A 401,427-nucleotide genomic window follows, 5' to 3' on the forward strand; every position below is an offset into this window, starting at 1 on the left:
TAGGGCTGGGGGAAGGCGCAGCCGCCAAGAAGAACGGGGGCGCCGAGCAGCACGGGGGCGGCGAGGATGGCGGCGGGGATCATGCGCATCACGCCCCCATCGCGAAGACGCGCCAGGCCGAGACGCCGACGACGGCGACCAGCGAGGTCGGCAGGAAGATCTTCCAGCCCAGGCGCATCAGCTGGTCGTAGCGGTAGCGGGGCACGAAGCCCTTCACCACGGCGAACATGAAGAACCAGAAGACGATCTTGGCGAAGAGCACCAGGAACAGCAGGGCATTGACGAGGAAGGGATTCCAGTCGGCCGCGAAGTCGATGGGGAAGCCCGGGTTCCAGCCGCCGCAGAACAGGATGCTGATCATGGCGCACATGAAGATGATGTTCACGTACTCGCCCATCATGAAGAGCAGGTACGGGGTCGAGGAGTATTCGACCTGATAGCCGGCCACGAGTTCGGATTCCGCTTCGGGAAGGTCGAACGGCGGGCGGTTGGTCTCGGCCAGGGCCGAGACGAAGAAGACGATCAGCATCGGGAACATGATCACGATGGTCGGCAGGCTCTCCAGACCGCCGCCGAAGGCGAACCAGTTCCAGAACCAGCCCTGCTGCTGGGTGACGATTTCGGTCAGGTTCATCGAACCGGCCAGCAGGATGACGTTGATGATCACCAGGCCGATGGACACCTCATAGGAGACCATCTGGGCCGCCGAACGCAGCGAGCCGAGGAACGGATACTTCGAGTTCGAAGCCCAGCCGCCCATGATGATGCCGTACACGCCCAGCGACGAGATGGCGAAGATGTACAGGATCCCGACGTTCAGGTCGGAGATGACCCAGCCCGGGGCGAACGGAATGACCGCCCAGGTGATGAAGGCGGTGATCACGGTGATGATCGGGGCCAGCAGGAAGACCGCCTTGTCGGCGCCGGCCGGGACGACCACTTCCTTCAGGACGAACTTGATCATGTCCGCGAAGGACTGAAGCAGGCCGAACGGACCCACGACGTTGGGGCCCTTGCGCATCTGGATGCCCGCCCAGATCTTGCGGTCGGCGAGCAGCAGGAAGGCCACGGCGATCAGAACGCCGACGGTGACGAGCAGTACGGCGCCCGTGGTGGCCAGGAACCAGCCGAGGGGTGTGGTCCAGAAAGACATCGGGTCCATGGGTTATTCCGCCGCCATTGCCGCAGCCGGGGCCGACCGCAGGGCGGACAGCTCGACCATCGTGTCGCTGGCGCGCGCGATCGGATTGTTGAGGTAGGGATCAGCCACGGCCGAGACGAAGGCCGTATCGCCGAGATCGCCCTTCTTGCCCAGCTTCGAGGGATCGAAATCCACAGGCGTCGGCAGGGCGTCGATGCGGCCGAAGCTCGGGGCGTCGGCCATCAGCTTCGAACGCAGCTGGTCGAGGGTGTCGTACGGCAGGGTCTGACCGACCTTGGCCGACAGGGCGCGCAGGATGGCCCAGTCTTCCTTGGCGTCACCCTTGGGGAAGACGACCCGTTCGGCCATCTGCACCCGGCCCTCGGTGTTGACGTAAAGGCCCGACTTCTCGGTGTAGGCGGCGCCCGGCAGGATGACGTCGGCGCTGTGCGCCCCGTTGTCGCCGTGGCTGCCCAGATAGACGCGGAAGGCGTTCGAGGCGGTCGAGTTGACCTCGTCGGCGCCCAGCAGGAACAGCACGTCCAGCGCGTCCGGCTTGAGCATCTCGGCGACCGTCAGACCGCCTTCGCCGGGCACGAAGCCCATGTCCAGACCGCCGACGCGCGAGGCGGCGTGGTGCAGGACATTGAAGCCGTTCCAGCCGTCAGCAATGACGCCGACCTTCTTCGCCAGGGCGCCGAGGGCGTTCAGGACGGCCTCGCCATTGTCGCCCGACAGGGCGTCGCCGCCGACGATGATGGCCGGGCGCTGGGCCTTGGTCAGGGTGTCGACCGCGGCCTTGGGCAGCTTGCCCAGGGTCTTCGAACCGGCGCCGAGGTAGCTGTAGGGATAGGTCAGGTCGGCCTGTTCGCCGATCACGCCGATCTCGGCCTTGCCGGCCAGCCAGATCTTGCGCAGGCGGGTGTTCAGCAGCGGGGCCTCGGTGCGAGGGTTCACGCCGACCAGCAGGACCGCGTCCGCCTGTTCGATGCCGATCAGGCTGGAGTTGAACAGCCAGCTCTCACGCGGGCCATAGCCCAGGGTCGAGCCGTCCTGACGGCAGTCGGTGTTGGCCGAGCCCAGCGCGCGGAACAGGTCCAGCGTCGCCTTCATGCCTTCGGCGTCCTGCAGGTCGCCGGCGATGGCGCCGATGCGATCCGCCGGGGCTGCCTTCAGCTTCGCGGCGACCGCCGACAGGGCCTCGTCCCAGGTGGCGACGCGCAGCTTGCCGTTCTCACGGATGTAGGGACGGTCCAGGCGGCGCTTCTGCAGGCCGTCGACGACGTAGCGGCTCTTGTCGGTCAGCCACTCCTCGTTGAGGCCCTCGTTGACACGCGGCAGGACGCGCATGACCTCGGCGCCCTTGCTATCGGCGCGGATGTTCGAGCCCAGGGCGTCCATGACGTCGACGGTCTCGGTCTTCTTCAGTTCCCACGGACGGTAGTGGTACTGCCACGGACGGTGGGTCAGGGCGCCGACCGGGCACAGGTCGTTGACGTTGCCCGACAGTTCGGAGTCGACGTTCTTTTCCAGATAGGTCGTGATCTCGGCGTCCTCGCCGCGCGAGATCATGCCGATGTCCGGCACGCCCGCGATTTCGGAGATGAAGCGGACGCAGCGGGTGCACTGGATGCACCGGGTCATGAAGGTCTTGACCGTCGGACCCATGTTCTTTTCTTCGACGGCGCGCTTGTTCTCGGAATAGCGCGAGCCGTCGCGGCCGTAGCCGACCGACTGGTCCTGCAGGTCGCATTCGCCGCCCTGGTCGCAGATCGGGCAGTCGAGCGGGTGGTTGATGAGCAGGAACTCCATCACCCCTTCGCGGGCCTTCTTGACCATCGGTGTGTCGGTGAAGATCTCCTGGTTCTCGGCGGCCGGAAGCGCGCACGAAGCCTGCGGCTTCGGCGGTCCGGGCTTCACCTCGACCAGGCACATGCGGCAGTTGCCGGCGATCGACAGCCGCTCGTGGTAGCAGAAGCGCGGAATCTCATGCCCGGCGCGCTCGGCGACCTGCAGCACGGTCATGCCGGGCTCGAATTCGGTTTCTACGCCGTTGACCTTGGCGACGGGCATCAGGCGGCCTCTTTACTCGCAGGGACCGTGAGGTCCGACTGTTGGTTCGTACCGTCGGGGAAGGTCTGGGTGACCGTCACGACGTCGCCTTTGACGGCGAAGGTGTTTGCGGGGTCGCCGGACTGGTTCATCCAGCGATTGTCTGCGGGATCGGGCAGATCGACCGGCTTCCAGGTCAGCATCGCACCCTCGGTGCGGCACTGGGCCTTCATCAGGCCGCCGTCGACGGGCGCGGGCCACTGGGCGTTGACGACGCTGCCTTCCAGACCGGTGATCTGGATCGCGTCCGGCTCCTGGCCGTGGATGGCGGCGAGGCCCGCGCGGCAGACACGGCGCAGATCGACGGCCGACAGCGGGCCCGTCGGCGCGGTCGCGGCGTCCGAAGTCACGGGGGCAGCCGAGGCCGTCTCCGTCGCCTTGGGCGCAGCCTTCTCCGCCGGCTGACCGCAGGCGGCCAGACCGAGAAGTCCTCCAGCGATGACGATCGCTGCCTTCATCTTTACTCCGCCGCGATCGCGTGGCCGGCGAAGTTCGCGCGGCGGGTGCGGTACTGCTGGATGCGGTCCTCGATCTCGTGACGGAAGTGCCGGATCAGGCCCTGGACAGGCCAGGCCGCGGCGTCGCCGAGAGCGCAGATGGTGTGGCCTTCGACCTGACCGGCGACGTCGAGCAGCAGGTCGATCTCGGACGGATCCGCCTCGCCGATCGCCATGCGTTCGAGCACGCGCCACATCCAGCCGGTGCCTTCGCGGCACGGCGTGCACTGGCCGCAGCTCTCGTGCTTGTAGAAATAGCTGATGCGGGCGATCGCCTTCACCAGGTCGGTGTCATTGTCCATGACGATGACCGCCGCGGTGCCGAGGCCCGAGCGCATTTCGCGCAGGCTGTCGAAGTCCATCAGGGCGGTTTCGGACATCTCGCGGGTGATCAGGGGCACGGAGACCCCGCCCGGAATGACGGCCTTCAGATTGGCCCAGCCGCCGCGCACGCCGCCACAATGCTCTTCCAGCAGCTGACGCAGCGGGATCGACATCGACTCTTCGACATTGCACGGGCGGTTCACATGGCCCGAGATCGACATCAGCTTGGTGCCGGTGTTGTTCGGACGGCCGAAGCCGGCGAACCAGTCGGCGCCGCGACGCAGGATGGTGCCCACGACGGCGATGGATTCGACGTTGTTCACGGTCGTCGGGCAGCCGTAGAGGCCGGCGCCGGCGGGGAACGGCGGCTTCAGGCGCGGCTGGCCCTTCTTGCCTTCCAGGCTTTCCAGCAGGGCGGTCTCTTCGCCGCAGATATAGGCGCCGGCGCCGTGGTGGATGTAGACGTCGAAGTCCCAGCCGTGGACGTTGTTCTTGCCGATCAGCTTCGCTTCATAAGCCTGCTTGACCGCCGCCTCCATGCGCTCGCGCTCGAGCACATATTCGCCGCGCAGATAGATGTAGCAGGCGTGGGCCTGCATCGCGAAGGAGGCGATCAGGCAGCCTTCGATCAGCAGGTGGGGATCATGACGCATGATCTCCCGGTCCTTGCAGGTGCCGGGCTCGGACTCGTCGGCGTTGACGACGAGATAGTGCGGGCGATCCTTCAGTTCCTTCGGCATGAAGGACCACTTCAGGCCGGTCGAGAAGCCGGCGCCGCCGCGGCCGCGCAGGCCCGAGTTCTTGACGTTGGTGATGAGCCAGTCGCGGCCCATGTCCAGCATGTCCTTGGTGGCGTTCCAGCAGCCGCGGTTCTTCGCGCCTTCCAGACCCCAGTCCTGGAGCCCGTAAAGGTTGGTGAAGATGCGATCCTTGTCTTCAAGCATGCCGATCATCGGGCCGCCTCCCCAACCAGGTGGATCCGGTCGCCACAGCCGGGAACGTGACAGCTCGCTTCGACGGTCGCGACGGTCGCGCTCGCCGAGGACAGGCGTTTGATTTGGGGAAGGCGATGGGCGTTCAGGAGCATCAACGGGGCCGGTCGGCTGAGAAACAGGAGAAGGCGACGGCGACGGAGCCGCGCGCGAAGGCAGAGGTTGCGAAGACTGGGGCGTTTCCGGACGGGCGTGCCCGCCCGCGGTCATCCCCAAGACGCCGAGCAGATTGGCGAGAAAGGCGGCGGCCCGCCGTCGCGTTTTCGACGGCCGAGCGGACGCGCGCCCGCGCTTGCCGGGTTTCCGATCCGCCATTCCATATCCCCTGGTCCTGACTGACCAGAGAGCATCGTTCGTCTTGCTGACGTTGGCACGACAGCTTGACCATATGGAGTCGATCCGTCGCCGAATGATGCAGGGACATCACAGCCCCTCCGCCAGACGACGCTTGTGATGCCGGGTGCGGATGAGGATCGCCGCGAGGAACAGCACCCAGCCCAGGGCCAGGGCCGCGTAGGCGACCGGCAGGATCCCGTTGTCGAGGCCGAGCGTGTTCGTGCGCGCTCCGAGCGCCAGCAGACCGCCCAGAACGATCAGCAGGAAGCCAGCCAGCCGGATCGGCCAGGCCACGCGCCGCAGCTCCTTGCGATAGGCCAGACGGCCTTCGTCGGTATTGAGGTTGGGAAGGCTCAAGCGTCACCCTCCCCTTTTCCAGCCTTCTTGCCCTTGGCGATGAAGCTCAGGCCGATGGCGATGAAGGCCCCGCCGACACCCAGGAAGGCCAGCAGGCTGCGGTTGGTCGCGCCGATCACGAGGAACGCCACACCGGCGCCCAGGAAGGCGACGCCGCTTCCCTGCAGCGCCTTCGGCGATTTCGGATCGAGCTTCGACATCAGGCGGGCGCCTTCACCGGCTCGCTGTTCGGCAGTTTCTTGATCGGCTTGGCGGCCGAGCCGTCATAGAGCCTGGGATCGGTCAGGGTCAGAGCCCCGCCCTCCGGCGCCGAGTTGACGCGGTCGACGTACGGACCCGGCTTGGGCGTCTTGCCGGCCGCGAAGTCGTCGATGATCTGGTTCATGTCGGCGGCGGTCAGGTCTTCATGGTAGTAGTCGTTGACCATGGCCATCGGGGCGTTGACGCAGGCGCCCAGGCACTCAACCTCTTCCCAGTAGAATTTGCCGTCGGCCGACAGGGTCTGCTTCGGGCCGATCCGGTCCTTGCAGACCTTCATCAGGTCGCCGGCGCCGCGCAGCATGCAGGGCGTCGTGCCGCAGACCTGGATCAGGGCGGCCGAGCCGACCGGCTCCAGCATGAACATGGTGTAGAAGGTCGCGACCTCCAGCACCCGGATGTAGGCCATGCCCAGCAGCTCGGCGACGGCGCGGATGGCGGGCTCGGAGACCCAGCCTTCCTGCTTCTGCACCAGCCACAGGATCGGGATCACCGCCGACTGCTTGCGCTCTTCCGGGTATTTGGCGATCCACCATTTGGCCTTGGTCATGGTCGCCTTGGAGAAGGCGAAGGACTCAGGCTGGACCTGGGCGAGACGACGAACGCTCATCGGTCCACCTCTCCGAAAACGATGTCGAGCGAACCCAGGATGGCGGAGACGTCGGCCAGCATGTGGCCTCGGTTCATCCAGTCCATGGCCTGGAGGTGGCGGAAGCCGGGGGACGAGATCTTGCAGCGGTACGGCTTGTTGGTGCCGTCCGAGACCAGATAGACGCCGAACTCGCCCTTGGGCGCTTCAACGGCGGCATAGACCTCGCCGACCGGGGTCTTGAAGCCCTCGGTGTAAAGCTTGAAGTGGTGGATCAGGGATTCCATCGACCGCTTCATCTCGCCACGGCGAGGCGGAACGACCTTGTTGTCCTCGCTCATGACGGGTTCGCCCGGGCAGTTGCGGAGCTTGTGGATGCACTGCTCCATGATGTGGACCGACTGCTTCATCTCCTCGATGCGGCAGAGGTAGCGGTCCCAGCAGTCGCCGTTCTTGCCGACGATGATATCGAAATCGAGATCGGCGTAGCATTCGTACGGCTGCGAGCGGCGCAGGTCCCAAGCGATGTCGGAGCCGCGCAGCATCACGCCGGTGAAGCCCCACTGCAGGGCCTGTTCCTTGGTGACGACGGCGATGTCGACGTTGCGCTGCTTGTAGATGCGGTTCTCGGTGACCAGGGCTTCCAGGTCGGCGAGCTTGCCCGGGTACTGTTTGCACCAGCGATCGATGTCGTCGATCAGGGCCATCGGCAGGTCCTGATGGACGCCGCCGGGGCGGAAGTAGTTGGCGTGCAGGCGCGCGCCGCAGGCCCGCTCGTAGAACACCATCAGCTGTTCGCGCTGCTCGAATCCCCACAGCGGCGGCGTGAGGGCCCCGACGTCGAGCGCCTGGGTCGTCACGTTCATGATGTGGTTCAGGATGCGGCCGATCTCGCAGTACAGGACCCGGATCAGCTGACCGCGATACGGCACCTCGACGCCCAGCAGCCGCTCGATGGCCAGGCAGAAGGCGTGCTCCTGGTTCATCGGCGAGACGTAGTCCAGCCGGTCGAAATACGGGATGTTCTGGAGGTAGGTCCGCGACTCCATCAGCTTCTCGGTGCCGCGGTGCAGCAGGCCGATGTGCGGATCGACGCGTTCGACGACCTCGCCGTCCAGCTCCAGCACCAGACGCAGCACGCCGTGCGCGGCCGGGTGTTGCGGGCCGAAGTTGATGGTGAACTTGCGGTCGTCCATCTCCTTCGCATGCGAGGTGCGTTGGTCCAGGTCGTCCGCGAAGACGTCCAGTTCGGCGACGGTAGGCGTCATGTTCTGAATCTTTGCGCCGTCAGCCATCAGACAGCTCCGTTTCGATCGGTTCGATGCTCGGCTGATGCCGGCGCGTGAGCGCCACCAGCCATCCGAGCGCGAGAGTGAGCAGCCCCATGCTGGAGACGGCGGCCGTCGACAGCTGCCAGTCGCCGGTCAGGACCGCGATCGCCAGCGGCGTCGAGAGAAGAATGGCCGAGGCGCCCAGCAGCGCGCTCTGCAGCTCGCCGGCCGATAGCCTGCGAATGCCCGCTCCCACGGCCAGACAGACCACGGCGACCATGATCGCGATGCCCAGCGCCTGCTGCTGCTGCGGCGGCACGTCCGGCGTCCGCGTGAACCACCCGGTCAGCCGGGCGCCCAGGGTGAACAGGAACGCGGTCGAGAACGTGACCAGAAAGAACGAAGACGCCGATCGAAAGGCCGCCCGATTCATATGTGCTCATCCCGCCTTCTCGTCGCCGGGCAGAACGGGAGCCGGGTATTCGGCGCCTTCCCATGGCGACAGGAAATCAAAGTTCCGGAACTCTTGGGTCAGCTTGACGGGTTCATACACAACCCGCTTCTGCTCCTCGTCGTAACGCACTTCGACATACCCGGTCATCGGGAAGTCTTTCCGCAGGGGATGCCCCTGGAAACCGTAGTCGGTCAGCAGCCGGCGCATGTCCGGGTGACCTTCGAAAATCATACCATACATGTCGAACGCCTCGCGCTCGAACCAGCCGGCCGACGGATAGACGGACACGGCGCTGGGCACCGGAGCCGTCTCATTGGTCGCGACCTTGACGCGGATGCGCGCGTTCCGGGTCATCGACAGCAGGTGATAGACCACGTCGAACCGCTCGGCCCGCTCGGGGTAGTCCACGCCGCAGACGTCAAGCAGCTGCTGGAACTGGTAGGTGTCGCGCAGCGCGGTCAGGACCTCGAGGATCCGGTCGCGGTGGCAGGTGATGTTGAGCTCGCCGTGCTCGACCAGGGCGTCGACCTGGAGCGCGGCGACCATCTCCTGACCCAGCGGGGTCAGAATGGCCTCATTGGCGATCAGGCTCGCCAGGGTGCCGCCGGTGGCGCTGGAGGGAAAATCGCTCATCGCTCGATCGTCCCGGTGCGGCGAATCTTCTTCTGCAAGGTCAGCAGGCCATAGACCAGAGCTTCCGCCGTCGGCGGGCAGCCCGGAACATAGACGTCGACAGGCACAACGCGGTCGCAACCACGCACGACACTGTAGCTGTAGTGGTAATACCCGCCGCCATTGGCGCAAGAACCCATCGACAACACGTAACGCGGGTCCGGCATCTGGTCGTAGACCTTACGCAGGGCGGGAGCCATCTTGTTCGTCAGCGTGCCGGCAACGATCATCAGGTCGGACTGACGCGGGCTGGCGCGCGGGGCCATGCCGAAGCGCTCCAGATCGTAGCGCGGCATCGACGCCTGGATCATCTCCACGGCGCAGCAGGCCAGGCCGAAGGTCATCCACATCAGCGAACCGGTGCGGGCCCAGGTGATGACGTCGTCCAGCGGCGCGGTGATGAAGCCCTTGTCGGCGACCTCGGTGTTGACCGCCTCGAAGAATTTGTCGTGCAGCTTGGGATCATAGCCCTCGACGGTCGAGCGCGCGCCCATGCCGTAAGAGGTGATGGGCTGGCCGTTCGGGCTGAGCAGGGGCGAGGCGCCCGAGTTGCCGCGACCGATCAGGGGGGTGTCGTTGGTCACTATTCCCACTCGAGGGCGCCCTTCTTCCATTCGTAGATGAACCCGACCGTCAGAACGCCGAGGAAGACCATCATCGACCAGAAGGCGAAGACCATGCCGGCATGGCTGAGGTCGAACATCGACACGGCCCACGGGAACAGGAAGGCCACTTCCAGGTCGAAGATGATGAAGAGGATCGAGACGAGGTAGAAGCGCACGTCGAACTTCATGCGCGCGTCGTCGAAGGCGTTGAAGCCGCACTCATAGGCGGACAGCTTCTCCGAGTCGGGGCTGTTCGGCGCCATCAGCAGGGCCGCGACGATAAACAACAGGCCGATGACGGCCGCGATCCCGATAAAGATCACGACCGGCAGGTACTGCAGAAGGAATGCGTTCATAAAAAATGGCCTCGCGGGCCGGATGGGGAGTCCGGCTGATCGGGGGGATTCGGCGCTTCTTAGACCCAAGAACGTCGCCGTTCAAACCCATGCGGTAAAAGGGTTTTCATTGAGAACGGTTCGCAGATTTTGAAGGGTCGTCACTCCGCCGTCCGCGCCCCTCCCGACCTCCCGGCAACATCCCTATGGGAGCCGTCGCCGCAGTCCGTTAGGGAGGAAGAGACATCCGTGTTCTCCCGCGAAAGCCCCCTCCCCGATGACCGATACCCCGTCGCGCCGCCTGGCGTTCGCCACCCGCTACGCCGGTTTCCTGTGCGCGGCCCATGCGAGCTTTCCGGGCGCCCGCATCCGCCTGCCCGGCTTCTGGCAGGGATTGGGGTCCAGCCTCGGGCTGGGACGCAAGCCGGCGGCCAAGCCGTGGCGGCCGGTGCTCGACGCCGCCCTGTCGCTGTCGGCCGAGCCTGACGGCGAGATTCTGGAGTTCGGGGTCTTCAAGGGCGATTCCATCCGACACATGGCGGCGCGGCGCCCGCAGGCGGCCCTGCACGGCTTCGACAGCTTCGAGGGCTTCCCCGATGACGGGCGGCAGTCGTGGGACCAGGACTTCTCGGTCGCCCACCTTCCCGTCGTCCCCGCCAACGTCACGCTGCACAAGGGCTTCTTTGAAACGACCGTTCCGCCGTTCATCGCGGCCTGGGGCGGACGCCGCCCCCGGATCGCGCTGATTCACATCGACTGCGACCTGTTCAGCTCGACCCATACCGTGTTCACGGCCCTGGCCCCCTATCTGCGCGCCGGCGACGTGATCGCGTTCGACGAGTTGATGAACTACACCGAGTTCGCGACGCACGAGTTCCTGGCCCTGTTCCTGCTGCTGGAAGCCCGGGACCTGGACTTTGAATGGGCCGTGACATGGGGCCGCCCCTGGCCGCTGGCGGAGCGTGCAGGCCGGATGCTCGACACGGACTTCGTCGGCTATCGTCGGGCCGGATATTTCCAGAACCAGACCATTCGACTGCGCGAACGCGACGGCCAAGGCAAGGGCGGCGGCCATTTCGACAAGGCCGCGCCCGAGGCCTTGGTCGAGAAACTCCACGGCGAACTGGCTCATTTCTTTGATTCAGCCGCCTGGAAGGCCCTCGCCTGAAACCGTCCACAGGACGATCCGGACAAGGCTGAAAAAGGTAGAAGAAAGTCGCTTGACCCGCCGCGATCGTCCGCCTAAACGACGCCCCTCGCCGCGGCGCACCACGCCGCAGCGAGCAACGCGGGTGTAGCTCAGTTGGTTAGAGTGCCGGCCTGTCACGCCGGAGGTCGCGGGTTCGAGCCCCGTCACTCGCGCCATTCTTTCTGTGATCAGAAAGAATGGCGCGTCCCCCGCCTTCCCTTCTCAAGACATCGTCAGTCGGTCTTAAGAGTTGCTCTCAGCAGCGTCTGCGGTTTCGCCTGTGCGTCCCTTCGCGCCGCTTCGCCGGCGGTGATCTGGACGAAGCGGAAGCCGCGGCGGTTCAGCTCGTCCAGCAGGCCCGGCAGGGCGGCGATCATGGCCGGGTGGGTCTCGTGGATGATCAGGACGCCGCCGTCGCTCTCGGCCATATTGGCCAGGGTCCGGCGGGTGATGGCCTCGGCGCCGATGCCACGCCAGTCGTCCGTGCCGCCCTCGGCGCCCACGACGGCGATTCCCCCGTCGCTGAGCCAGTTCCGAAGCCCCGCGCTGTCGCCGAGCCCCGGGAAGCGGAAGAAGGGCTCCACCTGGCCCGGAGCGGCGTTTTCGACAGCCAGAAAGCCACGGCGGATCTCGGCCTGGGCCGTCTCCCTGCCCCACCCCGCCAGACGGGTCGGATGCGACCAGCTGTGGCTGCCGACATTATGCCCGCGCCGGACGGCGTCGCGGACGATGTCAGGGCGCAGGGCGGCGTACTGTCCCACATAGAAGAAGGTCCCGCGCAGGCAACGGGATTCCAGAATCGCCATGACCGCCTGTGACCCGCGCGGATCGGGGCCGTCATCGACGGTGATGGCGATGGTCTTCGGCCCCAGGGGCGTACGGCGGTACTGCAGGTTTCCATAGGCGCCGGGCGTGGTCAGGACGACCTGCTCGATCCTGCCCGGGAAGTTCGGCGCGGTTGGGCACGAGCCCACCGGCTGCGGCGCGTTCGTCGCCTGCACCGGACGCGGCGCAGGCGGCAGGAACCAGGCCCCCACGGCCACAAGAACAATCAGAAACAGCCGCACGCCGAGCCCCCGCCCGTGACCAGACGGGCTTTGTGGCCCATCGCACGCGGGTTGGCGAGATGGTTAACGCGAAAGGCGAACGGCTGTGTCAGCCAGGCCTCTCAAGGCCCTAGTGGACCGCCAGTTCCTCGGCCGGATGGACGAAGGCCGGCTGGCCGCTGACGTCGGCGTAAACCATGCACAGGTCCTCGAAGACGCGGTTCCAGGCGAAGCGTTCGACCGTATGGACGCGAGCCGCGGCGCCGATGGCCTCGATGTCGCGCGCGAACAGGGCCTCGATGGCGGCGGCGTATTCGGTCGGGTCGGCCGAGGCGGCCAGCTGGCCGACCTCATTGGTGACCGTCTCGGCGACGCCGCCGGCGTTGACGCCCACGACCGGCCGCCCGCAGGCCATGGCCTCCAAGACGATCAGGCCGAAGGGCTCCTTGTCGTTGGCGTGGACGAAGGCGTCGCAGCTGGCGATGATCCGCGCCACGGCCTTGGGGTCCTTCTCATACGGCAGGGCGATGACGCGGTCCTCGGCGGGCATCCCCTGCCCGGCCCCGACCAGCACCAGATGATAGGGATCGCCCAGCTTCTGAACCGCCTCGATCAGGACATCGATGTTCTTCTCGCGCGCCGGACGGCCGGCGAAGCACAGCAGCCGGGCGCTGGCGGGCAGACCCAGCTTCTTCAGAAGCCAGTCGCGGTCCCGGCGGTCGGGACGGAAGGTGTCGATCTCCACGCCCAAAGGCCGGATGACGATATTGCCGACCCCGGCCTCTTCCAGACGACGGGCGATGAAGCGGCTGGGCGAGACGACGCGGTCGAACTGGCCGAACAGCTTGGCCCAACGCTTCTCGACCGGCTTCTTGGCCCATTCGCCGAAATGCAGGGCGGCCAGACCGGCCGGATCGGAGTGGCAGAAGCCGACGACCGGGCAGCCGGCCCTCTGGCCCGCCTCAAGCGCGCCCTGACCGGGAGTGTAGGGATCGCCGGCCTCGATGATGGCGGGCTTCATGGAGGCGACCCAGGCGCCCCAGCGCTTGACCGAGGACGGCCAGCGATAGCCGTCGCCGAAGGGCAGCTTCGTCGCCCGAAGCTTGATGATGCCGTCGGCGCCCGCGTCGTGGCGCGCGCCGGGCACGACCAGGGAGTGGCTGACGCCCGGCCGGTTCTCGGCCAGCCAGACCTTCTTGGATTCCAGATAGCGCTTCACCCCGCCCGAACGCGGCGCATAGAGCATGGTGGTGTCGACCAGACGCGGCCGGGGATCCTCCGCCGAGGCCTTGAGGATGCGCAGGGTCTCGGCGACTTCCTCGTCCCAGCCCGGGATCAGCCGCAGGTCGGCTTCGGTGACGTCGAGATCGACCAGGCTCATTGAGGCTTTCTCCGCTCGCTTGGACCGGGCAACGCGCGGCGTGCGAGTTTGGATGCGGGCGGCTTTCTTACGCGGGACCATGAAACGCCCCTAGACCCGCTCAACGCCAAGCTCAAGAGGTCATGCGGGATCGTCAGGCCCCGGACCGTTCGCCGCATCGTTCCCGGTTATGGCCACGCCGCGGCGCAGCAGTGCCTCGCGCAGCAGCACCTCCACCTGGGCGTTGACCGAGCGCAATTCGGCGGCCGCCAGACGTTCGACGGCCGCCATCACGCCCGGAGAGGCGCGCATCAGGAAGGGCTTGCGGGGCTTGGCCGCCATCAGCCGTAGAGGGTGCCGGTATTGACCACGGGCTGGGCCTCACGGTCCGCGCACAGCACGACCAGCAGGTTGGAGACCATGGCCGCCTTGCGGTCCTCGTCCAGATCGATGACGCCGCGCGTGCTCAGATCGTCCAGCGCGGTCTCGACCATGCCGACGGCGCCGGTGACGATCAGACGGCGGGCCGCCAGGATGGCCTCGGCCTGCTGACGGCGCAGCATGGCGCCGGCGATCTCGGGAGCGTAGGCCAGGTGGGCCAGGCGGGCCTCGTCGACCACCACACCCGCAACGCCGCAGCGCTTGGCCAGTTCGTCGCGCAGCCGGGCGGCGACGTCCTCGGCGTCGGCGCGCAGGGTCAACTCCTGATCCACGCCCTCGACCTGTTCGCCGTGGTCGTAGGCGTAGTGGGACGCAATGTCGCGCAGGCCGGTGTCGACCTGGATGTTCACGAAGGCCTGATAGTCGTCGACGTCGAACAGGGCCTGGGCCGAATCCGACACCCGCCAGACCACGTTGGCAGCGATCTCGACCGGGTTGCCGCGCTTGTCATTCACCTTGAGCTTATCGCTGGTGATGTTTCGCGCCCGCAAGGAAATCTTCTTGCGGCTGTACCAGGGCAGGACCCAGCGCAGACCGGTGTGACGATCCGTGCCGCGGTAGTCGCCGAACAGCAGGATGGCCGTCGCCTCATTGGGTTGCAGCGAATAGAGGCCGCAGAGAGCCAGCAGGCCGATGACCGCCGCGAACAGACCCAGGGCGACCGAGGCGATCTCTTCTCCATGAGCCTGGGCCGCGTCCGCGCCGGCGAAACCCAGTAATGGCCCACCGACGATCAGGGCGAGGCCGAGCAGCAGCATCAGCACGCCGTTGGTCGTGCTGGCCGGCCTTTCGGACGAGGTGGAATGGGTGGTCATGTTCAGATCCCTCCGATATTCGTTATCGAAGCGATATCACTTTGATCGCGTCACTGACAAGCTGCATCGTTGCGAGATGCTTTCAAAGACGTCGTTCCGGCCTTGCAATCGCCTCAAATTCGAGAAACTTGAGGCAAGCTCGCGGACGCCCTGTTACAGGGTCGCGACAATCGTGCGCGTGTGTGTCCACAGGGGTTCCTACCGAATGCGTAAACTGCTCGCGACCGCTGCAGCGCTCGCTCCGCTGATGGTCGCCACCGGCGTTCAGGCGGAGGTCGTCGTTTCGACTATCCGTACGACCCCGATCCAGACCTCGAACGCCACCGGTACGGCGGCGGACAACATCCGATTCGCCTCGGGCGGCGGCACCAATATCGCGACCGGAGTCGCGGTCACCGTCGATTCGAACAACACCGTGACGGTCGACAGCGGCGCCAACGTCAATGTGGAGAACGCCGCGGATAACGCGGTCGCCATCCTGATCAACGGCGGCGTGACGACCGGACTGACCGTCAACGGACAGGTGATTGTCACCGACAGCCTGACGACCTACCCCGACGACGACAAGGACGGCGACATCGACGGCCCCTGGGCCGTGGGCACGAACCGCTACGGCATCCGCCTCGCCGGCGCCGGCGCGGTCACCGGGAACATCCAGATCAACTCTGGCGCCATCATGCAGGTCGAGGGCAACAACTCGTACGGCATCGCCGTCGATACGGGCCTGGTCGGGAACCTCAACAGCTTCGGCACGATCACCGTGCTCGGCAACAACTCCGTCGGCGTGAGCACGACGGCTGCGATCACCGGCAATGTCACCCTCGACGGCGGTATCGTCACGAACGGCGGCGGCTCGTCCGCGGCCTCGTTCAAGGGCGATATCTCGGGACGACTGACGCTGCAGGGGACGATGACCTCGAGCGGCTATCGCTACAACGCCCTGGGCAGCGACGCCTTCGTGAAGGGCCTTGAGCCCGAGGACCTTCTGCAGACGGGCTCCACCGTCATCGTGGCCAGCAACGTCGGCGGCGGCGTCGTCTTCGATTCCGCGCCTACCGAAACGGACGCGGCGAACACCGACGAGGACGCCGACGGTCGCCCCGACCTGAGCGAGGGAACCGCCAACATCACCGCCTACGGTACGGCGCCCGCCGTCACCATCGGCTCGGCGACCCGCTCGGTGAACCTCGGCGTGGCCGGCTCGACCGCCGACACGGCCTACGGCTTCATCAACCGCGGCTCCATCACCGGCAACGGCCTGTACGAGGGCGTCAACGCCAACGGCGTCCTGTTCGGCGTCGCGGGCGGCCAGACGGTCAATGTGGCTGGCGGGATCTTCAACTTCGGCACCATGGCCACCCTGGCCAACAAGGCCGACTCGACCGCCCTGCATCTGGCGGCCGGCGCCAGCACGCCCACCCTGCGCAACGACGGCTATATCACCGCCGCCGCTTCGACGAGCCTGGCCAACACCGTCAATGCGATCCGCATCGACGCTGGCGCCAGTCTGCCGTCGTTCACGAACAACGGTTCGATCCTGGCCACCGCAGGCGGCGGCACGGCGAACATCACCGCCCTGGTCGATCTCAGCGGCACCCTGACCTCGATCGTGAACACCGGTTCGTTCCAGGCCAACCTGGTCGCCAACGCTAACGGCGACGCGGTGACGGGCTCCGCAGTCGGCATGGATCTGCGCGCCAACACGACGGGCGTGACCATCACCCAGACCGGGATCCTGAGCCCGACCGACAGCACCCAGCCTGACACCGACAACGACGGCGTCGATGACATCGATGAGCCGGTCATGATCGGCAGCGTTCTGCTGGGATCGGGCGCCGACACCATCAATATCCAGAACGGGGCCTGGGTCGGCGACATCGCCTTCGGCGCCGGCGCGGACAATCTGAACATCACCGGCGGCGCGATCGTCAGCGGCGCCCTGTCGGACACCGACGGCCTGCTCAACGTCAATGTCGCCAACGGCACCCTCGAAGCCCGCCAGACCGGCCAGCTGAACGTCACCGGCCTGAACGTCGGCGCCAACGGCACCCTGCTGGTGGCGCTGGACCCGGCCTCCGGGACGTCGGCGGGCGGCTTCAAGGTCAACGGCACGGCGAACATCGCGGACGGCGCCAACCTGGGCATCCGCTTCACCTCGCTGCTGACGAGCCCGACCCGGTTCACTCTCATCGACGCCACCACGCTGAACTACGGCGCGGTCAATCCGGCCGGGGTGCAGGACAACTCCCCCTATCTGTTCGTCGTCAGCGCCGGCGCCGATGTCGCCGCGGGCGACGTCTACATCGACGCCCGCCGCCGGACCGCTTCCGAGATCGGCATGATCGGGGTCGAGTCCCAGGCCTTTGACGCGGTCTACAGCGGCCTGGCCTCCAACTCCGCCCTGCAGAACGCCTTCCTGTCGGAAACGACCCGGGACGGGCTGATGAACCTGTATGAGCAGACCCTGCCCGACCACTCGGGCGGTCCCCTGCTCTCCCTGGCCAGCGGCGTTGACGCCGTGACCCGCGCCCTGACCGGCCGCAACGCCTCCGCCGGCGTCGGCGAGACCAGCGCATGGGTCCAGGAGATCAATTTCTACGCCGACAAGGACAAGACCGACACCTACGGCTTCCGCTCGGAAGGCTTTGGCGTCGCGGGCGGCGTCGAGACCGGCACCAGCCTTGGCGCCGTGGGCGTGTCCCTGGCCTTCACCTCGTCCGACATCGAGGACCCCGAGGCCGAGGCCCAAGAGATCCTGTCGGCCAGCCTGGTCGAACTGGGCCTCTACTGGCGCGCCCAGGGCCAGAACTGGACGACCTGGGCTCGTGCGGCGGCCGGCTACGCCACCTTCAGCGCCGACCGTTCGCTGGTCGGCGACGGCCTGTATCTGAACAACAAGTCGGACTGGAACGGCTTCACCCTGGCTCTGGCCGGCGGCGCCTCGTACGAGAAGACCTACGGCCGCCTGAACGTCCGTCCGGAAGTCTACGCCGAGTATTTCGGCCTGCATGAAGGCGCCCGCACCGAATCGGGCGGCGGAGACGGCTTCGACCTCGATATCGACGAGCGCGACGGCCACATCCTGACCGGCGTCGCGGCGGTCAACATCGGCTACGGCTTCGGCTCGAACGGCTGGATCCGCCCTGAGGTCCGCCTCGGCTGGCGCCAGAACCTTTCGGTCGATCCGGGCGCCACGACGGCCCGCTTCGTCTCGGGCGGCTCGTCCTTCACCCTGGACCCGACCAACATCGAAGGCGGCGGTCCGATCGCCGGCTTCCGTCTCTCGGTCGGCAACGAACTGGGCATGCTGACGGTCAACGCCGACGCCGAGATGCTGGAAGACTACGTCCGCTACACCCTGCTGCTGCGGGCCAGCTTCCGGTTCTGATCCATCGGATCAGCCTGAATACGAAAAGGCCGCCGGAGCGTTCCGGCGGCCTTTTTGTTTGCCCGGCGGCGCCGGGACGGGCCGATGCGGAGCCTTTGCATTGGCCGGGGGTTGAACAGTCTCGCTTGAAGACGGACCTGCCCTTGCCCTCATTGCTCAAGACGATCCGGCGCCATGCCGCCCGCCTCGGTGATCTGGGTCGAAGACGCTCGTCGCTGCTGCGACGAATCCCGCCCCTCCCCGTTCTGATCGAGACGGCGGCTCGCGTCGGCTACGGCGCCCGGGGTTTCGTCTATGCCTCCGTCGGAGCCCTGACGCTGATGGCGGCGCTCGACATCGGCGGCCGGTCGGTCGGGACGAAGGGGGCGGCGGTCTGGCTGGCACAGCAGCCGTTCGGACGACTGTGGCTCGTTCTGCTCGGCCTGGGTCTTTGGGCGTTCGTCGGCTGGCGGATCCTGCAAGCCGTGTTCGACGCCGACCGAGAAGGCTCCGAACTCCGCGCCATCCTCCTGCGCGGCGGGCAAGCCGTGAGCGGTCTGTTTTATGGTCTGCTGGCCTCGGCTGTCTTCGAGCTGCTGGATGAGGTCGGGCCCTCAATGGCCGTCGAGGACATCGCCGAAAACCAGCGCAAGGCGGAAATCCTTCTGGCCTTGCCGTTCGGTGACGCCTTGCTGATCGGCGTGGGGCTTGTGGTCACGGCCGTCGGGGCCGGAAACATCATCAAAGGCCTCAGCGCCGACTTCGGCGATAGTCTGGCCTGTTCGGAGCGGCTCTGTCGCCGGCTCTCGCTCATCGCACGGACCGGCTATGTCGCGCGTGGCCTGGCCTATCTGCCGCTGGCGGTGCTGGTCATTCTGGCCGGCTGGCATGCACGATCCAGCGATGTCGGCAGCTTCGGGTCGTCACTGGACGCCCTTGAGCGCCAGCCGGGCGGCTCGTGGATGTTGGGGCTCACGGCGCTCGGCCTGATGGCGTTCGGGATGTTCGCCTTCGTCGAGGCCCGATTCCGGAAAATCCGGGCACCCCGGGACCTCAATCCGCTCTGACAGGAAGCGATGGTAGGCGGCGACGGGTTCGAACCGCCGACCCTCTCGGTGTAAACGAGATGCTCTGACCAGCTGAGCTAGCCGCCCTCACCGCGACGCGATCGAACGGAGCTTTTGCCCGTCCCGGCCTAACCGTTCAAGACGCTTTTCAGACCTTCGCCCAGACGGAAGCGGGCGGTGCGCGAGGCGGGGCGGCTGATGGTGGCCCCGGTCTGGGGATTGCGGGCGACGCCGGCCTTGCGGTCCACGACCACGAAGGCGCCGAAGCCGACGATGCGCACGTCGTCGCCCTTCTTCAGGGCCTCGGTGACGGTGTCAGTGAAGGCGTCGAGCGCCAGTCGCGCCTGGTCCCGCGTGATATCGGCGCCCGCGGCCATGGCGGCGATCAGTTCGGCCTTGGTCATTCCGGTCAGCATCCCCCTGTTTGATGCGTTTCCGCATCGCCCCCGAACCCCTCCGGGAATCAGTAAGGACAGGTTTTCGGCTCGCGTCAAAAGAGAAACGCGGCCCGGGAGGTCCCGGACCGCGCTTTTCGTACCTAACGCCGGATCAACCTTGCGGTTAAGAACCGGTCAGTGGCTGACGACCGCCGAACCGTCCGCGGCGGGCGGCGGGGTGGGGTTCAGCGGCTCGGCCGCCTCGTCCCACTCGACCGGGGTCAGGCTGCCGACCAGGGCCCATTTGAGCGCCTCGTCCGCCGTGGAGATCGGCACGATCTCCAGCGCCGACTTCACATTGTCCGGCACGTCGGCCAGGTCCTTCTCGTTTTCCTGCGGGATCAGCACCGTCTTGATGCCAGAGCGCAGGGCCGCGAGCAGCTTCTCCTTCAGGCCGCCGATGGCGGTGACCCGTCCGCGCAGGGTGATCTCGCCGGTCATGGCGATATCCTTGCGGATCGGGATCCCGGTCAGGACCGAGACCATGGCCACCGTCATGGCCACGCCGGCCGAGGGACCGTCCTTGGGCGTCGCGCCATCGGGCACGTGCACGTGGATGTCGGTCTTCTCGAACACCGGCGGCTTGACGCCGATGTTCAGGGCGCGGGCCCGGACGTAGGAGGCGGCGGCGGAAACGGACTCCTTCATCACCTCCTTCAGGTTGCCGGTCACGGTCATGCGGCCGCGGCCCGGCATCTTGATCGCCTCGATGGTCAGGATGTCGCCGCCGAACTCGGTCCAGGCCAGACCGGTGACGATGCCGACCTGATCCTCCTCGTCCGTCTCGCCGTAGCGATACTTCTGGACGCCCGCGTACTCGGCCAGCTTGGCCGCATCGACGGTGATGGAGTCCACGCCGGTCTTGGCCATCTCGCGCACGGCCTTGCGAGCCAGGCCGCCGAAGGCCCGTTCCAGCGACCGCACCCCGGCTTCGCGGGTGTAGTAGCGGATCAGGTCGCGGATGGTCTCGTCCGGCACCACGAACTCCGCCGGCTTCAGACCGTTGTCGGTCGTGACCTTGGGCAGGACGTGACGCTTGGCGATCTCGACCTTCTCGTCCTCGGTGTAGCCGCTGACCCGGATGATCTCCATCCGGTCCATCAACGGTTGAGGCATGTTCAGGCTGTTGGCCGTGGTGACGAACATGACGTTGGACAGGTCGTAGTCGACTTCCAGATAGTGGTCGCCGAACGCATTGTTCTGGGCCGGGTCCAGCACCTCCAGCAGGGCCGAGGACGGGTCCCCGCGCCAGTCGGCGCCCAGTTTGTCGATCTCGTCCAGCAGGATGAAGGCGTTGGTCGTCTTCACCTTCTTCATCGACTGGATGATCTTGCCCGGCATCGAGCCGATGTAGGTCCGGCGGTGACCGCGGATCTCGGCCTCGTCACGCACGCCGCCCAGCGACATACGGATGTACTCACGGCCGGTCGCCTTGGCGATCGACTTGGCGAGCGAGGTCTTGCCGACGCCGGGAGGGCCGACGAGGCACAGGATCGGACCCTTCAGCGAGTTGGTGCGGGCCTGGACGGCCAGATACTCGATGATGCGTTCCTTGACCTTCTCCAGGCCGTAGTGATCCTCCTCGAGGATGTCCTCGGCCTTGTTGAGGTCGATCGGCTTCTGCTTGGTCTTGCCCCACGGGATCGACAGCAGCCAGTCCAGGTAGTTCCGGACCACGGTCGACTCGGCCGACATCGGGCTCATGTTGCGCAGCTTCTTGACCTCGGCCTCGGCCTTGGCGCGGGCTTCCTTGGACAGCTTGGTCTTCCGGATGCGCTTCTCCAGCTCCATGATCTCGTCGCGGGCGTCGTCGGTCTCCCCCAGCTCGCGCTGGATCGCCTTCATCTGCTCGTTCAGATAATATTCGCGCTGGGTCTTCTCCATCTGGCGCTTCACGCGCGAGCGGATCTTCTTCTCGACCTGCAGGACGGAGATTTCGCCCTCCATCAGGCCATAGACCTTCTCCAGACGCGCCGGGACCGCGATGGTCTCCAGCAGAGCCTGTTTGTCGGCGATCTTGACCGACAGATGGGCGGCGACGCTGTCGGCCAGCTTGGACGGTTCGGTGATCTGGGGAATGGAGCTGAGGGCCTCGGGCGGGACCTTCTTGTTCAGCTTCACATAGTTCTCGAACTGCTCGACCACGGCGCGCAGCAGGGCCTCGGACTGGGCCGGTTCGCCGGCTTCGTCCTCGATCGTCTCGGCCTCGGCCTCGAAATACTCCTCGCGGTCGGTGAATTTGGTCAGGCGGGCGCGGCCCTTGCCTTCGACCAGGACCTTCACGGTGCCGTCGGGCAGTTTCAGCAGTTGCAGCACGGTGGCGACGACGCCGACCGGATAGATGGCCTCGGGCGTCGGATCGTCGTCGACGGAGTTCTTCTGGGTGGCGAGCAGGATCTGCTTCTCACCCTTCATGATCTCGTCAAGGGCGCGCACGGATTTCTCGCGACCCACGAACAGGGGCACGACCATGTGCGGGAAAACCACGATGTCCCTCAGAGGCAACACGGGCAGGGTTTTGGTCTCGGTCATTCTACTTACTCCCGGGCCATTGGAGATCTCCGGCCCGTCGCTCCGAAAAGCCCCGCGACATGCAGCGACCCCACGAAACGACCCGTCGATTCCGACGGCGCTCGAGAGAGTATGTGGTCTCACGGCCTCAGGGTTCAAGCGTGACCGGCGAACGGTCCACGGAAGCGTGATCCGCCAGTGACGCTGGACGGTTCAGGCGCGTTTTCCGCCGGGTGCGGAAGAATCGGGCGCGTTCGTTTCGCGCAACGCATTTTGGCCCCGACGGCCTCTGTGGCGTGCGAACCTCACTTTAGGTCGGGTTTTGGACTTAACGGGCGCGATCGGGCCGCGCGCAAGCCGTTCAGAGGAAGCGCAGTTCCTGCAGGTCGACCTCCCGGATCAGCTTCTTGCCGGTGTCGGAATCGATCTGGCGGGCGCGGATCAGGCGGCCGAGCTCGTCGCGTTCGGCCCTGAGCCCCGTGAGGCGCAGCTGCCGCTCGATCTCGTCCAGACGGCGCGAGACATCGACGTCGTCCTCATCGGTGCGGGTGCGGGTCTCGATGCGCTGGCGGTAGAGGGCCATGAGCCGGGCGGCGATATCCGTATAGATATCCGGATCCGGCTTGCCCTCGGACAGGGCGTGGGCCTTGTCCTCGACGGCCTGAAGCGCGGCCTCGGCGGCGGCGACGCGGGACCGGTCCTCCTCCTGCTGGTGCGAAGGCTCGGGCGGCAGCTGGATGTTCTTCATCAGCCCGGGCAGGACAAGGGTCGCCAGCACCAGGGAGACGATGATCACCCCGGCGGCGAGGAAGATGGCGAGGTTGCGCGACGGCATCTCGGACCCGTCCGCCAAAACGAACGGCAGGGTCAGGATGCCGGCCAGGGTGATGGCGCCGCGCACGCCCGCCATCGACATGACCATGGTCAGGCGCAAGCCGACCTTCGGCGGCGGGCCGTCCTCCCGGCGACGCAGCAGGGTCATCTTCAGCGAGGTCCACACCCAGATGAAGCGCAGGGCCGCGAGGGCCGCGACGATGGCGAAGACATAGACCGCCAGCCACCACACCTCGGGACGGCTGGTGCCGGCCACCACCTCGGCGGCGCGCGCCAGGATCGAGGGCATCTGTTCGCCCAGGATGACGAAGATCACCCCGTTGGCGGCGAACTGGACGGTGTCCCAGACCACGGCGCGGCGGATGCGGGTCGTGGCCAGTTGCTGGGTCTGACCGCGCTCGGTGAAGCTCATGGTCACGCCCGCGGCGACGGCCGCCAGAATGCCCGAGGCGTGGACCTCTTCAGCCACCAGATAGGCGGCGAAGGGGATCAGCAGGCTGACGAGGATCTGGGCCCCGACGTCCTCGCCCCACTTCTTCGAGATGAAGTTCTTGGCGGTGGCGATGGCCAGGGTGACGACGATGCCCACGACCACGCCCGCCAGCGCCAGCCAGGCGAAGGTCCCGACCGCATGGCCGATGGAGAAGGCGCCGGTCGTCGCCGCCAACACCGCGATCCGCATACAGGTCAGGCCCGTGGCGTCGTTCAGCATCGCCTCGCCCTCGAGAATATGCATCAGCCGCTTGGGGATGGGCACGCGGGCGGCGATGGCCTGAACCGCGATCGGGTCAGTCGGCGACAGGATGGCGGCGAGCGCGAAAGCCACCGGCAGGGGCATCTCCGGGATCATCCACCAGATCAGGAAGCCCAGCCCGACGACGGTGAACAGCACCAACCCCAGCGCCAGCTCCAGGATCACCGCCCGGTCGCGGAACAGGGCCTCCTTGGGGATCCGCCAGCCGTCGAGGAACAGCAGCGGCGGCAGGAACAGCAGGAAGAAGATGTCCGGCTTCAGGTCGATGGTATGGCCGGTGATCAGGACCACGCCGGCCCCCAGTGCGATCTGCACCAGAGGCAGGGCGATGCGGGTCATCCGCGCCACCGCTCCTGAGACCACGACGGCCAGGAGCAGCAGCAGGACGGTCTCGATCACCGCCATACGGTCAGGCCCCCATGTCGGGATAGAGGCGCTCGAACCGGCCCAGCGCCTGGGGCGCGAGGCGGACGACGACGTGGGTGCGGCCCTCGTCGTCGGTGTCGCGGAAGGTCACCCGTCCGTGCTGATACAGCCAGGCCAGGGCCTCGCCCTGCTCGGGCTCCAGCGTCAGCCGGGTCTCCGGATCGTCGTCGATCAGGGTGGTGATGACCTGACGCAGGGGATCGATCCCCTCCCCGGTCCAGGCCGAGACGGCGACCGCCTTGCCCTCGGCGGCGAGGCGCTCGGCCTGACCGACGATAGCCTCGCGAGCCTCCTCGTCCAGCAGGTCGATCTTGTTCCAGACCTCGAGCACCCGGCGGGTCTTGCCCTCCGGAATCTCGATCTGCTTCAGCACCTGTTCGACGTCCCTCGCCTGCGCCGCGCTGTCGGGCGAGGCGATGTCGCGGACGTGCAGGATCAGATCGGCCTCCCCGACCTCCTCCAGAGTGGCGCGGAAGCTCTCGACCAATTCGTGCGGCAGGTCGGAGATGAAGCCGACGGTGTCCGCGACGATGGCCGGCCGGCCTTGCGGCAGGCGAATGGTGCGCTGGGTGGTGTCGAGAGTGGCGAACAGCAGGTCCTTGGCCAGGACCTCGGAACCCGTCAGCCGGTTGAACAGGGTCGACTTGCCGGCGTTGGTGTAGCCCACCAGGGCGATGGTCGGGAACGGCGCCTTCTGCCGCTGCTTGCGGTGCAGGCCGCGCGTACGCCGCACCTCCTCCAGCTCGCCCTTCAGACGGACGATGCGGTCGGCGATCAGGCGGCGGTCGAGCTCGATCTGGGTTTCGCCGGGGCCGCCGGTCGAGCCGGTGCCGCCGCGTTGCCGCTCAAGGTGGGTCCAGGTGCGGACGAGGCGCGAACGCTCATAGTCGAGCCGGGCCAGTTCGACCTGCAGCCGACCTTCCTTGGTGCGGGCGCGACGCCCGAAGATCTCGAGGATCAGGCCGGTGCGGTCGATGACCTTGCACTCCCACGCCTTCTCCAGATTGCGTTGCTGGACGGGGGTCAGCTGGTCGTCGACGACCACGGCCTCGGCCTCGGCCGCACGGACCAGGGCCGCCAGCTCCTCGACCTTGCCGGCGCCGAACAGGGTGGCGGGGGTCGTCTTGCGGATACGCACGATCTCCTCGGCGCGCACGTCGAGGTCCAGCGCGCGGGCCAGGCCCGCCGCCTCTTCCAGCCGTTCCTCCGCCAGTCGGGAGCTTTCGCTACGCCCGTCCGGATGGATGACGATCGCGCGGATCAGGGGAACGGAATGGTCGATCAGTTTTGAAGTCAAAGGGTCTCTGTCTTTTGGGTTCTGCGACGGCGGCACAGGCGCACGCCGTCATCCCCGAAACGGGGTCCGGTGACGCAATGTAGTGCGCGTCCCCCCGTTTCGGAAGGACAGGTTTCGTATGCGACCGCAGGCGAACCGGGCCGATCAGTCCTCGTCGGCGTCGGGCTCGTAGAGCTGAACCGGGGCCGAGGGCATGATGGTCGAGATCGCGTGCTTGTAGACCAGCTGCGACTGGCCGTCGCGGCGCAGCAGCACGCAGAAGTTGTCGAACCAGGTCACGATGCCCTGCAGCTTGACGCCGTTGACGAGGAAGATCGTCAGCGGGGTCTTGGTCTTGCGGACCGAGTTGAGGAAGGTGTCCTGAAGGTTCTGACGCTTGTCTTGCGACATGGCAGGTTGTTCCTGTTCTTGCTTGTTGCGCCCGCCGGGGAGAACGGGGACCGGATCGAAGCGCCCGGCACCGTCACCTTAGACGCCACGCTCGTGCCGCCGCAACCGGCGCCGTGCCTGATCACCCACATAAAATTCCCCGAGGGGCCAAGGGTCAGCCGGACTTGCGGCCCCGGATAATCACTCCGTGGAAGCCCCCATGATCACTATGCTCAAGATCCAGGGCGTCCATCCCTCCGGCGAAAAGAATGGCGGCGATAATCGACAGATCATAGTCGAACATGACCATCTCCCCTCGCGCCAACCGGTCGAGGGCCCTGGCGCCGGAGGCCTCGCCGACGCCGGAATCGCCGATCGTGATCCGCCCTCCAGCCACCCGCGCAAAACGTTCGTCGCGATAGATGACAAACTGAAGGGTGATGCAGCCGCCAGGCGCCAGGCGCTGGATCAACGCCCTCAGCAGCTCATAGCCGCGCTCGGGCGGGATATGCTGGAAGACGATCAATGACATCAGCCAGTCGAACGACCGATCCGGAAAATCCTTCCTGAAGGTTGCGGTCGGCGGAGCCTGCCGCCGGGCCTCGGCCAGCATGGACTCGGAGATATCGATCCCGACGGCATCGCCGGTCACCTCGCCCAGGGCGCGGGTCAGTCGGCCGACCCCGCAACCAAAATCAAGGGCTGAGGCGGGATCGAAGTCGGGAAACCGCTGCCGAAGAAGCGCCAGCTGCCCATTGACCGTCTCGCGACCGCTTTCGAAGAACTCGCTGCGCGTGGCCTCGGTCAGATTTTCCGTCTTGTATCGCGGATCGGTCAGCACGCCGAAATACGGGTTCAGTCGACCGATCTCTTCCCAATCGCCGTCGGTGTCGCGCGCCTTGGGCGCGTCGACGCGCACGCCGAAGACCAGATCCGCCAGTCGCTCCAGTACTGCCCGCCTCGCCATTTCCTCAGACCGCGTCGCGCCGGGCCGCTTCAATATACCGCGCCCTGAGTCTGGTCGCGACCGGGCCCGGCTTGCCGTCGCCGATCCTCGCCCCGTCGATGGAGATGGCGGGCGTCACGAAGCCGCTGGCCGAGGTGTAGAAGGCCTCCTTCGCGGCCTTGGCCTCGTCCACGCTGAACGGACGCTCGTCCAGCTCGAAGCCTTCGGAGGCCAGGATGTCGAGCACCGCGGCGCGGGTGACCCCGCGCAGGATGTTGGCCTGGGTGTCGCGCGTCCTCAGCTTGCCGGCCTGGTCCACGATCCAGGCGTTGGTCGAGGAGCCCTCGGTCACCAGCCCCATTTCATCGACAAACCACGCCTCGGCGGCGCCGCGCTCCTTGGCGGCCTGCTTGGCGAGAGCATTGGGCAGCAGACCCACGGTCTTGATGTCGCACCGCCCCCAGCGGATGTCCGGCTGGGTGATGACCGCCACGCCCTTCGCGGCCTGGGCCTCGGAGCGGGGGTAGTTCAGGTTCTTCGCGGTGACGATGACGCTGGGCGGCGTGCCCTCGGCGGGAAAGGCGTGGTCACGCCGGGCCGTGCCGCGCGTGACCTGCAGATAGACCAGCCCGTCGCGCACCCGGTTCCTCCGGATGGTCTCGCGCAGGACCCGGGTCAGGGCTTCCTTCGTCATCGGGGCGGGAATGCGCAGCTCCGAAAGGCTGCGGCCCAGCCGGGTCATATGACCCTCGTAGTCGGCCAACAGCCCGTCGAACACAGCCCAGACCTCATAGACGCCATCGGCGAACTGGAAGCCGCGATCCTCGATATGGACCGTGGCCTGTCCGTGCGGCTGGTACTGGCCGTTGACGTAGGCGACGCGTGACATCAGTCCAGACTTCCTTCGTCGTCATCCCCGCCGCGCGACGGCGAAACGCCCAGCGACTTGAGCTTCCTGTGCAGGGCCGAGCGCTCCATGCCGATGAAGGCTGCGGTGCGCGAGATATTGCCGCCGAAGCGCATGATCTGGGCGGCCAGGTATTCGCGCTCGAACACCTCCCGAGCCTCACGCAGAGGCAGGGCGATGGTGCGTTCGGCTCCCATGGAGGCGCCGGAGTTGGACGAGGCCACCTCCTGCGGCAGCATCTCGGCGCTGATCGGGTCGTTGAGGTCGCCGGTCGCCAGGATCAGCAGCCGCTCGACGTTGTTCCTCAGCTGGCGGACGTTGCCCGGCCAGGGATGGACCTGCAGCACGGCGACGGCGTCGTCGCCCATACGCCGGCGCGGCAGCCCCTGGGAGCTCGACAGGCTGTCGATGAAATAGTCGACCAGTTCGGAGATGTCCTCACGGCGTTCCGACAGCGGCGGGACGCGGATCGGCACCACGTTCAGGCGGTGGAACAGGTCCTCCCGGAAGCGCCCCTCGGTAATCTCGACCTTCAGGTCGCGCGAAGTCGAGGTGACGACGCGCACATCGACCTGGACGTCCTGCTCGCCGCCGACCCGGCGGAAGCGCTGGTCGACCAGGACGCGCAGGATGCGGCTCTGGCTCTCGCGCGGCATGTCGCCGACGTCGTCGAGATACAGGGTGCCGTTATGGGCGCGCTCGAACACCCCGATCTTGCGCGGGCGGCCGTCTGCGCCCTCCTCACCGAACAGTTCGACGTCGAGGCGTTCGGGGGTCATACCGGCGGCGGAGATCGCGACGAACTCGCCACGGCCGCGCGGACTGGCCTCGTGGATCTGGCGCGCGACCAGCTCCTTGCCGGAACCGGGAGGACCCGAGATGAGCACGCGGCTGTTGGCCGGAGCCACCTTGGTGATGGTCGAGCGCAGGGCCTGGGCCGCCGCCGATCGGCCGATCAGGCCCGTGGGCACCGAGGCCTGGGCCCGCAGGCGGCGGTTCTCGCGCTTGAGGGTCGCGGCCTCCAGCGCCCGCTCGATGACCACCACAAGCCGGTCCGACTTGAACGGCTTTTCGATGAAGTCATAGGCGCCGCGCTTCAGGGCGCTGACGGCGGTTTCGATATTGCCGTGGCCGGAGATCATGACGACCGGCAGATCGGCGTCCAGCTCCTTGACCATGTCGAGCAGCTCCAGCCCGTCCATGCCGCCGCCCTGCATCCAGATGTCGAGCACCAGCAGGGTGGGCTTGCGCGCCCGGATGCCCGCCAGGGCCTCCTCGGCGTTGGAGGCCACGCGCACGGCGTGGCCCTCGTCCTCGAGCAGGCCCGAGACCAGTTCGCGAATGTCCGCCTCGTCATCGACGATCAGGATGTCAGCGCCAGTAGAACGCATATCGCCTCACTATTCGGCCGCGACCACACCGGACGCGCGGGCGTCTTCGGCAGCCTTGGGGTGGGGGTTCAGGGGGAAGATCAGACAGACCCGCGCGCCATGCAGGGTCTCCGCGTCGGCCAGCTTGAGCTCGCCGCCATGGTCCTCGCAGATGCGTTTGACGATGGCGAGGCCCAGGCCGGTGCCCTTCTCGCGGGTGGTGACATAGGGCTCGGTCAGACGGTCGCGGTCGCGGGCGGGCAGGCCCTTGCCGTCGTCCTCGATGACGAAGGTCGCGATACCGTTTTCGACCGAGAGCTTCGCGATGATGGCCGGCGCGGTCTCATCCACCTCGGACGCGCCGAGCCGCCGGGCGGCTACGGCCTCGCCGGCGTTCTTGAGGATGTTGGCCAGGGCCTGACCGACCATGCGGCCGTCGGCCTGGAACTTCACATTGGGCAGGGGCTCGACCAGTTCGACGGCGATGTCGGGCGCGGCGACCCGCTGGGCGAAGACGGCTTCGCGCAGGAGCTCGGCCGGGTTCTCCGCCGTGAAGCGCGGCGTCGGCATCCGGGCGAAGGACGAGAACTCGTCGACCATCCGGCCGATATCGCCGACCTGGCGAATGATCGTGTCGGTGCAGCGGTCGAAGACCTCGACGTCGTCGCCGATGCGCGCGCGATACTTGCGCCGCAGCCGCTCGGCCGACAGCTGGATCGGGGTCAGGGGGTTCTTGATCTCGTGGGCGATGCGGCGGGCCACGTCGCGCCAGGCGGCATTCCGCTGCGCCGTGACCAGACGGGTGATGTCGTCGAAGGTCAGGACCATCTCCCCGCCCTGCCCGCCCTCGATGCGGACGCGCAGCCGCCGGGTCTCGCCCTCGCGCGCGACGTCGATGTCTTCCTCGATATGGGCCTCGACCCGGCCGACCAGCTCCGACAGTTCGGGCGCCACCTGGGCCAGGGGCTTGCCGTGGACTTCGGACTCGTCGATCGACAGCAGTTGCAGGGCGCTGTCGTTGATGGCCGAGACCCGGCCGCGCCGGTCCAGACCGATGACGCCCGCGCTGACGCCGGACAGGACGGTCTCGATGAACAGGGTGCGCGACTGGGCGTCTTCGCTGGCCGTCTTCAGCGCCGCCTGCTGGTGCTCCAGGTCGCCGGTCATGCGGTTGAAGGCCTCGGACAGGTCGGCGATCTCGCCGGGGGCGCCCTGGTTGTCGACGCGGGCGCTCAGGTCGCCGCCCGCCACCTGGTCCGCCGCCTTGATCAGCCGGCCGATGGGGCCGGAGATAGCGCTGGCCGCCGACATGCCCAGCCACACGGCGCCCACCAGCACCAGCAGCGCCGTCTCGAGATAGCTGAGGGCGAAGGCCGACTGGATGCGGGCGCGGCTTTCCTCGGCCTCGCGATAGCCCTGGATCGACTGGGTCGCCGACCGCATCTGGGCCACCAGACCCGGGGCCAGCGGCCGCACGACATAGAGATAGGCGTCGCCATAGCCCGGCAGCGGATACAGGGCCCGCACGGTGTCGGGGTTCTCGGTGACCGAGACCGGGGCGTCCTGACCCTCGGCCGCGATCTCCAGCGCCGAGCGCGGCGGGGCGACATAGGGCGGCGCGCCCGGCAACTCGCCGCGGGCCAGAACCTCGCCGTCGCCGTTCAGGATATAGACGGCCGGATAGCCGAAGAAATCCGCGACCTGGGTCAGGGCGCCAGTGAACTGGATGCGGTTGTCGAACAGCTGACGCACGCCGCCCAGCTCGTTGGACATGGCCCCCAGGTCGCGCGTCATGTCGCCCCCGACGTCCGCGATATAGGCCCTGCCGATCAGGGACCCGTTATCGACGGCGTCCTGAACGTTCTTGCTGAACCACTGATCGACGCCCCGGTTGACCAGGACGCCGAACACCAGGGCGATCAGGATGGCCGGCACGACCGCCACCAGCGAGAACAGGGCGACGAAGCGCAGGTGCAGTCGGGCGCCCGGATCGCTGCGCCGGGCGCGGGCCAGCCGCATCACCTGGGTCCCGATGATGACCGCCAGGCCCCCGATCAGGATCAGGTTGGCCAGAAGGATGAAGAGGACCGCCTGACCGGCCACCGCACGGGCGCCGCCGTCGACGCCGGCCCCGGGCGCGACCGCCACCAGCCAGATCGCCGCCGCCGCCACGATGACCGCGATGCCGTAGGCCGCGCCGAACAGGGCGCGCGCGCGTCCGGCCGCGAACCGCGCCCACAGGCTGGGCTCGGTCTCGGTCGCCGTCAGGGCTTCATTATCGGCGCCCGGCAGGGAGGCGGGTGTGTCCGTCATGCCGCATCAGCTTCAACCAGCTGTGGCGAAAACTCAACAGGAGAGTTGCCGAAATGAGCCATTGGTAACCAAAGGTTTTTCAGCTCCCGGATCACGCTTTCGGGATCGTCCAGCCGGCACAGTCGCGACTTGGCCGCGCGGCGCTCCGCCGGGTCGGCGGGCCAGGGCGCCTGTTCGACGTACCAGCCCAGATGTTTGCGGAACATCTTCAGCCCCACCGGTCCGTCGTAAAAGGCGACGGAGGCCTTCAGATGCTCGGCGACGATGGCCAGCCGCTCCTCCGGTCCGGGCTCCTCCAGCTCGGTTCCGTCGGCCAGTGCGCGATCCAGATGGGCCGCCAGCCAGGGTCGGCCATAGACGCCGCGTCCCAGCATCAGGGCGTCGGCGCCGGAGCGCTCCAGCGCCTCGCGGGCCTGTCCGGCGGTGATGATGTCGCCGTTGACGATGACGGGGATGCCGACGGTCGCCTTGACCTCCCCCACCGCGTCCCAGTCGGCGATCCCGGTGTAGAACTGCTGGCGCGTGCGGCCGTGGACGGTGACGGCGGCGACGCCCAGCGCCTCGGCGCGTCTGGCCAGCCAGGCGGCGTTCCTGCTGTCGTCGTCCCAGCCGAGACGCATCTTGACCGTCACCGGGCGGCTGACGGCCCCGACGGCGGCGGCGATCAGGCGCGAGGCCAGATCGGGGGTGCGCATCAGGGCCGAGCCCGAGGCCGCGCCCGTGACCTCCTTGGCCGGGCAGCCGAAATTCAGGTCGATGATGTCGGCGCCCGCGGCCTCGGCCATGCGCGCGCCCTCAGCCATCGCGCCGGGATCGCGGCCGACCAGCTGGATCACCGTCAGGGGCAGGCCGCCGCCGACCGCCGCGCGCCGCACCACATCAGGCCGCCCGCGCGCCAGTTCGGCCGAGGCCACCATCTCGGTCGCCACATAGGCCGCGCCCAACTTCGAGGCGAGCAGACGGAACGGCAGGTCGGTGACCCCCGTCATCGGAGCCATCAGCACCCGGCCGGCGATCTCCACGTCGCCGATCTTGAGGCCATGCCCCAAAGTGTTGCGCGAACTGTCCGTCATCGGCCCTTTCCGCCGTCTTCAGCCCCTCTCGTCAAGCCGAACCGGGGCGATTAGAAGGCCGCCATGACATTCGCCGCCATCGTCGTCGCCGCCGGAACCGGCTCCAGAGCCGCCAACGCCGCCGGAGTGGCCAAGCAATGGCGGTCGCTGGGCGGCAAGCCCGTGCTGCGCTGGTCCGTCGAGGCCCTGCTGGCGGCAGGCGCCGAAGACGTCGCCGTCGTGGTCTCGCAAGACGGGCATGAGACGGCCGAGGCGGCGCTGTCGGGCCTGACCGGCTGGCGCTCCGTCACCGGCGGCGCGACCCGGGCCGAGTCGGTGCGTGCGGGCTTGGCCAGCCTGACCGGCCCCGCCGACCAGATCGTCCTGATCCATGACGCGGCCCGCCCCCTGCTGGGCGCGCCCGTGATCCAGCGTCTGCTGAGGGCCCTTGAAACAGCCGACGGCGCCCTGCCCGCCCTGCCCGTCGCCGATACGCTCAAGAAGACCTCGGGCGAGGCCATCACCGGCACGGTCGACCGTAACCACCTGTGGCGCGCCCAGACCCCCCAGGCCTTCCGCCGCGACCGCCTTGAAGCCGCCTGGGCCAACTGGTCCTCCGCCGAGAGCCCCACCGACGACTGCGCCGTGGTCGAGGCCGACGGCGGCAAGGTCGTGGTCGTCGAGGGCGACGCCCGACTGATGAAACTGACCTTCCCCGAGGATTTCGCCATGGCCGAGGCCCTGATCGCCGCCAGCACCCGGATGCAGACCCGCGTCGGCTCCGGCTTCGACGCCCACCGCTGGGGTCCTGGCGGCTCGGTCTGGCTGTGCGGCGTGGAGATCCCCCACGACCAGACCCTGATCGGCCATTCCGACGCCGACGCCGGCCTGCACGCCCTGACCGACGCCATCCTCGGCGCGCTTGGCGACGGCGACATCGGCGACCACTTCCCGCCCACCGACCCGAAGTGGAAGGGCGCGTCCTCGGACCGCTTCCTCGAATATGCGGCTGAGAAGGTCACGGCGCGCGGCGGTCGCATGGTCCATGTCGACGTCACCCTGATCTGCGAGCGGCCCAAGGTGAAGCCGCACCGTCAGGCCATGCGCGAGCGTGTCGCCGCCATTCTGTCCCTGCCCCTCGACGCCGTCAGCGTGAAGGCCACCACGACCGAGGCCATGGGCTTCACCGGCCGCGGCGAAGGCCTGGCCGCCCAGGCCGTCGCGACGATCGAGCTGCCCGCCCCCTGACCTATTCCTGGGCCCACTGGGCCTTCAGGTGCCGCCACAGCGAGCCGAACAGGTTCACATAGTCGTCGGTCCAGGGCCGGACCTTCGGGTCGGGCAGACGCTCCCACCGGCGATCGGCCTGGAACTCGGCCAGCCCTTCCTCGGTCGGCGACAGGATCAGCACCTCGGTCGAGGCCTCGGCCAGGTCCGGCGCGTTGGCGTTCTCCATATACAGCTGGTGCAGGTGCGGCGCCTTCAGCGCCCGCGCCGCCGCCTCGGCCGGGCCGGTGATGTCGAGGTTGCGGTTCGACAGATGCAGGATGACCACGCCGGTCGGCTTGAGCAGCTTCAGATAGCCGGCGATGGCTTCTTCCGTCAGCAGATGGGTCGGCACCGAGTCCGATGAGAAGGCGTCGATCAGCAGCAGGTCGTAGGTCCCCGCCGGCTGCTTGACCAGCGACAGACGCGCGTCGCCCAGCACCGTGTCGATCGCCCCGCCCGGCCCGTTCTGCTTCGCGCAGCCGTTGATGAAGGTGAACCATTTCGGATCGCGCGACAGCCTGTCGACCATCGGGTCGATCTCGAAGAAGGTCAGCCGGTCCTCGGCGCGCTTGTAGCCCGCCATGGCGCCGGAGCCCTGCCCGACCACCCCCATGCGGACGCCCCAGGCGCGGTTCTGCACCACCTGGGTGACCTGGCCGATCGGGCCTGCGGGCGAATAATAGAGCGTCGGCGTACAGGCGAAGGCCGGGTCGCGCGCCTGTCCCCCGTGCAGGGTCGTCCCGTGCATCAGCACATGGACCTTGCCGCCCATCCGGTCGTCGCTTCGGTCGGCGACCCGCATGACGCCGAAGAAGCTGCGCTCCGTCAGGGCCCAGTCATAGCCCCTGCCGATGGACAGGGTGACGATGGCGATCAGGGCGCTGATGATCACATAGGCCGGCATCCGGTCGCGGATCAGGAAGGCGGCGATCATGGCGAACAGCAGGATCAGCTGGGTCGTCTGCTCGAACGAGGCGCTGACGTTGCGGCTCCAGGCCCAGGCGAAGTCCCAGCGCGCGTCGAACACGCCCTTGAGCACGATGGGCGCCAGGCAGATCAGGATCGCCGCGACGAACGCATAGACCTCCCACTTGCGGATCGGCGTCTTGCTGTTCGGCCGAGCCAGACCGACCAGGACCAGCACGAGCGGATATTCCAGCACCGTCCTGAAGATCACCGGCGCCAGCAGGGCCGTGAAGGCGCCCCCGACCACTCCGCCCAGCGACATCAGCAGATAGAACTCGGTCAGCCTGTCGGGCGCCGGTCGCCGGGCCGCCAGCCGTTGGTGACACATCAGGGCCAGAAAGAAGAAGGCCGTCAGGTGCAGGCCGAACATCATCGCCCAGTTGCCCGACCGCGAGGCGGTCATGGAGATGCAGACGATCCCCACCGCCGCCGCGATCATCAGGGTGATCTGCAACGGAATGACCGGCTTGTTCTGGAAGGCGATGACGAAGGTCAGCAGATAGAGCGCCAGCGGGATCACCCACAGGAAGGGCGCCGAGGCGACGTCGGTCGACAGATGGGCGGTCACCCCCAGCATCAGGCTGGACGGTCCGGCGGCCAGCAGCACCAGCACCGCCTTCTCGCGCCAGGCGATGGGCGGGCTGACCGGCAGGGCCTCGGACACGCTTTCCTGCAGGTCCACACGCCGGCGCCAGACGACCCAGGCCAAGGCCACGACCATCAGCATGAAGCTCGCATAGCCGCCGCTCCAGCTCGCCCTCTGGCCGGACAACGACATCAGCGGCTCGATCACGACCGGATAGGCCAGCAGGGCGAGGAAGCTGCCGAGGTTGGAGGCGGCGTAGAGAACATAGGGGTTCTGGCCGTCCGCATGCCCGACGCGGACCCGGGCGTACCAGGCCTGCAGCAGGGGCGCGGTCGCCGACAGGACTGCGAACGGCGCCCCGACCGACAGGGTCAGGGTGGCCAGCAGCCAGCCGATCGGCGCTGCCGGGTTCGGCTCGCCCAACAGGCCGCTGATCTTCAACGGCAGGAACATCCCGGCCAGCAGCAACAGGGCCAGATGGATGGCCAGCTGCGTCCGCACCGCCTTCAGCCGCTGCAGGGCGTGGGCATAGGCGTATCCGGCCAGAAGCGCGGTCTGGAAGAAGACCATCGAGGTGTTCCACACCGACGGCGAACCGCCCAGCATCGGCAGGACCAGCTTGGTCACCATCGGCTGGACCACGAAGACCAGGGCCGCCGAGGTGAAGATGGCCACGGCGAACAGGATCGGTATCACCGGATCGCGTGAAGCCCCGCGGGGCGGCTGGGCGGCGAGGCTGTCGATGTCGGCGTCGGTCATAGGCGCTCCGTCACGGTCCGGCCGGTCGACAGACAGGCGGTCTGTGGTCACCCTAGGCCGACTCGTTTGTGCCGCGGATAGGACAATGTTTCCTGAAGACGTCGAAAGCCTCGCCCGGGCGGTAATCGCCGCCGCGCTCGAGAACGAGGTGATGATTGCCACGGCCGAGAGCTGCACCGGCGGCCTGGTGGCGGGCGCCCTGACGGCGGTGGCCGGATCGTCGGCGGTCGTCGACCGCGGCTTCGTCACCTATTCGAATGAGGCCAAGGCCCAGATGCTGGGCGTGCCGATGGCGCTGATAGACGACCACGGCGCCGTGTCGGAGCCGGTCGCCCGCGCCATGGCGGTGGGGGCGGTGGCCCAGTCGCGCGCCGCCCTGGCCGTGTCGATCACAGGCATCGCCGGCCCCGGCGGCGGTTCGGCGGAAAAGCCGGTCGGCCTGGTGCATTTCGCCGCGGCCTGCGCCGACGGGGTGGTGCATGCAGAGCACCGCTTCGGCGACCTGGGGCGCGAGACGGTCCGACTGGAAAGCGTCAGGGTCGCCCTGGCCATGCTGCTGTCGCGGCTCCGGGCGTGATCATCGACGCGCGCGGCCACCGCTGCCCCGTCCCGTCGCTGCGGCTGAGGAAGGCGTTGGAGGGGGTCGCGCCGGGAACCCGTGCGACCTTGCTGGCCACCGATCCCATGGCGCGGATCGACGTGCCCTTCCTGATGAGCGAGCTGGGCGGTCGGGTGGTCGAGACGACGGAGGCCGACGGCGTCCTGACGCTTGTCGTCCAGACGTCTAGCGACGGGACTGGCGCCGTTCCGACAGGCTGACGACGCGGGCGCTGTCGCCGCCCTCGGGCTGGGCGTCCGGCTTGCCGCGCGTGCGCCAGGCGATCTCCATCTCGGTGGCGAAGGCGCCGCCGTAGAAGATGGCGTTGATGTTCCACGACAGCCAGATCAGCAGCACCACCACAGCGCCGACCGAGCCGTAGGTCGCGCCCAGCGAGGCCACCTGCTCGACATAGATGGCGCAGAGCCAGGACGAGATCATCGACATCACCGTCGCCACCACCCCGCCAGTGATCGACGGCGCCCAGGCGACCTTGGACCGGTGCGACATGGCGTAGCGGTAGAGCAGCGACAGACCAAGCGCGAGGCCGAGAGCGGGCCAGACACCGTCCAGCGGCAGGGAATGCCCCCGAACCTGCTCCGAAGTGTGCTCCATCAGCCGCGAGGTCACGACCGCGCCCGACACCACGGTGAACAGGACGAAGGCGAACAGGGCCACGAAGAAGGCCAGCAGATTGAATTTGAAGAAGCCGTGCGGCTCGGTCTCGTCATGAATCAGGTTAAGACCCGCCAGCAAGGCCTTGAATCCACGGTGCGCGGCATAGGCGCCGATGAACAGGGCGAAGGCGCTCTGGGCCGAGACGGTGCGCGCCCCGACGCTGGCCAGACGCTCGACCTCCTGCTGGAAGATGGCGCGGGCGGCGTGCGGCAGCATGTCGGCCAGCGCGACGGCCTGTTCGCTGACCTGGCTGATCGACAGCACGGCCTTGTAGAAGCCGATCAGGATGGCGATCGCCGGAAACACCGCCAGCAGGGCGAAGAAGGACACCCCGCCCGTGTAGAGCATCACGTCGCGGCCCCAGCTGCGCGTGAAGGCCCGAACCGCCAGCTTTCCCCAGAAGGCCGGAGACAACCTGCCCTGATGACCTTCGGTCGCGACGTCTGTCGTCTGTCCGCTCAAGCCGGCCCCACAGCACTACCAAGCGGGCGACTCTTAGCGGAAAATGCGCGGGAGGGAAGCGTACGAAAGTCTGACAAAGTTTTCCCCCGGCAGCCCTGCATTGCCGTTGCGTCGGCGGGGCGGCCGTCGTTATGGTCCGCCGACTTCGCGCGGGGCTTAAACCCGTGGTTTTGCGAGGCTTAGGAGACGACTAATTGGGCCCCGATCCTCGCGTTCTGGTCGTCGCTGAGACGGACGATCTGGTCGGACCCCTGTGTCGCGGCCTCGACGCCCTCGGCTGGCGGACCCTGACCGCGCGTTCGGCGCCCGCCGCCGTCGCCGCCCTGGACGACTTCACCCTCGAAGCCGCCGTGCTGGACGCCACCCACCCCGGCTTCCCCGAGATCGCCCAGCTGCTGCGCGAGGCCGCCGGCGACCGGCGTCTGTCGATCATCGCCATCGGCAAGGCCGCGGACGCGCCGGGCGTCGATCTGGCCATGTCCGAGCCGCCGCACCCGGCCCAGGCCGCGCTGCGCATCGAGCACCTGATGCGCGCCGCCATTGCGGAAGAAGAGTTCCGCCTGCGTCAGGCGACCTTCGCCCTGCAGGGCGCGACCCTGACCATCGAACAGGCCGATCCGGCCCCGCTCAAGATCCTGGTCGCCGGCGGCGCCGATCCGCGCTTCATCGCCCTGTCCAACGCCCTGACGGCGGCGGGCGCAGAGGTGGTCGCGGCGCCGACCCCCTATACGGCATTCGACTATCTGCATGAGGCGGCCTTCGACGCCGCGGTCCTGTGGGGCGCGCCCGACCATGCGCCGGCCCTGTCGATCGCGGCCGGGATGAAGCGCAACACCCGCCTCTATCACATCCCCCTGATCCTCTATCTGCGCAGCGCCGGCGAGATCAATCTGGCCGAGCTCTACAACCGGGGCTTCGCCGACATCGCCGCCGCCGACACGCCCGAGGCCGAGACCGCATCCCGCGTCCTGGGTCTGGCCGCCTCGCACCGGCGGCATCAGGCCATCCGCAAGGCGCTGGAGACGGCGCGCGGCTCGGGTCTGATGGACTCCTCGACCGGCCTGTTCACCCGCGAACTGTTCGCCTCCCACCTAGCCCGTCTGGCCGAGGGGGCGAAGTCACGCCGCCGGGCCCTGTCGGTCTGCGTCCTGCGCGTCGCCGACAGCGACAGCCTGGCCCACGCCCGCGCGGGCGGCTGGCTGGACCGGGCCATGCCCCAGATCGGGGCCATGGTCTCGCGACTGGTGCGGGTCGAGGACACCGCCGCCCTGCTGGCGCCCGAGGTCTTCGCCCTGGCCCTGCCCGCCACCCCCGGCCCCGCCGGACGGCTGGCCGCCGAGCGCATCGCCGCCGTGGTCGGCTGCACCGCCTTCGACGCCGGCCCCGAGCGTTCGCCCTTCGTGGTCGAGTTCGACGTCGGCTCGGCCGAGGTCTCCCCCGGCGAAAGCCCCGCCTCTGTGCTCGAACGCGCCTCGGCCGACCTGTCCCGCCGCAAGCATGAAGCGGCAAGGGCGGCGGCCGCCGCCGCACACTCCTGACCTGAACTAGGCCGCCCCCGCCACCCGCGCCAGATCGGCGGTGATGCGTTCGGCGACCTTCAAGCGGTCCTCCGGCGTCGGCCAGTCGCCCATGACGACGATCTTCTGATCCGGGCGGATCTTCCAGAAGGCGTGGTTCTTCTGGATCAGGCCCACCAGCCCCATCGGGTTGGGGAAGCTGTTGTTGCGCAGGGTCATGACACAGCCCTTGGGCCCGATGTCGATGCGTTCGATACAGGCCGTCTTGCAGCTGGCCTTGACCCCGACGATGCGCAGCAGCTGCTTCGCCTCGTCCGGCAGCGGGCCGAAGCGGTCGATCAGCTCGGCGGCCAGGGCCTCGCGCTCCTCGGTGCGTTCGGCGTCCGACAGGCGGCGATAGAGGCTCAGACGAACGTTGAGGTCCGGGACGTAATTTTCTGGAATCAATACGGCCGCGCCGACATTGATGGCCGGAGACCAGCCGCGGTCGACGACCTCCTCGCCCGCTTCGCGCAGACTGGCCACGGCGTCTTCCAGCATCTGCTGATAGAGTTCGACCCCCACCTCGCGGATATGGCCCGACTGCTCGTCGCCCAGCAGATTGCCGCCGCCGCGCTGGTCCAGATCGTGCGAGGCCAGCTGGAAGCCGGCGCCGAGATTGTCCAGCGACTGCAGCACCTGCAGACGCCGCTCGGCCGACAGGGTCAGGGGCCGCTTCGGATCCGTGGTCAGATAGGCGAAGGCGCGCGCCTTGGACCGCCCGATCCGGCCGCGGATCTGGTGCAGCTGCGCCAGGCCGAACATGTCGGCCCTGTGCACGATCAGGGTGTTGGCGGTCGGGATGTCGATGCCGCTCTCGACGATGGTGGTCGAGACCAGCAGGTCGTACTCGCCGTCGTAGAAGGCGCTCATCACGTCTTCCAGCTGGGTGGGCGACATCTGGCCGTGCCCGACCACGAACTTGATCTCGGGGACCTGTTCGCGCAGGAATTTCTCGATGTCCGGCAGGTCCGACAGGCGCGGACAGACGTAGAAGGCCTGACCCCCGCGATACTTCTCGCGCAGCAGGGCCTCGCGGATCAGCACCTGATCCCAGGGCGTGACATAGGTCCGCACGGCCAGACGATCGACCGGCGGGGTGGCGATGATCGACATCTCGCGGATGCCCGACAGGGCCATCTGCAGGGTGCGCGGAATGGGCGTCGCGGTCAGGGTCAGCAGGTGCACATCGGCGCGCAAGCTCTTGAGCTTCTCCTTGTGCTTTACCCCGAAATGCTGCTCCTCGTCGACGATGACCAGGCCCAAGTCCTTGAAGCCGACCTGTTCGGCCAGGACCGCGTGGGTCCCGACCACGATCTCGAACGACCCGTCCTTCAGGCCCGCGCGGCTTTCGGCGGCGTCCTTGGCGGTGACCATGCGCGACAGGTGGCGCACGGTGATCGGCCAGCCGGCGAAGCGTTCGGAGAAGGTCTTGAAATGCTGGCGCGCCAGCAGGGTCGTCGGGCAGACGACGGCGACCTGCTGACCGCTCATGGCCACCACGAAGGCGGCGCGCAGGGCCACCTCGGTCTTGCCGAAACCCACGTCGCCGCAGATCAGGCGATCCATCGGCGTGCCCTTGCCCAGATCCTCCAGCACGTCGCCGATGGCGTTGAGCTGGTCGTCGGTCTCCTCATAGGGGAAGCGGGCGCAGAACTCGTCGAACAGCCCCTGCGGCGGGGTGATGGCGTCCGAGACCCGCAGCGCACGCTTGGCGGCCAGGGCGATGAGCCCCTCGGCCATTTCGCGCAGCCGCGCCTTGGCCTTGGCCTTGCGCCCCTGCCAAGCCGCGCCGCCCAGACGGTCCAGCTGGACGTCTTCGGAATCCGTGCCGTAGCGGGTCAGAAGGTCGATGTTCTCGACCGGCAGGAACAGCTTGGAATCGCCGGCGTACTGCAGCTCGAGGCAGTCGTGGGGCGCGTCCTGGATCTCCAGCGTCTTCAGCCCCTCATAGCGCCCGATGCCGTGATCGAGGTGGACGACGAGGTCGCCGGTCGTCAGGGCCGAGGCCTCGGCGAGGAAGTTGGACGCACGACGCTTGCGCTTGGGCCGCGCCAGCCGGTCGCCCAGCATGTCGGTCTCGGAGATGACCGCCAGACTGTCCGTCGTGAAGCCGTGCTCCACCGGCAGGACGGCGCGCAGATACAGGTCCTTCGGCGCCGACTGCACATCGGCCCAGTCGCGCACGGCGACGACGTGATCCAGCCCGTGGTCGGCCAGCATGACCGACAGACGCTCGGACGAGCCCTCGGTCCAGGAGGCGAACAGTACCCGCTTGCCCTGCTCTTTCAGCGCCGCGGCGTGATGGGCGACGGCCTCGAACAGATTGACGCTGTCCTGCGCCCGCTCGGCGGCGAAGGTGCGCCCCAGACGGCCGCCTGCGTCTTCGCCTGTGGTGTCGAACGGCGTCAGACGGCGGACATCGCGGCCCGCGAGCGCGCTGTTCCAGTCCCCCTCGGGCAGATAGAGCCGGTCCGGCGGCAGGGCGCGGTTGGCGGCGCCGCCCTTGGTCAGGGAGGCCTCGCGCCGGGCCTCATAGGCGTCCTTGGCCAGGGCCCAGCGTTCGCCCCGCGCCGCCTCGGCCTGGTTGTCCAGGAAGACGGCCGCATCGTCGGGCAAATAGTCGAACAGGGTCTCGAGGTTCGGATAGAGCAGCGGCAGCCAGTGCTCCATCCCCTGACGCCGCGCCCCTTCGGACACGGCGACATAAAGGGGATCGTCCCCGCCCGCGCCGAACAGGCCCAGATAGCCGGTGCGGAAGCGCGAGATGGTCTCAGCGTCCAGCAGGGCCTCGGACACCGGCGACAGGGAGATCTTCTTCCTCTGCCCCGTCGAGCGCTGGGTCGCCGGGTCGAAGGTGCGGATCGATTCCAGTTCCGAGCCGAACATGTCCAGCCGCACCGGCTCTTCAAAGCCCGGCGGGAAGACGTCGATGACCCCGCCGCGCACGGCGTATTCGCCGCGCTCATTGACGGTGGAGGCGCGCATATAGCCGTTGGTGGCGAAGTATTTCTCGAGCGCCGCCTGATCCAGATCGCGGCCCACGGCGGCGTCGAACCCGGCCGAGGCGGTGACCTCCTGCGGCGGGGTGCGCTGCATGGCGGCGGCGATGGTGGTGACGACCAGCAGGGGGTTGGGCGAGCGCGCCGGCCGTCCGGCCAGCTCGGTCAGGGCCGCCATCCGCTCGGCCGACACCGACGACGTCGGGCTCAGCCGGTCATAGGGCAGACAGTCCCAGGCCGGAAACTCGAGAACTTCAATATCTTTCGCGAAGAAGCGGAAGGCTTTGGCGAAGTTTCCGGCGCGTTGATAGTCGCGGGCGATGAAGACGGCGGTCCCGCCGGACTTCTGCAGTCGTTCGGCGACGGTCAGGGCGTCGAGACCCTCCGGCGCCCCGCCCAGTTCGATATCCTGACGCGCCACTCAGCCGATCCCCTGCTGGACGGCATGGGAGACGTGCTCTTTCACGAAGGCGCGGATGCGGGCCATCAGGGGGGTCTCATGCTCGGCCGGCGTCGGCGCCGTCTCGATGATCCAGCTGTAGAGCTCGTGGTCGTTATCCTGCATCAACAGGCCCTCGAACTCGGTCAACTCGGCGTCCGTCAGCGCAGGGCCTTCCTGCTCGATGAACGGCCCCAGCACCATGTCGGCTTCACGGAAGCCTCGACGCCAGGCGCGAAAGCGCGCGCGAGACAGGCGGGTCTGGTCACGGTCATCAGTCATGAGGCGCGGGATATAGCGAGCGTCGCGCCGCGCCGCCAGCCGTACCGGCGTGAGGAACGGACGCCTGCTGCCGTCTTTAGGCCGGCCAGATCGCCTTGATCTTGTCGGTCAGGGCCTTGCGCTCGGCCAGCCCCTTGTCGCCGCCGTTGATGCGCAGGGTCACCTTTGACACGCTGTCCGTCTGGGCCAGGGCGTTCAGCCCCTTGGAGGTCCAGAAGTCGACGGCTCCAGCGATCGAGCCCGCGGGGGTCAGCAGCAGGTCGGGATTGACCTCATAGGCCACACCCAGGGCATGGTAGTTGGCCCGTCCCGTCAGCTGGATCAGACCCCGCCCGCGATATTTGTAGCCGTCGCCGGGCTGGGTGTTGCCGAGGTTGGTCTTGCCCCAGGCCCCGCCGTAGATGGTGTTGCCGATGGAGACCTTGTCCGCCGCCTGGGTCGCGCTGCGCCCGAATTTCTGACACTGGGCGTCTGAAATGCGGGCCTTGGAGAAGGTGGCGCGCAGCCCCGCCGCCGAATAGTTAAGGTTCTCGGACTGCGGCTTGAAGCCGCTTTCGTGCGACACCTGGGCGAAGAAGTGGATGTATTCCAGCCGCTTGGACATCACCTTCGGCAGGGTCAGGGCCAGCAGGTCGCCGGTGCCGTCGGGAGCGACATTGCTGCTCACATATTCGGCCAGCCCCTGAAAGGTCAGGGCGCCCAGCTTGCCGTCCACGATGCCGACGTCGTAGCCCTTGTCGATGAGATTTTGCTGCAGAATCGAAATCGACACGCCACCCTCCCCCCAGCCTGACCTGAGGGCTGTGATTTTGCGCCCGGATAACACCGTTTGCAATCTTTGCGCGCGTCGCCGCGCCGGTTTCGCCTGACATGCGTCCGCCCGTCCTCTTCCCCCTGTTCGCCGAGGCCACCAGCCTGAAGGGCGTGGGCGCCAAGGTCGCGCCGCTGATCCAGAAACTGGCCGGACCGCTGGTGCGCGACGTCCTGTTCCTGAGCCCGTCAGGCGTCATCACCCGCCGCCGCACCAACGCCGCCGAGGCCGTGGACGGAGAAGTGGGCGTCTTCGACGTGGTTGTCGACCGGCTGTTCGTGCCGTCGCGCCCGGGCGCGCCGCTCAAGGTCCGGGCCTCGGACGACACCGGCTATGTCCATCTGGTCTGGTTCGGCGGCTCGCCCCAGCACATCGACCGCCAGCTGCCGCGCGGCGAGCGGCGACTGGTCTCGGGCAAGGTCGAGCGGTTCAACGGCGAGGTGCAGATCCTGCATCCCGACTGGATCGTGCCTCTGGACAAGGGCGAGGAGATCCCGACGGTCGAACCGGTCTACCCGGCCACGGCGGGCCTGACCTCGCGGGTAGTGCGCAAACTGGCCCTGCAGGCGCTGGCGGCGGCGCCCGAGCTGGCCGAGTGGCAGGACCCCGCCTGGCTCACGAAACAGGGCTGGCCCGGCTGGCGGCCGGCGCTGGACGCCCTGCACGCTCCCGCCGGAGAACGTGACCTGGAGCCCGACGCCCCGGTTCGTCAGCGGCTGGCCTATGACGAGCTTTTCGCCCACCAGCTGGCCCTCGCCCGCCGTCGCCGCGCGCGTCAGATCACCCCCGCGCCGGTGATCCGTCCGGGCGAGGCCTCCCAAGCCCTGCTGGCCGCCCTGCCCTTCACCCTGACCGGGGCGCAGGCCCAGGCCGTCGCCGAGATCCGCGCCGATCTGGCAGGCGGCGAACAGATGGGCCGGCTGCTGCAGGGCGACGTGGGCTCGGGCAAGACGGCGGTCGCGGCCCTGGCCATGGCCGATGCGGCCTCCAGCGGCTTCCAGGCCGCTCTGATGGCCCCCACCGAGATCCTCGCCCGCCAGCATTACCAGCGCCTGTCGCCGATGCTGGAGCGCGCGGGCATCGCCTCGGTCCTTCTGACCGGTCGCGACACCACGGCGGAGCGGCGCGAGCGGCTGGACGCCCTCGCCACCGGCCGCGCCCAGGTCGCCATCGGCACCCACGCCCTGTTCCAGGACGCCGTGCGCTTCGACCGGCTGGGTCTGGCGGTGATCGACGAACAGCACCGCTTCGGGGTCAACGAGCGCCAGCGGCTGCAGGCCAAGGGCGATCCACGCACCGGCGGCGTCCATCTGCTGACCATGTCGGCGACGCCCATCCCGCGCACGCTTGAGCTGACCCAGTACGGCGAGCTGGAGGTCAGCCGCCTGATGGAGAAGCCCCCGGGCCGCACGCCCGTCGCCACCGCCGTCCTGCCCGGCTCGCGCATCGGCGAGGTGGCCAAACGCCTGAAAGCGGCCATCGAGGGCGGCGCCCAGGCCTACTGGATCTGTCCTCTGGTCGCCGAGAGCGAGGCCACCGACCTCGCCGCCGCCGAAGCGCGTGCGGAAGACCTGCGCCGCATCCTGCAGATCGAGGTCGGCCTCGCCCACGGCCAGATGCCGGGCGCCCAGCGCGAGGCCGTCATGGCCGATTTCGCCGACGGCCGTATCCCGATCCTGGTGGCCACGACCGTCGTGGAGGTCGGGGTCGATGTGCCCAACGCCTCCATCATGGTCATCGAACACGCCGACCGCTTCGGCCTGGCCCAGTTGCACCAGTTGCGTGGCCGCGTCGGGCGCGGCGCCAAGGCCAGCGCCTGCATCCTGCTGTACGGCGATACGCTGGGCGAGACGGCCAAGGAACGGCTGGAGACCTTGCGCCGCACCGAGGACGGGTTCGAGATCGCCGAGGAAGACTTCCGCCTGCGTGGCGGCGGCGATCCGCTGGGCCTCAAACAGAGCGGCTTCCCGGCCTATCGCTTCGCCGACCCGATCCGGCACCGTGCCCTGATGCTGGCCGCCGCCGACGACGCCCGGCTGATCCTCGGCCGCGACCCGGACCTGCTCAGCCCGCGCGGCGAGGCGGTGAAGACGCTGGAAGCCCTGTTCGACTGGCGCAACGACCGGCCCGGACTGGACTAGCCGTTCGGGTTGGCCGCTTTCCAGGCGGCCAGACGCGCCTGAACATCGGCCTCAACATCGGCGTAGAACAGATTGTATTGCCGCGCCTTCCGCCGGTCGGCCCAGTCGCCGACCTCCTTGAAAGCCTCTGAGTCGGGCATGGTGTGACGCAGCAGTCCGCCGCGGCACTGGGCCGCCACCAGCCGGTCGAGGAAGGCGGGGCGCACGCCCCATTCCAGCCCCGTGGCGTTGGCGGCGCCGAGGTGGCGGCGGGCGGGCACAGGCTGTTCATCCGCCGCGCCGCTGACCGGGTTGACGCACAGGGTCTTGCGGCCGTCCAGGTTCACCAGCCGGCCACGGGCGTTCCAGACCAAAGCCCGACGCAGGCGCCGCTCGGCCGCGCCGTCGTCGCCCTCCCCGACCTGGGACCAGGCGACGATACAGGCGGTCTGGTTCCGCGCCGCGCACCCCGGGACATTCGGACTGAGATTGTCCACGGCGACGATGGTGTCGACCATATAGACGGCGACCAGTCGGCGACGCAGGGCGTCGTCCGTCGCGACCCGGGTGCGCACCAGCCGGTCCAGCAGGTCGGCGCCTTGCTCCACCCCGGCCAGGACGATCGGCCCCGTCGGATGCCGCGCCAGCCAGACCTCGAACGCCGCCAGCACGTCGCGATAGGCGAAGGCCCGGGCGTCGCGGGCGTCGGTGCGCATGGTCAGGCGGGTATAGAGACTGGCCTGACGGTAGCGCGGAATGCTGATCGCCCCGGCCCGCTCGAACGGCCCGGCGTAGTTGGGGATGACCACCCGGCGCAGATAGGCGTCCGCGTCCTTGTCGTCGATCGGCCCGTTCCAGTTCCGGCCGCCGTCATAGGTGGTGGAGTGTACGAAGAAGACCGCGGCCGCGCCGGCGCCCGGCGTGCGCGCCTCGCGCAGGGCCCAGCTCGACGCCCGGGCATAGTCGGGCGCGGGCGGCGGCGTATAGGTCTGGAACGGCACCTGGGGATCGAGCCCGGCCTTCAGGATGTCGCCGCGCCAGACGGCCGTCGCCGTCGCGATGACGAAGACCAACGCGAAGCCCAGCCAGCCGACCCACTGGCGCAAGGTCAGCCGCCGACGCGTCAACGATATTGATCCGGCTGGGACAGGAAGTCCTGGACATAGCGGCGCACGCCCTCTTCCAGCGGCGTCGACTGACCGGAATAGCCGGCGGCGCGGATGCGCTCCATCCGGGCCTCGGTGAAGTACTGGTAGCGGTCGCGGATCGAGACGGGGGTGTCGACATAGTCGATGGCGGGCGTCTTGCCCGCCGCCGCGAAGGTGGCGTTGGCCAGGTCGAGGAAGGACCGCGCCTGACCCGAACCCGCGTTGAACACGCCCGAGACGTGCGGGCTGTCCAGCAGCCAGGCGATGATGTCGACCACGTCGTCCACGAAGACGAAGTCCCGCATCTGGCCGCCGTCCGGATAGTTCGGATTGTGCGAGCGGAACAGGGTCACCGTCTCACCGGCCGCGACCTTGGGCCAGATCTGGGCCACGACCGACTTCATCGTCCCCTTGTGACCCTCGTTGGGCCCATAGACGTTGAAGAATTTCAGCCCCGCCCACTGGCCCGGCGACTGGCCCCGGTCCGACTGGCGCGCCGCATACTGGTCGAACAGCATCTTGGAATAGCCATAGGCGTTCAGCGGCCGCAGCGCGCCGAGGCCCTCCAGACTGTCGTCATCCTCGAAGCCGCCGTCTCCGTCGCCGTATGTCGCCGCCGAGGAGGCGTAGATGAGACGCGCGTCGCGGATCGAGCACCAGTCCCACAGGTCGCGCGACAGGATGAAGTTGGTCCGCATGATCAGGTCGGCGTCGGGCTCGGTCGTCGCCGAGATCGCGCCCATATGGACCACGGCCTCGATCTCTTCCGCATGCCGCTCGAGCTGTTCGAACAGGTCCTCGGGCTCCCAGAAGTCGGCGATCGGGTGTTTGGCCAGGTTCTTCCACTTGGCCAGGTCGGCGGTCTCCATCCGGTCGCAGACGACGACGTCATAGCGGTCCTCGCCCGTCAGCCGCGCGACGATGTTGGAGCCGATGAAGCCGGCCCCGCCGGTGACGACGATCATCCGCCTCATGATGCGTCTCCCGACAGCTTCTCGATGGTCTTTGTGGTCGAATAGCCGTCCTGGAACTGGGCCAGCTTCACTTCACCGCCCCAGCTCTCGACCAGATCACCGCCGACCACCCCCTCGCGGGTATAGTCCGCGCCCTTGATCAGGACGTCGGGGCGCAGGCGCTCGATCAGGGCGATCGGCGTCGGGTCGTCGAAGGCGGTGACCCGGTCCACGCTGGCGAGGCCGCCGATGACCACGGCGCGGCTGTCCAGATCGTTGACCGGCCGCCCCTCGCCCTTGAGCCGCCGCACCGAGGCGTCGGTGTTGAGGGCCACCACCAGCCGGTCGCACCAGCTGCGCGCCTGGGCCAGATAGGCCACGTGGCCGCGGTGCAGGATGTCGAAACAGCCGTTGGTGAAGCCGACCTTCAGCCCCTGACGCCGCCACGCCTCGACCTGACCGGCCAGTTCGTCCACCGGAGTGACCTTGGCATGGGCCAGGGAGGCGTGCTGGCTCATCTCGGCCTCGATCAACTCGGCCGGGGTGACGACGGCGGTGCCGCTCTTACCCACCACTACCCCCGAGGCGAGGATAGCGAACTCAACGGCCTGCTCCAGCGAGGCCCCGGCGCCGAGCGCCAGACCGAGCGACGCCATACAGGTGTCTCCGGCGCCAGAGACGTCGAACACCTCGCGCGCGCGACCGGGCAGATGGACGACCGGCTCACTGCGCCTGGCAATGGACATCCCCTTGCCCGCGCGGGTGACGATCAGGGCCTTGGCCGTGGTGATCGACAGCAGGTGCGCGAGCGCGGCCTCGACCTCGGCGTCGGTCCCGACCGGCATGCCCGTGGCCCCGGCCAGCTCCGAAGCGTTGGGCTTGATCACATCGACGGCGCCGTAGCGGGCGAAGTCCCGTCCTTTCGGATCGACGATGACCGGGACGCCCGTATTCTGACCGGCCCAGAGGGCGGAGCGGATCAGCCGTTCGGTGACGACGCCCTTGTCGTAGTCGGACAGCAGGATGGCGGCGGCGTCGGCGAAGACGTCCTCGCGATCGAACACGCCGACGGCGATCTCCTCCTCGTCCAGCCGCAGCAGCTGCTGGCCGGCGGAGACGAAGCGGGTCTTGACGATGGTCGTGGCGCCGGCCGGACGGGCGACGAAGTCGGCGACCCGGTCCTCGGCGGCGATCAGGGCGGCCAGTTCGTCACCGGCGGCGTCGGGACCCGAAACCGCGCCCAGACGGGCCTGCCCGCCCAGGGCCGCGACGTTGCGCGCCACATTGCCGACGCCGCCCGGCATCGACACCGTTCGCTTCGTCTTGAGCACGGGAATGGGCGCTTCCGGCGAGACGCGGGTGACCTCGCCATAGACATAGCGGTCCAGCATCAGGTCGCCGACGCAGGCGATGTTCAGCCCGGCGACGCGGTCGAGCAGGATCTGCAGGGCGCCCAGATCAAGGGTGTGTTGAGCCATCCGGACGACCTACCGGATTCAGTCCGGTTCCGCCATCCGGGGTTTGAGCCCGGCCGATGGAAACCTTTGACCGCGCGACGACTTGTGCGGGACGGGCTTCACGGGCCTAAGACGCTGGAAACGCACGGAGCCTGGACTTGCCGAACGCCGACGCCTCTCCCGTCATCCTGTGGTTCCGGCGCGACCTGCGGCTGGCCGACAACCCGGCGCTGAACGCGGCGGCGGAGACCGGGCGGCCGGTGGTCCCGGTCTTCATCCTCGACGCGGCCGGCGACGGGCGTCCCTGGGGCGCCGCCTCCTTGTGGTGGCTGGACGGGTCGCTGCGCGCGCTGGGCGACAGCCTGAAGGCCCGGGGCGCCCCGCTGGTGCTGCGGCGCGGCCATGCCGAGAGCGAACTGAGGCGGCTGATCGAGGAGACCGGGGCTGACACCGTCTTCATGAACCGGTCGTTCGAGCCCGAGGCCTGGACCCGCGACGCCGACATCGCCCATGCGCTCAAGGAGGACGGCGTCGAATGCCGGGGCTTCAACGGCTCGCTGATGGCAAAGCCGGGCTCGGTCCTGACCGGCTCGGGCGGGCCGTACAAGGTCTTCACCCCGTTCAAGAACGCCCTGCTGGCGAAGGCTGAGGCCCCGCCGCACACCACCGGACCGCGCACCCTGACGCCCGTGAAGGGGCTGGATAGCGACGACCTCGACGACTGGGACCTGACGCCGTCAAAGCCCGACTGGTCAACCGGCTTCGACTGGACGCCCGGCGAGGCCGCGGCCATCGAGACCCTGCACGCCTTTACCGGCGAGGCCCTCAAGACCTATTCGACCGGCCGCGACCATCCGGCCGAGGTCGGCGGCAGCCGGCTGTCGCCCCACCTGCACTGGGGCGAGATCCATCCCTGGCGGGTGATCGAGGTGGTGCGCAAGGCCGCCGCCGACGGGCGCGCTCCGGCCGCCGAAGCCGAGAAGTTCACCGCCGAGATCGCCTGGCGCGAATTCTCTGCCCATCTGCTCCACGCCTTCCCGCAGATCACGGAGCGGTCGTTCCGGCCTGAGTACGACGCCTTCCCCTGGCGGACGGATACCAAGGGCTACCGCGCCTGGACGCGGGGCCAGACCGGCTATCCGATCGTGGATGCCGGCATGCGCCAGTTGTGGACCACCGGCTGGATGCACAACCGGGTGCGGATGATCGTCGCCTCCTTCCTGGTGAAGGACCTGCTGGTCGACTGGCGCAAGGGAGAGGCCTGGTTCTGGGACACCCTCGTCGACGCCGACCTCGCCAACAACGTCCAGAACTGGCAGTGGGTCGCCGGCTCGGGCGCCGACGCCTCGCCTTTCTTCCGCATCTTCAACCCGACCGCCCAAGGCCAGAGGTTCGACGCCGACGGCGACTATGTGCGGCGCTGGGTCCCTGAACTCGCCGCCCTCCCCACCAAATGGATCCACGCCCCCTGGACCGCGCCGGAGGATGTGTTGGCCAAGGCGAAGGTCCGGCTGGGGACCGACTATCCCAAACCCATCCTCGACCACGGCGAGGCCCGCGACCGGGCTCTCGAAGCGCTCAAGGCCATCGCGCGGTCGAAGTACGAAGACTGAACCTCGCATCCGCCCGCCTGCGAAACCTTTGCCGATCAACGCCCTGCCGATCCGCCCCGCCATTCGGCCCGGCGCCGTTGGGAACGGCAGTAGAATGCCGCCTTCCGGTCTTTGACATTCCCGATGACGGCCTGACGCCGCGTGCACGCCATTGCACTCGAGTGCAAAGCCGAAGCTGCGGTTTCAGATTGAGAAAATGACCTTAAATCAACAGATTGAGCACTGATCCTCACGATCAACATCTGCCATTGCACTCGAAGTGCAAGGTTTTTTCCGCCCCCGCACCGTCATCCTCGGGCTCGTCCCGAGGACCCACGGTTCAGCATGGCAGGACGACGACGGTCAGCCAGCGCGCCTCAGCGGTTCAGATCCCGCCCGCATCCTCCATGGGTCCTCGGGACAAGCCCGAGGATGACGGCGTGGGGGATAACGGCATGGGGACAGCCCACACCCCACACCCGGCGCTTACCGGAACTTCCGCAGCCCCCGCGGCCCCATCCGGCCGGCCCCGGCGCGCTTGCCGAGCCAGTCCTTCCAGTCGGGCCAGTTGCGGCGGCGACCGCCGCCGTCGGCCCATTCGGGGCCCATCTCGCCGTTGAAGACGGTGATGTCCTGCAGCCCGCCCTGTTTGTAGGACTGGAGCTTCACGCCCTTGCCGCGGCCCATCTCGGGCAGCTCTTCCGCCTTGAAGATCAGGGTCTTGAGGTTCTCGCCGATGGTCGCGACATGGTCGGCGGCGCCGAAGCGCAGCAGGGCCAGAAGTTCGCCGTTCAGCACCTGCTTGCCGCCCCGCTTCTGGGCCAGCATGTCGTCTTCGGGGGCGATGAAGCCATAGCCGGCCCTGGACGCCACCATCAGCTTGGAACCCGGCTGGTGGGCGAGGACGGCGACGATGTCGGCCTTCTCCTCCAGCTCGATCATCAGACGCAGGGGCTCGCCATGGCCACGCCCGCCGGCCAGCTTGTCGGCGCCGATGGTGAAGACCCGGCCGTCCGAGGCGGCGACCAGGATCTTGTCCGTGGTGAAGGCGGGCACGAGGTAGGCGAGCGCGTCGCCCTCCTTGAACTTGAGCTCCGACGGGTCCTCGACCTTGCCCTTGGCGGCGCGGATCCAGCCCCGCTCCGACAGGATGACGGTGATGGCCTCGCGCGGGATATAGGCTTCCGGAGCCACGAAGGCCGACGCGTCGACGGCCTCCGCGATCGTGGTGCGGCGTGGCGAGATCATCACCTTGCGGACGGCGGCCAGGTCCTGGCCGATCTTCTTCCACTGCTTCGCCGGCGAGGTCGACAGCGCCTGGAGCATGGCCAGTTCCTCGGCCAGCTCCTTGTGTTCGTTCTCGATGGCCATCTCCTCGATCCGGGCCAGTTGGCGCAGACGGGTGTCGAGGATGTAGTCGGCCTGCAGCTCGGTCAGGCCGAAGCGGGCGATCAGGACGGCCTTGGGCTGCTCCTCCTCGCGGACGATGCGGATGACCTCGTCGAGGTTGAGGAAGACGATCCGCAGGCCTTCCAACAGGTGCAGTCGCTTCTCGACCCGCTCGATGCGCCATTGGGCGCGGCGGATCAGGACGTCGCGGCGGTGGTCGAGGAAGGCCTGCAGACAGGCCTTGAGGCCCATGACGCGAGGCGTTCCCGTGGCGTCCAGGACGTTCATGTTGATCGGGAAGCGGACCTCCAGATCGGAGAGCTTGAACAGACTCTCCATCAGGACCTCGGGCTCGATGGTCCGGTTCTTGGGCTCGATGACCAGACGGATGTCCTCGGCGGACTCGTCGCGGACGTCGCCCAGCAGCGGGGCCTTCTTCTGCTCGATCAGCTCGGCCAGGCCCTCGATCAGCTTGGACTTCTGAACCTGGTAGGGCATCTCGGTGACGATGATGCGCCAGACGCCGCGCCCCAGATCCTCGGTCTCCCAGCGGGCACGCAGGCGCACCCCGCCGCGGCCGGTCTCATAGGCGTCGAGGATGGAGGCGTGGCCCTCGACGGCGACGCCGCCGGTCGGGAAGTCCGGCCCTGGCACGATCTCGGCCAGCTCGGCCGTCGTGGCGTCGGGGCGGTCCAGCAGCAGCTGGCAGGCATCGATCAGCTCCCCGACGTTGTGCGGCGGGATCGAGGTCGCCATGCCCACAGCGATGCCCGACGAGCCGTTGGCCAGCAGGTTGGGGAAGCCCGCCGGCAGGACCATGGGCTCCTCGCCCTGGTCGTCATAGGTCGGACGGAAGTCGACCGCGTCCTGATCGATGCCCTCCATCAGGATGACGGCGGCCGGGGTCAGCTTGCATTCGGTGTAGCGCATGGCGGCGGCGTTATCGCCGTCGATGTTGCCGAAGTTCCCTTGTCCATCAACCAGCGGATAACGCTGGGAGAAGTCCTGGGCCAGACGCACCAGGGCGTCATAGATCGAGGCGTCGCCGTGCGGGTGATAGGTGCCCATCACGTCGCCCACGACCTTGGCGCACTTGCGCGCCGCGGCCTGGGGGTTCAGGCGCATCTGGTGCATCGTATACATGATGCGGCGGTGCACCGGCTTGAAGCCGTCGCGCACGTCCGGCAGGGCGCGGTTGGTGATCGTCGACAGGGCGTAGGCCAGATAGCGGCGGCTCAGCGCCGTCTCCATGGGCTCGTCGATGATGCGGCCGCCTTCGGGCGGAGGGGCGTGGATGGTCATGCGGGATCGAATCACTCAGGCGGAACAGGAAGTCTAGCGGTCGTCGCCCCGTTCGCGCAGCCGAATGGGGACAGGCGCGTGCGGGCGCAACCGGAACCTGTGGGCGATGAGAACGGTTGTGCCGGGAAACCCGCGTTTCTGGACCCGACCGCCATGACGACGCCCGCCTTTGACGACCCGTTCGACCATCAGGTCTTCGACCTCAGCCCGCTCTGCACGGCGCTTGACTACGTCCGGCGTCAGATGGCGACGCCCATGGGCGGCTTCTACCTCGCCCTCGCGCCGAGGGGCCGTTAGAGCCGCGCCTGCTCCCTGAGCTTGCCCACCATCCAGTCGCGGGCAGGCGGCAGGGGCTTGTTCTGGGGGTGGAAGACGAACTGTTCGAGGAAGTGACCGGTCAGGTCGAGGCCGGCGCCGACATCGCCATCCCCCAGCCCCGCCTGGGCGCCCAGCAGAAAGGGCGGCAGCTTCAGCATCTTGTCGGCATAGGGTGCGCCAGCCTCGCGACTGACGGCGCGGCCGGTGCGGGGGCTGACGTAGATCAGGTCGTCGAGGCTGCCGGTCGCGGCGCATCGGGACAGGTCGAGACCGAAGCCGAGGTCCTCCAGCAGCCCCGCCTCGAAGCGGACGAAGATGGCGGGCCAGACCTCGGGGATCTGGAACGCGCCCATCAGCGCCTCGAAGGCCAGGAAGGCGCCGGGATGGGGCTCGCGCTCGGGAAGCGCGCCCTGCGTTACAGCGGTCGCGGCGGCGAGGCCGGTCAGGGCCAGAGGATCGTCGAACAGGGCTGAGGCCCCCTCGCCCACCGCCTCCAGCCGCGCCGAGCCCAGATGGTCCGAGGTGCGGGCGCGGTAGTCGGCGATGACACGCGACCCGGGCTGCAGGAAGGGCTTCATCTTGCGCGACGCCCCGCCCGCCACATAGGCCGCGTGCCGCCCGTGGGTCTCGGTCAGCAGATCGACCACCGCCCCGGTATCGCCGTGCGCCCGCGCCGACAGGACGAAGGCCTCTTCGTGGAACTCCATCAGTCGCGCTTGGCCAGATCCGCGACCGCCGCTGCATCCCGAGCCGTATCCGCAGCCGCCTCATGCTCGGCAATGACGCGCACGACCTCCTTCGAGGCGTCATTGGGCACCGCGAAGCTCAGGACGTACTGCTGGATCTTCCAGACCCCGTCCCGCTTGATCAGCACCCCGGATCCACGGGTCGTTCCGTAGCTGTCGTTCTGGAGAAGCTCGTCGAACCAGGCGAAGTCGCCGTTGACCTGAATGTCCCGGTCGCCGGGCCGATAGGTCCAGCCCTTGCCCTGGGCGAAGTAGGGATCGGCATAGGCCCGGAAGGCCGCCAGATCCCACCGCTCCGACGCGTCGGTCCCGATGAACCGGGCCGTCGGCGCAAACTGGGCCCAGTAGGTCGCCGCATCGGCTTCGGAAGCGGCCTTGTGGAGCCTATCGAGGACGGCAGCGACGGCGTCGGAGTCCGCGAACGTCGCAGAACCGGTATCGGCGCGTAGCGCGAGTTCGCCCGGAGGCGCCGGGTGATCCGCGTGACCGGCTGAGGTCTGGAGGACGATCGCAAAGGCCAGCGCGAGGAGCGACATCGGAAGTTCCCGGTTTGTACGCCCCCTCCATACGTCGCCGTGGCCGGTACGCCAATGCCCTTCGCCTTCCCGTCCGGGCAAGGTCGGGGCGACGACAGCGTCGGAGCTACTCCCCGCTCTCCGGAACCGGATAGGTCTCGGGCTTGAGCACCTTGGCCAGGGCCAGCAGGTTGCGGGCGGCGTTGCGGCCGACGCGGTCGGAGTAGTCGTGGCCCTGATCGGTCTCGACATAGTCAGGGCCCGGTCCCGGGCCGAGGTGCCAGTAGGTCCAGGACTGGGCCGGGATGGTGAAGCCCATGTCGATCAGGCCCTGGCTGATGGTCGCGACGATATGGTGGGCGCCGTCCTCGTTGCCGGTGATGACGATGCCCGCAACCTTGCCGAAGGCGACGGGACGGCCCGCTTCGTCCGTGTCCTCGAACCAGGCGTCCATGCGTTCGAGCGCGCGCAGGGCCACGCTGGACATCTGGCCCAGCCAGGTCGGGGTGGCGAAGACCACGATGTTCGCGGCCTTGAGCTTCGCGTTCAGGGCCGGCCAGTCGTCGCCCTCGCCCTCGTCGCCGGTGACGCCGGGCTTGATGTTCAGGTCGACCAGCCGGACCAGTTCGACCTCGGCCCCGCCCTTCTCCAGCTCGGCGATGACGACCTTCGCCAGGGCCTCGGTGCTGGAGGTCCCGGGTGAAGGCTTGAGGGTGCAGTTGAGGACGACGGCTTTCACGAGACTTCTCCGAACCTTGGCTCACGGCAACCGGTCAATCGCGGAACCGTTCCACATATCGCCAGCTAAGGAGCCGCCCGATGCCCGACCTCGCCCCCGCCGCCGACCTTGCCGCCCTCGCCCATCCGGCCTTTCCCGGCGAGAGCGACGCTTACCGGAAGGCCCGGCAGGCGCTTCAGGTCGAAGAGATTGAGGCGCGCCGCCAGCTGACCAAGGTCGCCGAACTGCGGCAGGCGCTGCCGCCCGGGCCGGTCATCGAGAAGGACTACCGGTTCATCGATGCGAACGGGGCGGAGGTGGGATTGATCGATCTCTTCGGCGACCACGATGCCCTGTTCAGCTATCTGTGGATGTACGGACCCGAGCGCGAACGGCCCTGCCCGATGTGCACCAACCTGCTGGGGTCGGTGAACGGCAACGCCGAGGACATCAAACAGCGGGTGGCGCTCAAGATCCTCGGTCGCAGCCCGGTCGAGCGCCAGACGGCCTTCGCCGCCGAACGCGGCTGGACCCATCTCGACTTCGTCCAGACCGTCGGCGACGACTACGCCCGCGACATGGCCCAGCTGATGGACGGCAGCCTCGATATGGCGGCGATCGTTGTCTACCGCCGCGACGGCGACAAGGTTCGGCTGTTCTGGGCCAGCGAGATGAACGCTGAGATGGCCGATCCGGGCCAGGACCCGCGCGATCCGGTCGATCTGGGAACGCTATGGAACGTGCTGGACCTGACGCCGGAGGGGCGCGGGACCGACTGGTATCCCAAGCTCAGCTACTAACCGCCGCAGGTATTTAACTGATCGGTTGACAAGCTTCTCAAGCCTTCGTATTTAACTCTCAGGTTAGATTTGAAGACGGACGATGACCCCCACCCCCGATCCTCTGGATGCGAAGTTCGCGGCCCTGGCCGACCCGACCCGTCGGGCCATCCTGGCGCGGCTGACCGAGGGCGAGGCCAGCGTCAACGAACTGGCGGAGCCGTTCGACATGAGCCTGCCGGCGGTGTCGAAGCATCTGAAGGTGCTGGAGAAGGCCGGGCTGATCTCACGCGGCAAGGAGGCCCAGTGGCGCCCTGCCCGGCTGGAGCCGATGGGGATGAAGGGCATCGCCGAATGGCTTGAGCACTACCGCCGTTATTGGGACAAGTCGTTCGACCGTCTCGACGACTATCTGCGCAAAATTCAGAAGGGAAACGACGATGGCAAACGAAACTGAGGCCCAACACCCCAACGACAATCCGTGCGAGACGTCGGGCGCCGCCCACGCCTTCGACCTGGTGCTGGAGCGGATCATCGACGCCCCGCCGGAGAAGGTCTTCAAGGCTTATACGGATCCGGCGATCCTGAGCCAGTGGTTCGCGCCGAAGCCGTGGACGATCACCGACGCCATCGTCGAGCCGCGCGCCGGGGGCCGGTTCAACTTCACCATGCACGGGCCGAATGGCGAGGTGTTCCCGAACGCGGGCATCTTCCTGGAGGTCGTGCCGAACCGGCGGATGATCACCACCGACGCCTTCACCCCCGAGTGGAAGCCGGCCGGTCAGCCTTTCATGACGGCCCGGATCGAGATGGAGCCCACGGCGGACGGCAAGACGAAGTACAAGGCCACCGCCAGCCACTGGAACGAGGCCATCCTGAAGCAGCACGAGCAGATGGGCTTCCACGAGGGCTGGGGCACGGTCGCCGACCAGCTCAACGACCTCGTGAAGACGCTCTGAGGGCCGCACGATGAGCCTCGTCGAAGCCGTCGCGCCAGCCCTGCGCCCCACCCTGAAGATGCAGCGCACCTTCGACGCGCCGCGCGATCTGGTGTGGCGGGCCTGGTCCAACCCGGAGATCCTGGTCCTGTGGATGGGGCCGGTGGAGTGGCCGGCGGTGTCGGCGACCTGCGACTTCCGGGTCGGCGGCGCCTGGCGCATCTGCCTGCGCTCGCCCGCCACCGGCGAGAACCTGTGGCAGGGCGGAATCTACACCGAGATCGACGCCCCGCGCCGCCTGGCCTTCACCTTCAAATGGGACGAGAGCCACGAGGACGGGCCGCCGGTCGACACCCAGGTCACCGTCGACTTCGGCGAGACCGCCGACGGCCGGACCGTCATGGACTTCACCCACGAGGGGCTGAAGTCCGAGCAGAGCCTGACCGGCCACAAGCACGGCTGGACCTCGACCGCCGACCGGCTGGAGGCGTGGCTGGCGGCCAACCCCGACTGAACATCCCTACCGGAGACGCCGTGATGAAGATCATTCCCAGCGTAAGCCTGCCCGGCACCTGCCGCGAGGCCTTCGACTTCTATGCCAGGGTTCTGGGCGGGGAGATCACCACCGCCGTCCGCTATGGCGACGCCTTCCCCGACGGTCCGCCCGAGATCGCCGACTGGCTGATGTACTGCTGGCTGCAGGTCGGCGATCAGGCGATCCAGGGCTCGGACATGCATCCGGACCATGCGCCCGACATGCACAAGCCCAAGGACGGCTTCGACATCACCCTGCATTTCGACACGGTCGAGGAGGCGCGGCGCGTCTTCAAGGACCTGTCCGAAGGCGGCCAGGTCGAGATGCCGTTCGGCGTCAACGACTGCGCGCCCGGCTTCGGCGGCTTCACCGACCGGTTCGGGGTGCCGTGGATGACCAATGTCGCGCCCACGCAGAACGCCTGACCCCCACCACAACAACAAAGAGGAGACGTCGTCATGAAACTGGTCACCAGCCTGAGCTTCCAGGGCGAATGCCGCCAGGCCTTCGAATTCTATCAGTCGGTCCTGGGCGGGGAGATCAAGGCCTTCCCGTTCGGTGACGGCCCGCCCGACATGCCGATCGACGCCAAATACAAGGACTGGCTGATGCACGGCTGGCTGGAGATCGACGGCCAGGCCCTGATGGGCGCCGACATGCCGCCCGAGTTCGCCCCCAATATCGATAAGCCCAAGAACGGCTTCGACGTCACCTTCCACTCCGACGACGTAGCGGAATCGAAGCGGGTGTTCGACGGCCTGTCGGCCGGCGGCAAGGTAGGCATGGCCTTCGGCGAGACCTTCTGGTCGCCGGGCTACGGCTCCTTCACCGACAAGTTCGGCATCCCGTGGATGATCAACACCAATCCGAAGGAAGACTGGAAGCCGGGGCAAGCGGGCTGATGGCGCTGAAAGCTTCCCCGATGGTCTGGACGGGGCGCGTGCTCAGCGCCCTGTTCGTCCTCTTCATGCTCGGCGCCTCGGTCCTGCCCAAGCTCACGGGCATGGCCGTCGCCGGGGACACCCTGGAGCAGGTCGGCTGGTCGCGGGCCTGGGTCCTGCCGATCGGCCTGATCGAACTGACCTGCGTCCTGCTCTATGTCTATCCGCGCACCAGCGTCTTCGGCGCCGTGGTGATGATGGGACTGCTGGGCGGGGCCATGGCCACCCAGGTCCGGGTCGACGCGCCCCTGTTCAGCCACCAGCTGTTCAGCCTCTACCTCGGCCTGATCATGTGGGGCGGGCTGTGGCTGCGCGACCCGGCCCTGCGTGCCCTCTTCCCCTTCCGCCGCGCCGCCACGGCCATCTAAGGAGATACCCCGATGAGAAAACTGATCGGCGCCGCCTTCGTCAGCCTCGATGGCGTCATGCAGGCCCCCGGCGGGCCCGGCGAGGACCCGGACGGCGGCTTCGCCTTCGGCGGCTGGACCGCACCCTTCTGGACCGCGGACGCCGATCCCTTCATGGGGGTGTTCGGCAAGACGGAGACAGAGCCGTTCGACCTGCTGCTGGGCCGCAAGACCTATGACATCTTCGCCGGCTACTGGCCGGTGCATCAGGAGATTCCGATTGGACCCCTGTTCAACCGGGTGACCAAATATGTGGCCACCTCGTCTCCGGACAGTCTGGAGTGGGTGAACTCGGTCGCACTGACGGGCGACGTGCCCGCCCGGGTCGCCGAGCTGAAACAGGGCGACGGGCCCGATCTGCTGACGCAGGGGTCCAGCGTTCTGCTGCACGCCCTTCTGGCCCACGACCTGGTCGACGAGCTGCGGCTGATGACCTTCCCGCTGGTTCTCGGCGGCGGCAAGCGTTGGTTCGACGGTCTGTCCAAACCCGGCGGCTTCGTGCTGGAAAAGAGCGAGACGACGAGCAGCGGCGTGATCTCCACCCTCTATCGCCGCTCTGGCGAGGTGAAGACGGGGACGGTCGGCGAGAGCTGATCCTGCCCGCCCTGCCCCTCAGGACGTCAGGACGGCAGGGTGATCGTCTCTGTTCCGGGCCGCCCGGCCCGCGGCTCGTTCGCCCGGGCCGCGGCTGCCTCCAGCAGGACGGCCAGTCGCTCGTCCTCATCCCAGCGGGCCATACGGGCCAGTTCGATGGACAGGCCGGCGATATACTCCCGTACCGGATACTCCCTCGCGGCCTCGCCGAGGGCACGGTCCGGGCGGACCGGCGGCGGTGACGGATCGGCTTGTGAAGCTGGGCGCGGCATGACGTTTTCCCCGATGTCGAATAGCGACAAGGAAGATGAACACAACTTAAGGTAAACATGCAACCCTTACGGGAAGTTGTGTTCCCCCAACGGCTCATGATTGACACGCCGCCCGGCGCCAACCACGTTCGCGCCCTCCCCAACAGACTGCGCTGTAATGAACCTCGTCATCGTCGAGAGCCCGGCCAAGGCCAAGACCATCAATAAATACCTCGGGTCGGACTACGAGGTGCTCGCCTCCTACGGCCATATCCGCGACCTCCCGTCCAAGGACGGATCGGTCAAGCCGGACGACGACTTCGCCATGGAATGGGAGGTCGACGCCCGCGGCTCCAAGCGCATGTCCGAAATCGCCGAGGCCGCCAAGCGCGCCGACCGCGTCATCCTCGCGACCGACCCGGATCGTGAAGGGGAAGCGATCAGCTGGCACGTGCTCGAGGTTCTGAACAAGAAGAAGGCGCTCAAGGACACCCACGTCGAGCGTGTGACCTTCAATGCCATCACCAAGACCGCCGTGCTCGACGCCATGGCCGCGCCGCGCCAGATCGACATGGAGCTGGTCGAGGCCTATCTGGCCCGCCGCGCGCTGGACTATCTGGTGGGCTTCACCCTGTCGCCGGTGCTTTGGCGCAAGCTGCCCGGCGCCCGCTCGGCTGGCCGCGTGCAATCCGTCGCCCTGCGCATCGTCGTCGACCGCGAGATGGAGATCGAGCGGTTCAAGCGGCAGGAATACTGGTCCGTCGAGGCCGATCTGGCCGCCGACAGCCCGCCCTTTACCACCCGTCTGGTCAAACACGCCGGCAAGCGGATCCAGCGCCTCGACATCCCGTCCGAGGCCGTGGCCTTCGCCGCCCGCGACGCGATCAACGCCGGTGACTTCACCATCAAGTCGATCGAGAAGAAGCCGGTCCGCCGCTTCCCCTCCCCGCCCTTCACCACCTCGACCCTGCAGCAGGAGGCGGCGCGCAAGCTCGGCTTCAACGCCCAGCGCACCATGCAAGCGGCCCAGAAGCTGTATGAAGGCGTCGACGAGACAGGCGGCCTGATCACCTATATGCGGACCGACGGCGTCCAGACGACGCCCGAGGGCATCGCCCAGGCCCGCGAGGTCATCGCCGGCCAGTTCGGCCCCGCCTTCGTCCCGGCCGAGCCGCGCTACTACAAGACCAAGGCCAAGAACGCCCAGGAAGCGCACGAGGCCATCCGCCCGACCAACATCGCGCGCCACCCCGACTCCCTGCGCCTCGAGGGAGACCTGCAGCGGCTCTATGAGCTGATCTGGAAGCGGATGGTGGCCTCGCAGATGGAGGCCGCGCGTCTGGACCGGACCACGGTCGACGTCGAGACCCCGGACGGCCTGACCGGCCTGCGCGCCACCGGCCAGGTGGTGACCTTCGACGGCTTCCTGGCCGTCTATGAGGAAGGCCGCGACGAAAAGCAGAAGGGCGCCGAGGACGAGGACGACGATTCGACCCGCCTGCCCACGCTGAAGGAAGGCGCCAGGGCCAAGGTCGAGGCGATCCGCACCGAACAGCATTTCACCGAGCCGCCGCCGCGCTTCTCGGAAGCGACCCTGGTCAAGAAGCTGGAAGAGCTCGGCATCGGCCGTCCCTCGACCTATGCCTCGATCCTGACGACGCTGCGCGACCGCGAATACGTCCGCACCGACAAGAACCGCTTCTATCCCGAGGACAAGGGACGGCTGGTCACGGCCTTCCTGGAAGAGTTCTTCCGCAAATGGGTCGAATACGACTTCACCGCGGCGCTGGAGACCCGGCTCGACGAGGTCTCCGCCGGCGATCTGAACTGGAAGGTGCTGCTGCGCGAGTTCTGGTCCGACTTCCATGTCGCGACCCAGGCGGCGGGCGAGCTGCGCACCACGGCCATCCTCGACGCCCTGAACGAGTCGCTGGGGCCGCACATCTTCCCGCAGAAGGAGGACGGCTCGGATCCGCGCGCCTGCCCGACCTGCGGCATCGGCCAGCTTAGCCTGAAGACCAGCCGCTTCGGCGCCTTCGTCGGCTGTTCGCGCTATCCGGACTGCAAATACACCCGCCCCGTGGCCTCTCCGGATTCGGAAGCCGCGGCGGACGGCGGCGATCGCGAACTGGGTCTCGACCCGGAGACAAACCAGCCGGTCCACCTTAAGATCGGCCGCTTCGGCCCCTATGTGGAAACCACGCCTCCGGAAGCGGACAAGCCGAAACGCTCGTCCCTGCCCAAGGGCTGGAGCCCCGCGTCCCTGACGCTGGACCAGGCCCTGCGCCTGCTGGCCCTGCCCCGCGAGGTGGGCGTCCACCCCGAGGACGGGAAGCTGATCACGGCCGGTCTGGGCCGCTACGGACCCTTCGTCCTGCACGCCGGGACCTATGCCAATGTCGCCGACATCGACGAGGTGTTCGAGATCGGGCTGAACCGCGCGGTCGTGCTGCTGGCCGAGAAGCGGGCGGGCAAGTTCGCCGGTCGCGGCGCGGCCGTGGCGCCGCTCAAGGACCTGGGCGCCCACCCGGAGACGGGCGAGCCGATCCACGTCATGGCCGGCCGCTTCGGCCCCTACGTCAAGTCGGGCAAGATCAACGCCACCCTGCCCAAGGGCACGGCGCCCGAGGACCTGACGCTGGAAGTCGCCCTGCCGCTTCTCGCCGCCCGCGCCGCCGCCGCCCCGTCCAAGGGCAAGAAGGCGCCGGCGAAGAAGGCCGCTCCGAAAGCCGCCGCCGAGAAGAAGCCGACCGCGAAGAAGGCTGCCGCGAAGAAGCCCGCGGCCAAGAAGGCTCCGGCCAAGAAGCCGGCCGCCAAGAAGGCCGCCGCCGAGGACTGATAATCCCGGTCGGGAGACGGTGTCGCAGTTGACCCCGTGAGCCCGACCGGCCATCCCCGCGCGGGATGACCGACCTCTCCCCTCTCCCGACACCCGGCCTGCGCGAGCAAGGCGCGACCCGGCTCGCCCTGTTCATTCCGGGCGTGATCATTTCCGCCTGGGCGCCGCTGGTGCCGTTCGTGAAGATGCGGGCAGGTCTGGACGAGGGGGCGCTGGGGCTGCTGCTGCTCTGCCTCGGCCTGGGGTCGATCCTGGCCATGCCCCTGTCGGGCGCCTGGGCGCGCAAGGCCGGGTGCCGGACGGTGATCACCGTAACGACCCTCGCCGCCGTTCTGATGCTGCCGGTGCTGGCGACCTCGGCCAGCGTGCCTGTTCTGGCCGCCGCCCTGTTCGTCTTCGGCGCCGGGATCGGCTCGATGGACTGCGTGGCCAATATCCAGGCCGTGATCGTCGAGCGGGCCAGCGGCAAGACGCTGATGTCGGGCTTTCACGGCTTCTACAGTCTGGGCGGCCTGGTCGGCGCGGGCGGCTCAGCGGCGCTGCTGACCCTGGGCGTCTCGCCATGGGTGGTGGCCACGATCGTGATCGCGGTGACGGTGGGACTGCTGTTATGGGCGCGGCGGGGGCTGCTGGCCTATGCGGCGGAAGGTGACGGACCCGCCTTCGCCGTGCCGCACGGGGTCGTGGTCTTCATCGCGGCGCTCTGTTTCGTGGTCTTCCTGGCCGAAGGGGCGGCGCTGGACTGGAGCGCCGTCTTCCTGACCGTCGAGCGCGGCGTGGCCCCCGCCATGGCCGGGCTTGGCTTCGCGGCCTTCAGCCTGACCATGACGGCGGGGCGGTTGACCGGCGACCGGGTCGTCGAGCGGCTGGGCGGCGCGCGGGTGCTGTTGTTCGGCGGCCTGCTGGCGACGGCGGGGATGGCGGTGGCGGTTCTGGTTCCAGCCTGGCCCGCGGCGCTGGCGGGATACGCCCTGCTCGGGGCCGGCTGTTCCAACCTCGTGCCGGTCCTGTTCAGCGCCATCGGCCGTCAGACCGCCATGCCGGAGCACATCGCCGTGCCGGCGGTGACCACGGTCGGCTACGCGGGGATACTGGCCGGACCCGCAGGGATCGGCTGGATCGCCCACGTCTCCAGCCTGCCACTGGCCTTCGGGGTGGTGGCGGTGCTGCTGGCGGGAGTGGCGGCGAGCAGCCGGTTCCTCAAACTTTAGATCTTACGACCGAATTAGACGCATCATTGAGCGACAAGACCGCCGTTCCTAGGAACGTCCGCGTTCTCAATGTTCTTGCTTTGTTCCGTTCTCATGTTATCGTCCCCTCATGTCGATCCCGGCGACGAAGCATTGCAGACGAAAGGACGCGGCGCCCGCACCAACGCCTCCGGCCGGTACGAACCGGTCGCCCATGAAGCCTTCGACGACGGCTGGACGCCGGAAGACGAGGCCCCTGCTCCCCTGCGGACCACGCTCACGCCCGAGCACGCCCGCACCATCATCGCCAAGAACACGTCCCCGGACGTCGGTTTCGACCGCTCCATCAACCCGTACAAAGGCTGCGAACATGGATGCATCTACTGTTATGCCCGCCCGTCCCATGCCTGGATGGGCCTATCCCCGGGCCTGGATTTCGAGAGCCGGATCTTCTTCAAGCCCGAGGGCGCGCGTCTCCTGGAACAGGAGCTCTCAGCCCGGAAATACGTCTGCAAACGTATCCACATAGGCGGGAACACCGACCCCTATCAGCCGGTCGAGCGAGAGCTGAAATCGACGCGGGGGATCCTTGAGGTCATGCAACGGTTCAACCAGCCTTTCTCGATCATCACCAAGTCGAACCTGATCACCCGCGACATCGACATCCTGGGACCGATGGGCCGCGAGGGACTGGCCACGGCCTTCGTCTCGATCACGACCCTGGACCGGGGGCTGGCGCGGGCCATGGAGCCGCGAGCCTCGACGCCGCAGCGGCGGCTGGATGCGGTCAAGGCCCTGGCGGACGCCGGCGTGCCCGTCGGCGTCGGCTTCGCCCCTGTCATCCCGGGCCTCAACGATCATGAGATGGAGGCGGTGCTGGAGGCGGCGGCGAAAGCCGGAGCCCAGACGGCCATGTACGTCACCCTGCGCCTGCCGCTGGAGATCAAGGACCTGTTCCGCGAGTGGCTGGCCGACGTCCGCCCCGATCGCGCCGCCCGGGTCATGTCCCTGATCCGCCAGACGCGCGGCGGCAAGGACTATGACGCCGACTGGGCCCAGCGGATGAAGGGCACCGGTCCGGTCGCCGAACTCATCGCCACCCGGTTCAAGGCGGCGATCAAACGCTATGGCCTCGATCAGGAACGCCACGTGCTGGACATCACCAAATTCCGCGTGCCGAGGGACGCCCGGCCGCAGATGGAGCTGTTCGACTTTTGAGACGGCCGCGAACACAGACAAGCGCAACCGTTTCGCGGGTCGCGGTTTCAAAGGTCATGGAACACGAAAAGCCCCCCGCCATCAAAAACCCGAGCCGGGCCCGCAAGGCCTTCGCAATCATCCTGGGTCTGATCGCCGTCCTCGCCGTGGCGGCCTATGTCCTGGCGCTGGGTCATCAGGAGACCAAGACGCCCGATCCCGTGCGGGGCGACGGGGTCGCGCCGCTGCAGGAGGCCGTGCCGGGAACCTCGAAACCGGGATCGCCGGGCTAAGCCCATCCTAGACCGCCTCCCCCTTGGCCTGCCTGCGGAACAGGTGCAGCAGGGGTTCGGTATAGCCGCTCGGCTGTTCGACGCCCTCGAAGACCAGAGCCCGCGCGGCCTGATACGCCAGACTGTCGGCCTCATGGCCGGACAGGGGCTGATACAGCGGATCGTCGGCGTTCTGGGCGTCGACCTTGACCGCCATACGCGCGAAGGCGGCGTCGATCTCTTCGTCGGTGCAGACGCCGTGCAGCCGCCAGTTGGCCATGTGCTGGGACGAGATGCGCAGGGTCGCCCGGTCCTCCATCAGGCCGATGTCGTGGATATCGGGCACCTTGGAACAGCCGACGCCCTGATCGATCCAGCGCACGACATAGCCGAGGATGCCCTGGGCGTTGTTGTCCAGCTCGGCGCGGACCTCCTCCGGCGACCAGTTATGGCCCGCGGCCAGCGGGATGGTCAGCAGACGCGACAGGGCCGCGATCGGCTCGGCCTTGCGCTCGGCCTGACGGGCGAAGACGTCGATGCGGTGATAGTGGGTGGCGTGCAGCACGGCCGCCGTCGGCGACGGCACCCAGGCGGTGTTGGCGCCCGAGCGGGGGTGGCCGATCTTCTGCTCCAGCATGTCGGCCATCCGGTCCGGCGCGGCCCACATGCCCTTGCCGATCTGGGCCTTGCCCGACAGGCCGCAGGCCAGACCGATCTGGACGTTGCGATCCTCATAGGCCGCGATCCAGTCCGAAGCCTTCATCTCGGCCTTGCGCACCATGGCCCCGGCCCGCATCGAGGTGTGCATCTCGTCGCCGGTGCGGTCGAGGAAGCCCGTGTTGATGAAGACGATCCGGTCCTTCACGGCGTGGACACAGGCCGCGAGGTTGGCCGAGGTGCGGCGCTCCTCGTCCATGACCCCGACCTTGATCGTGTGCCGCCCCAGCCCCAGCAGGTCCTCGACGGCGTCGAACAGCCGGTCGGTGAACCTCGCCTCCTCCGGCCCGTGCATCTTGGGTTTGACGATATAGATCGAGCCGGCGCGGCTGTTGCGGAACCGCCCCTCGCCCTTCAGGTCATGCAGCGCGATCAGGCTGGTGACGATGGCGTCGAGAATGCCCTCGGGGGCCTCGGCGCCGTTCGCTAGACGCACGGCGGGGGTTGTCATCAGATGCCCGACATTGCGCACGAACATCAGGCTGCGACCCGGCAGGACCAGCTCTGAACCATCCGGCCCGGTATAAGTCCGATCATTATTCAGTGTACGGATCATCGACCGTCCACCCTTGTCGAACCCGGCCTGAAGGTCGCCCTTCATCAGGCCCAGCCAGTTGGCGTAGGCCGCGACCTTGTCCTCCGCATCGACGGCGGCGACGGAGTCCTCGAGGTCGGCGATGGTGGTCAGGGCGGCTTCCAGAACCACGTCGGCGATGCCCGCCGGATCGGTCGCGCCGATCGGATGGGCGCGGTCGACGACGACCTCGATATGCAGGCCGTTGTGGCGGAACAGCAGGTTGTCGCCGGCGCGGCCGACGAACTGCGCCGGGTCGGCCAGAACCGGGTCGCCGCCCGCGAAGTCGGTCCAGCTCCCGCTCGCCAGAGGCACGGCCTCATCGAGGAAACCCTTCGCCCAGGCGATGACGAGAGCGCCGCGTTCGGGATCATAGCCTTTGCCCGCCGCCGCGCCCGGGATCGCGTCCGTGCCATAGAGGGCGTCGTAGAGGCTGCCCCAGCGGGCGTTGGCGGCGTTCAGCAGGAAGCGGGCGTTCAAGATCGGCACGACCAGCTGGGCGCCGGCCAGTGTCGCGACCTCGGCGTCGACCTTCGTCGGGGCGATGGCGAAGGGCGTGGGCTCCTCGACCAGATAGCCGATCTCGCGCAGGAAGGCCTCATAGGCGGCCGGATCGGGCTGGCCGGGTCGGTCCAGATGCCAGGCGTCGATCTTCGCCTGCAGGTCCTCGCGCCTCGCCAGCAGGGCCGCGTTCTCGGGCGCGAAGCCGGCGAAGATGTCGGCGACGCCGCTCCAGAAGGCGGCAGGGTCGAGACCGGTCCCGGGCAGGGCCTCGGCCTCGATGAAGGCGGTCAGGGCGGGGGCGACCTTGAGGCCGGCCTTGTCGATCAGCTGTTCCATGAGCGCAGGATAGACCGCCCTCAATAGGCGCGGTAGAGACATAAAACGAAAGACAGTCGTTCCCCAGAAGAACAGATATGCTGGACCCCGACTACGCCCTGTTCGCCCGTGTGGTCAGCGCCGGAAGCCTGTCGGCGGCGGCGCGCGGCCTCGGCATCTCCCCGGCCATGGCGTCCAAGCGGATGGCGCGGCTGGAGGCGCGGCTGGGCGCGCGGCTGATCCACCGGACCACGCGGCGCCTCGCCCTGACCGAACAGGGCGAGGGCTTCCACCGTGATGTGCTGGCCATCCTGACAGCGGTCGAGGCGGCCGAGGCGCGGCTGCGCGGGCCCGGCGATGGCCTGTCGGGCCCTCTGCGGCTTTCGGCTCCGACCTCGTTCGGACGGATGCATCTGGCCCCGCATCTGAAGCCGTTTCTGGACCGGCATCCGCGAATCCAGCTGACGCTCGACCTGTCCGACGGCTTCTCGGACCTGATCGCGGAGAAGATCGATCTGGCGATCCGGATTTCGTCGGGCGTGGCCCCTGGACTGGACGCGCGACGTCTGGCGACCAGTCGACGTATCCTGTGCGCCGCGCCCGCCTATCTGGAGGCCCACGGGGCGCCGACGAGCCTGAGCGACCTGTCCAGTCATCGGCTGCTGGCGGCCGAGGGCCAGCTGCCCTGGCGTCTGACGACCGGCAAGCGCCAGATCGAGGTCGCGGGCGTCAGCCATGTGCGCACCAACTCCTCGGAGGTCGTGCGCGAACTGGCCCTGTCGGGGCTGGGCGTCGCCCTGCGCTCGCTGTGGGACGTGTCGGAAGAGCTGGCCTCCGGACGGCTGATCCGCGTCCTGCCGGAGGTCGAGGGGGCCGCCGACGTCGGCATCCATGCGGTGCGGCCGCGCGGCGAGCCCTCGGCCGCCGTCGCCGCCCTGACCGACTTCATCGCAGAGCTGTACTCACCAGCGCCATGGGAGTGATCAGCGGGTGAGCCAGCCCGCGATATTGGCGACATAGGCCTCAGTCTGGCGCAGGCCTTCCGGGTCGCGGATCATGGCGTCGCCTGGCGGCTCGTCGACGAAGCTGGGGCAACCGGAACGCGGGTCCCAGTTGTAGTCGGCGAAGTGGTGGAAGGTGGACTGGGCGAGACCGCGCCCCTCCCCGCCGGGCTCGCCCTCGAAGGCGACCGCGATGTTGAAGGGCCTGTCGGTGGCCTTGCTGCGGCCGGTGGCGATGACGCGGGCGTCCGGCCGGTCGGCGGGCGCGGAGACCGCGCCCTCATGCGGGTGGGCCGGGAGCCTGTCGAGCACGCCGCCAACGGGGTCACGCAACAGCGGATGGGTCTCGCCCTCGATCCCGATCGTCTGCCAGTCGCCGTTGGCGCCGGAGTGGTAGTTGGGCCAGGAGATGTAGGTGGTCACGGCGTCATCGATGACCTGACGCGCCGTATCCGCTTCCATGTTGTGGGTGTGGAAATGATGCGCCTCGCCTACGCCGCCGAGGGTGCAGACCGAGCAGCCCAGATCCATGTGATCGCGGGTGACCAGAAGGCCGCCGCCGCGCGCGTGGAAGGCGTTGATCGCGGCGCATTCCTCGGGGTTCAGGCCGTCGCCGACATCGACGGCGAAGAGCCAGAGCTGGTCGAAATCGCTGTCGGCGAGACCGGCGAGGACCGGGTCGGTCTCACCCGCAGGCGTGGCGCGGTCGCGGGCCGTGACCGCGACGCCCGGCAGGCCCGAGAGAAAGGCGGTCAGGCGAGAGAATCGGCCGATATTCCAGTCGTCCTCGACCGGTCCGATCGTCGTCTGCAGCAGGATTCTGGTCATCGAGGCCGCCCTTCCCCATCTGGGTTATAGCTAACCCCTACACCGCTCCCGCGCCAGAACCGTCACCTTATGCCCATCCGTCGCCTTCCGCCCGAGACCGTCAACCGCATCGCCGCCGGCGAGGTGGTCGAGCGGCCGGCCAGCGCCATCAAGGAGCTGGTCGAGAACGCGCTGGACGCGGGCGCGCGGCGGGTCGAGGTGCAGGCGGACGGCGGCGGGCTGGCGCGCATCCTGATCGCCGATGACGGGCACGGGATGGCGGCGGACCAGCTGGCGCTGGCGGTCGAGCGTCATGCGACTTCGAAGCTGGAGCCCGACGACGCGGGCGACGTCGACCTGCTGAGGATCAACACCCTGGGCTTCCGCGGCGAGGCCTTGCCCTCGATCGGCTCGGTGGCCCGGCTGACCATCACCAGCCGCCCGAAGGAAGGCGGCGACGCCCATATGATCCACGTCGAGGGAGGGGATCAGAAGGCGGTGGCGCCCGCCGGCTTCTCCGGACCGCACGGCGCGCGGGTCGAGGTGCGCGACCTGTTCTACGCCACCCCGGCGCGGCTGAAGTTCATGAAGTCGGAACGGGCCGAGGCCATGGCCATCTCCGACGAGATCAAGCGTCAGGCCATGGCGCATGAGAGCGTCGCCTTCACCCTGGATCTCGACGGCAAGACGGTGCTGCGCCTTCCCGCCGAACATCCGGGCGACGAGGGCCGACTGAAGCGGCTGGCCGCCCTGCTTGGCCGGGACTTCGAGGCCAACGCCCTGCTGATCGATCAGGAGCGCGACGGCGTCCGGCTGAGCGGCTACGCGGCCCTGCCGACCTATTCGCGGGGCAATGCGGCGCATCAGTATCTGTTCGTCAACGGGCGGCCGGTGCGCGACCGGCTGCTGCAGGGGGCGCTGCGCGGGGCCTATGCCGACTTCCTGGCCAGAGACAGGCATCCGGCGGCGGTGCTCTTCCTCGAGGTCGATCCGCTGTACGTCGACGTCAACGTCCATCCGGCCAAGGCCGAGGTGCGGTTCCGCGACCCGGCGTTGGTGCGCGGCCTGATCGTGGGCGGGCTGAGGCATGCCTTGGCGGCGGCCGGGCACCGGGCCTCGACGACTGTGGCGGCGGATGCCCTGGCAGGCTTCACGGCCCATACGGGGGCGCCGAGCCCGGGCTATCCGGCATGGAGCCCGTCGACGCCCGCGGCGACCAGCTTCAGCGGCTGGCAGGGCTGGGAGGCGCCGCCCGCGCGGCCGACGACCGGCGTCCTGCCGGGATTGAACGAGCAGTCGGCGCGGGTCGAACAGGCCTCACCGGGCTTTGCCGCCTGGCCCAGCCAGGCCGGATCGGGCGCCGCGCCCGACTATGTCGACCATCCGCTGGGCGCCGCCCGGGCGCAGGTGCACGGCACCTATATCGTCGCCCAGACGCGGGACGGCATCGTGGTGGTGGACCAGCACGCGGCTCACGAGCGCCTCGTCTATGAGAAGATGAAGGTGCAGATGGCGGCGGGCTCGGTGACCCGGCAGGCTCTGCTGACGCCCGAGGTGGTCGAGCTGGATCCGTCCGAGGCCGACCGGGTCGTGGCCAAGGCCGAGGAGCTGGCCGAGTTGGGCCTGATCGTCGAGGCCTTCGGGGCGGGCGCGGTCCTGGTGCGCGAGACCCCGGCCCTGCTGGGCGACACGGACGTGCAGGGATTGATCCGCGACATCGCCGACGACCTGTCCGAACACGGGGCAGCCCTGGCCCTGACCGAGCGCCTCGGCGACGTCTGCGGCACCATGGCGTGCCACGGCTCGGTCCGCGCCGGTCGGGTCCTGTCGGCGCCCGAGATGAACGCCCTGCTCCGCCAGATGGAGGCCACACCCCACTCCGGCCAGTGCAACCACGGGCGCCCGACCTATGTCGAACTGAAGCTGGGCGACCTCGAGAAGCTGTTCGGGCGGCGATAGTGCGGCCGTCCGTCCTCTTCGTCTGCCTCGGCAACATCTGTCGCTCGCCGCTGGCCGAGGCGGCGATGAAGGCGGAGGCGGCGCGGCTGGGGCTCGATATCGAGATCGAGTCGGCGGGGACCGGCGGCTGGCACGTCGGCGATCCGCCGGATCCGCGGGCGCAGGCGACGGCGCGGCGGCACGGGATCGACATCTCCGGCTATCGCGGGCGGCAGGTGAAGGCGGAGGACTTCCACCACTTCAGCCACATCGTGGCGCTGGATGCGGACAATCTGGCCAATCTGAAACGACTGCGGCCGAAGGACGGGACGGCGACGCTGAGCCTGCTGCTGGATCACGCCGGGCGGCCGGGGCAGTCGGTGGCTGATCCCTATTACGGCGACGACGCCGGCTTCGAGGTCACCTGGCGCGAGGTTTCAGCGGGGGCGGCGGGACTGGCGAAAGAACTGGCGTCCTAACGCCGCCTCGGCCCCGACATGAACAGCCGGGGCTGCGACCGGCGCACCAGCCAGAGGTTGGCGGTCGCCAGCAGCAGGACAACGGCCGCGCCCGCCTGATGCAGCCCGCCCAGCCACAGGGGCACGGCGTTGATCAGGGTCACGACGCCCAGCAGGGCCTGAAGCCACAGGGCGCCCGCGACGAGCATGGCGGAGAAGCCCAACCCCTCGGCCAGACGCCAGCGCCAAGCCTGCACCGCATAGGCCGTACCGCCGATCAAAAGGGCATAGGCCCAGATGCGGTGATCGAACTGCACCAGCGCCTGATCGTGCAGGAAGGCGACGGCTCCCTTGCCCCATTCGACGGGCGGGAAGACGCCGCCGTTCATCAACGGCCAGTCGGTATAGACAAAGCCGGCCTTGGCCCCGGCGACGAGGCCGCCCAGCAGACACTGGATGAAGACGGCGACCAGAAGGGCCGTGGCGCCGCGGCTCCAGCCCTCGGGCGAGCGCGAATGCTCCTCCCCGGCCCAGGCCTCCAGCCCGGTCCAGATCAGGCCCATGAAGATCAGCAGGGCGAGACCCAGATGGATGGTCAGCCGCTCGGGCGCGACGTCGACGCGGACCGACAGACCGCTCGTCACCATCCACCAGCCGATCAGCCCCTGAAGGCCGCCCATGGCCAGCAGGACCAGGCAACGCCAGATCAGCCGGCGCGGAATGCGCTTGATCACCACGAAGACGATGAAGGGCAGGAAGAAGACCACCCCGACCAGCCGCCCGACCAGACGGTGCAACCACTCCCACCAGAAGATGCCCTGAAACTCCGACAGGCTCATGCCCGCATTGATCTGGGCGTACTGGGGGATGGCCTTGTACTTCTGGAAGGCGTCGGCCCAGGCGGCGTCGGACATGGGCGGAATGGCGCCCATGATCGGCTTCCACTCGGTGATCGACAAGCCGGAGCCGGTCAGGCGGGTGACGCCCCCGATCACCACCATGGCGAAGACCATGGCGGCGCAGAGAAACAGCCAGATGGCGACCGAACGGCTCTGGTCGCGGTACGCGAAACGGTTCATTCGACGCCCGATGTCCTGACGGCTATGCTAGGGGTCGGGAAGGACCCCGGACCGTGGCGGTATGCCCGCCCGGGGCGACAAGATCAAAGACGATTTCGCAGCCCGGAGCGGCGCGAATGCCGAACACGGTTGGAGGAACAAGGGCTTGCAATACGCCGACATCGTCATCGCCGCCCTGGGCGTTCTGGCCGTGGCCTGGATCGCTGACCTGCTGAGCGGCAAGCGCGGCTATTTCGCCGCCCTGCTGGTCGCCGGCGTCGGGGCGGTGTGCGGCTGGTTCCTGCCGATCCGGGTGTTCGCCAACACCACCATGGACAGCTGGCTGTGGGTGGTCTGGTCCCTGTGCGGCGCGGCCCTGAGCCTGGTCGCCTACTATCTGTTCCGGAACAAGCGCTGATGGGACCGCGCGCGCGCAGGGCCGTGGCGGCGCTGGGCGTCTGCGCCTTCCTCGTCTTCTACGTCTGGGCGGTGATCACGATCGGCGCCCATCTGCCGGACAATCAGATCGTGCGGCTGCTCTACTACGGCATCGCGGGCATCGCCTGGGGCTTCCCCCTTCTGCCCCTGCTGAGCTGGGCCGAGAAGAAGCCCAAGTAGCCAACACTTCGCTACGAGCGGAATTGCAAAGGGGCCGCCCGAAAGCGACCCCTTCAACCAACCGTCTTCGATGCGGAAGATGGTCGGAGCGACAGGATTCGAACCTGCGACCCCTTGACCCCCAGTCAAGTGCGCTACCAGGCTGCGCCACGCTCCGAGAGGCGGTCGTATAGCGGGGCGACCCGCCCGCCGCAAACGCAAAAACGCGCTTTTATGATCAACCGGCCAGAACGGCGTCCAGACGGGCCCGCGCGCTCTCGATCTCGACCAGAAGCTGGCGCAGGCGGACCGTTGAAACCGGCCCCGGGGCGGCGACGGAAGCGCTCGGGGTGGTTTCAGAGGCCGTTTCGGTCGCCGGGGCCGAATCGGCGTCCATGGCGAAGGCGGCCTCGGGATCGCCATAGGCGGCCAGCCGGGCGATGCCCTGGTCCTTGTAGAGGCGCTGCACGCCCTTGATGGTCAGGCCCTCGTCGTGGAGCAGCCGACGCACGGCTTTCAGCACCACCACGTCCTGGGGGCGGTAGAAGCGGCGTCCGCCGGCCCGTTTGACCGGGTCGATGAAGCTGAACTTGGTTTCCCAGAAGCGCAGCACATGCTGGGGCGCGCCGACGGCCTCCGCCGCTTCGGATATGGTACGAAAAGCGTTGGGGCTCTTCGCCAATGTGTCAGGCCTCGACGGCGGCGTCGTGGACCTTGGACTTCATGATCTGGGACGCGCGGAAGCTGATGACCCGGCGCGGGTTGATCGCGGCCGGCTCGCCCGTCTTGGGGTTGCGGCCCATGCGGGCGCGCTTTTCACGGACCTGGAAGACGCCGAAGCCGGACAGCTTCACCGTCTCGCCGCGCTCGAGCGACTCGACGATCAGATCCAGGGTGCGCTCGACCATCGACGAGCATTCCTGCCGCGACAGGCCCACCTCTTCGTGGACAGCCTCGCACAGATCCGCGCGGGTCAGGGTGCTCACTTCAGCCAAGGTCCGTCTCCAGAATATGCAGGCGCGTCATAAAAGGCGAAAACCCAGCAAAACGAAAGCCCCAAGTGGCAAGCTTGACCATAAATGGGACCTAGAAGCGGAAAGCGCAGGCGCCCCAGGTGAGGCCGCCGCCCATGGCTTCGAGCAGGACCATATCGCCCCGCTTGATGCGTCCGTCCTTGATCGCGGCGTCCATGGCGAGGGGAATGGAGGCCGCCGAGGTGTTGGCGTGCTGGGCCACGGTGGTGATCACCGTGTTTTCGTCCAGGCCCAGACGGTCCCCGACCCCCTTGATGATGCGTTGGTTGGCCTGGTGCGGCACGAACCAGTCGACGTCGGCGATCTCGATGTTCGCGGCCTTGCAGCAGGCGGTGATGGCCTCGGCGATGTTCACGACCGCGTGGCGGAAGACCTGGTTGCCGAGCATGCGCAGATGGCCGACCGAGCCGGTCGTCGAGGGGCCGCCGTCGACATAGAGGAGGTCGGTCTTGGAGCCGTCGGCGCGCAGGGCGAAGCCGAGAAGGCCCTGATCGGCCTTGGTCCCCTGCCCTTCGCGCGGCTCGACCACGAAGGCGCCGGCGCCGTCGCCGAACAGGACGCAGGTAGTGCGGTCCGACCAGTCCATCAGCCGGGTCATCTCCTCGGCGCCGATGACCAGGGCGCATTTGGCGTGACCGCGCGCCACGAAGCCGTCGGCGACGCTGAGCGCATAGACGAAGCCCGAGCAGACGGCCTGGACGTCGAAGGCGATGTTGACCGGACAGCCCAGCTTGCGCTGGACGATGGTCGCCGTCGCCGGGAAGGTCATGTCCGGGGTGGTGGTGGCGACGATGATCAGGTCGACGTCGGCGGGCGTCTTGCCGGCGTCGGCCAGGGCCTTGCGCGCGGCCTCGACGGCCAGATCGCTGGTCGGCTGGTCGTCGCGCGCCTTGTGGCGCTGCTTGATGCCGGTCCGTTCCTGGATCCACTCGTCGCTGGTCTCGACGAACTCGGCCAGATCGGCGTTGGTCACGATCTGCTCGGGCAGATAGGACCCCACGCCGGTGACGGCGCTGCGGATAACGCTCACTGCAGAATCTCTCCGGAGGGTGCGGCCGCCGCTTCGACCGCTTCAGCGGCGGAAGGCAGGGCGTGCATGATGTCGTCCAGCCGGCCCAGCTTGGAGCCGACGGTCGTCAGATAGTCGCTGCGGGCCAGGTCGACGCCGATGCGGATGGCGTTGCCGAAGCCTTGGGCCGTCGCCCCGCCGTGGCTCTTCACGACAATGCCGTTCAGACCCAGCAGGGGGCCGCCGTTGATGGCGTTGGGGTCGATCTTCTGACCCATGGCCTTGAGCGCGGGCATCGCCAGCAGGGCGCCCAGCTTGGACTGGACGCTGGAGGACAGGGCGCCCTTGAGCAGGGTCGAGATGAAGCGGGCCGTGCCCTCGGCGGTCTTGAGGGCGATATTACCGGTGAAACCGTCGGTGACGACCACATCGACCGTGCCCTTGGCGATGTCATCACCCTCGACGAAGCCGTGATAGTTCAGATCGAGGCCGCCGGCGCGCAGGATGGCGTGCGCCTCGCGCACCTCCTCATGGCCCTTCATGTCCTCGGAACCGACGTTCAGGACGCCGATGGTCGGTTTGGCGACACCGTGGACGGCGGCATGGAAGGCCTCGCCCATGATGGCGAATTCGATCAGCTGCTCGGCGTCGCTCTCGATATTGGCGCCGACGTCCAGAACGGCGGTGACGCCCTTCAGGGTCGGCCAGCTGGCCACGATGGCCGGACGCTCCAGGCCCGGCGCGGACATGCGCAGGATCAGTTTGGAGATGGCCATCAGGGCGCCGGTATTGCCGGCGGAAACGACGGCCCCGGCTTCGCCCGACTTCACCGATTCGACCGCGTTCCACAGACTGGAGCCCTTGCCCCGGCGCATGGCGGTGGCGGGCTTCTCGTCCATGGCCACGACCTTGTCGGTGTGGCGGATCTCGCAGACCTCGGCGGTCAACTTGCACCTGGCCATCTCGGCCGCGATGGCGGTCTGGTCGCCGTGCAGCAGGAAGCGGACGTTCTCGCCGCCGTGGCGGCGGATGTATTGCCGAATGCCGGGGACGACGACGGAGGGTCCGTGGTCGCCGCCCATGGCGTCGAGCGAAATCAGGACGGGGGTGGGCAAAAGGCTATGCTCTCCGGGGCGTCGTCTGACGCGACGCTCATCTGGGCTGTTCACGATAGACCTGCAACAGGTCGATGCAAAGGCAGGTGACCTTAGGGCAGGATTTCTACGCCTCGTCCTTGGGCTTGAACTGTTTCAGGACGGCGAAGGGAGAGATTTCCTTCGGTTCCTCGGGCTGGACGAACTCGACGCCGGGCTTCCTCGGGAAGGGATCGAGGTTCAGGGCCAGCTGTTCGACGGCGTACTGGCCCAGATCGATTCGGCCGTCCTCGATGGCGTCGGGGATGTCGGTGTCGACGCCGATCTCGAACTCCTCGTCCTCCGGGATTTCCGGGGCCTGTTCGACCAGATCGACGACGAATCGCTCGTCGATCTCGACCGGGAGGGGTTCGAGGGTGATGCCGCAGGTCTGGACCGCGCTGGCCTTGACCCGGCCGGTCAGACGCCAGCCGCCGGCCCCGTGATCCGGGTTCGGACCCAGGTTCAGATCGGCGGTGAAGGCGTCGAGCGAAGCGAGATCCAGCGAGCGGGCGATGCGGGCGCGGATCGCCGCATCGGGCTCCAGCGTGCGCTGCAGGCCCACGCCGATCTCGTTGAGGCGGACGGTTTCGCTGAAAGGAAGGACGACGGTCATGCGGTAATCTCAGGCCAGGACGGCTGTTTCAGGACGGCGGCGAAGGGCTGGGCGGCCAGTCCTTCACGCGCAGCAAGGGCATAGCGGGCGAGCGCCGCGCCGCGTTCCGCGTCCTCGCTCTCGAAGACATTGCGCGCCAGTCCGGCCGACAGGGTTGCGGCGTCGCCGGTGCGCAGGGGCGTCTCATAGGCGGTCATGCGGCCGTACAGGGCCTCGCCCAGGGTGCGCATCTTCTTCGCCATCGACACGTCGCCGACGCCCAGCTCGCGCAGGACGTTGTCGAGGGCCGAGACATAGGCGTCGAACAGCGCCTGGGCGGCGTCCACCCCTTCGCCTGCCCCATCCGCATCCTCGTCGCGCAGACGCAGGATCAGCAGAAGGGCGTGCAGGGTGTAGAGCTCGAACCGGGCGTCGATCCGGTCGGCGACGCCCAGGGCGGTATAGAAGGCCGGCTGGCGCGCCTGGGCCGCGACCGCCGCATAGAGGGCGTCGCCGACGTTCGGAGCGGAATGTTTCCGGAAGAGTGACTTCAGCATGTTTCACGGCCCCTTTTCCGCCGCGCCGTTGAACTAGAGCCCGTGTCCGGTTAGGTCAAAGACCTTGTTCTGTCGCAGGCGCCCGCAAATGCTTCGTATCGCCCCTCTCGTCGCCATCGCCGCCCTGGCGCTTTCGGCCGCCGCCTGCGCCCCCGTGGTGGGCCTGCACGGCTTCCAGGTGGTGGACGTCAAGCCGTCCGACATCGTCGCCGGCACCGACACCAAGGAAACCGTCCTGGCGCGCCTGGGCACGCCCTCGACCACCTCGACCTTCGAACCGGACCAGGTCTGGTATTACATCAGCCAGACCAGCGAGCGTTACACCTACAACCGCCCGCAGATCTCGCAGCGCAGCGTCACCGAAATCACCTTCAACAAGGACGACGCAAAGGTCGCCTCGGTCCGCACCCTGGGCCTGGACGATGGCCAGAAGATCGCCATGGAGCGTCGCGAGACCCCGACGCGCGGCCGTTCGCTGACCGTCATGGAACAGCTGCTCGGCAACGTCGCCCGCGGCCAGCTGCCCCGCACCGACGAAGATGTCCCCGGCCAACGCCGCCCGGACTAGGCGCCGTCCTGATCAGAATACAAAAACGCCCCGGAGATCGCTCTCCGGGGCGTTTTCTTTTGTCATCCCGGAAGCGGCGAAGCCGCTATCCGGGACGCGATCAGACGATCTTGCCGCTCGCCAGCACCGCCAGAAGCAGCAGGGCGACGATGTTGGTGATCTTGATCATCGGGTTCACCGCCGGGCCGGAGGTGTCCTTGTAGGGATCGCCGACCGTGTCGCCGGTGACCGCGGCCTTGTGGGCTTCGGAGCCCTTGCCGTGGACGACGCCGTTCTTGTCGGTGAAGCCCTCCTCGATCACCTTCTTGGCGTTATCCCAGGCGCCGCCGCCCGAGGTCATCGAGATGGCCACGAACAGGCCGGTCACGATGACGCCCATGAGCATGGCGCCGAGGGCCGCGAAGGCGTTGGCCTTGTCCGCCAGGAACAGGATGGCGACGAACAGGACGATCGGCGACAGCACCGGCAGAAGCGACGGTACGATCATCTCGCGGATCGCCGCCTTGGTCAGGATGTCGACGGCCCGTCCGTATTCCGGCTTCACCTGATAGGTCATGATGCCGGGGTTCTCGCGGAACTGGCGACGCACCTCGGCGACGACCGATTCGGCCGCGCGACCGACCGCCATCATCGACATCCCCCCGAACAGGAAGGGCAGCAGCCCCCCGAACAGCAGGCCGACGACGACATAGGGGTTGGTCAGGTCGAAGGCGACGGCGCCCATCCCCGCGAAGAAGGGATAGTCCGCCGGATTGGCCGAGAAGTACTTGAGGTCAGACGTATAGGCCGCGAACAGCACGAGCGCGCCGAGGCCCGCCGAACCGATGGCGTAGCCCTTGGTCACGGCCTTGGTGGTGTTGCCGACCGCGTCGAGCGCGTCGGTCGAATGGCGCACTTCCGAGGGAAGGCCCGCCATCTCGGCGATGCCGCCGGCGTTGTCGGTCACGGGTCCGAAGGCGTCCAGCGCCACGATCATCCCCGCCACGCCCAGCATGGTCGTGGTGGCGATGGCGATGCCGAACAGTCCGGCCAGCTGATAGCTGGCCACGATGCCGACGATGATGGTCAGGGCCGGAAGCGCGGTGGCCTCCAGCGAGACGGCCAGGCCCTGGATGACGTTGGTGCCGTGGCCCGAGACCGAGGCGTTGGCCACCGAGCGGACCGGACGGAAGCCCGAACCGGTGTAGTATTCGGTGATGACCACAATGGCCGCGGTGACCGCCAGACCGACGATGCCGGACCAGAACAGGCTCATCGGGGCGATGACCAGGCCGTCGCCGGTGGTGACCGGGCCGGTGACCAGGGTGGTGATCACCCACCAGACCGCGCCGACCGACAGGACGCCAGTGACGATCAGGCCCTGATACAGGGCGCCCATGATGTTCTGCTTCTTGCCCAGGCGGACGAAGAAGCTGCCGATGATCGAGGTCACGATACAGATGCCGCAGATGGCCAGCGGCAGCAGCATCATCGTGCCGACGTATTCCGTCCCCCGGAAGAAGATGGCCGCCAGGACCATGGTGGCGACCGTGGTCACCGCATAGGTCTCGAACAGGTCGGCGGCCATGCCGGCGCAGTCGCCGACGTTGTCGCCCACATTGTCCGCGATGGTGGCGGCGTTGCGGGGATCATCCTCGGGAATGCCGGCCTCGACCTTGCCCACCATGTCGCCGCCCACGTCGGCGCCCTTGGTGAAGATGCCGCCGCCCAGACGCGCGAAGATGGAGATCAGCGAGGCGCCGAAGCCCAGGGCGACAAGACCATCGACAACCTCGCGGCTCGTCGGCTCAAGTCCCATGTGCAGGACCAGGACCGCGAAATAGCCCGAGACGCCCAGCAGGGCCCCGCCGGCGACGAACATCCCGGTGATGGCGCCCGAGCGGAAGGCGAGGTCCAGACCCTTGGCCAGGCTCTCCGACGCGGCCTGGGCCGTACGAACGTTGGCGCGCACCGAGATCAGCATCCCGGCATAGCCGGCGGCGCCCGAAAGGACCGCCCCGATCAGGAATCCGACCGCCGCATAGGGGCCGATCAGCAGGTAGGCGGCGATCAGGATGACGACCCCGACGATACCGATGGTGGTGTATTGCCGCCGGAGATAGGCCGAGGCCCCTTCCTGAATGGCGGCGGCGATCTCTCGCATCTTGTCGTTGCCGGTGCCGGCCTTCATCAGCACGGCCGTCTGGGCGAGGCCGTACAGCACCCCCAGGACGCCGGCCCCAAAGACCAGCGCAAGTATATGATTCATTGGCGTTTCCATGCCCTTGCAAAAGGCGCCCGGCTCCTTGGCGCGGCGGGCCTTTTGGCCTCTATCCGCCTTCCGGCTCCCCCGTGCGCAACGACCGCAGAACTGCGATCACTCGGGATTTGCCGAATGAGCGTGCCGCATGCGCCGAGATGACGCAACCGTGATCTTCGAAGGGTCTTTCGGGGCGGGAAACGCCTAGAGCGTCGAGGCGGCGTCCGGGGCGGAAACGTCGGAGCCGTCGGGCGTGAGGTAGGGGTCCGGAACGGTCTCGGTCACGGGCCCGCTGACGCGACGGCGCGGGACCTGATTGGTCACCTCGGCCTTGAGGATGGCATGGGGAACGACGACGCCGGCGATGGCCATCAGGGCGGCGTTGATCTTGTTGTCGCTGAGCTTGTTCCAGTCGTCCGGCAGGGTGAAGGGCGCGCCGTGGCCGGTCCGCACCAGGGCGTCGCGGAAGAAGGCTTCCTTGTTCTGGATGTCCTCCACCTTGGGCTCGGGGGCCAGGTGCAGCTTCAGATTGACGAAGACGTAGTTGCGGATGCGGCCGTCGACGATGACGGGCAGGCCCACCGCGCGGATGCTGACCGTCTTGTCGGCCGGAGGCGCGCCCTCCTCGGGCTTCTTCGCGCCGCTGGCGAGGGCGGGCGTGGCGGCGATGACCGGCGCCGAAAGGGCGACGGCGGTTCCGGCGGCGATGAGATCTCTGCGGCGCATGAGGGTAACCCTAACCGGCGGGGGTTAGGATTCGGTTTCAGCCACCGCTGTCAGCAGTGGGTCCAGCCGGCGCGGGCCACCTCGACCGGCCGGCCCTCGAAACGGATGCGCACTCCGGTCCCGGCGACGACCTGACCGATGCGGGTCAGGCGGATGTGGCGGTGTTCAGCCTCGCGGCGCAGGGCGGCCTCGTCGGAAGCGGCGGCGGTGAAGGCGATCTCATAGTCGTCGCCGCCGGTCGCCAGCTGTTCGAAGGCCGCCTGACGGTCGACGCGGGTCTCCAGCCAGGCCTGACCGGCGAGCGAAACGGGGGTGCGCTCCAGATCGATCTCGATCCCGACGCAGGAGGCCTCGGCGATATGGCCGATGTCGGCGATCAGGCCGTCGGACACGTCCAGAGAAGCCGTGGCCATGTCCCGCACGACCTCGGCGAAGGCGGTCTGGGGCATGGGACGGCGATAGTGGTCGGTCAGGGCCTCGATCCGCTCGGGCGCCAGGGTCAGCGCCCCTTGCGCGGCCTTGAGGCCGAGGAAGCCGTCGCCGATCTGGCCGGTGACGAAGACGGTGTCGCCGGGGCGCGCGCCGTTGCGCGCCACCACCCTGCCCGCCTTCGCCCACCCCATCAGGGTGACGGAAAAGGAGGCCGGACCGGGCGTTACGACCGTATCGCCGCCCAGCAGGTGAATGCCGAATTCCTTCTGGTCGCGCGCCAGCCCCTCGGCGAAGGCTTCCCGCTCGGGCCAGCCACAGCGCTGCGACCAGTGGCAGGCCAGCAGATAGCCGAACGGCTCCACCCCCTTGGCGGCCAGATCGGACAGGTTCACGCGCAGCAGCTTCTGGGCCACCGTGTCGAGCGGATCTGTGGGCAGGAAGTGCACGCCCTCGATCATCGCGTCCTTGGTCAGGACCAGGTCGAAGCCCGGGCGGGTCGGCACGACGGCGACGTCATCGACCAGCCCCCTGCCCCACTCGGGATGGGCCAAGGGGGCCAGCAGTTTCGCGATGGTCTCGAACTCGCCGGACACGTCGACGGCGGCCATGGCCTCAGGCCTTCGGGCGCACGTCGCGGGCGACGCCGTCCAGGGCGGCGTTGACGAACTTGGCCTCGGCCTCGTCGAAGAAGGCCTTCGCCAGCTCGACATATTCATCGATGACGATCTCGCGCGGCACCTCGGGCTGGTGGGCCAGCTCCCAGGCCCCGCAACGCAGCAGGGCGCGCAAGGTGGCGTCCAGACGCTCCATGCGCCAGTTGGAGGCCAGACGGGCCTTCACGGCCGCGTCGATCTCACGCTGGTTGTCGATCACGCCGCGCACGATGCCGGCGAAATACTCTTCATCGGCCTCAGCCAGGGGCTCGCCTTCGATGTCGGCGTCGAAGCGGTGGTTTGAGAATTCGGTGATGACGGTCTCGACGCCCTCGCCGGCCAGTTCCATCTGGTACAGGGCCTGGACGGCGGCCAGACGCGCGACGGTGCGGGCGCGGCGCTGGCGCGAGGTCAGGGAGGGTTCAGCGCGCTCCTTCTCGCTCTCGGCGAGTTGCTGCAGGACGGACTGGATGCTGTTGGGTTCGGTCATTGCGCCGCAAGACCATGCCGGAGCCGTTTGCGCAAGGCGATCAGGTCCAGAGCCGCCCGCGCGGCGCCGCCGCCCTTGTCGCCTTCGCTGATCCGCGCCCGGGCCCAGGCCTGGTCCTCGTCCTCGGTCGTCAGGATGCCGTTGCCGATCGCCAGCCCCTTGAGGCCGAGCTGCATCAGCCCCGCCGCCGACTGATCCGAGACGATCTCGAAATGGTAGGTCTCGCCGCGAATGATGCAGCCGAGCGCCACGAAGCCGTCGTAGCGCGGCGCCGTCGGATATTTGCCGGCCTCGTCGGCCAGGGCGATGGCGGTCGGGACCTCCAGGGCGCCGGGCACGGTGACGACGTCAAAGGCCACGTTCTGGGCGCGCAGGGCGTCCTTCGCCCCGTCCAGCAGGGCGTCGGCCAGTTCGTCGTAGTAGCGCGCCTCGACGATGAGGACGCGGATCGGTTCGATCAGGATTGGTCTTCTCCGTTCATGCCGCGCCAGCCGACGATGCGCAGGCCATAGCCTTCCAGCGCGGTCGGCTCGGGGCGGGTCGAGCTCATCACGATCATGTCGCGGACCCCGAGGTCCAGCAGGATCTGGGCGCCGAGGCCATAGGCCTTGATGGCGCGGTCGTTGACGGCCGGCTTCTCGGCGCCCGACAGGCGCTCGGCCAGGCTCTGCAGCGAGGGGTCGCGCAGGAAGACGACGACGCCGGCCTCGCCGCTGTCCGAAATCTGTTTCAGGGCGGCGGGAATGTAGTTCTGTCGGTCCTCGCGGTGGCCCAGCAGGTCGGCGGCGAAGTCGACCTGGTGCATGCGGACCAGGGTCGGCTTGCCGGGCTCGATGCGGCCGTGGACCAGGGCGACGTGCTCGCCGCCCTCGATGGTGTCGCGGTACAGCATGAGGCGGAAGGGGCCGCCGTGGACGCTCTCGAACGGCTGATCCATGACCCGCTCGACATAGCGTTCGGTGCGGCGGCGATAGGCGATCAGGTCGGCGATGGTGCCGATCTTGAGGCCGTGCAGTTGGGCGAAGGCGACCAGGTCCGGCATCCGGGCCATGGTGCCGTCCTCGTTCATGATCTCGCAGATCACGCCCGCGGGGGTCAGGCCGGCCATGCGGCTGATATCGACCGCCGCCTCGGTGTGGCCGGTGCGGACCAGAACCCCGCCGTCGCGGGCGATCAGGGGGAAGACGTGGCCGGGCGAGACGATGTCGTCGGCGCCCTTGTTCGGATCGACGGCGGCCTGAACCGTGCGGGCGCGGTCGGCGGCGCTGATGCCGGTGGTGACGCCCTCCTTCGCCTCGATCGAGACGGTGAAGGCGGTGCCCATGGAGGTGCGGTTGTCGGCCGTCATCGGCGGCAGGCGCAGCTGGCGGCCGCGCTCGGCGGTGATGGCCAGACAGATCAGGCCGCGCGCATGGCGGGCCATGAAGTTGATCTGGTCCGGCGTCGCGAACTGGGCCGGGATGATGATATCGCCCTCGTTCTCACGATCCTCGGCGTCGACGAGGATGTAGGGGCGTCCGTTGCGGGCGTCCTCGAGGATGTCCTCGATCGGGCTGATCGGACTGGAGAGCATGTCCGACGAAAGCTGGATGGTGTTCATTACGCGGTCTCTTGCCAGCGCGCGAGATAGCGCGCCAGCATGTCGATTTCGAGGTTTACGGCGTCGCCGGGCTGCAATCGGCCCAGGGTCGTCGCCTCCCAGGTGTGGGGGATGATGTTCAGGTCGAAGTTTTGGCCGTCCACGGCGTTGACCGTCAGGGACACGCCGTCGACCGTGATGGAGCCCTTGGCGGCGATGTAGCGATGCAGGGGCGCGGGCGCCTCGACCACGATCCGGTGCGATCCGCCGACCGCTTCGATCGACACGACCTTGCCCAGACCGTCGACGTGGCCCGAGACGACATGGCCGCCCATTTCGTCGCCGAGTTTGGCCGCGCGCTCCAGATTGACGGGGTCGCCGGCCTTCCAGCCGCCTAGGGTGGTCCTGGACAGGGTCTCGTCCGAGACCTCGACCGCGAACCAGCCGTCATTCTTCTCGACGACCGTCAGGCAGCAGCCCGCGTGGCTGATCGAGGCGCCCATGTCGATGCCGGACACATCCCAGGCGGTCTCGATCTCATAGCGGCGGTCGCGGTTGGTTTCGGTGACCGTGCGGACGCGGCCGATGTCGGTGACGATGCCTGTGAACATCAGGAGACCCTTTCGTAGCGCTCCCACAGGTCGTCACCCAGAGCCTCCACCGCAAGGCGCCGGAACTTCGGAGCGTTCGCAAGACGGGCCAGCGACAGGGCCGCGACGCCCGGCCGGCCGTCTCCGCCCAGCAGGATCGGGGCCCGGAACCAGTCGATGGCGTCCACGACACCGGCCGTGACGAAGGCTGCGGCGACCCGGCCGCCACCCTCGATCATCAGGCTGCGCACGCCGCGGGCGTAGAGCAGCTCCAGAATGGCCTCGATGGTCGGACGGTTCTGGGCGTCGCCCGCGACCTGCACCACCTCGGCGCCGCCGACCGGATGGGGTTCACGGGTGGTGATGATCAGCGTGCCGGCCTTGGCAAGACGCGCGAAGGACGGGGTACGCAGGCGGCTGTCCAGCACGACCCGCAGGGGGTCGGCCTTCTCGATGCGAACACCGGCCTCACTCTCGGGCAGGCGCACGGTCAGGCGCGGGTCATCGGCAAGGACGGTCTCGACACCGACCAGGATGGCGTCGCCGGCTGCGCGCAGACGGTGTCCCTGCAGCCGGGCTTCAGGACCCGTGATCCACTGACTTTCGCCCGTCGAGGTGCCGATACGACCGTCCAGCGAGGTCGCGATCTTGAGAGTAATCCGGGGCCGCATCAGGTCTCGTCCAGGCCTTCGTCGCCGAGGAAGCGGGCGAAGTCGCCGGTGTGGCGGAAATCCTTGTAGACCGAGGCGTAGCGGACATAGGCCACTTCATCGACCGACTTAAGCGCCTTCATGATGAAGTCGCCGACGATGCTGGACGGGATTTCCGTCTCGCCCAGACTTTCCAGCTGGCGGGTGATGCGGCTGACCAGCTGTTCGACCTGTTCGCTCTGAACCGGCCGCTTGCGCAGGGCCACGTTCAGCGACCGCTCCAGCTTGTCGCGGTCGAAGGGCGTGCGACGGCCGTTGCGCTTCAGGATCATCAGCTCGCGCAGCTGCACCCGCTCGAAGGTGGTGAAGCGCCCGTTGCAGTTCGGGCAGGACCGGCGACGTCGGATGGCCGAGCCGTCGTCAGACGGCCGGCTGTCCTTCACCTGCGTGTCCTGATGGCCGCAAAAGGGGCACTTCATCCGCGGCTTACCCGTAGATCGGGAAGCGGCGCGTGAGCTCGCGCACCTTGCCGGCGACCTCGGCGATGACCGCCGGATCGGCCTCGTCGCCGCCGTTCATCGAGGAGACGACGTCGGCGATCCAGTGACCGATCGACTTGAACTCCTCCTCGCCGAACCCGCGCGTCGTGCCCGCCGGGGTGCCCAGACGGACGCCCGAGGTGACGGTGAAGGGGGCGGTGTCGAAGGGGACGCCGTTCTTGTTGCAGGTCATCAGGGCGTGTTCGAGCTGCAGCTCGGTCGCCTTGCCGGTCACGCCCTTGGGACGCAGGTCGACCAGCATCAGATGGCTGTCGGTGCCGCCCGAGACGATGGCCAGGCCACGCTCGACCAGGACGCCGGCCAGAGCCTGGGCGTTGGCCACGACCTGTTTCGCATAGACCTTGAACTCGGGCTTGAGCGCCTCACCGAAGGCCACGGCCTTGGCGGCGATGACATGCTCCAGCGGCCCGCCCTGCAGGCCGGGGAAGACGGCCGAGTTGATCTTCTTGCCCAGGTCGACGTCGTTGGACAGGATCATGCCGCCGCGCGGACCGCGCAGGGTCTTGTGGGTCGTGGTGGTCACGACGTGGGCGTGCGGCAGCGGGTCAGGATAGGCGCCGCCGGCGATCAGGCCCGCATAGTGGGCCATGTCGACGAACAGATAGGCCCCGACGCTGTCGGCGATCTCGCGGAAGCGCTTGAAGTCGATGTGGCGGCTGTAGGCCGAGGCGCCGGCCACGATCAGCTTCGGCTTTTCCTTCTCGGCCATCTCGGCGACGTGGTCGTAATCGATCAGATGGTTGTCCTCGCGGACCTTGTAGGTCACCGGGCGGAACCACTTGCCCGACTGGTTGGCCGGGGAGCCGTGGGTCAGGTGGCCGCCGCAGGCCAGGTCCATGCCGAGGAAGGTGTCGCCGGGCTGCAGCAGAGCGAAGAAGACCGCCTGATTGGCCTGGGCGCCCGAGTGGGGCTGGACGTTGGCGAAGGCGCAGCCGAACAGTTCCTTGGCGCGCTCACGGGCCAGGTCCTCAGTGACGTCGACGTATTCGCAGCCGCCGTAGTAGCGGCGACCGGGATAACCCTCGGCGTATTTGTTCGTGAGAACAGAGCCTTGTGCTTCGAGAACGGCCTTGGAGACGATGTTCTCCGACGCGATCAGCTCGATCTGTTCCTGCTGACGGCCCAGCTCGCCCTGGATGCCCTTGAAGACGTCCGGATCGGCGTCCGCGAGAGACTTCGAGAAGTAGTCGGCGTGGGTGGTGATGGTCACAGGCGTCCCCGGAAATCTGAAGGCGCCCTATCTAGTCCCGAGAGGGGTCAACCACAACATCTTGTGTCGGACAGGTGACGTCAGACACCGAGTATCCGTCGCAATTTCGCGATCGCCAGCCGCTCGACGGCCTTGGGTTCCATGGCCGGACCAACGGCCGTGGCCTCGGTTCCGGTCGCCACATGGACGGCGGTGACCTTCAGATAGGTTCCGTTGCGGGTCTTCTCGACGATGACCTGTCCGAGGCCATCCCCTGTCATCAAGCGGCCGAAGGCATCCGGGCGATGTGGCAGTGGGTCCAGAGCTGGTCCATGGCGCTGACCAGGGCGTCCATCATGCCGTCGTCATGGTTCGGCGAGGGGGTGAAGCGCAGGCGCTCGGTGCCCTTGGGCACGGTCGGATAGTTGATCGGCTGGACGTAGACGCCGAACTCTTCGAGCAGCATGTCCGAGATCATCTTGGTGTGGACCGGATCGCCGACGAAGACCGGGACGATGTGGCTTTCGCTCGGCATGACCGGGATGCCGGCGGCGGCGAAGCGGTCCTTCAGGGTCTGGGCGCGCTCCTGATGGGCGACGCGCAGTTCCGGATGGGCCTTGAGGTGACGCACCGAGGCCAGGGCGCCCGCGGTCAGGGCCGGCGGCAGGCTGGTGGTGAAGATGAAGCCCGCGGCCCAACTGCGCACCGCATCCACGATCACCGCGTCGGCGGCGATATAGCCGCCCATGACGCCGATGGCCTTGCCGAGGGTGCATTCGACGATGTCGATGCCATCCAGCACGCCGTCACGCTCGGCGACGCCGGCGCCGGTCGCGCCATACAGGCCGACCGCGTGGACTTCGTCGAGATAGGTCAGGGCGCCGTACTTCCGGGCCAGGGCGATGGTGCCGGCCAGGTCGGCGATGTCGCCGTCCATGGAATAGACGCTCTCGAAGGCGACCAGCTTGGGCGCATCGGCGGGCGCGGCGGCCAGCAACTGCTCCAGATGGGCCAGATCGTTGTGCATGAAGACGTGACGCTCGCAGCCGCCGTTGCGGATGCCGGCGATCATCGAGGCGTGATTCAGGCTGTCTGAGAAGATGATCAGGCCCGGCAGGATGCGCTGCAGGGTCGTCAGGGTCGCCTCATTGGCCACATAGCCCGAGGTGAACAGCAGCGCGGCTTCCTTCTGGTGCCAGGCGGCCAGCTCGGCCTCCAGGTCCACGGCCGAGCGCGTCGTGCCCGAGATGTTGCGGGTGCCGCCGGCGCCGGCGCCCACGGCGTCGATCTCGGCCTGCATAGCCTCCAGCACGACCGGGTTCTGGCCCATGCCGAGGTAGTCGTTCGAGCACCAGATGACGACGTCCTGCTCGGAGCCGTCCTCACGACGCCGAACGGCCTTCGGGAACTGGCCGCGCACGCGCTTCAGGTCGGCGAAGACGCGGTAACGCCCCTCGCTCTTCACCTGGTCGACGGCGGATTCGAAGGCGGCCTTGTAGTCGTACAACTGGGCGGACTTTCGCGCGAAAAACGTGGCGGGTATTTGCGCCGATAGACCCCCGGTGTCCACGCGATGACAAGGACAAATTGTCCTAAACCGCTAATTGATAACGGTTCTCAATCGCCGGAAAGCGCTGTCAGGGGGACGCGGGTGACCTGCACATCCTCCTTGTTCGTGGCGTAGCCCACCCACAGGAAGCCGTTCCAGACCGCGCTCTTGGGGTAGTGGTAGCCGGGGCGCTTGTACTGACCTTCGTAGCGCAGCGGCTGGAGATCGCCCTGCCCGCGCAGCAGGAAGGACCTGTCGAAGGTTCGTCCGTCACGGCTGACGGTCACCGCCAGCGGAATGCGAACGCGGTCGCTGTTCGGCGCATTGACGAGGAAGGCCGTCCCGTCCGGCAGATTGCCCGCGCTCTGTTTGGCGCGGCTGTCGGGCATGGCGGTGACCACCGGTGTGGACCAGCTGACGCCCCGGTCGCAGCTTTCGGAGGCCAGTTGGTGGTAGCTGAGATCCTCGTCGCGGAAGACCATGACGGCGCAGTCATCGGCCTGAAACAGGCTGGGCTCGATCTCGCGGCTGAGGCGGCTTTCGTGGACAGGCGCGCCCGCAGGCGTTGGAGCGCGTTCGAGATGGGTCATCCGGCCGAGCGTCCAGCCGGAGACGCCCAGCGGGTCGTCGGTGAAGGCCGGGGTCGCGATCATGCCGGGACGCATGTGGAAGGCGCCGATGATGCGGGCGCCGAAGTGGTGTGGGTCCTGTTCGATGACGCCGTCGATGGGCGTGCCGTTAGCCGTCAGCACCGGCTGCGACGCGGACCAGCTCTGGCCGTCGGTGCTGGTTCGGTACGCGGTCTGGCCGCCGTCGCCGGACTGGAAGCCGTAGGGCCAGACGTTCAGGTAGGCGACCAGAGTCCGGCCGTCGGTGGACCAGCCGCCGCTGGAGACCATGCGACCGCCTTCGCCCGGTGGGGCCAGTTCAACCGGCGCGGTCCAGTGCTGACCATCGGCGCTGGAAGAGAACATCACCCGGGTGTCAGGCGAATCCTCGTCACGAGGCGAGGCTTGCCACTGGGCGTAGAGCCGTCCGTTGAAAGCGATCAGGGAGACGCCGTTGCTGAAGTGGTCGGTCCCCTCCCCCGGCCGAAAGACGGTGAAGGTCTCCGTGCCCGGCGCAGGAATCAAGCCGAGGTCAGGCTCGGACGCATCGAACAGGCCGGGCGCGACCGTAAAGGGAGCGGGAGGGTCCTCAGCCGCCGCCGTCAGCAGCAGGAGAGCGGCGGCGAGGACGCTTTTGATCACGCCGGCTTGCGGAACTTGAGCATGAACTGGCTGGTGTGCCCCCGGATCGCCGGATCGAAGACATTGGCGGTCAGCGGATCGGCGTCATTCTTCAGGATGTCGCTCTGCGCCTCCAACACGAAGCCCGCGGCCTCGACCTCTTCCTTGACGATGGCGGGGTCGATGCGGTGCAGGCTGTCGGCGGCCGCCAGGCCCGAACCGGCGGCGGCGTAGTGGTCGACGATGACATAGAGGCCGCCCGGCTTGAGCGCCGCGAACACCGCCGCATTGGTCCTGGCCGCCGTGTCGGCCGCGAAGGGCTTCAGGTGCAGGTCGTGATAGTTCTGGGCGGTGAAGACCAGATCCATACCCGTCGGGAACTCAGGCGCGCCGACCGGCGAGCGGATGCCCTCGACGTTCGGCAGGGCGTCAGCGGCGGCGATGGCGTCGGCGTAGGAGGCCTGGAAGCCGATGAACTGGGCCGGTTGCCAGGCGATGACCTTGCCGGTCGGGCCGGTCGCGGCGGCGAAGACGCGGGTGAAATAGCCGCCGCCGATGATCATGTCGCCGATGGTCTGGCCGGGCATGACCTCGGCGAAGGCCAGGGTCTCGGCGGTATGGCGGGCCTCATCGCGCGCCTTGTCGGCATCGGTGCGGACCGGGTCGGCCAGGGCGGCGGCGTAGTGGCTGTCCTGACCCATGGACGCGGCGGCATTCGCCATCGAGTTGACCGCGTAGTCGATATTCGACTGCGCCAGGCAGTCGCCACCGACGAAGGCGGCCATCACGGCCACCGCGAAATACACCGTACGCTTCATGTCAGCCTCCCACGCGCCTTGAGCGGCGCTTGATTGAATACGACCGCGAACCGCCGAGGTTACCTTCAGCCCGGTTTGCGGAAGCGATAGACGAACTGGTCGGTCTTGCCGCGAATGGCGGGGTCGAAGACGGTCAGGGTGTGGTCGTCCTCGGGGTTGGCCACAGCCGAGGTCTCGCCGGCGAAGACAAAGCCCGCGGCCTCGACCTCGCGGCGCAGCTCGGCGCCCTCGATGCGGTGCAGGGTGCCCGAGACGCTGATGCCCGCGCCCGGCGCCGACTGGTGATCCAGGATGACATAGAGGCCGCCCGGCTTGAGCGCCGCGAACACCGCCGCGTTCATCCTGGCCACATCGACGCCGAACCGGGGAATGGTGAAGTCGTGGTACTCCTGCCCCATGAAGACCACGTCCAGGGGCTCGGGGAAGGTCATGGTGTCGAGGCTGCCGGTGATCCGGTTCACGTTCGGATAGGCGGCCGCCAGGGTATCGCCAAAGCCGTTCTCGCGCTGGGCGGTCTGGTTTGGCACGAAGGCGTAGACGCGGCCCGACGGACCGACCGCCTTGGCGAACAGGCGGGTGAAATAGCCTTCCTCGGGCCGGATGTCGGCGACGCGGTCCCCGGCGTCCAGCTGGGCGAAGGCCATCATCTCGGCGGGCTTGCGCAGCGGGTCGCGGGCGACCTCCTCGGCGGGACGCAGCGGATCGGCGATGGCGGCGGCGTAGGCGTTCTCTTCCACCCTGGTCAGTTCCTCGCCAGGCATGGCGACGATGGTCTTGTCGCCCCCGTCGCTGGCGATGATCACGCAACCGGACAGGGCCGTCGCCCCCAGGGCTGCGACGGCGGCGGCGAGGAGAAGCGACTTGGACATGGGGGTCATCCTGAACGGCGATGCGCGAAGCTACGCCCCGAAGCGTGACCGGATGCAAGCGGATTTCGTTCCTGAAACACCGGCTCGTGACACTTCATGAGGCGCGGCGACTTGACGCAGGCCGAGCCGGGGCGTTGTTTCCCGCCTCCCCCGCCGTCCGTACCCGAGAGTCTCCATGGTCCGTTTCGCCCGTCCCGCCTTCGCCGCCCTGCTGCTGGCGTCCGCCGCGCTTCCCGCGTTCGCGCAGACGGCCGCGCCCGCCGTAACGCCCTATACGACGATGGCGCCGATCCCGGCGGTGGTGGACAAGCCCTGGCCGGGCGTCGTGAAGCTGGACGTCGACGCCACCGACCTGAACCGCCGCATCTTCAGCGTCCATGAGACCATTCCGGTCGAGGGCGCGGGCCCGCTGACCCTGTTCTTCCCCGCCTGGCTGCCCGGCGACCACGGCCCCGACGGCCCGATCACCCAGCTGGCCGGCCTGGTCTTCACCGCGAACGGCCAGCGTCTGGAATGGACCCGCGACCCGGTCGAGAGCTTCGCCTTTCATCTGGTGGTGCCCGAGGGCGTGACCGAGATCAGCGCAGACTTCCAGCACCTGTCGCCGACGGCGGGCGCGCAGGGCCGCGTGACCATGACGGCCGAGATGCTGAACGCCCAGTGGGAGAAGATGCTGCTCTATCCCGCGGGCCGCTGGCACCACAACATCACGACCCAGACCAGCGTGAAGCTGCCGTCCGGCTGGAATTTCGGCACGGCGCTGGAAACCGCCTCCACCGAAGGCGACGTCACCACCTTCAAGCCGGTGACGCTCGACGTGCTGATCGACAGCCCGCTGATGGCCGGCGTCCACTATCGCCAGATCGATCTGGATCCGGGCGGCCGCTCGCCGGTCAAGCTGGACATCTTCGCGGACGCCGCCTCGAACATCGCCCCGACCGACGCCCAGATCGCCATCCTGCGCGCCTTGGTGACCCAGGCTGATCGTCTGTATGGCGCGCGCCACTTCGACCACTACAACTTCCTGATGGCCATGACCGACCGGCTGGGCGGCATCGGGCTGGAGCACCACCGCTCGTCCGAGGACAGCGTCGACCCGGCCTTCTTCACCGACTGGGACAACCAGTTCGGCGACCGCGACCTGCTGGCCCACGAATACACCCACTCCTGGAACGGCAAGTGGCGGCGTCCGGCGGGGCAGTATGTCCCCAACTACAACACCCCGCTGCAGAACGAGCTGCTGTGGGTCTATGAGGGCCAAACCCAGTTCTGGGGCAAGGTCCTGGCCGCCCGGTCGGGCCTGATGACCAGGGATCAGGCGCTGGACGCCCTGGCCATGGACGCCGCCACCTATGACAACCGCGTGGGCCGCTCGTGGCGGGCGATGCAGGACACGGTCAACGACCCGATCATCTCTATGCGCCGGCCCAAGGGCTGGCTGAGCGAGCAGCGCGACGAGGACTACTACGTCGAAGGCCAGCTGATCTGGCTCGACGCCGACACCCTGATCCGGGAGAAGACCAACGGCCGCAAGGGTCTGGACGACTTCGCCCGCGCCTTCTTCGGCACGCATGACGGCGAGTTCAACGAGGCGCCCTACACCTTCGATGACGTGGTCGCGGCGCTGAACGGGGTGGTCGAGAACGACTGGGCGACCTTCCTCCGCACCCGTCTGGACGGCCATGGCCCGGGCGCCCCGCTCGATGGTCTGGCGCGCGGCGGCTACCGCCTCGTCTACACCGACACCAAGAGCCCCTGGCAGAAGACGCTGGAAGGCGGCCTGAAGCGCAACAACTTCATGTATTCCATCGGCCTGCAGACCAATGGCGAGAACGGCATTTCGGCGGTCCAGTGGGACGGCCCGGCCTTCAAGGCGGGTCTGGCCATCGGCATGTCGATCGTCGCCGTCAACGGGGAGGCCGCTTCGGCCTCCAACCTCACCGACGCCATCAAGGCGGCCAAGGACACGACCACGCCGATCGAGCTGATCGTCAAGGACGGCGACCGTTACCGGACCGTCAGCCTCGATTACCACGACGGCCTGCGCTACCCGCACCTGGAGCGGATCCCGGGCACGCAGGACCGCCTGAGCGAACTCTACGCCGCGCGAGCTCGCTAACCGCAGTCCACGGACTTGATGATCCCCGTCTGCTGGTCGAACCGGATATTGAGCCGGTCCGGCCGGTAGTCGCGGGTCGTGGCGCAGGTGGTGCAGACGATCCGCACATTGGCGCCGGCTGCGAAATCCACCGCCCCGACGTGTGAGCCGATCAGAGACTGCGCGGCGGAGGCGTCGCATCGCTGGGGCGGCGTCGGACCGCCGGTCTCCGGCGGCGTCGCCATACAGCCGGTCAGGGCCGCGCCGGCGACGAGGGCCGCGAGCGCCCTCATCCGCACTTCACCTCGGTGATCCGGTTGCTGGCCGTGTCATAGACGATGTTCACCCGGTTCGGGTTGAAGTCCATGGTCATGGCGCAGGTCGTGCAGACCTCGCGGCGCGTCTCTCCCGGCGCGGCGGCAGGGAGTTCCGACCGGTTCTTGCCGATATAGCTGCGATAGGCATCGGCCTTGCACTGGCCGAGCTCATTGGACGGCGGGGCTGGGGTCGCGCCGCCACCCTCGACGGGCGCGCAGGCCGCCAGGGCGGAAAAGGCGATGAGGGTCGAGAGAAGCGCAGCGGATTTCGCAGGGTTTTTCACGGGCGTCGTCTCCTTTATCCGGTCAGCCGCAGCGGACCTGTTCGACCGTTTCGGTCTGGGCGTTGAAGAAGATGTTCAGGCGGTACGGGGAATAGTCCTCGGTGATGGCGCAGCTGGTGCAGACCACGCGGCGGTTAATCACATCGACCGGGACCGGGATTTCCGTCTTGTTGCGGCCGACCAGCCATTGAAGGTCGTTGGCCTTGCACAGGTCCTGACCGGTCTGGGGCATCCGGGTGCCGACCGGTTGGGACACCTGGGCGTCAGCGACCACAGCCGGCGCGGGCTTCGCCGCCGGAGCCGGAGTCGAACAGGCGGCAAGCGCGATCAGCCCGGCGACGATCAGGCCGCCTTTTGCCAGCCCTCGTCCGTCTGTTTCCAGTAGGCCAGGTTGGCGCCCTGCCCCTTCAAGGTCTTCCAGCGCTCGCGCGCGCCGGTCAGCGCCGTGTCGTCGCGTCCGTCGAAGATGATGAAGCATCGCTGGTAACTCTCCGTGGCGCCCAGTTCTGAGCCGTCGACGATGAACAGCGCCTGAGCGCCGTTCGGGTTCTCCATCGATTGCGTCAGCAGGATCGGCTGGCGCGCAGCGTTCGGTTCGTCGGCGCGACCGTGGGCGAGGAAGCTGTCCTCGCGAAACGTCCACAGCCGCTCATCGATATCCTCGAGCCGGTGTTCCCCGGCGACCCGGACCAGCGCCCGCCAGCCGCGTTGAAGCGTCCGGCCCAGAAGCTCCGGCAGCACCTGATCGAGCGTCGAACGCTCCAGGTGGTAGAACCAGATTTCCGGGCCGGTTGCGTCGGTCACTTGGACTCGTAGGTGTCCGCCACCATGCGATCCAGCGTGCGCACGCCGAAGCCGACGGCGCCTTCCGGAACCGTGGGGCTGGGCGACTTGTTGGCCCAGGCGGTCGGGGCGATGTCGAGGTGGGCCCACGGCACGCCGTTGGTGAAGCGCTGCAGGAACAGGGCGGCGGTGATCGAGCCGCCGGCGCGGCCGTTGCCAGTGTTCTTCACGTCGGCGATCTTGGAGTCGATGTGCTGCTCGTACTGGGGCGGCAGCGGCATGCGCCAGAAGTTTTCGCCCACCTTCTCGGCGGCGGCCAGGATCGGTCCGGCGACCTCTTCGCTGTTGGCGTAGAGCGGGGCGATGTCCAGGCCGACAGCGACGATGGCGGCGCCCGTCAGGGTGGCCAAGTCGATCATGAACTTCGGCTTGAAGCGCTCCTGGGTGTACCAGAGTGCGTCGGCGAGGACGAGGCGGCCCTCGGCGTCAGTGTTGATCACCTCGACCGACTGGCCGGACATGGAGATGACCACGTCGCCCGGGCGCTGGGCGTTGCCGTCAGGCATGTTCTCGACGAGGCCGAGCACGCCCACGGCGTTGACCTTGGCCTTGCGGCCCGCCAGCGCGTGCATGAGGCCGGCCACGGCGGCGGCGCCGCCCATGTCCCACTTCATGTCTTCCATGCCGTCGGCGGGCTTGATCGAGATGCCGCCGGTGTCGAAGCAGACGCCCTTGCCGACGAAGGCCAGAGGCTGGGCACCCGGTTCGCCGCCGTTCCACTGGATCACGGCCAGCTGACTTTCGCGGCGGCTGCCCTGACCGACGCCCAGCAGGGTCCACATGCCCAGCTTCTCCATCTCGGCTTCGCCGAGGATCTCGACCTTCAGGCCGAGGCGCTCCAGATCCTTGACCCGTTTGGCGAACTCGGCCGGGTACAGGACGTTGGCGGGCTCGGAGACCAGGTCGCGCGAGAAGGTCACGGCGTCGGCGACGGCCGACATCGGTTCAAAAGCGGCTTCGGCGGCGCGCAGGTCCGAGGTGACGACCTGGACCGTCTTGATCGAGGCGATCTTCTCGGGCTTCAGCGTCGTGCGGTATTTGTTGAAGGTGTAGGAGGCCAGACGCACGGCGAAGGCGGCGCGGGCCGACTGTTCCGGGGTCAGATGACCGAAATCGAGGGTCAGGGTCTCGGCGCCCGACAGCTTGACCGCGTGATACGCGGCGCCCGCGGCGGTTTCGACGCCCTTGTCATCCAGCGCATCCTTGCCCGCCCCGACCAGCAGGACGGTGGCGGCCTCGACGCCCGCGGGGGCGGCGACGGTCAGGGTGGAGTTGGCGGTGCCGGTGAAACGGCTGGCGGTCATCGCCTTCGTAAGGGCGCCGGAAGCCGCCGTATCCAGGGCAGGGCCGGTCCCGGCCAGGGCGCGGCCCTCGCCGACCAGAACGGCAAGGACTTCCGACGCGCCGGCGTGGGCGACAAATTCGATCTTCATGAAACGCGACTCCAGCCGGGATTGAGCCCCGGTCGTTTGCTACAGTTCGGGAGGGAGGCCGCGCGGTTGTCCGCAGGGCGTCCGGATGTGTATTAGATGCTCTCCATCACGCGCGCCCGCAACCTGGGTGTTCGCCGGCCGCTGCATGACCCTGATTCAACGCTATCTTTTCAAACAGATCGCCCTGCCCGTCGTGGCGGCGTGCGGCGCCCTGGCGGGAATCGGCCTGCTGTCCCAGAGCCTGGATCAACTGCAGGTCATCGTCGAGCGCGGACAGAGCGTTCTGGTTATGATCAAACTGACGCTGCTGGCCCTGCCGCAGCTGGTTTCGGTCATTCTGCCGATCGGCCTGTTCGTCGGCGCGCTGATCTCCCTGACCCGGCTGCAGCGCGAACAGGAGCTGACCGCCACCTTCGCCAGCGGGATGACGCGCTGGCAGGTGATCTCTCCGGCGGTGCGGATCGCGGTGCTGGTGGCCCTGCTGGCCCTGTTCACCAACCTCTTCGCCCAGCCCTGGGCCCAGCGGACGGCGCGGCAGGAGGCCTTCGCCATCCGCACCGACCTGGCCGCCCTGCTGGTCGAGGAGGGCCGCTTCGTCCAGGGCCCCGGCGGCCTGACCGTCTATGTGCAGCAGATCGAGCAGAACGGCCTGCTCAAGAACCTGTTCGTCTATCTGGACAACGGCAAGACGGTGCGGACCTGGGACGCCAGCGAGGCCCGGTTCGAACGGATCAACGGCGCGCCGACGCTGACCCTGGTCGACGGGTCGGCGCAGGAATATTCCAGGGACGGCGTCTTGAACCAGTTGTCCTTCGACCGCCTGCCCTTCGACCTCTCCCCCTATACGGAAAGCTCCGAGAAGATCCGTTACAAGCCCGCCGACCTGTGGATGTCGCAGCTGATCAATCCCACGCCGGATCTGATCGGTCACAGCGGGTCGCGCGGCGAGCTGCTGGCCGAGGCCAACAACCGGCTGTCGTCGCCGCTCTACGCCCTGACGGCCATGGCCATGGCCCTGGCGGCCATCATGGGCGGCCAGTTCAGCCGCTCGGGCTACAGCCTGCGCATCGCCAAGGCGGCGGGCGTCTTCCTGCTGGTGCGGATCATGGGCTACGGCATCGTCGCCGCCAGCGCCTGGAACGGCTGGCTGAACGTCTTCCAGTACATCCTGCCCCTCGCCTCGGCGGCCCTCGCCCTGCGGCTGCTGTTCCGCGCGCTCAAGCCGCGACGCCGCCGCACCTGGCCGATGCTCGAGCAGTTGAAGGCGCGGTTCGCATGAAACTCTCCCTTCGCACCGGCGACACGAGCAAGCCGATCCGGTTGGGCCGGATCGAACGCTATGTGCTGGTCCAGCAGATGCGCGCCCTGGGCGTAGCCCTGGCGGTGATCAGCGCCCTGGTCATGCTGATCGACTTCGTCGAAATCTCACGCGGGCTGGGCTCGGAGACCGATCTGTCGGCCCTTCGCATCGTCGGTCTGATGCTGATCAAGTCACCGCAGGTGATCGTCCAGCTTCTGCCCTTCGTCTTCCTGTTCGGCACCCTGTCGGCCTTCGTCAGCCTGAACCGGCGCTCCGAGCTGATCGCCATGCGGGCGGCGGGCATCTCGGCATGGCGTTTCGTCCTGCCGGCGGCCGGGATGGCCTTGGTGCTCGGCGTCCTGACCGTGACCTGCATCGGCCCCCTCGCGGCGGCGGGCGACAATCTGTTCCAGCGCGAGCGCGCCCGCATCTCGGGTTCGGCCCTGGGCGCGGCGGAAGACAATCAGGCGATCTGGCTGCGCGAAGGCGAGGACACGCGCCAGATGGTCATCCGCGCCGGTCGGCAGGATCGCGCCAATGCCCGACTGCTGGACGTCACCTTCTTCATCTACACAACCGATCCCAAGGGCCGCCGCGCGTTCAGCGAGCGGATCGACGCCCCGGCCGCCAGCCTCAGCGCCGGCCGCTGGCGGCTGATCAACGCCGTCGGCGCCCAGACGGGTCAGAGGGCGGTGCGCTACGCTACCCTCGACCTGCCCTCGAGCCTGGCCGATGACGAAGCCTTCGAACGTTTCGCGCGGCCGCAGGCGACCTCCTTCTGGTCCCTGCCCGCCCAGATCAGCCGGATCGAGGACGCCGGCTTCTCTTCGACCGCCTACCGGCTGCGACTGCAGCAGCTTCTGGCCACGCCCCTGATGTTCGCGGCGATGTCGATCCTGGCCGCCGCCTTCTCGCTGCGCCTGATGCGTCTGGGCGACCTGGCCAAGATGACCGTCGGCGCCGTGGTGCTGGGCTTCGCCTTCTTCTTCCTGAACCAGGCGTCCTCGGCCTTCGGCTCGGCCGAGGTGGTTCCGCCCTTCGTGGCGGCCTGGCTACCGGCGATGCTGACGGCGCTCGCCGCCTTTACCTTGCTGTTCTATACCGAAGACGGCTAAGCGACCCGTCGGCGGGGGGCCGAGGGTTTACGGATTGAGTTCGCATGCAGACTGAACGCGGCGCCTTTCAAGGCACAGGCCTGCGGACCCGGCTTCTGGCCGGCGCCGCCCTGATTGTCTGCGCGCCGTGGCTGGCTGGTCAGGCGATGGCCCAGACGGCGCCGGCGCCCGCTGCCGCCGTCGCCGATTCGAACGCTCCGGGTCCCGACGGCCTGCCTCCCAAGGCCGTCTACATCCAGGCCGAACAGGCGACCCGCACCGGCGACGTGATCACCGCCAGCAGCAGGTTCGAGCGCGTTCTTGCCCGCTTCCAGGGCCACACCCTGCGGGCCGGCGAAGTCACCTACGATATGGAAAAGGGCGTCGGCGGCGCCGATCGCCAGGTCGAGCTGACCAGTCCGGCCGGCGACGTCCTCTACGCCAGCCACCTTGAACTCGACTCCGACCTGAAGGCCGGGGTGGTTGTCGACCTCGCGACCCGCCTGTCCAACGGCGCGAGCGTGATGGCCGCCACCGCCGTACGCCGTTCGGAGAACGTCAGCGAGCTCAACTACGCCCTCTTCACCCCTTGCGCGATCTGCGACGTCAACGGCGCGCCCAAGACCCCAAGCATCGCCGTCAAGGCCGAAAAGGTGGTCCAGGACGAGGAACTGCGGGCCATCCTGTTCCGCAACGCCACCTTCGTCGTGGGCGGGGTGCCGCTGTTCTGGCTTCCGGTCTTCGCGGTGCCGGATCCCACCGTCGAGCGCGCCTCGGGCCTGCTGATCCCGATCATCAGCTATGACGAAGGCCGGGGCCTTTCGGTCGAGATGCCCTATCTGCATGTGGTCTCTCCGTCCGAGGACTGGATTTTCAGCCCGCAGATCAACACCCGGGTCGCCCCTTTCCTGAACCTGCAATGGCGGCGGCGCTTCGCCGACGGCACGATCGTGGCGCGCGGCGGCTATACCTACGCCCAGTCCTTCGGTGACTTCGACCTGGACGGCGACGGCATCACCGAGAGCAACGTCGACTTCGGCGACCGCACCAGCCGCAGCTACATCCTCGCCTATGGCAGGTTCGACCCGGCAGGCCCGTGGCGCTGGGGCTTCACCGCCGAACGGACGTCCGACAAGACCCTGTTCGACCGCTACGACGTTCGCGATCCCTATCAGGACAACGGTCTGTACTACGGCGACCAGCGCCGCCTGATCAGCCAGCTCTACGCCGAGCGTCAAACAGAGCGATCCTATCTGTCGGTCGCCGCCTTCTCGATCCAGAGCCTGCGGCTTGATCCGGCCTATGCCGACACGGATTTCCGCGACCCCGACGGCTACAAGGCTTTCGAGGACGACAAGACCCTGCCGCTGGTCGCGCCGCTGATCGACGGGCGGTGGGAGCCGGCCGATCCGGTGCTGGGCGGCCGTCTGCGCCTGAAGCTCTCGGCGGTATCCCTGTCGCGCAACGCCTATGTCGGCGCGCCGGTGCTGCGGCCCGAAGTGATCCCTGCGGGATCGACCGACGGCTTCGGCGGCGTCGACAGCCGCCGCATCACCCTGCAGGGCGAGTGGCGCCGGGCCTTCACCACGGCATCGGGCATCCGGCTGGAGCCCTTCATCGACGGCCGCTTCGACGCCTATTCGGTCTCGGATCTGCCGCCCATGCCGGGCAGCGAGGCGGAGGACATCATCACGCGGGGCCGGGCCACCGCGGGGATCGACGTCAGCTATCCGATGATCAAACGGCTCAGCGCCACCTCGGACCTGATCATTGAGCCGATGGCGCAGCTATCGGTCTCCAACAAGGCCAACCTCGATCCGCGTATCCCGATCGAGGACACCCAGACCTTCGAGCTGGACGAAAGCTCCCTGTTCCGCACCGACCGCCTGCCGGGGTACGACTTCTACGAAGGCGGCTCACGGTTCACGGCCGGCGCGCGGGCGACGCTGCGCTGGGACGATATTCGCAAGGCCAGCATCTTCATCGGCCGCAGCATGCGCTCCTATGACGAAGACGCCTTCCTGACGACCATTCCGGACGACGCCAGCAAGCTCTACGATCCGTCGGGACTGGCCTCCCAGACCTCTGACTGGGTCGTTCAGGCCAGCTTCTCGCCGACCGACCGGTTCCGCGGCTGGGGCCACGCCACCGTCGACGGTTCGGGCGACATCCGCAGGGCCGAGGCCGCCATCGACGGGACCTGGGGACGGCGCAACGTCGCCACGGTCAGCTATATCGTCGACCGGTCGAATCCCCTCGCCGGGGACAACAACCGGAACTACGAGTTCGTCCAGCTTCAGGCGCAGCAGTTCTACGGCAACTGGGGCGTGGCGGTCACAGGCATCGCCGATCTGGAGCGCGACCTGATCACCCGTTCCGAGGTTGGCCTGCTGTTCGACGACGATTGCTTCCGGTTCGAGCTGGGTTTCCGCCAGGACAACACTCGCGTCCGGCCGACCGGCCCGTCCGAGGGGGTTTATGTGCGCCTAAACCTCGCCACTTTTGGCGGTACAGGCTACGGACGAAACAGCAGCCGATGAACACATCGCTTGCAGGGGCGCGACCTCCCCGCACAATGGGGTCGAGACGGCGCTTCTTGAGGATCCAGGACAGACTATGCCTTTGATGCGTAACACGACGGGCGTCGCGATCGCCGCGCTTCTCGCGGGTACGGCTATTGCGCCGGCCTGGGCCCAGACGCCCCCCGCGCCCGCCCCGGCTCCGGTGCAGGCTCCGGCCCAGACGCCCGCGTCACCGGCCGCCGGTGCGCTGAACCCGGCCGCCGAACAGGCGCCGGCTCGCCCGGCCGCGGCTCCGCCCCAGTTCCAGATCTCCGAAGGCGTCATCGCCACGGTCAACGATCAGGTCATCACCAGCTTCGACCTGCGCCAGCGCATGCTCGGCATCATCGCCATGAGCCAGGTGCAGCCGACCGAGGAGAATATCCCGGCCATCCAGCAGCAGGCCCTGAACGCCCTGATCGAGGAGCGGCTCCAGAACCAGGAGCTGGCCAAGTACAAGGATCTGGTGATCAGCGACGCCGAGGTGGACGAGGAAATCGCCTCCATGGCCCAGGACGCCGGCACCACGCCGGCCAACTACATGAACTTCCTGGCGCAGGGCGGCATTCGTCCGCAGAACATGCGCGAGCAGCTGCGCACCGAACTGGGCTGGCGCGCCCTGGTCGGCGGCCGCTTCAACAGCCGGTCCAAGGTCTCCCACGCCGCGGTCGAACAGGCCATGCGTCAGATGACCGAGACGGCGTCCAAGCCCCAGTATCTGATCGGCGAAATCTACATCGAAGCCGCCCGCGTCGGCGGACAGCAGGCCGCCATGAACGGCGCCGAGCAACTGGTCCAGCAGATGGTCCAGGGCGCGCCCTTCCAGGCCGTGGCCCGCCAGTTCTCGTCCGCGCCGTCGGCGCAACGCGGCGGCGACGCCGGCTGGGTCGTGCAGGGCACCGTGCAACCCGCCCTCCAGAACGCGCTGGACCAGCTGCAGGTCGGCCAGCTGTCGCGGCCCATCCCGGTCGATGGCGGGGTCTATATCGTCTACATGCGCGACAAGCGCTCCGGAGCCGCCACCAGCCTGGTGACGATGAAGCAGATCATGGTCGAGGCGCCCGAAAACGCGTCTGAGGCCGACGTCGCGGCCGCGACCGCGCGTCTGGAAGCCCTGCGGCCGCAACTGACCTGCGACAACATCCTGCAGCGCGCGACCTCGGAACAGGGCCTTCTGGGCTCTGATCTCGGCGAGTCGGACATCGCCAACCTGGCGCCCCAGTTCCAGCAGGTCGCCCGTGCGGCCGAGGTCGGCACCATCAGTTCGCCGGTCCGCACGCCTCTGGGCGTTCACCTGCTGGCCGTCTGCGGCCGTCGCGTTGGCGGTCCGGACGCACCGACCTTCCAGCAGGTCGAGAACCGGCTGCAAAACCAGAACCTCGCCATGCTGGCGCGTCGCTACATCCGCGATCTGCGGTCGGACGCCCTGATCGAGCTGAAATAGCGGAATGGCCGCGCCCCGGCCGCTGGTCCTGTCGATGGGCGAGCCCGCCGGGGTCGGTCCCGAGATCATCGCCGGCGCCTGGCGCGCGCTGTCCCCGGACGGCGCGCCCTTCGCGGTCGTTGGCGACCCCGGCCTGCTCAAGGCGCAAGGCGTGCCGATCGTCGAGATCGGACAGGTCGCCGACGCCGCCAGCCGTTTCGCCCGCGTCCTGCCGGTGCTGAGCCATCCCGCGCCCGCCCCGGTCGTCGTCGGCAGTCCCGATCCGGCCAACGCCGGGGTCGTCGCCGACTGGATCGAACGCGGCGTCGACCTGTGCCTGTCCGGCGAGGCCTCGGGACTGGTCACCGCCCCCATCGCCAAGGCGCCGCTCTACGCTGCCGGCTTCCGCTTTCCGGGCCACACGGAGTTCATCGCGGAACTAACCGCTGACGCCCCCTTCGCCGGGACGCGCGGGCCCGTGATGATGCTGACGGCGAAGGACCTGCGCGCCTGTCTGGTGACCATCCACGTCGCCCTGGATCAGGTGCCCCAACTGGTCACCGGCGAGCGGGTCATCCGCACTGCCCGGGTGGTGCATGAGGCGATGAAGCGCGACTTCGGCATCGCCCGCCCCCGTCTGGCCCTGGCCGCTCTGAACCCCCATGCGGGCGAAGGCGGGGCCCTGGGTCTGCAGGAGATCGAGGTTCTGGCGCCCGCCGTCGAGGCCCTCCGCGCCGAGGGGATCGCGATCACCGATCCCCTGCCCGCCGATACGATGTTCCACGACGCAGCGCGCGCGACCTATGACGCCGCCATCTGCCTCTATCACGATCAGGCCCTGATCCCGGTCAAGACGCTGGACTTCTGGGGCGGGGTCAACGCCACCCTGGGCCTGCCCATCGTCCGCACCTCGCCCGATCACGGCACCGGCTTCGACATCGCCGGGAAGGGCGTGGCCCGCTCCGACAGCCTGATCGCCGCGATCCGACTGGCCGCCGAGATGGCCGCGGCGCGCACTGGCGGCCAGCTTCCCAGAGACTAGCTTTCCCGGGGCTGGCGGTGTTCAAGGGCGCATGAGTTCCGACCTGCCGCCCCTGCGCGAATCCCTCGAAGCCCACGGGCTGCTGGCCAAGAAGAGCTTCGGCCAGCATTTCCTGCTGGACCTGAACGTCACGCGAAAGATCGTGCGTCTGGCCGGACCGTTCGAGGGCCGCGCGGTGATCGAGGTCGGCCCGGGCCCCGGCGGCCTGACCCGCGCCATTCTGGAGAGCGACGCCGGTCCGGTGACGCTCGTGGAGAAGGATCCGCGCTTCGTCCCCCTGCTGGAGGAGCTGGACGCCGGCGACGGCCGTCTGACCATCGTCCAGGCCGACGCCCTGAAGGTGGATGAGGCGAAACTGGCCGAGGGTCCGACCCATCTGGTGTCGAACCTGCCCTATAACGTCGGCACGGCCCTGCTGATCAAATGGCTGACGGGGCCGTGGACGCCGTGCGCCCTGACCCTGATGTTCCAGAAAGAGGTCGCCGAGCGGATCGTGGCCGATACCGACGACGACGCCTATGGCCGTCTGGCGGTGATCTCGCAGGCCGTTGCCGAGGCGCGGATCGTCATGCATCTGCCCGCCGCCGCCTTCACCCCGCCGCCCAAGGTGGCCTCGGCCGTGGTGCATTTGGTCCCGCGCGCCGACCGGCCCGACCGGGCGACGCTGAAGCGGCTGGAGACCGTCACCGCCGCCGCCTTCGGCCAGCGCCGCAAGATGCTGCGCTCCAGCCTGAAGCAACTAGGCGGCGGCGCCCTGTGCGAGGCAGCCGGCATCGACCCCGACGCCCGCGCCGAGACCATCGACGTGGCGGGCTTCCTGCGGCTGGCCGAGGCGATCCAGCGGTGACCGGTGCGCCCGAGGACAGGCGAAGCCTCGGCCGGCTCGGGCTGGCCTTCTTTTACTTCGTGATGATCCCCGGCTTGGCGTTTCAGGCCTTTATCGAGATGGTTTGCAAAGGTCTGGGCAGCAGCATAGCTCCCGCGTCTACCGCAGCCGTCAGCGTGCCTTTGGCGGCTGTGCCGACCATGGCGCTCCTGTTTGTCGCCTTCATCAATCGGGGGCCGCGCCTCGCGGTTCGCGCACTTGGCTATGCAGCCTCTCTACACGGCCTGCTTTGCGGCTGGCTTTGGATCACGCTGTCGACGCCGATGCGGGAAATGTATCCCGACTACGCCTTCAACTGGCTGGACAATCACCCCGACCTCGCCGGCCTCTGGCTGATGCTGGCCTCCGGCGCCGTCTGGCTTGCGCTATTCGCCACCTCGCCGGCATTGCCTCCCGAGCTGAAGCGCCTCAGAGGCTTCCCATGACCGAGATCGAACCCTTTCGCGCCATCACCATCAGCCGTATCGCCCACGCCCTCAAGGCCGAAGGGCGCGACGTGATCCATATGGAGTTCGGCCAGCCCTCGACCGGCGCCCCGGCCGCCGCCATCGCCGAGGCGCACCGGGTGCTGGACGTCGACGGCATGGGCTATTGGGAAAGCACGCCGCTGAAGGCGCGGATCGCTCGCCTCTATCAGGACCGCTACGGCGTCAATGTCGATCCGGACCGGCTGCTGATGACCTGCGGCGCCTCGCCCGCACTCGTTCTGGCGCTCTCGTCGCGGTTCCGGCCCGGCGACCGGATCGCCATGGCCCGGCCCGGCTACGTCGCCTATCGCAACACGGTGAAGGCGCTGAACCTGACGCCGGTCGAGATCGCCTGCGGGCCGGCCGAACACTATCAGCTGACGGCCGCGGCGCTCGAGGCGCTGGAGCCAGCGCCCGCCGGCGTCATCATCGCCAGCCCCGCCAATCCGACCGGCTCGATCATCGCGCCCAAGGAACTGGCCGCCATCGCCGACGTCTGTCGCCAGCGCGGCATCGTCATCGTCTCGGACGAAATTTACCACGGCCTCAGCTACGGCAGTCCCACGCCCTCGATCCTGGAGTTCGAGCCCGAGGCCTTCGTCATCAACAGCTTCTCCAAATACTGGAGCATGGCCGGGTGGCGGCTGGGCTGGCTGCTGGTCCCGCCCGACCATATTGCGGCGGCCAAAGCCTATATCGGCAACCTGTTCCTGACCCCGCCGTCGCTGAGCCAGCACGCAGGTCTGGTCGCCATGGACTGCGTCGAGGAGCTGGAAGGCCATATCGAGGTCTATCGCCGGAACCGCGAGCTGGTGCTGGCGGCCCTGCCCTCGCTGGGCCTGAAGACCATCGCCCCGCCCGACGGCGCCTTCTACGTCTGGGCCGACATCGGCCACCTGACCGACGACAGCGTGGCCTTCTGCGAGCAGCTGTTGCGGGACACCGGCGTGGCGACGGCGCCCGGCGTGGACTTCGACCCCGTCGACGGTCATCGCTTCATGCGTTTCAGCTTCGCGGTGTCCACGCCCCTGATCGAAGCGGCGCTGGAGCGTATGCGGCCGTGGTTCGCGGCGCGGGCTGCCGGATAATCATTCAGGCTTGAAGGCCGGATCCGTAAGGCAGAGAGCCCGGCGCTGCCAATGGAAGCCCTCACCGACCGGCCGCCAGTTCAGCGGGTCGGTGTCCTTACCCTCGAAACACCCCTCGCCGGTGCGGACGTTGAAGCCGGTTTCGGCCCGGACGAGCGGTTCCTGCCCGTCGCGCTGCTCGACGATCAGGGCCAGGCGATAGGGCTTGTTCCAGGGCGACCCCATCTCGATCCGCGCCGTGAATTCCTCAGGCAAAGCCGGACCGGCCAGGGTCACGGCGTCCTTGTAGCGACCAAGGAACATGGAAGTGCAGTTCCACTGGGGGCAGAGCGGCTGGGGATCGGTCTCGGACACGGTCTGCACCAGCACCAGGCTGAGCTTCGCGGGATCGGCGGGCGGAAACGCCGGCTCCACCGGCGACACGATCGGCATCTGGACCACGGCCTGGGCCAGCAACAGACTCAGAAGCATCGCCTCTCCCCCCTGGAGTGAAAAGGCCCGCCGTCCTGTTCGAACGGCGGGCTCTACGCTGTTACTCAGTGGCCGCCGCGATGGTCGCCGTGGCCGTCGTGGTCGCGACCATGGTCGCCGCCGCGCGGACCGTGACCGCCGCGATCATGGCCGCGATGGTGGTGGTCGCCGTAGTCGTCATAGGCGCAGGCCGCAGTACCGAGCGCCAAGGCGCCGAGCACGGCGAGAATCGCCATCTTGCCGGGTTTGAAGTGCGTCATCTCGGATGTCTCCCGAACGCCCCCGCGTCGGGATCAGTAATGCACGCCGGCGGACATTCGCCAACCGGCGTTCACCTTAAATTTCAGACATCTTCCTGCAGCAGGTCGTCGCGATAGGCCTCGACCCAGACGTTGCGGAAGCGGCGGCTGCGTTCGGCGTGATAGATGTGGGCGAGCTCGGCGTAGGAGCGGTCGAAGTCGTCGTTGACGAAGACGTAGTCGAACACGTCCGAGTGCTCGATCTCGCCCTTGGCATTGCGGATGCGGCGCTCGATGACGTCGTCGGCGTCCTGGGAGCGGGTCACCAGACGGCGGCGCAGCTCTTCCAGGCTCGGCGGCAGGATGAAGACGCGCACGGCGTCGCCCGGGCATTTCTCGGCGATCTGGGCGGCGCCCTGCCAGTCGATGTCGAACAGGACGTCCCGGCCCTCGGACAGGGCCTTGTCGATCGGCGCGCGCGGCGAGCCGTAGCGGCTGCCGTGGACGTCGGCCCACTCCAGGAAGGCATCCTGATCGATCAGGGTCTGGAACTCTTCCGGCGAGACGAAGTGATAGTCGCGGTCGGCGACCTCGCCCGGGCGGATGCCGCGCGTAGTCATGGAGATCGACAGTTCCAGATTGCCGTGGTCGGCCATCAGTCGGCGGCACAGGGAGGTCTTGCCGGCGCCCGAGGGGCTGGCCACGATCAGGAGGACGCCCCGGCGCGGCGTGCGGTCATTCGACATTTTGGACTTGTTCTCGGAGTTGCTCGATCACCGCCTTCAGATCGAGTCCGATAGCGGTGAGCGGCGTCGTAGCCGATTTCGAGCACAGTGTGTTCGCTTCGCGCATGAATTCCTGCATCAGGAAGTCGAGTTTTCGTCCGGCGGGCGGTTGCCGCAACAGGGTGCGGGCCGAGGCGACGTGGGCGGTCAGCCGATCCAGCTCCTCACGAACGTCGGCCTTGGTGGCCAGGGCGGCGGCTTCCAGCACGATCCGGTCGTCGAGACCGGGCGCGTCGGGCGCCAGTTCGGCCATGCGGCGGGCGAAGCGGTCGCGGATATGATCGGTCTGGGCCTGGGCCTCGCCCCCGGCGCGGGTGACCAGAGCTTCAATGGCGTCGATGAAGTCGCTGATGACGGGCGTCAGCTGGGCCCCTTCGCGTTCACGCGAGACCTTCAGCGCATCGAGCGTCTCGGCGACGGTCGCGGCCATGGCGGCCTCGATGGCGGCCTTGGCCTCGGTATCCGCATCCTCCTCGGGCGTGTCCAGCACGCCGCGCAGGGCCAGCAGGCCGTCGGCCGAGGGCGGGGTCGCCCCCTCCATGGTCAACTGGTTGGCCAGCTCCAGATAGCGGTTCAGCACCGCCTCGTTGACCTTGAGCGCCGCCGCCCCGGCTTGCGCCTGCTTCGCCTGGACCCCGACGGTGACCTGACCACGGTTCAGCCGCTCCTGCGCCGCCGTCTTGGTCAGGCGTTCGAGGTTGTCGAAGCCGTTGGGGCCGCGGAAGCGGACCTCCAGATTGCGGCCGTTGACCGAGCGCGCCTCGACACTCCAGCTCCAGCCGTCCAGCGCGCCGTCGGCCCGACCGAAGCCGGTCATGCCCGAGATTTGGCCGCTCATCGCGGGTCGGCCGTGGCGGGACGCAGGGGGCGGGACGGCGTCAGGGTTCCGGGCGGCTGCATGGTGATGACGGCCTCTCCGGTCAGGGGCTGGTCCGTTGGCGCCGTGCCGGGAGCCAGAGCCCCGGGGGCGGCGGGCGGAGTCGCGCCGGGCGGAAGGCCGGCCTTCCGTCGCTCGATCTCCCTCCAACGCGCCACATTGACCAGATGTTGCTCATAGGTGCTGGCGAAGACGTGGCCGCCCGTGCCGTCGGCGACGAAGAACAGGTCGTTCGAACGCGGCGGATTGAGCACGGCAGCGATGGCGTCCTTGCCCGGGTTTGCGATGGGCGTCGGCGGCAAGCCGTCGATCAGATAGGTGTTGTAGCCCGTGTCGGCCTGGAGCTCGGACTGGCGGATGCCGCGTCCCAGAGGCCGTCCGTGGGTGATGCCGTAGACGATGGTCGGGTCGCTCTCGAGCCGCACGCCCATGCGCAGCCGGTTGGAGAAGACCGCCGCCACGCGCGGGCGCTCGGCCGCCAGACCGGTCTCCTTCTCGACCACCGAGGCCAGGATGACGGCCTCCTCGGGCGAACGCACGACCGTCGCCGGGCTGCGCGAGGCCCACAGGCGGGCCAGGTTTTCGGTCATGGCGCGCTGCATGCGGGCGATCACCGAGGCGCGGGTCTCGCCGCGCGAAACCTCATAGGTGTCGGGCCACAGCGAGCCTTCGGCGGGCGGCGTCTCGACCGTCCCGGTCAGGACGTCTTCCTTGTTCAGGATGTCCACGGCCTGCAGCGAAGACCAGCCCTCGGGGATGGTGACGTAGTGGCGCACGACGCGGCCGTCGGTCAGCAGCCGCAGCACCGAGCGCAGCGAGGCCTTCGTCGGCACCTGGTATTCGCCCGCCCGCAGCTTGCGGTCCGCCCCGGTCAGGGTGGCGGCGGCCTTGAACATGTCCGTCGAACGGATGACGCCCGCACTCTTCAGCTGGGCCGCGATGGCCGAGACGCCCGATCCGCTGGGCAGGGAGACGACGGTCGCCTCCCCCGCCCGCGCCGAAGGTCCGGGCGCGTAATAGACGCTCCAGGCCCAGACCAGGGCCGCGATCAGAAACAGGCTGAACGTCGCCGACGCCGCCAGCAGGGCCGCGACCGTGCCCGAGCGCTTGCCGCGCAGGACGGGCCTGGGCCCCTTCACCGGCCCCTTGATGGGTCCCCCCGAACCCTTGAGCACTAGGCCACCTTCTTGAAGATGACCGTGGCGTTGGTGCCGCCGAAGCCGAAGCTGTTGGACATGGCCACATCGATCTCCATCGGTTTGCCCTTGTGTGGCACGAGATCGATGGCGGTTTCGTGTTCCGGATCATCGAGGTTGATGGTCGGCGGGGCGATCTGGTCGCGCATGGCCAGCAGGCAGAAGATCGCCTCGATGGCCCCGGCGGCGCCCAGCAGGTGGCCCGTCATCGACTTGGTCGAGGACATGGCGAGGTTCTTCGCGTGGTCGCCGACGACCTTCTCAACCGCACGTAGCTCGATCCAGTCGGCCATGGTCGAGGTGCCGTGTGCGTTGACGTAGTCGATGTCCGAGACGTCGATCCCGGCGCGCTTGATGGCGGCCTTCATGGCGCGCACGGCGCCGTCGCCGTCCTCGGACGGGGCGGTGATATGATAGGCGTCGCCCGACATGCCGTAGCCGATGACCTCGCCGTAGATCTTGGCGCCGCGCGCCTTGGCGTGTTCGTACTCTTCCAGCACCACGACCCCGGCGCCCTCGCCCATGATGAAGCCGGCATGGCCCCGGTCATAGGGGCGCGAGGCGGCCTCGGGCGTATCGTTGTAGGCCGTACACAGGGCCTTGCAGGCCAGGAAGCCGGCGATGCCGATCGGCACGATGGAGCTCTCGGCCCCGCCCGCCAGCATCACGTCAGCATCGCCCAGGGCGACCATCCGGGCCGCGTCGCCGATGGCGTGGGCGCCGGTGGCGCAGGCGGTGACGGGAGCGTGGTTGGGGCCCTTGAGCCCGTGGCGGATCGAGACCTGGCCCGAGACCAGATTGATCAGGGCCGAGGGGATGAAGAACGGGCTGACCCGGCGCACGCCCTGTTCCTTCAGGACGATGGCCGTCTCGGCGATGGGACCCAGGCCACCGATGCCGGAGCCGATCATGACGCCGGTGGCTTCCTTGTCCTCGTCCGTCTCCGGATGCCAGTTCGCGTCGTTCAGCGCCTCGTCGGCGGCGGCGATGCCGAACAGGATGAAGTCGTCGACGCGCTTGCGGTCCTTGGCGGACATGACCTTGTCGGGATCGAAGCTGCCCGGCGCGTCGGGCGAGCCGCCGCCTCGCCCGTCGACCGATGGCACTTCGCCGGCGATGGTGCAGCCATAGCCTTCGGTGTCGAAGGCCGTGATCTGGCCGATGCCCGACTTGCCTTCGATGATACCCTTCCAGGTATGTTCGACGCCCCAGCCCAGGGGGGTGACCAGTCCAAGGCCGGTGACGACAACGCGGCGCATGCCCTGCGCTCCATGACTGTTGAGACTCAAGCCGTAAATCATAGTGAGCGCGGGCCCGACTCGCTAGGGCGAGCGCCGATCGGCCTTTCGTCCAAACGAAAACGGCCGCCCGCGCTCCGCTGGGAGCATCGGGCGGCCGTATCTGTCGTCCATGCCCCTTTCGGGGTCAGGACGCCGGGCTTAGCCGGCGGTCTTTTCCGAGATGAACTTCACGGCGTCACCGACGGTCTGGATGTGCTCGGCGGCGTCATCCGGGATCTCGATGTCGAATTCTTCCTCGAAGGCCATGACCAGTTCGACGTTGTCGAGCGAATCGGCGCCCAGGTCGTCGATGAAGCTGGCCTTTTCGGTGACCTTGTCCGGATCGGCGTCCAGGTGGTCGATGACGATCTTGCGGACGCGTTCCAGGGTGTCGGACATGGGTGTCTCTGCCTTATGAGGCCGCGAGAAGCGGCTGTTGTCTCAAATCCTGCCGTCTCACGACGGCGACGCTTGTGCAAGACCCTAACGGGCCACACGGCAAGCGGTTGCGCCGCCCTTTAGCACAGCCGCACAGGCTGGAAAGGGGCGATTACATCGTTTGATCGGTCAGATCATCGCCATCCCGCCGTTCACGTGCAGGGTCTGGCCCGTGACATAGGCGGCTTCGTCGGAGGCCAGATAGACGGCGGCGGCGGCGATCTCGTCGCCCAGACCCAGCCGGCCCATCGGGATGTTCTTCATGATGGCGTCCTTCTGGGCATCGTTCAGGACGTCGGTCATCGGCGAGGCGATGAAGCCCGGCGCGATACAGTTGACCGTGATGCCGCGCGAGCCGACCTCCTGGGCCAGCGACTTGGAGAAGCCGATCATCCCGGCCTTGGACGCCGCATAGTTGGTCTGGCCCGGATTGCCGGTGACGCCGACGACCGAGGTCACGCCGATGATGCGACCGGCGCGGCGCTTCATCATCCCCTTCATCGCGGCGCGCGACAGGCGGAAATAGCTTTCCAGATTGATGGTCAGGACGGACTGGAAGTCCTCGTCCTTCATCCGCATCAGCAGGCCGTCCTTGGTGATGCCGGCGTTGGCCACCAGGATGTCCAGCGGCGCGCCCGCGGCTGTCTCGGCGGCGTTGACCAGATTGTCGACCGACTCGGGGTCCGACAGGTTGGCGGTGGCGAAGTGGGCGCGCTCGCCCAGCTCCTTGGCCAGATCGGCCAGCACTGCCTCGCGCGTACCCGACAGGACGACGGTGGCGCCTTGCGCATGCAGGGCGCGCGCGACGGCCCCGCCGATACCGCCGGTGGCGCCGGTGACGAGGGCGGTCTTGCCGGTGAGATTGAACATTAGTCGCCTCGCTTGGCTGTGGAATCGAAGGGGTGGTGTCGGCTCAGGTCGAGCCCGCACTTGGTACAAACGCGAACGGGCCAGAGGTTATTCTGAAAGAACCCGTTTCTCGAATAGGCGCTGCGGCCGCATCGCGGACATCGGAGCAGCAACAGCGACCCAAGACCGAGAACCAGAAAATAAGGCAGGACCAACCAGCCGGGAGTGGAAAGGTGAACACCCAGCCCGTTCTGCAAGACCCAGTCTGTAAACGTCCCGAGAACGAGCGCACCGACCAATACGAGTAGCCGGCCGGGCACCATGAACCAGCCCCAGAAATGGACGCTTGGCCACTTCATCAGCCTACTCTAGCGACTTCGCGAACGCCTCAAGCTCTTCGGGCGTGTTCAGCGCCACCGCATCCGCGTCGGGCGCGATACGCTTGGCCATGCCGGTCAGGACCTTGCCCGAGCCGATCTCGGCGAAGCGGGTCACGCCGCCCTCGCCCGCCATCCACATCATGCTCTCGCGCCAGCGCACGCGGCCGGTGACCTGTTCGACCAGCAGGCGGCGGACCATCTCCGGATCGGTGACCGGACCGGCGGTGACATTGGCGACGACCGGCACGGCCGGGGCCAGGATGGTCGCGGTGGCGAGTGCGGTGGCCATCTCGTCGGCGGCGGGCTGCATCAGGGGGCAGTGGAAGGGCGCCGAGACGTTCAGCGGGATGGCCCGCGCGCCCAGCTCCTTGGCCTTCTCGATGGCGCGGTCGACCGCGGCCCTGTCGCCCGAGATGACGATGTTGCCCGCGTTGTTGTCATTGGCGACAACGCAGATCCCGACTTCCGAACCGGCCTTCGCGGCCTCTTCGGCGAGGGCCAGATCCGTCTTGGGTCCGATCAGGGAGGCCATGGCCCCCTGCCCCACCGGCACGGCGCGCTGCATGGCCTGGCCGCGCAGTTTCAGCAGGCGGGCAGTGTCGGCCAGCGAGATCGCGCCCACGCCGCACAGGGCCGAATATTCGCCCAGCGAGTGGCCGGCGACGAAGCTCGCGGCGGTGACGTCCACCCCGAACTCGGCCTTCAGCGCCCGCACCGCCGCCACCGACACGGCCATCAGGGCCGGCTGGGCGTTTTCGGTCAGGGTCAGCTGGTCCTCGGGGCCCTCGCGCATCAGCTGCGACAGGTTCTGGCCCAAAGCCTCGTCGATCTCCGCATAGACGTCGCGCGCGCTGGCGAAGGCGTCGGCCAGGGCCGCGCCCATGCCGACCGACTGGCTGCCTTGTCCGGGGAACAGGAGGGCGAGGGTCATTGAACCGTCCATAGGGCCGTTGAATCAGGAGCGGAGGCGTAGGCCGAACGTTCCCTGAGGGCAAGCGGAAGGCCCGATATCGCCTCGGTTGCACAACGGCCTGAATGAAGCCGCAGGTCCGACACAATGCCCCTCCAGCGTCACCATACTGAAACGGCGTTCGGGGGGAACGGGCCTTGGTTTTCAATCCGCTAGAGGCGCGTCCTGTCCGTTCGGGGCGGCGAAGTCCGTCCATCGCCTTCTGGGCCTTCGGGGTCGCGGCGGCGTTCAGCGCCGACCCGGCCTTCGCCCTCGACGACGAAGAGCCCCAGACGGCGTCCGCCCCGGCCGAGGCCGCCGCGGACGACAGGATCACTCCCTATGCGGCGGACTTCTTCGCCGAGTTCCGGCCGGTCACGGCCCTGGACATGATCTATCGCATCCCGGGCTTCCAGTTCGACGGCGGGACCTCGGCGCGAGGCATGGCGGGGACGCAGGGCAATGTCCTGATCGACGGCGACCGGCCACCGACGCGCAGCGACACCCTCTACTCCATCCTCTCCCGCATCCCGGCCTCCCAGGTGTTGCGCATCGAACTGGTCCGCGGCGGCGCGGGCGGGATCGACATGCAGGGCAAGGCCGTGGTCGCCAATGTCATCCGCAAGCCCGATGCGGGCCTCAGCGGCGCCGTCTCGGTCGGGACCAATCTGGTCTCGACCGGCGACATCCAGCCCAACCTCTATCTGCAGGTCCAGCAACAGCGCGGCGGCCGCTCGCTGGAAGGGTCGCTGCAGCTCTATCACGGCCCGGGCGCCCAGAACGGCTATCGCATTCGCACCGCGCCGGACGGAACGGTCCTGCTGCGCGCTTTGTCCACGGGCGACTATCTCTTTGATCAGGCCGAAGCGACCGGGGTCTATGAGGGGCCGCTGGCGGGCGGCCGGCTGCGCGCCAACGGCCTGTTCAGCTACAACGGCTCCGACTACGCCTTCGCCGACCTGCTGGTCATTCCCTTCGGCCGCGAGGGCTCGGTCAGCCGGGACGAGCAGTGGAAGGGCGAGATGGCCTTGCGCTGGACCCGCAGCCTGCCGCGCGGCGCGACGCTGGAGCTGGTGGGCTCCCAACAGCTGATCCACGCGACCTCGGACGGCCGCTACGACACGCCGGACTTCACCTCCCTGAGCCTGTCGGGCGAGGACAAGGGCGAAAGCATCCTCAACGGCTCGATCAAGTTCGCGGCCCTGAACACGCCCATGGGCGCCTGGAGCTTCGAAACCGGGTCGGAAGCGGCGCTCAACTGGGTGGAATCCGACACCGCCTACCGCTTCAACGACAGCCCCCTGCTGCTGCCCGGCGACGACACCCGGGTGGAGGAGCTGAGGTCCGAGAGCTTCATCACCGGCGTCTGGGCCGCCCGACCGAACCTCAGCGTCGAGACCACCCTGCGCTACGAGGCGTCGCGCATCACAGCCACCGGCAACGCCGGCGAGGGCGAGACCACGCTCAGCTTCCTCAAGCCTCGCCTGAACCTCGGCTGGACGCCGAAGCCGGGCCATCAGTGGAACTTCAAGGCCGAGCGCAACGCCGAACAGCTGTCCTTCGGCGCCTTCCAGGCCTCGGCCTCGTTCAGCACCGGTGTGTTCGGGCGCGGCAACCCCGATATCCGCCCGGCCCAGACCTGGCTCGCCCAGGCCCGCTACGAACGCGTCTACGACAAACAGGGCGCCTTCACAGCCGAGCTGACGCATGAGTGGATCGACGACGTTCTGGGTTCGGTGATCGTCACCGAGATCCCGCCCGGCGAGACCGACCCGGTCACCTTCACCATCACGCGCAACGTGGGCGACGCGACGCGCGACACCCTGAAGCTGACCAACCGTCTGCCGCTGGACCGGTTCGGCTGGACGGGCGGCACGTTCAACGCCTCGGCGACCTGGAGGCGGTCCCGGACGCGCGATCCCATCACCTTCGAGGACCGCCGCCTGAGCGGCGAGCAGCCGTTTCTCTGGAGCCTCAGCCTCGGCCGCAACCTGACCGTCCAGCGTGTCAGCTGGACCATCGGCGCCTCCAGCGGCGGCGAAGGCCGGTCCTATGGCGCGCGCACCCTCTCCTTCTGGCGGTCCGACCCTTACGTCTATGGCAGCTTCAGCTACCGGCCCGACGACACGCTCAGCCTCAGCGGCGACCTGACGGTGAGCCAGCCCAGCGAGAGCCGTTTCCGCCTGTTCGACGGCGTGCGCGGGTCCAGCCTCGTCAGCTATGACGAGGTCAATTTCAGCCAGGGCCAGATCCAGGCCACGGTCAGCCTGCGCCGCAGCTTCTGAGGCGTTTCGCCCGTCAGCGCCGACAGTCCTTGCCGGATCGCCGGTTTTCCCCTATACGCGCCCGCTTTCCAGGGCTTCGGTCCTGATGCGGAACGCCAAAGGGTTCGGGAAGTCATCCCGGCCGCCGCTTCAGGAGCCATCGCAGGCGCGACTTACCCGGTCCGTCGGCGCCGACGCCCCACAAGGGAGACTGACGAATGGCTCTTTACGAGCACACGGTCATGACGCGCCAGGATATCAGCGCGCAACAGGCCGAAGCCCTCAACGACACGATCAAGGACCTCATCGTCGCCGGCGGCGGCACCGTGGCCAAGATCGAATACTGGGGCCTGCGCAACCTGACCTACCGGGTCAAGAAGAACCGCAAGGCGCACTATTCCCTGCTCGCCATCGACACGCCTCCGGCCGCCATGGCCGAAGTCGAGCGTCAGCTGGGCATCAACGAAGACGTGCTGCGCTGGCTGACCGTCCGCGTCGAGGAACTCGACCTGGAACTGTCGCCGCTGCTGGCCCGCCGCGAGCGCGAACGTGAACGCGACCGCGAGCGTCCGGCGCGTGAAGACGCCGTCGAAGCGTAAGGATCAGATCACATGACCGATACCACCGCTCCCCGTAACGTCCCGGGCACGCCCGCGGGCTCCGGCGCCGCCGGCCGCCGTCCGTTCTATCGTCGCCGCAAGGTTTGCCCGTTCTCGGGCGAAGGCGCGCCGAAGATCGACTACAAGGATGTGAAGCTGCTGCAGCGTTACATCTCCGAACGCGGCAAGATCGTGCCCTCGCGCATCACCGCCGTTTCCCAGATCAAGCAACGCGAACTGGCCAAGGCCATCAAGCGCGCCCGCTATCTGGCCCTCCTGCCTTATGTGGTGAAGTAAGATGAAGGTCGTTCTGCTGGAACGCGTCGATAACCTCGGCGCCATCGGCGACGTCGTCACTGTCAAGGACGGCTTCGCCCGCAACTTCCTCCTGCCCCGCGACAAGGCGCTGCGCGCCACGTCGAAGAACCTGGAGAAGTTCGAACTCGACCGCGCCGCCATCGAGGCCCGCAACGAGAAGAACAAGGACGCCGCTCAGAAGATCGCCGACAAGATCGACGGTCAGTCCTACGTCATGATCCGCCAGGCCGGTGAAACCGGTCAGCTGTACGGATCGGTCGCCGGCCGCGACGTCGCCGAAGCCGTTCAGGCTGAAGGCGGCAAGATCGAGCGTTCGCAAGTCGTGCTGAACGTCGCGATCAAGTCGCTGGGCGTCCACGAGGTGCTGGTTCGCCTGCACCCCGAGGTCTCGGCCACGGTCAAGATCAACATCGCCCGCTCGGCCGAAGAAGCCGAACGTCAGGCGAAGGGCGAGGACGTGATCAAGTCGGCCTACGACGAAGATCGCGAACTGGCTGCCGAACAAGCCCGCGACATGGTCGAGGGCGGCGCCGGCCAACAGGACGGTCTCGGCTCCGAAGCCTGATCGACCTGACGATTGAGTGATCAGGGGCGCGTCCTTCGGGGCGCGCCCCTTTTCTTTGCCCGCTTTCCACGGACCGCCCGATCGGGGCCTATAACTTTGGTCCGAAAGGGAAAACTGCACAGCCAGGCGGCGCGGGCATTCTCGGCGCCCGATGCGTGTCATCGATATGTCAAAAATGCAACGTGGTGAACGCAAGCGGTTAAGGCGTGCTTGACCGCTTCCCGTCACGCAACCAGCTTGCTCTCAAGAGCGGCGTTTGGGGTGTTGCGGCAAGGATCTTGCGGCAACCTCCTCCGTAGACCGACCAATGGGAAACATCCCGGCCTTCCGCCGGATCCAGGGATCAGGCGATCATCCCCGGCGCTCACACGTCGGCCCTTTCCTCGGTTTCCAGGCGCACCCATGCACGCTCGTTCATCCCGCACTCTCCTTCTGGCTTTCGCCTCCGCCGGCGCTCTGCTGGCCTGCCCCCTCGTCGCCTCCGCCCAGACCGCGGCGCCACAGGACGAAGCCGCCACCGTCGAGGAGGTGGTCGTCACCGGGACCCGCGTGGCGGGCCGTTCGCGTCTCGACACCGTTGCGCCGGTCGATGTGATCTCGGGCGAAACCCTGCAGCGCTCGGGCACCGGCACCGAACTGGCCGCGTCCCTGGCCGCCGCCGCGCCGTCGATCAGCTTCCCGCGCCCGGCCATTTCGGACGGCTCCGACCACGTCCGTCCGGCGACCCTGCGCGGCCTGGCGCCCGACCAGACCCTGGTGCTGATCAACGGCATTCGCGGTCACATCGCGGCGCTGCTCAACGTCAACGGCGCGATCGGGCGCGGTTCGACGGCCTTCGACCTCAACACTGTTCCGACCGTGACCCTCGGCTCGACTGAAGTCCTTCGCGACGGCGCCTCTGCCCAGTACGGGTCCGAAGCCATCGCCGGCGTGATCAACCTGCGTCTTCGCGAGGCCAATCATGGCGGCGGCCTGACGCTGAACTACGGCATCTACGACACCGATTTCGATACGGCCCGCGGCTCGCACAGCCGGAGCGACGGCGAGACGACCTCGGTCGCCGGCTGGGTCGGTCTCCCCCTCGGCTCGGAAGGCTTCCTGACCGTCTCGGGCGAACTGCAGCAGCGCGATCCGACCAACCGTTCCGACTACGCGGCCCCGGCTGCCGTCAACGGCGGATCCTCGACCACGGTTCTGGCCCGCTTCGGCGATCCCAAGCTCAAGGCGGGTTCGATCTGGTACAACGCCGGCACGCCGCTGTCGGGGAGCTGGGAGGCCTACAGCTTCGGCGGCTACCAGCACCGCTATTCCCAGTCGGCCGCAACGGCGCGTCCGTACAATGACGCCCGAAACGTCCCCGCCATCTACCCGAACGGCTTCACCCCGGTGATCGGCGCCGAGATCGACGACTACAACCTCTACGGCGGGATCAAGGGCCAGGCAGGCGGCTTCGATGTGGATCTGTCGGTGGGCTGGGGCCGCAACGAGTTGGCCTACACCGTCCTGAACTCCCTCAACGCCTCCTACGGCGCCGCGTCCCAGACCTTCTTCCGCGCGGGCGGTCTCGACTACGACCAGCTGACCGTGGGCCTGGACGCGGTCAAGCCGCTCGAGCTCGGCCTCTATGAGCCGGTCAACCTCGCCATCGGCGCCGAATACCGCCGTGAAACCTTCGGCATGACGCCGGGCGAGGCCACCTCCTACAACAAGGGACCACTGAGCGCCGCCCTCGGCTCGCAGGGCTTCCCCGGATTCAGCCCGTCGACCGCCATCGACGTCGATCGCCACAACTGGGCGGTCTACGCCGACCTCGAAGGCAAGTTCACCGAACAGTTCACCCTGGGCGGCGCGGTCCGGTACGAAGACTATTCCGACTTCGGCGACACCCTGACGGGCAAGCTGTCGGCCCGCTACGACTTCACGCCCTTCTTCGCCGTGCGCGGCGCGATCTCGACCGGCTTCAAGGCCCCGGCCCTGCAGCAGCAGTACTTCAGCTACACCTCGACCAACCTTGTCGCCACGAGCGCCGGCACCTCGCTGATCGAGGCGGGCACCTTCCGCGTCAACTCGCCGACCGCCATCGCCCTGGGCGCCAAGCCGCTCGAACCCGAGATGTCGACCAACTTCTCGGGGGGTTTCGTGCTGCGCAAGGGCGGCTTCGAACTGACCGTCGACGCCTACCGCATCGATATCCAGGACCGCATCGTCTACTCCGAGAACCTGGGCGGCACCGGTTCGCGTGACGGTCAGTCGGCGGCCACGGCGGCGGCGATCAACACCTATCTGACCTCCGCCTTCGGCATCAGCGCGGCCCGCTTCTTCCTCAATGGCGTCGACACCTCGACCAGCGGCGTGGATGTCGTGGGTCGCTATCGGCTTCCCACCGACTCCCTCGGCCGTTTCGACTTCACGGTCGCCGCCAACTTCAACTCCACGGAGATCACCCGCACCCCGTCCAACCCGACCATCACCATTCCGGGCGGCGCGACGATCACCACGACCCCGGGCTTCCTGTTTGACCGGGCCAACGTCCTGGCCTTCGAGGAGGGCACGCCCGAGCAGAAGATCCTGGGCAGCGTCGACTGGACCTACGGCGACTTCGGTCTCACGGCCAAGGCGACCTATTACGACAGCGTCCTGATCGCCAATAACGCCTCGAGCCTCGACTATTCGACGGGCTACGCGACCTTGCTGGATCTGGAAGGCCGCTATCAGCTGCCGTGGGGCGTCGCCGCCGCCGTGGGGGTCAACAACCTGACTGACGAGTATCCGATCTTCACGCCGGCCGCGATCAACGGCACGACCGGGTCGGTGGGCTTCCCGCAATATTCGCCCTACGGCTTCAACGGCCGCTTCTTCTATGGCCGGCTGAGCTACAGCTTCTAGGGCCTTCCACAGGCCGGACGGACGCGGCGCGGGGAGGGATCCCCGCGCCGCTTTCATTTGGGCCGCTTCCGTTTCGGCGGTTTTCAGTCATCCTTTGGCCACCGCAGTCCCGCCAAGCTTGGCCGTCGGATCGAAGGGGAAGTCCAATGTTCAAACGCGTCGCCGTTCTGGCTCTGGCCATGACCCTGATCGCCACGGCGGCCAGCGCCATGACGGTGCAGGAGTTCCTGACGACCGCCAGCCGAATCCCCCAGAACCCGACCGCCCTGCTGCGCTCGGACACCCGTCGGCTGATGAACGAGTTCAGGGACGGCATGCGCACCGTGCGCGCCGAACAGACCGCGGCCCGCGCCGCCGGCCGCCCGTCGGCCACCTGCATGCCGGAGAAGGTCAGCTTCTCGCCGGACGACATCCTGCGCCGCTTCAACGCCATCCCGGCGGCGCGCCGCAGCCAGATCAGCGTCACCCAGGCGCTGCGGGAATGGATGGCCGAACGCTATCCCTGCCCGGCATAAGGGCTGATCCTTAAGGGCTTCCCGCGCAAGCCTGACCCTTGGGAAAGCTCCGTTCTCTGACAGGATTGGATATTTTCACCCTGTCCCCAGAAGCACTTGGGTTGTCCACGGATGCGGAGGCGTCCGCGCATGTCGCAGGGGCGTGCGACGGGTAAGGCGTTAACGCAATGAACGCCTATGCCCCCTTCCCCGATACGGTCGCCGTCCCGTCCCTGCCGCACAACCTCGAGGTCGAGCAGGCGCTTCTCGGCGCGCTGATGTTCGACAACGCCATCTTCGAGCGCCTGTCCGACCGGCTGAAGGGCCAGCATTTCTACGAGCCCTTCCACCAGCGACTCTATGACGCCATCGAGGACCACATCCGCCAGGGCATGCTGGCGGAGCCGACCATCCTGATGGAGCGGTTCAAGCAGGACCCGGCCTTCGCCGAGTTCGGCGGCCTGCGCTACCTCGCCGACCTGATGGACCGGGCGCCTCCGGGGGCCAATGCGCCGGACTATGCGCGCGTGGTCTACGACCTGGCCCTGCGCCGCGATCTGATCCGCATCGGCGGCGACATGATCAAGGACGCGCCGGACCCCGAGACGGCGGCCATCGAAAAGATCGAACAGGCCGAGCTGACCCTATACTCCCTGGCTGAGAGCGGCGCGCCATCGTCCGGTTTCGTGAGCTTTTCCCACGCCCTGGCCGGCGCGGTTCAGATGGCGGGCGAGGCCTATCAGCGCGAAGGCAAGCTGGCCGGCCTGGCGACCCACCTCGACGACCTCGACAGCAAGCTCGGCGGTATGCACCCGTCCGACCTTCTGATCCTCGCGGGCCGTCCGTCGATGGGCAAGACGGCCCTGGCGACCAACATCGCCTTCAACGTGGCCAGGAACTATCGCTGGGAGCCGACGCCGGACGGCCGCAAGACCGTCTCCGGCGGGGTCGTCGCCTTCTACTCGCTGGAAATGAGCGCCGAACAGCTGGCCATGCGTATTCTGGCCGACGCCTCGGGCGTGTCGTCCGACAAGCTGCGCAAGGGCGAGATCGACGCCTCGGACTTCGGCCGCATCCGCGACGCCGCCATCGAGATCGGCGAAAGCCCCCTCTACATCGACGCCACCGGCGGCATTTCCATCTCCAAACTGGCCGCCCGGGCCCGCCGCCTGAAGCGCGCCGAACAGGGCCTGGACCTGATCATCGTCGACTACCTCCAGCTGATCACCGTCGGCGAGGGCGGCGGCCAGAAGAACCGGGTGCAGGAGGTCTCCGAGATCACCGGCGGCCTGAAGGCCCTGGCCAAGGAGTTGAACGTCCCGATCATCGCCCTGTCGCAGCTGTCGCGTCAGGTCGAGCAGCGCGAGGACAAGCGGCCCCAGCTGTCCGACCTTCGGGAATCGGGCTCGATCGAGCAGGACGCCGACTGCGTCATGTTCGTGTACCGCGAAAGCTACTACCTGGGCCGGGCCGAGCCGCGCGAGGGCACCGAGGAGCACCTCAAGTGGCAGGAAGACATGGACGTCCTGCAGCACCAGGCCGAGGTCGTCATCGGCAAGCAGCGCCACGGCCCGATCGGCATCGTCAAACTGGCCTTCGACGCCGACACCACCCGCTTCGGCAACCTGGCCAAGGGGTATGGCGCAAGCTTCTCCGACATTCCGGAATAACGCCGGAATAGTGGAGTCGCGCGAACGCAGCGGCGGGCTGCCGGTGTTTCCACAGCCCGCCGGCCACGAGGCCGTCAGCCGTCTTGAGACATATCGGTCGCCGTCTCCGTGGCCCGCTTGAATTTGGCGGGATAGTTGGGAAGCTCCGCACAAGCCGGCACGTCGAACGCCCACATGATCGCGCACGCGAGCTCGTATGCAGCCTGCCCGTCGCGGTTGCCACCGTTCGGCCGCGACGGCCCGTTCGACTGCGCGAAGGCCGGGGTCACGCTGGCCAGGGCCATGGCGCAGATCGAAATAACAGCCACCGTCGATTTCATGAGTTTTGCTCCTCGCGCATTGAATGATCGGAATATTCCGAACCACGCAAGGTTGTGCAATCCCTGGCGAAAACGGCCAATCAAAACGGCGTTATGACCCGATCGACGCCTGCCCCGCGCCTTGCGCCGGAATTCCGCTCACATCGATCGCCGTGTTGAGCCATAACCCCCCCATGCACGCCCCTGCCCGTCTGACCGTCGACCTCAACGCCCTCGCGCGGAATTATCAGACCCTGGGTCGGGTCAGCGGCCTGCCGGTGCATCCGGTGGTCAAGGCGGACGGCTATGGGCTGGGCGCGGCGGCGGTGGCGACGCGGCTGATGGCAGAGGGGGCGCGGACCTTCTTCGTGGCGCGTGGAACGGAGGGCGTCGCCCTGCGCGAGGCCCTTGGGCCGGCGCCGGTCATCTATGTTCTGGACGGTTGCCACGGCGATCAGGCGGCGACGCTGAAGGCGGCGGGCGTCCGCCCCGTAATCAATCATGGACAGCAACAGGCGGCCTGGGCGGCGGTCGGCGGCGGCCCCTGCGGCCTTCAGATCGACACCGGCATGAACCGCCTCGGTTTCCGCCCGGAGGACGCCCCAGAGCCCTTCGAGGGGCTGGAGCTGGTCATGACCCATCTGGCCTGCGCCGATATGCCGTCCGAGCCGATGAATGTGCGCCAGCGGGACGCCTTCGCCGCAGCGACCCTGAAGTATCCGGGCGTGATCCGCTCCTTCGGCAACTCCAGCGGCTGCTTCCTGGGACCGGAGTTCCAGTTCGACGTGGTCCGGCCCGGCATCGGCCTGTACGGCGGCGGCCCGGAGGCGAAGGCCGATCCGCGTATCGCCCCGGTCGCCACCCTGACCGCCGAGGTGCTCCAGACCCGCGACGTTCCGGCGGGGGAGAGCGTCGGCTATTCGCGCGGCTTCGTCGCCGAGACGCCGGTGCGTGTCGCTACCTGCGCCACCGGCTACGCCGACGGCCTGATCCGCGCAACCGGGACCAGCGGTTCGGGTCAGGTCTGGGTCAACGGCGAGACGCGCCGCATCCTCGGCCGGGTGTCGATGGACGTCATCGCGGTCGACATCACCGGCCTGGACGTCGCCGTCGGCGATTCCGTCGAGCTGTTCGGCGCCAACCGCCTCGTCGATGACGCCGCCCACGCGGCGGGCACCATCAGCTATGAGATGCTGACCTCGGTCATGCCCCGGGTGCCGCGCGCCTATATCGGCTGACGTCAATTCCGGACGCACCCCGCCGACAGCCCCCTGCCCCACGTCGGCCGACTCCTGTAAGCCATCCTCATGGCGAAAGACGGTGCGATCTATGTGTGTCAGTCCTGCGGGGCGGTGCACGGCAAATGGGCGGGGCAATGCACCGCCTGCAATCAGTGGAACGTCATCGTCGAGGAGAGCCGTTCGGCCCCTCCCGGCGCGCTGAAGCCGCTCAGCGCCTCGAAGACGCGGGGCCTGCAGTTCGAATCGCTGATGTCGGAGACGCCCGAGCCGGCGCGCATCATCACCGGGGTGACCGAGTTCGACCGCGTCTGCGGTGGCGGCGTGGTGCCGGGATCGGCCTTGCTACTGTCCGGCGACCCCGGCGTCGGCAAGTCGACCCTGCTGCTGGACGTCGCGGGCCGCGCGGCCCTGGCCGGGGTCAAGGTCGCCTATATCTCGGGCGAGGAGGCGATCGAACAGATCCGCTCGCGCGCCAAGCGGATGGGGCTGGAGAAGGCCCCGGTCGCCCTGGCTTCGGCCACGGCGCTGCGCGACATCCTCGGCACCCTGAAGCGCGAAAAGTTCGACATCGTCATCGTCGATTCCGTTCAGACGCTGTGGAGCGACGCCCATGAGGCCGGGCCGGGCTCGGTGACCCAGGTCCGGGCCTGCGCCGGGGAGCTGGTGCGCATGGCCAAGGCGGGCGGCCCCGCCGTGGTCCTCGTCGGCCACGTCACCAAGGACGGCCAGGTCGCCGGGCCGCGCGTGGTCGAGCATATGGTCGACGCCGTCCTCAGCTTCGAGGGCGAGCGCGGCTATCCGTTCCGCATCCTGCGCGCGGGCAAGAACCGCTTCGGCGCCACCGACGAGATCGGCGTGTTCGAGATGGGCGACACCGGCCTGCGTGAGGTCTCCAACCCCTCGGCCCTGTTCCTCGGCGAGGGCAAGGAGCGGGCGCCGGGCGCCGCCGTCTTTGCGGGCATCGAGGGCTCGCGCCCCGTGCTGGTCGAAATCCAGGCCCTGGTCGCCCCTTCCGCCTATGGCACCCCGCGCCGCGCGGTGATCGGCTGGGAGACCGGGCGCCTCGCCATGGTCCTGGCGGTTCTGGAGGCCCGCTGCGGCATCGGCTTCGGCAATCAGGACGTCTATCTGAACGTCGCGGGGGGTCTCAGGATCAACGAGCCCGCGGCCGATCTGGCGGCGGCGGCGGCCCTGATCAGCTCGGCGACGGGCGTCCCCCTGCCCCAAGGCTGCGTCGTCTTCGGCGAGATCAGCCTGTCGGGCGAGATCCGCGCCGTGGGTCGGGCCGAGGCCCGCCTGCGCGAGGCCCAGAAACTGGGCTTCGACCACGTCCTGTCCCATCCCCTGACGGTCAAGGGGGATGGCGTTCTGGTCACAGGCGTCAGCCGATTGACGGAAGCCGTCGAACGAATCTCGGAAAACCGCTATTAGATCATCGTGCCCGTTGAGGATCGCCCGCTTACGTGACCGGCTTTGACGCCTTCGCCATCCTGGTCATCCTCGCCTCGGCCGCCGCCGGCTGGGTGCGCGGGGCTACGCGCGAGCTGATCACCCTGCTCAGCTTCATCCTGGCGGCCTTCCTCGCCCTGGTCAGTCTGCCGCTGACCTCGCGGATCGGGCGGGCCCTGATCAACCCCGACTGGGCCGGCACCATCTTCGCCGCCGTCGCCGGCTTCCTGATCATCTATTTCGGCATCCGCATCTTCGGCTCGATGCTGTCCAGGCGGGCCCAGGCCCATCCGACGCTGGGCGGCGTGGACCGTTTCATCGGAGTCTTCGTCGGCGCCGGCCGCTCGCTGGTGCTGCTGGGAGCCATCCATCTGGTCATCGTCGCGGCCATGCCAGGCGAGAAAACCCCGCACTGGCTCAAGGACGCGGCCCTGCGTCCGGTCAGCGCCGGCGCCGCCCGCGCCATCCAGATCATCCTGCCGGGGATCGGCCGGGGCGCGGACGCCCTGTCGCCGGTCGTCGATTCCTCTGTCCGCAGAGGATTTTCCGACGATGACGCCTTGCGTACGCCCCAAACTCGCAATACTTCGCCCGACGCCGCCGCCCCCTAAAGTTCCCGCTATCATCGGAGCCCCACGATGAGCAGCCTTGATCACGTTATCTCCGCTCCGGTCGTACACCGTGAGCACCATCGAGACGCGGATGACGACCATCCGCGCCTGGAATGCGGCGTCTGCGGCGTCTGGGGCGCCTCGGGCGACGAGGCCTCTTCCATCGTGGCGCTGGGCCTGCACGCCCTGCAGCATCGCGGTCAGGAAGCCTGCGGCATCGCGGCGGTCAAGGAAGCCCGCTTCCACACCGAACGCCACATGGGCCATGTCGGCGAAGCCTTCGGCGGCTCGGATCTGAAGGAACGGATGCCCGGACCGGCGGCCGTGGGCCACACCCGTTACTCCACCGCCGGCGGCAGCTTCCTGCGCAACATCCAGCCGATGTTTGCCGACCTGGACCAGGGCGGCATCGCCATCGCCCACAACGGCAACCTGACCAATTTCCACTATCTGCGGAACCAGCTGGTCGGCGAGGGTTCGATCTTCCAGTCGACCTCGGACTCCGAAGTCATTCTTCACCTGATCGCCCGCAGCCGTAAGGCCAAGATCGTCGACCGCTTCATCGACGCCCTGGCGCGGATCGAGGGCGGCTATGCCCTCGTCGCCCAGACCCGCACCAAGATGATCGGCGCCCGCGACCCGCTGGGCATCCGCCCGCTGGTGCTCGGCCAGATCGGCGAGGCCTGGGTGCTGGCGTCCGAGACCTGTGCGCTGGACACCATCGGCGCGACCTTTGTGCGCGACGTCGAGCATGGCGAGGTCATCGTCATCGACCATGAGGGCCTGCGCTCGATCAAGCCCTTCCCGGCCCGGGCCGCCCGTCCCTGCCTGTTCGAATACGTCTACTTCTCGCGTCCCGACAGCGTCGTGAACGGCCGCTCGGTCTATGGCGTGCGCAAGCGCATGGGCGAAGGCCTGGCCCGCGAGTTCCCGATCGAGGCCGACGTCGTGGTGCCGGTGCCCGACTCCGGTGTGCCCGCCGCCCTCGGCTACGCCCAGGCCAGCGGCATTCCCTATGAGATGGGCATCATCCGCAGCCACTATCTGGGCCGCACCTTCATCCAGCCCAGCCAGGGCGCCCGTCAGAAGGGCGTCGCCATGAAGCACAGCCCCAACCGGGCCGTGATCGAGGGCAAGCGCGTCGTCCTGATCGACGATTCCATCGTGCGCGGCACCACCTCGGTGAAGCTGGTGCGTGCGGTGCGCGAGGCCGGGGCCACCGAGGTCCACCTGCGCTCGGCCAGCCCGCCGATCCTCTGGCCCGACTTCTACGGCATCGACATGCCCGAGCGCGATCAGCTGATCGCCGCCAACAAGACCATGGAAGAGATGCGCGAGATGCTGGAGGTCGACTCGCTCGGCTTCCTGTCCGTCGACGGCCTCTACAAGGCCATGGGCGAGACCGGCCGCAACAACCAGACCCCGCAGTTCACCGACCACTATTTCACCGGCGACTACCCCACGCGTCTGGTTGACCGGGAAATCGAGGAAGGCGGCCGCGAAGCCGTCGGTCGGCAACTTTCGCTGCTGGTGAGCGCTTAGGTCCTGCAAGCTTAAGCACAGGACGCCCATGGCCCAGGTTCAGCTCGGCTATTTCACGCTCGACACCGCCGACATCGGCAAGGCGAAGGCCTTCTACGCGGGCCTGTTCGGCTGGAGCTTCGACGAGGAAGCCTCCAAGTCGACCTATGCCCATGTCGCCGACAGCGATCCGGCGTTCGGCTTCGTGAAGGCCGAGCATCCGGCCAGCGAGACCAATCTCTACTTCAAGGTTCCGGACATCACGGCCGCCTGCGCCCGCGTCGTCGAGCTGGGCGGCAAGGCGGCCATCCCGGCCGAAAGCGCCACCGGCCTGTCCTGCACCGTCTGCGACGACCAGGGCTTCAGCTTCAGCCTGTGGCAGCCTGGGCCGGGGTTCTGACTTTCGCCTGAAGCGCCGCCGCGCTATCAGCGCGCCATGACTTCTGCCCAGCCTCTAAAAGACCGTATCGCCCTCGTCGTGGGGGCCTCGCGCGGCATCGGCTATGAAAGCGCCCTCGCTCTCGCCTGCGCCGGCGCCCACGTCGTCGCCACGGCCCGGACCCAGGGCGGGCTCGAGGAGCTGGACGACCACATCTTCCGCGAGACCGGTAGGCACGCGACCCTCGTTCCCTTCGATCTGGTCGACGGCGGCGGCATCGACCGGCTGGGCGGCGCCATCTTCGAGCGGTTCGGCAAGCTGGATATCTGGGTCAACGCCGCCGCGACGCTCGGCGCCGCCGGTCTGACGCCGGTCGCTCATCTGGATCCGCGCGGCTGGGCCAAGATCGAGAAGACCAACTTCACCTCGGTGTTCCGCCTGATCCGCTCGCTCGAGCCCCTGCTGCGCCTGTCGGACGCCGGGCGGGTGATCCACCTGACGTCGAGCCTCGCCACCACGCCCCGCGCCTTCTGGGGCGCCTATGCCGCGACCAAGGCCGGCGCAGAGGCCATGATGAAGGCCTGGGCCGACGAGATCGAATCCACGGCAATGCGGGTCTCGGTCCTCGACCCCGGCCGGATGCGCACCGCCATGCGCGGTCAGGCCTTCCCCGGCGAGGATCCCGAGACCGTGCCCCATCCGTCGGAGCTCGCGCCCCTTATCGTCGAACTGGCCCGCCCCGACCTGACCCCGCCCCTGACGGTCTCCTTCAAGGAATGGCGCGAGGGCATTTCGGGCGAGGCGCTCGTCTAGACCGACCGCTGTCCCGCCGGGCCGCCGTTCGTCCCATCGTAGTTTTGGCAGGCCGGGCTATGCGCCACCGGTCGGGCATGACATTCCCCGATCCCTTCCTCCCGCTGCTCGTTGTCCACATCGGCTCAGGCTTCTGCGCCGTCCTGATCGGCGCCCTGCCCATACTGACCCGCAAGGGCTCGCGGCTGCACCGGCTGTCCGGACGCGTCTTCGCGGTGCTGATGACCACCCTTCTGGTCTGCGCCTGGGGGATGACGGCGCTGAGGCCCAACGCCTACTTCCTCGCCCTGTCCTCGGCGGCGTCGCTGGGGCTGTTCTCCGGACTGCGGGTGCTGGGGCGCAAGCGGCCGGACCTGCGCGCGTCGGATCGGGCCCGGCCGATCGACTGGATCGCGACCCTGGGCGCCGTCGGCGTGGGCCTGTTCACCGTCGGGCTGGCCCTCACAGGCCAAGGCGACGCGCCGCCCCAGATCCTGATCGCCCTGGCCTATGGGTCGCTGTCGCTGGGCGGCTGGGACCTGTGGCGGTTCGCGCGGCCCAGCGACTGGCCCTTCAGCCCGGAGCTGTGGACCTATGAGCATCTCTGGAAGATGCTGGGCGCCTATAGCGCGGTGCTGTCGGCCTTTTCCGGCAACTTCCTCACCTTCGTCCCCTCGCCCTGGAGCGCCCTTTGGCCGACGGTCGTCTTCCAGTCGCTGAGCCTGATCTGGCTGGTCAGCCTGCTGGTCCGCAAGCGACGCTTCGCCGTCCCGGCATGAGCCGCCGCCCACCCTTCCAGGCCCTGATGGCCGCTCTGGCGATCTACAGCTATGGCGCGACGGCGGTGTCGGCGGCCTGGTTCCTGAGGCGGGATTTCGGGTTGACGCTGTGGCCGTCCATCGGCTGGGCGGCCCTGTTGTTCTCACCCTGGGTGGCGGTCGGGCTGCTGGTCTGGGCGACCCTGCACCTGCTCGGCGACCGGGCGAAGACTATGGGAATCCTGGCGGTCCTCGCCGTTCCCATCGTGCCCCTCGCTGCCCTGTTCGCGACTGCGGTCGACGGAGCCATGCGCGGCTCCGACTGGTCGTTCGGCGAGGTGCTGAACCGCTCCATTGATCGGCTGCCGGTCGCTATCCTGCTCTACACCGCCCTCGCCGCCGCCGGGCTTGCCGCGGCCTGGTGGCGACGCACTGACCTTCAGCGGCGCGAGATGGAGGCGCTCAGGGCCGCCCTCGATGCCGTCCGCACCGAACAGACCATCGCCGCTCGCGCCCCCGACGCCCCCACGCCCCTGATCGTCTCGGTCGGACGCGGCCGCGCCCCCGTCCTGCCCGCCGACATCGAATGGATCGCGTCGGCCGGCAACTATGCGGTCGTTCACTGGCGGGATCAGGAGGGCCTGCTGCGCGAGCCCCTGCAGCAGCTGGAGGCGCGACTGGCCTCAGCCGGGTTCGCTCGCGTCCACCGCTCGACCCTGATCAACCTGGCCCGTATCGCCGACCTGCGTCCGCTGGCCGACGGCGCCTGGCGGGCGACACTGGACAGCGGCGCCGAGCTGGTGATCAGCCGGGGCTATCGCGACGTCGTCCTTGCCCGGCTCGGGAAGACCTGATCAGGGCAGCGGAACCCGCATGGCCAGGATCTCGCGGCTGGAACGGGTGATGCCGTACAGCATGCCCGGCGTGCTCTCGTCCCAGTCGATCGCCTGCCCCTCGGCCTCCATGCCGTATGTGGCGACATGCTCCAGCACCCCGCCGCCGTTGGGGATGGCGACGACATAGAGCTCCGGCAGGTCGTGCCCGCTCAGATACAGCCGCCCGTCCGGCCCCCAGCCGCCGCCCGAGATGCTCATCGGCGCGATCCGGCCGAGGATCGAGGCCGGCAGCCCCCAGGCCTCCAGCCGCCGCCACTGGTCGTCGAACTTGACCAGGGTGGTGTGGCGGTGATCGCGCGGCGCCTCCCCGCCCCGGCCGTCATAGTTGGCGAACATGGCCCACCAGAAGCCGTCGTGCCGCTCGATCCAGGTCACAGACCCCGTCCCGAGGCCCAGGGCCACGCTGCGGATGTGATGGAGATCGATGGGATCGAAGACTTCCACCGTCGAGACATGCGGGACCGCCGGATAGTTGGAGCTGGCGCAGACCAGCTGCTGGACCCGCTCCACCGCGATCAGGGTGCAGGAGTTGATGTGGGGATAGCGGCTGCGCTCCCCCACCCATTCGGCCTTCTTCTCGCCCGTGGCCTTGTCGAAGCGGGCCAGGGTGAAGTTGGACACGGCATAGACGTCGTTCGGCCCCACGGCGACGCCCTGGCTGGCGTGGGCGTCATAGCGGCGCAGGGTCTGCGCCTCTCCCGCGAGCGGGATGGCCGGATGTTCCGGAGCGGCGGGAGCCGCCTGCACGGGAGCGGCTTGCGCCACTCCCGACAGAACCAGGGCGAACAGGGCCGAAACGATCATCGTCCGTTTCCTCAGAAGGCGGCCGACAGGCCGAGCCAGAAGGTCCGGCCATATTCCGCCGATTCCTGCAGGTAGCGCTGGCCGGGGCCGGTGTTCTCCTGACGGCCCGAGTTCGACAGGTTCTGCGCCTCGAAGAAGACGGTCACGCCGCGATCGGTGCGCCAGCTGACCGAGGCGTCGTACAGGTGACGGCCCTTCCAGAACTGGTCGGCGTTCGGGATGGTGTCGTTCACCGTCTCCAGGAAGCCGCCGATGTAGTTGTGCGAGATCTTCGCCTCGAACGGACCGCGTTGATAGTAGATCGACTCGTTCGTCGTCGTGCCCGGTTGCAGGAACAGGGAGTGGTGACGCTCGACCGTGCCGCCGTTGGTCAGGAAGGTGAAGTCGGTGTCCAGGAAGGTGGCGTTGGCGCTGACGCCGAAGCCGTCGAACGGCGCCGGCAGGAAGGACAGCTCCTGCTGGAAGGCCAGCTCGATACCGCGGATCGACGCGCCGCTGGCGTTGCGCGGCGTGGTGACCGTCACGTCCCGCGTGGCGCCGTCAATGTCCAGCCGCTCGATCGAGGTCGAGGTGAAGATCTCGTTGGTGATGTCCTTGGAGAAGACCGCGACGGAGATCAGGCCGTCGTGGGTATAGTACTCCGCCGACAGGTCGAAGCCTTCGCTTTCGCGCGGCTTCAGGTCGGGATTGCCGCGCGACATGGTGTAGACGCCGCCGGTGACGGTGACGTTCTCGGCGCCCGCCAGCGAGGCATAGTTGGGACGGCCGATGGTGTTGGTCCAGGCGGCGCGCAGGGTGAGGTTGTCGAGCACGTCCCAGCGCAGGTGCACGCTGGGCAGCCAGTTGTCGTAGTCGCCGCCGTTCGACACCGGCGTGATCACGCCTGAGCGGATGCTGAAGGCTTCGGCCGACACCTCGGTCTTCTCGTAGCGAACGCCGGCCAGGGCGGTGAAGCCGCCAATACGGTAGCTGGCCTGGCCGTATCCGGCCGAGACATCCTCGCTGACCGAATAGTCGCCGGAGCGCGCCGCAACCGTGCGGGTGAAGGCCGCTCGGTTGGCGTTGAAATAGTCGTAGGTCGAGGGAACGTCGATCCGCGCCCAGACCAGGTTGCGGTGGATCAGCTCGGTCGGGCCGGGGCGGTCGACGGAGTCGAAGCTGAAGGCCGTGTTGGCATAGTCGGTGCGCGCGCTCTGATAGTCGCGGTCGCTGGTGCGCAGCGACAGACCGACCTTGGCCTTCAGATTGCGGTCCGCGCCACCGTCGTCGAAGGCCGCGTTCAGATTGAACTGGGTGGTGTTCTCGAACGACTGAACCAGGCTGTCGCGGTACTGGGTCAGGAAATAGTTCGAGGCGGTCGTCAGGCCCGCGGTGCGCGGCGTGAACACCGGGAAGAAGCCTGAGGTGTCATAGTTGAAGCCGTAGTTGGCGGCCTGGGCGTCGCGGGTGGTGAAGGTCACCGAGGTGTTCGGCTGCTCCATCTTGGCGTGCGAATAGACGAGCGAGCCGTCGATCGCCCACTGGTCGGTCGCGTCCCAGTTGAAGGCGGTTCGGGCCAGGCTGATCTCGCGCTTGGTGATCGGCTGGTTCAGGCCGATGATGCCCCGGCCGCTGGCGAAGGTCCCGCTGGTCGCGGTCTGGTTGGTGACGTTGCCGACGGGCTCGATGCGGTATTCGATCCGCTCCTCGTCGTCCTCCATGTGCGCCCACAGGCCCGAGGCCTCCCAGTGGAAGTTCACGTTCGGCCGCCACTCGATCTTGCCGTTCACGCCGTCGCGGGTCTTGGTGTTGTTGTACCAGAACAGGCGCGACTGGGTCGGGACCTGGATGCCGTTCCCGGTGGCCGAGCCGGAGTTCACCGGGGCGCCGGCGGCCGTGTACTCACGCACCGAGGGGTCGGCGACCTCCATCTGCGGGATGTCGTAGTCCAGCTGTTCATGGCTGGCGCCGACGACCACGCCCCATTGCTCATCAGCGCCGAAGGTCGTGCCGGCGGCGAAGCTGAGGCGGTAGGAGGGATCATCGTTGCGGACGTCACCGTGCTGCTCATAGACGCCGTACGAGGCCATGCCGTTGAAGAACGGACGGCCCACGCTCAGGGGGCTCCGGGTGGTGATGTTGATGACGCCGCCGATGGCGTTGCCGTCGTTCTCGGGCGTCACCGTCTTGATGACCTGAACCTGACCGGCCATCACCGAAGGGACGATGTCCAGCGGCACGGTGCGGGCGCTCTCGTCGACCGAAGCGACGATGGCGCCGTCGATGGTGGTGCGGTTGTAGGTCGAGGTCAGGCCACGCAGGACCGGGAAGCGCGGCTCGCCCTGATCTTCCTGAACCGAGACGCCGGGAATGCGGCGCAGGGCGGCGGCGGTGTTGTGGTCGGGCAGCTTGCCGATGTCGTCGGACGACACGGCGTCCATGACCTCGAACTCGGAACGCTTGAGGGCGATGGCGTTGCGCACGGCCGCGCGCTGACCGGTCACCACGACCTCATCGACCTGGGAGGCGTCATCCTGAGCGGTCGGCGCCGCCTGTTGGGCGAAGGCCAGGCCCGGCGCGCACAGGGCGCTGGTGGCCAGAAGACCGGCCGCGAGACCGCGAACCGAATGGAATTTGCGCATGAGAAGCCCCCTTCTTGGTGCAGTGCAACAAGGCGCTCCTAGGGCGGTCAGACTTCAGTTCGAACACAGGTCGATGGCCGTTCCGTCATAAGCCGATGACGGGGCAAAGACGGTTGAGCGGGCGAGCGGATCATTCCACCCAACGCCGGTCTTCACGCGGGAACGAGCCCGTCGATCCGCCCGTTTGATCGGCTCAACGGGAGAGAAGTCGTGCAACAACAGATGTCTGTGGTCACGCTCGGGATCGATGACGTGGCCCGGTCGAAGCGGTTCTACGCGGAGGGCTTCGGCTGGACGCCTGTGTTCGACAATGGCGAGGTCGTCTTCTACCAGATGAACGGCTTTGTTCTGGGGACCTGGCTCCGAACGGCCCTGGCGAAGGATTCCAGGCGGCCTGTGGCCAATACGTCAGGCGATTTCGCCCTGGCCCACAACGTCGGCGAGAGCGGGGCCGTCGCGCCCCTGATGGATCGGTTGGCGGCGGCGGGCGGTCGGATCCTCCGCGCGGCCGAAGAGCCGCCGCAGGGCGGGATCAACGGCTATGTCGCCGACCCCGACGGCCACGCCTGGGAAATCGCCTTCAACCCCGCCTGGCCGATCAGTCCTGAGGGGTATGTGAGCTTCGCGGCGTAGGACTCTCAGTCAGTCGTCGGTGTTGACCGGTTCATCTCGGGACGCCGCGGCGACAGGTTCCGGCAACCGCGGCGGCGTGGAGTCCATATAGGCCAGATAGTTGACCCAGATGACGTGGGTCCGCTCAAGCGTCAGGTCCTGCTTGCAGGAAAGCGCCATCGAGACGCGGATCGTGCCACCCTGCCAGCGGCTGTAGACCGCCTGACAGGCGCTCTCGGCATAATCGGCCCAGAGCTTTTGACTGGCCTGCAGTTCGACCGCCAGGTCGTTACCCTGTTCCGGGGTCTCCGCCTCTTCGCGCAGCACCCCGATCGCCGCCTTGAGATAGGCGTTCATGCGCGCCTCCTCCGCCTCGAGGTCCTTCGCCATACAGGCGTTGACGTCGAGGGTGGTCATGGCGTTGTCGCAGTCGAGCGCGGGCTCGGGGTCCTGGGACAGGAGAGCAGCGGCGAGGAAGAGGACGAGCATGGGAGGAGCCTAACACGCCTCCGCCACGTCACCCTACTTCTTCGGCGCGTGCTTCTGGCCCGTGCGGATACGGCCCGAGCGCGAGACCTGTCTCGCCCCGCCGCGCGCGCCCTTCTGGATCGCCACCGAAGAGCCGGCCTTCTTGGAGGAGGACGCCTTCACCCCGCTGATGACGCGCGGCTTGGCGACGCGGGTCTTCTTCTGCTCCAGCGCCTTGCCGGGCAGACGGGACTCTTCCTCTTCCTTCTTGCGCACCTTGCGCGGCGCGGTCTTGGCGTCGCCCTTGTAGCGTTCGGGGCCGGACTTGGCGCCGCCCGCAGCATAGGGGTTCTCCGAGCCGCCCTTGACCGTCAGCCGGATCGGCACGCCGGGCAGGTCGAAGCTCTCGCGGATCGAATTGGTCAGATAGCGCAGATAGTGGTCCGGCAGATTGCCGCCCCGGCTGGCGAACAGCACGAAGGTCGGCGGCCGGGCCTTGGTCTGGGCCATGTATTTGGTCTTGATGCGCTTGCCGTCCACGGCGGGCGGCGGGTGCCTCTGGGTGGCCATGGACAGCCAGTCGTTGAGGTCCTTGGTCTTGACCTTGACCGACCAGGTCTCGTGCGCCTTGAGCACCGCCGGCATCAGCCGCTCGACCCCGCGTCCCGAATGGGCCGACAGGGCGACGAAGGGCGAGCCCTTCAGCTGGGGCAGCTTGTCGTCGGCCATCCGCTTCAGCTCGGCCATGCGCGCCTGCGGGTTCTCTTCGAGGTCCCACTTGGAGGCGACATAGACCAGGGCCCGGCCCTCGCGCTCGACCAGATCGGCCAGTTGCAGGTCCTGGACGTCGAAGGCGTTGTCCTTGTCCATGACCACCACCACGACCTCGGCGAAGGTGATGGCGCGGATGGTGTCGGCGACCGACAGCTTCTCCAGCTTCTCCTGCACCCGGGCCTTGCGGCGCATCCCGGCGGTGTCGACCAGACGGATGTTCTGGCCCTCGTATTCCCAGTCGACCGAGATCGAGTCGCGGGTGATCCCGGCCTCGGGCCCGGTCAGCAGGCGGTCCTCGCCGATCAGCCGGTTGATCAGGGTCGACTTGCCGGCGTTCGGACGGCCGATGATGGCGATGCGGATCGGCTTGTCCGGCTCGTCGATCTCTTCGATGAAGATGTCGGCGCTGGCGGTGACGAGGGCGGCGTACAGATCCGCCATCCCCTCCCCGTGCTCGGCCGAGATGGCCACCGGCTCGCCGAAACCCAGCGAATAGGCCTCGCCGACGCCCCCGCCGCTCTCGCGGCTCTCGGACTTGTTGGCCAGCAGAATCACCGGCTTGTCCTGACGCCGGAGACTTTCGGCGAAGATCTCGTCCAGTGAGGTCACGCCTTCGCGCGCGTCCATCATGAACAGGATGACGTCGGCGTCCTCGATGCCGGCCTCGGTCTGTTCCCGCATCCGCGATTCGAGGCTGTCGTCGGTGACGTCCTCATAGCCGGCGGTGTCGATCAGGGTCAGATCCATGTCCCCGATCGTGCCGTCGGCATAGCGACGGTCGCGGGTCACGCCCGGGCGATCGTCGACCAGCGCGAGGCGCTTTCCGACCAGCCTGTTGAACAGGGTCGATTTGCCCACGTTGGGGCGGCCGACGATGGCGACCTTCAATGCCATACTGGCCTTCTAACGTGTTTTGGGCGGGAGCGTCAGCGCCCCCGCCCGAATAGGTGAAACTAATGAACCCGTAAGGGTTCTAGCGGATGCAGACCAGCTGGCCCTTGTCGTTCAGGACGTAGAGCGCGCCGTTGTAGGCGGCCGGTGCGATATAGGCCGCGGCGCCCAGCTTGATCGAAGCGGTCTGCTCGCCCGTCTTGGGGTTGAAGGCCACGGCGTCGCCGTCGGAGTTGACCAGGATCAGGCGGTTGGAGGCCAGGATCGGGCCCGACCACTCCGGACGGACGGTGCGATCCCACCAGCCGAAGACCCCGCCTTCCTTGCGGACGCGACCGATATTCAGGTCCTTGGTCCAGTAGACGGCGCCCGTGTCGCGGTTGATCACGGTCAGTTCGCCCGCCTTGGAGACGACATAGACCACGTCGCCGGCCGGCAGGGGCGCATTGACGCCGGCGACCGGCAGGGTCCATTTCGGCTGACCCGACCGGATGTCCATGGACTGCATCACGCCCGAGTGGCTGACGGCGTACACGAAGCCGCGCGAGACGACCGGACGGCCGGCGATGTCGCGGATCTCGGACAGGGCGCTGGTGCGGCTGGTGCGCGACAGGACCTGATTCCAGACCGGCTGGCCGTTGGAGGCGCGCAGGGCGACCACTTCACCGGACGAGAACGGAGCGACGACAGTGTCGCCGACCACCGCCGGAGACGAGGCTCGCATGATGCGGGCCGGCTCGGTGATGCCGCGGTAGGACCATTCCTGCTGACCGTTGGCGGTATTGAAGGCGATGATCTGGTTGTCGATGTCGACGACATAGACGCGCGAGCCGGCGACGGTGGGCGCGCCGTGGATCGGGCTGTCGACCGTCACGGTCCAGGCCACGGCGCCGGTCGCGGCGTCCAGCGCCGACATGGTGCGATAGCCCGAGGCCACGAAGACCTTGCCGCCGCCGACGGCGACGCCGCCGCCGAAGCCGCCGGTCAGGGACGAACCGCCGCCCATCCGGATGTTGAAGCCCAGGATGCCTTCGCCGCGCTCATGGCCTTCCGGCTTCACGTCGTGCTTCCACAGGATCTCGCCCGAGGCTGCGTCCACGGCCGTCACGGTCGATTCGCCGTCCAGGACGAAGACCTTACCGCCGTCGGCGACGACCGGGGCCATGACCTGGCGGGTCTTGCCCGAACCGGCGCCGATGTCGCGCTTCCAGGCAACGGTGAAGTCCGCCGCCGCGATGACGTGTTCGACCGAATTCTCGGCGGTGCCGCCCGGCAGGGGCCAGGCGTTGGCGGCCTGGGGCCCCGGCAGGAAGAAGTCGCGGCCCGACAGGGCGGCCGACGGAGCCAGCTGCTGTTCGAACTCCAGCACCGAGACGCGCTGTCCGGCGGTGGCGACGGCGGTGTTCGCCTTCTTGCCGCCGAGGCCGAAGGGCAGCATCTCGCGCTGGGCGGCGCAGGAGGCGGCGGTCACGGCCAGACCGCCGATGAGGGCGATCTTCAGGGCGCGGGTCATGTGCGTCGTCTTCAAGGCGCGATCCGTCATTGTGCGGCGGCCGGAGCGGCCGCCTCGGGTTGGGCGCCCATGAGGGCCTGGGCGGAGGCCGGAGCCTGCGGCGGCAGGGCCTTCTGGGCCTTGATGATGTCGTTCACGTTCGTCGCGGCGCCGGTGTCGACGGCGTCGATGCACTGCTGGGCGATCTGGCGGACCGCGTCGGGCACGTCCTGACCGAGAGTTAGCTGGACGCACAGCACGCGGGCGTCGGCGGGCTTGCCGGCCTGCAGATTGGCCATGGCCAGGGCTTCCTGGGCGAACGGGCGCATCGGACGGCCTTCGGCGGCCAGCGGCGTCAGGCGCTTGATGGCGTCATCGGTCGTGCCGGTGTCCAAGATGATCAGGGCGGCCTTGTAGGCGGCGGTGTCTTTCAGGATCGGATCGCCGGAGGCCTTGGCGGCCTCGTCGAACAGTTCGACGGCCTGGGTCAGGTTGTTGGCCTGGACGGCCAGACCCGCGCGTTGCTGCAGGGCCAGGGCCTTATAGGCGCCGTTGCCTTCCTTCTCGGCTTCCAGGAAGGCCGCGCCGGCGCCGGCGACATTGCCCTGCTGCAGCGCTTCGAGACCGCGATCATAGGCTTGGGAAGCCTTGTCGGCCTTGGAGTTCTGCCACGAATCCCAGCCCCACCAGCCCAGCGCGCCGATCAGGGCCAGCAGCAGGACGCCGCCGACGATCGGCCCGAAGGTCAGGAAAAGGCGCTTGTATCGATCGGAGCGAAGCTCCTCCTCGACCTGCTCGAAGACATCAACCACGGAAACGTCGCCCCAAAAGCTATTCGGCAAAACCGCGCGGACCCTAGTGGGTCAACGTCGCTCCCGCAACGCGTCTCAACAGAAGCGCGTTATTGCGAAGCCGGCTTTTTCGAGAAGTAGGTCTCGACTTCGGCAGGAAAACGGCGGGCTTTGACGTCAGAGGCGTAACTTGCGGCCGCGCGGTCGATTTCCGAACGCAGATCGGCGTATTTCCGCACGAACTTCGGCGTCCAGTCGAACATGCCGAGCATGTCGTTGGTCACCAGGATCTGGCCGTCGCACGCCGAAGAGGCGCCGATTCCCACCGTGGGCTTGTCGATGATCTCGGTGATCTCACGCGCGACGCCTTCGGCCGTGCCTTCAATGACGATGGCGAAGGCGCCCGCGTCGGCCGTGGCCTCGGCCTCGGCGATGACCCGCAGACGTTCGTCGTCGGTCTTGCCCTTGGCCTTGAAGGCGCCCTCGGTCAGCACGGCCTGGGGCCGCAGGCCGACGTGGCCCATGACCGGAATGCCGCGCTGGACCAGATAGGCGATGGTTTCGGGCACCGTGGGTCCGCTTTCCAGCTTCACCCCTTGCGCCCCGGTCTCCTTCATCATCCGCGCGCAGTTCTCGTAGGCGATCTCCTTGCCGCCTTCGTAGGAGCCGAACGGCATGTCGACCACGACCATGGCCTTCTTCGAGCCGCGCATGACCGCCTGGCCGTGCAGGATCATCATCTCCATGGTCACGCCGACAGTGTTGGGCAGGCCGTGGACCACCATACCGACGCTGTCGCCGACCAGCAGCAGGTCGCAGTGTTCGTCCAGAAGCGCCGCGGTCGGGGCGTCATAGGCGGTCAGGCAGACGATCGGCTCGCCGCCCTTCCGCTTCATGATGTCCGGCGCGGCGAGACGGCGGACCGTTTCCTGCTTCTGGCTCGACATGGGGTTACGCTTCCTGGGACAGTTTCATCACACCGGCGGCGGCCAGCGCGATCAGCGCTCCCGTCGCGATCCAGAATAGCTGCATTCCGCTCATCGACCCAAGCGACACATTCGCGAGGCCGACCTGGTCCAGCAGCGACTGGACGGCGTTCTGGGTCCCGGCGCTGGCGGCCTGCAGCCCCTGCCCCAGCGCCCGGCCGGCGACCGGCGCCTGGTCCGAGCCGAAGCTGACATTGACGTGCAAGGCCTGGTTGACGGCCACGGCGCCGCCGGCCAGTCCTGCGAGCGTCAGGGCCAGGGTCCGGACGCGCGAGCTCGAAGCCAGTTTGGCCTCCACATCCGCGACGAACAGGGGCGCATCGGCCATCTGCGGCGTGCGGGCGAACAGGCGCTCGATCTCGGGATCGAACTCATCAACCGACATGCGAAGCCCTCCCTGAGAGTGGCGGTTCCGGCCGAAGCCGGGCGCGGAGTTTATCCAGACCACGTTTGACATGAGACTTCACCGTACCAAGCGGCAGATTCATGGCGGCCGCGATTTCCGGGTGGGACATTCCCGCCCCGTGACAGAGAGAAACGCAGAGCCGCTCGGTCTCGTTCAGCGACTTGAGCGCCTCGTCGAGGTCGACCAGTCCGGGCGTATCGATCGTCGGGGCGATCTCTTCTGTCTCGATTTCAGAGACATAGCGGGCGTCCTTTGACTTCCGCTTCAGATAGAGCCGCGCGGCGATCCGCTTGACCCAGGCGGCGAAGGTGCCCTCGCCCCGGAACTCGGAGCACCGCTGGAAAGCGGTCAGAAAGGCGTCCTGGGCCACGTCGTCGGCCTCTGCGGCCTGAGCTCCCATGCGACGCAGCAGGGCCCGGACGGCAGAGCCGTGCCGACGCACCAGCTCGCCGAACTCCCGCCGCCCGCCCGCCGCCGCGAGGGCGGCGAGCTCCACGTCATGGAAGTCCATCAGGGACTTGGTCATTACAGTTTCCCCCTGTCGTGACCGGCTCTCAGTCCTTGTTCTTGTTGAAGAAGCTCAGGACCAGGAAGGCCAGACCGACGGTCGTCGGGATGCAGGCGATGCCCAGCAGGCCATTGCCGATGTGCTCGGGGCCGTCCCAGCCGTCGTGGCTCCAGCCCAGTTCGCCGACCAGACCGAAGGCGGCGATGCCGATGCCGACGGCCAGCCAGATGATGCCCCGGCGAATGTCGCGGGTGCGCGACGGGACGTTCTTGGTGGCCTCGCGGCCCATGGCCTCGATGACTTCCGGCGGCAGGGGCTGGCCCTTGTCGATGGCGGCGCGGACCGTGGCCTGCAACTCGCGGCGCTCGCGGCTCTTGAAGTAGCCGGGCCCCAGGATGATGGCGGTGATGGCCGCGAAGATCGTGAAGACGATCAGGATGGGTGTCATGTCCATGGTGTTACCCTGTTTCAAACTGTCGACCGGAGCCTGATGTCCCGGCCTTCTGATAACAAGAGGCGCCCGGCACGCCGTATGGATGCGGCGGATGAGGTGAAACTTTCGTAAGGCGGGCGACGGGCCTAAACCGGCTGCCTCGAAGGAGGACCGCATGATGGACCGTCGCAGCCTGCTGGCCGGTATGAGCGCCCTGCCCCTCGCCTCGCTGGCCGCCGCCTGCGTGACGACTCAAACGGGCGGCGAGGATACGACGCTGACGTTGGCGACCTTCAACATCTGGCACAACCAGGGCGACTGGCCCGCCCGGTTGCCGCTGATCATCGAGGCGCTGAGGGCGCAGGACGCCGATGTCATCGCGCTTGAAGAGGTGCTCCAGGACGCCGCCGTCGGCTTGCCCAACCAGGCCCGGACCATCGCCGAGGCCCTCGGCCATCAATGGGTCTTCCACTCGGTCGACGACGAGACCAAACCGCGCCGCTATGGCAACGCCGTCCTGACCCGCCTTCCGATCGTGGCCAGCGACTGGAAGAAGCTGGAGCCGCTCGACGACTACCGCACCGCCGTGCGGCTGCGGGTGATGAAGGGCCGCACCCCGATCGACGTCGTCGTCTCCCATCTGGCCTGGCAGGATGACGCCGGTCCGGTCCGGGCGCGCCAGATCGCCGACCTACTGGACTGGCTGCCGCACGACGGGACGCCTCTGGTGGTGATGGGCGATTTCAATGCGGCGCAGGAAGACAGCGGCCTCGCCGTCCTGACAGGCCCAGACTACTTCAGCGCCCTGCCGCGCGGTTCGGTCGCGACCACCCTCAATCCGGCCAAGGGCCACCCGAACCGGGTCATCGACCACATCTTCGCCCGCGCCGACGCCTTCGCTCCGGTCGGCGCCCGGATTTTCGCTACCGAACCGGTCGGCGGCGAATACGCCTCGGACCATTTCGGCGTCTCCGCGACCGTCCGTCTGAAATAGGCGTCACGCCCGTCGGCGATTGTCCAGGGTGCGGATCAGCCAGACCGCCGTCGCGCCCGTCACTCCCGCGACTACCAAAGCCGGCAGCAGATCCGGCGTCGCCGCCCCCGCCTGGTCCAGCATCCGCGCCGCCTCGGGCCACAGGGGCTGCAGCCCCCACAGGCCCGCCGCCGCCGCCGCGGCCAGAGGGATCATGGCCACGATCCGCGCCCAGAAGCGCCGCGTGGCGATGCGCTGGACCATCCGGGCCTCGAAGGCGAAGTCCCGCGCCGGGGGCGTCTCGACCGCGAACAGGGCGGCCATCTTCTGTTCAGGCGTCATCGGATCCTCCGAGCGCTTTCAGCAGTTTCGCCCGTCCGCGTAGAACATGCGACTTCACCGTGCCCAAGGGCAAGCCCAAAGCCTCCGCCGCCTCGGCGTTGGAAAAGCCGTCGGCCAGACACAGGGCCACACAGGCCCGCACATCGGGCGCCAGTTCGCCCATGGCTGCAGCCATGGCCATCCGGTCGGTGTGCGACACCCCGGCGGGGGTCTCCAGCGCGTCCAGCCAGTCGCGGTCTCGCCGCGCGCCGCGTTGCGCGCTCCTGATCCGGTCCTGGGCCCGACGCCAGGCGATGCCCAGCAGCCAGGAGCGCACCCCGTCCGGGTCCTTCAGCGACCGCATGGATCGCCAAGCGGCCAGAAAGGTCTCCTGCGCCACATCGTCGGCCTCGCCCCAGCCGCCACCCAGCGTCCGGCGCAGGAAGGCGCGCACAACGGCCTGATGCCGCTGGACCAGCCGCCCGAAGGCCGCGTCCGACCCGGCGCGGGCGGCCCGCGCCAGATCGCCGTCGGTTGCGCCCGTCATGACGCTGCTCATCCCCCTGCCCCGTTCCGGTCAGGATCAGAGCCTCGGCCGCCGGAACAGCAGGGCGTTGATCAGGGACCACACCGCCACCGCCGCCATGACCATGGCCACGATGACAAAGGCCCCGCTGTGCCCATCGATGCCCATGAAGGCGCCGATACCGAAACCCGCCGACAGGATCACGAACAGACCGACCAGCGACCAGTAGTGGGCCGGCGACTGTTCCCGCCGCCGATCCGACCGCTCGTCGCCGTCCAGCTCGAGCGGCGCATCGAGTTGCCGAAGCAGGCTCTCCGGAGGCTCCATCCCCTTGTCCGCATAGCTGCGGATCAGGTCCATCATCGCCTTCTGCTGGCGGAACTTCAGCCAGCTCTGGAAGGCCGCATAAATCATCCCGCCGACCGGAAAGATCAGCCACCAGAACGAAAAGAAGAACTGTTGCATCGTCCCATTCCCATCGCGCCGGGCCCATCGCCCGCGCTTTCAAAGGGTAGTCGGCGCCGGATGCGGCATTGGATGCAGCCCGGCGACAGTCGGCTCGAATTTATCATCGAACACCGCTCTGAACCTCGACAACCGTCCGCTTACGGTCAAGGCTGATCGCCTGAAACGCCGCGGTGGCGCGGCCTTGAGGGAGGAATGCGATGCTTCTGCCCCAGCTTTCGGCCCTGGGCTGGTTCCACACCCTGGGCAGCCTGCCCGCCGTCCCGCTCGCCCTCTATATGCTGATCCGCCACGGCCGGGTGACGCCCGAGGCGACGACCGGCAAGGCCTGGCTGGTGTTCATGTTCATCGGGGCGATCTCGGGCGTGCTGGTGATCAAGGACGCGCCGGGCGTGGCCATCTCCATCCTCAGCCTCGGCTCCCTGACGGTGGGCTCCACGGTGCACAAGGCGACCTTCCTGGGTCGCCATCGCGACTGGATCCAGACCGTGGCGCTCAGCACGGCCGTCTTCACCCTGTTCCTGCCCAGCGTCACCGAGACCCTGACCCGCCTGCCCGCCGGCCATCCCATCGCGGCCAATCCGCAGGCGCCGCTGGTTGTCGCCTTCCAGCTCAGCCTCGTCGTCGTCCTGATCGTGGGGGTGACACTACAGTTGATGTTCCTCAAGCGGCCGACACCGGCTACGGTTACCGCCTGAGATCAGCTGAAGGAGCCTCCATGTCCCAGATCGTCTACAAGATCGTCGAGCACGACGGCGGCTGGGCCTACAAGCTGGGCGACACCTTCTCCGAAACCTATCCCGACCACGACAGCGCTCGCGCCGGCGCCGTGCGCGCCTCGCGTGAGCAGCGGTCCCCCGACGAGACCGCCTTCATCGAATATGAGACCAAGTCCGGCCAGTGGATCACCGAACGCGCCGACGGCCACGACCGTCCCGAGACCAGCGTCGAGGGCTAGACCCTAGCCGAGGGCGGCCGCGTAGACGTCCGGCTTGAAGCCGACGATGCGCCGGTCGCCCAGGTCCAGCACCGGCCGTTTGATCATCGACGGCTGGGCCAGCATCAGATCGATCGCCTTGTCGGCGTTCAGGTCGGCGCGATCCGCGTCCGGCAGCTTCCTGAACGTCGTCCCGGCGCGATTGAGCACCGTCTCCCAGCCGTGCTCGGCGACCCACCGTTCCAGCGAGGCCCGGTCGATCCCGGCCTTCTTGTAGTCGTGGAACTCGAACGCCACGCCGTTCGCCCCCAACCAGTCCCGCGCCTTCTTGACGGTGTCGCAGTTGGGAATTCCGTACATGGTCGCGGTCATCTGAGGCTCTCCTGAAGGCCGGACGCCTTTAGGGGAGGTCGCGCCGGGACGCCAGATGGCGCCGCCGCCTTGCATTTAACCAATCGGTTATCTACAGTGCCTTCAACGATAAGGAGGACGCCCCATGCCCGCCGTCAGTTTTTCCCGGAACAAGATCACCCCCTTCCTCTGGTTCGACGGCAAGGCCGAGGAGGCCGCGCGCTTCTATGCCGGCCTGTTCGAGGATTCGAAGATCATCAGCGCCAGTCCGATGATGTGCGAGTTCCAGCTGGCGGGTCAGAGCTTCCTCGCCCTGAACGGCGGCCCGCGCTTTCCCTTCACCGAGGCCGTGTCGCTCTATGTTTCGTGCGAGGACCAGGCCGAGGTCGACCGGCTGTGGGACGCCCTGACCGCCGACGGCGGCGCCGAGAGCCAGTGCGGCTGGCTGAAGGACAAATACGGCCTGTCCTGGCAGATCATCCCCGAGGCCCTGCCCCGCTACATGCAGGATCCCGACCGGTCCAAGGCCGAGCGCGTCATGCAGGCCATGCTGCAGATGCGCAGGATCATCGTCGCCGACCTCGACGCCGCCGCCGCCGCCCCCAGCTAGCCCTTCAGCGGCCAGCGTCCGATGTGTTCATGCACCCCCTGCCCCAGCAGGCTGCGCACCAGCACCAGCTCCCGCACCGTCCAGGAGATCGGCGCGATCGGGTCGGGTTCGATCATCGGGTCGTCGTAGAGAAGAGTCACATGCGGAGTGAAGGCGCCCGCCGTCTTCACGCCCTGCCCGGCCAGGGCCAGCCCCAGCGCCGCGCGATAGGCCTGCAGATCGGCCAAGCCGTCGTCGCCGCCCTTCAGGATGAAGGGCCGGTTCTTCGGCCGCCCCGCAAAGCTGGTCGCGTGGTCGAAGGTCACTTCGAACGGCTCAGCCTTCAGCCCCTCGGCGGCGGCGGTCGCCTTGCGCACCAGATCGTTCGGCAGACCCGGAAAGTCGCCGAGGTGGAACAGGGTCACATGCAGACGATCCACGGCGTGCACCCGGCTCTTCATCCCGTGCTTGCGGCGCAGGTCCTCGCCCAGGGCCGCGATCCGCGCCGCCGTATCGGCGTCGGGGAACAGGCCGAAGAACAGCCGGTCCGTCAGGGCCTTCGGCGCCTCGGCCTCTCCGAACAGGTCGGCGGTGTGGGACATGGATTCTCCGGGATCAGGCGCGATCCTGCCCGTCCTCCCGGCCGATGTCGATCAGGGCCGCCAGGCTGCGCCGTGTCAGGGCGACCGCTTCGGGTCCCACGGCAGCCAGCAGTTGGGCGTCGATGGCCTCGCGCGCTTCAGTCTGGACCGCCGCCGCCGCCCGGCCGCGTTCGGTCAGGCCCACGGTCAGCTTGCGCCGGTCGTTCGGGTCCATGGTCCGTTCCAGATAGCCGCGCAGCACCAGCGCATCGACCAGCTGTCCCGCCGCCTGTTTCGAGATCTTCAGTTCACGGATCAACTGCCCCAGAGGCACATCCCCCGCCCCCAGCGCCAGCCCGCCGATGACGTAGAGTCCGTTGCCGGGAATGTCGTCATAGCCCGCCTCATTGAGCCCCCGGCGCATGGCCTCGCCATAGGTGTTGCGGGCGTGGCGCAGCAGGGCCGGGATAGCGATCCGGTCGTACCAGGGGGTTTCAGTGGTGTCGGTCATGGGCGCGCTCACGGCGTTGGGGATGAGCCCCCATGCGCCACGACCGATTTACTGTCAATCTAATTGACTATCTATTTTCTGGACAGTCAAAATTCGAGCGACTGGCTCTCAACATGAGCCCACCACGCGTCGCGATCGGCGAAGTCCCCGCCCCCGTCCCAGCAGGCGCCGACATAGTAGGTGAAGGGCCGTCCCGGCTGGACCTCGATCAGGATCAGATAGTTGTCGAAATCGTCGACGAAGCCGACCACCGCCTTCGGATCGACCAGCACCGAGATCCCGATCGAGCCCGGCGCGGCCTCGGGACCCCAGACATCCAGACGCCCCTTCGCCTTGTCGCGGCGGATGTTGTTCGCCCGGGTCGCGGGCCGGCGCCGCGCGATGCCTATCCCGACCGTCAGGGGCTCCGGCGTATCCGAGGTCAGGGTCGAGGTGATGCGGTTGAAGTTCGATCCCATCGGTAGTTCGACGCGCCGCGTCTCCGACACCTTGCGGATCACATCGACCGGCCAAGCGGCATAGTCGACCTCAAACCGCGCCGCGTCGCCGCCCGTATCGAGGATCCGGTAGGTCGCGAAATTGCGCGAGGTCCACAGCTTGTCAGCGTACCAGACGCCAAGGCCGCCGCAGCCGCGACTGCCCCCGACCTCGTAGAAGTCCAGACCCTCGCCGTGATCGACGTGGTAGCTGCCGCTGGCCATCTGGCGCTGCATGAAGGGCCAGCGCGTCTTCTTGCCCCAGACGTCGACGCCCGATCCCGACGGCGGCTCCTGCGCCTGCAGGGCCGGGCCATAGATGCGGTGGGCGATGCGGTCGTTCTCCCACCACAGGTCGTCGAACCGCTCGGGCGCGAAATGCACCACGGCGCGCGGCGTCGGGTCCTCGGGCGGAGGCAGGGGGGCGGCGGCCTCATGCGGGGTCTGGGCCAGCGCCGGGGTCGTGGCGGCGCCCGCCAACGTCCCGGCCAGAACGGCGCGCCGGTTCAGCTCTACCAATTGAACATCGTCCCGTCCTGAAGCCGGTTCACCGGCAGATAGGCCCGGCTGTAGGGATGGCGCGCGGCCAGGGCCTCGTCCAGATCGACGCCGAGGCCAGGCGCATCGCCGGGATGCAGCATTCCGTCCTCGAAGCCGTAGTTGTGCGGGAAGACGGCGTCCGTCTCCGGCGTGTGGCGCATATATTCCTGAATGCCGAAGTTCGGCGTCGACAGGCCGAAATGCAGGGCCGCGGCCATCGACACCGGCGACAGGTCCGTTGCCCCGTGGCAGCCGGTCTTCACATGATAGAGGTCGGCCAGGGCCGCGATCCGGCGCAGATGGGTCAGGCCGCCGGCATGGACGACCGTCGCCCGGATGAAGTCGATCAGCCCCTCTTCGATCAGGGTCTTGCAGTCCCAGATGGAGGAGAAGATCTCGCCCACGGCCAGCGGCGTCGTGGTGTGCTGGCGGATGGTGCGGAAGCCCGCCTGGTGCTCGGCGGTCACCGCGTCCTCCAGCCAGAAGGGCCGGTAGGGCTCCAGATCCTTGCCCAGCCGCCCGGCCTCGATCGGCGTCAGGCGGTGGTGGACGTCGTGCAGCAGCTCGATATCCCAGCCCAGCTCGGCCCGCGCCGCCTTGAACAACTGCGGAACCATCCGCAGATAGCGCGGCGTCGACCATTCGTTCTCGGTCGGCAGGGCGGCGTCGGCGGGCTCATAGAACATCTTGTCGCGCGACACGCCGTAGGTGCTCTTCAGCCCCGGCACGCCCGACTGCAGCCGGATGGCGCGATAGCCCAGATCGCGATAGCGGACCGCCTCCTGCACCGTCTCCTCGATCGTCGCCCCATTGGCGTGGCCATAGACGGTGACCCCGTCGCGGCAGGCGCCGCCCAGCAGCTGGTACAGCGGCAGGCCCGCGATCTTGGCCTTGATGTCCCACAGGGCGACGTCGACGGCGGCGATGGCGGTCATCCCGACCGGCCCGCCGCGCCAATAGGCGCCGCGATAAAGGTACTGCCACATGTCCTCGATCCGGTGCGCGTCCTTGCCGATCAGCAGCGGGCAGACGTGTTCGGTCAGATAGGCGGCGACTGCCAGCTCGCGCCCGTTCAGGGTCGCATCGCCCAAGCCCCAGGTCCCCTCGGCCGTGGTGATCTTCAGCGTGACGAAATTCCGGCCCGGCGAGGTGATCACCACCTTCGCATCGACGATCGGCGAGGCCATTCGGGCGGGAGAGACCCCGGGTGCTGCGGCGAGGGAGCGTTCGGTCATGTCAGTCACATCATACGCGAGTTTGGGAGGAAACATGTCAGCTCAGTCGGCGGACTGGCCTGACCCTTCGCGGCGTCGTAGAAGAATGCGGCATGACCACATCCACCGCCGACACCCGCAAACTTTACCAGCAGGTCGCCACCTCGGTCGCTGCGGGCATCGCCGCGGGCCAGTATCTGGTGGGCACACGCCTGCCGTCTGAACGCGATCTGGCCGAGGAGTTCGGCGTCAGCCGTCCGACGGTCCGCGAGGCGATGATCGCGCTGGAAATCCGGGGTCTGGTCGAGGCGCGTCCGGGCTCGGGCATCTATGTCACCGAGGCGGCGCCGACGAACGGCGGCCCGGCGCCGGAGCTGGACATCGGCGCCTTCGAACTGACCGAGGCGCGCCGCCTGTTCGAGGGCGAGGCCTGCGCCCTGGCCGCCGGTGTCATCACCGACGCCGAACTGGCCGAGCTTGAAGTCATCCTCAAGGACATGGTCGGCGAGAACACCCTGGCGACGGCCATAGGCGAGCACGCGGACCGCCGCTTCCACGCCACCATCGCCCGGGCGACACGCAACGCGGCCATCGTCATGGTGGTCGAGAACCTGTGGGACCTGCGCTACCGCTCGCCGCTGTGCGCCGCCATGCTGGGCCGGGCCCGTCAGGTCGGCGTCCGCCCCCTGATCGAGGATCATCGTGAAATCCTGGACGCCCTGATCGCGCGCGATCCGGCCGCGGCCCGCAGCGCCATGCGCGCCCACCTCGGCCGGGTCATCGACGGCCTGCTGACCGCCACCGAACTGGACGCCCTGGAGCGCACCCGCTCCGACGTCGAGGCCCGGCGTCAGGACATCGCGCGCCGCACCGCCATCTGAGGTCGCCTCATGGCGCATAGGGCGGCACACGCAGGTTCAGGTCGAGATCGGCGTCGCGCTCGCGATAGAGGGCCGCCTTCGCCGCCAGCGCCGGATCGCTCCACGCCCAGGCCCCGCGCTGCAGGACCTCGTAGAGGCCCGAGGTCTCGGTCTTGTCGAGCTCGGGGTAAGGCCACTCCGCCTCCCTCCCCGCCCAGCCCGCGACGAAGTTGGTCGCCGCCCGCAGCGACCGGCCGTCTTCAGTGTGGAAGTTCCAGAGATCGACGCCCACGCACTGGCCCAGCTGGGCGATGTCGAAGGCCGCCGTCAGGGTCCAGGTCGAGTAATGCAGCGACCGGGTCCGGGCCAGCTCCTGCGGCAGGCTGCCGTCCGCCGCGATCTGGGGCGTCAGACGCTGGGCGCCGACCCGGCCGATGACCGTCTTCGCCACATCGTCCATCCCCGCATAGAGGGCGAACTCCGAGATCAGCATGTCGTAATAGACGCCGTGGTTGTTGGTCGCCGCCTTCTCGGCCCGGCCGATCGGGCTGGTCGCCATCCAGTGGACGAGATCGGCGAACCAGTCGCGCAGGCCCGCCCGCTCGGCGTCGGTCAGGCTGGACGACGTATCCAGCAGCCCCAGCCCCTCGACCACGCGGACCAGCCGATAGGCGTCGATCACCCCTTCGGCCCGGCCCGACACCAGCCCCGGCACGGCCTGGCCGTGGTTGAGGTTGGGGTTCATCTTCGTCTCCGGCGCCAGGAACCAGACCCGAAGCAGTTCAGCGGCCTTGGCGGCATACCGCTCATCGTCCGTGAAGTAGTACGCCAGCGACAGGGCCTGAACGTCGCCGCTCATCGCCTCCAGATCGGTGAGGTCGAAGGCATTGGTGTCCCGCTCGGGGTTCATGTGGCCGTCGCGGCGCATATAGGGCCGGCCGCCCGGCTTGGACGGATCGGGCCACCAATAGGGGCCCATGCTCATATAGTCGTGCTTGTCCCCACTGGCCGGGAGCTGGGTCTTGTCGACGACGGTATAGGGGCCGCGCGTCAGGGCGGCGTCGGCGCGGGCCAGAATGGCCGCGCGGGCGGGCTGCAGGGTCGGGTCGGTCGGGAGGCGCGCCTTGACCGACGTCAGCCAGTCCGGCCGCCACAGGAAGGTGCGACGACCGCCGAAGGCCTCCGCATAGCCGCTGGAGCCTTCACAGACCGGAGCCGCTGACGGTGTCTGGGCGGCGACCGGCTGGGCGGCCAGAAGGACGCCGGCCGCCAGGGTGGAAAGAAGGAAACGCATCGGGGACAGGTCCGGAAAATCGAACCCGCGACGGCCGCGAAGCCGTCGCGGGTCAGGGGGATCAATAGCGGAAGCGGACGCCGAAATAGTACTGCGGGTTGCTCTCACTGACCTCGGTGATCGCGTCCTCGCCGGGCTTGTACATGATGTCCCGTTCGTTGGTGACGTTCAGCGCCTGGGCCTTCAGCTGGATATTCGGGGTCAGGTCGTACTGGGCCGACAGGTTCAGATAGCCCGAGCCGCGGACGCTGCGGTTGGTCGAGGAGTTCGGCTTGGAATAGTCCGAGCGGTAGCGATACGAGGCCCGCAGCGACAGGCCAGCGCCTTCCCAGAAGACCGAGCCCGTGAAGTTGTGCTTCGACAGGCCGCGCAGATTGGCCGGGTCGACATAGGGGGCGACGGTCGAGGGATCGGGGAATTCGAAGTCCGCCTCGGCGTAGTTGTAGCCCGCCGTCGCGCCCAGCCCCGACCACATCCCCGGCAGGAAGCTGAAGACATAGTTGCCGGTCACCTCGAAGCCGTACAGGTGGCGCGTCTCGGGGTCGTTGGCCGGTGCCACGGCGTTGAAGGTCACCTCCGACCCGTTGGCGATGATCGAGGTGGTGTAGGGCTGGACCGCGTCGAAGGCGGCATTCTTGATCCACTTGTAGTAGGTGGCGAACGAGAAGACCGCGTCACGGCTCGGATACCATTCGAACGAGGTGTCCAGGTTCCAGCTTTCCAGCGGCTTCAGGTTCGGATTGCCGGTCGTGGAGTTGGCCAGGACGCCCTGGACCGTGGTCGCATTGGCGTCGACCACCGGGGTGATGCCGACGTTGAACTCCTCGATGCCGACCCGGGCGATGGCCTTGGACGCGCCGAAGCGCAGCCGGGTCTGGTCGTTCAGGTCGAAGTTCAGGTTCAGGCTGGGCAGGAGATAGTCGTATTCGCCCGAACCGGAGACCTCCGACAGCGTGCCCGGAACGGTCACCAGAGTCGCGGCCGAGCCGCCGGTCGACGGCGTCACCGTCACCGCCGAGCGATAGCCCCGCGAGTCGATCGTGGTGTGGACATAGCGCAGGCCGGCGTTGCCGCTGAACGGGATGCCCCTCAGCTCCGAGCCGAAGGTGGTCATCAGATAGACGGCGCTGATCGTCTCGGTGACGTCCGTGTCTTCCGGACCGCGCGAGTCGGTCAGCAGCGGGTTGCTGTCGCGGCCCGTGTAGGCGTTGAACAGGCAGGAGTTGTCGAACTGGGCCCACGAATGGATGTTGGTATTCGACTGGCTCATGAAGTCGGTTGAGCCGAACGGCACGCGACAGTTGGCGTTGGCCTGGGCCACGATCTGGGCCGCTGTCAGGCCGTCGCGGGCGATCGGGATGGCGACGTCGACGTTGTTGTTGGCGTCGGTCTTGCGCTGGTGTTCCGACACACGGGCGCCGGCCGCGAGGGATTTGAAGAAGCCGTCGCCCAGATCATAGACGCCGTCGATCCGCGCCGCGGCGATCTCGTCGTGACGATCCGTGACCAGACGATAGCGGGCGTAGTTGGTGTTGGACGCCGGAACCGCCGTGATGAAGTTGGCCGGGTCGTTGATGTCGAAGCCGATGAAGTTGACCGTCGGCACGACGTCGTCAAGGCCGCTCAGCTCATAGGCCACGCGGCGCGAGGAGCGCATGTTGGTGGCCTTCTGCAGCTCCGTCCGCACCGATTGCGAATAGGACAGGTCGGTCGTGACCGTGAGCCGCTCGCCGCTGTACTTGGCCGCGAAACCGCCGCCGATATACTCCTCCTCGCGCAGCCGGTCTTCCAGCTGGATCTCGATATTGGAGTTGCCGCGGTAGGCCATCAGGGCGCCGGGGCTGTAGCCCAGCCCGCCGGTTTGACCGCCGATGGCGATCGGCTGGATGCCACGCGCCGCCTCGGTGATGGCCAGAATATTGCGGTTTTCGAGGCTGCTGCGGTTCGAGTACTGGGCGTCCAGGGCGAAGTCCAGACGATCGTTCGGCCGCCACTGCAGGGCGCCGATCAGGCCGTCGCGGATCTCGCTGGTCGTCTTCTGCTGGAAGGCGCGCGAGGTGGTGGCGAAATAGAGCGGAACCTCGGTCGTGCCCGCCTGGTTGGCGGCGCTCAACGTGTTCCGCATGGCGCAGTTGAAGCTCGTGCCCGCCGCCGTCTGGGCCGCCGCCGTACCCGTGATCAGGTTCGGGTTCACCGCCGCCGTGTTGCAGGGAATGAAGGCGGAGTTGGTGGTGTAATAGTCCTCGGGCGCGGCCTGGTCCTGGTGCTGGTAACCGAGGCTCACCCCGATGTCGCCGATGCTGGTGTCGCGCCAGCGGTTGGTCACCGAGATATTGGCCCGGTAGCCGAAGCCGTCCCGGCCGGGCACCGCGGCCTCCTTCTCCTGATAGACGCCGCGATATTCGGCCTGGATACGCGGACGGGCGTCCAGCGGACGAATCGAGCGCAGGTCGATCACGCCGGCGATGCCGCCCTCGGGGAAGTCGGCCTGCTGGGTCTTGTAGACCAGGACGCCGTTCACGAGCTCGGACGGGAACTGCTGGAAGGCCACCGAACGGTCCGGACCGGCGGTCGAGACCTCGCGGCCGTTGAAGGTCGAGAAGCTGAGGGTCGGCCCCAGGCCCCGCACCGACAGCTCGTTGGCGTTGCCCTTGAACCGGTCGGCGGTGACGCCCGTGATCCGCTCCAGCGTATCGCCGACGGAGTTGTCGGGCTGGGAGCCGATCTCGTCGTTGACGATGGCGTCGACGATGGTGGCCGAGTCGCGCTTGACCGCGATGGAGCTGCGCTGGGTCGCGCGGATGCCGGTCACCACGACGTCGTCAACCTGGGCGCCGTCATCGGGCGCGGTCTGCTGCGGCGTTTGGTCGGCTGCCGGAGCGGGCGCCGTCTGCGCGAGAACCGGAACCGCGAACAGCGTCGCGGCCGAGGCGAGCAGCATCGCCCCCGTAATGATCCTGGACTTGGCGGTCATGGTGTATTTCCCCTGCCTGATGTTTCCTCGCGCCCGTGAACCGGGCGACGTTATGCGAACAGGCTAGACCGGAAGTGACACCGGTGACAAGATTGGTCAGACCAAAAATATAAACCGGGCTAGCCAAATGGCCCGGAAAGGGAGTGGACGATGCGGAACAAGGCTTGGGGCGCGGCGGTGCTGGCGATGTCGGGCATGCTGTTGGCGACAGGCGCCTGCGCGGGCGCAACAGGGGATTCAGCGAAGGCCGTTCAATCGGCCGTGACGAGCCGCGACGCCGCGGTTCTGGCCCAGGCGCGACGGGTCGCCGACTGGCAGCTGGCCCATATGGACGCCTTCGACTACGTCGGCACTTTCCACGACCAGACGGCCGATCCCATCGACTGGATCCAGGCGACTTTCTGGGCGGGACTGGCCGACTTCGCCGATGCGACTGGCGATGCGACCTATGCCACGGCTATCGAGGATCATGGCGAGGCGGCGCACTGGGGCTTCGGAACGCGCCCGCGCCACGCCGACGCCGACGCTATCGGCCACAGCTGGATCTGGGCCGCCGGACGGGTGCAGGATGCAGCCAGAGAGGCGCGTCTGGCCCCGATCCGCGCCCGCTTCGACGCCGTCCTCGCCTCTCCCAGCGACGCGGCCATGACCTTCGACGAGGGCCGCGGCGAACGGCCCTGTCAGGTCCGCTGGTGCTGGAGCGACGCCATCTTCATGGCCCCGCCGGTCTGGACCGAACTGTCTGAAATCACCGGGGATCCGAAGTACCGCCGCCACTCCGAGCGCGAACTGAACGCCACGATCGAGGCCCTCTACGACCGCGACGACCACCTCTTCTATCGGGACAGCCGTTTCATCGGAAAGCCGAACGCGGCGGGCCACAAGGTGTTCTGGAGCCGGGGCAACGGCTGGTCCTACGCCGGCCTCGCCAAGGTGCTGCAGTCCCTGCCCGCCGACGATCCGGCCCGCGCCGGCTACGAGAGGATCTTCCGCCAGATGTCCGAACGGCTGATCGGCCTCCAGGGCGCCGAGGGCTATTGGCCGGTCTCCCTGCTGGACGCCGGCGGTCCGCCCGAGACCAGCGGCACGGCCTTCTTCGTCTATGGCCTGGCCTGGGGCGTGAACGCCGGGGTGCTGGATCGAGCGACCTACAGCCCCGCCGTGGCGAACGGCTGGGCCGCTTTGTCGCGCGCCGTCCAGCCCGATGGCCGCCTCGGCTGGGTGCAACAGGTGGGCTACGCCCCCGACCATGTCACGCCCACCGACACCCAGCTTTACGGGTCCGGCGCCTTCCTGATGGCGGCGTCGGAGGTATCGCGCCGGACCGCTTGGTAGGCCGATTGACAAATTGGCCTGACCAATTCAGCCTGATCAGGTTCCTTCCCAGGAGCAGTTCTCTGGCGGGGGCGGCCGTGGCCGTTCCCGCCCTTTTCCTCTCAAATGCAGGGACTGGCCGATGCCGCGCAGCCTCCTTCTCGCCACGGCCGCTCTCTGCCTGCTGAGCGGCGCCGCCTGCGCGACCACGCCTGAAACCTCCCCCGCTGAGGCCTCGCGCGGCCCGATCTACCGCGACGTCGCCCCTATGAACCGCACGGTCGAGACCCGCATCACGCCCCAGGTCGAGGCCCTGCTGGAACAGCTTCGCGCCGACGGCCGCGACTACCGGCTGGACGGGGTCGCCGTCTTTGAGGCCCACGACAAATTCCTGCCCGGCAAGATCGCCATCGCCATGGCCCATGTGCTGAGCCAGACGCCGCGCACCGATCCGAACTTCCCGGAATATCTGTCCAGCTTCCGCCGCCTGGCCGATCTGACGGTCGACGATCCCAACGACAGCTGGGGGATCTACTACTATGTCTCCGCCCTGCATGAACTTCAGGTCGCCGGCCTGCTGGATCAGGCGGTCAGCCCCGGGACCCTGGCGAAGCTGCGCGTCCAGCTCGACTGGCGCCGGTTCGTGCGGACGTCCGACCTGACCCTGATCGACCTGCCCAACAACTACTTCGGGGTCGCCTTCTCGATCGCCCGGCTGCGCTATCTGCTGGGCTGGGAAGACGCGAGCGCCAGCGAGGCCCTGCTGGCGAAGACGCTGGATCACTTCCGCGAATACTCCGGCCAGTATGGTTTTGCGGACGAGACCAACGGCGACGGCCGCTTCGACCGCTACAGCGTGCTGCTGATCGGCGAGATCGCCCAGCGCTTCATCGAAACCGGGGTCGCCCCGCCGCCCGAGGTCAAGACCTGGTTGCGGTCCTCCGTCGATCTGATGCTGCCGCGCCTCAACCTTCGCGGCGAGGGCTTCGAATACGGCCGCAGCATCGGGACCTATGGCGAGACGGCCTTCCTCGAGGTCCTGACCGCCGCCGCCTCGCTCGACGTCCTGAGCGATCAGGAGAAGGCCATGGCCTATGCCTTCTCCTCGCGCGTCGCCGCCCGCTACGCCGACTTCTGGCTGGATCCGGCGACCGGCTCGGTCAATCTGTGGGACCACGGGCGCAAGACCGACGCCTATCGCGGCAAGCACCGGATCCTGGGGGAGAACCTCAGCCTGGCGCACCAGCTGCTCTACACCAACGCCATCTGGAACCGGCTCGGCTATCATGACGCCGCGCCCGATCCGGGCTTCGAGGCCTGGCTGTCCACCCTGCCCCGCAGCCAGACCAACTGGTTCGCGAAGGGTGAGTACGACCGGCTGCTGATCACCTACAGGGACGGCTCGCGTGTCATCGGACTGCCGCTGATCAACGGCGGCGACGGCCAGCACATGAACACCCCCTACTTCCCCATCCCCTTCTCGCCGGGCGTTCTGGCCGGGGCGGCGGACGAGACGTATCCGCAGCTTCTGCCGCGCCTGACCCTGTCCGACGGATCGGTGCTGCAGCCTCTGGCCTTCTTTACCCATGCCGAGGTCACAACGGACGGCGACCGCACCATCGTCACGTACAGCCAGTCGAAGCTGGACCGGATGGGACAGCCCGCCCCGGTCGCCGACGACCGCGTCAGCGTCTCGACCCGCTATGTGCTGGAGCCCGGCCGCGTCACCCGCACCGACCATATCGAGCCCGGCGCAGGCGTGACGATCGCGAAGATCGACCTGACCTTCGCCAGCTTTGGCGAGGCGACCGTCGCGACCGGCGGCGCCCGCTACAGCGACGGAGAGATCGAGCGGTTCGCGGTCGAAGGCCTGACCTGCAGCGCCGGAACGCTGGACCCACGCGTCCACAGGACGCCCGTGGGCGCCCTGCGGTCTGTCGTGGAGTGTCGAACCACCCAGGCGACTGGACCGATCGACCTGTCCTGGAGCCTCAGCTTCCGGGACGCCTCGACCGGCCGCTGAGCGCTATTTCCGAACCTCGACCGCCAGGGTGTAGTCGCCGGTCTCGCCCTGGGCGAAACTGCGGGCGCGGATGATGTAGGTCCCGGCCGTCTCGACCGTCCATTCGACCTTGGCGTGGGTGTCGGACAGGCTGTCGTCATCGCTGACGACGCTCTCCCATGTTCCGTCGTTCATCTTGCCGATGTCGAGGTAGGCGTCGAAGTCGTTGGAGACGAGGGTCACGTCCAGCTTGTCACCCTCGGCCACCGTGATCGCATAGGCGTCGAAGAAGGCGCCGTCGTCGGCGATGCCGGCGTTGTCGTTCAGCGCGCCGCGGGCGGTGTGGCCGACCAGGATGCTGCCCGGCTCGGGCTGCGGCCCCTTGTCGGTCAGTTCGATCGAGAACAGCCCCTTGGCGTCCGAGCCCAGCGGCGAGGCGCGGATCACATACTCGCCCGTCTCCGGCAGGATGTAGTTCAGCCGCGAGTCCGTCCCCTCGCCCAGACCGTCGTCGTCGCTGCTCAAGGCCTCGAAGTCGTCGCCCGGCTTGCCGATCTGGAGGTAGGTGTCGAAGTCGCCCGACCGCATCACGATCTGGACCCGGTTCCCGGCCGTGCCCTGGAAGCTGTAGTCCGCATAGCCGCGCTCGTCGTCGTCGCGGGCGCCGTCCTCTGTGATCTCGCCCTGGACAGTCTCGCCGAACGGCAGCGGGATGGCCGCCGGAGGCGGCGCCGCCTCGGCCAGTTTCAGCGTATAGGCGCCCAGCAGCGTATCGCCGATCGCCCGCACCTGCAGCGTATAGGTGCCGCCGTCCTTCAGTGTGGCGGTCAGACGCGAGTTGTTTTCGTCGCCGCTGTCGTCGTCCTGATCGATGCTCTCCCCGTTGGCGTTGAACAGCTCCAGGACGGTGTCGAACGTCTCCGAGATCAGGTCAGCCTGGATCCGCTGGCCGGCCGTGGCGGTGAAGCTATAGGCGTCGGCGCGCTGGCCGGCGTCGTTCAGCCCGTCGCTTTCGGTCAGCTCGCCCTCTTTCGTTTCGCCGATGGCGATGGGCGGGGCGTCCAGCCGCGGTGGGCCTTCCTCCAGAGAAATCGTGTAGTCGCCGCTGGCGTCCTCCCCCAGCGGCGTGGCCCGGATGATGAACTCGCCGGAGCTCGGAGCGGTGAACACCAGATAGGAGTCCAGACCGCCGGTCGCGGCGTCGTCGTTCTGGGCGATCTCGACGAAGCTGCCGCCGACCATCCGGCCAACGTGAACCACCGGGTCCAGCGCCTCCGTATCGGCCGACTTCATCGCGATGGCGAAGCGTTGGCCCGTACGGGCGCGGAAGGCATAGGCGTCGTATCGCAGGCCGTCGTCGTTCTCGGGATCGCTGGCGGCGATGCTGCCCGAAACCGTCTGGCCCACACGAAGTCCCGTGGGACGCGGCGCGCGCGGCGCCGGCGGCCGTTGGGTCAGCGACAGGCTGTAGGCGCCGCCTTCCAGTCCGGACAGGGTCCGGGCGCGCAGGGTGTAGGCGCCGTTGCCGGGCGCCACGAACCGCAGGCGCGAGTTGGTGCCGTCGGCCAGACCGTCGTCATCCTCGCCCAGCGGCCCGGTATCCGCCTCTTCCTCGCCGGCCTTGAAGACCTCCAGATAGGTGTCGAAGGCGTCAGAACGCATGATCGCTTCCAGCCGCTGTCCGGCACGCGCCGTAAACCGGTAGTCCTCGAACCGGTACTGACTGTCGTCAGAGCCGAGGGTCGCGTCCGCGTCATCCAGGGTCCCACTGACGTTGGCCCCGACCTGCAGCGGAGTCTGCGCCATGGCCTGACCGCCGAGAAGGCTCGCGCCGACCCCGAGGGCCAGGGCGCTTACGGTGGCGGTGATCACGGAACGGCGCATGGATTCCCCCAAGTTGTGTCGGCGGTACATAGACGCCGAACCGCCTCCACTGTAAATCGCCCGCATCTGAACGAAACCTGACGGAAGCTGCTTTCATGGCGGAAAACGACGCGCGCGCCCGGATCATCGACGGCAAGGCCTTCGCCGCCGGTCTGGTGGAGCGCGTGACCGCCGCCTCCGCCGCCCTTAAGGCGGACCACGGGGTCACTCCCGGCCTGGCCGTCGTCATCGTCGGCGAGGATCCCGCGAGCCAGATCTACGTCCGCAACAAGGGCGAGCGCACCCGCGAGGCCGGAATGCGCTCCGACACCCACCGTCTGCCCGATACCACCACCCAGGCCGAACTGCTGGCCCTGATCGCCGACCTGAACGCTGACAAGGGCATTCACGGCATCCTCGTCCAGTTGCCTCTTCCCGCCGGCATCGACAGCACCGTGGTGCTGGACGCCATCGACCCGGACAAGGACGTCGACGGCTTCCACGTGGTCAACGCCGGACGCCTGGCCGTCGGCCTGCCCGGCATGGTCCCTTGCACGCCCCTGGGCTCGGTCATGCTGCTAAAGGATGCGCTGGGCGACCTCTCGGGCCTCAACGCCGTCATCGTCGGCCGCTCCAACATCGTCGGCAAGCCGATGGCCCAGCTGCTGCTGGCCCAGAACTGCACCGTCACCATCGCCCATTCGCGCAGCCGCGACCTGCCCGCCATCTGCCGCGAGGCCGACATCCTGGTCGCCGCCGTCGGCCGGCCCGAGATGATCAAGGGCGACTGGATCAAGCCTGGCGCGACCATCATCGACGTCGGCATCAATCGCGTTCCGTCCGCCGATCCGGTCAAGGCCGCCGAGGGCAAGACCCGGGTTGTGGGCGACGTCGCCTTCGCCGAGGCCGCGGCCGTCGCTGGCGCGATCACTCCCGTTCCCGGCGGCGTGGGTCCGATGACCATCGCCTGCCTGCTGGCCAACACCTATGTCGCGGCCTGTCGTGCAAATAGCGTTACGCCGGTATCTCTTGACGCTTGAAGCGTAACGCCTGACCGCTAATAGTCCGACTCGCCCGCCAGAAGAGCGGACCGGTCGAGGATACACGCTATGGTTCGCTTCCCCGTTCGTAACGCGGCGATTGCGGTCGCTCTTCTGCCCGCCGTGGCGGGCTGCGGCTACAACACCATTCCGACCAAGCAGGAACGGGCCGAGGCGGCCTGGGCCGACGTCCAGAGCCAGTATCAGCGCCGCGCCGACCTGATCCCCAACCTCGTCGCCACGGTCCAGGGCGCGGCCATCGCCGAACGCACCACCCTGACCGAGGTCATCGACGCCCGGGCCAAGGCCACCTCGGTCCAGATCTCGCCCGAGACCCTCAGCGACCCGGCGGCCTTCCAGACCTATCAGGCGGCCCAGGGCCAGCTGACCGGCGCCCTTTCGCGGCTGCTGGCCACCGTCGAGGCCTATCCGAACATCCAGTCGAACCAGAATTTCGTCCAGCTCCAGTCCCAACTGGAGGGCACCGAGAACCGCATCACCATCTCGCGCCGCGACTACAACGAGGCGGTGCGGGACTATAACACCTCGCTGCGCACCTTCCCGACCGTGATCTGGGCCAAGACCTTCCAGTCGGGCTCAAAACCGATGCAGCTGTTCACCGCCTCAGCCGAGGCGCAGAACGCCCCGACCGTCACCTTCAACGTGGGCCCGACCGCTCCGGCCGCGCGCCCGGGGGGGAACGCCCCCGCCGTCACCCCGGGTTCCGCGCCCGCGCAGTGAAAGCGCTCACCCCCTCCCCCGTGAAAGCGGTTTGGTTGCTGCTGGCCTTCTGGCTGGCGGCGGCGCTCCCTTGCGCCGCCCAGTCGCAGCCGACCTTCCCCAGCCTGTCCGGCCGCGTGGTGGATCAGGCCCATCTGCTGGAGCCCGATACCGAGGCCGCCCTCGTCGCCAGGCTGGAGAAGCTGGAGGCCGACACCGGCGACCAGCTGGTCGTGGTCACCCTCGACAGCCTGCAGGGCTATGAGATCGAGGACTACGGTTATCGGCTGGGCCGCGCCTGGGGCATCGGGAGCAAGGAGCACGACACCGGCGCCCTGCTGATCGTCGCGCCCAATGAGCGCCGGGTGCGGATCGAGGTCGGCTATGGCCTCGAGCCCGTCCTGACCGACGCCATGTCGGCCCAGATCATCCAGAATGAAATCCTGCCGGCTTTCCGGACGGGCGGCTTCCAGCGCGGCATCGTCCAGGGGACCGACGCCGTTATCGCCCAGCTGATGCTCGACCCGGCCGACGCCCAGGCCCGCGCCGCCGCGGCCAGGCCCCAGAAGGCCGATGTCCCGATCGCGCCGATCATCCTCGTCGCCCTCGTCTTCCTGTTCATTCTGGTCGGCATGATGCGCGCCTCCCGCGGCGGCGGCAGACGGCGGCGTGGCAGCGGGATCGGCCCTGTCATCCTTTGGAGCGCGCTCGACGCCATGAGCCGGGCCAACAGCGGGCGCAGTTCCAGCGGCGGCTTCGGCGGTGGGTTCGGCGGCGGCGGCGGCTTCTCCGGCGGCGGCGGCAGTTTCGGCGGCGGGGGAGCCTCAGGCGGATGGTGAAGGTCTTTACCCCTGACGATCAGGCCCGCATCGCCGCGGCGATCGCCATGGCCGAGCGTCGGACGTCCGGCGAAATCTTCTGCGTTTTCGCGCGGCAGGTCTCCTCCTATCGCGACGTCAGTCTCGGCTGGGCGGCGGTCGCGGCCCTGCTGCTGCCCATGCTGCTGATTCCCTTCAACTTCGATCCGGCCTGGTTCCCCGGCCTCGGCGACAGCTGGGAGGCCGCCCATCTGGCCGCCCGCAAGGTCACCATCGGCAAGACCCTCGCCGCCTATGCCGTCATCCAGGCGGCGGTGTTCGTGGTCGTCTTCCTGATCACCTGCATTCCCACGGTTCTGCGGATGGTTACGCCCCGCCGCGTGCGCCGGGCCCGGGTGCGCCGCGCCGCCCTGCAGCAGTTCCTCGCCCACGGCCTGCACACGACCCAGAACCGCACCGGCGTCCTGATCTTCGCCGCCCTGTCGGACCGTCAGGTCGAGATCGTCGCCGACGAAGGCATCCACTCCAAAGTCGACGCCGAAGTCTGGGCCAGGGCCGTGGACGCCCTGACACGCTCGTTGCGCTCCGGCCGGGCCGCCGACGGTTTCGAGACGGCCATCGGCCTGACCGGCGATGTCCTGTCCGCCCACTTTCCTCCCAGGGCGAACAATCCGGACGAACTGCCGAACCGCCTTGTCGAAATCTGATCCCGTGACGGTTTTCGGACACGGCCCCACGAGGGTCGCAATCGGGTTCGAATTGGCCTAGCAGTTCGCCCGCGCAACCGCTGCTGGACCGCATGCCCCGTCTTCTGACCTACAACGTCCACCGCTGCGTCGGCACCGACAAACGCCTCGACGTCGATCGTATCGTGGGCGTCATCGCCGAGCACGAGCCCGACATCGTCTGCCTGCAGGAGCTGGACGTCGGCCGCGCCCGCACCCGCAACGTCGACCAGGCCGAGGCCATCGCGGCGGGCCTGGACATGAGCTTCCACTTCAACGCCGCCATGCTGATCGAGGCCGAGGAGTATGGCGACGCCCTCCTGACCCACCGGCCCGAGCGGCTCGTCCGCAAGGGCGGCCTGCCGACCATTCGCGGCATTCCGGGGCTGGAGCCGCGCGGCGCGGTCTGGGCGGCCATCGATTTCGACGGCGTCGAGGTCAATGTCATCAACACCCACCTGGGCCTCGTCCCGCGCGAGCAGAGGCTTCAGGCGGCGGCCCTGATGGGCAAGGACTGGCTGGGCCATCCCGACTGCAAGGGGCCGACCATCCTGACCGGCGACTTCAACGCCACCTCGATCACCCGTCCCTATCAGACCCTGTGCCGCAACGGCTTTTCCGACTGCCAGCGCAAGCTCGGCCTGAAACAGACGGTGAAGACCTTCCCCTCGGCCTTCCCGGCGATCCGCATCGACCACGCCTTCGTCAGCCCGCAGATCCGCATCACGGGGGTCAAGGCGCCGTTCTCGCCCCTCGCCCGCGTGGCCTCGGACCACCTGCCCCTGGTCATCGACTTCGAGATCGACGCCTAAAGGCCGTCGGGGCGTTCCCGCAGCTGGCTGAAGTTGCCGCCCGCGATGCGCTGCGAGGGGTTGCGCCGCTTCCACGGTCGCCAGGCGTTGTCGGACGACGACGGATCACCCAGCTGCCATTCGGCAATGAACCGCTCTAGCCGCGACGGCGGCGTGGCGCCCAGCAACTCCATCCGCCCGGTGTCGAACGTCCGGATCGCCTTGCCGGTCGAGCCCAGCACCGCTTCCGCCGCCGCGAAGTCCTTGGGCGAGACCCCGATGAAATGGCCGATGCTGTGATGGCGATAGCGGCGGATGGCGTCGCGCCCCGCCTGATCCACCGGCTCGGCGGCGATGTCGCACTCGGTGTCCAGCCCCATCGACCGGTTGTTCAGATTGGTCGAGCCGATGCGCAGCAGCCGGTCGTCGATGATCGAGACCTTGGCGTGGACGATGATCCGGTCGCCATCGGGCGTATGCGGCGCGAAGGCGTGGAAGCGGTCGTATTTGTCGGCGGCCTCCAGCCGGAACAGGACCTCGGACCGCGCTGTGTCCATGGTCATCTTGTCGAACCAGCTGGGGCTGTTGCCGGTCGAGACCAGCACCACCTCCGGCCCGTCCTCTTCCGCCAGCCGCTGCGCCAGACACGCGGCGATCGCCGGCGAGGTGAAATACTGGTTCTCCAGATAGATCAGCGTCTTCGCCTTCTGGATGGATTCCAGATGCAGGGCCTCGTTCTCGCGCACCTCGCCCCGCCCGCCCCACTTCGGCTCGCTACGGGCGATGCCGACCGGGACGTCGGTCATGGTGACCTTGACCCCGTCGGGCCAGGGATCGCTGTCGACCTCGTCGGGCACCGTCCGCTCCCAGGTGGCGCGGAACCAGCGTTCGCGCGCCAGATCGCCCAAGGCCCGGGCCGCCGCCCCGTCCATCACCGCCATGGTCTCGTGACGCGGCGCGCTGATCAGGCCCGACGGCATGCAGCGGCGCGGATCGTGGTCCAGATGCTCGGGCGAATCCCAGCGGTCCACCGAGACGTCGCCCCCGCCGCAGAAGGCGACCTTGTCGTCGATGATGACCACCTTCTGGTGGTGGCAGGCGCCGATCGGTCCCGGCGAGTCGAGCCGAAACTCGACCATCCGCTTCCTGAACCAGCGCTGGGCCTTGTGCGGATAGAAGCCCTGCGACGCCGCGATCAGCAGTGGCGATTTCCAGATCAGCAGCCGCACGTCCAGCTCGGGTTTCGAGCGCACCAGCATCCGCAACTGGTGCCCGATCTCGGCCTGACGGTCGCCGGCCCGGCTCTGCGGATCCAGACGGGTGCGCGGGTCGAACTGCCAGCCCAGCAGGACGATCGACCGCTGCGCCTTGGCGATCGCCGAGGCCAGGGCGTCGAAATAGGCCTCGTTCTCCATCAGGACTGCGAACCGGTCGGCCTTCTCCACGCGCCACACGGTCCGGCCCGGGGCCAGCAGACTGTCGGGATATGTGTCGTCCGATGCGACCATTCGTCCTGTCTGAAGGATTCGCGTGACAGCGTTGTTGCGCGCAGGCGTCCCGCTGTAAGGCCACGCCTGTGTCTTCCGTTCCACGCTCGCCGGGGATTGGTCAATGGAGACCGGCGGTCAGCTTGTCTGAACACGGTTTTGGGAGCATAGAAGCGTCGCTGGTTCTGGACGCGAGAGACGGGAGGGTGAGTTGCAGGCTTTGATCGATCTGATCGCCGGTTTCATCGCCCTGTTGGCCGCCGCGGCCCTGTCGCAGTTCGGCGTCGATCTGCACCGCCCCAGCGCCCCGGAACGTGAAGTCCACCGCGTCGTCGACTGCCCGCAGGCTCCCGCGCGCAGCGGCGCCATCGCGTCTCCGTCCGAACACTGCTGAATCACGGGTCTATGAGACGACTCGTCTTTGCGGACGCGTCCTGAGCCGTTAGGGTTGCGTGGCCTGCTGCGCCGCGCCCGGCCCTCAGGTCGCCAGACCGAGACCTACGCCTGATGAAATCCCGCCAACGGCCGCCGCTCAATCTCCCCGAACCCGCGATCGAGGACCCCGCGACGACGCCCGGCGAAACCCCGGTTGAAGCAGAGGCCGCAGCCGACGATCAGACGCAGATGCAGGACGAGGCCCTGTTCGCCGAAGAGGTCCCCGTCGAGGCCGAAGCCCCGCTGGTGATCGACCGCCCCATCTCCGAACGCCGCCGCCGTCGCCTGCTGGAGGAGCAGCGTCAGGCCGAGCTCCGCGCCGCCGCCCGCGCAGAGACCCTGGCCGCCCGCGCCCGCGTCGCTGAAGAGCCCCTGCCGCCCCTGCCCGACTTCGCGCCCGAGCCCGCCGCCACGGCTGAAACGGCCGAGCCCCTGGTCACCCCCGACTTCGCGCCCGCTCCGTTCGCCGAGAGCGCCGAAGCCCCGCCCGCCACCGTGGCGAGCCCGCCCGCGCCGCGCGCCGATCCTGACACCGAGACTCCGACGACCGCCGCGACCATGACGCGCCTGTTCGAGGCCGCGCCCTCGGGCCGTTACGCCTATCTGCTGGCCGGGGTCGCCTCGGCCCTGTGGGTCGGCGGCGTCGCCTCCTGGGCCGCCTTCGAGGTCGGTTCGGGCGCCGCGGCGCTCGATCCCCTGCGTCTGGCCCTCTACGCCCTGATCGCCCTGGCCCCGGCCGGCCTCGCCGTCATGCTGGCCCACGCCGTGCGTCAGGGCGCCGGTCTGGCCGCCGAGACCCGCCGCGCGCGCGGCCTGGCCGAAGCGCTCGTCGCCCCGACGGCCTTGGCCGCCCAGCAGACCGGTCAGGTCCTGCTGACCCTGCGCAACGACATCGATCAGGCCGCCCTGGCCGCCGAGCGCGCCCGCAACGACATGGCCCTGCTCCGCGAAGTGCTGGTGCAGGAGACCAACCGCCTGAACGAGGCCGCCGAGACCGCCGGCCGCACCGCGCGGCGCCTGTCCGAACAGCTGGGCCGCGAGCGCGAGGGGATGCAGACCCTCGGCCTGCAGCTCGACACCCAGTCCGCCGGGGTGCTGGACGCGGTCGAGCGCCAGTCGCGCATGATCGTCGACGCCTCCGATCTGGCCCAGACCCAGTTGCGCGAGGCTGAGGCCGCCCTGGCCGCTCGCGCCGCCGATCTGGCCGCCGCCGCCGGCGAGGCCCAGGACGCCGCCCGCCTGGCCGCCGACGACCTCGCCCGCCAGACCCTGCGCCTCGAGAACACCGGCGCCGGCGTCGCCGAACAGATCCAGTCGGTCGAGGAAGGCCTGGGCCAGCAGCGCGCCGCCCTGGTCACCGCCGCCTATGCGCTCCGCACCGATCAGGAGGACTTCTCCGCCCAGGTCGAGAGCCAGCGCGCCCAGCTGACCGAACAGCTCGACGCCGCCCGCACCGCCCACGGCGACCTCGGCGAAACCTCCGTCCGGTCCGCCGAGTCGATCAAGGATCTGGTCGAGGCCGCCACCGACCAGTTCCGCGCCCTCGTCGACATGTCCCAGCGCGAGGCCGACAGCTTCGACGCCGCCACCAAGGTCTCGCTGGACCGCTTCGAGGCCCTCGCCGCCGAGGCCCGCGACACCCTGGTCGAGGAGACCCGCCGGGCCCTGGCCGCCCTCACCGCCACCGCCGAGGACAGCCGCATCGCTGCCGCGGACGCCGCCTCCCAGGCCCAGATCCGCGCCGACCGCCTCGGCGAGGCCCTGTTCGACGCCGCCCAGAAGGCCGACAACGCCGCCGACAGCCGCATCGAGGGCGCGCGCCGTATCGTCACCGAGACCGCCGCCATGGTCGATGAGGCCGGCGTCAATGCGATCGAGAAGCTCGAACGCACCATGGACCGCATGATCAAGGCCCTGGGCGAGGTCGACGCCTCGATCACCGACCTCGACGAACGGGCCGCCCGCCTGCCTGACGAGGCCCGCGCCCGCGCCGAGGACGTCCGCGCCACCGTCGAGGAAGGTCTGGCCGCCCTGGCCGCCGCCTCGCGCAAGGCCGCCGAGGACACCGAGGCCCTCGACGTCGGCTTCCAGGAGCGCGTCCGCCGCAACTACGACATGCTGACCGAGGCCGTGCGCCTGATGGGCGTGGTCTCGGGCGAGCCGACCGCATCGCGCCGCCGCGAACCCTCGCCCGCGCCGGAGGCCCGCGTGGCTCAGGCCGAGGACCGCGGCTTCGGCCTGCGCGGCCGTCTGCGTCTTGAGCCGACGGAAGAGGCTACCCGCCGCTCGGCCCCGCCGGCGCCCTCCCAGGCCCCGGCCCTCGACTGGTCCGATCTGGTCAATGACGGCGCCAGCCCGCCGCCCGCCGAGCCGATGGACCTCGACCAGCCGATCATGCCCTCGGACGCCGACGCCATGTCCGACCGGATCACCGCCGCCATCCGCCGTATGGGCGTCGATCCCAACGCCCTCCTGCCCCGTTCGCGCGTGGAAGAGGCCGCCGAGGCCTTCGCCGGCCGCGATCCGGACCGCGCCCGCCAGATCGTCCGCCGCGTCGCCCCCGCCGCCGTGCGCAGCGTCTCCCGCCGCGTGATGAGCGATCCCGAGCTGAAGTCCGACGCCGAACGCTATGTCCGCGCCTATGCCCAGAAGCTGGCCGGGGCCGCCCGGTCGGGCGACGCGCCGGGGGTTCTGTCCGCGCTGGCGACCGACGCAGGCCGGGCCTTCATGTTGCTGGACGCCGCCGTCGGCGACCTCGGCTAGGCTTTCGCCCGACAGGCGAAGACCGGCGTTATTGCGAGAAGTGTGTCCGGAATCCGGCGCATTAAGACTTGACGAAATCATCCGCATGCCGACACCTGCCGGTGCCTGTCACGTCTTCGTCACACGCTCCAGTAGGGTCCATGCTCGACACCATCGCCGAGAAAACGCCCGACCGCCGGCCCGCTATCGTCATCTGCGCCTGGGACGCGGACGACATGGCCTGGGATCCGGTCGAGGACCTGTCCGGCCAGCCCTGGAACCCCAACGGCGCCCGCACCGTCGCCATCCCGGCCGATGACCCTGACCAGCTGGTCGCGACCCTGAGCCACAGCCTGCGCGATCCGTCGTGCCGCGCCATCCTTCTGGTCGGCCGCACCCATCGCAGCGGCGGCTTCCGCGTGCAGATGCGGGCTGAGAACCGCGCCCTGTCGGGCGGCGCCAAACTGTCCCACACCGGCCCCGCCATGGCCCGCGCCACGGCCCCCGTCGCCGACATGGTTCGCGCCCTGAACGCCGCCGGCCTCAGCGCCGACGCCAGTTCCGAAGGCGAGGACGATGTCGGCAGCTTCCTGCTCTACAGTATCCTGACCAGCCTGCCCGACGACGCCGACGTGCCCGCCATCGGTCTGCTGCGCGCTCCCACGGACATCCCGGACGAGGCCGTCCAGAAGGGCGTCAAGGCCGCCGCCGCCGCCATGGCCCGCAGCCTGTCGCCCCTGCCCAGAGCGCGCCCGAACTAGGCATTCAGCCGCCGCGCCAGACTGAACGCCGCCAGCGCCCCGACCGCGGCCATCGCCGTCATGGCCAGATAGCCCTTCACTCCAAAGGCGTCGTACAGCGGCCCCGCCGCCAGGGTCGCCAGCCCGATCAGCACCCCGGCCGACAGCACCGAACTCAGGGTCTGGGCCACCGTCTGGCTGCCCGGCGGGCTCAACCGCTCGACCAGCTGAACCCCGGCCAGATAGGTGGCGGCGAAGCTAAGCGCATGCAGGGTCTGCAGGGGCCACAGCAGCCACAGCGGCGGGGCGAAGGCCAGGGCCGTCCAGCGCAGCATCGCCGCGCCTGCCCCCACCGCCAGCACCGTCAGCGGCCCGATCCCGCGTTTGCGCCGCCACGGCTCGCCCCACCACATGAAGCCGATCTCGACCACGACCGACGCGGCCCACAGCAGGCCGGTCATATTCTCGGGGATGCCCTGCGCCTTCCAGGCGATGGCCGAGAAGCCGTAGTAGAAAGCGTGGGCCGCCTGGACGCAGCCGACCGCGAAGATGGCGGTCATGAAGGTCCGGTTCCGGAGCAGCCGCCCCATCCCCGCGAACCGCGCCCAGCCTTTGGCGGGCTCGGCCTCCCCCACCGGCGTGTCGGCGACCGGCTCGGCGGGCAGGATCCAGCGGGCACAGACGGCCATGGCGATCCCGGCGACGACGCACCAGACCAGCACCACATCCACCGGCGCCTTCACCAGCAGCGCGCCCATCAACACATTGGCCCCGACGAAGGAGGCCGAGCCGAAGCCGCGCGGCACCGAGAAGGTAAAGCCCGCCCGCCGCGCCAGCCTCAGGGTCATGACGTCGCTGAGCGGGATGATCGATCCGAAGGCCGTCGCCGCCACGAACCACAGCAGGGCCCACAGCCAGAAGCCCTCGACCAGCCCCGTTGCCGCATAGGCCGCCGCCGAGATCAGGGCCAGGAAGGCGATGGCGGTCCTGCGATACCGGAACCCGTCGGCCCAAAGGGCGATCGCCGGTCCCGTCACCAGCCGCCCCAGCATCGGCGCGGCGAACAGGGCGCCGATCTCGGCCCCGTCCAGCCCCTGGGCGTGGAACCACAGCCCGGCGAACGGCAAACTGACCCCGTTGGCCCCGAACAGCAGCACATACTGAAGCCCCATCCGCCAGGCGGAACCGGCGGGAGGTGGCGGTAAAGACTCAGCGGCCGAATTCATGCGCCCCGATAGCAGACGGAGCGCGGTCTGTGGGCTAGCGTGATCACATGAACCTGAATCGCAACCTCGTCGTCTACGCCGCCTTCAACGGGGCCATGGCCGTGCTGGTCGGCGCCTTCGCCGCCCACGGCGCCGGTCCGGCGGTCAAGACCCTGCTGACTACCGGCGCCCACTACCAGCTGGTCCACGCCGTCCTGGCCGTCGCCTGCGCGATCTGGGGAGAGAAGCTGGCGGTGACCGGCGGCTGGCTGGCCGCGACCGGCGGTCTGGTCTTCTGCCTGGCGCTCGCCTTCATCGCCCTGCTCAGCATGTCGGCCATGGGCGCGGTCGCCCCGATCGGCGGTGTTCTGATGATTGCGGGTTGGCTTTTGCTCGCCTTTGCCGCATTGCGGAAGACCTCTTCCAACGCCTGAAATCGTAGAACCGAAAGCGTTTTTCCTACCCATGGCCTTCACGATCCCCGACGCTCCCCGACGCGACCTCTATCCGGAGATCGAGCCCTTCGCCTCGGGCTGGATGAGCACGGGGACCGAGCACGAAATCTATTACGAGGAATGCGGCAACCCGCAGGGCAAGCCGGTCGTGGTCCTGCACGGCGGCCCCGGCGGAGCCGTCAACCCGGGCATGCGCCGCTACTTCGACCCGGCCAAATACCGCATCGTCCTGTTCGACCAGCGCGGCTGCGGACGGTCGCGCCCCAACGCCTCGCTCGATGACAACACCACCTGGACCCTGATCGAGGACATCGAGCGCCTGCGCGAACGCTGCGGCATCGAGAAGTGGTCGGTGTTCGGCGGCTCCTGGGGCTCCACCCTGTCGATGGCCTACGCCATCACCCACCCGGAGCGGGTCGAGAGCCTGATCCTGCGCGGCATCTTCCTGCTGACGAAGAAGGAGCTGCACTGGTTCTACCAGGACGGCGCCTCGATGATCTTCCCGGACGCCTGGGAGCGGTTCGTGGCTCCCATCCCGGAGGCCGAGCGCGGCGACCTGATGAGCGCCTATTTCAAACGCCTCACCGGCGACGACAAGGCCGAGCGCGAGGCCTGCGCCGTCGCCTGGTCCAGCTGGGAAGGCGAGACCGTCAGCGTCGAGGGCCCCTCGGCCCGTCCCGACAAGTTCGCCGAGCCCGACTTCGCCCTCGCCTTCGCCCGCATCGAATGCTGGTACTTCGTCAACGGCGGCTTCTTCCCGTCGGAGAACTGGCTGATCGAGAACATCGGCCGTATCCGCCACATCCCCTGCTGGATCGCCCAGGGCCGCTTCGACGTGGTCACCCCCATCTCGGGCGCCTGGTCCCTGCACCGCGCCTGGCCGGAAGCGAAGCTGGACATCGTCCCCGACGCCGGCCACGCCTCGTCCGAACCCGGCATCATCGACAGCCTGATCCGCGCCACCGACTGGGCCTCGACGCTTTAGGAACGATGTGGTGGCCAAGCTGAAGGTCTTCACCTGGGCCGACGGCTTCCACGCCTTCACCGTCGCCGCCTCCTCCCGCCCCAGGGCATTGGCCGCCTGGGGCATGGAGCGCGACATCTTCAAGGACGGACTGGCCTCGGAGCTCACCTCCGGGCCCGACTACGATGCCGCGATCCAGTCGCCCGGCGAGGTCATCCAGCGCGGTCTCTCGATCGATGTCGGCAAGATCAGCAAGGCCGCGAAGCCGAAAGCGAAACCCGTCTCCGACAAGGCGCGACAGGCCGTGAAGGCGCTTGAGGCCGATCTTGAAACCCTCGACCGGGATCAGGCCGCGGAAACCGAAGCCATCGACGGCCGTCGCGCCGCTCTGGAGGCCGAGGCGAAAACGCTGGCCGGCTCACAGGCCAAAGCGCGCAGGTCGCTCCTGGCGAAGCTCAAGGCCGCCCGCGCGAAGCTCTAGATCAGCCCATGCCCCTTGGGCAGTTCGGCGTAGCGGTGCACGCGCGTGGCCATCACCAGGCCGAAGCCGATCATCACTGTCAGCATCACGGTGCCGCCGTAGGACAGCAGCGGCATGGGCACGCCCACGACCGGCGCCAGACCCATCACCATCGCCCCGTTGATCAGGACATAGAGGGCGAAGGTCGAGGTCACTCCCGCCGACGCCATCCGCCCGAAATGGCTGTGCGACAGGGAGGCGATGCGCAGGGCGATCAGGATGATGCCGGCGTAGCAGAGCAGGAGGGTGATCGAGCCGACGAAGCCGAACTCCTCGGACACGGCCGCGAAGATGAAGTCGGTCTGCTTCTCGGGCAGGAACTCCAGCTGGCTCTGGCTGCCCAGGCCGAAGCCCTTGCCCAGCAGGCCGCCGGAGCCGAGCGCGATCTTCGACTGGACGATGTGATAGCCGTTGCCGCTGGGATCGCCCTCGGGGTTCAGGAAGGTCAGGATCCGGTTGCGCTGATAGTCGTGCATCCCGAACATGATGTAGGGTACCACCCCGGCCACGGCCGCCGCCGCCGCCGCCGCGATGACCTTCCAGTCCAGACCGGCCATGAACATCATCGCCGCCCCCGTCAGGCCGATCAGCATGGCCGTGCCCAGGTCGGGCTGGTGCGCGACCAGCAGGAAGGGCACGCCGATGATCCCGACCGGGAAGATCAGCTTCCAGCTGAACTTGGCGTCCTGGGCCGAGGCCCCGTGATACCAGCGCGCCAGGGCCAGAACGACGCCGATCTTCATGATCTCGGACGGCTGGATCCGGGTGAAGCCCAGGTTCAGCCAGCGCGTGGCGCCCATGGCCGTATAGCCCAGCCCCGGCACCTCGATCAGCATCAGCAGCAGCAGGGCCACGCCATAGACGATGTAGGAGGCGCCGAACCAGATCCTCAGATTGACCATCGACAGGGCCAGCAGCACCACCAGAAGGCCGAAGAAGCGGATCAGGTGCTTGGCGGCCCAGGGCTCCCACGAGCCGCCGGCGACCGAGAACAGCATGGCGCCGCCCGCGCCGGCGACGACGCACAGCAGGGCGATGAACCGCCAGTCGATCTCGCCGATCTTGGTCGAGATCCGGTCGCGTTCGCCGGGACGGGTCAGGGCGGAAGCGGTCATTGCGGGGCCTGATAGGGACGCGGGCCGGACGGCGCGGGGGCCGCGGGCGTCGGCGCCGGCGTCGACGCCGGGGCGTTGTCGATGATCTCCGGCTCGGGCGCCGCGCCGAAGTCCTCTTCGGCGGCGGGCTCGGGCCCGACCGGCGCCGGCGGCAGCGGCCGCTCGATACGGGCGCGCATCTCGGGGTCCTTGAGCAGGATGGTGCGCATGATCTCGCGCGCGCGCGGCGCGGCGGCCGTGGCCCCGCCCTTGCCCCCGTGCTCGACGATCAGGGCGACGGCGTAGCGCGGCTCGTCAACCGGTGCGAAGGCCACGAACAGGTTGTGGTCCTTCAGCGCCCAGACGTTGGACTTGCGCGATCCGGTGCCATAGCTGCGCACCTGGGCCGTCCCGGTCTTGCCGGCCATCTGGATGTCGCCGAGGCCCAGCTGGGACTGGCGATAGGCGCCGCCGGACACGTCGTTGGCCACGGCGACCATGCCCTGACGCACGATCTCGAGATGCTCGCGCGAGAACGGCAGATCGGGCACTTCCGCGCCGGAGGGCCGGTCCACTCCGCCCACCGACTTGATCAGCCGGGGCACCAGGGCCTTGCGCGCATTGGCGAAGCGCGAGGTCATGACGGCCAGTTGCAGGGCGGTGACGTTCACGTCCCCCTGTCCGATCGCCACCGACAGGGTCTCCCCCGGGAACCACACCCGGGACTCCGGATTCGGGTTGTTCTTGTTGTAGTTGGCCTTCCACGCCTGGCTGGGGATGGAGCCCGTCTTCTGGTTGCCGACCCCGATGTCGTAGGTCTGCATGAAGCCGATCTTCTTGGCCGTGTCCTGGATCTTGTCGACCCCGGCGCGGTTGCACATGTGGTAGAAATAGACGTCGCACGAGTTCTTGATGGCGTCGTGCATGTTCTGCGGGCCGTGACCGCGGTGCTCCCAGCAGCGGAACACCCGGTTGCCGTAGCGATAGCCGCCGGTGCAGGTCACCCGCTCGGTCGGATCGACCCCGGCCTCCAGCAGGGCCAGCGACGTCGTCAGCTTGAAGGTCGAGCCCGGGTGGAAGACCCCGCCAATCGCCTTGTCCAGCAGCGGCTTGCGCTCATAGTCGGACAGGGCGCGATAGATCGGCCCCGGCACGCCGCCGACGAACAGGTTCGGATCGAACGAGGGCGCCGAGACCATGCACAGGATGTCGCCGTTGCGGACGTCCATGGCGACGCAGCCGCCGCTTTCCTCGCCGAACACTTCCAGCGCCCGGTTCTGAACGTCGAAGTCCAGGGTCAGGACCACGTCCTTGCCGTTGACCGCGGGCTTGGAGCCGCCGACGTCGGTGGCCACGACCCGGCCGTGGGCGTCGACCTCGACCCGGGTGCCGCCCGCCTCGCCGCGCAGATCGGCGTCCAGCGCCTTCTCCACGCCCGAACGGCCGATGCGGAAGCCGGGATTGTACAGGATCTCGGGCGGGGTCTCGCCGCGCTTCTTGATCGCCTCGATGTCGCGGTCGGTGACCTTGGCCACATAGCCGATGACGTGGGCGAAGGCGCCGCCGTACGGATAGAACCGCGCCTCGTTCATGTCGGCCATCACGCCAGGCAGTTCAGGGGCGTACAGATTGACCTTGGCGAACTCTTCCCAGCTCAGGTCGCTCTTGACCGGCACGGGGGACGAGGGACGCGCGGCGTTGACCTCGCGGATGATGGTCCGGCGGCGGTCGACGGTGTCGGGCAGCAGCCGGCCCAGCAGGTCCAGCGTCTGGTCCAGGTCCTTGGTCTCGTCGCGCACGACAAGGACGCGGAAGCTCGGCCGGTTGCCGGCGATGACCACGCCGTTGCGGTCCAGGATGCGCCCACGCGGCGGCGGGACCAGACGGAAGTTGAACTGGTTGTTGGTCGCGAGGGTCGCGTATTCCTTGGCCTGGACGACCTGCAGCTGGCCCAGACGCGTGCCCAGGGCGCCGATGCCCAGCGCCGTCAGACCGCCGACGATGAATGTGCGGCGCAGGAACGAGCCCTGCCGCTCATTGACGTCCGAAAAGAAGATCGAGGGTTCGCTGCTCATCGGAAACGGGTGTCACCGTCATCGAAGCGCTGGATCATCCAGTTGGCGACGGGAAACAGAAGCAAGGTCGGGATCATCTGGCCCAGCAGCGCCAGGATGCTCGGCGCGTTCACGGCGTCCAGACTGACGATCAGATAGGTCAGGAAGAAGGCCAGCAGGGTGCAGCAGCCGTACCAGACGAACAGCACCTGGGTCTCCTGCCCCGCCAGCAGGTTGCGCGACAGCAGCACCACGCCATAGACGGCCAGCAGGCTCAGGGGCCAGACGCCCAGCATGCCGCCCCACAGCAGGTCGATGAACAGGCCGACGAAGAACAGGGCGACCGGCGCGATCATCGACGGCCGCACCAGAGGCCAGGCGAAGGCCAGCATCATCGGCAGGACCGGCTCGGGCAGTTTCAGCCCGAACAGCTCGACCGGGACGGCGAACAGGAGGGTGGCGGCAATGACCGCCAGTGCGGGGTAGAGGATCCACTCCACAGGGCCGACGACACGGACCGCGGCGGGGCGTTTCACAGCGCGCCTCCGGGCGTGGTCGGCGGCGGGGTGGTCGCGGGCGGCGGCGCGGTCTGTGGGCGAGGAGCGGCCGGAGCGGTCGGCCTCGCAGCGGCCGGGGCGGCGGGCGCGGGCGTCTCGGCGGCCCTGCGGGCGCGTTCGGCGGCGGCCGTGGCGGCGGCGGCCCGGCGGGCGGCGGCGTCACCGATGGCGGCGGTCTCGGCCGCGCTGGGCGCCGGGGCGGTGGCCAGACCGGCCAGGGGGGCGGCGTTGAGCGCGTCGGGGTTCACCAACTGACCGAAGTCCTGGAACAGCAGCACCCGCACGAAGTCGATGGCGCCCCGGTCGCTGAACAGCTTGACCCGCCACGAGCCGTCGATGCCCTTGGCCGCGACCCCGATCGGCACGCCGCGCGGGAAGCCGCCGCCGTCGCCGGAGCTCAGCACCCGGTCGCCGGCCTGAAGCGAACCGACGCCGCGGATGTATTCCAGACGCGGATTGCCGCTGCCGTCGCCGGTCAGCATGGCGCGGGCGTCGGTGCGGTCGATCAGCACGGGCGTACGGCTGGCGACATCAGTCAGCAGCAGCATCCGGCTGATGCCGCCGGTCGTGCCGACGATGCGGCCGACCAGGCCGTGTTCATTGATGACGGGATTACCGATGCGCACGCCCTTGGACGAACCGGCGTCGATCAGGCGGGCGTTGACGAAGGGACCGCGCGCGTCCGAGACCGAGCGCGCCGTGACCATGGCCACCGGCGGTTCGGTGCGGAGGCCCAGCATGGCCTCATAGCGGGCGTTGACGTTCTTGAGGGCGATGGCCTGGTCGCGCCAGGGCTGCAGCTCGGCGACCTCGGCCTTCAGCCGGCGGTTTTCCGAAACGGCGAAGAAATAGCCCTTCACCCCGTCCGACAGGGCCCCGGCCCAGCGCACGGGCGCCGCCAGCACGCCGCTGACCGGCCCGAGGACGGCGTCGAAACCCGCCCGCACGGGCGTGTAGTTGTCGTGATCGCGCACATCGCGCCGGTCGCTGACGATCAGGAACAGCGACACGACCACGGCAAGGACGACCGTGGCCGCGGCGGTCCAGGCCAGCGGCACCTTGATATTCTCGAACGGTCCGTCGCGAAACGCCACGGCAGCCTTTCCGGTAAGGGGTCAGAATCAGCGGGACGCCCCCCGCTGCTGCCGCAGCCTATTGCAAAATACAGACCAGATGGAAACCGGTGAAAACACCGGGACGGCGGGGATTTGCAGCCAAGCTGGCCCGCCTCCCCGCCTTTGGCTTTTCGACCGCCTTACAGGGCCGAGTCGAGCACGCCCTTCATCCAGCGCGGATGTTCCAGAACGCGACCGCAGCCGATGGCCACGCACGACAGCGGATCGTCGGCGACCGAGACCGGCAAGCCCGTGTGGTCGCGGATTTCCGCGTCCAGGCCGCGCAGCAGGGCCCCGCCGCCCGTCAGCATGATGCCCTTGTCGGCGATGTCGGCGGCCAGTTCCGGCGGCGTCGCTTCCAGGGCCACCTTCACGGCGTCGATGATCTGCGAGACAGGTTCAGCCAGGGCTTCGGCGGCCTGACGCTCCGAGATGCGGACCTCGCGCGGCACGCCCTGCATCAGGTCGCGGCCCTTGACCTCGATCGACAGGCCTTCGCCGTCGGCCGGGATACGGGCGGTGCCGATGTCCTTCTTGATGCGCTCGGCGGTCGTCTCGCCGATCAGCAGGTTATGGTTGCGACGCATGTAGCTGATGATCGAGTCGTCCATCTTGTCGCCGCCGACGCGGACCGACTTGGAATAGACGATGCCCGACAGCGACAGGACGGCGACCTCGGTCGTGCCGCCGCCGATATCGACGACCATCGAACCGGTCGGCTCGTGGATCGGCAGGCCGGCGCCGATCGCGGCGGCCATCGGCTCGTCGATCAGGCCCACGCGGCGAGCCGAGGCGTTCAGGCAGCTGTCGTTGATCGCGCGGCGCTCGACGGCGGTGGCGCCTGACGGCACGCAGACGATGATCTTCGGGTTCACGAATCCGCGGCGGTTATGAACCTTGCGGATGAAGTGCTTGATCATTTCCTCGGCGACTTCGAAGTCGGCGATGACCCCGTCGCGCATCGGACGGATGGCTTCCATATGGCCCGGCGTGCGGCCCAGCATCTGCTTGGCCTCGATGCCCACGGCATGGACGATCTTGCGGCCGCCGACGTTGCGCAGCGCCACAACCGAGGGCTCGTTCAGGACAATGCCCTTGCCCTTCATGTAGATAAGGGTGTTGGCGGTGCCCAGATCCATCGCGATGTCATTGGAGATCGCGCCGAAGAGGTGTGAAAACATGGGGGTCGGTTACCGTCTGGTTCGGGCCTGGAGGGCGTTCTTTATGTTCGACCGGCCCTGGCGACGCCCCGCCGCGCGCATCCCCATACGCGCAACATACTGATCGTCTTTCGCCTGACCGGCTGGAGCGTCGTTTGCCCGTATGAGAAGGCGATTACAAGTCCTGATCCCCCCTCAGGCGAGAGGATCGATCACGTCCCGGTTACGGCTCTGCTTGGCTTAAAGCGGCGCCGTGAGGTCCCGCTCCCTCTCCGACCCGCGTTCGCCGCCCGGCCTCTCAAACCGTATACGGACGACAGGTCGTATCCGGACGGTTTTCAATCCCCGCGCGCGGCCTCGCGGCGCTTCACGATCTCGCGCACGGCCAGCATCAGACCCAGCCAGACGACGGCCACTCCGGCCAGGATCAGCGAGGTCCAGACCCCGTCTCCGCTGACCGCCGTCATGAAGGATCCGCCGAAGAAGGCGACCAGTGCGGTTTTTGGAAGCACCCCCAGCGCACACCCGCCCAGGAACCCCCAGAAGTTCGCCCGCGCGGCGCCGAAGGCCATGTTGACGACGATGAAGGGCGCCGACGGCACATTGCGGATCATGAAGGAGGCATAGAAGGCGTTCTGGCCAACGAACCGGGTCATCCGCCCCATGGTCTTGCCGCCGAACCGCTCGACGAACCGCGCCGTCGGCCCGCGCCCCAGCCAGTAGGTCGCCGCCGCCGAGGCCACGGTCGCGATCCAGCTGTAGGCGAATCCGAACCACGGCCCGAAGGCGACCACGCAGGCCGCGATCAGGATGAACTGGGGCACGCCCAGGAAGGCCGACAGGGTGAACAGCAGGATCGCCGCGAACAGCCCCCAGGGCCCGCTCCGGAACCCGGCCAGCCAGTCCTCCAGCCGCGCCTCGGCCCCTTCCGCCCCATGCCCGAGCCCCAGCGACGACTTCCCGACCGCGAACAGGGCCACGATCACCGCGAACAGCAGCAGCGTCGCCAGCAGCGCCCGCCAGCGCTTGCTCTCCATATTGAGGAAGAAATCGAGGATCGGACGCATGGTCAGCTCAACGCTCGACTGCGACGAACGCACCGACGGTCCAGGTCGCCAGCATCCACTCGGACAGGTTAGGGTCCCAGACCCAGTTCTGGCTATAGGGGGCCTCGAACCGCTGCTCCGCCTCGCCCTCGCCGGTGGAATAGGCGACGACGCCCTCGGCCGTCGCGGTCCGGCTGTCATGACCCTCAAAGCGGTTCGGCCAGACGCGAAGCGATGGGCGGGCCTGAATTTGCCCGACGATGAACTCGGCGACCCTGTTGTCACGGCCCCGCTCGGTCTTCACCCGCTCGCCGCTCCATCTCAGCTCAGGCGACCCGTTGGTCCCCAGATAGGCCCGCCAGCTTCCCGCGCTAGCGGAATCCGGCCCCCGCCGCGGCATTCCGTTCCCGACCCGGTTCATGAGGCCCGCCGCGGCGAACCGGTCCCCTGACAGCGCCAGACAGGTCTGAAGGATGGTGACGCTGTTTCTCTGAACGGTCTCGTCCAGAAGGCCGCAAGGCGCGATGGCCTTCACGGCCTCCTCCGCCAGGGCGAAGGTGAACTGGGTGGTCAGGCCCGAGCCGCAGGCGCTTTCGGTGCGCCGCCGGACCGGCTCGCCCCCGCGCCCGTCCAGCGTGCTGGTGGCCATCTCGACGGTCGTGACCCAGGCATGAAGGCAGATCGACACCTCGTCCGACGGCGCTGACCCTGGTGCGGGCTCCAACGCCCGATCCGCGAACCGGGCATCGGCGCGCACCCTGCTCCAGGCGTCGGACGACACGGGAGCCGACATGCGCCGGCCTTCCGCGCCGCTCACCACCACCATCGGGTCGCTCCCCGGCCGACGCTCGAAGCTGACGACCGGCATGTCGCGGCCATAGCCGTCGACGTAGAAGGCACGATAAATCTCGACGCCCGCCGCCGCCTCGTCCTCGATCGCGGCGACGCCCAGTTTGGACCGGACGGTGGCCTGCTGATCCGCCGCGCATCGGTCGGCGCCGTTGTCATCGCGGCAATCGCGCGAAATCGCGGGTGTCTGACCGGCAATAGCCAAGCTGAAAAGCACAGCCAAAATCATTCGACGTCTCCGGTGCGGACTTCATTTGCACCAGACCGCCCCTGCCCGTAAACAGCCCCCGCCTTTCCGAGGAACCCTTCCCGCGAACTCCCCTTCGAACGAGGATCCGATGTCCACGCTCCAGTCCGACGCCCTCGCCCGCGTCAAGCCGTCCGCCACCATCGCGGTCAGCGCGAAAGCCCGCGCTCTCGCGGCCGCCGGTCGCGACATCATCGGCCTGGGCGCCGGCGAGCCGGACTTCGACACCCCGGACAACATCAAGGCCGCCGCCATCGTCGCCATCCACAACGGCGAGACGAAGTACACCGACGCCGACGGCATGCCCGCGCTCAAGAAGGCCATCTGCGCCAAGTTCGCGCGCGAGAACGGCCTGACCTATGACGTGTCGCAGATCCACGTCGCTCCGGGCGGCAAGCCGGTCATCTTCAACGCCCTGGTCGCCACCCTGAACCCGGGCGACGAGGTCATCGTCCCGGCCCCCTATTGGGTCTCCTACCCCGACATGACCCTGCTGGCCGGGGGCGAGCCCGTCTTCGTGACCGGCGAGGAGAAGGACGGCTTCAAGCTGCGTCCCGAGGTGCTTGAGGCCGCGATCACGCCGAAGACCAAGTGGCTGATCCTCAACTCCCCGTCCAACCCGACCGGCGCCGCCTACACCCGCGCCGAGCTTCAGGCCCTGGCCGAGGTCCTCCTGCGTCATCCGCAGGTCTGGATCCTGACGGACGACATGTATGAGCACCTGACCTTCGGCGATTTCGAATACACCACCATCGCTGCGGTCGAGCCGAAGCTCTACGACCGCACCCTGACGGTGAACGGCGTGTCCAAGGCCTATGCCATGACCGGCTGGCGCATCGGCTATGCCGGCGGCCCCAAGGCCCTGATCGATCTGATGCGCAAGGTCGCCAGCCAGACGACCTCCAACCCGACCTCGATCAGCCAGTTCGCCGCCGTCGAGGCCCTGAACGGCACGCAGGAATTCCTCGCCCCGCGCAAGGAAGCCTTCGAGAAGCGCCGCGATCTGGTCGTCTCGATGCTGAACCAGGCCACGGGCGTCACCTGCCTGACGCCCGAGGGCGCCTTCTACGTCTATCCCTCGATCGCGGGCCTGATCGGCAAGACGACGCCGTCGGGCGTGACCATCACCGACGACGAGGTCTTCACCTCCGAACTGCTGGAGGCCGAGGGCGTGGCCGTGGTTCAGGGCGCGGCCTTCGGCCTCAGCCCCTATTTCCGCATCAGCTACGCGACTTCGGAAGCCATTCTGGAAGAGGCGTGCGGCCGGATTCAGCGTTTCGCGGCCAGCCTTCGCTGATTTTACGCCACAAAATCGGCCCCGCTTGCGTTCATCCTGAACGGGATTAGCTTCGTCTCTTGCACGGGGCGACTCAAGACCCCGTCGGGAGGCTGAAATGGTCCATGAGGATCGTCCGGGCCGTCACGCGTTCTCGCCTGCAGGCGTCGCGGGACTGCTGCTGGCAGGAATGGTTTGCGGCGTGTTCTGGCGCGAGATCGCCCACGCGGTTCTCAGGCTGACCTGAGACGCGACGCCTTCGGCTGTCCGGCGCCCGGCCCACGCGGCCCGGGCGCTTTTCCCTGTTTTGAGATCAGGCCGCGCGGCTGACGGCGAAGTCCGCCAGCTGATCCAGCGCGTCGCGCCAGTCGCTCTGCGGCAGCACCCGCAGGGCCGCCTTGGCCGCGTCGGCATAGTCCCCGGCCGTATCCAGCGTCGCCGTCACCGATCCGGTGCCGATGATCAGCTCGCGCGCCCGGCGGAAGTCGTCCTCGGTGCGTTCACCCTTGGTGATGGTCCGATCCCAGAAGGCGTCCTCGCGCCCCTTGGTTTTGGCCATGGCCAGCAGCAGCGGCAGGGTGACCTTGCCTTCGCGGAAGTCGTCGCCGGCGTTTTTGCCCAGCGCCTCGCTTGAGCCGCCGTAGTCCAGGGCGTCGTCGGCCAGCTGGAAGGCCAGACCCAGGTTCAGCCCATAGGCCCTGAGCGCCGCCACGGTCGCGTCGTCGGCGCCCGCGCCCACCGCCCCGGCCTCGGCCGCCGCGGCGAACAGTTCGGCCGTCTTGGCCGAGATGATCTGCAGATAGGTGTCCTGATCCAGGTTCAGGTCGTGGGCGCGCGTCAGCTGCAGCACCTCGCCGGCCGCGATCACGCTGGACGCCCGCGCCAGAATGCCCAGGGCCCGCATCTGGCCGGTCTCGACCATCAACTCGAAGGCCCGCGCGAACAGGAAGTCGCCGACCAGGACGCTCGTCGCCGAGCCCCAGATCAGATGGGCCGCGACCTTGCCGCGCCGCCGCTCCGACCCGTCCACGACGTCGTCGTGCAGCAGGGTGGCGGTGTGGATGAACTCGACCGAGGCGGCCAGTTTCAGCGGATGCTCGATGTCTCCACCGGCGGCGCGCGCGGCCGCGACGGTGATCAGGGGCCGCATCCGCTTGCCGCCCGCCGCCACGATATGCTCGGCCAGCAGCGGAATCACCGGCACGTCGGACTGCATCCGGTCGATGATCAGGGCGTCGACGGCGGCCATATCGGCCTGGGCCAGACGCGCCAGGGCCTCGACGTCGCCCTTGGGACGGGCGCCGAACCCGTCTGAGGGCCGATCGGATGTCAGGGTGACGGCGTCCACGCAAAACTCTTTCGAAACCCGGGCGTCAAAAGGGGGGAAACGCCCGTCAGAAGTCGTCCCGTCTTGCGACAGGCCGATTGGCGGGACAATGGTGGTCGGGCCATGATGGGTCAAGCCGCGTGACGTCCGTATTGACATCGGAATCCCCGGGAACGGAGGTCGCCGAAAGCGCCCTGCTGGGCGGTCGCGTCCGGCTGCGCCAGCCGGTGAGCGGTTACCGCGCCGGGATGGACGCCGCCATCCTCGCCGCCGCCGTCAATGCAAAGCCGGGCGACCGGGTCTTCGAGGCCGGCTGCGGCGCCGGCGCCGTCCTGACCCAGGTCGCCGCCCGGCGTCCCGATACCCTCCTGACCGGGCTGGAGCGTGACCCCGCCGCCGCCGCCCTCGCCCGCGAGAACGCCGCCCTGAACGGGTTTGAGGGCCGCATGACGGTCCTGACCGGCGACGTCGCCGACGGCTTCCGGCCTCTGGATCTCAAACCCTTCGACTGGGCCGTCTCCAACCCGCCCTTCTTCGACGATGCGGGCGCCCTGCGCGCCCCTGCCCCCGGCAAGCGCGGCGCCTGGATGGCCGACGACGGCCTCGCCGCCTGGTCGTCCCTGCTGCTCAAGGCAACGCGCGAAGGCGGCCGGATTCTGATGATTCATCGCGCCGACCGTCTGGCGGACATTTTGTCCACCCTCAGCGAAAAGGCGGGCTCCTTCACCATCCTGCCCATCCAGCCCTTCGCCGATCAGCCCGCCAAGCGCGTCCTGATCCAGGCCGTCCGCACCGGCCGCGCGCCCCTGAAGCTCCTCCCCGCCCTGATCCTCCACGACCGATCCGGCGCCAAACACACCCCCGAGGCCGAGGCGATTCTCCGGGGCGAGGCCGGGCTCGAGCTTTAGGGTCTCCTCCCCGTGCGCAGCATGGGGAGGTGGCGCGCCGCCGCTTGGCGGCGTGACGGAGGGGGCGACGCGGCGTCTGACATCGCTCGCTTCAGGACATCACCTCGCAGAACATGATCCGGTGCCCGTCCGGCGTGCGCACAGCCATCTCGCGCAGTCCCCACGGCTTGTCGGCCGGCCCGTTCAGGATCTCCGCCCCGCGCGGCGCGATCTCGGCGGCATAGTCGTCCAGCCCCTCGACGAAGATCCGCGCGATCCACGAATGGTCGCCCAGGGTGCTCGCCTCGGGCACGCCGATGCATTCGCCCATGTCGAACCGCGCTGTGCCCCGCTGCACGAACCGCCAGCCGGGCGCGTCGATCTCCAGCGGCTCGAACGCCAGCTTGTCGACGAAATACGCCTGCGACGCCGCCACATCATGGACGGCGATGACATAGCAGCACTGGCCGAAGGTTGCGGTCATGACGGGCTCCTCGTTGAGGCTCACCCTACTCCCAGACGAACAGCGTGCGTAACTTGCAGCCCGACGGAGTCTCCCCCTCCTCGAACAGGGTCACCCGGCCGATGGCCTCGATCTGGTCCGGTGTCAGGGGGGCGTCAGAACTGAAATAGGCGGCGCCGTTCGCGCCATTCCAGATGGCGACGACATAACGACCGTCCGCGAGGCGCTCCGCGAATCTCGCCGGCCTGGGGCCGGCCTGCGCCTCGACGATCGATCCGGTCGGGCGGCTGGCCCAACCTATTCCATCGACCTTGAGCGATCCGAATGCGCCCTCCCAACGAAAGCTTCCGGCATGAATGCCGCTGTCGAGGGTCGTCACCTTCTCGCCGGGCAAAAGGTCGATGATCGGGGAATAGCCGCAGAATCGTCCCGGCCCGGTGAGCTCGCTCGCCTCGCATGGGGCGGCGAACCCAAGCGTCGCCACGGCCAGCACGATCAGGGTCCTCATCACGCCCTCCGGTTTGCTCCCGGCATCATAGGCAGTTCGACCGCCTCACATCCACCCGCTACCAGGCGCCCATCTCGCGCAGCTGGATCGCCAGATCGTCGGGCAGGTCGCCCGCGTCCATCGTCGTCAGGTCGACCGGGGCGTCCCTCGGCTCCAGATAGCGCCAGCCCTGGAATGGCCTGCGCGCCTGCGGGGCCGTGCGGATCACTTCTGGGGCCAGGGTGATCAGGCATTCGCTGGCCTTGCCCTCCCCGCGCGTGGTGATGTCGACGATCGGCATGCGGCACTGGATGACGCCCTTGGTCACCCAATAGAGGGAGCCGCCGTCCTCCATCTCCGCCGCCCGCTTGGGCGTCATCCGGGTATGGACGACCAGCGGCCCCTTGCGGGCGCGTTCCTCCAGCCATTCGACGTTGTCCACGCCGACGCTGAGCTTGATCATGTGCAGAGGCATCCTCCGCCTCTGGCACTCCTGCCCCCTTCAGGGCAAGCGCGACCTTAGGGTTGGGGCGCGTTGGGCGTAACAACCGCCACACCGCTCGACGGCGCCGGGGTGACGACGGCCGGAGCCGCCGCACGGGCCTCGGCGGCGCGGGCTTCGCTGTCGGCGCGCTGGGCCTCGGCCTGGGCCCGGGCGGCGTCGGCCCGCGCCAGGGCGACGCTCTGCTGCCCGCCGGCGATCTGTCCCTGGACGGCGGCGACGTTCGAGGAGGCCTGGGCTTCGGCGACGGCCTGGGCCGCCTGGGCCTCGGCCAGCCGCGCCTCGCTGTCGTCGGTCACGGGCTCTGCGCCGCGCGCGAACAGGATCCACATCACAGCGACGATGATCAGCATCGCCAGCCCGCCGGCGATCCACCAGCCGGTATTGGACGACTCGCGTCGAACGATGACGGTCTCGCTGTAGACGGGCTCGCCCGGCAGGGGCCGCGCCGGATCGGGATTGGGGTCGTACTGGGTCATGGGGTTCCTCCCGCCACTGAACCGCCGAAACGGCCCCTGACGACGGCGGTTCCCCAAGGGGCGTCCCGTTAACCCATCCGGCGCAGGACCAGGGCGCTCCAGGCGTCGCGGTGGATGCGCCGCTCCAGCCGGAATCCCTTGGACAGATAGGCCGCCGTCACCCGCCGCTCCTGGGTCCGCAGCAGGCCCGACAGGATGGCCACCCCGCCGAGGCGCAGCGCCAGCTTGATGTCCTGCGACAGGGCCACCAGCGGCGGGGCCAGGATGTTGGCGAACACCAGATCATAGGGCCCGTCCTTGCGCACCATCCGGTCGTTCAGGCCCGAGGCGTGGACGAAGCGGGCCTTGGCCATGTTCAGCTTGGCGTTCTCATTGGCGATGCGGACCGAGGGCGCGTCGATGTCGGTGCCGACGGCGATGCGGCTGCCGGTCTTGGCCGCCGCGATGGCCAGCACGCCCGTGCCGCAGCCGACGTCCAGCACGCGTTCGAAGGTCTCGCGCTTGAGCAGTTCGTCATAGGCCAGCAGACAGCCGACGGTCGTGCCGTGGTGTCCCGTGCCGAAAGCGGCGCCCGCATCGATCTTCAGGGCCACGGCGCTGGCCGGCACCAGACCCTGGTCGTGGGCGCCGTAGACGAAGAACCGCCCGGCCTTCACCGGCGGCAGGCCCGACAGAGACATGGCCAGCCAGTCGGCGTCGGCCAGGACCTCGACCTTCACCGTCACATCGGGATGCTCGGCCAGCCGCGCCTGGATGCCTTCGGACTCCTCATCCGTCGTCGGGAAGGCGTCGATGCGCCAGATGCCCTTGTCCTCATCTTCCTCGAGGATCGAATAGGTCGCGCCTTCCAGCATGACGTCGGCGTCGAGCGCCTCCGCGGCGGCCTCGGCGGCGGCGCGAGAACCGTGTGCGATTATCTGAACTGCGGTTTGGGACATTTTGTTAAAGGCCAGTACTATATCGAATCGATGCAATTGCGGACGCGCGTGATGCGCGTCCATTCCAACCGAGGGGTCGGCGAGTTCTATGGCTAAAGCACCATCCAAACCCGCGTCGGCGAAACCCGCCGCCGCTTCCAAGCCCAAACCGGCGGCAAAGTCGAGCGCCGCGAAGCCTGCAGCCGCAAAAGCCGCTCCGGCCGTAGCCGCCAAGGCCGCCCCGAAGCCGGCCGCCAAGGCTGCTCCGAAGGCCGCCCCGAAGGCTGCCGCCGCCAAGACCGCTGCTCCGAAGGCCGCCGCCAAGCCCGCCGCCGCCAAGGCCGCGCCGAAGGCCGCTGCGAAACCCGCCGCCAAGCCCGCTGCCGTGAAGGCCGCTCCCAAGGCTGCCGCCAAGCCCGCTGCGAAGCCGGCCGCTGCGCCGAAGGCCACTGCGAAGCCCGCCACCAAGGTCGCCGCCAAGCCGGCTGCGAAGGCCGCGCCCAAGGCGGCTCCGAAGGCTGCCCCGAAGGCCGCCGCGCCCAAGCCCGCCGCCGCCAAGCCCGCCGTCGTCGCCCCGGCTCCGAAGCCGGTCGAGGCTCCGAAGCCCGCTCCGGTCGCCGCCGCCCCGGCCCCCACGCCGACCCCGGCCGCCGCTCCGGCGCCCAAGCCCGCTCCGGCTGCTGCTCCGGCCCCCGCTCCTGCCAAGCCCAAGAGCTTCCTCGACAAGATCGCCGACGCCATCTTCGGCAAGCGCTGATCTGATCGGGCTCAGGCCCGGCCTCAAGTAGCGCGAAGCGCGGTAGGCCAACAAAAAGAAACCCCCGGGCGGTGCGAACCGCCCGGGGGTTTTTCTTTGTCCGCGGTGCGGACCGATCAGTCGCTCGGCAGGTCTTCCGACAGGATGGCCATTTCGAACATGAAGCTGCCGTCCTCGTCCTCGTCGTCGAAGACCACGCCGACGAACTCATCGCCGACATAGACCTCGGCCGAGTCGTTCACCTTGGGACGGGGCTTCACGATGATGCCGCCCGTGTTGAAGGTCTTCTTCAGATGCGTCTCGATGCGCTTCATGTCGTTGGTGTTCATCGGGGAGCCTCGGGAGTTGAATTGCGGCCGGACCCTAGTCTCCTCACCATTGCGCAGCAATGGGGAGGGGGACCGCGACGCGCCTTCGCGTCGTGGTGGAGGGGGTTCTTTGTGGAAACACGCTCGGCGGCCGATGTCGCGGCGGGAAAGCAAGAGCCCCTCCGTCTCTTCGCCGCGCTTCGAGCCACCTCCCCATCTGCGATGGGGAGGAGAACTAGATCGAGAAGTCGTAGACCACGTCGGCCAGGGTGTGATCCATCGTCCGGGCCGGCTCGGCGCCCGTGGGGCAGTTGACCAGCCGCGCCGGCACGCCCGCGACGGTGCAGCCCGACGGCACGGGCTTCAGCACCACCGAGCCCGAGGCCACCTTGGCGTAGTCGCCGATCTCGATATTGCCCAGCACCTTGGCTCCGGCGCCCAGCAGCACGCCCTTGCCGATCTTGGGGTGGCGGTCGCCGCGCTCGGCCCCGGTCCCGCCCAGGGTCACCCCGTGCAGCATCGAGACCTCGTCGCCGACCACCGCCGTCTCGCCGATGACGATGCCCGTGCCGTGGTCGAGGAACAGCCCCTTGCCCAGCTTCGCGCCCGGGTGGATGTCGATCTGGAAAAGCTCGGAGATGCGGCTCTGGAAGTGGAAGGCCAGGGTCTCGCGCCCCTGGGTCCACAGCCAGTGAGCCACTCGCGACGCCTGCAGCGCCTGGAAGCCCTTGAAATAGAGGAACGGCTGCAGCAGCGACCGGATCGCCGGATCGCGCTCGGCGACGGCCTGCAGATCGGCCTCGGCGGCGGCCACGATCGAGGGATCGGACCAGAAGGCGAAGGCGCAGACCTCGCGCACGCTCATCGGGGCCAGCTCGGCGTCGCCGATCTTGCGCGCGATCTGGAAGCTCAGGGAGTTGGCCAGATCCAGGTGCGACAGGATGGTCGCATTCATCATCGAACCCAGATGCGGCTCGCTGCGCGCGGCCTCCTCGGCCGAGGCGCGCAGCTGCGCCCAGGTCGACGACGACCCGGTCGTCGCGTCCTGTCCGGCGATCACCTCTAGCTTCGGTTGGGTCATGTCTGCACGGCTCCGGTCGTCAGGGACTATACCCGCGTCAGCATGGCGTGCGCCAGCCAACCGGGCAGAAGCCCCTCCTTCGCCATATGGTACGCCCGATAAGCTGTCGCCACCGTAAACGAATCCCGGATCGCCCCGCGTCCGATCTCGTGGATCAGGTTCAGGAAGGGCACGCGGACCACCGTCATCACCTCGGTCGGGTCCGGATCGGTCGGAACCGGGCTCAGGTCCCAGGCGATCCACGCCATGGCCATCTCGTCGGTGACCGAGTTGGACAGCTCCATCGTCAGACAGTGGAGCCAGCTCCGCGCCCTCAGCCCCGCCTCCTCGGCCAGTTCGCGCTGCACGCCGATGAACGGGTTCTCTCCGAACGGCGCCCCGCCCTCGGGCATCTCCCAGGAGTAGTTCATCAGGGCGAAGCGCGCCTGTCCGACCAGGGTCACCGTCCCGTCCGAATGGACCGGCAGCACTCCCGTCGCCACGCTCTTCGGCCTCAGCACGCCATAGACGACCTCGTTGCCGGTCGGCGCCAGAGCCCGATGTTCCGTCACCGTCACCCAGGGATTCTGATAGGCGACCTTGCGCTCCAGATCCTGCCAGCCGGGCGTCGCCGGCAGCCCCTCCGCCCAGGCGGGGATCGGTTGCGGTTCCGGGGTGATATTTTCAGCGTCGTCGGTCACCCCCGACCTATGGCGCAAGCCGCCTCCCGCGCCTAGCTAGGCGGCATGACCCAATTCCCGAAAGCGGCCGATCTCGGCGACCTCCTGCCCCAGCCCGTCCGCTCGCAGGAGCTTCTGAACCGGCTCTCGACCCGCCGCTCGGCGCCCGCCCAGACCCTGACCGCCCCCGGCCCAAACGCCGAGGAGGTCGCCGAAATCCTCCGCCTCGGCGCCCGCACCCCCGACCATGGCAAGCTCTTCCCCTGGCGGTTTGTCGTCATGGGTCCGGTGACCCGCGCCGACCTCGCCGAACGCCTCTCCGCCCTCGCCGTGCGTCAGGGCCTCGGCGGCAAGGCCCAGGCGGTGCTGGCCAAGCTGACCGCCGCACCCGTCTCCATCCTCGTCGTCTCCACCGCCGCCCCCGGCCCCAAGCCGGTCTGGGAACAGGAGCTCTCGTCCGGCGCCGTCTGCATGAACATCGAACACGCCGCAGATGCGCTCGGTTACGCCGCCTGCTGGATCACAGACTGGTACAGCTATGACGCCGAAGCGCTTGAAATCCTTGGCGTGAAGGCGGGTGAAAAGGTCGCCGGCTTCATCCATATCGGCACGACCGCCGAGGCCCCGCTCGAACGCGTCCGCCCCGACCTCTCGACCCTGACGATCACGCTTCCCTAGATCACAACGGCCAGCGATGGATCGGCCCGCAACCGCTCCAGATCCCGCCCCGGCGGGCGGCCGAACTGGCGGCTGTACTCCCGGCTGAACTGGCTGGGGCTGTCATAGCCGACGGCGAAACCGACCCCGGCGATATCGCCCCCCTGCCCCAGCAACCGGTTGCGCGCCTCCTGCAGCCGCACCTGCTTCTGGTACTGCAGCGGGCTCATCGAGGTGACGGCCTTGAAGTGGCGATGCAGCGAGGTCTCGCTCATCCCCGCCAGCTCCGCCAGACCGCCGATGGTCATCGGCTCGGCATAGTGGGTGCGGATCCAGCGGATCGCCCGCTTGACCTGGGCCAGCCGCCCGTCGACGGCCGCGATCTGGCGCACCATGGCCGCATGCTCGCCCTGCATCAGCCGCCACAGCAGCTCGCGCCGGATCATCGGGGCCAGCACCGCCGCATCGCCCGGCCGGTCCAGCAGCCGCACCAGACGGGTCACCGTATCCACCATCTCGGCGTCCATGGCGCTGACCGCCAGGGCCCGGATCGGGGTCTCGTCCGCCGCCAGACCGCCCTCGGTCTCGATCAGCAGCTCCGCCGCCGTCGCCGGATCCAGCGGCAGCCCGAGGGCCAGATAGGGCGCCGTCAGCACCTGTCCGCTGACCGGCAGATCGGCCGAGACCACCAGATAGTCCCCCGCCCGATAGGCATGGCTCTCGCTGCCCAGGGTCGTCTGTTTGGCCCCCTCCAGAATGACGCAGAGCATGGGCTCATAGACGATCTGCTGGGCGTCGGTGACGATGTCGCTGGCGAGGATGCTGATGCCCGGCAACAGCATCGGCGCGGTCCCGTCCTGCGGACCATCGCCCAGTCGGCTCCGCACCAGGGCGGCAAGTTCGTGCAAGTGCTCCATAGCCACACTCAACGCCTGCGGGCCTCCACGCGCAAGCCCGCATCTTCGGTTGGCAGGATCGTGCAAGAGACTGGCGGCATCCGTCTACGTCCCCGCGGTCCCTGAGGCGCACAAGACCGTCATCCCAACTCAAGGAGATTTGGACATGACGAACACCACTCCCCGCACCTGGTTCATCACCGGCGCAGCCCGCGGCCTCGGCGCCGCCATCGCCCGCGCCGTTCTCGACGCCGGCGACAATGTCGTGGTCGCCGGCCGCAACCGCGACGCCCTGATCAAGGTCGTCGGCCCGGACTCCGACCGGGTCCTCTCGGTCGCCCTCGACGTCGCCGACCTGACCGCCACCCAGCCTGCCGTCGACGCCGCCCTCGCCCGCTTCGGCCGCATCGACGTGCTGGTCAACAACGCCGGCTACGGCCACCTCGGCCTGTTCGAGGAGACCACCGCCGCCGACGCCCAGAGCCAGTACGACACCAATGTCTTCGGCCTGATGGCGGTCACCCGCGCCGTCCTGCCCTCGATGCGCGCCAACCGCTCCGGCCGGATCTTCAACGTCTCCTCCATCGGCGGCATGGTCGGCGGCGAGAGCGGGACCCTTTACTGCGCCTCCAAATTCGCGGTCGAGGGCTTCTCGGAATCCCTCGCCCAGGAAGTCGCCCGCTTCGGCATTCAGGTGACCATCGTCGAGCCGGGCTTCTTCCGCACCGACTTCCTGGAGCCCACATCGGTCAAGCACGGCACCACGCCCATCGCCGACTACGCCGAGGCCTCCGCCGCCCTGAAGAGCTTCTACGACGGCCGCAGCCGCAATCAGGCGGGCGACCCGGCCAAACTCGGCCAGGCGCTGGTCACCCTGGTGAACGCCCCGCAACAGCCGGTCCGCTGGGCCGCCGGCTCGGACGGCCTCAGCCTGATCCAGGGCAAGATCAACAGCCTTCAGGCCGAGCTCGACGCCTGGAAGGAACTGACCCTGTCCACCGACGGCGACTTCGACTTCCGCCCCGAAGCCGCGGCGGGCGCTTGGGGCTGACGCCCCGAACCCGCCCCAATCGACGCGCTCACTCCCCTTCGGTCCTCGGAGGGGAGTGAGACATGGTCCGCCGCCTGCGCCTGCATACAGTCCTTTTGCTCGCCGCCGCCTCGCTCGGCCTCACCGCCTGCGCGGGGGTTCTGGACTGGTGCGGCGACGGCCTGAACCCGCCCGCCGGCGGCTGGGACCGTCACGGGCCGGGTTAGGACCGGGGCTCCGGACCGACCGGGCGCGGCGGCGTCAGCACCAGCCCGTCGAGGAACCGCTGGAAAACCGCCTTGTCGGCCGCCAGCGCATCGGGACTCGTGGTCAGGCTGGCTGTGTAGATGACATAGGGCGCGTCCGCGTCCGCGTCATCACCGCCCCAACGACCGGCCATGGCCGTCACTTCGATGCTGAAGCCTCCATTCGCCCCGGCGCGTTCGCAGACCCGCGAGGCGAACCCTTTCAGCCGGAACGGCTGTCCGTACGGCGCAGTCAGATGGTCGCTGACGCCCGTCGTGCGGCAGGCCTCGCCGCTGAGCTCTTCCGGACTGCGAAAGAAAGCGGTGTTGTAGTCGGCCCAGACGCTGATTGCGCTGACCTTGGGCAGGTCCCGGCTGGGCCGGCACGCCATCCGGTCATCGCCCAGACGCGTGTAGAAGCCATGCGGATGCGACCCACTGAGGCCTTCGCAGACCTTCGAACCGACGGGAAACACTGCCTGAATCCCGTACTCCTCGTTGGTGACGGGCGTCCCGTCGGACACATGGGCCAGCCTCGGACATTCGGGCTGGCCGGGGCTATCGCAGCCGGGGCCGGATTGGACCGTCGCAACCACCTTGGCCGACGGCTTTTCAGGCGCCGTCACCTCTTCCGCCGTCCCCTTGCACCCGGCCAGGATCAGGCAGACGCCGACCCCCACGACCGCAACCGACCGACGCCTCATCACTTCATCCTGAATGTGCGAAGCGCCACATTGACGACCACCGCGAGAGGCCGTCAAGCGGCCTCGACCCCGCATTCGCCCGCCGACGAACGCCTTGCCGATCAAGGCTGTGTGAAGCTTCGGCGCCCATCGGTCCGGCGCCCGTCCAAACGGGTGTAGACTGGCCTCATCCGGTCTTTGACATCGCTGATCCAGTCCCGCCGCCGCGAGCACGCGATTGCACCCGAGTGCAATCATGTCCGCGGAAATCGCGAACTTCAATCATCAGCTTTATCAATCGATTGAACCCGCAGGCTCACAACCGACATTCAGAATTGCACTCGGGTGCAAAGCTTTTTCCGAGTGCAAACCGGCCGCCGTGATCACCCCCGTCCGCGATAGGTCGGCACGCCCTGGTCGGGCAGCCACAGGCCCTCGGGCGGGACGCCCGTCTGCCAGAAGACGTCGATGGGGATGCCGCCGCGCGGGTACCAGTAGCCGCCGATCCTCAGCCACTTCGGCTGCAGCAGGTCGGCCAGCTTGCGGCCGATGGCGACGGTGCAGTCTTCGTGGAAGGCGCCGTGATTGCGGAAGCTGGTCAGATAGAGCTTCAGGCTCTTGGACTCGACCAGCCACTCGCCCGGGGCATAGTCGATGACGATATGGGCGAAGTCCGGCTGGCCCGTGACGGGGCACAGGCTGGTGAACTCCGGCGCCGTGAACCGGGCCAGGTACAGGGTGTCCGAATGCGGGTTGGGCACCCGCTCCAGGACGGCGGTTTCGGGGCTGGTCGGCGCCGCGGTCTGGGCGCCGAGCTGGGAGAGGCCGGAGGTGTCTGTGGTCATGCCCGCGACCTAGCATAATCCTCACCCCGGATGGGAGGGGGCGTTGCCTTACCCAACGTACCCCCGCTAAGCGTAGCGAAAGACAACTGAGGAGACGTCCATGGCCATCCCCGCTTCCCTCCAGAAGGGCCTCAAACTGCCGGTCATCGAGGCGCCGATGTTCCTCGTCTCCGGGCCCGATCTGGTGGTCGAGTGCTGCAACGCGGGCGTGATCGGCACCTTCCCCTCGCTGAACCAGCGCACCACCGAGGGCTATCGGGACTGGCTGGTCGAGATCAAGTCGCGCCTCAACGACGACGCCGCGGCCTTCGGCGTCAACCACATCGTCCACGGCTCCAACGAGCGTCTGATGGCCGACCTGGCGGTGACGGTGGAGCACAAGGTGCCGCTGGTCATCACCTCGCTGGGCGCGGTCAAGGACCTGGTCGACGCCGTCCACGGCTACGGCGGCGTGGTCTTCCACGACATCGCCAACGTCCGCCATGCGAAGAACGCCGCCAAGGCCGGCGTCGACGGCCTGATCCTCGTGGCCAACGGCGCGGGCGGCCACGCCGGCATCGTCAACCCCTTCGCCCTGGTCAATGAGGTGCGGGAGTTCTTCAAGGGGACCATCATCCTGTCGGGCTGTCTGTCCAACGGCCAGGACGTCGCCGCCGCCCTGATGATGGGCGCCGACTTCGCCTATATGGGCACCCGCTTCATCAACACGACCGAGGCCATGGCGTCGGACGGGTACAAGGAGATGATCATCGAGTCCGGCGCGACCGACATCATCCACACCCCGGCGGTCTCGGGCATCCCGGCCAACTTCATGATCAAGTCGCTGGAAGCCAACGGCATCGACCCCAAGACCCTGCCCGAGCACAAGCTGGACATGGGCGAAGAGGCCCGGGCCTGGAAGACCGTCTGGTCCGCCGGTCAGGGCGCGGGCACCGTCCACGACGTGGTCCCGGCCGCCGAACTGGTCGCCCGCCTGCGCAGCGAGTACGCTGTGGCCTCGGCCGCCTTCGCCACGAAGGTCGGCGTCGCCTGACGGAGGCTTCCCATGCTCGCCACGGCCCTGATGCTGACCCTTGCCGGTTCCGACCCCCTGGCGCCCGCGCGTCAGGGTCAGGTCCAGTGCTACGACCCGGTCCCGGCGCAGAAGCTGTGCCGCGCCCTGGGGAGCTATGAGTTCGGCGCGGACGGATCGATCACCAGCCTGGCCCGGACCCGCCTTCAGGACGCTCCTGTCATCATCATGTCGGCCCGCAGCAAGGTTGTGATCCGCGACGGCAAGGAGTGCTCGGTCGAGGACCTCAAGGCCTCCGACATCGAGAAGATCGAGATCGACGGCCAGCCCCTGCCGCCTGCCGCCCTGGAAGCTGTGCGGCCCCAGATCATCGCCGGTCTGCCCGATGTCCTGAAGAGCGGCCAGCCCCTCTGCTCGACCTATCCCGCCAACGCCGACGGCCCCATGACCGTCATCGTCGAGATCGGCGGCGTGGCCCATCCGGAGCTGACCGCGACGGTCCAGTGGGTGAACCCCGCCGACGGCTGGAAGGTCACGCCCTAGGCGCCCCGGTTGCGGCCTCAGGTCGCGACCCCATTCGCGGACGCCCCGAACGGGGCTAAGCGAGGGTGATGACCCGCCTTCTCGCCCTCATCGCGCTCGCGACCTTCGCCGCCTCCCCCGCCCTGGCCCAGACCAGCCTCCCGCATGGGAGCCAGGGCCAGAGCCACGGGGACCGGACGCGCCTGCTGCCGCGCGGCGACTGGTCCTTCACCCTCGGCGCCGGAACGGACAACCGCTCCAAGGACGCCTCCAAGTCCCAGGGCGATCCCTATGCCTACGGCTCCGCCGACTGGGAGAGCGCGGGCGGCCTCTTCTATGCGGGCGCGGGCGCGGAGACGATCGACTCCAGCGGCTCGACCCTGCAGCTCGAGACCTTCATCGGCGTCCAGCCCGAACTCGCGGGCTTCGACCTCGACCTGTCGGTGACGCGGCAGTGGCGCATCGACGCCGACCCGGGCACGGATCCGGACAACTGGGAGATCACCGCGAACGTCAGCCGCGCCATCGGCAAGGCCAGCGGCCGCCTGCAGTTCCAGACCTCGCCGGACGGCGCCGGGGCCACCGGCCGCTGGACCTGGATCGAGGCCCGCCTCGGCTGGGCCTTCACTGATCGGCTCAAGGGCACCGCCGCCATCGGCCGTCGCGAGCAGCAGGACTCGGTCGACTACACCGGCTGGAACGCCGGCGTGACCTGGGCGATGACCAAACGGCTCAACCTCGACCTGCGCTGGTACGACACCAACGCCGACCCGGGCGCCTCCGAAGAGCAGTACGGCTCGACCGTCGTCGCGGACCTCAGCTACGCCTTTTGAGGGCTAGACCGACAGCGCCTGATCCAGGTCGGCGATCAGGTCCTCGACGTCTTCCACGCCCACGGACAGGCGGATCAGGTTGTCGGTGACGCCGCCGGCCTCGCGGACCTCCTTGGGCACGCTCGCGTGGGTCATGATGGCCGGGTGGTTGACCAGGCTCTCCACCCCGCCCAGCGACTCGGCCAGGGTGAAGACCTTCACGCTCTCCAGCACCCGTTTGGTCCGCTCCAGATCGCCGTCGATCAGCACCGTCACCATCCCGCCGAAACCCTTCATCTGGCTGGCGGCGAGCGCATGCTGCGGATGGCTGACCAGACCCGGATAGATGACCTTCTGAACCCCGGCGCGGTCCTCCAGCCAGCGCGCCACGGCCATGGCGTTCTCGCAGTGGGCCTTCATGCGGATGCCCAGGGTCTTCAGCCCCCGGTTGGCCAGGAAGGCGTCGAACGGCCCCATCACCCCGCCGACCGAGTTCTGCAGGAACTTCAGCTCCTTGGCGACATCCGCATTCCCCGCCACCAGCACCCCGCCGATGATGTCCGAATGGCCGTTCAGGTACTTGGTCGCCGAGTGCATGACGACGTCCGCGCCCAGACCCAGCGGCTGCTGGCAGAAGGGGGTGGCGAAGGTGTTGTCGACGATCAGCAGCAGGCCGTGGGCCTTGGCCACCTTCGACAGGGCCGCGATGTCGGCGATCTTCATCAGGGGGTTGGTCGGCGTCTCGACCCACAACATCCGCGTCTTCGGCGTGATGGCCGCCTCGACCGCGGCGATGTCCGACAGGTCGACATAGGCGAAGTCCAACCCCATCGAACGCCGCCGCACCCGCTCGAACAGCCGCCAGGAGCCGCCGTACAGGTCGTCGCCGGTGACGATGTGCGAACCGGCGTCCAGCAGCTCCAGCGCCGTCGAGGTCGCCGCCATGCCGCTGGCGAAGCCGAAGGCCTGAACCCCGCCCTCCAGATCGGCGATACAGGCCTCGAACGCCTCCCGCGTCGGGTTCTTGCCGCGCGCGTACTCATAGCCCTTGTTCACGCCCGGGCTCTCCTGGGCATAGGTCGAGGTGGCGTAGATCGGCGTCATGACGGCGCCCGTCGTCGGGTCGGGCCGCTGTCCTGCGTGGATGGCCCGGGTCGAGAAGCCCTGGCTGCTGTTCTTGAGGTCGGCCATCACGGCTCCTGTCTGGCGGAAGAGACGCCGAGCTGCTCGGCGAAGAAGGTCTGGCTGCGACCATAGACTTCGGACCACTGGGCCGCGGTCATCAGATGGCCGGCGCCGCGCGTCACCTGGACACGAACGGGCACGTCGGCGTCCAGCAGGAACTCGCGCCAGCGCTGGGTCGAGGCCGGCGAGACCACCCGGTCGTGCTCCGAGCGAATGATCAGCACCGGGATGCGCCGCGCGGGCGGACGGGGGATGTAGACGTCCCAGCCGCCGCAGACGGCGATCGCCGCCGCCGCCCGACTGTCCCGCAGCGCCCCGTCGACGGCGATGTAGGAGCCCAGCGAATAGCCCACGACGCCCGTGCGCCGCCGGTCCACGCCCTCAGCGATCAGCCACTCGACCCCGTCACGCGCGCAGTCGCGCCAGGCCTCCATCGTCGGTTCGCGCCGCACGATGTCGTCCTCGGCCGCATCCAGATAGGTCGGAGCCAGCGACAGATAGCCATCGGCCGCGAACCGGCGCGCGAAGGCCAGCTGGTCCAGCCCCATGCCGTTGGAGCCGTGGATGTAGACGACCCCCATGCCGTTCGCATTGGCCCCGGGCCGGAAGGCGATCGCGCGGATCGTCTTGCCATTGCTCTGGTAGGTCACCCGGTCCGTGGTGACGCCGTCGTCCGCCGTTTGCGCCAGAACCGGGGCCGCCAACGACGCCGCCGCCGACGCCGCCGACGCCGCCGCCAGCAGTCCCAGACCGGTCCGGCGGGTCAGATCCATCCTACCGGTTCAGGCTCAGGTGGTTGATCAGGTCGACGCGGGCGATCAGGCCGACGAAGGTCTCGCCGTCCAGCACGATGGCCACCCGGTCGCGGTCGAACAGGGGGATCAGGGCGTCCAGCGGCTCATTGACCTGCACCGTGTCCAGATTGCGGGTCATGGCCGAGGAGACGGGCTTGGCGAACCGCTCCTTCCGCGTGATCTCGTCGGTGTTCATGATGTGGACGATGTCGCTCTCGTCCAGGATGCCGACCAGGCGGCCGTCCTGAATGACCGGCAACTGGGACACATCGTTGGAGCGCATCCGCTTGAAGGCGCTGTCGAGGCTATCGGTCGGCCCCGCCACCACCACCTCGCCGTCGGCGTACTTGCGGCTGATCAGATCGGCGAGGTTGCCCTGGATCGGGTCGTCGCCGAGGCCCTGGTCCGCCAGCCAGGCGTCGTTATAGACCTTGGACAGGTACTTGGCCCCCGTGTCGCAGACCAGGGTCACGCAGCGCTTCGGCTCGGTCTGCTCGCGGCACCAGCGCAGGGCCGTGGCCAGCAGGGTGCCCGAGGACGAGCCCGCCAGAATGCCCTCCTTGAGCAGCAGCTCGCGCACCGCCGCGATCGCCTCGGCGTCCGGGATCGAATAGGCCTTGTCGATCAGGCTCATGTCGGCGGTGTCCGGCACGAAGTTCTGGCCGATGCCCTCGACGGTGTAGCTGCCCTCCGGCCCCGGCACGCCGTCGTTGACGATGCCCGCCAGGGTCGATCCGACCGGGTCGGCCAGGATGATCTCGGCCTTCGACCCCACGCTCTTCAGGAACTGGGCCGTGCCGGTGATGGTGCCGCCCGAGCCGATGCCGGCGACGAAGGCGTCGACGTCGTGATCCAGCTGCTCCCAGATCTCCGGCCCAGTGGTCTTCACATGGGCCGCCGAGTTGGCGTCGTTGGCGAACTGGTTGACGTAGTAGCCGCCGGGGATCTGCTGGGCCAGGCGCTCGGCCATGTCGGTATAGTAGTCGGGGTGGCCGTGCGGCACGTCCGACCGGGTCAGCCGCACATCGGCGCCCATGGCCCGCAGGTGCTGGATCTTCTCCTTGGACATCTTGTCCGGGATGACCAGCAGGACCTTGTAGCCCTTGTTCTGGCCGACCAGCGTCAGGGCCAGACCGGTGTTGCCCGCCGTGGCCTCCACGATGGTGCCGCCGGGCTTGAGCCAGCCCTCCTTCTCGGCCGCCTCGATCATCGACAGGGCGATGCGGTCCTTGATCGAGCCGCCGGGGTTCTGGGCCTCCAGCTTCAGGAACAGGCGGCATTTGCCGGTGTCGATCCGCGTCACCTCGACCATCGGCGTCTTGCCGATCAGGTCCAGCAGGGAGCCGGAGGGCTTGCTGAGGGTGGGCGCGTCAGCGATCGGCATGGAGGAACTCCGTAAGGGCTATGGCAGCGGAGGCTGGTCGCCCGGCCGGACAAGGTCAAGCCGCGCACGATCTTGCCTCGCGGTCCCCAAACGCGCCGTCAGCGCGACCGTTTCCGGACCCACATGGCCGCATCGGCTTCGGCCAACCAGCTTTCCGCATCCGCTTGCTGGGCCCAGGCCCGCACCCCGAAGGAGCCGCCCAGCCCGGTCTTCTGGCCTTCCCAGTCGAAGCCGTCGGTGGCCATGGCCTCGGCCAGCTTCCGGGCCTTGTCCCGCCCCTCCTCGATGCCCGCGTTGAGCATCAGCAGGGCGAACTCGTCGCCGCCCAAGCGTCCGACCGCATCCGATTCGCGCACATTGGCCAACAGCAGCTCGGCGACCCGCACCAGGGCCGCATCCCCGGCGGCGTGGCCCAGCCGATCGTTGACGCCCTTGAACCCGTCCAGATCGAGATAGAGGATCACCGCCGGGGCGTCGTAGCGGGTGCAATAGGCCATGGTCCGGTTCATCGCCGCGATGAAGCCGCGCCGGTTCAGGGCGGGGGTCAGGACGTCGTGATCCGCCGCCGCCTCGGCCGCCTCGGCCCGCTTCTCGAGGAAGTGGGCCTGGATGCGCAGGGCCTCGACCTCGGCGCGCAGGCGCTCGACTTCGGACTTCAACTCTGTGTCGGCCGCGTCAGTCACGGTCGGCGAAACTCCGGGAGGGCGCGACTCACTGGGTCGGCGGAACTGACGATATGCTAGCGCCCTTGGTTGCGGGCGCAACGCGTGTGCTGTAACGGGCCGCTTTCCGCGACAGGAGCCCTGAGATGGCGACTTCTTCGACGCCGGTGGCGATCATCATGGGCAGCCGGTCCGACTGGCCGACGATGAAGCACGCCGCCGACGCGCTGGACGCCCTGGGCGTCGGCTGGGAAGCCAAGGTCGTCTCCGCCCATCGCACGCCGCAGCGCCTCTATGACGTCGCCACGGGCGCCAAGGCCGCGGGCTTCAAACTGATCATCGCCGGCGCCGGCGGCGCGGCCCATCTGCCCGGCATGGCCGCCTCCATGACCGATCTTCCGGTGCTGGGCGTGCCGGTGCAGTCCAAGGCGCTGAGCGGCCTCGATTCCCTGCTCTCGATCGTCCAGATGCCCGGCGGCGTGCCCGTCGCCACCCTGGCCATCGGCGAAGCGGGCGCCAAGAATGCCGGCCTGCTGGCGGCCCAGATCCTGGCCCTGTCGGACGAGGCCCTGGCCGAACGCCTGTCGGCGTATCGCATCGCCCAGACCGAGGCGGTCGCCGAAACGGTCGAGGACTGAGTGGCCCTTCCCCTGCCCCCCGGTTCGACCATCGGCATCCTCGGCGGCGGCCAGCTGGGCCGGATGCTGTCGCAGGCCGCCTCGAAGCTGGGCTTCGACGTCGTCATCCTCGATCCGGAGGAGAACGCCCCGGCCGGTCGCGTCTCGCGCGGCCAGATCGTCGCCGCCTATGACGATCCCACGGCCCTGACCGTCCTCGGCCGGGTCTGCGACGTCGTCACCTTCGAGTTCGAGAACGTCCCCGCCGCCTCGGTCGAGACCCTGGCCGGCGCCGGCGCCCTGGTCGCACCCGGACCGACCGCCCTTTCGACCGCCCAGGACCGGGTCGTCGAAAAGACCTTCCTCAACGCCGTCGGCGCCACCACGGTCGACTTCGCCCAGGTGGACACGGTCGAGGACCTGATCGCAGGTCTGGAGCGGCTGGGCGTCCCCGCCCTGCTCAAGACCCGCCGCGAGGGCTATGACGGCAAGGGCCAGATCTGGATCCGCAACGTCTCCGAGGCCGCCGACGCCTTCGCCGCCATCGGCGAACGCCCCGCCATTCTGGAAGCGAAGGCCGCCTTCAAGCGCGAACTGTCGGTCATCGCCGCCCGTGGCCATGACGGCGCCGTCGCCGTCTATCCGCTGGGCGAGAACCACCACGCCAACGGCGTCCTCTCGACCACCCTCGCCCCGGCCAAGGTCGATGCGAAGACCGCCGCCCGCGCCATCGAGATCGCCGAGGCCATCCTCGACGGCCTCGACTACATCGGCGTCATCGGGGTCGAACTGTTCGACCTCGGCAAGGGAACCCTGCTGGTCAATGAGATCGCGCCGCGCGTTCACAACACCGGCCACTGGACCCAGGACGGCTGCGTCTGCGACCAGTTCGAGCAGCACATCCGCGCCATCGCTGGCTGGCCCCTGGGCACCACCGCCGCCCATGCCCGTATCGAGATGACCAATCTGCTCGGCGACGCGGTGGATCAGTGGGCCGCCCTGGCCGCCGAGCCGAACGCCCGCCTGCACCTCTACGGCAAGACCGACGCCCGCCCGGGCCGCAAGATGGCCCATGTGAACCGGGTGCTGGGCAAGGCCTAAAAACCTGTCCCTCTCCCGGCGGGAGAGGGCTTGAGCGCCTGAGAGCGCCAGCGATCAGTCTTGCGCGAAAGGGTGAGGGGTACCCCGCTCACCGTTCGACGCCAGCCCCTCACCCTTTCGGCTGGCGCATCGCTGCGCTCTGCGAGCCTCAAGCCCTCTCCCGCCGGGAGAGGGACCAGATCACCGATACCTGAGCTTCGCCAGCACATCCGTCACCCCCCGCAGCGGGGCCTCGAAGTCCTTGCCGGCCTTCCACTTCTCGAAGGTCATGACGTTCTCGATCCGGGCGGCGACAAAGGCCTCGGCCGCCTCCGGCCCGTCGAACAGCCGCATCGTCAGGGCCGGGATCAGGATCCCCGACAGGATCGCCCGCTTGGAATAGTGGTTCCAGTCCGTCGCCGTGTCCCCGGCCCAGCGCCAGACCACGTCCGCGCTCTCCCAGGCCAGCGACAGCCCCAGATCGGCATTGATCGGCAGGGCCAGGAAGGCCGCACACCGCTTGGTGGCTTCCAGATGGTCCGCCCCGGCCTCGATTCGCGCCGAGACCCCCTTCGCGATTCGCTCCCGGATCTTCAGCGTCTCCGGCGGGGTCGCCTTCAGCGCCTCCAGCGTCATCGCATCGTGTCTGCGCGACAGCAGGGCCGCCAGGTCGCGCGGGCCGTTGGGAAGCAGCAGTTCCTCGTCGCCGCGCGACAGCCCCTCGGCCTCGCAGGCCGCCCGGACCAGCCGCGAATTCCAGCCGAACGTCGGCGCACGCTGGATCGCGGCGTCCAGCACCGCCTGTTCCATGCGGTCGGCCCAATCGCCGACGGGGGCTTCGTTCGACAGGTGCGGCGCTTGGGTCATGAGCCCAGAATAGGCTTGTCGAGGCCCCGATGCGACCCCATCTGTACCCTCGCAAAACCCTACGGTTTGGGCGTCCGCGATCTGGACAGCCGCCCGCCCTTGGTGTATTCGCCCGCCTTCGCTCGGTGGGCTGTCGCCCCCGGGCTGCTATTTTATTTGTCTGCCCGTCTCCCTCACAGGACGCGGCGGGCGGCCAAAGGAGAGTTCAACCTGGTACAGATTTTCGTTCGCGATAATAACGTCGATCAAGCGCTGAAAGCCCTCAAGAAGAAGATGCAACGCGAAGGCAGCTTCCGTGAAATGAAGCGCCACGTGCACTACGAGAAGCCCTCGGAGAAGCGCGCCCGTCAGAAAGCCGAGGCCGTTCGTCGCGCCCGCAAGCTGGCCCGCAAGCGCGCTCAACGCGAAGGCCTGCTGCCGCCTCCGAAGCCCCGCGTGCCGGGTCCGGGTGCTGGTGGTCCGCGCTCCTAAGCTCTTGTTGCAAAACGAGATTTGAAAAGGCCGCTCCTCACGGAGCGGCCTTTTTGCTGTGCGTCTCCTCCCCACTGCGTGGGGAGGTGGCTCCGAGCTCTTCGCGAGGAGACGGAGGGGTTCTTGAAGCGCTTGCGGCCTCTCGCCTGACCGACCGCGGTGCGGGAGGAGCCCCTCCACCGCTTCGCGGTCCCCCTCCCCACTCCGTGGGGAGGACACGGGTGTCCTAGTTCCCGCCACCCCGGATCGCCGCGCCGAAGGCCTTCCAGCTCAGCTTCACATCGGACAGGGCGCCCGCGCGGAACGCCCGCCCGGCCAGCCAAACCATCAGCAAGGCGGTGATCGCCATCCCGGCCAAGGTCCCGACGATCTCGATCATCGGCGGGTCGCTCGGCACGCGGGCGCTCATCAGGAACGGGGTGAAGAAGGGGATCCACGACAGGATGCGGACCACCGGCGCGTCCGGCGTCTGCAGGGCCATCTGCAGCACCAGCAGCGGCACGATCAGCACCATCATGATTGGCCCCATCAGGGCCTGGGCGTCGCGCGGGGTCTCGCAGAAGGCGCCGATGGCCGCGAACAGGACCGCGTACATCAGATAGCCGCCGACCATATAGGCCAGGAAGTAGAAGATCAGGCCCTTGTTGAGCAGCACCGCGCCCACGTCGGCGGCGACGCCGGGCGCCGCCCCGATCAGGCCGAAGGCGCCCATGCCGCTCCAGACGATCAGCACCGTCAGGGTCAGCATCGCCACCCCCAGCACCTTGCCCGCCAGGATCTCGGTCGCCGAGGCCGAGGACAGCAGGACCTCCAGGATCTTGTTCGACTTCTCCTCCATCACGCTGTTGAGCAGGATGGAGGCGCCGGTGATGACCAGCGACCACAGCAGGAAGGCCGCGCCAAAGCCGACGAAGCCCGGCAGCCGGTCGCGCATCGACACCGCTCCGCCGCTGGCCGAGCGCGGCGAGAAGGCCTGGACGTCGGCGCGGAAGCGGTCGGTGGCGACCACAACGGCGGGGTCGATACCCGCCTGTTCGAACACCTGACGGCGGTTGGCGCTGCGCAGGGCGTCGCGGATGAAGTCCTCGACGGTGCGGTCCGAGGCCTTGGCGGTCCAGACGCGGGCGGCGGGCTTGCCGTCGGCGCGGGTCAGGAAGATGACGGCGTCCAGCCGTTTGTCCTTGGGCGTATCCTCGCCGAGCAGCCGGCGCACGACGGCGTCCTGGGCCGGGCCGGGCTGGGCCGCGGCGAGATCGGCTGGCGCCGGGACGATGCGGACCCGCTCCTTGGACAGGGAGGCCAGGGCGTCACGGGCGGCCTTGGAGTTGGCGGCCCCGCCCGGGGTGGCGGCATTGGCCTTCGCGGCGGCCTCGGTCGCGCGCTGCTGGCGACGGTCGGCGTCGTCGGCCATGACATCGCGCACGACGGCGGCCAGACCGGTCGCCTGGGGGCCATCCTCGATCAGCACCACCTGGCGCATCGGCTCGGACGACTTGACCAGCAGGGGGATGCCCCCGCCCAGCAGGCCGAACAGCGGCAGGGACAGCAGGGACAGCCAGAAGCCGACGGTGCGGACATAGGCCATGAACTCGCGACGGGCGATCAGCAGGGTGCGCTTCATCGGGCGGCCTCCGCGGGTTTGGAGACACTCTGGTCCTGATCCGGGTGGTCGCCGGTCAGGTCGATGAAGGCGTCGTGCAGGGTCGGTTCGCGCAGCTCGAAGCGGCGCACGTCCAGACCGGTCAGGAAGGCCGCCTTGAGCGCCTCCTGCCCCCCTGCCCCGGCCGTCAGCGCGGCGCGCAGGACGCGGGCGCCGTCACCCTCACGGGCGATCTCCACCCCGGTCACGCCCGGCAGCTTCGACACGGCGTCAGGGGCGATGTCGCCCTCCAGCTCCAGGAAGCGGCGCGAAGTCGCGCGGGCCTCGGTCACCGTACCCTCGAAGGCCTTGCGCCCCCGCGCCAGCAGCACGACCTTGTCGCACAGCCGCTCGGCGTGCTGCATCACATGGGTCGAGAACAGGACCGTCGCCCCGTCGGCGGCCAGCCCCCGGATCATCGCCTCCAGCCCCTGCTGGTTGACCGGATCCAGCCCCGAGAAGGGCTCGTCCAGGATCACGAACTCGGGCCGGTGCACGATCGAGGCGATCAACTGGACCTTCTGGGCCATCCCCTTGGACAGCTCCTTCATCTTCTTGGCCTTGGACGCGCCCAGCCCTTGCGCGTCCAGCAGCTCCTTCGCCCGACGGCGGCCCTCGGCGGTCGGCACCCCCTTCAGGGAGCCGAAGAAGGCGATGGCGTCGACCGGGGTCATCTTCTTGTAGAGGCCGCGCTCCTCCGGGAGGAAGCCGATGCGGTCGCGCACCTTGCGGCCGTTGTCCGCGCCCAGGATCTCGATGCGCCCGGTCGTCGCCGGCTGCAGGCCCAGGATCATGCGCAGGGTCGAGGTCTTGCCCGCGCCATTGGGGCCGAGGAAGCCGCAGATCTGGCCCTTGCCGACCTCGAAGCTCAGGTCCCGGACAGCCTGGAAGTCGCCGTAGCGCTTGCCCACACCGTCCAGAGTCAACGCCGCCGCCATACCGATACTCCCCCGTCGTCACTCAGAGGTAGCAAACGGCTGGGGCATGGCAACCGGAATCGGAGGCCCGACCCGGGGGTGAGACGATCAGCCCGCCTTCACCTGGAAGGTCCGGCCGATGACCTTGGTCGGATTGACCTGGGCGCCCTCGCGGCGGACCTCGAAATGCAGGTGGGGGCCGGTCGAATAGCCGGTCGAACCGACCAGGCCGATCCGCTGCCGGGGCCCGACCTCGTCGCCGCTGGCCACGTCGACCCGGCTCAGGTGGCCGTAGAGGCTGGTCAGGCCATTGGGATGGCGCATCTCGATGAAGTTGCCATAGCCGGCCGGGTCATAGCCGATGCGCAGCACCACGCCCTCGGCGGGCGCATATACGGAGGTTCCGATGGGCGCGGCGATATCCACGCCCTTGTGCATCCGCGCGCCAGGCTCGCCGCCCAGGCGGCGCATGCCGAACCTCGAGTTGATGCCGTGGCCGGGCACGGGCTCGGCGAAGGTCATGACGCGCATCACGGGCCCGGCGGGGGCGGCGACGGCGACGACCGGCGGCTTCACCGGAATAGCGGCGGCTTCGGCGACGGACTTCGGCGTGAAGGGGGCGGCGGCCATGGCCAGGCAGGCCATCAAGGCGAGGCCAGCCGACCGGCCGAGGTGAACCAGATGGGGGCGCCAGGAAGACGCAAGGGCGGGCGCAAGTCGGCGCATGGTGTCGTCGGCTCCGGCGTCGCTGCATCGAGCGGGGAGAAGTCGCACCCGCTGACCGACGGTGTCGGAACGGCGTCTGGCGGCGACCGGGGGAGCCGGGCCTTTTACGGCTTGATGGGGCGACTTTGGGGCGCCCGCGGGGTTTCATTCAGGACACGACGCCGCACCCTCCCCGGCCACGCTTCCTCGCGAAAGCTTGGCCGGAGAGGGCTTTGGACGCCTATTGCAGGGGCAGGGTCAGGGTGATCGCGCCCATATGGCTGGTCGCTTCCTGACCGAAGCGGCCGCGGTAGCCGACCTCGACCTTGACCGGACCCCAGTCTCCGTTGAGGCCCGCCGAGGCCAGGACCTGACCGCCGAACGGCTCCTCGACCTCGCGGTAGAGGACCTTGGCCGGATTGCCCTGGATGCCCACCCCGACCTCGTCGGAGTTGTCGGCCAGGCTGTCGCGATAGCCGCCCTCGGCGAAGAAGCCGAAGCCACCGGCCTCGCCTTCGGCGCGCAGCGTGATCTCGGCGCTGACGTCCTCGACCGTACGGCCCTGGTAGTCGTACTGCGCCGCGACGCCCTCTTCGTAGAAGCCGCTGACGTGGCTGGAGACCCAGGTGGCGGCGACGCGCGGCGAGATCGCCAGCCCGCCCATGTCCCACCACATCCCGCCCTGGATGCGCGCGCCCTTGGACACGCCCTCGGTCGAGCCGGTGTGGACGATCGGCGCCACCATGGTCAGCCGCTTGGTGTCATAGTCGTCGTGGGCCGCGCCCGCCGAGAGGTTGACGAAGGTCCCGCCCGAGCGCCAGCCGGCGTAGACGTCGAAGGCCAGGGTATCGACCGACGTCGTGAACCGCGCCCCGTCGATGTCGGCGTTGCGGTAGCTGCCCGCCAGACCGACCTTCCAGGTGTTGTTCCAGCCGTTCTCGACCGCGGCGCGGACGCCGTAGCCGGTGGACTTGGCCTCCCCGACCACGCCGCGCGCGTCGGAGTCGGTCTGGTCATAGGTCCCGCTCATGACGATGGACGTGCCTTCATGCCACTCCTCGCGGCCTGAAAGGCTGGCGGAGCCCTCGTCCAGGCTGTCCTCGCGATGCCGGAACCCGGTCTCGCCCATCACCGCGCTCTGGGCGCCCAGATCGCCGTAGTAGAGGTAGTCGTTGGCCAGTTTGGCGATGATCTGATGGCCCAGGGCCGTCGGGTGGACGCCGTCGAAGTAGAAGTAGCCCGGGTCGGTGCAGACCGTGACGCCGTTGTAGCAGGATGCGGTCACATTGCTGATGCCGAAGGCGCCCGGGTTGCCGGCGATGGTGTCGCCGATCTTGAACAGGTCCATCACGATGATGTTGCTGTTCGGGTTGGCCGCTGCGGTGGTGCTCAGGCTGGTCAGAAGCGCGCCGTTGAAGGTCGTCACCGCGAAGTCGGCGAGCGGCGCGGCGGCCGTGCCCCGGAACTGCGGCGTCAGGCTGAGCTTGGGCAGGTTGGTGACCAGGATGGTCCCGGCCCCGGCCGCGGCGACGCTGTTGGTGATGAAGTTGATATCGGCGGCGGCGGCGGTGGCCACCGGGGTGATCGCTCCGGTCGGGTTTGCGCTGGCGCCCGCCGTCGGCAGGGCCTGGAAGATGTTGTTGGCGCCGCCCAGGATGCTGACCAGATCGGTCGCGCCGAAGCGGCCTCCGGCTGCGGTATAGGCCTGAAGCTGGGTCCGCATGCCCGGTCCGGGCGTGGCGATGGCGTCGGTGCGCGAACCGCCATAGGCGTAGTCGATGCTGCCCGTCACCGGCGATCCCGCCGTCTGACGGCCCAGGGTGAAGCCCAGAAGCTCCACGAAGGTCGGGCCCGAAGAGAACCGGCCCTGGTAGTAGGCGGGTCCGGGCGCGGCGCCGCCGGTCACGGCCGACAGGTTGCCGTTGTCGCTCAGGCTGTCGCCGAAGACGACGAGACGGTTGTAGGTCTGGGCCGATGCGCCGGACGCGGCGGCGAGAGTCACAGCGGCGGCCAGTACGGCCAGAGCCGTACCGTGTTGATTTCGAGACATTTACTTCCTCCGTCGACCGTCAGGACGCGGTCGTTATCCGGAGAATGCTCCCGTTTGGCGCGAGCGCAAGATGTCGCTAGGGAAGCCTTGGTCGATTTAATGCAACAAACGGAAGCGCAGGGTGCCGTCCAAGGTCTTGAGGGCCTTCAGCGCCTCGGGGTCGTAGTCGCGGTCGACGTCGGTGATCACATAGCCTGTGCGCTCGTCGGTCTTCAGGTGCTGACCCAGGATGTTGAGGCCCGCGGAAGCCAGTTCGCGGTTCAGGGCGGCCATGACGCCGGGCTGGTTGCGGTGGATGTGCAGGATGCGGTGGCCGCCCGAAACCTCGGACAGCTGTACGTTGGGCAGGTTGACGCTGAAGGTCGTGTCGCCGCGGTTCAGATAGCCCAGCAGCCGCTCGGCCGCGAACTCGGCGATGGCCTCCTGGGCCTCCTCGGTGGAGCCGCCGATGTGGGGCGTCAGGATGACGTTCTTCAGACCCATCAGAGGGCTGTCGAACGGATCGGCGTTGGTGCGCGGCTCTTCAGGGAAGACGTCCAGCGCGGCCCCCGCGATGCGTCCGCCCTGAATGGCCTGAGACAGGGCGCCGATATTGACCACATGGCCGCGCGACAGGTTCAGGAAGAGCGCGCCCTCCTTCATCTGCTGCAGCTGGGCCGCGCCGATGAGGTTGGTGTTCTCCTTGCGCCCGTCGACGTGCAGGGTGACCACATCGGCCTCGGCCAGCAGGGCGTCGAGATTGCGCATCCGCCGGGCGTTGCCCAGCGCCAGCCGCTCCGACAGATCATGGAAGATGACCCGCATGCCCAGGGCCTCGGCCAGAACCGACAGCTGGGAACCGATAGCGCCGTAGCCGACGATGCCGAGCGTCTTGCCGCGCAGCTCGCGCGAGCCGTCGGCCGACTTGTTCCACTTGCCCGTATGCATGGCCGCCGACTTGTCGACGACATCGCGCATCAGGGTGATGGTCAGGCCGATGGCCAGCTCCACCACCGAGCGCGTGTTGGAGTAGGGCGCATTGAACACCGCGACGCCATGGTCGGCGCAGGCGTCCAGATCGATCTGGTTTGTGCCGATGCAGAAGGCCGCGACGGCCATCAGCCGGTCAGCCTCTTCCAGCACCCGGGCGGTGACATTGGTCTTGGAGCGGATGCCCAGGACATGGACCCCCTTGATCTTCTCGATCAGGTCATCCTCGTCGAGCGCGCCCTTCAGGGTCTCCACCGAATAGCCGGCTTCCTGCAGGCGCTCGACGGCGGCCGGATGGATGTTCTCCAGCAGCAGCATCTTGATGCGCGAGCGCGGATAGGACCAGCGGCCCGCCATGCCCTCGGCATGCAGCAGTTCGTCCATCGAGGGCGCCTCAGCGTCGGCGACGGCGACGACCTTGTCGCGGCGGGCGATCTCGGTGAAGGCGTAGAAGCGGTCGGCGGCGCCGGCCAGCTTGACCTCGGCGTCGTTCCAGCCGTCTCCGACCATGACGATGGGCCGCGCCAGACCCAGGCTGTCGATCACGCGCGGCTTGCCGTTGTCGTAGGACAGGGGGTTCTGATCGTCGACGCCCGTGACCCGGCCCTCGGCGTCATAGACCAGGTCGTTGGCCAGCACCCGGTCGGGCGCGACGCCCAGCCGCTCGGCGACGGGGGCGATGATCTCGCGGAAGCCGCCGGAGAGGATGACGATCCTGTCCGCATTCTCCTGGAAGAAGCGCAGGTTACGCCGCACCGACCAGGTGCCCTCGTCGAGGATGCGGTCAGCGAGTTGCTCGACGTGGGCGCGCGTCAGCGGCAGCAGGGCCAGACGGCGGCGCAGGGCCGTGCCGAAATCGACCTCGCCCGACATGGCCTGATCGGTCAGTTTGACGATCTCGGCCCGGATGCTGTCGGCCTCAGGGTGACCGGCGAGCGCGATGTCGGCGAGCGCCTCCAGCGTCTCGATGCGGACGAGGGTCGAATCGAAGTCGAAGACGAAGGTCGGGGTCGCGGTCATGCCGCGTTGTCTACCCGTTCATTCGCAGGCGCAGCAACGATGATTGCTAAGCTGAGAGCCTAGAATTTCGCGAACCGGCGGACCCGGCTGTCCGGACGACGGCTTTCCAGCGCCGCCGCCCCGATGGCCGCCGCGATCGTGGCCACGGCCAGAAGGGCGCCGCCTTCGCGGGCATGGTCCTTCGCATACTGGCCACCCACGTCGGCATAGCGGCGCGCGGCCTTGCCGGCGTCCTCGGCGTATCCCCGGGCGGCCTTGGCGTATTTGGCGCGCTTGTTCGGCGAAACGGCCTTCCTGCCGCGCTTGAACAGCTTGAATGCCTGATGGCGGGCGTCGTCGCCGAACTCTTCGGCGCGGTGGCCGAAGTCCTCGGCCGTGTCGGTCAGGCCGCGTGAGATGTCCTCGAACCGGTGACGCAGGGCCTCGGCGTCGATCCAGCCGCGAGGATCCAGCCGGTCGCGCAGCACCCGATACCGCGTCGGGCCGGTGCGCTGGGTCAGCAGGACCGTGGCCACGGCCGCCACCGCGACCAGGGCGACCGATCCGGCCGTGATGCCGGGATGTTTGCGGGCTTCCGCCAGGACGCTGAACTGTCGAACCATCGGATAATAGACCTCTTCATCGAGGCCGTCGTCGGACGCGTCATACAGACCATCCTCGTACGGCTCATAGTCGGAACCCCTGTCCCGCTTCAGGACAGGAGCGAACCGGGCGAAGAGTGGTTCCGCGATCCCGGGCAGGGCCGAGTAGAATGAGGCGATCAGTCGCCCTCCCCCGCCGACGGTGATCTCGCGCATCGGATGGGTGGCGCACCACAGGATGGCGTCGGCGACGACGTGGGTCGCATAGACCGGCTGGGGGATGTTGGCCGCATAGCCGGCCAGATTGCGGGCGTGGCGGTCGTAGGGCGAATCCACCGCCGCCGGCTTGACCAGACTGATCGAGATCGGGGCCCCGCCCTTGCGCGCATCGCGGATCAGCTCCATCCGCAGGGCGTTGGTGAAGCCCTTCACCGCATGTTTGGAAGCCGAATAGGCGCCGCGGATGGGCGACGGGGCGTCCGACAGGGTCGAGCCGACATTGACGATGGCTCCGCCTCCGGGGCGGCCACGCAGATGCTCAGCTGCAATCGTGGAGCCGTTGACCACGCCCCAGTAGTTGGTCTCGAACAGGCGGCGCTGGTCCTCCAGCGTCGTCTCCAGCACGCTGCCGAGGACCGAGACCCCGGCGTTGTTGATCCAGGTGTCGAAACCCCCGAACAGGCGCCGGCACTTGTCGGCCGCCTCGGCCAGGGCGTCATAGTCGGCGACGTCGGCGGCGGCCCAGGCGACGCGGGCGCCGGTCCCCTGAAGCTCTTCGCACAGCAGACGCAGATCCTTCTCGCCGCGCGCGATCAGGAAGACGCAGGCCCCGCCCCGCGCCGCGCGCCGCGCCGTCGCCAGGCCGATGCCGGACGTCGCGCCGGTGATCACGATGGACTGCCGGTTCAGCGGTTTCAGGGTGGGTTTCGCCATACTTGCCTCAACTTGCGCCCGTTCCGGAACGGCCTTCGCGAGTCCCGGGTTCCGACCTTAGATCACACGCCCCTTACCATGGCGACCTCAGGCGCCTATCTTGTCGCCCTTCCAGACCTTCGCTTACCGGACCTCTCCCCCCGTGCCCCATTCCGCGCCTGCCGCCGCCACGCCGACCGACGATCTCGCCGCCGCCTTCCAGATCGAGGGCTGGCCCGTGCGCGGCCGCCTGGTGCGCCTGGGCGAAGCCGTCGACAGCATCATCAAGGCTCACGACTATCCGGAGCCCGTCGCGGCCCTGCTGGGCGAGGCCTGCGCGCTCGCGGCCCTGGTCGGCTCCAGCCTGAAGTTCGAAGGCCGGCTGATCGTCCAGGCGCAGGGTGACGGTCCGGTCCGCTGCGTCGTCGCCGACTACGACACCTCCGGGACCCTGCGCGGCTATTGCCGGTTCGATCCGGAAGAAGTCGCCGCCGCCTCGACCGGCTTCGCCCGTCCCGGCGCCCAGACCCTGCTGGGCAAGGGCGTGTTCATCATGACCCTGGACCAGGGCCCGGACTTCGACCGTCACCAGGGCATCACCCCGATTGAGGGCGAAAGCCTGTCGCTGTGCGCCGAACACTATTTCGCCCAGTCGGAACAGGTGCCGACCAAGGTGCGTCTGGCCGTGGGTCAGGTCTCCACCGACGCCGGCACAGCCTGGCGCGCGGGCGGGGCCATGATCCAGATGGTCGCCGGCGACGCCGCGCGCGGTTCGACGGAAGAGGTCTGGGACCGCAGCCGCGCCCTGTTCCAGACCCTGGGCGACGATGAGCTGATCGATCCGACCGTCTCGCCGGAGACCCTGCTGTTCCGCCTGTTCCACGAGGACGGCGTGCGGCTGGAACAGCCCCTGGCCCTGTCGGCCCTGTGCCGCTGCTCGGCCGAGCGCATCGTCGGCGTCCTGGGCTCGTTCTCGGACGAGGAACGCGAAGGCATGATCGAGGACGACGGCAAGATCCGCGTCACCTGCGAATACTGCTCCACCGTCTATGAGCTTTCGCCCGAGGATGTGGCCGCCAAGGCGGACTAGGTCCGGATCGCGGCGTCGCACTCCACGGTCGTCTCGGCGGCGACGACACGGCGCTGCATCCGGAACGACCCGGACCAGTCGTCCTGGATCGTCCAGGTCCCGGCGATGTCGTTGCCGTCTCCCGAGACCAGACCCTCATAGTGGATCGGGTCGATGTGGCCGCCGCCCTCCGCAAACTTCGTGAAGACGAGGACCCCGCCGTCGAAATGGCCTTCGAGGACGGCGGGGATGTCCGGCGCGCCGGCGCCATTCATGACGTCCGGCTCAAGCGTGCGACCCGAGACACTGGCGCCGACCTGGGTCAGCTCGGCCTCGAACGGCGTCGGCGGGAAGCTGTCGAACGGATTGTAGATCGAGTCCGTCGGGTAGAAGTAGATCCCTGTCCAGCGGCCCGTCAGATCGACACCGGCCTCCTCCTCCGCCAGCGCCCTAGCCTTCCAGATCCAGCGAATAGCCGGCCGAGCGGACGGTGCGGATCGGGTTGGCGCTTTCGCCGACGTCCAGGGCCTTGCGCAGGCGGCCGACGTGGACGTCGACGGTGCGGGCCTCGACATAGACGTCCGAACCCCAGACGGCGTCCAGCAGCTGTTCGCGGCTGAACACCCGGCCCGGGTGGCGCATGAAATGGTCCAGCAGGCGGAACTCGGTCGGGCCGAGGTGAACCTCGGTGCCGTTGCGGCGCACGCGGTGGGCGACACGGTCGATGATGATGTCGCCATGGCCGACGCGGTCGTCGGCGAGACCCGGGCGGATCCGGCGCAGTACAGCGCGGATGCGGGCGATCAGCTCGACCATCGAGAAGGGCTTGGTCAGATAGTCGTCGGCGCCGGTATCCAGACCCCGGACGCGATCGGATTCCTCGCCGCGCGCGGTCAGCATGATGATCGGCAGGTTGCGCGTCTCGGCCCGGCCACGCAGGCGGCGGCAGACCTCGATGCCCGACACCTTGGGCAGCATCCAGTCCAGCAGGACCAGATCGGGCTGGCGCTCGTCGACCTGAACCAGGCCTTCCTCGCCGTCCGAAGCGATGACGACGTCATAGCCTTCCTTCTCCAGATTGTACTGAAGCAGGGTGGCCAGGGCGTCCTCGTCTTCCATCACCAGGATGTAGGGCTGCACGTCGGTCTCTCCGTCTGTCTTGCGGTCCGCCTGCGGGAGGTCAGGCTTCGGGCAAGGTAAGGGTATGGGTCAGGCCGGTGTCCGAGGCGCCGGGCGCGCCGCGCGGGCGCTCGCCGATCATCTCGTCGCCGGTGATCTCGTAGTGGACGGTCTCGGCGATATTGGTCGCGTGGTCGCCGATCCGTTCCAGGTTCTTGGCCATGAACAGCAGATGGGTGCAGGCGTTGATCGTCCGTGGATCGCCCATCATGTAGGTCAGCAGTTCGCGGAACAGGGCGTTGTAGTGCTCGTCGACCTCGTCGTCCGAGGCCCAGACCGCCAGGGCCCCGTCCAGCTCGCCCGAGGTATAGGCGTCCAGCACGTCGCGCAGACGCATCGAGACCAGACGGCCCATGCGCTCGATCGAGCGGGTCAGGGGCTGCATCGGCTCGGTCTCGGCGACGGCCAGGGCGCGCTTGGCGATGTTCTTGGCCAGATCGCCGGTGCGTTCCAGATCGACCGACAGCTTCATCGCCGCCAGGGTCTTGCGCAGATCCGAGGCGACCGGCTGGCGCAGGGCGATCAGGCGGATGGCCTTCTTCTCGATGTCGCGGTGCATGGCGTCGAGCTTGACGTCACGGTCGACCACGGCGCGCGCGAGAGCGATGTCGCGGCGAGCGACAGAGTCCACGGCGTCCGCGACCTGGGCCTCGGCCAGGCCGCCCATGCGGGCGACCTCGGCGGTCAGCTGGTTCAGTTCGTCGCCGTAAGCCTTGACGGTATGCGTGTTCAACCGAAGCGCCCCGTGATGTAGTCGAGGGTGCGCCGTTCGCGGGGATTCGTGAAGATTTCCTCGGTGTTCCCGTGCTCGACCAGCCGGCCCATGTGGAAGAAGGCCGTACGCTGGGACACCCGGGCCGCCTGGGCCATCGAGTGGGTGACGATGACGATGCAGAAACGCTCGCGCAGTTCGTCGATCAGCTCCTCGATCTTGGCCGTCGCGATGGGGTCCAGAGCCGAACAGGGCTCGTCCATCAGGATGACTTCGGGATTGACCGCGATGGCGCGGGCGATGACCAGACGCTGCTGCTGACCGCCCGACAGGCCGGTGCCCGCCGAGTGCAGCCGGTCGGCGACCTCGTCCCACAGGCCGGCGCGCTTCAGCGAGGCCTCGACGATGCCGTCCAGCTCGCCCTTGTTCGAGGTCAGGCCGTGAATGCGCGGGCCATAGGCCACGTTTTCATAGATGGTCTTCGGGAACGGGTTCGGCTTCTGGAACACCATCCCGACCTGGGCGCGCAGCAGCACCGGGTCGACGGCCTTCGCATTGATGTCCTGACCGTCCATGTCGATCTTGCCGGTGACGCGGCAGCTCGGGATGGTGTCGTTCATCCGGTTCATGGTGCGCAGGAAGGTCGACTTGCCACAGCCCGACGGGCCGATGAAGGCGGTGACCGTCTTGTCCGGGATGTCGAGCGAGACGTCGAACAGGGCCTGTTTGTCGCCGTAGAAGACCGAGACCTCACGCGCGGCGATCTTGGTCGGACCGGCGGGGAAGTTGGGCGCGGTGACGGTCGGGGCCTGGCTGTGCGCGCCGTGGGTCGCGACGTCGCCGCCCACTTCCGGGGCGAGCGGAGGCGCGCCGGCGGGCGTGTTGACGGTCGGATCGACCGGGCCGCCCTCATGGCCGTCGGCAGCCTTCACCGGGGACTGGAAGAAGGGGAATTTCATACGTTTACCACCGGCGTTCGAAGCGCCGGCGCAGCAGGATCGCGGCGGCGTTCATGACGATCATGAAGGCGAGAAGGACGAGGATGGCCGCGGCCGTGCGCTCGTGGAACGCCCGCTCCGAGGCGTTCTCCCAGATATAGACCAGCGACGGCAGGGCGCCCGTGGGCTCCACCGCCGAATGCGGGATGCCCGGCACGAAGCTGACCATGCCGATCAGCAGCAGGGGCGCGGTCTCGCCCAGGGCATGGGCCATGGAGATGATGGTGCCGGTCATGACGCCCGGCATGGCCAGGGGCAGGACGTGCTGGAACACCGTCTGGGTGCGGCTGGCGCCCATGGCCAGGGCGGCCTCGCGGATCGAGGGCGGCACCGCCTTCAGCGAGGAGCGGGTGGCGATGATGATGGTCGGCAGGGCCATCAGGGCCAGGACCAGACCGCCGACGAGCGGCGACGATCGCGGCAGGTGCATCCAGTTGATGAACAGGGCCACGCCCAGCAGGCCATAGACGATCGACGGCACGGCCGCGAGGTTGTTGATGTTGACCTCGATCAGGTCGCTGATCCGGTTGCGCGGCGAGAACTCTTCCAGATAGACGGCCGCGCCGATGCCGATCGGGATGGCGATCAGGGCGGTGACCAGCAGCATCAGGGCCGAGCCGACCACGGCGCCGAGAACGCCCGCCAGCTCCGGCTCGGTCGAGTCGCCATTGGTGAACAGGGCGCCGTTGAAGTGGGTGCGGACCGCGCCCGAGGCCTTCATCTGGTCCAGCCAGACGATCTGCTGGTCCGAGATGCGGCGCTGGTCCGCTGGCGTGTCGCGCGAAATCTCACCCTTGTAGAACAGGTCCGCCTCGTCCGAAGCCGGGGCCGCGATGGTCACGGTCTGGCCGATGATGTTCGGATTGTTGCGCACCATGGCGGCGGCGCGGAACTTGAGCTCCGACGAGAACAGCGAGCGCATGGCGCGGGCCTTGGTCCCCTGTTCGTCGTCCTGGACGCCCAGGCGCACCAGCTCCTGCTCGGCGACCAGCAGTTCGAAATTTGTGCCCTGCGGATAGGTCCGGTCGATCCGGGCCGGGTCCATATAGACCGGCAGGGTGATCTCGTGGGCGTAGAAGGCCGTGTGGCCCTGTTCGATGATCCGGCCGAGCAGCAGCAGCAGGAAGCCGACGGCCACCGAGACCGCCAGGACGCCGTACAGCTTGAAGCGCGCCTCTTTGGCATAGCGCTTCTTGATGCCGGCCTGCAGCTTGCTGACGCGCGCCGGATCGGCGCCGACGCCACCTTTGGAAATGGTCGCGTCAGTCATACTGTTCCCGATAGGTCTGGACGATGCGCTGGGCCACGATGTTGAGCACCAGGGTCACCAGGAACAGCGTCAGGCCGAGGCCGAAGGCGGCCAGGGTCTTGGGGCTGTTGAACTCCTGGTCGCCGGTCAGAAGGGTCACGATCTGGACGGTGACCGTAGTCACCGTATCCAGCGGATTGAGGGTCAGCTTCGCCGCCAGACCCGCCGCCATGGTCACGATCATGGTCTCGCCGATGGCGCGCGACATGGCCAGCAGCAGGGCGCCCGCGATGCCCGGCAGGGCCGCCGGCAGCAGCACCTTCTTGACCGTCTCGGACTTGGTGGCGCCCATGGCGTAGGAGCCGTCGCGCAGGGTCTGGGGCACGGAGTTGATGATGTCGTCCGACAGGGACGAGACGAAGGGGATCAGCATGATCCCCATCACCGCGCCCGCGACGAGGGCCATCTGGTTCTGCACCAGCGACAGATAGACGCCGACGTCGTTCAGCGGCGTGCCGATCAGGACATCGCCGATAGAGTTGAAGAAGACCCGCAGCGCCGGCCCTACCGTCAGGGCGGCGAAGAAGCCGTAAACCACGGTCGGGACGCCCGCGAGGATTTCCAGCACCGGCTTGACCACGGCGCGCGAGGCGCGGCTGGCGTATTCCGACAGATAGATGGCCGAGAACAGACCGACCGGCGCGGCGACGCACATGGCGATGATCATGATCAGGAAGGTGCCGGCGAACAGGGGCACGGCCCCGAAGGCGCCGGACGAGCCCACCTGATCGGCGCGGATGGCGATCTGGGGCGACCATTTCGTCCCGAACAGGAACTCGGTCACCGGCACCGACTGGAAGAAGCGCAGGCTGTCCCACAGCAGGGAGAAGACGATGCCGATGGTGGTCAGGACGGCCACGGCCGAACAGGCGAACAGCAGGGCCCCGATCCAGTCCTCGACCCGGTTGCGGGCGCGCAGGTCCGGCCGGATGCGCATGAAGACGAACAGGCCGCCCAGGACGGCGGCGATCAGGGCGGCGATCCCCGTGCCGATGGACAGGGTTGTGCGAATCTCGGCGGCGCGGCGCCCCTGAACGGTCAGTTGTTCCGCCAGGGGGGCGGGCCAGATCTGCTGCGAAGGCTGGCCGGCGCCGACGAGATAGGCGTCCGAGAAGAAGGCCTCGCGGCGGAAGGGCTCCAGCTGCTCGACTTCGGGCGAGGCGCCGGCCACCAGGGTTTGGTGCGCGATGCCGTCAGCGAAGATCCCGGCCAGGATCAGAACCAGCAGAGAAGGCGCACCGACCCAGATGAGCGCGTAGAGGCCGTGTTGGGCGGGGCGCGAGTGGGCCTTGACGCCCCCCGCGCGCAGTTGGGCCGTGGCGCGCCGCACCGCCAGCCCGCGTCCGCCGATAAAGGCGAGCGCCGACAGGGCGATTACCACCAGAAGGAAGAACCAGATCATCGAGGTCCGAACAGAATCGCGAGGGTTTCAGAGCCCGGCGGGGGGCCGGCTCGGTGAGGCGGGAAACTGCCTGTTATTGGCGAGCGGATTACGACTGATCCGTGACACTTCTGTAACGGCGCAGGTCCGCCCGTTTCCGGCCGGTTTCAGATGGCGTCCGAGGTCTCGGAGCGGATCGCCGACATCGGGAAATAGGCGCTGAACGCCGCGCCTTCGCCGGGGGCGCTGACCACCGTCAAACCCCCGCGGTGGCGGTTGACGATGTGTTTGACGATGGCGAGGCCCAGGCCGGTGCCGGGGCGCTCTCCCCCGCTCTTCTGGCCCTCTACCCGGTAGAAGCGCTCGGTCAGGCGCGGCAAATGCTCGCGGGCGATGCCCGGACCGTGATCGCGCACAGTGACGGCCGCGTAGAGGACGCCCGCCTCGCGGTCAGGCGTCAGAAGCGGCAGGCGCGTCAGCCCGTCGGTGCGCGGTCCAGGGGCGGCGTCGATATGAAGGTCGCGGCGAATGACGATCTCCACCGCCTGCCCCGCCATCGAATATTTGATGCCGTTGTCGACGAGGTTCTGGATCACCTGGATGATCTCGTCGCGGTCGCCGTCAATGTTGATCTTGCCGCCCTCCGACTGGAGCGTGACGATCACGCCCCGCTCCTGGGACAGGACGCTGATGGCGTCGACGACGTCCGAGGCCGCCCGCGCCAGATCGACGCGCCCCGACGGCGGAATGTGCTCGTTCAGCTCGATCCGGCTCAGCGACAGGAGGTCGGCGACCAGTCGGCTCATCCGTTCGGCCTGGGTGGCCATGATGTCGAGGAAGCGGTCGCGGGCCACGGCGTCGTCGCGCGCATGCCCCTTCAGCGTCTCGATGAAGCCGCTCAGCGAGGCCAGGGGCGTACGCAGCTCGTGACTGGCGTTGGCCAGGAAGTCGACGCGCATCAGCTCCATGCGCCGTACGTCGGTCTCGTCTCGAAGGGCCAGGATGGCCAGCGGGGCCTCGCGCGGCGACGGCAGCGGCCGGACCCAGGCCCGCCAGTGCCGCGCCCGGGCGCCGCCGGCGGAATAGTCGGTGGTCTTGGTGACTTCGCCGAACAGGGCCTCGTCGACCGCCTCCAGCACGCCCGGATCGCGCATGGCTGAAACCAGCAACGCGCCCTCGCGCGGGATCCGCAACAGGTCGCGCGCGGCGGCATTGGCCATGACGATGCGGCGGCCGGCGATGTCGTCGGCCTCTCCCCCGCTGATGATCAGGACCGGATCGCTGAGGGCCTCGAACACATTGTCCAGCAGGGGCGCGGCCGCCGTGATCGAGGTCGGCGCGACCACCGCCCCGGGCAGGACCTGCCCTGCCGGTCCGCCTGCCGGCCGGCTGGCGAACCAGGTGGCCGCCGCGACCAGCAGCGCCAGACCGATCAGCCAGGGCGCCAGTTCGGTGCGGAAGGCCGCGAAGATCAGAATGACCACCACCGCCAGACCGCCGGTCGTCCCGGCCGTCCACAGCCGCGACGACGCCATGGGCGCGACGGGCGAAGGCGACGGATCGAAAGCCATGGGTGAATCGTCTCGCGGCGGCGGTGAGTCAGATCGAGCGGTTGATTCGTCGAGTCCTAGCATCGTCCTGACACGTCCGGATGACGACGGTCGTCACATCAAGGAAAATGAACGCCTCGGGCCAAAAAGCGTGGCCTTTGGGGCGGTTTCTTTACCTGTTTCGCCGACGATGCACCCACTGAAGGGGGATTCCGAACCGGTGCATCGCATCATCTACTGCCTGACGACCCAACACGACTGGCGCTTCGTGCTGCTGGCGGCGGTGGTGTGCGCGGGCGGTATCGCGACGGCGATCACCCTGGTCGGCCTGGGCCGATCCGCCGAGCGGCAGGCACGCCGCCTGTACAAGCTTTCGGGCGCGCTGGTCCTGGCCCTGTCGATCTGGACGACGCATTTCGTCGCCATGGTCGGCTACAATCCCGGTTTCGCCGTCCGCTACGACCCGGCAGGCACGCTCTTTTCCCTGCTGATCGCCGTCATCGGCCTGTCGGCCTGCGTGGTCCTGGGCCGCGGCGGCGTTGACCGGGGCCGGCGCATCATCGGCGCTGTGACCGGCGCCTCGTCGGTCGCCGCCATGCATTATGTCGGCGTCGCCGCCGTCACCTTCGAAGGCGCACGGTTCGTGCATCATCCCGCGATCGCCGCCGTGTCCGTGCTCATCAGCCTCGGGTTCGGCGTGCTGGCGGGCGTGCCTGCGCAGACGACCTCGCGCTGGCGGCTGCCGCTGGTCACCTTCTTTGCGCTGATGAGCGTCTGCGTCCTGCATTTCGGCTCCATGGCGGCCATCGACATCGTGCCCGACCCCAGCGTGGTCCTGGCCGGCGGCATGGGCGAGACCGGCCTGCTGTTCTGGCTGGCGACCGGCGTCGCCGTGATCATCGCCATGGCGGCCTTCGTGGTCGGCGTCGCCTCCTGGTCGCGCAACAACGCCCTGGCCCAGATCCGCGAGGCGGTCGACGCCATGCCGGACGGCCTGGCCTTCTTCGACGCCGACGAGCGGCTGGTGGTCTGGAACGCCCGCTACGCCGAGGTGAACCCCGAGATCGCCGCGGCCCTGACGGTCGGCATGTCCTTCGAGAAGATCATCCGCATCGGCGTCGCCGCCGGCCGTTATACCGAGGCCGCCGGTAATGAAGAGGCCTGGATCGCCGAACGTCTGGCCGCGCGCAAGGCCCTGTCCTGCACCCTGGAACAGCACGTCGAGGACGACCGCTGGCTGCGCGTTCAGGATCGCCGCACCGCCGCTGGCGGCATGGTCACGGTCTGCAACGACATCACCGACCTGAAGCGCGACGCCCGCGCCCTGGCCGAGGCCCGCGACGCCGCCGAGGCCGCCAACCGCGCCAAGTCCGAATTCCTGGCCAATATGAGCCATGAGATCCGCACGCCCCTGAACGGCGTCATCGGCCTGACCCAGGCCCTCGCCCGCACCGAGCTGACGGCGGAACAGACCGAGATGCTGGAGCTGATCCAGTCGTCGGGCCACACCCTGCAGACCCTGCTCAGCGACATCCTGGATCTGGCCCGTGTCGAATCCGGCCGCATGGACATCGCCGACGAGCCGTTCGACCTGGGCCGCGCCGTTCGTGAAGCCGCCCAGCTCTACGCCGCGAGCGCCGCTGAAAAGGGACTCTCCTTCTTCGTCGACATCGAGCCCGAGGCGGCCGCCTGGGTCCGGGGCGACGTCGTCCGCGTCAAGCAGGTGCTGACCAATCTGGTCTCCAACGCCGTGAAATTCACCGACCAGGGCTTCGTCAGCCTGACCGCCTGCCGCGGCCAGCGCGCCGACGGCTCGGCCATGCTGCGCTTCACCGTGGAGGACACTGGAGTGGGCTTCGACGCAGAGGCCCGCGACCGCCTGTTCACCCGTTTCGAACAGGCGGACGGCACGATCACGCGCCGCTTCGGCGGCACCGGTCTGGGCCTGGCCATCTGCCGCCAGCTGGCCGAAATGATGGGCGGTGATCTGGATTGCGAGAGCGAGCCCGGCGGCGGTTCGGCCTTCATCCTGACCCTGCCCCTGATCGAGGCGCAGGAGCCCGCCGCTTCGGTGGAGGCCGAGCCCGACGCCGACGATCTTGAACCGCATCGGATCCGCGTGCTTCTGGCCGACGACCACCCGACCAACCGCCGCGTCGTCGAACTGATCCTGGCCCAGGCCGCTGTCGACATGACCTCGGTCGAGGACGGCGCACAGGCGCTCGCGGCCTATCGCGACGGCGGCTACGACCTGGTGCTGATGGACATGCAGATGCCAGTCATGGACGGGCTGACCGCGACGCGCGAGATCCGCCTGCACGAGACGGCCATGGGTCTGAACCGGACGCCGATCGTGATGCTCACCGCCAACGCCCTGGCCGAGCATGTCGCCGCGGGCCAGGCCGCCGGCGCCGACCGCCACCTGGCCAAGCCGTTCAACGCGGCCGAACTGCTGGAAATGGTCTACGACCTGGGCGAACAGCAAAGGGCGCTGGCGGCCTAGGCCGGCCGAACGCCCTCGCCTGCCCGCCTATTCGTAGCCGTGGGCCGCCTCGTTGATGACCTGCGAGGGCATGTTCGAGAAGTCGACGCTGATCGGGCTGGAAGCCTTGGCCAGCTTGGACTGGAAGGTCTTGATCACATGCTCCAGACGGCGGCGCGTCTCCTCGGCGCCCGTCGCGGACGGATCGAGGTCCAGCGGGGCCAGACAGAAGTCGATGATGGCCTGGGGGCGGCTGAGCGGTTCCATGGCGGGTCTCCTTTGCGGCAGCGGAAGGCCCGCCGCCCTGACCTGACATCAACACGCCGGAAGTCATATTGATACCGCCTCACGGGCCAACGCGAAGTCATCTTGTCATGATGTGACACTTGCCTTTCAGTCACGATGTGACATCCTTCGCGGATGGACGCCGCCGTCGATCACAAGCTCTTCCTCGGCGGCCGGCTGAAGCGGCTGCGGCGCGAGCTCGCCCTGACCCAGACGGCCATGGCCGCCGACCTTGGTGTCTCCCCCAGCTATCTGAACCATATCGAGCGCAACCAGAGGCCCGTCTCGGCCCAGCTGCTGCTGCGGCTGGCCGACACCTATGACGTCGATCTGCGCCGGCTGAACGCCCCGGCCGGCCATGCCTCGGAAGCCGAACTGACCGAGCTTCTGACCGATCCCCTGTTCCAGGGCCTCAGCGTGCCGCGCCATGAGATCCTGCAGCTGGCCGACGAGGCGCCCGCCGCCGCCGACGCCATGCTGCGGCTCTATCGCGCCTTCGCCGACCGCCGCGCCCGCGATCGCATCGAGGCCGAGCGCGGCGGCGCAGGGCTTGAGGACACCCCCGCCGACCGGGTCCGCGACTGGATCCAGTCCCGCCAGAACCACTTTCCGGAGCTGGATACGCTGGGCGAGGCCCTGCACGCCGCCCTGACCGCCAATGCGACCGGCGACAGCGTCGAGATCCTGGCCCGCGCCCGTCTGGCCGAGCGGCACAATCTGACGGTCAAGGTCATGCCCGCCGAGGTCATGGTCGAATGGACCCGCCGCTTCGACCCGCACCGTCGTCGGCTGCTGGTGTCCGAGACCCTGGGCCCCGCCTCGCGCGCCTTCGCCGTCGTCTATCAGCTGGTTCTGGCCGAGCATGAGGTCGAGCTGGCAAGCGTGGCCGACGCCGCCGACATGCCCGACGCCGTCAGCCGCGACCTTCTGAAGGTCTCCCTGACCAACACCCTGACCGCCGCCGTCCTGATGCCCTACGGCCCGTTCCAGCGGGCGGCGGAGGAGACCGGCTATGATCTCGCGCGGCTGCAGGCGCGCTTCGGCGTCAGCTTCGAACAGGCGGCGCACCGGCTGACGACCCTGTCGCGCCTGACGGCTCGCGGCGTGCCCTTCTTCCTGATGCGCGTGGATCAGGCGGGCAATATCTCGAAACGCTATGCGGCGGCGGGCTTTCCCTTCTCGCGCTTCGGCGGCGCCTGCCCGCGCTGGCGGCTGCACTCGGCGTTCCGCACGCCGGGCCGGATCATCACCCAGATCATCGAAACCCCGCCCCAGGACGGCAAACCCGGCGGCCGCTGGTTCACCCTGGCCCGCACTGTGGATCGTCAGGGGCACGACGCCTTCTCCGAGGGCGCCGACCTCGCCGTCGGCCTGGGCTGCGAACTGCGCCACGCCCACCGACTGATCTACGCCCGGGGCCTGGACCTTCAGAACCCCGAGGTCACCCCCATCGGCCCGGCCTGCCGCCTGTGCCACCGCCACCCCTGCGCCGAACGCGCCGCCCCGCCCGTCGATCGCCCCCTGACAGTGGACGACTGGTCCAAGTCGGTCAGCCCCTATCCGTTCTCCGGGGCCTGATCGCCAACCTCCGGTTGCTGGATGAGCGACCCCACATCTGCTAGTCATTCGGCATGAACCGCGCCTTGACCGTCACCCTCAGCGACGATCTCCTGCGACGCCTGACCGTCGCGGCCGAGGCCGCCGGCCTGTCGGTCGAGGCCTTCGCAGCGATGGTTCTGGAAACCGCTCTTGCTCCGGATGGAATGGCCGAAGAGGCCGCCGCCTTCCAGGGCGCCCACGACTGGACTGAGGCCGACCGACGCCTGGCGGACTATGACCGGACGGGTGAGTCCGTGGACGCGAAGTCGGCTCTGGATGTCTTTGTCGCCGCAGTCGACGCGGACGCCGCCGGGCGGTGAGCCGTCCTGTCCGGCTTGAAGCCAGGGCCGAACGCGACCTCGAACGCTTGCGCGACTTTCTGAAAGCCTTCTCGCCGGAGGTCGCTCGACGCGGCGCGCGCATCATTCGAACGGGCATCCTCGGTCTGGACCAGTTTCCGGACAGAGGCGCGTCGATCGGCGGTGGGCGCCGCGAACTCTACCTGCCTTTCGGAGACAGCGGCTATGTCATCCAGTACCGCGTCGATCCCGATGCCATCATCATCGCCCGCATCTTCCACATGCGCGAGGACCGTTGAGCCTCAGCTCAGCACGATCTTCCCGCCCACCATCTGATACGCCACGCCCGTCCGATCAAACAGGCGACCGATCGGGACGGTCGGGTCGGCGACGCCCTGATCCAGCATCTGTTCGATGCTGAGCCGCAGGGATGGATCGCGGGCGGCGCGGGTCAGGCCGGTCAGCCATTCCTCGCGGGTCAGGATGCCGTCCTCGCCGAAGTCGCGCTGGAAGTCGGCGACGACGTCGATGAAGTCGCCGCCGCCGCGCCGGGCCTTGCGCGCCGCCTCATAGGCCATGCTCCAGACCGCGCCGCAGGCATAGTAGGCGCGGTTGTCGCCCCGCTCTCCGGCCGTGGCGATGGGCTTGCCGGCCGCCAGCCGCACGCAGTCGTCGACCTCGCGCTGCAACTCGGCGCGGGCGTCATAGGTCGGGTCGATGGACTGGATGGCGCGCACGGCCATCAGGTCAGCGCCGCCCTCGGTGATCCAGGCCTCGCGCGCGAACTGATACTTGAGCCCGTTGGAGCCCAGCCAGAAGTGGGCGCTCTCATGGCCGATGAACCAGCGAGCGCGCGACAGGGCGGCGGCGTCGGGGTCCAGCACTCCCTCCCCTTCGAAATTCATAGAGATCAGCCCGGGCAGGACGCTGCCGCCCATGCTGGAGACATGTTCGGTCGGGCCCGTCCAGCTGACCATCAGGGTCGGGAGACCGCCCCGGCTCTCGCCCAGCCGCTTTTCATAGACACTCATGACCTGTGGGGTGAACCGGCCCAGTTCCTCGCCCAGCCAGTGCGGCAGGCCGGGATCGATGACCGTGGTCACGCCGGGGCTCTGGCGGATGCTGGCCTCGCCGAACAGGACATAGGTATCGGCCTTGGCCGCGACGGGGGCGTCCACCCGCTCGCCCTTGAACAGGACCGGACCAGCCTTGTCCTGCCAGCGCACCTCGGCCGGGTCGCTGTTGGGCAGGTCGACGCCGTTGAGGTCCAGCGGCAGCGCCCGGGCGGCCTCGACCGAGCCCATGGGCATGACGTCGAACTGGCCGGAATAGAGGGCGACCGTGCCGTCGGTGAAGATCAGGGCCGGATCGTAGTCGGCCTCCAGATCCCCGGCGCGCGGATGCATGACGATACGGACCTCGCGCGGCACCGGGCCGCCATTCGCCATGCGCAGGACGTCGTACCGCCCCTGACGCTCGAGCACGACGCCCGGCGTCTCTACCGACCACCATTGCGGCCGCCAGGGCTGGCGGCCGACGCGCAGCAGGGCCGAGCGCTGGAAGACCCAGACCGGCGCGCTGTCATTGAACTGATAGTCGACCGTCCAGCGGTCTCCGTCGCGCAGCACCGAGGCCTTCACGGGTCCAGTGATCACGCCCTGAACGGTGGGCGCGGACACGGGCTCGGCCGCGGCGCAGCCGGCGGTCAGCAGGGTGAAAGCGACGAGAGCGGCGATGGATCGCATGGGGCCTCCGAGGTCGAAATCGCGGATACCGGCGCGCTGGCGAACCGTCACCTTAAGCTTTGCTCATCCCCGGGGCCGAAACGCGACGGCTGATCAGGGCGCGGCTTCCAAAGCCCGTTGGGCCGCCGCGAGTTCCCCGGCCATGGTCGCCTTCAGCCGCTGCGGCCCGACGATCGTGACCTGCTCGCCCCACGTGAACAGGTGCCAGGCCAGTTCGCGCATGCCCGAGGCGCGGAAGCGGACGATGACGCCGCCGTCCGGCAGGTCCTCGATCGTCTGGGTAGGATGCCAGCGCCAGGCCCGGGCCTCGGCGGCGCCCAGGGCCGAGACGTGCAGCACCACCTCCTCGATCTCGTCCTGATAGATGCCGAAGGACTGGCTGGCGAAGACGGCCAGGTCGAAGTCGGCGGGCGGCGGGGCCACGCCGTCCTGCGCCTCCACCGCGCTCATCCGGTCCAGACGGAAGGTCTGGATGCGGCCGCTCTCCCGGTCCGCCGCGACCAGATAGTTGGCGCGGCCGAACATGACGCCGCACGGGGCGACGCTGCGTCGGCGCGGCTCGGCGCCCGGTCGGGCATAGGTAAAGCCCAGCGGCTGCTGCGCCAGCACCGCCCCGCGAATGGTCGCCAGAACGGCCTCGTCCGCCGAGGGACGCGGCCCGGCCTGAACCGCGATGGTCTCGGCCCGGACCAGGGCCTCAAGATCAGGTGCCAGCCGGTTCAGGGTCGTCGAGCGCATGGCCGACTTGAGCTTGCGTTCCAGGCTCTCCAGCGCCACCGCCCGGCCCGCCTCCCCTGTCGCCCTCAGCCCCTGCGCCGCCTTGGTCAGCTCGACCAGCTCGGTCGTGGTCGGAGCCTGTTCGAACGCCGACAAGCCGCCGCGGATGCGCCAGCGCTTGGTCGGCGGGTCGCTGACCTCCTCCACGGCCGGGAACAGCATCAGGACGGCGTCGCGCAGCCGCTCGGCCGTGCGCCGCCCGACGCGGCTCTCGCGCGCCATCTCGTCCAGCGTCAACCCCTCGGCCGAAGCGGCCATGCGCCGGGCCAGTTCGATGACCATCATCGCCTTGTCGTGTCGCATCGCGGGCCTCCTGAACGATACGTCCGATTTTGGCGCAACGCCGTCGCATTGTCCATCATCGGCAAGACACCGCCCCTCAGACACCGCCTCAGGCAACGCTCAAAGGAAACGACCATGGCCCGCTTCGCTCCCCACGCTTCCGTCAACGCCAGCCGCTACATGATCGTCCCGTGCGAGGCCGAGGGCTGCGGCGACCTAGCCATCATCTGGGATCGTCTGGAAGAACAGGTCATCGACGTCATCTCCGCCTCGGCCAGCGCCCGCTACTCCGAGGAAGACGCGATGTGGGACGAGGCGCGCAGCTTCTCGGAAGCCACCGACGACAGCCTGCTGTGGCGGATGGCGGCCTGAGGACGGTTGCCTCGGGCGGCGGACGTCCCCACTGTTGAGGACATGAACGCCCCCTTCAAGACGCCCCCCGCCCCTTCGACCGAAGCCCCGCTGTGGGATTTGTCGGACCTCTATTCCTCGCGGCAGGACGCGCGCATCGCCGCCGACCTCGACAAGGGTCGGGCCGCAGTGGCGGAGTTGAACGCCCTGCAGGGGACGCTGATCGCGGCCCGGACGGAGCCCAGGGCCCTGGGCGGCCTGCTGGACAAGGCCATCGGCCTCTATGAGCGGGCGACCGATGCGCTGGGCGGTCTGGGCGCCTACGCCTTCCTCGCCGCCTCGACCGCGCGCGACGACGCCGAGGCCAACGGCTTCGAGGCCGATATCCGCGAGAAGATGACCGCCATCGCCACCCCCACGGTCTGGCTGACGCTGGAGATCAACCAGCTGGAGGACGCCGAAATCGAGGCCGCCCTGCTGGCCGACGAGGGCGCGGCCAATTGGCGGCCCTGGCTGCGGCGGGTGCGGGCGATGAAGCCGCACGAGCTGTCGCAGGAGCTGGAGACCTATCTGGCCGAACACGGCCCGATCTCCGCCCAGTGGAGCCGACTGTTCGACGAAACCCTCGCCGCCCTTCGGGCTGATGTCGGCAAGGAGAAGCTGACCCTGGCCGAGGCCCTGAACCGGCTGTCCGATCCCAAGGCGGCGAAGCGCAAGGCGGCGGCGGAAGGCCTGAGCGAGGCGCTCGGGGCCCGCACCTCCACCATGGCCCTGGTCATGAACACCATCGCCGCCGACAAGGCGCTGGAGGACAAGTGGCGCGGCTTCAAACGCCCCGCCGACGCCCGCCACCTGGCCAATGAGGTCCACGGCGAGGCGGTCGACGCCATGGCCGAGGCCGTCGCCGCCGCCTATCCGAAGCTGTCGCACCGCTATTACGCCCTGAAGGCCAAGGCGATGGGCAAGACGGCGCTGGACCAGTGGGACCGCAACGCCCCGCTCGATACCTCAGCCCCGCGCGGCTTCGACTGGCTGCAGGGCAAGGCCATGGTGCTGGACAGCTTCGGCGATCTCGGTCCCGAGTTCGCCGACCGGGCCAATCGCTTCTTCGACAATCCGTGGATCGACGGCCGCGCCCGGCCCGGCAAGCAGTCGGGCGCCTATGCCCACCCGGTCACCGCCGACCGCCACCCCTATGTCTTCCTCAACTGGATGGGCGAGCGGCGCGACGTCCTGACCCTGGCGCACGAGTTGGGCCACGGCATCCACCAGACCCTGGCCGCCGACAAGGGCACGCTGCTGGCCGACACGCCCCTCACCCTGGCCGAGACCGCGTCGATCTTCGCCGAGGGCCTGACCTTCGACCGGCTGCTGGCGACCGCCCCGAAAGCCGAGCAGCGCGGCCTGCTGGCCGGGCGGATCGAGGACGGGCTGAACACCGTGGTCCGCCAGATCGCCTTCCACCGCTTCGAGACCCGCTTCCACGACGAGCGCGCCTCGGGCGAGGTCCCGGCCGAACGCATCGGCCAGATCTGGCTGGAGGAGATGGGCGCCTCACTGGGTCCGGCCGTGACCCTGAACCCCGGCTATGAGCACTGGTGGTCCTACGTCAGCCACTTCGTCCACTCGCCCTTCTACGTCTATGCCTATGCCTTCGGCGACCTGCTGGTGGCGGCCCTGATGGAGACCCGGCGCAAGGACCCGGCCGCCTTCACGCCCCTGTACCGCGAGCTCCTCGCCGGCGGCGGGACCCGGACCTATGACGAGGCGCTGAAACCCTTCGGCCTCAACCCCCGCGACCCGGCCTTCTGGACTATCGGCTGCGGCCGATTGGAGCGGCTGGTGGATCAGTTCGAGGCGACGTTCTGACCTTCAGCCCGCGTGGCGAGACTGTGGCTTGAGCCCGGCGCAAGCCGCGCTATAAGTCGAAAACCACCGACTCTTCCGGACGCAGACCTCATGGCCGACCCGCACCACGACGCCCACGGCGCTGACGACTATCAGCACGGCAGCATGGCCATCGGCGAACAGGCCGCGACCTGGAAGCTGGTCCAGGCCATGTTCAGCTGGGGCTCGCTGGGCATCGCGGCCCTGCTGCTGGCCCTGGTCATGGCCTTCCGTCCGGGCGGCAACATCCTGGTCGGCCTGGTTCTCGGCGTGATCCTGTTCGCCGTCGGCGCCTTCTGGCTGAAGTCGGGTTCGAAGTCGGCCCACTGAGGCTGCCCCGACCGGCAAGTCCTGCCGGTCAAATCGGGTTTCGCGCACGCCTTTCGCTTGCGAACGGCCTTTTGGCGCTTTGACGGACCAATCCATTCCAGCCTAACGTGATTTCCAAGAACAAGACTTGGGGAGATTCGTTTGGCCGTCGCCATCGCCGTGACCCGCGAACGCCGTGAAGGCGAAACGCGCTGCGCCGTCACACCCGAGACCGTGAAGAAATTCGTCGCCCTGGGCGCGACCGTGACCGTCGAGGCGGGCACGGGCGCCGGGTCGTCCTTCCCTGACGCCGAATATGTCGCCGCCGGCGCGACCGTGAAGCCCGACACCCGCGCGGTGCTGGAAGGCGCTGACATCCTGCTCAAGGTGCGCGGCCCGACCGCGCAGGAGATCAGCGCCCTCAAGCCCGGCGCGATCGTGGTCGCCCTGCTGGACGCCTACCGCGAGAAGGACACCGTCGCGGCCCTCGCCGGCGCCGGCTCCACCGCCTTCGCCATGGAGTTCGTGCCCCGCATCACCCGGGCCCAGGTCATGGACGCCCTGTCGTCACAGGCCAACCTCGCCGGCTATCGCGCGGTGATCGAGGCGGCGGCCGCCTATGGGCGCGGCTTCCCGATGATGATGACGGCGGCGGGCACGGTCGCCCCGGCCAAGGTCTTCGTCATGGGCGTCGGCGTGGCAGGCCTGCAGGCCATCGCCACCGCGCGTCGTCTCGGCGCCGTCGTCACCGCCACCGACGTCCGCCCCGCGACCAAGGAACAGGTCGAGTCGCTGGGCGCGAAATTCCTCGCCGTCGAGGACGAGGAGTTCAGGAACGCCCAGACGGCCGGCGGCTACGCCAAGCCCATGTCGGCGGAGTATCAGGCCAAACAGGCGGTCCTCGTCGGCGAACACATCCGGAAGCAGGACATCGTCATCACCACGGCCCTGATCCCCGGCCGCGCGGCGCCGGTGCTGGTCACCGCCGAACAGGTGGGCACGATGAAGCCGGGCTCGGTCCTGATCGATCTGGCCGTCGAGGCCGGCGGTAATGTCGAGGGCGCCAGGGTCGGCGAGACCGTGGTCACCCCCAACGGAGCCCAGATCGTCGGCATCGCCAACCTGCCCGGCCGCATCGCCTCGGACGCCTCCAGCCTCTACGCCAAGAACCTGGTGGCCTTCGTCGGCCTGTTCCTCAAGGACGGCGCGGTCGGCCTTGATCTGGACGACGAAATCCTCAGCGCGGCCGTCGTCACCAACGGCGGCGCCGTGGTGCATGAAGGCGTGCGGGGATGATCTCGGACCGCCTCAGGAAGGCGCTCACCCTGTTCGCCAATGTCGTGCTCGTCGGCGGCCCTGTCTTCGGGATCGTTGTGCTCACGTTCGGCTCCGCCATGGACCAGTCGGGCAAAGCCTTCGGGCGCGCCCTGCTGAATGTCTTCCCCATGATCTTCTCCAGCGTGTTCTGCGGTGGAGCCCTGCGAGTCCTGCTCAGCATCGACGCCCGCCTCGAACAAAGGACCTGAATATGGAACACGTCGATCCCACCGTCTTCCGACTGGCCATCTTCGTGCTGGCGATCTTCGTCGGCTATTATGTGGTCTGGTCGGTGACTCCGGCCCTGCACACGCCGCTGATGGCCGTGACCAACGCCATTTCCAGCGTCATCGTCGTCGGCGGCCTGATCGCGGCGGCGGCGACCGCCGGCGACACCGGAGCCACGCCCTGGATCGCCAAGGGCGCGGGCGTCGCGGCCGTGACCCTGGCCAGCGTCAACATCTTCGGCGGCTTCATGGTCACGCGGCGAATGCTGGCCATGTACAAAAAGAAGGAACGGCCCGCGAAACCGGCGGAGGCGAAAGCCTGATGACGCCCGCGAACATCGCCATGATGATCGTGATCCCGGCTGTCCTTCTGGGCGCCCTGGCCTTCGTCCTGTCCAGCGGACGGATGTCGCGTCCGTTGCGACGGCGGGTCGAGCTGTTCCTGATGGCCATCCTGTTCCCCGCCTTTCTGGCCTTCTGGGGCTGGCAGGCGCTGGAGGCCGCGCAGGACGGGCACAAGCCGCTGTTGATCACCCTTCTGATCGTGACCATCGCCGCCGTCGCCTGGAGCGGCGTGAGCACCTTCCGCAAATGGCGGCGGGCCGACTGAAATGCCCATCAGCCCCGCACATCTGGCTGTTCTGGTCTCGTGGCTCGCCACGGGGCTGGGACTGGGCCTGTGGGCGTGGAGCTTCTTCCGAGAACCCAACGCCATCCGCAAGTTGCGCTTTCTGGACTGCGGCGTGGTGCTGATCTTCTCGGCCGTTCTGGTGCGAATCGTGGCCCAGGAGCGGCCGATGAACGCCATCGACTGGACCCTGGTCTTCCTCTCGCCCCTGTTCATCGTCGCCGCCCTGTGGCGGCTGGCGCGGACGGCCTGCCCGGGGGACTACGAGTGATGGAGGTCATTCTCGCCTTCCTCATCATGCCCGTGCTCGGTGTGATCGGCGCCGCCCTGATGTTCGCCGGCGGCGACGTACGGCGCACGGCCGGGTCAACGCGCCTTCTGACCATCGCGGGCCGCATCATGACGGGATTGCTGGTCGTCGGCTGCCTCGGACTGTTCTGGATCGCGCGCGGCAGCCTCAAGGAATTTCACCTCGCCCTGTCGATCGTGGGCTTCCTCATGGTTCTGTCGGGCAAGACCGTCTTCCAGCGCGCGCCGCGTGTGGTTCTGTCCGGCCTGTCCCTGGGCGGCATCGCTCTCTTCGCCGCATCTCTGGCCCTGAAGGCCTTCGACGAAGGCGGGTGGATGGGCGTCGCACGGGGGACGGGGTGGGTCGCCCTCTTCCTTGGCGGCGGTGTCGCCCTCGGCTACGCCCTGCGCCTTTTCGACAAGCGTCGCAAACGCCAGGACGCCGATCTCGACTCCGTGAAGGAGACGGCGAGATCATGAACCTCTCCGCCATAGTCCTGGCCTGTCTGGCGGCCTGCGTCCTGTCCGCCCTGCTGGCGGCGTCTTCGCGGGCCCAGGACGCCCGCCCCCCGGCCGTGTTGCCGACCGATGTGCCAGGACCGCCGTTCGAGGGTCTGCGCTGGTCGGTCGCCGCGCCCGCCGGAACCGGCTGGAGGCTGGCCTGCCGATTCCGCCCCCTCACCTACCGGGCCAGCCCGTACGACCTGCACCACTGGGCCAACGGCTTCACGATGACCGGGCGCGGCCCGGATCAGGGGCGGTTGCCCGGCCCGGACGGCCGCTGCGTCCTGACCCTGACCGACGGACCGGGCCCGATCGGTCTAGGCCTGGCCCGCGAGGGGACACGCACCGTCTCCGCGGGCACCAACGACCCGGCGCGACCGGCGCGGGCGACGGTGTTCTGATGATCCAGCTTCAAGCGACACGACCAACAAGAGACTTCGGGGGGACGCGATGAACGCATCCATAGCGGCGCTGGCCTATCTGGTCGCAGGCGTTCTTTTCATTCTCAGCCTTCGCGGCCTGTCGAGCCCGGAGACCAGCCGTCAGGGCAATACGATGGGCATGGTCGGGATGGCCATCGCCGTCGCCGTGACCCTGCTGACGCTCGGCTTCACCGGGGCGCTGGACCCGATCACCCTGGCCCTGCTGGCCGGCGGCGTGGTCGTCGGCGGCGGCGGCGGGGCCCTGATCGCGGGCAAGGTCAAGATGACCGACATGCCCCAGCTGGTCGCGGCCTTCCACTCCCTTGTCGGCATGGCCGCCTGTCTGGTCGCCGTCGGCGCCGTCTATGCGCCCGAGGCCTTCGGCATCAGTGACGGCATGGGCGGGATCAAGGTTCAGTCGATCATCGAGCTCAGCCTCGGCGTCGCCATCGGGGCCATCACCTTCACCGGCTCGGTCATCGCCTTCGCCAAGCTGAACGGCAATATGAGCGGCGCCCCGATCATCCTGCCCGCGCGGCACCTGATCAACATCGCCCTGGCCCTGGTTCTGGTCCTGCTGATCGGCATCATGGTCGGCTCGGGCGGCACGACCACCTGGGCCTTCTGGGGCATCTTCGCGATCAGCCTGGTGCTGGGCGCCACCCTGATCATCCCCATCGGCGGCGCCGACATGCCCGTCGTGGTCTCGATGCTGAACTCCTATTCGGGCTGGGCCGCCGCGGCGCTCGGCTTCACGCTCGAGAACATCGCTCTGATCATCACCGGGGCCCTCGTCGGCTCCTCGGGCGCGATCCTGTCCTACATCATGTGCAAGGGCATGAACCGCAGCTTCATCTCGGTCATCCTGGGCGGCTTCGGCGGCGACACCGGTCCGGCCGGCGAGGCGCGCGTCGAGACCCGTCCGGTCAAGCAGGGCTCGGCCGACGACGCCGCCTTCATCATGAAGAACGCCTCCAAGGTCATCATCGTCCCCGGCTACGGCATGGCCGTCGCCCAGGCCCAGCATGCGCTGCGCGAAATGGCCGACAAGCTGAAGGAAGAGGGCGTCGAGGTGAAGTACGCCATCCACCCCGTCGCGGGCCGGATGCCGGGTCACATGAACGTCCTGCTGGCCGAGGCCAACGTCCCCTATGACGAGGTGTTCGAGCTGGAGGACATCAACGCCGAGTTCGCCACCGCCGACGTCGCCTTCGTCATCGGCGCCAACGACGTCACCAACCCGGCCGCCAAGACCGATCCCAAGTCGGCCATCTACGGCATGCCGATCCTGGACGTCGAAAAGGCCGGCACGGTCCTGTTCATCAAGCGCGGCATGGCGGCGGGCTATGCGGGCGTCGAGAACGAACTCTTCTTCCGCGACAACACCATGATGCTGTTCGCCGACGCCAAGAAGATGGTCGAGGGGATCGTGAAGGCGCTGTGAGGCGACCGCAGCTCTCCCGCCCGGAGGTTTCGGTCGACCGGCTGCGCCTGTCCTTCCTCGCCGCCGGCTGTACGGCGGGCCTGCCGTGGCTTCTGGCGCCGTTGTGCAGGATGGTCCGAAACGGCAACGGTCCCGGCGACCCCGCAGCCCTGCTCTGGTGGCCCGTCGACAGCTGGCATTCCATCCTTCCGGTCACGGTCGGAATCGTTGCGGGTCTGGTCCTCGGCCGTTTGATCTATCTCGGTCGCCACGCCCTCAAGCCGGCCCTGCTTGCCCTCGCCGCTGTCGGCTCGGCGAACATCCTCGCGACGGCCCTGTCATGGTCCTCGGTGACGAAGGTCTATCCCGACAGGATCGAGCTGATCCGGAACCGGCTTCCCGGTGCGGTGGACCGCACCTCGGTCAGCCTCGCCCGCGCGACCGGGGTCGAGGCCTCCTGCTATCTCGAACGCAGCCGCAACAGGCAGAGCTTCGCGCATCTGGTTTACACAGTTCACCTGCCGGAGTTCGGCTCTGTCGACCTCGGTTCCGCCTTGCTGAACCCGGAACGGCCTTCCCAAAGCCGCCTCGACATCCTGCGGGACCTCGACGAGGGCGTTCTGCGGTCCAGGCCCGGCGTCGGCGACGGGGTCCAGGACAGGGAGTGTCTGCAACTGTTGCGCCGGCAGGTCGGATCGGACCAGTTCGCCATCGCCCGCCGCCTGATGCGGATCGACGACCCGACCTATCTGCGCCTCTACGCCGAGCCTCACGAAGCGTGGAACGGCAAGGTGGATCGATAGGATGGCGGTGGAGATCGTGAGCGCGCCATGAGAAGACCGCCCCCCAGCAATGACAGCCGGGCGCGGCGGCCGGGGCTTCGGGCCCAGAGGCTTCTGGCGGTCTTTCTGGCGGTCGCCGCCTGCCATCAAGCCGATCCCGCCGACGCGCCCGCGCCGGGCGCCCAACCCCGTCAGGAAGACGCCGTTCCCGTCTCGTCCGCCCGTGTCGAGATTCCCAAGGTGGAACGCGAAGGCGTCTGGCGCCCGACCGACGGGGGGACCCAGATTCCGCTCTGGCCGGACAACGTCCCCCTCGCCAAACCCGACACCGGCGATCACCCGGAGGCGACCGGCAATGGTTCGCCCACGGTCGGCGGACGGCCATGGCACTGGGCCAGCTACGTCACGCGGCCGACCATGACGATCTACCGGCCGAAAGGACGCAATACGGGCGCCGCCATGCTGGTCCTGCCCGGCGAGGCTTCGCCGCCGTCGCGACAGACCTCGAAGGGAGCGAGGTCTGCGACTGGGTCGTCCAGCAGGGTATGACCTGCGTCATGGTGAAATACCGCACGCCCCAGGCCTGGCCGCGCGAGAATGGCCGGCAGCGGCGGCCGGAGGTTCTGCTGGGTCTGGAAGATGCCCAACGCGCGATGGGATTGCTGCGAGAACAGGCCGGAGCCCGGGGCATCGATCCGCACAGGATCGGGGTCATCGGCTTCTCTGCCGGCGCGTACCTCGTGACGGCCATGAGCAATACCGAAGCGCGCACCTACACACTGACCGATGCCGCGGATCGACAGTCGCCGCGCCCGGACTTCGCCGTCGTCGCCTATACGGCCCGGGTTCTGGATGACAGCAAGGGTCGCAACAGTCTCGAACTGGAGCCCTGGGTGAAGATCAGCCCGAAAGCGCCCCCGAGCCTGATCCTCCACGCCATGGACGATCCCGTCGATGACGTTCGTCAGGCCATGGCCTATGCTCTGGCGCTGAACGACGCCGGCGTGCCGGTCGACATGCGCCTCTATGCGAAGGGCGGCCACGCCTTCGGCCTTCGGCCGACCACCGATCCGATCACCCGCGAATGGCCAGGACAGGTCGAGCAATGGCTACGTGCGCTCGGCGTCCTGTGAGTTCGCCCCGCCCTTCGAAACCGGGAACCAGAGACGCCCTTGTCATCGACATGACGCCGCGCTGAGCAATCGCCCGCGACTCGGCTATTCACACCCCATGCTCACCGCCGCCGAAGTCATCGCCATGCTCGAACTCCAGCCCCATCCGGAGGGCGGGCACTATCGCGAGACCTTCCGCGATCCGCGCGAGGTCGACGGGCGCTCCGTCGGGACGGCCATCTACTATCTGCTGGCCGAGGGCGAGCAGTCGCACTGGCATTCGGTCGACGCGGCCGAGCTCTGGCATTTCTACGAGGGCGCGCCCCTGGCGCTGGAGATCGCGTCCGGCGGCATGCGGCGACTGGTGAAACTCGGCAATGACCTCAAGGCCGGCGAACAGCCCCAGGCCGTCGTCCCGACCGGGGCCTGGCAGGCGGCCAAGTCCCTGGGCGCCTGGACCCTGGTCGGCTGCACGGTCGCACCGGGCTTCGAGTTCGAGGGGTTCGAGATGGCCCCGACGGGGTGGCAGCCGGGGTAAGCCCCGGGTTGCGCGACGCCCTTGCGGGTCTGTAGCCGGTTCATGATCCGCTTCCTGACCGCCGCCATCGCCACCCTCGCACTCGCCGCCTGCGCCGCCCTCCCCGTCGCGCCAAAGGAGCAGGTCGACCTGCTGATCCGCTCGGCCAATGTCGTCGACGTGGCAGCGGGAACGGTCACACCCGGTCAGGCCATCGCCATCCGGGGTCAGGACATCGTCGCCGTCGTCCCGGACGCGCAGGCCGACCGGTTCGAGGCGACCAGAACCACCGACGTTCGCGGCCGGTATGTCATGCCCGGCCTGTGGGACATGCACGTTCACTTCGGCGGCGGTCCGGCCCTGATCGCGGAGAACGCCGACCTCTTCCCCCTCTATGTCGTCAACGGCATCGTGGCGGTCCGCGATTGCGCCGGTGATCTGGCCGAACAGGTCCTGGCCTGGCGCGACGGCATGAAGCCCGACGCCGACCAGCCGCGCATCTTCACCTCCGGCCCCAAGATCGAGGGTATCGCTCCGGTCTGGAAGGGCACGCTGGAGACCGGTAGCCAGGCCGACGTCGACGCGGCCCTGGACCGGCTTCAGGCCATGCACGTCGACTTCGTCAAGATCACCGACAACACCCTCAAGCCCGAGCTCTTTCTCTACGCCGTGCGCGAGGCGAAGAAACGCGGCCTGAAGACCTCGGCCCACATCCCGATGAGCATCCCGGTGCTGGAGGCGGCCGAGGCGGGTCTCTCGTCCATCGAGCACCTCGACTATCTGATGAAGGCCGGGTCGCGCGACGAGGCGGCCATCTCCGCCGACTATCTGGCGGGCAGATACACCTATGCCCAGACCATGGCCCGCTATGCCGACACCTTCGATCCGGAGGTGGCGCGCCGCGCCTATCGCCGCCTCGCCGAGCTGGGCGTCGCCGTCACCCCGACCCTCTACGGCTCGACGGTGCTCAGCCATCTGGACCGCGACGACCACAGCCATGACGCGGGTCTGGCCTATATCGGTCCGGGTCTGAGGGCGACCTATGATTGGCGCATCCAGCGTGCGGCCCAGGCCACGCCGGAGATGATCGCCGCCCGTCACCACGTCAATGAGGTCACCTCCCGCGTCCTGCCCATGCTGCGCGACGCCCATGTCACAATCCTGACCGGCACCGACGCGGGCTTCCTGAACTCGTTCAACTATCCGGGCTTCTCGCTCCACGACGAACTGGCGCTTTATGTGAAGCTGGGGCTGACGCCGCGCGAGGCCCTGATGGGGTCGGTCGTCGATGGGCCACGTTTCCTCGGACAGGGCGACCGCTACGGCGCCGTGGCGGCGGGCAAGGCGGCGGACCTGCTGGTGCTCGACGCCGATCCGCTGAAGGACATCGCCGCTACCCGCGCCGCCTCCGACGTGGTCCTGCGTGGGCGGTTGATCGACCGGGAGGGGCTCCAAGCCCTGCGCGAGGAGGTCCGCCGCCGCGTCGCGGCCCGTCCGCCGGTCGCGCCCGCCGCCTGATCCGGCCGCCCCGGAACTTCGCCCCCGGCTCGGGCCTAACCCCCTCTATCGCCCCGCTTGGGAACCCGTTATCACGCCGCTGTGAAAACGGCGGGCGCACATCGGTTCGAGGCTCTGGACTCCCTCAGGGGCGTCTGCGCCGTGCTGGTGTTCATGTTCCACATGCCGATCGCCAGCCACTGGCGCGACTGGCCGCTGATCCAGCACGGCTATCTGTTCGTCGACTATTTCTTCGTCCTGTCGGGCTTCGTCATCGCCCACGCCTATGCCGAGCGGCTGAAGACGGCGCGGGACGCCGGCCGGTTCATGGTGCGGCGGCTGGGCCGGGTCTGGCCCCTGCACGTCCTGATGCTGGCCTGTTTCGTCGGGCTCGAGCTGTGCCGGGTCTGGTTCCATTTCGACGGCGCCACGCCGTTCACGCGCGACCGCTCGGTGGAGGCGATCTGGACCAATCTGCTGCTGATCCAGGCCTGGCATGTCCACCCCTACCTGACCTGGAACGGTCCGGCCTGGACGCTCAGCGCCGAGGTCGCCTGCTATCTGATCTTCGCGGCGCTTGTGCTGGTCTCGCCCAAGCGGTTCCGCTGGATCGGCGCGATCCTCGCCGTCATCGGGGGGATCATCGTGGTCACTCACGCCCGCCGCTGGATGAACACCACCTACGACTTCGCCGTGCCCCGCGCGGTCTATGGCTTCTTCCTCGGCTGCCTGCTGCAGGGGTTGTGGACCCGGATCCCGCGCCTGAAGGCGGGAGCCGCCACGGTTCTGGAAGTCGCGACGGTCGCCCTGTGTTGCCTGTTCGTCGCCTGGGCCGAGGGCCCGGTCACGGTGGCGGTGACCCTGGTCTTCATCGGCGTGGTCTGGGTCTTCGCGGGTGAGGAGGGCAAGGTCTCGCGCCTGCTGGACCTGCCCGTGCTGGTCACCTTCGGCCGCTGGTCCTTCGCCATCTACATGGTCCATATGTTCGTGCTGACGGTGATGCTGATCATCGCCCGCAAGCTGCACTGGATGCCCAACGGCCGGCGGATCGACTTCGGCTCGGTCTGGCTCAACGACCTGTTCGCCCTGGCCGTCTTCATCGGCATCGTCGGCCTGGCGGTCCTGGCCCACCACTTCGTCGAACGCCCCGCCCAGCGACTGATTGACCGCTGGACCAAACCGAAGCCTGCAGCAGCCTGAACCGTGTTATCCTCCCCGCGAAGGGGAGCGATCATGGCCGCCGAAGCGAAGACCAAGCCCACCGACGTCAGCGTCGCCGACTTCATCGCCGCCGTGCCCGATCCGACGCGCCGCGCGGACGCAGAGGCCGTCGCCGCCCTGTTCGCCGAAGTCACGGGCCAGTCCGCGACGCTCTGGGGCCCGTCCATCGTCGGCTTCGGGGCGTACCACTACGTCTACGACAGCGGGCGGCAGGGAGACGCCCCGGCCATCGCCTTCTCGCCCCGCAAGCCGCACCTGGTCCTCTATCTGCATGCCGGAGAGGCCCGCGACGCCCTGCTGCCCCGGTTGGGCAAGCACAAGACCGAGGGCGGCTGCATCTATGTGAAGCGACTTTCCGACGTGGACACCGACGTCCTGCGCGAACTGGCCGCCGTCTCCTACAAGGCCATCAAGGCCCGCTATCCCGACTGAGCTTCCCAACGGCGCAGCTTTCGGTTCAGATGGCGCGGGGAGACAACCATGACCATCAGCCATGACGATCACGCCGCCTCGGGCCGCTCCGGACTGGCGCGCGAGGGCGACCGGCGCGCCACGGCGGCCGTCCGTCTGGCCATCGGCCTGCTGCAGGGCGTGGCCCTGTGGTGGCTGACGCGGTCCTGGCCCAATGAGTACCGCCATCCGCCGGTCTGGCCCGCGACCGATCCCTGGCTGTTCGGCTGCCTGTTCCTCGTCTTCGCCTTCCTGTCCGTGGTGCTGCTGGCGGGCGTCGGGCGGCTGAGGCCCGTCACCCTGATCGTCTGGGGCGGCATCGCCGGGGCGGTTCTGGCGGCGCTCGCCTTCCACGACATCGACCGTCAGGGGATGAAGCTGGACGACACCGTCCTGTCGCCGGTCTTCGTGGCCTTCACGGCCGTGGCCCTGTTCATCACCCACCACCTGATCGTGCCCGCCGACCGGGAGCGCAGACTGGTCGCCCCCTATCCCGCCTATTTCGACGCGGCCTGGATGGCGGGGGTCCAGCTGGCCCTGTCGATCGGCTTCGCAGGCGCCTTCTGGCTGCTGCTCTTCCTCGGGGCGGCCCTGTTCAAGGTCATCGGCCTCAGCTTCCTCGGCGACCTGATCGGCAAGACCTGGTTCGCCTTCCCCATGACCGGCCTCGCCTTCGCCACGGCGGTGCAGCTGACCGATGTCCGCGACGGCCTGATCCGGGGCGTGCGGGCCGTGGCCCTGATGCTGCTGTCCTGGCTGCTGCTGGTCATGACGGTACTGGCGGCGGGCTTCCTCGCCGCCCTGCCCTTCACCGGCCTCAAGGGTCTGTGGGACACGGGCAGCGCAACGGCCCTGCTTCTGGCCTCGGCCGCCGCCCTCATCATCCTGATCAACACCGCCTATCAGGACGGCCGCCCCGACAACCGGCCGCCGCTGGTGTTGCGCATCGCGGTTCAGGTCGCCTCCCTCCTGCTGACGCCGCTGATCGGGCTGGCCGTCCAGGGTCTGATTCTGCGGATCGGCCAGTACGGTCTTACGCCGGAGCGGATCATCGCCGCTGCCTGCGCCCTCGTCGGCGCCGTCTATGCCGTGGGCTACGGCCTCGCCGCCGTCGTGCCCCTGGTCCGCAAGGGCTCGGGCTGGATGAAGGCGCTGGAGGCCACCAACCTGGCCTCGGGCGTCCTCGCCGTCGCCGTCATCCTCGCCCTGTTCAGTCCGCTGGCCGACCCGGCCCGGCTGGCCGTGGCAGATCAGGTCAAGCGGCTGGAGGCTGGCAAGGTGTCGCCGGAGCGCTTCGACTACGTCTTCCTGCGCTTCGACAGCGGCAAGGCGGGCGAGATCGCATTGAAAACGCTGGCCGTCTCAACCAACCCACAGATCAGGACCCGGGCCCAGACGGCCCTGCGTGCGCAGTACCGCAACCTGTTGCGGGACGGCCAGGAGGTAGTGGCGCGCCGGATCATTATCGATCCAGTGGATGGCGGGGCCGCCTTGCCTGCCGATTTCCTCACTAACGAAGGCACGGGCGACCGCCCCCACTGCTATGCTCCGGCGGAGTGTGTCGGCGTTCAGCGTGATACGGACGGCGACGGGGTCAATGAGATTCTGGTGGCCAACAAGTTCGCTATCCATCTGTACGCGAAGACCGCCGGCAAATGGACGAACGTCGGGCGTTACCAGACCGCCGTCTGCGGACAGGCGGAGGATCCTCGTGACGCCTTGCGGCATGGTCAGGTTCAATCCGCGCCGGCTCGACGCGTCGATCTGCTAAAGGATGACACGCGTATGATCTTCACGCCGGAATACACATGCGGCCCAGGCGCCTTGGGGTTCTGACCGCCCGCCCGTTAACTTCCCGCACACCACGCCCACCAACCCGATCTTCACCGCATCGGGCGTAGAAACGTCCCGAAACGGGTCAGTCGCGCTTCAAGACGCGGCGGCCTTCACGGTGATGACGAAGGTGTGCTCCCCATGGCCAAGACCGTTCTGGTGGTCGATGACGATCCGACCCAGCGCCGCCTCGTTCAGGCGGTTCTGGATCGCGAAGGCTATGCCGTCGTCCATGCCGAGAACGGCGGCGAGGCCATCGATCGCCTGACCAAGGGCGGCGGCGCGGACGTCGTGCTGCTGGACATGGTCATGCCCGGCATGAGCGGCATGGAGGCCCTGGCCGAGATCCGCACCGCCGGCGTCACGACGCCGGTCATCGTCCTGACGGCCAACGGCGGCATCGACACCGTGGTCAAGGCCATGCAGGCCGGCGCCCAGGACTTCTTCATCAAGCCCGCCAGCCCGGAACGCATCCTGGTCGGCATCCGCAACGCCCTGCAGATGACCCAGCTGACCCGCGAGGTCGGCCGTCTGAAGAAGCACGTGGCGGGCCGCACCTCCTTCGACGATCTGGTCGGCGACAGCCCGCCGATGCGTCTGGTCAAGGCCTTCGGCGCCCGCGCGGCCAAGTCGTCCATCCCGGTCCTGATCACCGGCGAGAGTGGCGTCGGTAAAGAGGTCATCGCCCGCGCCCTGCACGGCGCCTCGGACCGGTCCGGCAAGCCCTTCGTCGCGGTCAACTGCGGCGCCCTGCCCGCCAATCTGGTCGAGTCGATCCTGTTCGGTCACGAGAAGGGCGCCTTCACCGGCGCCCACGACAAGCATCTGGGCAAGTTCCAGGAAGCCTCGGGCGGCACCCTGTTCCTCGACGAGATCGGCGAACTGCCGCTGGACATGCAGGTCAAGCTGCTGCGCGCCCTGCAGGAGGGCGAGGTCGACCCCGTCGGCGCCAAGCGCTCGGTCAAGGTCGACGTCCGCATCGTCTCGGCGACCAATCGAGACCCGGCCCAGCAGGTCAGGGAAGGCGCCTTCCGCGAGGACCTCTACTACCGCCTGAACGTCTTCCCGATCGAGGCCCCGGCCCTGCGCGAACGCCGCGAGGACATCCCGGCCCTGGTCGACCACTTCATCGGCCGCTTCAACGCCGAGGAGGGCAAGCGCGTCGCCGGCGCCTCGGCCGAGACCATGGCCCTGCTCAGCGCCTTCGACTGGCCCGGCAACGTCCGCCAGCTGGAGAACAGCGTCTATCGCGCTCTGGTTCTGGCCGACGCCCCCTATCTGCAGCCGCACGACTTCCCGGCCATCTCGGGCGTCGCCATGCCCCTGGCCCAGGCCGAGGGCGAGACGGCCTTCGCCGCCGCCTCGGTCCCGTCCGAGGGCGGGCTGTCGGTCGACCTGCCGCCCCTTCCCGACCAGCCGATCCGCATCCTCGACGACCGCGGTCATCTGCGCACGCTGGAAGACATCGAGCGCGACCTGATCCAGCACGCCATCGAGGTCTATGCCGGCCATATGTCCGAGATCGCCCGTCGCCTCGGCATCGGCCGCTCGACCCTGTACCGCAAGGTCCGCGAACAGGGACTGGAAGGCGCGCTGAAGGAAGTCGGCTGACGATCTGTCCCCGAACGCTGTCGTTTGGGGGCAACATTTCACGGCTTTGCCTGAATCTGTCTGAAATTTAACGCATCCGCCCGACGGAGGTCGCGGGGGCGTGCGTTAGAGGGGCATGACACGGCGCATGGCCGGGGGTTGAAGGGGCGCGCAGACGTTCCACCGCCGGTCGCAGACGCCGCCACGCCACTGTTGATTCCGGAAGACCATCCATGACGATCGCTGTCGCCATTCTGTCCGCGCTTGCCTCCGGCGCGATCCAGACGGCGCCCACGCCTGCGCCTGCTGCCGGCCCGACGCCGCCGCAGCAGATCCCGACGACGACCCCGCCCGAGACCCAGGACGACGACGCCCTGCCGCGTGGCGCGGCCACGGCCGACGCCTACGACCTGGGCACGGTCACCGTCACGGGGGTCAAGCCGCGCGGCAGCGTCGAGGGCGACATCCCGCCGGACGTCACCCTGAGCGCCGAAGAGATCAAGGCCTATGGCGCCAGCAACATCGCCGAGCTGCTGCAACGGCTCGAACCCCTGACCAGCTCCAGCCGCGGCCGTTCGGACTCCGGCCCCGTCCTGCTGCTCAACGGCCGCCGCATCTCCGGCTTCCAGGAGATCCAGGGCATCCCGGTCGAGGCCATCGAGCGCACCGAGATCCTGCCCGAGGAGGTCGCCCTCAACTACGGCTACAGCGCCGACCAGCGGGTGGTGAACTTCGTCCTGAGGCAGCAGTTCCGTCAGGCCACCGCCACCTTCCAGGGCCGCGGCCCGACCCAGGGCGGCCGCACCACCGCCGAGGTCGACGGCAACTCCTTCACCATCAAGACCGGCGATCGCTGGAACTTCGACATCGAGCGGCAGCACGACACCGCCCTGTTCGAGAGCGAGCGCGACATCACCCGCACGGTGAACGCCAACACCTATGGCCCGACCGGTGCCGTGGCGACACCCGAGGAGCTGTCGGCCTATCGCACCCTGCAGTCGCGCGGCGACCGGACGACGATCCGCGGCTCACTGGCCCATGACCTGAACGCCACAACCAAGGCCACGGGCAGCTTCAGCCTGGAGGACTCGTCCACCAGCGGCTACGGCGGCCTGCCGTCGCTGAACCTGACCCTGCCGGCCGGCAACCCCTATTCGACCAGCGCCAGCGACGTGCGCCTGCAGCGCTATCTCGCCGACCCGTCCACGATGCGGCGCAACAACGACACCCTGACGGGCAAGGCCGCCCTGCTGGTGGACGGCTATCTCAAGGAGTGGCGCTACACCGTCACCGCCACCTACGACCGCACCGAGACCGACACCACGACCGGCCGCGGCTACGAAGTCCTGCCGGTCCAGGACCGGCTCGACGCCGACGATCCGGCGGTGAACCCGTTCGGCGTCATCCCGCCGTCCCTGCTGCGTCAGGCCACTGACACCGCTCATTCGGTCTCGAGCGGCGGCAATCTGGAAACGACCCTGAACGGCACCGTGTGGGAAGGCCCGGCGGGCAATCTGCGCTCGACCGTCAAGTTCGGCCTGGACACCCGCACCCTGGACTCGGAGTCGGACCGCACCGTCGTCGGCCATACGGAGAGCTCGCTGCAGCGCGACCGCGTCTATGGCAGCTTCAACGTCAACATGCCTCTGACCAGCACCCGCCGGGACTTCCTGTCGAAGTTCGGCGACCTGTCGTTCAACTTCAACGGCGGCTATGACGACCTGTCCGACTTCGGCGGCCTGACCACGATCGGCGGCGGCCTGAACTGGGCCCCGAACGGCAAGATCGGCTTCGTCGTCAGCTATACCGAGGAACAGGGCGCCCCGACCATCAACCAGGTCAACGACCCGGTCATCAACACCTCGAACGTGGCGGTCTACGACTTCAAGACCGGCCAGACGGTCAACATCACCCAGATCACCGGCGGCAACCGCAACCTGGGCTCCGACGACCGCTCGGTGGTCAAGCTGGGCTTCAACCTGACCCCGTTCCAGAGCGTGAACTTCAACTTCAGCTCCAACTACACCTGGAGCCGGACGGACGACGCCATCAGCGGCTTCCCGACCATCACCCCGGCGGTGGAAGCCGCCCTGCCCGGCCGGTTCGTGCGGGACCCCGTCACGGACCAACTGCTGTCCGTCGACGCCCGCCCGCTGAACTACGACAGGACCGAGCGTCAGGACCTGCGCACCGGCTTCACCTTCTCGCGGCCGTTCGGCAAGCCGAACCCGTCGGCGGGCGGTCCGCGCCCGGGCGGCATGATGATGATGGGCGGGCCGCGTCCGGCCGGCGGCGGTGAAGGCGGCGGTCCCGGCGGCGGCGGTGGTGGCGGCATGCAGATGCGCATGGGCGGCGGCGGGGGTCGCGGCGGCGGCGGCGGCATGCAGCCGGGCCAGGGCGTCTTCAACCTGTCGGTCTATCACACCTACCGCTTCCAGGATGAGATCGTGATCGCCGACGGCCTGCCGGTCATCGACCAGCTGAACGGCGGCGCCACCGGCGGCCGCGGCGGCACGCCCCAGCAGGAGATCCAGGTCCAGGGCGGCGCCTTCCGCAACGGCTTCGGCGCCTTCATCAACGCCAACTGGCGCGAGGCGACGTTCGTCGACGGCGGCAGCGGCGCCGACCTCAACTTCTCGCACCAGACGACGGTCGGGCTGAACATGTTCGTCGACATGAACCAGCGCCCGGAATGGGTGAAGAAGGCCCCCTGGCTGCTCAAGGGCGCCCGGATCAGCCTGGGCTTCGACAACATCTTCGACACCCGCACGGTGGTCACCACCTCGGCCGGCGGCCTGCCGGTCAACTACCAGCCCGACTACCTCGACCCGACGGGTCGGGTCATCCGGCTGAACTACCGCAAGGTGCTGTTCTAGAAGACGAAGAGGCCGGCGGATCGCTCCGCCGGCCTCTTTCTCACTCGGGAGCCTTTCGGCGGCCCCAGCGGCGTTTGGGCTCCTCCCCGTTCGCCTTGGCCGTGATCTCCTTCAGCTTGCGCCCCTGCATGGCCGACAGGGCCTGACCCGGCGCGCCCTTCTCCGGATCGCCGAAGGCGCGGCCATAGGTCTGGATGCGGTCGGAGACGCCCTCGATGAACTCCCCCTCCCAATCGGACAGGGTGACGCCCGCCTTGTCGGCGGCGCGTTTGGCGCGCTTGAGGGCGTTCAGGGCCTTGCGGCGCGCGGCTTCGCGCTCGGCCTCGGAGGGGCTGGGAGGCTTGTCGCTCTTGTTCTTGAAGCCCGACCCCGGCTTGAGCCCGGTCGAGCGCTTCATGCCTCCAGAAGAGGCTTTCGGACCGCCCGAGAGGGGCGTCCGCTTCAGGTTCAGATCTCGCCGAGGGCGGAGAGGTAGAGGTCCAGGATGGCGTCCTCTTCCTGGCGCTTGGCCTTGTCCTGCTTGCGGATGCGGATGACCTTGCGCAGGATCTTGACGTCGTAGCCCTCGCCCTTGGCCTCGGCGAAGACCTCCTTCTGGTCGGCCATGATCGCGGCCTTGTCCTCTTCCAGACGCTCGATCCGCTCGATGATCGAACGCAGACGGCCCTGGGCCGCCGAGGTCAGGACGTCCGAGCTGTCGAAGGAAGCGGCGGCGTCGGTCATTCTTGGGTCCTTCGGAAGGCGCTAACGCTCAGCTCGCGGAGCTTCGCTGCTTGAGCGCGTCGGTGTGTGGGTTTGGCGGGCGACTAACCACGTCGGCGCGGCAGGCTCAACCACGAACACGAAAAAGGCTGCGGACAGATTGCCCACAGCCCTCGATAGCCAAGACATTTCAGATACTTAGGCGTCCGCGACTGCCTCGCGAGCGCCGTAAGCGCCTGCTTAGCCCTGCTTCGCCTTGAAGCGCGGGTCGGTCTTGTTGATCACGAAGACGACGCCCTTGCGGCGAACGACCTTGCAGTCGCGGTGACGGGTCTTGAGCGACTTGAGCGAGCTACGGACCTTCATGGTCGGGCGTCCTGAGGCAAATCAAAAATAAAAGAGCCGCGGGGCGAACCTGCGGCGGAGCGGTGCATGTAGAGATTCGGGAGCGCCAAGTCAACCGCCGGGCGACTGATATGGGCAGGTTCTTCAGGGAGGCAATAACAGGTCCGCGCTCAAGCCGCGAGCCGTCGCGCGGCGAGCGCTAGCGCCAAAAGGATGGAGGCCTGGCCTCCGAGTTGAACGGAGGGTCTATGGGCTTGCGGGCCCATCGCGTAGCCCCTCCGCCACCAGGCCGCATCAGGGTCGATGGACAGAATGTCGCACCTGGTTTGAGATTCCGGAAACGAACGCGGTGAACGCCCCGTTCACCATCCCCGTGTCATGAAACGGTGCTGCAACGCTCGCCGGTCTCGCGCGCTTGTGATTGCTCGAACGCCGCCCGGAGCCCTAGCCTGTCCCCCATGCGCCTTTCCGCCCGCCTCCTGCTGATCCTGTCCGTCGCGGCCTGCGCCCCGATGCTGCCGCCGCCGGAGACGGTGCTGCCGCCCGCCCGGCCGCAGCCCCAGCCAGAGCCGACGCCCCCGCCGGCCCGGCCCGCGCCGCAGCCGACGCAGCCGGTCTATGACCAGCCGGGCTTCGAGGGCTGGAAGCAGGGCTTCCTGAACCGGATGGGCGGCGCCCGCCGCGCGGCCTATGAGCAGCAGCTGGCCGGACTGACACCCGATCAGGAGGTCATCCGCCTGGACGGCAACCAGCCCGAGTTCAGCCGCCCGGCCGGCGCCTATGTCGCCAACGCCGTCTCGGCGTCGCGCGTCGCCGAGGCCCGCCGCAAGGTGGACATCGTGCCGTGGAGCGTGACCCAGCGCTTCGGCGTCCCCGCCGAGATCCTGGTCTCGATCTGGGCCCAGGAATCGAGCTTCGGCCAGGTCCAGGGCAACAAGGACGTGATCCGGTCGCTGGCCACCCTCGCCTATGAAGGCCGCCGCCGCGACTGGGCCGAGGGCCAGCTGCGCGACGCCCTGAACATCGTCATCGACGGCCGCCGCAGCCGCGCCGGCCTGACCGGCAGCTGGGCCGGGGCCATGGGCCAGACCCAGTTCATGCCCGACAACTACCTGCGTCTGGGCGTCGACCAGAACGACGACGGCAAGGTCGACATCTGGGGCACGGACGTCGACGCCCTGGCCTCCGCCGCCAACCTGCTGGCCCAGGCCGGGTGGAAGCGCGGTCAGGCCTGGGGCTATGAGGTCGTGATCCCGCAGGGCTTCGACTATTCGCTGGCCGACGGCCCGTCGCGGCCGTGGAGCTTCTGGCGCCAGCAGGGCGTCACCCTCGCCCGCGGTGGAGCGATGACCGACGCCGAGGCCGCCGAGAACGCGACCCTGCTGCTGCCGCAAGGCGCGCGCGGCCCGGCCTTCATCGGCCTGCCCAACCACTTCGTGATCCGGCGCTACAACAACTCGGTCTCCTACGCCCTGGCCATCGGCCTGACGGCGGACGGGGTGGCGGGCAAGCCCGGCCTCGTGGCCAGCTGGCCGACGGATGCGCCCATGTCGCGAGACCAGAGGGTCGGCGCCCAGGCCGCCCTGACGCGGATGGGCTATGACACCGGCGGCGTCGACGGGGTGGTCGGGGCCAATACCCGCGCCGCCCTGAAGCGCTGGCAGGCCGCCAACGGCCGCATCGCCGACGGCTATCTGACCGCCGAGCTGGCGACCGAGCTGATGAGCCGCTGATCGGCGCTTTGCACTCCAAAAAAGAGTGGGTGCAAAAAGTGCAATCGGTGAGACCGCAGATCAGGAACGCCTGACAGACTGCTGAAACTTCGTCGTATTTTCTGACGCCGTTCGTTGCACTCGGCTTGCACTCGCGTGCAGGCGGCTTTCTGCGGCGGTCGGCGATGTCAAAGACCGGACGGGCAGTCTAACCCCGCCGGAAAGTCTGCTGGGCCGAATGGGGTGGGTGAGGCGCAAGCCGCTGACTTCGTTGGCGGCGGCTCCGGCGTCTATGCGGACTCGGGCTGCTGCGCAGGTTTCGTCAGGGCGTAGACGCAGCTCGGCCCCGCCGCCTCGCCGAGCTGGGGGCGGGCCTCCCAGTTCGCGAGGGTCGCCTCAAAGATCAGTCCCGCCTTTTGCAGGACGGCGGCGGAGGCTGCGTTGTCCGGGTGGCAGGTGGCCCAGACGCGATGGATCTGTGGCTGGGCGATGGTCCAGTCGACGACGGCCAAGGCGGCCTCGGAAGCGAAGCCCCTGCCCCACGCGGCTTCGTTGAGGATATAGCCGAAGTCGGCCTTGGGCGGGCTCAACCGCAACTCGATGACGCCGGCGAAGGCGCCGGTCGCCCGCTCCACGATCGCCCAGGGGAAGGCCGCGCCCGACACCCGGGCCTCCTCGCAGCGCACGGCGAAGGCGAGGCTCTCGGCCAGTTCCCGATGGCGCACGAAGGGCATGAACCGCGTCGGCGCGGCCTCGCCCGCATAGGCGAAGACATCCGCTGCGTCGGTCCGGGTCACGGGACGCAGGGTCAGGCGGTCAGTCTGGAAGGTGTCGGGGGCGCGCATCAGGCGATGATGCGGATGGCGCCTTGAACGCGCAATGGGAGGCAGGGCTGACCGGCCCGGCAGGTTGACTGGTGTGAATCGCCGGGCCGGTCATGGGATGTCTGTCAGGGAACACCCCGACTCCCTTTTGCCACCACTCCGGGAAGGCGGCATCGGGTTTCGCGCCGATCTTACAACGTTTTACAATTGGCCCCGTACGGTGGCGCTAGAGGGAGGAATGCTGATTTCCCTGCCCAAGGACGCCACCGAACGCCGCCGGGCCCTCGACTGGCTGAACGCCGAGGGCATCGATCATCTGCGGCTGTTTCAAGCCGTGCAGATCGCCGACCGGGAGCAGGCGCTGCGGTTCCGGCAGTTCGTCGAGACGCGTGAGCGGCTCGGCGCCTGAGCCCCTAGCTGCAGCCCTCGACGTAGCCGACCACGGGCATGACGCCGACGTGGATCAGGCTGACCTTGCCGTCGGAGCCGATCTCGAAGCGGACGGCGGGGTCGCCGCTGGAGGCATTGGGGGCGGTCAGATATTTGGCCGGGGCGTCCTGATATTTGTGCGGCTCCTCGCGGAAGCCGCCGAACCAGCTCTTCACGTCCTTCTCGGTCGAGCCGACGCCGACGCCCTCGACCAGTTTCACGTCAGAGCGCTGGCCGACGGTGATGCGCTGGACCTTGCCGTCGCTGACGATGGCGTAGACGCCGGGATAGTCGGGCGAGGTGACGGTGCGGCAGGCCTCGCTGGTCTGGGCGCCGCGCTCGGCCCAGGTTCCGCCTGCGGGGACCGGCTGGCCGATCTTCAGGTCGCCGAGGCCTTCGAGGCCGATGACCTTGGTCGGGGCGCCGGGGGTCGGAGCGGGCGTGGGCGCCGGGGTCGGGGCCGCAGGAGCTTCGGCGGCTGGCGCGGCCGGCTCGGAAGCCTTCTCGGGAGCCGGACCGCAGGCGGCCAGCAGGGCAATGACGGAAACGGCGGCGAAGGCGGGCGCGATGCGCGAGCTCGGAGCTTTCATGCCGCCTGAACGGCCCGCGCCCCGCCGTGTTCCCTCTCCCCTGCCGATCAGCTCACCGGCTTCAGATATTGGTCGAACCAGCCGACGATGCGGCGCGACAGGTCCTCGGTGTGTTCGCGCTGACGGATGCCGTGGCCCTCGTCCTGATAGATGACCAGCGAGGTCGGCGTGCCGTTGGCGACGAGGCCGTGCCAGAACTCCATCGACTGGGGCGCGGGCGTCTCCAGATCCCGTTCGCCGACATAGATGAAGGTCGGGGTGTGGGCGTCCTTGATCGAGCGGATCGGCGACAGGCGGTCATAGACCGAGGGGTCGTCGTAGAAGGTCGAGCCGAAGAAGGGGACCATCCACTGGTCGATGCCGTTCTGGCCGTAGTAGCTGCCCCAGTTGGCGATGCCGGCGCCGGCGACGGCGGCGTGGAAGCGCTGGGAGTGGGTCACAGTCCACATGGTCATGAAGCCGCCGTAGGAGTGGCCGTAGACGCCGAGGCGGGCGTCATCGACCGGGGACCGGGCCTCGATGGCGTCGATGCCGGCGAGGATGTCCTTGAGGTCGCCGCCGCCGAAATCCTGATAGTTCAGCCGCTCGAAGGCGTCGCCCTGGCCGTAGGAGCCGCGCGGATTGGGCAGGAACATGAAGTAGCCCGCCTTGACCAGGTCGGAGACCGTGCCGCCGAACACGAATTTCGGCAGGGCCGCCGCGGACGGGCCGCCGTGGACCTGAACCACCATCGGATATTTGGCGCCGGGGGTCAGGGTGAGCGGCTGAAGCACCCAGCCCTGAACCGTCTGGCCCTCGGACTGGTAGCTGATGCTGTGGGCCGCGACCGTGGGGGCCAGACCGTCGTTGTCGTGGGTGATCGCGCGCATATGGCCGGGCGTCCCGACCTCGATGCGCGGGGCGCGGTCGAAGGTCTCGGTGACATAGGCGATCGTGCGGGCGCGGGCGTCGAAGGCGGCCTTGCCGTCGCCGGCCGAGATGGAGACCGGGGCGGTGGAGACGTCGGAGACGGCTTTCGCGACCGGATCGACCATGGCCGTCCCCGTCTCGCCGCCGACGATCAGGGTCGAGGCCAGTTTCGCGCCGCGCCAGGCGACGGAGGTGAAGGTGCCGCGATAGCCGGGGGTGACGTCGGTGGGGACCCCGCCCTCGAAGGGCACGGTGTAGACGTCGCCGCCGACCGAGCCGAAGTCGCTCATGACGCCGCCGATGAAGGCCACGGTCTTTCCGTCCGGCGACACGCGCGGGATGTTCATCTGGTATTTGGGGGCGGCGATGATGCGCCCCCTGCTGTTTTGGGGCGCCCCGTTGATCGGGAACGCCCGCAGGGAGGCGACCCACCAGTTGTTGTCGCCATTGCCCTCGGCGGCGGTGGCGACGAAGCCCTGGCCGTCCGGCGTCCAGTCGTATTCGTAGACGAAGGTCCCGTCGGGCGAGACCATGTGCGGCTGGCCGCCGGCGACGGGCACGGTGGCGATACGCTGGCTGTCCAGCGACAGGCGGCCGATCTCGCCGACCTGACGGGCCCCGGCCTGGGTGGCGCCGGTCTCCTTGGAGGGGTTCAGGGTGATCAAAAGGGCGATGGACTGGCCGTCAGGCGACCAGCGCGGGGTCGAGACCAGACCCTGGACCGTGGTGACGGCGCGAGGCACGCCGCCCTGGGAGACGTAGAGGGTGACGCCGTCCTGACCATTGGCGAGGAAGGCCAGCTTCGATCCGTCCGGCGACCAGGTCGGGGCGCTGTAGCGGCAGGCGGCGCAGGGGTCGATGGTCCCCGAGACCTTGCCGTCCAGACCGCGCAGGGTGATCACGCCGTGGGTCCCGGCGGCGCCCTGGGCCTGGCTGGAATCGACCGAGGCGACCGTCCGGCCGGCCGGATCGAGGGCGACGCCCGAATAGGAGAACAGGGTCGGCGGAACCGCGCCCGCTTGAGAAGCCAGCAGGGCGGCGGCGGCGAGGGATGCGAACATGGGGGAACTCCGGCTCCGGATCGGGCGCGGTGTTACAAACTACGGACACGCCCCTGTGGCAAGCTGTCGCAGGCCGGTCGCCCTCAGGTTCCGCTGATCAAGCCCATAAAGTCGGCGAACCATTTCCAGTGCGGGACCGAGAACATGGTCCATTCCATCGCCAGCAGGCCGATCAGGGTCACGGCATAGGGCGTCAGATAGCGGGCCTTGAAGCCGCCGTGCTTCAGCGCGTCGCGGACGATCAGGGCGACGATGATGATCTCGACCGTCCAGTAGGAGGGGTGCAGGGAGCCGCGCAGGCCGCCGATGGCCTCGATATTCATGCCGTAGGCCCGGCCCAGCGCCGGGATCAGCGCCACGAAGACGGTCGAACCGAGATAGCGGGAATGCAGGGACATGACCCGGCGATTGAGGATGCCCGCGACATAGAGGACCGCGAACAGGACCAGCGACCAGAGGTCGATCCAGTCGAGGATCAGCAGCAGGTCGGGCGGGAAGTGCGATTTCGGCCCCTGCGACGTCAGGACCACCACGAGGGCGCTGATCACCAGACCGGGCGCGAGGATCAGCGACGACCAGCCCAGCCAGCGGTGTGGCCGGTTCTGGCGATGGCCGATCAGCCAGCTCTGCACGACCAGCAGCACCATCCAGCCGACGGCGAACAGGCCGTGGACGATGCGGAGCGCATCCGGCGGCCCGAAGGCGCCCACGGTCGTCGGCCAGAAGCCGAACACGGTGACAGCCAGGGCCAGAACGAAGGCCCACCACAGATGTTTCACGTCTATCCCCCAAGGGCCCGCACGCCCCGCCAGCCTTGGCTAACACGGGTCTTTCAGATGGTGCCAGCCCCCTCCCCTGCGGCGCCGCTTTCTGTGGCGCGGGCGACGCGGTTCCCGCTATGATCGAAACGGGCCGGGCGACCGGCGGGAACGGAGGGCGCGATGAGCGAGCCTGTGAAGTTGCCTGTGAAGTCCGAAGACAAGCCGGATCGGGCGATCCTGGCCGGGTTCTTCGCCTTCGCGTCGATCGGCCTGGTGCTGATGGCGGCCTTCGCCCTGTTCCGGGTGATCGTGCCCCTGATCCTGGAGGCGCATTTCTTCGGATCGGTGTTCGTGGCCTCGGTCGCGGGCCTGTTCGGCACCCTCGGTCTGGGGGTGCTGGCGGTGTTTCTGTTCAGACGGGTCGCCCGGATGATCCGGTCGTAGGCTTTTGAGTTCGAGGGGGATGCAATGACGTTTCAGGGGAACGCCTTCGGCGGCGCTTCGGCGCGCGCTTGGAGACTGGTCGCGACGGTGGCCGTGCTGGGGCTGGTGCTGGCCGGGGGCAGCTGCGCGGTGTCGTCGTGCAGCGTCACGGTCGAGAGCGGCGAGGCCGGCATCAAGACCACCAAATTCGGCCCCAACCCCGGCGTTCAGCCGACCGAGCTGCGGCCGGGCTGGCACTGGGAAGGTCTGGGCGAGAAGATCATCAAATATCCGACGCGCCAGCGGGTCTATTCCTACACCCGCGAGGGCAATGCCGACGGGCAGGAGAATGAGGAGATCGGCTTCGCCGACCAGACCGGCCTGCCGATGACCGCCGACGTCAACATGACGGTCAAGGTGGCGGACAACAAGGCGGCCGACCTGTACGCCAAATACCGGCTGAGCTTCGACGACCTGCTGGACAATCCGATCCGCAACGACGTCCGCTCCTTCATCGCCCAGGAGGCGGAGAAGGTGCCGGTGTCCTGCAACCTGCAGGCCCAGCAGCCGGTCGAGATCGCTCAATCGCCGAACACCCAGGCGCCGGCGGCGGTCTGCACCGGCAGCCTGATGGGCGCCGGGCGGCAGGCGGTGATCCAGCGCGCCTTCGCCAATCTGCAGCGCAAATGGGCGTCGGAGGGGGTGGAGATCTCGAACCTGCAGTGGGTCGGCACCATCCGCTATCCGGAGAGCATCACCACGGCGATCCAGGCGCGCACCGCGACCGAGCAACGGACCCTGGCGGCCCAGCAGAAGGAGGCCGAGGCCCGCGCCAACGCCAACGCCCAGATCGAGACGGCGCGCGGCGAGGCGGAATCGATCCGCCTGCGCGGTGAGGCGCTGCGGGCCAATCCGCAGCTGATCGACCAGATCTACGCCCAGCGCTCGCAGGGCCTCTGCCCTCCCCGCGCCTCGACCTGCATCATCGGCCAGACGCCGACGACGATGATCCCGGCGACGGGTCAGCAGGCGGAGTAGGAAGGGTGAAGGTCACCCTCTCCCGGCGGGAGAGGGTGTCACATTCTACTCCTTCAGCCGCCAGGTCGCGCCGGTCGGGCCGTCCATGACGACGACGTTGAGTTCGGTCAGGCGGTCGCGGATGCGGTCGGCGGCGGGCCAGTCCTTGGCGGCGCGGGCGGTGACGCGTTCGGCCAGCAGGGCCTCGACCTCGGTCCTGAGGGCGTCGTCGGCGCCGCCTTCGAACCACTGGTCCGGGCTGGACAGCAGGACGCCGAGCAGGGCGCCGGAGGCCAGAAGTTCGGCCTTGGCGATGGCGACGGCGTGATGATCGCCGGCGGTCATGGCGCGCTCGATCTCGCTCGACAGGGCGAACAGCTTGGACATGGCGCCGGGGGTGTTGAGGTCGTCGGAGATGGCCTCGAGGAACTCGGGCGACGGCATGTCGCCCTTGGCCTCGACGTCGGCGGCGCGACGCAGGGCGCCGTAAAGGCGGTCCAGGTTCTTCTTCGACTGGTCGAGCAGCGACTGGTTCCAGTCCAGCGGCTGGCGGTAATGGGCCGAAAGAAGCGCCCAGCGGACCACCTCGCCCGGGACGTGCTGCACCAGATCGTGCAGCAGCAGGACGTTGCCGATCGACTTGGACATCTTCTCGGCGTCGACGGTCAGGAAGCCGTTGTGCATCCAGTAGCGGCTGTATTCGGCCGGGGCGTGGTCGGCATGGGCGTGGCCGTGGGCGCAGACGCCCTGGGCGATCTCGTTCTCATGGTGGGGGAAGACCAGGTCGATGCCGCCGCCGTGGATGTCGATCGGCAGGCCGAGCGTCTCCTCGATCATGGCCGAGCATTCGATATGCCAGCCGGGGCGGCCCGCGCCCCAGGGCGACGGCCAGCTGGGCTCGTTTTCCTTGGAGGGCTTCCACAGGACGAAGTCGTGGGCGTTCTTCTTGTAGGGGGCGACCTCGACGCGGGCGCCGGCGATCATGTCGTCCAGATTGCGGCCAGAAAGCGCGCCATAGGCCGGATAGGCCGAGACGTCGAACAGGACGTGGCCCTCGGCGGCATAGGCGCAGCCGGCGTCGATGATCTGGCCGATCTGGGCGACGATGGCGTCCATATGGTCGGTGACGTGGGGCGTCAGGTCCGGCGGGGTGACGTTCAGCGCGGCCATGTCGGCCAGATAGGCGGCCTCGTAGCGGGCCGTGACCTCGCCGATCTCGACACCCTCCTTGAAGGCCTTCTGATTGATCTTGTCGTCCACGTCGGTGACATTGCGGGCGTAGATGACGCTGTCGGCGCCGTATTCCCGGCGCAGAAGCCGCGTAAGGACGTCAAACACCACCGGCGGGCGGGCGTTGCCGATATGGGCGAAGTCATAGACCGTCGGGCCGCAGACATAGAGGGTCACTCGCTCCGGATCGCGCGGCGTGAACACCCGCTTTTCGCGGTGCAGGGTGTCGTAGAGTGAGAGCGTCATCTTGAGGGGCGGCCTTGATCGTTTTCTTGCAGTACGGACTGAACGTCCCATATAGCCGCGAAGCTGTTAAACAGTGTCCGAAGGCGAATGAAGCCGTCTTCGTCGCCTCCCCGTTCGTTTGAGACCGATTTCATGAGTTCGACGCCCGCAAAACCCGTTCTCGTTCCCGGGAACGACATGCCGATCCGGCCCAGCCGCGAGCAGGCGCTGGAGGCCGTGCGGACCCTGATCGCCTGGGCCGGCGACGATCCCTCGCGCCCCGGCCTGGTCGACACCCCCAAGCGGGTCGTGGACGCCTATTCCGAATGGTTCGAAGGCTATGACGCCGATCCGGGCAAGGAGCTGTCGCGCACCTTCGAGGATGTGACCGGCTATGACGACATGGTCGTGCTGCGTCAGATCGAGGTCGAGAGCCACTGCGAGCACCATATGGCGCCCTTCATCGGCAAGGCCTTCGTCGCCTATATGCCGGGCGAGAAGGTGGTCGGGATCTCCAAGCTGGCACGCGTGGTCGAGATCTTCTCCAAGCGTCTGCAGAACCAGGAAACCCTGACCAACGACATCGTCGAGGCCATCGAATCGCACCTGTCGCCCAAGGGCGTGGCAGTCCTGGTCGACGCCGAGCACCAGTGCATGACCACCCGCGGCGTGCATCACCGCCACGTTTCAACCGTGACGACCCGCTTCACCGGCGCGTTCAAGTCCGATCCGGCATTGGTTGAGCGCTTCCTGAAACTCGCTCGGGGCTGATCTTCTCGCCCCGCACGCGAAAAGCGACGCGAGGGAACCGTCGCGGCGTCGAGACCGCTTTACAAGCGACGCCGGGGACGCCAAGACACCGGTCTGAACATTCAACCGCAGTCCGCCGCCCGGCGGGCCTCGACGGAGACAAGTAAGTATGGCTGGCAAAGTTTCAGGCCCCGTCGGCGCCTCGGGCGGCAAGACGATCCAACAGAACTCGGACATCAACGTCACGCCGTTCGTGGACATCATGCTCGTCCTGCTGATCATCTTCATGGTCTCGGCCCCGCTGGCCACCGTGTCCATCAAACTGGACCTGCCGCCGGCGACCCCGCCGCCCCCGAACCAGCCGAAGGAGAAGGAGCCGACCTATATCTCCATCCAGGAGTCGGGCTCGATCTTCATCGCCGACAAGCAAACCACCATCGAAACCCTGGCCAACGACGTCTGCGCCGCCGTGGGCAACCCCACCGGCCAGGGCTGCCAGGAAGAGCGCGTCTTCATCCGCGCCCAGCCGGAAGTGAAGTACAACCAGTTCATGGAAGTCATGAACGACCTGCAGAAGAACGGCTTCTTCAAGGTCGGTCTGCTGAACGAAGACATCGAATAGGGTTCGTCCCCATTCCGGAAGACCAAGGCCGCGCCCTCCGGGACGCGGCCTTTTTCTTTGCCTGATGGCCGGGGCGAACCCGGCCTTTTCTTTGCCCGAATGTCGGCTCCACATCGGCAGGCGGAACAGGGTTCCGCCAAGCAACGAGAGGGAGATCGCCATGGCTATGCGTTTTCAGGCTCCGAAGGCCGCTGAACAGAACGCCGACATCAATGTCACGCCGTTCGTGGACATCATGCTGGTGCTGCTGATCATCTTCATGGTCTCGGCGCCGCTGGCGACCGTATCCCTCAAGCTCGACCTGCCGCCGCCGACCACCAGTCCCATGCCATACAAGGACCCGGTCTATGTCAGCGTCCAGGCCTCGGGCGCCGTCTTCGTGGGCGACAAGGCCTCGTCGATGCAAACCCTGGCCGCCGACGTCTGCGCCGAGCTTGGCGGGGGCGCCTGCCAGAACGAGCGGGTCTTCGTGCGCGGCGAGGCCGAGACCTCCTATCGCAACTTCATGGCCGTGATGAACGACCTGCACGCCCACGGCTTCGACAAGGTCGGGCTGCTGAACGAGGACATCGAATAGGGTGACCCACGCCGAACTCCGCGCCTTGCTGTTCGCCCTGCCGGGCGTGGAGGACGGCACGTCCTATGGCGAGCCGTCGTTCAAGGTGGCGGGCAAGTTCCTGACCTGGATCCGGCCGCAGCTGGACGACAGCATCGTGGTCCATCTGGACAGTCTCGACGAGCGCGAGCTGCTGATCGAGATGGACCCGGCGACGTTTCACTTCACCGACCACTACAAGGACCACCCGCTGGTGCTGGCGCGGATCGCCAGCGTCGATCCTGACTGGCTGAGAGGGATGCTGGCGCGGCGGTGGCGAAAGCAGGCGCCGAAGAGTCTGTCGAAGGCGCATCCGACCATACCGGGAGAGGCTTGACCTGACGCGGGGTCAAGCTGTCATCGTCCGTTCTGAAACAGGACTGACCCCGTGACCGATTCCGCCTCCCCTCACCTCGTCACGCGCGACTTCGTCCATGCGGCGGCGGACGGCTATCCGCTGTCGATGCGGCTGATCTCGCATCCGGAGCCGAAGCACGCCGTGCTGATGTCCTCGGGGACGGGCTTTCCCAAGCGGTTCTACGAGCGGTTCGCGCGGCATCTGGCGGCGAAGGGGGCGGCGGTCCTGACCTATGACTTCCGGGGCATCGCCGGGTCGCGGCCCGAGGACCTCAAGGCCATGGTCATGGACTATCCGGACTGGGGCCGGTGGGACATGCCGGCGGCGGTTCAGGCGCTGGAGGCGGCGGCCCCGGGCCTGCCGATCCTGCATGTGGGCCACAGCGTCGGCGGCCATTTCGTCGGCTTCATGCCCGAGCCGAACCGCATCGCGCGCCATGCCTTCGTCAGCGTGGGCATCGGCTATTGGGGCCTGCACCACCGCAGCTACAATCCGCTGGAGCTGTTCTTCTGGCACGGCTTCGGGCCGCACAGCCTGAGGCGGCACGGCTATGTGAAGGGCGGCGGCCTGTGGGCCGGGACCGACCTGCCGCGCGGGGTGTTCGAGACCTGGAAGCGCTGGTGCCTGAAGCCCGAATATTTCGAGGACGAGCTGGGCGACCGGCTGAGGCCCAACGCCTTTGATGCCGTGACGGCGCCGATCACCTCGTGGATCTTCACCGACGATCCGATCGCGACCCCGGTCACGGCCGAGCGGCTGTTGAGGGTCTATCCCAACGCGCCGAAGACCATCGTGGTGCGGACCCCGGCGGATCAGGGCGTCAAACGCATCGGGCATGAGGGCGCGTTCCGGGCCGGGATGGAGCCGCTGTGGGACGAGATTTTCGCCGACCTGGTTGCGCCCGCCGCCTGAGGGCATAGGTAGGCGCATCCCCCTCAGACAAAGGCGCGCGCCATGGCCGATCAACCCCACATCGAAGTCGATGGCCTGTCCATTCCCCTGCTGGGCTTCGGCACCTGGATGCTGGAGCCCGAGGACGCGCGCCGGATGGTCGCCGAGGCCCTGCGCATCGGCTACCGCCACATCGACACGGCCTGGATCTACAAGAACGAGGCGGCGGTCGGCGACGGGATCCGCGACGCCATCGAAGCTGGCCATGTGACCCGCGACGAGGTCTGGTTGACGACCAAGATCTGGGTCGCCCACTTCCATCATGACGATCTGCTGGCCCAGGCGAAGGAGTCGGCGACCAGCCTGGGCTTCACGCCGGACCTGCTGCTGCTGCACTGGCCCAAGAAGACCCCCAGCTTCGCCGAGACTCTGGGCGCGCTGAACGAGGCGAAGGATCAGGGGCTGACGCGGTCGATCGGCCTGTCCAACTTCCCTTCGGCCGAGTTCCGGCAGGCGCAGACGCTGTCGAAGGCCAAGCTGATCACCAACCAGGTCGAGTACCACCCCTATCTGAACCTCAGCCCCCTGCTGAAGGCGGCGGACGAGCTGGGGTCGTCGATCACCGCCTGGTCTCCGCTGGCCCAGGGCAAGATCGCCGACGATCCGGTGATCAACGCCATCGGCCGGGCCCACGGCAAGTCGGCCGGTCAGGTGACCCTGCGCTGGCTGATCCAGCAGGACGTCATCGCCATCCCGCGCACGACCAAAGTGAGCCGCGCGGAAGAGAGCTTCGACATCTTCGACTTCCAGCTGACGGACGACGAGATGGCGCAGATCCACGCCCTGGCCCGCCCCGACGGCCGCCTCGGCGACTGGCTGGACCCGGACTTCAAATGGGATCAGACTGGCTGAAGGCGTCTCTGAAGAAGGCGCACAGAGGAAGTCGCCGAGGAGGTCCGTGATGGGCGTCGTGCTGGAGTTTCCCGAGGCCGATCCCCGCTTTCAATCGGCGGGGCGACGGCTGAAGCGCTGGCGGGAGGAACGGGGTTTCGGGATCGAGGCCCTGGCCGAGGCCATCCACGCCAGCCCCGACGTCATCCGCCGGTGCGAGGCCGGGCGCAGTCGCCTCGACAGCGCCCAGCTGGAGGCGGCCACCCGGGCCCTGCATCTGCCGATCTGGGCGCTGGTGTCGGACGTCCCCGCCTACTGAACGCCCGCGAAGACGAGGGCGCGGATCAGGTCAATGAGCGCCCACCAGGCCAGGCCTGACAGGGCGAAGGCCGCGAGGACGGCGCCACGAACCCAGACCGTCCTCATCGCCGTCTTCATGATGATGCGCGCCTTCTCCATGGACGAAGGCGTAACCCGGGTCGTTCAAATCCCCGAGTAAAAGACTGTAAAGTCAGCGGCGCAACCGGTTGGACAATGGGACAGGGTGACTCCCGCGCCGCAGCCGCCTAAGCCTCGGGCGAGATCGACTCCCGCCGACGAGACCCCCATGGCCTATAAATCCCTGCGCGACTTCATGGCCATGCTGGAGGCCGAGGGGGAGCTGGTGCGGGTGTCGGAGCCCGTCTCCACCCATCTGGAGATGACCGAGATCCAGACACGGCTGCTGAGGAATGGCGGGCCGGCGGTGTTGTTCGAAAAGCCGGTGATGCCGGACGGCTCGATCAGCCCGATCCCGGCTTTGGCCAATCTGTTCGGCACGGTGAAGCGCGTCGCCATGGGCGTGACCATGGAGAAGAAGACCCGAACGACGGCGAAGGAGCTGCGCGAGGTCGGGGAGCTGCTGGCCTTCCTGCGCAACCCCACGCCGCCGCGCGGTCTGGGCGACGCGATGGAGATGCTGCCCCTGGCCCAGACGGTGATGTCGATGCGGCCCAAGGTCGTGAAGACGGCGCCGGTGCAGCAGGTGGTGCTGAAGGGCGACCAGATCGACCTGACCGCCCTGCCCGTTCAGGGTTGCTGGCCCGGCGAGCCCGCGCCCCTGATCACCTGGGGACTGGTCGTGACCAAGGGGCCGTCGGACAGCGCCGAGGACGACTTCAACCTCGGCATCTACCGGATGCAGGTGCTGGGCAAGGACAAGGCCATCATGCGCTGGCTGGCGCACCGCGGCGGGGCCCAGCACTATCAGCGGCACAAGAAGGCCGGAAAGCGCGAGCCCCTGCCGTGCGCCGTGGTGCTGGGCGCCGATCCGGGCACCATCCTGGCGGCGGTGACGCCCGTGCCGGACACCCTGTCGGAATATCAATTCGCCGGCCTGCTACGCGGGCAGAAGGCCGAGCTGGTCCCGTGCAAGACCGTGCCCCTGATGGTGCCGGCCAATGCCGAGATCGTGCTGGAGGGCCACGTCCTGCTGGACGAGCATGCGCCCGAGGGGCCGTATGGCGACCACACCGGCTATTACAACTCGGTCGAGACCTTCCCGGTCTTCCAGGTGACGGCGATCACCATGCGCAAGGACCCGATCTATCTGACCACCTTCACCGGCCGCCCGCCGGACGAGCCGAGCGTGCTGGGCGAGGCGCTGAACGAGGTGTTCATCCCCCTGCTGCGCGCCCAGTTCCCGGAGATCACCGACTTCTGGCTGCCGCCCGAGGGCTGCAGCTACCGGATCGCGGTGGTGTCGATGAAGAAGGCCTATCCGGGCCACGCCAAGCGGGTGATGCTGGGTGTCTGGAGCTATCTGCGCCAGTTCATGTACACCAAATGGGTCATCGTCGTGGACGACGACATCGACGCCCGCGACTGGAAGGACGTCATGTGGGCCATCTCGACCAAGATGGACCCGGCGCGCGACATCACCGTCATCGAATCGACCCCCATCGACTACCTCGATTTCGCCAGCCCCGAGAGCGGGCTGGGCTCCAAGATCGGTCTGGACGCAACCGACAAATGGCCGCCCGAGACCAAGCGCGAATGGGGCGAGGAAATCCGCATGGAGGAAGCGGTCGTCGAGCGGGTCAATGACCTGTGGGACCGCCTCGGCCTGCCTGGCGACGGCAGCCCGATCTGGAAGTAACGGGCGACCGTAACCGGCGAAGCACGCCCCATCGTCGGGCGGAAACGATGCGGGCTAACACGATAACTCCGCTACACGATTGAGCAGGCGAAAGATTTTGGCGCCGGACGCACTACGGACCATGCCGCAGCGCACAAATCATGTTGCGGCGCACAGTTTTGACGTGACGAAATATTAATGTCGTAATATCGTCCCAATTCGTCATTCGCCGGAGCGTCCAATGAAAGCCGTCCTGATCGCCGCCCTCGTACTCACCACCGCGACTCCAGCCGTGGTTCTGCCGACGATGGCTGACGCCCAGGTCCTTGCCGGACGCGGCGCTGCTCGCGCGTCCGAGCGCCATCGCCGCCCGGCTCTGAGCCCGCGCGAAGAGGACCGGCTGTTCGCTGCCCAGGATCAGGTCATCGACCTGCAGCAGCAGATCGAGACCCTTGAGACCGCGGGTCAGACCGCCGGCGGCCTGACCCCGGAACAGAGCACCCAGATCGCCTCGCACCGCAGCCAGATCGCCGAAGCCCAGATCGTCATCGACCGTCTGGAAGCCAAGCGCGCGCGTCGCGAAGGCAACTGAGGCTTCAGCCTCTCGCCACCTCGATTTCGCGGCCGGTCCCCGACGGGACCGGCCGTTTTCGTTTTAGCCAGTCCGCGGGCGGCGGGTGACGGAATCGGAACCCACGCCTAAGGTGAAGCTTGTTCAGCAAGCCCGGTCAGGGTGGGGGTCGTATGAGCGCGTTCGAGTTCTTCTTCAGCTTCTACGGCCTGCTGCTGGGCTTCTCGGCGGCGGAGCTGGTCGGCGGCTTCACCCGGCTGCTGCACCAGAGGAAGGACATCCGCTTCGGCCTGCTGACGCCGATGCTGGCGATCTTCGTGGCGATCGACATCGCCACCTTCTGGAACCAGGCCTGGGTCATCCTGAGGTTCGCCCCGTACAGCTTCGCCCTGTTGATCCTGGGCCTGTTCGTGGCGGGGATCTTCTATGTCGCCGCGACCCTGACCTTCCCGCGCAAGCTCGAGCCGGGCCAGTCCATGGACGATCACTTCTGGAGCCAGCGCCGGATCGTTCTGCTGTGCGTGCTGAGCGCCAATCTGATCATGGCGACCCTGTTCATGGTCGTCACCCATGCGACCGGGGAGTTCACCTCCGTGATCAAACCCCCGCTGCTGTACGGCCTGGCCCTGTTCACGACCCTGACCCTGGTCGCCGCCGTCGCGCGCAGCAAGAAGGTGGTGATCGCGGCCCTGGCCATCCTGCTGGCCTATCACAGCTACAACATCGGCAAGTCGGTGACGGCCCTGGTCTCCACCGGCGGCTGGTCGGTGCGGGCGCCCGCAAACCCGGAGCCTGAGCAAGGGACTGGCAAATGAGCGCGTTCGAGTTCTTCTTCAGCTTCTACGGCATGGTGCTGGGCCTGTCGGTGGCGGTGATCGCGACGGGGTTCGCCACGGCCATCCAGCACCGCAAGTCGATCCGGATCGGCTGGCTGACCCTGCTGCTGGCCCTGTTTGTGGCGCTGGACATCGCCACCTTCTGGGACGCCGCCTGGCACATGTTCCGCGACGCCCCGTTCAGCTACGGCATGCTGGTGATCGGCCTGGCCATCGCCCTGGTCTATTTCATCGCGGCCTCGCTGGTGTTCCCGCACAGCATCCGCGACGGCATGGATCTGGATGAGTATTTCTGGGCCAACAAGAAGGTGGTCCTGCTGCTGACCGTGGCCGCCAACCTGATGATGGTGGTGTTCAGCATGGCGCAGATTCTGGGGCGGCCCGACGCCATAATGATCGTCATCAACTATGCGGCGTCCTTCCTCCTGTATGTCGCGCTGATCGTCCCGGCGGCCCTGGCGAAGAAGTCCCGGCTGTTCGCGATCATGGTCGGGCTGCATGTGGCCATCTATCTCGCCATCGCCTGCATGCCTGCGGGGTTCGGCCCTCCCCCGCCCGCAAAGGCGACCCCGGGCGCCACGGCGAAGGGCTGAGCGGCAGGCCGGGGCCCGGACTTGCCATCGGGGCCGGATCAGGGGACCAATCCGGCCATGCGTTTCCCCTATCTGCCCGCCACGCCCCTGATCGCCGCCTCCGCGCTGGCCATCGGCGCGGCCCTGTTCCCGAGTTTCGCCATGTCCCAGTCCGTGCCCAACGTCGCCCCCTGGGATCAGCCCTTCCTGCCGCCGGCGCCCGCCTGGGACGGCGCGTCGAAGGCCCTGCTGCGGCCGGCCTCCGATCCCTGGGCCAGCGGCTTCGAGGCCGATCCGGAGCATGACTTTTCACCCAACTACGCCGACACCCGCGCCTGGTTCGACCGGCTGGACGCGGCCTCAGACCTGATCCGCATCGAACAGTTCGGCGTCTCGCCGGAGGGCCGGCCGATCTATGCCGTCATCGCCTCGAAGGACGGCGCGACGTTCGATCCGTCCAAGCCCGTGCTGCTGGCCCAGGCCGGCATCCACCCGGGCGAGATCGACGGCAAGGACGCCGGGATGATGCTGCTGAGGGACATCGCCTTCAACGGCAAGGACGGGCTGTTGGACAAGGTCAATCTGATCCTGATCCCCATCCTGTCGGTCGACGGGCACGAGCGGGCCTCGGCCTACAGCCGCCCGAACCAGCGTGGGCCGCGCATCCAGGGCTGGCGTCACACCGCGACCAACCAGAACCTGAACCGCGACTTCATGAAGCTGGACCAGACCGAGATGCAGGCGGTCATGGGGCTGATCGAGAAGTACGACCCGACCCTCTATGTCGACATCCACGTCACCGACGGTATCGACTACCAGTACGACGTCACCTACGGCTTCAACGGCGAGAACGGCGCCTATACGCGGTCGCCGGCCATCTCGGCCTGGCTGAACGACACGTTCAAGCCGGCGATGAACGGGGCGCTGGAGGCCGAGGGCCATATCCCGGGCGAACTGGTCTTCGCCATCGACGACCGCAATCCCAAGGCCGGGATGAACGACGGCGGCCTGGCCGAGCGCTATTCCAACGGCTGGGGCTCGGCGGCGCACGTCCCGACCATCCTGATCGAGAACCATAGCCTGAAGCCGCATGAGCAGCGGGTGCTGGGGACCTATGTCTTCCTTGAGGAGGCCCTGACCCTGCTGGCGACCAAGGGCGCTGACCTCAAGGCCGCCATCGCCGCCGACAAGACCCTGCGTCCGACGGAGATCCCCGCCAACTTCGCGCCCGACGACACGCCGTCCTACACGCGGGCGTTCAAGGGCATCCTGTACGAGACCTACGACAGCGTCGCCTCGGGCGGTAAGGAACTGCGCTGGCTGGGCCAGCCCGATCCGGTGCTGTGGCAGGTGCCCTATTTCGCCTCGCACCCGACCCTGACGCTGAACCGCCCGACCGCCTATTGGGTGCCGTCGTACCGGACCGACGTCATCGAGCGGCTGAAGATGCACGGGGTCCAGATGGAGACCCTGACCGCGCCGCGCACCGTGTCGGTCGACCTGCTGCGGCTGGAGGACCCGGTGGTCTCGGGCCGGACCAATGAGGGCCATGTGCCGATCTCGGTGAAGACGGTCGAGGCCGAGCGCCACGACTGGACGTATCCGGCGGGCTCGGTGCGGGTGCCGACGGACCAGCCGATGGGCGATATCGTCGTCCTTCTGCTGGAGCCACAGTCGTCGGAGAGCTTCTTCGCCTGGGGCATGTTCCCCGAGATCCTGAACCGCGTCGAATATATCGAGGGCTACGCCATCGCCCCGATGGCCGAGAAGATGCTGGCCGCCGATCCGGCCCTGAAGGCCGAGTTCGAGGCGAAGCTGGCCGCCGAGCCTGCCTTCGCCGCCGATCCGGACGCGCGGCTGGGCTGGTTCTACGAGCGGACGCCGTTCTATGATCAGCGCTACCGGCTCTATCCGGTCGGGCGGGAGGACTGAATTTGAGCGTTGCCATCCATGCGGCGGGCCTGTGGACCGGGCTCTGCATCCTGTTGCTGCTGGTCCTGTCGGGCCTGACCTCGGCCAACCGGCGCAAGCACAAGGTGTCCCTGATCATCGGGGATCACCCCGAGATGATCTCGGCCAGCCGCGCCTTCGGCAACGCCACCGAATACATGCCCATCGCCCTGATCGCCCTGGCCCTGATGGCGCTGTCCGGGTTCGCGCCGATGTGGATTCACGCGGTCGGCGGGTCGTTCTTTGTCGGACGGGTTCTGCACGCCTGGGGAATGTTCGTGACCCGCGAAGGCAGGCCGCCGGCGATCCAGCGAATGGCCGGGATGCTGCTGACCTACTTCCCGCTGCTGGGCGCGGCGGGCGCTTTGATCTGGTGCTTCGTCCACGCCCTGTAGTCGGGCCGGAAAATGGGGTGGCGACCCGGTCCGGAGGGGGGAAATAGGCCGGGCCGCCGTCAGACGACCGCGGTCGTAGAACGGACCCGCCTGACCCGAAGAGCTTAGCAGTGGCCCCGGTGGGACACTGTAAAACATCGTCAAATCCGGACGACCGCTGGTCGTCGACAGGCGATCGGCGCCGCCTGCCCGGCAAGCTTTGCTGAGGTGTGTTTCAACGGTGAAGCCAAGCCGTTGAATTCACAAAGGCCGGTCGTAGCACGGCGTTTGCTTGAGCCACGGCGCATCCACCGGGAAAAGCGCCATGACCGTTTCCGCCGCCTCGAGCCTGTCGTCCAATCCGGTTCTGGGTCTGCTTCAGACCCGGGCGACGCTCGGCAAGCCTGACGTCGGCGCGAGCGACAGCCTGTCGGCCTCCGCCCCGGCGTCCAGCGCGCGCGAGGAGTTCGAGAAGTTCGCGGCCATGAGCCCGGCCGAACGGATGCGGGCGGCGATCCTGCAGCAGATGGGCGTCAGCGAGGATCAGCTGGCGGCCATGTCGCCGGACGAGCGCAAGGCGATGGAGGACAAGATCGCCGCCAAGATCAAGGAAACGGTCGAGGAGTCGGCCCGGAAGACCGGCGCCACCGGCCTCCTCGCCGACATCAGGGCCTAGGGCGTCACCGTTCCCGCAGCCGGACGCTCGTCCTCTTCCAGTTCGTTCAGGGCGCCGAGGTCGCCGCGGGCGCGGGCCTTGCGGCCATAGACCAGCTCGAACAGGGGCGAGGCCATCAGGGTGGTGACGATGGCCATCAGCACCAGCATCGAGAACAGGGCCGGGCCGATGATGCCGCGCTGCAGGCCGATGTTGATGATGATCAGCTCCATCAGGCCCCGCGCGTTCATCAGGGCGCCGATGCCCATGGCGGTGGCGTTGTCCTGACCGGTGAGGCGGGCGGCGGCCCAGCAGGCGCCGCCCTTGGCCGCGACCGAGGCGATCAGGATCACCGCGGCCATGGCGACCAGACCCAGGCTGTTGACCATGGTCAGCTGGGTATTCAGCCCGGAGTAGGCGAAGAACATCGGCACCAGCACCACCAGGGCGAAGGGCTCGAGCTGGCGCTTGAGCTCGCGGCTCAGCAGGCCGCGCGGCATGACGGCGCCCAGGATGAAGCCGCCGAACACCGCATGGATGCCGATGGCGTCGGTGAAGAAGGCGCAGAGCAGGAACAGGATCAGGACGATGCCGAGGATCGTCGGGCTGACCCGCTGCTCGCGCTCGGCCATCCGGGCCAGCGGCGCCAGCAGGCGCGGGCCGACGGTCAGCATGAAGGCGACGAAGGCCACGCCGCCGCCGATGGCCTTGATGGCCACGGGCGCGCCGTCGCCGAAGGTGGCCAGCACCACAGCCAGAACGCACCAGGCGCCGGCGTCGTCGATGGCCCCGGCCGACAGGGCCATGGTGCCCAGAGGCGTGTTGCTGAGCCCCCGTTCATGGATGATCCGGGCCAGCATGGGGAAGGCGGTGATCGAGATGGCCGCGCCCATGAACAGCCAGGCCTGCAGGTGGTTGATGCCCTCGCCGAACAGGCTGTGGCTCATCAGCCACGGGGCGATCAGGGCGGCGATCAGGAAGGGCGCGGCCATGCCCGACAGGGACACCGCCGCCGCGCTGGCCGCATTGGTCTTGAAGTGGTCGCTTCGGAAGCCGAGGCCGACGAGGAACATGTAGAGGCCGATGCCGAACTGGGCGCCGACGAACAGGACCTCTTTCGAGTCCTTGGGGAAGATGAAGGCCTGAATGTCGGGGGCCAGAAGGCCGAACAGGGACGGGCCGAGGATGACCCCGGCGATCATCTCGCCCACCACCTGGGGCTGGCCGAGGTAGCGTTTGACCAGCCAGCCGACGGCGCGGCAGGCGGCGATGATCACGGCCATCTGCAGGAAGAAGGCCACGCTGAGTTGCGCAGGCGTCATCTCGAAATCCCTCCCAAAGGGTCGGCCGCGCCTTCAGGCCCGGTCCATTTGGGGCCACGCTAGGCGAACTTCGTTCCGACTGGCAATGGAAAATTGAGAGCGTTCACAAGGATTGGATCGCAGGACGGCGATCTCAGAACCAGCCGGCCTCGCGCAGGACCGGGGCGCAGGAGCGGCTGACGGGCGCGGTCAGGCCGCCGGCCAGCTGGATCTCCCCTGCCCCCTTCCTCCAGCGCACGGCCTCGACGGCGTCGGCGGCGACCCACCAGGAGCGGTGCACGCGCCAGCCGTGGGCCAGGGCCAGGTCGTCCAGCGCGTCGGCGAAGCGCAGGGTGACCAGCTCCTCCCCGGCGTCGGTATGGACCTTCAGATAGTGGTCGTGGGCCTCGACCGCGATCAGCCGGGCGGTGCGGCGTTTGGCCGAGAGCCGGCGGCGGAAGGCGGCCTCGGCCTCCGGCAGGGGCGCGGCGACGACGGTGCGGGTCTCGACGCGCGTGGGCGCCCGCCGCCAGACCAGGGCGCGCACGGCCATGACCGCCAGAACGATGGGCCAGACCTGCCAGAGCAGATTCAGCCATGGCGACCATTCGAAGGGCTGTTCCATGAGGGCGACCTGGGTGACCAGGACCAGCAGCGTCACGGGCGGCGTCATCAGCACGGAAACCGCCGCAACCCGCGGCCAGACCCCTGCGACCCACCGGCTGAGCCAATGGTCGAGCACGATCCCGATCAGCCCGCCGCCGACGATGCAGATCAGCCAGTAGCCATAGATGAGCAGGACCGGCCGATGTTCGGAATCGAACGGCCCCATGAACCCCATCAGCAGGCCCATGGCGGTCAGGATCACGAGGTCGATCGCCCAACGTCTTCCGCTCATCGTCCCCCTCACCGTCAAGCCGCCCCGTTCGCGCACCCCATTCACGCAGATTGGGCGCCGTTCGCGAAACGAGGCCTAGCGAGCCGCCGGGCCAGCGGCAATGGCGGTCGTCGAAACGCCTTCGCCAGACAGGAACGCCAGTGTCGTACTCACGCTTCTCCCCCCTCGTCGTCGCCGCGCTCGCGGCCGCCACACTGTTCGCCCAGCCCGCCCGGGCGCAGATGCCCGGCGCCGACGTCGATGACCGGCCTGATCCGGCCATGCTCTGTCATGTCGGAGTCTATCGGCTGGACGACGGCGGGTGGGTGGATGTGGCGCCGATCGCGAACGCCGGACTGCGCTGGCGTCGGCTGGACGGGTCCAGTTCGCGAATGACCCTCGGCGCCGACGGCCGCTGGGTCAGCACCCTGGGCTCCACCCGCCGCATCGAGGGACCGCAGCCGCAACTCGGAACCTGCGAAGACGGACGGATCACCTTCGAGGGTCATCCCGGCCAACGCGTGGTGCTGAACACGCAGGAGACCACCTTCGTCGGCCATGGCGGCGTGCGTCTGAAAGGGCGGCTGATCCTGCCACCCGGCGAAGGCGTCGTTCCCATCATGGTCGAGGTGCACGGGTCGGAGGGCGCCAATGCGCTCGACTTCAACGCCTTCCAGCGGTTCGCCCCGGCGTCCGGCGTCGGCGTCTTCGTCTATGCCAAGCGCGGGTCCGGCGGGTCCGAAGGCCGCTACACCCAGGACTTCCGCGTCCTGGCTGAAGACGCCGCCGCGGCGGTGGGCGAGGCCCGTCGGATGGCGGGCGCCCGGGCGGGCCGGGTCGGGCTGCACGGCGCCAGTCAGGGCGGCTGGGTGGCGCCGCTGGCCGCCAGCCTGACCCCGGTCGACTTCGTCACCGTCGGCTTCGGCCTGGCCTATGGCGTTCTGGCCGAGGACAGCGATCAGGTCATGCTCGACCTCAAGGCGAAGGGCTGGGGCACCGAGGTTCTGGAAGAGGCGCGCAAGATCACCGACGTCACCGGCGCCTTCGTCGCCTCGCGCGGCGCGGTCGGCTTCGACGGTCTGGAGGCCGTGCGCGCCCGCTACCGCTCCGAGCCCTGGTTCGCCGATATCAAGGGCGAGTTCACCGGCCTGCTGCTGAACGCGCCCAATGACCAGATCATCGCCATGGCCCCGCAGATGGATGCCGGGACCTCATGGGACTACGACCCCCTGCCCGTGCTCAGCAGCCTGAACACGCCCATGCTGTGGATCCAGGCCGAGAAGGACACCGGCGCCCCGCCCGACGCCACCCGTCGCCGCCTGATCGACCTGTCGGCGCATGGACGGCCGATCACCCTGCTGGAATATCCCGACACCGACCACGGCATCATCCGGTTCGAGACCGGCCCGGACGGCCGCCGCACCTCGCTCGGCTATGCGCCCGGCTATTATCAGGCGGTGCTGGACTGGGCGAAGACCGGGCGGCTGGACGGCGACTATGGCGACGGCCGCCTGCTGGCCAAGGCGGAGGGGGCCCGATGACCGCTCTTCCCCCATACGCTCTCCGGAAGATGTCCTGGCCTGCCCGCATCGGCTGGCTGCTGATCGCCCTGCTGTGCCTCGGCATCGCCGCCTATTCGGCGAAATATCTGATCCATCCGCCGCAGTCGCCGCAGGAGGCGCTGGGCAATCCGCTGGGCGTGCCCTTCCTCGTCATCCATGTGGCGGGGGCGGTGACGGCGCTGGTTCTGGGATCGGTGCAGTTCATCCCGGCGTGGCGCAAAGGACGGACGCCGCCGCACCGCTGGGTCGGGCGGGTCTATGTGCTGGGGGTGCTGGTCGGAGGCGTCGCGGGGCTGATCCTGTCGAGCCGGTCCAGCGCCGGACCGATCGCCACAGCGGGCTTCGGCAGTCTGGCCGTCCTCTGGCTCGGCTTCACCCTGGCGGGCTGGCGCGCGGCGGTTCAGGGCCGCATCGCCGACCACCGCCGCTGGATGATCCGCTCCTGGGCCCTGACCCTGGCCGCCGTGACGCTCAGGATCTACCTGCCGCTGGTGCAGATCTTCGACCTCGACTTCCTGCCCTGGTACCGCGCGATTTCGTTCCTGTGCTGGGTCCCGAACCTGATGCTGGCGGAGGTGTGGTTGAGGGTGAAGTCTGATCACCCGCGCAACCGCACCACCTCCGGCAGGCTGTAGGCGCCGGTCAGCACCGGCTCCGTCGGCACATAGGTCCGCACCAGCAGCGCGAACGGGCCGTCGGGGGCCGGCAGCCAGTTGGCGCGGGCCGTGGCGTCGGCGGGCTCGCGGTTCGACAGGGTCAGGGTCAGGGAGCCGTCCGGAGCGAAGACCAGCTCGTCGGCGTCCAGATTGACCGTGCCGAGGTTGGTCCGGCCGTTCGGGCTGCCGGCCAGCATGTAATAGTCGGCGTCGTACAGGGTCAGTGACCAGAAGCCGTCGCGCGAGCGATCCACCGGCGGCAGGCCGTCTTTCGGGAAGGCCAGGGCATAGGCATAGCGACCCTGCAGCAGGGCGCCGTCAGAGTCCGTGCCCCGGACGAAGTAGATCGCCTCATGGTAGTCGTTGACGTAGATGTAGATGACGGCGGCCAGCGCCCGGCCGAACCAGTCGCTTCCCCAGACGCCGCCGTTCTCCTGACGCTGCCAGCCGCCGCCCGCGGCGACGCCGACCTGATGGTATTTGGCGGTCTCGAACAGCTCCGCCTCGGCCAGGAGGGCGGCGCGGTCGATCCGGACCTTCCACTCGGGGCCGCTGTCGCGCAGGGCCAGCAGGGTGCGCGCCTGATCCGCCAGCGGCGCATCGTCGGGCGAAACCTGCGGATTGGCGTCCAGCGCCCGGCGCAGATCGTCCCAGAAGGTCGCCGCATTGACCGGCCGCACGCGCAGAAGGTCGGGGTCGGCCTTCAGCATCTCCGCCGTCAGACCGGCGGGATAGACCTTGTGGGCGGCGCTGGCCTGACAGTCGAAGGTCTTCAGCTCCGGCGTGTTCTGGCTGAAGGGATAGACCCCGATCTGGTTCAGCACGCGACGGGCCTCGGCCTTGGAGGCCTCCGAATGGGCCGTGAAGCTGCGCCCGAACAGGCCGGTGACGTTGGTCGGGGAGCGCAGGACGTCGATGAAGCCCTCGGGCGTCTCGCCCTTCCAGTTGGGGCCGACGAGAAGGAACTTGCCGCCGGGCGTGCCCGAGGCCGAGCCCAACTGATGCACCACCGTCGTGAAGATGTCGGCGATCTGGATCGTCCAGTAGTGGCCGGCGGGCGCATCGGTCGGGGTCTGGACCACCACGGGCTCGGTGGTCAGATCCGTGAAGCTGACGCCATAGATGGTGTCGTTGTTGGGCGTGACGACCTTGCGCTGGGCCGGCGACATATAGTCGTCCAGATAGCCCATGACGTTCTTCGGCGCGCCGGGGAACAGGCCCATGGTCGCGCCCGGGCCGTCCTTCATCACCTCCCAGGCGCTGGTTCGGTTGAAGCCGTCGACCGCCGGATAGCCCCAGTAGAAGACGATCTTGGCCAGGGCGTCGATATAGCTTTCGTTGGCCAGCTGGGCGGCGGTCCCGGCGGAGTTGGCCAGATGCGGATGGGCGGCGTCGAACTGGCGCGCGACATAGGGCGTTGACGGCATGGGCAGGACCTCCGGGCTGGGGAGGCGGAAGCTATGAGGGACTCGGCGGGCCGGAAATCGGGGCAAACCCCGGCGCCCAATCCCCTTCCCGTCATTGCGACTCCTGCCTCAGTCCGCCATATCGGGGCATGTCCGACGCCGCTTCGCCTGAACTTCTGCATGATCTCATCGCCGCCGCCCTGAAGGCGGGGGCTGACGCGGCGGAGGCCGTGACCTCCGAGCGGCGCTCGATGTCGGTGGGGGTGCGCAACGGGGCGCTGGAAGAGGTCGAGCGCGAGGAGTCGCGCGATTTGGGCCTGCGCGTCTTCGTCGGCCAGAGGCAGGCCTCGGTGTCCGCCTCCGACCTGTCCGAGGCCACCCGCAACCGCCTGGTCGAGCGGGTCGTGGCGATGGCCAGGCTGGCGCCCGAAGACCCCTACGCCATGCTGGCCCCGCAGGACCGGCTGAACATGGGGCCGCACCGCGACCTGGACCTCTATGACGCCACCGAACGGTCGGCCGCCGAGCTGGAGGCCGCCGCGGCCGAGACCGAGGGCGTCGCGCTTGCGGTCGAGGGCGTGGTCCGGTCGGAGGGCGGATACGCCTCCACCTCCTCCAGCGAATGGCGGCTGGTGACCTCGCACGGCTTCGACGGCCGCTATCAGGGCAGCGCCTTCTCGCTGGGCGTCGGCGTCATCGCCGAGAAGGACGGCGGCATGGAGCGCGGCGGCGAGAGCCGGACGACCCGCCACTTCGCCGACCTGCCCGACGCGCAGTCGATCGGCGCCGAAGCCGGGCGCAAGGCCGTGGCCCGCACCGGTCCGCGCAAGATCGCCTCGACCACCGCCCCGGTCATCTTCGAGAACCGGGTCGCGACCCAGATCCTGTCGCCCCTGCTGGGCGCCATCTCGGGCCCCTCCATCGCGCGCGGGACCTCCTTCCTGAAGGACGACCTGCACAGGAAGCTGCTGCCCTCGGGCGTCAGCCTGATCGACGATCCGTTCCGGCCGCGCGGCCTGGGTTCCACCCCGTTCGACGACGAGGGGGTCACGGTCGAGAAGCAATATGTCGTCGACGACGGCGCCCTGATGACCTGGCTGCTCAACTCGGGTTCGGCCAAACAGCTGGGCCTGCGCTCGACGGGCCACGCCTCCCGCGGTCTGGCGGGGCCTCCGGGCGTCTCGACCCACAATCTGCACCTGACGGCGGGTCTGCGCGACAAGACCGGGCTGATCGGCGACGCCGGAGCCGGGCTTCTGGTTACCTCCATGTTCGGCCCCTCGCTGAACGGCAACACCGGCGACTGGTCCGCCGGGGTGTCCGGCTTCTGGTTCGAGGACGGGGAGCTGGCCTATCCGGTCAGTGAGGTCACCGTCGCCGGCAATCTGAAGGCCCTGTGGGCGCGGATGGTCCCGGGGTCGGATCTGGAGTTCCGTTCGGCCTTCAACAGCCCCTCCCTGCTGTTCGACGCGGTGGCCATCGCCGGCAAATGATCGATCTGGACGCCGACCTCGAACTGATTCGCGCCGCCGCGATCGCCGCCGGCGACCTGGCCCTGGCGGAGCGGGACAAGGGGATCAAGATCTGGTCCAAGTCGGGCGGCTCGCCGGTCACCAGCGCCGATCTGGCGGTTGATGCATTGCTCAAGGACATGCTCCTAAGCGCCCGTCCTGACTACGGCTGGCTGTCGGAGGAAACGGCGGATTCCAGCGATCGGCTGTCGAAGGAACGCATCTTTATCGTCGACCCCATCGACGGCACCCGCGCCTTCATGAAGAACGCCGCCTGGTGGTGCGTGCCCATCGCCGTGGTCGAGAACGGCCTGCCCGTCGCCGCCGTCATCCATGCGCCCCAGCTGGACGAAACCTATGTGGCGACGGCGGGCGGCGGGGCGTGGCGCAACGGGCGGATCATCGCGCCCGCAGACACCGACAGTCTGGACGACGCCTCGGTGCTGGCAGACGCCCAGCTGATGGAACGGCCCGAATGGCCCGAACCGTGGCCGGCGATGCGCTATGAGAAGCGCAACGCCCTCGCCTATCGCATGGCCCTTGTCGCCGCCGGGGCCTTCGACGCCGCCATCGCCATGGGGCCGAAGTGGGACTGGGACGTCGCCGCGGGCTGGCTGATCGCCACGGAAGCGGGGGCCAAGGTCTCGGATCACCAAGGACGGCCGTGGCTGTTCAACCGCCCGGATCCGCGTCAGGCCAGTCTGGTTTGCAGCGCTCCCGCCCTGCACCCGTTGATCATCCGCCGCACAGCGCCTATCCCGCTGGCGAAATAGCCCCCTCGCCGCCTTCAAGGATTCCCGATGACCGCCCCCACCGAAATCGAAACCCCGCAACTGCTCCACCTCGTGATCGGCGGCGAGATGCGCCATCCGGGCGAGCCCGTGTTCCGCGACCTGTCGGAAGTCGAGTTCGTCGGCGCCTATCCGAACTATGAAGAGGCCAAACAGGCGTGGAAGGCCCGGGCCCAGGCCACCGTCGACAACGCCCACATGCGCTTCTTCATCCTGCACGCCCACAAGCTGATCGATCCGCGCGGCGATCACTAGGTCGCACCCCCGCGAGGGGAACGAGCCCCCGTTCTGGCACGCTTCATGTAGTCAGGACGGGCGTTCGTACCGGAGTGTTCCATGGCCCCCATCCTCGTCATCCTCGGCCTGCTGCTGATGGGCGTGGCGATCGTCGCCTGGCACACCCGCGCGACCTGGTGGCATTTCGTGGCGCATCTGCTGCCCCAGCCGCCCCTGACCCGCGCCGGGAGGGCCGCGCTGGCGGCGTCCGCGGAGCCCGCCTATTCGGCCGAGCCCGACGCCTTCGCCGCGGCTCCGCTGTCCCGGTCCGTGTTCGTCGAGACTCCCGCCGCGGCGCCCGCGCCCGCCGCCTCGAACGATCCCTTCGCCCATGCCCCGGCCGTGTCCGACCTGTCGGACGGAGGCTTCCCGCAGTCGGAGACGAGACATTGACCCTTTTCGGCACGACCCTCGACGGCGTCCAGATCGCCAGTTTGGTCGGTCTTCTGGCGGCGTTGATCTACTGGATGTTCGTCCTGCGCGGTGAACAGAACGCCCTGTCGGCCTTCCGCAAATGGGAAGCCGACCGCAAGGCGCGCCGGGAGGCGGAGATCGCGGCGGAAGAGGCCGGGGATCAACCTGAAGCGCCTCCGTCCTCGAGCGGGCCGAAGCGGGGCCCTTGGGGCTGACTGTCGGAGGCGCCCCCCGCTACCCGTCCGTCAAGGGCAGATGGTCACTCACCACCGCTGGAAATCTCCACACCGCTGCGTTCGTGCTCGCTCCTGCGATTGCGACGGTCGAATATGAGGTGGAGAAGCGTGACCGTCGCGAAGACGGCGAATGCGCCGAACGCCGTCCCGCTCCTTCCTTGTCCTGACACAAGGCACCAGACGCCGAGAAGCCATGCCGGGACGGCGAACAGGAGCGTCACGCCCTTCAGCCAAACGGGTATCGGTCGCCACCAGCCGCTGAACGAGACGCGGGTTTTCATGGGGCGAAGAGTGTCGCATCCAGCTCGTGTCCGCAATGGGTCGGCAACCGACAGCTGAAATCCCGCAGCCCCCGGCTTTCCTACTCCCGCCGCAGCAGCTTGTCGGTCAGCAGGGTGCCCCACCAGCCGGCCTTGAACTCAGCCTTGATGGTCTCGGGGTCGTAGAGGGGGCTGTCGATCCAGTCGAGGAAGCTCATCCCCGTCGGCTCGATCTCGCGGACGTACTTCTCGAGGAAATAGTCGAGGACGCCGGTCAGGCCCTCGCGGCTGTGCAGATACTTCTTCGACAGCTGCTCCATGGCCACCGACACCGGCTCGCCGAGGTGGAAGTGGCGATAGAGGACCGCCATCAGCCCGGCCCGGTCCGCGCCCGACTTGCAGTGGATCAGGACCGGATATTCGATGGTCTGGAACAGCTTGATGGCGCGATGGATGCGATAGGGCTCGGGCACGTCGCGCGAATCCAGCGGGGCGTCGATCAGGGTCAGGCCGAGCGCTTCGCACGCCGCCTTCTCCAGCCAGTAGTAGCTCTCGTCCCGCTCGCCGCGCAGGTTGATGACCGTCTTCACGCCCCGGTCGGCCCAGCCCTTGAGCTGGCGCGGCGACGGCTGGTTGGTGCGGACCAGATCCGGCCCCAGCCAGTGCGCGTTCGAGAACGCCAGCCTGAGGAAGGCGTGGTCGCTCCAGAAATAGTCCCAACCGGCGTGGAACCGGCCGGCGGAGGTGGAAAGGTCGAAACGCGGCATGGGGCGCAGATAGAGGTTCCGGACGCCTGCGTCATCCCGGCGGAACACTTCGGCGGAATTCTCGCTAGAGTGGCTGTGACAAATGGAGCGCCCCGATGACCCGTGCCGTCCTGTTGCTTGCCGCCGCCGGAGCGGCCTTCGTCGCAGCCTGTTCCGGGCCTGCGGACGCGCCCGCCGCAGCGCCTGAACCGGCCGCGGCCCCGGTGGTCGCGCCGCCCCCCGCGCCCACGCCCGCCCCCGCCGTCGATCCGGCCTTCGACGCGTGGGTCCGTGATCAGGTCAAGGACGGCGGCCTGCCCTTGCAGTACGCCGCCGCAGCCGGCCCGGACGGTCTCAGCTTCGCCTATCTGACGGGCGGGGACTATTGCGGCTCGGGCGGTTGCGTCCTGCTGGTGGCGCGCAAGACCGGGGCCGGGTTCGAACGGGTCGGACGGCTGACCGTGACCCGGACTCCGATCCGTGTTCTGGAGAGCCGCAGCCACGGCCTGCCCGATCTGGCTGTGGGCGTGTCCGGCGGCGGAGCGACGCCGCACGAGGCCCGGATTCCGTTCGACGGCAGCCGTTACGCCTCCAACCCCACAGTCGCTCCGGCCAGACCCGTCGAGGGCGCGACGCCGGGCCAAACCCTGATCACCGACGACACGCCGAAGGTCACAGTCCGCGAGTAACCGGATCGCCCCGCTTGACTTGCCGGGCCGTCCGTCCGACCTCCGTCCGATGACGACGCCTGCCCTGCATGAAGACGACGAACGCCTGCGCCCGCTGCTGGCGCGGATCTGGCGCGACTATCTTTCGCGGCACAAGACGGCGCTGTTCGCCTCCATCGCCTGCGCCGCCGTCGTCGGCGTGGTCGCCGCGACCGTGCTGCAACTGCTGGAGCCGGCCATCAACGGCCTGTTCCTGGGCACGACGGTGAAGATCTGGGGCCTGTTCCCCATTCCGCCGTCCGAGGCCCTGTGGGCCATTCCCGCCTTCATCGTCGGCATGGCGGTGATCTGGACCATCGCGGCGCTCGGTCAGGCGGCGCTGGTCAACCGGCTGGGCCACGGCATCGTCGGCGACATCCAGATCCGCCTGTTCGGCGCGATGATCCGCGCCGATCTGGCCCGGCTGCGAAGTCAGCACTCGGGCGCCTTCGTCTCCAGCGTCCTGTTCGACGCCAATCTGGTGCGCGAGGCCTTCACCAACGGGGTGGTCAACTACACCCAGCACGGCCTGACCCTGATCGCCGTCATCGCCTTCATGGCCTGGAGCGACTGGCAGCTGACCCTGATCGTCCTGCTGGGCGTGCCGGCCATCACCTACGTCCTGCGCCGCTTCTCCAAGCGCACGCGCAAGGCCACGACCGGCGCCATGCTGGAGACCGAGAACCTGTCGACCGCCCTGATGGAGAACCTGGACGGCGTCCGGCTGATCAAGATCGAGAACCAGGAAGCCGCCGAAGAGGGCCGCGTCGGCGAGGTGGTCAACCGCCGCCAGCGCCATGTGATCAAGAGCGCCGACTCCAGAGCCTTCGCCGGCCCCTTCTCCAACTTCTTCGCTATGGTGATCGTGGCGGCGGTCATGGCCTATGCCGGCTGGCGCGCGCGCGAAGGCCATATGAGTGTGGGCGAGTTCGCGGCCTTCATCGGCCTGCTGATGTCGGCCGGTCAGTCGCTGCGGCAGGTGACCAATCTGCAGACGGTGATGGCCGAGGGGCTGACGGCGGCGCGCCGCCTGTTCGCCGCCCTCGACATCCAGCCCGAGATCCGCGAGGCGACCGATCCCCATGCCCTGCCGGAGGGGCCGCTGACCGTGGCTCTGGACGGCGTCTCCTTCGCCTATGGCGGCCTGCAGGACGGCGTGGCCCCGACCCTTTCGGACGTCTCCCTGACCGTGAAGCCCGGCGAGACCGTGGCCCTGGTCGGGCCGTCTGGCGGGGGCAAGTCGACGATCCTGAGCCTGCTGCCGCGCTTCTATGACGTGACGGCGGGTGCGGTGACGCTGGGCGGGGTCGACATCCGCGACCTGGCCTTGCCGCAGTTGCGCGACCGCATCGCCCTGGTGACCCAGGAACCCTTCCTGTTCGACGACACCATCGCCGCCAACATCACCTATGGCCGCGAAAGCGTGACCCAGGAGGAGATCGAGGCCGCCGCGCGCGCCGCCGCCGCCCACGACTTCATCACCGCCCTGCCGCAGGGCTATCAGACCCGGGCGGGCGAGGCCGGGATGCGGCTGTCGGGCGGTCAGCGTCAGCGCGTCGCCATCGCCCGCGCCTTCCTGAAGAACGCCCCGATCCTGCTGCTCGACGAGGCCACCTCGGCGCTGGACACCGAGAGCGAGGCCCTGGTCCAGGCGGCGCTGGAGCGGCTGATGGAAGGCCGCGCCACCCTGATGATCGCCCACCGCCTGTCGACCGTGATGAACGCCGACCGCATCCACGTCCTGGAGGCCGGCCGCATCGTCGAGACGGGAACTCACAAGCAGTTGGTCAGGAAGGGCGGCCTCTACGCCCGTCTGGCCAGGCAGCAGTCGCTGGACGGGACCCCGGCGGTGGAAACGGTCGCCTGAGGTGAGGCCGCTCCGCAACCCTGTCATCCAGTCGATCCTGTCCCATGTGCTGGCGGGCTGGATGCAATTCTGCTTCTCCACCATTCGCTGGACCTATGAGAACCGCGGCGTCGCCGAGGGGGTCTGGGCCGAGGGCGGCGGGGTGCTGTGCGCCTTCTGGCATTCGCGCATCGGCCTCAGCCCCTCGTGCTGGCCGCTGGACGTCGCCCAGCCGGCCAAGGCCCTGATCTCCCTGTCGCCAGACGGCCAGTTCATCGCCAAGGCTGTGGCCCTGCAGGGCTTCCCCGCCGTGCGCGGCTCCTCGGCCAACAAGGACAAGGCGGAGGTCGCCAAGGGCGGAACCCAGGCCCTTCGCGACGGGCTGAAGCAGCTGAAGCTCGGCGCCCTGGCCATCACCCCCGACGGCCCGCGTGGACCGGCCCGGCAAATGGCCGAGGGCCTGCCCCTGATGGCGAAACTGTCCAAGGCGCCGGTCCTGTTCATCGGCATGAGCTGCAGCCCGGCGATCCGGCTGAACAGCTGGGACAAGGCCATCCTGCCCCTGCCCTTCGGCAAGGGCGCCATCGTCTGGGACATCGACCGCTTCCCCGCGGACGGCGATCTGGCCGAGGTGGCGTTGGACTGGACCGCGAAGCTGAACGCGGTCGAGGCGCGCGCGGACGCGATCACGGGTTTGGAGCACCAGTGAGATGGCGTTCCCCGTTAGCAGCTTCCCGTTTGCCCGGTTCAGCCTGTTGAGCGCTGATCGTCAGGCCGAGCTGAATAGCTCCTACAAGCAAACTCAAGATGGCGACGAAAGCCATGATGATTTGAACGGAGTGATCGGCGGAAGCGGATTTGTGTTTCATGACGCTAGACCCTTAGCTGTGAAGCCACGAGCATCCGGCCGCCCGGAGGTTCGCAACGCGCTTGTCGGGATATTCGGCCCTCGAAAGTCCCGCCTTCAACGCACGCAGATGGTGACGTCACGACTTCCCAGAGAACAATGCACCGAAGCTACAAGCTTCACCGTTACGACCTCTTCTTCGGGCAGCTGGCATAGATTTACGGGCCGCAACGCGGTCCTTGGGACGCTCTCGTGAGCCCCGCTCTCCTCCTCTATCGTCTGATCACCCGGATGCTGGAGCCTCTGGCGCCGCGCCTGCTGGATGCGCGGGTCAAACAGGGCAAGGAGGACCCGGTCCGGGTCGACGAGCGGCTGGGCCTGACCCGCATGGCGCGGCCGGCAGGCGACCTCGTCTGGCTGCACGGCGTCAGCGTGGGCGAGACCCTGTCCCTGCTGCCGGTGATCGAACGGATCAGGAAGGCGCGGCCCGAGCTGACGGTGCTGGTGACCTCCGGCACCCTGACCTCGGCGACCCTGCTGGCCCAGCGGCTGCCCGCCGGGGTGATCCACCAGTTCGCGCCCGTGGACGGGCCCCATGCCGTCGCCGCCTTCCTCGATCACTGGAAGCCGAGCCTGGGCGTCTTCGTCGAGAGCGAGCTGTGGCCCAATCTGATCGCGGCGGCGAAAGCGCGGGGCGTGAAGCTCGCCCTCGTCAGCGCCCGCATCACCGAGAAGACGGCCAGGGGCTGGGGCCGCTTCCCCGGGGCGATCCGCCAGATCCTGTCGCGCTATGACCGCATCCTGCCGCAGGATCAGGCCTCGGCGGAACGGCTGGAACGGCTCGGCGCGCGCGTCGACGGGCTGGTCAATCTCAAGCTCTCCGGCGCGCCCCTGCCCCACGATACAGCCGCCTTCAGCCGCCTGAGCGCCGCCATCGGCGACCGGCCGGTGATCGTCGCGGCCAGCACCCATGAGGGCGAGGAGATCGCCATCGTCCATGCGCTCGACGCCCTGCCCGTGCGGGTCTGTCTGGTCATCGTGCCGCGTCATCCCGAGCGGGCGGGCGAGATCGCGGGGCTGCTGACCCACGACGGCTATCGCTTCGTGATGCGGTCGCGCGGCGGCCAGCTGGACGGCGGCACCGACCTCTATATCGCCGACACCCTGGGCGAGCTGGGCCTGTTCCTGCGGCTGGCCGATGTGGTGGTCATGGGCGGCAGCTTCGGCCCGGCCATCGGCCAGGCTTCCGTCGGCGGGCACAATCCGCTGGAGCCCGCGCGGCTGGGCAAGCCGTCGGTCTCGGGCGCTGACTATCCGAACTGGATCGAGGTCACCGAGGCCCTGCACGAGGCCGGCGGCCTGATCGTTGTCGCCGCGCCCGCCGACCTGCCGCACGTCATCACGCCGTTGCTGGACAACCCCGCCGCCGCCCGGGCCATGGGCGAACGGGCGAGGAAGGCCGCCGCAGACGCGGGCGCGGGCCTCGACCGGCTGTGGGACGCGCTGCAGCCGCTGCTGCCGCCGGCTGGAGGTCGGCGATGAAGCTCTCGACGCCGCGCTGGTGGTACATCCGGAATAGCAACCACGCCCGGGTGACCCGCACCCTGTTGAAGCCGGCGTCGTGGCTCTGGGCCGCCGTGACCGCGTCACGGATCGCGAAGGCGGCGCCGGTCGATCCGGGCGTTCCGGTCGTCTCGGTCGGCAATCTGACGGTCGGGGGCTCGGGCAAGACGCCGGTGGCGCGCGAGACCCTGCGGCTGTTGCGTGCGGCGGGGATCGAGGCCGCCGCCCTGTCGCGCGGCTATGGCGGGACGCTGAAAGGACCGCTGCGGGTCGATCCGGCCGTCCACAACGCCGCCGACGTCGGCGACGAACCCCTGATGCTGGCGATCGACAGCCCGGCCTGGATCTCGGCCGACCGGGTCGCAGGAGCCGAGGCCGCCGTGGCCGCGGGGGCGAAGGCGCTGGTTCTCGACGACGCCCACCAGAACATGAAGCTGAAGAAGACGCTCAGCCTGATCGTCGTGGACGGCGAGACGCGTGGCGAGGAATGGCCGTTCGGCGACGGCTCGGTCTTCCCGTCGGGGCCGATGCGCGAGCCGCTGAAGGCCGGACTGGCCCGCGCCGGTGCGGTGGTGGTCTTGCTGCCCGCCGACCTGCCCGAGGCCGACCCGGAGCTGGTCGCCACCTTCGGCGACCTGCCCGTCTTCATCGCCCGGCTTGAGCCCGCCGGACCGCCGCCCCCGGGGCCTCAGGTTGGTTTCGCCGGCATCGCCAAGCCGTGGAAGGTCGAACGGTCGCTGATCGCGGCGGGCTGTGAGCTGATGGACTTCGCCCCCTTCCCTGACCACGCCGACTACCGGCCCGAAGACCTGCGCTTCCTCGCCGAACGCGCCGAACTGCACGGCGCGGGGCTGGTCACCACGGAAAAGGACTGGGTCCGCCTGAGCCCCGAATGGCGCGCCAAGGTCGTGTCGTGGCCTGTGGTGGCGCGGTTCGAGGATGAAGCGGGCTTCGCCGCCTTCCTGCTTCAGTCCTCGCGGTAGACGACCCCGCCCTTCATCACGAAGGCCATATGCTCCAGCGTCGTGACGTCGCTCAGCGGGTCGCCATGGACGCCGACGAGGTCCGCCGGCATGCCGACCGCGATCTTGCCTGCCTGATCCGAGATGCGCAGATGCTCGGCCGCCCCGACCGTCGCCGCCTGCACCGCCTCCAGCGGGCTCAGCCCGGCCCGGACCAACAGAGCGAACTCCTGGGCGTTGTCACCGTGGGCCGAGACGCCCGTGTCGGTCCCGAACGCGATCCGCACCCCGCCCTCATGGGCCCGGCGGGCCATGTCCAGCATCTTCGGCCCCGCCTCCAGCGCCTTGGCCGTCTGGGCCGGGGTCAGGAAATTGTTGGGGCCCGAGGCGATCCGGTAGACGAAATCGCCCGCCAGCAGGGTCGGGACCAGCCAGACGCCGTCGCGGTGGAACAGGCGGATCGACTCGTCGTCCAGATAGGTGCCGTGCTCGATCGAGTCGCCGCCGGCGCGCAGGAAGGCGTTGATGCCGTCGGTGCCGTGGGCGTGGGCGGTGACCTGGCGGCCCATGCGGTGGGCGGACTCGACGATGGCCTTCAGCTCTTCGTCGGTGAACTGCTGGGCCAGGCCGGCGGCGGTGTTGGACAGGACCCCGCCCGTGGCGGTGATCTTGATGATGTCGGCGCCCGACCGGACCTGCAGCCGTACGGCGCGCATGCAGTCGTCAGCGCCCGAGCAGACGCTCTCCGGCGACAACAGGTGCATGATGTCATCGCTGAAGCCGTTCACGTCGCCATGGCCGCCGTGGATCGACACGGCCGAGCCCGCGGCGATCACGCGCGGTCCGGGCACGTCGCCACGCCGGATGGCGTCCCTCAACGCGAAGATGGCCTCGTTGGACGCGCCGAGGTCCGCGACCGTGGTGAAGCCCGCCATCAGGGTCTTGCGCGCGTAGCCGGCGCCGACCATCGCCTGATCCGCATTGGACTGGGTCACCTCGTCCAGCCGGCTGTTCGCGCCCTGCTGGCTGGTCAGATGGACGTGGCTGTCGATCAGGCCCGGCAGGACGAATTCGTCCCGCAGATCAACGATATGACCCTCACCGACAAAGCCGTCGCGGATTTCGACGACTTTGTTCCCTGCGATCACGAGAGTTTTATCGCGCTGCACAACACCGGTCGACGGATCGGCCAGAAGTCGCCCGACTTGGACGAACGTGGTTCCCGTATCGGGAGAATTAGCCGGGGGCGTGGGGGTTTGCGCGGCGACGCTTCCGCCAAACGCCAGACACAATAGCCCTAAGGCTACGCTCACCTTGGTCATAAACCCCTCCTGAAAACAGCCGCTTCACCATAGCGAGGAAAGGTTCCGCGCCAAGGCTCAGGTTGGCCCGGCGGGAATTTCATGGGACACGTTAGGGCATAACATCAACCGCGCGAGGGGCGTCGCATGCGGCTTTCGAGACGAGGCCTTATTCTGGGCGGATCGGCGATGCTCGCCGGTTGCGCCACCAACCAGGCCGTTCAGGCCCCGGTTCAGCTTGCACAGGCCGCCGTCCCGGTTCCGCCTCCCGCGCCGCGCGTGGTGGTCCAGCAGACCCAGTACACGCCGCCGCCGCTTGACCCCTATCGTCAGGTCCGGCCCGAGCTGATGCAGCGCGCCATGCAGGCCCTGGACGTGCACCACGACCGCCTGCCGCTGCGCGACCGCATGTATCTGGTCGACTTCCAGAAATTCTCGGGCGAGGAGCGTCTGTACGAGGTCGATCTGTACAGCGGCCAGGTCAAGGCCTTCCGCACCTGCCACGGCCGCGGCTCGGATCCGCAGCATTCGGGTTACGCCCGCAACTTCTCCAACACCCCGGAAAGCTACATGTCCTCGGTCGGCGCCTATGCCACCGCCGGCGCCAGCTGGGGCGCGTCCCAGGGCCCGAACGTCCTGCTGGACGGGCTGGAATACACCAACAACCTGGCCCGCGAGCGCGCCATCATCGTCCACGGCGCCAACTACGCCGATCCGGACTTCCTGGCCCGTGAAGGCAAGCTGGGCCGCAGCTACGGCTGCTTCTCCACCGCCCACACCGACCTGCCCGCCCTGCGCGAGCGCATGGGCACGGGCCGGCTGCTGTTCGCCTGGGCCTAGGCTCTACTCTCTGTCGAGAGCCCGCCAGCCGATGTCGGAGCGGCTGAAGCCGCCCGGCCAGTCGATCTTGCGCACCGCCTCATAGGCGCGTTCACGGGCCTGGGCGATGTCGTCGCCCTCGGCGCAGACGTTGAGGACACGGCCGCCGGCGGCGACCAGCTGGCCGTCCGGACGGCGTTTGGTGCCAGCGTGGAAGACCTGAACGTGAGGGCCGAAATCCTGTTCGGCGCCGCGGATGATCGAGCCTTCCAGCGGGCTGTCGGGATAGCCCTTGGCGGCCATGACGACACAGATGACCGTCTGGGGCTTGAAGGCGGGCGGCGCGACCCTGGACACGTCGCCCCGCGCGCAGGCCAGCAGGACGGGCACGATGTCTCCGGCCAGCCGCATCATCAGGACCTGGCACTCCGGATCGCCGAAGCGGGCGTTGTATTCCACGACCTTGGGACCCTCGGCCGTGGCCATCAGCCCGACGTAGAGGACCCCGCGATAGGGCGCGCCCTCGGCCGCCATGCCGGTCATGGTCGGGGCGACGATGTCGCGTTCGACGATCTCGACCAGTTCGGGGGTGAAGACGGGCGCGGGGGAATAGGCGCCCATGCCGCCGGTATTGGGGCCGATGTCGCCGTCGAAGGCGCGCTTGTGGTCCTGGGCGCCGCCGAACAGCACCGCGCGCTGACCGTCGCACAGGGCGAAGAGGGAGCCCTCCTCCCCGTCCATGAACTCCTCGATGACCACCCGGGCGCCGGCCGTGCCGAAGCGGCCGCCCAGCATGCGCTCGATCTCGGCCTCGGCGTCGGGCTTGTCGGGGCTGATGGCCACGCCCTTGCCGGCGGCCAGACCGTCGGCCTTGATCACATAGGGGGGCTTGAAGACGTTCAGGGCGGCCTTGGCGTCGGCGACGCGGTCATAGACGCCGTAGCCGGCCGTCGGAATCTCGTGCCGCTCGAGGAAGCCCTTGGAGAAGGCCTTGGAGGTTTCCAGCTGGGCTGCCTTCATCGTGGGGCCGAAACAGGGAATGCCCGCCGCCGCCAGACGGTCGGCGAGGCCGGCGGCCAGCGCCACCTCGGGCCCGACCACGACCAGGTCCGCCTTGATCTCGCGCGCCAGGGCGGCGAGGCCGTCGGCGTCGTCGGCCTTCAGGTCGGGGACCAGTTCGCCGAGCTTTTCCATCCCCGGATTGCCGGGCGCGATCACCAGTCGCTTCGTCAGCGGCGAAGCGGCGATTTTCCAGGCCAGGGCGTGTTCGCGCCCTCCCGATCCGACAAGCAGGATGTTCATGCGCGGGCAATGACCGTCTGAGGCGCTTCGGTCAAGCAGTGACTGGGTTTACGAGGCGTTACAGTAACGCCGAGACCACATAGACCAGCACGCCGAGCATGAAGATCAGGCCAATGATCACCCATGGGCTGACGGCGGGCGCATCGCTGCGGCGGCCCAGTTCTTCCTCATAGGGGTCGCGGTCGTCGGGATCGGTTCCGGGGGGATCGGCCATGGGCTGAGGATAGTCGGTCATCGCCGTTTCCGCCAATCACACGACCGCGCTAGTGTGTCGCGATGAGCGACGACTCTTACGTATTCGAGGGCCCGGCCGAGGCGCCTGAGCCCGCGCGGGACAACAATCCGCCCCAGACCATCTCGGAACTGGCCTTCGCCCTGAAGCGCACGCTCGAGGACCGGTTCGGCCATGTCCGGCTGCGCGGCGAGGTGTCCAAGGTCAATTTTCACGCCTCGGGCCACGTCTATCTGACGCTCAAGGACGACAAGGCCGCCATCGACGGCGTGATCTGGAAGGGTTCGGTGCGCGGCCTGGGCGTGCGGCCCGAGACGGGGCTGGAGGTCATCGTCACCGGCAAGATCACCTCCTATCCGGCGCGGTCCTCGTACCAGATCGTGATCGAATCGATGGAGGCGGCGGGCGCGGGCGCCCTGCTGGCCCAGCTGGAGCGGCTGAAGGTCAAGCTGAGTGGCGAAGGTCTGTTCGACGTCGGGCGCAAGAAGCCGATCCCGACCTTCCCTGCCACCATCGCGGTGATCACCAGCCCGACCGGCGCCGTGATCCGCGATATCCTGCACCGCATCGCCGAGCGCTGGCCGTGCCGGGTCATCGTCTGGCCGGTGGTGGTTCAGGGCGACGCCGCCTCGGGTCAGGTCGCCAACGCCATTCGCGGCTTCGACGGCATGACGCCGGATGGGCCGATCCCCCGCCCCGACCTGCTGATCGTCGCGCGCGGCGGCGGCTCGGTCGAGGACCTGTGGTGCTTCAACGACGAGGGTCTGGCGCGGACGGTGGCGGCGGCCTCCATTCCGATCATCTCGGCCGTGGGGCACGAGACCGACACCACCCTGATCGACTTCGTCTCGGACCGTCGGGCGCCGACGCCGACCGGCGCGGCCGAGATCGCGACCCCGGTGCTGGCCGATCTGCGCTTCGCGGTCGCCGATCTGGAACGGCGGCTGGACCGGGCCGGTTCGCGGCTGCTGGAGGACCGGCGCACACGCTTGCGGGCGGTGGCGCGCGGCCTGCCCGCCCGGCCGGAAGAGCTGGTGGCTCTGGCCCAGCAGCGGCTGGACCACGCGTCGAGCCGTCTGGCCTCGGGCCTGCAGCGGAACGCCGACCTGCACGAGCGACGGCTGGTCGCCGTCGGCGGGCGTCTGAGCCGCGCCCTGCTGGACCGGGCCATCGAGCGGCGCGGCGACCGGCTGGAGGGCGTCGCCGCCCGGCTGGCGGTTCCGATCCCGCGCCGGATCGAGCGCGCCCAGGACCGGCTGCACGGCCTGTCGCGCGCCCTGGCCAGCCTCGACCCGAAGAAGCCCAAACCCGGCTTCGCCCGCATCGACGACGAGACCGGACGCATGATCGCCAGCGCCGCCGCCCTGTCCCCCGGCCAGGCCGTGACCCTGGTCTTCCCCGACGGGTCGAAGGGGGCGAGGATCGACGGCGGAGGCGAGGCGCCCACTGCTGCGCCGGTGCGTGCGGCCCCGCCCCGTGCGGCGTCGAAGCCCAGGCCGGGCCCGGTCGATCAGGGCGACCTGTTCTAGTGACGCAGTCTTGATGGCGAAGGTCCCCGACCCGCGCTATCTTCCCCCCCCATGAACGCCATCGATCCCTCCTCCGGCCCCGCCTCCCTGCACTACGGCGACGGCGAGTTCGCCGTGCTCAAGCCAGGGCCCTATGTGCTCTGCGCCGTGTCGGGCAAGACCATTCCGCTTGAGGCGCTGCGCTACTGGTCGGCGGAACGGCAGGAGCCCTACGCCAGCCCGGCCGAGGCCCTGACCCGAATGGTCGCCGGCAAGTGACACCCAGCCGTCGGGGTCTGATCGTCGGCGCCGGATCGGCCCTGCTGGCCTCCGCAGCGCCCGACCTTGCTTTCGCCGACGAACCCAGCCTGACGTTGAACGGCCAGTGGAAGCAGGGCGGCTTCGCCTTCGGCCGCACCTGGCCCCGCGCCGCCATCTATGTCGACGGCGAGGCCCTGACGGCGGCGTCGGAGCATGGACTGTTTGTGGTCGGTTTCGATCGCGACGCCGGCCCCTCGACCACCATCGAGGCGCGCTCGGCCCTGACCAGCCTGAGCCGGACCCTGGACATCGCCCCCGGGACCTTCCCCGAGAGCCGCATCGATGGCCTGCCGCCCGCGACGGTCGAACCGACCGACCCGGCCCTGCTGGAGCGGATCAAGGAAGAGGCGGGGCTCAAGGCCGTCGGCTTCGCGAGCAAGGCCGACACCGACGACTTCCGCGACGGCTTCGTATGGCCGCTCGAATCCTACCGGATTTCAAGCCTGTGGGGCGCACAGCGGATCCTGAACGGCACCCCCGCCCGGCCCCACTACGGCATCGACCTGGCGGCGCCGCAGGGGACTTCGATCCGGGCCCCGGCCGACGGGGTCGTGGCCTTCAGCCGTTCGGGCATGCATTTCGAGGGCGGCCTCGTCCTGATCGACCATGGCCAGGGTCTGGTCAGCTGCTACCTGCACCAGTCGCAGATCGACGTCGCCGTGGGCCAGAGGCTGGTGCGGGGTCAGGAGATCGGCCGCGTCGGCATGGAGGGACGCGCCACCGGCCCGCACCTGTGCTGGCGCATGAAATGGCGCGACCGGAACATGGACCCGTCGCAGATGGTCGGGGCCTCGGCGCCGACAATCTCAGGTTAGAAAGCTTAACCGTAGCGGGTTGAGAATTGTAACTTGGATGGACCGGGCGCGACTTCGGCGCCTAACATACAGCTGTGCGTGCCGGATTCGGCGCTACGGTCAGAATAAGCTCAATGTCATCTCTTCACGCGCTCAGCGTCCTGCTGGTCGACGATAACCAGCCTATGCGCGTGATCGCGTCCGCGATTCTGCAGTCCGCCGGCATCCGCAAGATTCGCGAGGTCGGGGACGGCGCCGCCGCGCTCGAGGCCCTGCGCGAGGCGCCCGTCGACATCGCCATCGTCGACTTCAACATGTTCCCGCTGGACGGGGTCGAGTTCACGCGTCTGGTCCGCAACAGCCCGGACAGCCCCAACCGCTATCTGCCGATCATCATGATGACCGGCCATTCCGAGCGGGCCCGGGTGATGGAGGCGCGCGACGCCGGGGTGACCGAGTTCGTGGTCAAGCCGATCACCGCCAAGGCCATCTTCGACCGCATCCAGGCCGTGATCGTGCGCCCCCGCGCCTTCGTGAAGACCGACGACTATTTCGGGCCGGACCGCCGCCGCGCAAACGCCGCGGGCTATGAGGGGCCGTTCCGTCGGATCACCGACCAGAAATAGGCTTCAGGCGTCGATCGGGCCGAGCGCCTGATAGACGCTGTCGGGCCAGCGTTTGTGGACCCAGAACCAATCCTCCGGGACCTCGCGCACCCGATCCTCGACGAAGCTGTTGGCCGCCTGGATGCCGCGCAGGACGTCGCCGGCCTTGTCGCCGGTGTCCGGAACCGCGATCGGTTCATGCGCGGTGACGCGGAAGCGCACGCCCGGCAGACGCACCACCGACAGCGGCTGCATCACCGTGCCGAACTTCAGGGCCAGACGGGCGGCGCCCGGCGAAGCGTTCACCGGCTCATCGAAGAAGCGGACCTCGGGGCCCTGATTGTATTTCTGGTCGACCAGCAGGGCGATGGAATCGCCGCGTTTCATCCCGGCCATCAGTTCGCGCGTGCCGTCGCCCTTGGGCGCGAACAGGCGGATGCCGTAGCGTTCGCGGCTCTGGCGGATCAGGGCGTCGACATAGGGGTTGTTGGCGGCGCGATAGGTGACCTGACAGGGCACGCCGGCCGACATGATCACCGCCGCCATGACCTCGAAATTGGCCAGATGGCCCGAGATCAGCACCACGGGCCTGCCGCTGTCGCGCACGGCGTGCAGCCGCTCCAGACCCACGACCTCGACCCGGCCGCCCTCGGGCGTCAGCCTGTCCATCACCGCCAACTCGGCGAAGGTCCGGCCCGTCCGGTCCCACTGCTCGACCGCCAGCCGGTCGCGCTCGGCGACGGGCATGTCGGGGAAGGCGATCTTCAGATTGCGGCGGACGATCTTGTGGGTGCCGACCAGCGGGCCGAGGGTCCGCAGCAGCCAGCCGCCGAAGTTAGAGGCACGCTCGACCCCCAACGCCCTGAGCAGGGCGAAGAGGGCCGCGAACGCCACGGCCTCGATCCGCCAGACAATGTCTTGCCCCAGCGGAATCCTGTGGTCTTCACCAGGCAATCGTCAGTCCGCCGTCCACGACCAGGGTCTGGCCCGTCACATAGGCCGCCGCCGGGGAGCAGAGATAGACGGCGGTGCCGGCGATCTCGTCCGGCTGGCCGATCCGCTTCAGCGGATTGGGCTCGACGGTCTTTTCGAGGATCTCGGGGTTCTCCCAGAGGTATTTGGCGAAGTCGGTCTGGACCAGGCCGGGGGCGATGCAGTTGACCCGCACGTTCGACGGCCCGAACTCCACCGCCAGGTTGCGCGCCAGCTGCATGTCGGCGGCCTTGGAGACATTGTAGGCGCCGATCAGGGCGTTACCGCGAAGCCCGCCGATCGAGGAGATGATCAGGATCGCGCCGTCCTTCCGCTCCAGCATCTGGGGCGCGACCATGTTGATCAGCCAGTGGTTGGCAAGGACGTTGTTGTGGAAGATCTTCTCGAACTGCTCGTCGGCGATGCCCGCCATCGGCCCGGCATAGGGGTTGGACGCGGCGTTGCAGACCAGGATGTCGACCTTGCCGAAGGCCGAGTTGGTCTCGTCGACCAGCCGCTGCAGGTCTTCCTTGGAGGCGATGTTGGCGGGAACGGCGATGGCGGTCCCCTCCCCGTATTTGCCGTTGATCGCCTCGGCGACCTCGTCGCAGGGCCCGGCCTTGCGCGAGGAGATGACGACCTTGGCGCCGTGTTCGGCCAGCCGTTCGGCGATGGCCTTGCCGATTCCCTTGGACGAGCCGGTGATGATCGCGACCTTGCCGGTCAGATCGAACAGTTCCATCGCGTATCCCCTTGTGTTTTCGTTGTCGTTTGCGGGTTTCGTCCCGGGTTTCTTTCCGCGACGCACTAGCCGATCCGTCCTGATACCCTGATACTCAGGCGATTCCACCCGGAACCTCGCCTGATCCTCAAGTCGGGGCTCCCCAGTCTGGCAGCCGATGCGCGCAGTAACGTCCGCCCTCCTGTTCTTCGGCTACGTCTTCCTGGCGATGACGGTGGGCGCCTTCCTGTGGCGACTGGGCCTGGGCGGCGGCTCGGCCTTCGCGGCGACCGTGGGGACGCTCGGCGTTCTGGGAACCCTGCATCTGTTCATCACCGGCGGGTCGCAGCGCAAGGCCCTGCGCGCCGAGATCGCCCAGGTGCGTGAGGCGCACCGCCTGCTGGCCGATGCGATGGAGTCGACCCAGGGCGCCCTGACCGAACTGGCCCAGGCCATCGAGGCCGGCGCCCTGACCAACACCGAGGAGCTGACCGGCGAGGTCCGCATCCTCGAAGGCCTGATCCAGCAGATGAGCGAATCCATCGAGGAGCGGCTCACCGTCACCCCGATGGTCGCGCCCGACAGCCCCGACGCCATCCGCCGTCAGCAGGGCAATATCCTGCTCAAGACCGTTCACGACGCCCTGTCGGAAAACCGCGTCGACCTCTACCTCCAGCCGGTGGTCAGTCTGCCGCAGCGCCGGACCATCTTCTACGAGAGCTTCACCCGCCTGCGCGACGCCACCGACCGCGTCATGATGCCGGCCGAATATCTGTCGATCGCCGAGGGCGAGGGTCTGGTCCCCGCCATCGACAACCTGCTGCTGTTCCGTTGCGCCCAGATCGTGCGCCGGCTGGCGCGTCAGGACCGCAAGGTCGGCGTCTTCTGCAACGTGGCCCTGTCCTCGCTGGGCGACGAGACCTTCTTCCCGCAGTTCCTCGACTTCCTGTCCGAGAACCGCGACCTGAACCAGGCCCTGATCTTCGAACTGGGTCAGGCCAATTTCGACGCGCGCGGCGCGGTCGAGGCCCGCAACATGGCCCGTCTGGCCGACCTCGGCTTCCGCTTCTCGATCGACAAGGTCCAGACCCTGGACCTCGACTTCAACGACCTTCAGCGCTCCGACGTCCGCTTCGTGAAGGTCGCTGCCGACCTGCTGATCGAACAGCTGCTGGATCTGGACGGCGGCTCGCCCATCCCGTCCCTGCGCGACATCCAGGCCGCAGACTTCGCCCATCTGACCCGCCGCTACGGCATCGAGGTCATCGCCGAGAAGTGCGAGAACGAGCGCCAGATCGTCGACATCCTTGAGCTCGACATCTCCATGGGTCAGGGCCACCTGTTCGGCGAGCCGCGCGCCATCAAGGAGCAGGTGCTGGCCGAGACCGACCCGCCCGCCGACTTCGTCCGCTCGACCCTGCTGTCGGCCGAGAAGCGGCGTCGGTTCGCCTAGAACCAGGCCTTGAGGCCGGCGACGAAGCGGACATCGTCCGCCTCCCCCGTCAGATCGCGCGTCTCGCCAAACCGGCGGGTCCATTCGACGCCCGCATAGGGGGCGAACTCGCGGCGGATTTCGTAGCGCAGGCGCAGGCCCAGCTCGAGCGAGGACAGACCCGAACCCACCTCAATCTCCGGAACATCCGAGGCCGCCAGCGTGATCTCGGCCCGCGGCTGCAGGATCCAGCGCTGGGTGAGCCTCTGATCGTACTCGGCCTCGATCCGGGCCGAGAGATCGCCCTCGGTTGAGACGAAGGCGGCGGCGTCGATCTCGAACCAGTGGGGCGCCAGACCCTGCACGCCGAGCACGAGGTCGGTCGTGTCCTTCAGGTCGGACCGGAAGGTCTGGCGCACCCCGGCCTGCAGGTCCCAGAAGGGCCGGATGGCGCGGCTGTAGAGGGCCTGGACCTCAGCCTCCTCGAGCTTCGCACCGCCCTCCCCCTCCGACTTCCACCAGAAGCGGTTGATGTCCCCGCCGGTCCAGCCCTGGGCGTCCCAGAGATATGTCGTGTCGCCGTCTCCGAATCCGGCCTCCAAGCGGTCGATGACCAATCCGGTCGTGCGCACGTCGCCGTTCTCGGCCAGCATGGCGTCGCGCGCGGCCGCCATCGCGGCGGGATCGAAATACTGGTCGGCGGCGTGGGCCGGGCCGGTCAGGGCGGCGGCGGGCGTCGGCTGGCGCGCGGGCCGTCCGGCGTCGTCTGCGCTGGTCGGGGCGTCCGGCGGGCCCATGGTCATGCCGGGCATGCTCATGCCGCTCATGTCATGTCCGGCGTGCGGGTCGGCCTGGGTGGGCTTGGCCGGGCTCTGGGCGGGCGTCTGGGTCGAGGGCGCCATCGTCATTCCGCTCATGTCGTGGCCCGCGTGGGGATCGGCCGCCGGTGTCTGACTTTGGGCGAGCACAGGGGTTGCGACGGCCAGCGGCAGCAGGACCGGAAGCAGGGCGCGCATCAGACCTCTCCCTCCAGAGGCCGCACGGTGACGAGGTTGAACATCCCCGCGTGCATGTGCATCAGCAGATGGCAGTGGAAGGCCCAGTCGCCCGGGGCGTCGGTGGTCAGGTCGAAGGTCACCTTCGAGCCCGGCGCGACATTGACCGTGTGCTTGAGCGGCTGACGCCCGCGCGGCCCGCCGGTCACCAGTTCGAAGAAATGGCCGTGCAGGTGGATCGGGTGGGACATCATGGTGTCGTTGACCAGGGTCACCCGCACCCGCTCGTTGCGCTCGAACCGGATCGGCTCGACCAGCTCGGAGAATTTCCGCCCGTCGAAGCCCCACATGAACCGTTCCATGTTTCCGGTCAGGTGAATCTCCAGCGACCGCGACGGCGGCCTCTGATCCCGGTTGGCGGTCAGGGCGACGAGATCGGCATAGACCAGCACCCGGTGGTCGACGTCCTGAAGCCCCAGCGGCCGCTCGCCCAGCCGGTTGGCCGGATCGGGCGCGATCATGTCGACCCCGACACCGACCGCCATCTCCGCCGGTGCGTTGTCCGGATCGCGCATGGCCCCGGGAGAGTGGTCCATGGCCCCGTGGTCCATGCCGCTCATGCCGGAGTGGTCCATCCCGGCCATGCCGCCCATGCCGCCCATGCCCATATCGCGCATGGTCAGGTTGGAAACCGGCCTCAGCGGCGGCGCCTCGGCCCGCATCCCGCCGCGGGGAGCAAGCGTGGCGACCGCCATGCCCGACCGGTCGATGGCCTCGGCGACGAGGGCGAAGGCGCGGTCCTCCGTCGGGCGGACGATGACGTCATAGGTCTCGGCGACCGAAATCTGGAACTCGTCGGTCTCCACGGGGCGTACATCGCAGCCGTCGGCCGCGACCACCGTCATCGGCAGGCCCGGGATCCTGAAGTTGAAGATCGACATGGCCGAGGCGTTGATGATCCGCAGCCGCACCCGCTCCCCCGCGCGGAACAGGCCGGTCCAGTTCTGGTCCGTCGCATGGCCGTTGATCAGATAGCTGTAGGTCGTGCCGTTGACGTCGAGGATGTCGCGCGGGTCCATCCGCATCGATCCCCACATCCGCCGCTCCTCAAGCCCCATCCGGTCCGAGCCGTCGATCAGCCCGGCGAGCGTGGTGCGCTGATGGTTGAAATAGCCGGGGCTCTTCTTCAGCCGGTCGAGAATCTGATGCGGATGCAGGGCGCTCCAGTCGGACAGCACCAGTACATGCTCGCGGTCGTATTCGACCGGATCGGGTGTCAGGGGGTCGATGATCAGCGGACCGTAGAGGCCGATTGCCTCCTGCATGTTGGAGTGGCTGTGATACCAGTAGGTCCCGTGTTGTCGGACCGGGAACTCATAGACGAAGGTCTCGCGCGGCCGGATGCCGGGGAAGCTGATGCCCGGCACCCCGTCCATCTGGAAGGGCAGCAGCAGGCCGTGCCAGTGGATCGAGGTATCCTCGTCCAGGGTGTTCGTCACCGACAGCCGCGCTGTTTGCCCCTCGCGCAGCCGGATCAGCGGCCCGGGCAGGCTGCCATTGACGGTCACCGCATGGGCCGTCTTGCCGCCTGCGGTAAACATCTGATGGCCGATGCTGAGGGCGATGTCGGGGCCGGACAGGGGGTCGGCCAACGATCCCGGCGACACCGTCCGCGCCCAGGCCGGGGTCAGTCCCTGCAGCATCGCCAGGCCGCCGCCGAGCGCGCCGCCCCTCAGAAGCGCCCGCCGATCAAGTCCCGTCGAAGCCGTCAAACTCAAGTCCTCATTCGCGTCGCCCCTCATCGGATCCGACGGGGCGTGTCTTTCACAGTTGGCCATTCGACGCACGTCACGGAACGATCACCGACGCATTTGTTGCGCCCGGAAGGACCGCGAGCTAGCTAGCCCACGACGTCGAGGGAGTACGACCAATGCGTATCGCCATGATCGGCACCGGCTATGTCGGGCTGGTGTCCGGAGCCTGTTTCGCCGATTTCGGTCACAACGTTACATGCATCGACAAGGACGCGGGCAAGATCGAGCGCCTGCACCGGGGGATCATGCCGATCTATGAGCCCGGACTGGACCGTCTGGTTGAAACCAATGTCAGCGGCGGGCGCCTGTCCTTCGCCGTGGACGGGACCGAGGCCATCAAGGCCGCCGACGCGGTCTTCATCGCCGTGGGCACGCCCTCGCGCCGCGGCGACGGCCATGCCGACCTGAGCTTCGTCTATGCGGTCGCCGAGGAGGTCGCAGCTCTGATCGACGGCTTCACCGTCATCGTCACCAAGTCGACCGTGCCCGTCGGCACCGGCGACGAGATCGAGCGCATCATCCGCGAACGCCGGCCGGACGCCGACTTCGCCGTCGTCTCCAACCCCGAGTTCCTGCGCGAAGGCGCCGCCATCGACGACTTCAAACGCCCCGACCGCGTCGTGGTCGGCGTCGAGGACGACCGCGCCCGCGCCGTCATGGCCGAGATCTATCGTCCGCTGAACCTGAACGAGAGCCCGCTGCTGTTCGTCGGCCGCCGCACCTCGGAGCTGATCAAATACGCCGCCAACGCCTTCCTGGCGCTGAAGATCACCTTCATCAACGAGATGGCGGACCTGTGCGAGGCCGTGGACGCCAATGTCCAGCAGGTCGCGCGCGGCATCGGTCTGGACAACCGGATCGGCTCGAAATTCCTGCACGCCGGCCCCGGCTACGGCGGCTCCTGCTTCCCGAAGGACACCCTGGCCCTGGTCCGCACGGCCAGTGACGCCGGCACACCCGTCCGGCTGGTCGAGACCACCGTCGCCGTGAACGACGCCCGCAAGAAAGCCATGGCCGGGCGTGTGGAAAAGGCGCTGGACGGCAATCTGAAGAACAAGACCGTCGCAGTCCTGGGCCTGACCTTCAAGCCGAACACCGACGACATGCGCGATGCGCCGTCACTGGACGTCGTCCCCGCCCTGATCGCCGCCGGCGCCACGGTCCAGGCCTTCGACCCCGAGGGCATGCATGAGGCCGGCAAGATGCTGACCGGCGTCGAGTTCAAGTCCGACCCCTATGAGGCTATCACCGGCGCCGACGTTCTGGTCATCCTGACGGAGTGGGACCAGTTCCGGGCGCTGGACCTCGACAAGGTCAAGCTGCTGCTCAAGACCCCGACCGTCGTCGATCTGCGAAACATCTACCGTCCCGACGACATGCGCGCCCGGGGTTTCAAATACGCCTCGATCGGCCGGTCCTGAGGGCGGTGGTCTCACCGGCCTGTCGCAGGCCGGTGAGAGATAACCAGCCTTACTGCGCGGCCGGCTTCGGCATGGCCGAGCGGAACTCGACGTTCGAATTGGCGATCAGCCAGACCAGCGCTGTCCAGGCGGCGACATTCTGGTTCAGCTGGGCCGGGTCGATCTTGTCGAGCGTATCGTTGGCCGTGTGGTGCAGGTCGAAGTAGCGGGTCCCGTCCTGGCTAAGGCCGAAGACCGGCACCCCCGCCTCGGCCAGCGGCCCGATGTCCGATCCGCCTTCCGTCTCGGGCTTCGAAGAGGCTAGAACGCCGATGGGATAGAGAACGCGAGTCGCGATCCGCTGGAACGCCGAGCCTTGCGAGCCCGGCGGCAGGTCCAGGGCGAAGACGCGGTCGGCGCCGAAGTCGCTCTCGCCCGCGATGATGTGGTCGGCGACCTTCGCCTCGCCCTGCTCCCGCACATAGGCGCCGCCGCCGTTGCCGGTGTTGGTGGGCTGGGCCACCTCTTCCGAACCGTACAGGATCACGCGGATGGTGCGCTCGGGGCGCTGGCCGCTCTCGGCGATGGCCTTGGCCGCGGCGATGGTGATGGCCCCGCCCGCGCCGTCGTCGATGGCGCCGGTGCCCAGGTCCCAGCTGTCCATATGCGAGCCCAGGACGATGACCTCGTTCGGCCGCGTCCGGCCCGGCAGGTCGGCGATGACGTTCTGGGAGTGGGTCTCATACAGATGGGCGGTCGAGGACAGGCGCACCCGCACCGTCTGGCCGAGCTCCATCAGGCGGGCGATCTGGTCGGCGTCGGGGTTGGAGACTGCGAAGGCCGGGATGGCCACCTTGCCGTCCACATAGCGGGTCGTGCCGGTGTGCGGCAGGCGGTTGTCGTCGGAACCGACCGAGCGGATCAGGAAGGCCGCCGCCCCTTTCTTCGCCGCCACATCGGGACCGGCGCCGCGAATGCGGGTCTGCGGGCCATAGCCCGAGCCGTCCTGCATGGCGTGCATCTGGCCGACGTCGACGAGGGCGATCTTGCCGGCCAGCGAGCCGTCGGGCGCCGCCTGAAGGGCCTCGAAGCTGGAGAAGCGCACCACCTCGGCCTCGACCCCACCCTCGGGCGTGGCGGGCGAATGGCCCAGGGCCGCGACGGCCAGGGGCTGCGGATTGTCGCCGAGGATGGAGCCGCTGTCCTGACCGCGCTCCCAGCCGACCAGCGGGAACTCCTGGATGTGGACGTTCTGGAAGCCGAGACCCTTCAGGTATTCGGCGGCCCAGGCGGCGGCGGCCTGTTCGGAGTGCGAGCCCGCCGGGCGTGGCCCGAAGCGGGTCGTCAGCTGGGTGACGTAGTCGAGGGCGACGTTGGACGACATGGCCTTGTCGCGCAGCTGCTCGGCCTGACGGATGGTCGCCTCGTCCTGTGCGGAAGCCGCGAAGGGGGCGGCGGCGAAGGCGAGCGCGATGGCGCTGGCGGCGAGCAGGCGGCGGGACATGGGACGACTCCGGACAAACGGGAAGCGTGACCCTAACGGCTCAGCCGCGTCCGGCAAGGCGCCGGATGGTCGCCCGCCTCACCCGTTGTCAGCAGCCTGTGCAAACAGGGCGGCCAGATCCGCATCGACCTGATCCGGCGCTGTCAGTTCGACCACTGCCGACAGCCGTTCGGACCAGCTTTCCTTGCGCACCGAGGGCGACAGGCGCGGCGAGACGGCGGGATCGAGTTTGAGCCCCAGCAGCAGGCCACCGCCCTTCAACGGCCGCGCCGCTGCGAACTGAACCGCGCGCGAGAAGGAGGTGAAGGCCTTCCTCTGGCCCGAGATGACGCCGTCCAGCCTGCCGGCGACGGCCTCGACCGCCTCCAGCACCGCCAGTGAACCCGGCTCTTTCCACAGGGCGGCGCGCAGGTCGGGCTCGTCCCAGCCCATGCCCTGGTCTGGTTTCATACTGTCGAGGATGAAGGCCGCGCTGTTCTGGAGCACCCCGTGCTCGGCCTTCAGCCAGGCCATCTGGGCCCTCGGCTTCGTTTCCGGACAGGACTTCATGATCTCGAGCCACTCGGCCATGGGCTTGCCGGTGTTCTTTTCAAAGTTCGCCTGAACGGTGGCGAACCACTTCTGCTGGCGTTCGGTCAGGACAGCGGCCAAGGCTCAGGCCTTTCCTTCGTTGCCGATGAAGGCGCCGGCCAGCCAGCTGACGATGCCGGTAATGATCGCCGCGCCGATCCCGGCGCCCAGGCCGTTGACCACGAAGCCGTTCAGCAGCACCGCCACCAGGCCGATCATCGCCGCATTCACCACCAGCAGGAACAGGCCCAGGGTGATGACGGTGATCGGGAAGGTCAGGACCGTCAGGATCGGCCGCACGATGGCGTTGACGATCCCCAGCAGGATGGCCGCCAGCAACAGGGTTCCGGTGTCGGTAAAACCCACCCCCGGCACGATCCGCGAGGCCAGCCAGAGGCCGAGGGCGGTGACGAGGAACTGGGCGATAAAACGCAGCATGACGGGCGCCTGTCTGTGAGGATTTCAACACTCTGCCACCGATCCTGTGCGGCGTCTTCACCTGCGCTGGAACCGCGATCGTTCACGTGCACTATGGGTGCGACCCCCTCTCTCCCAAAGGACATCCCCATGACCGATCAGCGTATCAACGGCGGCCTCTCGAACCTCGGCGGCAAGCTGCAGGAAGGTCTGGGCAAGCTGACGGGCGACTCCAAGCTTCAGCTCGACGGCAAGCTGGATCAGGTGAAGGGCAAATACCTCGACGGCTACGGCAAGGTCATCGACGGCCTGGACGGCTTCGTCGGCAAGGCCCCGAGCGACCTGCAGGAGCCCGCTCGCGTCAGCCTCGACTTCGCCCGCCGCAAGCCCTTCCTGACCACCGCCATCGTCGCCGGCATCGGCCTGCTGCTGGCCGGCGCGGGCCGCCGTCGCCGCTGATCCTCCGCTCATCCCCGCGAAGGCGGGGACCCAGTCGGTAAGTAAAGGCCCGGACGGCGACGTCCGGGCCTTTTGAGTTTCAGCTGGCGGTCTTGGGCAGGATGGCCGCGATCCGCTCGGCGCCGGTCAGAGCCTCCTGATGCGGCGGCCCGCCTTCTCCTCCCGGCGGCGGGCCCATCATGCCTCCCGGAGGCGGACCCGACGGACGGCCATTCCCGCCCGGCGGCGGCCCCATCATCCCCGGGGGCGGACCGCCGGGACCTCCGGGGCCGAAGCCGGCCTCCTCCGACCGCGCGGCCCGGTCGACGCCGAGGGTCACGGTCATCGCATAGTGATCGGCCTGTTCGCTGATGGCGCCGAAGGTCGAGTACCCCTGCCCCTGGGCGATACCGTCGGTGCGGTTCAGGGTGTCGCGCGTCTGGCCCTCGCGCACATAGTCGGGGGCGTTGGAGAACAGCCATTCGCTCAGGGCGTCGGGGAAGAAGAGCTGGCAGGTCAGGACGTTGGTCGTCCCTTCCTCGTCGAGGAAGACCTTCACATGCACATGGGGCGTCCGGCCCTGATACCAGCCCGGATAGACGGTCAGGAATTTCGCGACGCCGTCGGCGCCCGTCGGTTGATGCCCGCGGAGAAAGGTCTCGCCCCTGGTCGTGCCGGTCGGCCCCTGCCCTTCATAGCCGGAGTAGACGCCTTGGGCATCGCAGTGCCAGACGTCGACGCGGGCGTCCCGGATCGGCGCGCAGGTCGCCCCCTCCAGCACCTTGATCGCGATGCGGAGCGGCAGGCCCTTGCGGCCCTCGGTGATGTCGCCCCGCTCCAGCTTCGGATCGAACCAGTAGGGACCCTGCGTCGCCTGGGGCGTGATCAGACAGACCTCGTCCGCGGCCGTCGTCGTGCGAGCGCTCGCCGGCCCGGCGACGGCGGCCAGGCCCCCGAAAAGGCCCCCGGTCAGGGCGTGACGGCGGGACAGGGCGATGTTGATCCTGGTGTCTTCAGGCACGGGCGCACTCTCTTCAATCAGGATCCGAGCCTTAAAGACCCCACGAGCCGCGCGTGTTTCACCGCCGAAACGCCGAAGACAAACAAAGAAAAAGGCCCCGGTGTTTCCACCGGGGCCTTCTTGATCCTCCCCCATTGGGGGAGGGGAACCGCGAAGCGGTGGAGGGGGCCAGCCACGCACACCGTGTCTGGATCGCCCCCTCCGTCACGGCGCGAAGAGCGCCGCGCCACCTCCCCCAAAGGGGGAGGATTTTGATCAGACCGCCTGTTCCTCGTCAGCGGCTTCCTTGACCGCTTCGCCGCTTGCCGAGGCGATGTCGAAGGCGATCTTGCCGTCCTTGAGCAAGACCTTGACGTGGCCGCCGCGCGTGAGGCGTCCGAACAGGATGTCGTCGGCCAGCGGCTTCTTGATGTTCTCCTGAATAACCCGGCCCAGGGGGCGCGCGCCGTACAGTTCGTCGAAGCCGTTCTTGGCCAGCCAGTCGGCCGCATCGTCCGACAGTTCGATGGTGATGTTGCGATCCGCCAGCTGGGCTTCCAGCTGCAGGACGAACTTGGTCACCACCTGACGGATGGTCTCGGGCTGCAGCGGCTTGAAGCTGACGATGGCGTCCAGACGGTTGCGGAACTCCGGCGCGAACAGGCGCTGGATGGCCTTGTCGTCTTCGCCCTCGACCTTGCCGCGGCCGAAGCCGATCGAGGCCCGGGCGTTGTCGGCGGCCCCCGCGTTTGTGGTCATGATCAGGACCACGTTGCGGAAGTCGACCTTCTTGCCGATGGCGTCGGTCAGCATCCCGTTGTCCATCACCTGCAGCAGGATGTTGTAGACGTCGGGGTGAGCCTTCTCGATCTCGTCCAGCAGGACCACGGCGTGCGGGTGCTGGTCGACGGCGTCGGTCAGCAGGCCGCCCTGGTCATGGCCGACATAGCCCGGAGGGGCGCCGATCAGACGCGAGACGGTGTGCCGCTCCATGTATTCCGACATGTCGAAGCGCAGCATCTCGATGCCCAGGGTCGAAGCGAGTTGCTTGGCCACCTCGGTCTTGCCCACGCCGGTCGGGCCGGCGAACAGGAAGGAGCCGATCGGCTTCTGCGGATCGCGCAGACCCGCCCGCGCCAGCTTCATGGCCGAGGAGACCTGTTCGATCGCCGCATCCTGACCGAAGACGGCGCGGTTCAGGTCGGTCTGCAGCTCGCGCAGGCCCTCGACGTCGGACTTGGAGACCGACTTCGGCGGGATGCGGGCCATCTTGGCGATGACGGCCTCGACCTCCTTCTGACCGATGACCTTCTTCCGCTTCGATTCGGCCAGCAGCATCTGCGAGGCGCCGGCCTCGTCGATGACGTCGATCGCCTTGTCCGGCAGTTTGCGGTCGGTCATGTAGCGGGCCGACAGCTCGACCGCCGAGCGGATGGCCGCCTCGGTGTAGCGCAGCTTGTGGTGGCTCTCGTACGAGGCCTTGAGGCCGCGCAGGATCTTGATCGAGTCCTCGACCGTCGGCTCATTGACGTCGATCTTCTGGAAGCGCCGGACTAGGGCCCGGTCCTTCTCGAAATGCTGGCGGTACTCCTTGTAGGTCGTCGAGCCCATGCACCGCAGGCTGCCCGAGGCCAGGGCCGGCTTGAGCAGGTTGGAGGCATCCATGGCCCCGCCCGAGGTCGCGCCCGCGCCGATCACCGTGTGGATCTCGTCGATGAACAGGATGGCGTTCTCGTGGTTCTCGAGTTCCTTGACGACCTGCTTCAGCCGCTCCTCGAAGTCGCCGCGATAGCGCGTCCCGGCCAGCAGGGCGCCCATGTCGAGGCTGTAGATGGTCGCGCCTTCCAGCACGGCCGGGACCTCGTGATTGACGATCTTGCGAGCCAGACCTTCGGCGATGGCCGTCTTGCCGACGCCGGGTTCGCCGACCAGCAGCGGGTTGTTCTTGGTGCGCCGGCACAGGATCTGGATGGCGCGCTCGACCTCGGCGTGACGGCCGATGAGCGGGTCGATCTTGCCCTTCTTCGACTTCTCGTTGAGGTCGACGCAATAGGCTTCCAGCGCCTCGCCACCCTGTTTGACGGCGGCCGCGTCCTCGGCCTCCTCAGGCGAGGAGCCCTTGGCGGGACGGGCCTCGGCGGACCCGGCCTTCTTGGCGATGCCGTGGGCGATGAAGTTGACCGCGTCGTACCGCGTCATGTCCTGCTCCTGCAGGAAGTAGGCGGCGTGGCTTTCGCGCTCGGAGAAGATGGCGACCAGGACGTTGGCGCCGGTCACTTCTTCCCGGCCCGAGGACTGGACGTGGATCACCGCACGCTGGATCACGCGCTGGAAGCCGGCCGTCGGCTTGGCGTCGTCGCCGTCCGAGGTGGCCAGAGCCGCCAAATCGGTGTCGACGTAGAGCGTCAGGGCGGTCTTGAGGGATTTGAGATCGACGTTGCAGGCGGTCATCACCGCCGTGGCGTCGGGGTCGTCGATCAGCGCCAGCAGAAGGTGCTCGAGCGTCGCGTACTCATGACGGCGCTCGTTGGCGTAAACCAGGGCACGTTGCAGCGTGTCTTCGAGAGGACGTGAAAATGAGGGCATGGGGAGATCCTCTCAGTCTTTTTCCATCGTGCATTGCAGCGGATGCTGGTGACGGCGCGCCGTCTCGACCACCTGGGCGACCTTGGTTTCGGCCACTTCGTAGGTGAAGACGCCGCACACCCCGACGCCATGCTGGTGCACATGCAGCATGATGCGGGTCGCGTCTTCGCGGCTCTTCTGGAAGAACCGCTCCAGCACATAGACGACGAATTCCATGGGCGTGTAGTCGTCGTTCAGGATCAGCACCCGATAGAGCGAGGGCTTCTGAAGCTTGGGCTTTGTTTCGGTGATCGTGGTGGCGCCGAGGCCTCCACCCTGTTGATCACCTGGCCTTTGTGACGGCATTCGCATTCCGGAGTTTCGGGGAGTCGAAACACTAGATAGGCAGTGTTCGACGGTTTTTAAGCCTCGTCCAGTCACGGGTTTCGTGAACGCCGTTCAGGCCCCCGAAACTCGGCCGCCGCCGTGTCCGCCGGGCCTTCCCCCTCCATGCCCGAACATCCGAAAAGCGGCTTGACACCTTTCATACGTCAGATATTTCTTACACATGAAAGGACGGATGCATTATGACCCCGGGTGATCGTTTGCTGACTGTCCTGTCGGCCCTGGACAACCCGCACCGGCTGCGGGTGCTCGCCGCCCTGCAGAAGGGGGGGCGCAACTATGTCAGCCAGCTGGCGCGGGAGATCGGCATCAGCCGCCCCCTGTTGCATCTGCATCTGAACAAGCTGGAAGAGGCCGGCCTCGTGAAGAGCCACCTCGAACTCTCGTCGGAGGGCAAGGCGCTCAACTACTTCGAGATCGCGCCCTTCCACCTGGAAATCACACCCGTGTCCATCATGGACGCCGCCGCCTCCCTGACGGCCAAGACGGAAAAATAGGAGACCACCCGTGTCAGAACATCTCTACCTCCTGACGATCTGCCTGCCGCTCGGAACCATCCTTCTGGTGTTCGGCATGCGCTACTTCGCCCTGATCCGTCAGGCGAAGGCGAAGACCGATCAGCACGAGGCCTACAGGGCCCTGGCCGAGAGCACCCGCGCCCACCTGGCCGACATGCAGGCACGGCTCGAGAGCATCGAGAAGATCCTCAAGGACGTCGAATAGTGGCCGACGCCGCCCTCACACCCGGCCTCGTGGCCCGTCCTGAAGACGCGCCGCTGCCCCTCTGGCGGCTGTATGGATTGCGCGCCGGCTATCTTCTGCTGGCCGTGGGCTTGGGTGTCCAGGTCTGGCCCGGGATCCTGACGGACCATTCGGACTGGGAGCTGATGGAAGGCGTGGTCCAGTGCATGCTGGGCGCGATCGGCCTGCTGGCGCTTCTCGGCCTGCGCTATCCCGTCCGCATGCTACCGCTTCTGTTTTTCGAGATGCTCTGGAAAGCGCTCTGGCTGGGCTTCGTCGCCGCGCCGCGCCTGATCGCGGGCCAGATGGACGACGGCGCCTGGTCCACCCTGTCGGCCTGCCTGCTGGTCGTGGTCTTCCCCATCGTGACGCCCTGGCCCCGGGTCGTTTCCCTTTTCATCACGGCGCGCGGCGATCGCTGGCGCTGAGCCAGACGCCGCCCCCTCCCCGATCCGGACCGTTCATGCCCTTCGATATTCGCCACCGCCCGCTCGCCTACGCCCGCCTCGCCGGCGCCATCTATCTCGTCGTCATCGTGGCGGGAGCGCTCGCCGAGGGCATCGTCATGAACACCGTGACGGTTCCGGGCGACGACGCAGGGACGATCCGGGCGATTCTCGCCCATTCGTCGCTCTGGACCTGGGGCCTGGCGGCGAACCTCGTCATCCCCCTGATCGCCGTGGTCCAGCTCTGGATCGAATATATGCTGCTCCGGCCGGCCGGACGCGGGCTGGCCCTGCTGTTCCTGCTGCTCAACCTCGCCTCCCTCGCGGTGGAGGCGGTCAGCAAGATGTTCCAGCTGATGGTCGTGCCGCTCGCCTCCGGCGGGTCCGGCGGCGCCCTGTCCGAGGCCATGGCGACCTTCGCCCTGACGGCCCACGGCGTGGCGTTCAACATCGCCCTGATCTTCTTTGGCGCCGCCTGTCTCGTCAGCGGAACGCTGATCTGGCGATCCGGCTATCTGCCGCGGTTCATCGGCGTCCTGATGCAGATCGCCGGCCTCTGTTACCTCGTCGCCTCCTTCGCCGAACTTCTGGCGCCGTCGTTCGCCCGCATGATCAGCCCGGCCATCCTGCTGCCCGTGCTGGTGGGCGAGACGAGCTTCTGCCTGTGGCTGCTGATCCGGGGCGTGAACGTCCGCAAATGGGAAGAGCGCCAGGACTCGATCGCGCGAGATCAGGCCTGACGGCGGGCCGAGTCGCGCTTAGGTCCAGCCCAAGGCCGGCCATGACCAAAGATTCACGGGACTCCGGCGTTCCGTGGACACATCGTGAGCCTCGCCGTGAGCTGCGACGGCGGAGACGAACCGATGACCATTGCCACTGTTTTTCTCACCCTGATGCTGGCCCTGCCCGGTCTGGATGCGGCCGCCCCTCCCGCCGCCGTGACCGTCCCGGCCGAACCGGCCCTGAGCGCCGCCATTGGAGATCGGGACGCCGTCCTGTTCCGCGTGATGTTCGACGACTGCGACCCGGCGGCCCTGGCCGATCTGGTGACGGAGGACATGGAGTTCTACCACGACCGCGGCGGGCTGATGTCGACGCGGACGGCCTTCGTCGCGGACTATCAAAAAGGCTGCGAGGCGAAGAAGGCCCCCGATGCTTACCGCTCGCGGCGCGTGCTCGTGCCCGGTTCGATGCGGGTCTACGCCATCCCCGGCGCGGGCGCCGTCGAAGAAGGGACCCATCTCTTCTATGAACGCCAGGGCGATGGGCCGGAGAAGCTGGTCGGCCGGGCCCGATTCTCGATGTTCTGGAAGCTGGAAGCCGACGGCCAGTGGCGACTGTCGCGCGCCTTCAGCATCGATCATGCGGCGGCGTCGGAACCCTGAGCAAACAAAAGGGCCCGGCGCTTTCGCGCCGGACCCTTCTGGTACTCGGAACTGGTACGCTACTAAAGGTGCAGACGGCTCAGCGAGCGGCCTGGAATTTTTCGACCGAGGCGGTGACGCGCTCGTTGATCGGCTTGAAGCTGTCCTTGACCGACGAGGTCAGGGTCTCGGTCATCTTGGTCATTTCGGCCATGTAGACCTCCATGGCCGACTTGGTGAAGCTGGTCTGCAGCTCGATCAGCTCCTGGACCGAACGGGCCTTGGCGAAGGTCTGGGCGGCGGCGACGCCGTTTTCCCAGCTCGACTTGCCGTAGGACAGGGCCTGGGCCGACAGGGCCTCAGCGCCCTTCTGGGCGGCGGTGGTCGAGGCGACCACGGCGTCGAGGTTCAGCTTGGACTGGGCGCCCAGCTCGCTCAGCGAGGCGGTGGTCTTTTCCAGACCGTCCTTGAAGGCCTGGGCGCCGGCGGCCTGGACCTTCTCGGCCTGGGCCTTGGTGCTGGCGGCGGTTTGTTCGACGGTCTTTTTGACGGCTTCGGCGGTGTCGGCCATGTGAAGTCTCCTGAACCCGGTGATCGGGCCCCGTTCGTTTCGACGGACCCGTGTTGATTGCTCTCGCGACGGAAGGCTCCCTCGCGACAGGGCTCATATGGTGCATGTGCGAACACGGGTCAAGGATTTTTGTGCAGTGCACAATATGATCATCGATAACCTGTCAGGCGACGGAAACGGCTCAGCTTTCGTGTCGCACGCGAAACGTTCAAATCTCCGTTGAGACCTCGTTAACCACCGCGAAACCCGCAAACCCCATGCTAGGGTCTCACCCATTGCGCCGGGGGGCCGCCCGACATTCGCGTTGCGTCCCTGGCCACAGGGACGTCACAGTTACGAGGCTATTCGGTTGCCGATGACCGCTTTCTTCCGTCGCATCGTCGTCGGCGTCATGGCCGTTCTGGCGGTGACAGCCGTCTCGGTTTCGCCCCTGTCGCCGATCTCGTCGATGGTCGAGGCGCAGTCGTCGGACAACGCCCGCTACGCCGCCATCGTCGTCGACGCCCAGACGGGCGAGGTCCTGTTCGCGCGCCGCGCCGACAGCCCCCGCTACCCCGCCTCGGTCACCAAGATGATGACCCTGTATCTGACGTTCGAGGCGCTTGAGGCCGGACGCGTCAAGCTGGACGACATCGTCACCGTCTCCCCCCTCGCCGCCTCCCAGCCGCCGTCCAAGCTGGGCCTCGCCGCCGGCCAGACCATCCGCTTCGATGACGCCATGCGCGCGACCACCGTCCGGTCGTGCAACGACATGGCCATGGTCCTGGCCGAGCACGTCGGCGGCTCCCAGGCCCGGTTCGCCGCCATGGCCACGCTCAAGGCCCGCCAGCTGGGCATGACCCAGACCAACTACGTCAATCCGAACGGCCTGCCCGACAGCCGCCAGGTCACCTCGGCCCGCGACCTGGCCATCCTGGCCCGCGCGATCATGCGCGATTACCCCCAGTATTACAGCTACTTCGGCCTGCACGACTGGGCCTTCCAAGGTCGCGACTACCGCAACACCAACGGCCTGCTGCTGGGCGGCGAAGGCTATGACGGCATCAAGACCGGCTTCACCAACGCCTCGGGCTACAACCTAGCCGCCTCGGCGGTGCGCAACCATCGCCGGATCATCGTCATCGTCATGGGCGGCCGCTCCAGCGCCACCCGCAACGCCCATGTCGCCGAACTGATGAACACCGGCTTCGAGGTCGAGAACCGCCGGGCCCAGGGTGAAAACATCCAGGTCGCCCAGACCTTCTTCGAACAACGCGGCTTCGGCGTCGACGGCACGGGAATGACCGACGGCACGGCCCCGATCGCCTATGCCTCCCTGAACGGCGAGCGCGGCTCTCCTGTTCGCGACGATGAGGACGGCGAAGGCTCGACCGCCGTGGCCTACACCGCCCTGCCCCCGCGTCCGCAGCCGCGCCCGACCGCGCCGGTCTCCTCGCCTATCCATGTCGCCGGTTCGGAAACGCCCCTGCCGAGCACGGCGCGCAGCTACGCCGCCGTCGCCAACCAGCCGCCCCCGGTTCCGGCCCCGGCCCCGCGTCCGGAGAACCGGGCCGTCGCCAACGACCCGGCCAGCCTGACCGCCTCCCTGAACGGCGGCGTCGCGGCCCCGCGCACCACGACCCCGGCCCGCACCCCGCCCGCGGCCACGCGTCCCGCCGCCCCGACGCGCGCGCCCGCGGGCCGCTGGGCCGTTCAGGTCGGCGCCTTCCGCAGCGAGTCCGTCGCCCGCGACTGGCTGACCGAGGTCAATCGCCGCTTCCGCGCGCAGTTCACCGACGCCGAGCGCGCTGTGCAGTCCAACGACGGCTGGTTCCGCTCGCGCTTCACCGGCATGACCCAGGCCAAGGCCGAGGACGCCTGCGAGGCCCTGGCCGCCCGCCGCGTCACCTGTTCGGTCATTCGTCCGGGGGCGTGATCGGCCGCCCGGTCCAGAGGCTGACTGGCGCCATCAACCTCCTCATGCGCGAACTCAGGAAACGTCCCCGCGTCGACTTCCGCCCGCCGGCGCGTCTGTCTTCATGGGCTTGCCTGGCGATCCGGTCTCCGAGACGCTCGATCGCGCCCTCACAGCTCAAGACCTCGTAGGACCGCCCCACCTCCTTCAGCGCGACCCTCGCTCTGCGGTACGCCAGACGCGCCTCATGCCAGCGGTCCGCCTTTTCCAGAATCTTCGCCCGATCCAGGAGGGCGAGGGCTTGCCAAACCGGCTCCTGAGCCTGCTCCCAGGCCTCGATTGCAATGTCGATATACGTCAGAGCCTCGGCGAACCCCTCGTATCGACAGGCAAGATCGGCCAGCTTTTCGGCAGCCAAGGCCTGAAGCCGGGGCAAGCCGGCCTTGCGGGAAAGACGCTCCGCCTTGCGGGAATATCTCCGCGCGACCCACAAATTCCCGAGAGAAGCGGCTTCGGCCGCCCGGCAGAGGAAATCTTCGATTTCGGAGGTCATCAGTGACGCTGCGCCCCAGCCAGAACCTGATGGATATGTCGCTGAAGACCGCGCGCGCAACCTCCGCGAGCCACAGCCGGCGTTCGTTCGGTGGGAGCTACCGCTTCAGCAGCCGGTCCCGCGCCGCATTCACCCGCGCGGCCAGACCTTCGGTGCCGCCCTGATCGGGATGGGCGCGGCCCATCAACCGGCGCCAGGCCTCGTTGATCTCGGCTTTCGAGGCGGTGGACGACACGCCCAGAATGGCCCTCGCCTCAGCCTCCGACAACGGCTCGGGCTTGGCGGCCTTCGGGGGCGCCGGGGGGCGGATGCGCGAGGAGAAGATCAGATAGGCGCCCGCCGCCACCATGCCCGCAGCCGCCAGATACGCCCCGTGCGAACCCGCCAGCACCGCCCCGGCCAGCAGGACGGCGCCGAGGATCGTCGCGGCGATGCGCCACTGACCTCTTCCCGGTTTCTCGGATTGTCGGCCCAGCCGGACCAGGGCCCAGACGGCGATCGCCGCCAGAGCCAGCCAGATCAGACCCATGCGATTTGGCTTAGGCCGCCGCGTCCAGCGCGGACAGATTGTCCAGCGAGGCCTGGTCCAGACCCATGGCCAGCATCAGGTTGCGCATCTCCTGACGCGCCGCGACGTGGGCCAGCGACACCGCCACCGGGCGCACGTCGTTGGACAGGTCCGCGACCGTCAGGCCGAAGGGGAAGAGCTCGCGATAAATGACCCGGTCGCGCAGGCCCGGCCCGACGCGGAAGCCGACCCGCTTGGCCAGCTTGGCCATGCGCTCTTCCAGACGGCGGCGGTTGCGGGCCTCGGCGACGGCCAGGCGGTTGGTCACCACCAGCCAGTCGATGGCGGCGTGGCGTCCTTCCTTGATGGCGCGCTGCTTGCGGGCCTCCCAGACGCTCTCGGAATAGATGGAGGGCTTGAGCAGCTCCAGCGTCACCGGATCCACCTGACCCAGCAGGTCGAAGTCAACGAAGCTGTCGTTCATCGGGGTGACGATCTGGTCGGCGCGGGCATGGGCGGCGCGCGACAGGGCGGTGTCGCCGCCGGGGGTGTCGATCAGGATGATGTCGACCTCGCCGCACTGGGCGTAGGCGGCCTCGAAGGTCGCCATCTGGTCGTCTTCGGACGCCTTGGCCAGGGCCTTGCCGTCGCCCAGATCGGGCTCGACCGGCATCGGCAGGCTGTGGCCGTTGGCGGCGGTCCAGGCGGCGCGGTTGGCGAAGAAGTGCGACAGGGACCGCTGGCGCAGGTCCAGGTCGATGATCGCCACCTTGTGGCCCGCATGAAGCAGACCCACGACGATGTGGATGGCCAGGGTGGACTTGCCCGCCCCGCCCTTTTCATTGCCGACGACGACGACCTGAGGCTGCGCCATGTTGCGATGACCCGATGCTGGCGACGACTCACTCACGCGTCGTCAATGAGTTCCAGAATCGGGCGGTTTCCCGCGAACGTCAATGAAGGGTTAATGCGTAGCTGTGGACGGACAATCCCGCCCTCTTCCTACGCCTGACGCGCACACCACGGGTCGCTGACCTGGGCCGCGCGGCAGATGGCGACTGCGGCGGCCGTGGGGGCCGCGACCTTCAGCCGCGTCAGGGCTCGACCATTGACCGTCACCCGCTCGAACACCGGCGACAGGCCGTTCAGGGCGTTCCGGGCAGCGCCGGCCTTGACCGTGGTCCAGGCGGACCGGGCCGCGGCCTCGCTGGAATAGGCGCCGAGCTGGATGGTGGTGCGTGTCGTGGTCGGCGCTGCGGACAGGCCAGACCGCAGCCCGTCGTTACGGGCGGGACGGGCGACCTCGGCGGCGCGGGTCGACACCTGCTGGACGACAGCTCCCATGGCGGCCTGGGTGGCGGCCTTCGCCACAGCCGGGGCGGCGGCCTCGGCGACGGCGGCGCTCTCCTGGCGGACCGCGTGGGTCAGCCCGTCGCGGGCGTCCCACAACTCATGCGGATCCATGACCTCAACCCGCAGACCGGATCGCAGCCCGGACTGGGCAGCGGTTCCCGTCAGGGGGTGCGACGCCGGAGCGGGCGCCGAAGAAGCCGGGGCCTCCGATCCATCCAGACGGATGTCGGCGACCTTCTGGGCCATGGACTCAAACCGGTGCGGGTCCGCATCCACCATTCCACAGGAGGCGGTCGTGAGACCGACCCCCGTCAGGGCGAACGAAACCAGGACTGGACGAAGCATTCTGCTGGGCGTCATAAGCGCAACCCTACAAAACAGGCTTTGAAACGCCGTTCACGAACACGCTTAAAGCGAAGGGTTAACGTCATAACCACCCCCGAAAACCCTGAGACCCTGCCGATCATCCGCACCGTGAGCGAATTGCGCGCGGTTGTGCGGGACTGGCGAAAGCAAGGTTTGACGGTCGGTCTGGTTCCCACCATGGGCGCCCTGCACGAGGGACACCTGACCCTGGTCAGGGAGGCGCTGCGCCGCACGGACCGGGTGGTGACCAGCGTCTTCGTCAATCCGACCCAGTTCGCGGCCCATGAGGATCTGGGCACCTATCCGCGTCAGGAGGCCCGCGACGCCGAGCTTCTGACCGCCGCCGGCGGCGCCGTCATGTTCGCCCCGACGGTCGCGGAGATGTACCCGGCCGGCTTCGTCACCTCGGTCACGGTCGGCGACGCCACGAAGGGCGGGCCGTCACAGGGGCTGGAGGGCGAGTTCCGCCCGGCCATGTTCGGCGGCGTCGCCGTGGTCGTCTCCAAACTGCTCAATCAGGTCCAGGCCGACGTCGCCGTCTTCGGCGAAAAGGACTGGCAACAGCTGATGGTGGTGCGCCGCATGGCCGCCGACCTCGACATCCCGACCGGGATCGTGGGCAGCCCCACCCTGCGCGACGACCACGGCCTCGCCCTGTCCTCGCGCAACGCCTATCTGTCCGAGGCCGAGCTGGCCGTAGCGCGTCAGTTGAATGTGATCCTGCGTCAGGCCGCCGATCAGGCTGCCGCCAAGCGCCCCCTAGCCGCCGTTGAGCGCGACGCCTATGGCGCCATCCTCAAGGCCGGGTTCGACCGCGTCGACTATGTCGCCGTGCGCCGCGCCGACGACCTGTCGGTCTTCGCGGACGGCGTGGTGGACGGCCCTGCCCGCATCCTCGTCGCCGCCGTGATCGGCAGGACGCGGCTGATCGACAATATGCCGGTCTAACGGCTCGCGGTCAGGGTCACCGGGATCCGCACCTCGCGCAGCGGGGCGTCGTCGCCGTCCTCGCCCTTGCCGGTCTGATCCTCGGTCAGGACCACCGTCCCCGTCTGGGTCTCATCAACGGCATAGCTGAGCACCGCCTTGAACGGCACGGGGCCGGGTTTGGTCCAGTCGCTCTGGGCCTGGGCCGGCGCCTGGATCAGGATATTGCCGTCCGCGTCCAGCAGGACGGCGTCGAACACCGCCTCGAAATACCAGTCGTTCGGCGCCACGCCCGTGACCGTCAGCGGGCTGGTGGTCGTTGCCCCGGGCGTCGGCGCGCTCACGCTGAACCCGGCCGGCCAGGCCACGGCCGGAGACGGCGCAGCGGCTTCCGCCGGAGCAGACGGGGCGTCGGACGGCGCCGGGGCCTTCGTGGGCTGACCGCAGGCGACCAAACCCAGCATCAGGGCGCCGAGGACAAGGTGTTGACGCATGGACGGTTCCCGAACCTGACGACCGCAGCCGCCCGTTCGGGAACGCTCGTCCCTGACTGTGGTCGCGTCAAGGCTTGGCGAAGGGCCTCAGCCGATCGCGCCGACGCAGCCTTCGACCTCGCCCGGGGCCAGATCGGCGTCGGTCAGGGCCAGGGTCCAGCCGTGGTCGGTCGCCAGGCCCCAGCGGCGCGCGCCGCCGCCGTCGCCCGCATCACCGCCGGCGGCGACCACCACGCGGCGGCCGGTCGGCAGGGCCGGCGGGTCGATCTTGCCGACGGCGAGCGCGGTCGGCTGGCCGCCGCCCAGGCCGAAACCATCGAACACCGACAGGCTGGACCATTCGCGGCGCAGGCCCACCCACCAGGCGTCGTCGGTGTTGATGGCCAGGACGGCGACGCCGTGGCCCTCGGCGGCGAAGGCCAGCGCCGCCTGCGGGTCGCGGACCATGCGGATGTCGGCGGCCATGCCGAAGCGCTGGCGGGCGCCGTCGAAGGCGCGGGTCGGGTCGTTGGGGGCCCAGACCTGGACCTGCAGCGTGCCCTGACGGGCCAGACCCCAGCCGACGATCTCGCGCCACAGGCCAGCGACGGCCTCGGCGTTCTCGGGCTGGCATTGGCTGAGCACCCGGCCCAGCACGGTCTGTTCGCGGTCGGGGCGCAGCTTGGTGTGCGGGCCGTGCGGGGCGTCCTTGGCCTTGCCGACGCTGGCGGCGATGGCGAGACGGCGCTCGAACAGTTCCAGCAGCTGGTCGTCGATCAGATCGATCTCGTGACGCAGGGCGGCCAGAGCCATCTGTTCGGGCGTCATGTCGGCAGGATTCATGTCAGCGGGCCAGACCTGCTTGAGATTGGAATTCGGATTCAGGGTGGAGACGGTCATTTAAGAAGGGCTTTCGCAAATACGGGAATTTCGATGGGAGGGTGCGAACAGACGCGCAGCCGCTCGGGGTCCGAGCGGTCGCCGGTGAGGCTGTCAGGAGCGAAGAGCGCTCGAGGCCTCAGCCGGCGTATCGAAAGCCGTAATAGGAGCCGCTAAAATAAAAGCCGGCAACCGCGCGCGAACGGGTCGAAAGGGTCAGAACAGAAGCGCGCAGCGGGGACATGGGAGGGTCCAATCGCGGACCAGGGCGGCCCGTAGGGTCTTAAGACACGCAACGATCGTGCGTCGTCAACCCTTTTGCGCCCCCAGCAGGACAAAACGCGTCCGGTTATCGGCGGAATCCTGCAGGTCGTGACGCAGAATCGACAGCCCGTAAACCTCTGCCGCGGCCATGGGGGCCAGGGCCGCACGGCTGCGATCCCCGGCCTCGGCGACGTCGCGGGCGGCGCCGGCGGTGTCGAAGGCGACGACGATCTTCGCATTGATGTGAGACAGGGTCTCGCGGCACTGATCGAGCGCGATGGGGTGGCTTTCGATGGTGCGGATGTCGGCCATCCGCGCGCCCTCGATCGCCATCAGGCAGTGGCGGATCGGCCGCCAGACGTCGGCCAGGGTCTCGAAGCCCGCTTCGCGCACCAGGGTCGCCGCCGGCTCCACCGCCCCGATGGTCGAGTTCTCGATCGGGATCAGGGCCATGTCGCAGTCGCCGTCCCGAACCGCCGCCAGAGCCTCGGCGAAGGTCTCGAACGGCACGGCCTCGTCCCACGGCCGCAGCGCGACGCAGGCCTCGTGGCTGAAGGCGCCGGGCGCGCCCTGGAACGCCACCCGGGCGTTGGCGACATCTTCGGTTGGAGCAGCGGGGGTGGTCATCTGTCTTCTCGCCTTGATCCGGCATGACATCCGGACGCGGTGTCCGCAACGCGTCCACAACGCATCGCCTTTGCGGCGCCCGGGCGCGCGGGACAAGCCCCGACATTCCCGCTAAGCCTCGAACATCGCCAAGACTTCGAGGGAACGCCAGATGACGGACGCCATGCTGAAGAGCCGTCGTCTGGTCCTGATGGGCCTGGGAGGCCTCGGCGCGAGCGGTCTGGCAGGGTGCGTGACGAGCGCCGCCACCGCGCCCTCCCCTGCTTCCGGCCTGATCACCCCGACGCCGCGCTTCATTGTTCCGCCCCTGGCCCCGATCAACCTCCGGGCCGACCGGATCACCCGCATGACCGTCTGCCTGCGCCCGTTCCGCGCCGCCGGACCGCGTATCGAGGCCGAGCGGATCGGCGACAAGCGGGTGGTGCACAACTATGGCCACGGCGGCTCGGGCTGGTCCCTGTCCTGGGGCTCGGCCCAGATCGTGCGCGACCTGGCCATGGCGGGCGGCACGACGGACATCGCGGTCATCGGCTGCGGCGCGCTGGGCCTCACCGCCGCCACGACCCTGCAGCGCGCGGGGGCGAAGGTGACCATCTACGCCGCCGACCGCCTGCCCCAGACCCGCTCGGCCCGGGCCACCGGGACCTGGACGCCCTCCTCCCGCATCGCCGACGAGAACAGGGTCGACGCCGGATTCCCCGCCCTGTGGGAACAGATGGCCCGCGCCTCCTGGGCCGTACACCAGACATACGTCGGCCAGCCGGGCGAGCCCGTCGCCTTCCTCGACCGCTACATCCTGTCCGACACGGCGCCCTCGACCGAACCGTCAGGCCCGCCTGCGCCACCCTCGTCGGACCCGACTGTGACCGCCTCGACCCCGCCGCCACCGCCCGGCGTCATCCGCTTCGCCGACTATGAGGGACGTCTGCGCGACATTACGCCCCGTTCGCACGCCCTGACGCCGGATCAGCATCCCTTCCCGGTCGCCTCCGCGCGCCAGACCTCGAACATGCAGTTCAACATCGCCGAGCTGGGCCACCGGCTGATGGCCGACTTCATCGCCGAGGGCGGCCGCATCGAGCAGCGCGTCTTCAACACCCCGGCCGACCTCGCGACCCTGAAGGAGCCGGTCGTCGTCAACTGTACGGGCTACGGCGCGCGGGCCCTGTTCGGTGACGACAGCATCATCCCGGTGCGCGGCCAGATGGCCTGGCTCCCGCCCCAGCCGGAGGTCCGGTACAGCCTCTACTACAACGGCGTCGGCCTGGTCTCACGACCGGACGGCATCGGGGTCCAGGCCCTGCGTGGCGGCGACATGTTCGGCTACGGCCTCGACAACGAGACCGCCGACCGCGCCGAAGCCGAGGCGGCCATCGAAAGGGCCGCCCCGCTGTTCGCTAAAGCCTTCAGCGCCTGAGCGGCTTCAGGCGGCGCGCGACTGGTTCTGACGCCCGACCTTCAGCCGCTCGGCCACCAGGAAGGCCAGCTCCAGCGCCTGGTCGGCGTTCAGGCGCGGGTCGCAGTGGGTGTGGTAGCGGCTCGACAGATCGTCCTCGGTCACGGCGGTGGCCCCGCCGATGCATTCGGTGACGTTCTGGCCGGTCATCTCAAGGTGCACGCCGCCGGGGTGCACGCCCTCGGCCTCGGCCACGTCGATGAAGGTGCGGACCTCGGTCATGATCCGGTCGAAGGGCCGGGTCTTGTAACCGTTGTCGGCCTTCAGGGTATTGCCGTGCATCGGGTCGATCGACCAGATCACCTTGTGGCCGCTGTCCTTGACCGCCTTCATCAGGTTGGGCAGGCGCTTGCCGACCTTGTCGTGACCGAAGCGGCCGATGACCGTCATCCGGCCCGAGATATTGTCGGGGTTCAGCTTGTCCAGCAATGGCAGCAGGTCGTCCGGCTCCATGGTTGGGCCGCACTTCACCCCGATCGGGTTCTTGATGCCGCGCATGAACTCGACGTGGGCGCCGTCAAGCTGACGGGTGCGCTCGCCGATCCACAGCATATGGGCCGAGGTGTCGAACCATTCGCCCGAACCGCCGTCCAGACGCGTCAGGGCGCTCTCGACGTTCAGCAGCAGGGCCTCGTGCGAGGTGAAGACCTCGACGCGGCTCAGGTCCGGATGGGTCTCGGGCGTGACCCCGACGGCCTCCATGAAGGCCAGGGCCTCGGTGATCTTGTCAGCCAGCTCGCGGTACTGGGCGCCCGCGCCGTTGTCGGCGAAGCCCAGGGTCCAGCGGTGGATGTTGTAGAGGTCGGCATAACCGCCGCTGGCGAAGGCGCGCAGCAGGTTCAGCGTCGAGGCCGACTGGTTGTAGGCCTTGATCAGCCGCTGGGGATCGGGAAGCCGCTCTTCCAGGGTGAAGCCCGAACCGTTGATGTTGTCGCCGCGATAGGACGGCAGCTCGACGCCGCCGATCTCTTCCACCGGGGACGAGCGCGGCTTGGCGAACTGGCCGGCGATACGGCCGACCTTCACCACCGGCTTGCGGCCCGCGAAGGTCAGGACGACGGCCATCTGCAGGATCAGGCGGAAGGTGTCGCGAATGTTGTCGGTCGAGAACTCCTTGAAGCTCTCGGCGCAGTCGCCACCCTGCAGCAGGAAGGCCTCGCCCTTTTCGACCTGGGCGAGCTTGGACGTCAGGGTGCGGGCCTCGCCGGCAAACACGAGCGGCGGCATCGCGCGCAGTTCGTCTTCGACGGCGGCCAGGGCGCGCGCGTCCGGATAGTCCGTCGGCATGTGCGCGACGGGCTTCGATCTCCAGCTCTCTGGGGTCCAACGGGTACTCATGCCGCGCTACATAGTCCGAAGGCGGCGGATGGACAATGAATGACCTCTACAAACGCCTCTCAGCTCAGCTGAACGGCCGCGAGGCACAGGGCCGCGCATCAACCGTGCTCTGTCAGACGGTCAGCCCGCCGACATCGAAGCCGGCGTCTGCTTGTCCTTCAGGGTCACCAGTTCCTCGGCCATGGTCGGGTGGACGGCGCAGGTGGCGTCCCACTGGGCCTTGGTCAGGCCGGCCTTCACGGCGATGGCGGCCAGCTGGATCATCTCCGGCGCCTCGGGCCCGACGATGTGGACGCCGATGACCTTCTGGCTGTCGGCGTCGACGACCAGCTTCATCAGCACCCGCTCGTCCGAGCCCGTGAAGGCGTATTTCATCGGCCGGAACCGCGTCAGATAGACGTCGACCTCGCCCTTGCAGGTATGGCGCGCCTCGTTCTCCGACAGGCCCACGACGCCGACCGGCGGCTGGGAGAAGACCGCCGTGGCCACGGCCTCATAGTCGAAATGCTGCGGATTGTTCTTGTAGACCGTCTGGTGGAAGGCCACGGCCTCGCGGATGGCGACCGGCGTCAGGTTCATCCGGTCGGTCACATCGCCGATGGCCCAGATGTTGTCCGCCGTCGTCTTCGACAGCTCATCGACCTTGATCGCGCCGTTGTCGCTGAGCTCGACGCCCGCCTTCTCCAGCCCCAGATCCTTGACGTAGGGAATGCGGCCGGTGGCGAACATGACCACGTCGGTCTCGATGGTCATGCCGTTCTCGAGGTGGTTCACCAGCCCCGTCTCGGTCTTCTCGATGCTGGAGTGCTGGCAGCCCAGGATGACCTTGATGCCGCGCTTCTCGATCTCGCCGGCCAGGTGGGCCCGCACGTCGTCGTCGAAGCCACGCAGGATGTTCGGCCCGCGATAGACCAGCGTCGTCTCGACGCCGAGCCCGGCGAAGATGCCCGCGAACTCCACCGCGATATAGCCGCCGCCCGCGATCAGGATGCGCTTGGGCAGTTCCGGCAGGTGGAAGGCCTCTTCCGAGGTGATGACATGCTCGATGCCCGTCATCGTCTCCGGAACCCAGGGCCGGCCGCCCGTGGCGATCAGGATCCGCTCGGCGGTGAAGGTGCCGCCGTCCGAACCGTCGCGCTTCGTCACCTTGACCGTATGAGCGTCGGTCAGGACCGCCCGTCCATTGACCAGATCGACCCCGGCCTTGCCGAGATTGGCGGCATAGATGCCCGACAGGCGCGCGATCTCGACGTCCTTGGCCTCGAGGAATTTCGGCCAGTCGAAGCTGGCGTCGATGGTCCAGCCATAGCCTTCGGCGATCTTGAAATCGTGGGCGAAGTCACTGGCCATGACCATGAACTTCTTGGGCACGCAGCCCCGGATCACGCAGGTGCCGCCGACCCGGAACTCTTCCGCGATGGCCACCCGCTTGCCGCCCAGCGCCGTCAGCCGCGCCGCCCGCACCCCGCCGGAGCCCGCCCCGATGACGAAGAGGTCGTAGTCGTAGGTCTCGGGCATGAGGTGTCCAGCACGTTGAAGAGTACCCGGCATTTAAGCCGCTTCCGCCGAAAACCAAGCCTAGGATTGCGGAGGTGTGGCCTCGGCCTTTCGCGGCCCCATCGCAAGAATGATGCAGGCCAAAGCCGCCAGCCCAAACACGGGTGGCGCTATCAGCCAACCGACCACCGGATCGGCATCATCAAAGCCCGGCAGGGCAAAGACGATGAACAGCCCGAGGCCCCCGGCGACCAGAACTCTCACCGGCAGGCGACGGCGTATCGCGGTCAGGCTCGCCAGCCCGACGACTGCGCTCACGATCCAGAAAAGGATAGCGCCGACACCGTACATCGCCGATCGTCGTCTCCTTACGGCAGCAGGACCTCGATCCCGTCATCCTTGCCGATGATCGCCTCATCCGCCAGATCCAGGAACAGGCCGTGCTCGACCACCCCCGTGATCAGCTTCAGGTCGTCGGCCAGCCGCACCGGGTCGTGGATCGCCACGCATTTGGCGTCATAGATCAGATTGCCGCCATCGGTGCGCACCAGACCCCGGTCGGCCGTGCGGGCGCGGGCGGGCATGATGATCTCATGGTCCAGCAGGACGTCGGCGATACGGTTCCCGGTCGTCTTGTGCCCGAAGGCCACGACCTCGATCGGCAGGGGGAAGGTCCCCAGCACCGGCACCACCTTGGCCGCATCGGCGATGACGATGCAGCTCTTCGACGCCTCCCAGACCAGCTTCTCGCGCAGCAGGGCCGCGCCGCCGCCCTTGATCAGGGCCAGCCCCGGCCCGACCTCGTCGGCGCCGTCCACGGTCAGGTCGATCTTCGACACATCCTCCAGCGACACCAGCGGCAGGCCCAGCTCGCGGGCCAGATCGGCGGTCTTCTCGGACGTCGGGACGCAGCGCAGATCCTTCAGACCCCGCGCCGCCAGCGCCTTGACGAACCAGGCCGCCGTCGAGCCGGTGCCCAGTCCGACCACCATCCCGGCCTCGACCCGTTCGGCGGCGGCCTCGCCTGCGCGTTGCTTCTGCAGATCGGACATCGGGAACTCGCTTGCGACGGGGAAGGATTCGTGGCTGGCTCCCCGCGCTTTATCGGGGGAGAGAGCAATGGGAAAGCACAACCGAACGTCGGGAACGGTCGCACGCCTCAAGGCCGCGCTCACGATCGCCGGACTGGGCCTCGGCGTGACGGCCTGCGAGACGGTTTTCGTCCAGCCGGCGGCTTCCCCGACCACCGCCAGCATCGACTACCTGCGTGACCCGGAACTGGGCCGGTTCGGCACGGGAGAGATGGTGTCCTGGGCCAGCGGTCCGGACTGCGCCGAGGCGCTGCGCATCTCTTCCTATGATCCGATGACGCTCGGTTCGAAGTCCTTCCGACTTGCGGGCGGCGAGCGGGTGCATCTGCTGGCGGACATCTTCCCGGTCGGCCCGGGCGGCCTCTACACCAACACCCAGTGCGTCAATGTCGTCAGCTTCGTCCCCGAGGCCGGTCACAGCTATGCGCTCGTCCAGACCTTCAGCGACAACAAGTGCAAGACCACGGTCACCGACAAGGCCTCCAATGCACCGCCGCCGACCTTCGTCGAACATCCGCTGGTCGCGACCTGCGTGAAGACGCCTGCGGGCTATACGCGGGTAGGCGGCTAGGCCTTCTTCTTCGCCGCCTTGATCGCCGCCGCCTTCTCGCGGAAGGCCGCGCCGGCGCCGTCCTTGTTCACCTGACGCCCGCGCGCGAGAGACAGGGCGTCGGCGGGGACGTCCTCGACGATCACCGAGCCCGAGCCGACGATGGCGCCCGCCCCGATGGTCACCGGCGCCACCAGCGCCGAGTTGGAGCCGACGAAGGCCCCGTCCCCCACCACGGTCTTCGCCTTGTTGAAGCCGTCGTAGTTGCAGAAGATCGTGCCCGCGCCGATGTTCGCGCCCGCCCCGACCGAGCCGTCGCCCAGATAGCTCAGGTGATTGGCCTTGGCGCCCCTGGCCATGGCCACATTCTTCACCTCGACGAAATTGCCGACCTTCACGTCCTCGCCCAGGGCCGCGCCGGGCCGCAGCCGGGCATAGGGGCCGACCTCGGCGCCGGAGGCCACCGTCGCCCCCTCGATATGGCTGAAGCCGCGGATGCGGACCCGTTCGGCGATCTTCGCGCCGGGGCCGAAGATGACGAAGGGCTCGATCGTCGTGCCCGCCCCGACTTCGGTGTCCCAGGCGAAATGGACGGTCTCGGGCGCGCTCATCGTCACCCCGGCGGCCAGGAAGGTCTCGCGCTGAACTTGCTGGAACAGGGCCTCAGCCTGGGCCAGCTCGCCCTGGGCGTTCACCCCCATGACCTGATCCTCGCCCGCGAACACCGCCCGCGTCGGGGCGCCGCGTTTTCGCGCCAGCTCGACCACGTCGGTCAGATAGTATTCGCCCTTGGCGTTCTCGTTCTTCACCTCGGCCAGCAGCGAGAACAGCAGCCCCACGGGCGCCGCCATGACGCCCGAGTTGCAGGCGGTGATGGCCAGAACCTCCGCCGACGCCTCCTTGGCCTCGGTAATGGCGGTCAGGGTCTCGCCGTCCATGACCAGCCGGCCATAGGCGCCGGGATCGCGCGCCTCGAAGCCGATGACGGTGACCCCGTCATGGTTCTGGAACACCGGCTCGATGTCGGCGGCCTTGAGCAGGGGCACGTCGCCGTAGGTGACCACCACCTGACCCACGAAGTCGCCCAGCACGGCCTCGGCGGCGCGCACGGCGTGGCCGGTGCCCAGCGGCGGGTCCTGCACGGCGATGGCGTCCTCGCCCAGCCGTTTGACGACATGGGCGCGGACCTCGGGCGAGTGCGACCCCACCACCACCACGATCCGCTCGCAGCCCAGGGCCTCCGCCGCATCGATGGCGTGGTCCAGCATGGCGCGATGCCCGACCGGGTGCAGCACCTTGGGCAGCGGCGACTTCATCCGCGTGCCCTGTCCGGCGGCGAGAATGATGGCGGCTCTGGGATGGGTGGTCATGAGTCGATCCGGTAAGAATAGCTGTCGATCTCTACAGGGTGGCGCGGGCGGCGAAAACCGGCATCCTCCACCGGCAATCAACGAGGGCGGACATGCGGGTTTCCAGACGATCCTTCCTGGCCACGGCCGCGGCGACGGCGGCCCTGCCCGCCCTTCCCGCCTTCGCCGCCGATGATCCCGCCGTGCCCCGACCCGATGAGGAGCACCGTGTGCCGGTTCCGGGCGGCGAGGTCTATGTCCGGATCAATGGCGACCTGAAGTCGGGCAAGACCCCGCTGCTGCTGGTCCACGGCGGCCCGGGCGGCGCCTGCTGGCAGATGTTCCCCGCCCTTCCCCTCGCCGCCGACCGGGCGATCATCCTCTATGATCAGCTCGACAGCGGGCGATCGTCTGCTCCCGGCGATCCCGCCAACTGGACCATCGACCGCTATGCGTCGGAGATCGAGGCCGTCCGCCTGGCCCTGGACCTGCGTGAGGTCCATCTGCTGGGGCACAGCTGGGGCGGCATCCTCGCGGCGAACTATGCGTCCCGCCAGCCGGCCGGCCTGCACAGCCTGATCCTGCAGGGGACGCCCCTGTCGGCGCACGGCTGGGCCGCCAGCATGGACGAGCTGCTCGCCGCCCTGCCCGACGATCAGGGCCGGCTGATCAGCAATCCCTCCCCCGACGACGATCCGGACAAGGTCGCCGCCGCCTTCACCGCCTTCATGGCCACCCACCTGAACCGCACCCGCTCCCCTGCCTATGCGCGGGCCTATATGCGCGACGTGCCTGTGGACCGCGGCGACGCCCTGGCCGCAGCGGCCATGGGCGACGGCATTCCCCGCATGACCGGCTTCCTCAAGGACTTCGACGAGGAGCCGCTGCTGAACCGGATCACCGTCCCGACCCTGATGCTGGGCGGCCAGTACGACCTCGTGACCCCCGCCACCAACCGCGCCCTCCTGCCCCGTCTGCAAAAAGGTTCGCTCGCCACGCTTGCCGACGCCGGCCATATGGCCCAGTTCGACCAGCCCGATGCCTGGCGGCAGGCCGTCGGCGATTTCATAGCGCGAGCAGACTGACATGAATCCGGACCGCGACCTTGAAGGTTGGACCATTGCCTTCGATCTGGACGGCACCCTGGTGGAGACGCAGGGCGATCTGGTCGGCACTCTGAACCGGATGCTGGTCCGCGAGGGCCATCCGCCCGTGCCGATGGAGAGCGCGCGCAAGCTGATCGGCAGCGGCGCCCGGGCCCTGCTGGAGCACGGCTTCGTCGCGGCCGGCGCCTCGTGGGAAGAGGCCAGTCAGGACGCCCTCTTCGACGCCTTCATCGCCGACTATGTCGACCATATCGCCGACGAGTCCCACCCGTTCGAGGGCGTGGTCGAGACGCTGGAAGCCCTTGCCGAGCGCGGCGCGAAACTGGTCGTCGCCACCAACAAGCGCACCGACCTGTCCGAACTTCTGCTGGGCAAGCTGGACCTGACCAGACATTTCGCCGCCATCGTCGGCCCCGACAAGGTCAGCGCGAAGAAGCCCTCGGGCGCCCACCTCAAGGAGGCCGTGCTTCTGGCCGGCGGCGACCCGTCCATGGCCGTCATGGTCGGCGACGCCTCCCCCGACGTCGGGGCGGCCAGGGACGCCGACATGCCCTGTATCGTCGTCACCTTCGGCTATACCCAGATCCCCGCCGAAGAGCTGGGCGGCGACGTCCTGATCGACCATTTCGAGGACGTGGAAGAGGCCCTGGACGGGCTGCTGACCGATCTCTACGTGTCGCGGGCCCTGGCGGGGTTCTAGCTCAGCGCCCTGCGCGACAGACCCTTGTCGATCCCGACCACGATCAGTCCGCAGACGGCATAGAGGGCGACCAGGGCCCCGATCGTAATGCCGACGCTCCAGACGCCGTTCTTCGCCGGGTCAAGGAAGCCATAGGCGTATTCGCCCGTCAGCCCGCCCCGGACCAGGGCATAGGTCCAGTAGAAGGCGGGCCATGCCAGCCAGGGCGGAACGCTTTTCCAGCTCACCCCGCCGCGCGGCTGGAACACGACCCAGAACGCCACCGCCAGAAGCGGCGTCACGCCATGCAGCAGGATATCGGACAGCGCCGACTTGCCGATCACCAGCCGCCCGCCGATCAGCCAGAAGCCGATCCCGACGGTCAGGATCGCCGTCACCACCCAGCCCACAATCTTCGGCGTCGACAGCCGCGCGACGCCCAGGGCCACGCCCGTCATCACCGTCGCCAGACACAGGTTCGTCAGGTCGGTCAGGAAGCCCGCATTGACCCACAGCGCGCCGAGCCAGTTCCCTTTCTGGCCGGAGATCTCCGCCGCCAGATAGAGGCCCAGCCCCAGCCACCCGACGGCGGCGATAATGCCGGCCGCGATCCGGCCGCCTGTCGAATATGGCGTCATCTCTCTTCCCTCACGGCCTTGCCGGAGCGCCGGCGCTCCACGCCTCGCCCGACAGTCCTTGCGCGCGGCCCGCGTCGAACAGGGCCTGCATATGCTCCGGGCTGAAATCGAGGCTGGTCTCCACGGCGCCGGCGGGCGCCATGGCCAGGCCGAAGCCCATGGCGTTGGCCTCGGCGAAGCGGCGCGAGGCGATCAGGTTCATCCGCGTCGAGGCCTTCATCATCGCGTCCAGCCCGCGCCCCGCGACCGACAAGGGCTGATAGGGGGCGACGGAGAAGACCGGCTCGGGTCTGCCGTTCAGGATCACCCAGAGGCGACGCGGCGTAGCATCCTCCGCACCGAACAGGTTGCGCGCCATCATCAGACCTTCGGGCGCGACGAAGAAGTTGGCGGTGGTCCGTCCGTCGGCATGCAGTTCACGCACCCTTCGCCCGTCCCGCTCCAGATCGATGAAGACCGGCGGAAACACACCGGGGATCGAGGAGGACGCCACCAGAATGTCGATGAACCGCTCGCGCGCATCCGGACGATCGGACGCCGCCAGCGCCCCCATATCCCAGATGACCTGATCCTGTGTGTCCAGGCTGGTGGTCGCGACATAGAGACGGCGTCCGCCGCGATGGCCCTGCGCCACCCCCGCGATCACCTCGGGCGTCACGGCCGAGGCGACGAGGTCGCGCAGCGGCTTCTGGCGGAAGACGCCCGGGCCGTGCAGGGCCATCAGCCAGCGCGGGCTCAGCACCCGGCTCGACCGGCCGTCGGTGAAGGCGGCCTTCAGCTCGGCGTCGCCCGCGGGTCCGATGAAGACGAAGGGCGCCATCAGGGCGCCGGTGCTGACCCCGGTCACCACCTCGAACACCGGCCGGTCGCCGCGCTCACCCCAGCCCGTCAGCAGCCCTGCCCCGTACGCTCCCTCGGCCCCGCCGCCCGACAGGGCCAGAAGATCGAAAGCCCCGTCCGCCGGGTCGACCGCCGCCGCTCTCAGCGCCTCGCTGAAGCGCGCATCCGACGTTCGATCCAGCCGGATCACGGGACTGGCCGCCCCGATGTCCTCCACCGAAAAGGCGGTCCGGCTCAGGGACTGACAGCCGGCCAGGGCGATGGCCACGAGGACCGCCGCGAATTCCGCTCGCCCCCGCAAGCCCATCAAACGTCCTCACAATAGAGTCGGCACTGGAGACGCAGAACGGGGGTCTGTCAACGCAGGTCTGGCTCTCCCTCGAAATGCGCCCTGAGCCGCTTCAGCACCTCGATGGCGGCAGCCTGCCGCTCGTGCAGATGATCGGAGGCGGCCGCCTTGATTTCGGCGCGACGCATCAGTTCGCTAAGGATGGCCCGCCCCTGATCATTATGCTGCGCGACGGTCCGAAGACTGGCGTGGAGACGCTCAACTTCCGCCTCGAGGCGCTGGATATAGCGTCTGTGGTCGAGGTCGTCGTACTGGACCTGATCCGCAGTGACGCGGGCCGCCTCACACCTGTGTTCGGCCCCTGCGAAAACGTCATAGAAGACGACATTGTCGTCGTAGACGTCGATCTCGACCTCAGTCTCCACCAGTCGCTGGAGCTCAGCCGGATCGAAAGCCGCGCCCTCAAAGACCAGTTTCCAGACGGGTCTTGCCGCCGCATCGGGATCGAAAACAAACGGGGACACCCGGACCTCGATCCGCCCGGCGTCGGACTCACAGCGCGAAAGAACGCCGTCGATCCCAATCCTTGGTGAAGGCGCCATCCCTACCCTGCCTTTGCCTGATCGAAGGTCGCCCGCGCGGTCTCGATCCGCTCCAGATGCTCGGCGGCCCAGGTCCAGACTCCGCAGAAGGCCTCGGCGAGACTGAAGCCCATGTCGGTCAGGCGGTATTCGACCTTGGGCGGCACGACCGGGTGCACGGTCCTCACGACCAGCCCGTCGCGCTCCATCTGACGCAGGGTCTGGGTCAGCATCTTCTGGCTGATGCCCTCGGACAGTTCGCCGATGCGGGTGAAGCGCAGCTCGCCGTTCTCGGCCAGCACATCCAGCACGATCATGGTCCATTTGTCCGCCACCCGGCCGATGACCTCGGTGACCAAGGCCTCGATGCGTGGGTCGACCGGCGGATATTCGACGCGGCCGTCGACGATCGGGCGAGGCTTGAAGGCCGTGGCGGTCATGACTTTCTTTTCGGTAAGTACCGAACGTTTCGGTGCCTACTTTCCAATGGAGAGTGACCGTCATACATCGCCGATCATCGCTTTTCCAGACACGGAGATTTCCCATGAACACCGCCAAAGACACCGTCCTGATCACCGGCGGCGGAACCGGCATCGGTCGCGCCTTCGCCGAGGCCCTGCACGCCAGGGGCGCCAAGGTCATCATCGCGGGCCGTCGCGCCGCTCCGCTTCAGGAGGTCGTCGCCGCCAATCCGGGCATGGCCTTCGTCGTCCTCGACGTCGCCGATCCGGAGGCCATCAAGACCGTCGCGGCCCAGGTGATCGCCGACCACCCGGCCCTGAACGTCGTCATCAACAACGCGGGCGTCATGAAGGCGGAAGACCTGTCGGGCGGCGTCTTCGACCTTCCGCTGGTCGAGGAGATCCTGAACATCAATCTGCTCGGCACGATCCGGCTGACGGCGGCCCTGCTGCCGCACCTGCTGACCAAGCCGGCCGCCACGGTCGTCACCGTCTCCTCAGGCCTGGCCTTCGTGCCCCTGACGGCGACTCCGACCTACAACGCCACCAAGGCCGCCATCCATTCCTGGAGCCAGTCCCTGCGCCACCAGCTCAAGGACACCTCCGTCCGTGTCGTCGAATGGGCCCCGCCCGCCGTCGCCACCGACCTGATGCCCGGCCATGCCGAGAACCCCAACTCCATGCCCCTGGCCGACTTCACCTCCGAAAGCCTTGCCCTGTTCGAACGCGGTGACGACGAGGTGCTGGTCGAACGGGTCAAGTTCCTGTCGGGCGCCGAGGGCCGTGGGGAGTATGCGAAGGTCTTCTCCATCCTGAACGACGGGGCGCACTAAGCCCTCCCTTTCGTCATCCTCCGGCAAGCCGCCTCTTGGCGGCGCAGACCGGGGGACCCAGCGGCGCCGAAGGCGATCTGTTCAGGCACGATGTTTCAACATCGCGTTTGCGACAGTGTCCCGCTCCCGCGGGCCGCTGGGTCCCCCGGTCTCGCTACGCTCGCCGGAGGATGACGATACATCGCGAGTTTTTCTAAACCCCGCCGCCTGATCTTTTCGCCACCGATCCGGTTGCGATCATCCGCCGCACCCCGCACATCGGCGAACCTTTCCCCGAAAGCCGTTCGCCGATGCTTGCCCGCTTCTTCGCCATTCCCCTGTGGATCCGCACCGCCGTCGGCTTCGGCCTCGGCATCGTCGCGGGCCTGATCCTGAGGGAGAATGCCGAGACCTGGCTGCAGCCGATCGGCGACCTCTATCTGAACCTGATCCGCATGGTGGTCGCGCCCCTGGTGCTGTTCACCATCGCCTCCTCCATCGCCAAATTGGGCGAAGGGACCGGGGCCGTGCGGCTGGGCGTGCGCACCATCGTCTGGTTCGCGATCACCTCCCTGCTGGCCGTTCTGGTCGGCTTCGCCTTCGGCCATCTGATCAATCCGGGCGTCGGCCTGTCGAACCTGCCGCTGGGCGAGGTCAAGGAGCGGGTCATTCCGACCCCGCTCGAGGTCCTTCTCGGCATTGTGCCGACCAATCCGTTCAAGGCCCTCAGCGACGGCAAGGTGCTGCAGATCATCTTCTTCTCGGCGCTGGTGGGCGTGGCCCTGGTCGCGCTCGGCGACCGCGCCGCCAACGCCCGCCGTCTGGTCGATGAAGGCGCCGCCATCATCTTCCGCATCACCCGCTGGGTGATCCAGCTGACGCCGATCGGCGTCTTCGGCCTGATCGGCTCGGTTGTCGGCGGCTACGGCTGGGAGGCCCTGCTGCCCCTGGTCAAGTTCATCGTGGCCATCTACGCGGCCTGCCTGTTCCACATCCTGGTGGTCTATTCGGCCCTGCTGAAGCTGCACGGGCTCAAGGTGGTCTCCTTCTTCCGCGGCGCCTTCGCGGCCCAGCAGACGGCCTTCGCCACCTCCTCCTCGCTCGGCACCCTGCCCATCACCCTGCGCCAGACGGTCGAGCGCCTAGGCGTGCCCCAGGCCTATGCCGCCTTCGCCGTGCCGCTCGGCGCCAACGTCAAGATGGACGGCTGCGGCGCCATCTATCCGGCCATCGCCTCCATCTTCATCGCCCAGTATTTCAAGATCGACCTGTCGCTGACCCAGTATGTCCTGATCGGCCTGACCGCCGTTCTCGGCTCGCTGGGCACCGCCGGCGTGCCCGGCACCTCGATCGTCATGCTGACCCTGACCCTGTCCACCGCCGGCCTGCCGCTGGAGGGGATCGGCTATATCGTGGCCATCGACCGGATCATCGACATGATGCGCACCGCCACCAACGTCACGGGCCAGATGCTTGTCCCGGTTCTGGTCGCCCGCGAGGAAGGTGTGCTGAATCGGGACATCTACGACGGCCATGTGGCCTGGCTTCCGGGCGATCCCGAGACGGATGCTCCCGAATTGGTCAAGGCGAGCGGCATCTGACGCTTGCGCTTTGGCGGGGGGCGGGCTACATCGCCGCCTCCCCGGTCGAGGCCCGATTCAGGCCCGACACTCCGGTACGGATGCTTAGCTCAGCGGGAGAGCACCTCGTTCACACCGAGGGGGTCGCAGGTTCAATCCCTGCAGCATCCACCATCCCTTCCCCACCGCAACGCCTCGCAAACCCAGACCCACACTGGGTTTGAGCCCGACGCCCGTTTTCGCCTGAACGGTGTGCGGCGGAGGCGATTTTACATTTCCCCCGCCGGGCGACCGTTTCCCGCGCTTACGGCCAAGCTTCGAAAACTTCGTCAGTGAAATCAGCCGTCGGGCTCGCCCGGCGGGCGTAAACGCGGCTTCCGTTTGTCCGCGTGCGGTGCAAGCGCCCGACGCGGCGCACCTCTTGCTCTAGTCCGGTTCAGACAGATTGGAGCGACCACTGTGAAACGGGTCATCATCATCGCGATCGCCGCAACCCTGGCCTCGGCCGGAACGGCCTGGGCCGGCAACGGAGCCGGCGGCGGCGGCAGCCATGGCGGCGGCGGCTATTCGGGTGGCGGCAGCCACGGCGGTGGCGGCTCGGCCGGCTGCGGAACCTGCGGCGGCTCGGGCGGCGGCGGCGGAAGCCACGGCGGCGGCGGCGGTCATCATGGCGGCGGCCGTCCGGGCGGCGGCTCGTTCAACGGGAACTTCAATTCCAACGTCAACGTCAACGTCAATGCGAACGCCAACGCCAATGCGAATGCGAACGCCTATGGCGGCGGCGGGCGCAGCCTGATCAACGCCCACTCCTACTCGGGCTACGGCTCGATCCAGGGCGGCGGCGGCGGTGGCGGCTATTCCTACGTCGACGACGGCTTCTATCCGGCCGGTCCCGGCTATGGCGGCGGCGTCCAGATCTCGGACAACTGCAACTGCGTCGCCGGTCCCAGCCAGCCCTTCGGCTATTCGGTTTCCGGCTTCGGCCGCACCCTGACCCAGACCCGCGGCTCGGTCGCCTATACCCAGAGCTCCAGCTACTCCACGTCGTACAGCGGCGGCGCACAGGGCTGCTATTCCTGCGCCCCGGTTCCGGCGCCCCAGCCCGTGCCTTCGTGCGGCAGCTACGGCGGTTCATATCCCGGCGGCTATCAGGGCGGTTACGGCTACGGCGGCGGCGCCTGCGGCCCCGTGCCGGTTCCCCCGCCCAACCCCTGCGGCGGCTATCCGGGCGCCGGCTATCCCAACCGCTACGGCAACGGCGGCGGCTCCTGCGCCCCCGTCCCGGCGCCCCAGCCCTATCCGCAACCGTATCCGGGTCCGGACTGCGACTGCGAAGTCCCGGTCCACGTCCAGCCCTTCTACGGCCAGCCCCAGGCGCCGCGCCCGGTCACCCTGCGCTCGCAGGGCGTCCGCGTGGCCTCGCCCCCGGTCGAGGTTCCGCCGCAGCTGGTCTACATCCAGGGCCCGCCCGTCTATGTCGACGCCCCGCCGGTCAATGTCGCGCCCGCCCAGATCTATCTGGAGGCGCCCAATGTCCGCGTGCGTCCGTCGGAAGTGACCGTGGCCCCGCCGGAAATCCACTACACCCCGGCCCAGCCGCATCCGGAAGACGACTGCTGCACCGTGGCCTCGCCGGCCTCGGTGGATGCGGCGACCGGCTCGCAATACTCGGCTCACGCCGTTGAGGGCTCGCGCTACGAGGCCACGGCGACCTACACCGACACCGCCTCGGGCCAGACCGCCTACGTCAACGGCCAGCCCGTTCAGGCCTACAGCACGAACCCGAACGAGTTCCACTGAGGCCTTGGTTCAGTAGCGTAAGCGTATGAACGGGCGGCGGGATTTCGGTCCCGCCGCTCGCTTCAATTCCGGCGTCTGGTGTGCGCCCCTAGTGCGTCCCACGCGCGCTGCCGCCTGTGCCCAGCCTCAGAACGACATCGTCGATCTGGACCCCGCCCCGGTCGATGACCAGGTTCTGGTAGTTGCGCTGCCCCTCGGTCGTCTCGGCCTCGACATTCTCGACCTGGCTGGAGAACTGGCGGCGCAGATAGGTGGCCAGCTCGCCCGCCGTGACCATCTGGTCGCCGTCGCCGTCGGCGTCCCCGGCCAGACCGGTCCTGAGGAAGTGGGCCAGATATCCGCCGGCCTCGAACTTGTCGGCGACGGCGCTGGTCAGGTCCTCCTCGGAGCTGAACAGGCCCATGACGCCGGGCCGATCCACGACGTTCCTCGCAAAGCCGCCCGAGAAGCAGCTGTCCAGCACCAGCAGTGACAGCCGCGTGCGCAAACTGCCGAACAGCTGGGCCATCTCCCGGTCCGACAGCTCGCCGTCGCGCAGGACGATGGACTCGCTGCGGCCGTCCGGCTCGGTCGCGCTGATCGCGGACGGATCGGCGTCGGTCTGGTTCCCATGGCCCGAGAAGAAGAACAGGAACATGTCGTCCGGTCCGGCCTGGGCCGCCACGCGCCGGAAGGCCTCGCGCACCCCCGCGACCGTCGCCTCGGCATTGGTCAGGGTGACGCTGGCGGGGTTCAGCACCCCTTCGCGCCTCAGGGTGTCGGCCAGCTTCTCGGCGTCATCGTCGGTGTATTCGAGATTATTGGCCGCGCCTGCATAGTCGGAGACCCCGACCATCACCGCGAACACCCGCGGCCCGCCCTGCACCGCCGCCTGACGCGGCGTGCCCTGACTGGGCATGACGCTGAAGCGATAGGAGCCGGTCTCGCCCGCGTTGAACGAGGTCACCTGCACCGCATACTCGCCGCTCTCGCCCAGCACCGTGTCGAGACGGCTGTTGGTGCCGTCCTCGCCGTCGTCATTGTCGATCTGCCGGCCCGACGGCGTCCTCAGGATCGTATAGGCGTCGAAGGCCGACGACGTCAGTTCCACCGCAACCCTCTGACCGCGCGTGCCCTGGAAACGGTAGGTATCGACATATTCGCCCGACTGCAGGGTCTCGTCCCCGCCCTGCAGCTCGCCCGAGACCGTATCGCCGATGCGCATCAGGCCGCTCCCGCCCGTCGTCGGACGCGTCGCCGATTGCGTCGGCCGGGGCGGCGGGGCGTTCGCGCCGTCGGCGACCGACAGCCGGTAGCGCCCGCTCTCGCCAGACTGATAGCTGGTCGCCCCGATCACATAGGCGCCGTCGGTCGGCAGGGTGACGATCAGCCGGCTGTCGTGACTGCCCTCGCGCTCGGCGTCATCGTCGTTGAAGGCCGAGAAGCCGCCCGGCCCCGTGATCTGCAGATAGGGGTCGAACTCGCTGGAGCTCAGCCGCAGGTCCAGCGACTGCCCCTGTCGCCCGTTCAGGGTGAAGCGGTTGACGAACTCCCCGCTCGACAGGGTCTCCGCCCCCTGCCCCAGCCGCCCGTCGCGGCTCTGACCCACACTGATCGGCGCCGCATCGGCGGGGACCGCGACCGGCGCCTGGCTCTGCGCCGCCTGCCGCTGCGGCCCACGGGTCAGGGTCGCGGCGCCGTTGACCGCCTGCCGTCCACCGCTGCTCGTGGTCTGCGTGGCTTGCCCGCCTTCGGTGAGCGCGATGGCGTACCGCCCGGTCTCGCCGGACCGATAACTGGTCGCCGTGACCCGGACCTCGCCGTCTGCCGGGGCGGTAAAGGTCACCCGACTGTTGGAGGATCCGCGCCGCGAGGCGTCGTCGTCGTTGTCCTCGCTCAGGCCGCCCGGCCCGCGCACAACCAGATAGGGATCGAAATCCCCGGACTCGAGCGTGATCGTATAGGTCCGCCCGCGCTGGGCCCGGAAGGTCCAGACGTCGCCATACTCTCCACTCGACAGGGTCGTGTCGCCGCGCGTCAGATCTCCGCTGCCCGTCCGGCCCGCCTGAAGCACCGTCGTGGTCGAGATCATCGTCGGCGGCGGGATGTCGTTCGCGCTCACCGCCGGTCCCGGGGCGATCGACCCGCCGTTCATCAGGCTCAGCGTATACCGCCCGTTCTCGCCCGCCTGATAGGTCGTCGCCTGCACCAGGTAGGTCCCGGTCGTCGGCAGATCGACGCTCATCCCCGCCTCGGTCGAGCCGTCGGCGGCGTCGTCATTTTCCTGTTTGAAGCCGTTCGGGCCGCTCAGGATCAGATAGGGGTCCAACGCCGTCGAGGACATCCTGAGCGTCACCCGCTCGCCGGCTCGCCCCTCAAAGGTCCAGCTGTCATAGAACTCGTTGCTGTTCAGCTTCGCGTCGCCGGTGCGCAGTTCGCCCGACACCGGTGAGCCTCTGCGCAAGGTCTCCTGCGCGACGGCCGAGCCCGCCAGCACCGCCAGAGCGGTCGTGGCCATCAGAACGGTTCTGAACATCGAAATCCCCCCGGAAGACCCGCGCAGACTAGCGCGTCCGTTCCGCCTGTCATCAACTTCAACGAACAGCGCCCCGCCACCCACTGAATCTGATATATCACCACCATTCGGCCTTGTTCCGGGCGCAAAGGCCCGCCCCTCCCAGAAGTGACCGCACCCGCGCGCGCCTCGCCCCCCACATCCGCGCCCCACCTCGCGTTTCAGCCCGAAGCGCCGTACGAGACAATTTATGCCCTTCCCCGCCAGCCACCCCGCGCTCGACCTCGCGCTTTCCGAACGCGGCTATGCCGAGCCCACCCCCGTCCAGGCCGCTGTGCTCGAGTCCGAAGCCGGCCGCGACCTGCTGGTCTCGGCCCAGACCGGTTCAGGCAAGACCGTCGCCTTCGGCCTGGCCCTGGCCTCGACCCTGCTGGGTGACAGCGACCGCATCGAGGACAACGGCGCCCCCGCCGCCCTGATCATCGCCCCGACCCGCGAACTGGCGCTGCAGGTCTCCAAGGAGCTGGAGTGGCTCTATTCCAAGGCCGGCGCCCGCATCGCCACCTGCGTCGGCGGCATGGATCCCCGCGCCGAGCGCCGCACGCTTGAACGCGGCGCCGCCATCGTCGTCGGCACCCCCGGCCGTCTGAAGGACCATCTGGAGCGCGGCGCGCTCGATCTGTCCGGCCTCAAGGCTGTCGTCCTCGATGAGGCCGACGAGATGCTGGACATGGGCTTCGCGGAAGACCTGACCTTCATCCTCGACAGCGCCCCCGCCGAGCGCCGCACCCTGCTGTTCTCGGCGACCCTGGCCCGCGACATCGTCCAGTTGGCCCGCACCTATCAGCGCGACGCCATCCGCATCGACACCGTCGCCGGCGCCGGCTCGCACGCCGACATCGAATACAAGGCCATCCGCATCGCCCCGAACGAGGTCGAGCTCGGCGTCGTCAACGTCCTGCGCTACTTCGAGGCCCCCGGCGCCCTGGTCTTCGCCAACACCCGCGAGCGGGTGAAGCACCTGACCGCCTCCCTGCGCGAACGCGGCTTCGCTGTCGTCGGCCTGTCGGGCGAACTGACCCAGGCCGCCCGTTCCGAGGCGCTTCAGGCCCTGCGCGACGGCCACGCCCGCGTGTGCGTCGCCACCGACGTCGCCGCCCGCGGTCTCGACCTGCCCGACCTGGGCCTGGTCATCCATGCCGAGATCCCGGTCAACAAGGCCACTCTGCTTCACCGTTCGGGCCGCACCGGCCGCGCGGGCAAGAAGGGCGTCTCGGTGATGATGGTCTCCTACACCCGCCGCCGTAAGGTCGAGCTGATGCTCCAGTCGGCCGGGATCACCGCCCAGTGGGAAGGCCCGCCCTCGGCCGAGATGATCCGCGAACAGGACCGCGTCCGCCTGCTGGCCGATCCCATCCTGACCGCCCCGGTCGAGGACGAGGAGGCGCTGGAACTCGGCAAGCTGTTGCTCGAGAAGACCTCGCCCGAACAGATCGCCGCCTCCCTGATCCGCCTCTACCGCCAGAAGCTGCCCTCGCCGGAAGACGTCTATGACGACGACCGCATGAAGCGCGCCCAGGCGACCGGCGTGAACGATCGCGGCCAGCGTGACGGCCCGCTGACGGACTTCGCCCGTGGCGGCGACATGACCTGGTTCCGCATCAACATCGGCCGCGACAAGAACGCCGACCCGAAATGGCTTCTGCCAACGCTCTGCCGTCTGGGCCATGTGACCAAGGGCGACATCGGCTCGATCAAGATCTTCGACCGCGAGACCAAGTTCGAGATCACCAAGGCCGCCGAGGCCAAGTTCCGCGCCGCCATCGCCTCGGGTCTCGAAGACGGTGTGACCGTCAACGACGCCGTCGCCCCCGGCCCGAAGGAAAAGCCCGCCAGCCGCTGGGACAAGAAGCCCTTCGACGGCGGCGACCGCCCCGAGAAGAAGCCTTGGGCCAAGAAGGAAGGCGGCGCGCCTCGCGGCGACAAGCCCGCCTGGAAGGATCGTGACGGCGGCTTCGAGAAGAAGCCCTGGGCCAGGCGTGAAGACGCCCCCGCCGGCGAGAAGAAGCCTTGGGTCAAACGCGAAGACTCGCCTGTCGGTGAGAAGAAGCCGTGGGTGAAGCGCGACGCTCCCGCCCATGCCGCCGCCGAGGGCGACGCCAAACCCAAATGGGTCAAGCGCACCAAGGACGCCCCCACCCCCGAGGGCAAGACCGCCTGGGTCGAAAAGCCCAAGGGCCCGAAGAAGCCCTGGGCCCCGCGCAGCGACGCCGCCCCCGCGGCCGCCGGCGACAAGCCCTGGACCGGCAAACCCAAGGGCGCCGGCAAGCCCTTCAAGGGCAAGAAGAAGTCTAACGGCTGACGTCTTCCTTCTCCCCTTGCGGGAGAAGGTGGCCGAGCCGCAGGCGAGGTCGGATGAGGGGTCACGCGGGCATCGACGCCCGCCTCCCTTGTTGTTACACTATAACAATGACCCAACACGCCGCCTTCAGCACCTCCGGCTTCTTCAGCCAGGAGATCGCCGACGCCTACGACCGCCGGAATGCGGGTCTGAAGCCCATTTCCGACAGCCTGCATTTCCTGATGCGGCTGGCGCTCGTCGACCTGCCCGCCGACGCTCGCGTCCTGTGCGTCGGCGTGGGCACCGGGGCCGAGATCCTGTCCCTGGCCCAGGCCTTTCCCGGCTGGACCTTCGTCGGCGTCGATCCGTCGGCGGAAATGCTCGCCGTCGGCGCCCATCGACTGACGGAGGCCGGCGTCATGGACCGCTGCGAACTGATCCACGGCTATGTCGATGACGTCGCCGGGACCGGCTTCGACGTCGTGGTCAGCCTGCTGGTCGCCCACTTCATCCGCCGAGAGGGGCGGCCCGCCTTCTACGCCGCCATCCATGACCGGCTGAAGCCGGGCGGAAGGTTCCTGAGCGCCGAAATCTGTGGCGACCTCGACGGCCCCGGATTCCCGGCCATGCTGGCGGACTGGAAGCAGGTCCAGACCCTGATGGGCGCGACGCCGGAGTCTCTGGCGAAGCTGGAGGACGGCCTGCGCGACGTGCTCGGCGTGCTGCCAGTGGAAGAGACCGAGGCCCTGTGGCGCGACGCCGGCTTCCCCCTGCCCATCCCCTTCTTCCAGGCCTTCATGATCCGGGGCTGGCACGCGACCCGGGCCTGAGCACTGACGGCCAGGCCGATCAGTAGAGGCGGAAAGACACCGGCAGGAAGACCGGCGCCCCGGCGTCATGCCTGCTCGCCCAGTCTTCCGTGATCACCCCCAGACTGATCCCCGCCACCGCAGCTTCCCCGAACCCCTCCCCCTTCGGCTCCTCGGAGACCGGTTCGCAGCGCTTCAGTCGCCGCTCCGCCAGGTCGCAGCGCAGCACCACCCGGCCGGACTCGATATCGTGGGACGCCGCGAGGGCGGGAAAGGCGAGCCTTGGCGCCAGCTCCCACTCCGGCGTGACGACCACCTCGCTCGATATCGGCCTCAACGGCGCCTCGGCCGGCGGCCTCGTCTGCTGAAAGCCCATCAACAGCACAGCGGCCACGAGAAGCGGAATGCGTCGGATCATGAGTGTCTCCCCCGGAAGCGCCATCATTGCGGGATTATAACGGACGCGAAAGCCCCGCCCGGCCGCTCCCCTCAGCCTGGCGCCGGGTTGGGCGCCGTCCCCTTGAAATCCCGACGCTTTTGGACGCTTTAGCCGCTTCAGCCCAGCATACCCGCACACCGTGTTAGGCTCGCGACGGGTCTTTGACATCACCAGCGACAGGCGTTTGCGGCGACGGCGCGTCCTTGCACTCGTCTTGCACTCAGAGTGCAAATCCATATCGCGATATGGATCCTTGAATTTCATACCCTTGGGGAAAAACTCTCACCCCATACCTTCAAAATTGCACCTTTTGCACCCGCCTTTTTCCGCGTGCAAAACGGCCCGGTCAGCGCGCCTTCCGGCGGCCGTACAACTGTTCGATCAGGTCCAGCCGCCCGGCCTCCGGGACCGGCTTGATCACCGGCCCGTCGTTGGTGAACTCCAGCAACTGGTCCGGCTCGGGGCGCAGGTCGGGCCAGCGCAGCCGGCCCTCGCCATTGGGGTTTCCTTCCCGCGCGAACTGGATCCAGTAGCCGCTCATCAGGTCCGCCGCCCTCTGGTCGCGGTCATCCGTGGCCCAGGGCGAGGCGCTCAGGGTGTCGAAGACGTACTGCCGCTCGGACGCATGGGTCGCCCCCGCGTGCGGCTCGTTCATCGCCGCCGAGACCACGTCGAAGCGGTAGAGGAAGGTCGGATGGCCGTTCGCCGCATGCAGCCGCGCCAGATGCCGGGCCGGCTCGTTGAACACCAGGTCGCTCAGGACGTGGGCGTCATAGCCCTCCTGCCCGCCGTAACCGGTCAGGAAGGCGGCCTTCTCCTCCGGCGTCAGGGCATCGTCGATCTCGCCATAGGGGGTCAGGTCGGACGGCTTCATCCACCAGAACTCGGCCGAGTTGGTGCCGATGATCAGGGGCACGGGCGCCTCGCGTCCCGCGGCGAAGGCCGTCTCGATATCCTCTTTGATTACAATGCCATCGTTCAGGATCAGGTCGCCGCCGTAGAAGCTCGGCGCGGGCTCCAGCAGCCGCTCGGCGGGCACGGCGCGCAGGGCCTCGGCCGTCGGCGCGACCCCTGCCTGCTCGGCCCAGGCCGCCCCCCGCGCCCGGGTCGAGCGCGGCGTCTGGCCGCTGGCCTCGGCGTCGGCGACGTCCTCCAGGGCGACGCCCTGCTGACGGCCCAGACCCGACTCGACGATGGCCCTGGCGAACAAGCCTCTGGCCTCCTCGGCGACCATCAGCTGGGTCACCGCCACGCCCCCGGCCGACTCGCCGAAGATCGTCACCTGCGCCGGGTCGCCGCCGAAGGTCGCGACGTGGTCCCGCACCCACTGGAGCGCCAGGATCATGTCCATGACGCCGTAGTTGCCGGCGGCCTCTCCAGCCGGACGCTCGGCCGCCAGGGCCGGATGGTCGAAGAAGCCGAGCCGCCCGAGCCGGTAGTTCAGCGTGACCACCACCACGCCCCGGCTGGCCAGGCTGGTCCCGTCGTACAGGGCCGCCGTGCCCGAACCGTTGATGTAGCCCCCGCCGTGGACCCAGACCATGACCGGCAGCGGGTGATCCCTCTCCTTCGGCGTCCAGACGTTCAGGGTCAGACAGTCCTCGCTCATCGGCAGGGGGCCGACGCCGTTGTCGCCGTTGGCCCGCGGCTGGATGCAGATGGCCCCCACCTGCCCGGCGTCGCGCGGCCCGGTCCAGGCCTCGGCGGGGACCGGCGGCCGCCAGCGCAGCGGCCCGACCGGCGGTTGGGCGTAGGGCACGCCCTTGAAGCTCTCCACCGCCACCCCGCCCTTGTCCGCCTCGCGCCCGATCAGCGCGCCGCGACCGATCATGACCGTGGGCGGGGTGTGGGGCGGGGTCGGCGGGTCCTGCATCGGTGTGGTCATCAGAAGGGCGGCGCCGAGGAGGGCTGTCAGGGGCATACCCTACCCTAGCGACCCCGACCGCATCGCCCAACCCCGCCTGGCCGACTGTCTTGTGTCAGTCACACGACAACCCATTGAACCGAACGCCAAGCTGTGCGTTTAGACGCGCGCATAGTGGGGATGGCGTTGAAAGAACTGGCTAAGTCCGGCGACCTGGGCGCCGACCTCGCGGCGGCGTTCGACGCCTCGCCGAACCCCTATATGCTGCTGACGCCCGAGCTCCGCTTCGCCGGGATGAACCGCGCCTACCTCGAGGTCACCCAGCAGACCCGCGAGGCCCTGATCGGCCGCTACGTCATGGACGCCTTCGACGGCGACGGCGAGGAGCACAACGCCAAACGCCTGTTGGGCTCGTTCGAGAAGGTGCTGGCGACCGGCGAGACCGACCACCTGCCGGTGCTCCACTACGCGATCCCCGTGCCCGATGGTCAGGGCGGCTCCCACTATGTCGACCGCTACTGGAGCTGCACCCACAGCCCGATCATGGACGCCGATGGCACGCTCCGCTTCATCCTGCAGCACACCACCGACATCACCGAGCTCCAGCTGCTGCGGCGCCAGGCGCGCGAGGGTGGCGGGGCCGAGAGCGCGCTCGACGTCATCGTCGGCGGCGGCGTCATGGCCCGGGCCCAGCGGGTGCAGGAGGACAACCGCCGGCTGGAGGTCGAGCGCAGCCGCCTGATCGAGATGTTCATGCAGGCGCCGGGCTTCGTCGCGGTCCTGAACGGCCCCGACCACGTTTTCGAGATGGTCAACCCGGCCTATGCCCAACTCGTCGGCCACCGTCCGGTCACGGGCCTCGACATCCGCTCCGCCCTGCCCGAGCTCCAGGGTCAGGGCTACTTCGAGCTGCTGGACGACGTCTACGCCACGGGCGAACCGTTCGAGGGCAAGGAGAGCCAGGTCCAGCTGCAGCACGCCCCCGGCGGCCCGGTCACGACGGTCTATCTGAACTTCATCTACCAGCCGATCCGCGACGGCGACGGCCGCATCACCGGCATCTTCGTCCAGGGCCATGAGGTCACCGACAGCGTCCAGGCCGCCCAGCGCCAGAAGCTGATGATCGACGAGCTGAACCACCGGGTGAAGAACACCCTGGCCACGGTCCAGTCCATCGCCATGCAGACGGCCCGGTCCCACGACGACCCGAAGACCTTCGCCGAGAGCTTCCAGTCGCGGCTGATGGCCCTGTCACACACTCACGACCTGCTGACCCGCAGCCATTGGGAAGGCGCCGACCTGGCCGAGATCCTGCGCCACGAGACCGAGGCCCACGACCCCTTGCGGCTGCTCGCCAACGGCCCGCCCGTGGCCCTGGGCCCCGCCGCGGCCCTGTCCCTGGGCATGATCTTCCACGAGCTGGCGACCAATGCGGCCAAGTACGGGGCGCTCTCCGACCCCGGCGGCCGGGTCTTCGTCGACTGGTCGGTGGCCGACCAGACCGACCGCCGCCTGACCATCGAATGGCGCGAGCTGGACGGCCCGGCCGTCGCCGCCCCGATGCGCCGGGGCTTCGGCAGCCGCCTGATCGAACGCAACGTCCGCCACGACCTTGGCGGCGAAGCCCGACTCGACTACGACCCCGCCGGCTTCCGTGCGGAACTCTCGATCCCGCTCGACAGAGGACACGACTGATGACCCAAGCACTGGAAGGCCGGACCATCCTGGTAGTCGAGGACGAGTCCCTCGTGGCCATGCTGCTGGAGACCATCCTGGAGGACATGGGGTGCGCCACCCTGGGTCCCGTCTCGACGGTCGACGAGGCCCTGTCGGTCGTGCGGGACGGCCAGCCCTTCGACGGCGCCCTGCTGGACGTCAATGTGGCGGGCAAGGAGGTCTTCCCCGTCGCCGCCGCCCTGAAGGAACGGGGCGTGCCCTTCGTCTTCTCGACCGGCTACGGCGAAGGCGGCCTGCCCGAGGAGTGGCGCGGCCATCCCACCATCCAGAAGCCCTTCACCGAGGACGCCGTGCAGCAGGCCCTGATGAAGGTGCTCGGTGTAGCTACCGCCTGAGGTCCTTCAGCACCGCCTTGGCGGCGTTGTGCCCGGGCGCTCCGGTCACCCCGCCGCCCGGATGGGCGCCCGAGCCGCACAGGTAGAGGCCCGGCACCGGCATCCGGTGGTCGGCGTGGCCCAGCACCGGCCGGGCGCTGAACAGCTGGTCCAGCGTCAGCCGCCCGTGGAAGATGTCGCCGCCCACGAGGCCGAAGCGCCGCTCCAGATCGCGCGGCCCCAAGGCCAACCGCCCCACCACCGAGGCCCTGAAGCCCGGCGCGTGCCGGTCGACCGTCTCGATCATCAGGTCCGCCACCGTCTCCCGGTGCTCATCGGCCAGGTCCGGCGCGACGTGCTGGCAGAACAGGCTGGCGACGTGCTGTCCCGGCGGGGCCAGGCTGTCGTCGAGGGTCGAGGGGATCAGCATCTCGATGATGGGGTTCTGCGACCAGCCGCGCAGCCGCGCCTCGGCATGGGCCCGGTCCATATAGGCCAGGCTGGGGGCTATGATGATCCCCGCGGTCAGGTGATCACCTTGCCCGGGAAGGCTGGTGAAGGACGGCAACCGGTCCAGCGCCACGTTCATCCGGAAGGTGCCCGACCCGGAGGCATAGCCCCGCATCCGCTCGCTGAAGTCAGCCGGGACCACCGCCGGGTCGACCAGCCGGTCGAACAGCAGCCGGGGATGCAGGTTGGAGATCACGGCCTTGGCCCAGACCACGTCGCCCGCCTCGGTCACCGCGCCCACGGCCCGGCCCTTCTCGGTCAGGACCTCGGCGACGGGGGTCTCCAGCCGAACCTCGACGCCCTGTTCGGCGCAGGCGGCGGCCATGGCCTGGGTGATCGCCCCCATGCCGCCCAGCGCATGCCCCCAGACGCCCTTCTTCCCGTTCACCTCGCCGAAGACGTGGTGCAGCAGGACATAGGCCGAGCCCGGCGTATAGGGGCTGGCGTAGTTGCCGACGATCGAGTCGAAGCCGAACAGGGCCTTGATCGGCTCGCTCTCGAACCAGCCGTCCAGCCAGTCGCCGGCGGACTTGGCGAACAGGTCCAGCAGATCGCGGCGTCCCTGTACGTCCAGTCCCGCCGCCTGTCGCCCGAGGCCGGCGGCGCTCGCCAGCTCCGGCAGGGCGGCCAACCAACCATCCGTCGTCATGTTGGGCGGGGCCTTCAGGATCCAGTCGCGCAGCACCGCCGCCACGACCTCCAGCCGCCGCTCGTACTCGGGCAGCCGCTCCGCGTCCCGGGCCGAGAACCGGGCGACCTCAGCCTGCGTCCGCCCCTCCCCGGCCAGCAGGTACCGGCCGTCGTCAAGCGGCAGGAAGTTGGAGACCCTGCGCTCCACCACCTTCAGTCCATGCCGCGCCAGCTCCATGTCGGCGATGACCCGGGGGTTGAGCAGGCTGACGGTGTAGCTGGCCGTGGAGTTGCGGAAGCCCGGGTGGAAGGTCTCGGTCACCGCCGCCCCGCCGACTAGGGCCCGGCGCTCCAGCACCGTCACCTTCAGCCCCGCCCGCGCCAGATAGAAGGCGCAGACCAGCCCGTTGTGCCCCCCGCCCAGGATGACGACGTCAGTGGTGCTGGTGGTCATCGGCGGCCCTCTCTGGACCCCGAGGCCTAGCGCGCGTCGCGGGCGGAGGGAAGCGTCAGGCGGCGCGCGAGGCCGGCCGGCCCGCCTGCCAGGCGGGGCGCAGGTAGTGCACCACGCCTTCAGCCTCCTCACGGGCACGCTGCCGGTTCAGCGCCGACAGCCGCTCCACCACCGTCGCGTCATCCAGACCCGGGGGCCAGCCGTACGCCGCCTCGACCAGATCGTCGATCTGGCGCTGCAGCCTCTCCAGGGTGCGGATGCGGGCCTGGGTGCAGGTCGAGGCGGCGTCCGGCGGCAGGGCTTCTCCAGCCCGCACCCGAACCAGAAGGTTGTAGAGACCGGTCATCGTCAGCGCCGGCAGCCGCGCCAACGTCTCCTGCCGGGTCCGGTCCAGATCCTCCGCCAGCTCGGCCAGGGTCCGGCGCTGGACCTCCGTCAGCTCCGGGAAGGGGAAGGGGTCGAAGCAGCTGCCCTTCACATAGACGGGCCGATCCTCCAGCCGCCCGCCGAAGGCTTCGGCCCAGCATCGGTGAGCCCTCGACGACAGGACCCCCAGCACCGCCGCATCGTCCGAGGCGACGCAGACCAGACGGTTGTCGGGCACGAAGGCCGCGTCGACGAAGCGGAACCACAGATGCTTGGCCACCTCGGCCGTGGCGATGAAGCGCCCCAGGCCGGTCAGGGCCGCGCGGAGGCCCTGCCGCGGCTCGCCCGGCATCCACCAGCGGTCGCGGTAGGTCTGGCGGCGGTTACGGTCCCGCACCGGCTTCACGGTCTCCAGCAGGTGTTCGTAGAAGCCGGGATGCCGCCGCCGCGCCTCGGCCTCAGAGAGGCCGGAGAAGTCGATAAGCATCAGATTGCGCGACCGCTCGGCGGCGTCGCGGCCGTTCAGATAGGGCCGCGTCGGGGCCGCTTCGCTCCGCTCCGACAGGGCCGCGAGCTGAGCCGCCCGCTCCGGCGAGACGAGGAAGCCCGCCCCCATCAGCTGAACGCCCCGCGAGGCGAGCAGCGCATTGGCCTTCAACGGCTGAACGGGGGTCTGGCCGGGACTGATCTGAAGGTTGGAGCCGATCACGCCCCGGGTCTCGTCCAGCGACAGCATCGACGCGCCGTCGGGTCCGCGGCGCTCGGCGACGATCCGCCCCAGACGGCCGGCCCGGTCCGAGCGGGTCTTCTCGGCCACAGTGATCGCCACCCGCACAGAGGCCGCCGAACCGCCGCCCCAGGGATAGTCGGTGACCGCATAGACCAGATGGATCGCGCCCTCATCCTCCAGATGGCGGGCGAGCACCGCGCGTGAACCCTGCTGGGCGATGGAGTTGGTGGTCACGAAGCCGAACCGGCGCAGGCGCGACCCCGGCCGGGCCAGGATGCGGGCCGCCCGGTCCCACCAGCACATGACCAGATCGGCCTGACGGAACCGCCCCTGCCGCACGGCCCAGAGGTCGTCGACATAGGCGTCGCCGAGCTGGCGGCGGGCCTGGGCCGCGCCGAGATAGGGCGGGTTGCCGATGATGAACTCGGCGTCCGGCCAGTCGGACAGCCGGGGTGTCGAACCCGGGCGATAGAGGCCGGCGGGGGACCGCCCCGGCGCCAGCAGGGCGTCTCTCTGGACGATGGCCCCGTGGCTGGCGCGCACGACCGAGGTCCGGCCGACGGCGGCCCCGCCACGCCGCCGGGCCTCGGACTGAAGATCGGCGATGGTCATGACCAGACGGGCGATCCAGACGGCCCGGGGATCGATGTCCAGACCCATGAACCGCCGGCGCGACACCCGGCGCGCGTCGATCCCGGCCAGCCCCTGATTGTCGGTCAGGTCCTCCAGGGCGACGAAGACCTCGGCCTCGAGGACGCGCATCATCCGCATGGCGACGTACAGGAAGTTGCCCGAGCCGCAGGCCGGGTCCAGCACCCTGACGGTGCAGAGGCGGCGATGGAAGCGGCACAGGATCTGGCGCGCCAGATCGGTCCGGCCCTGCCCCACCCGGCGCTAGGCCCCGGCCCGGACCTCGGCCCATTCCGTACGCAGCACCTCCATGATGGTCGGGGTGACCACGGCCTCGATGGTCGCGACGTCGGTGTAGTGGACCCCACCCGCCGCCCGTTCCCCCGTCGTGAAGGCCCGCTCCAGCAGGGAGCCGAACACCGCCGGCTCCACATCCCGCCAGTCCTGCCGCGCCGCCGCGATCAGCTCGTCGAGGTCGGCCGGGGTCAGGGCGATGGGCGCCACCGCGTCCAGCACCTCGCTGTCGAAGCGCGGGATGGCCTGTCCCAGGATCACGCTGAAGCCCCCGCGCCGCATCTCGCGGAACAGCTGGGCGGCGGCGCGATGGAACTCCTCGGGCGCGCCGCGATAGCGCTCCAGCAGGCGCAGGAAGGCGTGGTTCTCGAACCGCCCTGTGCTGTCGGCGAACATGGCCAGGATGCACTGGGTCAGGAAGTTGGCGGCCTTGGACTGGCAGGCCTGGCGGTGGACCGGGTCGATCTCGCTGGCGCCCGACCCGGCGGCGATGTCGGCGGCCAGGCGCGAGCCGATGATCGGGATCAGCCCCGCCAGGGCCCGCCCCACCACGGCGGTAACCTTGCGGACCTGAAGAGTCGGGTCCAGCGAGTGCGGATCCATCCAGACCCGGACCAGCCGGTCCCGGATCTCGGGCCGGCGCAGGTCCTCCAGCGCGATCCGGTGGCTCTCGGCGTCCGGGAAGGGCGCGTAGGGGCCGCCGTTCGCGCCGAAGCTGGACCACAGCTCGATCGAGCGGCCGACGTTGACGATCACCAGGAAGGGCGGACGACGGTCCAGCCGGTCGGCATAGACCTCGGCCTGCCTTAGCCCCTTGCCCATCTCCTGCTCGCGCCCCTTGATCTCCAGCACGAAGGCGCCCCGACGGTAGCAGTCGGCCCGCATCCGGCGAGGGACCGCCCCCTCGTCCCGGAAGTGCAGATAGCGTTCGAAGGCGTAGTCGGGATCGCCCACGACCTGATCGTTCGGCGCGGGCACGCCGAGGACCCGGCAGAGCTGGATGATGAAGGTCTGGCCGTCCGAGCTCTCGCGAACCGCCGCGCGACTCCAGGTTTCGATGAACGCGTCCATCCCGATCCAGCCCCCACCAGAAGAGGCCAACTCTAGATTAGTTCGAAACCTTAATACAGCCTTAAGTTGTTAACCCTAACCCACCCACATAACGCCACGAAAGCAAGGGCTTGCCCAGCCAGTAGGCCAGTTCGGCGGGGCGAGTGATGTCCCAGACGGCCAGGTCGGCGCGCTTGCCGGGCTCCAGGGTTCCGATCCGGTCGGACAGGCCCAGCGCCTTCGCCGCGTGGCGCGTGACGCCGGCCAGGGCTTCTTCCGGGGTCAGACGAAACTGGACGCAGGCCAGGGTGATGGCCGCGGTCATGGAGGCGACCGGCGAGGTGCCGGGATTGCAGTCCGTGGCCACGGCCATGGCGACGCCGTGCTGACGCAGCAGGGCGATCGGCGGCGGGGTGGTCTCGCGCAGCATCAGATAGGCGCCGGGCAGCAGGACCGCGACGACCCCCGCCTGCCCCATGGCCGCGATTCCCGCCTCGGTCGCGTGCTCGATATGGTCGGCGGACAGGGCGTTGTGACGCGCCGCGAGGGCCGCCCCGGCGCCGTCCGAGAGCTGGTCGGCATGCAGCTTGACCGGAAGGCCCAGCGCCTTCGCCCTGTCGAACAGGCGCGAGACCTCTTCGGCCGAGAAGGCGATGGGCTCGCAATAGGCGTCGACGGCGTCGACCAGACCCTCGGCATGGGCGGCGGGCAGGATGTCGTCGATGGCGAGGTCGACATAGGCGGCCCGGCTTTCGTCCGAACCCCGGAACTCGGGCGGGACGGCGTGGAGGCCCAGATAGGAGGTGCGGACGTGGACGCCCGCCTCGCGGCCGATGCGGCGGGCGACGCGCAGCATCTTCAGCTCGCTGTCGCGGTCCAGCCCATAGCCGGACTTGATCTCGACGGTGGTGACGCCGGTGGCCTTCAGGCCTTCGAGCCGCGACAGGGCCGAGGCGTAGAGCTGGTCCTCGGAGGCGTCGCGCGTCGCCTTGACCGAAGAGACGATGCCGCCGCCGGCGCGGGCGATCTCCTCATAGGTGACGCCTTCCAGACGCTGTTCGAACTCGCCGGACCGGTCACCGCCGAAGACCAGATGGGTGTGGCAGTCGATCAGGCCGGGGGTGACCCAGCGGCCGTCGAGGGCGTGGGTTTCGGCCGCTTCATGCGCCGGCAGGTCGGCGCGGGGGCCGATCCAGAGGATGGCGCCGTCGCGGATCAGGATCGCCGCGTCCTCGATCGCGCCATAGGGGACGCCGCCCTCCGTCATGGTGGCAACGTGGCAGTCGGTCAGCAGCAGATCGGCCTTCACGGACGGTCTCCGCGCGGCGAGAAGCGGGCGACGAGATCGTAGCGGTCGCCGGGGAAGGTCTGGGAGACGCGCGTCACCGCCTGTCCGTCCCGCCAGGTCCGGCGCTCGACACAGAGACAGGCGGTCCCGGGTTTGAGCGCCAGAAGCCGGGCGTCACGTCCTCCGGCGGCGACGGCGGAGATGCGGTGTTCGGCCTCGGTCCAGGGCGCCGAGTCCAGCAGCCAGGCCCCCGGCGGCATGAGGGAGAAGTCGGCGACCGCCGCCTCGGGCACGGCGCCGAGGGCGATCAGGCGGCGCTCCAAAGCGAAGGGGGCGTCGTCGGCCAGATGCAGGCCTTCCAGCTCCAGCAGGGTTCCGCCTTCCCCGGCCAGCTCCCGCTCCTCACGATTGCGCGGCTCGCGCTCGAGGCGGTCCAGCAGGCGGAAGGCGTAGGTCTGGCCCCGCTCGGCGATCTCGGCGCCCAGGTCGGGGATGGCCAGGATGGCGGCGTGGGCGCGCGGCTGGGCGACGAAGGTGCCCGCCCGCCGGCGGCGCGTGACCAAGCCCCGGCCCGCCAACTCGGAGATGGCCTTGTTCACCGTCATGCGGGAGCAGCCGTACTGGGCCGTCAGCTCATGTTCGAACGGGATGCGCGAGCCGGGCGCCCAGTCGCCGGACAGGATGCGGCCTTCCAGTTCGGCGTAGATGCGACGGTGAAGGGTGGCGGGCTCGCTCATGCGTCCTGTCCGAGTACGGTCTTCAGGGCCTTGCGGTAGCGGGATTCGATCGCGTCGCGCGCCACGTGGCGGCCGTCGGCCACGACCTGTTCGCCACGCCGCCAGACGGAGCGGATGGCGTTGCGGTCGGCGGCGAAGATCCAGCTGTCGAGGACGGCGTCGCCCGAGCGGCCCTCGAAGGCGATGCCCGAGGTGTCCAGGCCGACGATGTCCGCAGGTTGCCCGATCGAGAGGCCGCCCGTGGAGCCCGTCGCCTGCTGACCGCCGGCCAGGGCGCGGTCGAACAGGGCCCGGCCGGTGGTGCGCGTTCCGTCCGCCATGACGGCGCGCTTCCTGAGCGACAGACGCTGGCTGTACTCCAGCTGGCGCAGCTCGCCGGCGAGGCCGATGCGGACATTGGAGTCGGTGCCGATGCCGAACCGGCCGCCGTTCTGGACATAGGCCGAGGCCGGGAAGACGCCGTCGCCGAGGTTGGCCTCAGTGACCGGGCACAGGCCGACGACGGCGCCGCGCGCAGCGACCTCGCCCCATTCGGCGTCAGTGACATGGGTGGCGTGGATCAGGCACCAGCGCGGATCGACGGGGGCGTTGGCCAGCAGCCATTCGACCGGCCGTGCGCCCGACCAGGCGAGGCAGTCGTCGACCTCCTTCGTCTGTTCGGCGACGTGGATGTGTATGGGGCCGTCGCCCGCCAGCGCAGGCATGGCGGCCAGTTCGTCCGGCGAGACGGCGCGCAGGCTGTGCGGCGCGACGCCGACGACGGCGTCCGGCAGGGTCGCCGTCAGGGTGCGGCCGCGTGCGACCAGATCGGCGAAGCCGTCCAGATCAGTGATGAAGCGGCGCTGCCCCTGCGACGGCGGCTGACCGCCGAAGCCGGCGTGGGCGTAGAAGACGGGCAGCAGGGTCAGGCCGACGCCCGTGGCCTCAGCCGCCGCGACGATGCGGCCCGTCAGCTCGGCCGGATCGGCATAGGGCCGGCCCGCCGGATCGTTGTGCAGATAGTGGAACTCGGCGACGCGGGTGAAGCCGCCCTCCAGCATCTCGGCGAAGGCGAGGGCCGTGATGGCCTCGATCTCGTCGGGCCCGCCCCGGTCGAGGAAGCGGTACATCAGTTGACGCCAGCTCCAGAAGTCGTCGTCTTCGCCCCCCTCCGGCCCACGCCCCTCGGTCAGGCCGGCCATGGCGCGCTGGAAGGCGTGGCTGTGGACGTTGGCGACGCCGGGGACGGCAACCCCGCCGCCCTGATCGGTCGCGGCCCGCGCGACGCCGGTCTCAATAGCGGAGATCAGTCCGTCGGCGACGGTGATCCGGACGCCGAACGCCCAGTCTTCCCCCAGCAGAGCCTGCTCGAACCACAGGCTGCGACCCTCACGCGACGTTTGCGGCACTGGACAATCCCGATCAGACTCGAACATTATGTATAGACATACCACACCCAAACGGAATCGCGAGGGAGGCCGAAAACATGCTGGACTGGCTGACTGTACGCGAGGGCGGCTCGCCCCTGATCATCGGCCTGCCGCACACGGGGACGCACATCCCGGCGGAGATCGAGGCGCAGATGACCTCGCCCTGGCTGGCCCGCAAGGACGCCGACTGGTGGGTGGACCGGCTCTATGACTTCGCGGTCGAGCTGGACGCGACCTTCGTGCGGACGGGGATCTCGCGCAGTGTCATCGACGTGAACCGCGACCCGTCCGGCGCCTCCCTCTATCCCGGCATGACCACCACTGGCCTGTGCCCGACCGAGACCTTCGACGGGGAGCCGCTGTATCTGGCGGGTCAGGCGCCCGATCAGGCCGAGATCGACGCCCGCCGCGCGACCTTCTTCGATCCCTATCACGCCGCCCTTCAGGGCCAGATCGACCGGCTGAGGGCGACCGGCCCCGTCGTCCTCTATGACGCCCATTCGATCCGATCGGTCGTGCCGCGCCTGTTCGAGGGCGAGCTGCCGCAGTTCAACATCGGCGATAACGTCGGCGCGACCTGCGACGGCGCCCTGACCCGGGCCGTCGAGGCCGCCTGCGCCGTCTCGGGCCTGAGCCACGTCGTCAACGGCCGCTTCAAGGGCGGCTGGACCACGCGCCACTACGGCCGGCCGCAAGACGGCGTCCACGCCATCCAGATGGAGCTGGCCGACCGGGGCTACATCCTCGATCCGGCCGGGCCGGTCGACGAGACGAACTGGCCCTCCCCCTATGAACCCGCCCGGGCGGAACGGATGCGCGAGACCCTGCGCGCCGTCCTGACCGCCTGTATCGACTTCGCCAAAGCCTGACGGACCGCCATGACCGACAAGACCCCCAACGCCCGCGTCGTCCGCAGCCCGCGCGGCCCGGAGAAGACCGCGAAGACCTGGGTCGCCGAGGCGGCGATGCGGATGCTGATGAACAACCTCGACCCCGAGGTGGCCGAGCGGCCCGACGACCTCGTCGTCTATGGCGGCATCGGCAAGGCGGCCCGCGACTGGGCCAGCTTCGACCGCATCGTCTCGGAGCTTCAGGCGCTGGAGGCCGACCAGACCCTGCTGGTCCAGTCGGGCAAGCCGGTCGGCGTCTTCCGCACCCATGAGGACGCGCCGCGCGTCCTGATCGCCAACTCCAATCTGGTCCCGAAGTGGGCGACCTGGGAGCATTTCAACGCGCTCGATCGCAAGGGCCTCATGATGTACGGCCAGATGACCGCGGGGTCCTGGATCTACATCGGCACCCAAGGGATCGTTCAGGGCACCTATGAGACCTTCATGGAGGCCGGCCGCCAGCACTATGATGGCGACTGGTCGGGCAAGTGGATTCTGACGGCGGGCCTCGGCGGCATGGGCGGGGCCCAGACCCTTGCCGCGACCATGGCCGGCGCCTCGTGTCTGGCGATCGAGTGCCAGCGCAGCCGGATCGAGAAGCGGCTGGAGACGCGATATCTCGACGTCATGGCCGAGACGCTCGACGAGGCCCTCGCCCTGATCGAACAGTCGCTGAAGGACGGCAAGCCGGTCTCGGTCGGCCTTCTGGCCAACGCCGCCGACGTCCTGCCTGAGCTGGTGAAGCGCGGCGTGCGGCCCGATCTGGTCACCGACCAGACCAGCGCCCACGACCTGGTCAACGGCTATCTGCCGAGCGGCTGGACCGTCGCGGAGTGGGAGGACAAACGCCAGTCCGACCCGGCCTCCGTCGAGGCGGCGGCGAAGGCGTCGATCGTCACCCACGTTCAGGCCATGCTCGATTTCCAGGCGGCCGGCATCCCCGTCGTCGACTACGGCAACAACATCCGCCAGGTCGCCTTCGACGAGCGACTGGCCAACGCCTTCGACTTTCCCGGCTTCGTGCCCGCCTACATCCGCCCCCTATTCTGCCGTGGCGTAGGCCCGTTCCGCTGGGCGGCGCTGAGCGGCGATCCGGAGGATATCAGGAAGACCGACGAAGCCATGAAGCGGCTGTTCCCCGACAATGCGGGCCTGCACCGCTGGCTGGACATGGCGCAGGAACGCATCGCTTTTCAGGGACTTCCAGCCCGTATCTGCTGGATTGGTTTAGGTGATCGCCACCGCGCCGGCCTGATGTTCAACGAGATGGTGGCGTCGGGCGAGCTGTCGGCGCCGATCGTGATCGGGCGGGATCATCTCGACTCCGGATCGGTGGCCAGCCCCAATCGCGAGACGGAATCAATGATTGATGGCTCCGACGCCGTGTCCGACTGGCCGCTGCTGAACGCTTTGCTGAACACCGCCTCGGGCGCCAGCTGGGTGTCGCTGCACCACGGCGGCGGGGTCGGCATGGGCTACTCCCAGCACTCCGGCGTGGTCATCGTCGCCGACGGCACGCCCGAGGCGGCGAAGCGTCTGGAGCGCGTCCTGTGGAACGACCCGGCGACCGGCGTCATGCGCCACGCCGACGCCGGCTATGAGATCGCCCGCGCCTCCGCGAAAGAGCACGAACTGAACCTGCCGAGCCTGAAGGCCTGAAGACCATGACCACCCTGACCCTCGGTTCCGCCCATCTCACCCTGCCCCAGCTCCGTGCTGTCCTCGACGGGCCGGTGACTGTCGAACTGACCGCGGACGCCTGGACCTGTGTCGAGAAGAGCGCCGCGACCGTCGCCGCCATCGTCGCCGAGGGCCGCACCGTCTATGGCGTCAACACGGGCTTCGGCCTGCTGGCCAACACCTCGATCGCCCCCGGCGATCTGGAGACCCTGCAGCGCAATCTGGTGCTGAGCCACGCCTGCGGCGTGGGCGCCCTGCTGCCGGATGCGGTGACGCGGCTGATGATGGTGCTCAAGATCGCGTCCCTGTCGCGCGGCGCCTCGGGCATCCGGCGCGAGACGCTGGAGACCCTGATCGCCTTGGTGAACGCCGACGTCCTGCCGTGCGTGCCGTCCAAGGGTTCGGTCGGCGCTTCGGGCGACCTCGCCCCGCTGGCCCATATGTCCTGCGTCCTGATCGGCGTCGGCGAGGCGCGGCATGAGGACAAGACGTTGGACGCCGAGGCGGCGCTGGCCGTCGCGAGCCGCACGGCCCTGACGCTGGGCCCCAAGGAGGGTCTGGCCCTGCTGAACGGCACCCAGTGCTCCACGGCCCTGGCGCTGGCCGGCCTGTTCGCCGCCGAGGCCGTCTATGCCGCCGGGATCGCCGCCGGCGCCCTGTCGGTCGATGCGCTGAAGGGCTCCGACGCCCCGTTCGACGCCCGGATCCACGCCCTGCGCGGTCAGCCCGGCCAGATCGCCGTCGCCGAACGCCTGCGCGCCCTGATGGCCGGCAGCGCCATCCGCGAAAGCCATCTGGAAGACGACGGCAAGGTGCAGGACCCCTACTCCCTGCGTTGCCAGCCCCAGGTGATGGGCGCCGTCCTCGACGTCCTGACGGCTTCCGCCGCCATGCTGGAGCGCGAGGCCAATGCCGTGACCGACAATCCGCTGGTCTTCATCGAGGACGGCGACGTCATCTCGGGCGGCAATTTCCACGCCGAGCCGGTGGCCTTCGCCGCCGACCAGATCGCCATGGCCCTGTGCGAGATCGGAAACATCTCAGAGCGCCGGACGTCCATCCTCGTCGATCCGAAGATGAGCGAACTGCCGGCGTTCCTCGTGCGCGAGAGCGGGCTGAACTCGGGCTTCATGATCGCCCAGGTCACCGCCGCGGCTCTGGTCGCCGAAAACCGGATGATGAGCCATCCCTGCAGCGTCGACACCGTCCCGACCAGCGCCAATCAGGAAGACCACGTCTCCATGGCCACCCACGGCGCCCGCCGCCTGCTGGAGATGGCCGAGAACGCCGCCACGGTGGTCGGGATCGAACTGCTGGCCGCCGCGCAAGGGATCGAGTTCCACCGTCCCCTGAAGAGCTCGGCGCCGCTGGAGGAGGTCTTCGCCATCGTCCGCGAGGCCGCCGCCGAATACAGCTCGGACCACTATTTCGCGCCCGATATCGAGCGGGCCACGGACGGGGTGCGGGCGGGACGGTACAGGCCTTTCGCCTCGGCGCTTCTTCCGTCAGCCTGAGGCCATGCGCCACTCGATTCAGATCGCCATCGCCCTGACTCTCATGGGCTGTCACGCGCCGGAGGCCCGCAAGGGTCCTCGATTGTCCGTGTCAGGTCCGCCTGAGCGATTGCAGGCGTTCGAACAGGCGGCGCGAGCCTGTGGCCTGACCGACATCACCCGTGAAACGACGAACGGCGTGGCAACAGTCTCGGCGCATGCCCCGACAGGTGGGACCACAGAATATCAGTGTGGCATCCGTTGGCTGAGCGCCCATCCGGAGGCCTTCGCAGCCAATCCTTCCGGTCCCGTAGCCCCGACCATCGCCACGCCGGAACACTGACGGGCGACTTCAGGTCTAGCCCTGCAAGGGCGCCCGCTTCAGCGCCGCCAGATTGGCCGAGCCGGTGGCGAAACAGACGGTGCGGAGCTGACGGATGACGGTCTGGAAGTGGGCGATCACGGCCTCGGTCGAGATGGTGGCGGCGGCGAGCACATTGGCCGCCTGACCCACGACGTCGGCGCCCAGACGGATGGCCTTGGCCGTGTCGACGCCGTCGCGGACACCCCCTGAGCCGATGATCAGCGCGCCAGGACAGGCGGCGCGGGCCTCGGCGATGGCGCGGGCGGTGGGGATGCCCCAGTCGGCGAAGGCGGCGGCGTGGATCTTGTCGGCCATGTCGGTGGCGCGCTCGCCCTCGATCAGGGCCCAGTTGGCGCCGCCGGCGCCCGCGATGTCGATGGCCGCCGCGCCCATGTCGATCAGGCGCCGCGCGGTCGCGGCGGACAGGCCGGCGCCCGTCTCCTTGACCACGACGGGCGCGTCCAGCTTGCGGATCAGGGCCTCCAAGGCCGCGCCCACGCCCCACCAGTCGCGGTCGCCCTCGGGCTGGCAGGCCTCCTGCAGCGGGTTCAGATGCACGATCAGGGCGTCGGCGCCGATCATGGCCATGGCCCGCCGCGCCTCATCGACGCCGAAGCCGCGCGTCAGCTGGGCCGCGCCTATATTGGCCAGGATGGGGGTGTCGGGTGCGCGGTCGCGCAGGGAGGCGTCCAGACCGCCGGTCCCGCCCTCGCCTTCCAGCGCCGCGCGCTGGGAGCCGACGGCGAGGGCGATACCCAGATGCTGGGCGGCCTCGGCCAGACGGGCGTTGATGGCCTCGGCCCGGGCCGGACCGCCGGTCATGGCGCTGATCAGCAACGGCGCCTTCAGCCGTCGCCCGAGGAAGTCGGCGCCGAGGTCGATCTTGGCATGATCCAGATCCGGCAGGGCCTCATGGACGAAGCGCACCTGATCGAAGCCGGCGTCATTGGCGTGACGGCCCGCGCCGGACAGAACCACGTCGAGGTGCTGGTCTTTTCGGCCGAGAATGGGGCTGTCGTCGCTCATCCCGCCCTTGTACCCGCCTCGACCCTTAAGGGGAACGGACGTAGGATCGCCGGATGGTCCCCCTCTGGTTCACCCTGATCGTGATCGCCGTCTTCCTGGCGATGGAGGGCGTGGCCTGGGCCTCGCACCGATGGATCATGCACGGCTGGGGCTGGGGCTGGCATCAGAGCCACCATGAACCCCGCACCGGCCTGTTCGAGCGAAACGACCTCTATGCCGTGGTCGGGTCGGCAGTCGGCTTCGGCCTGTTTCTGGCGGCGTGGCTGACGAAGTCCTGGGTGCTCTATGCCCTGGCCAGCGGCGTGACCCTGTACGGTCTCGCCTATGCGATCTTCCACGACGGGCTGGTGCATCAGCGCTGGCCGTTCCGCTGGGTCCCGAAGGGCGGCTATCTGCGCCGCCTCATCCAGGCGCACCGGCTGCATCATGCGGTGATGTCGAAGGGCGGCGCCGTGTCCTTCGGCTTCCTGATCGCGCCCGATCCCAAGGCCCTGGCCGCCGAGCTGAAGCGGCTTCGTTCAGAACGTCGGGGCGCCGAACGCCGAAACGCCTAGACCCGCGTCCACATCTCGGGGCGCGGCGGCGGAGTGCGGCCGCGGTCAAGCGCCCGGGTCCAGACGGCGATCAGGACGCTGCGGCCGAACAGCCAGAGCTTCATCGGCTTGCCGACCGAGACGCGATGTTTCCAGACGCCCGGACCGCTGCGGACCACCTTGCGGCCGATCTCGCGATAGACGCCGCGCGCGGCGGCGATGGCCATGGAGGAGCGGAACGGCAGGCCGCGCAGGCCGACGCGGGCGCTGTCGTAATAGGGTTCGGCGACGGCCAGCAGCCGGGCGGTGACGGCGTGGACGGCGGCGCGGTTCTTCGGATCGGCCACGGCCTCGGGCGTCGGCTCCAGCCCCGCCTCGACCAGCCAGTCGGCGGGCAGATAGACCCGGCCGTTCTCCGCATCCTCGACCACGTCGCGCGAGATGTTGGTCAGCTGGAAGGCCAGACCCAGATCCTGGGCGCGGCGCAGGACCTGGGCGTCGAACACCCCCATGACCCGGGCCATCATCACCCCGACGACGCCCGCGACGTGCCAGCAATAGGCCATGACGTCGTCCAGGGTCCGGTACTCGCGATGCTCCACATCCATGGCGAAGCCGTCGAGCAGATCCAACGGCCAGCGCTCCGGCAGATGGTGGCGCAGGGCCACGCGCTGGAAGGCGGCGAAGGTCTGGTCGTCCATCGTCTTGCCGGCAAGGGCCGCGCGGGTCTGGCGATAGAGGCTCTTGAGCCGGCGGCGCTGTTCCTTCTCGGACAGCTCCTCATGGCCGAAGCCGTGGTCCTGACCGTCGATCTCGTCGTCGCAGCGCCGGCACCAGGCGTAGAGGAGCCAGGCGTCCTCGCGCACCGCCGGGTCGAACAGGCGCGAGGCCGAACGGAAGCTCTTCGATCCCTTGACGATCGAGTCTTTCGAGGCGGCGAGGACGGCGTCGGTCATGCGCCTGCTCCAGCGCGCGAGAGGCCCGCCTGTTCCAGCATCAGCCCCGCCGTCGCCTTGGCCGAGCCGACCACGCCCGGAATCCCGGCCCCCGGATGGGTTCCGGCGCCGACGACATAGAGGTTGGGCACCTTGTCATCGCGATTGTGGGTCCGGAACCAGGCGCTCTGGGTCAGGATCGGCTCCAGCGAGAAGGCGCTGCCCAGATGGGCGTTCAGCTCCTCCTTGAAGTCGCCGGGCGTGAAGATGCGGGTCGTGACCAGATCGCGGCGCAGGTTCGGGATGTAGCGCTCTTCGAGGTAGTCGAGGATCTTCTCGCGATAGAGCGGTCCCTGAACGTCCCAGTCGATGTCCGCCGCGCCCAGATGCGGCACCGGCGACAGGACATAGTGACCTGACATCCCTTCGGGCGCCATCGACGGGTCAGTGGCGACGGGCGAGTGCAGATAGAGGGAGAAGTCCTCGGGCAGGTCCGGTCCCTTGAAGATCTCGGCGATCAGCTCGCGGTAGCGCGGGCCGAAACAAATGGTGTGGTGGGCCAGCTGCGGCTGGGGCGTCTTCAGCCCGAAATGCAGCACGAACAGCGACATGGAGAAGCGCTTGGACTTCAGCGACTTCGCCTTGGCGCGGCCGCGCGGGGCGTGGCCCAGAAGCTTGTCATAGGTGTGGACCACATCGGCGTTTGAGGCGACCATGTCAGCGGGCACGACCTCTCCGCCTTCCAGGGTGACGGCGCGGGCGCGGCCGTTCTCCATCTCGATCCGTTCGACCGGAGCGTTGAGGCGAAGATCGCCGCCGAGGTCGGTGAAGAAGCGCGCCAGCCCGGCGATCAGGGCGCCGGTGCCGCCTTTCGCGAACCAGACCCCGCCGCGCCGCTCAAGCGCATGGATCAGGGCGTAGACGCTGGAGGTCTTGAACGGATCGCCGCCGACCAGAAGCGTATGGAAGCTGAAGGCCTGCTGCAGGTGCGGGTCCTTGATGAAGCGGGCGACCATGGCGTGGACGCTGTTCCAGCTCTCCAGCCGGGCCAGTTCGGGCGCCGCCTTGATCATCGACCAGAAGGACTGGAAGGGCACGGCGCCCAGCTTCACATAGCCTTCCTGATAGAGCTCTTCCGAGTAATCGTGGAAGCGGCGGTAGCCCTCGACGTCCTCGGGGTTGAAGGCCCGGATCTGGCGGTCCAGCCCGTCCTGATCGTTGACGTAGTCGAAGGTCGCCCCGTCCTCCCAGCACAGGCGGTAAAAGGGGTTCACCGGCAGGAGCTCGACATAGTCCGACAGCCGGCTGCCGGTCCCTTCGAACAGGTCTTCCAGACAGGCCGGGTCGGTGATGACCGTCGGTCCGGCGTCGAAGGTGAAGCCGTCCTGATGCCAGACGTAGGCGCGGCCGCCGGGCTTGTCGCGCTTCTCCAGCAGGGTGGTGTGGATCCCCGCGCGCTGCAGCCGGATGGCCAGGGCCAGGCCGCCGAAGCCGGCCCCGATGACCACCGCGCGTTTGGCGACGACGTCCCTCATGCGGCCGCTCCCGTCCGGGTCTCACGCAACTGGTGGATGGCTTTGACGACGGGCACAGGCGGTTTTCCCGCGAGAAGACGCACCTTGTCCAGCGCCGTGCTTCGCCCCGCGTAGAAGCGTCGCACGATCCCCTCCGGCAGGCCGTAGAAGCGGCGCAGCACCTTCCACCGTTCGCCGGGCTCGGCCGCGCGGAACAGCATCCGGTCCAGCAGGCGGTAGAAGGCCCGGTCGGCCCAGAGGGACTTTGACCGTTCCTCAGTCGCGGCGCGCAGGGCGGCGGAGGACAGGTCCTGCATCCCGGCGATCATCCGCGCCGTGGCGACGGCGTCTGGCAGGGAATAGCCGGTGGTCGGATGGAACAGAGCCGCGGCCAGTCCGACGCGGGCGACCGGCTCGCCCGCGGCCCAGAAGCCGTCGATGTCGCCGTCCAGAACGATAGGCAGGACGCCCTCCTCCTCCGCCACGACGCACTCCACATCCCAGCCGCGCGATCGGGCATAGGCCTCGATGCGGGCGCGGATCAGGTCGCGGTCCAGCGTCGGGGCGTCGGCGTAATAGGTATCCTCGACCAGCACCGTCGTCGCATCGAACGGCAGGAGGTAGACAAAGCGGTAGGCGTCCCCCTGCCAGACGGTGGCGTCCATGATGGTGGGCCGCGTCAGGCCGTGGGGTTGGGCCAGCTTCAGCGTCTGGCCGAGGAAGACCTGCCAGCCGAGGTCGAGGTGCGGGGTCGCGGTCGGCCCCCGCGCGTCGATGACGCCGGTCGCGGTCAAGGTTTGGCCGTCGGACAGGGTGACGCGGTCCAAGGCGATCTCGACCGCGTCGCCGGAGATGAGCCGGTCGCCCAGCAGGGGCGCGACGGCGGCGTGAAGCCGCTCCGAGGTCAGGCTGTTGTAGGGCGTCCGGAGACTGCGGCTCAGGCCGTGGAAGAAGACGTCATAGCCGGCATCCCAGCGGTGGGCGGTCGCGGGCCTGAGCCAGTCGCGGTCAGCCTCGGAGACGTCGCCGTCGAAGAAGGACCAGGTGTGGCGACCGCCGATCCGGCCCTCGCGCTCGACCACCGCCACGCGCAGGTCGGGCCGGTCGAGCGCCAGTCGCCAGGCGATCAGCCCGGCCGCCAGCCCGCCGCCGACGAGGATCAGGTCGTGGTCCGTCCGTGCATCCATGCCGCACGCTAGCACGGCTGCGCGATCAGGGGCGCAACAGTCCCGTGAACAGGGGCCGGACGAAGGTCATCGACGCCCAGTCCGGATCGATGGCCGCAGGATACTGCTTGCCCTTGATCCAGCGCGGCAGGTCGGCGGCGGCGTTGACGGCCCCGGTGATCAGCTGGGCCGCCACGGCCGGGTCGATGCGCCGGACGGAGCCGTCGGCGATGCCGTCCGACACCTCCCCCGCGAAATGCTTGGACAGCCGGTCCATGGCGGCCAGCAGGTCGCCGCGGATGCCGCCGGGGGCGGCGGCCAGGGCCATATACTGAAGCAGCGGCCCGTTCGGGCTGAGCTGGAACCGGGCCAGGGCGTCGGTGACCGAGGTGATCCGGTCCCAGCCGGTGTCGCCGACGACCGCCTTCTGGGCCCCGCGCACGATGGTGAAGCTGCGCTCGAAACAGCTGGCGACCAGATCATCCTTGGTGTCGTTATGGTGGTAGAAGGAGCCCTTGGTCACGTTCAGCTTGGCCGCGATCCGGTCGACCGAGGCGCCGTGATAGCCCTGGTCGTTGACCAGTTGGGTCACGGCCTTGAGGTAGCTGGCCTGCGAGATTTCGCCCTCCACCGGGGGATCGGGATCGACGGCGGGCCCGTCGGCGCCGCGCCAGACGACGCCCGCTTCCGCAAGTCCATCCAGGATCAGGGCCGCCATCCGCTTGGCGACCCGCGGATAGTCGTCCGGGTCATAGCGTCGCAGCCAGGTCCGGGCCCACAGGATCTGGGAGAAGAACAGATGGGTCCGGGCGTTCTCCTCCAGCCGGTCGAACGGCGAACCCGCCTCGGGCCGCAGCAGGGCGCGGATGGCCCGGAACAGGTCGTTGAAGGCCTCCTTGACCGTCGTCACCTGCGGTCCGGTCAGGGCGCGGATGTCGTAGAAATTGATCGGCTCGGGCCGGCGGTGGGTGGCGATATCAGCCAGGACCTCGAAATAGGCGTCGATGAAGGCTGTGACCCGCGCCTCGGGCGTATTGCCCGGATTTGGGGCGGCCTGCGCCGTCTCCACCAGGCCGCTCAGCAGATCGATGGTCCGCAGCAGGCAGGCCGCCGCCAGGTCTTCCTTGCGCCGATAGTAGTACGTCACGCTGGTGGTGATCAGGCCGACGGCTTCCGCGACATCGGCCAGGGTCGCGCCCTTCAGCCCCTTGCGATTGAACAGCCGCGCCGCCGCATTGAGGATCGCGTCGCGCTTGGCCTCATAGCGCTCGGTCTGGCGGGTAGCGGTTCGGGTCATTCAGGTCTTGATTAGAAGATTGAGTATGGCGCACGGTCCAGCCTATACCGGGTTTGCGCGTTTGGCTTGAGATTTCCGTTACGGAAACATCGACTTGTGAACGCGTCCAGTCAGAGTCGCAACAGGCGACCGTACCGAGGAACGCCATGACCGCAGCGGTCGCCGAAACCAAAGCCCCCGCCTGGCCCGCCATGTCGTTGGCCCAGGCCCACGCCGCCCTGACCCAGCCCGGCTCGCCGTTCGAGATCGACACGATCGAAATCGACGGCCGCCCGACGAAGATCTGGAAGAACGGCCCGCCGACCCTGATGCACACCTTCATGGCCGGGCGGATGCACGGCGAGCGCACCTTCATCGTCTATGAGGGCGAGCGGGTCAGTTTCGAGGCCGTCGCCCGGGCCAGCCTGGCCTTGGCCGCCGACCTTCAGGCCCGTGGCGTTCAGAAGGGCGATCGCGTCGCCATCGCCATGCGCAACCTGCCGGAATGGCCGGTCGCCTTCTTCGCCGCGTCACTGATCGGGGCGATCGTGGTGCCGCTGAACGCCTGGTGGAGCGGGGCCGAGCTGGCTTTCGGCCTGCGGGACTCGGGCTCGAAGGTCGCCATCTTCGACATCGAACGTCTGGCCCGGATCGCGGATCATCGCGACGCCCTGCCCGATCTGGAGCAGGTGCTGGTCAGCCGCGGCGATCCCGGCAGCGCCGACGCCCGCATCACCCTGCTGGAGAGCATCATCGGCCCGTCCGCCGACTGGGCCGCCCTGCCGCCCGGCCAGATGCCCGCCGTCGCGCTGGATCCCGAGGACCTGTCGGCCATCTTCTACACCTCGGGCACGACCGGTAAGCCCAAGGGGGCGCTGGCCACCCACCGCAACGCCGGGACCGGCCTCATGGCCGGGCTGTTTTCCTACAGCCGCGCCTTCGTGCGCCGGGGCGAGGCGCCGCCCCAGCCCGATCCGACCGCGCCGCAGAAGGCAGGGCTGGTCTCCATCCCCTTCTTCCACACCACCGGCTGCAACGCCCTGCTGCTGCCCGCCCTGATCAATGGCCAGAAGCTGGTCTGCCAGCGCCGCTTCGATGCGGCCGAGGGGCTGATGCTGATCGAGCGGGAGAAGATCAACATGATCGGCGGCGTGCCGGCCGTGGCGATCCAGATCCTCCAGCATCCCGACCGCGCCAGATACGACCTGTCCTCGCTGGAGACCGTCACCTATGGCGGAGCGGCGGCGCCGACGGCGCTCGTGGGCGAGATCGCGCGCGAGACCACCGGCCTCCCCGGCTCCGGCTGGGGCATGACCGAGACCTCGGCGACCCACACCCACCACATCGGCGAGGATTATCTGAACCGCCCCGACAGCTGCGGCCCGGCCTTGCCGGTCAGCGACCTGCGCGTCATCGACGCGGACGGGAACGACCTGCCGGTCGGCGAGGTCGGCGAGCTGCTGGCCTATGGCCCCAATGTGGTGAAGGGCTACTGGAACCGGCCGGACGCCACGGCCGAGACCTTCGTCGACGGCTGGGTCCATACCGGCGACCTGGCGCGGCTGGACGAGGAAGGCTTCTGCTTCATCGTCGACCGCAAGAAGGACATCATCATCCGCGGCGGCGAGAACATCTACTGTCAGGAGGTCGAGGACATCCTGTTCGAACACCCCGCCGTCGCCGAGGCCGCCCTGATCGCCCGCCCGCATCCGGTGCTGGGCGAGGAGCCGGTGGCGGTGGTGTCGCTGGCGCCCGGCCAGTCCGTCGCGCCGGAGGCCCTGCGCGCCCTGGCCGCCGAACGCCTCGCCGCCTTCAAGGTCCCCGTGACCGTCTTCATCCTGCCCCACGCCCTGCCCCGCAACGCGGCCGGCAAGATCGTGAAGGCGGACGTCAAAGCCCTCGTCCTGACGGAGCCCGCCGCGTGAACCTGGACTACTCCCCCGAAGATCTCGCCTTCCGCGACGAGGTCCGCGCCTTCATCGCCGCAGAGTATCCGGCCGAACTGCGCGCCAAGCAGGACGCGGGCGCCGAGCTGGACGATCAGGACTTCCTGTCCTGGCACCGGATTCTCGCCAGACGCGGCTGGAGCGCCCCGGCCTGGCCGGTTGAATACGGCGGCCCGGGCCTGACCCAGACCCAGCGGTTCCTGATGTCCGAGGAGATGGCGGCCGCCGACACGGTGCCGATCCTGCCGTTCGGCATCAATATGGTCGGGCCGGTGATCTATACCTTCGGCACGCCCGAGCAGAAGGCGCGCTGGCTGCCGCCGACCCTCGCGGGCGACATCTGGTGGTGTCAGGGCTATTCCGAGCCGGGCGCCGGCTCCGATCTCGCCAGCCTGAAGACGCGCGCCGTCCGGGATGGCGACCACTATGTGGTCAACGGCCAGAAGACCTGGACGACGCTGGCCCAATTCGCCGACTGGGGCTTCTTCCTCGTTCGCACTGATCCGGACGCCAAGCAGCAGGCGGGCATCAGCTTCCTGCTGATCGACATGAAGAGCCCGGGCATCACGGTCAGGCCCATCATCACCCTGGACGGCTCGCACGAGGTCAATGAGGTGTGGCTGGAGGATGTGCGCGTCCCGGTCGAGAACCGTATCTTCAAGGAGAACGAGGGCTGGACCTGCGCCAAATTCCTGCTTGCCCACGAACGCACCGGCATCGCGGGCGTCGCCCGCGCCAAGCGCGGTCTGGAGAAACTGAGGAAGGTCGCGGCCAGCGAAGGCGTGCTGGACGACCCGATCTTCGAGGCCGAGCTGGCGGATCTCGAGATCGACCTGCTGGCGCTGGAATACAGCGAGTTGCGCACCCTGGCCCGCGAGAGCGCCGGCAAGGGGCCGGGGCCGGAATCGTCCCTGCTCAAGATCAAGGGCACGGAGATCCAGCAGCGGCTGACCGAGATGACGGTTCAGGCCCTCGGCTCCTACGCCCTGCCCGACGCGCGGGGGCTGGGCAATGTCGGCCCGGTGGGGCCCGACTACGCCGGCCGCGCCGCGCCGACCTATTTCAACATGCGCAAGGTCTCGATCTTCGGCGGCTCGAACGAGATCCAGCGCAACATCATCGCCAAGATGGTTCTGGGGCTCTGAGATGAATTTCGACCTGAGCGAAGAGCAGTCGCTGCTCAACGATTCCGTCTCCGGCTTCCTCAAGACCCGCTACGACTTCGAGGCGCGCAAGAAGATCGTCGCCTCCGAGGCGGGCTGGAGCCCGGAAATCTGGCAGGCCCTGGCCGAGGAGCTGGGCGTCGTCGGCGTGATGGCGCCCGAGGCGGCGGGCGGTCTGGACGGCGGTCCGGTGGAAGCCATGGTGCTGATGGAGGCCATGGGCCGGGCCCTGGTGGTCGAGCCCTTCCTCGAGACGGCCCTGACCAGCGTATCCCTGCTCAAGCGGGCGGGCGGCGCCCGGGCCGACGCTCTGCTGGAGGAAATCGTCGCCGGGACCGCCATCGTCGCCTTCGCGCACGGAGAGGCGAAGGGCCGCCATGAGCTGCTGTCGGTCGCCACCACGGCCACGCCCGACGGCGACGGCTGGAAGCTGACGGGCTCGAAGGCCGTCGTCTCGGCCGCGCCCTGGGCCACCCATCTGATCGTCAGCGCCCGCACCGCCGGGACCGACCCGCGCGATCCGGCGGGGCTCAGCCTGTTCCTGATCGAGGTCGCGACGGCAGGCAGCGGCCTGTCGGTGCGCGGCTATCCGACCGTCGACGAGCGCCACGCCGCCGAGATCGATCTGGAAGGCCTGACCCTGCCGGCCGACGCCCTGCTGGGTTCGGTCAACGAAGCCCATGACGCCCTGATCGCCCCGGTCATGGACGAGGCGGTCGCCGCCCTCTGCTCCGAGGCCGTCGGGGTGCTGCGCGAACTGCACGGCCAGACCTTGGACTATGCCCGCCAGCGCAAGCAATTCGGGCGGGCGATCGGGGAGTTCCAGGTGCTGCAGCACCGGCTGGTCGATATGTTTATCGCCGTCGAACAGGCGGTGTCCCTGACCCTGATGGCGACGCTGAAGCTGGACGCCCCTGCCCCCGACCGCGCCCGCGCCGTCTCCGCCGCCAAGGTGGGCGTGGCCAAGGCGCTGAAGTTCGTGTCCCAGAATGCGGTCCAGACCCATGGCGGCATCGGCATGACGGACGAGCTGGCGCTGAGCCACTACTTCCGCCGCGCCACGGCCCTGATGATCGAGCTGGGCAGCCCGCAGGCGCACTTGAAGCGGTTCATCAGCCTCGCGGCCTGAACCAGACTCAATCCATAAAAAAACCGCCCCGGCCTTCCGACCGGGGCGGCTTTAGTGGGCTCGGGATCAGTAGGTGAGCCGTAGGGTCAGACCATAGGTCCGCGGCGCCCCGAGGAAGGCGTCGTAGACGCTGATCGAATCGTTGTTCTCGTCGACCTGGAACGGGCCGTTGAAGCCGACCTGCAGATAGTCCTGATCGGTCAGGTTCTGGGCCCAGGCCTCGAGGGTCCAGCGGCCGCTCTCCGAACCGATGCCGATCCGGGCGTTGACCAGGGTGTAGGCGTCCTGAAGCTTGGCCGGGTGCAGGTCCGAACCGGTGTTGTATTCGCTCAGGTATTTGGCCGTGACATTGGTCTTGAACACCATTCCGGCGCCGATCGGCGTCTCATAGTTGCCGGCCAGCGAGATGGAGACCTTGGGCGCGAACGACAGCTGGGCGCCGGGCAGGCGACGCAGGCTGTTGAACCGGCTGGCGACCAGCAGGTCGGCGGCCGTGAACTCCGAGATGGTGGTCTCGGCATAGGTCATGCCGCCCTGGAAGGTCAGGCCGTCGAGCGGCGTGGCCCAGTTGAAGTCGGCGTCCACCCCCTTGGAGATCACTTCCGGCAGGGTCTCCACGATGAAGGCCGTGCCTACGAAGGTGTTCAGCTGGAAGTCCTCGAACGTCTGGTGGAAGGCCGCCGCGTTGAACAGCAGCGAACCGTCGAACAGACGCAGCTTGGTCCCGATCTCGAAGGAGTCGACATATTCGCCGCGGAACCGCGTGTCCGGGTCGGCGGTGAAGTCCGGTCCCGTGGCGGTGATCCGGATGGCCTGTTCGCGGTCGAGGTTGAACCCGCCCGCCTTGAAGCCCCGCGAATAGGAGCCGTAGACCATGGCGTTGTCGGTCAGGTCGTACTTCAGCTTCAGGGTGCCGGTGACCGCATCCTCGCTGCGGGTCTGGTGGTTGGCCCCCAGGGCGTCGAAGTCGTTGTTCTCGTTGTTCAGGCACAGGGTGCCGACGATGGTCTGGGCGGTCGCGGCGCCGACCAGTCCGGCCAGGGTGATATAGGCGGCCTCGGCCTGGTCGCAGGACGAGCCCGTGGTCGTATAGACCGAGGTCAGATCCTTCTCATCGAGCGTCCAGCGCACCCCGATGTTCAGGGACAGCTTGTCCGTCATATGGACGGTGTTGTCGGTGAACAGGGCCCAGCTTTCGGTCGTCTGGTCATAGCTGTCGCGGCTGCCGTTGCCGGTTTGGAAGATGGTGCCCGGAACCAAACCCAGCAGGGACGGAACCCCGCTCAGCAGCTTGCCGGCGACGTAGGCGTAATAGTCCGAGCCGTAGAGCAGCTGGGAGCCCGCCGTCATGTCCTCCTTGGCGTAGAAGGCGCCGACCAGCCAGTCGACCGGGCCGTTCGTGCCCGCCGCGCGGAACTCCTGCGAGAACTGTTTGATCTCGGTGAAGTTGGTGCCGTCGGTGGGGCGGTAGGCGATGTCGGCGCCGGTGAAGTCGGAATCCTGGCCGTTCTCGGTGCGCCAGCTGCGGCCCGCCGTGATCGACGTCAGGGTGATGTCCGGCGTCAGGTCATAGTTGAACTCGGCCGAGACGCCTTGGTCCTCAATCTTCTGGGTCGTGTCGCGGTTGGCGCTGGCGATCCGGTCGAACGGATGGGCCGTGGTGTCGACCGAGCCCGGGCGCACCTGATTGATCAGGACCGCGCGCGAGACGGCCGAGGAGCCGACGTAGAGCTGGGTCGCGGAGCAGCAGGTCTCGTCCCGGCTGGTGTAGTCGGCGATGATGCGGCCCGACAGCTTGTCGGACGGCTGCCACAGCAGCTGGCCGCGTACGGTGTAGAAGCCCTGATCCACGTCCTGATCATTGGTGCGCGGTCCGGGCGTAGTGACCACGTCCATGAAGCCGTCGCGCTGACGGTCGGCGAAATACAGGCTGCCGGCCAGGGTGTCGGCGATGATCGGGCCCGTGACATAGGCCGAGCCGCCCAGCTGACCGTAGTTGCCGCCGGTCAGTTCGGCTTCAGCGCCGAAGGTGAAGCTCGGGGCCTCGGTGATGATGTTGATGACGCCCGCCGAGGCGTTCTTGCCGAACAGGGTCCCCTGCGGCCCCTTCAGCACTTCGATGCGCTGCAGATTGCCCAGGTCGCCGAAGCCGACGCCGTTGCGGGGCCGGTAGACGCCGTCGATGGTCACCAGCACCGAGCTTTCCAGCCCCGGGTTGTCGCCCACGGTGCCGACGCCGCGCACGCGGGCGGTGGTGATGGCCTCGTTGGAGGTCGAGGTGACGATCAGGCCCGGCGTCAGGATCTGCAGATCCTTGATGTCGTGGACGCCCGCGCCCTCCAGCGCCTCCTGGCTCAAAGCCGTGACCACGATCGGCACGTCCTGCAGATTCTGTTCGCGCTTGGCGGCGGTGACGATGACGTCCTCGACCCGGTTGACCTCGGGTTCCGCCTGCTGGGCGTTCGCGGCCCCGGCCAGGCCGAACATTCCGACGGAAGCGATCAGGGCAAGCGCCGAGGCGCGGCCGTTCATCCGGTATTGCAGCTTCATGATTCCCTCCCTGCCCATCCGTTGTTGGACGGTGCGTTTTGTCAGGGCCGGGCTGCGACCCTGGAGGGAGGCTATATCGAAAGACCGGTATGGAGCAAGAGCATGCTCACAGTCGTGATTTCAGCGAACTTTACAGCGCAGCAAGGGCGATTGGCGCGCCACAGAAGCGCCTTGGTACGAGCGGTATGGAAAAAAGCTTCCCTAAGGGAACTTGCTGACCTCAGGCGGAGCGGGTTGCGTCCGTCAGGGCCTCGGTGATCGGCGCCGCGTCGCCATGCTCGACCGAATGGCCGGTCGAGCGCTCGATCAGGCGGTGCACCACGGGCCGCTCGGGGCCGGTGTGCAGTTCGGCGATCCGTTCGGAGATCACCGCATCGGCCTGGGTCAGACGCTGGTTATAGCGGACGTAATCGACCCAGGTCGGGGTGTGGTAGCGCTCGACCCAGACGGAAGGGTCGGCCAGGTCGCGCAGCAGAGTCCAGTGCCGCGCCCCGTCCCGCCTGCGGATGCGGCGACGCTCGTTCATGACGTCGAGAAACTCGGGAATGCGGTCTTCGTCGATGCGGTATTCGATGGAGATGACCACCGGTCCGCTGCGCGGCTCGATGTCGACGGCGATACGCGGCTCGGTCCAGCGGCTGAGCGGGTCGAGGTTCAGGTCGCCGGCCGTCGGCAGGGGCAGGCGCAGGCCGATCAGGACGCAGACCACCTGCACGACCGCGGAGGCGATCAGGGCGAGGCCGACGCCGTGCTCGTCGGCGACCACGCCCCAGATCCAGGCGCCGAGCGCCATGCCGCCGAAGGCCGCCATCTGATAGAGGGCCAGCGCCCGGGCCACGACCCAGCGCGGCACCGACATCTGCACCGTCACATTGAACGCCGACAGGGTCAGGACCCAGGCCGCGCCGGACAGGGCCAGGGCGGGCAAGGTCAACGCCATCCACGGGCTCAGCCCCACGATGACCGCCGAAACCCCGAAGGCCGCGCAGGTGATGCGGCTCAGGACCTCGTTGGAAAAGCGAGCCCGCAGCCGACCGGCGCCGAAGGCCCCGACCACGGCGCCGATGCCGAAGGCGCCGAGCAGCAGACCGTAGGTCAGGGGCCCGCCTCCGACCAGATGGCGCGCCACCAGCGGCAGCAGGGCCTGGATGGAGATGGCTCCGACCCCGAACACAGCCGCGCGGATCAGAACCGCATAGACGCGCGGCGACATGGCCGCATATCGGACCCCTGCCCCCATGGCGTGCCACAGGCCTTCGCGGGCCAGGGTCTGGGGCGAACGCTCAGGCCGCCAGCGGGCGATGACAACGATCAGGCCGACATAGGAGACGGCGTTGACGGCGAAGGCGGTCGCCGCCCCGGCCGCCGCCACGATCATCCCGCCGATGGCCGGGCCGACGCTGCGGGCGATGTTGAAGCCGACCGAGTTCAGGGTCACCGCCGCCGGCAGATCGCTGCGCGGCACCATGTCGCCGACCGAGGCCTGCCAGGCCGGACCGTTGAAGGCCGTGCCCACGCCGATCAGGAAGGTGAACAGCAGCAGCAGCCAGGGATTGATCCAGCCCAGCCAGGTCGCCCCCGCCAGAATGATCGAGACCACCAGCATGAAGGTCTGGGCCCAGAGCATGACCAGCCGCCGGTCCGACGTATCGGCCATGGCTCCGGCCAGCAGCGACAGCAGCATGATCGGAAGGGTGGTCGAGGCCTGGACCAGGGCCACCATCTGGGCCGAGCCCATGGAGGTCATCATCCACGAGGCGCCGACCGACTGGATCAGACCGCCGAAGTTTGAGGCCAGGCTGGTGATCCAGACCGCCCGGAACACCGGATGGGCCAGGGGCGCCAGCGAGCCGGTGCGCGGCCGGTCAGGCGACGGGGTCGGCGTCGGTTCGGGTGCAGCGGCGTCGGTCAAGGCCTCCCCGATCAACACCCGCAGGACGGCGGATGCAAGGCCGAACCCGTCGGGCTCAGCCGTTCACCTCAGCCGTTCAGGGCGATCTCCAGATCACTGGCGGAAAAGGGCTTCACCAGGGTGGCGTCGGCGCCCAGCCCCGAAGCCATCTTGAGCAGTGACCCGGCGCCCAGCCGACCGCCGCCGCTGATCGCCACGATACGGATGTCCGGCAGGGTTCTGCGAATTTCCATGATGAAATTCAGGCCGTCCCGCTCGGGCATCAGTATGTCTACTACGGCAGCTTCCGCCCCTTGCGTTTCGGCTCGGGTCAGTCCTGTATCGACATCGAGGGCCGTGACGACGTCATGTCCCGCGGTTGTGAGCATCCCCTCAAGGTGGCTCAGCATGAGCGGATCGTCCTCGATGACGCAGATTTTCAATTCGATACTCCAGCCCGGGGGTGCCGCTTTGGGCGAGGATACGGCGCATTGACCCCCGACCGTCAACCCCGGTTGCACCGCAATAATCTGCTCGCCCTGATTGCGGCCGTTCTCATCCCCGCCCTTCTGGTGCTGGTCGCCGTTGAACTCGTTCGCGAATTCGACAGCAGCCGGGCCCTGCGCGCCGAGGTCAACAAGTCCTATGAAACCCGTCTGCAGATTCAGCGCGTCTTCTCGTCGCTGCAGGATGCGGAGACGGCGGTGCGCGGCTATGTTCTGACCGGCGACGAAACCTATCTGGACCCCTATGCCAACGCCGCCGCTTCGCTGAAGGATCAGGAAGCCCGACTCGGCGAACTGCTGACCGCCCAGACGGATCAGGCCGAGGACTTTGTCCGGCTGCAGGCCCTGGCCGACCGGAAGATGACCATCCTGGCGCGCGCCATCGGCCGTCGTCGTTCAGGCGTCACGGCGGCCGCCATGGTCACCACCGGCGCCAACGAAGGCAAGGTGGTGATGGACAATGTCCGCGTCGTCATCGGCCGGATGGTCGACCGCGAGGCGGCCGCCCTGGACAGCCGCTCGCGCCGCGCGGACGAACGCAGCATCCGCACCGAATGGCTGGTCGCGGGCCTGTTCCTGCTGTTGCTGGCGGTGATCTCGGTAACCGCCTGGATGACCCGACGCTATATGCTGGCCCGGCGGCTGATTCTGGCCGACCTCCAGGCCACCACCGCGCGCCAGAAGGTGATCTTCGACAGCGCCATCGACACCATCATCACCCTGAACCCCTCGGGCAGTATCGAGACGGTCAATGCGGCCGGCGAGCGTATGTTCGGCTATTCCGCCGCCGAACTGGCCCGGCGCGACGTCTCCCTCCTGATCGACATCGCCCCCGACGGCGAGGGCGAGTTCCTCAAGCGGCTCGGCGCCTCCCAGGGCGCCCTGACGCGTGGCCTGATCCGCCAGATGGAGGGATTGCGCCGTTCGGGCGAGACCTTCCCCGTCGACGTGGCCCTGGGCGCGATGCAGTTGCCGACCGGCACCCATGTGGTCGCCGTGGTGCGCGATATCTCCGAACGCCGGCGGATCGAGCAGTTGAAGGACGAGTTCGTCTCGACCGTCAGCCACGAGTTGCGCACCCCCCTCACCTCGATCGCCGGCTCGCTGGGCCTGCTGTCCGGCGGCGCGGCCGGTCCCCTGCCCGAGAAGGCGGCGCGGCTGATCCAGATCGCCCAGTCCAACAGCCAGCGGCTGGTCCGGCTGATCAACGACATTCTCGACATCGAGAAGATCGAATCCGGCAAGCTGCGGCTGGAACTGGCCCCCCTGGATCTGCGCGAGATCGCCGAACGGTCCATCGAGGGGGTTCAGGGTTATGCGCGTGAGCTCGGGGTCGTGGTGGCCCTGGGCGACGCCGAGGCCGCCCCGGTGCGCGGCGACGCCGACAGGCTGATCCAGGTGGTGACCAACCTGTTGTCCAACGCGTCGAAATTCTCGCCCGCCGGCGGGGTGGTGACCGTCACCGTGGACCGCGAGACCCGGCTGGCCCGCCTCAGCGTCGTCGATCAGGGCCCGGGCATTCCCGAGAGCTTCCGCGCCCGCATCTTCTCCAAATTCGCCCAGGCCGACGGCTCCGACACCCGCGCCAAGGGCGGCACCGGGCTGGGTCTGGCCATCGCACGCGAGATCGCCGAGCGCCACGGCGGCCGCCTCTGGTTCGAATCCGCCGAGGGCGAGGGCGCGACCTTCCACCTCGACCTGCCGCTGGCCGATGTCCCTGTGACCAGCGCCGAGGACGATGGCCCGCGCCTGCTGATCGTCGAGGACGATCCCGACGCCGCCGACATCCTGCGCGAAATGCTGGAGCGCGACGGCTTCGCCGCCGACATCGCCGGTTCGACCCGGGACGCCCTCATCGCCATTCGCACGGCGCACTACGACGCCTGCCTCGTCGATCTGCAGCTGCCGGACGCCGACGGCATCAGCCTGATCCGCGAGATCCGGGCCACCCCGGGGGCCCACGACATGCCGGTGGTGGTGGTCTCGGGCGACGCCGCCCACGGCAAGGCGCGCGGCCGCTCGCTGGAGGTGCTGGACTGGCTGGAGAAGCCCGTCGATCAGTCCCGCCTGCGCGCCGCCGTCACCGCCATCAACCGGCGCAAGGGTGACGCCCGCCCCGTGGTCCTGCACGTCGACGACGACCGCGACATCCTCGAGGTGACCGCCGCGGCCCTGTCGGACGCCGCCGAGATCCTGACCGCTGAAAGCCTGGCCGCCGCCCGCGCCGTGCTGGCCAGGACCAAGCCGGATCTGGTTATCCTGGACCTCGGCCTGCCCGACGGCTCGGGGCTGGAGCTGCTCAGTGAACTGGGTGACGGGGCGGGCCATATGGTCCCGGTGATCGTCTATTCCGCCCAGGAGATGGACGCCGCCCTCGCCAACCGCGTCGAGGCCGTCCTGACCAAGTCCCGCACCTCCCTGGCCGGACTGGCGCGGACCGTGCGCCGCCTGACCAACGCCAGAAAAACGCTCGAAACCACCGAGGCCGACTGATGAAGATCCTGCACATCGACGACGAGCCGGACATTCGAGAGGTCACCGCCCTGGCCCTGGGCATCGATCCGGAGATCGAGCTGACCTCCTGCCCCTCGGGTCAGGCGGCGCTGGATGCGCTTGAAGACGGCCTGCGGCCCGACGCCATCCTGCTGGATGTGATGATGCCCGGTCTCGACGGGCCGGGGACGCTGGAACAGGTCCGCGCCATGGAGGACCACGCGGGAACGCCGGTCATCTTCATGACCGCCCGGGCCCAGGCCCAGGAACAGGCGCGCTTCATCGGTCTGGGCGCCGTGGGGGTGATCATCAAGCCGTTCGATCCCATGACCCTGGCCGGTCAGGTGCGCGACATCCTCGCGGGATCGCGGGGGTGACCGACCCCCTTGCCCCGCTGCGCGCGAAATTCCGCGTCCGGGCGGCCGAGGATCTGGCGCGGTTGCGGACCCTGCGGGAGGCGAACGACGCCGCGGAACTGCGCCGTCTGGCTCACAGCGTCGCCGGAGCCGCGGGAACCTTCGGCTTCGCCGCCCTCAGCGAAGCCGCCATCGTGATCGACGACGACTATGTGGCGGGCCGCACGCCCAAGCCCGCCGCCTTCGAACGGCTTGAACGCGAGCTGGAGGCGGCGGCCTCCGGAGCCTAGTCGTCGGCCAGCACCGCATCGTCTCCGGGCCCGGCGGCGGGATCGGGTTGTGCGGCGAGTGGTTGGGGGTGTCCGTCCAGCGCCCGTTTCAGGGCGTCGCGGTCGAGCTGGTTCTCCCAGCGGGCCACGACCAGGGTGGCCACGGCGTTGCCGATGAAGTTGGTCAGGGCCCGGCACTCGCTCATGAACCGGTCCACGCCCAGGATCAGGGCCATGCCCGCGATCGGCACCGAGGGGACCACGGCCAGGGTCGCGGCCAGGGTGATGAAGCCGGCCCCGGTGATGCCCGCCGCGCCCTTGGACGACAGCATGGCGACCAGCAGCAGCAGGATCTGCTGCTCGAGGCTGAGATGGATGCCCAGGGCCTGGGCGATGAACAGGGCCGCCATCGTCATATAGATGTTGGTGCCGTCCAGATTGAACGAATAGCCCGTCGGCACGACCAGACCGACCACCGACTTGGCGGCCCCGGCCCGTTCCATCTTCTCCAGCAGGCTGGGAAGCGCGGCCTCGGATGAGGAGGTGCCCAGCACCAGCAGCAGCTCTTCCTTCAGATAGCGGATCAGCTTGAGGATGTTGAATCCATTGGCGATCCCGACGAGGCCGAGGATGCCGACCACGAACAGGATGGCGGTCAGGTAGAAGGTGGCCACCAGGGCGGCGAGGTTGGCGATCGAGCCGATCCCGTAGGCCCCGATGGTGAAGGCGAAGGCCCCGAAGGCCCCCACCGGCGCCGCCTTCATCAGGATGGCCACCAGTTTGAAGAAGGCCGCCGAGATCGATTCCAGGAAGCCCAGCACCGGCTTGCCCACGTCGCCGATCAGGGCCAGGGCGATGCCGAACAGGATCGAGACGAACAGGACCTGCAGGATGTTGCCGGTCGAGAAGGCGCTGACCACGGTGTCGGGGATGATGCCCATCAGGAAGCCCTGAATGGTGGTCTCATGCGCGGCCGACGAATACTGGGCCACGGCGCCGGCGTTGAGGGTCGAGGGGTCGATGTTCAACCCCCGCCCCGGCTGAACGACATTGGCCACGATCAGGCCGAGGATCAAAGCCAGGGTCGAGAAGACGAGGAAGTAGGCGAAGGCCTTGGCCGCCACCCGCCCGACCTTGCCCAGATCGCGCATGCCCGCGATCCCGGTCACGATGGTCAGGAAGATCATCGGGGCGATGACCATCTTCACCAGCTTGATGAAGGCGTCGCCCAGCGGCTTCAGCGACTTGCCGAACTCCGGCCAGAAATGACCGATCACCGCCCCCAGCACGATCGCCGTCAGCACCTGGAAATACAGGTGGGCGTAGAAGGGCTTCTTCACGGGAAGGGTCGGCGCGGCGGTATCGGTGATCTGCAAGCGTCGCGTCCTTGTGAATCGTCAGGGACTTGTACGCGATCCCGAGGCGGATCGTCAGCCCGGCGCGCCGTCGCGGAAGCGCCATTTCATGACCAGCACGCCCAGCGCCATGAGGAAGGCGCAGCCGTTGGCGACAACGATGGGCCAGGCCATCGTCAGCACGCCATAGGCGACCCACAGCACGAAACAGGTCACGGTCAGGAAATAGGTCTTCAGGCTGACCGAGGAGGCGTCGCGCTCCTTCCAGATCTTGATCATCTGCGGCGCGAAACTGGTGATCGAACAGATCGCCGCCGCCGAGCCGACGACATTGGCGATCAGGTCGCTCACTTCGAGGCCGGTTTGCGAGCGGCAGGCCTGGCGCGCTCCTTCGCGGGCGTGGCCTTTTTGGGCTGTTCAGCCTCGATGTCCTCGGCCCGCTTGCCGCGCCTGCCGGGAATGGGGCCTGCCGGCTTGCCGGCCTGGACCGCCAGAGCGCGCTTCTCCACCTCCTCAAGGATGGCGTCGAGTTCCTTGTCGGTCAGGTGTTCGATGCCGATGAAGCGGCTGTCGGCCTGTTTCACCGCATAGATCAGCTCGTCCAGCTTGGCGTGCATGGCGCAGGCGTCGCGGTTCTGGGTGTTCTGGATCAGGAAGACCATCAGGAAGGTGATGATGGTCGTGCCGGTGTTGATCACCAGCTGCCAGGTCTCGTTGAACTTGAAGATCGGCCCCGACGCCCCCCAGACGAGAACGATGCCGAGGCAGGCGATGAAGGTCCAGGGCTTGCCCGCGACCTTGGACGTGAGGGTGGCGAACCGGACGAACAGCTTTTCCATGGCGGGTTGAACGGCCCCGCTTGGTCAGGGTTCCTGAGGGACCTGTCCCGGCGCCCGGCGCGCGTGGGTCTTCTGTTCGAAGGCGTAGCCCAGCGACAGGATCTTCGCATCGTCCCATTTGCCGCCAATGAAGCTGAGCCCCACCGGCATGCCCCGGTCGAAGCCCATGGGCACGGTCAGGTGCGGATAGCCGGCGACGGCGGCGATGGTCGAGGTGGACCCCTGCGCATTGTCGTCGTCATCGCGGACGTTGGTCCAGGCGCGCGAGGTGGTGGGGGCGATCAGGGCGACGACCGAGTTGTCGGCCATCATCTTGTCGATGCCTTCGGGGCCGGCGAGGCGGAAGGAGGTCGCGCGGGCGTCGATATATTCCTGGGTGGTCAGGTCGCCCTTGGCCTCGGCTTGAAGGAACAGCTCCTGCTTGAACAGGGCGTTCTCCTCGACGCTGTTGCTGTTGAAGGCGATGAGGTCGGCGAGGGTGCGGCTCGGCACCTGCTGCGGGTCGGTCGAGGCCAGATAGGCGTTCAGGTCGGCCTTGAGCTCGTACATCAGCACCTTGAAGCTCTCGGCCCCGATGGTGCGCAGGTCGGGCGCGGTGTCGATGTCCACCAGGATCGCACCGGCGTCGCGCAGCACCTGCAGGTTCCGCTCGAACACCTCCAGCGTCGGGGCGGAATAGCTCTTCGCATAGCGCAGGACGCCGATGCGCACGCCGTTCAGCGAATTCGCATCCAGTGCGGCGCGGTAGTCGGTCTTGTGGGCGTCGGCCTCGGCGGTCGCGGCGTCCTCGGGGTCGGCGCCGGCGATGACGGTCAGGACGGCGGCGGCGTCCTCCACCGTCGTGGCGATGGGGCCGGCGGTGTCCTGCGAATGGCTGATGGGCACGATGTGGGTGCGGCTGACCAGACCCACGGTCGGTTTGAACCCGACCACGCCGTTGGCAGAGGCCGGACAGGTGATCGAGCCGTTGGTCTCCGTCCCGATGGCGACCGGGACCAGACCCACGGCGACGGCGACGGCGCTGCCCGAGGACGAGCCGCAGGCGGTGCGGGTGCGGTCATAGGGGTTGGGCGTCAGGCCGCCGACCGCGCTCCAGCCGCTGATGGAGTTGGACGAGCGGATATTGGCCCACTCCGACAGATTGGCCTTGCCCATGATGAAATAGCCGCCGGCGCGCAGCCGGGCGACCAGGGGCGCGTCCCGGCCGGGCGCGTTGTTCGCCAGCGCCAGCGACCCCGCCGTGGTCGGCATGTCGCGGGTCTCGATATTGTCCTTGAGCAGGATCGGCAGGCCGTTCGGATGGCTGGCGGCGAAGTTGATGACGTCGGCCGCCGAGGCCCAGCGGATGACGGCGTGGGAGGTCGTGGTTTCCTTTTCGCAGGCGGCGCGCAGCGTCGCCGCTGTCGCCCCCGCATCCCCGGCGGTCAGATAGGCGCAATCGACGGCCGGATGGGCCGCGACGAAGCGGGAGATGCTGAAGTCGTCGGGGACGGCGGGGATGGTCGGAGGCGCGACCTGCTGGGCCATGGCGGCGGGCGCCGCGAGAAGCGCGAGAAGGCCGAGGCCGGCGGGAAGGTTCATCGGCATAGCCCCCGTGTGTCGTACGAAACCAGAGCGTGACAGTGACCGGGGTTCGGCCGGAAAGACAAGACCCTCACCCCGGCGCCGGGATGAGGGTCTGTGATCTCCTACTCCGTATGCGACCGCGATCCGATCGTGCGGTCGAAGAAGTCGAGGTAGGTGCGCCATTGCTGGAGCTGGCGCGGGTTGCCGCGCACGCCGTGACGCTGGCCCGGATAAACCATCAGTTCGAACGGAATGCTCTTCGCCTGAAGCGCGTCCATCAGTCGGGTGGTGTTCTCGAACACCACATTGTCGTCGGCCATGCCGTGCATCAGAAGCAGGCGTCCGGTCAGGTTGTCGAGGCGATTGAGGACGTCGGTGCCGGCATAGCCCTCGGCATTGGCCTGAGGCGTCGACATGAAGCGTTCGGTGTAGTGGGTGTCGTAAAGCGCCCAGTTGGTCGGCGGACCGCCCGCGGCGGCGGCGGCCAGACCCATCTTCGGCTCGGTGAGCATGTTCAGGCTCATGAAGCCGCCATAGCTCCAGCCCATGACCGCCATGCGCGAGGCATCGACGTAAGGCAGGGTTCTCAGATAGTTGGCGGCCAACACCTGATCTTCCGTCTCAACCGTGCCCATGTGCAGATACTGGGCCGAACGGAAGGCGGCGGAACGGTCGCCCTCGCCCCTGTTGTCGAGGCGGAAGACGATATAGCCGGCCTCGGTCAACAGTTGATTGGTCGTGGCCTGCCAGTCGCGCTTGACGCCGGCCCCGGTCGAGGGACCACCGTACACCTGCATGACGACCGGGTATTTCTTCGCCGGATCGAAGCCCGGCGGCGTCGTGATACGCCATACCAGGGTCTGGCCGTGGCTCTCCAGCGTGCCGAACTCCGGCGTGCGCAGGCGCGAGCGGTAGGGCCAGAACGGGTGGTGTTCGTCGAGCTTGTTCTCCTCGATCCAGCGCACGAAGGTCCCGTCGGCCTTGTAGAGGCCCGAGCGCGGCGGCGTGCCCGGATCGGAATAGTTGCCGACATAGGCGGTCGCGGTCTTGTTCATCGACACGCCCCACCAGCCGCCCGAGGTCGTGACCTGAACCGGGGTCGTGGTGCGGCGGAAGGAGGCGCGGAACATCTGCTGCTCGATCGGCAGTTCGGTCGCGTCGTGCATGGACGCGGTGAAGAAGACCTCGCCGGTCGTCTCATTGACCCCGTTCAGCCCCTTGACCGGATAGAGGCCGCGCGTGATCGCCCGGACCTTCTTGCCGTCCTTGTCATAGAGATAGAGGTGTCGCCAGCCGGTGCTTTCGTCCGACCAGATGAACCCGCCGTCCTTGAGCGCATGGAAGTCATCGGTCAGATCGACCCAGGTGATGCTGGTCTGGGTGACGATGACGCGGGCGGCGCCGGTGGCCGGATCGACGGCCAGCAGGTCCAGCGTCTTCTGGTCCCGCGACTGGCGCTGGACATAGAGGGTCTTGCCGTCGGCCGACCAGTCGACGCGGCCCAGATAGATGTCGGTGTTGGTCCCGAGATCGACCTTGATGCGCTTTCCGCTGGTCACGTCGTGGACATAGAGCTCGACCACCGCATTGGGGCGGCCGGCGCGCGGATAGCGCTGCTGCACCACGGTCGAGCCCGAGGCGTTGATATCGAGGCGCGGGACCACATCGACGCCGCTCTCGTCGGTGCGCTGCAGGGCGATGTAGTGTTCGTCCGGGCTCCACCAGTAGCCGGTGTCGCGGTCCATCTCCTCCTGGGCGATGAACTCGGCGGTGGCCCAGGTCATCAGGCCGTCGCCGTCCGTGGTGACCGGGGTCTCGGTGTTGGTCGCCAGATCCTGGATGACCAGGTCCTGATCGCGGACATAGGAGACATAGGTCCCCTTGGGGCTGACCTTGGCGTCGATCTCGTCGGCCGGGGTGTTGGTCAGGCGCTTGACCGAGTCGTCCGCGCGGTTGGCCAGGAAGATGTCGCCTTCCAGCGGGGCGAGGATGTAGCGACCCTGGCTGTCCCAGGAATATTCGACGACGCCGCGTTCGGAGATCCGCATCCGCTCGCGCCGCGCCTTCTCGGCCTCGGACAGTTCGCCGGCGTCGGGGACGAGCGCGCGGGCGTCGATCAGCTTGAACGGCTCGCCGGCGCCGGTCGGGGCGGCCCACAGGTCCTGAACCGAGACATCGTCCGGGCGCGACCGCAGGAAGGCGACCAGGGCGCCGTCGGGCGACAGGCTGACGCCCTTGGCCACGGGGCCGCTGAGGCCGGGATCGGAGAAGACGCGCTCGGGCGTCAGGATGGCCGGATCGGCTGCGGGAGGCGTCGCCGTCTGGGCGAAGGCGGAACCGGCGACGGCCATCAGCAGCGTCGAAGTCAGGAGAAGGGTGCGCATGGCGGCGGACGCTAGTGATGGAATCTATCCGCGTCACCGAGATTTTTTCGGCCCCGGAAACGCGCCGCGACGCCTGCGATCCTTTCGCACCGGCGAACGAGGGCCTAAACAGCAGGAACAATGACCGACGCCCTGCTTTCGACGACCGCCGCCACTCCGCCCAAGCCCAGCCCCTTCCACGGGGTGAAGGTGCTGTGGGTCAAGCACTGGACCGACCAGCTGTTCTCCTTCGCCATCGAACGGCCGGAGGACTTCCGCTTCCGCTCGGGCGAGTTCGTGATGATCGGCCTGCCGGGCGAAGACGGCGGGAAACCCGTCATGCGCGCCTATTCCATCGCCAGCCCGGCGTGGGCCGAGGAGATCGAGTTCTTCTCCATCAAGGTCGAGGACGGCCCCCTGACCTCGCGGCTGCAGAAGATCGTCGAGGGCGACACCGTCCTGATGGGCAAGAAGCCGACCGGGACCCTGGTGCTGGACGCCCTGACCGGCGGCGAGCGGCTGTGGCTGATCGGGACCGGCACGGGCCTGGCGCCCTGGCTGTCGGTCGCGCGCGATCCGGAGACATATTCCCGCTTCGGCCAGGTGGTGGTCTGCCACACGGTGCGGAATGTCGCCGACCTGGCCTATCGCGACTTCTTCAGCCACGGCATCCACGAGGACCCGCTGATCGGCGATGAGGCCAAGGCCCAGCTGACCTATTATCCCACGGTGACGCGCGAACGGTTCGAGACGCCCGGCCGGATCACCGACCGCATCAAGTCGGGCGACATCTTCGCCGATCTGGGTCTGCCGATCGGCTTCTCGCCCAACACCGACCGGATCATGCTGTGCGGCTCCATGCACATGATCAAGGAAACGGCCGAGCTGCTGGAGACCTATGGTCTGAAGGAAGGCTCCAACGCCGAGCCCGGCGACTATGTGCTGGAACGCGCCTTCGTCGGCTGATGCATGGATTGGGCGATATGCCCACCTTGGCGGGAGGCGCGGGAACGGCTAACCCCACGGCCATGCACCACCCTGCCCTTGTCGCCGTCGAAGCCCGGGTCGATCCCGCCGAATGCAAGTCCATGGTTGAGGTCCGTCAGGGCGTCGACGCCCTGGACCGCGCCCTGGTCGCCCTTTTGGCCGAGCGCCAGCGCTATATGGACGCCGCCGCCCGCATCAAGCCCGACCGCGACGCCGTCCACGACGACGCCCGCATCGAGGACGTGGTCGCCAAGGTCCTGGCCTCGGCCGAGCAGCAGCATCTGTCGCCGACCATCGCCGAGCCGGTCTGGCGTCTGCTGATCGACCGCTGCATCGCCTATGAGTTCTCGGTCTACGACCGCACGCGGTCCTAGGCCCGCAAGCTCCTGAGCATCAGCTCGTGCCGCCAGGCCGCGACGTCGGCCAGGGCGACGTCGAGCGCGCTCTTCACCCGGTCCAGCGCCGGGGCGGCCAGAGATTGCTCGGCCGCCTCAGCCGCCGCGCAGACTTCCGCCAGCTGACCGGCGCCGATGCCCGCGGCCGCGCCCCGGATGGTGTGGACGGCGTCGCGCCAGCCGTCGGTCTTCGGCTCCAGCATGGCCGACCACATGGCCGCCTGTTCGGCGAACAGGCCGAGGACCTCTTCGGAGATCGCATCGTCGCCGCCCGTCATCCGGTCCAGCACCGAGAAGTCGACCGCGCCGGAGAGGTCCCGTCGCGACATCAGGCCGCCTCGCCCGGGTTCTTCGCCAGCCGCGCGTTCCGCGACGACCAGACGAAGTAGATCAGCAAGCCGATCGCGTTCCAGATCAGGAAGCCGCCCTGTGTGATCGGCTTCAGGCTGAGGAAGAAGACCACGCAGCCGACCACGGTGATGGCGGCGACCACCGGCCACAGCGGAGCCTTGAACAGGCGCTTGCGGCCCGGATCGCGCAGCCGCAGCACCACCAGACAGACGCCGACGGCGCAGAAGGCGGCGAGGGTTCCAGCATTGGCCAGCGACGCCAGCTCGTCCAGCGGCAGTAGACCCGCGAGCACGGCCACGACGATGGCGGTGAAGACCGTCACCACGGCGGGCACGCCGCGCGTCGAGATCTTCGCCAGACGGGCCGGCAGCAGGCCGTCGCGGGCCATGCCGAGGAAGATGCGGCTCTGGCCAAACAGGAAGGCCAGCAGCACGGTCGGCAGGGCCACCACAGCCGAGGCGCCGATCCACTTGGCCGCCCCGCCCTGCCCCAGCTCGCGCAGGATCAGGGCCAGAGGCTCCGAGCTCGCGGCGAAGGCCGAGACCGGGCGGGCGCCGATCGCGACGGCGGCGACGATCATATAGAGGGCGGTGCAGATCAGCATGGAGCCGACGATGCCGATGGCCAGATCGCGCTCGGGCTTCTTCGTTTCCTCCGCCGCTGTCGAGATGGCGTCGAAGCCGTAGAAGGCGAAGAAGATGATGGCCGCGGCCGCCATCACCCCGGTCTTCACGAAGGGCGCGCCGAAGCCGTTCGGCATGAAGGGGTGGAAGTGCTCGGGGTTGAAAGCCGGGAGGGCGATGGCCACGAAGACGATCAGGGCGACGATCTTGATCACCACCAGCACGACGTTGAGGTTGGCGCTTTCACGCGTGCCCAGCAGCAGCAGGCCCGTGACTACGGCGATGATGAAGACCGCCGGCAGGTTGACGATCCCGCCCGCGTGCGGCCCCACCGTCAGGGCGTGCGGCAAGGCCAGACTGATCCCGCCGATGTCGAGGCCGTTCAGGAAGCCGACCGCATAGCCCGACCAGCCCACGGCCACGGCCGAGACCACCAGCGAATATTCGAGGATCAGGCTCCAGCCCACGACCCAGGCGATCAGTTCACCCAGGACGGCATAGGAATAGGTGTAGGCGCTGCCCGCGGCGGGCATCATGGTCGACAGCTCGGCATAGGCCAGGGCCGCGCAGGCGCAGACCAGACCGGCCAGACCGAAGGACACCAGCACCGCCGGCCCAGCCAGACCGGCGCCGACGCCGATCAGGGTCAGGATGCCGGTGCCGACGATGGCTCCGACGCCCAGAGCCAGCAGATGCGGCCAGCTCAGCGTCGCCTTCAGCCGCGGCCCGTGAGCGGCCTCGTCATGCGGCGTATGCATCGCATCGATCGACTTGCGCCGGTTCCAGAACGCCATCCAGCCCACTCCCCTGTTGTTTACAGCCCCGCCCCTCGGCGTGATTCCCGCGACCTTAGCGCGCGGTTCCGCGGTTTAGAAACCGAAGTCGCAATTACGGGCTTGCATCCTGCGAACACAGCCAGTATGTCCGCCCCTCCCCGCCGACGACCTTGTCGCCGAACGGGAGCCGAGACGATCGGTACGGGTGATTAGCTCAGTTGGTAGAGCAGCTGACTCTTAATCAGCGGGTCGTAGGTTCGAACCCTACATCACCCACCATCGTTCCCCATAAAAAACAACGACTTAAACCACTCCACTCGAGGCGTGGCCGTTTGATTCTTTCCCCTGGGGCACAACCGGGGCACAAAACCAGCAGGCGCATTTTCCGGCCCGATCCCGAGGCCTTCGACGCGCAGGCGAAACGTCGCGAAGCGCGCTGAAATGAGACTAGGGCTTTTGAGCACTGCTTTTCACCGCAGTGCAGCCAGCAGGGTGAAATGATCCTGTGGCGGTCCTGTTGTTTGGCGTGCGGGCGCTGGTCGGGGGAGCCTTCAGGCGTGTGGCGGCTTGTCCTGCAGTCGGGACAGCGGCCTATGGTTGGAGACATGGCGCCATCCCGTGCCGGACGTTGCCTCCCGGGCGACGCGGCGGCCGGTTCTCTTCGCGCATGCCGACGGATCAGGACCCAAGCCCCCTCGCCTGTTCCGCTCTCGGCATTAGGAAGTCCCTCAAGCTCTCGACGACGTCCTCCAGTTCCGCGGGCGCACCCGCCAGATCGGCGGAAAACGCAGCCCAGAGAGCCCTCTTGCCGGGGTCCTTCGAAAACTGGTCTGTCAAAGCCGTGGGCGGGTTGACCGGAATTTCCGTTTGTCGGCGATCGAAGGTCGCGCGGATCGCGGTCGCCAGCCGTTCATCCTCGAACGCGAAATGGGTCCGAAGCGCCCAGACGTCGTAAAAATCCTTGATACGGGTGTTCGCCTTGCCCAGTGAGACCATGGCCTGAAACTTTTCGGCGATGACCGTTTCGCGCGCGTATCCGCGCAAACGGGGAGACGGGAAACCCAGAAGGACGGGATAGTCGAAGGACTCCGGGGCCGGGGTCGTGGCATCGCCGAATCCGATATCGACGGTGACTGTCACCCGGGCATTTTCTATGGTCGCCACCGTCTTTAGTCGAACGCCGCCGTATTCCACATCGTCGCGAATGGTCTCGGCCGTGATCTTGTCCGGACGGAATATGACGCCGTCGTCCTCGACAGCCACAGCGAGAACCTCGGCGAAAAGGGCTTTCATCGCTTCCGGCGCCGGATCCCCATAGCCTAGGAAATCGATGTCGCGCGTCGGACGAAGCGGGTCGTCGAACCATGACGTCAGGAGCATGGCCCCCTTGAGAACGAAGCGGTCTGCGTGTTGCGAAGCGGCCATTCGGAACAGGAGACGCTCAAGTACGAACCGCGTCAGGACCTGGTCAAACGAAAGCCCCGTCGCCTTCGCATGGGACAACAGGCGCGACCGGACGGAAGCCGCCACGTTACGGCGACGATCACCCATTTGCGGTCAGGGCCTCAAGGTAGGGGTGAGCGATCGTGGTGACCCGCCCGTTTGCAAAGGCCTCGGACAGCGCCCCAGGTGTCGCCTTTCGCTGCGCCAGCGCTTGCTGGAGCCCCTCCAGCGCGATCGTGAGCCCTACGGTGTTGCGATGCCGGAAGCAGTCCGCGATTGTCTTCGCCACACCGAAAATCTTGACCGACACCCCCTCGATCATGTGGCGTTCGACCCCGTCCGTCAGCAGCCGTTCGTTAAAGCGCACGATCTTCACGCCCGATCCCGCACGAAGGGCGTGGTCACTCTGGCCGATGGCCACCCAGACTCGGGCGGGCATCTGGTCGGTTAGACCATGAAAGGCGAGCGCGGAGGTCAGGCAGATTACGCCTGTCGGAGCCTTCAGCGACGCCTCGGCCAGGTCATGATTGGCCGTCAGATCGGCATTGCTGGCCTGATAGAGACCTCGCCCGAGCTTGAGGACGGCCCCTTGGGCCTCCAGGCGGCTCAGGGTGGCCGGGTAGACGCCGGCCGCACGCAGCTCGGACAGACGTTTGATCGCGCCGTCGCGGAGCAGACTTCTTGCAAGCGCGCTGTTCATGTCCGGCCTAGGCATAACAGTTCGAAACCTCTGACATTAGATCGTAATATCCGAGTTTTTGTATCATACCCTTAAGGTTGCCGATACGTGCCCCCGGACCTCTGTCACGTCTGCATCCGGCTTCCGAAACTTGTACCCCGAAACGCTCTGCGCCCCGACCTGACTGAGCGGCCGGGCTGACAGCCACATCTACGCAGGGCTGTCTGGCTTCAGCTCAAACTCCGTCGAAACTTCCGACTGGCTCGTCGCGCGGTCCCGTCCGCGTCACCAATTGAGCCCGCCCGTCCTACATCGCCGCCAAAAGCGTCAAACCGACGCCGGCCGTTCGAAGCGCCGAAGCTGAGAAAGACCCAACTTTTCCGAGCGACGCCGGGACTAGGCGTCGAGCGTTTTCTCGCCAACGGCGTGCTCGGCACTGCTCGCCTCCCCCCGCCGGTAAGCGGTCCGCCAGGCGTCAGCCAGAATGAGGGCGACTTCCTCTTCCCCGACCCCGCGCAGACGGACCAAGGTCACGCCCCGTTCCCCACGAGGCGTGGGTTCGGCGTGAACGCCGCGGCCACGAGACAGGGCCCTTTTCTGGTCGTCCGGTGACAGCCGCGCGATCGCCCACTGTCCTGCGGGCCAGCCCAGGGTGACGAAAGTCCGCCCCGCGACCCGAAACTCGACGGTTTCCAGAATGGGACGAGCCTCGACACCCGGCAGGCGCATGGCCAGTTCCTTAAATCTCTCCGGCGTCATGCTTGTCCTCCCCAAAGCCCTCCCCTTAGGCGGTGAGTCGGCGAACGGCGAAAGGCGGATGGAGCCGGACGGTCGGACGCGGGGGCCCGGAGGCCCCGGATGGGGCGCTAGGTCTTCGGAATCGTTCTGGCGTCATCCTCGTCCTCCCGACGCCGCCTTGTCAGGCAATGATTCGGCGAACGGCGAAACATGGATGATGTGAGGCCTTGCGATCGATTTGGCCGGCCTCAGGCCGCCCGCCTGTGCGCTGCGCTACCGCCGCTTGGGACTCCCCCCCGGGAACCGACGTTCCGAGAAGCGTCTGATCTTCACTCGCGCGCGACCTTCCCACCCCTTCTGGGCAAACCCGCGGGGAGAATGGCTCCGCCCAAGGGGGCCGGGCCGACGCCCGTACGAGAAATCCGGCAGATCCAGATCGCCGCCTTCGACCGCCGTGATTGGAACGTCTCTAAAAGACACAGAGAAGCCAACGCGATCTGCGCCATCACCTGCGATGCCGGCCATAAAGGCGTCCACGTCACGCCGGAGTGCGTGAGCCATGAGGAACCGGTGCAGTCCGCTATTCCCGCCTTCATGCCGAAGAGGCCGCCGTCGCTGAAAGCCGGCCAAATTCTCGTTCCATCAGCCGTCCAGGAGTCCTTTACGAGCCGGCGGGCCCTTAGCATCACGCATCGGATTTGCGTTGCACGCCCGATGCCCCTCTGTCATGCCGGTCGGGCGGCTCTTATCGCAGCAGGAGGCGACGCCCCGTGGTAGATTTGCGTCGGAAGGCGTTGCTTCGGGCATGAAACGTCCGACCCTGAGGCGATGGTTGATGGTGCTGGCGCTTGGGCTGACCGTGCCCACGGCCCTCGTCGCGGCGGTCCTGATCGGCTGGAATGTGCTGGAAGCGCGACGGAGCGCTGAAGCCGCGCTTCTGGCCGACGCCCGCGCTATGGCCGCAGCGATCGATCAGGATTTATCCCGGGAAGTCGCGCTTGCGCAGGCCATCGCGTCTTCCGACGCCTTGGGTCGGCGGGACTGGGCTGGCGTGGAGGCGCGCATCCAGCGTCTGGATCTCGGGTCCACGGCCTGGTTCGCCGTAAGCGATGTGGCGAGCGAACGGCTTCTTCAGCGGTCTGGGCCCGGATCTCCCGACGCGCACGGACGCGCACCGGACGGACCGCGGCGCGCGACCATCCTTAGCGTCCTAGCGCGCGGAAAGCCGGGCGTCTCGGACCTGTTCGTGAGCCCCTCGGCCGGTCGCGCCGTGGTCGCCGTTGACGTGCCCGCTACGGGCGCTCCCCGTCAGATCGTCTCCCTCCTGATCGATCCAGACAGGCTGCGCGACATCATGGTCGCCCAACCACTCCCGCGGCGGGGTTTCGCCACGCTTGTCGGCAGTGATCACCGGGTCATCACACGCACCCGGGAGGCGCGGCGGTTTCAGGGGGCCCACGCGACAGCGTCCATGATTGAGGCGATGGCTAAGCAAAAGGCGGGCCTAGCCTCCAGCCGATCCCTCGAAGGCGTCCCGACGGTAGTCGCTTATGCGCCGTCTTCGCTCTCGGGTTGGACGGTGATGATTGTGACGCCGCGCACCGAGGTTGAGGGCCCGATTTGGCGAATGGCCGCTATCGTGCTCACCGTATTTCTGCTCATCCTTCTCGTCAGCCTCACTCTTTCGCGTTACGCCGCGCGCCGGATTGCGGACGAGATCGGCGGTCTGGAACAGGACGCCCTGACCGTCTCGACTGGAGGAGCGGTCGCGCGCCGTTCGGCGAGCATCGCCAACATCGACCGGGTCCAGTCCGCCCTGAGCCAGGCCTCGCTCGAACTTGGCGTGCGCGCAGAGCGCCAAGCCCTCCTGATCAACGAGCTTAATCACAGGGTCAAGAACACGCTTGCAACTGTTCAGGCCTTGGCCGTTCAGACTTTCCGAGGCGGAGACCGCGTTCGCGCCCGCGTTTTCGAACAGCGCCTGGTCGCGCTGGGCGCGGCTCACGATCTGCTGACCCGCACCGTTTGGAGCGCCGTAGACATCCGGGAAGTTGTCGGCCAATGCGGTGAACAGCTCGACGGCCGCATCCTCTCAAACGGTCCGGAGATCTCTTTGCCCCCCGAGGCCGCGCTCGCCCTTTGCATGATCCTGCATGAGCTCCAGACCAACAGCCTCAAATACGGCGCGCTCTCGCGGCCCGCGGGACGGGTTCGGGTGACGTGGGATGCGGTCGACGGCGCGGTCGTCTTCCGCTGGGACGAAACGGGCGGCCCTTCTGTCGCAGCGCCGGCGCGGACCGGCTTCGGCACACGGCTGATCGACCGACTGGTCAAGACGGAGCTCGACGGAGAATTGCACCGCGCGTTCGAGCCGCAGGGCCTTGTGATCACAGGCGTGTTCCGCCCGGCGAAGACAGGGCGGTGGGCGACGCCCGATTTTGCCCCCGTCCCGCCGTTGGCCTGACGCGGGTGCACGCCGCCGCCGGCCTTATCCAGGCTGGCGCGCCGCCAGAGATAGGAGGTCCGCATAGGCGGAGAGCCCCGACCGCCGGATTGAATGGGGCGCCTCCGATCGCCGCCCAACGGGCGGAGCTGGCGGGCGTGGTCCCGCGGGCCCCTGTCTTTCCGTCGACGCCCGGCCCGTATTGCAAGGCACGCGTATCCTGAACCCGTTCAGGCGGGGTCGAGCGTGAGCCCCTCTCCCTCGGTCGGCCGCGACGTCCTGACGGCAGCAGCGTTGTGGGCCGGGGGGCGCCCGAGGCGGCGGCAGCAGGCCGATCGTGAGACCCGCCGGCCCAGACCCGGGCTCCGGTGGGCCGAGAGGTTCACATTGGACCCGAGACCTTCACCGGAACAGGTCATTCCTCACCGCAGGACGGGTCAGCATCTGCGCGATCGTGTCGGCGAAGGTTGAGAGGGGCAGCGGCTTGGACAGGGCCTGATCCGCCCCAAAGATCATCGCGGATTTCAACAGGGTGTCGACGCCCATGCTTCCGCCGCTGGAGATCGCGAGAATACGAACGCCGGACGCCCGGCGTCTCAGATCCATGATGGTCTCCAGCCCATCCTTGTTCGGCATGAGCATGTCGAGGATGACGAGATCCACGGACTCGGCTTCAATCAGGCGAAGCGCTTCGTCTCCATCTTCCGCCTCCAGCACACGGTATCCCTCACAGGTGAGAAGCTCCGCTCCGATGGCGCGCAACGTCGGATCGTCGTCTGTGATCAGGATCGTCGCCTTGGGCAAACTGAGGTTGGTTGGGGTCATGCGGCTTCCTCGGCGATCCCGGGCAGGGCGTCCAATGTGAGAGGGCGATAGAAGTGATAGCCCTGCAGATAGTGAGCGCCGGCCACGCGCAGGAACTCGGCCTGGTCGGCCGTCTCGACCCCTTCGCAGACAACCTTCATGCCCAACGCCCGCCCCACCCCGATCACAGCGTGGATGATGGCGGCCGAAGCCGTGTCGTGAGTGCAGCGCTCAACGAAACTCCGGTCGACCTTGAGCGTGGTGAACTTCAGCTCTCTCAGCGCATGCAGACTGGTGAACCCGGCGCCGAAGTCGTCGAGGGCCACGCCAAAACCCCTGCCCCGCAAATCGTCCACGGTTCGGCTCGCGGCCGAGACGTTCAGCATCGCCGTCTCGGTGACCTCGATCTCGAGCCGCTGCGGCGGAAATCCTTGGGACGCCGCCGCGGTGGCGACCCTGTCCGCGAAGCCCGCGGCCTGGAATTCCGCAGCGGAGGCGTTGATCGACACCGTGATGTCCGGGCGATTCCGCAGATCCCGCATGGCCTGGGCCAGGACGAAATCCGTCAGCCGGGCAATCCCGCCTTCGGCTTCGAGGCGAGGGATGAAATCGTCTGGACTGAGGCGGCCATGCTGAGGATGGGTCCACCGGATCAGAGCCTCGACCTTGCCCGACAGCCGGCCGCGCCGATCGACAAGAGGCTGGTAGACCAGATGCAGTTCTTCCCGCTCAATCGCCGCCGCCAGTTCCTCGTCGGCGCTCAGGACAGGGGCCGGCGCGGAGCTCATGCCCTCGAACTCGGCGAGGGTGAACGCCACGAGAGCCTGTATCTCATCCACATTGATCGCCGAAACGGCGTCGCCGGACCGCGCGGCGGTCTCGATCTTTGAAGTCTCGCGCGCCACCGCGGCGGCGCCGAGGCTCAAGCTCATGGATTTCAGCGCATGGGCCGCCCGCGCCAGACCGTCCCGATCCTCGCTCCGCGCGTGCTCCAGGATCTCCGCCAGGCGCAGAGGCGCGTTGGCGACATACAGACCATGGACGCGCTGCACGAAGTCAACGCGCCCGTTGCGGCTCATGGCCAGCAGTTCCCCCCGAACGCCGGGATCGAAAAGGTCGGGGCGCACCTCAACCGGATTCGTCTGCCCGCCCGGCGTGGGCGCGGGGGCCGTCAGAGGATCGGGGTCGGCCTTGATGCGGGCGCGATCAGGGCAGAAGCGTCCGAGCGCGCGAACCAGATCCTCAAGCGTGAAAGGCTTGTGGATGACGCCGTCCATGCCGCACGCCTTCCAGGCATCGGCGCCGGCCCCCACCACATGGGCCGTGAGCGCGACGATCACCGCCCGGGGTCGGTACGTCTGCGCCTCCTCGGCGCGGATGAGACGGGTGGCCTCAAAGCCGTCGAGCACGGGCATGGAACCGTCCATGAGGACAAGGTCGAAGGTCTGGCTTCGCAGCCGCTCGACGGCCTGACGACCGTCTTCGGCGGTGAAGGTCTCAATCTCCAGGCGCGACAGGGCTTCGACGGCGACCTCCCGGTTCACCTCGGAGTCGTCGACGACCAGAACGCGCAGGCCGGGGAAGGTTGTTCCAGGGCGCGGCCGCTCCGACCTATGCGCGAGGCGCGGACGCGCGCCATCGCGCATCTGGGCGACAACCTCACGCAGATCCGCGCGACGGATCGGCTTGACGAGAACGCAAGCGTCCGGCGCGCGGCGCAGGACGGCGTCGGCGGCGTCATCGTTGTCACACACCGCCATCCCGAATTCGGGAACCGGCGCGCCGGAGCCGATGATCGCGGCCCCGTCCTGAGCCTCGGTCGCGCCGACGCCCCACGCCTCAAGGTAACGCAGCACAGCGACCTGCGTCTGCGCCGACAGATCACTGACGCCGATAGTCCCTCCCGGCTCCACGGCCGGGATCGAAATGGCGGGACCTGCCGCCTCGAACGGGACGGAAAAGGCGAATGTCGATCCTTCGCCAAGGGCGCTCGACAAGGCCCACACGCCATCCATGGATCGGACGAGCCGATCACAGATGGCCAGGCCCAGGCCCGTACCGCCGTGGGTCCGGGTCGTGCTCTGATCGGCCTGTGTGAAGGCTTCAAACAAGGTGGGCAATGTGTCGGCCGCGATCCCGGGGCCCGTATCCTGGACGGCGATACGCACCCGCTGGTCGTTCTCCGGGTCACGGTCGATAGTGATGAGCACCCCACCGGCGTCGGTGAATTTGATGGCGTTGTTGACGAGGTTTCCGATCACCTGACGCAGGCGGGTTGGATCAGCCAGGACGGATGGCAGACCCGGATCGACAAACACGGCCAGGTCGAGCCCCTTGCCGGCGGCCTTTTCGAAGAACAGGCTCGCCACATCCTCGGCCGCCTCCGCCAGATCGACCTCGACCCTCTCCAGATCCATCTTGCCCGCCTCGACCTTGGAGAAGTCGAGGATGTCATTGATGATGCTGAGCAGCGACTTGCCGGACTTGGAAATCACGTCTGCATAGCGCTGCTGGCGTTGAGGCAGATCCGAGGTCGCCAGCATATCGCTGAGCGCGAGGATGCCGTTCAGCGGGGTGCGGATTTCATGGCTCATCACAGCCAGGAAATCCGATTTGGCCGCATTGGCCTGCTCCGCCGCGTCCCGGGCCACGACCAGCTCCTGCGTGCGCTCGGCGACCTCGCTTTCGAGGCCTTCGACCTGGGCGGCGATGCGAACGTCGCGTTCGCGAATGCCCGCCAGCAGGGTATCGACCCCGGCGACCAGGTCAGCGACCTCGCCGTCCGCCTGAATGTTCACGGACGTGGAAAAGTCACGGGTCTCGTCCACCCGCCGGACGAGACCGGCCAGGGCGACAATGGGTGCGGTGATCTTGCGGGCCATGCGCTGGGCGACGATGAGGCCTGCGACGACCGCCACAAGCGCCCCGGCCAGGGTCGTCCAGATGGTTGAGAGGACGCGGCCCCGGAGTTCGGGCGTCTGGCTGAAAACGGTGATAGCGCCCACGGTCACGCCTTCGCTCATGACCGGCGCGGTAACCTGAATGGATCCTGTGCTCAGCACCGACCAGATCGACAATCGGCCGTCACCGCCGTCGACGGTCGCATCGGAGACGAGCCGGGCGCCGCCGCCGGTCTCCGCGAGCAGACCGACCCGGTTGGACCGCAGTCGCGCATAGGTGATGCCGGGCATTTGCGACACCGACCGGATGGCCCTGAAACTCTCGCTTCGATCACCCGAGGCCACGGCCTCGGAGGCCAGAGAGCCGATGACCCGCGCTGTCTGTGTCAGACGATTGGTCTCCAGCGTCGCCTGTCGCCGAAGGTCGATCCAGGTTGAAACGGTGGCCGTCACCAGAAATGACGCCAGTAGAGACGCCAGCACCAGGCCGGTCAGCTTTCGCGCGATACCGCCTCGAGCTCTAAGTCGGCCTGCGTACACTCAAGCACTCCCAAGTCACTGTAGTGCTTTGGTTATACGTGATGTTAATGACCCGACCCTTAAGGTTCGCATCTAGTCGGGGGACTGGAGAGGCGTTTTTGCCTCGGGGTATTCTGATGAGTGGCTTTTTCTACGTCCTCGATGACGAAGCGCGACTTCTGTTCGTCGATGACGATCCGATCCTGCGCGAGTTCGCTCAGGTGAACCTGGCTTCCGCCGCAGCCGATGTCGATGTCGCGGCCGATGGGGTCGAAGCGCTCGAGGCTCTGTCCCGACACCGCTACGATCTGCTGCTCGTTGATCTCGACATGCCGCGGATGGACGGCTTCCAGCTTCTCGCCCATCTGCGCGCCGATCCGGCCACGGCCCATCTCCCCATCGTCGTAGAGACAGGCCGCGAGGACGTGGAGGCGATCGACCGCGCGTTCAGGGCCGGCGCCACGTCCTTCGTGACCAAGCCCCTGAACTGGCGCCTCCTGTCCTACCAGCTGCGCTTCACCCTGCGGGCCGCACGCGCCGAGGCTGCGCTACGTCTGGCCGTCCCACGGTGAGGCGAGGTCTTGCGCGAGGCGCCCTGACCTGGCTCCAGCAGCGGCTTGGGGCCTTCCGCACCGACGAACGGGGCAATATCGCGCTCATTTTCGCCCTGTGCGGGCCAGCGGTGATCCTGCTCTCGGTCGGCGCCATCGATCTCGCCCATGTCCAGTCCAGCCGGCTCAAACTGCAGGACGTCGCCGACACCGCCGCCTTGGCCGGAGCCAACGAACTCGGCCTCGCCATCAACGAAAAGGCCGCGATCGAGCGCGCCGAAGCCTTTGTGCGCGGACACGTGGCGGAATGGGATGGCGCGCCGGAGATCCAGACGGATGTAACGGTCTTCTCGCGCGATGGGCAAAGAGTCATCCAGGTCGTGCTCAAGGGCCACAACCCCTCCTTCTTCGCCAATTTGCTGCCTCCGGGCGGCTGGAACTATGAAGCCCAGGCGCGCGCCGTCGCCGTGGGCCTGACGCCCCTGTGCGTCCTGGTGAGCGGAGACGCCGGATCCAAGCTGCTCAACATCAAGGACAGCGGACGCATCTCCGCTCCGAAGTGCCTCGTCCATTCCAACCGCGACATTCTCGTGGAGGGCGGGAGCCTGGAAGCCTACCAGGTCCAGGCCGTCACCTCCGCGCGCGGGATCATCTCGCCGGATCCAGGCACGGGCGCCCGACCCATCGATGACCCGTTCAAGACACTGAGCCTCAAGGAACAGTCTCCCTGTCCGTTGGTGGACATTGCGGTCCCCGACGTCCTGACAGGAACCTTCCATCTGGCGCCCGGCGTACATTGCGGCCAGTTCAAAATGGCGGGAGACTCCGTGCTCGTGCTCGACCCCGGGGAGCACTGGTTCCTCGAGGGCAAGCTCGAGATGAAGGGAAACTCCCGTCTCGAAGGCAATGACGTCGTCCTCTTCTTTGACAAGAAATCGAAGTTCGACTTCAAGGACCACTCCACGGTCAATCTCGATGGCCGCAAGCGCGGCGCCTGGGCAGGCATGGTCATGGTCGCCGCACGCGGGAACACCCAGGATTTCGGGATTTCGAGCGATCACGTCGAGAGCTTGCTGGGCGTCATCTATGTCCCGGACGCGCAGTTGATCGTCGAGGGCGGCAAGGCGGACATTGCGCGCGACAGCGCCTGGACGGTTATCGTGGCCAGATCGCTCCAGCTCAAGGGTGCGCCGTCCCTGATCATCAACGCCAACTATGCGTCCACCGACGTCCCGGTCCCCACCGGCGTCGGCCCCCGCGACGGCGGTTCACAACTCGTCCAATAGGATTAAGGAGAAGCGGCATGGCGCTGGAAGCCGAGAGAGTCCTGGAGAACGCCGAGCGGTCTCCGAATGACCGACGCGCCCGGTCCGAGCGGCGCGGCAAGGACCGCCGGGTGGGCGGCCGCATCAACAAGGCGGCGCCGCGCCGTTCGATGATGAAGGCCTGGGGCGCCTGGGCGACCGGAATGTCCTTTGCGATCTTCGCCATCGTGTTCCTGGCGACGATCCTCGTGTCGACCCAGATCCCGTGGATGGCCCTGGCCGTGAGCGCGGCTGCGGTCGTGACTTCGCTGTTCGCGCTGATGCTCGGAAGCCTCGAGCAGCGTCTTATCGAAATCCGTCTTGAACTCATGATGGCCAATGGCGGCATGCGACAAGCCGACCGGCGCAGCGGCGATCGCAGGTCCAGCCCTCCGCCCGCCGGACCAACATCAGCGCAACTCCGAAAGCCGTGATGGTCTGGAACGCCCTGCAAAGGGGACTGAAGCGCAGCCGTTCCCCCTGCGCTCGCCCTTCCAAACATCGCCCGCCAGACCGGCACGGACGATAGGCCACAAACGGCCTCTTACCTTCGAAAACTCCTCCATAAAGGGCCATTAGTGGCCCGTGATTAAGACTGCTTCAGAGCTGCTGTCCGATCCTGGCGCTTCGATCCACGCGCACCGCCTCGTCCAGAGATTGAGCTAGGAACAGGCGGCGAGCCGCGCCGGTCTGGGCCTGCGTACCTGGCGACGGCTCGAACGCGATGATGGTGCCCCGACAGAGACCCTCGTCCATGTGCCGCCGTCCTGCGATGCGAGCAAGGCCTCGACAGCCTGTTTCCCCTGCCCGTCGCGTTGAGCCTCGATGAGCTGCTGAAACAGCAGGCGAGTAACGCACCGTCTCGCCGCCAACGCGCGCCAAGGGCGCCACGGCCATGAGGCTGCCGCGGAACGCCGCTTTCGGCCGCCTGGCCGTCCCATCGCCGGCGGTGCGGCTTTGCAAGGCTTCGACACCGCAGCCTACGAGCGTCTAGAAGCCGAAGTCGATCTGATCCGGATGCACGCCGCGTCGCGTCCGTGCCCCTTTCCGGGTGGCTTTCGGAGGCGTGAGGGGCAGATCGGCCTGTACAGCCTTCGTCTGCGAAGGTGCGGGGGACGGGGCCGCAAGTTCGCGGGGCGGACGCGAGCGCGGCGACCGCGCGGTCTCGATCAACCTGGGCGCTCGCGGCGGCCGGAGCGGCCTCGGCGTCGGCAGCCGGGCCTGGCTGCGCAGGTTTTTCCAGGCGGTCAGTTCGCTCTCCCACCATCCCACCCGATTGGGCGAGACCGCGACCCGCTGGGGAAAGTCCCCGACGCGTTCCATCCGCCAGGCCGTGGTGCGGCTGATGCCGGCGATCTCCTGTACGCGCTCCCAGGGCAGTAGCCGATCATCGGCGCCGCCGGCCTCCACAGGCTCTCCGTTGACGGCGAAGGTCACGAGCCCGCTCCACGACGACGATGCGCCGGATCAGCCACGACGGCGCCCCTGGGCGGCCGAGGGCGCGCCGCTTCGTACCTCGGTGATCTGGCTTTCGGCCCAGAGCCGCAGCAGCTGTTGCGGATAATAGGGTCTCGACCGGATGTGGCGGCACGGCGGACCGCTCGATCCCGTCGACCACAGACGCGCCAGGGTGGCCGGCTTCAGACGTACCCCGAGCTCGAACAGGAAGGCCGAGGCCTCCTTGCGCGTCAGCAGCCGATCGTCGCCAGAAGCCAGGTCCGCCCGGACAGTGTCCTCCGGCCCGATCACGGCGTCGTCTCCCGGGGGCGGCACTGAGCCGAACGCGTCACGCCCCGCCCGGCGCTCAGGGCCAGATAGCAGTCGATCACCGTCGCGACATAGGCCTGGGTCTCGGCGATGTCCGGAACGCGGCCGAGCCGGGCGACCCGGTTCGGCCCGGCGTTGTAGGCGGCCAGAGCCAGCCGGAGATCTCCAAACCTGAGGATCTGTCGCGCCAGATAATCGGCGCCGCCTCGAATGTTTTCAACGGGATCGAAGCGGTTCGTCACCTGTAGCTCGAGGGCCGTTCCCGGCATCAGCTGGGTCAGGCCGCAGGCTCCGGCGGGGGAGCAGACCTCCGGGCGGTAGGCGCTTTCCGTCAGGACGAGGGCGTGAAGGAGCTTCGCGTCCAGCCCGTGAGCCTGCGCCGCTTCATCAATCACCGCCTGAAACGGCTGGCTGAGCGGCGCCAGCCGCGCGATCTCCGAAGGAGCCGAAGCGTCCTCCTCCCCTGTCCCGGCGGCGACGGCCTCCACGAACAGCCCCCCGCCCGCGCCGCGCCAGTCCACCCCCGAGGCTGACTGACGGGCCACGACGGGCGTCGCCGCGAGAAGCACGCCCAGCCCGATCGCAACCCTCACCATGTCGCTACGCCCCGATAGACGCCGACGATGTCTCGGCGATCGACCGGCCCGAAATAGCGGCTGTCGAAGCTGGTCGGGGTGTCACCGAGCAGGAAGAGTTCGTTCGGTCCCAGCCGCCGGCATCCGCCCCAGCCCGGCAGGCGCCGGCCGTACCGGTCTCTCTCCAGCACGGCGGCGGTCCGGCCATGGGCGACCACGACCGCCCCCTGACGGCAGACGCTTTGGCCCGGCGAGGCGGCGACCCGTTTGATCAGCAGGACCTCTGCGGGCATGCCGAGCGCGCCGAGATAAGCGCGGGCGGCCGGCGGCTGGGGGACGGCGACCACAGCGCCGCGAACCGGCGCTGCGCCCGGCGCGCGGGCGTAGAGGCCGCGGGGCAGACTCGGGCTCTCATTGACGAGGGCCCAAGGCTCCTCTGCCAGGGCTTCGCCGGCGCGGGTCACCGCCGCGGCCAGAGCCAGGGCAGTCAGGGCGACGCCGAGCACGGCCCAGCGGTTTCCGGTGTCGAGGGGGGTCCAGGTCATGGCTGATAGGGCTCCAGGATCAGGTCGCGGGTGATCATCACGCGCACGGGCGCGCCGGCGCGCAGGCGAATGGACGGCCGGACCTCGAGCTCGCGGTCGACCAGTCGGCCGCCGACCCGGGCCCCTTCGATGGCGGCCGCGTCCCCGGCGTCGCCCAGGAGGCCGCCGCCGCCTTCCCCATCGCGTGCGACCTGGCCGAGCGTGGTGATGGCCCCCGCGAACAGGGTTCCGACCAGTAAGGGGAAGAGGCGCCGGTCGACCTGACCGCGCACGCCGACGGCGCCCTGGGCATCGACCCCGGCCTCGTCGGCGAGGATCAGGCTCTTGCCGTTGGGCAGGATGAGCCGCTCCCAGGTCAGGAAGGCGCGCCGGTCGCCATAGGCGCTCTCGCCCTGGGCGGTTCCGATCAGTCGGGCGCCCTGGGGAATGAGCAGATGGCGACCGCTGACCGTATCGTAGATGTTCTGGGTGACGGCTGCGATCACCGGACCAGACCGGGCCGTGTCCACGGCCGTCAGCAACGCCGCCGGCACCAGGGCGCCGGCCTTCAGCTCGAAGGGCGAAAGCGGCGCGACCAGGCTGTGGCCATTATAGGTGTCGCCGTAGTCCGCCCCTCGCCCCTGCCGCTGCGGGGCCGTTGACGCCGTGGCCGGTACAGTCGTCTGCCCGGCCGGCACAGCCTGCTCCCGCGTCGAGGCGCTCACGGTCTCTGCGAAGAAAAGGCCGGACCGGATCGCCTGCTCCCTGGGGCCCGGCCCCGCGGATCGGGACGCCGGGGGGCGAGAGGCTGCGGCCGGACGGTCCGCCGGGGCCGGCGGCCTTGCTTGCGCATCGCCGGCCTTCTCCCCGCCGTCGGCCGCAGCCGACGGATCCGGGGACGCCGCCCGGGGCGGCGGAAGCCGGTCGTAGCTCGCCGGCTGGTCGGTCACCGCCTCCGTCGGCCGCACGGCGCCCCGGGTCTGAGCCTCCCGGCCTTCAGCCTGGCGCTCACGCGCCCCCGCGCGCAGTTCGGGCTGGACGACGAAGGCCCAGGCCAAAGACCCCGAGACCAGGACCACGCCGCCGATCACCATGGCCTGGACGACGGATTTGCGCAGGCGCACCGCACGGGGACGATCGGCGCGAGCCTTCAATCCCGGGGGCGGCTGTTTGGGAGGCGTCGGCTGGCCGACGCTCTGCACCTCGGCGGCCGAAGGCGGTGTTTCGGACAAGGGATGATCGTTCATGAGCGGTCTCCGGAAAGGCGACGAATGCGCACGACCTGGGCCCGGCGGTCTCCGAGCCGCAGCTCGGCCCGCTCGAACACCCGATCGACGATGAAGAGCCCGCCGACCTGACGGTAGTTGACCATCTGGCGTTCGCCGTCGGGGGCGAGAATGAAGAGGACCGGCGCCTCATCGACCTGAAGGTCCGGGTCGAAGGTGATGAAGGTCCGCAGGCCGTCATTGAAGACGGCGGTCGGGGTCCAGCGCGGCCTGCGCCCCTGGGGCTCGATCCGGTAGCGACCGTCGGGCTCGCCGGCAGGCAGGGCGACCGGATCCGGTATGCGCGCCGGGACCGCATCGAAAACCTCAGGCGCCGGGGCCCCGGCGATCGCGCCAGCGTCCCAGGCGACCGCGGCGTTGAAACCGTCGGCGGAGCCGCTTCTGAGTTCGATGAGATAGACCCGGCGATCGGTTGTCAGGACCAGATTGGTCTCCAGCCCGCGCTCGAGCGGCTTGAGCAGGACATGGACGGTCCGGCCGGCGCCGGCGCCCGAGGCCGTCTCTCCGATCTGCCAGCGCACGGTGTCGCCGGCCGCCTTGGCCACCAGGGTCTCGCCCGGCGCCAGGCTGAGGGTGGTGACCCGCAAGGGCGCGGTCCAGACCTCATAGACCCGGCCCGGCGCCCAGGCGAAGACCTGAACGCCGCCGACGAAGGCGTCCTCGAGCGAAGGCGTGCGCGCCGCGGCGTTGGCCGCCACGATCGCCGCCCGTCCCGTCCTGACGCTTGCGGACGCAGCGGGCCGCCAGGGCCGCGCGTGGTCCGCGACCGGCTCCGGCCGTTCGCCGGGCGCGGTCGCGTCCGCCGGTTCCGTCAGGGTCACCCGGTCGGTCACAAGCCCAGCCGCCGGGGCCGTCACAGGCTCAGCCTCCGGGCCAGTCCCCACCACAGAGGACGGCGCGGACGTTTCCGCCGGTTCCGTCCCAGACTCCGCGCGAGGCGCTGCGCCCGGAGGCGGCCCGGCGTTCGCCGCCACCCGGTCGGACAGGGCCGCCGCCGCAAGCGGGGGTCGAAACACGGCGCAGCCGGACAGGAGCAATGTCGCCGTGGCGGCGATCAGGAGGCGTCGGGGGTCCATGAAACATCCTCGATCTTCAGTCCAAGGGGGTTCTTCATCAGCTCGGCCTCGGTCCGGGGCGGCTGGGTCGTGGTCGTGATCAGGGCGCGCCAGCGCTCGACCCCGGCCTGTTGGCCGTTGATGAAGCGGGTCTCGCGCCACTGCAGGTCGTAGGTGCGCTCGGTGCGGCGCACGACGTTGAGAACCTCGACGTTGACGGCCTCGCGCCCAACCTCGGCGAAGGGGTCGTGGGTCTGGGCCCAGCCGTTGAGGAACCCAGCCGCCCGGGGGGTCATCAGATCATAGGCCCTGAGCCAGTTCTGGCGGATGACGATGGGATCGATCGATTTGGAGCGGACGTCGCGGATCCAGCCTGCAAGAGCATGGCCTGTCTGGGCTTCGGTGGGTTCATAGCGGCCGCCGATGGCGGTGATCCTCTGGGTCTCTCCCCAGTCGGAGACCTCGACCACGAAGGGTTTGACGACGGCTCGATCGGCCTGAACCCACCAGCCGGCGCCGAGGAAGGCCGCAAGAGCCAGATTGGCCAGGGCGATGCGCCGCCAGTTGCGGGCATGCGCCAGGCTGAGGCCCATCCGGTCGTCCCAGACCTGACCGGCCCGCTGATAGGGGGTTTGGTCGGGAGCGGAGGCCAAAGGCCGTTTGGCTCGAAAGAAGGGATGCATCTCAGCGCTCCTCAGTCTTCAGATTGGGCGACAGCACGCCGCTGTTTTCTCCGGCGGGCAGGAGGCCGCGCCCGGTGTTGGCGAGAAAGAAGGCCTGCAGCGCCTGGGAGCGTGTGATCGGTCGCCCGGACGGGGTCGGTGCGCTCGCGGCGCGACCGGCCGTCCGGTGGAAGTCGCTTCGGGCCTGAGCGCTTTCGCGCGCCAGGGTCTCCGCGGCGCGAGGTCCAGGCCCGCCGGCGTACGACCCGTGCAAGTGACTAGGCGCAAGTGCGTCTGCAGGGTCCGCCGGCGCCGGAGAAGAGGAACCGTCCCTGTCTGGCGCAGGTCCGCCGTCCGCCATGAGGGCCGCGGCTTCCTGCGACCGGCGGATCGGACCGAAGGCGCTTGCGCCCTCCTCACCCAAACCCGTCGCGGCGGGCGGGGTCGGCTCTGGTGAAGGGCGCGCCGGCGCGGCGCCCGGCGAGGGCGTGGCCGCCCCTCCCGAACCGCCTGGCCGGCCTGAAGGGGGTGACGGTGGAAACCCCACGCCGCCCGAGCCGCCCGAGCCCCTCGAGGGCGTCGGGGACCGGCCGCCGCCAGCGCCCGAGGCGGCACGCGCCGGTCCGGCCAGCCGCGCGGCCGTTCCGCTCGCCGC

Annotated in this window: 403 protein-coding genes and 5 tRNA genes (1 of these 408 only partly in view); 183 read left to right on the plus strand and 225 right to left on the minus strand. The window is 68.3% G+C overall.

Annotated features, from left to right (window positions below):
- The 13 genes from AC1ROD_RS09715 to AC1ROD_RS09775 form a co-directional block, all read right to left on the minus strand.
- Positions 1-89: the start of a hypothetical protein gene (locus AC1ROD_RS09715; protein WP_492948050.1), read on the minus strand. Its footprint begins 154 nt before the window's first position; only the first 89 of its 243 coding nucleotides appear in the window; it begins with the start codon at positions 87-89; the stop codon falls past the left edge of the window.
- On the minus strand, positions 89-1,153 hold the full coding sequence (gene nuoH, locus AC1ROD_RS09720; protein ID WP_492948437.1) for an NADH-quinone oxidoreductase subunit NuoH: 1,065 nt from the start codon (positions 1,151-1,153) through the stop codon (positions 89-91). Before nuoH ends, AC1ROD_RS09715 begins: the two co-directional genes overlap by 1 nt.
- A 12-nt stretch (positions 1,154-1,165) precedes the next feature.
- Positions 1,166-3,214, minus strand: coding sequence for an NADH-quinone oxidoreductase subunit NuoG (nuoG, locus tag AC1ROD_RS09725; RefSeq protein ID WP_492948051.1), 2,049 nt, complete (start codon positions 3,212-3,214; stop codon positions 1,166-1,168).
- The gene (locus AC1ROD_RS09730) at positions 3,214-3,711 is read right to left on the minus strand and encodes a hypothetical protein (protein WP_492948052.1); all 498 of its coding nucleotides are present in this window, start codon (positions 3,709-3,711) and stop codon (positions 3,214-3,216) included. The genes nuoG and AC1ROD_RS09730 overlap by 1 nt, the downstream gene beginning before the upstream one ends.
- A 2-nt stretch (positions 3,712-3,713) precedes the next feature.
- Positions 3,714-5,027, minus strand: a complete 1,314-nt coding sequence (gene nuoF, locus AC1ROD_RS09735) for an NADH-quinone oxidoreductase subunit NuoF (protein ID WP_492948053.1) — start codon at positions 5,025-5,027, stop codon at positions 3,714-3,716.
- A 462-nt stretch (positions 5,028-5,489) separates the two neighbouring features.
- Positions 5,490-5,759 (minus strand): hypothetical protein, encoded by a 270-nt coding sequence (locus AC1ROD_RS09740; protein WP_492948054.1) that lies wholly within the window; start codon positions 5,757-5,759, stop codon positions 5,490-5,492.
- Positions 5,756-5,959: a hypothetical protein gene (locus tag AC1ROD_RS09745; RefSeq protein WP_492948055.1), complete on the minus strand. Its 204-nt coding sequence runs from the start codon at positions 5,957-5,959 to the stop codon at positions 5,756-5,758. The genes AC1ROD_RS09740 and AC1ROD_RS09745 overlap by 4 nt, the downstream gene beginning before the upstream one ends.
- Positions 5,959-6,627: an NADH-quinone oxidoreductase subunit NuoE gene (nuoE, locus tag AC1ROD_RS09750; RefSeq protein ID WP_492948056.1), complete on the minus strand. Its 669-nt coding sequence runs from the start codon at positions 6,625-6,627 to the stop codon at positions 5,959-5,961. Before nuoE ends, AC1ROD_RS09745 begins: the two co-directional genes overlap by 1 nt.
- Positions 6,624-7,802 (minus strand): NADH-quinone oxidoreductase subunit D, encoded by a 1,179-nt coding sequence (locus AC1ROD_RS09755; RefSeq protein ID WP_492948438.1) that lies wholly within the window; start codon positions 7,800-7,802, stop codon positions 6,624-6,626. Before AC1ROD_RS09755 ends, nuoE begins: the two co-directional genes overlap by 4 nt.
- A 91-nt stretch (positions 7,803-7,893) precedes the next feature.
- On the minus strand, positions 7,894-8,310 hold the full coding sequence (locus AC1ROD_RS09760) for a hypothetical protein (RefSeq protein ID WP_492032639.1): 417 nt from the start codon (positions 8,308-8,310) through the stop codon (positions 7,894-7,896).
- A 6-nt stretch (positions 8,311-8,316) separates the two neighbouring features.
- The gene (locus AC1ROD_RS09765) at positions 8,317-8,877 is read right to left on the minus strand and encodes an NADH-quinone oxidoreductase subunit C (protein ID WP_492948439.1); all 561 of its coding nucleotides are present in this window, start codon (positions 8,875-8,877) and stop codon (positions 8,317-8,319) included.
- A gap of 83 nt (positions 8,878-8,960) precedes the next feature.
- Complete coding sequence (locus AC1ROD_RS09770; protein WP_492948057.1) at positions 8,961-9,617, minus strand: NuoB/complex I 20 kDa subunit family protein; 657 nt, start codon at positions 9,615-9,617, stop codon at positions 8,961-8,963.
- On the minus strand, positions 9,587-9,964 hold the full coding sequence (locus tag AC1ROD_RS09775) for an NADH-quinone oxidoreductase subunit A (protein ID WP_492948058.1): 378 nt from the start codon (positions 9,962-9,964) through the stop codon (positions 9,587-9,589). The genes AC1ROD_RS09770 and AC1ROD_RS09775 overlap by 31 nt, the downstream gene beginning before the upstream one ends.
- 256 nt (positions 9,965-10,220) lie before the next feature.
- Here AC1ROD_RS09775 and AC1ROD_RS09780 point away from each other — a divergent pair, with 256 nt between their 5' ends.
- Both AC1ROD_RS09780 and AC1ROD_RS09785 read left to right on the plus strand, forming a co-directional pair.
- Complete coding sequence (locus AC1ROD_RS09780) at positions 10,221-11,111, plus strand: class I SAM-dependent methyltransferase (RefSeq protein ID WP_492948059.1); 891 nt, start codon at positions 10,221-10,223, stop codon at positions 11,109-11,111.
- 120 nt (positions 11,112-11,231) lie between these two features.
- Positions 11,232-11,308: transfer RNA gene (locus AC1ROD_RS09785), tRNA-Asp, on the plus strand.
- Positions 11,309-11,365: 57 nt separating this feature from the next.
- Here the strand turns inward: AC1ROD_RS09785 and AC1ROD_RS09790 are convergent.
- The 4 genes from AC1ROD_RS09790 to AC1ROD_RS09805 form a co-directional block, all read right to left on the minus strand.
- Entirely contained in the window at positions 11,366-12,199 is an 834-nt protein-coding gene (locus tag AC1ROD_RS09790) for a polysaccharide deacetylase family protein (RefSeq protein ID WP_492948060.1), read from the minus strand.
- Between the two features lie 109 nt (positions 12,200-12,308).
- Positions 12,309-13,559 carry a glycosyltransferase gene (locus tag AC1ROD_RS09795; RefSeq protein WP_492948061.1) on the minus strand — a complete coding sequence of 417 codons (1,251 nt, stop codon included), beginning with the start codon at positions 13,557-13,559 and terminating at the stop codon, positions 12,309-12,311.
- 120 nt (positions 13,560-13,679) lie between these two features.
- Positions 13,680-13,880: a type II toxin-antitoxin system antitoxin gene (locus tag AC1ROD_RS09800; protein WP_492948062.1), complete on the minus strand. Its 201-nt coding sequence runs from the start codon at positions 13,878-13,880 to the stop codon at positions 13,680-13,682.
- Positions 13,880-14,794 carry an SPFH domain-containing protein gene (locus AC1ROD_RS09805; protein ID WP_492948063.1) on the minus strand — a complete coding sequence of 305 codons (915 nt, stop codon included), beginning with the start codon at positions 14,792-14,794 and terminating at the stop codon, positions 13,880-13,882. The genes AC1ROD_RS09800 and AC1ROD_RS09805 overlap by 1 nt, the downstream gene beginning before the upstream one ends.
- Positions 14,795-14,999: 205 nt before the next feature.
- Here AC1ROD_RS09805 and AC1ROD_RS09810 point away from each other — a divergent pair, with 205 nt between their 5' ends.
- A complete protein-coding gene (locus AC1ROD_RS09810; RefSeq protein ID WP_492948064.1) occupies positions 15,000-18,182 on the plus strand; it encodes an autotransporter domain-containing protein in 3,183 nt (1,060 codons plus the stop codon).
- 125 nt (positions 18,183-18,307) lie between these two features.
- Positions 18,308-19,228, plus strand: coding sequence for a DUF1206 domain-containing protein (locus AC1ROD_RS09815; protein ID WP_492948065.1), 921 nt, complete (start codon positions 18,308-18,310; stop codon positions 19,226-19,228).
- Positions 19,229-19,238: 10 nt separating this feature from the next.
- On the opposite strand, the gene AC1ROD_RS09820 is transcribed toward AC1ROD_RS09815, so the two are convergent.
- The 11 genes from AC1ROD_RS09820 to dusB form a co-directional block, all read right to left on the minus strand.
- Positions 19,239-19,315: transfer RNA gene (locus tag AC1ROD_RS09820), tRNA-Val, on the minus strand.
- 41 nt (positions 19,316-19,356) lie between these two features.
- On the minus strand, positions 19,357-19,632 hold the full coding sequence (locus tag AC1ROD_RS09825) for an HU family DNA-binding protein (RefSeq protein WP_492948066.1): 276 nt from the start codon (positions 19,630-19,632) through the stop codon (positions 19,357-19,359).
- A 168-nt stretch (positions 19,633-19,800) separates the two neighbouring features.
- Positions 19,801-22,197: an endopeptidase La gene (lon, locus tag AC1ROD_RS09830; RefSeq protein ID WP_492948067.1), complete on the minus strand. Its 2,397-nt coding sequence runs from the start codon at positions 22,195-22,197 to the stop codon at positions 19,801-19,803.
- 340 nt (positions 22,198-22,537) lie between these two features.
- Positions 22,538-24,169 (minus strand): Na+/H+ antiporter, encoded by a 1,632-nt coding sequence (locus AC1ROD_RS09835; protein WP_492948068.1) that lies wholly within the window; start codon positions 24,167-24,169, stop codon positions 22,538-22,540.
- Between the two features lie 4 nt (positions 24,170-24,173).
- A complete protein-coding gene (hflX, locus tag AC1ROD_RS09840; RefSeq protein ID WP_492948069.1) occupies positions 24,174-25,487 on the minus strand; it encodes a GTPase HflX in 1,314 nt (437 codons plus the stop codon).
- Positions 25,488-25,631: 144 nt separating this feature from the next.
- Positions 25,632-25,877: an RNA chaperone Hfq gene (gene hfq / locus AC1ROD_RS09845; protein WP_131249128.1), complete on the minus strand. Its 246-nt coding sequence runs from the start codon at positions 25,875-25,877 to the stop codon at positions 25,632-25,634.
- Positions 25,878-26,031: 154 nt separating this feature from the next.
- The gene (locus AC1ROD_RS09850) at positions 26,032-26,823 is read right to left on the minus strand and encodes a class I SAM-dependent methyltransferase (protein WP_492948070.1); all 792 of its coding nucleotides are present in this window, start codon (positions 26,821-26,823) and stop codon (positions 26,032-26,034) included.
- A gap of 4 nt (positions 26,824-26,827) precedes the next feature.
- A complete protein-coding gene (locus tag AC1ROD_RS09855) occupies positions 26,828-27,691 on the minus strand; it encodes a D-amino-acid transaminase (RefSeq protein WP_492948071.1) in 864 nt (287 codons plus the stop codon).
- Positions 27,691-29,100 carry a nitrogen assimilation response regulator NtrX gene (gene ntrX / locus AC1ROD_RS09860; RefSeq protein ID WP_492948072.1) on the minus strand — a complete coding sequence of 470 codons (1,410 nt, stop codon included), beginning with the start codon at positions 29,098-29,100 and terminating at the stop codon, positions 27,691-27,693. The genes AC1ROD_RS09855 and ntrX overlap by 1 nt, the downstream gene beginning before the upstream one ends.
- A gap of 9 nt (positions 29,101-29,109) precedes the next feature.
- Positions 29,110-31,392 (minus strand): sensor histidine kinase NtrY-like, encoded by a 2,283-nt coding sequence (locus tag AC1ROD_RS09865; protein WP_492948073.1) that lies wholly within the window; start codon positions 31,390-31,392, stop codon positions 29,110-29,112.
- Positions 31,389-32,441 carry a tRNA dihydrouridine synthase DusB gene (gene dusB / locus AC1ROD_RS09870; RefSeq protein WP_492948440.1) on the minus strand — a complete coding sequence of 351 codons (1,053 nt, stop codon included), beginning with the start codon at positions 32,439-32,441 and terminating at the stop codon, positions 31,389-31,391. Before dusB ends, AC1ROD_RS09865 begins: the two co-directional genes overlap by 4 nt.
- Positions 32,442-32,528: 87 nt before the next feature.
- Between dusB and AC1ROD_RS09875 the strand changes: the two genes are divergently transcribed.
- A complete protein-coding gene (locus AC1ROD_RS09875) occupies positions 32,529-33,692 on the plus strand; it encodes a bifunctional 2-C-methyl-D-erythritol 4-phosphate cytidylyltransferase/2-C-methyl-D-erythritol 2,4-cyclodiphosphate synthase (RefSeq protein ID WP_492948074.1) in 1,164 nt (387 codons plus the stop codon).
- A gap of 1 nt (position 33,693) precedes the next feature.
- Here the strand turns inward: AC1ROD_RS09875 and AC1ROD_RS09880 are convergent, their stop codons facing one another.
- Positions 33,694-36,024 (minus strand): spermidine synthase, encoded by a 2,331-nt coding sequence (locus tag AC1ROD_RS09880; protein WP_492948075.1) that lies wholly within the window; start codon positions 36,022-36,024, stop codon positions 33,694-33,696.
- A gap of 85 nt (positions 36,025-36,109) precedes the next feature.
- Between AC1ROD_RS09880 and AC1ROD_RS09885 the strand changes: the two genes are divergently transcribed.
- Together AC1ROD_RS09885 and AC1ROD_RS09890 are read left to right on the plus strand one after the other, a co-directional pair.
- The gene (locus AC1ROD_RS09885) at positions 36,110-36,601 is read left to right on the plus strand and encodes a CinA family protein (protein ID WP_492948076.1); all 492 of its coding nucleotides are present in this window, start codon (positions 36,110-36,112) and stop codon (positions 36,599-36,601) included.
- Positions 36,598-36,843, plus strand: a complete 246-nt coding sequence (locus AC1ROD_RS09890) for a sulfurtransferase TusA family protein (RefSeq protein WP_492948077.1) — start codon at positions 36,598-36,600, stop codon at positions 36,841-36,843. Before AC1ROD_RS09885 ends, AC1ROD_RS09890 begins: the two co-directional genes overlap by 4 nt.
- On the opposite strand, the gene AC1ROD_RS09895 is transcribed toward AC1ROD_RS09890, so the two are convergent.
- The gene (locus AC1ROD_RS09895) at positions 36,809-37,762 is read right to left on the minus strand and encodes a YihY/virulence factor BrkB family protein (protein WP_492948078.1); all 954 of its coding nucleotides are present in this window, start codon (positions 37,760-37,762) and stop codon (positions 36,809-36,811) included. The genes AC1ROD_RS09890 and AC1ROD_RS09895 overlap by 35 nt on opposite strands.
- A gap of 194 nt (positions 37,763-37,956) precedes the next feature.
- Between AC1ROD_RS09895 and AC1ROD_RS09900 the strand changes: the two genes are divergently transcribed.
- Complete coding sequence (locus tag AC1ROD_RS09900; protein WP_492948079.1) at positions 37,957-39,300, plus strand: diguanylate cyclase domain-containing protein; 1,344 nt, start codon at positions 37,957-37,959, stop codon at positions 39,298-39,300.
- A gap of 6 nt (positions 39,301-39,306) precedes the next feature.
- Here the strand turns inward: AC1ROD_RS09900 and mfd are convergent, their stop codons facing one another.
- The 3 genes from mfd to AC1ROD_RS09915 form a co-directional block, all read right to left on the minus strand.
- Positions 39,307-42,741, minus strand: a complete 3,435-nt coding sequence (gene mfd, locus AC1ROD_RS09905) for a transcription-repair coupling factor (protein WP_492948080.1) — start codon at positions 42,739-42,741, stop codon at positions 39,307-39,309.
- The gene (locus AC1ROD_RS09910; protein WP_492948081.1) at positions 42,742-43,041 is read right to left on the minus strand and encodes an FAD assembly factor SdhE; all 300 of its coding nucleotides are present in this window, start codon (positions 43,039-43,041) and stop codon (positions 42,742-42,744) included.
- 76 nt (positions 43,042-43,117) lie between these two features.
- Positions 43,118-43,813, minus strand: a complete 696-nt coding sequence (locus tag AC1ROD_RS09915) for a glycoside hydrolase family 19 protein (RefSeq protein WP_492948082.1) — start codon at positions 43,811-43,813, stop codon at positions 43,118-43,120.
- 98 nt (positions 43,814-43,911) lie between these two features.
- Between AC1ROD_RS09915 and recG the strand changes: the two genes are divergently transcribed.
- On the plus strand, positions 43,912-45,993 hold the full coding sequence (gene recG, locus AC1ROD_RS09920; RefSeq protein WP_492948083.1) for an ATP-dependent DNA helicase RecG: 2,082 nt from the start codon (positions 43,912-43,914) through the stop codon (positions 45,991-45,993).
- Here recG and AC1ROD_RS09925 read toward each other — a convergent pair.
- From AC1ROD_RS09925 to rfaE2, 3 genes are read right to left on the minus strand one after another with little or no spacing between them, the layout of a single operon-like run.
- Positions 45,990-47,099: a DUF3089 domain-containing protein gene (locus AC1ROD_RS09925; RefSeq protein ID WP_492948084.1), complete on the minus strand. Its 1,110-nt coding sequence runs from the start codon at positions 47,097-47,099 to the stop codon at positions 45,990-45,992. The genes recG and AC1ROD_RS09925 overlap by 4 nt on opposite strands.
- The gene (gene rfaD / locus AC1ROD_RS09930) at positions 47,096-48,085 is read right to left on the minus strand and encodes an ADP-glyceromanno-heptose 6-epimerase (RefSeq protein ID WP_492948441.1); all 990 of its coding nucleotides are present in this window, start codon (positions 48,083-48,085) and stop codon (positions 47,096-47,098) included. The genes AC1ROD_RS09925 and rfaD overlap by 4 nt, the downstream gene beginning before the upstream one ends.
- Positions 48,086-48,090: 5 nt before the next feature.
- Entirely contained in the window at positions 48,091-49,551 is a 1,461-nt protein-coding gene (rfaE2, locus tag AC1ROD_RS09935; RefSeq protein ID WP_492948085.1) for a D-glycero-beta-D-manno-heptose 1-phosphate adenylyltransferase, read from the minus strand.
- A gap of 137 nt (positions 49,552-49,688) precedes the next feature.
- On the opposite strand from rfaE2, the gene AC1ROD_RS09940 reads away from it, so the two are divergent.
- Complete coding sequence (locus AC1ROD_RS09940; RefSeq protein ID WP_492948086.1) at positions 49,689-51,143, plus strand: cryptochrome/photolyase family protein; 1,455 nt, start codon at positions 49,689-49,691, stop codon at positions 51,141-51,143.
- A gap of 465 nt (positions 51,144-51,608) precedes the next feature.
- Here the strand turns inward: AC1ROD_RS09940 and parC are convergent, their stop codons facing one another.
- Positions 51,609-53,813, minus strand: a complete 2,205-nt coding sequence (gene parC, locus AC1ROD_RS09945) for a DNA topoisomerase IV subunit A (protein ID WP_492948087.1) — start codon at positions 53,811-53,813, stop codon at positions 51,609-51,611.
- Between the two features lie 153 nt (positions 53,814-53,966).
- Between parC and AC1ROD_RS09950 the strand changes: the two genes are divergently transcribed.
- Positions 53,967-54,110, plus strand: coding sequence for a hypothetical protein (locus tag AC1ROD_RS09950; protein WP_492948088.1), 144 nt, complete (start codon positions 53,967-53,969; stop codon positions 54,108-54,110).
- On the opposite strand, the gene recO is transcribed toward AC1ROD_RS09950, so the two are convergent.
- The 3 genes from recO to AC1ROD_RS09965 form a co-directional block, all read right to left on the minus strand.
- Positions 54,107-54,838, minus strand: coding sequence for a DNA repair protein RecO (gene recO / locus AC1ROD_RS09955; protein WP_492948089.1), 732 nt, complete (start codon positions 54,836-54,838; stop codon positions 54,107-54,109). The two genes, AC1ROD_RS09950 and recO, sit on opposite strands and share 4 nt — an antisense overlap.
- A complete protein-coding gene (locus AC1ROD_RS09960) occupies positions 54,838-55,413 on the minus strand; it encodes a nuclear transport factor 2 family protein (RefSeq protein ID WP_492948090.1) in 576 nt (191 codons plus the stop codon). The genes recO and AC1ROD_RS09960 overlap by 1 nt, the downstream gene beginning before the upstream one ends.
- Positions 55,414-55,519: 106 nt before the next feature.
- Entirely contained in the window at positions 55,520-56,131 is a 612-nt protein-coding gene (locus tag AC1ROD_RS09965) for a flavodoxin family protein (RefSeq protein WP_492948091.1), read from the minus strand.
- A gap of 80 nt (positions 56,132-56,211) precedes the next feature.
- On the opposite strand from AC1ROD_RS09965, the gene AC1ROD_RS09970 reads away from it, so the two are divergent.
- The 8 genes from AC1ROD_RS09970 (at position 56,212) to AC1ROD_RS10005 (ending at position 60,304) form a co-directional block, all read left to right on the plus strand.
- Positions 56,212-56,910 carry a DUF899 family protein gene (locus AC1ROD_RS09970; protein WP_492948092.1) on the plus strand — a complete coding sequence of 233 codons (699 nt, stop codon included), beginning with the start codon at positions 56,212-56,214 and terminating at the stop codon, positions 56,908-56,910.
- A gap of 82 nt (positions 56,911-56,992) precedes the next feature.
- Entirely contained in the window at positions 56,993-57,346 is a 354-nt protein-coding gene (locus tag AC1ROD_RS09975) for an ArsR/SmtB family transcription factor (protein WP_492948093.1), read from the plus strand.
- Positions 57,330-57,848: an SRPBCC family protein gene (locus AC1ROD_RS09980; RefSeq protein ID WP_492948094.1), complete on the plus strand. Its 519-nt coding sequence runs from the start codon at positions 57,330-57,332 to the stop codon at positions 57,846-57,848. Before AC1ROD_RS09975 ends, AC1ROD_RS09980 begins: the two co-directional genes overlap by 17 nt.
- 10 nt (positions 57,849-57,858) lie before the next feature.
- A complete protein-coding gene (locus tag AC1ROD_RS09985) occupies positions 57,859-58,341 on the plus strand; it encodes an SRPBCC family protein (RefSeq protein WP_492948095.1) in 483 nt (160 codons plus the stop codon).
- Between the two features lie 23 nt (positions 58,342-58,364).
- Positions 58,365-58,787 carry a VOC family protein gene (locus AC1ROD_RS09990; RefSeq protein WP_492948096.1) on the plus strand — a complete coding sequence of 141 codons (423 nt, stop codon included), beginning with the start codon at positions 58,365-58,367 and terminating at the stop codon, positions 58,785-58,787.
- Between the two features lie 33 nt (positions 58,788-58,820).
- Positions 58,821-59,264, plus strand: coding sequence for a VOC family protein (locus tag AC1ROD_RS09995; RefSeq protein WP_492948097.1), 444 nt, complete (start codon positions 58,821-58,823; stop codon positions 59,262-59,264).
- Entirely contained in the window at positions 59,264-59,671 is a 408-nt protein-coding gene (locus AC1ROD_RS10000) for a DoxX family protein (protein WP_492948098.1), read from the plus strand. The genes AC1ROD_RS09995 and AC1ROD_RS10000 overlap by 1 nt, the downstream gene beginning before the upstream one ends.
- Before the next feature lie 12 nt (positions 59,672-59,683).
- On the plus strand, positions 59,684-60,304 hold the full coding sequence (locus tag AC1ROD_RS10005; RefSeq protein WP_492948099.1) for a dihydrofolate reductase family protein: 621 nt from the start codon (positions 59,684-59,686) through the stop codon (positions 60,302-60,304).
- 26 nt (positions 60,305-60,330) lie between these two features.
- Here the strand turns inward: AC1ROD_RS10005 and AC1ROD_RS10010 are convergent, their stop codons facing one another.
- Complete coding sequence (locus AC1ROD_RS10010) at positions 60,331-60,576, minus strand: hypothetical protein (protein WP_492948100.1); 246 nt, start codon at positions 60,574-60,576, stop codon at positions 60,331-60,333.
- 157 nt (positions 60,577-60,733) lie between these two features.
- On the opposite strand from AC1ROD_RS10010, the gene topA reads away from it, so the two are divergent.
- The 4 genes from topA (at position 60,734) to AC1ROD_RS10030 (ending at position 66,074) form a co-directional block, all read left to right on the plus strand.
- Positions 60,734-63,394 carry a type I DNA topoisomerase gene (gene topA, locus AC1ROD_RS10015; protein WP_492948101.1) on the plus strand — a complete coding sequence of 887 codons (2,661 nt, stop codon included), beginning with the start codon at positions 60,734-60,736 and terminating at the stop codon, positions 63,392-63,394.
- Positions 63,395-63,459: 65 nt separating this feature from the next.
- A complete protein-coding gene (locus tag AC1ROD_RS10020; RefSeq protein WP_492948102.1) occupies positions 63,460-64,605 on the plus strand; it encodes an MFS transporter in 1,146 nt (381 codons plus the stop codon).
- A gap of 93 nt (positions 64,606-64,698) precedes the next feature.
- The gene (locus tag AC1ROD_RS10025; RefSeq protein ID WP_492948103.1) at positions 64,699-65,802 is read left to right on the plus strand and encodes a PA0069 family radical SAM protein; all 1,104 of its coding nucleotides are present in this window, start codon (positions 64,699-64,701) and stop codon (positions 65,800-65,802) included.
- Between the two features lie 56 nt (positions 65,803-65,858).
- Positions 65,859-66,074, plus strand: coding sequence for a hypothetical protein (locus tag AC1ROD_RS10030; RefSeq protein WP_492948104.1), 216 nt, complete (start codon positions 65,859-65,861; stop codon positions 66,072-66,074).
- A gap of 7 nt (positions 66,075-66,081) precedes the next feature.
- On the opposite strand, the gene AC1ROD_RS10035 is transcribed toward AC1ROD_RS10030, so the two are convergent.
- Complete coding sequence (locus AC1ROD_RS10035; protein ID WP_492948105.1) at positions 66,082-68,184, minus strand: malate synthase G; 2,103 nt, start codon at positions 68,182-68,184, stop codon at positions 66,082-66,084.
- A 77-nt stretch (positions 68,185-68,261) separates the two neighbouring features.
- On the opposite strand from AC1ROD_RS10035, the gene AC1ROD_RS10040 reads away from it, so the two are divergent.
- Entirely contained in the window at positions 68,262-69,146 is an 885-nt protein-coding gene (locus tag AC1ROD_RS10040) for a LysR family transcriptional regulator (RefSeq protein ID WP_492948106.1), read from the plus strand.
- Here AC1ROD_RS10040 and AC1ROD_RS10045 read toward each other — a convergent pair whose 3' ends face one another.
- On the minus strand, positions 69,147-69,992 hold the full coding sequence (locus tag AC1ROD_RS10045; RefSeq protein ID WP_492948107.1) for a hypothetical protein: 846 nt from the start codon (positions 69,990-69,992) through the stop codon (positions 69,147-69,149).
- 69 nt (positions 69,993-70,061) lie between these two features.
- On the opposite strand from AC1ROD_RS10045, the gene mutL reads away from it, so the two are divergent.
- Both mutL and AC1ROD_RS10055 read left to right on the plus strand, forming a co-directional pair.
- A complete protein-coding gene (gene mutL, locus AC1ROD_RS10050) occupies positions 70,062-71,930 on the plus strand; it encodes a DNA mismatch repair endonuclease MutL (RefSeq protein ID WP_492948108.1) in 1,869 nt (622 codons plus the stop codon).
- Entirely contained in the window at positions 71,927-72,388 is a 462-nt protein-coding gene (locus AC1ROD_RS10055; RefSeq protein ID WP_492948442.1) for a low molecular weight protein-tyrosine-phosphatase, read from the plus strand. The genes mutL and AC1ROD_RS10055 overlap by 4 nt, the downstream gene beginning before the upstream one ends.
- Here AC1ROD_RS10055 and AC1ROD_RS10060 read toward each other — a convergent pair.
- On the minus strand, positions 72,385-73,446 hold the full coding sequence (locus AC1ROD_RS10060) for a COX15/CtaA family protein (protein ID WP_492948109.1): 1,062 nt from the start codon (positions 73,444-73,446) through the stop codon (positions 72,385-72,387). The genes AC1ROD_RS10055 and AC1ROD_RS10060 overlap by 4 nt on opposite strands.
- A gap of 145 nt (positions 73,447-73,591) precedes the next feature.
- Here AC1ROD_RS10060 and AC1ROD_RS10065 point away from each other — a divergent pair, with 145 nt between their 5' ends.
- The gene (locus AC1ROD_RS10065; RefSeq protein WP_492948110.1) at positions 73,592-73,843 is read left to right on the plus strand and encodes a transglycosylase; all 252 of its coding nucleotides are present in this window, start codon (positions 73,592-73,594) and stop codon (positions 73,841-73,843) included.
- Complete coding sequence (locus tag AC1ROD_RS10070; RefSeq protein ID WP_492948111.1) at positions 73,843-74,043, plus strand: DUF2842 domain-containing protein; 201 nt, start codon at positions 73,843-73,845, stop codon at positions 74,041-74,043. Before AC1ROD_RS10065 ends, AC1ROD_RS10070 begins: the two co-directional genes overlap by 1 nt.
- An 80-nt stretch (positions 74,044-74,123) precedes the next feature.
- Here AC1ROD_RS10070 and AC1ROD_RS10075 read toward each other — a convergent pair.
- From AC1ROD_RS10075 to AC1ROD_RS10105, 7 genes are all read right to left on the minus strand, one after another.
- A tRNA-Pro gene (locus AC1ROD_RS10075) sits at positions 74,124-74,200 on the minus strand.
- 60 nt (positions 74,201-74,260) lie between these two features.
- Positions 74,261-74,704, minus strand: coding sequence for a MerR family transcriptional regulator (locus tag AC1ROD_RS10080; RefSeq protein WP_492948112.1), 444 nt, complete (start codon positions 74,702-74,704; stop codon positions 74,261-74,263).
- Positions 74,705-74,708: 4 nt separating this feature from the next.
- A complete protein-coding gene (locus AC1ROD_RS10085) occupies positions 74,709-75,008 on the minus strand; it encodes an integration host factor subunit alpha (protein ID WP_492948443.1) in 300 nt (99 codons plus the stop codon).
- A gap of 100 nt (positions 75,009-75,108) precedes the next feature.
- Positions 75,109-76,086 carry a beta-ketoacyl-ACP synthase III gene (locus tag AC1ROD_RS10090; protein WP_492948113.1) on the minus strand — a complete coding sequence of 326 codons (978 nt, stop codon included), beginning with the start codon at positions 76,084-76,086 and terminating at the stop codon, positions 75,109-75,111.
- Positions 76,083-77,180: a phosphate acyltransferase PlsX gene (gene plsX / locus AC1ROD_RS10095; RefSeq protein ID WP_492948114.1), complete on the minus strand. Its 1,098-nt coding sequence runs from the start codon at positions 77,178-77,180 to the stop codon at positions 76,083-76,085. The genes AC1ROD_RS10090 and plsX overlap by 4 nt, the downstream gene beginning before the upstream one ends.
- A gap of 106 nt (positions 77,181-77,286) precedes the next feature.
- Positions 77,287-77,814: a YceD family protein gene (locus AC1ROD_RS10100; RefSeq protein ID WP_492948115.1), complete on the minus strand. Its 528-nt coding sequence runs from the start codon at positions 77,812-77,814 to the stop codon at positions 77,287-77,289.
- Entirely contained in the window at positions 77,811-78,350 is a 540-nt protein-coding gene (locus AC1ROD_RS10105) for a ubiquinol-cytochrome C chaperone family protein (protein WP_492948116.1), read from the minus strand. The genes AC1ROD_RS10100 and AC1ROD_RS10105 overlap by 4 nt, the downstream gene beginning before the upstream one ends.
- A gap of 88 nt (positions 78,351-78,438) precedes the next feature.
- On the opposite strand from AC1ROD_RS10105, the gene bamE reads away from it, so the two are divergent.
- Positions 78,439-78,918, plus strand: a complete 480-nt coding sequence (gene bamE, locus AC1ROD_RS10110; protein WP_492948117.1) for an outer membrane protein assembly factor BamE domain-containing protein — start codon at positions 78,439-78,441, stop codon at positions 78,916-78,918.
- 100 nt (positions 78,919-79,018) lie between these two features.
- Here the strand turns inward: bamE and AC1ROD_RS10115 are convergent, their stop codons facing one another.
- The 15 genes from AC1ROD_RS10115 to AC1ROD_RS10185 all read right to left on the minus strand — a co-directional run bounded on the left by AC1ROD_RS10115 (position 79,019) and on the right by AC1ROD_RS10185 (position 92,491).
- The gene (locus AC1ROD_RS10115; RefSeq protein ID WP_492948118.1) at positions 79,019-81,166 is read right to left on the minus strand and encodes a sodium-translocating pyrophosphatase; all 2,148 of its coding nucleotides are present in this window, start codon (positions 81,164-81,166) and stop codon (positions 79,019-79,021) included.
- A gap of 195 nt (positions 81,167-81,361) precedes the next feature.
- Positions 81,362-81,883 (minus strand): hypothetical protein, encoded by a 522-nt coding sequence (locus tag AC1ROD_RS10120; protein ID WP_492948119.1) that lies wholly within the window; start codon positions 81,881-81,883, stop codon positions 81,362-81,364.
- A gap of 50 nt (positions 81,884-81,933) precedes the next feature.
- Positions 81,934-82,923 carry a thiamine-phosphate kinase gene (thiL, locus tag AC1ROD_RS10125; RefSeq protein WP_492948120.1) on the minus strand — a complete coding sequence of 330 codons (990 nt, stop codon included), beginning with the start codon at positions 82,921-82,923 and terminating at the stop codon, positions 81,934-81,936.
- Between the two features lie 4 nt (positions 82,924-82,927).
- Entirely contained in the window at positions 82,928-83,458 is a 531-nt protein-coding gene (gene nusB, locus AC1ROD_RS10130; protein WP_492948121.1) for a transcription antitermination factor NusB, read from the minus strand.
- Complete coding sequence (gene ribH, locus AC1ROD_RS10135) at positions 83,455-83,919, minus strand: 6,7-dimethyl-8-ribityllumazine synthase (RefSeq protein WP_492948444.1); 465 nt, start codon at positions 83,917-83,919, stop codon at positions 83,455-83,457. The genes nusB and ribH overlap by 4 nt, the downstream gene beginning before the upstream one ends.
- Entirely contained in the window at positions 83,916-85,058 is a 1,143-nt protein-coding gene (gene ribB / locus AC1ROD_RS10140) for a 3,4-dihydroxy-2-butanone-4-phosphate synthase (RefSeq protein WP_492032533.1), read from the minus strand. The genes ribH and ribB overlap by 4 nt, the downstream gene beginning before the upstream one ends.
- Positions 85,058-85,648 carry a riboflavin synthase gene (locus AC1ROD_RS10145; RefSeq protein ID WP_492948122.1) on the minus strand — a complete coding sequence of 197 codons (591 nt, stop codon included), beginning with the start codon at positions 85,646-85,648 and terminating at the stop codon, positions 85,058-85,060. Before AC1ROD_RS10145 ends, ribB begins: the two co-directional genes overlap by 1 nt.
- Positions 85,648-86,298 (minus strand): RibD family protein, encoded by a 651-nt coding sequence (locus tag AC1ROD_RS10150; protein WP_492948123.1) that lies wholly within the window; start codon positions 86,296-86,298, stop codon positions 85,648-85,650. The genes AC1ROD_RS10145 and AC1ROD_RS10150 overlap by 1 nt, the downstream gene beginning before the upstream one ends.
- Positions 86,298-86,756: a transcriptional regulator NrdR gene (gene nrdR, locus AC1ROD_RS10155; RefSeq protein WP_492948124.1), complete on the minus strand. Its 459-nt coding sequence runs from the start codon at positions 86,754-86,756 to the stop codon at positions 86,298-86,300. Before nrdR ends, AC1ROD_RS10150 begins: the two co-directional genes overlap by 1 nt.
- A gap of 7 nt (positions 86,757-86,763) precedes the next feature.
- On the minus strand, positions 86,764-88,047 hold the full coding sequence (gene glyA / locus AC1ROD_RS10160; protein WP_492948125.1) for a serine hydroxymethyltransferase: 1,284 nt from the start codon (positions 88,045-88,047) through the stop codon (positions 86,764-86,766).
- A gap of 80 nt (positions 88,048-88,127) precedes the next feature.
- Complete coding sequence (locus AC1ROD_RS10165; protein WP_492948126.1) at positions 88,128-88,307, minus strand: DUF6898 family protein; 180 nt, start codon at positions 88,305-88,307, stop codon at positions 88,128-88,130.
- Positions 88,307-89,533 carry a 5-aminolevulinate synthase gene (hemA, locus tag AC1ROD_RS10170; RefSeq protein WP_492948127.1) on the minus strand — a complete coding sequence of 409 codons (1,227 nt, stop codon included), beginning with the start codon at positions 89,531-89,533 and terminating at the stop codon, positions 88,307-88,309. The genes AC1ROD_RS10165 and hemA overlap by 1 nt, the downstream gene beginning before the upstream one ends.
- Positions 89,534-89,643: 110 nt before the next feature.
- Positions 89,644-90,825, minus strand: coding sequence for a sialidase family protein (locus tag AC1ROD_RS10175; protein ID WP_492948128.1), 1,182 nt, complete (start codon positions 90,823-90,825; stop codon positions 89,644-89,646).
- On the minus strand, positions 90,822-91,622 hold the full coding sequence (locus AC1ROD_RS10180; RefSeq protein ID WP_492948129.1) for a class I SAM-dependent methyltransferase: 801 nt from the start codon (positions 91,620-91,622) through the stop codon (positions 90,822-90,824). Before AC1ROD_RS10180 ends, AC1ROD_RS10175 begins: the two co-directional genes overlap by 4 nt.
- A 65-nt stretch (positions 91,623-91,687) precedes the next feature.
- A complete protein-coding gene (locus AC1ROD_RS10185; protein ID WP_492948130.1) occupies positions 91,688-92,491 on the minus strand; it encodes a class I SAM-dependent methyltransferase in 804 nt (267 codons plus the stop codon).
- A gap of 175 nt (positions 92,492-92,666) precedes the next feature.
- On the opposite strand from AC1ROD_RS10185, the gene AC1ROD_RS10190 reads away from it, so the two are divergent.
- A complete protein-coding gene (locus tag AC1ROD_RS10190) occupies positions 92,667-94,610 on the plus strand; it encodes a M61 family metallopeptidase (RefSeq protein ID WP_492948131.1) in 1,944 nt (647 codons plus the stop codon).
- On the opposite strand, the gene AC1ROD_RS10195 is transcribed toward AC1ROD_RS10190, so the two are convergent.
- The 5 genes from AC1ROD_RS10195 to AC1ROD_RS10215 all read right to left on the minus strand — a co-directional run bounded on the left by AC1ROD_RS10195 (position 94,607) and on the right by AC1ROD_RS10215 (position 97,466).
- Positions 94,607-94,882 (minus strand): peptidase inhibitor I78, encoded by a 276-nt coding sequence (locus AC1ROD_RS10195; RefSeq protein ID WP_492948132.1) that lies wholly within the window; start codon positions 94,880-94,882, stop codon positions 94,607-94,609. The genes AC1ROD_RS10190 and AC1ROD_RS10195 overlap by 4 nt on opposite strands.
- Positions 94,879-95,190, minus strand: coding sequence for an I78 family peptidase inhibitor (locus tag AC1ROD_RS10200; protein WP_492948133.1), 312 nt, complete (start codon positions 95,188-95,190; stop codon positions 94,879-94,881). The genes AC1ROD_RS10195 and AC1ROD_RS10200 overlap by 4 nt, the downstream gene beginning before the upstream one ends.
- 22 nt (positions 95,191-95,212) lie before the next feature.
- The gene (locus AC1ROD_RS10205; RefSeq protein ID WP_225897060.1) at positions 95,213-95,446 is read right to left on the minus strand and encodes a hypothetical protein; all 234 of its coding nucleotides are present in this window, start codon (positions 95,444-95,446) and stop codon (positions 95,213-95,215) included.
- A gap of 86 nt (positions 95,447-95,532) precedes the next feature.
- Complete coding sequence (locus tag AC1ROD_RS10210) at positions 95,533-95,994, minus strand: DNA polymerase III subunit chi (RefSeq protein WP_492948134.1); 462 nt, start codon at positions 95,992-95,994, stop codon at positions 95,533-95,535.
- Positions 95,991-97,466: a leucyl aminopeptidase gene (locus tag AC1ROD_RS10215; RefSeq protein ID WP_492948135.1), complete on the minus strand. Its 1,476-nt coding sequence runs from the start codon at positions 97,464-97,466 to the stop codon at positions 95,991-95,993. Before AC1ROD_RS10215 ends, AC1ROD_RS10210 begins: the two co-directional genes overlap by 4 nt.
- 145 nt (positions 97,467-97,611) lie before the next feature.
- Here AC1ROD_RS10215 and AC1ROD_RS10220 point away from each other — a divergent pair, with 145 nt between their 5' ends.
- The 8 genes from AC1ROD_RS10220 (at position 97,612) to AC1ROD_RS10255 (ending at position 107,327) form a co-directional block, all read left to right on the plus strand.
- The gene (locus AC1ROD_RS10220) at positions 97,612-98,745 is read left to right on the plus strand and encodes an LptF/LptG family permease (protein WP_492948136.1); all 1,134 of its coding nucleotides are present in this window, start codon (positions 97,612-97,614) and stop codon (positions 98,743-98,745) included.
- Positions 98,742-99,881: an LPS export ABC transporter permease LptG gene (lptG, locus tag AC1ROD_RS10225; RefSeq protein ID WP_492948137.1), complete on the plus strand. Its 1,140-nt coding sequence runs from the start codon at positions 98,742-98,744 to the stop codon at positions 99,879-99,881. Before AC1ROD_RS10220 ends, lptG begins: the two co-directional genes overlap by 4 nt.
- A 44-nt stretch (positions 99,882-99,925) precedes the next feature.
- Positions 99,926-102,400: an LPS-assembly protein LptD gene (locus tag AC1ROD_RS10230; protein WP_492948138.1), complete on the plus strand. Its 2,475-nt coding sequence runs from the start codon at positions 99,926-99,928 to the stop codon at positions 102,398-102,400.
- A gap of 85 nt (positions 102,401-102,485) precedes the next feature.
- Entirely contained in the window at positions 102,486-103,865 is a 1,380-nt protein-coding gene (locus tag AC1ROD_RS10235) for a peptidylprolyl isomerase (RefSeq protein WP_492948139.1), read from the plus strand.
- 4 nt (positions 103,866-103,869) lie between these two features.
- Complete coding sequence (gene pdxA, locus AC1ROD_RS10240) at positions 103,870-104,886, plus strand: 4-hydroxythreonine-4-phosphate dehydrogenase PdxA (protein WP_492948140.1); 1,017 nt, start codon at positions 103,870-103,872, stop codon at positions 104,884-104,886.
- Between the two features lie 31 nt (positions 104,887-104,917).
- The gene (rsmA, locus tag AC1ROD_RS10245) at positions 104,918-105,733 is read left to right on the plus strand and encodes a 16S rRNA (adenine(1518)-N(6)/adenine(1519)-N(6))-dimethyltransferase RsmA (RefSeq protein ID WP_492948141.1); all 816 of its coding nucleotides are present in this window, start codon (positions 104,918-104,920) and stop codon (positions 105,731-105,733) included.
- On the plus strand, positions 105,730-106,197 hold the full coding sequence (locus tag AC1ROD_RS10250) for a hypothetical protein (RefSeq protein ID WP_492948142.1): 468 nt from the start codon (positions 105,730-105,732) through the stop codon (positions 106,195-106,197). The genes rsmA and AC1ROD_RS10250 overlap by 4 nt, the downstream gene beginning before the upstream one ends.
- Complete coding sequence (locus AC1ROD_RS10255) at positions 106,194-107,327, plus strand: pyridoxal phosphate-dependent aminotransferase (protein ID WP_492948143.1); 1,134 nt, start codon at positions 106,194-106,196, stop codon at positions 107,325-107,327. The genes AC1ROD_RS10250 and AC1ROD_RS10255 overlap by 4 nt, the downstream gene beginning before the upstream one ends.
- Here the strand turns inward: AC1ROD_RS10255 and AC1ROD_RS10260 are convergent, their stop codons facing one another.
- The 9 genes from AC1ROD_RS10260 to fabD all read right to left on the minus strand — a co-directional run bounded on the left by AC1ROD_RS10260 (position 107,328) and on the right by fabD (position 114,773).
- Entirely contained in the window at positions 107,328-107,798 is a 471-nt protein-coding gene (locus AC1ROD_RS10260) for a hypothetical protein (protein WP_492948144.1), read from the minus strand. It abuts the gene before it with no gap.
- A 65-nt stretch (positions 107,799-107,863) separates the two neighbouring features.
- Positions 107,864-108,058: a hypothetical protein gene (locus AC1ROD_RS10265; RefSeq protein WP_492948145.1), complete on the minus strand. Its 195-nt coding sequence runs from the start codon at positions 108,056-108,058 to the stop codon at positions 107,864-107,866.
- Positions 108,059-108,141: 83 nt separating this feature from the next.
- Positions 108,142-108,783: a guanylate kinase gene (gene gmk, locus AC1ROD_RS10270; protein WP_492948146.1), complete on the minus strand. Its 642-nt coding sequence runs from the start codon at positions 108,781-108,783 to the stop codon at positions 108,142-108,144.
- Positions 108,773-109,660 (minus strand): YicC/YloC family endoribonuclease, encoded by an 888-nt coding sequence (locus AC1ROD_RS10275; RefSeq protein WP_492948147.1) that lies wholly within the window; start codon positions 109,658-109,660, stop codon positions 108,773-108,775. The genes gmk and AC1ROD_RS10275 overlap by 11 nt, the downstream gene beginning before the upstream one ends.
- Positions 109,657-110,838 carry an endolytic transglycosylase MltG gene (gene mltG / locus AC1ROD_RS10280; protein ID WP_492948445.1) on the minus strand — a complete coding sequence of 394 codons (1,182 nt, stop codon included), beginning with the start codon at positions 110,836-110,838 and terminating at the stop codon, positions 109,657-109,659. Before mltG ends, AC1ROD_RS10275 begins: the two co-directional genes overlap by 4 nt.
- 35 nt (positions 110,839-110,873) lie before the next feature.
- A complete protein-coding gene (gene fabF, locus AC1ROD_RS10285) occupies positions 110,874-112,154 on the minus strand; it encodes a beta-ketoacyl-ACP synthase II (RefSeq protein ID WP_492948148.1) in 1,281 nt (426 codons plus the stop codon).
- Between the two features lie 180 nt (positions 112,155-112,334).
- A complete protein-coding gene (locus tag AC1ROD_RS10290) occupies positions 112,335-112,574 on the minus strand; it encodes an acyl carrier protein (protein ID WP_131249014.1) in 240 nt (79 codons plus the stop codon).
- A 168-nt stretch (positions 112,575-112,742) separates the two neighbouring features.
- Positions 112,743-113,483 (minus strand): 3-oxoacyl-[acyl-carrier-protein] reductase, encoded by a 741-nt coding sequence (gene fabG / locus AC1ROD_RS10295; protein WP_492948149.1) that lies wholly within the window; start codon positions 113,481-113,483, stop codon positions 112,743-112,745.
- Between the two features lie 342 nt (positions 113,484-113,825).
- Entirely contained in the window at positions 113,826-114,773 is a 948-nt protein-coding gene (gene fabD, locus AC1ROD_RS10300) for an ACP S-malonyltransferase (protein WP_492948150.1), read from the minus strand.
- A gap of 176 nt (positions 114,774-114,949) precedes the next feature.
- Here fabD and AC1ROD_RS10305 point away from each other — a divergent pair, with 176 nt between their 5' ends.
- From AC1ROD_RS10305 to AC1ROD_RS10335, 7 genes are all read left to right on the plus strand, one after another.
- Positions 114,950-117,076 (plus strand): TonB-dependent receptor plug domain-containing protein, encoded by a 2,127-nt coding sequence (locus AC1ROD_RS10305; RefSeq protein ID WP_492948151.1) that lies wholly within the window; start codon positions 114,950-114,952, stop codon positions 117,074-117,076.
- Positions 117,077-117,273: 197 nt separating this feature from the next.
- Positions 117,274-117,654 carry a 30S ribosomal protein S6 gene (gene rpsF / locus AC1ROD_RS10310; protein ID WP_207932219.1) on the plus strand — a complete coding sequence of 127 codons (381 nt, stop codon included), beginning with the start codon at positions 117,274-117,276 and terminating at the stop codon, positions 117,652-117,654.
- 12 nt (positions 117,655-117,666) lie between these two features.
- On the plus strand, positions 117,667-117,951 hold the full coding sequence (gene rpsR, locus AC1ROD_RS10315) for a 30S ribosomal protein S18 (RefSeq protein WP_207932220.1): 285 nt from the start codon (positions 117,667-117,669) through the stop codon (positions 117,949-117,951).
- A gap of 1 nt (position 117,952) precedes the next feature.
- Entirely contained in the window at positions 117,953-118,537 is a 585-nt protein-coding gene (rplI, locus tag AC1ROD_RS10320; protein ID WP_492948152.1) for a 50S ribosomal protein L9, read from the plus strand.
- Between the two features lie 402 nt (positions 118,538-118,939).
- Positions 118,940-121,423 carry a TonB-dependent receptor plug domain-containing protein gene (locus tag AC1ROD_RS10325; RefSeq protein WP_492948153.1) on the plus strand — a complete coding sequence of 828 codons (2,484 nt, stop codon included), beginning with the start codon at positions 118,940-118,942 and terminating at the stop codon, positions 121,421-121,423.
- A 146-nt stretch (positions 121,424-121,569) separates the two neighbouring features.
- Entirely contained in the window at positions 121,570-121,938 is a 369-nt protein-coding gene (locus AC1ROD_RS10330) for a hypothetical protein (RefSeq protein WP_492948154.1), read from the plus strand.
- A gap of 167 nt (positions 121,939-122,105) precedes the next feature.
- Positions 122,106-123,587 carry a replicative DNA helicase gene (locus AC1ROD_RS10335; RefSeq protein WP_492948155.1) on the plus strand — a complete coding sequence of 494 codons (1,482 nt, stop codon included), beginning with the start codon at positions 122,106-122,108 and terminating at the stop codon, positions 123,585-123,587.
- A 74-nt stretch (positions 123,588-123,661) separates the two neighbouring features.
- On the opposite strand, the gene AC1ROD_RS10340 is transcribed toward AC1ROD_RS10335, so the two are convergent.
- Positions 123,662-123,907: a hypothetical protein gene (locus tag AC1ROD_RS10340; RefSeq protein WP_492948156.1), complete on the minus strand. Its 246-nt coding sequence runs from the start codon at positions 123,905-123,907 to the stop codon at positions 123,662-123,664.
- A gap of 173 nt (positions 123,908-124,080) precedes the next feature.
- Here AC1ROD_RS10340 and alr point away from each other — a divergent pair, with 173 nt between their 5' ends.
- From alr to AC1ROD_RS10380, 8 genes are all read left to right on the plus strand, one after another.
- Positions 124,081-125,124, plus strand: coding sequence for an alanine racemase (alr, locus tag AC1ROD_RS10345; protein WP_492948157.1), 1,044 nt, complete (start codon positions 124,081-124,083; stop codon positions 125,122-125,124).
- A gap of 69 nt (positions 125,125-125,193) precedes the next feature.
- A complete protein-coding gene (radA, locus tag AC1ROD_RS10350) occupies positions 125,194-126,558 on the plus strand; it encodes a DNA repair protein RadA (RefSeq protein WP_492948158.1) in 1,365 nt (454 codons plus the stop codon).
- 32 nt (positions 126,559-126,590) lie between these two features.
- On the plus strand, positions 126,591-127,187 hold the full coding sequence (locus AC1ROD_RS10355; protein ID WP_492948159.1) for a CvpA family protein: 597 nt from the start codon (positions 126,591-126,593) through the stop codon (positions 127,185-127,187).
- 27 nt (positions 127,188-127,214) lie between these two features.
- On the plus strand, positions 127,215-128,729 hold the full coding sequence (gene purF, locus AC1ROD_RS10360) for an amidophosphoribosyltransferase (protein WP_492948160.1): 1,515 nt from the start codon (positions 127,215-127,217) through the stop codon (positions 128,727-128,729).
- Between the two features lie 28 nt (positions 128,730-128,757).
- Complete coding sequence (locus AC1ROD_RS10365) at positions 128,758-129,108, plus strand: VOC family protein (RefSeq protein WP_492948161.1); 351 nt, start codon at positions 128,758-128,760, stop codon at positions 129,106-129,108.
- A 36-nt stretch (positions 129,109-129,144) separates the two neighbouring features.
- The gene (locus AC1ROD_RS10370; RefSeq protein ID WP_492948162.1) at positions 129,145-129,900 is read left to right on the plus strand and encodes an SDR family NAD(P)-dependent oxidoreductase; all 756 of its coding nucleotides are present in this window, start codon (positions 129,145-129,147) and stop codon (positions 129,898-129,900) included.
- 77 nt (positions 129,901-129,977) lie between these two features.
- Complete coding sequence (locus AC1ROD_RS10375; protein ID WP_492948163.1) at positions 129,978-130,658, plus strand: DUF2306 domain-containing protein; 681 nt, start codon at positions 129,978-129,980, stop codon at positions 130,656-130,658.
- Positions 130,655-131,491, plus strand: coding sequence for a LytR/AlgR family response regulator transcription factor (locus AC1ROD_RS10380; protein ID WP_492948164.1), 837 nt, complete (start codon positions 130,655-130,657; stop codon positions 131,489-131,491). The genes AC1ROD_RS10375 and AC1ROD_RS10380 overlap by 4 nt, the downstream gene beginning before the upstream one ends.
- Here the strand turns inward: AC1ROD_RS10380 and AC1ROD_RS10385 are convergent, their stop codons facing one another.
- Positions 131,492-132,337, minus strand: coding sequence for a hypothetical protein (locus tag AC1ROD_RS10385; RefSeq protein WP_492948165.1), 846 nt, complete (start codon positions 132,335-132,337; stop codon positions 131,492-131,494). It lies immediately after the preceding gene.
- Between the two features lie 11 nt (positions 132,338-132,348).
- The gene (locus AC1ROD_RS10390) at positions 132,349-134,958 is read right to left on the minus strand and encodes a TonB-dependent receptor (RefSeq protein ID WP_492948166.1); all 2,610 of its coding nucleotides are present in this window, start codon (positions 134,956-134,958) and stop codon (positions 132,349-132,351) included.
- 210 nt (positions 134,959-135,168) lie between these two features.
- Here AC1ROD_RS10390 and AC1ROD_RS10395 point away from each other — a divergent pair, with 210 nt between their 5' ends.
- Entirely contained in the window at positions 135,169-135,591 is a 423-nt protein-coding gene (locus AC1ROD_RS10395) for a VOC family protein (protein WP_492948167.1), read from the plus strand.
- A gap of 9 nt (positions 135,592-135,600) precedes the next feature.
- Here AC1ROD_RS10395 and AC1ROD_RS10400 read toward each other — a convergent pair whose 3' ends face one another.
- From AC1ROD_RS10400 to AC1ROD_RS10435, 8 genes are all read right to left on the minus strand, one after another.
- The gene (locus AC1ROD_RS10400) at positions 135,601-136,059 is read right to left on the minus strand and encodes a lysozyme inhibitor LprI family protein (protein WP_492948168.1); all 459 of its coding nucleotides are present in this window, start codon (positions 136,057-136,059) and stop codon (positions 135,601-135,603) included.
- A gap of 33 nt (positions 136,060-136,092) precedes the next feature.
- Positions 136,093-137,706, minus strand: a complete 1,614-nt coding sequence (gene der / locus AC1ROD_RS10405; RefSeq protein WP_492948169.1) for a ribosome biogenesis GTPase Der — start codon at positions 137,704-137,706, stop codon at positions 136,093-136,095.
- 79 nt (positions 137,707-137,785) lie between these two features.
- Entirely contained in the window at positions 137,786-139,216 is a 1,431-nt protein-coding gene (locus AC1ROD_RS10410) for a PQQ-binding-like beta-propeller repeat protein (RefSeq protein WP_492948170.1), read from the minus strand.
- Positions 139,217-139,242: 26 nt separating this feature from the next.
- Complete coding sequence (locus AC1ROD_RS10415) at positions 139,243-140,007, minus strand: tetratricopeptide repeat protein (protein ID WP_492948171.1); 765 nt, start codon at positions 140,005-140,007, stop codon at positions 139,243-139,245.
- An 89-nt stretch (positions 140,008-140,096) separates the two neighbouring features.
- Positions 140,097-140,933, minus strand: coding sequence for a 3-methyl-2-oxobutanoate hydroxymethyltransferase (gene panB, locus AC1ROD_RS10420; protein WP_492948172.1), 837 nt, complete (start codon positions 140,931-140,933; stop codon positions 140,097-140,099).
- 4 nt (positions 140,934-140,937) lie between these two features.
- Positions 140,938-141,357 (minus strand): hypothetical protein, encoded by a 420-nt coding sequence (locus AC1ROD_RS10425; RefSeq protein WP_492948173.1) that lies wholly within the window; start codon positions 141,355-141,357, stop codon positions 140,938-140,940.
- Positions 141,347-141,904 carry an RNA polymerase sigma factor gene (locus AC1ROD_RS10430; protein ID WP_492948174.1) on the minus strand — a complete coding sequence of 186 codons (558 nt, stop codon included), beginning with the start codon at positions 141,902-141,904 and terminating at the stop codon, positions 141,347-141,349. Before AC1ROD_RS10430 ends, AC1ROD_RS10425 begins: the two co-directional genes overlap by 11 nt.
- A 28-nt stretch (positions 141,905-141,932) precedes the next feature.
- Positions 141,933-142,340 carry a DUF6249 domain-containing protein gene (locus AC1ROD_RS10435; protein WP_492948175.1) on the minus strand — a complete coding sequence of 136 codons (408 nt, stop codon included), beginning with the start codon at positions 142,338-142,340 and terminating at the stop codon, positions 141,933-141,935.
- A 154-nt stretch (positions 142,341-142,494) separates the two neighbouring features.
- Between AC1ROD_RS10435 and AC1ROD_RS10440 the strand changes: the two genes are divergently transcribed.
- A complete protein-coding gene (locus AC1ROD_RS10440; RefSeq protein WP_492948176.1) occupies positions 142,495-143,313 on the plus strand; it encodes an endonuclease/exonuclease/phosphatase family protein in 819 nt (272 codons plus the stop codon).
- A 3-nt stretch (positions 143,314-143,316) separates the two neighbouring features.
- On the opposite strand, the gene AC1ROD_RS10445 is transcribed toward AC1ROD_RS10440, so the two are convergent.
- Genes AC1ROD_RS10445 through AC1ROD_RS10455 form a run of 3 tightly spaced genes read right to left on the minus strand, consistent with a single transcriptional unit; the run spans position 143,317 to position 144,604 of the window.
- Complete coding sequence (locus tag AC1ROD_RS10445; protein WP_492948177.1) at positions 143,317-143,634, minus strand: hypothetical protein; 318 nt, start codon at positions 143,632-143,634, stop codon at positions 143,317-143,319.
- Positions 143,624-144,160, minus strand: a complete 537-nt coding sequence (locus AC1ROD_RS10450; RefSeq protein WP_492948178.1) for an RNA polymerase sigma factor — start codon at positions 144,158-144,160, stop codon at positions 143,624-143,626. Before AC1ROD_RS10450 ends, AC1ROD_RS10445 begins: the two co-directional genes overlap by 11 nt.
- A 36-nt stretch (positions 144,161-144,196) precedes the next feature.
- Positions 144,197-144,604 carry a hypothetical protein gene (locus AC1ROD_RS10455; protein ID WP_492948179.1) on the minus strand — a complete coding sequence of 136 codons (408 nt, stop codon included), beginning with the start codon at positions 144,602-144,604 and terminating at the stop codon, positions 144,197-144,199.
- Positions 144,605-144,804: 200 nt separating this feature from the next.
- On the opposite strand from AC1ROD_RS10455, the gene AC1ROD_RS10460 reads away from it, so the two are divergent.
- Positions 144,805-145,302 (plus strand): hypothetical protein, encoded by a 498-nt coding sequence (locus AC1ROD_RS10460; RefSeq protein ID WP_492948180.1) that lies wholly within the window; start codon positions 144,805-144,807, stop codon positions 145,300-145,302.
- A gap of 20 nt (positions 145,303-145,322) precedes the next feature.
- Positions 145,323-145,562 (plus strand): hypothetical protein, encoded by a 240-nt coding sequence (locus tag AC1ROD_RS10465; protein ID WP_492948181.1) that lies wholly within the window; start codon positions 145,323-145,325, stop codon positions 145,560-145,562.
- Positions 145,563-145,565: 3 nt separating this feature from the next.
- On the opposite strand, the gene AC1ROD_RS10470 is transcribed toward AC1ROD_RS10465, so the two are convergent.
- Positions 145,566-145,913 (minus strand): ArsC family reductase, encoded by a 348-nt coding sequence (locus AC1ROD_RS10470; RefSeq protein WP_492948182.1) that lies wholly within the window; start codon positions 145,911-145,913, stop codon positions 145,566-145,568.
- 124 nt (positions 145,914-146,037) lie between these two features.
- Here AC1ROD_RS10470 and AC1ROD_RS10475 point away from each other — a divergent pair, with 124 nt between their 5' ends.
- Positions 146,038-146,502 (plus strand): VOC family protein, encoded by a 465-nt coding sequence (locus AC1ROD_RS10475; protein WP_492948183.1) that lies wholly within the window; start codon positions 146,038-146,040, stop codon positions 146,500-146,502.
- Here the strand turns inward: AC1ROD_RS10475 and AC1ROD_RS10480 are convergent.
- The 4 genes from AC1ROD_RS10480 to manD form a co-directional block, all read right to left on the minus strand.
- Positions 146,499-147,083 (minus strand): 2'-5' RNA ligase family protein, encoded by a 585-nt coding sequence (locus tag AC1ROD_RS10480; RefSeq protein WP_492948184.1) that lies wholly within the window; start codon positions 147,081-147,083, stop codon positions 146,499-146,501. The genes AC1ROD_RS10475 and AC1ROD_RS10480 overlap by 4 nt on opposite strands.
- 13 nt (positions 147,084-147,096) lie before the next feature.
- The gene (locus AC1ROD_RS10485) at positions 147,097-147,573 is read right to left on the minus strand and encodes a MarR family winged helix-turn-helix transcriptional regulator (RefSeq protein WP_492948185.1); all 477 of its coding nucleotides are present in this window, start codon (positions 147,571-147,573) and stop codon (positions 147,097-147,099) included.
- An 86-nt stretch (positions 147,574-147,659) separates the two neighbouring features.
- Positions 147,660-148,568 carry a DUF4861 family protein gene (locus AC1ROD_RS10490; protein ID WP_492948186.1) on the minus strand — a complete coding sequence of 303 codons (909 nt, stop codon included), beginning with the start codon at positions 148,566-148,568 and terminating at the stop codon, positions 147,660-147,662.
- A complete protein-coding gene (gene manD / locus AC1ROD_RS10495; RefSeq protein ID WP_492948446.1) occupies positions 148,562-149,776 on the minus strand; it encodes a D-mannonate dehydratase ManD in 1,215 nt (404 codons plus the stop codon). Before manD ends, AC1ROD_RS10490 begins: the two co-directional genes overlap by 7 nt.
- 140 nt (positions 149,777-149,916) lie before the next feature.
- Here manD and AC1ROD_RS10500 point away from each other — a divergent pair, with 140 nt between their 5' ends.
- On the plus strand, positions 149,917-150,684 hold the full coding sequence (locus tag AC1ROD_RS10500; protein ID WP_492948187.1) for a FadR/GntR family transcriptional regulator: 768 nt from the start codon (positions 149,917-149,919) through the stop codon (positions 150,682-150,684).
- A gap of 7 nt (positions 150,685-150,691) precedes the next feature.
- Here the strand turns inward: AC1ROD_RS10500 and AC1ROD_RS10505 are convergent, their stop codons facing one another.
- Positions 150,692-151,957: an alginate lyase family protein gene (locus AC1ROD_RS10505; protein WP_492948188.1), complete on the minus strand. Its 1,266-nt coding sequence runs from the start codon at positions 151,955-151,957 to the stop codon at positions 150,692-150,694.
- Between the two features lie 61 nt (positions 151,958-152,018).
- Positions 152,019-154,931 carry a TonB-dependent receptor gene (locus tag AC1ROD_RS10510; RefSeq protein WP_492948189.1) on the minus strand — a complete coding sequence of 971 codons (2,913 nt, stop codon included), beginning with the start codon at positions 154,929-154,931 and terminating at the stop codon, positions 152,019-152,021.
- A gap of 150 nt (positions 154,932-155,081) precedes the next feature.
- On the opposite strand from AC1ROD_RS10510, the gene AC1ROD_RS10515 reads away from it, so the two are divergent.
- Both AC1ROD_RS10515 and AC1ROD_RS10520 read left to right on the plus strand, forming a co-directional pair.
- A complete protein-coding gene (locus AC1ROD_RS10515; RefSeq protein ID WP_492948190.1) occupies positions 155,082-156,266 on the plus strand; it encodes a glycoside hydrolase family 88/105 protein in 1,185 nt (394 codons plus the stop codon).
- Positions 156,267-156,387: 121 nt separating this feature from the next.
- Entirely contained in the window at positions 156,388-158,268 is a 1,881-nt protein-coding gene (locus AC1ROD_RS10520) for a hypothetical protein (protein WP_492948191.1), read from the plus strand.
- Positions 158,269-158,271: 3 nt separating this feature from the next.
- On the opposite strand, the gene AC1ROD_RS10525 is transcribed toward AC1ROD_RS10520, so the two are convergent.
- Positions 158,272-160,131 carry a PPC domain-containing protein gene (locus AC1ROD_RS10525; protein WP_492948192.1) on the minus strand — a complete coding sequence of 620 codons (1,860 nt, stop codon included), beginning with the start codon at positions 160,129-160,131 and terminating at the stop codon, positions 158,272-158,274.
- 95 nt (positions 160,132-160,226) lie between these two features.
- Between AC1ROD_RS10525 and folD the strand changes: the two genes are divergently transcribed.
- From folD to AC1ROD_RS10550, 5 genes are all read left to right on the plus strand, one after another.
- Positions 160,227-161,150: a bifunctional methylenetetrahydrofolate dehydrogenase/methenyltetrahydrofolate cyclohydrolase FolD gene (gene folD / locus AC1ROD_RS10530; protein WP_492948193.1), complete on the plus strand. Its 924-nt coding sequence runs from the start codon at positions 160,227-160,229 to the stop codon at positions 161,148-161,150.
- A 69-nt stretch (positions 161,151-161,219) separates the two neighbouring features.
- Entirely contained in the window at positions 161,220-161,891 is a 672-nt protein-coding gene (locus tag AC1ROD_RS10535; protein WP_492948194.1) for a LemA family protein, read from the plus strand.
- Positions 161,892-161,926: 35 nt separating this feature from the next.
- Positions 161,927-162,709: a TPM domain-containing protein gene (locus tag AC1ROD_RS10540; protein WP_492948195.1), complete on the plus strand. Its 783-nt coding sequence runs from the start codon at positions 161,927-161,929 to the stop codon at positions 162,707-162,709.
- A complete protein-coding gene (locus AC1ROD_RS10545; RefSeq protein ID WP_492948196.1) occupies positions 162,703-163,395 on the plus strand; it encodes a TPM domain-containing protein in 693 nt (230 codons plus the stop codon). The genes AC1ROD_RS10540 and AC1ROD_RS10545 overlap by 7 nt, the downstream gene beginning before the upstream one ends.
- 92 nt (positions 163,396-163,487) lie before the next feature.
- Positions 163,488-164,225, plus strand: coding sequence for an endonuclease/exonuclease/phosphatase family protein (locus tag AC1ROD_RS10550; RefSeq protein WP_492948197.1), 738 nt, complete (start codon positions 163,488-163,490; stop codon positions 164,223-164,225).
- Here the strand turns inward: AC1ROD_RS10550 and AC1ROD_RS10555 are convergent.
- Entirely contained in the window at positions 164,222-165,712 is a 1,491-nt protein-coding gene (locus tag AC1ROD_RS10555) for a phospholipase D-like domain-containing protein (RefSeq protein WP_492948198.1), read from the minus strand. The two genes, AC1ROD_RS10550 and AC1ROD_RS10555, sit on opposite strands and share 4 nt — an antisense overlap.
- Positions 165,713-165,902: 190 nt before the next feature.
- Between AC1ROD_RS10555 and AC1ROD_RS10560 the strand changes: the two genes are divergently transcribed.
- From AC1ROD_RS10560 to AC1ROD_RS10570, 3 genes are all read left to right on the plus strand, one after another.
- Positions 165,903-166,085, plus strand: a complete 183-nt coding sequence (locus AC1ROD_RS10560; RefSeq protein WP_492948199.1) for a hypothetical protein — start codon at positions 165,903-165,905, stop codon at positions 166,083-166,085.
- Between the two features lie 113 nt (positions 166,086-166,198).
- Positions 166,199-168,889: a coiled-coil domain-containing protein gene (locus tag AC1ROD_RS10565; RefSeq protein ID WP_492948200.1), complete on the plus strand. Its 2,691-nt coding sequence runs from the start codon at positions 166,199-166,201 to the stop codon at positions 168,887-168,889.
- A gap of 140 nt (positions 168,890-169,029) precedes the next feature.
- Positions 169,030-169,629 carry a hypothetical protein gene (locus AC1ROD_RS10570; protein WP_492948201.1) on the plus strand — a complete coding sequence of 200 codons (600 nt, stop codon included), beginning with the start codon at positions 169,030-169,032 and terminating at the stop codon, positions 169,627-169,629.
- On the opposite strand, the gene AC1ROD_RS10575 is transcribed toward AC1ROD_RS10570, so the two are convergent.
- Entirely contained in the window at positions 169,626-170,780 is a 1,155-nt protein-coding gene (locus tag AC1ROD_RS10575; RefSeq protein WP_492948202.1) for an MFS transporter, read from the minus strand. The genes AC1ROD_RS10570 and AC1ROD_RS10575 overlap by 4 nt on opposite strands.
- A gap of 101 nt (positions 170,781-170,881) precedes the next feature.
- Here AC1ROD_RS10575 and AC1ROD_RS10580 point away from each other — a divergent pair, with 101 nt between their 5' ends.
- Genes AC1ROD_RS10580 through AC1ROD_RS10590 form a run of 3 tightly spaced genes read left to right on the plus strand, consistent with a single transcriptional unit; the run spans position 170,882 to position 172,713 of the window.
- Positions 170,882-171,247: a DUF423 domain-containing protein gene (locus AC1ROD_RS10580; RefSeq protein ID WP_492948203.1), complete on the plus strand. Its 366-nt coding sequence runs from the start codon at positions 170,882-170,884 to the stop codon at positions 171,245-171,247.
- A 31-nt stretch (positions 171,248-171,278) separates the two neighbouring features.
- Positions 171,279-172,253 (plus strand): prolyl aminopeptidase, encoded by a 975-nt coding sequence (gene pip / locus AC1ROD_RS10585; protein ID WP_492948204.1) that lies wholly within the window; start codon positions 171,279-171,281, stop codon positions 172,251-172,253.
- A 10-nt stretch (positions 172,254-172,263) separates the two neighbouring features.
- Positions 172,264-172,713 carry a hypothetical protein gene (locus tag AC1ROD_RS10590; RefSeq protein WP_492948205.1) on the plus strand — a complete coding sequence of 150 codons (450 nt, stop codon included), beginning with the start codon at positions 172,264-172,266 and terminating at the stop codon, positions 172,711-172,713.
- Here AC1ROD_RS10590 and rodA read toward each other — a convergent pair.
- The 7 genes from rodA to AC1ROD_RS10625 all read right to left on the minus strand — a co-directional run bounded on the left by rodA (position 172,710) and on the right by AC1ROD_RS10625 (position 180,844).
- Positions 172,710-173,867 (minus strand): rod shape-determining protein RodA, encoded by a 1,158-nt coding sequence (gene rodA / locus AC1ROD_RS10595; RefSeq protein ID WP_492948206.1) that lies wholly within the window; start codon positions 173,865-173,867, stop codon positions 172,710-172,712. The two genes, AC1ROD_RS10590 and rodA, sit on opposite strands and share 4 nt — an antisense overlap.
- The gene (mrdA, locus tag AC1ROD_RS10600; RefSeq protein ID WP_492948207.1) at positions 173,864-175,921 is read right to left on the minus strand and encodes a penicillin-binding protein 2; all 2,058 of its coding nucleotides are present in this window, start codon (positions 175,919-175,921) and stop codon (positions 173,864-173,866) included. The genes rodA and mrdA overlap by 4 nt, the downstream gene beginning before the upstream one ends.
- Positions 175,918-176,436 carry a hypothetical protein gene (locus AC1ROD_RS10605; protein ID WP_492948208.1) on the minus strand — a complete coding sequence of 173 codons (519 nt, stop codon included), beginning with the start codon at positions 176,434-176,436 and terminating at the stop codon, positions 175,918-175,920. Before AC1ROD_RS10605 ends, mrdA begins: the two co-directional genes overlap by 4 nt.
- A complete protein-coding gene (gene mreC, locus AC1ROD_RS10610) occupies positions 176,433-177,551 on the minus strand; it encodes a rod shape-determining protein MreC (protein ID WP_492948209.1) in 1,119 nt (372 codons plus the stop codon). Before mreC ends, AC1ROD_RS10605 begins: the two co-directional genes overlap by 4 nt.
- Before the next feature lie 161 nt (positions 177,552-177,712).
- Complete coding sequence (locus AC1ROD_RS10615; protein ID WP_207932273.1) at positions 177,713-178,753, minus strand: rod shape-determining protein; 1,041 nt, start codon at positions 178,751-178,753, stop codon at positions 177,713-177,715.
- 317 nt (positions 178,754-179,070) lie between these two features.
- Positions 179,071-179,799, minus strand: a complete 729-nt coding sequence (locus AC1ROD_RS10620; protein ID WP_492948210.1) for a TVP38/TMEM64 family protein — start codon at positions 179,797-179,799, stop codon at positions 179,071-179,073.
- A gap of 7 nt (positions 179,800-179,806) precedes the next feature.
- On the minus strand, positions 179,807-180,844 hold the full coding sequence (locus tag AC1ROD_RS10625; protein WP_492948211.1) for a hypothetical protein: 1,038 nt from the start codon (positions 180,842-180,844) through the stop codon (positions 179,807-179,809).
- A gap of 121 nt (positions 180,845-180,965) precedes the next feature.
- Here AC1ROD_RS10625 and AC1ROD_RS10630 point away from each other — a divergent pair, with 121 nt between their 5' ends.
- Positions 180,966-182,171, plus strand: a complete 1,206-nt coding sequence (locus AC1ROD_RS10630; protein ID WP_492948212.1) for a pyridoxal phosphate-dependent aminotransferase — start codon at positions 180,966-180,968, stop codon at positions 182,169-182,171.
- A 292-nt stretch (positions 182,172-182,463) separates the two neighbouring features.
- Here the strand turns inward: AC1ROD_RS10630 and AC1ROD_RS10635 are convergent, their stop codons facing one another.
- Positions 182,464-183,399: a polyprenyl synthetase family protein gene (locus tag AC1ROD_RS10635; RefSeq protein ID WP_492948447.1), complete on the minus strand. Its 936-nt coding sequence runs from the start codon at positions 183,397-183,399 to the stop codon at positions 182,464-182,466.
- A 230-nt stretch (positions 183,400-183,629) separates the two neighbouring features.
- On the opposite strand from AC1ROD_RS10635, the gene AC1ROD_RS10640 reads away from it, so the two are divergent.
- Positions 183,630-184,385: a tRNA1(Val) (adenine(37)-N6)-methyltransferase gene (locus tag AC1ROD_RS10640; protein WP_492948213.1), complete on the plus strand. Its 756-nt coding sequence runs from the start codon at positions 183,630-183,632 to the stop codon at positions 184,383-184,385.
- A gap of 91 nt (positions 184,386-184,476) precedes the next feature.
- Here the strand turns inward: AC1ROD_RS10640 and AC1ROD_RS10645 are convergent, their stop codons facing one another.
- The 5 genes from AC1ROD_RS10645 to AC1ROD_RS10665 form a co-directional block, all read right to left on the minus strand.
- Positions 184,477-184,848 (minus strand): VOC family protein, encoded by a 372-nt coding sequence (locus AC1ROD_RS10645; protein WP_492948214.1) that lies wholly within the window; start codon positions 184,846-184,848, stop codon positions 184,477-184,479.
- 25 nt (positions 184,849-184,873) lie between these two features.
- Positions 184,874-185,335, minus strand: coding sequence for a hypothetical protein (locus tag AC1ROD_RS10650; protein WP_492948215.1), 462 nt, complete (start codon positions 185,333-185,335; stop codon positions 184,874-184,876).
- 58 nt (positions 185,336-185,393) lie between these two features.
- Positions 185,394-185,789 (minus strand): DUF1489 family protein, encoded by a 396-nt coding sequence (locus AC1ROD_RS10655; protein ID WP_492948216.1) that lies wholly within the window; start codon positions 185,787-185,789, stop codon positions 185,394-185,396.
- A gap of 44 nt (positions 185,790-185,833) precedes the next feature.
- Entirely contained in the window at positions 185,834-186,295 is a 462-nt protein-coding gene (locus tag AC1ROD_RS10660; protein ID WP_492948217.1) for a hypothetical protein, read from the minus strand.
- A 68-nt stretch (positions 186,296-186,363) separates the two neighbouring features.
- Positions 186,364-187,233 carry a 50S ribosomal protein L11 methyltransferase gene (locus tag AC1ROD_RS10665; protein WP_492948218.1) on the minus strand — a complete coding sequence of 290 codons (870 nt, stop codon included), beginning with the start codon at positions 187,231-187,233 and terminating at the stop codon, positions 186,364-186,366.
- A gap of 88 nt (positions 187,234-187,321) precedes the next feature.
- Here AC1ROD_RS10665 and AC1ROD_RS10670 point away from each other — a divergent pair, with 88 nt between their 5' ends.
- A complete protein-coding gene (locus AC1ROD_RS10670; RefSeq protein ID WP_492948219.1) occupies positions 187,322-187,969 on the plus strand; it encodes a hypothetical protein in 648 nt (215 codons plus the stop codon).
- Between the two features lie 116 nt (positions 187,970-188,085).
- Here AC1ROD_RS10670 and AC1ROD_RS10675 read toward each other — a convergent pair whose 3' ends face one another.
- From AC1ROD_RS10675 to AC1ROD_RS10685, 3 genes are all read right to left on the minus strand, one after another.
- The gene (locus AC1ROD_RS10675; protein ID WP_207932281.1) at positions 188,086-188,298 is read right to left on the minus strand and encodes a DUF3126 family protein; all 213 of its coding nucleotides are present in this window, start codon (positions 188,296-188,298) and stop codon (positions 188,086-188,088) included.
- Between the two features lie 214 nt (positions 188,299-188,512).
- A complete protein-coding gene (cysE, locus tag AC1ROD_RS10680) occupies positions 188,513-189,358 on the minus strand; it encodes a serine O-acetyltransferase (RefSeq protein WP_492948220.1) in 846 nt (281 codons plus the stop codon).
- 26 nt (positions 189,359-189,384) lie between these two features.
- A complete protein-coding gene (locus tag AC1ROD_RS10685) occupies positions 189,385-190,038 on the minus strand; it encodes an NUDIX domain-containing protein (protein WP_492948221.1) in 654 nt (217 codons plus the stop codon).
- A gap of 45 nt (positions 190,039-190,083) precedes the next feature.
- Between AC1ROD_RS10685 and AC1ROD_RS10690 the strand changes: the two genes are divergently transcribed.
- Positions 190,084-190,695 carry a nitroreductase family protein gene (locus AC1ROD_RS10690; RefSeq protein ID WP_492948222.1) on the plus strand — a complete coding sequence of 204 codons (612 nt, stop codon included), beginning with the start codon at positions 190,084-190,086 and terminating at the stop codon, positions 190,693-190,695.
- On the opposite strand, the gene AC1ROD_RS10695 is transcribed toward AC1ROD_RS10690, so the two are convergent.
- On the minus strand, positions 190,692-191,591 hold the full coding sequence (locus tag AC1ROD_RS10695; protein ID WP_492948223.1) for an AraC family transcriptional regulator: 900 nt from the start codon (positions 191,589-191,591) through the stop codon (positions 190,692-190,694). The genes AC1ROD_RS10690 and AC1ROD_RS10695 overlap by 4 nt on opposite strands.
- A gap of 145 nt (positions 191,592-191,736) precedes the next feature.
- On the opposite strand from AC1ROD_RS10695, the gene AC1ROD_RS10700 reads away from it, so the two are divergent.
- Positions 191,737-192,621 (plus strand): oxidoreductase, encoded by an 885-nt coding sequence (locus tag AC1ROD_RS10700; RefSeq protein WP_492948224.1) that lies wholly within the window; start codon positions 191,737-191,739, stop codon positions 192,619-192,621.
- 202 nt (positions 192,622-192,823) lie between these two features.
- On the opposite strand, the gene AC1ROD_RS10705 is transcribed toward AC1ROD_RS10700, so the two are convergent.
- The gene (locus AC1ROD_RS10705; RefSeq protein WP_492948225.1) at positions 192,824-193,549 is read right to left on the minus strand and encodes a hypothetical protein; all 726 of its coding nucleotides are present in this window, start codon (positions 193,547-193,549) and stop codon (positions 192,824-192,826) included.
- A gap of 362 nt (positions 193,550-193,911) precedes the next feature.
- The gene (gene queF, locus AC1ROD_RS10710; protein ID WP_492948226.1) at positions 193,912-194,373 is read right to left on the minus strand and encodes a preQ(1) synthase; all 462 of its coding nucleotides are present in this window, start codon (positions 194,371-194,373) and stop codon (positions 193,912-193,914) included.
- Positions 194,374-194,473: 100 nt separating this feature from the next.
- Here queF and AC1ROD_RS10715 point away from each other — a divergent pair, with 100 nt between their 5' ends.
- The 3 genes from AC1ROD_RS10715 to AC1ROD_RS10725 all read left to right on the plus strand — a co-directional run bounded on the left by AC1ROD_RS10715 (position 194,474) and on the right by AC1ROD_RS10725 (position 196,740).
- Positions 194,474-195,406: an NAD(P)H-dependent flavin oxidoreductase gene (locus tag AC1ROD_RS10715; protein WP_492948227.1), complete on the plus strand. Its 933-nt coding sequence runs from the start codon at positions 194,474-194,476 to the stop codon at positions 195,404-195,406.
- A gap of 12 nt (positions 195,407-195,418) precedes the next feature.
- Entirely contained in the window at positions 195,419-195,928 is a 510-nt protein-coding gene (locus tag AC1ROD_RS10720; RefSeq protein WP_492948228.1) for a hypothetical protein, read from the plus strand.
- A 68-nt stretch (positions 195,929-195,996) separates the two neighbouring features.
- A complete protein-coding gene (locus tag AC1ROD_RS10725; RefSeq protein ID WP_492948229.1) occupies positions 195,997-196,740 on the plus strand; it encodes a TorF family putative porin in 744 nt (247 codons plus the stop codon).
- Positions 196,741-196,743: 3 nt separating this feature from the next.
- On the opposite strand, the gene AC1ROD_RS10730 is transcribed toward AC1ROD_RS10725, so the two are convergent.
- The 4 genes from AC1ROD_RS10730 to AC1ROD_RS10745 form a co-directional block, all read right to left on the minus strand.
- Positions 196,744-197,910 (minus strand): cystathionine gamma-synthase, encoded by a 1,167-nt coding sequence (locus tag AC1ROD_RS10730; RefSeq protein WP_492948230.1) that lies wholly within the window; start codon positions 197,908-197,910, stop codon positions 196,744-196,746.
- Positions 197,910-198,677 (minus strand): dienelactone hydrolase family protein, encoded by a 768-nt coding sequence (locus AC1ROD_RS10735; RefSeq protein ID WP_492948231.1) that lies wholly within the window; start codon positions 198,675-198,677, stop codon positions 197,910-197,912. The genes AC1ROD_RS10730 and AC1ROD_RS10735 overlap by 1 nt, the downstream gene beginning before the upstream one ends.
- Before the next feature lies 1 nt (position 198,678).
- The gene (locus tag AC1ROD_RS10740) at positions 198,679-200,082 is read right to left on the minus strand and encodes a pyridoxal-phosphate dependent enzyme (RefSeq protein WP_492948232.1); all 1,404 of its coding nucleotides are present in this window, start codon (positions 200,080-200,082) and stop codon (positions 198,679-198,681) included.
- A gap of 98 nt (positions 200,083-200,180) precedes the next feature.
- Positions 200,181-200,765, minus strand: coding sequence for a GGDEF domain-containing protein (locus AC1ROD_RS10745; RefSeq protein ID WP_492948233.1), 585 nt, complete (start codon positions 200,763-200,765; stop codon positions 200,181-200,183).
- 125 nt (positions 200,766-200,890) lie between these two features.
- Between AC1ROD_RS10745 and purE the strand changes: the two genes are divergently transcribed.
- Together purE and AC1ROD_RS10755 are read left to right on the plus strand one after the other, a co-directional pair.
- Complete coding sequence (purE, locus tag AC1ROD_RS10750; protein ID WP_492948234.1) at positions 200,891-201,382, plus strand: 5-(carboxyamino)imidazole ribonucleotide mutase; 492 nt, start codon at positions 200,891-200,893, stop codon at positions 201,380-201,382.
- Positions 201,383-202,462: a 5-(carboxyamino)imidazole ribonucleotide synthase gene (locus AC1ROD_RS10755; protein ID WP_492948235.1), complete on the plus strand. Its 1,080-nt coding sequence runs from the start codon at positions 201,383-201,385 to the stop codon at positions 202,460-202,462.
- Between the two features lie 180 nt (positions 202,463-202,642).
- On the opposite strand, the gene AC1ROD_RS10760 is transcribed toward AC1ROD_RS10755, so the two are convergent.
- Positions 202,643-203,308 carry a COQ9 family protein gene (locus AC1ROD_RS10760; protein ID WP_492948236.1) on the minus strand — a complete coding sequence of 222 codons (666 nt, stop codon included), beginning with the start codon at positions 203,306-203,308 and terminating at the stop codon, positions 202,643-202,645.
- Positions 203,309-203,518: 210 nt separating this feature from the next.
- On the opposite strand from AC1ROD_RS10760, the gene rpsU reads away from it, so the two are divergent.
- Positions 203,519-203,779 (plus strand): 30S ribosomal protein S21, encoded by a 261-nt coding sequence (rpsU, locus tag AC1ROD_RS10765; RefSeq protein WP_207932551.1) that lies wholly within the window; start codon positions 203,519-203,521, stop codon positions 203,777-203,779.
- 226 nt (positions 203,780-204,005) lie between these two features.
- Here rpsU and AC1ROD_RS10770 read toward each other — a convergent pair whose 3' ends face one another.
- The 6 genes from AC1ROD_RS10770 to AC1ROD_RS10795 all read right to left on the minus strand — a co-directional run bounded on the left by AC1ROD_RS10770 (position 204,006) and on the right by AC1ROD_RS10795 (position 212,593).
- Complete coding sequence (locus tag AC1ROD_RS10770; RefSeq protein WP_492948237.1) at positions 204,006-205,400, minus strand: ABC transporter permease; 1,395 nt, start codon at positions 205,398-205,400, stop codon at positions 204,006-204,008.
- Positions 205,397-206,356 (minus strand): ABC transporter ATP-binding protein, encoded by a 960-nt coding sequence (locus AC1ROD_RS10775; RefSeq protein WP_492948238.1) that lies wholly within the window; start codon positions 206,354-206,356, stop codon positions 205,397-205,399. The genes AC1ROD_RS10770 and AC1ROD_RS10775 overlap by 4 nt, the downstream gene beginning before the upstream one ends.
- Before the next feature lie 87 nt (positions 206,357-206,443).
- A complete protein-coding gene (locus AC1ROD_RS10780; RefSeq protein ID WP_492948239.1) occupies positions 206,444-207,061 on the minus strand; it encodes a M23 family metallopeptidase in 618 nt (205 codons plus the stop codon).
- 220 nt (positions 207,062-207,281) lie between these two features.
- Positions 207,282-209,090, minus strand: a complete 1,809-nt coding sequence (locus AC1ROD_RS10785; protein ID WP_492948240.1) for an autotransporter domain-containing protein — start codon at positions 209,088-209,090, stop codon at positions 207,282-207,284.
- A gap of 96 nt (positions 209,091-209,186) precedes the next feature.
- Entirely contained in the window at positions 209,187-211,079 is a 1,893-nt protein-coding gene (gene serA / locus AC1ROD_RS10790; RefSeq protein WP_492948241.1) for a phosphoglycerate dehydrogenase, read from the minus strand.
- A gap of 59 nt (positions 211,080-211,138) precedes the next feature.
- Entirely contained in the window at positions 211,139-212,593 is a 1,455-nt protein-coding gene (locus AC1ROD_RS10795) for an SDR family oxidoreductase (RefSeq protein ID WP_492948242.1), read from the minus strand.
- Positions 212,594-212,735: 142 nt separating this feature from the next.
- On the opposite strand from AC1ROD_RS10795, the gene AC1ROD_RS10800 reads away from it, so the two are divergent.
- On the plus strand, positions 212,736-213,662 hold the full coding sequence (locus AC1ROD_RS10800) for an Hsp33 family molecular chaperone (protein WP_492948243.1): 927 nt from the start codon (positions 212,736-212,738) through the stop codon (positions 213,660-213,662).
- Here AC1ROD_RS10800 and AC1ROD_RS10805 read toward each other — a convergent pair.
- The 7 genes from AC1ROD_RS10805 to AC1ROD_RS10835 all read right to left on the minus strand — a co-directional run bounded on the left by AC1ROD_RS10805 (position 213,659) and on the right by AC1ROD_RS10835 (position 220,791).
- Positions 213,659-213,916, minus strand: a complete 258-nt coding sequence (locus AC1ROD_RS10805) for a hypothetical protein (protein ID WP_492948244.1) — start codon at positions 213,914-213,916, stop codon at positions 213,659-213,661. The two genes, AC1ROD_RS10800 and AC1ROD_RS10805, sit on opposite strands and share 4 nt — an antisense overlap.
- A gap of 175 nt (positions 213,917-214,091) precedes the next feature.
- Complete coding sequence (gene phoB, locus AC1ROD_RS10810; protein WP_492948245.1) at positions 214,092-214,781, minus strand: phosphate regulon transcriptional regulator PhoB; 690 nt, start codon at positions 214,779-214,781, stop codon at positions 214,092-214,094.
- A 40-nt stretch (positions 214,782-214,821) separates the two neighbouring features.
- Complete coding sequence (gene phoU / locus AC1ROD_RS10815) at positions 214,822-215,553, minus strand: phosphate signaling complex protein PhoU (protein WP_492948246.1); 732 nt, start codon at positions 215,551-215,553, stop codon at positions 214,822-214,824.
- Positions 215,550-216,491, minus strand: a complete 942-nt coding sequence (gene pstB, locus AC1ROD_RS10820) for a phosphate ABC transporter ATP-binding protein PstB (RefSeq protein WP_492948247.1) — start codon at positions 216,489-216,491, stop codon at positions 215,550-215,552. The genes phoU and pstB overlap by 4 nt, the downstream gene beginning before the upstream one ends.
- A gap of 4 nt (positions 216,492-216,495) precedes the next feature.
- On the minus strand, positions 216,496-217,800 hold the full coding sequence (gene pstA / locus AC1ROD_RS10825) for a phosphate ABC transporter permease PstA (RefSeq protein WP_492948248.1): 1,305 nt from the start codon (positions 217,798-217,800) through the stop codon (positions 216,496-216,498).
- On the minus strand, positions 217,793-219,241 hold the full coding sequence (pstC, locus tag AC1ROD_RS10830) for a phosphate ABC transporter permease subunit PstC (RefSeq protein WP_492948249.1): 1,449 nt from the start codon (positions 219,239-219,241) through the stop codon (positions 217,793-217,795). Before pstC ends, pstA begins: the two co-directional genes overlap by 8 nt.
- 146 nt (positions 219,242-219,387) lie before the next feature.
- Positions 219,388-220,791 carry a sensor histidine kinase gene (locus tag AC1ROD_RS10835; protein ID WP_492948250.1) on the minus strand — a complete coding sequence of 468 codons (1,404 nt, stop codon included), beginning with the start codon at positions 220,789-220,791 and terminating at the stop codon, positions 219,388-219,390.
- Between the two features lie 199 nt (positions 220,792-220,990).
- Between AC1ROD_RS10835 and AC1ROD_RS10840 the strand changes: the two genes are divergently transcribed.
- Positions 220,991-223,273: an ATP-binding protein gene (locus AC1ROD_RS10840; RefSeq protein ID WP_492948251.1), complete on the plus strand. Its 2,283-nt coding sequence runs from the start codon at positions 220,991-220,993 to the stop codon at positions 223,271-223,273.
- A 27-nt stretch (positions 223,274-223,300) separates the two neighbouring features.
- Here the strand turns inward: AC1ROD_RS10840 and AC1ROD_RS10845 are convergent, their stop codons facing one another.
- Positions 223,301-223,519 carry a hypothetical protein gene (locus AC1ROD_RS10845; RefSeq protein WP_207932315.1) on the minus strand — a complete coding sequence of 73 codons (219 nt, stop codon included), beginning with the start codon at positions 223,517-223,519 and terminating at the stop codon, positions 223,301-223,303.
- A gap of 153 nt (positions 223,520-223,672) precedes the next feature.
- Between AC1ROD_RS10845 and AC1ROD_RS10850 the strand changes: the two genes are divergently transcribed.
- From AC1ROD_RS10850 to AC1ROD_RS10860, 3 genes are all read left to right on the plus strand, one after another.
- The gene (locus AC1ROD_RS10850) at positions 223,673-225,115 is read left to right on the plus strand and encodes a helix-turn-helix domain-containing protein (protein ID WP_492948252.1); all 1,443 of its coding nucleotides are present in this window, start codon (positions 223,673-223,675) and stop codon (positions 225,113-225,115) included.
- Positions 225,116-225,180: 65 nt separating this feature from the next.
- Positions 225,181-225,456 (plus strand): hypothetical protein, encoded by a 276-nt coding sequence (locus tag AC1ROD_RS10855; protein WP_492948253.1) that lies wholly within the window; start codon positions 225,181-225,183, stop codon positions 225,454-225,456.
- Positions 225,453-225,734: a type II toxin-antitoxin system RelE/ParE family toxin gene (locus AC1ROD_RS10860; RefSeq protein ID WP_492948254.1), complete on the plus strand. Its 282-nt coding sequence runs from the start codon at positions 225,453-225,455 to the stop codon at positions 225,732-225,734. Before AC1ROD_RS10855 ends, AC1ROD_RS10860 begins: the two co-directional genes overlap by 4 nt.
- Before the next feature lie 3 nt (positions 225,735-225,737).
- On the opposite strand, the gene AC1ROD_RS10865 is transcribed toward AC1ROD_RS10860, so the two are convergent.
- Complete coding sequence (locus tag AC1ROD_RS10865) at positions 225,738-227,180, minus strand: hypothetical protein (RefSeq protein WP_492948255.1); 1,443 nt, start codon at positions 227,178-227,180, stop codon at positions 225,738-225,740.
- 93 nt (positions 227,181-227,273) lie between these two features.
- On the minus strand, positions 227,274-228,260 hold the full coding sequence (locus AC1ROD_RS10870; protein ID WP_492948256.1) for a helix-turn-helix transcriptional regulator: 987 nt from the start codon (positions 228,258-228,260) through the stop codon (positions 227,274-227,276).
- Between the two features lie 114 nt (positions 228,261-228,374).
- Between AC1ROD_RS10870 and AC1ROD_RS10875 the strand changes: the two genes are divergently transcribed.
- From AC1ROD_RS10875 to AC1ROD_RS10975, 21 genes are all read left to right on the plus strand, one after another.
- Positions 228,375-228,611, plus strand: coding sequence for a hypothetical protein (locus AC1ROD_RS10875; RefSeq protein WP_492948257.1), 237 nt, complete (start codon positions 228,375-228,377; stop codon positions 228,609-228,611).
- A gap of 42 nt (positions 228,612-228,653) precedes the next feature.
- Entirely contained in the window at positions 228,654-230,459 is a 1,806-nt protein-coding gene (locus tag AC1ROD_RS10880; RefSeq protein WP_492948258.1) for a M3 family oligoendopeptidase, read from the plus strand.
- A gap of 90 nt (positions 230,460-230,549) precedes the next feature.
- A complete protein-coding gene (locus AC1ROD_RS10885; RefSeq protein ID WP_492948259.1) occupies positions 230,550-230,807 on the plus strand; it encodes an aa3-type cytochrome c oxidase subunit IV in 258 nt (85 codons plus the stop codon).
- Positions 230,808-230,948: 141 nt separating this feature from the next.
- A complete protein-coding gene (locus tag AC1ROD_RS10890) occupies positions 230,949-232,082 on the plus strand; it encodes a Re/Si-specific NAD(P)(+) transhydrogenase subunit alpha (RefSeq protein ID WP_492948260.1) in 1,134 nt (377 codons plus the stop codon).
- Positions 232,079-232,312 carry a hypothetical protein gene (locus AC1ROD_RS10895; RefSeq protein WP_492948261.1) on the plus strand — a complete coding sequence of 78 codons (234 nt, stop codon included), beginning with the start codon at positions 232,079-232,081 and terminating at the stop codon, positions 232,310-232,312. Before AC1ROD_RS10890 ends, AC1ROD_RS10895 begins: the two co-directional genes overlap by 4 nt.
- 2 nt (positions 232,313-232,314) lie before the next feature.
- Entirely contained in the window at positions 232,315-232,653 is a 339-nt protein-coding gene (locus AC1ROD_RS10900) for an NAD(P) transhydrogenase subunit alpha part 2 (protein WP_492948262.1), read from the plus strand.
- Positions 232,653-232,940: a hypothetical protein gene (locus AC1ROD_RS10905; RefSeq protein WP_492948263.1), complete on the plus strand. Its 288-nt coding sequence runs from the start codon at positions 232,653-232,655 to the stop codon at positions 232,938-232,940. The genes AC1ROD_RS10900 and AC1ROD_RS10905 overlap by 1 nt, the downstream gene beginning before the upstream one ends.
- Before the next feature lies 1 nt (position 232,941).
- A complete protein-coding gene (locus AC1ROD_RS10910; protein WP_492948264.1) occupies positions 232,942-233,229 on the plus strand; it encodes a hypothetical protein in 288 nt (95 codons plus the stop codon).
- Positions 233,229-233,726 (plus strand): hypothetical protein, encoded by a 498-nt coding sequence (locus AC1ROD_RS10915; RefSeq protein ID WP_492948265.1) that lies wholly within the window; start codon positions 233,229-233,231, stop codon positions 233,724-233,726. The genes AC1ROD_RS10910 and AC1ROD_RS10915 overlap by 1 nt, the downstream gene beginning before the upstream one ends.
- A complete protein-coding gene (locus AC1ROD_RS10920; RefSeq protein WP_492948266.1) occupies positions 233,723-234,151 on the plus strand; it encodes a hypothetical protein in 429 nt (142 codons plus the stop codon). The genes AC1ROD_RS10915 and AC1ROD_RS10920 overlap by 4 nt, the downstream gene beginning before the upstream one ends.
- Positions 234,152-234,200: 49 nt before the next feature.
- Positions 234,201-235,616 carry an NAD(P)(+) transhydrogenase (Re/Si-specific) subunit beta gene (locus tag AC1ROD_RS10925; RefSeq protein ID WP_492948267.1) on the plus strand — a complete coding sequence of 472 codons (1,416 nt, stop codon included), beginning with the start codon at positions 234,201-234,203 and terminating at the stop codon, positions 235,614-235,616.
- Positions 235,613-236,398: a hypothetical protein gene (locus tag AC1ROD_RS10930; RefSeq protein ID WP_492948268.1), complete on the plus strand. Its 786-nt coding sequence runs from the start codon at positions 235,613-235,615 to the stop codon at positions 236,396-236,398. Before AC1ROD_RS10925 ends, AC1ROD_RS10930 begins: the two co-directional genes overlap by 4 nt.
- A 27-nt stretch (positions 236,399-236,425) precedes the next feature.
- The gene (locus AC1ROD_RS10935) at positions 236,426-236,926 is read left to right on the plus strand and encodes a hypothetical protein (RefSeq protein WP_492948269.1); all 501 of its coding nucleotides are present in this window, start codon (positions 236,426-236,428) and stop codon (positions 236,924-236,926) included.
- Positions 236,927-236,934: 8 nt separating this feature from the next.
- The gene (locus AC1ROD_RS10940) at positions 236,935-237,510 is read left to right on the plus strand and encodes an alpha/beta hydrolase (protein WP_492948270.1); all 576 of its coding nucleotides are present in this window, start codon (positions 236,935-236,937) and stop codon (positions 237,508-237,510) included.
- A 97-nt stretch (positions 237,511-237,607) separates the two neighbouring features.
- On the plus strand, positions 237,608-238,027 hold the full coding sequence (locus AC1ROD_RS10945) for a cupin domain-containing protein (protein WP_492948271.1): 420 nt from the start codon (positions 237,608-237,610) through the stop codon (positions 238,025-238,027).
- Positions 238,028-238,069: 42 nt separating this feature from the next.
- Entirely contained in the window at positions 238,070-239,524 is a 1,455-nt protein-coding gene (locus AC1ROD_RS10950; RefSeq protein WP_492948272.1) for an amidohydrolase family protein, read from the plus strand.
- 81 nt (positions 239,525-239,605) lie between these two features.
- Complete coding sequence (locus AC1ROD_RS10955) at positions 239,606-240,703, plus strand: acyltransferase family protein (protein ID WP_492948448.1); 1,098 nt, start codon at positions 239,606-239,608, stop codon at positions 240,701-240,703.
- A gap of 33 nt (positions 240,704-240,736) precedes the next feature.
- Positions 240,737-241,156, plus strand: coding sequence for a DUF1801 domain-containing protein (locus AC1ROD_RS10960; RefSeq protein ID WP_492948273.1), 420 nt, complete (start codon positions 240,737-240,739; stop codon positions 241,154-241,156).
- 48 nt (positions 241,157-241,204) lie between these two features.
- A complete protein-coding gene (locus AC1ROD_RS10965; RefSeq protein WP_492948274.1) occupies positions 241,205-243,010 on the plus strand; it encodes a DUF4153 domain-containing protein in 1,806 nt (601 codons plus the stop codon).
- A gap of 138 nt (positions 243,011-243,148) precedes the next feature.
- Positions 243,149-244,618 (plus strand): sigma-54-dependent transcriptional regulator, encoded by a 1,470-nt coding sequence (locus AC1ROD_RS10970; RefSeq protein WP_492948275.1) that lies wholly within the window; start codon positions 243,149-243,151, stop codon positions 244,616-244,618.
- Between the two features lie 212 nt (positions 244,619-244,830).
- Positions 244,831-247,473 carry a TonB-dependent receptor plug domain-containing protein gene (locus tag AC1ROD_RS10975; RefSeq protein WP_492948276.1) on the plus strand — a complete coding sequence of 881 codons (2,643 nt, stop codon included), beginning with the start codon at positions 244,831-244,833 and terminating at the stop codon, positions 247,471-247,473.
- Positions 247,474-247,513: 40 nt separating this feature from the next.
- Here AC1ROD_RS10975 and AC1ROD_RS10980 read toward each other — a convergent pair whose 3' ends face one another.
- The 3 genes from AC1ROD_RS10980 to ykgO all read right to left on the minus strand — a co-directional run bounded on the left by AC1ROD_RS10980 (position 247,514) and on the right by ykgO (position 248,541).
- The gene (locus tag AC1ROD_RS10980) at positions 247,514-247,870 is read right to left on the minus strand and encodes a hypothetical protein (RefSeq protein ID WP_492948277.1); all 357 of its coding nucleotides are present in this window, start codon (positions 247,868-247,870) and stop codon (positions 247,514-247,516) included.
- A gap of 50 nt (positions 247,871-247,920) precedes the next feature.
- Complete coding sequence (gene gapR, locus AC1ROD_RS10985; protein WP_492032370.1) at positions 247,921-248,196, minus strand: nucleoid-associated protein GapR; 276 nt, start codon at positions 248,194-248,196, stop codon at positions 247,921-247,923.
- A 219-nt stretch (positions 248,197-248,415) separates the two neighbouring features.
- The gene (ykgO, locus tag AC1ROD_RS10990; RefSeq protein WP_008263184.1) at positions 248,416-248,541 is read right to left on the minus strand and encodes a type B 50S ribosomal protein L36; all 126 of its coding nucleotides are present in this window, start codon (positions 248,539-248,541) and stop codon (positions 248,416-248,418) included.
- A 437-nt stretch (positions 248,542-248,978) separates the two neighbouring features.
- On the opposite strand from ykgO, the gene AC1ROD_RS10995 reads away from it, so the two are divergent.
- Entirely contained in the window at positions 248,979-250,253 is a 1,275-nt protein-coding gene (locus AC1ROD_RS10995) for a lytic murein transglycosylase (protein WP_492948278.1), read from the plus strand.
- Between the two features lie 269 nt (positions 250,254-250,522).
- Here the strand turns inward: AC1ROD_RS10995 and AC1ROD_RS11000 are convergent, their stop codons facing one another.
- Entirely contained in the window at positions 250,523-251,077 is a 555-nt protein-coding gene (locus tag AC1ROD_RS11000; protein WP_492948279.1) for a GNAT family N-acetyltransferase, read from the minus strand.
- Positions 251,078-251,294: 217 nt separating this feature from the next.
- Between AC1ROD_RS11000 and AC1ROD_RS11005 the strand changes: the two genes are divergently transcribed.
- On the plus strand, positions 251,295-251,465 hold the full coding sequence (locus tag AC1ROD_RS11005) for a hypothetical protein (protein WP_492948280.1): 171 nt from the start codon (positions 251,295-251,297) through the stop codon (positions 251,463-251,465).
- A gap of 4 nt (positions 251,466-251,469) precedes the next feature.
- Here the strand turns inward: AC1ROD_RS11005 and AC1ROD_RS11010 are convergent, their stop codons facing one another.
- From AC1ROD_RS11010 to AC1ROD_RS11020, 3 genes are all read right to left on the minus strand, one after another.
- Positions 251,470-252,075: a hypothetical protein gene (locus AC1ROD_RS11010; protein WP_492948281.1), complete on the minus strand. Its 606-nt coding sequence runs from the start codon at positions 252,073-252,075 to the stop codon at positions 251,470-251,472.
- A gap of 47 nt (positions 252,076-252,122) precedes the next feature.
- Positions 252,123-254,045, minus strand: coding sequence for a S9 family peptidase (locus AC1ROD_RS11015; protein WP_492948282.1), 1,923 nt, complete (start codon positions 254,043-254,045; stop codon positions 252,123-252,125).
- Between the two features lie 83 nt (positions 254,046-254,128).
- Complete coding sequence (locus AC1ROD_RS11020; protein ID WP_492948283.1) at positions 254,129-254,824, minus strand: hypothetical protein; 696 nt, start codon at positions 254,822-254,824, stop codon at positions 254,129-254,131.
- A 162-nt stretch (positions 254,825-254,986) separates the two neighbouring features.
- Here AC1ROD_RS11020 and AC1ROD_RS11025 point away from each other — a divergent pair, with 162 nt between their 5' ends.
- Together AC1ROD_RS11025 and AC1ROD_RS11030 are read left to right on the plus strand one after the other, a co-directional pair.
- Positions 254,987-255,250: a hypothetical protein gene (locus tag AC1ROD_RS11025; RefSeq protein WP_492948284.1), complete on the plus strand. Its 264-nt coding sequence runs from the start codon at positions 254,987-254,989 to the stop codon at positions 255,248-255,250.
- 24 nt (positions 255,251-255,274) lie between these two features.
- Positions 255,275-256,267 carry an SPFH domain-containing protein gene (locus AC1ROD_RS11030; RefSeq protein WP_492948285.1) on the plus strand — a complete coding sequence of 331 codons (993 nt, stop codon included), beginning with the start codon at positions 255,275-255,277 and terminating at the stop codon, positions 256,265-256,267.
- Between the two features lie 45 nt (positions 256,268-256,312).
- Here AC1ROD_RS11030 and cysS read toward each other — a convergent pair whose 3' ends face one another.
- Positions 256,313-257,722, minus strand: a complete 1,410-nt coding sequence (cysS, locus tag AC1ROD_RS11035) for a cysteine--tRNA ligase (RefSeq protein ID WP_492948286.1) — start codon at positions 257,720-257,722, stop codon at positions 256,313-256,315.
- Positions 257,723-257,854: 132 nt separating this feature from the next.
- Here cysS and folE point away from each other — a divergent pair, with 132 nt between their 5' ends.
- From folE to AC1ROD_RS11070, 7 genes are all read left to right on the plus strand, one after another.
- Positions 257,855-258,472 carry a GTP cyclohydrolase I FolE gene (folE, locus tag AC1ROD_RS11040; protein WP_492948287.1) on the plus strand — a complete coding sequence of 206 codons (618 nt, stop codon included), beginning with the start codon at positions 257,855-257,857 and terminating at the stop codon, positions 258,470-258,472.
- 148 nt (positions 258,473-258,620) lie between these two features.
- Complete coding sequence (locus AC1ROD_RS11045; protein ID WP_492948288.1) at positions 258,621-259,073, plus strand: biopolymer transporter ExbD; 453 nt, start codon at positions 258,621-258,623, stop codon at positions 259,071-259,073.
- A 160-nt stretch (positions 259,074-259,233) separates the two neighbouring features.
- Positions 259,234-259,650: a biopolymer transporter ExbD gene (locus AC1ROD_RS11050; RefSeq protein ID WP_492948289.1), complete on the plus strand. Its 417-nt coding sequence runs from the start codon at positions 259,234-259,236 to the stop codon at positions 259,648-259,650.
- A gap of 1 nt (position 259,651) precedes the next feature.
- On the plus strand, positions 259,652-260,005 hold the full coding sequence (locus AC1ROD_RS11055; RefSeq protein WP_492948290.1) for an MmcQ/YjbR family DNA-binding protein: 354 nt from the start codon (positions 259,652-259,654) through the stop codon (positions 260,003-260,005).
- A 51-nt stretch (positions 260,006-260,056) separates the two neighbouring features.
- Positions 260,057-260,938: an alpha/beta hydrolase family protein gene (locus tag AC1ROD_RS11060; RefSeq protein WP_492948291.1), complete on the plus strand. Its 882-nt coding sequence runs from the start codon at positions 260,057-260,059 to the stop codon at positions 260,936-260,938.
- 42 nt (positions 260,939-260,980) lie between these two features.
- Entirely contained in the window at positions 260,981-261,829 is an 849-nt protein-coding gene (locus AC1ROD_RS11065) for an aldo/keto reductase (protein ID WP_492948292.1), read from the plus strand.
- Positions 261,830-261,878: 49 nt separating this feature from the next.
- On the plus strand, positions 261,879-262,127 hold the full coding sequence (locus tag AC1ROD_RS11070) for a helix-turn-helix domain-containing protein (RefSeq protein WP_492948293.1): 249 nt from the start codon (positions 261,879-261,881) through the stop codon (positions 262,125-262,127).
- On the opposite strand, the gene AC1ROD_RS11075 is transcribed toward AC1ROD_RS11070, so the two are convergent.
- The gene (locus tag AC1ROD_RS11075) at positions 262,121-262,246 is read right to left on the minus strand and encodes a hypothetical protein (protein ID WP_492948294.1); all 126 of its coding nucleotides are present in this window, start codon (positions 262,244-262,246) and stop codon (positions 262,121-262,123) included. The two genes, AC1ROD_RS11070 and AC1ROD_RS11075, sit on opposite strands and share 7 nt — an antisense overlap.
- Positions 262,247-262,415: 169 nt before the next feature.
- Here AC1ROD_RS11075 and AC1ROD_RS11080 point away from each other — a divergent pair, with 169 nt between their 5' ends.
- The 7 genes from AC1ROD_RS11080 to AC1ROD_RS11110 all read left to right on the plus strand — a co-directional run bounded on the left by AC1ROD_RS11080 (position 262,416) and on the right by AC1ROD_RS11110 (position 268,903).
- Positions 262,416-263,945: a UbiD family decarboxylase gene (locus tag AC1ROD_RS11080; RefSeq protein WP_492948295.1), complete on the plus strand. Its 1,530-nt coding sequence runs from the start codon at positions 262,416-262,418 to the stop codon at positions 263,943-263,945.
- A 220-nt stretch (positions 263,946-264,165) separates the two neighbouring features.
- Complete coding sequence (locus tag AC1ROD_RS11085; RefSeq protein ID WP_492948296.1) at positions 264,166-264,516, plus strand: hypothetical protein; 351 nt, start codon at positions 264,166-264,168, stop codon at positions 264,514-264,516.
- Between the two features lie 152 nt (positions 264,517-264,668).
- A complete protein-coding gene (locus AC1ROD_RS11090; protein WP_492948297.1) occupies positions 264,669-265,310 on the plus strand; it encodes a hypothetical protein in 642 nt (213 codons plus the stop codon).
- Positions 265,307-265,924: a hypothetical protein gene (locus tag AC1ROD_RS11095; RefSeq protein WP_492948298.1), complete on the plus strand. Its 618-nt coding sequence runs from the start codon at positions 265,307-265,309 to the stop codon at positions 265,922-265,924. The genes AC1ROD_RS11090 and AC1ROD_RS11095 overlap by 4 nt, the downstream gene beginning before the upstream one ends.
- Positions 265,925-265,981: 57 nt before the next feature.
- A complete protein-coding gene (locus AC1ROD_RS11100; protein ID WP_492948299.1) occupies positions 265,982-267,835 on the plus strand; it encodes a M14 family metallopeptidase in 1,854 nt (617 codons plus the stop codon).
- 2 nt (positions 267,836-267,837) lie between these two features.
- Positions 267,838-268,248, plus strand: coding sequence for an MAPEG family protein (locus tag AC1ROD_RS11105; RefSeq protein WP_492948300.1), 411 nt, complete (start codon positions 267,838-267,840; stop codon positions 268,246-268,248).
- A 304-nt stretch (positions 268,249-268,552) separates the two neighbouring features.
- Entirely contained in the window at positions 268,553-268,903 is a 351-nt protein-coding gene (locus tag AC1ROD_RS11110) for a hypothetical protein (protein ID WP_492948301.1), read from the plus strand.
- Here the strand turns inward: AC1ROD_RS11110 and AC1ROD_RS11115 are convergent.
- Both AC1ROD_RS11115 and AC1ROD_RS11120 read right to left on the minus strand, forming a co-directional pair.
- Positions 268,900-270,204: a cation:proton antiporter gene (locus tag AC1ROD_RS11115; RefSeq protein ID WP_492948302.1), complete on the minus strand. Its 1,305-nt coding sequence runs from the start codon at positions 270,202-270,204 to the stop codon at positions 268,900-268,902. The two genes, AC1ROD_RS11110 and AC1ROD_RS11115, sit on opposite strands and share 4 nt — an antisense overlap.
- 133 nt (positions 270,205-270,337) lie before the next feature.
- On the minus strand, positions 270,338-271,081 hold the full coding sequence (locus AC1ROD_RS11120; RefSeq protein ID WP_492948303.1) for a LytTR family DNA-binding domain-containing protein: 744 nt from the start codon (positions 271,079-271,081) through the stop codon (positions 270,338-270,340).
- Positions 271,082-271,221: 140 nt separating this feature from the next.
- Here AC1ROD_RS11120 and AC1ROD_RS11125 point away from each other — a divergent pair, with 140 nt between their 5' ends.
- Both AC1ROD_RS11125 and AC1ROD_RS11130 read left to right on the plus strand, forming a co-directional pair.
- The gene (locus tag AC1ROD_RS11125; RefSeq protein WP_492948304.1) at positions 271,222-272,601 is read left to right on the plus strand and encodes an alpha/beta hydrolase family protein; all 1,380 of its coding nucleotides are present in this window, start codon (positions 271,222-271,224) and stop codon (positions 272,599-272,601) included.
- Between the two features lie 29 nt (positions 272,602-272,630).
- The gene (locus AC1ROD_RS11130; protein WP_492948305.1) at positions 272,631-273,257 is read left to right on the plus strand and encodes a DUF2306 domain-containing protein; all 627 of its coding nucleotides are present in this window, start codon (positions 272,631-272,633) and stop codon (positions 273,255-273,257) included.
- On the opposite strand, the gene AC1ROD_RS11135 is transcribed toward AC1ROD_RS11130, so the two are convergent.
- The gene (locus AC1ROD_RS11135) at positions 273,221-274,705 is read right to left on the minus strand and encodes a DUF1254 domain-containing protein (RefSeq protein WP_492948306.1); all 1,485 of its coding nucleotides are present in this window, start codon (positions 274,703-274,705) and stop codon (positions 273,221-273,223) included. The two genes, AC1ROD_RS11130 and AC1ROD_RS11135, sit on opposite strands and share 37 nt — an antisense overlap.
- 128 nt (positions 274,706-274,833) lie before the next feature.
- Here AC1ROD_RS11135 and AC1ROD_RS11140 point away from each other — a divergent pair, with 128 nt between their 5' ends.
- The 5 genes from AC1ROD_RS11140 to AC1ROD_RS11160 all read left to right on the plus strand — a co-directional run bounded on the left by AC1ROD_RS11140 (position 274,834) and on the right by AC1ROD_RS11160 (position 277,891).
- On the plus strand, positions 274,834-276,177 hold the full coding sequence (locus tag AC1ROD_RS11140) for a TldD/PmbA family protein (protein WP_492948307.1): 1,344 nt from the start codon (positions 274,834-274,836) through the stop codon (positions 276,175-276,177).
- Positions 276,174-276,968 carry a 3'(2'),5'-bisphosphate nucleotidase CysQ gene (locus AC1ROD_RS11145; RefSeq protein WP_492948308.1) on the plus strand — a complete coding sequence of 265 codons (795 nt, stop codon included), beginning with the start codon at positions 276,174-276,176 and terminating at the stop codon, positions 276,966-276,968. Before AC1ROD_RS11140 ends, AC1ROD_RS11145 begins: the two co-directional genes overlap by 4 nt.
- A 27-nt stretch (positions 276,969-276,995) precedes the next feature.
- Positions 276,996-277,241 carry a DUF4170 domain-containing protein gene (locus tag AC1ROD_RS11150; protein WP_492948309.1) on the plus strand — a complete coding sequence of 82 codons (246 nt, stop codon included), beginning with the start codon at positions 276,996-276,998 and terminating at the stop codon, positions 277,239-277,241.
- Between the two features lie 81 nt (positions 277,242-277,322).
- A complete protein-coding gene (locus AC1ROD_RS11155) occupies positions 277,323-277,655 on the plus strand; it encodes a hypothetical protein (RefSeq protein ID WP_492948310.1) in 333 nt (110 codons plus the stop codon).
- The gene (locus AC1ROD_RS11160; RefSeq protein ID WP_492948311.1) at positions 277,652-277,891 is read left to right on the plus strand and encodes a hypothetical protein; all 240 of its coding nucleotides are present in this window, start codon (positions 277,652-277,654) and stop codon (positions 277,889-277,891) included. The genes AC1ROD_RS11155 and AC1ROD_RS11160 overlap by 4 nt, the downstream gene beginning before the upstream one ends.
- 44 nt (positions 277,892-277,935) lie before the next feature.
- Here the strand turns inward: AC1ROD_RS11160 and AC1ROD_RS11165 are convergent, their stop codons facing one another.
- Entirely contained in the window at positions 277,936-278,193 is a 258-nt protein-coding gene (locus AC1ROD_RS11165; RefSeq protein ID WP_492948312.1) for a hypothetical protein, read from the minus strand.
- Between the two features lie 80 nt (positions 278,194-278,273).
- Positions 278,274-278,939 carry a fused DSP-PTPase phosphatase/NAD kinase-like protein gene (locus AC1ROD_RS11170; protein ID WP_492948449.1) on the minus strand — a complete coding sequence of 222 codons (666 nt, stop codon included), beginning with the start codon at positions 278,937-278,939 and terminating at the stop codon, positions 278,274-278,276.
- Positions 278,940-279,034: 95 nt separating this feature from the next.
- Between AC1ROD_RS11170 and AC1ROD_RS11175 the strand changes: the two genes are divergently transcribed.
- The 3 genes from AC1ROD_RS11175 to AC1ROD_RS11185 are packed head-to-tail and all read left to right on the plus strand — an operon-like array spanning position 279,035 to position 282,180.
- Positions 279,035-279,607 carry a COG3650 family protein gene (locus AC1ROD_RS11175; RefSeq protein ID WP_492948313.1) on the plus strand — a complete coding sequence of 191 codons (573 nt, stop codon included), beginning with the start codon at positions 279,035-279,037 and terminating at the stop codon, positions 279,605-279,607.
- Between the two features lie 49 nt (positions 279,608-279,656).
- Positions 279,657-281,492: an ABC transporter ATP-binding protein gene (locus tag AC1ROD_RS11180; protein WP_492948314.1), complete on the plus strand. Its 1,836-nt coding sequence runs from the start codon at positions 279,657-279,659 to the stop codon at positions 281,490-281,492.
- 1 nt (position 281,493) lies between these two features.
- A complete protein-coding gene (locus AC1ROD_RS11185) occupies positions 281,494-282,180 on the plus strand; it encodes a lysophospholipid acyltransferase family protein (protein WP_492948315.1) in 687 nt (228 codons plus the stop codon).
- On the opposite strand, the gene AC1ROD_RS11190 is transcribed toward AC1ROD_RS11185, so the two are convergent.
- Complete coding sequence (locus tag AC1ROD_RS11190; RefSeq protein ID WP_492948316.1) at positions 282,158-282,340, minus strand: hypothetical protein; 183 nt, start codon at positions 282,338-282,340, stop codon at positions 282,158-282,160. The two genes, AC1ROD_RS11185 and AC1ROD_RS11190, sit on opposite strands and share 23 nt — an antisense overlap.
- Before the next feature lie 230 nt (positions 282,341-282,570).
- Between AC1ROD_RS11190 and AC1ROD_RS11195 the strand changes: the two genes are divergently transcribed.
- A complete protein-coding gene (locus AC1ROD_RS11195; protein WP_492948317.1) occupies positions 282,571-283,860 on the plus strand; it encodes a 3-deoxy-D-manno-octulosonic acid transferase in 1,290 nt (429 codons plus the stop codon).
- Complete coding sequence (lpxK, locus tag AC1ROD_RS11200; protein ID WP_492948318.1) at positions 283,857-284,864, plus strand: tetraacyldisaccharide 4'-kinase; 1,008 nt, start codon at positions 283,857-283,859, stop codon at positions 284,862-284,864. Before AC1ROD_RS11195 ends, lpxK begins: the two co-directional genes overlap by 4 nt.
- Here lpxK and AC1ROD_RS11205 read toward each other — a convergent pair.
- Positions 284,849-286,165, minus strand: a complete 1,317-nt coding sequence (locus AC1ROD_RS11205; RefSeq protein ID WP_492948319.1) for a metal-dependent hydrolase family protein — start codon at positions 286,163-286,165, stop codon at positions 284,849-284,851. The genes lpxK and AC1ROD_RS11205 overlap by 16 nt on opposite strands.
- Before the next feature lie 168 nt (positions 286,166-286,333).
- Between AC1ROD_RS11205 and AC1ROD_RS11210 the strand changes: the two genes are divergently transcribed.
- Complete coding sequence (locus tag AC1ROD_RS11210) at positions 286,334-286,984, plus strand: murein L,D-transpeptidase catalytic domain-containing protein (protein ID WP_492948320.1); 651 nt, start codon at positions 286,334-286,336, stop codon at positions 286,982-286,984.
- A gap of 3 nt (positions 286,985-286,987) precedes the next feature.
- Here AC1ROD_RS11210 and purD read toward each other — a convergent pair whose 3' ends face one another.
- Together purD and AC1ROD_RS11220 are read right to left on the minus strand one after the other, a co-directional pair.
- A complete protein-coding gene (purD, locus tag AC1ROD_RS11215) occupies positions 286,988-288,265 on the minus strand; it encodes a phosphoribosylamine--glycine ligase (RefSeq protein WP_492948321.1) in 1,278 nt (425 codons plus the stop codon).
- A gap of 58 nt (positions 288,266-288,323) precedes the next feature.
- The gene (locus AC1ROD_RS11220; protein ID WP_492948322.1) at positions 288,324-288,500 is read right to left on the minus strand and encodes a hypothetical protein; all 177 of its coding nucleotides are present in this window, start codon (positions 288,498-288,500) and stop codon (positions 288,324-288,326) included.
- A gap of 41 nt (positions 288,501-288,541) precedes the next feature.
- On the opposite strand from AC1ROD_RS11220, the gene xseA reads away from it, so the two are divergent.
- From xseA to AC1ROD_RS11240, 4 genes are all read left to right on the plus strand, one after another.
- Positions 288,542-290,026 carry an exodeoxyribonuclease VII large subunit gene (xseA, locus tag AC1ROD_RS11225; protein ID WP_492948323.1) on the plus strand — a complete coding sequence of 495 codons (1,485 nt, stop codon included), beginning with the start codon at positions 288,542-288,544 and terminating at the stop codon, positions 290,024-290,026.
- Between the two features lie 51 nt (positions 290,027-290,077).
- Complete coding sequence (locus tag AC1ROD_RS11230) at positions 290,078-290,284, plus strand: DUF2093 domain-containing protein (RefSeq protein ID WP_492948324.1); 207 nt, start codon at positions 290,078-290,080, stop codon at positions 290,282-290,284.
- A complete protein-coding gene (locus AC1ROD_RS11235; RefSeq protein ID WP_492948325.1) occupies positions 290,281-291,141 on the plus strand; it encodes a M23 family metallopeptidase in 861 nt (286 codons plus the stop codon). Before AC1ROD_RS11230 ends, AC1ROD_RS11235 begins: the two co-directional genes overlap by 4 nt.
- A 113-nt stretch (positions 291,142-291,254) precedes the next feature.
- A complete protein-coding gene (locus AC1ROD_RS11240; RefSeq protein ID WP_492948326.1) occupies positions 291,255-291,746 on the plus strand; it encodes a response regulator in 492 nt (163 codons plus the stop codon).
- A 3-nt stretch (positions 291,747-291,749) separates the two neighbouring features.
- On the opposite strand, the gene AC1ROD_RS11245 is transcribed toward AC1ROD_RS11240, so the two are convergent.
- Both AC1ROD_RS11245 and AC1ROD_RS11250 read right to left on the minus strand, forming a co-directional pair.
- Complete coding sequence (locus tag AC1ROD_RS11245) at positions 291,750-292,652, minus strand: lysophospholipid acyltransferase family protein (protein WP_492948450.1); 903 nt, start codon at positions 292,650-292,652, stop codon at positions 291,750-291,752.
- Between the two features lie 16 nt (positions 292,653-292,668).
- Positions 292,669-293,439, minus strand: coding sequence for an SDR family NAD(P)-dependent oxidoreductase (locus AC1ROD_RS11250; protein WP_492948327.1), 771 nt, complete (start codon positions 293,437-293,439; stop codon positions 292,669-292,671).
- A gap of 157 nt (positions 293,440-293,596) precedes the next feature.
- On the opposite strand from AC1ROD_RS11250, the gene tipF reads away from it, so the two are divergent.
- Positions 293,597-294,871, plus strand: a complete 1,275-nt coding sequence (gene tipF / locus AC1ROD_RS11255; RefSeq protein ID WP_492948328.1) for a flagella assembly cyclic-di-GMP phosphodiesterase TipF — start codon at positions 293,597-293,599, stop codon at positions 294,869-294,871.
- Here tipF and AC1ROD_RS11260 read toward each other — a convergent pair.
- Positions 294,868-295,866, minus strand: a complete 999-nt coding sequence (locus tag AC1ROD_RS11260; RefSeq protein ID WP_492948329.1) for a copper resistance protein B — start codon at positions 295,864-295,866, stop codon at positions 294,868-294,870. The genes tipF and AC1ROD_RS11260 overlap by 4 nt on opposite strands.
- A complete protein-coding gene (locus tag AC1ROD_RS11265; protein WP_492948451.1) occupies positions 295,866-297,548 on the minus strand; it encodes a copper resistance system multicopper oxidase in 1,683 nt (560 codons plus the stop codon). Before AC1ROD_RS11265 ends, AC1ROD_RS11260 begins: the two co-directional genes overlap by 1 nt.
- Before the next feature lie 227 nt (positions 297,549-297,775).
- Between AC1ROD_RS11265 and AC1ROD_RS11270 the strand changes: the two genes are divergently transcribed.
- On the plus strand, positions 297,776-299,080 hold the full coding sequence (locus AC1ROD_RS11270) for a UDP-glucose dehydrogenase family protein (RefSeq protein ID WP_492948330.1): 1,305 nt from the start codon (positions 297,776-297,778) through the stop codon (positions 299,078-299,080).
- A gap of 49 nt (positions 299,081-299,129) precedes the next feature.
- On the opposite strand, the gene AC1ROD_RS11275 is transcribed toward AC1ROD_RS11270, so the two are convergent.
- The 3 genes from AC1ROD_RS11275 to AC1ROD_RS11285 all read right to left on the minus strand — a co-directional run bounded on the left by AC1ROD_RS11275 (position 299,130) and on the right by AC1ROD_RS11285 (position 301,571).
- Complete coding sequence (locus tag AC1ROD_RS11275) at positions 299,130-300,563, minus strand: M20/M25/M40 family metallo-hydrolase (protein WP_492948331.1); 1,434 nt, start codon at positions 300,561-300,563, stop codon at positions 299,130-299,132.
- A 78-nt stretch (positions 300,564-300,641) separates the two neighbouring features.
- Complete coding sequence (locus tag AC1ROD_RS11280) at positions 300,642-301,214, minus strand: DUF4287 domain-containing protein (RefSeq protein ID WP_492948332.1); 573 nt, start codon at positions 301,212-301,214, stop codon at positions 300,642-300,644.
- Positions 301,215-301,217: 3 nt separating this feature from the next.
- Positions 301,218-301,571 carry a phage holin family protein gene (locus AC1ROD_RS11285; protein WP_492948333.1) on the minus strand — a complete coding sequence of 118 codons (354 nt, stop codon included), beginning with the start codon at positions 301,569-301,571 and terminating at the stop codon, positions 301,218-301,220.
- Positions 301,572-301,700: 129 nt separating this feature from the next.
- Here AC1ROD_RS11285 and AC1ROD_RS11290 point away from each other — a divergent pair, with 129 nt between their 5' ends.
- Positions 301,701-302,009, plus strand: coding sequence for a CsbD family protein (locus tag AC1ROD_RS11290; RefSeq protein WP_492948334.1), 309 nt, complete (start codon positions 301,701-301,703; stop codon positions 302,007-302,009).
- 79 nt (positions 302,010-302,088) lie between these two features.
- On the opposite strand, the gene AC1ROD_RS11295 is transcribed toward AC1ROD_RS11290, so the two are convergent.
- The 3 genes from AC1ROD_RS11295 to clpS all read right to left on the minus strand — a co-directional run bounded on the left by AC1ROD_RS11295 (position 302,089) and on the right by clpS (position 305,919).
- The gene (locus AC1ROD_RS11295; RefSeq protein WP_492948335.1) at positions 302,089-303,009 is read right to left on the minus strand and encodes an intradiol ring-cleavage dioxygenase; all 921 of its coding nucleotides are present in this window, start codon (positions 303,007-303,009) and stop codon (positions 302,089-302,091) included.
- 255 nt (positions 303,010-303,264) lie between these two features.
- Entirely contained in the window at positions 303,265-305,574 is a 2,310-nt protein-coding gene (gene clpA, locus AC1ROD_RS11300; protein ID WP_492948336.1) for an ATP-dependent Clp protease ATP-binding subunit ClpA, read from the minus strand.
- A gap of 12 nt (positions 305,575-305,586) precedes the next feature.
- Positions 305,587-305,919, minus strand: a complete 333-nt coding sequence (gene clpS, locus AC1ROD_RS11305; RefSeq protein ID WP_207932384.1) for an ATP-dependent Clp protease adapter ClpS — start codon at positions 305,917-305,919, stop codon at positions 305,587-305,589.
- A gap of 221 nt (positions 305,920-306,140) precedes the next feature.
- Here clpS and AC1ROD_RS11310 point away from each other — a divergent pair, with 221 nt between their 5' ends.
- The 5 genes from AC1ROD_RS11310 (at position 306,141) to AC1ROD_RS11330 (ending at position 308,530) form a co-directional block, all read left to right on the plus strand.
- On the plus strand, positions 306,141-306,455 hold the full coding sequence (locus tag AC1ROD_RS11310; RefSeq protein ID WP_492948337.1) for an ArsR/SmtB family transcription factor: 315 nt from the start codon (positions 306,141-306,143) through the stop codon (positions 306,453-306,455).
- Between the two features lie 10 nt (positions 306,456-306,465).
- Entirely contained in the window at positions 306,466-306,681 is a 216-nt protein-coding gene (locus AC1ROD_RS11315; protein ID WP_492948338.1) for a hypothetical protein, read from the plus strand.
- The gene (locus tag AC1ROD_RS11320; protein ID WP_492948339.1) at positions 306,681-307,127 is read left to right on the plus strand and encodes a hypothetical protein; all 447 of its coding nucleotides are present in this window, start codon (positions 306,681-306,683) and stop codon (positions 307,125-307,127) included. Before AC1ROD_RS11315 ends, AC1ROD_RS11320 begins: the two co-directional genes overlap by 1 nt.
- Before the next feature lie 35 nt (positions 307,128-307,162).
- On the plus strand, positions 307,163-307,885 hold the full coding sequence (locus tag AC1ROD_RS11325) for a DUF4386 domain-containing protein (protein WP_492948340.1): 723 nt from the start codon (positions 307,163-307,165) through the stop codon (positions 307,883-307,885).
- A 123-nt stretch (positions 307,886-308,008) separates the two neighbouring features.
- Positions 308,009-308,530 carry a nuclear transport factor 2 family protein gene (locus tag AC1ROD_RS11330; protein ID WP_492948341.1) on the plus strand — a complete coding sequence of 174 codons (522 nt, stop codon included), beginning with the start codon at positions 308,009-308,011 and terminating at the stop codon, positions 308,528-308,530.
- Positions 308,531-308,609: 79 nt separating this feature from the next.
- On the opposite strand, the gene AC1ROD_RS11335 is transcribed toward AC1ROD_RS11330, so the two are convergent.
- Positions 308,610-309,080 (minus strand): phasin family protein, encoded by a 471-nt coding sequence (locus AC1ROD_RS11335; protein ID WP_492948342.1) that lies wholly within the window; start codon positions 309,078-309,080, stop codon positions 308,610-308,612.
- Positions 309,081-309,435: 355 nt separating this feature from the next.
- On the opposite strand from AC1ROD_RS11335, the gene AC1ROD_RS11340 reads away from it, so the two are divergent.
- The gene (locus AC1ROD_RS11340) at positions 309,436-310,995 is read left to right on the plus strand and encodes a D-alanyl-D-alanine carboxypeptidase (RefSeq protein WP_492948343.1); all 1,560 of its coding nucleotides are present in this window, start codon (positions 309,436-309,438) and stop codon (positions 310,993-310,995) included.
- Here the strand turns inward: AC1ROD_RS11340 and AC1ROD_RS11345 are convergent.
- From AC1ROD_RS11345 to AC1ROD_RS11360, 4 genes are all read right to left on the minus strand, one after another.
- Positions 310,976-311,527, minus strand: a complete 552-nt coding sequence (locus AC1ROD_RS11345) for a hypothetical protein (RefSeq protein ID WP_492948344.1) — start codon at positions 311,525-311,527, stop codon at positions 310,976-310,978. The two genes, AC1ROD_RS11340 and AC1ROD_RS11345, sit on opposite strands and share 20 nt — an antisense overlap.
- Positions 311,528-311,624: 97 nt before the next feature.
- On the minus strand, positions 311,625-312,056 hold the full coding sequence (locus tag AC1ROD_RS11350; RefSeq protein ID WP_492948345.1) for a J domain-containing protein: 432 nt from the start codon (positions 312,054-312,056) through the stop codon (positions 311,625-311,627).
- Between the two features lie 10 nt (positions 312,057-312,066).
- Entirely contained in the window at positions 312,067-312,909 is an 843-nt protein-coding gene (locus tag AC1ROD_RS11355) for a division plane positioning ATPase MipZ (RefSeq protein WP_492948346.1), read from the minus strand.
- A 128-nt stretch (positions 312,910-313,037) separates the two neighbouring features.
- Positions 313,038-313,733, minus strand: a complete 696-nt coding sequence (locus tag AC1ROD_RS11360) for a hypothetical protein (protein WP_492948347.1) — start codon at positions 313,731-313,733, stop codon at positions 313,038-313,040.
- A gap of 111 nt (positions 313,734-313,844) precedes the next feature.
- On the opposite strand from AC1ROD_RS11360, the gene panC reads away from it, so the two are divergent.
- On the plus strand, positions 313,845-314,702 hold the full coding sequence (gene panC / locus AC1ROD_RS11365; protein ID WP_492948452.1) for a pantoate--beta-alanine ligase: 858 nt from the start codon (positions 313,845-313,847) through the stop codon (positions 314,700-314,702).
- Here the strand turns inward: panC and AC1ROD_RS11370 are convergent.
- The 3 genes from AC1ROD_RS11370 to AC1ROD_RS11380 all read right to left on the minus strand — a co-directional run bounded on the left by AC1ROD_RS11370 (position 314,699) and on the right by AC1ROD_RS11380 (position 316,924).
- Positions 314,699-315,175 (minus strand): Gmad2 immunoglobulin-like domain-containing protein, encoded by a 477-nt coding sequence (locus AC1ROD_RS11370; protein WP_492948348.1) that lies wholly within the window; start codon positions 315,173-315,175, stop codon positions 314,699-314,701. The two genes, panC and AC1ROD_RS11370, sit on opposite strands and share 4 nt — an antisense overlap.
- 87 nt (positions 315,176-315,262) lie before the next feature.
- Positions 315,263-316,054, minus strand: a complete 792-nt coding sequence (locus tag AC1ROD_RS11375) for a chorismate mutase (protein WP_492948349.1) — start codon at positions 316,052-316,054, stop codon at positions 315,263-315,265.
- 288 nt (positions 316,055-316,342) lie between these two features.
- Entirely contained in the window at positions 316,343-316,924 is a 582-nt protein-coding gene (locus AC1ROD_RS11380; protein ID WP_492948350.1) for a prephenate dehydratase domain-containing protein, read from the minus strand.
- A 151-nt stretch (positions 316,925-317,075) separates the two neighbouring features.
- On the opposite strand from AC1ROD_RS11380, the gene AC1ROD_RS11385 reads away from it, so the two are divergent.
- Complete coding sequence (locus AC1ROD_RS11385) at positions 317,076-318,341, plus strand: FAD-dependent oxidoreductase (RefSeq protein ID WP_492948351.1); 1,266 nt, start codon at positions 317,076-317,078, stop codon at positions 318,339-318,341.
- A gap of 6 nt (positions 318,342-318,347) precedes the next feature.
- Here AC1ROD_RS11385 and AC1ROD_RS11390 read toward each other — a convergent pair whose 3' ends face one another.
- The 4 genes from AC1ROD_RS11390 to rpiA form a co-directional block, all read right to left on the minus strand.
- Positions 318,348-319,718, minus strand: coding sequence for a class II 3-deoxy-7-phosphoheptulonate synthase (locus AC1ROD_RS11390; protein ID WP_492948352.1), 1,371 nt, complete (start codon positions 319,716-319,718; stop codon positions 318,348-318,350).
- Positions 319,719-319,838: 120 nt separating this feature from the next.
- Entirely contained in the window at positions 319,839-321,236 is a 1,398-nt protein-coding gene (gene gor, locus AC1ROD_RS11395) for a glutathione-disulfide reductase (protein ID WP_492948353.1), read from the minus strand.
- Between the two features lie 60 nt (positions 321,237-321,296).
- The gene (locus AC1ROD_RS11400; RefSeq protein WP_492948354.1) at positions 321,297-321,566 is read right to left on the minus strand and encodes a hypothetical protein; all 270 of its coding nucleotides are present in this window, start codon (positions 321,564-321,566) and stop codon (positions 321,297-321,299) included.
- A gap of 17 nt (positions 321,567-321,583) precedes the next feature.
- Positions 321,584-322,267, minus strand: a complete 684-nt coding sequence (rpiA, locus tag AC1ROD_RS11405) for a ribose-5-phosphate isomerase RpiA (protein WP_492948355.1) — start codon at positions 322,265-322,267, stop codon at positions 321,584-321,586.
- Between the two features lie 67 nt (positions 322,268-322,334).
- Here rpiA and AC1ROD_RS11410 point away from each other — a divergent pair, with 67 nt between their 5' ends.
- The gene (locus tag AC1ROD_RS11410; protein ID WP_492948356.1) at positions 322,335-322,877 is read left to right on the plus strand and encodes a hypothetical protein; all 543 of its coding nucleotides are present in this window, start codon (positions 322,335-322,337) and stop codon (positions 322,875-322,877) included.
- Here the strand turns inward: AC1ROD_RS11410 and glmU are convergent.
- Positions 322,874-324,226, minus strand: a complete 1,353-nt coding sequence (gene glmU, locus AC1ROD_RS11415; RefSeq protein WP_492948357.1) for a bifunctional UDP-N-acetylglucosamine diphosphorylase/glucosamine-1-phosphate N-acetyltransferase GlmU — start codon at positions 324,224-324,226, stop codon at positions 322,874-322,876. The genes AC1ROD_RS11410 and glmU overlap by 4 nt on opposite strands.
- Before the next feature lie 92 nt (positions 324,227-324,318).
- Between glmU and AC1ROD_RS11420 the strand changes: the two genes are divergently transcribed.
- A complete protein-coding gene (locus tag AC1ROD_RS11420; protein ID WP_492948358.1) occupies positions 324,319-325,290 on the plus strand; it encodes a proline iminopeptidase-family hydrolase in 972 nt (323 codons plus the stop codon).
- 1 nt (position 325,291) lies between these two features.
- The gene (locus tag AC1ROD_RS11425) at positions 325,292-326,011 is read left to right on the plus strand and encodes an HAD-IA family hydrolase (protein WP_492948359.1); all 720 of its coding nucleotides are present in this window, start codon (positions 325,292-325,294) and stop codon (positions 326,009-326,011) included.
- Here AC1ROD_RS11425 and AC1ROD_RS11430 read toward each other — a convergent pair.
- The 4 genes from AC1ROD_RS11430 to AC1ROD_RS11445 all read right to left on the minus strand — a co-directional run bounded on the left by AC1ROD_RS11430 (position 326,008) and on the right by AC1ROD_RS11445 (position 328,778).
- Positions 326,008-326,628, minus strand: a complete 621-nt coding sequence (locus AC1ROD_RS11430) for a Pr6Pr family membrane protein (protein WP_492948360.1) — start codon at positions 326,626-326,628, stop codon at positions 326,008-326,010. The genes AC1ROD_RS11425 and AC1ROD_RS11430 overlap by 4 nt on opposite strands.
- 10 nt (positions 326,629-326,638) lie before the next feature.
- Positions 326,639-327,736, minus strand: a complete 1,098-nt coding sequence (locus AC1ROD_RS11435; protein ID WP_492948361.1) for a patatin-like phospholipase family protein — start codon at positions 327,734-327,736, stop codon at positions 326,639-326,641.
- Between the two features lie 89 nt (positions 327,737-327,825).
- Complete coding sequence (locus AC1ROD_RS11440; RefSeq protein ID WP_492948362.1) at positions 327,826-328,359, minus strand: hypothetical protein; 534 nt, start codon at positions 328,357-328,359, stop codon at positions 327,826-327,828.
- A gap of 2 nt (positions 328,360-328,361) precedes the next feature.
- Complete coding sequence (locus AC1ROD_RS11445; protein ID WP_492948363.1) at positions 328,362-328,778, minus strand: winged helix-turn-helix transcriptional regulator; 417 nt, start codon at positions 328,776-328,778, stop codon at positions 328,362-328,364.
- A 104-nt stretch (positions 328,779-328,882) separates the two neighbouring features.
- Here AC1ROD_RS11445 and AC1ROD_RS11450 point away from each other — a divergent pair, with 104 nt between their 5' ends.
- From AC1ROD_RS11450 to AC1ROD_RS11465, 4 genes are all read left to right on the plus strand, one after another.
- Positions 328,883-329,632, plus strand: a complete 750-nt coding sequence (locus AC1ROD_RS11450; RefSeq protein ID WP_492948364.1) for an SDR family oxidoreductase — start codon at positions 328,883-328,885, stop codon at positions 329,630-329,632.
- Between the two features lie 290 nt (positions 329,633-329,922).
- On the plus strand, positions 329,923-331,212 hold the full coding sequence (locus AC1ROD_RS11455) for a dicarboxylate/amino acid:cation symporter (RefSeq protein ID WP_492948365.1): 1,290 nt from the start codon (positions 329,923-329,925) through the stop codon (positions 331,210-331,212).
- Between the two features lie 78 nt (positions 331,213-331,290).
- Positions 331,291-331,365 (plus strand) — tRNA-Val (locus AC1ROD_RS11460).
- A gap of 285 nt (positions 331,366-331,650) precedes the next feature.
- Positions 331,651-332,991, plus strand: a complete 1,341-nt coding sequence (locus tag AC1ROD_RS11465) for a hypothetical protein (protein ID WP_492948366.1) — start codon at positions 331,651-331,653, stop codon at positions 332,989-332,991.
- Positions 332,992-333,079: 88 nt separating this feature from the next.
- Here the strand turns inward: AC1ROD_RS11465 and AC1ROD_RS11470 are convergent, their stop codons facing one another.
- On the minus strand, positions 333,080-335,506 hold the full coding sequence (locus AC1ROD_RS11470; protein WP_492948367.1) for a pre-peptidase C-terminal domain-containing protein: 2,427 nt from the start codon (positions 335,504-335,506) through the stop codon (positions 333,080-333,082).
- Positions 335,507-335,735: 229 nt separating this feature from the next.
- Here AC1ROD_RS11470 and AC1ROD_RS11475 point away from each other — a divergent pair, with 229 nt between their 5' ends.
- Both AC1ROD_RS11475 and AC1ROD_RS11480 read left to right on the plus strand, forming a co-directional pair.
- Complete coding sequence (locus tag AC1ROD_RS11475; RefSeq protein WP_492948368.1) at positions 335,736-337,847, plus strand: DEAD/DEAH box helicase; 2,112 nt, start codon at positions 335,736-335,738, stop codon at positions 337,845-337,847.
- Positions 337,848-337,954: 107 nt separating this feature from the next.
- Positions 337,955-338,656, plus strand: coding sequence for an SAM-dependent methyltransferase (locus AC1ROD_RS11480; protein WP_492948369.1), 702 nt, complete (start codon positions 337,955-337,957; stop codon positions 338,654-338,656).
- Positions 338,657-338,675: 19 nt separating this feature from the next.
- Here the strand turns inward: AC1ROD_RS11480 and AC1ROD_RS11485 are convergent, their stop codons facing one another.
- Both AC1ROD_RS11485 and AC1ROD_RS11490 read right to left on the minus strand, forming a co-directional pair.
- Positions 338,676-339,053: a hypothetical protein gene (locus AC1ROD_RS11485; RefSeq protein WP_492948370.1), complete on the minus strand. Its 378-nt coding sequence runs from the start codon at positions 339,051-339,053 to the stop codon at positions 338,676-338,678.
- Positions 339,054-339,420: 367 nt separating this feature from the next.
- Positions 339,421-340,995, minus strand: coding sequence for a carboxylesterase/lipase family protein (locus AC1ROD_RS11490; RefSeq protein ID WP_492948371.1), 1,575 nt, complete (start codon positions 340,993-340,995; stop codon positions 339,421-339,423).
- 123 nt (positions 340,996-341,118) lie between these two features.
- On the opposite strand from AC1ROD_RS11490, the gene AC1ROD_RS11495 reads away from it, so the two are divergent.
- The gene (locus tag AC1ROD_RS11495; RefSeq protein WP_492948372.1) at positions 341,119-342,633 is read left to right on the plus strand and encodes a sensor histidine kinase; all 1,515 of its coding nucleotides are present in this window, start codon (positions 341,119-341,121) and stop codon (positions 342,631-342,633) included.
- Positions 342,633-343,010 carry a response regulator gene (locus tag AC1ROD_RS11500; protein WP_492948373.1) on the plus strand — a complete coding sequence of 126 codons (378 nt, stop codon included), beginning with the start codon at positions 342,633-342,635 and terminating at the stop codon, positions 343,008-343,010. Before AC1ROD_RS11495 ends, AC1ROD_RS11500 begins: the two co-directional genes overlap by 1 nt.
- Here AC1ROD_RS11500 and AC1ROD_RS11505 read toward each other — a convergent pair.
- From AC1ROD_RS11505 to AC1ROD_RS11530, 6 genes are all read right to left on the minus strand, one after another.
- Positions 343,000-344,583, minus strand: a complete 1,584-nt coding sequence (locus tag AC1ROD_RS11505) for a phytoene desaturase family protein (protein WP_492948374.1) — start codon at positions 344,581-344,583, stop codon at positions 343,000-343,002. The two genes, AC1ROD_RS11500 and AC1ROD_RS11505, sit on opposite strands and share 11 nt — an antisense overlap.
- Before the next feature lie 55 nt (positions 344,584-344,638).
- Positions 344,639-346,567 (minus strand): DNA methyltransferase, encoded by a 1,929-nt coding sequence (locus tag AC1ROD_RS11510; RefSeq protein ID WP_492948375.1) that lies wholly within the window; start codon positions 346,565-346,567, stop codon positions 344,639-344,641.
- A 6-nt stretch (positions 346,568-346,573) separates the two neighbouring features.
- On the minus strand, positions 346,574-347,674 hold the full coding sequence (locus tag AC1ROD_RS11515; protein ID WP_492948376.1) for a type IIL restriction-modification enzyme MmeI: 1,101 nt from the start codon (positions 347,672-347,674) through the stop codon (positions 346,574-346,576).
- Between the two features lie 61 nt (positions 347,675-347,735).
- The gene (hutI, locus tag AC1ROD_RS11520; RefSeq protein WP_492948377.1) at positions 347,736-348,962 is read right to left on the minus strand and encodes an imidazolonepropionase; all 1,227 of its coding nucleotides are present in this window, start codon (positions 348,960-348,962) and stop codon (positions 347,736-347,738) included.
- Complete coding sequence (gene hutC / locus AC1ROD_RS11525) at positions 348,959-349,678, minus strand: histidine utilization transcriptional repressor HutC (protein WP_492948378.1); 720 nt, start codon at positions 349,676-349,678, stop codon at positions 348,959-348,961. Before hutC ends, hutI begins: the two co-directional genes overlap by 4 nt.
- Positions 349,675-351,093: a formimidoylglutamate deiminase gene (locus AC1ROD_RS11530; RefSeq protein WP_492948379.1), complete on the minus strand. Its 1,419-nt coding sequence runs from the start codon at positions 351,091-351,093 to the stop codon at positions 349,675-349,677. Before AC1ROD_RS11530 ends, hutC begins: the two co-directional genes overlap by 4 nt.
- A gap of 50 nt (positions 351,094-351,143) precedes the next feature.
- Here AC1ROD_RS11530 and hutG point away from each other — a divergent pair, with 50 nt between their 5' ends.
- The 3 genes from hutG to hutH are packed head-to-tail and all read left to right on the plus strand — an operon-like array spanning position 351,144 to position 355,171.
- Complete coding sequence (gene hutG, locus AC1ROD_RS11535; RefSeq protein ID WP_492948380.1) at positions 351,144-351,956, plus strand: N-formylglutamate deformylase; 813 nt, start codon at positions 351,144-351,146, stop codon at positions 351,954-351,956.
- Between the two features lie 9 nt (positions 351,957-351,965).
- Positions 351,966-353,636 (plus strand): urocanate hydratase, encoded by a 1,671-nt coding sequence (hutU, locus tag AC1ROD_RS11540; protein ID WP_492948381.1) that lies wholly within the window; start codon positions 351,966-351,968, stop codon positions 353,634-353,636.
- Between the two features lie 5 nt (positions 353,637-353,641).
- A complete protein-coding gene (gene hutH, locus AC1ROD_RS11545) occupies positions 353,642-355,171 on the plus strand; it encodes a histidine ammonia-lyase (protein ID WP_492948382.1) in 1,530 nt (509 codons plus the stop codon).
- 337 nt (positions 355,172-355,508) lie between these two features.
- On the opposite strand, the gene fni is transcribed toward hutH, so the two are convergent.
- Positions 355,509-356,540 (minus strand): type 2 isopentenyl-diphosphate Delta-isomerase, encoded by a 1,032-nt coding sequence (gene fni / locus AC1ROD_RS11550; protein ID WP_492948383.1) that lies wholly within the window; start codon positions 356,538-356,540, stop codon positions 355,509-355,511.
- 53 nt (positions 356,541-356,593) lie between these two features.
- Here fni and AC1ROD_RS11555 point away from each other — a divergent pair, with 53 nt between their 5' ends.
- Positions 356,594-357,094, plus strand: coding sequence for a sterol desaturase family protein (locus AC1ROD_RS11555; protein WP_492948384.1), 501 nt, complete (start codon positions 356,594-356,596; stop codon positions 357,092-357,094).
- Here the strand turns inward: AC1ROD_RS11555 and AC1ROD_RS11560 are convergent.
- Genes AC1ROD_RS11560 through AC1ROD_RS11575 form a run of 4 tightly spaced genes read right to left on the minus strand, consistent with a single transcriptional unit; the run spans position 357,091 to position 361,985 of the window.
- Entirely contained in the window at positions 357,091-358,029 is a 939-nt protein-coding gene (locus AC1ROD_RS11560; protein WP_492948385.1) for a phytoene/squalene synthase family protein, read from the minus strand. The two genes, AC1ROD_RS11555 and AC1ROD_RS11560, sit on opposite strands and share 4 nt — an antisense overlap.
- Entirely contained in the window at positions 358,026-359,543 is a 1,518-nt protein-coding gene (locus AC1ROD_RS11565) for a phytoene desaturase (RefSeq protein WP_492948386.1), read from the minus strand. Before AC1ROD_RS11565 ends, AC1ROD_RS11560 begins: the two co-directional genes overlap by 4 nt.
- Complete coding sequence (crtY, locus tag AC1ROD_RS11570; RefSeq protein ID WP_492948387.1) at positions 359,540-360,709, minus strand: lycopene beta-cyclase CrtY; 1,170 nt, start codon at positions 360,707-360,709, stop codon at positions 359,540-359,542. The genes AC1ROD_RS11565 and crtY overlap by 4 nt, the downstream gene beginning before the upstream one ends.
- Positions 360,710-360,734: 25 nt before the next feature.
- On the minus strand, positions 360,735-361,985 hold the full coding sequence (locus AC1ROD_RS11575) for a TetR/AcrR family transcriptional regulator (protein ID WP_492948388.1): 1,251 nt from the start codon (positions 361,983-361,985) through the stop codon (positions 360,735-360,737).
- Positions 361,986-362,131: 146 nt separating this feature from the next.
- On the opposite strand from AC1ROD_RS11575, the gene AC1ROD_RS11580 reads away from it, so the two are divergent.
- Genes AC1ROD_RS11580 through AC1ROD_RS11590 form a run of 3 tightly spaced genes read left to right on the plus strand, consistent with a single transcriptional unit; the run spans position 362,132 to position 366,202 of the window.
- Positions 362,132-363,889: a class I adenylate-forming enzyme family protein gene (locus AC1ROD_RS11580; protein ID WP_492948389.1), complete on the plus strand. Its 1,758-nt coding sequence runs from the start codon at positions 362,132-362,134 to the stop codon at positions 363,887-363,889.
- On the plus strand, positions 363,886-365,055 hold the full coding sequence (locus AC1ROD_RS11585) for an acyl-CoA dehydrogenase family protein (RefSeq protein WP_492948390.1): 1,170 nt from the start codon (positions 363,886-363,888) through the stop codon (positions 365,053-365,055). The genes AC1ROD_RS11580 and AC1ROD_RS11585 overlap by 4 nt, the downstream gene beginning before the upstream one ends.
- A gap of 1 nt (position 365,056) precedes the next feature.
- Entirely contained in the window at positions 365,057-366,202 is a 1,146-nt protein-coding gene (locus AC1ROD_RS11590; RefSeq protein WP_492948391.1) for an acyl-CoA dehydrogenase family protein, read from the plus strand.
- A gap of 66 nt (positions 366,203-366,268) precedes the next feature.
- Here AC1ROD_RS11590 and AC1ROD_RS11595 read toward each other — a convergent pair whose 3' ends face one another.
- The 3 genes from AC1ROD_RS11595 to AC1ROD_RS11605 all read right to left on the minus strand — a co-directional run bounded on the left by AC1ROD_RS11595 (position 366,269) and on the right by AC1ROD_RS11605 (position 371,164).
- Complete coding sequence (locus AC1ROD_RS11595; protein WP_492948392.1) at positions 366,269-368,752, minus strand: TonB-dependent receptor; 2,484 nt, start codon at positions 368,750-368,752, stop codon at positions 366,269-366,271.
- Positions 368,753-368,972: 220 nt separating this feature from the next.
- Positions 368,973-370,664, minus strand: coding sequence for an MFS transporter (locus tag AC1ROD_RS11600; protein WP_492948393.1), 1,692 nt, complete (start codon positions 370,662-370,664; stop codon positions 368,973-368,975).
- Positions 370,665-370,732: 68 nt separating this feature from the next.
- Positions 370,733-371,164 (minus strand): response regulator, encoded by a 432-nt coding sequence (locus AC1ROD_RS11605; RefSeq protein WP_492948394.1) that lies wholly within the window; start codon positions 371,162-371,164, stop codon positions 370,733-370,735.
- Between AC1ROD_RS11605 and AC1ROD_RS11610 the strand changes: the two genes are divergently transcribed.
- From AC1ROD_RS11610 to AC1ROD_RS11620, 3 genes are read left to right on the plus strand one after another with little or no spacing between them, the layout of a single operon-like run.
- Entirely contained in the window at positions 371,135-373,642 is a 2,508-nt protein-coding gene (locus AC1ROD_RS11610; protein WP_492948395.1) for a response regulator, read from the plus strand. The two genes, AC1ROD_RS11605 and AC1ROD_RS11610, sit on opposite strands and share 30 nt — an antisense overlap.
- Entirely contained in the window at positions 373,642-374,019 is a 378-nt protein-coding gene (locus tag AC1ROD_RS11615; protein WP_492948396.1) for a response regulator, read from the plus strand. The genes AC1ROD_RS11610 and AC1ROD_RS11615 overlap by 1 nt, the downstream gene beginning before the upstream one ends.
- Positions 374,016-374,288 carry an Hpt domain-containing protein gene (locus tag AC1ROD_RS11620; protein ID WP_492948397.1) on the plus strand — a complete coding sequence of 91 codons (273 nt, stop codon included), beginning with the start codon at positions 374,016-374,018 and terminating at the stop codon, positions 374,286-374,288. Before AC1ROD_RS11615 ends, AC1ROD_RS11620 begins: the two co-directional genes overlap by 4 nt.
- On the opposite strand, the gene AC1ROD_RS11625 is transcribed toward AC1ROD_RS11620, so the two are convergent.
- The 5 genes from AC1ROD_RS11625 to AC1ROD_RS11645 form a co-directional block, all read right to left on the minus strand.
- Entirely contained in the window at positions 374,285-375,643 is a 1,359-nt protein-coding gene (locus tag AC1ROD_RS11625; RefSeq protein WP_492948398.1) for a dicarboxylate/amino acid:cation symporter, read from the minus strand. The two genes, AC1ROD_RS11620 and AC1ROD_RS11625, sit on opposite strands and share 4 nt — an antisense overlap.
- 54 nt (positions 375,644-375,697) lie before the next feature.
- Positions 375,698-375,973, minus strand: a complete 276-nt coding sequence (locus AC1ROD_RS11630) for a SemiSWEET family sugar transporter (RefSeq protein WP_492948399.1) — start codon at positions 375,971-375,973, stop codon at positions 375,698-375,700.
- Positions 375,970-376,461, minus strand: coding sequence for a low affinity iron permease family protein (locus tag AC1ROD_RS11635; protein WP_492948400.1), 492 nt, complete (start codon positions 376,459-376,461; stop codon positions 375,970-375,972). Before AC1ROD_RS11635 ends, AC1ROD_RS11630 begins: the two co-directional genes overlap by 4 nt.
- A 24-nt stretch (positions 376,462-376,485) precedes the next feature.
- The gene (locus AC1ROD_RS11640; protein ID WP_492948401.1) at positions 376,486-378,042 is read right to left on the minus strand and encodes an amidase; all 1,557 of its coding nucleotides are present in this window, start codon (positions 378,040-378,042) and stop codon (positions 376,486-376,488) included.
- 107 nt (positions 378,043-378,149) lie between these two features.
- The gene (locus AC1ROD_RS11645; protein ID WP_492948402.1) at positions 378,150-380,411 is read right to left on the minus strand and encodes a S9 family peptidase; all 2,262 of its coding nucleotides are present in this window, start codon (positions 380,409-380,411) and stop codon (positions 378,150-378,152) included.
- A 120-nt stretch (positions 380,412-380,531) separates the two neighbouring features.
- Here AC1ROD_RS11645 and AC1ROD_RS11650 point away from each other — a divergent pair, with 120 nt between their 5' ends.
- The gene (locus AC1ROD_RS11650) at positions 380,532-381,356 is read left to right on the plus strand and encodes a ferredoxin--NADP reductase (protein ID WP_492948403.1); all 825 of its coding nucleotides are present in this window, start codon (positions 380,532-380,534) and stop codon (positions 381,354-381,356) included.
- Positions 381,357-381,418: 62 nt separating this feature from the next.
- Complete coding sequence (locus AC1ROD_RS11655; RefSeq protein ID WP_492948404.1) at positions 381,419-381,751, plus strand: chorismate mutase; 333 nt, start codon at positions 381,419-381,421, stop codon at positions 381,749-381,751.
- On the opposite strand, the gene AC1ROD_RS11660 is transcribed toward AC1ROD_RS11655, so the two are convergent.
- Positions 381,748-382,101 carry an Hpt domain-containing protein gene (locus AC1ROD_RS11660; RefSeq protein ID WP_492948405.1) on the minus strand — a complete coding sequence of 118 codons (354 nt, stop codon included), beginning with the start codon at positions 382,099-382,101 and terminating at the stop codon, positions 381,748-381,750. The two genes, AC1ROD_RS11655 and AC1ROD_RS11660, sit on opposite strands and share 4 nt — an antisense overlap.
- Complete coding sequence (locus AC1ROD_RS11665) at positions 382,101-383,540, minus strand: amino acid permease (protein ID WP_492948406.1); 1,440 nt, start codon at positions 383,538-383,540, stop codon at positions 382,101-382,103. Before AC1ROD_RS11665 ends, AC1ROD_RS11660 begins: the two co-directional genes overlap by 1 nt.
- 185 nt (positions 383,541-383,725) lie before the next feature.
- Between AC1ROD_RS11665 and AC1ROD_RS11670 the strand changes: the two genes are divergently transcribed.
- Positions 383,726-383,801 (plus strand) — tRNA-Lys (locus tag AC1ROD_RS11670).
- Positions 383,802-384,200: 399 nt separating this feature from the next.
- Here the strand turns inward: AC1ROD_RS11670 and AC1ROD_RS11675 are convergent.
- The 3 genes from AC1ROD_RS11675 to AC1ROD_RS11685 form a co-directional block, all read right to left on the minus strand.
- Positions 384,201-385,073, minus strand: coding sequence for a nucleotidyl transferase AbiEii/AbiGii toxin family protein (locus AC1ROD_RS11675; protein WP_492948407.1), 873 nt, complete (start codon positions 385,071-385,073; stop codon positions 384,201-384,203).
- Complete coding sequence (locus tag AC1ROD_RS11680; RefSeq protein ID WP_492948408.1) at positions 385,066-385,665, minus strand: type IV toxin-antitoxin system AbiEi family antitoxin domain-containing protein; 600 nt, start codon at positions 385,663-385,665, stop codon at positions 385,066-385,068. Before AC1ROD_RS11680 ends, AC1ROD_RS11675 begins: the two co-directional genes overlap by 8 nt.
- A 375-nt stretch (positions 385,666-386,040) precedes the next feature.
- The gene (locus AC1ROD_RS11685; RefSeq protein WP_492948409.1) at positions 386,041-386,403 is read right to left on the minus strand and encodes a hypothetical protein; all 363 of its coding nucleotides are present in this window, start codon (positions 386,401-386,403) and stop codon (positions 386,041-386,043) included.
- A 784-nt stretch (positions 386,404-387,187) separates the two neighbouring features.
- Here AC1ROD_RS11685 and AC1ROD_RS11690 point away from each other — a divergent pair.
- A complete protein-coding gene (locus AC1ROD_RS11690) occupies positions 387,188-388,846 on the plus strand; it encodes a sensor histidine kinase (protein WP_492948410.1) in 1,659 nt (552 codons plus the stop codon).
- A 381-nt stretch (positions 388,847-389,227) separates the two neighbouring features.
- Here AC1ROD_RS11690 and AC1ROD_RS11695 read toward each other — a convergent pair whose 3' ends face one another.
- Positions 389,228-389,650, minus strand: a complete 423-nt coding sequence (locus AC1ROD_RS11695; protein WP_492948411.1) for a response regulator — start codon at positions 389,648-389,650, stop codon at positions 389,228-389,230.
- Complete coding sequence (locus AC1ROD_RS11700; RefSeq protein ID WP_492948412.1) at positions 389,647-393,069, minus strand: EAL domain-containing protein; 3,423 nt, start codon at positions 393,067-393,069, stop codon at positions 389,647-389,649. Before AC1ROD_RS11700 ends, AC1ROD_RS11695 begins: the two co-directional genes overlap by 4 nt.
- A 116-nt stretch (positions 393,070-393,185) precedes the next feature.
- Here AC1ROD_RS11700 and AC1ROD_RS11705 point away from each other — a divergent pair, with 116 nt between their 5' ends.
- From AC1ROD_RS11705 to AC1ROD_RS11715, 3 genes are read left to right on the plus strand one after another with little or no spacing between them, the layout of a single operon-like run.
- A complete protein-coding gene (locus AC1ROD_RS11705) occupies positions 393,186-393,620 on the plus strand; it encodes a response regulator (RefSeq protein WP_492948413.1) in 435 nt (144 codons plus the stop codon).
- Complete coding sequence (locus AC1ROD_RS11710; RefSeq protein ID WP_492948414.1) at positions 393,617-394,885, plus strand: TadE/TadG family type IV pilus assembly protein; 1,269 nt, start codon at positions 393,617-393,619, stop codon at positions 394,883-394,885. Before AC1ROD_RS11705 ends, AC1ROD_RS11710 begins: the two co-directional genes overlap by 4 nt.
- A gap of 17 nt (positions 394,886-394,902) precedes the next feature.
- Positions 394,903-395,337, plus strand: coding sequence for a hypothetical protein (locus AC1ROD_RS11715; RefSeq protein WP_492948415.1), 435 nt, complete (start codon positions 394,903-394,905; stop codon positions 395,335-395,337).
- A gap of 556 nt (positions 395,338-395,893) precedes the next feature.
- On the opposite strand, the gene AC1ROD_RS11720 is transcribed toward AC1ROD_RS11715, so the two are convergent.
- From AC1ROD_RS11720 to trbF, 7 genes are all read right to left on the minus strand, one after another.
- The gene (locus AC1ROD_RS11720; protein WP_492948416.1) at positions 395,894-396,340 is read right to left on the minus strand and encodes a helix-turn-helix transcriptional regulator; all 447 of its coding nucleotides are present in this window, start codon (positions 396,338-396,340) and stop codon (positions 395,894-395,896) included.
- Positions 396,341-396,370: 30 nt separating this feature from the next.
- Positions 396,371-396,652 carry a hypothetical protein gene (locus tag AC1ROD_RS11725; protein WP_492948417.1) on the minus strand — a complete coding sequence of 94 codons (282 nt, stop codon included), beginning with the start codon at positions 396,650-396,652 and terminating at the stop codon, positions 396,371-396,373.
- Complete coding sequence (locus AC1ROD_RS11730) at positions 396,649-397,266, minus strand: lytic transglycosylase domain-containing protein (protein ID WP_492948418.1); 618 nt, start codon at positions 397,264-397,266, stop codon at positions 396,649-396,651. Before AC1ROD_RS11730 ends, AC1ROD_RS11725 begins: the two co-directional genes overlap by 4 nt.
- Entirely contained in the window at positions 397,260-397,790 is a 531-nt protein-coding gene (locus AC1ROD_RS11735) for a S26 family signal peptidase (RefSeq protein ID WP_492948419.1), read from the minus strand. Before AC1ROD_RS11735 ends, AC1ROD_RS11730 begins: the two co-directional genes overlap by 7 nt.
- Complete coding sequence (locus tag AC1ROD_RS11740) at positions 397,787-399,016, minus strand: TraB/TrbI/VirB10 family type IV secretion system protein (RefSeq protein WP_492948420.1); 1,230 nt, start codon at positions 399,014-399,016, stop codon at positions 397,787-397,789. Before AC1ROD_RS11740 ends, AC1ROD_RS11735 begins: the two co-directional genes overlap by 4 nt.
- Positions 399,013-399,876 (minus strand): TrbG/VirB9 family P-type conjugative transfer protein, encoded by an 864-nt coding sequence (locus tag AC1ROD_RS11745; protein ID WP_492948421.1) that lies wholly within the window; start codon positions 399,874-399,876, stop codon positions 399,013-399,015. The genes AC1ROD_RS11740 and AC1ROD_RS11745 overlap by 4 nt, the downstream gene beginning before the upstream one ends.
- Before the next feature lie 233 nt (positions 399,877-400,109).
- The gene (trbF, locus tag AC1ROD_RS11750; RefSeq protein ID WP_492948422.1) at positions 400,110-400,793 is read right to left on the minus strand and encodes a conjugal transfer protein TrbF; all 684 of its coding nucleotides are present in this window, start codon (positions 400,791-400,793) and stop codon (positions 400,110-400,112) included.
- Between the last annotated feature and the right edge of the window lie 634 nt (positions 400,794-401,427).

This window comes from Brevundimonas sp. GW821-FHT12E07 (assembly GCF_058807035.1).

Excerpts from the sequence above, each read along its gene's own strand:
- AC1ROD_RS09865 (WP_492948073.1), bottom strand. The coding sequence starts at position 31,392 with ATGACGGACACACCCGCCTCCCTGCCGGGCGCCGATAATGAAGCCCTG.
- AC1ROD_RS10725 (WP_492948229.1), top strand. The coding sequence starts at position 195,997 with ATGACCCGCCTTCTCGCCCTCATCGCGCTCGCGACCTTCGCCGCCTCC.
- AC1ROD_RS10290 (WP_131249014.1), bottom strand. The coding sequence starts at position 112,574 with ATGTCCGACACCCTGGAACGCGTCCGCAAGATCGTCATCGACCACCTG.
- ntrX (WP_492948072.1), bottom strand. The coding sequence starts at position 29,100 with ATGCGTTCTACTGGCGCTGACATCCTGATCGTCGATGACGAGGCGGAC.
- AC1ROD_RS11355 (WP_492948346.1), bottom strand. The coding sequence starts at position 312,909 with ATGGCGCAGCCTCAGGTCGTCGTCGTCGGCAATGAAAAGGGCGGGGCG.
- gor (WP_492948353.1), bottom strand. The coding sequence starts at position 321,236 with ATGCCCGAGACCTACGACTACGACCTCTTCGTCATCGGGGCGGGCTCC.
- AC1ROD_RS11410 (WP_492948356.1), top strand. The coding sequence starts at position 322,335 with ATGGGAAAGCACAACCGAACGTCGGGAACGGTCGCACGCCTCAAGGCC.
- AC1ROD_RS09760 (WP_492032639.1), bottom strand. The coding sequence starts at position 8,310 with ATGAATCGGGCGGCCTTTCGATCGGCGTCTTCGTTCTTTCTGGTCACG.
- AC1ROD_RS11120 (WP_492948303.1), bottom strand. The coding sequence starts at position 271,081 with ATGAGCGGAAGACGTTGGGCGATCGACCTCGTGATCCTGACCGCCATG.
- AC1ROD_RS09780 (WP_492948059.1), top strand. The coding sequence starts at position 10,221 with ATGACCGATACCCCGTCGCGCCGCCTGGCGTTCGCCACCCGCTACGCC.
- AC1ROD_RS11005 (WP_492948280.1), top strand. The coding sequence starts at position 251,295 with ATGCTGATTTCCCTGCCCAAGGACGCCACCGAACGCCGCCGGGCCCTC.
- AC1ROD_RS10190 (WP_492948131.1), top strand. The coding sequence starts at position 92,667 with ATGGTCCGTTTCGCCCGTCCCGCCTTCGCCGCCCTGCTGCTGGCGTCC.
- AC1ROD_RS10980 (WP_492948277.1), bottom strand. The coding sequence starts at position 247,870 with ATGAAGCGCTCGACCGGGCTCAAGCCGGGGTCGGGCTTCAAGAACAAG.
- AC1ROD_RS10005 (WP_492948099.1), top strand. The coding sequence starts at position 59,684 with ATGAGAAAACTGATCGGCGCCGCCTTCGTCAGCCTCGATGGCGTCATG.
- AC1ROD_RS11165 (WP_492948312.1), bottom strand. The coding sequence starts at position 278,193 with ATGAAAACCCGCGTCTCGTTCAGCGGCTGGTGGCGACCGATACCCGTT.
- AC1ROD_RS10715 (WP_492948227.1), top strand. The coding sequence starts at position 194,474 with ATGGCCATCCCCGCTTCCCTCCAGAAGGGCCTCAAACTGCCGGTCATC.
- AC1ROD_RS10195 (WP_492948132.1), bottom strand. The coding sequence starts at position 94,882 with ATGAGGGCGCTCGCGGCCCTCGTCGCCGGCGCGGCCCTGACCGGCTGT.
- AC1ROD_RS11080 (WP_492948295.1), top strand. The coding sequence starts at position 262,416 with ATGGCCTATAAATCCCTGCGCGACTTCATGGCCATGCTGGAGGCCGAG.
- AC1ROD_RS10635 (WP_492948447.1), bottom strand. The coding sequence starts at position 183,399 with ATGGCCGCCGTCGACGCCCTGATCATCGACCGGATGCAGTCCGACGTG.
- AC1ROD_RS10720 (WP_492948228.1), top strand. The coding sequence starts at position 195,419 with ATGCTCGCCACGGCCCTGATGCTGACCCTTGCCGGTTCCGACCCCCTG.
- AC1ROD_RS10645 (WP_492948214.1), bottom strand. The coding sequence starts at position 184,848 with ATGACCGCAACCTTCGGCCAGTGCTGCTATGTCATCGCCGTCCATGAT.
- AC1ROD_RS10235 (WP_492948139.1), top strand. The coding sequence starts at position 102,486 with ATGCGTAACACGACGGGCGTCGCGATCGCCGCGCTTCTCGCGGGTACG.
- nuoF (WP_492948053.1), bottom strand. The coding sequence starts at position 5,027 with ATGATCGGCATGCTTGAAGACAAGGATCGCATCTTCACCAACCTTTAC.
- AC1ROD_RS10655 (WP_492948216.1), bottom strand. The coding sequence starts at position 185,789 with ATGCCTCTGCACATGATCAAGCTCAGCGTCGGCGTGGACAACGTCGAA.
- pdxA (WP_492948140.1), top strand. The coding sequence starts at position 103,870 with ATGGCCGCGCCCCGGCCGCTGGTCCTGTCGATGGGCGAGCCCGCCGGG.
- AC1ROD_RS10780 (WP_492948239.1), bottom strand. The coding sequence starts at position 207,061 with ATGCGCCGACTTGCGCCCGCCCTTGCGTCTTCCTGGCGCCCCCATCTG.
- AC1ROD_RS10370 (WP_492948162.1), top strand. The coding sequence starts at position 129,145 with ATGACTTCTGCCCAGCCTCTAAAAGACCGTATCGCCCTCGTCGTGGGG.
- AC1ROD_RS10435 (WP_492948175.1), bottom strand. The coding sequence starts at position 142,340 with ATGGACATGACACCCATCCTGATCGTCTTCACGATCTTCGCGGCCATC.
- rfaD (WP_492948441.1), bottom strand. The coding sequence starts at position 48,085 with ATGATCGTCGTCACCGGCGGGGCCGGCTTCATCGGCTCCAACATCGTC.
- AC1ROD_RS11085 (WP_492948296.1), top strand. The coding sequence starts at position 264,166 with ATGAAAGCCGTCCTGATCGCCGCCCTCGTACTCACCACCGCGACTCCA.
- AC1ROD_RS10675 (WP_207932281.1), bottom strand. The coding sequence starts at position 188,298 with ATGAACACCAACGACATGAAGCGCATCGAGACGCATCTGAAGAAGACC.
- AC1ROD_RS10020 (WP_492948102.1), top strand. The coding sequence starts at position 63,460 with ATGACCGACCTCTCCCCTCTCCCGACACCCGGCCTGCGCGAGCAAGGC.
- AC1ROD_RS09835 (WP_492948068.1), bottom strand. The coding sequence starts at position 24,169 with ATGGCGGTGATCGAGACCGTCCTGCTGCTGCTCCTGGCCGTCGTGGTC.
- AC1ROD_RS10375 (WP_492948163.1), top strand. The coding sequence starts at position 129,978 with ATGACATTCCCCGATCCCTTCCTCCCGCTGCTCGTTGTCCACATCGGC.
- clpS (WP_207932384.1), bottom strand. The coding sequence starts at position 305,919 with ATGCCGTCACAAAGGCCAGGTGATCAACAGGGTGGAGGCCTCGGCGCC.
- panB (WP_492948172.1), bottom strand. The coding sequence starts at position 140,933 with ATGTCGAGCCAGAAGCAGGAAACGGTCCGCCGTCTCGCCGCGCCGGAC.
- radA (WP_492948158.1), top strand. The coding sequence starts at position 125,194 with ATGGCGAAAGACGGTGCGATCTATGTGTGTCAGTCCTGCGGGGCGGTG.
- AC1ROD_RS10875 (WP_492948257.1), top strand. The coding sequence starts at position 228,375 with ATGGCCCGCTTCGCTCCCCACGCTTCCGTCAACGCCAGCCGCTACATG.
- AC1ROD_RS11145 (WP_492948308.1), top strand. The coding sequence starts at position 276,174 with ATGATCGATCTGGACGCCGACCTCGAACTGATTCGCGCCGCCGCGATC.
- AC1ROD_RS10450 (WP_492948178.1), bottom strand. The coding sequence starts at position 144,160 with ATGACGGGCGCAACCGACGGCGATCTGGCGCGGGCCGCCCGCGCCGGG.
- AC1ROD_RS10100 (WP_492948115.1), bottom strand. The coding sequence starts at position 77,814 with ATGACCGTCGTCCTTCCTTTCAGCGAAACCGTCCGCCTCAACGAGATC.
- nusB (WP_492948121.1), bottom strand. The coding sequence starts at position 83,458 with ATGACCGAACCCAACAGCATCCAGTCCGTCCTGCAGCAACTCGCCGAG.
- AC1ROD_RS11065 (WP_492948292.1), top strand. The coding sequence starts at position 260,981 with ATGGCCGATCAACCCCACATCGAAGTCGATGGCCTGTCCATTCCCCTG.
- AC1ROD_RS09765 (WP_492948439.1), bottom strand. The coding sequence starts at position 8,877 with ATGGTCGCCGCGCTCCAGGTCGACGCCCTGGTCGAGCACGGCGAGCTC.
- AC1ROD_RS11420 (WP_492948358.1), top strand. The coding sequence starts at position 324,319 with ATGCGGGTTTCCAGACGATCCTTCCTGGCCACGGCCGCGGCGACGGCG.
- AC1ROD_RS10880 (WP_492948258.1), top strand. The coding sequence starts at position 228,654 with ATGAACGCCCCCTTCAAGACGCCCCCCGCCCCTTCGACCGAAGCCCCG.
- AC1ROD_RS11275 (WP_492948331.1), bottom strand. The coding sequence starts at position 300,563 with ATGTCCCGCCGCCTGCTCGCCGCCAGCGCCATCGCGCTCGCCTTCGCC.
- AC1ROD_RS10730 (WP_492948230.1), bottom strand. The coding sequence starts at position 197,910 with ATGGCCGACCTCAAGAACAGCAGCCAGGGCTTCTCGACCCGGGCCATC.
- AC1ROD_RS10570 (WP_492948201.1), top strand. The coding sequence starts at position 169,030 with ATGCTCGACACCATCGCCGAGAAAACGCCCGACCGCCGGCCCGCTATC.
- AC1ROD_RS11485 (WP_492948370.1), bottom strand. The coding sequence starts at position 339,053 with ATGATCCGACGCATTCCGCTTCTCGTGGCCGCTGTGCTGTTGATGGGC.
- ribB (WP_492032533.1), bottom strand. The coding sequence starts at position 85,058 with ATGAACACCATCCAGCTTTCGTCGGACATGCTCTCCAGTCCGATCAGC.
- AC1ROD_RS10105 (WP_492948116.1), bottom strand. The coding sequence starts at position 78,350 with ATGCTGAAGTCACTCTTCCGGAAACATTCCGCTCCGAACGTCGGCGAC.
- AC1ROD_RS11705 (WP_492948413.1), top strand. The coding sequence starts at position 393,186 with ATGAGTGGCTTTTTCTACGTCCTCGATGACGAAGCGCGACTTCTGTTC.
- AC1ROD_RS10940 (WP_492948270.1), top strand. The coding sequence starts at position 236,935 with ATGGTGAAATACCGCACGCCCCAGGCCTGGCCGCGCGAGAATGGCCGG.
- AC1ROD_RS09950 (WP_492948088.1), top strand. The coding sequence starts at position 53,967 with ATGACGACGCCCGCCTTTGACGACCCGTTCGACCATCAGGTCTTCGAC.
- clpA (WP_492948336.1), bottom strand. The coding sequence starts at position 305,574 with ATGCCCTCATTTTCACGTCCTCTCGAAGACACGCTGCAACGTGCCCTG.
- AC1ROD_RS10365 (WP_492948161.1), top strand. The coding sequence starts at position 128,758 with ATGGCCCAGGTTCAGCTCGGCTATTTCACGCTCGACACCGCCGACATC.
- AC1ROD_RS11335 (WP_492948342.1), bottom strand. The coding sequence starts at position 309,080 with ATGGCCGACACCGCCGAAGCCGTCAAAAAGACCGTCGAACAAACCGCC.
- gmk (WP_492948146.1), bottom strand. The coding sequence starts at position 108,783 with ATGTCGAATGACCGCACGCCGCGCCGGGGCGTCCTCCTGATCGTGGCC.
- AC1ROD_RS10340 (WP_492948156.1), bottom strand. The coding sequence starts at position 123,907 with ATGAAATCGACGGTGGCTGTTATTTCGATCTGCGCCATGGCCCTGGCC.
- tipF (WP_492948328.1), top strand. The coding sequence starts at position 293,597 with ATGCGCGCAGTAACGTCCGCCCTCCTGTTCTTCGGCTACGTCTTCCTG.
- AC1ROD_RS11310 (WP_492948337.1), top strand. The coding sequence starts at position 306,141 with ATGACCCCGGGTGATCGTTTGCTGACTGTCCTGTCGGCCCTGGACAAC.
- AC1ROD_RS10485 (WP_492948185.1), bottom strand. The coding sequence starts at position 147,573 with ATGACCGACACCACTGAAACCCCCTGGTACGACCGGATCGCTATCCCG.
- AC1ROD_RS11390 (WP_492948352.1), bottom strand. The coding sequence starts at position 319,718 with ATGAGTACCCGTTGGACCCCAGAGAGCTGGAGATCGAAGCCCGTCGCG.
- AC1ROD_RS11450 (WP_492948364.1), top strand. The coding sequence starts at position 328,883 with ATGAACACCGCCAAAGACACCGTCCTGATCACCGGCGGCGGAACCGGC.
- AC1ROD_RS10945 (WP_492948271.1), top strand. The coding sequence starts at position 237,608 with ATGCTCACCGCCGCCGAAGTCATCGCCATGCTCGAACTCCAGCCCCAT.
- AC1ROD_RS10565 (WP_492948200.1), top strand. The coding sequence starts at position 166,199 with ATGAAATCCCGCCAACGGCCGCCGCTCAATCTCCCCGAACCCGCGATC.
- nrdR (WP_492948124.1), bottom strand. The coding sequence starts at position 86,756 with ATGAAGTGCCCCTTTTGCGGCCATCAGGACACGCAGGTGAAGGACAGC.
- AC1ROD_RS10115 (WP_492948118.1), bottom strand. The coding sequence starts at position 81,166 with ATGAATCATATACTTGCGCTGGTCTTTGGGGCCGGCGTCCTGGGGGTG.
- fabF (WP_492948148.1), bottom strand. The coding sequence starts at position 112,154 with ATGCGCCGCGTTGTCGTCACCGGCCTTGGACTGGTCACCCCCCTGGGC.
- AC1ROD_RS10505 (WP_492948188.1), bottom strand. The coding sequence starts at position 151,957 with ATGCGTTTCCTTCTTTCCACCCTGGCGGCCGGCGTCCTTCTGGCCGCC.
- AC1ROD_RS10700 (WP_492948224.1), top strand. The coding sequence starts at position 191,737 with ATGACGAACACCACTCCCCGCACCTGGTTCATCACCGGCGCAGCCCGC.
- AC1ROD_RS10325 (WP_492948153.1), top strand. The coding sequence starts at position 118,940 with ATGCACGCTCGTTCATCCCGCACTCTCCTTCTGGCTTTCGCCTCCGCC.
- AC1ROD_RS11090 (WP_492948297.1), top strand. The coding sequence starts at position 264,669 with ATGAGCGCGTTCGAGTTCTTCTTCAGCTTCTACGGCCTGCTGCTGGGC.
- AC1ROD_RS11030 (WP_492948285.1), top strand. The coding sequence starts at position 255,275 with ATGACGTTTCAGGGGAACGCCTTCGGCGGCGCTTCGGCGCGCGCTTGG.
- AC1ROD_RS10910 (WP_492948264.1), top strand. The coding sequence starts at position 232,942 with ATGCCCATCAGCCCCGCACATCTGGCTGTTCTGGTCTCGTGGCTCGCC.
- AC1ROD_RS10670 (WP_492948219.1), top strand. The coding sequence starts at position 187,322 with ATGGCTAAAGCACCATCCAAACCCGCGTCGGCGAAACCCGCCGCCGCT.
- AC1ROD_RS09825 (WP_492948066.1), bottom strand. The coding sequence starts at position 19,632 with ATGACCAAGGCCGAACTGATCGCCGCCATGGCCGCGGGCGCCGATATC.
- AC1ROD_RS11110 (WP_492948301.1), top strand. The coding sequence starts at position 268,553 with ATGACCGTTTCCGCCGCCTCGAGCCTGTCGTCCAATCCGGTTCTGGGT.
- AC1ROD_RS11100 (WP_492948299.1), top strand. The coding sequence starts at position 265,982 with ATGCGTTTCCCCTATCTGCCCGCCACGCCCCTGATCGCCGCCTCCGCG.
- AC1ROD_RS10220 (WP_492948136.1), top strand. The coding sequence starts at position 97,612 with ATGACCCTGATTCAACGCTATCTTTTCAAACAGATCGCCCTGCCCGTC.
- AC1ROD_RS11615 (WP_492948396.1), top strand. The coding sequence starts at position 373,642 with ATGAAGATCCTGCACATCGACGACGAGCCGGACATTCGAGAGGTCACC.
- AC1ROD_RS11690 (WP_492948410.1), top strand. The coding sequence starts at position 387,188 with ATGAAACGTCCGACCCTGAGGCGATGGTTGATGGTGCTGGCGCTTGGG.
- AC1ROD_RS11685 (WP_492948409.1), bottom strand. The coding sequence starts at position 386,403 with ATGACGCCGGAGAGATTTAAGGAACTGGCCATGCGCCTGCCGGGTGTC.
- AC1ROD_RS09885 (WP_492948076.1), top strand. The coding sequence starts at position 36,110 with ATGTTTCCTGAAGACGTCGAAAGCCTCGCCCGGGCGGTAATCGCCGCC.
- AC1ROD_RS10385 (WP_492948165.1), bottom strand. The coding sequence starts at position 132,337 with ATGATCGTTTCGGCCCTGTTCGCCCTGGTTCTGTCGGGAGTGGCGCAA.
- AC1ROD_RS11555 (WP_492948384.1), top strand. The coding sequence starts at position 356,594 with ATGGTCCCCCTCTGGTTCACCCTGATCGTGATCGCCGTCTTCCTGGCG.
- mutL (WP_492948108.1), top strand. The coding sequence starts at position 70,062 with ATGCCCATCCGTCGCCTTCCGCCCGAGACCGTCAACCGCATCGCCGCC.
- AC1ROD_RS10470 (WP_492948182.1), bottom strand. The coding sequence starts at position 145,913 with ATGACCGCGACCATGTACGGAATTCCCAACTGCGACACCGTCAAGAAG.
- lptG (WP_492948137.1), top strand. The coding sequence starts at position 98,742 with ATGAAACTCTCCCTTCGCACCGGCGACACGAGCAAGCCGATCCGGTTG.
- AC1ROD_RS10650 (WP_492948215.1), bottom strand. The coding sequence starts at position 185,335 with ATGAGGACCCTGATCGTGCTGGCCGTGGCGACGCTTGGGTTCGCCGCC.
- purF (WP_492948160.1), top strand. The coding sequence starts at position 127,215 with ATGAGCAGCCTTGATCACGTTATCTCCGCTCCGGTCGTACACCGTGAG.
- AC1ROD_RS10165 (WP_492948126.1), bottom strand. The coding sequence starts at position 88,307 with ATGACAGGGGATGGCCTCGGACAGGTCATCGTCGAGAAGACCCGCAAC.
- AC1ROD_RS10995 (WP_492948278.1), top strand. The coding sequence starts at position 248,979 with ATGCGCCTTTCCGCCCGCCTCCTGCTGATCCTGTCCGTCGCGGCCTGC.
- AC1ROD_RS10885 (WP_492948259.1), top strand. The coding sequence starts at position 230,550 with ATGGCCGACCCGCACCACGACGCCCACGGCGCTGACGACTATCAGCAC.
- AC1ROD_RS10150 (WP_492948123.1), bottom strand. The coding sequence starts at position 86,298 with ATGCGGCCCCGGATTACTCTCAAGATCGCGACCTCGCTGGACGGTCGT.
- AC1ROD_RS11205 (WP_492948319.1), bottom strand. The coding sequence starts at position 286,165 with ATGACCAAGGTGAGCGTAGCCTTAGGGCTATTGTGTCTGGCGTTTGGC.
- AC1ROD_RS10545 (WP_492948196.1), top strand. The coding sequence starts at position 162,703 with ATGGTGAAGGTCTTTACCCCTGACGATCAGGCCCGCATCGCCGCGGCG.
- AC1ROD_RS11220 (WP_492948322.1), bottom strand. The coding sequence starts at position 288,500 with ATGACCGACTATCCTCAGCCCATGGCCGATCCCCCCGGAACCGATCCC.
- AC1ROD_RS10025 (WP_492948103.1), top strand. The coding sequence starts at position 64,699 with ATGTTATCGTCCCCTCATGTCGATCCCGGCGACGAAGCATTGCAGACG.
- AC1ROD_RS11000 (WP_492948279.1), bottom strand. The coding sequence starts at position 251,077 with ATGCGCGCCCCCGACACCTTCCAGACTGACCGCCTGACCCTGCGTCCC.
- AC1ROD_RS10630 (WP_492948212.1), top strand. The coding sequence starts at position 180,966 with ATGTCCACGCTCCAGTCCGACGCCCTCGCCCGCGTCAAGCCGTCCGCC.
- AC1ROD_RS10900 (WP_492948262.1), top strand. The coding sequence starts at position 232,315 with ATGGAACACGTCGATCCCACCGTCTTCCGACTGGCCATCTTCGTGCTG.
- AC1ROD_RS11730 (WP_492948418.1), bottom strand. The coding sequence starts at position 397,266 with ATGGTGAGGGTTGCGATCGGGCTGGGCGTGCTTCTCGCGGCGACGCCC.
- AC1ROD_RS11580 (WP_492948389.1), top strand. The coding sequence starts at position 362,132 with ATGACCGCAGCGGTCGCCGAAACCAAAGCCCCCGCCTGGCCCGCCATG.
- hutU (WP_492948381.1), top strand. The coding sequence starts at position 351,966 with ATGACCGACAAGACCCCCAACGCCCGCGTCGTCCGCAGCCCGCGCGGC.
- AC1ROD_RS10445 (WP_492948177.1), bottom strand. The coding sequence starts at position 143,634 with ATGACGCCTGAACAGAAGATGGCCGCCCTGTTCGCGGTCGAGACGCCC.
- pstB (WP_492948247.1), bottom strand. The coding sequence starts at position 216,491 with ATGAAATTCCCCTTCTTCCAGTCCCCGGTGAAGGCTGCCGACGGCCAT.
- AC1ROD_RS11330 (WP_492948341.1), top strand. The coding sequence starts at position 308,009 with ATGACCATTGCCACTGTTTTTCTCACCCTGATGCTGGCCCTGCCCGGT.
- AC1ROD_RS10430 (WP_492948174.1), bottom strand. The coding sequence starts at position 141,904 with ATGACCAAGTCCCTGATGGACTTCCATGACGTGGAGCTCGCCGCCCTC.
- AC1ROD_RS10950 (WP_492948272.1), top strand. The coding sequence starts at position 238,070 with ATGATCCGCTTCCTGACCGCCGCCATCGCCACCCTCGCACTCGCCGCC.
- purD (WP_492948321.1), bottom strand. The coding sequence starts at position 288,265 with ATGAACATCCTGCTTGTCGGATCGGGAGGGCGCGAACACGCCCTGGCC.
- AC1ROD_RS09850 (WP_492948070.1), bottom strand. The coding sequence starts at position 26,823 with ATGGCGAGGCGGGCAGTACTGGAGCGACTGGCGGATCTGGTCTTCGGC.
- manD (WP_492948446.1), bottom strand. The coding sequence starts at position 149,776 with ATGGCCTCGCCGATCGTCGATGCGAAGGTGGTGATCACCTCGCCGGGC.
- lon (WP_492948067.1), bottom strand. The coding sequence starts at position 22,197 with ATGACCGAGACCAAAACCCTGCCCGTGTTGCCTCTGAGGGACATCGTG.
- rplI (WP_492948152.1), top strand. The coding sequence starts at position 117,953 with ATGAAGGTCGTTCTGCTGGAACGCGTCGATAACCTCGGCGCCATCGGC.
- AC1ROD_RS10380 (WP_492948164.1), top strand. The coding sequence starts at position 130,655 with ATGAGCCGCCGCCCACCCTTCCAGGCCCTGATGGCCGCTCTGGCGATC.
- pstA (WP_492948248.1), bottom strand. The coding sequence starts at position 217,800 with ATGACTGACGCGACCATTTCCAAAGGTGGCGTCGGCGCCGATCCGGCG.
- AC1ROD_RS09910 (WP_492948081.1), bottom strand. The coding sequence starts at position 43,041 with ATGACTGATGACCGTGACCAGACCCGCCTGTCTCGCGCGCGCTTTCGC.
- AC1ROD_RS11115 (WP_492948302.1), bottom strand. The coding sequence starts at position 270,204 with ATGACGCCTGCGCAACTCAGCGTGGCCTTCTTCCTGCAGATGGCCGTG.
- AC1ROD_RS11675 (WP_492948407.1), bottom strand. The coding sequence starts at position 385,073 with ATGGGTGATCGTCGCCGTAACGTGGCGGCTTCCGTCCGGTCGCGCCTG.
- AC1ROD_RS11500 (WP_492948373.1), top strand. The coding sequence starts at position 342,633 with ATGACCCAAGCACTGGAAGGCCGGACCATCCTGGTAGTCGAGGACGAG.
- AC1ROD_RS10520 (WP_492948191.1), top strand. The coding sequence starts at position 156,388 with ATGCCGCGCAGCCTCCTTCTCGCCACGGCCGCTCTCTGCCTGCTGAGC.
- AC1ROD_RS10795 (WP_492948242.1), bottom strand. The coding sequence starts at position 212,593 with ATGGCGAAACCCACCCTGAAACCGCTGAACCGGCAGTCCATCGTGATC.
- AC1ROD_RS10145 (WP_492948122.1), bottom strand. The coding sequence starts at position 85,648 with ATGTTCACAGGCATCGTCACCGACATCGGCCGCGTCCGCACGGTCACC.
- AC1ROD_RS10035 (WP_492948105.1), bottom strand. The coding sequence starts at position 68,184 with ATGGAACAGCTGATCGACAAGGCCGGCCTCAAGGTCGCCCCCGCCCTG.
- der (WP_492948169.1), bottom strand. The coding sequence starts at position 137,706 with ATGGCATTGAAGGTCGCCATCGTCGGCCGCCCCAACGTGGGCAAATCG.
- AC1ROD_RS11350 (WP_492948345.1), bottom strand. The coding sequence starts at position 312,056 with ATGGGTCTGATCTGGCTGGCTCTGGCGGCGATCGCCGTCTGGGCCCTG.
- AC1ROD_RS11645 (WP_492948402.1), bottom strand. The coding sequence starts at position 380,411 with ATGCGCACCCTTCTCCTGACTTCGACGCTGCTGATGGCCGTCGCCGGT.
- AC1ROD_RS10480 (WP_492948184.1), bottom strand. The coding sequence starts at position 147,083 with ATGTCCCACACCGCCGACCTGTTCGGAGAGGCCGAGGCGCCGAAGGCC.
- AC1ROD_RS09880 (WP_492948075.1), bottom strand. The coding sequence starts at position 36,024 with ATGACCGACGCCGACATCGACAGCCTCGCCGCCCAGCCGCCCCGCGGG.
- AC1ROD_RS10580 (WP_492948203.1), top strand. The coding sequence starts at position 170,882 with ATGAACCTGAATCGCAACCTCGTCGTCTACGCCGCCTTCAACGGGGCC.
- AC1ROD_RS11480 (WP_492948369.1), top strand. The coding sequence starts at position 337,955 with ATGACCCAACACGCCGCCTTCAGCACCTCCGGCTTCTTCAGCCAGGAG.
- AC1ROD_RS09730 (WP_492948052.1), bottom strand. The coding sequence starts at position 3,711 with ATGAAGGCAGCGATCGTCATCGCTGGAGGACTTCTCGGTCTGGCCGCC.
- AC1ROD_RS10255 (WP_492948143.1), top strand. The coding sequence starts at position 106,194 with ATGACCGAGATCGAACCCTTTCGCGCCATCACCATCAGCCGTATCGCC.
- AC1ROD_RS09770 (WP_492948057.1), bottom strand. The coding sequence starts at position 9,617 with ATGGAAGAAGGGCGCCCTCGAGTGGGAATAGTGACCAACGACACCCCC.
- AC1ROD_RS10845 (WP_207932315.1), bottom strand. The coding sequence starts at position 223,519 with ATGGAACCGCTCAGCCGCCCCCAGGCCATCATCGACTTCTGTCTGGCC.
- AC1ROD_RS11640 (WP_492948401.1), bottom strand. The coding sequence starts at position 378,042 with ATGAACCTTCCCGCCGGCCTCGGCCTTCTCGCGCTTCTCGCGGCGCCC.
- AC1ROD_RS11400 (WP_492948354.1), bottom strand. The coding sequence starts at position 321,566 with ATGTACGGTGTCGGCGCTATCCTTTTCTGGATCGTGAGCGCAGTCGTC.
- AC1ROD_RS11250 (WP_492948327.1), bottom strand. The coding sequence starts at position 293,439 with ATGGAACTGTTCGATCTGACCGGCAAGGTCGCGATCATCACCGGCTCG.
- ykgO (WP_008263184.1), bottom strand. The coding sequence starts at position 248,541 with ATGAAGGTCCGTAGCTCGCTCAAGTCGCTCAAGACCCGTCACCGCGAC.
- AC1ROD_RS11425 (WP_492948359.1), top strand. The coding sequence starts at position 325,292 with ATGAATCCGGACCGCGACCTTGAAGGTTGGACCATTGCCTTCGATCTG.
- AC1ROD_RS10970 (WP_492948275.1), top strand. The coding sequence starts at position 243,149 with ATGGCCAAGACCGTTCTGGTGGTCGATGACGATCCGACCCAGCGCCGC.
- AC1ROD_RS11230 (WP_492948324.1), top strand. The coding sequence starts at position 290,078 with ATGAACGCCATCGATCCCTCCTCCGGCCCCGCCTCCCTGCACTACGGC.
- AC1ROD_RS10500 (WP_492948187.1), top strand. The coding sequence starts at position 149,917 with ATGACCACATCCACCGCCGACACCCGCAAACTTTACCAGCAGGTCGCC.
- AC1ROD_RS11075 (WP_492948294.1), bottom strand. The coding sequence starts at position 262,246 with ATGAAGACGGCGATGAGGACGGTCTGGGTTCGTGGCGCCGTCCTCGCG.
- AC1ROD_RS11715 (WP_492948415.1), top strand. The coding sequence starts at position 394,903 with ATGGCGCTGGAAGCCGAGAGAGTCCTGGAGAACGCCGAGCGGTCTCCG.
- crtY (WP_492948387.1), bottom strand. The coding sequence starts at position 360,709 with ATGGATGCACGGACGGACCACGACCTGATCCTCGTCGGCGGCGGGCTG.
- AC1ROD_RS10460 (WP_492948180.1), top strand. The coding sequence starts at position 144,805 with ATGCTTCTGCCCCAGCTTTCGGCCCTGGGCTGGTTCCACACCCTGGGC.
- AC1ROD_RS10000 (WP_492948098.1), top strand. The coding sequence starts at position 59,264 with ATGGCGCTGAAAGCTTCCCCGATGGTCTGGACGGGGCGCGTGCTCAGC.
- AC1ROD_RS11475 (WP_492948368.1), top strand. The coding sequence starts at position 335,736 with ATGCCCTTCCCCGCCAGCCACCCCGCGCTCGACCTCGCGCTTTCCGAA.
- AC1ROD_RS10935 (WP_492948269.1), top strand. The coding sequence starts at position 236,426 with ATGAGAAGACCGCCCCCCAGCAATGACAGCCGGGCGCGGCGGCCGGGG.
- AC1ROD_RS11170 (WP_492948449.1), bottom strand. The coding sequence starts at position 278,939 with ATGCCGCGTTTCGACCTTTCCACCTCCGCCGGCCGGTTCCACGCCGGT.
- AC1ROD_RS11045 (WP_492948288.1), top strand. The coding sequence starts at position 258,621 with ATGGCTGGCAAAGTTTCAGGCCCCGTCGGCGCCTCGGGCGGCAAGACG.
- AC1ROD_RS11370 (WP_492948348.1), bottom strand. The coding sequence starts at position 315,175 with ATGCGTCAACACCTTGTCCTCGGCGCCCTGATGCTGGGTTTGGTCGCC.
- AC1ROD_RS11735 (WP_492948419.1), bottom strand. The coding sequence starts at position 397,790 with ATGACCTGGACCCCCCTCGACACCGGAAACCGCTGGGCCGTGCTCGGC.
- queF (WP_492948226.1), bottom strand. The coding sequence starts at position 194,373 with ATGACCACAGACACCTCCGGCCTCTCCCAGCTCGGCGCCCAGACCGCG.
- AC1ROD_RS11635 (WP_492948400.1), bottom strand. The coding sequence starts at position 376,461 with ATGGAAAAGCTGTTCGTCCGGTTCGCCACCCTCACGTCCAAGGTCGCG.
- AC1ROD_RS11210 (WP_492948320.1), top strand. The coding sequence starts at position 286,334 with ATGCTCGCCGGTTGCGCCACCAACCAGGCCGTTCAGGCCCCGGTTCAG.
- AC1ROD_RS10770 (WP_492948237.1), bottom strand. The coding sequence starts at position 205,400 with ATGAAGCGCACCCTGCTGATCGCCCGTCGCGAGTTCATGGCCTATGTC.
- AC1ROD_RS11575 (WP_492948388.1), bottom strand. The coding sequence starts at position 361,985 with ATGACCCGAACCGCTACCCGCCAGACCGAGCGCTATGAGGCCAAGCGC.
- hutH (WP_492948382.1), top strand. The coding sequence starts at position 353,642 with ATGACCACCCTGACCCTCGGTTCCGCCCATCTCACCCTGCCCCAGCTC.
- AC1ROD_RS10850 (WP_492948252.1), top strand. The coding sequence starts at position 223,673 with ATGGACGCCGCCGTCGATCACAAGCTCTTCCTCGGCGGCCGGCTGAAG.
- AC1ROD_RS11375 (WP_492948349.1), bottom strand. The coding sequence starts at position 316,054 with ATGACCGTCTCCACCCTGAATCCGAATTCCAATCTCAAGCAGGTCTGG.
- AC1ROD_RS11455 (WP_492948365.1), top strand. The coding sequence starts at position 329,923 with ATGCTTGCCCGCTTCTTCGCCATTCCCCTGTGGATCCGCACCGCCGTC.
- AC1ROD_RS11515 (WP_492948376.1), bottom strand. The coding sequence starts at position 347,674 with ATGGACGCGTTCATCGAAACCTGGAGTCGCGCGGCGGTTCGCGAGAGC.
- AC1ROD_RS10620 (WP_492948210.1), bottom strand. The coding sequence starts at position 179,799 with ATGCGTCCGATCCTCGATTTCTTCCTCAATATGGAGAGCAAGCGCTGG.
- purE (WP_492948234.1), top strand. The coding sequence starts at position 200,891 with ATGGCGACTTCTTCGACGCCGGTGGCGATCATCATGGGCAGCCGGTCC.
- AC1ROD_RS10390 (WP_492948166.1), bottom strand. The coding sequence starts at position 134,958 with ATGCGCAAATTCCATTCGGTTCGCGGTCTCGCGGCCGGTCTTCTGGCC.
- thiL (WP_492948120.1), bottom strand. The coding sequence starts at position 82,923 with ATGGCCGCCGTCGACGTGTCCGGCGAGTTCGAGACCATCGCGAAACTG.
- AC1ROD_RS10740 (WP_492948232.1), bottom strand. The coding sequence starts at position 200,082 with ATGCCGATCGCTGACGCGCCCACCCTCAGCAAGCCCTCCGGCTCCCTG.
- AC1ROD_RS09755 (WP_492948438.1), bottom strand. The coding sequence starts at position 7,802 with ATGGACGACCGCAAGTTCACCATCAACTTCGGCCCGCAACACCCGGCC.
- AC1ROD_RS11095 (WP_492948298.1), top strand. The coding sequence starts at position 265,307 with ATGAGCGCGTTCGAGTTCTTCTTCAGCTTCTACGGCATGGTGCTGGGC.
- AC1ROD_RS11440 (WP_492948362.1), bottom strand. The coding sequence starts at position 328,359 with ATGGCGCCTTCACCAAGGATTGGGATCGACGGCGTTCTTTCGCGCTGT.
- AC1ROD_RS11505 (WP_492948374.1), bottom strand. The coding sequence starts at position 344,583 with ATGACCACCAGCACCACTGACGTCGTCATCCTGGGCGGGGGGCACAAC.
- lpxK (WP_492948318.1), top strand. The coding sequence starts at position 283,857 with ATGAAGCTCTCGACGCCGCGCTGGTGGTACATCCGGAATAGCAACCAC.
- AC1ROD_RS10465 (WP_492948181.1), top strand. The coding sequence starts at position 145,323 with ATGTCCCAGATCGTCTACAAGATCGTCGAGCACGACGGCGGCTGGGCC.
- recO (WP_492948089.1), bottom strand. The coding sequence starts at position 54,838 with ATGGAGTTCCACGAAGAGGCCTTCGTCCTGTCGGCGCGGGCGCACGGC.
- rodA (WP_492948206.1), bottom strand. The coding sequence starts at position 173,867 with ATGACCGCTTCCGCCCTGACCCGTCCCGGCGAACGCGACCGGATCTCG.
- AC1ROD_RS10330 (WP_492948154.1), top strand. The coding sequence starts at position 121,570 with ATGTTCAAACGCGTCGCCGTTCTGGCTCTGGCCATGACCCTGATCGCC.
- pstC (WP_492948249.1), bottom strand. The coding sequence starts at position 219,241 with ATGATCTGGTTCTTCCTTCTGGTGGTAATCGCCCTGTCGGCGCTCGCC.
- AC1ROD_RS09960 (WP_492948090.1), bottom strand. The coding sequence starts at position 55,413 with ATGTCGCTCCTCGCGCTGGCCTTTGCGATCGTCCTCCAGACCTCAGCC.
- AC1ROD_RS11050 (WP_492948289.1), top strand. The coding sequence starts at position 259,234 with ATGGCTATGCGTTTTCAGGCTCCGAAGGCCGCTGAACAGAACGCCGAC.
- AC1ROD_RS11590 (WP_492948391.1), top strand. The coding sequence starts at position 365,057 with ATGAATTTCGACCTGAGCGAAGAGCAGTCGCTGCTCAACGATTCCGTC.
- AC1ROD_RS11430 (WP_492948360.1), bottom strand. The coding sequence starts at position 326,628 with ATGACGCCATATTCGACAGGCGGCCGGATCGCGGCCGGCATTATCGCC.
- AC1ROD_RS11340 (WP_492948343.1), top strand. The coding sequence starts at position 309,436 with ATGACCGCTTTCTTCCGTCGCATCGTCGTCGGCGTCATGGCCGTTCTG.
- bamE (WP_492948117.1), top strand. The coding sequence starts at position 78,439 with ATGCTTCGTATCGCCCCTCTCGTCGCCATCGCCGCCCTGGCGCTTTCG.
- AC1ROD_RS09975 (WP_492948093.1), top strand. The coding sequence starts at position 56,993 with ATGACCCCCACCCCCGATCCTCTGGATGCGAAGTTCGCGGCCCTGGCC.
- AC1ROD_RS11655 (WP_492948404.1), top strand. The coding sequence starts at position 381,419 with ATGCACCACCCTGCCCTTGTCGCCGTCGAAGCCCGGGTCGATCCCGCC.
- AC1ROD_RS10575 (WP_492948202.1), bottom strand. The coding sequence starts at position 170,780 with ATGGGGCTTCAGTATGTGCTGCTGTTCGGGGCCAACGGGGTCAGTTTG.
- AC1ROD_RS10475 (WP_492948183.1), top strand. The coding sequence starts at position 146,038 with ATGCCCGCCGTCAGTTTTTCCCGGAACAAGATCACCCCCTTCCTCTGG.
- AC1ROD_RS10040 (WP_492948106.1), top strand. The coding sequence starts at position 68,262 with ATGCTGGACCCCGACTACGCCCTGTTCGCCCGTGTGGTCAGCGCCGGA.
- gapR (WP_492032370.1), bottom strand. The coding sequence starts at position 248,196 with ATGACCGACGCCGCCGCTTCCTTCGACAGCTCGGACGTCCTGACCTCG.
- AC1ROD_RS09990 (WP_492948096.1), top strand. The coding sequence starts at position 58,365 with ATGAAGATCATTCCCAGCGTAAGCCTGCCCGGCACCTGCCGCGAGGCC.
- AC1ROD_RS10925 (WP_492948267.1), top strand. The coding sequence starts at position 234,201 with ATGAACGCATCCATAGCGGCGCTGGCCTATCTGGTCGCAGGCGTTCTT.
- nuoE (WP_492948056.1), bottom strand. The coding sequence starts at position 6,627 with ATGAGCGTTCGTCGTCTCGCCCAGGTCCAGCCTGAGTCCTTCGCCTTC.
- AC1ROD_RS10785 (WP_492948240.1), bottom strand. The coding sequence starts at position 209,090 with ATGTCTCGAAATCAACACGGTACGGCTCTGGCCGTACTGGCCGCCGCT.
- AC1ROD_RS09985 (WP_492948095.1), top strand. The coding sequence starts at position 57,859 with ATGAGCCTCGTCGAAGCCGTCGCGCCAGCCCTGCGCCCCACCCTGAAG.
- AC1ROD_RS10425 (WP_492948173.1), bottom strand. The coding sequence starts at position 141,357 with ATGTCGGTTGATGAGTTCGATCCCGAGATCGAGCGCCTGTTCGCCCGC.
- xseA (WP_492948323.1), top strand. The coding sequence starts at position 288,542 with ATGAGCGACGACTCTTACGTATTCGAGGGCCCGGCCGAGGCGCCTGAG.
- AC1ROD_RS11680 (WP_492948408.1), bottom strand. The coding sequence starts at position 385,665 with ATGAACAGCGCGCTTGCAAGAAGTCTGCTCCGCGACGGCGCGATCAAA.
- AC1ROD_RS10215 (WP_492948135.1), bottom strand. The coding sequence starts at position 97,466 with ATGAAGATCGAATTTGTCGCCCACGCCGGCGCGTCGGAAGTCCTTGCC.
- AC1ROD_RS10180 (WP_492948129.1), bottom strand. The coding sequence starts at position 91,622 with ATGAAGCGTACGGTGTATTTCGCGGTGGCCGTGATGGCCGCCTTCGTC.
- AC1ROD_RS10440 (WP_492948176.1), top strand. The coding sequence starts at position 142,495 with ATGATGGACCGTCGCAGCCTGCTGGCCGGTATGAGCGCCCTGCCCCTC.
- AC1ROD_RS10965 (WP_492948274.1), top strand. The coding sequence starts at position 241,205 with ATGACCATCAGCCATGACGATCACGCCGCCTCGGGCCGCTCCGGACTG.
- AC1ROD_RS11530 (WP_492948379.1), bottom strand. The coding sequence starts at position 351,093 with ATGTTCGAGTCTGATCGGGATTGTCCAGTGCCGCAAACGTCGCGTGAG.
- AC1ROD_RS10260 (WP_492948144.1), bottom strand. The coding sequence starts at position 107,798 with ATGCTTCTGAGTCTGTTGCTGGCCCAGGCCGTGGTCCAGATGCCGATC.
- AC1ROD_RS10665 (WP_492948218.1), bottom strand. The coding sequence starts at position 187,233 with ATGTCCCAAACCGCAGTTCAGATAATCGCACACGGTTCTCGCGCCGCC.
- AC1ROD_RS11490 (WP_492948371.1), bottom strand. The coding sequence starts at position 340,995 with ATGCCCCTGACAGCCCTCCTCGGCGCCGCCCTTCTGATGACCACACCG.
- AC1ROD_RS10695 (WP_492948223.1), bottom strand. The coding sequence starts at position 191,591 with ATGGAGCACTTGCACGAACTTGCCGCCCTGGTGCGGAGCCGACTGGGC.
- AC1ROD_RS10915 (WP_492948265.1), top strand. The coding sequence starts at position 233,229 with ATGGAGGTCATTCTCGCCTTCCTCATCATGCCCGTGCTCGGTGTGATC.
- AC1ROD_RS10525 (WP_492948192.1), bottom strand. The coding sequence starts at position 160,131 with ATGCGCCGTTCCGTGATCACCGCCACCGTAAGCGCCCTGGCCCTCGGG.
- cysS (WP_492948286.1), bottom strand. The coding sequence starts at position 257,722 with ATGACGCTCTCACTCTACGACACCCTGCACCGCGAAAAGCGGGTGTTC.
- AC1ROD_RS11015 (WP_492948282.1), bottom strand. The coding sequence starts at position 254,045 with ATGTTCGCATCCCTCGCCGCCGCCGCCCTGCTGGCTTCTCAAGCGGGC.
- rsmA (WP_492948141.1), top strand. The coding sequence starts at position 104,918 with ATGAGTTCCGACCTGCCGCCCCTGCGCGAATCCCTCGAAGCCCACGGG.
- AC1ROD_RS10455 (WP_492948179.1), bottom strand. The coding sequence starts at position 144,604 with ATGCAACAGTTCTTCTTTTCGTTCTGGTGGCTGATCTTTCCGGTCGGC.
- AC1ROD_RS10510 (WP_492948189.1), bottom strand. The coding sequence starts at position 154,931 with ATGACCGCCAAGTCCAGGATCATTACGGGGGCGATGCTGCTCGCCTCG.
- AC1ROD_RS10735 (WP_492948231.1), bottom strand. The coding sequence starts at position 198,677 with ATGGATCTGACCCGCCGGACCGGTCTGGGACTGCTGGCGGCGGCGTCG.
- AC1ROD_RS09875 (WP_492948074.1), top strand. The coding sequence starts at position 32,529 with ATGACATTCGCCGCCATCGTCGTCGCCGCCGGAACCGGCTCCAGAGCC.
- topA (WP_492948101.1), top strand. The coding sequence starts at position 60,734 with ATGAACCTCGTCATCGTCGAGAGCCCGGCCAAGGCCAAGACCATCAAT.
- fni (WP_492948383.1), bottom strand. The coding sequence starts at position 356,540 with ATGAGCGACGACAGCCCCATTCTCGGCCGAAAAGACCAGCACCTCGAC.
- AC1ROD_RS09805 (WP_492948063.1), bottom strand. The coding sequence starts at position 14,794 with ATGACCACCCATTCCACCTCGTCCGAAAGGCCGGCCAGCACGACCAAC.
- recG (WP_492948083.1), top strand. The coding sequence starts at position 43,912 with ATGCGTCCGCCCGTCCTCTTCCCCCTGTTCGCCGAGGCCACCAGCCTG.
- AC1ROD_RS11175 (WP_492948313.1), top strand. The coding sequence starts at position 279,035 with ATGACCCGTGCCGTCCTGTTGCTTGCCGCCGCCGGAGCGGCCTTCGTC.
- AC1ROD_RS11665 (WP_492948406.1), bottom strand. The coding sequence starts at position 383,540 with ATGGCGTTCTGGAACCGGCGCAAGTCGATCGATGCGATGCATACGCCG.
- AC1ROD_RS10230 (WP_492948138.1), top strand. The coding sequence starts at position 99,926 with ATGCAGACTGAACGCGGCGCCTTTCAAGGCACAGGCCTGCGGACCCGG.
- AC1ROD_RS11265 (WP_492948451.1), bottom strand. The coding sequence starts at position 297,548 with ATGCTGCAGGGACTGACCCCGGCCTGGGCGCGGACGGTGTCGCCGGGA.
- pip (WP_492948204.1), top strand. The coding sequence starts at position 171,279 with ATGGCCTTCACGATCCCCGACGCTCCCCGACGCGACCTCTATCCGGAG.
- AC1ROD_RS11130 (WP_492948305.1), top strand. The coding sequence starts at position 272,631 with ATGTCCTGGCCTGCCCGCATCGGCTGGCTGCTGATCGCCCTGCTGTGC.
- AC1ROD_RS11445 (WP_492948363.1), bottom strand. The coding sequence starts at position 328,778 with ATGACCGCCACGGCCTTCAAGCCTCGCCCGATCGTCGACGGCCGCGTC.
- hfq (WP_131249128.1), bottom strand. The coding sequence starts at position 25,877 with ATGTCGCAAGACAAGCGTCAGAACCTTCAGGACACCTTCCTCAACTCG.
- AC1ROD_RS10690 (WP_492948222.1), top strand. The coding sequence starts at position 190,084 with ATGACCCAATTCCCGAAAGCGGCCGATCTCGGCGACCTCCTGCCCCAG.
- AC1ROD_RS10705 (WP_492948225.1), bottom strand. The coding sequence starts at position 193,549 with ATGAGGCGTCGGTCGGTTGCGGTCGTGGGGGTCGGCGTCTGCCTGATC.
- folE (WP_492948287.1), top strand. The coding sequence starts at position 257,855 with ATGAGTTCGACGCCCGCAAAACCCGTTCTCGTTCCCGGGAACGACATG.
- AC1ROD_RS11025 (WP_492948284.1), top strand. The coding sequence starts at position 254,987 with ATGAGCGAGCCTGTGAAGTTGCCTGTGAAGTCCGAAGACAAGCCGGAT.
- AC1ROD_RS10615 (WP_207932273.1), bottom strand. The coding sequence starts at position 178,753 with ATGTTTTCACACCTCTTCGGCGCGATCTCCAATGACATCGCGATGGAT.
- AC1ROD_RS11495 (WP_492948372.1), top strand. The coding sequence starts at position 341,119 with ATGGCGTTGAAAGAACTGGCTAAGTCCGGCGACCTGGGCGCCGACCTC.
- AC1ROD_RS10335 (WP_492948155.1), top strand. The coding sequence starts at position 122,106 with ATGAACGCCTATGCCCCCTTCCCCGATACGGTCGCCGTCCCGTCCCTG.
- AC1ROD_RS11180 (WP_492948314.1), top strand. The coding sequence starts at position 279,657 with ATGACGACGCCTGCCCTGCATGAAGACGACGAACGCCTGCGCCCGCTG.
- rpsF (WP_207932219.1), top strand. The coding sequence starts at position 117,274 with ATGGCTCTTTACGAGCACACGGTCATGACGCGCCAGGATATCAGCGCG.
- AC1ROD_RS11650 (WP_492948403.1), top strand. The coding sequence starts at position 380,532 with ATGACCGACGCCCTGCTTTCGACGACCGCCGCCACTCCGCCCAAGCCC.
- AC1ROD_RS10555 (WP_492948198.1), bottom strand. The coding sequence starts at position 165,712 with ATGGTCGCATCGGACGACACATATCCCGACAGTCTGCTGGCCCCGGGC.
- fabD (WP_492948150.1), bottom strand. The coding sequence starts at position 114,773 with ATGACCCTCGCCCTCCTGTTCCCCGGACAAGGCAGCCAGTCGGTCGGC.
- AC1ROD_RS11070 (WP_492948293.1), top strand. The coding sequence starts at position 261,879 with ATGGGCGTCGTGCTGGAGTTTCCCGAGGCCGATCCCCGCTTTCAATCG.
- AC1ROD_RS10805 (WP_492948244.1), bottom strand. The coding sequence starts at position 213,916 with ATGAATGGCGCCGGCGCGCCGGACATCCCCGCCGTCCTCGAAGGCCAT.
- parC (WP_492948087.1), bottom strand. The coding sequence starts at position 53,813 with ATGACCATCCACGCCCCTCCGCCCGAAGGCGGCCGCATCATCGACGAG.
- AC1ROD_RS10410 (WP_492948170.1), bottom strand. The coding sequence starts at position 139,216 with ATGACCCGCGCCCTGAAGATCGCCCTCATCGGCGGTCTGGCCGTGACC.
- glmU (WP_492948357.1), bottom strand. The coding sequence starts at position 324,226 with ATGACCACCCATCCCAGAGCCGCCATCATTCTCGCCGCCGGACAGGGC.
- AC1ROD_RS09775 (WP_492948058.1), bottom strand. The coding sequence starts at position 9,964 with ATGAACGCATTCCTTCTGCAGTACCTGCCGGTCGTGATCTTTATCGGG.
- AC1ROD_RS10070 (WP_492948111.1), top strand. The coding sequence starts at position 73,843 with ATGGGACCGCGCGCGCGCAGGGCCGTGGCGGCGCTGGGCGTCTGCGCC.
- AC1ROD_RS11155 (WP_492948310.1), top strand. The coding sequence starts at position 277,323 with ATGGCCCCCATCCTCGTCATCCTCGGCCTGCTGCTGATGGGCGTGGCG.
- alr (WP_492948157.1), top strand. The coding sequence starts at position 124,081 with ATGCACGCCCCTGCCCGTCTGACCGTCGACCTCAACGCCCTCGCGCGG.
- AC1ROD_RS10185 (WP_492948130.1), bottom strand. The coding sequence starts at position 92,491 with ATGTCCAAGTCGCTTCTCCTCGCCGCCGCCGTCGCAGCCCTGGGGGCG.
- AC1ROD_RS11285 (WP_492948333.1), bottom strand. The coding sequence starts at position 301,571 with ATGCTGCGTTTTATCGCCCAGTTCCTCGTCACCGCCCTCGGCCTCTGG.
- AC1ROD_RS10550 (WP_492948197.1), top strand. The coding sequence starts at position 163,488 with ATGCCCCGTCTTCTGACCTACAACGTCCACCGCTGCGTCGGCACCGAC.
- AC1ROD_RS10905 (WP_492948263.1), top strand. The coding sequence starts at position 232,653 with ATGACGCCCGCGAACATCGCCATGATGATCGTGATCCCGGCTGTCCTT.
- AC1ROD_RS11565 (WP_492948386.1), bottom strand. The coding sequence starts at position 359,543 with ATGAGGGACGTCGTCGCCAAACGCGCGGTGGTCATCGGGGCCGGCTTC.
- fabG (WP_492948149.1), bottom strand. The coding sequence starts at position 113,483 with ATGTTCAATCTCACCGGCAAGACCGCCCTCGTCACCGGCGCCACCGGC.
- nuoH (WP_492948437.1), bottom strand. The coding sequence starts at position 1,153 with ATGTCTTTCTGGACCACACCCCTCGGCTGGTTCCTGGCCACCACGGGC.
- rpsR (WP_207932220.1), top strand. The coding sequence starts at position 117,667 with ATGACCGATACCACCGCTCCCCGTAACGTCCCGGGCACGCCCGCGGGC.
- AC1ROD_RS11240 (WP_492948326.1), top strand. The coding sequence starts at position 291,255 with ATGTCATCTCTTCACGCGCTCAGCGTCCTGCTGGTCGACGATAACCAG.
- AC1ROD_RS10060 (WP_492948109.1), bottom strand. The coding sequence starts at position 73,446 with ATGAACCGTTTCGCGTACCGCGACCAGAGCCGTTCGGTCGCCATCTGG.
- AC1ROD_RS10265 (WP_492948145.1), bottom strand. The coding sequence starts at position 108,058 with ATGACGCACTTCAAACCCGGCAAGATGGCGATTCTCGCCGTGCTCGGC.
- serA (WP_492948241.1), bottom strand. The coding sequence starts at position 211,079 with ATGACCGCGACCCCGACCTTCGTCTTCGACTTCGATTCGACCCTCGTC.
- AC1ROD_RS11260 (WP_492948329.1), bottom strand. The coding sequence starts at position 295,866 with ATGCGCGCCCTGCTTCCGGTCCTGCTGCCGCTGGCCGTCGCAACCCCT.
- AC1ROD_RS11140 (WP_492948307.1), top strand. The coding sequence starts at position 274,834 with ATGTCCGACGCCGCTTCGCCTGAACTTCTGCATGATCTCATCGCCGCC.
- AC1ROD_RS09980 (WP_492948094.1), top strand. The coding sequence starts at position 57,330 with ATGGCAAACGAAACTGAGGCCCAACACCCCAACGACAATCCGTGCGAG.
- AC1ROD_RS10865 (WP_492948255.1), bottom strand. The coding sequence starts at position 227,180 with ATGCGATCCATCGCCGCTCTCGTCGCTTTCACCCTGCTGACCGCCGGC.
- AC1ROD_RS10775 (WP_492948238.1), bottom strand. The coding sequence starts at position 206,356 with ATGGCGGCGGCGTTGACTCTGGACGGTGTGGGCAAGCGCTACGGCGAC.
- AC1ROD_RS11560 (WP_492948385.1), bottom strand. The coding sequence starts at position 358,029 with ATGACCGACGCCGTCCTCGCCGCCTCGAAAGACTCGATCGTCAAGGGA.
- AC1ROD_RS11010 (WP_492948281.1), bottom strand. The coding sequence starts at position 252,075 with ATGAAAGCTCCGAGCTCGCGCATCGCGCCCGCCTTCGCCGCCGTTTCC.
- mrdA (WP_492948207.1), bottom strand. The coding sequence starts at position 175,921 with ATGAGCAGCGAACCCTCGATCTTCTTTTCGGACGTCAATGAGCGGCAG.
- AC1ROD_RS10515 (WP_492948190.1), top strand. The coding sequence starts at position 155,082 with ATGCGGAACAAGGCTTGGGGCGCGGCGGTGCTGGCGATGTCGGGCATG.
- AC1ROD_RS10120 (WP_492948119.1), bottom strand. The coding sequence starts at position 81,883 with ATGCGCCGCAGAGATCTCATCGCCGCCGGAACCGCCGTCGCCCTTTCG.
- hutG (WP_492948380.1), top strand. The coding sequence starts at position 351,144 with ATGCTGGACTGGCTGACTGTACGCGAGGGCGGCTCGCCCCTGATCATC.
- trbF (WP_492948422.1), bottom strand. The coding sequence starts at position 400,793 with ATGCATCCCTTCTTTCGAGCCAAACGGCCTTTGGCCTCCGCTCCCGAC.
- nuoG (WP_492948051.1), bottom strand. The coding sequence starts at position 3,214 with ATGCCCGTCGCCAAGGTCAACGGCGTAGAAACCGAATTCGAGCCCGGC.
- AC1ROD_RS10835 (WP_492948250.1), bottom strand. The coding sequence starts at position 220,791 with ATGGCTTTCGATCCGTCGCCTTCGCCCGTCGCGCCCATGGCGTCGTCG.
- rfaE2 (WP_492948085.1), bottom strand. The coding sequence starts at position 49,551 with ATGGCTCAACACACCCTTGATCTGGGCGCCCTGCAGATCCTGCTCGAC.
- rpiA (WP_492948355.1), bottom strand. The coding sequence starts at position 322,267 with ATGTCCGATCTGCAGAAGCAACGCGCAGGCGAGGCCGCCGCCGAACGG.
- AC1ROD_RS11695 (WP_492948411.1), bottom strand. The coding sequence starts at position 389,650 with ATGACCCCAACCAACCTCAGTTTGCCCAAGGCGACGATCCTGATCACA.
- AC1ROD_RS11470 (WP_492948367.1), bottom strand. The coding sequence starts at position 335,506 with ATGTTCAGAACCGTTCTGATGGCCACGACCGCTCTGGCGGTGCTGGCG.
- AC1ROD_RS10960 (WP_492948273.1), top strand. The coding sequence starts at position 240,737 with ATGGCCGCCGAAGCGAAGACCAAGCCCACCGACGTCAGCGTCGCCGAC.
- AC1ROD_RS09970 (WP_492948092.1), top strand. The coding sequence starts at position 56,212 with ATGCCCGACCTCGCCCCCGCCGCCGACCTTGCCGCCCTCGCCCATCCG.
- AC1ROD_RS10535 (WP_492948194.1), top strand. The coding sequence starts at position 161,220 with ATGGTTCGCTTCCCCGTTCGTAACGCGGCGATTGCGGTCGCTCTTCTG.
- AC1ROD_RS11290 (WP_492948334.1), top strand. The coding sequence starts at position 301,701 with ATGACCGATCAGCGTATCAACGGCGGCCTCTCGAACCTCGGCGGCAAG.
- AC1ROD_RS11385 (WP_492948351.1), top strand. The coding sequence starts at position 317,076 with ATGACGGACGCCATGCTGAAGAGCCGTCGTCTGGTCCTGATGGGCCTG.
- AC1ROD_RS10920 (WP_492948266.1), top strand. The coding sequence starts at position 233,723 with ATGAACCTCTCCGCCATAGTCCTGGCCTGTCTGGCGGCCTGCGTCCTG.
- AC1ROD_RS11740 (WP_492948420.1), bottom strand. The coding sequence starts at position 399,016 with ATGAACGATCATCCCTTGTCCGAAACACCGCCTTCGGCCGCCGAGGTG.
- AC1ROD_RS10975 (WP_492948276.1), top strand. The coding sequence starts at position 244,831 with ATGACGATCGCTGTCGCCATTCTGTCCGCGCTTGCCTCCGGCGCGATC.
- AC1ROD_RS09995 (WP_492948097.1), top strand. The coding sequence starts at position 58,821 with ATGAAACTGGTCACCAGCCTGAGCTTCCAGGGCGAATGCCGCCAGGCC.
- folD (WP_492948193.1), top strand. The coding sequence starts at position 160,227 with ATGGCGGAAAACGACGCGCGCGCCCGGATCATCGACGGCAAGGCCTTC.
- AC1ROD_RS10895 (WP_492948261.1), top strand. The coding sequence starts at position 232,079 with ATGATCTCGGACCGCCTCAGGAAGGCGCTCACCCTGTTCGCCAATGTC.
- AC1ROD_RS10045 (WP_492948107.1), bottom strand. The coding sequence starts at position 69,992 with ATGACCAGAATCCTGCTGCAGACGACGATCGGACCGGTCGAGGACGAC.
- AC1ROD_RS11150 (WP_492948309.1), top strand. The coding sequence starts at position 276,996 with ATGACCGCCCCCACCGAAATCGAAACCCCGCAACTGCTCCACCTCGTG.
- AC1ROD_RS09795 (WP_492948061.1), bottom strand. The coding sequence starts at position 13,559 with ATGAGCCTGGTCGATCTCGACGTCACCGAAGCCGACCTGCGGCTGATC.
- AC1ROD_RS11190 (WP_492948316.1), bottom strand. The coding sequence starts at position 282,340 with ATGAAACACAAATCCGCTTCCGCCGATCACTCCGTTCAAATCATCATG.
- AC1ROD_RS11325 (WP_492948340.1), top strand. The coding sequence starts at position 307,163 with ATGCCCTTCGATATTCGCCACCGCCCGCTCGCCTACGCCCGCCTCGCC.
- AC1ROD_RS10870 (WP_492948256.1), bottom strand. The coding sequence starts at position 228,260 with ATGCGACACGACAAGGCGATGATGGTCATCGAACTGGCCCGGCGCATG.
- AC1ROD_RS11270 (WP_492948330.1), top strand. The coding sequence starts at position 297,776 with ATGCGTATCGCCATGATCGGCACCGGCTATGTCGGGCTGGTGTCCGGA.
- AC1ROD_RS09855 (WP_492948071.1), bottom strand. The coding sequence starts at position 27,691 with ATGTCACGCGTCGCCTACGTCAACGGCCAGTACCAGCCGCACGGACAG.
- AC1ROD_RS10660 (WP_492948217.1), bottom strand. The coding sequence starts at position 186,295 with ATGACCCAGTACGACCCCAATCCCGATCCGGCGCGGCCCCTGCCGGGC.
- AC1ROD_RS09800 (WP_492948062.1), bottom strand. The coding sequence starts at position 13,880 with ATGGCGGCCAAGCCCCGCAAGCCCTTCCTGATGCGCGCCTCTCCGGGC.
- AC1ROD_RS09745 (WP_492948055.1), bottom strand. The coding sequence starts at position 5,959 with ATGTCGAAGCTCGATCCGAAATCGCCGAAGGCGCTGCAGGGAAGCGGC.
- AC1ROD_RS10760 (WP_492948236.1), bottom strand. The coding sequence starts at position 203,308 with ATGACCCAAGCGCCGCACCTGTCGAACGAAGCCCCCGTCGGCGATTGG.
- AC1ROD_RS10275 (WP_492948147.1), bottom strand. The coding sequence starts at position 109,660 with ATGAGCGGCCAAATCTCGGGCATGACCGGCTTCGGTCGGGCCGACGGC.
- AC1ROD_RS10400 (WP_492948168.1), bottom strand. The coding sequence starts at position 136,059 with ATGCTCGTCCTCTTCCTCGCCGCTGCTCTCCTGTCCCAGGACCCCGAG.
- AC1ROD_RS09810 (WP_492948064.1), top strand. The coding sequence starts at position 15,000 with ATGCGTAAACTGCTCGCGACCGCTGCAGCGCTCGCTCCGCTGATGGTC.
- AC1ROD_RS10010 (WP_492948100.1), bottom strand. The coding sequence starts at position 60,576 with ATGCCGCGCCCAGCTTCACAAGCCGATCCGTCACCGCCGCCGGTCCGC.
- hutC (WP_492948378.1), bottom strand. The coding sequence starts at position 349,678 with ATGAGCGAGCCCGCCACCCTTCACCGTCGCATCTACGCCGAACTGGAA.
- AC1ROD_RS11360 (WP_492948347.1), bottom strand. The coding sequence starts at position 313,733 with ATGCTTCGTCCAGTCCTGGTTTCGTTCGCCCTGACGGGGGTCGGTCTC.
- AC1ROD_RS11380 (WP_492948350.1), bottom strand. The coding sequence starts at position 316,924 with ATGACCACCCCCGCTGCTCCAACCGAAGATGTCGCCAACGCCCGGGTG.
- AC1ROD_RS11135 (WP_492948306.1), bottom strand. The coding sequence starts at position 274,705 with ATGCCGTCAACGCCCTATGTCGCGCGCCAGTTCGACGCCGCCCATCCG.
- AC1ROD_RS11595 (WP_492948392.1), bottom strand. The coding sequence starts at position 368,752 with ATGAAGCTGCAATACCGGATGAACGGCCGCGCCTCGGCGCTTGCCCTG.
- AC1ROD_RS11660 (WP_492948405.1), bottom strand. The coding sequence starts at position 382,101 with ATGTCGCGACGGGACCTCTCCGGCGCGGTCGACTTCTCGGTGCTGGAC.
- AC1ROD_RS11345 (WP_492948344.1), bottom strand. The coding sequence starts at position 311,527 with ATGACCTCCGAAATCGAAGATTTCCTCTGCCGGGCGGCCGAAGCCGCT.
- cysE (WP_492948220.1), bottom strand. The coding sequence starts at position 189,358 with ATGACCCAACCGAAGCTAGAGGTGATCGCCGGACAGGACGCGACGACC.
- AC1ROD_RS10030 (WP_492948104.1), top strand. The coding sequence starts at position 65,859 with ATGGAACACGAAAAGCCCCCCGCCATCAAAAACCCGAGCCGGGCCCGC.